Source organism: Mucilaginibacter sp. cycad4, from assembly GCF_034263275.1.
Lineage (GTDB): Bacteria > Bacteroidota > Bacteroidia > Sphingobacteriales > Sphingobacteriaceae > Mucilaginibacter.
The window spans coordinates 2,478,705-2,940,077 of sequence record NZ_CP139559.1 but is presented as its reverse complement, the minus strand read 5'-3'; the positions used below and the strand labels follow the sequence as shown (position 1 = coordinate 2,940,077).

Sequence of the window (461,373 nt, the reverse complement as noted above, 5' to 3'; positions counted from 1 at the left end):
GATAACGTTTCGCCTATCGACGGCAAAGTGTTCACCAAAGCTGCACGATCAGGAAAGGAGGATGTTGAACTGGCTTTGGACGCCGCTCACGCCGCGTTCCCGGCATGGGGTAAAACCTCTGCTGCGCACCGCGCATCGCTACTAAATAAAATAGCCGATGTTATTGAAGCCAACCTGGAGTTTTTGGCTGTTGTAGAATGCATTGATAACGGTAAAGCCATTCGTGAATGCCGCGCTGCCGATTTGCCGCTGGTGATTGATCACTTCCGTTACTTCGCCGGTGTGATCCGTGCCGAAGAGGGCGGGATTTCCGAGCATGACGAATATACTGTAAGTATTTGTTTAAATGAACCATTGGGCGTTGTAGGACAGATCATCCCCTGGAATTTTCCGCTGCTGATGGCCACCTGGAAAATTGCCCCTGCACTGGCTGCCGGTAATTGCTGTGTTGTAAAACCGGCCGAACAAACCCCGACATCAATTATAATATTGATGGAACTGATCCAGGATATTTTGCCGCCGGGCGTTTTAAATATTATTACAGGTTTTGGTCCGGAGGCAGGTAAGCCGCTGGCGTCATCGCCAAGGGTTGCCAAGGTTTCTTTTACCGGCGAAACCACTACCGGCCGTTTGATTATGCAGTACGCATCTGAAAACCTCATCCCGGTTACTATGGAGCTGGGCGGAAAATCGCCAAATATCTTTTTTGAATCGGTGGCCGATGCCGACGACGAGTTTTTTGACAAAGCTGTTGAAGGCGCCGTATTATTTGCCCTTAACCAGGGCGAGGTTTGTACCTGCCCGTCGAGGATATTGGTGCATGAAAACATCTACGATAAATTTATGTCGAAGGTGATAGAGCGCACCAATGCTATTATTATGGGCAACCCGCTCGATGGCACCACGATGATGGGCGCGCAGGCATCTAACGATCAGTACGAAAAAATTCAATCGTACCTGAAAATCGGGAAGGAAGAAGGAGCCGAAGTGCTTTGCGGCGGCGGGATTAAAAAGCTTGATGGTGAGCTGGAAGGCGGTTATTATATTCAGCCCACGTTGTTTAAAGGTAATAACAAGATGCGCATTTTCCAGGAAGAGATCTTTGGTCCGGTGGCCTGTGTAACCACATTCAAAACCACCGATGAAGCCATCGCGATAGCCAATGATACATTATATGGTTTAGGTGCCGGTGTGTGGACCCGTGATGCACATGAACTTTACCAGGTGCCGCGTGCCATACTTGCAGGCAGGGTTTGGGTAAATAATTACCATGCTTACCCGGCACATGCGCCGTTTGGTGGGTACAAAAAATCAGGTTTTGGCCGCGAAAATCATAAAATGATGCTTGGCCACTACCGTCAAACTAAAAACATGCTGATCTCATATAATAAGAACAAGCTGGGATTTTTTTAATCCCGGCTTTAATCCCCCCGTTCCACAGACTTGCGAAGTTTCAGAAACTTCGTAAGTCTTTATGTGTTTAAATATTTCTTTACTTATCTGCGGCTTCGCGCGAAATTTAAAAACATGATCAAAAGAGTAACTATCACCCCCGAAGCTTCAAAGCTGATAGCCGAACTCAAATCCCGCTTTGGCGACCTGATGTTCCATCAAAGCGGTGGCTGCTGCGATGGCTCATCGCCCATGTGTTTTGAAAAAGGTGAGTTTAAACTCGGCGGCAGCGATGTGAAAATAGGAGAGGTGGATGATTGTGAATTTTGGATGAGTAAGGACCAGTTTGAATACTGGCAGCATACCCAGCTCCAGCTTGATATTACCAAAGGCCGTGGTTCAAGTTTTTCAATAGAAATACCTACGGGTTTTAGGTTTATGATCCATTCAAGGTTGTTTACTGAAGAAGAGTTGAAAGATTTAGAACCGCTGAGTTTTATAAATTAGCCCCCTCCAAATCTCCCCAGGAAAGTGGTCGTTTCTCTTTCAGGATGTTGGAATAAATGGTATCCACCCTTCCCAAAACTATGGGTTGCTGCGGTGGCTGTGCCCTTAACAGGTATGCAATTGTGAGATGAATGAGTATCAGGATAAGCGTTTTCATATAGTTGCTGATTTATGATTCAATGATACAGTAACAATGCGCTCTGCAAAATTAAATGTGATGGATACCCTTGCCGGTGTGATGGAAAAGCAATTTTCAGTATTTAATGATATATAGGTAATCAGTTTGCAGATCCGGAAATAATTCCGGGTTTCTTTGCGTTTTACAGTAACTGAAAAACATGTTTTGATAAGTTTTTGTTAGTCATACATCACCTGTAAATAATTGCCGTGTTAAATACTTACAATACTGCCCGTAAAAAAAACAGTTTAACAAAGTTTGAGATCCTGGTATTCGGGTTGGCGGCCGCGTTGACCCTTGTTTCTATTGTAATGTTTTTTGTCGACAAAACATATTTCGGGATGATCTATAATCAGGACGGAGGTTTTACCGGGTATATTACAGCCTTGCTGTTAACAGGTATTTCCGGGGTGGTAATAGTGTATTTAATAATACTTTCACGCTATCGCAGTATCTCGTTCACTGTTGTTTTAGCCCTGGCAGGTGTGTTAAGTTTGTTTTTTGTTGCCCAGGTAATGAGCGGTTTGCCGGATATCATCCATACATCAACACATGAGCTTTTCAAGGTAAATAATACGATTTTGCGTACAAACGCAAGCAGCATTATCAAAATTAATGAGGCTGGCAAAATTGCTTTTCATTGGTTGCTGATTGCTGCAGGCGCTTTTTACTTTTTAATACTCCCGTTTATATACAGGAGTAATTTTAGCGCTAAACGTTTTGTTGATAAAACCGGTATTCCCATTCCGCACCGAAATCATATCATAGCGATGGCAGCATTAACAGTGCTGGCTATCCTGTTTTCCGGAGTAAATGAATCGGAGGTTTTATGGCTCAATCTTTCTGCTATATTTCTGCTGATCCTGCTTTGCCCGGAAAATATCGGTGTTTTCAGGCGATAGCCATATTTTTTCACAACGCTTTAATTTGTTTTTTTTAAGCCCTGTTAATCCGATCATTTACTGCAACTTTGTAATAAAGCTTTCAGTTACAACCTTATAAAATATGGCTACAGTTTCATTGGGCAGCCCGGCCGGCAAATGGATCATGGTTTCGGCGATATTGGCTTCGGCCATGGCGTTTATTGATGGTACTGCACTTAACGTAGTACTGCCGGCATTACAGCAAAGCCTTGATGCCAAAGGAGCCGATCTCTTCTGGATCCTGAACGCCTACCTGTTGATGCTTGCCTCTCTTATTTTAATAGGCGGCTCACTTGGCGATAAGCTGGGGCGGAAGAAGGTCTTCATGATCGGGATCTTTATTTTTATAACCGGATCGGCCCTTTGCGGGCTTTCACCGGGCGTTTTTTATCTCATTGTTTTCAGGATCATACAGGGTATTGGCGGCGCACTGATGATCCCGGGGAGCCTTTCGCTTATTTCATCTTCCATCGATGTAAAAGAAAGGGGCAAGGCTATTGGAACATGGTCGGCCATTACCACAGTAGTTACCATGGGCGGACCGGTACTGGGTGGCGCCTTAGCCGATGCCGGTTTATGGCGGTACATATTCTTTATTAATATCCCCATAGGTATAGTAGCTTTGCTCATCCTGTGGCGTAAGGTTGCCGAAAGTAAGGATGATAGTGCCGACCAAACCATTGATTTTCCCGGAGCTGTTTCCATTGCGTTAGGGCTTGCTTTGTTAACGTTTGGTTTTTTGCGGATGCCGGCGGTTGGATTTAATAGTTGGCAGGTTTATGGATCATTAGCCCTGGGCCTGTTATTGCTCATCGTTTTTATTTACATAGAAGGTACAAGCAAACACCCTATGATGCCGCTGAACCTGTTTAATAATAAAACCTTTAGCGGGATAAATCTGCTTACATTTTTTCTGTATGCAGGTTTGGGTGGCGGTATGCTGTTTATATCGCTAAACATGGTACAGGTGCAGGGGTATAGTCAGCTGCAATCCGGGTTAACGTTTTTACCTTTTACAGTGCTTATGATCTCCATTGCGCGTTACGCAGGAGCTATTGCCGATAAAAAAGGCCCGCGTTTATTGCTCATCATCGGGCCGGCTTTGGCGGGGGCAGGATTACTAATGTTGTCGTTCATTAAGCAAACTACAGGCCCTTCCGATTATTGGACAAGCTTTTTCCCTGGCGTGCTTGTTTTTGGCTTCGGCATGTCATTAACGGTAGCGCCGCTTACGGCAACGGTAATGGGATCGGTAAGTGATCATTTTTCGGGCACAGCGTCGGGCATTAACAATGCCATGACCCGGATCGCCAATGTTTTTGCCAATGCCATTTTTGGTGCCCTGGCGGTTTTGTTTTTTTCGGGAGCGATGCAGGGGGAGTTGAAAAAGTTATCTCTTAATGAAAAAGATAAAAAGACGGTTATGGAACAATCGGCCAACTTAGGTAATGCTAAAGTGCCCGCCGGTATTAACGGAGCTAACAAAAAGGCGGTCGGGATTGCCTATCACAACGGATTTATTTCGGCCTATGGCAATATTATGCGGATCTGCGCCGGCCTTGGTTTCCTGGGTGCGCTGATGTCGGTTATTTTTATCAGGAATAGTGCTGTTAAGAAGGAGTGATTGTTTTTGAAGAGACGCATATAGAGTGCCTCTACGTAGATCCTGAAAAAATCAGATTAAGGTTGCAACCATTTGTTTATCATCATCGTCTACCTTACTAAATCCATCTAAAACTTATTGTTATGTTCAAATCGATATTCTCCCGAAATTTTGTAAAACTCTTTGCCTTATGTTTTTTATGCTTTGTTGCCGTTAGCGTATCCGCCCAGGATAAAACCAAAACGATAGGCAACAAACCCCGAAGCGGCTCATCCAACAATACCTTTGATGCTGTTAAAGGTGCGCAGGTTGGTATTGAAATGAATGCTGGTAAAAAGCAGGTACAATTACTTACGCTGAACTTTCATACGCAAAACCGATCAAGCGATAGCATCCCTTTTAAAGTAAATGTTTACCAAATGGCCGGGAAGTTTCCAAATGAAGCTAATTTGGTTAAAGACGAAATAAAAGGCTACATTAAAAAATACGACAATGTGGAAAACCATCAATTAACCACTGTCGACTTATCGCCATACAATGTTAAAGTGGCCGGTGATATTGTGGTTTCCATTGAATTTTTGACAACTAAAACCAACTCCAACGTTGGATTTGCCTGCGGCTTATTTAACGGTGGTACCTTCCATAAGGACGGTGAAACCCAACCTTGGAAGAAGATTCCGATTGTTGGTGTTGATTTTAATGTCCTGGTGAAAAAGTTGAAGTAGATGCCCCTCTAAATCTCCCCTAAAGAGGAGACTTTTAAAAACTGCGCTCATTGCAACGGGCGCAGGAAAATACGCGAAATAGTCTTCTTTAAACCCAGCGAGATTTACTCAAACAATTCCTGCTCATCAGTATAATATGTTTTTCTTGAAGCTTCATTAATTATGATGGCAGCGCCCGTTGGGCTGTGTTTTTTCTTGGAATTGTGGATATCCATGAAATCGCGAACTTCTCCGTTAATAATGTCTGGGTTTGATTTCAGGATGCTTTTTTCGGCATTTTCCAGTACTGTTTTTATTGACAGAACCAGGTTTTTCAGTTTATCCTCCGGTATTTTACTGCTTACGGAGAAGGGTGAAATGCGGGCATGCCACAAAATTTCATCGGCATAAGCGTTGCCGACGCCTCTCATGATCTTTTGATCAAGCAGAACAGTTTTAATATTGGTTTTTGTTTTTGCCAGGCGCTTTTTCAAATACTCAACATCGGCATCAAGCGCGTCGGGTACGTCCTTTTTTTCGGGGTTGAGGGTAGGCGTTGCTATCCCCTGGAAATCGGTCAGCACCAATCCGCTGTTGTCATCAAAGTGCAGTTCAAGGATGCTGTATTTGTTTTCGTTTTTGGTATCGAATAAAAATAGTTTACCGTGCAGCATCAGGTGCAGACCCAGTACATCGCCCTTGTTAAATTTAATATGCAGTTCCTTACCTTCGCGATATACTTTTTCCAGCTTTTGTCCGCTTAAAACCTCGTCCAGTTCATGTACGCTAACATTTAGTTTTTTAGCGTTAGGCACTTCTATTTTTTTGACGGTTTTACCTGCAAGCATTTTTTGCAGGTTATGGCTAAACGCCTGCAGATCGGGTAGTTCGGGCATGATATCTTGTTTTTATAAGTAACTTGTTGTTGTAATTAATGTTTGTTATCCGAGACCATTAAACTTTTTAAAACGTTGCATAGCGGTTTCAATAGCCTGATTTTGCATTTTATTGAGTTTGTCAAATGGTTTGAGCTCAATATCAATATTCTTTTTACCTATGCTCCGGCCCCAGTTGCCAATCACCTGGTTATTGACCATTATGGTTGGGAAAAAGGTAATAGCCCCCATCTTATCCCGAAACCTGGCGGGTACCATTGCATCGCGGTTTTTATAGGCGATAATTAACTCGTCATAAACAGGCAGAAGGTAAGCCCCGGCTTTTTTTGCTGTATTAAAATCCACATCAGCATGCATCCAATAGTTTACCCCTTCAATGATGATATTATTTAACCGGCCTTTATTTATTTCGATCCCGGTTTTGGCATCGGCCACGGTAAGGCCGCTCCAATGTACAAAATCATTTATCGTAGCGGGGCCATGGCCTGTAAAATATCGCAAAACCAGGCGGGCTATCGCCTCGTCACGATCTATGGCCGGTACTATTGGCGCACGTTCATCAAGCAGTGCATAAGTAAATTGTTTACCCTGTCTTGCGCCACTGCAAATTAATTGCTCCAGTTCGGCTTTCATTAATAGTATCGTAAGCCTGAGGTCGTCGGTGGCTATATCTGCCTCATGCAAGGCCGAAACAATTTCGGCACGGGTTAATTGTTTGCCGCCCCGCATGGCTTTTATAAATACATCAAAACTTTTGTTAAAAATTGCATCGGTGACTTCTTGTTTTTTATACATGGCGGCATTGCCCGCGTTGATTCTTGGAGCGGTAAGGCTAAGCATCCAGCGGATGTCCTGCGGTAAAACAAAATGCCAGGTTGGCCTTAATACATGGGTTCGTAAAATAGCACCGGTGGTCATGGCTTTTTCCACGGCCTTGTCCGATGGGGATGACATACGTAATCCAATTGCCCATTTGGCATGGGCATATTCTTGTGCCTGCATGGCGCACATATAGCCAACCACCTCTTCGGGCTTTTTGAATTTATCGTGTTTAAGGTGCTGGTTATAAACCCGGATGTTAGCTATATCACGTATGGTCATGCTTATCTGCTTTGAATACTATTCAAAATAAATATATATTAATGACAACTGTTTGTCAGCAGGGAAAATGATTTAATTTGAAACATTTATTTTGATGAACGGATGAACAGGATAGATCCTAATTACTTTGCAGGCGGACTGGTTGTTGGTATCGCCATTGGTTTAGCTTTACACAGCATTGGTGCAGGCATAGCAATTGGTGTAGCCGTAGGCCTGTCTGTGGGCTTAAGAAAAAAGAAAGGGTAGGAAGGCTTTTCAGGTTACAGGCTTACGAAGCTTTTAATTACTTCGTAAGCCTTAATAGGAATTAAAAATCGTGATATAAATTCCTGAACGAGCTTCTTAACCCGAAGGTGATCATGGTGCTTTTTGAATCCTTCTGATCATTCTTTTCCTGGCGATATAATGCGCCGAGTTCCAGGCGTAAATTATACTTTGGGTTCAAAATATAGGCTACTGTGCCTTCGCCATAATATAATTGTGTGCTCAGGCCCTGCCCAATAGTGGTCGTGGTATTTGCCGAGGGCACAAATGGTTTGGTAATGATTTTACCGTTATTGTCGGTTTTTAAAGCATCGAGGCCATATTTGGCATAATTGAGCTGTCCCTGGATATCAAACCTGCCAACCGAATAATTCAAAATACCCAAAAGCTCCCTGAAGTTTGCTCCGTAAGGGTGTGCCAGCGGATCGCCATAAAAAGAATAACTGCTTATTGACTGCTGGTTACTGTAAGTGTATGGTTTAACAGTGTTATATTCAAATAAATAGTTTAGCCTTTTAACTTTGAAAATATCCGCACCACGGATACCCAGCTGCCAACCGTTGGTGTTATCGGTACTGTTGCCCGAAAAGAAATCGCTGCCTTTGAACCTGTCGAACATGATTTGTCCATACAGCGCAGCTTTATCAAAAATCTTGTATTTGGCATTGAAACCTAAAAATACGTTATCCTTTTGGTACCCGCCCGGACCTAATGAGCTTGCAAATAAAATGGGGTTTACAAAATTGACGTCAAAGCCCGACCGGCTGCCCTGGTTGTCGGCTTCGGGAGTTATCAACGCATTAAACATACCGAATGATGCGCGTTTGGTTATATTCCAGTCGATATAATGGAACAAAGCCCATTTGCGGCGGTTGCTTCCAAAACTGTCAAATTTTGGTTGTTTAAGATCTTCAATATAAGCCCAGGCTATCATATAGCGTACGGGCCCCAAATCGGCAGTAAGCCTGAGAAGAGGCATGTTGGCTGCAAAGTCAGACAGGAGCACCGACCGGTAACCATCGCCAATAAACATTTTATCCTCGCCTAAAGTAATATTTAGCTTTTTTGTTACTGAATAAGAGAGTATTGCAGTTACATACGACCAATCCTGTGAGTTCCGTGCCTGCCCTGTATATTTCCTGGCGTAGGCTTGCCCTGGTATAAAGCCGCCGGCATTAATATAATCGTTGTAATAGGAAACAAATTTCGCCGAATTTTCAAAACCGCTGGTGTAAAACGAAAACTTATCGCCAACAGTACCTCCTATCTGGTACCCGCGGGTATTTAGGTTTGTTGAACGGCTATCGTTAAAATCCCTGCCTATTTGCAGATCCGTAATATAATCGGCATAAAAAGTATATTCTTTAGTTTTTACATCAAAGAGGTGTTCGTTAAATAATTTACGTCCGGCCCAGGTTTTACGATCTTTAACGCCAACATTCATTACCGAATCATAGCTGTGCAAAATAGTACTGTCAATTAAAAAGGGACGCAATGAAGTATGGGCCGAGTTTTTTACAGAATAAATATCCGAATTGAACTTCTGATACAGCTGGTATGAATTAGGTAAATAAACTGATTGTGCCTTGCTTAACTGCGATGTGAATAAGACAATTATGGCTACTATAAATGTTTTTCGAAAACTTAAGGAGTAGAGTTTTTGCATTACAACAAAATAAGTATTAATTATTCTAAGATAAAAATTTCATTGGTAAATAAGGATATATACATAAATGCCCGGCAGGTTGTTTCTGATATATTAAAATTATGCAAATTGATTTGGACAGTCATTCAATCAGATATGCAATAAATAAGGTTTATTGTTATTAGATAATTATACTGAAATTCTGCGAAAACGCCTGTTCCTGGAGATTGGTAAATAAAATTTCTTTAATCTCAGTACCTTAAAAAGTTAATTAATGTTAAATTTTGTCACGCGGAGGTGTTTTTTTTAAATAAGTTATAAAAATCATGATATTTGCCGCGCTATTAAATCAATTGATATTATTAAATGCAGTACAAAAAAATCAATAACCTGTTAGGCTGGCTTTGTTTCGTTATAGCCTCAATAACCTATATTTTAACGTTAGAGCCATCAGTAAGCTTTTGGGATTGCGGCGAATTTATTTCATGTGCCTACCGTTTACAGGTAGCCCACCAGCCCGGTTACCCCGTTTTTGCCATGATAGGTAAGGTGTTGTCATTGCTGTCATTTGGCGATAATACCAAAGTGCCTTTCTTTACCAATATGGGTTCGGCATTGGCCAGCGGTGCAACTATTATGTTTTTATTTTGGACAATTACCGCTTTTGCCAAAAAACTGATGGTTGAAAAACGTGATGAGGCCATTGACGCTTATAAATTATATGTAATTATGGGGGCTGGCCTGGTTGGAGCGCTGGCCTTCACTTATACCGACACATTTTGGTTTTCAGCTGTCGAAACCATTGTATTTGCCCTGTCATCATTATGTACTGCCATCGTATTTTGGGCAATCCTTAAATGGGATGAACATGCCGATGAGCCCGGCGCCGATAAATGGATTGTTTTTATAGCCTATGTTATAGGTTTATCAATCGGGATCCACCTGTTAAACCTGTTGACTATCCCGGCCATCGCGATGGTTTACTACTTCCGCCGTAGCAAAAAGATTACTGTTGGCAATGCTATACTGACTTTTTTGGCCGGTGTGGTGATACTTGGCTTGGTACAATATGGTATCAGAGGATATACCATTAAGTTCGCAGCATATTTCGACCTTTTCTTTGTTAACTCATTAGGAATGGGCTTTGGTACCGGAGCTTTCTTTTTCATTCTGCTGATAGTTGTTGCACTGGTATTGGGGATCATATACAGTATCAGGAAAAAGAAGCCTGTATTAAACCTGGCTTTGTTATGCGTTGCATTTATTTACTTTGGTTATGGCTCATTCGCTTATATTCCTATTCGTGCAACAGCTAATACTAATTTAAATAACTCACATCCAGATAACGCTTTTACGCTTTACGGTTATCTTAACCGTATCCAGTACGGTGAGGTACCTTTGCTAACTGGTCCTATGTATGATTCGCAGGTTACCGATCAAAAACAGGGAAGCATCATCTATCGTAAAGGCAAAACCCAATATGAAAATGCAGGTCGTAAAACCGATTACGTTTATGACCATACTACAGCATTGCCGCGTATGTATAGCACTGATGCTAATGATGTACAGTTTTACAAACAATGGCTGCGCATCCCGGAGGGACAGGCACCAACCATGGGCGATAACCTGAAATGGATGTTTAGCTGGCAAATGTACCAGATGTACTGGCGTTACTTTTTCTGGAACTTTGTTGGCCGTTATAACGATGCCGACGGACAAACCAGCACCGAAGGTATTGACGGCAATTGGACAACCGGCTTATTTGATGGTGGCAAACATTTACCAAAATCAGTAACTGCTGCTACTACCTATACCCCGTTATATGCTTTGCCATTAATAATTGGTTTAATAGGTTTGTTTTTCCATGTTAACCGCCGCAGTAAAGATGCGTTGATTGTTGGCTTGCTGTTTTTCTTCACCGGTTTGGCCATTGTGTTATATGTAAACCAGGCATCAGTGCAGCCGCGTGAGCGTGATTACTCATACGTGGGCTCGTTTTATGCCTTTGGCATATGGATAGGCCTCGGCGTAATTGCCATTGCCGAATTTGGCCGCAAATATATCGATGGCAAAATGGCCGCCATCGGCTCAACAGTTATCGGCTTACTGGTTTGCCCGGTATTACTGGCAGCTAAAGAGTGGGGTAACCATGACCGCTCAACCAAAATGACACCGCATGATATGGCCTACAATTACCTCATATCGTGCCCGCCAAACGCCATTTTGTTTACCTATGGCGATAATGATACCTACTCGTTATGGTACGACCAGGAGGTTGAAGGCATTCGCCCGGATGTGCGGATCGTAAACCTGAGCCTGTTCACCGGCGACTGGTATATCCGCCAGATGCAGAAGAAAATGAACAGCTCCGAGCCGCTGCCAATCACCATGCCTTTTGATAAATATAAGGAGGGGGTGAGGGACGTTATTTATTTAAACGACCAAAAACTGCCCGGCTACCAGGATATTAAAGAGGTGTTTGATTTCATTACTTCTGATGATAAGGCTACACAGGTGCAATATCAAAGTGGCGAATACGGCAATTATCTGCCAACCAAAAACCTGAAAGTTACTGTTAATCCTGATGAGGTAATAGCTAACGGCGTTGTAAAAGCCGATCAGAAAGACAAGCTGGCAACTGCCATGGAATGGAAGTATACATCAAACTATGTAACCAAAGAGAACCTGGCGATGTTTGATATTTTGGCGCACAACCACTGGAAACGCCCTATCTGCTTCACTACTACCATCGGTAATGAAAACCTGATAGGCTTACAGCCTTACTTATACAAAGAAGGGTTTACCTACCACCTGATACCGTTTAAACCGGATACAGCTTTACATGATCAGTTGAGCAAAACCAATACCGATGTGATGTACGATAACGTGATGAACAAGTTTAAATTCGGCAAGTTCAAAACAGCCAAATATCTTGATCATGAGTCAACCTCTATGTTTTATCCGGTAATGGTAACTACATTCCTTGACCTGGCTCAAAACCTTGTTCAGGAAGGCAAAAACGATAAAGCGTTGAAAGTTGTTCAAAAATATGATGCCGAACTGCCTGATATTTATCCGTATGTTGACGTTGCCGGTCGTAAATTGTATTTAACCCAATTGGCATATCAGCTTCATGATGTGGTGCTGGGTAATAAACTGGCAGGCAATATAGATAATTACCTTACCGATCAGTTGGATTATAATGCTTACCTGCTTAGCCAGGATGTAAACAGCATTAACGGCCGGGATGTACAGATAGGCATGCAGGTGTTGAACGGCCTGGTGCAGTTTACCAAAGACAACCATCAAACGGCCCTTGCTACCAGGTTTGAAAACCAGCTAAAAGGTTATGAAACAAAATTCCGCGCTGTATTAGGCGGGGGACAGTAATATTTCTTGATAATATTTATTGGCAAAGCCATCCCGGTTCGGGGTGGCTTTGCTGGTTTAAGAGTTTACTCCTTGCCGTGATTTTCTCCATCAAGTGCTTTATTATCCCATATCTAACGCCCGGTTAAATATTAAAATAGTTACATTAAATTGATTCAAATTTCTTTATTTTCAAAGCCGGTATACAAAAGCTTTTAAAATGCGTTTTACGTTTTCCCTTTGTTTAGTGTTGTTGTTTTGGTGCAGCGGGGCTGCTTTGGGCGATACCCCTTCGGTACACGTTTCGGCCAGGCCAAACTGGCTCAGTGTCATAAAACCTTATAACCAAAAACCATCGTCACGCACTATCGAACGGGGATTTTATTACGCGCTTATTGAAGAGCAGGTGCAGGTTGAAAAGCAAGCCGATTATAATCATATTATCCGCGAGATAGTATCCGAAACCGGGATCCAGAATGCTTCGCAAATCTCTGTTAGTTTTGATCCGGCTTACGAGCGGCTCGATTTTCATGATATTACCGTTTGGCGCGATGGTAAGCCATTAAACCGTTTAAAAGCTTCGGCATTTAAGGTACTGGCCGACGAACAGGATCTTTCCAACTTTATTTACCAGGGAAGCTTTTCTGCTTTATATATTCTTGATGATATCCGCAAAGGCGACCGCATAGAATATTCATACACAATTACAGGGCGCAACCCTATACTGAACGGTAAGTTTTGTTCCAACATGTATGTTCAGTGGTATACACCAATTGCTCATCATTACACGGCCATTATTGCATCATCTCAACGGAAACTGAATTTTAAAACTTTTAATAGTGTGCCCAAACAAGCCATTAGTGAAGGCAATGGTTTAAAGCGCTATGAGTATGAAGGGTTCCAGGTACCGCCGGCCCATGACGATAATAACCAGCCATCATGGTACAACGAACGCGGCTTTATCCAGGTAAGTGAGTTTGCCAGCTGGGCCGAAGTCGTGAACTGGGCTCTGAGTATCAATCCTCCCTCACTTAACATTAAAGGCGAACTTGGCGAAAGGATTGCGAAACTTAAAAAGGATGCGGGTAACGATAAGGGAAAATATTTCAGGGCAGCGGTACGTACCGTGCAGCAGGAAATACGCTACATGGGTATTGAAATAGGCGAATATTCTCATCGGGCCAATAATCCCGAAAAAGTATTCAGGCAACGCTATGGCGATTGTAAGGATAAATCATTGTTGTTAGTTTCGATGCTGAAAGCAGGGGGGATTGATGCCTCTATGGTTTTGGTAAATGCTGATATGAACGAGCATGTTGAGCAGTACATACCTACGGCTTATGCCTTTAACCACGCAGTTGTAACTGCCAATGTAAACGGAAAGCAGGTTTGGATTGATGCTACTATGGATAACCAGGGCGGCGAGGGTACAGACATTTACTTTCCGCGTTATGGCAAAGGATTGGTATTAAAACCGGGCAGCGATGCGCTCTCTACTATTCCGCCATCAAAAAGCGGCAGTGTTACCGGGGAAGATATTTATACGGTAAAGGATGCGAAATCACCGGTATTGTTCACGGTAAAAACTACCTATACCGGCGATGAGGCCGATTATATGCGGGGTAAACTGGAATCATCGGGTATGGCCGAAACAGAAAAAAACTATCTCGATTATTACGCAAAGATCTACAACAAAATTGAAACCAAGGATTCAATTACAGTAACAGATGATCTGAAAGCGAACAAGCTTATTACGATAGAAACTTATAAGGTAGGCGATTTCTTTAAAAAAGATTCAACCAGTGATAAATTAACCGCTGATCTTTTTGCTAATTTTATTTATAATCAGTTCCCCTCAATTACCAGTCGCACAAAAACGCCGGTTGCACTTACATACCCGTATGATGCCAGTTATTCTATTAAAGTGGTGTTACCGGGTGGGTGGAATATTAATGAAGATCATGATGCCATCAACCGGGGTTACTATAGTTACAGGTCGGATTTTACGGCAGCAGGCGATACCTTATCGCTCAATTATAAATTATCATTTTTAAAAGATAATGTGCCGGTAAATAAACTTGCCGGGTTTAAGGCTGATATCAAAAAGCTAAACGATACCAGTTTAGCTTACAGTTTTTCGTATACGCCGCAGGGCACCACCATGCCATCAACAATAAACAATGCATTGGTTTTGGTGATGTTGCTTATAACGGTTGGGCTTATTGTACTGGGGGTATGGCTTTATCAAAGGGAAACACCGGGTATTGTATTTGCTTACGGTTCAACTTTTGTACCAATAGGGGGATGGCTCATATTAATTGCTATAGGCTTGGCTGCTACTGCTTTGGTCACCGGTTCAAATATGGTTACAGGAGATTATTTTAGCCTCCACACCTGGAATGTATATCATGGCAACCACCATGAGCTTAATTTCAGATTTTTGGTGGTTGTGGAAGCAATTGGTAATACCATACTAATGATGTACGCTATTTTTTGCCTGGTACTGCTATTGAATAAGCGTGATATACTCCCCGCTTGTATTACAGGGTATTTTGCTTTTGCCTTCGTTTTCTTCCTGACAGATTATATTTTGGCTGCGAACATCAGCAGTAAGCTTGCGGAAACTGCGCTTAACCCGCTTTTACGATCGGTAGTTACAGCGGCCATCTGGATCCCATATTTTAAAAAGTCATCACGCGTACAGGAAACCTTCATCGTGCCGCATCCACCTTATAACTATAGTTATGAAGGCCCCGGGGTTACAGAGGAAGCGGCATCTTGAATTATTTGATAATTAAAGAGCTTTTAATAATCAGGCTTTAGCTTTTGATATAGTTTTTCGGCATTTCACGATATATCGCCACTTAGCTTTGTGTTTGGAAATTCAAAGCGTTGAAATTCAGCTGTATGTTTGTGTGGCATAACGTTTGTAAAAACAAGAACAACCATTTTCTTGCCTTTTGCACAAACAATGCCCGATAAATTGATGTTTCTCCCCGGCATAGCTGCAAATAGGTATTTTTAAAAATTTGATTTACTTTTAACAACAAAAACTACGATGAAATTTCAACCGCTGTTAGAACAGGTAAAACAGTACGTTATATCCTATTTTGATGTACATCATGATCCCGACTTAATTTATCATAACCTGAGACATACCAAAGACGTTGTTGCAGCGGCCACCCAGATAGCCAACCATTACCAGCTAAGCGATGAGGATTTCTTTGTGGTGATCTCGGCAGCCTGGTTCCATGATACCGGGTATTTTACCGATAAAAAAGACCACGAATCAAAAAGCGTCGGTATTGCTACACACTTTTTGAAACAGCATAAAATTGAACAACCAGTTATTGATAAGGTTAGCGGTTGTATTTTAGCAACCAAAATGCCTCAAAACCCTGCCGACCTGCTTCAGCAAATTATTTGCGATGCCGATCTGTTTCACTTAGGCACCGATGATTTCCGGGATAAGAACAAGCTTTTGCGCAAAGAGATGGAAGCCATCAAAAAGCATGACATTGGCAAGGACGAGTGGCGCGGCTATAATATCGAGTTTTTGCAGGGGCATGAGTATTATACAGATTACTGCCGCCTGTTGCTCAATGATCAGAAACAAAAAAAACTGCAAAAGCTGGTTGAGAAGCAGGCCGAAGTTGAAGTAAATGAAACACCGGCCCTCCTTACCTCCGATATTGATAGTAATGCCATTATTACCCTGGAAAAAGAAAAAGACCATGAGGATGACCATGGTTCAAAAAAACATAAAAATGACAGGCCCGACCGTGGTATCGAAACCATGTTCAGGATCAGTTCGAGCAATCACCAGCGTTTGAGCGATATGGCCGATAACAAAGCCCATATCATGATTACCGTTAATTCTATCATACTTTCAGCTATTATCAGTTTGGTGCTGCGTAAGCTTGATGAACATTCTAATTTGCTCATTCCAACTTTCATGCTCCTGTCGGTTAGTTTGGCTACCATGATCTTCTCCATACTTTCAACCCGCCCTTCAATTCCGCCGGGATTATTTACACCTGAGGATATCAATAAGAAAACGGTTAACCTGCTGTTTTTTGGTAACTTCTACCGCATGTCGTACCAGGATTACAGCGATGGTATGGAAAAAATGATGGAAGACAGGGAGTTTCTGTACGGCAGCCTCATTCGGGACAATTACTCACAGGGCGTTGTGCTGGGCAAAAAATACAGGCTGCTCAGGGCATCTTACAACATATTCATGTTCGGGCTTATCGTATCGGTAGTAGCATTCATCATATCATCATTACTGTAGGCGGTCGGGGTACTGCCAAAAACAAAATCTACACCTATGGAATACTCATTTTTCGACAGGGACCTGAGCTGGTTACTTTTCAATGAGCGCATATTGATGGAGGCCGAAAGCGAAGAGCTCCCTGTAATGGAAAGGGTAAATTTTCTTGCTATATTTTCATCCAACCTTGATGAATTTTATCGCGTACGTATGCCTGTGGTAATGGCTTTGCACAAGCTTAACCAGTTCAACAAAACAGGGCAAAGCGAGGATGTTTTGCATAAAGCCCAGCAACTTGTAGAAGGTCAGCAAAACCGTTTCGGTAAGGTTTTTACAGGCAGGCTTATCCCATTGTTAAAAGAAAACAATGTAAACCTGCTGTTCAATGAACCCATCCCGGCTTCGATAGCAGGCAGGGTGAGCGATTACTTTTACAGCCAGGTACTTGCATTTTTAAAGCCCGTTGACCTGGTAGGCGGCAAAAAAAAATTCTTTCCCGAAAATAACCGGCTTTACTTTTTGGTAAATCTTGGTTTGGAGAAGGAGAAAGAAAGATCGGTAATCCTTAACATCCCATCCAACCAGTTACCGCGATTTTTTAGCGTTAATGAAGATGGTAAACAGTACATTGTTTTTCTGGATGACATTGTACGGTATAACCTCAACAGGATCTTTAAAACCGAAGAAATAAAAGGCTGCTACAGCTTCAAAATAACCCGCGATGCCGAACTTGAGCTAAGTGATGATTATGATGGCGATGTTCAGGAGCAGATTGAAAAACAGCTGCAAAAACGTGACCAGGGTTTGGCTACACGCTTTTTGCACCAGCCAGGTATTCCGCTGCGTATCCTGCATTTAATTGAAGATAAGCTGGGTGTACAGGGTTCAAGTATTGTTGAGGGCGGTTTTTATCATAATTTGAAAGATTTAATGGGTTTGCCGGTTGGCATCCCCGCTTTAAAATACACTAAATGGCCACCGCTGGTAAACAGGCACATCAGCGCCGATGAATCTATATTTGATTATATAGATAAAGGCGACTGTATTTTTCACGCTCCTTATCAGTCATATAATTCCATTCTCCGTTTTTTTAACGAGGCTGCTATCGACGAAAATGTCGAGGAAATCTCCGTTACCCTTTACCGGGTAGCCAGCGATTCGCGTATTGTAAATGCCCTCATCAGCGCCGCGGAAAGCGGTAAAAAAGTAAGGGTGCTCGTTGAACTGAAAGCCCGCTTTGATGAGGCCAATAATATCAAATGGGCAAAAAGGCTCAAAGCTGCCGGAGCCAATATCATTTATAGTGACAAGGCTATAAAAGTGCATGCAAAAGTGGGCCTGGTAAAGCGCCTTGTTGATGGGAGGATAAAATATGCGGGGCTTTTAGCTACAGGTAATTTTAATGAAAGTACGGCGGCTTTTTATACCGATCATATCATGATGACGGCCAATCCGCAATTGCTGCGTGAAATGGATTTGCTGTTCATCTATCTTGCTAAAAAAGCAAAATCGGCTGAGGGGTATGAGATCGATTTTAAACACTTACTGGTGGCCCAGTTTAATCTGCATTCGCGGTTTATTGAGCTTATTGACAGGGAAATTGAGCAGGCACGTAAAGGGAACCCGGCAGCTATCACTATAAAGCTGAACAACCTGGAAGAGCGGGTACTGATAGGCAAGCTTTATGAAGCATCGCAGGCCGGGGTGAAGATCAGGATGATAGTACGCAGTATTTGTTGTTTGATTCCCGGAGTGCCGGGCATGAGCGAAAATATCACCATAAGGCGAATTGTTGACCGTTACCTGGAGCATGGGCGTATTTTTATATTTCATAACAGCGGTAACCAGGAAGTTTTCATGGGCTCGGCCGATTGGATGAACCGCAATATTTACCGCCGCATTGAAGTGTGTTTCCCGGTTTATGATGAACGTATCAGGAATGAGGTAATAACCATGCTCGATATCCAGCTGGCAGATAACGCGCAGGCTGTAAATTTAAATGAACAATTGCAAAACATAAGGGTTGATAGAACTGAACCGATTGTACAATCGCAGCGGGCCGTTTATGAACTTTTACAGCAAAAAAAATATGACAGGGCTTAAAAAACAAAATGTTAGGCGAAAGCTGGTTGTTTACTTAACGGGTATGCTTGCCGCAGCCGCTGTGTTTTTGGCAATCTCCTGCAAAAATAAAGAGAAAGCTATTCCTTTAAGCCCCCCTGGGTATGACCTTAACAAACCCGTTAAATACAAAATGCCCGATGATTTGACCGAGATCTCCGGCTTTGCCTTTCACAACGGTAAAAATGATTCGGTTTATGCACAGCAGGACGAAGAAGGTTTTTTATTTAACCTGAAGCCGGGCGATAAAAAAGCAAACTATACCAAATTTGCCAAAAGCGGCGACTATGAGGACGTAGCCATTTACCGCGAACAAGTGATCATGCTTAAAAGCGACGGTACATTATTCACCTTTCCTTTTAGCCAGGTTAGGACCAAAGAAGTAACCAGCGTACAAAAAACAAAAGGCGAGCTTCCTGAAGGTGAATATGAAGCCATATATGCCGATGAAAAGTCAGGCCTTGTTTATGTATTGTGTAAACACTGTGCCGAAGAAAAGACATCAAAAAGCAGCAGCGGCTATATCATGAAATTGCAGCCTGATGGTATACTGAAGCAATCGGGCAGTTTTATGATAGATGTAAAAGAAATTGAGCGTCTTACTAATAAAAAACGTGTGCCGTTCCGCCCTTCGGCTTTAGCCAAAAATACATTCACCAATGAGTGGTATGTTCTTTCGTCGGTAAATAAAATGCTGGTAGTTACTGATGCTAACTGGAGGGTGAAAAACGTTTATCCATTAAGTGTAACCATATTCGGCCAACCCGAAGGTATGGCATTCGATAATCAGCGCAACCTGTATATCTCTAACGAAGGTGATCAGTTAAGCGCTGGTAACATACTGAAATTCAGTTTTAAGAAATAGTGCTTTGAAGCACTGATAATATAAAGAAACATACATCTCAACCAAACCTCATGATTAAAAAATTACCCCTGTTGTTTGTTTTACTATTGGGCATGCTGAATACGCAAGCCCAGGATTCGATAAAGTACAGGATGATCCTGATTGGTGATGCCGGCGAAATGGACATGCAACAAAGTGCCGTTTTAAAACATGCCGCAGCCAGTGTCCTTAAAAATAAAACTTCGGTATTTTATTTGGGCGATAATATTTACCCGCGCGGTATGGGTTTGCCGGGCAGTCCTGAAGAAGCCGAAACTAAAAAGATCCTGCAATCGCAATACCAGCCTATGCGTGCCGCCGGTGCACCTGTTTATTTTATCCCCGGTAATCATGACTGGGATAAGATGGGGCCGCTTGGTTTGGCTAAAATAAAACGCCAGTGGGAGTTTTTGGAACAACAGGGTGATAAGCTGCTGAAAATGGTGCCTGAAAATGGTTGCCCCGACCCGGTTGAGATCAACCTTACAGATAATCTAACCGTAATAGCTTTCGACAGTGAATGGTGGTTATATCCTTTCAGTAAAAACAACCCGGGCGCCGAATGCGATTGCAAAAACAAGGATGATATTGCCGATAAGATCAAGCTGATATTTGAGCGAAACAAAGATAAGGTGATCATCCTGGCCTCACATCACCCATTCCAGAGTTATGGTACACATGGCGGCTACTTTTCGCTTAAAGATCACATATTCCCTCTTACCGTGGTTAATAAAGATCTTTGGGTGCCGCTGCCGGTAGTTGGCTCGCTTTACCCGTTTTTACGTTCTACTTTTTCAAATCCCGAAGACCTCGGGCACCCGCTGTACAAAGATATGATCAGAAAGGTGGATGCAGTTTTTGGCAATTTTCCGAACCTTATTCACGTGGCAGGGCATGAGCATGGTTTGCAGTTCATCAAAAGCAAACAGGTACAGGTGGTGAGCGGGGCAGGGGCCAAACAAACCTATGCCATCAAAGGTAAATACTCGCTTTTTGCTGATGCTACCCAGGGTTATGTAACTGCCGATCTACTAATAGACAAACGGATGCGGTTTACTTATTATATCGACAGCGATCAGGGTGTTAAACAGGTGTTTGCCTATACACAACCTTATACATCGGTAGAAAACATCCCTGATACCCTGCATACGCCTATCAAGACAGATAGCCTCATGGTTAGGGTGCACCCCAAATATGATAGCGTAAGCAATTTTCATCGCCGCTGGTTTGGTGAAAACTATCGCAAGGAATGGGCTGCCGAAACAAAACTACCTGTGATCAGGCTATCGGAAATTCATGGTGGTTTAAGGACCGAAAGCATTGGCGGTGGTTTCCAAACGCATTCGCTCCGTTTGATAGACAAGGATGGTAAGGAATGGGTGCTGCGCAGTGTGGAGAAGCAGCCTGAAAAAATCCTGCCCGATGAATTCCAGGAAACGTTTGCCAAAGATTGGGTTAACGATGCAATGAGTGCCCAGCACCCGTTTTCGGCGCTGATAGTGCCGCCCCTCGCTGATGCCGCGCGTGTGCCGCATGCCAACCCGATAATCGGTGTGGTGTCACCTGATCCGGTTTTGGGGCAATATGCCAATATTTTTGCCAATAAAGTTTGTTTGCTTGAGGAACGCGAACCTGGCGGTAAATCGGACAATACCGTGAAAATGATCGGCAAAATGCTGGAGGATAATGATAACACCGTAGACGGCGAGGAATTTTTACGCGCACGCCTGCTCGATTTGCTCATTGGCGACTGGGACAGGCATGGTGATCAGTGGCGCTGGCGCGATGAGGATAAAGGGAAAGGCAAATTTTATACCGCTGTTCCGCGCGACCGCGACCAGGTATTTTATACCAACCAGGGCGTACTGCCAACTATTGCGGCACAGCCATGGATAGCACCTAATTTGCAGGGCTTTAGCGGCGAGATTTACAGCGTAAAATATTCTTTATGGAAAACCATGTTTATGCAAAGATGGCCATCTGTACAATACAGCCACGAACAATGGACAAAAATTGTGAATGATTTTGTTGCCGCCGAAACTGATGAGGTACTGGAAGCCGGTTTAAGACGCCTGCCCGAATCTTCATACAAACTAAGGCATGATGTATTGCTGAAACAATTGAAGGAGCGCCGTGCCAATATCCCGGCCGAAATGGAGTATTACTACAAGTTCATCAACAAGATAGTTGATATCCATGCTTCAAATAAAAATGAATTGGTAACCGTGAAGGATGAGCCGAATGGCAGCCTCAATGTGATCATCAACAAGATCAATAAGGATGGTGAGGTTAAAGACACGCTCATGAATCAGAATTATCATCCCGATATTACCAAAGAGCTTCGCATTTATGTAAGCGGCGGTGATGATAAGGTAGTGCTTGATAATACCACATCGCCAATAAAACTGAGGTTTATTGATAGTACCGGTACCAAAACATACAATATTGTAAAATCGCTTAATACGGTACAACTGTACGATCGGGGCAAAAAGCTGAGCATAACCGGCGATGAATCAAAAGTTAACAAACACATAAGCAAGGACAGCGCTAATACATCATACTTAAGGGTTAACCTCATGAACGTAATAGCGCCGCTGGCCAATATCTCTTACAACCCAGATGAAGGTGTACTGCTTGGCGCCGGTTTTAAATACACCCACCAGGAAGGTTTTCAAAAACTGCCATACAATGATGTACAAACGGTATTCGCCAGTCATTCTTTTAGTACAAAAGCTTTCAAAATTAAGTATAGCGGCGAGTGGATCCACGCTTTTGGCAAAGCCGACTTTTTGATGGATGCCCAGCTTGACTTCCCGGATAATATCAACTTTTTTGGCAGGGGGAACGAAACTCCATTTATTAAAGCAGGCGATTATCGCAAATATTACCGTACCCGTTTTGATAATTTTACATTTAGTCCCGCCTTTAGGTGGCGTAACGAATCGGGTACTTCTGTAACGGTAGGCCCTGCGTTTCAGTACTATAAATTAGATGTTGATGACAATATCGGTCGATTTATTACATATCCGTTACTCACAAACGCGCCCGACAGTTATACCTTTGACAAAACAAAAATGCACGCCGGTATAGTTGTTAACTTTACCAGCGATAAACGCAATGATAAGGTGCTTCCGGCCTGGGGAAGTTTTATTAATATCAAGCTTCAGGAGTTTAAAGGTTTAAATAATAACTCCACAAGTTTTGCCCAGCTTATACCCCAGGTTGCTTTGTACAAAAGCCTGAATGCCAAAAGCACTATTGTTTTGGCCGATAGGGTAGGCGGCGGTATTACCATTGGGAAAACTGCCTTTTATCAGTCGTTGTTTTTAGGCGGGCAGGACAATTTGTTAGGTTACAGGCTATACCGGTTTGCAGGCCAGCATAGTTTTTATAATAACCTGGAGCTGCGTATAAAACTGAGCGATTTTGCCAGTTATATCGTTCCCGGCCAAATAGGCGTTATGGGATTTTATGATATAGGCCGCGTTTGGGAAAATGGGCAAAGCTCAGATAAATGGCATAACGGCACAGGTGCCGGCTTTTATGTGGCACCTGCAAGACTGGCAGTTATTAAGATCATTGCCGGTTACTCTGAAGAAGGATGGTACCCTTATCTTTCAACCAGTTTCAGATTTTAATGAAGGGTAAAATTGTAATTAAAAAATGCACACCGAAGTACTCAATATAAGCAAAAACGAATGCACTATTTGCCAGGTTGAAACATGCCTGACATTTAATCCGTTCGTGGCGCATTTAAAAGAACGGATTGCCACCGAAAAAACCCTCAAGAGCGAGTTTTACCGCTATGTTTTGGAGCGTTTTGAGCATGATATATGTATTGACCTGGATATGCGGCCAACGGATGCCGAAAAGTACCGGGAAATGCTGGAGCTTATTTACTCCATACTTACACCGCCAATAGCTAACGAAAAGGAATTTCACTGGGCGCTGAGCACGCCGGTACCGGACAAGATCTTTTTCAGTACCGAGGCCTTTTATGATTTTCACTCAAGCCACCATTCAAACTTATACGCGCTGAATGTATCCAAGAACGAAATGTTCAGCGACAGGCAAAAACGCTTCATTTACAACCTGATCCTTGAACGGATGTATGGCTTTTCATCTGCAATGAAGAACGAGTTGCTGTTTTCATACCAGGATCCGGAAACCGGTCTTTCCCGGTATTTTAATATCCAGACTGATGCCCGTTTCGTGGAAATTGAATTGAATGGCGAACTGCCTGAACTTAGTTTTGATACTATTGAACCATATTTACATTCGCATACAAGCCTTGAGTTAATTGAAAAGGTAATACCGCTCAATATTTTTAAATTTAAAGGGTTTTCTATAATTACATTAACCGATGTAACGTTAACCCATGCGCTCGACAATATTCGTACCGAGCTGGTTAATCATTCGGCAAATGAGGAAGAGCAGTATGCGCACATCATCAGCTCCCTTAAAACCCTTGCCGAAAGCCCGGGTATTGAGTTTGGATTGATGCCTTTTTTAACTATCAATAATGAGCCTATTTTTGATAATGACGAATGCTCCAGAAGTATCCTGATCAAGGCCGCTAAAGATTTTAACCTTGCCGAGGAAACATTTGACGCCATTATTGATGATTATAATCAAAATCCGAGACCTATCTTTTTCAATTCCATTACCGATGAAAAGATAGGTAAATTCCCCTTTTTGCAGGTTTTAAAACAGGCCGGCATTAAATCGTACGGGATTTTCCCGGTGTACTACAATAAGAAAAATGTAGGCATCATGGAAGTGTTTTCATATAAGGAGATAGTTTTTTATGAAAAGTTGCTTTCAAAATTACAGGCCAGTATACCGCTGATTGCCCAGCTGCTGCAAAACAGCATCGATCAGTTTGAAGCCCGCATTTCGGGGGTTATCAAAAATAAATTTACCTCGTTGCAGCCATCCGTTCAGTGGAAGTTTAATGAGGTGGCCTGGAATTATCTTAAGGAAAAAAGAAAAAAGAAAAAGAACCAGGAGATAGAGACTGTAGCTTTTCAAAATGTATATCCCTTATTTGGTGCGGTTGATATCCGCAACTCCACGGTTGAGCGCAACAGCGCCCTGCAGGAGGATTTAAAAAGCCTGCTTACTATACTTATTGAAACACTTCAGGTTTTAAATGAGCATATTCATTTAAGCCTTACCGGTAAGCTGGTATCTAAATGCGAGGAGTGGCTTGAACGTATCAGTGGTTATATTACCACTAATGATGAATTGATGCTAGATACTTTCCTCCATAACGAGATTAACCCATTTTTGGAGCATTTCAGAAATAATTACCCTGCCGAAAGGGAAACCATTGACAGGTATTTTAATGCCATGAATGAGGAAACCGGTGCTTCGTTTGAACACAGGCGCAACCTGGAAACCTCCATGCAGCTTATCAATACGTCTATCAACCAATACCTGGAGCAGGCACAAACAGAAGTACAGGAGTCGTTTCCCTGTTATTTTGAAAAATTCCGCACCGATGGGGTGGAGTATGACATTTACATAGGGCAATCAATAGCGCCGCAGCGCGTTTTCGATATGCTGTACCTTAAGAATATCCGTTTGTGGCAGTTACGGTCGATGGCTGAGATAGCCCGGATGACTCATGATCTTGGCGATCAGCTTTCGCGCCCTTTACAAACCACGCATTTGATATTCATTCACTCAAACGCTATAGATATCAGTTTCAGAAATGATGAAAGGCGTTTTGATGTTGAAGGGGCTTACAATATCCGGTACGAGGTGATTAAAAAACGGATTGATAAAGTTTTAATAGCAGGAACTTTTGAGCGCCTTACCCAGCCCGGCAAAATAGCCATGGTATATTTTAACCCAACAGAAGCTGCTGAATATGACGAATACATCAGGTACCTGCAAGTGCAAGGATATTTGCTTGACGACCTTGAATATCTTGAACTGGAAGAATTACAGGGAGTTACCGGCTTAAAAGCGTTAAGGGTTGGGGTTAATTATCAGTTGCCGTTGTTGAATAGCTGAAAGCAGAAGGCTTAAAGCTCAACGCGAAAAATGTGCAAAGGCTTTAAGCCTTATGCTTTGGGCTTTGAGATGAGATTTCGCTTTACAATACTTTCTTCATTAATAAATCGGTTTGCTTGTCGCTTCCCAGGACAAATTCATGGCTGCTGAATATTTCAAAGCCATGTTTTTCATAAAAGGCAATTGCTTTTTGGTTGTGTTCCCAAACGCCAAGCCAAACGTATTGCAGGTTTTTATCTACGGCTTCTTTTAAGGTGAAATCAATAAACTGATGGCCTATCTTTTTGCCATGATGTTCGGCCAAAACATAGATCCGTTCAATTTCGACCGAGTTAGGGTCCTGGAATTCTGTTTGGGTCGGGCCGTAATTTAGCTTGAGATAGCCGGTTATTTCACCATTGAATATTGCAAAGTAAAAATGTGAGTTTGGGTTGCTGAGCTCTGTTTGTATTTTTTGCGGTGTAAAAGCAACAGATGCATAAGTTTCGATATCTTCCGGTTTATTTAAATGGCCAAAAAAATCGAAAAATGTTTTTTTGCTTAAAGCCAGCAATACATCAGCATCGGCCAATGCCAGTTTTTGAATCCTTATAGTTCCGGTAGTCATGAAGCAAATCTAAACAAACTGCCTTTTCAATCAAATTGCTCTTTCAACCTTACTAATCTGTCAATCATGAGGTTTAATTTTTCTTCCTCATTTTTGAACATGCGGGGTTTAAGATAAAACGTGGTGAACAGGAACCAGATGCCGATTGATGTGTAGGTAACTATTTTAAAAGCGAGCGATGAGTGTTCGAGTACTTCGATAAAATACATAGCCAAACCCGCACTTAGCAGCAGTATATAGGTATAATAAAACCAGCCGATAACTTTGCTGCGGTTTTTTTGATAGGCCTTAAGACTGTCAAGGTATTCGGCAGGGTTGAGGGTTGCATCGCGCTTACTCAAAATGTGGTAATGACGTACCATTAACGAAAGGTACATCAACATGGTTACCAGTACGATGAGGATCCCGATAGTAGTAACTGCAGATTTAAATGCCAGGAAAAAAGTGACGACAAAAGCGAATGCAACAGTTACAAACATGGCCACAATACTCCAGTATAACTTTTGGGTTATACTCCTTATTCCCTTCTTTACCTGCTTCAGCACCTCATCCACCGAAAGCTGATCTGGTTTTGGCTGTCCCTGCCAAACCGACATCAAATGATCAAAGTCTTTCATACTGGTTATATAACTCCGTTAATTTTTGTTTTATACGATAAATTTTCACCCTCAAGTTCCCTTCTGATATACCCGAAATTTCAGCAATTTCGGGATATGGCACCTCATCAAGTACCATGGTTATAATAATCCTTTCTGATTCTTCCAGTTTTGAAATACATTTATAGAGCAAAGCTACCTGCTCGTTTTTATCCGATAGTTCTTCTCGTTTTGTTTCAGCTAATTGTGGGGTTAGTTCGTCTTTGGCCTGGCGTTTTTCCGAGCGCAAATAGGTTAAACAGGTATTTACAGCAATGCGGTAAATCCAGGTTGATATCATGGCCTGGTTACGGAATTTCTCTAAATTTTGCCAAACCTTTAAAAAGGTTTCCTGCAGCAGGTCGTTGGCGGCATCGTCATCGCCGGTATAACCATAGCACAGATGGAATATCTTTTTAGAATTAGCTTCATATATCTGCTTGAATGCTGCTTCTTTGTTGGCCACTTCAGTTAATTTTATATTTAGACGATGTTAAGCTTTATATGTTACAACAAGTGATCATTCTTTTTAAACCAGCCCAGCTTACTTTCGGCATCGCTTATTAATTTATTGTAACTGTCCTGGTAATCAAACTGTAAGTCTTCATGGAGCTTATTAATTAACCCGCGGATCTTTTCAACCTGCCTTGTTAATATTAGCCTTAAAGGTTTGTACGAGGTTCGCCTGTCGGCATATTCAAGGTAGTTTTCGCAAAAATTGATCAGTAATTCAATTTCTGCACCTTTTGAGGCCATAAATTTAGTGTACTTGCTTAATAGCCGCAGTATCTTACGCATGCCCTTTGCGGCGTTGTAACTCAATGACGATAGCTGGCTGAACATGAAGCCAGCTTCAGCCTTTACCTTTTCAACAAAGGCAGCTTCATCATGGGCTTCAAAAAGCAGGTAGGCAAGGAGCTCTTTATTTTCCTTTTTGTAACGCGCCAAACGGAGCATCAACTCGGCCAGCTGCTCATTGGGCAGGTGCTGAATTTCTTTTTTTATATGCTGTAATCCGTAGGCAGTTGTAGTCATGTTGTAAATAAGTGGGCAAAATACTAATTGTTTAAATATTTTTTCACGAATGACCTTTGCAGTTCAATAAAATTAAAACTAATTACACGAATACAGACGAGGTTACCATTCGTGTAATTAGTTTTAATTCGAAATAATTAGTGAAGAAATTAAAACACGGCTTCTTTGAGGTGATATTTTGTTTCTTCATTAAAGAAAATCATAAAATAGAATATTCCCATGCCTGTTTAAACAGCGCGTAAATTTTGTAGTTTTGCAGGCTTATTAAATTAAATGAAAAAAAGCAGACTGACGCTCTTCATTTTTATCGCACTGGTATTGGGTGTGGTAGCCGGTTATATTTATAACACCTACGTTTTTGCCGATCTTAATAAACAACTCAGTACCGCCGGTTCTGCTATTAAAAGTATCGACAAGAATATAGAGGCGTTAGCCGATACTACGGTATCAGCCTACAAAGACCTTAAATTACAAAGAATTGCCCAGGTAAAACTGCAAACTCAGGCTACCGATGCACGGGAAGACAAGCTGGAGATGTACAATATCCTAAGCAAGATATTCCTTAATCTTATTAAAATGATTGTAGCCCCGTTAGTATTTACCACCTTGGTGGTAGGGGTAGCCAAGGTAGGGGATATCAAGGCAGTTGGCCGGATTGGCGGTAAAACCATGCTTTGGTTTATCAGCGCCACGCTGGTATCCTTATTATTGGGGATGTTATTGGTTAACCTGTTTGAACCGGGAAAAACCATGCACCTGCCGCTTCCTGATAGTCATTTAAGTACCGGCATCAAAAAATCGGCGCTGTCATTAACCGAGTTTATTGGTCACGTTTTTCCTAAAAGTTTTATTGAGGCGATGGCCAATAACGAGATCCTGCAGATTGTGGTGTTCTCCTTGTTTTTTGGCGTAGCTACAGCCGCAATAGGCGAGCAGGGCAAAATAGTGATCAAAGCCATGGATGCCTTTGCACACGTGATCATGAAAATCACCGGCTATGTGATGAAAATGGCTCCTTTAGCTGTATTTGGTGCTATAACCGCTGTAGTGGCCAAGCAAGGCCTGGGTGTACTTTCAACCTATGGTATTTTTATCAGTGAGTTTTATTTTTCGTTGATTGTGCTTTGGTCGGTAATTATATTAGCCGGTTACATCGTATTGAGGAAGCCCGTATTCAGGCTTATTAATAGTATTAAGGATGCCATGCTCATTGCATTCAGTACCTCAACAAGCGAAGCGGCCTATCCAAAGGTGCTTGAAGAACTGGAGAAGTTTGGCTGCAGTAATAAAATTGTGAGCTTTGTATTGCCATTAGGTTATTCATTTAATTTGGATGGCTCCATGATGTACATGACCTTTGCATCATTGTTTCTGGCGCAATCATATGATATTCATCTTTCATTCGGGCACCAGTTATCCATGTTATTGGTGCTGATGCTTACCAGTAAAGGCGTGGCCGGCGTGCCAAGGGCTTCGCTGGTGGTTATCGCAGGGACATTGTCTATGTTCAATATTCCCGAAGCTGGTTTGTTTTTACTGATAGGGATTGATCCGTTGCTGGATATGGGCCGCTCTGCTACCAATGTACTGGGTAATGCCATGGCAACGGCGGTAGTGAGCAAGTGGGAAGGAGAAATATAATTATTGAATTATTGAGTTATTGAATTATTGATTTAATAAGTACTTAATTTGCTGCTTAATTATAAAGAAATGGGAGAAAACGATAGAATTGAATTTGCCGAAATGTTCAAAAAACGAACAAAGAAGTTCGTTGTAGATAATATCAAATTTTTTAGAACGCTGCCTAAAACAGAAGAGGCCAAAATTGTTGGCAGACAGCTTTTAAGATCCTCATCGTCTGTAGGGGCCAACTATCGCGCTGCCTGCAGGGCCAGATCTCAAGCCGAGTTTCACTCTAAGCTATCTACTGTAGTCGAAGAAGCTGATGAATCGGCTTTTTGGATGGAAGTGTTAATTGAAGCTGAAATAACGAAGCAAGCCGATATCTCTATATTATTAGATGAAGCAAATCAGATTCTTAAAATTGCATCAGCCTCACGAAAAACCGTTTCTAAATAAGAGATAAATAAAAATCAATAATTCAGTAATTCAATAACTCAATAATTAAATATGTCTCCCCGTTTAAAAAAAATATTTTTGATCATGACTGTTGTGGTGCCGTTTATACTGTACTGCGTTTATTATTATGGAATGATGATCAAGAATGCGCCCTACCGTTTCGTTGATTTTGAATCGATCAGTTTCCAGTATGGTCATAAGGACAGCCTTGTGAATAAATATGATTCACGTACAGGCATGTTCCAATACCTTGACAGGCGCGACTCGCTGGTTAAAGAGCATTTGCGTTTAACCAAGGACGATTTGTTATACCTGCACCGTAAGGCTGCCGACCTGGGTTTCTGGGATTTTCCGTCGAAAGAGATTGGTGATACATCGGCTGCTGCTGCAAATAAGGCGGTTCGGTATATCATTGAGTTTAAGTACAAGGAAAAAACCAAGCGTGTAATCTTCGACAGCGATTATTTCGGTAATGCCAAGCTGATTGATGCCAACCAGCGGCTGATAGGCGAAATCCAGAAAAAACTTACCGACGTTGAGAATCGCAGCAAAAAATAAAATAAAGGTGTGTTGTTTATTAAATAATCAATCCCTATATTTGCACCTCGAAATTTAAAACAATATTTAACAAACATGTACGCAATAGTAAGTATAGCAGGACAGCAATTTAAAGTTGCAAAAGACCAGCAGATCTTTGTACACAGGTTACAAGGCGATGAAGGCGCTAGTATTGAATTTGACAGTGTATTGTTAGCAGAAAACGAAGGTAAATTCAAATTAGGTTCTGATTTGAAAGGCGCTAAAGTATCGGCTAAGATCGTGTCACATTTAAAAGGTGATAAAGTAATTATCTTCAAAAAGAAAAGAAGAAAAGGTTACAAAAAGAAAAACGGTCACCGTCAGCAATTTACCAAAATCGAGATCACCGGTATTACATTATAATTAAAGGTTGAACCGGAGTTGTTCTGCAATTCCATAAAAGATATAAAAAATGGCACATAAGAAAGGGGCCGGTAGTTCAAGAAACGGTCGTGAGTCACATAGCAAGCGTTTAGGTATCAAAATTTTCGGTGGTCAGCCAGCAATCGCAGGTAACATCATCGTACGTCAGCGTGGTACTAAGCACAACCCAGGCTTAAATGTTGGTCTTGGTAAAGATCATACTTTATTTGCACTGGCTGAAGGTATCGTAGTTTTCAAAAAGAAAGCTGATAACCGTTCATACGTATCAGTAGTTCCGTTTGAAGCTGCTGAAGTTGAAGAAGTAACCGCACCTGCACCAAAAGCTAAAAAAGAAGCTGTAGCTGTTGAAGCTCCTGCTGCTGAAGAAGCTCCAAAAGCAAAGAAAGCTGCTGCACCAAAAGCTAAAAAAGAAGAAGCTGCTGATGCTGCTGAAGAAACTGTAGCTGAGTAATCAGTTAACAAATATTAGGATATAAAAAATCCCGGTCAGTTTTGATCGGGATTTTTTGTTTGCCTATAATTGTTGTAAGCTAATTCAACAATTATAGGCAAACTAAATAATACTCTTACAGGTTTGCCGTGCAAAAGTCCGGGTTTCCATTTAGGCGAATTACGAAGATGCCCCAGGTAAGCCTGATCTATTGTTTGGTTTCTTGACCGGACTATTTTAAGGTGGGTTAAATTCCCGTCTTTCTCGACAATCATTTGTATAATCACACGGCCAGGTATGTATTCAGTAGTATCTAATGCTGGCATTTTCATCTTTGAGAGATAAATACCCAACTTTTCTATTCCTCCCGGAAATTCAGGCACCGCATCAACAGTATTGTAAATAGTTGTATCTGGTTTAACATGCTTCTTTGTCATTTTACTTTGGGCAAGCAGTGCAATAGGAAACATGATTAAACCAAATACAACCAGTCCTTTCATAAACTTATTCGATGATCAGTTTCTTGAGATAGTAGGTATCAGGGTCAATAACCGGCATTGCTTTGCTGATTATAGTGATCCCTTTTTTATCAACTGTATAGCGTTTGCTTACACCATCGGCAACAATATCAACAGGTAGCGGCATATCGATATTAAGCAATTGAACCTGGTACTTATCGCCGCGTAGAGCTTTTACATGCACCTCCAGTTTATTAATCGAATAGATATAAAGATCAAACAAAGGCTTAAGATCTTTGCCGGCGGCTTTGCTGAAATATTGGATAACATCATCAGTGCTTGCTAAATTGTTGTAGGTGTAGTGCGGATCAGTAACGAAACCTTTAAGGGTAGGGAAGAAGGTACTGTCACCCATAATATACCGCAACGTATGCATAAAGAACGCGCCTTTCCCATAGATATCACCATTATAAGCAGATTCTTCATCAATATCTTTCCCGATAACAATAGGGATTTTATTGCCGAATGAGAGTGCCGAGTTTTGGAAGAATTTGATATAAGCTTTTTCACCCTCAAACTCCCTAACATAAAGTGCATCGCCATAGGTACAGATGCCTTCATGGATCCAGTAATCGGCCCAGTCTTTGGCGGTAACTTTATTGCCCCACCATTCGTGTCCAAATTCATGGTGCATCAGGCCATCATAGTCTTCACCGCCAACTGTGGTGTATTTAAATTTGGCGCCATAAGCGTTCATGGTTTGATGCTCCATGCCCAAATGTGGGGTTTCAACAATGCCTATCTTTTCCTTTACCCAGGGATATTCGCCAAAGTATTTCTCCTGCTCTTTGATAGTTTTTACAAAAATATCCAGGTGATGCCCGGCTTTGGCGGCATGTTCTTTTAGTACGTAAAACTGGATGGGAACCTGGTGTCCATCTACGGTGGTGTACGGACGGGTTACCACCGTATAATCACCTACATTGAACAATATACTGTAATTGTTAATGGTGTATTTGGTTTGCCAATGGAATGTTGACGTTTCCTTTTGTTTAGTAACGCCTTTTAATAATCCAGGCCCGGCAACTACAAGGTCTTTAGGAACAGTGATAAACATATCAACACCCTCGTTTGGCTCATCGGAGGGATGATCCTTACAAGGAAAATATAATTTACCGCCTGTACCTTCGGCAGTGATAGCCATCCACTGGTGTCCGGTGGAATCTTGTGTCCAGATAAAACCGTCATCCCATGGTGGGCGACGGGCAACATGCGGTTTGCCGCCATAAATAACTTTTACGCTTGCTTTACCTGCAGGCAATTCTTTAGTGGTATTAATGGTAATCAGATTGTTTTTATAATCAAAAGGTTCTGTTTGCCGTTTACTAAAATCTTGCTTATGGTTAAAGAATCTAACAGATCAAACAATAAAATTTTGGTCGGCTTTGCCATGATCACATCGATGGTGGCAAAACCATCAATGGTTTTCTGCACCGGATCAACAGCCAATGATATGGTGTAATGCCTTACGTCCATAATGGCTTGCTCTGGTTTTAGTTTTCCGCCTGAGGTTAGGGTTTGGGCATACAGGGACGTTGACGTTAACAAGATTGCTAAAACGTAATAGATCTTTTTCATTTAACTATTTGAGCTAACTGTTTGATTCTTTATTGAATATGGTAATATAAATCAATTCTCCCGCACCAGCAAGCCGTCTGCAAAATCTCGCAGGTACTGTTTATGATCTTCGGGCAGATTAATAGCGTCGAGGGCTACGAAAGCCTTATCGGCATAGGTCTGCATCGCTTTTTCAGCATGCTGCCTGATATCAAGTTCGTTGTAGATGTCGGTTACGGCTTTCACCTTTTCAGCACTGTTAAATTCGGTTATGTTTAGCCAGTGGTTTAGCGTTTGTGCCTGGTTGTCTTTGGCAAGTTCAAGAGCGCGGATAAGCAAAAAGGTTTTTTTGTTGGAGATGATATCCCCGCCAACCTGCTTGCCAAACTTTTCCGGATCGCCGTATACGTCCAGAATATCATCCTGCAACTGGAAAGCTATACCAAGGTTTACCCCAAAAGCATCGATCAGCTGAGCATCAGTTAAAGCTGCACCGCCAATGATCGAACCGATCTTTAAAGTACCGCCGAGTAATACCGCTGTTTTAAGGCGGATCATGTTAATGTATTCTTCGATACTTACGTCGTTACGCCGTTCAAAGCTCATATCAATCTGCTGACCTTCGCACACGCCTGTGGCAGTATCGTTGAAAACATCAAGCACTTTGCGTAAAATGCTGTCGTCAACCTTCATCATCATGCGGTTAGCTTCTACCATCATGGCATCACCCGAAAGGATGGCCACGTTAGCGTTCCATTTTTCATGTACAGTAGCTTTACCGCGGCGTAGGGGCGCTTTATCCATGATATCATCATGCATCAGCGTGAAATTATGGAATATTTCAATCGCCAAAGCGGGTTCAATAGCTTTGTCAACGTCGCCGCCAAAAAGGTCGCAGGCCAGCAGGAGCAGGGCAGGGCGCATGCGCTTGCCGCCAATTGATAAAATATAGCTTATCGGTTCATACAGATCGGCCGGGTAAGCGGGGTAGCTTAGTTTGCCTACTGCATCGTTTATCAGTAACTGTAACTCTGTAAGTTGTTTCATTTATTTAGTGAGTAGTTCATTAAGTTGATTGAGTGAGTGGTTGCAGCGTGTTAACTAACCACCACTCACCCAATCAACCATTCACCAATATTAGTCCTGTACCAATATAAAATCTATTTGCTTTTTGGTTAGGTCAACCTGTTTTACTTTGATCTTTACTTCATCGCCCAGTTGATAGATCTTCTTTTTACGCTGACCTATGATGGCATAGTTTTTCTCGTCCAAAGTATAAAAATCGTCCGAGATATCGCGCAGGCGGATCATTCCTTCGCATTTATTTTCGATGATCTCTACATACATGCCCCATTCGGTAACTCCCGATATGATGCCCATGAAAGTATTGCCAACCTGGTCGCGAAGATACTCCGCCTGTTTATATTTTACGGAAGAACGCTCCGCATCGGCGGCTTTTTTCTCCATTAAAGAACTGTGCGAACATAGTTTTTCATAAAACTCGGCATTGGCTGATTGACCGCCATTTAAATAATGGAATAGTAACCGATGTACCATAACATCCGGATAGCGGCGAATTGGTGAGGTAAAGTGCGTGTAATGATCAAAGGCCAAACCGTAATGGCTGCTGCTTTTGGTAGTATAAATAGCTTTAGCCATGGAGCGGATAGCCAGCTGTGTTAAAACATTCTGCTCTTTTTTGCCTTCTACATCCTCCATCAGGTAATTAAGCGACCGGGCTGTTTCCTTGTCAGATTTGGTATTGACCTTATAGCCAAACCTTGCCGCAAACTGGGCAAAGTTAGCCAGCGCATCTGGCTTGGGCGAATCATGTACGCGGTAAACAAAAGTGTATTTGTGTTTGCCTTTGCCCATTTTACTTACGCGTTCGGCTACTTTACGGTTAGCCAGCAGCATAAAATCTTCAATTAGTTTATGGGCGTCTTTACGTTCCTTTACATAAACGCCTGTTGGTTTGCCGGTTTCATCCAGTTTGAACTTAACCTCGGTGGTTTCAAAGCTGATGGCACCGTTTCTAAACTTACGGTCGCGAAGCTTATAGGCCAGTGCGTTGAGTTTAAAAATCTCATCTTTAAAATCGCCCTCGCCGCTTTCTATTACTTCCTGTACTTCCTCATAAGTAAAACGCCTGTCGGAGTAGATGATGGTTTTGCCATACCATTCGGTAATGATATTTGCATTCTCATCCATCTCAAACACTGCCGAAAAGCAGAGTTTTTCTTCTTTAGGGCGAAGAGAGCAAAGACCGTTTGATAATCTTTCCGGTAGCATCGGGATTACCCTGTCCACAAGGTAAACTGATGTGGCCCTATCCAAAGCTTCTTTGTCCAAAGCCGAATCGGGAATGATGTAATGTGATACATCAGCAATATGAACACCCACTTCGTAGTTGCCATTTTCCAGTACACGATAGGATAGGGCATCGTCAAAGTCCTTGGCATCAAATGGGTCGATGGTAAAGGTGGTGATGTTGCGGAAATCACGTCGCCTGGCAATTTCTTCGGGCGTGATCACATCCGAAATTTCTTCTGCATCATGCTCAACCTCGGCAGGAAATGATAACGGAAAACCATATTCGGCCAGGATGGCGTTCATTTCCGTATCGTTTTCGCCCTGGGCACCTAAAATATGTTTGATCCTGCCGATAGGGTTTTTAGCTTCGGTTGGCCAGTCGGTGATTTCGGCTACAGCTTTGATGCCATTTTTTGCTCCGTTAAGCTCGCTAATCGGGATAAAAATATCATGCATCATCTTACGGTCATCGGGAATGAAAAAGGCGTAGCGCTCGGAGAGTTTAACAATACCCGTAAACTCCATCTTGGCGCGCTGCAGAATTTCGATAACCTCGCCTTCTTTGTGCTTGCCTTTACTTTTGGCGTATACATAAACTTTCACACGGTCACCGTTAAGGGCGGTGCGGAGCTTACGGGGAGCGATGAAAATATCGCTTTCAAACTCATCATCGGTAACTATAAAGGCCGAACCATCGTTGGTGAGGTCAACCACGCCTTCAATAAACGTTTTAAGTTCAAGCAGCTGGAATTTACCGGGAGAGATCTCTTTTAATACCGATTTTTTAACCTCGTCTTTTAAGATCTCGTAAATGATTTCGCGCGATTCGGGATCGCGGACGTTTAGTTTAGCAGAAACCTGCTTATAGTTAAGTGGCGTATTGCCGTTTTGTTCAAATATATCAAGTACCATTTGGGCAAGTACCTGGTGTATAGAAGAGTTGTTTTTCTTGTGTTTAGACATAGAATAGTATTTGCATCAAAGATACAGAATTTTGGGGTGTGGTGATCGCGATTGGGAATTGATGAAAACGGGAGCTATAATGAATATGGATCCAATAAATGTAGATTTGCTATCGCTTTAAAATCGTTGATATTCCTGGTAACTAATATAAGATTATTGGCTAAAGCAGTTGCTGCTATAATGGCGTCAGGCAGCTTTAGTTTGTAAATTTTCCTGATATCTATAGATTTAAGAATAACTGTTTCACTCATGTCAAATACCGAAGAAATATTGATAAAATCATTTAATATTTTCAATTGTTGCTCGGTAGCTTTCCGCCAGGCTAAAAGTTCAATTCGTGAAATTACTGAGATCTGAAATTTAATCTCGTCCAGAAGCTGGTTCGACTTCTCAGGTAGTTTGCCATCAAGGTAATCAATAATAGCGTTGGTATCTATTAAATATCCCTGTTCCACTCGTTTCTGATGTCTTTTAGATGATTTTGGAAATCTGTATATTGTCCGTCTGAAAGCTTTAATTTTCCCCGGAAATCAGATGGCTTTTTTAGAGGAGTTTTTTCCTCTTGTAGCAGTTCGTCCACAGCGTATAATAGCACTTCTATCTGTTTCCCTACGTAATCCTCGGGAATATGAATGGATAGATCCTGGTTTTGGGGCGTGATTGTCGTGCGTATCATTTGCTTACCTTTCTAACAAATTTAAACAATTAAATTAAATAAAGTTGTTTTAATCAACCAGGTATCGAAGCTATCAGCCTCTTGGTATATTCTTCTTTAGGGCGATAATAGATATCATCGGGATAACCTGTTTCCACTATCTCACCTTTGTTCATCACCATCATCCGGTCGGAGATATGCTTGATCACAGCCAAATCGTGCGAAATAAAGATGTAGGTAAGCTTAAGCTCCTCCTGCAGCTCACGGATCAGGTTCAGCACCTGGGCCTGTACTGATACATCAAGCGCCGAAACGGATTCATCACAAATGATAAATTTAGGCTGAAGTGCTAATGCCCGTGCAATTACTATCCGTTGCCTTTGTCCGCCCGAAAACTCATGGGGGTAGCGGTCAAAGTGCGCCGGCTGCAGGTTAACCCGTTCAAGCAGTTCAAGCACTTTACGTTTACGGGTGGCGTCGTTGTTGTAAAACTGATGCACCTGCAATGGTTCCATCAGCGATTGGCCAACAGTAAGCTTCGGGTTTAACGACGAATAAGGGTCCTGAAAAATGATCTGGATATCCTTCCTGATCTGTCTCAACTCATTTTTCTTAAGCTCCCGCAGATCGGTGCCTCCAAAGGTGACCCTGCCCGATGTTGGTTCTATTAATCTTAAAATGCTTCGTCCTAAAGTGGTTTTACCGCATCCCGATTCACCAACAAGGCCTAAGGTTTCGCCCGGATATACGTCAAAGCTTACGTTATTCACAGCTTTTACAACATGGTCTTTTCGTTTAAATAACCCTGAATCGGTAGGAAACCATGTATTTAGCTTCTCTGCTTTTAGTAAGGGTTGTTGCTGATATAGCCTGCGTTTTCTTTCGGTTATTTCATCGTCCGGATAATGGTATAATTCCCTGATACCTTCAATAGTTACGGCAGGCCTGGCCTCATTCAGAAAATCGGCTACAACAGGCAGTTTTTTCAGATGCTGCTGCGGGGACGGACGACAGGCCAGCAACCCTTTAGTATAAGGATGCCGGGGATTTGCGAAGAGGTCTTTTACAGCGGCTTCTTCAACAATTTCGCCTTTGTACATCACCAAAACCCGGTCGGCAATTTCTTTGATCACACCCAAATCATGGGATATAAAGATCAGGCTCATATGCCTTTCGGCTTTCAGCTTGTGCAATAGCTCAATAATAGTTTTTTGCACAGTAACATCGAGCGCGGTGGTTGGTTCGTCGGCAATCAAAATCTCCGGGTTGCAGGCCAAAGCCATAGCTATCATTACCCGTTGTTTTTGTCCCCCCGAAATCTGGTGAGGATAGCTGTTAAATATGGCTTCGGGCCGGGGTAATTGCACCTCTTTAAACAGCTCAATGGTTTTTTGTTTGGCTTCGGCTTTACTTGATCCTAAATGCAACCTAATAGCTTCTGTAAGTTGAAAACCGCAGGTAAGTACCGGGTTAAGCGATGTCATGGGTTCCTGGAAAATCATGGCTACCTGGTTGCCGCGCACATGCCGCATTTCATTTTCTGATAATTTACACAGGCATACACCATTTAAAAGCACCGAGCCATCTATTACGGCCTGATCTTCATTAAGCAACCGCATCAGGGCAAGTGAGGTAACAGATTTGCCCGAGCCGGATTCGCCAACAATGCCAATTGTTTCGCCTTTGTTAAGGGTAAAAGAAATTCCCTTTACGGCTGTGAACTGGTTTTTACCGTTCTTAAAACTAACCGACAGATCACTGACTTTAAGCATTATTGACCTACTATGGTTATAAATTCGTCTGCTATCAGTTCTTCACCACGGTAACGCCTTAATAATTGCGCTGTAGCTATCACATCTTTTTGGCAATAAGCGCAAATGCGCTCCAGCTGGTTTTCATGCCAGTATACGTGGCCAACATCGCTGCCGTCAATATCATCTTTAGGGGTTGGGATATTAAAAATTGTGGTCAGCAGATTTAAGGAAGTGTAGTGTTTGTGATCGCCGAACTTCCATAATTCCATGGTATCTAAATGGATAATCTCCCATGGTTTCTTACCTGCTATTTGCAGCTGCGACGGAAAAGGCATACCATTTACCAGTAAACGGCGGCAGAGGTACGGGAAATCAAATTCCTTGCCATTATGGGCACATAAAATAAGGTTGGGCGGCTGACCGAACAGCAGGTTGCAGAACTTGGTAAGCAGCTCCTTTTCATCATGTGATGCAAATGATTTTACCCTCAACCCAATATTTTTCCCGGCGGTAAAAATCCCGGCCGAAATGCAAACTATTTTACCAAACTCGGCCCAAATGCCTGCACGCTCATAATGACTTTCAGCGGGTTCATCTTTGCGTTGATGCCGGGTTTTTAGCTCCCATAAAACCTGCAGATTTTCGGGCAATTGGTCATGGCTGCTGTATTGCGGTACCGTTTCAATATCAATTATCAGTATATTATGCAGATCGTACTGTTCAAGCATCCGGTTAAAAAATTATCGGGCCAATATAATGATAAAGTTAGCAGATGATTGCTGCGGGTATTTAGTTTACAGAAAAATTAAAAATCGATAAGCTGTGTTTTTATTTCTTTAATACTTCAAACTCTATGCTGATAGTATTGCCATTGCCATCAACCAGGGTAAGAATATGCTTGCCCGGAGGTGGGTTTAAAGCCATCTGGTGAAGATCCCTGGTTTCGCCAACGTACTGATCATCCAGGTGCCAAAAGATCTTCATGCCGGGCTGGCGGTGTGCTGCATTGCAGATCATCCGGCCGCGGGTACCGTCCGCCTCAAGAGGTACATATATTTTGGCTCCGTTTTTTGGGTAGATAACCTCCATTGTATTTCCATTTTCGGCCTGGGCACAATCCGGGCGAAACGGTGGGAGCACATGATATTGATAGTTCCTGGCTTTGTAATAATATTCCATAGATGGCGGCAACACAAACCAGCTTTTATTGAGGATGTTATCCGGTGGCTCACAATTACCGTTTACCTGCCATTTGGCATCGGCAGATAAATGCACCAATTGATGGTAAGGACAAACAGGGGCTTTCAGGCCGCTTTTGGGTACATACTGTTCGTCAATGTCCTGGCAGTATTGTCCGGCCCGGTAACCGCTTTGCCTGCACACATTTATTTTCACCATTTCGCCGACAGGCATCTCAAACCAATCGCGCGATACGGGCAACAACCTGAAGATTTCGAACAGGGCAGGTGCCGCGGTGTTGATCCCCGTTAATCCCGGCCGGCCCTCGCCATCGGTATTGCCAACCCAAACGCCAACAACATACTTAGGCGTAACCCCAATTGCCCATCCATCGCGAAAGCCAAAACTTGTACCGGTTTTCCAGGCTATACGCTGGCTCGAGCTGAATTGCTGCCATAGCATTTCCTCACCCGGCCGCATCACTTCCTCCATGGCCTGGAAGGTGTAATAAATAGAAGCCGCATCCAATAACCCGGACTTTTCAAGTTCAGGCCTGCCTGCATCCTTCTTTTCATAAACAGGATCATGAAAATCAGCAGGGTCATACCTGCCACCGTTTTTATTGTAATGATTTAGTACACGAGCCATATCGGCATAAGCGCCGCTTAATTCCCAAAGCGTGTTTTCACCCCCGCCCAATATTAACGACAGACCATAATGATCAGCAGGTTTGGTTAAAGTAGTGATGCCTGCTTTATGCAAAAAATCATAAAAGCGCTCGTACTTGTATTGTTGCAGCATTTTAACCGCAGGTACATTCAGCGAACGGGATAAGGCCCGCGATGCAGGTACGGCACCGTCATACCCCAAATCGAAGTTTTCGGGATGGTAACCCGCGATCATGGTAGGTACATCGGGCATCAAACTGTTGGGTAATATCAGCCCGTCGTGCAGCATTGCTGCGTATAGCAGCGGTTTCAGTGTGCTTCCGGGACTTCGCGGAGCGTCTATCACATCAACATCGCTTTCCATTTGAGGGTCTTCGCGGTGGGATATATTACCGGCATAGGCAAGGGTTGCTCCTGTTTCAACATCAAGTATAATGGCGGCAATGTTGTTGATATCGTTAGCCTTTAATAAACTGTGATGCTGCTCCAGGATATCATTTACCTGTTGCTGAAGCGACGATTTGATGCTGCTTGTAATGCGGGTATCTCTGTCGGGCTTAGCCTGATGATCGGCTTTAAAACGTTGCAGCAGGTGCGGAGTAAGTTGAGGGAGGGGCATCGGTCTGTCGGGCACTGGCTCAAGCCGGGCAAGGGCAGCGGTTGTACTGTCAATGATACCTGCCTTATGTAGTTTATCCAATAAGGAGTTTCGTTTGCGGAGCAATATAGCCCTGTTCCTGCCAGGGTGTACCAGTGATGGCGAGTTAGGCAAAACAGCCATAGCCGCCATTTCGCCCCAGGAAAGTTTATCCGGGCTACGGCCAAAATACCGCCAGGAGGCAGCATCCAACCCAATAACATTGGTGCCGAAAGGGGCATTGCTGGTATATAAAGCCAAGATTTCACTTTTACTGTAAGTTACTTCAAGGCGCATGGCCATAAAAATCTCTTTCAGTTTATTCCAGATGTTGCGTTTATGCTTGGTAGCCAGCCTGATCACCTGCATGGTAAGGGTACTGCCGCCGCTGCTTACCTTTTTGGAGCCCAGGTTTTGTTTGATGGCCCGGCTAAAAGCAACAATGTCAAAGCCTGGGTGATGCTCAAAGCGTTTATCCTCAAAAGTGATGATGCATTGCTTGAATTTTTCGGGCACCGCCGGATTATAAGGAAAGCGCCATTGGCCATCATTTGCTATCGACGCACCGAGCAACTGGCCCTGATCGTCGTCAATTACGTAAGAGGTTGGGCTATTAAATAAGGGCTTGGGCAAACAAAACCAGAACATCAGGGTTAAAACAAACAAAAAGAAAAGTGAGGCGATTACTTTTGGCTTTTTTAAGTAACTTTTTGTTCGTTTTAGCACAAATTGCATTATTAAATATAAAACTATTAAGCCAGTTTAGGTTTATACAACTATAATTGTGGCAAAAATCTATCAGGCAATAATACAATAAATGACAATACAAAAATTATCAATTATTATCCCGGCTTATAACGAAGGTAATACCATACATTTAATTTTAGATAAAATTAAAGCGGTAAACCTTATCAACGATATTGAAAAAGAAGTGATCATTGTAAATGATTGCTCAAAGGATGATACTGAAGCAGCCATTTATAAATATAAACTTGCCAACCCCGAAGTTAACATTCAATACTATAAGCACGAAGTAAACAAAGGTAAAGGAGCAGCTTTGCATACAGGTATCGCAAAAGCTACCGGCGATTACCTGATTATCCAGGATGCCGACCTTGAATATGATCCTGCGGAGTACAACGACTTGTTAAAGCCGGTAATAGCGGGTTTTGCCGATGTGGTTTATGGTTCCCGGTTTATGGGGAGCAACCCGCACCGTATCCTGTTTTTTTGGCATACCATTGGCAACAGGTGGCTTACCTTTGCTTCAAACATGTTTTCTAATCTTAACCTTACCGATATGGAAACATGCTATAAATTGTTCAATACCAAAGTTATCCAATCCATAAAGCTCACTGAAAAGCGTTTTGGCTTTGAGCCCGAGGTGACGCAGAAGATCTCCAGGGTGCACCGGATCCGGATTTATGAGGTAGGTATTTCCTATTACGGCCGTACTTATGAAGAAGGTAAAAAGATAGGATGGAAGGACGGCGTAAGGGCTATTTACTGTATCCTTAAATATGGTTTGTTTAAATCAAAGTAAGAGTTTTCCTATAGCTGTAGCTTTCATAAACGGTATCTCTTCTTCACTGAAATTATCAGCAGGAACAGCTTCTAAGTTGTTCAAAATAGTTGGCATTAAAGCTTATAATCAATATTTTACTGCTTTCGTTGCACCTTTTCCCAAACAGCGCTTTGCTTCGTGCTAAAATAACGGATGATACCGGCAAGTACTGCATAGTTCATAACACAAAAATAGTAGGGGATGAAAAGAATTTTTATACGGAGCTGCCGCTTTTCCATTACCAGGCCAAGCAATGCCAGCAGATAAAACAATACCTGTGCCAATAATAGCCCCTGCATGGCTGTTTCTCCCGGTTTAAGAGCCAATACAATGTTTAAAATAAATGATAATATAAGCAGGAAGGGGGTAATAGTCCATCTCAAAACCCGGTGACTGATATATTGAAACGATAAAATTGGGTAGGGGAACGGGTTAAATAATTTTTTTAGCCTTAAAATAGATTGGATTCCGCCGGCGGCAATCCTCACTTTCCGTTTTAATTCTTCCGAAACATTTTCGGAGGCAGTTTCGGTAGCGTATGCTTCAGGTTCATAAATAATGCGGTAACCTTTAGCAGCTATCAGCATCGAGATCATAAAGTCGTCAAGTACGGTATCCGCTTCAATAGGCTGATATAACGAGCGGCGCACACTAAACAGCTCACCTGCTGCGCCAACAACCGAATATAGTTCCGAATCCCATTTCTTCAGGGCAGATTCATACTTCCAGTAGAATCCTTCACCGGCCGCACTGGCATCTGCGTTCTCATCAATATGTACCCGTTTTTCGCCCGCAACGGCGCCAACGGTTGCATCACTGTAATGCCTGCAGATCTTGATCAATGCATCTTTATTTAAAAATGTGTTGGCATCGGTAAATACAACCGCATCGGTATCAACATAGTCCATAGCACGATGTACGGCAGCTATTTTACCTGCCCGCTGTGGTTGGTGCAGCAATTGTATCTGTGGGTACCGGGCAATAATATCAGGTGTTTTGTCTGATGATCCGTCGGTAACAAAAAGCAGTCTTAGTTTTCCTTCGGGATAATTAAGCAGAAGGCTGTTACCGATCTTTTGTTCAATAAAATATTCTTCGTTGTAAGCAGCTACCACCAAAGTACAGGAAGGGAGTTCGTCCAGGTTTTCTGAAGGAAGAGTTTTCCGGCCTTTAAAAGCCCTTTTAATCCTGATGATCAGGTACAGGAAAATCCCGTATCCGGCAAAAGTGTAAAAAACAATAAAGAGGCTTATCGCTAAAATTATTTTCATGCTATGGTGTTAATAGGGTATCCTAAATTGCGGCTGTTTTTTGAGTGGGTAAAATTCCACCATACTGCTTTAAAAAGCATCGGAATAAAGCCGTATTGTTTTTCTTTGAGGTAGTTCACCAGGTTACGGGGCACCACAAGCAGCAGAAAATAAAAATAAAAGAATACTTTTTTAAGCGGCGGGGCATTCCGGCGGATAAAAAGGATCCTGTTCCGGTTCATAAAATATTCTTTAAGCTTACTTTTTTTGCCTACCGAAACAGATTCTTTATGGTAAATGAGCGCATCGGTACAAACCCAGGCCTTAAAACCCGCTCTTATAATGTGTTCGCACCAGTCAACCTCTTCATAATACAAGAAAAAGTTTTCGCTCATCATGCCCGCCTTTTCGATAGCTTCTTTCCTGATCATCATGGCGGCCCCATGGCAGTAGGCTGTAGGAGCAGTGATATGATCAAACTGGCCTTCGTCCTTTTGCTTTAAGCCTATTACACTATTACGACAGGTGTAATAATTCATGGGTGTGTAGCCTGCATATTGCACTAACTGTTTATTGCTAAAGTAGTTGATTTTTGGTGATAGCATTCCCACAGCATCGTTTTTGTCCATTACCTCAACCAGTTTTTCCACCAAACCGGGGGTAAACTCGGTATCATTGTTCACCATAAAAATATAATCGCCGGTTGCAGCCGTAAGCCCGAGGTTATTTCCGCCGGCAAAACCAAGGTTAACATCCGATCGGATAAATATTATTTCAGGGTATTTTACTCTCCAGCCGGGAACCGGATCTACTTTACTTGCATTATCAACAACAATTATTTCTATATTACTATAAGTACTTGTATTTTTAATTGATAATAACATTTCCTCGGTAACGGATGGCTGATTAAAACTTACAGTAACAACAGAAACTTTTTTCATCTAAAAGGGGTTATTATCAATATTGCTTTTTACGGCTAATATTAGTAAAAGTTAACCAATTATATCACTATATTCCTTTGAATAATAACCAACCTAATAATGATGAGTCACTGCTTACCATAAAAGCAGATGAGCTTATACAATTGCTGAAAAAGGGGAATATTGATAAAGAACTGGTTAAAGCTATACAGCAAAGAATAAATAATGCTGTTGAAAGTAATTCAAACCCACAAAAATTTGATGCTTTTAGCGGGTTAGATCAGGAGCAAAGCCGGCTCGACATGGTAACAAACCTGGAACTTTTACTTACCCAGCACAAGGTTGATAGCCGGGAATCAAAGAAGTACCTGTTGCACGAAAGATTAAAACACATGGTTTTAGTGGCCATTGCAGTTACCATGATTATACTTGGTTTAGCCATGATCATCATGCCGGCGCCGCCATATTTTGAAATGTTTACCATTTTTTATTTTTCAAAAAATGACGGTATAACTTTAATGGATGTTATATCGGTATTAATAGTATTAACGGGTGTATATTTGTTTATAAATGCCATACTCCGGAAAATTAACTCCTGAATATACAAATATGCCGAAACGTCCAAAAATACTCCTGGTTGATGATAGCCCGCTGATTTTGTTGGTTATAGGCCAGGCTTTGGAAAAAGAAGGTTTTGTTAGCCGCAAGGCAGGTAATGTAGAGGAAGCTATGATGTTGCTTAAAAATGAGATCCCCGATCTGATTTTGTCTGATTATCAAATGCCTGGTACAGATGGCTTTGCATTCAGGCAGAGTTTAATGGCTGTACCTGAGTATAAAAATATCCCTTTTATGTTTTTAACATCGATTACCGATCATGCCCACATGATAGCGGGGATCAGTCTTGATGCTATTGACTACATTGATAAGGATACGCCCATTGTTTTCATTATTTCAAAGATCAATAATTTTCTGAACAGCATCCGCGAACGCCATGAGCACACGATCAGGGAGCTGAGCAGCGCCGCAATGGCCTTAAATTTATATTCTGTTCCGCAGGAAATACCCGGTATTAATGGTTTTGAAATAGATTTCTGGCATAAATCGTTTGAGAATTACCCGGGCGGAGATTTTATTGACGTAATAACTATTAATAACAGGTTTGCTTTTATTATTCTGGGCGATGTGATGGGTAAAAAATGGGGTGCCTGGTTTTTTTCATTCGGCTATCTGAGCTATATAAGGGCCGCTGTAAGGTTATGTGTTTCGGAAGGGGATGTCTCAACCAAAAGTATCATGCAAAAAATTAACTCGGTTATTTATCATGACCCGGTTGTGAGCGAGGTGCTGTCGACCCTTTCACTCATCAGGATTGATCCGGAGAATGAAACGCTATGTTATACAGGTGCGGGCGACTTGCCACTGTTGTATTTTAGCTCTGTAGAAAATAAGCTTAACAGGATCAGCTCATCAGGATTATTGCTGGGGATTAGTAAAGAGGGCGGCTTTGACGAACATTTATTTACCATGCAGCCTGGTGATCAATTGATCATGATAACCGACGGATTAATTGATAAAGAAACACCGGCAGGAAAGAAAACCGATCTGAACAGTTTTATTGATGAGCTTGAAAAATATCTTGGTAAAGCTAATTCATTTGCAACCTTAAAATACGACGGCTTTTTAGATGAAAAGGCGAGAGAACAAATTGACGATTGCAGTTTAATATTTATTCAAAAAAAAGTTAAATGATATTACAAACACATCTGCTTAATAATGCATTAATTGCGGATATACAGCTTAAAGAGGCAAATTTGGCAAATGCCGAACAATTTAAGGCTGAACTGATTAGCCTGATCAATAGCGGAAATAAGTATGTTATTGTAAACTTTGAGCAGGTAAAATATGTTGACAGTTCCTTTTTAGGCGCATTGGTATCGGCACTTAAACTGACTATGAATAGCGGGGGAGACATTGCTGTAGTTGGTTTAAATAACGATATCCGGTCCTTGTTTCAATTGGTGCGGCTTGATAAGGTGTTCAGGATCTATACAAATACACAGGAGGCTTTAACCGGGGCATAAACGAATTTACTACCGTGAGAAAGTTTGTTTTTAACAATGAAACTGAAGGTATTTATCCTTTAACTATCCAGATCATCAACTATATCCAAAACATTGCGAAAGATATAGTTGATGATGACGCGGGTTTCAGGATAAAAACTATCCTGATTGAGCTGCTTACCAATTCGCTCAAGCACATGGGGAATGACGTTACCAGGATCGGGATCGATCTGAAAAATAACAAACTATATATAAGTAAACAGGATAAGGGGAGGCCGCTGCAAATTAATACCAGGCAGGCATCGTTAACCTGGCCGTTAGCACACAGCAAGTTTACCCAAAATGAAATTGCCATTTATGGCGACGACTTCGGTACATTAAAAGGACGGGTGAAAAACAGTAATCAGCTGGAGTTTTTTACCGAAGATTTTGATGTGAGGTATGTTAACAAGGAAACCATTATGGGGTTAAATGAACATTATGGCCTGATGATCATTGCGCGTGCCAGCGATGCGTTTAATTATAAACATAAGCCCGGTACAGGGGTAAATACATTTACCTCGGTAATTGAACTTAAGCAGCGATAGGCATCAATGCATAATTTCTGAAGGCATTTAATAGGTTAAGGGGGGGATTTATATAAGTAGCCAAACTGCAATCACCAGGGAAGCAACTTTCGGCGATGCAATTATATTATTCGGCAATTAATTATCACGCTCGTTTTCGCTATTTCGCAGTTGCCCCGTCGTTTACGGGTTCTGCAGGAGCATTGTCGTGCGGCGTATGAATAAACTTTTTGTTTGCTCCTTTTAACTTAAACAGCAGTAAAAACATGGTGAAAAATATAAGCGGCAGTTTAAGCATGGCCTCTAAAAGTTTTCCATTATAGAACGATGTGGGTATGGCAACTAAGATACCAAGATAGCATGCCACAGTTGCGCCGAGCCATAAATGCCAGTGCGGGCCTATACCCGGAGTAAAAAAGGAGATCAATAGCATACAGGGCATCAGACCAAGCATTAATACACGCGGCAGGATAGCCATCTGGTATATCTCATTCACATAATCAAAATTGCCGCGGAAAAACTGGGCCGGCGCGGTAGCCGCGTACTTTTTAAGCAGGTTAAACTGGGCCGAAAGCCAGCGCTTACGCTGCTTTTCGAACACTGCAGGGTTACTTACCTTTTCGTCATAGATATATGCTTTTTCTGCATAAGCAACATGGATCTTATCACGGGTGAGCAACAGGCCCATTTCCTTATCAAACCCGCCTACGGCATCAATACGCGACATCACATTTACAAACAGGTTGTATTCCAATGCCATGCCCGAACCGATAATGGCTGCCGAAAACTTAAATAACTGCTGCGATTTTCTGAAAATATGGTTGTTAACTTCTTCACTTACAGCATCAAGTATTGCCACCTGCGTATTTGAGTTTTTCGCTACCCTGTGGCCTTGCACCACGCGGTGACCTGCTTGTAAATAATTATTGATCTGGTGCAGGTAATCAGGCGCGGCAATGTTATCAATATCAAAAACAACAGCGGCATCAAAACCGGCTGCTGTATTTTCAATAGCTTTGTTTAGCGCTTTTGATTTGGTGCTGGTTTCAAAAACTACCTCTACTACCTGCAAGGGCATCTGCTTTAATTTAACAATGGTTTCAGGTTTCATGGAGTCGGCTATCACACAAACCGTAAACATATCTTTAGGGTAATCGATAGTTAGTGCCGCCGCCGCCGAGTTTAAAATAATTTCATCTTCTTTATAAGCGCAGATATAAACTATGAATTTACTGAATGCAGTTGCCGCAGCAGGCTGTTTGATAGGGATTAATTTTCCGAGTACTGAAAAAACAAAAAGGTACAGGCTATATAAACCAAGGTATATAAACAGCAAAATGGCGATTATGGATGCTATGAATTTGATTATTTCCATGTGTCTTATTGCTAAACCCTGTTTATATTAATAAGCATCAGGTTTGTGTTATTAAAAATTAACTCTTCCGTTTATTGTTCAAATTTGTTGCCAGCAAACTTTTGATCTCTGTTATACGGTGCTCCCATGTATTTTGTGCGGCTATTTTTAATCTTTTTTGCTGTAAAAAAGGAGTGTCATTTAGTGATAAGTTAAGAGCAGCAGAAAATTCATCGACATTTTTGCAGATATATACGCTATCGCCGGTAAATTCTTCTAAATCTTCGTTAAAATCGGTGATCACTACCGGCCGGCCCGAGCCCAGGTATTCAAATAACTTAAGCGGGAAAATTGAGCTGCTTACATCATCTTTTTTGAAGGGAATGATTGCAACATCAAACCCTTTGAGCACGGCAGGCAACTGCTCATAAGGCACCGCTCCTTTTTTGAAAATATTAGGCGCGTTAAAAGCAGGATTATTTTCATAATCTTTACCAACCGGCCCTACAAATACAAAATTTTTATTCGGGTTTTGTTCCAATAACTGTGTTAATAAATTATAATCAATACGTCGTTCAATATTGCCGAAATAGCCGATTACCGGTTTAGGGATATCAGAAAGGATATCTGCTACAGGCAAGGCCGGGTCCAGCGCTTTTTGACTATGACTGATGTCGGCTGCATTCGGCACGAAGTATGAGTTGGGGTTAAGCTTTGCTTTTACGTTGCTTAACTCTTTACTGGTGCTGATCACCAGGTCCATATCTTTTACCAATATATCTTCGGAGATAAGGCCGTGACGGATTTGGTATTCCTCAATCAGCGGGTCAACGCAATGATAAACCTTAAGTAATGGTTTCAATTTCAACAACCGGTGCATGGTGGGGTAATAAAAGGCATAGGAGTTGATAAAGATGTAGTCCTTTATTCCAAGGTTCTTAATTATCTTATTGAGCCTGCCCGCTACAATCTGTTCGTTCATCTTCATAGCCAGCCGATAAACAGCACCTTCGGGCAGCGAATTGATCGACGGAACCGGAGGTGTGATGATGATCTTTAAATTGGGGATCTCAGTTTGGATAAAACTATCCTTGGGAGAAAAGAAGTGCGGTTTTCGGGCCTTATACCCAGGCGTATTTTTAAACTGGATATAATCTTTCCAGGTATATGGCCTGTCAACATAATATACATAGTTATCTTTGGCCAAATGTTTGGCCATAGTATAGTTTGTTGATTCGAGGTGGCTATCAAACTGCATTTGCGAAAATATTACGATATGCCGGTTTTTAAGCTCCATTAATTTACTATTCAGTTAGTCGTTTTTCGTTTTATTTTGCCCGTCACAACACCTATAAGTTCTTTTAGTTCGATGTAGCCTAAAACAAAGATGTCGGATATTTTAAATTGAAGATGTTTTTTTAATGCCCAATAACCAAATATAGCACCGGTAGCAAAGGTAAAAATAGAAGCAACAGCTACGGCATACAAGTTGTGGAATATGAGTATCCCCGTAAAATCACCTACAACGTTAACTGTTAGCATCAGGAACACTTTGATCATGTTAAGATGTGGTTTGTTGATGATATCAAGCGTTATCCCGAAAAACCTGTCGATAGGTAACAGCATTACGTAACACATAAAAATCCTGAAGATATTGCCTGCGTCAGAATGCTGGTATTTAGCGCCGAACAGGAGCCCAATGATAAGGTCAGCAGCAATGAAACAGATTACAGCGATAGGGGTAAGCGCTATAGTAAGCATGCCTGCATATTTTTTCATGATATAGGTGACGTATTTTTGGTCGCCCCGCTGTGCAGCTGCCGACATTACCGGCAATGCAGTAGAGATGAAAGCCCTTAGCGGGATCTCAAAAATTTCCATAAGTCGTTGCGGAATGTAATAAACAGCCAGCAGGTCGGGGCTAAACATAGGCTTTACTATAAATGTATCAGAGCTCCTGAGCAGGTATGAACTTATAGATGTGCCTACACTGTATTTACCAAAATGGGCCATTTGCTTTATTGTATCCCAGCTTTTGTGTACTATGGTTTTTGCCTTAGCCCAGCCTGTAATAATGCAAATAAGGCCGCTTAATAGGTTAGCTGTAAAGTAGCAATATATAGTTGTTTCAAAATTTGATTTGCCCGCAACCGCAACGCCAACCACCAGCGCCAGGAAACCTCCCTGGTTCATTAACTGCAGCGTGAACAGTTTATCAAAGCGTTCTTCGGCCTGGAGGGTCCAAAGGCTCACTGCCGAGGGTAGCGTGCAGAAATAAATGAGGCTAAACCATTTAAGCGTAATATCTATATCGGCATCAGGATTTTTATAAATAAGATAGATCAGGAGATTTACGATGGCAAATACGCAAGTGATCATAAAGCCCAGGTACCAGGCAGATCCTGATATATTTTTCATCCTTTCGGGTGTGGAACCCGAATAAAATTTAATGACCGATGTTTGCAGGAACCCCGTGCGAAATGTATCTGCCAGTGTAAATACAATCTGGAAGAACACATAGTTGCCAAAGGCAGGTTTACTTAAGCGGCGGGCCAGCAGTGATAGTATGACCATACCCAAAACGGGTAACACGGCGTTTGTTGCCAGTGAAAGCGTGTGTTTGTTTATTAATTTTTTAAATAAACCCATGTATTATGTTTTACGCTTTCTCCCACAATTGTGTTGTAAAATTATACTGTTTTATTACTTTGGCGGGGTTGCCAACCGCTACCGAATAAGGCGGGATATCCCTTGTAACCACGCTGCCGGCCCCAATAACCGAATGTTTACCTATAGTTACACCGGCGGTTACCACACAGTTAGCGCCTATCCACACGTTATCATCAATAGTAATTTGTTGTGTGGTGACTTTTTGATGGCGGGGCGGTATACTCACGTCCTGGTAGCCATGATTAAGGCCTGATATTACAACATGCTGCGCTGTCATGCTGAAATTGCCTATTTTAACCGGGCCAATTATTACCGTGCTGATACCAACGCCTGATCCTTCGCCGATAAATACATCGCCAACGCCGTTATTGATCACGGCAAAATCTTCCACAATACTCTTTGCACCAAGTGAAAATTTATTGAATGGAAAAAGATCCATCCGTGCATTCAGTCGTACTACACTGTTTTTACCGCGGTGATGGAAAAAGCGGTTAAGTATCAGCCTAACCCAAAGCCTTGGCCTCGACTGGCCGGATGGAATAAGCATCCAGTGGACTAATTTTTTTAATTTGGGATTTGATTTTATGGATGATACAAATGACATCTGCTTAATTAATTAGTATTGCCCCTGTACTATTATTTTTTTTAATTGTTCCTGTTTCTGGTCGTCAAGGCGCTTGCACACTACAAGAATGGATATGGCCAGGTAAAACAGGATATTTGATGGGTATTGAATGATGGCCTGCTGCGGAAAGTTACCTATGTTGAACGCAAACAGGATCAGCAACATAGCCAGGCAGTAGTTTTTAAGCTCAGGGTTTTTAATACTGAAGTAAAAATTTATCCCCGTTTTAAGCACCACAAAAAAAAGTGTACAAAAAAGGATGAGACCAATCCAGCCCATTTCAACCGCTACACGTACATAACCACTATCAGGAGGAAATTTAGCTAACATGGAATTTGGCGAAAACTTACGGCCCCAAACGCCTACAGACCCTAAACCGCCGCCAATAGGATGGGAAAGAATAAAGGGTTTGATCTTTCTTTGATTTTCGGCACGAACGTTATAAGATGCATCATCGGTGGGGTTGAACGCTGTTTGAAACCGCTTGATCAATGGGTTAGAGGTTGGCATTACTATCAATATGCCAAGCAGGCCTCCTGCCACAAGCGTGAAAATTAAAACCCGCTTGTTAAAGTTCAAAACGGCCAGCATAGAAAGCGCCCCAGGTACCAATACATAGGCAGCCCGTGTACCGGAATAGAGCATAACATATAAAAAGAAAGCAGCAATAAAGCCGAGTAATACTTTGCGTTTGACAGGTAAATTGCCCATGATAAGCACAATACAGAGCAATGCGCCTATAACCATGTTGTATGAAAATGTAACAGGATCAGAAAAGATCGCAAATTTACGCATATGCCCGTTGATGAATAACAAACTTACACGGATCGGATCGGAATACAGGGATCGGCGCTCGAATGGAAAAAAGCCGATGTTTTCTTGTTGAAAAGCAGAAATCCCCGCCAGTATATCCAGAAACAACCAAAGCTTTAAAAGCGTTTTAATAAACTTTACCGTGCGGATCTGGTAAACAAAAACAAAATACATAAGCATAATGAAGCCTATGGTACGCACAGTATAAATCCAGGCCAGTCGTGATGCGGCCGAAGGGTTTACAAACTCAAGCATATTGTAACTAAGCCACACAAGTATCATGTAGCTGATTGGATTTTTAAAATAGGTCCAGTTTTGTTCGGTACGCTGTTTGATGAAAAAACCAAGGATAAGCAGGTAGGTGGTTACGTCCATTAGCGTACCGATAGGTACTCCGCTGGGTAAAAATTCGGCAATGTAATTGATAAAAAATGCACCTGTGATCAGTGCGCAAATCCCAAATTCGGGATAAACGGTAATGGAAAACACAATAGGTAAACCTATAGTTATTGCTAAAACAGCACCCACACCTATAAATCCAAGTTTATAGGTTAAAAAACTTATAACAAGCGAGATAATCAGCAGAAAAAACAAGGCAAACGGATGCGAAAACTTTTGAATCAGAAGATTTTTCCAAAAGCTTTGCTTAATTTCAGTATTACCTGTTGGTTCAACGCGCATGAAGTAGTAACTCTTTTATAAATTTACAGGAACAAGATCTTTACAGCCCACACAAACACCCCGATAAATGCAAATACTATAGCCGCTTTGCGTGTTTTTTTTTGAAGCGGACTTAAATCTTCAAACGGATCCTTTTGTGGTTTGGGAGGGTCAATTCTCATTTTAAGTAGTATTAATATATGAACGGGTGTTATGCGCCCCGTTTAACTAAAGCCTTTTTCTTTTTTCTGATTGTATTCGGTTTTATTGAGCACCCAGCCGGCAAACCTGTTTTCGAGCCCTTTTAAATAGGTTAGGTGCTGTTTCTGAATATTGTTTATTTTCCTGTTGGCTTCAAATACCGCTATTGTTTTATTTGCAAATAATAACCATTCTTTGGATTTATTAAGTGCGGTAAGCGGGGCGGTATCAATGATCACTATATCGTATTTAGTCCGCAGCTCGTCAAATTTACTCTTAACAAAGGCTTCGCTGCCAATTTCAAGCAGGGTTACGTCACCTCCGCGGTTGCCTAAAACGGTAGTGTTTGAGCTGCTGAGCTCAGGCTGGCCAAACTGGCTGTTTTTAAAATAATCTTCAAGGTATACTTGTGGCTTAGCAGTATTACTGATCGTAGCGTTATTGAAGTTACCGTCAATTAGCAGCACCCTTTTGTTGATCATGGAGTAAGAGTATGCCAGGCTTATAGCCAGCAGGGTTTTACCTTCGGTGGGTTCAATGCTTGTTATAGCTAAAATTTTTTCCCCTTTTAATTCCTGGTCAATTTCAAACCGTATAGAACGCAGCAGTTCTTTAAAGGTTTTCATTTTTTCACGGTGCTCAACATCCCAGAGTTTGCGCAGATCGAGATTTTCACCGCTGATCTTGTTTAGATAGCCTAATAACGGTAGCTGGGTCTTATTAACCAGTTCGGTAGGGCTTTTAATGGTATCATCGATGTAAAACAGTATAAACAACCAGAAAATACAGGCAAACAAACTGCCAATACCGCTTAATATAATAAGCAGCATTTTTTTTGAAGGTTGGGCCACATCCGGCTGGGCCATCTCAACCTGGACCAGTTTTATTGAAATGCTCGAACGCAGGTTAGTTTCATTGTATTTGTTCAATACGTCAAGGTATTCTTTACCTGCAATATCAATATCAAAATAAAGGGTTTTTACTTTCGCATCAAACGGGACCAGGCGGGAGAATTTAGCATTGAGATTTGTGAGCTCGTCATTTATTGATTTAACACTGTACTTAGCCAGGTCGCGGGAAATCTCCAAACCAAGCTTTTGTTTAACCTGGTCATCTTTACCTACAAGCGGATTGGTAATATATTTATCAGATGTTAAGTTGATCTGATTTGAGAGCTGTTGCTGTAACGAATCAAGAGATTCTTTATACTTGTTATTAAATCCGCTGCGTACATACTGATCTTCAAGTATATGCAGCTGATCCTGGGTGGACGTGATAGCCTGGTTATATTTGTTGGTTATCGATTCAACATATTTTCTTTCATCGGGCGAAAACTTTTGGACGATAACATCAATGGCGCCCTGATTGGATATTACATCCTTTTCGGCCTGCAATTTTCTGTCATTGTAAACCATGATCTGATTGAAAATTGCTTTAGACTGTTCATCGAGGTTCAGTACGCCATTTTCAATCTTATACTGCTGTAATTCGCTTGTTTTTTCACTCAGTGCCTTACGTTTGGTATCTAACAGATTTGATAAAAAATTTACAGCATTTGATTCATTTTGCTTTACGCTTTGGGTGTAATAGTCGATAAATTGTTTGCATAATGTATTTACTACAAACGCCGAAAGCTGGGGGTTTTCCGAATTAAAACTTACAGAAATAAAATCACTGCTTTCTTCACGGTAAATTACCAGGTCTTTTGTGATGTTACGCTCATCGTATTTCATTGACCTGAGCAACCCAATGAGTGAGTTCTCGGTTTTATCGTAAACAGATAACGGTTGGAGGGTGGCAAATTTCTTTTTAAAAATCGCCAATACGTTGTCCTTTTCGTAAGGCCGCAATTCAAGTAATTCCTTACTTTGTTTACGAAAAGGATAGGGGTCGCTCAGGTCATGGATCATGAGCGAATAAGAAACCTGGTCAATAAGTTTCTTTAGCTTCATGATCGCCATCAGGTTACTGAATTCGCGGTAAACCTGCTGCTCTTGTACGTTCGTTTTCGCATCTTCATCAAGAAGGTGGCTGGAGGCGTCAACTATACCGGTGGCTATTTCCGCGTGCGACTGGTAATTATCAGGTAAGTTCTTTACCAGGAAATAAGAAGTGATTACCGCTACAAACGGTATTATTATCAACACACTTCTGTATTTCTTTAGCAGATTAAAAAAGTTGCCTATCTCCATCTTTTACTTAACGTCTTCTAATTTAGTACCCAATAATTCTTCAAGATTGGTCTTGGCTGTAAATGTCGATAATTCAGCTTGTACTTTAAAGGCGTTTTGACTGTATAAGGTGGTAAGCTGTTCATTATAGATCTGAAAAGTTGTTTCGCCTTTTTGAAACGCGTATTTTAATTGCTTGACAGCACTTTCGGCATCAATTACGGCATTTGCCCGCAGCCTTAGTTCGGCCTGTGCTGCCAGATATGAAAAGTAAAGACGTTTAACCTGGGCTTCAAGGCTTAACATATACTCGGCCTGTTGAAACTCTGCTGCTTTATAAATTTCTTTCGTTTGCCTGATAACTCCCGGCCTCGAAAACAGGTGCCCTATGTTTAGCGAAAGGTTTATTTGATAACCTTTAAATATGGTTGGCTGCGAAATGTTGATAGATGTTTTCGGGCTGTAAATGTAAGATGCATTTAAACCATCGAGCCATGAAAACACGGCTGAGTTATAAACGGCTTTGGCTGCATTAACCTGGCTTTGACGGGATTTTACTTCAGGGTAATTCTTTTTAGCAGTTGCAATCAGTTTTTCAAGAAAAGGATAGTTAATGTCACTTATAAATGAAGTTTGCTGCGCGTGTACGCGGCTGGTAAATAAAAGAGCAATTATGAAAAGATAAGTGGGCTTTAGTTTCAGGGGCATATAGTTATACTTTTTCTTTTTGGAATAAGGCGGGTACTGTACCGGCAATAATTTTTAAATCTAACCAAATAGAATATTTCTGAGCGTAAAAATTATCTAATTTTTTCCTTTCACGTTCAGACATGTCTTCCTTTCCGCGTTTACTGATCTGCCATAAGCCCGTTAAACCGGCAGGGCCAAGGAAACGCATTGACCACTCGTTAGAGGTAAGCATCTCGGCTTCGTATAAAGGCAACGGCCTGTTACCAACCACCGACATATCGCCCCGTAATATATTGAATAACTGTGGCAATTCGTCAAGGCTTGAATTGCGTAAGAAATTACCCAGCTTAGTAATGCGCGGGTCGTTCTTGATTTTCACAAAGGCTACTTTGTTGTCGCCCCCTTCGGCAGCATATTGATTGTTTTCGGCCGATAGCTTGGCAAGCAGTTGGTCGGCATCGGTACGCATCGACCGGAACTTATAAAAATCAAATACTTTATAACCTGTACCTACACGTTTGCTTTTGTAAAATACCGGACCTTTTGAATCCAGCTTAATTAAAATAGCAACTATCAGCATAACAGGCGACAGTACAAACATCATACCGCCCGAAATTACCAGGTCGATAAGGCGTTTACCTGCCGGCATTTTGTAAGCTGTATCAACTACTTTTGAAAGCTCAAGCAATTTGGGCTTTATCAGTTTAAAGCGTACCAAAAAGTTAAGTCTTTCGCGCAGGTCACTTATAGCAAACGGTTCGCCATAAAAGTCATGCACCTTTAATTTAATGGCTTTTTGCCTTAAAGTTTTATCATTTTGCGATGAAAGCAGTACGATAATTAAGCCATTGAGAAGAAAGCTTTGCTTAACTTCGTCAACCATTTTAATCCATTTGCCTTCAGCATCAACTTCAACCAAAATAATATCAGGAACGGATAAAATAGATTGCTCGCCTAAATAATCATTAAGCTGATCGATAGAGTTGTTGTACGCAATTTTAAAGCCTTCATTTAGTCCTGCCGAAATCATTTCCTTAAACTGAGTGCCGGCATAGGCTACCCTGATATTAGAACCTGAACTTTCGTTCCAATCAGACGTTTGGTGATTCATAAACTTGTAAAACTTGATTAATGGCTGTTTTTAATGCAGTTGGGTTAAACGGCTTGTGAATGTATGCATCAACCTTAAAGGGCATGTTGCTTACCTGCGCGTCAAGATCATGGGCGGCCGATAGCAATATAACAGGTATTTCACGATAAAAGCCACTAATCTTTACGTTTTTAATAAAGGATTGGCCGTCAAAATAAGGCATCTGGAGGTCGGATATGATCAATTCGGGCATGTGACCATCTTCAAGCCAGCTAAAAGCTTCGATGCCGTTATTTTTAACTACAATATCATATTCTTTTGAAAGAATGAAGTTGAGCAGTTTTAAGATACTCAAGTCATCGTCAACTATAAGTAGCGTTCTTTTCATATTTAATTAATTGGGGTTATTTATAAAAGAGAAGCAATTGTTTATTAATCAGTTTGTTGTATTTTTATTATTTATTGTAAATGCTGATATATCGAAAAATATAAATTTAATAAATGTTATTAATGAAAAGGAAATGATTTATCAGCTGTTTTTAATTAACAGCTAAGTATAAAATAAATAGCCTGACAATTAATGCGTTTTGTTTTTCATTGTAATTACATGCAAAAAACATTCCTTAAATAAAAAACAGCCGCAATCAAAGGCTTGGTAGGCTTTTATACGCTTAATAGATAAAATGGTTGTGAAAAATTAAGAAATTAACGGAAAGTTAATAGTCCGTCGAGGAATTTATTCCCACGGCAGGTAGTTGTTATTCCCCAAAACGGGGCTTGATTTATACCCGGTACGGGTATTTATAGCGCTATTTCTCTATCACGGATAAAAAATTCCCGGCAGGGTCTTTAAACCAGGCTATTTTGGGGCCGCCGTTAAGAAATACGCCTTTTTCGTTTGTCTTAAAATTTTCCTGGTTGTAGATCTCAAACTTAACGCCGCGCGCGCTGAGTTCATCAACAGTTTTTTCTACATCGTCAACCGGGAAATTCAAAATGGTAAAGGTAGCCGGGCTATGATTGGGTTTAGTGTATATCAATATGGGGGTACTGCCTGTAATATTAAGGTTAAGTAAGCCCTGCATTTCGGGTACATCGCTTACATCTAAACCAAGTACATCAGCATAAAACGCCCTGGCTTTAGCTGTATCATCTACCGAAAATCCGCTGAATGCTTTGCTGTCTTTTAACATGATAATTGGCTTTATATTAATGATACTACCTTGTTTTTAAATAATTTGTTTTGTAAAAGTGGGTTTAGTCTTCCAAAACCTCGGCCCGGCAGCCTAATTCATTTAAAAAATTGATGAGCGAGTGGGCGCATAATGTACCGCTGTCACACTGAACCCGCAAAATCCGGTCACAATCATCAAGATCGAAATTGGCTTTATGGTTGCCGAACGTGTTGTGAATGGCATTCAAAAGCATATTAGCCTGGCGGCGTTTATTTACATTGGTTTTAAAAACTTCTACTATCATAAGCCTGTTTTGGTTTGTATATAAAACCTTTTGGTTGAACAATAGCAATGTTTGATTTCTTAGGGAACGGCGATTGATTCATCCGTCCCCTAAAAAATCAATAAGTTATTATTTGGTGGCGTTTGGATTGTGTGTAATCATCCAGTTTATGCCAAACCTATCGGTAAGCCAGCCAAAATAATCGCCCCAAAACTCGTCACGCATAGGCGAAACAGCATTGCCGCCTTCTGCTAAACCGCTATACAGCTTATCTGCCTCTTCTCTTGATTCGGCACTGATGGTAAGCGAGAAGTTAGTACCCATAGTTACGAATGGCATACCTCCTGCGCCTATTGCATCCGTACCCATCAGCATGCTGCCGTTGGCAAGGGGGAGAGCAATATGCATAAGCTTGTTCTGGTCTTTTTCGGGCGTGTTGGCAGCCGCAGGTGAGTCTTTAAAACGCATAACCATTGCAAACTCGCCGCCGAATACTGACTTGTAGTGGTTAAAAGCTTCTTCGGTGTTGCCGTTAAAGTTTAAATAAGGATTGATAGCTAACATGATGTGATTGTTTTTATAGATTTATAATTGAGTGATTTTATGAAAGTAAAATTAAGTCTTATACCTTAACACAGGAGGGGGCTATCAAGACATGTTAAGGGGTTAATTGCGACATTGTTTCATTGCAAAAAAATACACAAACAGATCGCTAAGGAGAGTATTGCAGGCATTTAGGTATTATCCGCCGGCACTCTGTTTGAAATAAACTTATACAGGTATGGCGCCTTATGTGCGCCGCCTGTCCATTTTTTTGCTACCCGTTCCAAAATACCAAGTCCCAGCATTTTGCGCTGAAAAGCTGCGCGGATGAGCTTTTTGTTAAGGATAGTTTCGTAGAGCGATTGCAGGTCGCCCATGGTAAATTCTTCGGTCATGAGGTTAAAGCCTATGAGCTTTTGGTCAAGCTCATTCTGTAGGGTTTTCAGCGCTTTGTTAATAATTTGCTGATGGTCCTGCATCAGCACAGGCAGTTCATTGAGGCTGTACCAGTCGCAGTTATCAGATATTTCATCGGGTGTGGGGATGGCCCTGGTAAAATCGACCAGCGCATAGTATCCCACCGAAATAAAACGCTTTAATAACCAGTGATCAGCAGGCGGGTTGTAGCCACGGGCTTGCATGATGTCCCTGAGCGGCCCGGGATCATAACGGCTGTAATTGCCAAAAACATAAAACTGTTCCAGGTAGATGTTGGTTAAGGCAGTACGGCTTTGAAGTACCCGCCGCGCCGCTTCGTTCACATCTTCATTATCATGAATAAAGCCTCCGGGAAGCGCATATAGCCCGGTGTTTTTATAAGCCAGCAGCAATACCTTTAACTGGTTGTCATGAAAACCAAAAATAACCGTATCTATAGCAAGGCCCGGTAAAAAACCTTCGCCCGCAATGTTATTTTCCAGTTGGTGAAACTCTTTATTCATGTATCGTAATAAAACAAAGGCACAAGTAAATAAAAAAAATTGACAGCTATCGAAAAATAATTTATTATTGTAACAAATTGATACAATAAGGATCTGATCTCAAAAAATCTCTGTCAATTAAACCAGACTAACCAAATACCAGTAATGAAGAAACCAATTTTAGTAATGCTGCTGCTTGCACAAGTTGCCTCGGTAAAGGTAATGGCGCAGCTATCGGCAAACAAAACCACCGTTGAGAACGGTACGCTCGAGGGCACTCGCGAAGCATCAAATGTATTAAGTTTTAAAGGCATTCCTTTTGCACAGCCACCTGTGGGCGATTTGCGCTGGAAGGAGCCTCAGCCTGCCAAAAACTGGGAGGGCACTTTAAGGGCCGATCATTTTGGCCATAACCCCATGCAAAAGCCCATTTTTGGTGATATGGGTTTTCGTTCATCAGGCATGAACGAAGATTGTTTGTACCTTAATGTGTGGACGCCTGCAAAATCGGCCAAAGAGAAACTTCCTGTACTGGTTTATTTTTACGGCGGAGGCTTGATGGCAGGCGATGGTTCTGAGTCGCGCTATGACGGCGAAAGCATGGCTAAAAAAGGCATCGTAGCTTTAACCGTAAATTACAGGCTTGGTGTATTTGGCTTTTTTTCGCATCCTGAATTAACTAAAGAATCACCAAACCATTCGTCGGGCAACTATGGATATCTTGACCAGCACCTGGCCTTGCTTTGGGTACAAAAAAATATAGCTGCCTTTGGCGGAGATCCTAAACGGGTTACCATTGCGGGTGAATCGGCAGGGTCTATTTCTGTATCGGTACAAATGGCCTCACCTTTATCAAAGGACCTGATAGCAGGAGCCATCGGCGAAAGCGGTGCGGGGATCAAACCCACGCTTTTCCCCATCCCATTGGCTGATGCTGAACAAAACGGCGTCAAGTTTGCCGCTAACGAGAAAGCCAATACCCTGGCCGACCTCAGGGCCATACCTGCCGAACAATTGCTAAATGATGCTTTTAAACCCGGTACGCCGCCAATGTCGGCCACTATTGATAATTACCTGCTACCAAAATCGTTGCCTGAGATCTTTATGGCAGGCGAACAGGCTAAAGTTCCATTGTTAGTGGGTTGGAACTCGGCCGAAGTCCCTTTCCAGTTCATGATGCGCGGCGATGCGCCAACGCTTGAAAATTATACTAAAACGCTGAAACAATTATATGGTGACAGGGCCGGGGAAGCATTGAAACTATACCCCGCTGCCAATGACGGGGAAGTGATCAAAGTTGCAACCGACCTGTCAAGCGACAGGTTCATTGTATACAGCACCTGGAAATGGGCCGATCTGCAGGTACAAACAGGAGGGAAGCCAGTTTACCGGTACCTGTTTTCGCGGGTACGCCCAGCCATGGTAGCTTCTATGGGTAATGCCACCCCTGGGCTTGCCGGCGGTGTGGTTAAGGGCGATGCCGCAAAACCGGCCCCAAAAATGCCGCCGCCTGTGGGGGCTGCACATGCTTCAGAAATTGAATATGCTATGGGCAACCTTGCCGGGAACAAAACCTACGCCTGGACACCCGATGATTTCAAAGTATCCGAGACTATGGAAAACTACTTTGCCAACTTTATAAAAACTGCCAATCCAAACGGCGCAGGTTTGCCAAAATGGTCGGCAATTAAGGATAACAATAATGTTAAATTCATGAATATTGATGTTAAAAGCGAGGAGATGCCGGAGGTTAACCGTGCGCGCTACTTGTTTTTGGATAAAGATTACATGAAATAAGATTTTTTTTCAGACAGATGGGCTGGCTCCTGTGATTTTTCACAGGGGCCTTTTTTGTGGATCAATATCGCTACATTTATATAATGAAATTTCGCCCGGTAAAAAGTGTGTTATCCAAATGGTTGTTAACAGCCATTGTAATACTCGGCTTTTTTACTTTTTCGGGGATTATAATACAAACTACAAACAAGGTAGTTCCGCCTGATACAACCCTGGTTGCCGGTTTTGCAAACAGGGCCTCGAAATCTTTATCGTATAAAGCTGCTCTTGGAACAGCTAACCGCAGTAATCTTTCAACCTTAATTTCGAGAGTCATCAGCCTGCCCGCATTAAGCTTTTTGCATAGCCTGGAGGCCGATATCAGCATTAAACAAACCTCTAAATTGTTTATACCCGGCGGGCCTATTAAACGCTTTCTTTTCAATAAAAACTTCAATCCGGTTTCAGGCGATGATAGCAATCCTTTTATAGGATAATCCTTCCTTACTGATTATCGGATGTGATAATCATTTCCATTTTAATTATTTAGGTACTAATCCTGGAGAGGGTAACACCTGTCATTTATTTTCTGAGATCAAAATGAAAAAACTTAAAAAGCTCATGAGGCTTTGCGGGCTTATATTGTTTATGGTATTAGCTATTGCCGGGATAGGTATATTGGGCGTGGCGCCTACCTTAACTAAAAACAGAAAGCTTTTTGCTGATGTGCATCCCAAAACAGAATTGGCAGAAAAAGCCGAAACCGACCAACGCCTAACAGATAACTTACTTTAACATGAAGTTGATATCGGCATGGATAACCCGCTAATAGTTATCTTTGCTGTATGAACTATTTTGAATTTTACGGCATACCTGAATCTTTTAAGGTTGACCAGGCGTTGCTTAAGAAAAAGTTTTATGAGCTAAGTAAGCTTTATCATCCCGATTTTTATGCCAATGAGGATGAAACCAAGCAGCAGGAGATCCTGGAGCTTTCTACCCTCAATAATAAAGCCTACCATGCTCTTGGCGACCCAGCAAAGCGTTTGGAATACATTTTAAAACTGCACGACCTGGTATCTGAAGGGGCAAAACCACAATTGCCAGCAGATTTTTTAATGGAAATGATGGACATCAACGAGCGCCTTATGGAGGTTGACGATGCAACGCACTTAGCTGCCATAACCGCAGAAACGCTTGCTATTGAAGGAGATATCAATGAAGAGCTGGCGAAGCTGACCAAAGACTATGAACAGTTGGACGATACAGCTAAAGAAAGCCGCCGGATAGAAATTGCAAATATTTACTATAAACAAAAATATCTTTTGCGAATTAAGGAGAGTTTATCTACATTTGCAGCCCGCTTGTAAGGCAAGACCCCTTACAACATGCCCAGCTGGCGGAATTGGTAGACGCGCTGGTCTCAAACACCTGTGGGAAACCGTGCCGGTTCGACTCCGGCGCTGGGTACTAACCGGAATCAAACATATTGATTCCGGTTTTTTATTACCTTTTCCAGGCTTAAAGATCCCTCAAACTGTGTTCAAAAAGCATTTCTGGTCAACTCTTTCGTTTAGCATTGTAAACGGGGAGGGGGGCCATTTTAAAAGATTAAATATAACACCGGCATATCGCCAAATTCTTAAGGAATCTATCAGGTGTGGTTTAGAGGATTGTCTTCCTAAGAGCTAATGCCAAGCTTATTGCCTTTGCTGCGTATAACAACAATGTCGATATTCAGATCAGGCTGCAATTTTTTTCTAAGTTAAAGTAACCAAGTATTTTGACCGCTAAAAATCCGATTATTATTATTTGATAATGTCAAGTTCTTAGTTCAAAGCCATACTGGTCAAGGTAAATTAAAGAAAAAACACTTGATATACCCTTAGATTTGTTTGTCATTTTATAAACCCTTTTATTTTTAAATCATCAATAATTGGTACTATAAGTCTCAAAAAGCCTTCTAAGTGTTTAAAGTATTCCTGTTCATGGATACAAAGAGGCTGTATCATAAATCAAATTGACTATCCTTGGTGTGGTGTTACCTATGAATTGAAATTTAGCCGGTAATATTTATACAAAAAGGGGGTTAACATATTTTTCAAGGAAAACACACATAATTGTCTGATTATTAACTATATAATTAAATATTAATCCTGAATTGTGTTAACCCTGTTAACCCCCTTTTTGTAAAGTCAATCCAACGCAAAACTATATATCGCTTAAGTATCCTGAATAAGTTAAAAAAAGGCTGATTGATACAGCCTCTTGATGTTTTGAAAACATATCCTTCTTTTACAAAGAATTTTATTACACCTTTTTGTGATCAGGTCTAAAAACAACTTGAAACATAACTCTGTGTCTCGTCACGCCTGTTTTAGCCAAATCGACGCAACTTGTTACTTGATTTTTAACCGTTTGTCATTGCACGGAATGCATTCATTTTAGTATCTTTATTTTATAACCCTATTGGATGCCTGCCTGAACAGCAGTGATCGGCCAACCTATTGATTTAAATCCTTGTCTCATGAACAAAGTCACCTTTGCTATCGCACGGCAGGCAATTCTGCCCCTGTTGTTATTCAGTTTAGCTTTCCAAACCAATGCACAAAATAAATCAAATGTAAAACCCCTGCCGCCACCGGTGGATGTTTATATCTGTGGTTTTAAGCTGGATGGGCATAGTGCGGCTTATCTGAAGAATGGGATGTTGGTTAACATTGGTGATAAAGAATCAATCGTCAATGCCATGACTGTAGTTGATGATCATGTGTACGCAACGGGCATGGCGCATGGGGCTGCGGTTTACTGGAAAGACGGTCAGGAAGTGGTGCTGACGGGCTTTCCGAATCATGGTGAAGGTTTTGCGATCACTGTATTTAAAAATGATGTTTATGTGGCCGGTTACGAGCGTGTGAGCAAAGATCCCAACATGTTTGCTGGTTGGACGGACGAGGCGCGGCTCTGGAAAAATGGTACTAAAATCCCTATGGTCGTGTCGAAAGGTTTCCATTCCGGCGCCAGTTGCCTGGCAGTGGATCCGTCCAGCGGAGATGTCTACGTGGGCGGTGTTGACAACAATAAGACCCGATACTGGAAAAACGGAGATCTCAAGCAGCTGAATGATCAGAATAAACCGGTCCATCCCGCTGATCTGCTGATTTCAAAAAATCAAATGTATGTAGTAGGTACTACGCTCAGCAACACGGTTCCTGATTATTGGCAGGCTGCTTACTGGAACAATACGCAGGGTACGATGGTACTAAGTAGTCAGACGCCAATGGAGGCTAAAGCTACCGCGATTGTCATAACGGGCAACGATGTGTATGTGGCTGGTTATGCGGGAGAGAAGGTGGTTTACTGGAAGAATGGCATCATGACAGAGCTGGCTGACTTGCCGGGCTTTCCCGAGAAATACGCATTGGCCGTAGCAGGTGCCGATGTTTATGTGATGGGACGGGATAAGAATGGGGCCAAATTGTGGGTGAACGGCAAGGCGACAGTCATCGCTAATTTATGGCCAATGGATATGGTGGCTGTGCTCAGGGGCAAAAACGCGCAAAAACCAGCGGCAACATCAGCAGTGGTCAAAACTGAACCGGGGGCCGTGGTGCCGGCGCTTAGCCCGAAACAAGAAGCCGACCGGATACTGGAACGTAATAGGTATATGCCGGAGATCACCACCACTGCAAGCGGCCTTCAATACCAGGTACTGCGCAAAGGCACCGGTCCCACGCCCACGGCAAGCGATAAGGTGAATTTCAGTTATCACCGAACGATCCTGGTAGGTAAGAAAAATCAGGGTACTTCAGAGCTGATCGTGGCGGAGAACCGTAAGGTAGGTGAGTTATTCCCGGGGCTGGCGGAAGGATTGCAGTTAATGCCGGCCGGCAGCCGTTACCAATTTATCATACCTTATCACCTCAATAAGTTTTCGGTAACACCGGAATATCCTGCAGGGGCGGTAATCACCATTTTGGAGATAGAATTGCTGGCGGTGCTGAAGTAAGCTTCGTTTCACATTTCAGTACCAGGCAAACGCTGTAAAATCTTTCTGCCGGTTTTTTGTTGCTTTATCTCAATTAGCGTCGTCGGGTTATTTCTTAGAAAATATCTTTCTGCCGGGGTTGTTAATACCGGAGTTGAGCAGAAAGCTTATTTCGGGCGGGCATATGAAAAATCGGCTGAATGCTTACATTTGGCTATCTGACTATGAAAATAACCTTACTGGCGTATCCTTGCGTCTTTATTTTGATGTGCTGTGCTTTCGTACAGCAGGAACCGCTCCGCCGTTTCGAGCTGAAGGGGTATGCACAAGGTACTACTTACAGTATCGTATATTATGCGCCCGACAGCCTGGTGGGTACAGCACAAACCGACAGCCTGTTAAGGCGTTTTGACCGGTCGGTCTCTCTATATCAACCTAATTCGCTCATTTGTAAGTTCAACCGTTCTGCAACAGGTGTCCGTATAGATGAGATTTTTCGTGTGCTAATCACCCGTGCGCTACAGATTAGCCGGGCGACCGGGGGGCTGGTAGATCCCACAGTGAAACCTTTGGTTGATGCCTGGGGATTTGGTGTAATTAAACCGGGACATGACCCCAATCGGAAAGAAGTGCAAAACCTCCTTCATTATGTAGGAGCGGATAAAATCAGTTTAAAAGGAACTTTTTTACACAAAAAACGGCCGGGTGTACAACTGGATCTCAACGGCATTGCGCAGGGCTATTCTGTCGATCTAATGGCGTCTTTATTGGAACAACATTCCATTCATAACTATCTCATCGAATTGGGCGGCGAATTACGTATTAAAGGCCATAAACCCGGTAATGAACCATTTAAGGTGGGCATTGAAGGCATCAGTGGTAATGACCTGGATCCGGCCCCGATGCGTAAGGTGATCGAGCCGGGGGATGGCGCCATTACCACATCCGGCAATTACCGCAAACATCATGAAGCAGGCGGTAAACAGGTTTCGCACCTGATGGATCCGTTGACAGGCTACCCAATTCAAAACGAAATGATCAGCGTTACCGTTTATGCAAAAGACGCAATAACAGCGGATGGTTATGATAACGGGTTTATGACAATGGGATTAAAACGCACATTGAACTTCCTGAAAAACCGGAAGGATCTGGGTGCTTACATTGTGTACCGGAAGCCGGATGGCCTTGTAGCAGATACGGTTACAGCTTATTTTAAAGGATATCAACAATAAAACTGGATAAATGGAGAGAAGAACTTTTTTGAAAAATACAAGCCTGCTCACAGGCGGATTATTGTTAAGCCATAACCTGAGCGCACTGCAGCCGGCAGCTGATCCTGTTAAAATTGCGGTGATCGGCTGCGGCGACCGCGGCACCGGGATTATGAATATCCTTAACGGAATGCCCGATCAGTTCCGTATTACTGCCTTATGCGATGTGCTCGATTTCCGGCTGGCAGCGGCACAAAAGCTGGTGAAGGCCGGTTCGGTAAAAATATATACGGATTATCGTAAATTAATTGATGATAAGCAAGTGGAGGCGATCATCGTTGCTGTTCCGCTTTACCTGCACTACGCTGTGGCTGCTGATGTTATCCGCTCGGGCAAACATTTATACCTGGAAAAAACGATGACCTATACCATTGATCAAGCGCTTGAGCTTGTGGGCCTGATGCACGGCCGCAACAACCAGGTGCTGCAGGTTGGTCACCAGTACCGTTATTCGCCTTTATATTACCGGGTTAAAGAGATGATCAATAAAGGCTATCTGGGTAAAGTAACGCAAGTGGATTGCCGCTGGGACCGCAATGGCAATTGGCGCCGCCCGGTGCCCGATCCTTCATTGGAACGGGCTATCAACTGGCGCATGTACAAAGAATATTCGGGCGGACTGGCGGCCGAACTGCTTTCGCACCAGATTGATTTTATTAACTGGGTATTTGATACCCACCCGCAGGAATTTTTTGCCACCGGCGGAATAGATGTTTTTAAAGATGGCAGGGAGACCTATGATAACGTGCAACTGATGTTACGTTACCCGGATCTGGGCCTGATCGGTAATTTCGGTGCAATGTGCGGAAACGCGCATGACGGATATCTTTTCAAGATTAAAGGTACCCTGGGTACCGTATCCCTGCTAACCGACCAGGGCATGTTTTACCCGGAGAAAAAACTCTTGAAGGAAAAAGGAACGGTAGACGGCGTGACCGGTGCAACACGCATAGTATGGAATAAAGAAGGAGGTACGCCCATTCTGCCCGAAGCCACGAAAGATGGCACCTGGTATGCATTCAACGATTTTTATCAGAAAATACAGCGCAATGAACTGCCGGACAGTAATGTATTCACCGGTGCCCGGACTGCCATCAGTGTGCACCTTGGCAACCAGGCGCTATATAGCAAAAAGGTCTGCAACTGGGATAACAGTTATAAGATTGGATAATTAGAAGCCCCGATATCGCATATGTCGGGGCTTTGTATTTCTATAACTATTTAATTCATCAATTTTAAAATTTAGTCGTTAAAAAAAAACAAAATAAATTTGCGAAACCAATTAGTTGCGCATATATTTGCAACCAATCAGTTTCTTATTTAAAATAAACCAAACCAAACCATGAAAAGTAAAATCCTATTTGTTTTATGCCTGTTAACCGGGTTAATGTTTATCAACGCCGGTCTCGACAAATTTTTTCATTACATGCCGATGCCTAAAGAAATGCCTGAAAAAATGGTGAAAGTAGGGAAGGCCTTTATGGAAATAGGCTGGCTCATGCCGCTGGTGGGCGCCATGGAAATCCTTGGCGGTTTATTATTGGTCATCCCAAGAACCAGGGCGCTTGGTGCAGTAGTACTCGTACCTATTTTAACAGGTATCTTATTGGCTAATATCAGTATGGCCCCGTCGGGTTTACCTATCGTATTGGTATTGATCGCAATTGTTCTTTGGGTAATTATTGACAATTGGGAGAAATACCTGCCTATGATCAGGAAATAGTTTTATAGGGCTTGATTGTTCATTCAAGCCGGTACATGATTAACACTTCAATGAGAAGAGATATTTTTCAGGCTGTTGCCGACCCTACACGGCGGGCTATCATCGCCTTAATTGCATTACAGGCAATGACACCTAACGCTATCGCCGAGCATTTTGATACTACGCGGCAGGCAATTTCAAAACACCTGAAGGTTTTAACCGAATGTGAACTGGTGAAACAGGAATACCAGGGGCGTGAGATCTACTATCAACTGGAGATTGACAAAATGAAAGAAATAGACAAATGGCTGGAGCAATTTCGCAAAATTTGGGAAACCCGGTTTCAACAACTCGACAACCTTTTATCAACTCTAAAAAAACAGAAAAAATGAAAAACAACTTGCACTTTGATTTTATTGCAGATAAAGAAAAAAATACGCTGACCGTCAGGCGTGAATTTTTAGCCGACAGGCAATTGGTTTGGGACTGTTACACCCGGCAGGAATTGCTTGACCAATGGTTTGCCCCCGCGCCATTAACTACCAAAACCAAATCAATGAATTTTAGCGAAGGTGGCCACTGGCACTATGCCATGGTGGAGCCCAATGGTACAGAATACTGGGGCTGGACAGATTATCTGAAAATCAAACCCATTGATTACTATACATCATTAGATGCTTTCTGTAATGCAGAAGGTGAAATAAATAAGGATCTTCCCCGTGCGGAGTGGCTCGTAAATTTTACCGACAAAGGAGAAAACGCTTTGGTAGAAACCATTGTAACTTACAAATCGCTTTCAGATTTGGAAACTGTTATCCAGATGGGCATGGAACAGGGAATGATGGCAACCCTCGAAAAACTCGACCAATTATTATTAACCTTAAAAAAATAAAAAATGAGCAACAAGATCACCGTTACCGCCACAGTCAATGCAGATACTAAAAAAGTTTGGGATTATTACACCAATCCCGAACACATTACAAAATGGAACTTTGCCGATCCTTCATGGCAATGTCCTTCTGCATCAAATGATATGCGGGTAGGCGGAAAATACTCGGCAAGAATGGAAGCAAAAGACGGAAGCTTTGGTTTTGACTTTGAAGCTACTTATGACGAAATTGTTGATGGTGAAAAGTTTACCTATACTATGCCAAACGGAAGGCAGGCTTCTGTAGCTTTCAAAGCAAACGGCAACCAAACTGAAGTTGAAGTTACATTTGATCCGGAAGAGCAAAATTCCCTTGAAATGCAAAAAAATGGCTGGCAGGCCATACTTAACAACTTTAAGAAATACGCCGAAGAAAATTAACGTGTTCAGGAAAGTTACCGTTAATGGTAGCTTTGCAAAAGCTGGATGGAAACGTTCAGCTTTTGTGCTTTTTATTACATGTTAGTATTGTTACACTCATTAAGCCGCATATTTTATACATTGTACTGGTAAATCAATCAAATTATGTTGTTTAAGATCAAGGTACTTTGCGCCGGCATGACATTATTGTTATGCTCCTTGCTTTCATTCGCGCAGCAAATAAATTACCCCCCTGTTGATAAGGTTGCTGCTGATTTTAAAAAGCTGCTGGAAAGGCCCCGCGTTCCGTTAAATCCATCCCTTACAATAACACAAACAGATTCGGTTATTACAGAACACGGTTTTATTTATAGCGAAAAGAATGAGCGGGTACCTATCCTGATTTACAAACCTGTTACTGGCGCAAAATCATACCCTGCTGTAATTTTTCTCCACGGTACAGGTGGTAAAAAGGAGGACAGCAAAGGGATGTTGTACCAATTGGTTAAAAGAGGGATTATGGGCGTAGCCATTGATGCCCGATTTCATGGTGAACGCATTGCCGGAGGCGCGCATGGCGCAAAGGAATACGTAGCAGCTGCTACCGCTGCCTGGGAAAATAAAGATAAAGGCCATCAAACCCATCCATTTTTGTTTGATACCGCTTTTGATCTTTGGCGGGTAACCGATTACCTGGCAAGCAGGCCTGATGTAGATGCTAATCGTATCGGTATGGGCGGCATATCCATGGGAGGGATGGAAACATGGCTTGCAGCATCAGTAGATAAGCGGATAAAAGTAATTGTGCTGGATATTGCAGTGCAAAGTTTCAAATGGTCGTTGGATAATGATAAATGGCAGGGACGTGCAGGTACTATCCGGGCAGCGCACTTACAGGCGGCCAAAGACCTTGGCGATTCGGTCTTAAACAAGCGTAACGTACAAGCTGTATGGGATAAACTGCTCCCTGATATCACCGGCGAGTTTGATTGCCCTTCACTGCTGCGATTAATGGCGCCCCGTCCAATGCTGGTTGTAGGTACGGAAAATGATTCTAATTGCCCGTTGCCGGGTGCAGATATAGCCTATGCTTCGGCCATGCAGGCGTATACCTCAAAAAACGCGGCCGATAAAATTATGCGTGACGTGGCACCGAAGCTGCCCCATACCTCCACGCCGGCGCATTTTAAAATGACATTGGATTGGTTTAGTAAATGGCTGTAGTTATGGTACTGCAATGTTGATGGAATCCTCAGACAGTTTATTTATCTGAAAAAATAAAATTAACAAAAATTTGCTAAATCGATTTTATTATATAATTTGGTCGTGCAATAACCAATTAACAAATACCGGTCAATTTTTAATTCTGAAGGTTTATCTGTCATAAAAAACTTACGGTAAACGAAGCTTTCTGTCGATAATAAATCACGATTTCGGTCTGCCGGGTCTTAAATAATAAACCGGTACTACTATTATGAACATAACCACACTACCAGCCTTAAAAAAATATTTAATAGCCGTATTTGCTGCGGGTATGTTGTTTAGTCAGGCAGCAGTGCTGAAGGCACAAAATGCGGCTTCCTATGTTAATCCTTTTATAGGTGCCAGCACCAGTGCGGATGGGGCAGGGGTTTACCATGGCTTAGGTAAAACATTTCCGGGCGCTGCCACACCTTACGGACTGGTACAGTTAAGCCCTAACACCATAACCGGAGGTGACAATGGCTCGGGCTATAGCTATGAACATAAAAGTATTGAAGGGTTTGCCTTTACCCAAATGAGTGGCATTGGCTGGTATGGTGATCTGGGAAATTTTTTAGTAATGCCTACAGCCGGGCCAATCAAAACCAGTGCCGGTAAAATGGGAACTGCAGGAATAGGCTATCGATCTGCTTATGATAAAAGTACTGAAAAAGCATCGGCCGGATATTACAGTGTGCTGCTAACCGATAATAATATCAAAGCTGAAGCCACTGCCGCCCCTCATAGCGGGATGTTGCGCTTTACCTTTTCTCAAAATAAACAATCACGTATCCAGATTGATCTGGCCAGAAGGGTAGGGGGAACTTCAACGCTGCAATATGTAAAAGTAGTTGATGACCATACTATTGAGGGCTTTATGAAATGCACCCCCGACGGTGGTGGCTGGGGCAATGGTGACGGACATGCAGATTATACTGTGTATTTTTACGCACAATTCAGCAAGCCGCTTAAAAACTATGGCGTCTGGAGTGTCGATATTCCCAATGACTGGAGCCGTAAGCTGGACGATGTTACCGGCGATAAATACCAGGAACGCGTAGCTAATGCTGAGATCTTTAAAGGCTTGAAGGAAAAGCAGGGAAAGCATCTTGGTTTTTACAGCGAATTTGCTACCAAAGCCGGTGAACAGGTATTGCTTAAATCAGGTATCTCATTTGTAAGTATAGCCGGTGCTAAGGCCAATTTACAAGCTGAAATAAAGGACTGGAATTTCGACGCTGTTCATCAGCGAACTATTAACCTATGGAATAATGCCCTGTCAAAAGTTAGTATCCAGGGCGGCACTGCCGAACAAAAGACGGTGTTTTATACAGCATTATATCATACCATGATAGACCCGCGCATTGTAAGCGATGTTACCGGTCAATATATGGGTGGTGATGGCAAGGTGCATCATACTGTAACATTTAAAAAACGCACTATATTTAGTGGGTGGGATGTTTTCAGGAGCCAGATGCCTTTACAAACTATTATTAATCCGTCGCTGGTTAATGACCTCGTTAATTCGCTGGTTACGCTTGCCAACGAAAAGAGGAAAGATTACCTGGAACGCTGGGAACTGCTGAATGCCTATAGCGGCTGTATGCTTGGTAACCCGGCGGTAGCCGTTATGGCCGATGCTTATGCCAAAGGCATCCGTAATTATAATATACCCGATGCTTATAAATTAGCCGTGGGCGCTGTTGAAAAATTTGGCAACGGGGATAAAGGTTTTACTCCCGGCAACACCGGCATCAGTTACACACTCGAGTATGCCTATAACGACTGGTGTGTAGCTCAATTAGCAAAAGCGCTTAATAAACAGCAGGATGCTAATAAATATACGTTGCGCGGTGAGGCCTTCAAAAATATTTTTGATATGGATAAAGGCTGGTTCCGCCCAAAAGATAGCACCGGTAGCTGGCTCCCATGGCCTGCAGAAGGACGGATTAAACAATGGTATGGCTGTATTGAGAGCAACCCTTATCAGCAGGGATGGTTTGTACCGCAGGATGTTGACGGTATGGCAAAGCTGATGGGCGGTCGCGAAAAAGTGATAGCCGATCTGAATAACCTTTTTGGCAAAACACCCGATAACATGATGTGGAACGATTACTATAATCATTCCAATGAGCCGGTACACCATGTTCCGTTCCTGTACAACCGGCTTGGCGCCCCATGGCTTACCCAGAAATGGACACGCGAGATCTGCCGCCGGGCTTATAAAAACTCTGTAGAGGGATTGGTGGGCAACGAAGATGTAGGACAGATGTCGGCCTGGTATGTATTGGCAGCGAGTGGTTTGCATCCGGTTTGTCCCGGCGATACGAGGCAGGAGGTCACCAGCCCGGTATTCAATAAAGTAACGTTAAAGCTTGATCCTAAATACGCAAAAGGTAAAACCTTTACCATCATCGCCAATAATAATTCGGCAAAAAATATTTATATACAGGGAGCAAAACTTAACGGCAAAGCCTACAATAAATGTTATATAGATTATAAGGATATTGCAGCAGGCGGCACCCTTGAATTAAGTATGGGCGCAACACCAAATAAAAGCTGGGGGATCTGATAATTTAGGATATGAATGAAGGAAAGATGAGAGGGGATTTTTTATATAAAATTGCTAAATCGATTTTATAAATTGAATAATTTTAAACACCGACCAAACATCAAACCAAATTATAAACCAAACCAAATTATGAAAACAAACCTGTTCACCGGTACCATGATGGCCATGGCCTTGCTGGCATCATGCAGCAAACAAGCTGCCGTTAAGTACCCCAAACCATTTGTACGCACAGATTCCGTACAACTAACCAGCGGATCGCCGGTAAGCTCCTACGGAACCTTTTTTATCAGCAATGTTTTAAGCGGTAAAGCCATTGAAATTAATGGCAGCGGTATGCTTAATGATGGCACCGGTGCGCAGCAAAACCAATATACAGGCAGCGGCACGGCTACAGCTCCCAATCAAAAGTGGATAATTGTGCAGCAGGGCAACGGAGCCATAACCAATACCACCAAATTCAAGATCATGAACATTGCCAGCGGTAAATACCTGGAAGTGCCATTGGCAACCACAAATCCCGGTACAGGTTTGTGGCAGGATAAGGCCAATACCAATAACGCTCAGCAATGGTATATTCAATCTGTAAGCACAGGTGTTTACAAAATTATTAACGTTGGCAATGGCCTGGCGGTAACTAATCACGGTTCATCCACTACTAATGGTACACCTATCACCCAGGAAGCCTTCGTGGCAGGTAATACAGCACAAACCTGGCTCCTTAACGGCCTCGCTGCCGAGGCTTACCGCGATGATGATGTTGTAAACTTTTTTCATCGAACTAACGGTACCGTAGCTTTTGACGAAGGGAAAAGCATCCCGCTTACCTATGGCGCCAACAACGGAAAAGTGCTTTGGATAACCGAAGATGCCTATGAATCATCGCAACTTCAAAGCAATGGCCAGTTATACTGTCAGTTTTTTAAATATCACAATTCGGCATTGTTGCAACCGGCAAGTCATAGCTGGGATCAATCGCTAACCCCCAATATTACCACCAATAATTCGCCGATAAACAGTATGGAGATCATTGAAAGCCCCGGCGATCATAACTCAACTTATCGCTGGCCTGGTGCTGGTATCGAGGCCGGTAACCATGTTTACCTTTACACTTTTGAATCGGCCAATGGGGCTACACCCGAAAACCAAGTGATCTATGATCTTACCCAAAACACTGGCGGACTTAACTGGGGTACGGCTGCGCGGATCACACCAGCTGGGATGTCGGGCCAAACAGAAACCGGATTTTCGAACGGGATGGTTAAAAACGTAAGCAACGATTCAGTTTATGTTTACGGAAGCAAGAGTGTGTTCTTTAATACGTCTAATGTATTCCTGGCGCGTTTTCCGGCAAATAATCCGGCTAACTGGTCGTTCTGGACAGGAACTTCGTGGTCATCAACCCGTACAACTGCTACCGCAGCGGCTATAACCATTGGCGCGGGTAACACTACCCAACAAAATGTGATCATATCAAAAGTGAATAACAAGTACGTGATGATGCAGATGGACCTGGGCTATTTTTGCGATCCGGCAAGCCATAACATTTATATATCAACGGCCGATAGTCCTAAAGGGCCATTCACTGCACCTAAAATGGTTTTCACTATTAACGATGTTTACCAGGGGCATTTGGCTAAGTATTATACCCCGGCCATTCACCCCGAATTTGTTAACGGTCATAACGAATTGCTTGTTACCTATTGTTTAAACTACAACGGAGAGGGTGGCAGCTGCAGTACCACCACTTGCGTAAACAATAACCAGGACCCTAATTTTTACCAGGTAAAGGCCGTGAGGATCCCTTACAGCTTGGTTGGCCTATAGTTTGAATTTATTTTTTGCTGAACACATTATAATTAACAGTTAATGAAAAAGTTGATTTTATTATTAGTATTGATAGCGGCAGGGGGAGCCGTAAGTGGCCAAAGCATCGCGCCATTTCGCGCCGGCGACAGGGTGGCCTTTGTTGGTAACAGCATTACCGACGGAGGGCATTACCACTCGTACATATGGCTGTATTACATGACCCGTTTCCCGAACATGCGGATAACCTGTTATAACGCGGGCATTGGCGGTGATGTGGTAGGGCAGATCAACGACCGTTTTGAGGATGATGTGTTCAGCAAAAAGCCAAACGTTTTAACCCTTACCTGGGGCATGAATGATACCGGCTATTTTGAATGGTATCGTGCCGATGCACAGGATGTTATGGATAAAAGGATCCAGGGATCGTACGATAACTACGCATTGCTGGAGAATAAGCTTAAACAACATACCGAGATCCGGAAGATCTTCATTCTTGGTTCGCCTTACGATGAAACCAGTAAGTTCACCGCCAAAAATATCTATCCTAAAAAAAGTGCTGCTTTTTCGAAAGTGATAGATTTTCAGCGCGACGCTGCTAAGAGAAATAGCTGGGGCTACGTTGATTTTTATCATCCTATGACGGAGATTAACCTGCGCAAACAAGCTAAAGATTCAACTTTTAGCTTAACACCCAATGACAGGGTACATCCTGATAATGACGGGCACCTGGTAATGGCTTATCTTTTTTTAAAAGCGCAGGGTTTTAGCAATAAAGTAGTGGCTGACGTGACTATTGATGCTAACAGTAAAAAAGCAACCAAAGCTGTTAACTGCAAGATAACCAATTTGATCTCTTCGACTGATTCTGTGGCATTCAATTATCTTGCAAATTCCCTCCCTTATCCTATAGATACTGTTACGCGTGGCTGGGGGAACCGCAAAAAGCAATCGGACGCTCTGAAAATTGTTCCCTTTACCAAAGAGATGAACCAGGAGCTGCTTGCCGTTAAAGGTTTAAAATCGGCCAGTTATGATGTGCTTATTGACGGCGAAAAAATGGGGAATTGGTCGGCCGGACAACTGAGTGCCGGTATCAATCTTGCCGAAATCACTACAACGCCGCAATATCAGCAGGCCATCCAGATCAGGGAGCTGAACGAAGAACGCTGGGATATTGAAAGACGCATCCGGATGTACGTTTGGATGCAATTTGACTTTTTAAAAGGCAAAGGTCTGTTGTTCCATGATACTAATGCTGCGATGGATACCATAAGCAAGTACGCCAAGAGGGACATTTTTGTTAACGGCAATAAAGATAATTACACCCGCGCCCGCTACAAAAGTTTACGTGATGCCTGGCAAAAGGAAATGGATGTATTAACCGACGAGATCTATGTCATTAATAAGCCGAAAAACCATCGCATTACCGTAATCGCCTCAAAATAAAATCACTATATACAGATGAATATTAAAAAGTTACTATTTATTCCGTTATTTATTGGCCTTGCAGCCTGTAGTTTCAAAGCTGCGGCTGCAACGGTTGATACGGTACTCACGCACAGTGCTGCAATGAACAAGGATATCAAGGCGGTGGTAATAAAGCCCGCCGACTATTCCAATGCCAAAAAATTCCCGGTATTATACCTGCTGCACGGCTTTAGCGGCAATTACAGCGATTGGATTAAAAAAGTGCCTGTGGTTGCCGGTTTAGCCGATACCTATCAGTTTATTATAGTTTGTGCCGATGGTGATTTTGCCGGATGGTATTTTGATAGCCCGGCTGTCAAAGATTCGCAATATGAAACTTACGTAGGTACCGAGCTGGTAAATTGGGTTGATAAACACTATTCAACCATAACTGACAGAAAGGGGAGGGCCATAACCGGTTTAAGTATGGGCGGGCATGGCGCTTTGTTTTTGGCCTTTAAGCATTTGGATAAATTCGGAGCAGCAGGCAGTATGAGTGGAGCGGTTGATATCAGGCCTTTTCCGGATAGTTTTGGTATAGAGCGTGTACTTGGTAAATACAGCGAACACCCCGACAGGTGGGAGCAAAACAGCGTTGTGAACCTCATTTACCTGTTAAAGCCAAACTCACTTGCCATTACTTTTGACGTTGGCTATGATGATTTTCTTTACCAGGCCAACCAGGAATTGCATGAAAAGCTGCTTGAGCGTAAAGTGCCGCATGATTACACAGTGAGGCCCGGAGCCCATACCTGGGAATATTGGGGCAATTCTATCAATTACCAGGCATTGTTTTTTAGCCGTTTTTTTAATGGTATTAAATAGGAGAGAAGCATGCCTTACAATAACAACATTTTCAACCGATTGCAAATGTTGTTATTGTTAAAATTAAAGCATGGAAATTGCGATTTTGAAAAATATAAAAAATTAGCACAAAAAATTTGCTAAATCGTTTTTATAAACTATATTAGTATCAGATTTCGATATCTAAATTATAAACCAATTAACAAACAGTTTTTTAAACTTTAGCTCCCGTAATTAAAATATATCGTTGCTAAAACGATTTTATATTTTCTCTGCGGAAGCGTGATGTTAACTAACCCTATAGTATGAAAAAACTTTACTTCAAGGTTCTTGCTTATTCGGTTTTGGGGGGCTTCCTGTTTTTTACTTCGTGTAAAAAGGATAGCTTCCTGGGGCAAACACAAACATCAAACCTAACCGAGGGGACAGTGTTTACCGATAGTGCCAATACGGTATCGTTTTTAGCCGGCATTTATAGTAATGTAGGTTTTAGCGCAGCAGCGGGCAGGTTTACCTACGGGCCAATACTTTCGCCCACGCCTAACGGAGGCATTGATGCTGCTTCAGACGAAGCCGAGGTGTCTGCTTCTGCCGGTTCAACTGCGTTGGCTTTCGAAACCGGCACAATCAATGCAGCCGTGGTTACTGATGATGCATATAAAACATGTTATACCAATATCCGCTCGGTAAACCAGTTGCTCAAAAATTTGCCCAAGGCACCTATCAATAACTTTGCTAAAACACAAATGAAGGCCGAAGCCCGGTTTTTACGTGCCTGGTATTATGCTATATTGCTGAAACATTACGGCGGAGTGCATTTACTTGGCGATAGTATTTATACTTACACGGATAAGATCCCGGCTGCCCGCAACACCTATGCCGATTGCGTGAATTATATCCTTGCCGAGTGTGACGCGGCCGGACAGGACCTGCCGACTGCGCAATCGGGGGTAAATTATGGCCGTGCATCAAAAGGGGCCTGCCTTGCTTTAAAATCAAGGGTATTGCTTTACGCCGCAAGCCCTTTGTTCAATGGTCAATCTATTGGAGAGGGTAAAACGCTCGAATTGGTGGGATATCCGGCTTACGATAAAGAGCGCTGGAGACTTGCCGAGCAAGCTGCGGCCGCCGTTATTTCAACCGGCGTATATAGCCTCAACGTTGACAATGCCACTGCTCCGGGTTTTGGCTTTCAAAAGCTGTTTACCAAGCGTGTAAATACCGAATATATTTTCCAGTTGATGCGCCCAACCGGCAATGTGGATTTAGAAAACTTATGGCAGCCGCCAACCCGTACAGGCAAAAACGGTGCTTTTCCCCTACAGGGATTGGTTGATGCTTTCCCGATGAGTAATGGTAAGCCGATCACTGATCCATCATCAAACTACAATCCCAATAATCCATATGCTAACCGCGATCCGCGTTTGGATTATAGCATCATCCATGACCAAACACCTCTGCAAATCAGGCTTTCGTCAGGTACTTCACCCATAAATATTTTTGTTGGTAAATACAACGGAAATACAACAGGGCCCGATGCCGTGCATGTTGGCACTACTACCGGTTACTACACCAATAAAATGCTTGATCCGGCTGCCGTAGCAAACGATTTTATGCATCGTACGGATCGTTGCCTGCCATTGATCCGCTATGCCGAGATCCTGCTGAACTATGCCGAAGCTGCTAACGAATATGAAGGGCCAACAGCGCTGGTTTATTCTGCTGTTGAGTCCATACGGCAGCGGGCTGGTCTAAATCCGTACCAGTTACCAACAGGATTGAGCCAGGCCGATATGCGTACAGTTATTCAAAACGAACGCCGCATTGAGCTGGCTTTTGAAGAGCACCGCTTCTGGGATGTACGCCGCTGGAAAATTGCCGATCAAACAGATAACATCATCACTAAAGGTATGGAGGTTAACCGTGACGGCGCTGCCGTGGCGTACAAACAATTTGATGTGCGCAAGCGCAATTTCCGCACGGCAATGTACCTGTGGCCTTTCCCGCAAAGCGAAGTTGCCAAATCGCCAGAGCTGATCCAGAACCCAGGCTATTAAACTGACAGTATAAATAGTATTGATATGAAATATAATTACAAAGCAAAACGGATTTACCTGCTGCTGGTAGTTGCCTTAATGGTTGCGGCATCATCATGTAAAACCGAAAAAATAGTGCCCGGATCAGAGGCCCCAAAAAATATCGCCGGTAACTGGCGGGTAATCAAAGCTACCCGTAATGGCACCGATTTAACCTCCATTATTGATTTTAGCCAGTTCAGGATCAACTTTACCGACAAAGGATATACGCTGGTGAACAAGCTGCCTTTTTTGGTAAGTAAGGATGGGGCATTTGCGCTTGATGATCCGCAATATCCTTTTAAGATCACTTTTACTGCTGCGGGGGATAAGCCGGTTTCCACTGCTTTTACCTATCCTATAGTAAATGGCAAAAGGCAGCTTAGCATAACATTCAGTCCGGGTTGTGCCAATAACTCCTATGTATATGTGCTTGAAAAAGCCAATTAATAAACCAAAAGCAACAGATAAATTATGAGATCATACTTACTACATATAAAAGGTGAAAATTTATGGAAGCTGTGTGCTTTGGTAGTGCTGGGGATTGCCCTGGCCTGCTGCGGCGAGCAGATCACCAGCGTTGATCAGCCTTCTACAGCTACGGTAGGTTCAGTAGTGCCCATAACGGTACATTGCGATATCCCCACGGTAGGCGATGGCGGCCCCGATTACCTCATTTTCGGATTTTTAGTTCCCAAAGGCTGGAAGGCCGCTCAAAATACCACGATAACTTACACCAGTAAACAGGGTAACGGCACCATGACCTTGGTACCTGATGGCACTTTGCCTAAAAAGGGCGATGGACTTACCTGGTCGGCCTATATGAAAAAGACATTTGGCAACGGCGGTAACCTAATCGACGATATGGAATGGGTAGCTTACCAAACAGATAAAGCATACAGCCATACAGGTGGAGTGGAATTCATCGTAGATCTTAATATCAAAACAAAGGTTGGTGCTGATAATAACAATATGCTGGTGAAACTCGGTTACACCATTACAGATAGCGGTAACGGTTTTGTAAGTGATGGCAATGGTACTTATTTCAGCGTATTGCTTGGCAACACCTGCTTTGAAGTGACAGGCGGCAGCGGCGACCTGGTTGATTTTTGTAACCCGCAGCTTACCGTTATCGATCCGCCGAAATCATTGGACAACGATTTCGTGACCCTGACTTTTGATGGCACTGTTGCCGACACGCATTTAAGCGGTGAAGACGAAGTTTACTTATGCGCTACTGCTTACACCAGCGACGGTAAAACCATAAACGTTTGTGAACAAACCACCAAAACCCTGCTGAAGCAAACATCGGCTACCAGTAAAAAGTATCAGCTTACATTTTGGCCGCGATCATTTTTTAATGTGGGAGATGCACAAACAATTGTAAGAATGGAGTACTTCCTGACCGATAAAATGGGTAAAACGAAAGTTGGCTATGGTAATACAGATGCCCCGTTCACCTATACATTTAAATGCGGTTAATCAGTAGATAAACCAAACGGCAGATGCATTTAACCAATGCACATTTGCTAAAACGATATTTAAACCTATTGCCAACAATTTTAAACCTGAAAAATATGGCTTATTGCTACATAAAGAAATGCTTAACAGGTATTACGCTGTTATTGCTGCTGCTGGCTAAAACCGGTTATGCAGCTGTACAGCAGGATACCACCGCCGTGGCGCCTACACGCCCCGGCCAGGCCAGCGGTATCGTGCTCGATGAGTATGGTAACCCGCTGCAAGGTGTTAAGGTAACCAATAATGGAAAAAACAGTGCCCTGACCACGGGCAAAGATGGTGCGTTCGCCATTAGCGCCGCCAAAGGCGATGTACTGGTATTTACCGTTGCAAATTATAATGCCCGCCAGGTTACCATAAAAAACACTACCGGGCTAAAAGTCAGGCTTATTGATACTTATATAAAGGCTCCCAAAACTATCAATGTACTTTATGATACCATCAGCACATCAAGAAACGTGGGTGCTGTATCAACCATCTACACCAATCAGCTCACTACTACGCCTGCTACTTTATATACCTACGCTTTACCCGGACAACTCCCTGGTCTATATACCCAGCAGTATAGCGGTTTCGCCGCACCTCAAACTGGTGTACAAACTGTAAATGATTTTATTGGCGCTGTAGTGCAGCACAATAATTATTCGGCTAATGATAATACCGAATTCGGGCTGTTTTTAAGAGGACAAGCGCCGATAACTATTATTGATGGTGTTCAGCGTGAGATAGCTTCGCTTGATCCGGAAAGTATCGAATCGGTTTCGGTGTTGAAAGATGCGCTTTCAAATATGATGCTGGGCATCAACAGTTCGCGCGGTACGTTACTTATTACTACCAAACGCGGTCAGGTGGGTACGCCGCATATTTCATTCACTGCACAAACAGGCACCCAGCAGCCTTTAGGCTTGCCAAACCCGCTGCCTGCTTATCAGTATGCATATTTATATAATGAAGCCTTACAAAACGATGGTAAGCCCGCTCTTTACAGCAGTGCCGATTTTAACGCTTACCGCAACCACACCGACCCCTTAAGACATCCGGACGTTAACTGGTTTAAAACCATATTGCGCGATAATTCGCCGATGACCAGCTACAAGCTTAATGTTAACGGCGGTACCCAGGTAGCACGTTACAGTGTTTCGTTAAACTACCTTGACCAGGCCGGAATGTTCCGTACGGCATCAGCTGTACCCTATAACACCAATAATGATCTTAACCGCTATATCATCAACTCCGATCTGGCGGTTAACGTAACTAAAAAATTTACTGTCGATCTGCAGTTATTTGGTCGTATTCAGCAAAGCACGCAGCCCGGAGCAGGGTATGGAAATATATTGGGCGCACTTTACAGCACACCAAACAATGCATATCCGCTTTATAATCCAAATAACACATTTGGCGGTACAACAACGTATACCAACAACCTGCTTTCGCAAACCGAGTTTTCGGGCTATCAACGCACGAGCAGCAATGATGTACTGGCCAACCTCGATCTGAATTATAATCTCAGCAGTATAACACCAGGCTTGTCGGCAAAGGCAAAAGGCAACCTTGCTTTTTCATCGCAAAGTTTTTTAAATCGTTCATTGCAAAATAATGCGTATTCTTTTAATGCCGACAGCTCTTATTCGGCAGTAGGCTCATCAGTTGCGCAAAGCAATTCGTTCAGTACAGTTTCAAGTGCCCGCTACTCATTTGCCCAGGCATCGGTTAATTACGACAGGACTTTTGGCAAAAGCAATATCACGGGTATGGCACTGTATGATGTACGTTCGGTTGTATTAAACTACGACCTTTCGCAGGTAACAACAAACCGCGCTTTAAAAGCGGGTTATAACTACGATGGTAAGTACTTTATTGAAGCGGCCGCCAACAGCAGTGGCTATAACCGTTACCCGCCGGGCAACCAATACGGTTTGTTTTATGCAGGCGGGATAGGCTGGCAAATGGGTAAAGAGGATTTTATCAAAGATAATTTCAGCTGGATAAACTCATGGAAATGGCGCGCTACCTATGGTAAAACAGGTAATAATAACGTTGATAATTACGGTTACTATAACTTTTTGCAAACTTATGGCGCTACAAATGGCTACTCATACAGCACAGGTACCAGCAAAAGCCCGGTACAGGGAGTTTATGAAAATACACTTGCTAATCCCTACATCCGCTGGGAAAAAGCCCGCAAGCTGGACATAGGCGCCGATATCTCCCTGTTTAATACTCATTTCAATATCACCGCCGATTATTATCATGACAGGTATTATGATCTGTTACAGGTACGCGGCAATAGCATAGCATTGTTAGGCACGGCTTACCCTTATGAAAATTTAGGCATCAACCTTTATAAAGGTGCTGAACTTACTTTAACTTATCAAAACCACATCCAAAATTTCAATTACTTTATTTCGGGTAATGCCTCTATCCAGTCGTCTAAAATTATTTTTAGCGACGAGGAACCATATCCTTATCCATGGATGAGGCATACCGGCCGTTCAACCACTGCTATTTATGGTTACACGGCTATCGGTTATTTCAAGGATGCCCAGGATGCGGCCACCAGCGCAACAACTACTGGTTACACCGCCCAGGCAGGAGATGTAAAATACAAAGACCTTAACGGCGACCATATCATCAACCAGTTCGATATTTCGGCCATAGGTGGTAATCGGCCGCTGGCTTATTATGGCTTTTCGGCGGGCTTCAATTACAAAGGTTTTAGTCTGAGTTTCCTGTTGCAGGGCGTAACCAATCGTGAGTTGATGTTCAATAACTCGCAGGTGAACGGCTTTGCAGGTGTGGGTTTCCTCGGGCTTACCTACAGCGGGCAGGCGTACGAAACCATTTTAGGCCGGTGGACACCAGAAACAGCTGCTACGGCTACTGCACCAAGGTTATCAATAGGTAACGCCAATAATACCGCTAACTCAACCTTGTACCTGCGCAAAGGCAATTATGTAAGGCTAAAAAATGCCGAGGTAGGCTACAACCTGCCTTATGAGTGGGCGCATAAGCTCAGGCTATCGGGCTTGAGAATTTTTGTGAACGGCGAAAACCTGTATACACTATACGGCTACAAAGATTTCGATCCTGAGGTATATGGCACTGCTTACCCAATTCAAAGGGTAATAAATGCCGGTGTTAACATTAAGCTTTGATTTTGGCCATCATAAAAATATTACGATCATGAAGAGTTTTAACAAAATAATTTTAGCGGCCGCCGGCATCTTAACCGTAATGGCCGGCTGTAAAAAATATGAGCAGTTCCCGGTTGATAAGGTAACCATCAATTACGTGTTTGACAAAAAGGATTCGTTAGGCACCAATGCCCAAATGTTCCTTTATGGGATTTATGCAGCGCTCCAAAACGGGCATAACAGGGTAGGGAACGACTACCTTGACGCAGCCAGTGATGATGCCATGTCATCGGCTTCGGTATCATCAAATATAGTAACCATACTTTCTACAGCATCTTATAATTCATATACTATCCCCGCCGGTGAAAACCTTTGGGCTTATTATTACGCCGGCATCCGCAAGGCAAATGAGTTTGTGAACAATATTGATGTAGTGCCGGTGCTGGCACAATATCATGGTTATTCCATGAAATATGTATGGAAAAGCGAGGCCCGTTTTTTAAGGGCGCTATATTATTTTGAACTGGTTAAACGTTACGGCGGCGTGCCATTATTGGGCAACAAGGTGTTTACTATAACAGATAATGTAGCCTTGCCACGTAATTCCTTTGCCGATTGTATCAAGTATATTGTAAGCGAATGCGATGCCATTAAGGATACCCTGATGACCGCGCCGCTAAGCAACCCCAATGCCGATTACCACCGCCCTACCAAAGGCGCGGCCATGGCTTTAAAGGCCAAAGTACTGCTGTATGCGGCAAGCCCATTATTTAACGGGCAGAATATTGATGCCTCAAATTCATTAACCGGTTATACCGATTTTAGCGCCGATAGGTGGGCGCAGGCTGCTGCTGCCGAAAAAGCAGTAATGGACCTGAATGTTTATTCATTGCTGCCCAGTTTTAAAGATGTATTCCTGACTCAAAACAGCACTGAAAATATATTTATCCGCCAAACGGATAATTCATCATCGATAGAAACTACTAACGGTCCGGTTGGGTTTACCGGTGCAGTAGGCAAGGGACAAACCAGTCCGACACAGCAATTGGTTGATGCTTTTCCTATGCAAAATGGTTTGGCTATTACTGATCCGGCATCAGGTTATAGCCCGGATAACCCTTACCAAAACCGTGATCCGCGCTTAACCTATACCGTGCTTTATAACGGGGCAAGATGGCTTAACTCGGATTTACAATTGTACGAAGGCGGGGCCAGCAAACCTAATGGCTCATTACAGCAAACCAAAACAGGTTATTATATGCGCAAGTTCATGGGCAATTTTGAAAACACCAATGCCTACGCTGCTCATGTCATAGACTGGCAGATCTTGCGCTATGCTGATGTGGTTTTAGGCTATGCCGAAGCACTCAATGAATCGGCAGGTGCAACTCACGAGGTTTATAATGCTGTTATCAGCATCAGGAAAAGGGCAGGGATAGATGCGGGCACAGGCAACTACGGACTTAAAGCCGGTATGAGCAAAGTGGAGATGCGTGCCATCATCCAAAACGAGCGGCGCCTGGAAATGGCTTTTGAAGAGAACCGCTACTGGGATATCCGCCGCTGGAAAATTGCCGAAACAGTAATGAACCAGCCACAAAAAGGGATCAGCATCGTGAAGATAGGGTCAAGTCTTACCTATAACGTGGTGAATGCGCTCACTACCAAATTCGAAGCGCCTAAAATGTACCTGTACCCGATACCTTATGACGAGGTTTTGAAGAACCCGAATATGAAACAAAATCCAGGATGGTAATCTCAAAACCTCAGCCAGTTAAACCAAAAAAATTAAGCTTTATGAGAAAAATAATACTTCTCTTCCAGATATTAATGATCCTGCTCCCGGCAGTGTCATTTGCGCAAAGCCGGACCGTAACAGGTACCGTGCGCGATATTACCGGGGTGTTGCCAGGGGTATCGGTTATTGAAAAAGGCGTTCCTAATAATGGTGCAATTACAGATCAGGGCGGTAAGTTCAGGCTTGTTCTTAAAGGGCAGTCAAATGCCATCGTTGTGCGTTTTATCGGTTATATCCCGCGTGAGCTCCGCGTGTCGGAATCAGGCAGAATGGATATTATACTGCAAACCAATACCAACGGCTTGGATGAAGTAGCCGTAGTAGCTTACGGAACCAAAAAAAGGATCACCAATACGGGTGCTGTCAGTTCCATTTCGGCCAGCGAGATCCGTACCGTGCCAACAGCCAACGTGCAAAATGCTTTAACAGGTAAACTGCCGGGTTTCTTTTCGCAACAGTCGTCTGGCCAGCCGGGTAAGGATGCCTCAGATTTTTATATTCGTGGCGTGAGCTCATTGAATCCATCGGGTAACCAGCCGCTCATTATTGTGGATGATATCGAATACAGCTACGATCAGTTGCAGCAGATCAACGTGAATGAGATAGAGAGCATCTCCATTTTGAAAGATGCATCAACTACAGCCATTTATGGTATCAAGGGGGCTAACGGCGTATTGGTGGTAACCACCCGCCGCGGCAAGGCCGGTACACCAAAAGTGAACCTGCGTGTGGAAAGCGGCATCCAGCAGCCAACCAAAACACCGCAGTTTTTAGATTCATACAATACGGCGGTACTCATTAATGAGGCCCAGCATAATGATGGCATCCCGCTTAGCTTTACCCAGCAAGACCTTGACCTGTTTAAAAACGGATCCGACCCATATGGTCACCCCGATGTTGATTGGTATAACAAGATCTTCAAGAAATACACCTATCAAACTAATGCCAACCTGGATATTTCGGGCGGTACAACCGGGGTGAAATATTTCATTTCGGGTGGCGCGCTAAACCAAAATGGTTTGGTACGTGATTTTGCCGATCCGCAAAGTTTGGTGAATACCAATTACTATTTTAAACGCTATAACTTTCGCTCAAACCTCGATCTGAAAGCCAATAAAACGCTTGATCTGCGGTTAGATGTCACCACCCGCTTCTCCGACCTAAACCAGCCTTACAACGAGAACGCAGTGAGTGAAGTGTATAATTTCACCAAGGAAACGCCTTTTACGGCACCGTATCTTAATCCTAACGGAAGTTATTCATACGCTTATTCATCATTTAATCCCGATCACCTGCCAACACTTAACGCCAGGCTGGCAACAGGGGGATATCAACACTCGCGCCGTACCGATTTTAACGTACTTTTTGGCGCTACCCAACGATTGGATGCTTTAACCAACGGCCTTTCGGTAACGGGCAGGGTGGCTTATTCAAGCATTGAGCAGTTCACAAAGCAGATCTTTAACGGAGGCATTCCTGCCTATCATTATGATCCGGCTACTAATCAATATTCCTTAAGGCCGGGGGCTACTTATGTATATCAAACTTATGCATTAACAGGCAGCACTGATATCAGCACCAATAATTATAACCTGCAGCTTTACGCTAATTACGACCGGACATTCCGCGGCTCCCACCATTTTTCGGGCTTGCTGTTGTTTAACCAAACTTCGCAAACTTATTTCACCTACCCATTACTTGATGGTGCGCAGGTTGGTGTACCGCAAAAATTCCGTGGCGTATCGGGCAAGGTGGGGTATGATTTTAAGCAAAAATTCCTGTTCGACTTTAACGTGGCCTATAACGGTACCGACCGCTTTGCAGCCAATCATCGCTTTGGTATTTTTCCGGCCGTGAGCTTTGGTTATAACATAGCCAAGGAGTCGTTTTTTGAAAAAGCCTTGCCAGTTTTCAGTCTGTTAAAGTTAAGAGGCAGCTACGGTTTGGTTGGTTCGGACGCCGCGCCGGGTAACCGTTATGTATACAACCAGGTTTACAACCAGGGTGGCGGTTATAACTTTGGTGAAACTGCCCAAAACTACACTACCATATACGAAGGTTCATTAGGCAACCCAACAGTTGTATGGGAACGTGCCAAAAAGATAGATATTGGTTTGGATGCCAACTTATTTAACGATAAGATCTCCATCACTGCCGATTACTTCCATGATATCCGCTACAACCAACTGATTACTCCAGGTAGTGTGCCGGAAGTATTAGGAGTTGGCTTGCCTGCGGTAAATATTGGTAAAACCCGTAATCAGGGCCTCGACGGGCAGATCAGCTATCATAGCACCCTTGGCAAAGTACAGTACAACGTTGGTTTCGTGTTCTCGTACGCTAAAAACAAGATTCTCTATCAGGATGAGGCCACACCTGCTTATCCATGGTTGGCGCAAACCGGTCATTCAATCGGGCAGCAATATGGTTATCACTTTTTGGGATACTATACCGCAGCCGATATTGCCGCTATCAATTCGGGAAGCAAATCGGTACCGGTACCTGATAATGGTATCCCGCTGCAGCCCGGCGACCTAAAATATCAGGACCTGAACGGTGACGGAGTTATCAACGTTTTCGACAAAAGGCCTATAGGAAACCCTAACCTGCCAAATACCATACTTGGCCTTTCATTGCAGGCCGTTTACAAAGGTTTTAGCGTAAGTGTGCTTGTGCAGGGATCGTTTAACTACAGTTTCGCGGTGATTGGTACAGGTATCGAACCATTTCAAAGTCAGTTTCAACCCATTCACCAGGAACGCTGGACACCCGAAAATCCGGTTAATGCCGCCTTCCCAAGGTTAACTACCAATCCTACTTCGGTAAATAGTCCAACGGCTTATTTTTCTGATTATTGGTTATTAAATGCCCATTACGTTCGTTTAAAAACAGTTGATATCGGTTATCAATTGCCAACTAAATTGTTACCCTTCAAGATTAATAATGCCCGCATTTACATGAGCGCATATAACCTGCTCACCTTTGATAATTACAAAAAATACCAGCAGGACCCCGAAATTGCTACCAATACCGCGGGCGATGCGTACATTAACCAGCGGGTGATCAACCTGGGCATCCAGGCAGGCTTTTAAAAACCAATAGATAAACCACAAGGAGCCGGCGCTGTGGCATCGGCGCCCTTTTTTTGATTTGGCAGATAAACTTTAAATTAGGATATGTTTCCAACCATCGGCGATCTGATCTACTATCTCTTCCATATCCGGATTGGGTTTCCTATCCAAACGCTTGGTTTTTTTATCGCAATGGCCTTTTTATTTGCCTACATGGTGTTTACTTCAGAATTTAAACGGTATGAAGCCATTGGAAAGATCAGCGCATTTAAGCGGAAGGTGATAATCGGAAAACCCGCTTCGGCCGCTGAAATGATCATTAATTTTTTGCCCGGTTTTTTATTCGGTTTTAAACTTTTCGGGGTTGTTTTTAACTACGAGGTTTTTGCTGCAAACCCGCGGGCATATATCCTTTCATTGCAGGGAAATTTAACAGCGGGGGTACTTATCGGCGGTGCATTTGCCTTTTGGATTTACCGCGACCGGAAGAAGTTTGCATTGCCTAAACCGCAAGCAACTGAATACACAGTACATCCTTATCAATTAATGGGGCTGATCGTTTTCAGTGTTGGATTTTTCGGTTTCATCGGTGCCAAACTTTTTGATATCGTTGAGCATTTTGGCAGGCTAAGGTATGATCCTTTAGGTACATTGTTTTCGGCCAATGGGTTTGCATATTACGGCGGCCTGATCTTTGGCGCATTGACTTACCTCTATATCGGCCATCGGCATAACATGAAGCTGGTCCACCTTGCCGATATCGGTTCGCCGGGCATGATGCTGGCCTATGGCATTGGCCGTATTGGTTGCCAGCTGGCAGGTGACGGTGATTGGGGCAAGGTTAACCCACATCTAAAACCCGGTTTTTTAAGCTGGCTGCCCGATTGGATGTGGGCGTTCAATTATCCGCATAATGCTATAAATGCCGGTACACTGATACCCGGTTGCCTGGGTAACTATTGTAATCAACTGGCTAACCCGGTATACCCCACGCCGCTTTATGAGGCTTCACTTTGCGTTAGTATGTTTATGCTGATGTGGGTTTTTCGTAAACGGATAGTTACACCCGGTTTTATGTTTTTCCTGTACCTTGTGCTCAACGGTACCGAACGTTTTTTGATAGAGCAGATCCGTATAAACCCGGTTTATCATTTTTTAGGTTTGCCATTTACCCAGGCCGGTTTCATTGGCTTTTTAATGCTGATGGGAGGATTAACCGGTTTTGTTGCGCTGTTTGTTAAACACAAAAATCATCGTCATAAACATTTACCAGTATTATAAATATTATTTAATGAAGAAAATTAGTCTTGCTTGTTTAGCTTGTTTGGGTTTGGTTTTAGCCAATGAAGCCTTTGCTCAAAAAGCTGATACTGTTAATCTTACCGATATTAAATTTAAGGTAGAGGCCGCGCCGGAATGGTCGGCCTTGTTAAAGCGTGATTCGGGCTGGTTTGGGGGCGATGGTATTTATACTATCCCTTTGAATGGTAAAGAGATCGGACAGGCAAAAGCGAATGATAAAGTGCTTTTTATTTTCAGCGATAGCATGATTGGTGCTGTACGCGATAATACCACAGCGCCGGGAGCCATCATGATCCACAATGCAGTAGCTGAACTAAAGGGTAATGAACCCCTGGATAAACAGATGAAATTTTATTGGGATAAGAATGCTAAAGGAAAACCCGAATCTGTTTTTATCCCACGTACCCCTAAAACCGGCCCTACAGATTACTACTGGCTCGGTGATGGTTTTGTGAACCAGGCATTGAACAATAATATCTACATTTTTGGGTACAGGGTACATAATGTAAGCAACGAGGCATTTGGCTTCAGAGAGGTTGGCAATACCCTCATCAAGATCCCCGCAAACAGCAAACCGCCTTATAAAGACCTGAAGCAAATGGATACGCCGTTTTACCTAATGGATGAAAAAGGAGAAAGTGGTTCGTTTGGTGCAGGCATTTATGTAAATACCAAAGAAGCTGGTGCGCCCAAGCCCGATGGTTATATTTATGTATACGGAGTCCGTGGCATGGCCAAGCACCTGATGGTTGCCCGTGTTTTACCCGAAGATTTTGAAGATTACAGTAAGTGGACTTTCTATAGTGGCAAAGCCTGGGTAAGCGATATGGAACAGGTTGCTAATGTAACAAGCAGTGTATCAAATGAGTTAAGTTTTAGTCCGCTGCCTGATGGGCGTTATGCCTTGATATTCCAGGTAGGGGGAATGACCCCGACAGTGGGAATGAGGGTAGGCGCGAGCCCGGCAGGTCCGTTTGGCCCGATCATTAAATTATGGGATTGCAAGCCTGATCTTGTCGCCAAAACATTTGTGGTATATAATGCCAAGGCGCATCCAAGCTTATCAAAACCCGGCGAACTGCTGATCAGCTACAATATTAACTCGGTTGACTTTTTAAACGATCTGAAGAAATACCCTAATCTGTACAGGCCAAGATTTATCAGGGTAAAGTTTGAATGAGCACGAATAGGCTCGAATTAAGACGAATTACACGAATTTTAATGAACACGAATGGTTTCGAATTTTAGCGAATTGCACGAATGTTTTAATCTGAGATCAGCATTCGCGCCATTCGTTGTGATTAGAGAAATTAGTGTTTATTACCATAATAAACCAATGAAAATACGCTCCCTTGTTTGCGCCGCTGCATTTATGTATGCCGGAAGACTGTTTGCCCAGGAAAGCAATCTGGTTAAATATGTAAATACCCGGCAGGGTACTAATACCAAATATGAGTTCTCGTACGGTAATACCTACCCGGCTACTTCACTGCCTTTTGGTATGAACACCTGGACACCGCAAACCGGTAAAAATGGCGATGGGTGGAAGTACCAGTATTTTGAGCACACCATTCGTGGTTTTCAGCAATCGCACCAGTGCAGTTCATGGGTAAATGATTATGCGGTGTTTTCGCTGATGCCGGTTGCCGGTAAACTGCTTGTTAATGAGGATGAACGGGCGGCATCATTTAGCCACGATAACGAGATCGCTCAACCAGGCTACTATAAGGTAAAACTTGATAATAATATTACAACAGAAATGTCGCCGACCGAACGGGGAGCGCACCTGCGGTTTTCATTTCCGAAAGGCAAGGCCTCGTATCTTGTTTTAGATGGCTATACCAAAATGAGCGGGGTGAAGATCATTCCGGCTGAACGGAAGATAACAGGCTACGTAAACAACTGCCGCTGGGCCCCAAAAGATTTCCGGAACTACTTTGTCATTATTTTTGACAAGCCTTTTGCTGACTATGGCACCTGGGAAAATAAAAAGAATACGCTTGCCGCAAAAAACGAGGCCGCCGAAGGTGAAGGGATCGGAGCCTATATCAGGTTTAATGATGGCGAAACGGTAGAAGCCAAAGTGACTTCGTCCTATATCAGCCCGGAGCAGGCTGGACTTACCTTGCAAACTGAACTGGGCAAGTATAAGTCATTTGATGATACCCATAAAGCTGCCGATAAAGTATGGAACCAATTGCTTGGCCGCATGGCTGTTGAGGGGGCTACAGAAGAGCAAAAGGCAACTTTTTACTCCTGCATGTACCATGCCAACCTGTTCTCGCACCAGTTTTTTGAATATGGAAAAGGTGGCAAACCATACTATTACAGTCCATACGACGGTAAAGTACATGATGGTTATATGTATACCGATAATGGTTTTTGGGATACTTTCCGTGCCCAATTCCCGCTGAATACGGTATTGCACCCTAAAATGGAAGGCCAGCTTGTGCAGGCTTTGCTTGATGCACAGCAGCAATGCGGCTGGCTGCCGGCCTGGTCGTTCCCGGGTGAAACGGGAGGGATGCTGGGTAACCATGCCATATCCTTATTAACCGATGCCTGGGTAAAAGGGATCCGCACCTTCGATCCTAAAAAAGCTTTGGAGGCCTACTATCACGAAGCCACCAATAAAGGCCCATGGGGAAGTGCCAATGGGCGCCCGGGTTGGAAGGAATATTATGCCAATGGTTATGTGCCTTTTACGTCGCAAACCCTTGGCTCAACGGCATGGACGCTGGAATTTGCATACGATGATTTTTGCGGATATCAACTGGCTAAACTCACCGGCAATAAATTTTATGAAGATGTTTTTGCCCGGCAGATGTACAATTATAAAAACCTTTTTGATGCCAAAACGCGTTTCATGCGCGCGAAAGACGCGCAAGGTAATTGGATTGAACCTTTTGACCCGATGGATTGGGGCGGCCCCTATACCGAAGGTAATGCCTGGCACTGGACCTGGTCTGTTTTTCATGATACGCAGGGCTTGATCAACCTGATGGGTGGAGAGAAAAATTTCACCGCCAAGATTGATTCAGTATTTACTGAACCGGGAACAATTAAAGTAGGAGGGTATGGCCAGGTTATCCACGAAATGACGGAGATGGCTGCCTTTAAAATGGGGCAGTACGCACAGGGTAACGAACCCATCCATCATTTGCTTTATATGTACAACTATGCCGGCCAGCCATGGAAGGCGCAGCAGCATTTGCGCAATGTGATGGATAAAATGTACAACGCCGGCGAAAACGGTTACCCCGGCGATGAGGATGAAGGCCAGATGTCGTCATGGTTTGTGCTGAGTGCCGCTGGTTTTTACAGCGTTTGCCCTGGTACCGATCAGTATGTGATTGGTAGTCCGCTGTTTAAAAAGATGAGTATTGCTTTGGAAAATGGCAAAAAGTTCGTGATTGAAGCTAACAATAACAGTAAAGAGAATGTGTATATCCAATCGGCCACGCTTAATGGCAGGCCTTATACCCATAACTGGATCAGCCATGCTGATATTATGAACGGCGGCGTATTACACTTTGAAATGGGTGATAAACCGGCCATGAACCGGGGCTTAGCAGCGGATGACAAACCGTTTTCGCTATCAAAACCGCAATAAAAAGAGTAGATAATATGAAACTACTGAATACTTACTAAAACGATTTATGGTCAATATTTACAAATTAAAAAAGCCGATTCTGTTACTTGTTTCGCTGGTACTGGCGCTTAATATAGCATCAGCACAGGAAATCTTTTACCTCAACAACACCAATAAACAAATCACCTGGAAAGTAAAAGCCCAAGCCGATCTGGGAGCCGACAATCTTGATATCTACAAAAGCGGTTACGCTGCTACTGATTGGGTAAAAGCTATTGTACCCGGTACTGTATTTTCATCATACGTCGCAGCCGGTTTGGAAAAGGATCCCAATTTTGGCGATAATATTTATAAGGTTGATAAAAAGAAGTACGACCGCAATTTTTGGTACCGCACAGAGTTCAGCGTACCTTCGGGTTTTACCAAACAAAAGATCTGGCTTAATTTCAAGGGCATCAACCGCAAAGCTGAGATCTACCTAAACGGGAAGAAGATAGGCAGCTTAGACGGTTTTATGCAGCGGGGCATGTATGATGTAACAAAACTCGCAAATAAAACAGGGGCAAACACATTGGCTGTTTTGGTTTATTGCCCGCTTAACCCATTGGTAAATTATGCCAGTCCAACGTATATTCCCAGCGCCAGTTGGGATTGGATGCCTTATGTTCCCGGCCTCAACAGCGGCATTACCGATGATGTTTACCTAAGCAACACAGGTAGCCTTACTATTAATGATCCCTGGATTCGCACGGATGTGCCTACCACCGCCCGGGCTGAAGTATCCGTTGCGGTTGGGGTGAAAAACAGTACTGATACTTTTCAAACAGGAACCTTAACCGGGGTTATTAATCCGGGAAATATCCGGTTTACCCAAAAGGTATTTGTGGGTGCTAACAGCAATGCAGAGGTAAAAATCGACCCAAAACATTTTTCGCAGCTGGTGATCAACGGCCCAAAACTGTGGTGGCCCAATGGCTATGGTGATGCTAACCTGTACACCTGTAACTTAAGCCTGAAGCTCGGCGATGAAGTATCCGACAGTAAACAAATCCGGTTCGGCATCAAAAAATACAGCTACGATACCGTGGGCCATGTATTGCATTTGTATGTAAATGGCACCAAAGTGTTTTTAAAGGGCGGCAATTGGGGGATGGCTGAGTATATGCTGCGCTGCCGGGGAGATGAGTACGATACCAAAGTGCGCCTGCACAAGGAAATGAATTTTAACATCATCCGCAACTGGATAGGCTCGACCACCGATGAGGAATTTTATGATGCCTGTGATAAATATGGTATCATGATCTGGGATGATTTCTGGCTTAACTCTATTCCCAACTTGCCTAATGATGTAAATACTTTCAATGCCAATGCCATCGAAAAAATAAAACGGTTCAGGAACCACCCTTCCATCGCCATCTGGTGCGGTGATAATGAGGGTGAGCCTTTACCTCCGCTCAATAACTGGCTTCGTGAGGATATCAGCGCCTATGATGGTAACGACAGGTATTATCAACCCAACTCGCATGCAGGCAATTTAACAGGCAGCGGCCCGTGGACTAACTTCGACCCGCGCTGGTATTTCAGCCGTTTTCCTAATGGCTTTGGCGGTAACCAGGGCTGGGGGCTTCGCAGCGAGATAGGTACGGCGGTATTTACCAATTTTGACAGCTTTAAAAAATTTATGCCTAAAGATAAATGGTGGCCGCGCAATGAGATGTGGAACCTGCATTTCTTTGGCCCGTCTGCAGGCAATGCCGGGCCCGACAGGTACGACGATGGTATTAAAAACCGTTACGGTGCGCCTTCGGGTATCGAGGATTATTGTCGCAAAGCACAACTGCTGAACATCGAAACCAATAAAGCCATGTACGAAGGCTGGGAAGATAATATCTGGGAAGATGCATCGGGTATTATGACCTGGATGAGCCAGTCGGCCTATCCTTCATTGGTGTGGCAAACGTATGATTATTATTATGACCTCACCGGCGCCTATTGGGGGGCTAAAAAAGCCTGCGAACCGGTGCATATTCAGTGGAACCCGGTAAACAATGCTGTGAAAGTGATCAACACCACCCGTACTGACGAAAACAGCCTCATTGCTTACGCCGATGTTTATAATAGTGATGGACAGATTGTGAAACAATATAGCCAGTCAAAAACTATCGATGTGCCATCAAATACTGCGCTGAATTGCTTTACAATGGCTTTTGCTGATAACCGCGAAAATTTGGCACTAAACAAACCTGCATTTGCATCATCAACCACCATGGGTGAGGCCGGTTCTGTAACGGATGGTAACCCGGGAAGCAGGTGGGCCAGTAATTCAAATGATGCCGAATGGATTTATGTGGATTTGGGAAAAGAGGAGGAAGTAAACGGCGTGAAGCTAAATTGGGAAGAGGCTTATGGCAAAGCTTTCAGGATCCAGGTATCTGACGATGCCAAAAGCTGGAATGATGTTTATGAAAGCGGGGACGGCCATGTTGGTGTACAGCAAATCACTTTTGATGAAGTAAAAGGCCGCTACGTGCGTATGTATGGACTACAGCGAGGATCGGGATGGGGCTACTCGCTTTGGGGCTTTGAAGTATACGGCGGCGCGCCGAAAAGCAGCGGTCTTACGGATGTTCATTTCATCAAACTAAAATTGATTGATAAAAACGGAAAACAGGTATCTGATAATTTTTACTGGCGAGGCAATAAACGCACAGATTTTACCGCCCTTAACCAACTGCCAAAGGTTAACCTTAAAGTATCATCGATCATAAAACAAGTTGATGGTAAGTACTACGTGAATGCAGAGATCAGCAACCCATCGTCATCAAAGGCGGCTGCATTTGCCATTCGCGTACAGGCAACTAAAGCCGCCACGGGTGAACAGATACTGCCGGCAATAATGAATGATAACTATTTTTCGCTGATGAAGGGCGAATCAAAAGATATCAGGATTGAATTTGACGCAGCGTTGCTGGGCAAGGATAAGCTGAAACTATTGGTACAGCCGTATAATGATCCGGTAATAACAGAAAAGTAATAATAAGCCTTTGGTACGTTGAAGTTTTAAACTAATTTACCGGTCCAATTAACAAACAAACCTGCACAATGGATACCAAACCCAAATTCACCGAACGCAAGTTCCTTGTAGTACTCATTTTTGTAACCTCGTTATTTATGCTCTGGGGCATAGCTATGACCCTTGGTGATACCTTGAACAAGCATTTTCAAAATGTTTTACATGTTTCAAAATCACGTTCGGCTTATGTACAGCTATCATTATTTGGTGCTTACGCGGTGATGGGCATCCCGGCAGGTATGTTCATGAAAAAATTTGGTTATAAAAACGGCGTGCTTTTAGGCCTCGGGCTTTATGCTGCAGGGGCATTCCTGTTTGTTCCGGCGGCTGATGCTAAATCGTTTGACTTCTTCAGAATAGCCTTGTTTATCCTGGCTTGCGGCCTGGCTACACTCGAAACCGTTGCCCATCCCTTTGTTGCCTCACTCGGCGATCAGCGCACCAGCGACCAGCGCATTAACTTTTCGCAGGCTTTTAACGGCGTCGGCGGCGTTATTGGTCCGCTGTTGGGTGGTTATTTCGTTTTAAAAGGAGGACAGGAGCATTCTAACGATCTGATATCTGTAAAGCACCTGTATATTGTGATAGGAGCGGTGATTGCATTGGTTGGGGTAGCCTTTTCATTTTTAAAAGTACCTTCATTGCAGGATCCGCATGTGATAGCAACAGACTCATATGCGGTTGCGGGTGAAGGACATATTGCGGAAAGCCTGTTCAAAAAAAAGCATTTTGTATTTGCGGCCATAGCGCAACTGTTTAACGTGGCAGCACAAGGCGGCACCTGGGCGTTTTTTATCAATTACGGCCACGAGATCATGCATTTAACCGACGAACGCGCGAGCTACTATTTTTCATTAAGCATGGTGATGATGATGGCCGGTCGCTTTATCGGTACTTTCCTGATGCGTTACATAGCGCCAAACAAACTGCTGGCGGTATTTGCCCTGGGTAATATCCTGATGTGTGTTATTGTAGCGCAAGGCTTTGGCGTGGTGTCATTTGTGGCATTGCTGTTCATCAACTTCTTTTTCAGTATTATGTTCCCAACCATATTTAGCCTGGGGTTGAAAAATTTAGGTTCCCAAACACAAAACGCGTCATCATTTATAGTAATGGGGGTTGTAGGCGGAGGATTGTTTCCGCCAATTATGGGCCTGATTGCCAACCATAATGTTGCTACGGCTTATTACCTGCCTATCATTTGTTATATGGTGATATTTTTATTCGGGATCAGTTATCCAAAACTGAATAAAAAAGGAATATAATCAAATCAGCTTAATCGATTTATTTTTATATTTTGGCCAATAATCGCTTAATAAATCATGATTATTAAGCGATTATATTTTATATTTGATTTTAGCCAATTGTAAGCCATTGAAAAAACTATCGATTGTTGATATCGCCAATGAATTAAAAGTTTCTAAAACCACAGTATCGTTTATACTGAACGGGCGTGCAAAGGAAAAACGGATAGGTGAAGACCTGGTAGAGCGTGTTACCAAATACGTGGAAGAAGTGGGCTATAAGCCCAACTCACTGGCCAAAAGCCTGCGTACAGGTAAGTCAAATACCATTGGTTTAATGGTTGAAGATATTTCAAACCCATTTTTTGCCAGCATAGCCCGGCTTATTGAAGATAGGGCTTATAAAAACGGCTACAAAATAATTTATTGCAGTACCGATAATGATACCCAAAAAACCAAGGAACTGATCAATATGTTCCGCGACAGGCACGTGGATGGTTACATTATTGCTCCGCCCGAAGGTATTGAGGACGATGTAGAACAACTGCTGAAGGATGGCTTACCGGTGGTAATGTTCGACAGGCATTTACCAAAGGTAAATACTGATTATGTTGAGGTTGATAATCTTTTCAGTACATACAATGCCACCCGGCATTTGATACAGCAAGGTTATAAAAACATTGCCTTTGTCACATTTGCTTCCACACAAACACAAATGCTGGCCCGGGTGCAGGGTTATAAGGATGCGTTGAAGGAAAGCCGTTTTGCTCCGGTGGTTAAAGAGATTGTTTTTAACCAGGATGAAGAAATGATCATTAAGCCGATGACTGCATTTTTTAAAAAGCACCAGGATCTCGACGCGGTAGTTTTTGGTACCAACCACGTAGGTACCTGCGGGTTAAAAGTATTTAATACATTGGGTATCAAAGTGCCCGGGGACATGGCTGTGATATCGTTTGACGATTATGACGTTTTTAAGCTGTATTCGCCTCCGGTAACCGCCATAGCTCAGCCGGTTGAAGAAATTGCTGATAACGTGATCACCGTGTTACTTAAAAAATTGAACTCTAAAGGGGTTAGTACAGCCTCACATGCTATAATTCTTAAAACCAACCTCCAAATCAGGGGATCTTCATCGGGTTTAAAGATTAATTAAGAACGTAGTATATTTACAGGGACAACGGAGAGCCGCATGTAAAGGATGGGATTTCGTAAACACCTGTCCTTATCTTATCTTTAAAGAAACAATTTACTGCTATGACACGGGCTTATATTATAAAAAATAGGGCGAAAACGGCATTGGCATTAGCCGTGCTTACCGCTATGCTTTTGCTGGCTAACTGGAGTGGCCGCGATAATGTAAAAGAACTGGATAAAACGCTGGTATCCATGATGAACAACCGCTTGCTGCCCGCCACTTTTGTGCATGAAATAAGCAACCGGCTTTATGAAAATAAGCTGTTGGCGGCTTCAGGTTCAGAGAGCCAGGCTCAGATCAAAGGCAATAATGCCGCTATAGAAGTATTAGCTAAAAAGTACGAAGCAACTGAATTAACCCGGGAAGAATCTGCGAAATGGAAAACCTTCCGCACCCAATTACTAAGCCTGCAAACCCAGGAAACGGATGGGAATAATATGGAACATGTTTTTACAGAGGCCCTTAAATCGCTTGATCAACTGATGGCGATACAGGTGGGAGAGAGCAGCCGCCTGCTGCAAAGCGGGCAAAAAAGTGTTAGCTCAAGTATCCTGACCGCTAACTTTGGTGCTGTTGTTTGCATTGCACTGGTACTATTTATCCTGGTGCTATTAAGTGCAAGGGAACAACTGATTTTAAGGCCTGGGGAACGCCATCTGCTTAATTGAAAGTTGCTGATTATAGAACTTGTTTTAAAAATAGTATACACTAAAAATCGTCATTGAAGTTTTGGAATCCAACGGGGTTTTGAAGGCAGAATGACATCCTCACAACGTCGTGCTGAACTTGTTTCAGCATCCCACAGGACAGGTTCGCAACTGATTAGCAAGCGGCTTAGCGAGTGGGTATTGAAACAAGTTCAGTATGACCGTAACTTTTGTTAAATAACCATCACATTTTTACCAGCTTTAAGCGGGTATGATTTCGCTTTCCAAACCAATATACCGGATGTGTGCTGTGGTAAGCTGACCTTTATTTTCCACCTGTTATTTTCTAAAATATAAGCTACTGCAACCTTGCCATTAGGATGTGGGATCTCGCCGCTCACATTGGTCATCGTTCCCAAATGAGGTTCGATCTTGATCTTGCTGAATCCGGGCGAATAGCTGTCAATACCCAAAACAGTCCTGAAGAATTCAATGTTGGGGCTGCTTCCCCATGCATGACAATCTGAACGGCTGTATTTAAGATCGGAGTATTCGGCCCAGGTGGTTAAGCCCATTTTAATATTGTCGCGCCAGATACCCAGCCAGTTCATATAATCGTTGCCTAAACCACCTTTTACCAATGCCTGGTGCAGGTAATATTTAAAGTAAATGGTGCATTGAGTTAAAGACGTATCAGTCAATAATCTTTTAGATAACACAGGCAGATCTGCGTTTTTCACCATGCCTGTAAGTATGGCTAATGAATTGGCATGCTGCGAAAATTGTTTTTTGTCCCGGGTATCGGCATACAGCAATTTCGCGGGGTCCCAATATTTACGTTGAATGGTTTGCTTAAGCTTAGCGGCTTCTTTGTTATATAAAGTAGCATAACCCGGCATGCCCATTTTGGTTTCCATAGCAGCAGCCCATTGGTAAGCCCAAAGTAATTGCAAATCAATAATGGCTGAGCTGTCGTCGGTGCCTTTTGGCGGCGAGCCTACTTCCCAGTTTTTGCCGCTGGCCCAATCTACAAACGTCCAGTACGGAGTGTTTTTTAATGAGCCATCAGCTTGTTGGTATTGGCTGAAAAACTTTAATACTGCCCGTTCGCCATCCAGCTTACCCTTAATAAAATTACTGTCATCACGGTACATCCAGTAATCGTACAGCGTGCCTATGTACCATAATGAAAAAGTTGAAATGATCTGGGTATCATGGGTTGGGTAACGGCTTTGGGTAACGCCTTCTGTCAAACGGGAGTGATCCATTAGGTTAATGGCATTGCGGGCCAGCCGGTCGTCGCCGCTATAGTAGTAGGATATCATGGCCTGGATACGGGTATCGCCGATGTATTGCAACTGCTCATAATAAGGGCAATCTGTATAGGTTTCAAACGCATTAAGACGGGCGGTGCGCCAGCCAATATCGAGCATCTGTTTTATCTCCTTATTATCGGTATTGAAAATGGCACGTTGCTTAAATGGATAGCCGGTAAAGGTGCCGTACAGGTCATCAATAACCAAAGGCTCGCTTTGCGTATGCACAATTAAGCGGATGTACCTAAAAGTACGGAAGTTGAGCGTAGTATATGATTGTCCTTTGCTGCCATTGGAGATCAAACTATCATTTCTGCCCGAAAAATCCTTACCCTCCACATCATTACGGTTGCCTTTACGCATGCCATATTTGCTTAAATTATCAAAAAGCGACTCGGCATAGCTTAAGGAGATCCCGGCATCTTTCCCGCCGCTGAAATTAATGGTAGGATAGGCATTGGTAAGATGCGTTTGATCAAGCAGCATGGTAACGGTAGTATTTGCAGGAATAGTAAGCGTTGCTTTAGTGCCCGGAAAAGCCGGGGGAACACTCATCCCGGAAGCTTTACGTACAACAGGGATCCGCTCATAAATTAATTCCTGGTGCGGAATTGAGGATGGTACCAATTGCCAGCCGAACCCGTCCCACCGGCCTTTTAATTGCCCGCCGAAGAGGTTAGCCGCCTTTGGCCAGCTGCTATCATCCAAGTTAGGCGAATACCAGTTCATAATACTTTTATTCAGGTCCACCATTTCACCCGTGCTGGCAGCAAAATAGCCCCAGATGGGCTGATAGCCTTTATCCTGGATGCTTTTCCAGGTGTTATTGGTATTAAGGATCTCTTCGGCTGCTGAATTGCCTTGTATAATAAAGGCGGTACGGACACTGATCTGTGCTTCAGGGCGGTATTGAGCTTCGTTCCACACTAAAGCAGCTACAGTATTTTTACCGGCTACGAGATACGGGGCAAGGTCGACGGTTTCATAGTTCCAGTAAAAAGTGTCACCTCTTGCCGGGCCTAATGATACCAACGTGCCATTTACATAGAGTTTGTACCGGTTATCGGCCGATACATGAATAACAAAACTGGCCGGCTTGTTGGTAAGCTCAACGCTTTTACGGAAATAATAAATACCGTATTCATTTCCGGTGATGTTAGGCACGGAGATCCATTGTGCATTCCATGTCCGTTCCTCTGCAGTTTTATGAACAGGCCGGGCATTACTGTTTTGTGATGAGAAAAGGGTAGTTACAAATAAAATTAAAATCAGAAAATGTTTCATGCAGATTTCATTGGTTAATTGGTGATGGCCAGGTTGTTTTTCCTGCTTGCATTAAGTAGTTAATTGGTTTGACTAATATATTAAATCGATTTAGCATTTTATGATAATTTTTTCGTTTTTTATAATTAGCAAGGCTGATTTGGTTGCGCTCTCACTTGTGAACTAACCGTACGATCGGCCTGTTCCCCGGGTTGGGATAACATGCAAACAAAATCCTGAAGTTGTATTGAAATCGGCTGCTGAACTTTATATTTGTTTAAACCTACCAGTTACATCTATGAAAAAAATAATCCTGTTCCTGCTCTCATTTTATTTTATCGGCAGGGGAGTAGCTCAAACCCCGGTTCAACCGCTTGTTATACAGGGGAAACTCAGTAATTCGGCCGAAAAAATGTTGAAGATCTTTTTTGAAGATGCCAACGGTAAATTTCTGATAGATACAATCAGGCTTAATGATTTCGGTGAGTTTTATTTAAAAACAAACAAAATAGTAAGGCCTCAACGCACCAGCATCCAGCAAAACAATACGCAAATCAACCGGATCTATGTAGCGCCGGGTTATAACCTCCATATAACCGGTGATGCTGTTGATTACATCAACCTGTCGAAAACTAAAAAGATAACTGGTATAGGTGCCGAAACCAATCAATACCGTGTAAAATTAGATTCGATCCTGGTAGCCCGGAACGACAAGACAGCGTGGTATGAACTAAAGACCGATGAGTTAATCCAATTCCTCAGAAAAAGCAAGGCGTTGGAAGACTCGTTACTAAATGTGGTGTTTAACAAGCCGGCAAAGCAGGATCAATATTTCAATACGTTTAAGAAAATGATTGATTTGGATAACCAAAGCATGAGCTTTTATATGATCCTTCAGCATCTCGACTTGAGCAAATACAATGCAGCGCAGATGCAGGAACTGGTGTCAAAAAATACCCCTTCGGCATTTTCAAAAGGTATATCGCGCGACGAGTATTTAGTATCAGAAGATTATAAAACATGGGTACTGCCGCTTTACTATGTCTATGAACAGCGCCTGGATCAGCTGCGCGATTCTGCATTGGTAAAGCAGCCCGGTTATCCCCTTGAAAAAATCAAACAGCTTTTTACCGGCAAGGTTAGGGACTATTATCTGAACCGGTACGTTGAAAAAAGAATTGGTGGTGCTAACTCTCTTGAAAAGTTGAATATTGCCCAAAAGGAGATGCGCGTATTCATTGACGCAATTAGTAACCCGGCTTTAAAAAATAACATCGCCGGTAATTTTACCGAAAAAAAGCTACAGCTGATGCAGGTGCAAATTGGGAAACCGGCTCCGGCTTTTACTTTGCCCAGCGATTATGGCAAGGTTTTTAGCCTGGCCGATTTTAAAGGAAAAGTTGTTTATATTGACCTTTGGGCCAGCTGGTGCGGGCCATGCCGCCAGGAGATGCCTGCATATAAAAAACTAAGCGACAAATTTAAAGCTAATCAGCAGGTTGCTTTTGTTAGTATCGCCGTACATGACGGGGAAAAGGAATGGAGGAATGCACTCAAAGAAGAAAAGCCGGATTGGCTGCAGCTTTATGACAAAGACGGCATAGTTGCACAATCATACATAGCCTATGCAATTCCAAAATATATACTGATTGACAAAGAAGGAAGAATGCTCAGCTTTGATGCTCCCGGTCCGGGGAGCCCGCAGGCCGAACAATTAATCAATGAGGCTATCGCGAAGCCATAGCGTGTTTATGCTTTTTCCAGGGCGTATGACGCCAGTTCGGTTTTCAGGCTTTTGATCATGATCTGCATTGGCTTTGTGCTGTTTAATACCCTGCATATCGCGTTGCCGCCTTCTATCGAAAGCATCATCCGCGTTGCAAACTCAACAGGATTTATAGCGTTTGAGAGTTCTCCGTTATCAATTCCGTCCTGAATAATATTGGCATAGGTTGCTATAGCGGTGTCAACCATGTCCTTTAACTTTTTTTTGATGGCCGGGTTAGTATCATCCGTCTCTGTCGAAAAGTTAACTATTGGGCAGCCGCCTTCAATATAACTTTTCAATGGGTTTTTGCTGTTGTCTAAAGCGGCATTGATCTTGGCAATGGCGGTTTTATGCTTGCTTACTGTGTTGTTCCTTCTGTCGTTTAGTTTGCCTAAAAGGTAATCGACGGCGGCTTGTGCCAGTTCATCTTTACTTTCAAAATGACCGTAAAAACATCCCTTACTGGTATTGGCAACTTCAAGCACCTCATCAACCGAGGTGCCGGCAATCCCCCTTTCATTAAATAGAATGGCTGCCTGCTCAATAATGAATTGCCTTTTTTGCTCGCCTTTGTTCATCTTCAGTTATTTAATATGCAAATATAGACTAAATGGTTTAAAAAAGTAAAGGCGGTTGATTGGTTGTGAAAATTAACTGTGTGTTTTATTGTTTATAAATGTCTGTTAATTAATGTTTTATTTGTAGGTTCTTTTTGTAAATGTATAACTTTAGGTTGGTTTTTTTACACTGATCTTATGAATGTATAGTTTATAAGCCGATTAAACAGCGATTGACACAGTAATGTAAATATGGCTAAAAGTAGACTGAATGGTTTCATTTAATAAACCAATTAGTCTATTTTTGTTTTCAATAAAAAGCGCATAACAATACCGTTTTTACGATCTGTTAAATTTTAATATTAAGCTATGAAACTTATAAAAGAACACCACAGGGGCATCAGCACAATTTTAGCGTTCGCGCTGATCCCGCTTTCGGGTTTTGCTACTGATATTTATATACCCTCCCTGCCCTCCATGGCCAGGGAATTAGCTGTCAATAATTCGGCCGTTCAGCTTTCGCTCATCGCGTTTATGATCAGTTCGGGCGTAAGTCAATTGTTTGTTGGCAGTTTGCTCGATAGCTTTGGCCGGTACCGTATTGGTACTGTCTCTTTACTGGTGTTTGCATTTGCAAGTTTCATCATAGCTATCTGCCACAATATTGAGCTTATTTATGCTATGCGTATTTTGCAGGGCATCACCGTAGCACTTATAGTGGTAGGGAAGAGGGCATATTTTGTAGATATGTATTCGGGCGAGCAGCTTAAACATTATACCAGCCTCTTTTCTATCATCTGGGCAACTGCGCCTATTGTTGCACCCTTTATCGGGGGCTACCTTGAAGCTGCTTTTGGCTGGGAATCCAACTTCCTTTTCCTGGGGATAGCCACTCTTTCGTTACTTGTTTTAGAGTTGGTATACGGTGGTGAATCATTGAAAAATTATCACCCGTTCGAAGCCAAAAGTATTCTGCAGGTTTACCTGGCCACCATTAAAACCCGTGATTTTTCTCTGGGCCTCATCCTCATCTCCCTGAGTTATGCCATGTTGGTGGTGTATGGTATGAGCAGTCCTTTTATAATTGAACATGTATTTCATTTGTCGCCCGTGGTAACCGGTTATTGTTCGTTGCTTTCGGGGGTATCATTGATGGCGGGCGGCATTATTTCAAAAACCCTCATCAGGAAACCGCTCATCAAAAAAGTATCGGTAGCGCTTGCCCTGCAATTAGGCTTTGCTGCTTTAATGGTGTTTACATCAGGAATTAAAACAAATTTATTTACGCTAATGGCCTTTACAGCATTGGTTCACCTGTTATCGGGCTTTATATTCAATAATATATTTGCTTACTGTTTAGGCCGGTTTTCAAAAAATGCGGGTATTGCAAGCGGCGTAACCGGCGGCTCGCTTTATATCATCACTTCATTTTTTAGCTACGGAATTGTAAATATTATGGCTATCAAAAATCAGCAGTTATTAGGAACCGCTTATTTAGCGTTCGCGGTATTGGCTGTTGTTACATTGGTGCTTTTCATCAAAGCGAGGGCTTCGCACCAAAAACAAGAAGAAGCGGCTGTTATTTTAACTGCTGAGGTAGCAGTTGTATAAGGAATAAGATTCCCCGGGTTTTATATAACCTTATGGAATAATGAAAGCCGGTAAGGAATTATCGGCTTTCATTTTGTTGTGATGATATCAGCGATTTTGTTTTCTTAGTCCTTTTACAATTAATAACATAGCGAAAGCGGTTAAGCCAATGGATATGGCTGCGCTTTTTGACACGGCGCCTAAAATGGCCAGTGTGCCTCCTGCAGCCATTGCGCCAAAAACGGCTACACCTATGGCCCCCGCTGTTTGCCTTGCCGTATTTAATATAGCCGAGGCAGTTCCTGATAATGTTTTATCCACGCTTGATAAAATACCATTGGTCATGGCTGGTACAGCAAGGCCCATGCCCATCGGGATGAGCAGGAAAGGCAGGAACAGTTCAAGATACGGAGTGTGCTCGTGAGCTATGAATAAACCTGCAAAGCCGGCGGCAAACATAATAAGGCCAACAATGATAGGTGTGCGGATGCCATAGCGGTTAATGATGCGGCCGCTGATCACATTGGAGATCACAAAACCTACAGTAAGCGGAAGAAATGCCAGCCCGGCCATAATAGAAGGATAGTTAAGTACTTTTTGCAAATAAAGACTTAAAATAAAAACACTGCCGTAGTAAGATCCGTTTAAAACCGCACCCAGTATTAAAAGCGCGTTAAACCTCCCTGACCTGAACAGGTGGAATGGAAGCATAGGGTGTGCTGTTTTCCTTTCAATCCATAAAAAAAGACCGAAAATCAATGAACTCAGAATAAGCCCTCCCCAGATGAGTACATGGCCTAATCCAAGCCGGGGTATTTCAATAATTACACTAATGAGCGTGGTGACCGAAAGCATCCAGGTGAGTTGTCCGGGCAGATCAAAACTCCTCTTGCTTGTTTTTGCCGTTTGCTCCATTTTAAAACTCAGGATATAACCAATTATGCAAATTGGGATGTTAACAATAAAAATGAAACGCCAGCTGCTGAATGCGATCAGTAAACCACCAATGGTAGGGCCGGCCGCCATGGCGGCGCTTCCGGCAGCTGTCCACAAGCCTACGGCCCGCGTACGTGTTTGTGGTGTATGTGCAAACTGGTGATTGAGCAATGCAAGCGAACTTGGGATCATCATAGCAGCCCCGATTCCCTGGGCCACACGGCAAATGATAAGCGTAATGGCGTCAGGGGCCAAACCGCAGCCTGCTGATGCAATGCCGAAAATGATCATGCCAATCTGGAAGATCTTTTTTGATCCTAATAGGTCGCCGAGGCTGCCTGCCGATAGCATGAGTACTGCAAATGCAAGCGTGTATGCGTCAATAACCCATTGCAGGGTGCTGATACCGGCATGATATGCTTTTGCAATTTCAGGTAATGCAATATTAACGATCGAAACATCAAGTTGTGCTACTACAAAGGCGAGGCTGGTGGTTAACACCGCCCAGCCAAAGCCTGGAGGGTTTGAATGTGTTTTCTGGTTCATAGAAGCTGCCAAAGGTAAGGATCAGTTTGCATCGGGAGTGGTACAATTTGAGGGTTTAACAGGCTTACGTGTTTATTGACCATGGTGTGACTTATGATTTCACCAATAAAATAACCTGGATATTCAGCCGGCATATCCTTATATTTGCCCTGATAAGTTCTTTACTTTACTTCATCAACCGGTATAGGTTTTACTTAATTGTAGATTAATAGGGAATCGTGTGCAAATCACGAACTGTCGCGCAACTGTAAGTAACACAAAGGTTTTTGCCAGTGATGTCCACTGTCCCGATGAAATAGGGGTGGGAAGGACGGCAAAAATGTTACAAGTCAGGAGACCTGCCTAATACTGAATTGACAATGCTTTCGCGGTATGAAGCTTTGGTCAGGGTTATGATTACTTGCCTGTTTGGGTCCATAGCCCGTTATGACAGGCTTGTGCCCATATATTCTCTCCATATTTTATATATCACAAAACATTACGAAGCTTAGCTTAAAGGGCTTTTAACCGATTTATTCATTTAATCAATTAAAAGAAATGCTAACGCAAAATTTAGGCTACCCGCGTATTGGTAGCCGGCGCGAATTAAAAAAAGTCTGCGAAAACTATTGGGCAGGTAAAACGGGTTTAAAAAATGTGCTTACCGTTGGTAAATACATCAGGGAAGAAAACTGGCTGCTGCAAAAAGAAGCCGGGATTGACCTGATCCCCTCAAATGATTTTTCATTTTATGATCAGGTACTTGATCATTCATTGATGTTTGGCGCTATTCCTAAACGCTATCATGAAGTGATTGGGCAAAAGGGCAATACCGAGCTCGATCTGTATTTTGCCATGGCGCGTGGCTATCAAAAAGAGGGGTTGGATGTGGTAGCCATGGAAATGACCAAATGGTTTGATACCAATTATCATTACATAGTCCCCGAGTTTTATAAAGATCAGCAGTTTAAACTTTTCTCCACCAAAGTTATCGATGAGTTTTATGAGGCCAAACAGTTGGGCATAGTCAGTAAACCGGTATTGCTCGGCCCTGTATCGTACCTGTTGCTGGGCAAAGAGAAAGAGGCTGGTTTGGATAGGGTAGACCTTATTAAAAATCTGCTGCCTGTTTATTTTGATATCCTGAATAAGCTTAAGGCTTTAGGTGCCGAGTGGGTTCAGTTTGATGAACCGTTTTTAGCGCTTGATTTAAGCGAAAAACAACAGGAGGTATTTAAAGATACCTATAAGCAATTGAAGAAAGAATTTCCTTTCCTGAAGATAGTACTGGCAACCTACTTTGAACGCCTGGGCGATAATACTCAATTGGCAACAGTATTACCGGTTGATGTTTTACATATCGACCTGGTTCGTGCCCCTCAGCAATTAGATGATGTGATAGCCCATTTGCCGCAAAAAACTATCCTCTCTTTAGGGGTTGTTGACGGGCGCAACATCTGGAAAAATGACTTTGTTAACTCACTGGGCATTATAAAGAATGCGAAAGATAAGTTAGGTGCCGACCGCGTTTGGATAGCCCCTTCATGCTCATTGATCCATTCGCCATGCGATCTGCAAAATGAAACCAACGATGAAGTGCTTACTCCCGAAATTAAGCAGTGGCTGGCTTTTGCGCGCCAAAAAATAAACGAAGTGGTGTTGCTCAGCAAATTATCGGAAGATGCGGTGAGCGATAGCAGCCTGCATCAACTGGCAAAAAACCGGCAGGCAAATGAAGCCCGCCGAACATCTGCATTGATCCATAACCCGGCGGTTAAACAACGTGTAAGCGCCATCACCGAAAATGATGCAAAGCGTATAAGTGCTTTTCCTGCCCGGAAAGAGCAACAGCAGCAACTGCTTGACCTGCCGCTTTTTGCTACCACTACCATTGGCTCGTTCCCGCAAACAGCCGAAGTACGAAGCTGGCGGGCCCAATTAAAAAAAGGTGCAATAACCCCGGGGGAGTATAATAAACTGATAGCTGCCGAAACAGAAAAGGCTATAAAATGGCAGGAGGAAATAGGTTTGGATGTGCTGGTACATGGCGAGTTTGAACGTAATGATATGGTAGAGTACTTTGGCGAACAACTGGCAGGCTTTACCTTTACACAAAATGGATGGGTGCAAAGCTATGGCAGCCGCTGTGTTAAACCACCCGTTATTTATGGCGATGTATCAAGGCCACAGTCCATGACGGTAAAATGGTCGGCTTATGCGCAGTCATTAACCTCAAAATGGATGAAAGGTATGTTGACCGGCCCGGTGACTATTTTGCAATGGTCGTTTGTGCGCAATGACCAGCCCCGTTCCGAAACCTGTACGCAGATAGCTTTGGCCATTCGTGACGAAGTTTGTGACCTGGAAAGCGCCGGCATCAGGATTATCCAGATAGATGAACCGGCCATTCGCGAAGGATTACCGCTTCGCAGGGATGACATGGCAAATTACCTTGACTGGGCAGTTAAAGCTTTCAGGATTTCGGCAAGCGGCGTTCAGGACAGTACACAGATCCACACGCATATGTGCTATTCGGAGTTTAATGATATCATTAAAAGCATAGCCGACATGGATGCCGATGTGATCACGATAGAAACGTCGCGCTCGCAAATGGAGCTGCTGGATGTTTTTGCCGATTTTAAGTATCCTAATGAAATTGGCCCCGGTGTATATGATATTCACTCGCCCCGCGTGCCTAACCGGGAAGAGATGATCTGTTTACTTAAACGCGCCCAGGCGGTAATACCCGATGCCCAGCTTTGGGTAAATCCCGATTGTGGTTTAAAAACGCGGGGCTGGGATGAAACCCGAAAGGCCTTAATAGAGATGGTTGAAGCTGCAAAGGCTATCCGTGAAAATGTTATCAGCAATGTAACTGCTTAAATAAATTAACTGCTGTGTATCCGTAAGGATACACAGTAGTTTTATATACTTAGTATGACAAAGCATGAAAATAAATACTGCCCGCGGTGTAATGAGCCGTTTGAATGCAAAGTAGGCAGCATCCTGTTGTGCCAGTGCCAGGGCATCAGCTTTACCGACCAGGAGCGCGATTATATCCGCTTAACCTATCCCGATTGCCTGTGCCGCAAATGCCTGATGGTTATGAAGCATGAAATCAGTTCAACCGCAGCTAAGGAAAAAATGAAAACGATACTTGAAGCAATCAGGAAGGGTAAGCAATAGTACACGATTGTTGTTTCCAGTCAGAAGCTTAGCTTTGTGCGTTCTGCTTTAGCTTTTATTTTATTTCTCCTGCTTCAAAAAGCTCATCCAAACGCCAGTGCGAATCATTTACCCCGCGTTCCATACCTGATTGCAGCATGCCGTCACGATCAGCCGCCGACTGGAAAACTGATTGTGTAGTTACCTTTGTGCGGTTACCTGGCAGCGCTTCAAATTTTGCAGTTTCTAAAGTAACATGACCGCTTTCGGGCAATCCTTCAAACTCAAATGTTTGGATGATACGTTCAGGCGCGGTTACGTCATGGATCACACCATGAAAACCGTAATCATTACCGGCCGGGTCGGTATGAATATAACGGTAAGCGCCTCCGCTGCGGCAGTCAAACTTATCTATGCGCATTTTAAGTTCGCGTGGGCCCAGCCATCTAACAATAAGCTCAGGATCGGTAAAAGCTCTGAAAACAAGTTCGCGCGGTGCTTCAAATTCGCGGGTTATAAAAAGCTCCTGTTTACCGGGTTCGGCCTTAATTTCTGTTTGATTTTTTGTGGTGATCATGGTGTTTTTTATTTAGGTGATTGATTAATCGTTATCGTTAGCTTCCTGCAAAAGCTTGATATCCATTTTGGTCATCTGCATCATGGCGCTCATAACTCTTTTAGCTTTTTCAGGGTTCTCGTTGTTATAAAGTAATTCGCTCATAACTTCAGGAACAATTTGCCAGGTAACGCCAAATTTATCGTCGAGCCAGCCGCATTGACTGGTTTTGCCGCCGCCTGCAGGTAGTGCTTCCCACAGGTAATCAATTTCCTCCTGGGTTTTGCAGTTTATATAAAACGAAGTAGCCGGCGAAAAATTGAACATCGGTCCTCCGTCCAGCGCTAAAAACTGCTGGTCTTCTATACGAAATGTTCCGACTAACATTTTGCGGCCGTTGCCGGGATCGGTAAGTGAGCTTACTTCGCTTTCTGAGTTTTTAAATACCGAAGTATAAAATTTCATTGCTTCTTCAAGGTTGCCGTTAAACCATAAAAAAGGAGTTACTTTCTGGGTTGCTTTAAATGTTGCCATTGGTTTTTGTTTTTATTGGTTAAAATTTGTTGCTTTTGATATTTCAAAGTTAGCGGCAATAGCAAGGGGTAATAGTGTCCAAAAACGACGAGATAAGGGGGTATTAGCGACAAATTACTTTTTTATCTCCCTGGCATTTTGCTCATATCCATGTAGAGTACATTCCAGCTGTGGCCATCGGGATCCGTAAACAGGCATCCGTACATCCAGCCATCCATTTCCCGGGGTTTATGATTGCTTTTACCGCCTGCGGTAACTGCTTTTTGGGCCAGTTCATCAACTTCTTCCTTGCTTTCCGCATCGATAGACAGCAGAACTTCAACTCCTTTGGTTGTATCCGCCAGGCCGCAGTTTTCGACAAAGCCTTTAAAGGTGCTTTCGTCAAAAAGCATTACGGTAACATCCTTTTCTCCAACCTGCATGGCTGCAGAATTTGGTCCGTTCCCAAATTGTGAATTAAACCGGAAACCGAGTTTACTGAAAAACTCCTTTGATACATTTACATTTTTTACAGGCAGATTGATCCAGAATTGCTTTGTCATAATTGATTATTTTAAAGGTTTATCATTGTTTTTTAATTCTTCAAGCAGGTTATCAAGAGCGTCGAATTTTTCCTCCCAAACCTTGCGGTAACGCTCAACCCATTGGGCCACTTCGTCAAGCTGTTTCAACCGGGGTTCGCAATACCGTTCACGGCCTTGTTTCTTAATAGCGATAAGGCCGCATTCGGTTAAAATTTTTATATGCTGGGATATAGCGGGGCGGCTCACATCAAAGTTATCCGCTATGGCATTCAGGTTCATGGGTTTAAAGGCTATCAGGTTAATGATATCCCTGCGGGTTGGATCGGCAATGGCCTGGAAAACATCTCGTCTCATCTAAATCAAATATGATATGTAAGTGATTGCTTACAAATTTATATGTAAGCAATCACTTACGCAAATTTTTTCAAAATTTTTTTTGAATGAAAAAAGGGGGGAAGGACAGGGCAAACACATTTAAATATCCGAACGCGTTAACCCTGTAAAAAATTAAATAGTTGATTGTGAATTCCTTATAAGTGTTTTTTTGAAAAGTGTTAACCCTGTTAACCCCACGTATGCGCGTTTGCCCCGGGGAGAATAGCCCTTCTGTATGATTCTCAAAAAAATCATCATCTTTGTGGCTGATAAATAGATCCTAACAATATGCTGTTTGAACAAATAAGCCAAAAGCCGTTCTTTATTCTTGGTCCCTGTGTAATGGAAAGCCAGGAGTTATTATATACCGTTGCCGAAAAAGTAGCCGAAGCCGGACAGAAATATAATGTACCGGTGATATTTAAGTCGTCATTTGATAAAGCCAACCGTACATCTATTCATTCATACCGTGGCCCGGGATTAGAGAAAGGCATGGAAATGCTGCTGAATGTTAAGCAACGCTTTGGTTTACCGGTTACTACAGATATCCATGAACCGTTCCAGGCAGCTATTGTAGCCGAGGTTGCTGATATTTTGCAGATCCCTGCGTTTTTATGCCGCCAAACAGATCTGCTGGTTGCAGCTGCCCAAACAGGTAAAATTGTCAACGTAAAAAAAGCCCAGTTCCTTTCGGGGCATGATATGTTTTATCCCGCTCAAAAAGTTATTGAAGCTGGCAACAAGCAGGTGATATTAACCGAGCGGGGCAATATGTATGGCTATAATAATTTAGCTGTCGATTTCAGGAATATTTACGATATGAAAGCTTTTGGCCACCCGGTTTGTATGGATTGTACCCATTCGGTTCAACGCCCGGGCGGAGCAGGAGGAAAAACCGGCGGGGACCGCACCTTTGTGCCCATGATGGCGCTGGCAGCAAAGGCTTTTGGAGCCGACGGCTATTTTTTAGAAACGCATCCCGATCCTGATAATGCCCTGAGCGATGGCCCCAACATGGTTAAGCTGCACGAACTTGATAAGGTTTTAGCACCATTGGTTGGGTAAGTTTTTTCTTCTGAATGTCCGGATCCATGAAAGATATTGCAAAAAGGGTTTTTGATATTGAAATAGAATCGCTGCAGCATGTAGCCGGTTTAATTGATGATGAGTTTGCAAGAGTTGTTGACGCCATACTAAAATCAACGGGTAAACTTGTTGTTATTGGCATTGGCAAATCGGGACTGATTGGCAAAAAGATAGCTGCCACATTGGCCAGCACAGGCACACCAAGCTTTTTTTTACATCCGGGAGAGGCTTTTCATGGTGATTTGGGCATGGTAGGCCCCAATGACATTGTTTTATTAATATCCTATTCGGGCGAAACCGACGAAGTGCTGAAGCTTATCCCGTATTTAAAGTGGAATAAGAATGTGATGATCGGTATAACAGGCAACCCTGTATCAACCGTTGCCAAAAACTGCAGTTATCACCTTAATATAAAAGTTGAACGGGAAGCTTGCCCGCTTGAACTGGCGCCAACATCGTCAACTACCGCGGCGCTGGTTATGGGCGATGCCCTGGCTATAGCGTTAATGGAGTCGCGAAACTTTCAGCAGCATGATTTTGCGCGTTTTCATCCGGGAGGTAGCCTTGGACGTAAACTGCTGGTAAAGGTTAAAGACCTGATGCGTACCGATAAGCTTCCTTTTATCAATGAAGAGGCCTCATTTATGGACCTGTTACTGCGCATGTCCGAAGGCAGGTTAGGTATGGTTATAGTAGGCGATGCGTCCCGGATAAAGGGGGTAGTAACAGATGGCGATCTTCGCAGGGCCTTGCTTAAACACCCTGATACCTCAACTTTAACCATAGCCGAAATTATGACCGTTAACCCGGTTATTATTGATGAGGAAGAATTTGTAGGCTATGCCGAGCAGTTAATGCTTGAAAAGAAGATCACCACGTTACTCGTAGGTTCTGCACAAAACCGGTCAATAACAGGTGTTTATCAGATATATACGGCCTGAAACAATTTTGATTAGCCTAAGCCGCCTATTCTTTAGCTCGGGAAGCATCTGATTTTGGTAATATTTGATTAACTTTACCGGTATCTATCATATTCTACCGTACTAAATTAAATGTCTGATCAATCAAATCCGATCACCAATAAATTTCGCGCTCCTGCAAATATTCATATTGCAATAATAGGTCTTGGCTATGTGGGATTGCCCCTTGCTGTTGAATTTGCCAAAAAATATCCGGTAAAAGGCTTTGATATTAAACAAAGCCGGGTTGATGAGTTAAATAACGCGTTTGACCGTACCCTTGAAACCAGTACCGATGAACTATCGGCGGTTTTAGGTTCAAAGGATGAGGGCAGGGGACTCACTTTTACATCGCAGATAACAGACATTGCTTCCTGTAACGTTTATATTGTTTCGGTACCTACCCCAACCGATCAGCATAACCGACCTGATCTAAGCCTGCTTATCATGGCAAGTAAATCAATTGCAAGTGTATTGAAGAGGGGGGATGTGGTTATTTATGAGTCGACGGTTTATCCAGGTGTAACCGAGGAGGTTTGTGTACCTGTTTTACAAATGGAATCGGGTTTGCAGTATAATAATGATTTTTTTGCAGGATACTCGCCCGAGCGTATCAATCCGGGCGATAAAATTCACACGTTAACCAATATTTTAAAAGTGACATCGGGTTCAACGCCCGAGGCCGCTGATTTTATCGACAGCTTATACCAGTCAATAGTAAAAGCAGGAACGCATAAAGCCCCTGCCATTAAAGTTGCAGAAGCCTGTAAGGTGATCGAAAATTCGCAGCGCGATATCAATATTGCTTTTGTAAACGAGCTGGCCAAAATATTCAATATCATGGATATTGACACTCATGCGGTTTTGGCAGCGGCAGGCACCAAATGGAATTTCCTGAATTTTAAACCAGGCCTTGTAGGCGGGCACTGCACAGGAGTTGATCCGTACTACCTTGCAGCAAAAGCCCAACAAATGGGTTATCATCCCGAAATTATCCTGGCCGGGCGGAGGCTTAATGACGGCATGGGCACCTACGTTGCCCTTGAAGTCATTAAACTTATGGTGAAGAATGATATTTCAGTTAAAAACTCAAAGATCCTTGTACTCGGTTTTACTTTTAAGGAAAATTGCCCGGATGTTCGTAATACCAGGGTAATTGATATTATTAAGGGCTTCGATGGCTTTGATGCAGCATGTGAAATATATGATCCGTGGGCCGATCCGGATGAAGTAAAAAGAGAATATGGCATCGTTACACTAAAAAATTACCGGCAGTTAAGCGGTGCTTATGATGCTATTGTTATGGCTGTGGCACATCGCGAGTTTTATGATTTAGATTATGCAAGTTTAAAGCATACACCATCGTCGGTAATTTATGATATAAAAGGCATTTTAAACAAGGATGTTGTAAACGGACGGTTGTAAATGTTGTTTTTACAGTTATTTTTTTCACATAGAAATCATTTTTTTCTCACTGTTAACAGAGAATTCATTTTGAATAAATTTCTTAATTTCTAATTTTGTGGCTGTGGAAATAATACATTTGTAACCGTGTCTCCATTTAATTATGACATTGTTATTTGTAAATAATTATAGTAATTTTAGCAGGGTTGCATACTACATAAGCACATATACATGATTCACAGATACGCTACTTTTATTAAAGCAGTGAACCTTACCATTGATTATATTATACTTAATATGAGCATGGTAATTTCTTACTTCATCGAAGACCGGTCATATATTTTTTGGATTAACAACAGGCAGTACCTGCCTATTGTATTAGTTTTTAATCTCATTTGGCTGCTATCAGCTAACATCACCGGGCTTTATGAACATGTTCTCAATAAAGATTCCATTAAAACTTATCGCGGCGTAATTAAAACCTATTTGCTGTTTGTAAGCTTTATTTGCTTCACTATCATCATATTGATAGGTACCAAAGCGTATTTTATAACACGCGAGTATCTTTTTTACTCGCTGGCATTATTCGGTTTCCTGCTTGGTTTATGGAAGTTAATATTCCTGAGTATCCGTAAAAGTGACCGTGCAACGCTTATTGATACACGTACTGTTATCATTATAGGCGGGGGCCGCATCGGGTCAGACCTATATAGCTTTTTTAAACAAAACCCCGAACGCGGTTATAAGCTTGTTGGCTTTTTTGATGATGGATTGAATAGTGTACTTGACCAAAGCCTTTACTTAGGCGGCACTAATGATTGTATAAGCTATGTGCTTAACAATAAGGTTGATGAGATATTTTGTACGCTTCCAAACTCTGAAGCAGAGAAAATAGAGCAGTTGATGCTTGATGCGGATAAAAACCTGATCAGGTTTAAATTTGTGCCCGAATATTACGACTACGCCAAAAAACCAACGTTTATACAAAGTTTCGGCCATATCCCGGTAATATCAGTACGGCCAGAACCTTTAGAGAACATGCTGAACCGCTCCATCAAACGCCTGTTTGATGTTTGCTTTTCAATATTTGTTATCCTGTTTATTTTTAGCTGGCTATTCCCCATTTTGGCTATCATTATAAAACTTGAGTCAAAAGGGCCTATATTCTTTGTACAGGAGCGCTCGGGCAGGGATAATAAACCATTTAAATGCTACAAATTTCGCAGCATGAGGGTTAATCATGATTCGGATAAAAAACAAGCCACACGCGGCGATTCGCGTATAACCAAGTCCGGTGCTTTTATCCGTAAAACAAGTATTGACGAATTGCCGCAGTTTTTTAACGTGATATTAGGCAATATGTCTATAGTTGGTCCAAGGCCGCACATGATAAGCCATACACAGCAATATTCGCAGCTTATTGATACTTTCATGGTAAGGCACTTTCTTAAACCTGGTATTACAGGTTGGGCACAGGTGTCAGGCTTAAGGGGCGAAACCCAAACCACACAGGCTATGCTTGAGCGTGTTGAGGCTGATGTTTGGTATCTTGAAAACTGGTCGTTCCTGCTGGATATGAAGATCATCTTTCTAACCGTATGGAACGTGTTTAGAGGCGAAAAGAACGCGTTTTAACATGCCGGTATTCCGGGATCAGCTAAGCCGAAAGGTTGAACTTTCCGGAATCCCTAAGCGGATCGTATCCATTGTCCCTTCACAAACAGAATTGCTTTTTCACCTTGGCTTAAATGCTGAAGTAATTGGCATTACTAAATTCTGTATCCGTCCGGCAGATGCGTTTAGATCAATCACCAAAGTAGGGGGGACTAAGCAGCTTGATATCCAAAAAATTCGATCGCTGGCCCCCGATTTAATTATTGCCAATAAAGAAGAGAACGACCGCCTCCAGGTAGAAGAATTAATGAATATATGCCCGGTTTGGATCAGTGATATATTTGATCTGGATTCGGCTTTGCAAATGATTGGTTGCATTGGTGATATTATAGGTAAGCCCGGGCAGGCAAACATGCTTTGCGTGGAAATCAATGATCGCTTTAACGGTATAAAACTTCCCTTAAACAGACTGAACGTAGCTTATCTCATTTGGCGCAAACCCTATATGCTTGCCGGCAAGGGAACTTTCATTGATAGTATGCTGCAAAAATGTGGGCTAAACAACGTAACCGAAGCCGAACGTTATCCGCAGATTGATGTGGCTGCTTTAGTCGCAGCTGATCCCGATCTTGTTTTTCTATCATCAGAGCCGTATCCATTTACTCAAAAACATATGGACGATTTTAAAGTGCTTTTACCAAATGCTAAAGTGGCTTTGGTAGACGGTGAAATGTTTTCATGGTATGGCAGCCGGCTTTTGAATGCACCGGCATACTTTAAACCACTGATGAATGAGCTTGTGAAAAATTAATTCCTACTAAATGAGCACGATAGAAAAAAAATGGAAATTATGTTTTTAAGTATAATTTTAAACGCTATCTTTGCAGCCTGTTAAATCAGAAACGCGGAAGTGGCGTAATTGGTAGCCGCACCAGACTTAGGATCTGGCGCTTCACGGCGTGGGGGTTCGAGTCCCTTCTTCCGCACATAGAAACCGGTCACATTTGGCCGGTTTTTTTGTTTTATATTAGTTCATAAATAGTTTTTATAATGAATGAAATAACTACCCAAATAGACAAAAGCGATTATGAGGGGTATTTTGATTTTCTAAATATAAAAATTGATGATGAATTTTTAGATGAGCTGCTGGATTTAAAATACCCCGGTGAAATGTACAAGGGTACTATACCTACTTTACTTTTTGCTATGGAAATTGATGCAGAAAGTAAAATTGTTTGGAATAGAATTTTCCCGGCTTTGAATTCCAAAACTATTTGCCCGATTTTAATGTGCCCTGATGATTTAGATTTTTCTTGTACTATCGTCGTTGCCGAAATTGAATGTCTTGAGAATATCGTAAAATGGAATAGAATAGGTTTGGATATAACAAAGGATTGGCAAGCAGAAAGTATCGGGTCAGAGGTACAGTGGTTTGACAAAATACCTCCATACGAATTTTTAAAATCCAATTATTTAGAGATGATAAAAGCTTTCGAGGTTCAATTTGGGATAGACAAAGCTGCTTGGGTTATCAAAAATGAAGAGTACCGAAATAACAACTGTTAGTTATATATGTCATTGATTATTAGTAAAATATATTCTAAGTATTCTATTGTAGTCCCCTGTGATGCACAATATAGGGACTGTGTCTAAGTCCTAAGAGGGGCACTTTAAACAATGACCCTTTCTAATTCTAAAAACCCGCTATTTTTTTTCCAAACTGAACGACAGCTTCAATTTGTATCATGAAAATTCAAAATGTTCGATAGCTGGAATATCGTTAATTGAATTGATGAACAGATCCATTTTAACTGAAGGGCCGTGAAGCTGCCATGTTAAAAGCATATAGTCACCATCTTTCACTCTTTTAACCATCTTGAATTTCAGTTTATGAGCTGTCATCATATTTTCGCACAAGATGATACCATTTACCGAGACCGGATATTTAATATAAAATGTTTTGGATTGATTATAATAGTCTATTTTCTTTTGAAAAGAAGGAAGTACGGAAAGTATGAACAGGATCATTATACTGGCGCATCCGGCAGCTAAATAGTAACCGGCTCCAATACCCATGCCTACTGCCGCAACAGCCCAGATAGTAGCTGCGGTTGTGATGCCATTAACGCGGTTTTCTCCTCTGAAAATAACACCGGCACCAAGGAAGCCAATCCCGGTAACAACGTTTGAAGCGATCCGGTCTGCATTGTTGGGCGCACCAATGGCTGTTGACATCAATGTAAAAAAACAGGCACCAAAGGATATCATAATGGTGGTACGGAAGCCGGCCGCTTTACCATGATATTCTCTTTCGGCGCCTACAAGTCCACCCCACAAAAGGGCCAGCAAAAACCTGATCAGGATTTCTATATCGAAAGCCATAAATTCAATTTTATTTGATTATAATCGAATATATGATTTTTATAGATACTTGAACCTGCAGAGTTTCATCGTCTATGTACCGGGAGTACCCAAGTGAGCCATGAAAGTAAAAGACATCCGTTAGGAAATGGTGTTCTCATAATTTAATGTGTAGGTTACCCGGTAAATTGGCTTATAAAAATAAAGCAGGATGGTTTCATTACCATTCTGCTCGTCTTTTAAATACTTAATATTTTCGGGAAATTGTTATCCCGAATTATAAAATAGCTTTTACTTGCCCTTAAGTTGAACCATCACCTTTATGGTTTGGAAGATTATGCTTAAGTCGTTATTAAAGTTAATGTTTTTTAAATAAATAAGGTCGTAACGAACCCGGTGACGCATCTCCTGAACATTTTCGGCATAGCCATAATTTACCTGTCCTATAGAGGTGAGGCCAGGTTTAAGTTTAAATAACTTTTTGTAGTTAGGCGATTCTTCTATGAGTTGTTCAATAAAATACTGCCGCTCTGGCCTTGGGCCAACGACAGACATGTCGCCCTTTAAAACATTCCAAAACTGCGGTAGTTCGTCTAGCCGGGACTTGCGCAAAAATACGCCCCATTTAGTAATTCGCGGATCTTTATCTTTTGACAGCATAGGCACAGCTTGTTCTGAATTTACGTACATGCTTCTGAACTTATACATTCTGAACGGTTTATGATTTCTGCCAATTCTTTCCTGGCGATAAAAAACCGGGCCTTTTGAAGTTAATTTAGTTATTATGGCTAAAGCAATAAACACAGGAAGCCCCGGGACCATTACCAGAAGGGAAAACAGAATGTCGAAACAGCGCTTAAAAAAAATAATCTTCAGACTTAGTTCAATAGAAGAGGAGAGCTGTATCACAGGGAGATTTTCATAATTGACGATACTGGCATAACTGTTATCAAGTACAAGATCCGAAACCAGTTTAATTTTAATGGAATGCTGATCGCCCAGGTTAACCAGTTTATTCAATAAAAGCTGATCCATGAATTTGTAGCATATAAATGCTTCGTCCGGCCTGGCATCAAGGATTTTATCAAATAATATTTCATGTGGCATGCTTTCAATCATCTCGTCGGGTATGGTGGTAACAAAATTATACCCGTACTCAGGATGCCTTGAAAATGATTTTTTTACCCGGTTAACGATATCCGCATTACCAATTATTATAACATGTTTAATGTTGTAACCTTTTTTACGAATATAATCGAGTGTGAAAAAGATCAGGGATCGCTGGGCAATTATGAAAATAAAAAACAAAAGATATGTGCAAAACATTACCATTCTGCTTACTTCATAAAGCTTAAAGAAATAAACTATCCCCAAAACCATTACCAGGTGGTAAACGATAGAGGACATGAATTTGCTTAAATTATCACTTAATATTAGTGGCCTCTTTATAACATAGTTTTTAGTTACCGAGGCAATGGTAATCCAGGTTAAGTTAACTAATAATAAAAAATCAGTTGATTGTATCTGGGACGAATAAAATGTCACTATAAGTAAGTGAGCACACTGGAGTGCAATATTTAATAAGATTAAATCACAAAAAAACGTGAATGGCTGAAGTAGTTTAGAGTAGCGCATTTGCGATCAAGGTTAAGTTGTGCAAATATAAAAATTTTTACTAAAACGAATTGTTTTTAAATAAAATCAATATTTATTAAACTTAATTACGGGGGCTTCGCTGACAACGCTACAATTAAAAACTAATTATTCTTCATTTTATTTTGTATTTTATTATTAATGTAGATAAGTAGCTCATTTTTAAATATATCTGTTGAGAAACAAGAAGCGTGTCTGGCGATTTCTTTATAATTAAATAACGATTCGTTAACCTCGAAACGCTCCACTGCGTCTTTAATGGCCCAGGCAGACTGTTCATAGAAGAATATTCCCGTTTTATTCTCTACAACACTTTCCAACGCCCCCCCTTTACCAAAAGCAATTACAGGAGTACCACAGGCCTGGGCTTCAACAGGTAAAATGCCAAAGTCCTCTTCGGCCGCAAACACAAAGGCTTTGGCATCGGCCAGGTATTTTTTGAGTATGTCAAAAGGCTGATAGCCAAGTAATATTGTATTAGGAGTAGTTAATTTGCTCACCTTTTTAAAATCTGGTCCTTCGCCAATAACATATAATTTTTTATCAGGCATTTGAGCAAAGGCCTGTACAATCAGGTCAATTTTTTTATAGGGGACAAATCGTGAACAGGTCACGTAGTAATCCTTTTTTTCATAAGCGGGTAAAAAATCTTCCGTGGCTACATTGGGGTATATAACTGTACTTTCACGGCCGTAGATTTTTTTAATTCGCCTGGCTATGTAATTTGAATTGGCGATAAAATGATCAACCCTGTTGGTGCTTATAATATCCCAGTTCCTTATGCGGTGCAGCAGGTATTTCGCTATAAATCCTTTTAAACCTTTATTCAATCCTGATTCTTTTAAATATTGATGATGAAGGTCCCATGCATAGCGTATCGGCGAATGGCAATAACAGATATGCATTTGGTTTGAATTGGTTAAAGCTCCTTTAGCCACAGCGTGTGAGGATGATATAATCAGATCATAGCTTGATAAATCAAACTGCTCAATAGCCAAAGGAAATAAAGGCAGGTAGGCCCGGTATTTAGTTTTTGCAAATGGCAGTTTCTGAATAAAAGAAGTGTTTATCTTATGCCCGGAAAGGCCAAGCTTAACAATGGTTTCCTCGCGGGCTACAAGCGTATAAATATCCGCATCGGAATATAATGCGGCAATTTCTTTAAAAACGTTTTCAGAGCCACCAATTACGGTAAGCCATTCGTGTACTAATGCAACTTTCAAGGTGGTGTAATTAAATGAGTAATGGAATTGACAATTTGCCTGGCCGAAGTTTCCCAGCTAAACCGCTTTATATTTTGTTTGCCGTTTATAACAAGAGTGTCGCGTAATACTGCATCATCAAAAAGTAAATCGATACCTTTTGCAATGTCAGTTACATTAAGCGGGTTTACATAAATACTGGCATCGCCGCAAACTTCGTGCAAACTGTCTATGTCAGATACTATTGTTGGGCAGCTATGAGCCATTGCCTCAAGCGGCGGAATTCCGAAACCTTCATATAAACTTGGATAAACAAACAACCGCGCTTCTTCATATAAACCGGCCAGTTCATGATCATTAACCCGGCCGGTAAATATAATGTCCTGGTGCGCTTTCAAATTTTCATTTCCCGCGTTGTTGAAAATGGCGTTACTATCGCCAACTATTATAAGCTTAGTACCTTTATGCTTAATTAACCCGAAAGCTTGTGCAAGGTTCATGATATTTTTACGTTTATCAATTGAGCCTACAGTTAATACATATTCTCCATAATCTGTTTTAACTGGGATTGGAGAGAGGAGCCCGGATACCCCATTATATATCACCTTTATTTTTGTGGCATCAACATGGAGGTACTTTATAATTTCGGCTTTTGAAAATTCGCTGACAGTGAATATGAGCTTAGCTTTTTTGCTGATTTGCGGAATCAGAAATTTATAAAATCTTACAAAATTTTTGCTGAACCATTGGGGATTAACTAAAAAGGCAACGTCATGTATGGTTATCACCTGGTTATTATAAAATAACGGCGCAACATTACATAAATTAATAAGCAGCGGTTTGTTAATTTTTTTAAGATACAGCGGCAAATCAATCTGTTCCCATGCTACTCCTTTATGTTTCCCAATAATGATTACATTAAGCTGTGTCGCAAGTTCATGATGAATGACATTCAATGGGGCTACAAAGACAACGCCGGGCATCATTGTTTTTAATCGCTTTGCTATTTCAATGGCGAAACGCTGTGCCCCTGTGAGTTTTTGGGTAAGGAAGCGGGCATTAACGATGATCATAATTTGTAATAAATGGTTATGATAAAACTATACCCAGAAATACCCATATAAATAACATAGTGAAAGTCGGAAATGCAAAAAAGTATATAAAAGAGGCAAGTAACCCGGCTCCGAGTATATACGATTTTTTTCTTCCATAATTAAAAATTATCCATAGTAGAAAAACAAACACAAGAAAAGTTACTCCCCCGCATTCCGACAATATCTCCATATAAATATTATTGGGGATTTTCTTTACGTCCTGTTCAAAGTCGACGCCAAGGTTATAATGTGAAAAATGTAGTCCAAAATTAGCGGGGCCAACTCCTAATATCGGATTATCCGCGACTATTTCCATAGACACTAAAACTGTATTTAAACGGTCTGCCTTTGAGAAGATATCATTTGAGTTTTCAACGGTATCTTCACTTCCAAAGACTTTATTATATAACAACGTTTTAATGCCTGGGCTAACCTGCACTAACAAAATAATCGTGGCAAAAATAAAAACCAGGGATGCAACTAGCTTGAATTTGTGTTTTTTATACTTATGAAATAAACAGATTACAAAAAACAATACAGAACAAAAAATGGCCGTTGTTGAAAATGTTGTGATGATGCTGGCAAAGAAGAAGATAGATAGTTTACTATACTTATAATAAACAGCAAGTATGCCCGCTACTAAAAGGTAAAAGCCCATATAATTTCCTTCACGAAAGGTTCCACTTCTGATTATATCTCCAAATCCAACATCATATACCTGACTATTAGCATCCATCCCGGGTAATAATAATACAGGTATTTTTAATATGCCTGATACAAACAAATACCATGCATAAGAAGCTGACGCGATAGCTCCGATAAAGAAAAAAGATATATTTCTTTGATCGGCGTTAAAGAGATGGCGGGTTATGAATAATGAACAAATTGCTAACAGGATGTAAAAAAACTTAAAAACAGTATCGAAAACAGGGCCCAACCGAGTTACATTTTGTGCCAATTCATACGGGTAACTGTAAAAAATATTAACTATCATAGAAATGATAATCAACATAACAAATGAAAATAATACCCATGTCACAGTTTTATCTAAATGCCATTTTAATATTCCCCTCGTAGTAACTTCAAAAGATATCAGGAATACCAAAAGAACTTCGGCGATCTTTAATGGAAAGGAGATATTTATTGTCAGGGCTTGTGAAAAAGGAATAGATATTAAAAACCACTTGAAGATGAGGTTTTTAATCGGCTGATCCTTCGGTTCGCTTATAACTGCATTTATTGTCATAACAAAATTTGAATTTTTTTATAGCTATTATTGCTCTCATTTATGAATCAAAGCCAGGTGCTCGCTATATATCTTCTTTATTGTTTCATCCCAATCATATTGTTGTACCCGCAAAAAGCCCTTCATTCTATATTCGTCCTTGTGTGATTCAAGGTGTTTAATAGCTTCTTCCCACTTATTTAAATCCCAGTTATCAACCGTTATACCGGCATCCTTTACTACCTCTATCATGGCAGAATTATGAGGTGTTATCACGGGGCAACCGCAGGCCATCGCCTCGAGCTGAGGTAAGCCCAGACCTTCATTTAATGATGTTGAAATGAACATAGTTGCATGTTTATATAACGCAACCAACTCATTGGCTTTTACATACCCTGTAAATACTAATCGATCTTTAGGATATCCGTTTGTAGTTATAATGTCGCTAATAATTTTGTCTTCTTTTCCCCAGCCTTTTCCGCCAACAATAATCAAACGCTTCTTTTCATCTTTTAGAACAGCAAATAATTTCAATAAGAACGAAATGTTTTTTCGCGGCTCTATGGTGCCAACGAATAAAAAATAATCAAAATCGATAGTTAGATTGCCCACCTGGAAGTTTGTTTCTGTTAAGTTGCTAACTTCATTACGTTTTTTTAGAAATGCGGAGTTAATACCGCTTCCAGCAAATACACTTTTCCCGGCAATAATTTGCTTAAAATGCTTTTCTAATCGTTGTTTTGTATACTCACTATTAGTCCATATCAAATCAGCCCTTTTTAATGATCGTTTAAAGAAAAGGCCCAAATGAGTTTTGGTTATGCATTTTACTGTTTGCGGATACTCTAAAAAAGCGACATCATGTACATAAACGACTAATTGGGGTTTTGACGGAAAGAAAAATGGTGTTATTGTAAAATTTGATTCAATAAATACATCCGGATCTAATTCCCTGATTATTTGATTTAATTTAAAAACCGACCATAGTAAATTTATAGATCTAAGAAAAGGAAGTTGCTTTTGAATTATCTTCACTTTATTTGTGATGTTAATCCGCGAAAGAACGTCCTCACTTAAAGGATTGTTTACCAAAATAAATATTTCGTCGTTTTCAAAATTTTTCACAAACGAATTTATGATCGATATTGTGATATCTGCTACACCAGTGGCTTGTTTTGATAGCACAATTCCATCAAATGCGATCTTCATATTTATCTATTTCTCTCGTTTACCAAAAAGGTTTGTTTTTCAAACCGGTTATAAATAGCAAAAAAGCGTATCATCAAATAATACTTTTTCATCCCGAATAGGTTCTTAAATATTATTAAGGCTTTAAAAACTTTATTAAAGATGGCAGGATCTTTTCCATATGTTTTTTTCAATGCTTTGTATTTGCCATCATTGTCAATAAGCATCACCTTATTCTTTAACAAAAAGTTATAGTAAGAATTACCGGTAGTTGAAAATAAATTTTCGAAACGATGCCCTTCTGTAGTTAAGCCCCTGAACAACCGCCTGTGATATTTGAGTATAGGTACTTCATTATCAAACTGGCTGTATTTATACAATAGTTTACTTAGACTGTCAACGCCATTTGCTTCAAGTGATTTAATATATGATTCAAACAGTTCGCGGTATTCGGGTATTGTTGATAAGGTATATTTTGTTTGTTTGCGACAAACAGCCTCCGGATTATCGGCGTCAAGCCCAGAAAAGTGCAGAATGACAAGGGGGGTATCCTTATCATCAACAAAGTATGTTTCGTTTTCTTTGTAAAGAGTTCTTTCATGAAAATTCCAAAACGCAAGATTAACGCCGGGGTGCCTTAATATTAGCACCTCCCGGGTGTATAACGAAGGCAGAAAATCCATCCACTTTTGATCAACATGTAAGGCGTCTTCTTTATCGGCATAGCACTGGTTGCTAAGCTTTTCGATCCACCAATTGGTAATGTGGTTACCCGTAGAAGAATTCTTTACAGCAAAAAAGCCGAGATTGTATATACCAACAAACAGTAATTCTTCTTCTGAGGTAGCCCCGGTATAATTTACGTATGGTTTCAATAAATGTGGGGTCAAGACAGCAGCATAGCTATCCAGTTGATCAAGGATAAAGTTGAGTGAGCTATAAACTACCATATCGGGGTCTATATAAAGCACTTTTTCGTAACCCTGATTAAATAGTTTCTTAATAAAATATGGTTTAACAGATGTACTAAACTCAATAACATCATATTGAAAAGCCATTTTTTCAAACCCTTTTATTCCTATATCTTTCGATTCTATGATTTGATAATCACAGTTTAAATCATTACCGTCCAGTTCGTCAGATAGTAAAATAAAAAAGTCACATTCTGGGTGAAATTTCTTTATAGAATCGGCCAATGTTTTTGCATGGGCCATATAATTTTTAGCACAAATTGTAAATATTGCGTTTCTCATTTTATTACTTTAATTAAATAAAAGCTGGTTTTGGTGTTAAAGATATCAAGTCTTTATTCGGATCCAGGAAGAAGGATAAACATCCGTATCTATATCATTTTTTAAAAAATGATTTGGGCATACAACTATTTTTTTCTCATTTTTATTGAGCCATGCGCCCCACCAACTAAATGTGCTATTTGAAATTATATTGTGTTTACATATCGACATCAAGTACATGTCCTTCCACGAATTGGCTTTCTTATTAGCTGTTACATAAGTAACTCTTTCTATATTCAAATTGATTTTGACCCAATCAATATCATTAGAAAAAATAAAAAAATGCGCATTCGGAATCCTTGCTTTTATATAGTCTATCGCTTTATTAAAGTAATCCAAAGTGCAAACTCCTCCAAACATATTAATATTTGTGGCATCCAGATAATCTCCCCGCCTGACATGGATACACACACTGTTACTGTTGAGTATATCTTTAGCAAGCAATATATTTTCCTGATCTGAAGGCTCTGTAAACCGAAAACTATCAATAACAGAATCTTTTACATCGATGAAATATTTTTCCGAATGCCAGCCACCCTCATAAAAAGTGATAGCTTCTGAAGGTTTTAGAAAATTTTCATTAAAGTTGTAATTAAAGTTTTCAGAAACAACATTAAACCCTATTGATTTTAATAAAAATTTTAAGGGTGTTGATATTACTTTTAATTTTTCAATTTTCAAAATTCGGAATAGTAAATAAAGGGGTTTAATAAACAACTTTTCTTGATAAGCAATATTGAAAATATTCTCCAATTCAAACCCGTTATGTACTTGGCATAACGATAACAGATAAGTTGATTTGTTTTGATGTCTTTTTTGTAAATAAAAAGCATATTGCGACATTTGATTACCCAAACCGTTGTATAAAATCACTATATCCATCTTTAAGCCTACGCGTTATTTTTAATGAATTTGGCTGGATTACCTCCCCAGATCTGATTGTCCGGAATACTTTTCGCTACAACTGAGCCTGCTGCAATTACTGTATTTGATCCTATAACTACTCCTTTAAGGATAATAGTATTCATCCCGATGAACACGTTGTCATTAATGATAACCGGGGCTTTCTTCATATTTATCAAATCGGCAGCGGTATGCCAATGATTGGGGTTAAGCGAATGGAAATCAGTGTCTACTATTGTAACGCCACCGCCAATCATTACATTGTTTCCTAATTTGACGGATAAGGATGCTACGATTGTAGTATTACTCATGGCTACTTTCTCGCCAATTACAAGCTTTGCTTTATTGGCAACCACTATTTTACAACGGTTATTTCTACCAAGTGTTGCAAATTTGTCTTTATTGACCATCGTGAAACTTTCGCCAAATTCACATATACAATCTTTATCAATATCAAGCAATGGAATTCCAATGGTCGAAAAACGTCTGAATTTAACACCGTTTATCAAAAAATAAATTGATGTAAAAAACCTGCAGGCCCTTTCATAGATACTTAAATATATTTTTTGATATGACTTATACATTACTTTGATCACTTGTAAATCCCGATTACTCTTCTAAAACTACATATCCCAAATGCCGTACGCATTATTATTCAGGATTTTTTTACACTGAATAGATAGGACAATACTCATCATTATTAACACTAATATGTTGGAAATAGTTACACCTATTAACCCAAACCACTTGCCCCAAAGTATTGCCAATGGAATATTTATAGCCGAACTGATGATATATAAGTATATCTGTAACCTTATCTTTCCTATTCCATTAACCAAAAAACACGGAATTGTCATCCAACAAATACAAATAACGTAAACAGTCATAGTTAATGATAACGGGAATGGCACTGCTATATTTTTACCCAGCCAGATCTTAAATACAAAAGGAGACACAAGCAAGAGTATAAAAGCGATAATAGATAGTCCAAAGAAGTACTTATACATTTTTTTAAATACCGATTTTATCCAATCGGTATCATTTTTTGCATAGGCATCAGTGAAAGCCGGCCAAAATGGATTCATAATTATTGTAAAAATAAGATTTATGATAGAAAACAACTTATAGCTTATATTGAATATCGTCACCTCATGTGGGCCGAAAAGTTGAGTTACAACAATATTGTCTGTTTGAAATAATAACAATCCTCCTATTTGTACAAAAAAGAATGCACCACCTAAGCTGAGCAGTGATTTGGCAAATTTAAAATCTACCAGTTTTAGGCTTGGCTTCAATTCCACATACCTAACATTGAAATAATATATCGTGGCTATAACCTGAACTACTATTGGTATTAATGTTAAAGCCATAACGAGGTTTAATAATGATCCCTCGGTTCGTTTAGTTAAAATATAGATGCTAATTAGGCAGCCTAATTGACCAATCGCATTTATTACAGAAATTTTTGCTATAGCATGTAGCGCAGTAAGAACGCTTGATAATATTTGCAAAATAAGTTGAACACAAAAACTCGCAAATATAATTATTACAATGGTATTTAGTTCGGTTGGCGGCACAATGGCAGAATTTAGAACTTTTCCCCAGTCTATAAAAAAATTAGCTATAAAGAACAAAACGAATACCACGCTAACAATTATAGTTATTATAACGTAAGTTGTGCTGATGTATGTTCTTGAATTAACTATGTTGCCTAATGCGTTAGCTTCGGCAAGTTTGTTTTTTAGACCATGACCTAAACCGATGTCGAAAAAATTAAACCAGCCAACTATTGAGCTCAATGTTAGCCATATGCCATATTGCGTTGCATTAACATAGCTAATAGTTAGCGGAATCATTACTAAACTTATAGCTATCGTTATTCCTTTCAGAATCAATGAAAGGAATACATTCTTTTTTGCTTTTAAAGTACGTTCATGGCCATTAATAAAAAAGCCGTTTAATTTTTGGGCAATTGCTTTTATCATTCGGAAAAATTAGTTTCATGTCTTTGGAATGATTTTTTAACAACAATCCAAAAAGAAATGAAAAACGCGCCTAAAAACAGGCCAATAATTGAGGCTATAAGTTTACTTGTTTTGGTAACAAGAAGAGGCAACACAGGTGTATCAATGGTCTGAATTAAAGGTGTTTCCTGCCTTAATGACATTTTAGAAAGTTCGAGATTTTTTACTATTTCGCCATAAATAGCAGAGCTTGCCTGAACATCAACTTGTTTGCGTTGAGACGGAGCTCTCAGTATTTGTAATGACGGATTTGCATTAGGCGCTGCGTCTATGGCCGAGGCTACCCCGTAGATAGAACTATTAAGTACTTTTCTTACACTATCTGCCTGATGTTGTAAAATTTGAATGTTTTGATTGCTTTTCTTAGTTTTTGTTTGAAGATAAAACTCATTAACAGTTTCAACAAGTTTTAAATTAAAACTTTGGGCAAATAACTCGTCTGTACTCGTAACATCAACTCGAATAATACTGGCTTTTTTGTCCGGCTTACTAACAGTAAGTATTTGTTTATTAAATAAAATAGCCAACGTAGAAATTATACTATCCTGTGTGCGGTTAAAATTATCAGGATTACCAGCAAACGAAATGTTGTTGATCTTATCCTTCTCCTTCCAGTAATTCCTTAGCTTATTAAATTCGATATATCTGTCAATTAATAATTGCTTTTTACCGTTAAAAACCCCTTCACTTAAGAATGTTTTTTTAATCATCGACCTCGATGTATATAGTTCAAGGATATTGTCGCCCTGAAAGATGCCGCTGCTACCAGATGCGCCACCTATGTCAATGCCGGCCATGGCTGCAAGGCCTGCATACTGGCTTAGTCCGCCGCTTTTATTACCATCGTCTAATACAAATGTTGTTGATGCGGTGTAAAGAGATTTTTTAAATATAGAATAACTTAATCCTATCGCTGCGCCTAAAATGCTTAGTGTTAAAATGGTTACCCATTTGCTTTTGAGATAACTGCATGTAGCGCGCACTTTATGGATAAAATCTTTTATCGATATTTCGTCGGGGCTATGTGTGGGTTTAGTCATGAATAAATGCTAATAATTTTTTACGGTTATTTATTCAAACTCAATATTCCCAAAATGATAGCACCTAATGAGGCTAAACCCGTAGTGAACCCTAAAATGGTTTGAGCTGTATTACCCTTGCTTTCTGATTTTTTAGGAACATATATTTCGCTGCCCGGTTTCACCGAAGGATGGTTGTTAAAAAACAGGAACTTGCGTGTACCTTTTACCGTTCCGTTAGGGTAAACCACGTAAGCACCGCGTCTCAGGGCATCGGGCCCGTAGCCGCCTGCATTGGAAACAAAATCGTTAAATGATTTTGACTTATCAAATACCACCGCACTTGGATAAAGTACCTGGCCGTTAACCCGTACAACCTGCTGCTGTTTCGGCACTCTGATAACATCACCATTTTCCAGAAGCAAGTCGGTTTTTGAACCAGGCGATTTCAGGATTTTATCCAGTTCGATGCCGACATAATTATTCCTTAACTGTGTGGTATCGGTCGATATGTTTGTCGAATCTTTGTATGATCGTTTTAACCTATTGATCCGGGCCGAGCGTTCGGCGTTTACTGCTGTCGTATCTGCTTTATTTTTATCTATACCCAGTATGGCGAAATTATCGCGTTTTAATGAGCCGCCGGCTGCATCCGCTGATGCTGTGAGGCCACCGGCCCGGGCAATCAGGTCGGATATTTTTTCGTTTTTACTTTTAATAGTATAGGAGCCGGGGTATAAAACTTCACCTTCAACCTTTACTGTTTTTTGCTTTTCATATCCCGGCAGGCTATATACCGAAACAATATCAAAGGGGGTAAGCACAAAGTTAGCGTCTGCTGGTTTCAGCTTACCGTCTATATTAACGCTAAAAACCTGCGATACCGAACTGTTTTTAGATGAAGGATCGGCATCGGTTACTCTCCGGGCTACTTCAATACGGTTTGTACTGGCGCCTTCAGCAAAACCGCCTGCTTTTAAAATTAAATCCTCTACCTTCATGTTTTCTGAAAAGGCAAACTTACCGGGCTTTCTAACATTACCGTTAATGGTAACAGTATACTTATCTCGTAAATCAAATATCGATGAGATATTAACAATATCTTCACGCTGCAAGGGAATATTTACAGATTTGTTGATAACGTCCTTAACATTAAATCCTATTATTTCGGTACTGTTATCCGGTTTTAAGCGGGTAATTGTACCCCGTTCGGTAAAAGCGTCTTCTTTTAATCCCGCAGCTTTGTCAATTAACTGCAGTAGTGTTAACCCGCTTTGCAATTCATAATCGCCAGGCCGGAAAACTGCACCTTTTATTACTACCCGGTTTTCAAACCTGTATATAATAGATTCTATAGTATATTTGTCGCCCCTTAATGGAATGTAGTTTTTATAATCAGCTTCCAATACATCTGTTATTTTGCGCTGCTGATCACTTACCTGCGAAACCTTGATCCTTGCGGTATATGCGCTATCGGTAAAGCCGCCGGCATAAGTTATAATGTTATCCAGGCTTTCTCCCGGTAAAACTTCAAATAGCGCCGGTATCTTGATTTCCCCAACAAGCTGTACCCTGGTCCGGTAGGTTGGTACACGTACAATATCCTGATCTTGCAGGGTAATGTTGTTTTTCTGGTCACCTTTTAACAGAAAATCATAAACATCCAGGTGCCTGATAATGCGGTTGTTCCTGATAACCTCTATCTGCCTTAAACTACCATTATCGTTAGGGCCGCCTGCCATATATAATGCATTAAAAACGGTAGCGAGCGAGGGTAGGGTATACGTGCCCGGTTTAGCTACCTGCCCTATGATAATTACCTGGATACTGCGGATGTTACCGAGGGTAACCTGTACGCTTGTACCGCGGCCAACCGCATAGTTGTTTGCGGCAAGCCTGCTTTTTATTAAGGCTGTGGCTTGTTCAATAGTTTTGCTGCCTACATTTAAAATACCAACCCCCGGAATGTTTATATTTCCTTCGGGCGATACTTCCAGTTTCCAGTTTACCAATGAGCTGCCATAAACACTTATATTAAGCTGATCATTAGGTCCAACAATATAATTTAATGGCGTAGCCAGTTTTAGGTTGGGTTCAAATGAGCTGTTTTTATTTTTAAAAATATCGGCACCGAAAATTTTAGGTTTTAAACTTTCAAATAAATCTTTATTGGTGTAAAGGGTATCAGTTGTATCTGGTTTATAATTAAGCTGCCTGCCCTGCTGTGTGAGCGTTGAATCGGACTGGGTGTTGGACGATCCGCTGTTTTTGGTTCTTAATTTTTTTACCCGAAGTTCTAACTTTTGAATCTGCGCGGCTGACATTCCCCGGCTTTGGGCTTGTTGTAATAACTCATTATCGGTTAATCCGGCTTTTTGAGCCTGTTGTAGCAGCTGAATCACCTGCTGGTCCGAAAGATCGTCGACATTAATTGAGGAAATGTTTTGTAAGTTGGTTTGGGCGGTAATATTAGTAACTGCTCCAAAACTAAGCACGGCAATTAAAAATATAAGAAAGCGAAGTCTGTTCATATGTGAAAGTTATCAGAGTATAAAATAGCACTCTAATAAATGATATTATTTTCTGCAAAAGTAAACCAATTTCCCATTTTAGGGGATAAAGTAAATTTTTTAATTGGTAATATAATTGGTGCGCTGATCGATAAACTGAAAAAGTTGTCTAAAATTGTTTGTTAATGAAAAAAATAAGTAAAGTTAACCCTGGCATGTAAATTAAAACTCGAGCCATTTCTGTATTCATAATTCAATGTATAAACCGGGGTAGCCTCGGCCGAGATCAGGTAGCTTTTAAATTTATGATTAGCGTAAAATGTACCTGCAAGATCTACCCAGTGAAGATTGCTTATTCTGGCTTCAGTAAAAGCCTGGTAATACAGATCATTGTTATGTAACTGCCTTTCCAGCATAAGGCCATATGAGTTGTAATTTTTGAGGTAACTTATATCAAAAATAAAACTGTTGCCGCCGGGTCCGATTCCCGCACCTATGTATCTGCCATAATTGGTATAACCGTCTCTCGGGCTTTGCGAATGGATATACCATGAAGGCTCGTCGCGCAGCAAATAGGTTGGCGCCCTTTGCAGCTGTGTTATTTCCGATTTAATTTGGATAAAGCCCCCCCGGCTAAGTTCAAACAATTTGCGTCCGCCAAAGGTATATCCTGATGAATGTTCAGGTTCCTGTAAAAAGTCAGAAATGCTTCCGGTGCGGTCATTACGCGCCCATTCAAAGTAAATTTCAGCTTTGTATAAAGGGAGCAGCTGCCTGATATTGAGTGCATAAGCAAAATCCTGCTGGTCGCCGTTTTGTCTGTTATTAATTTCATTAGCTTTGAGCGAAGAGCCGGTGATAACCGGGATTATTTTGCGGATAATATTTTTGTTATGATAAATTGAGTCCTTGTCAAGATAATCATAGGCAGAAAGGCCAAGATATAGCCCCTTTAACCATTTGGGTTGCCAATTAACGCTGTAAGCCGAAATATATCTCGAAACTTTAGGTTTAGGGCTATATAAATTACTTCCGTAAACGAGCTTGCTTACGTCGTCCGGGGCGAAACCGGATTGTTTCAGGTTACCGCCTATAATTTGCCATTCAAATGAGCCAATTATTGTTTTAACCGGTTTGGTTGAATTGAAGGTCCAGTGAAAAAAACCGGGTGCTGAATTGCTCATCATGATGGAATTTCTTATTCCCGGCCCCCACCATAAGTTTTCGGTAGATATACCAGCTTCTATGCTTTTATATGCTAAAGTGATTTTTGATTGCCCCGGATAAACATGTTTCAATGATGATGTACCAAATCGTTCAGGTGCATCAATTCCATTGATTTGGGTAAAGTAAGCACCCATGAGCGCCGGCGAATTATTGTGCGATTGCACATCGGCAAAAGTTGAAAAGTTTTTGTTTTGTGCATAAACCAGCTCAGGTTTTATCTGTATGTTGAGGATTCCGGCTTTTAACGAGAGGCCACCGCTAAGCATACTTTGATAACCTGCATTTGGATACAATGAAGAATTATTGTAGCCATAGGGACGCTTCACGTTGTATTCGTTTAACCAGCTAACCGGAAGGATGCGCAACCCCGAAGGGATACCCATGAAATTGAATTTTATATATTCGTGGCTCGCAATTAATGGCTGAAGGGCAGGATCAGCAACCGTTGAGGTTAAAGGCCTGATAACAAACGATGATTTATTGTCCGTATTTCCTGCCACCTGCTCTCTGCGCAATAATTCTTCAGCGTAGCTCCCAACAGGTACAGTTTGGCTATAGCCTTTTAATGAAGCAATGAGGGACAGTAAAGTAATAATATATAAGGATCGGATAGTTATATTGATGCTCATCAAAAAAGAAAGGTTTAGGAAATTAATAAATTAACCAAATGGTAATATTAAAATATCTTTCTGTTAATATTGATTAAGGCGTCGGTATTCAGATGCCAATCTTTAATCAATAGTTCGAGTTTTCTGATATTTCGATGGCAATTATCGGCTTTTTTTTGAAATTCCAAAATCTTTTTTAAAGTTTAATAAAAAAAATACAATTTGATTACCAATACGTTTAATTCTGTTAAAACATTACAATGATTTTTTAATTAAAATTATTTGGCCATTACAAAATGCAGCACCAAGAATTCGAACCTCCTGAAGAGCTAATAGATACCATAAAATGCTTTTGGTACAACAGAAGAGATTCCGGAGAAATGGAATCGGGTTTCGAGGTGCAGCCTGATGGCTATGCTGAAATTATTTTTCATTTTGGGAATGGCTGCAGTATTGCTTTCAATGGAGACCTGCAGCCATTGCCATCACCGTTTATGATGGGGCTGCTCAATCAGCCTGTTCTCTTTTACTCGAAAAATCGTTTAGAAATCATTGGTATCAGGTGCTTTCCCTGGACTGTGTTCGATTTGCTTGGATTGCCGTCTGGTAAAGGTGGAGTGCACACATTTGAGCACCCTATTGCCCGGCTTCAATCCACGTTGAATGAATGGATTAATGCCGGCAGGATAGATGAAGCGCTGGCGCATGTAATACAGTATTTCCTGAATGCCCGGTCGGGGATTGCTGCCAACAGTATGCTGTTCAAAGCCGGGTTGGCCATGAGAGAAGCAAAAGGTACCATGCCGGTAAGCCAGGTAGCAGCGGCGGCTCATGCAACAGTTCGTACATTGGAAAGGAACTTTAAGCAATCTTCTGGTTATACCGTTAAAGACGTGTCAGCTCTGATGCGCTTTGAGCAGGTAAGAAACCGGTTATGGCTCGATCCGGATGTTAACCTTGCCGGTTTAGCTTATGAGCGGGGCTATACAGATCAATCCCACCTGAGCAGAGAATTCAGACGCTACAGTGGCACTACGCCGGCGGCATTCGCGCGAAAAGCCAAAAAAGGAAAACAAGCGGTAAATGACAATTTTGTCGCATTTGTACAAGTCTGACACAGTTGCATTCCGGAATTTTGTGTTTCAATATAATGTATATGAAACCAACACTTGAAAGCAATAAAACTATACAAAATCATGCTGTTTATGATGTGATCATTTTGGGGGCAGGGCCTGTGGGCCTGTTCCTTGCCTGCGAACTGGCGCTGGCCAAATGTTCGGTCCTGGTACTGGAAAAGGCAAAAGATCCGCACTCGCCGTTGAGGCGAATGCCATTCGGGATCCGGGGGCTCTCAGCACCCACTATTGAAGCGCTTTACCGCCGTGGTTTGCTAAACGAACTTGAGATCCACAAACGTGTTAAGAATCCCCATCTAAATGCCAAACAAGGTGCCCAGCGCCAGGTGGGGCACTTCGCCGGCATTCCGTTTCTTGAAGGTAATGTTGATACCTCACAGTGGAAGTACCGCCTGCCAAGTTCTACTGATACCAGTTTGATTTCTGAAATGGAAGAGCTGGAAACGGTGCTGATCCGTCGTGCGGAATCACTGGGTGTCGAGATCAGGCGCGGGCTTGCCATTACCGGTTTTTATCAAACGGTGAATAAAGTAACGGTTCAGTCTGGTGATCAATCTTTTCAAAGTAAATGGCTTGTTGGGTGCGACGGGAGCCGTAGTGTAGTGCGCAAGGCAGGTGGTTTTGAATTTGCCGGTACCGAGCCGGAATTTACCGGCTACTCTATCCGGGCCGATATAGCAGATCCGGAGAAGCTTAAACCCGGCCGGAATGTTACATCAAGAGGTATGTATATGCAATCGCAACCGGGTTACCTGGCCATACAGGATTTTGACGGCGGGGAATTTCATGGTTCGGGCGAACCTATTACCATTGAACACGTACAGGAAGTGCTGCGCCGCATCTCGGATACCGACGTTACTATCAGCGCCCTGCATGTAGTTACCACCTGGACAGACCGTGCCAGACAGGCAACAACTTACCGTAATGGACGGGTACTTTTAGCCGGCGATGCCGCACATATTCATGCGCCGCTGGGAGGCCAGGGGCTTAACCTTGGACTGGGCGATGCCATGAACCTGGGCTGGAAACTGGCCGCAACTATTCAGAACAAAGCTCCCGAAGGTTTGCTGGATAGTTATTATACCGAACGGTACCCAATTGGAGCACAGGTTTTAGATTGGTCGCGCGCGCAGGTTGCTATCATGAAGCCCGACCCGCATGCCCGTGCGCTGTATGAAATTGTACGCGACCTTATGAATACCCGTGACGGCGCCACTTATATTGCAGGAAGGGTGTGGGGTGTTAGTACACATTATGATCTCGGCGGAAATCACCCTTTAACAGGTTACAGCGTCCCCAACATTGAGTTGGAAGACGGTACAACGGTTGGGGATTTAATGCGCGATGGCCGGGGAGTACTGCTTGACTTCGATATGAATGCTTCACTTAAAGCTTTGGCTGGGGGATTGGGCAACCAGGTAAAGTATGTTTCGGGTGAGGCGGAGGAGCAATTAGGCCTAAGCGCCGTGCTGATACGTCCGGATGGGATCATCGCCTGGGCTTCTGATAATAACCCGGATAATAGCGAACTTCTAAAGGCTGTCGCTCGCTGGTTTGTTGATAACTGATGGTAACAATAAAAGCCGTTTCCTTGTTAAGAGACGGCTTTTGGGTTTCTAAATGAAGGTTTGACTAATTTTAAAATCAAGTTTATAGTATTCAAATAAGCTATAAAATTTAGGTGTTCAACCCTGGCGAATGAGAGGCCCGCTTTTTTAACGGAATACTTATCAATGCCAAAACTGCCAGTATAACTATTGCCCAGTGAGCTTGTTCGGCCATTTTATTTACAAATGCCGAAACAAAATTAGGTGTTTGGGTGGCGCGTTCCAGGATCCATGCAATAGCTACTATACCAGATATGATAGCGCCTCCAATCCTGACATATTTATAGACCGGTGTTTGGCTTAATAAAATTAACCAGGGAATAGTAATCAGCACAACAAAAAGCTGCATAACCTCAATGCCCAGGTTAAAGCCTAAAATACTTAAAGCCATAGTGCCCGCACCCAATTTTAGGTTAGCTAATATGGATGCAAACGCCAGGCCGTGTATCAACCCAAAACCCGCCGCTACATACATTTCTTTTCCCGGAAAAATTGGTTTTACGGCATGAATTGCAGAAACTAAAATGGAAATAGCAATCAATATTTCTACAGGCTGTGCTGGTAACCTTAACCAGCCTAAAGCACCGATGAGCAGGGTAATGGAGTGGCCGATAGTAAACGAAGTGACAATTTTTAATAATCTCAGGATACTGTATTTTGTGCCGCCAAATTTTCCCCACCGCCTGCCATTTATTAAAAGAGTAGCTGGCAGTAACAGCACTATTAAAAATAGTAAATGATCAGTACCTTCTTTAATGTGCTGCATGCCTAAAGCAAGCATACTTTTGAAACCTTTAAACCAGCTTCCCGGTTGCAGATTTATTTGCAGGGGATGTATTATATTATCTTTCATACTCCGGTTGATGACCATTGCATCGGCCGAAGGGCCATCTAAATTTCCTGCCCCCCAATCGCTGCGGATGGAGACGAGGGCTGCATGGTTAATAACCTGGTGCATGATCACGTCATAATCAAGCATAAACCTCCGGGTATTTTCGCCCGGTTGAGGGATGATAACAACATAGGCAATTAACTCCCAGTAATCCATGCTATTTTCAATATATTTCCCTTTATCCATCCTCAGCGTTTCTACTTCAACCTCCCATGGGGTAGTTTTTTTCAGGTAGGCATGTATATGGCCTCTGAGGTATTCTTTTAACTGCGGTCCAAACTTTTCAATAAGTGTTTCCGGGTTCTTAGATATATTGTTACCAAAGGCAAGTTCCAGTTCTGATAGCGGCATTTGAAGCTCGAGTGCCACTCTGTTCGGGCTTGCATCTAAGAAAACAAGCGTATTGGGCGTTTGGTGTGCGCTGGAAATGGCTGGTCTTAATGCTGTAACAGCAAAAAAAGTTACAAAAATAAACAGCCGCCAACTGTTTTTATGGCGACTGTTTATTGAAAATATGTTGTGCATAATTCCCATAGTTTTATAATCCGATATAATCACGGGTATGATCCCTCATCACGGTGTGATAATGTATTTGATTACTGATAACTACACCGGTTTGGCATATAAACTCTATCCAAACACTTGGCCCGTCTATCCTTACATAGTCTGTATTGGTTGTTAAAAATGAACTTGCAGAACCTGCAACACCTGAAGTATTGCTGGCATAACACACATAAGTATTGGCTAATTCGTTTTGATAAATGGTGGTAAAGGCCGCTGCCGAAGTAGCATCAAGGTCATTGATCCATGGCATCATTGCCGCTAAAACTTTTGCCTGGGCCGCTGTGCTCAAGGTGCTTACCTGAACCCCTTGTTTCGTAGTCGGCATGGTATTGGTAGTAGACCCCGGAACCATCAGACAATCTGAAAACGAACCGGAAATTTTAGCAGATGCTAATTCAGAACTTGTAAACGAGCCCAGCATATTTTGCATAGCAGTATGCTCAGATTCTATTGGCCCTGTGTAGGTTGTACCACCGGTGGTAAATGATCCCTTTGGTTCAACGCCCTGGTGTAACGGTGTGATACTTGTAACAACACCCGCGTCATAAGTGATGTTTTGCGCGTAATGATGACCACCAAATTGCAGCATCCATTTACCGGTAGTGGTAGGGGTTCCTAAAAATGCGATGATATAGTTGCCTGAAGAGTAGCCCGAAGCCATTGTTCCCAGGTAATCGTCGGCCGCCATAATTTGAGTAAATTCGTCATAGCCTTCTCCTGTGGTTGTACCCATGGCTGCTGCTGCCACGGCTTTTGCAGCGGCTAATTGTGTGCTGGTCAAACTACTGAAAGCCAAACCATTTCTGCATGAAAGACCGCAGGGCAGATTTGACCATCTCAAAGCGTTGGTTTTATTTAAGGTTAACACCACGGAGGCTTGTTGAGAGGTAGTCAGCGTTGCTAAAAATGCGTTGGCTAAGCAAACTACTTTTGATGCAATGCTTGTTGAGGTAGAGCAGCCGGTTGATGTACTTGCGGCATCTACAGTAACTGAAAAGCTGCAGGTTTGACCGCCGAAGGTAATGGAAAACGAGGCGGTACCTGTTGACGTTGGTGTACCGGCAATGGCGTAAGTGAGGTTCCCGGCCCCACTCGCCAATGTACCCGCTGCTAAAGTTGCCGTTAACCCGGTAACCCCTGTTGAAGAGATAGCCGTACCCGCGGTATAAGTAGCACCGTTGCCGCCTGTATACGGTATTGTAGCGCTGCCACTGAATACCATATTAACGGTTGCAGTTGATGACACAACCGCCGAACCACAAGTTAAAGCCGAAACCGAAGCAGTTGTTGTGGTAGTGGTGGTTGTTGTAGTAGTTGTTGTTGTGTCGCTGCTCTTTTTACAGGCCACCAGGATACAGACCGCTATCAGCAGGCCTGTTACGGATAAGAGTATTAACTTTTTCATGATTTAAGGGTGTTTGATATTTGTTTTTTTTCCTTGATCGAAAGTATCTCCAATTTTTCCGGGCGATAAATATTATCGATAAACGGGCCTTATATGATGGTGAACGGGCTCTGATGGACACCCTTTCAGGTGAGATGTAGTATGGGGCGGCTTGTTTAGCTGAAACATAAGATGATGAATTCATCTTATGGAAATGAACCAAGCCCTCTTAAATTCCTCTAAAAAGAGCTTGATTATAGGTGCTTCTATCTTCCTGATCCGATAATGTGGCTGTTCGATATATCATCAATTATCATAAAATCACGACATATCAAAAGCTTAAAATAATCCCGTTATCGCAAATATTTGACTGTTAATTCCTTAACAAATGGCATGTGTTTGGTGTTATCTGTATACGAAACTCAAAACATCGCTAACGCTAAACAAATAAACATGTCAAAAAAAGTAGCCGAGCAGCTTGTAGAAATGCTGGTACAAGCCGGCATAAAACGCATTTACGCCATTACCGGCGACAGCTTAAATGAACTTAATGACGCGGTTCGCAAAACCCCCGAATTAAAATGGATCCATGTGCGTAATGAAGAAGCAGGTGCATTCGCGGCCTCGGCCGACGCGCAATTAAGCGGACTTGCCTGCTGCGCAGGCAGCAGTGGCCCGGGGCACGTACATCTGGTAAACGGGCTTTATGATGCCCACCGTTCTGGAGCGCCCGTTTTGGCTATAGCATCCACCTGTGCCACAAAAGAGTTCGGGAGCAATTATTTCCAGGAAACCAATGTTATTAAACTTTTTGACGATTGCAGTTATTATAACCAGGTGGCCGCCAATAACATGCAGGTACCCCGCATGACGCAAGCCGCTATTCAAACCGCTATTCAACGCAAGGGAGTTGGTGTATTAGGTTTTCCGGGCGATGTAGCAGGGGAGGACGCCGTAGAAATTGACTCGTCGGTAAATAACTTTTTTTGCAAAGCCAATATTACCCCTGTTTGGGAAGAATTAGTGAAACTGGCCGACCTGATCAATCGTAACCCTAAGGTTTGCATTTTTGGCGGCATCGGTTGTGCCGATGCTCATGACGAGGTGGTTGAGCTTGCTGCATTGATCAAAGCCCCGGTTGGCTATTCGTTCAGGGGTAAAATGTTTTTGGAGCATGATAACCCTTATGAGGTTGGCATGACCGGTTTGCTGGGCTTGCCGGCCGCTTATCATAGCATGCATGAAAGTGACCTGGTTATTCTCCTGGGTACCGATTTTCCTTACACCCCTTTTTATCCGCAGGATAAAAAAATAGTGCAGATAGATATCAAGCCTGAAAATCTTGGCCGGCGGGCAAAACTAACGATGGGGCTTTATGGCGATATCAAATCTACCATTAAAGCGCTCATTCCATTGATCAGGGAAAAAACCGACCGAAGCTTTTTAGACGCACAACTTCATGTACATGCCAAAGTGAAAGAACAGCAGCAAGCCTACATTCAGGATTACGGTAAACATGATGCCATCCACCCCGAAGCTTTGGCCGCTATTGTAAATGAAAATGCATCGGAAGATGCCATTTTTACCTGCGATACCGGGATGTGTAACGTATGGAGTGCCCGGCATATCAGCGCAAACGGTCGGCGGTCGATGATCGGTTCATTTGTTCATGGCTCCATGGCTAATGCCATGCCTCATGCTATAGGCGCTGCTTTGGCTTGCCCCGAAAGGCAGGTGGTGGCCATGTGCGGAGACGGGGGCATCTCTATGCTGCTGGGCGATCTGGCTACTATCAAACAATATAACCTGCCTATCAAGATCATTGTGTTTAATAACCGGGCCCTTGGTATGGTAAAATTGGAGATGGAGGTAATGGGCCTGCCCGATTTTGAAGTTGATATGCACAACCCCGATTTTACTTTGGTGGCCGAGTCAATGGGTATAAAGGGGATTACTATAAATGACCCGGAGTACCTTGAACAAGGAATCGCAGAGGCTTTTGCGCACGCAGGCCCGGTTTTGGTAAACGTTTATACTGATGGAACAGCCCTTGCTATGCCGCCACATATCGAATTGAAAATGGTTAAAGGCATGGCCATATCTATGACCAAAATGATGCTTGGCGGTAAGTTTGATGAGGTTTTGGCGACTGTTAAAGGTAATTATAAACATCTGCCCGAGATCTTTGATTAAATTCTTGCACGAATGCTCTGCAAAGTCAATACAATTGAATCGAATTACACGAATTAATTCCGTAATCTAATTCGTGTAATTAGGTTCAATTAGAAAAATTAGTGTGGAAATTATTTGCCTTGAATGCATGATTACTAAAATAGCCCGAAAGTGATACTACCTGTGACGAATTGTTTTTTGATTGATTTTTTTTATTATACCCATCACAAGGTTGATGATAAATAACAGTTGCCCCAGTAAAAAGGCAGCTGTTATTATTATGGAAGCCAGGAAAGTACCCTGCTGCTTTTTTTGAAATTCTGAAACCGCGTAATACCTCCGTGCTGCGCCATCCAATCCTATAAAATGTATTTGCTTACATAGCAAAAGGGTAACAACGATTGTGGTGATCAATATATGCGCCCAGCTTAGCCAAAGCGATGGCAAAACATCCATTGCCAATGCATAAATTGTCCATATCAAAATAAGTATAAGCGCTATTAACCGGTAAACTACAGCATATGAGATCACAAAATATGTATCATGCAGGTTAATATCCAGGGAGTCGTTTGCAAACAGGAATGAAATTACTGCCGATAGCAATGCGGTAATGGCCAGTAAGTTATATGGCTTAGTTTTAATATTAAAAAAGGTATAAGGTTTCAAGGCGTTGGTAATATTTGTTGCTGCTATAAAATTATAGATAAGTTGAAGCATCTCAACACCTATTCTGAAGTTAATTTAATTGCAGGTCTTTGTTCTATCCAAATGCTTGATACTTATAATTTTAGATGTGCTATAATATTATTATCCCGGAACTGAATAAAGTTGATATGTTCATCCTGCGGATCATAATCGATACTTAATACAAGGTTGCCTATCCTGTAATGATCTACCAGGAACGGTTTATCCAATATGAGAGAATTTCCTTGTTTGGTTTGCGTAGGTGCTCCTGCTTTTTTGAAAACTACTGCGCGGGCGTTGCTAAATGAAATCTCAAATGGCAGCAAATATTGCATATCCGGGTCAGGGTAAATATTCAGATGAGAAAATATCGGCCGTCCCGGTTCTAAAACTATCAGCTCATCTTCATCAATAACAGCATCCTCGTTGGTAAAACCTAAATCAATATGCAATAATTCAGATCGCATATAATCGCTTTTCAGTATATTGTATGAGCTAAGGTCAGTAAATGTATCGGCTAAAAAAGCCTGGAAATTATCATCATAAAGATAGGAGCCGAATTGATTTGTAAAATGGAGGTAGTTGAACATATTATAGTCGTCTATTCATAAAGCTACAATAAATTTTATAATGATGTTTCCCTGATATGCAGCTCAACCAAATTTCCATACTTTTAAGCCCGCAATGGAAGCAAAAAACAACAAGAAAACTATTTGGGCCTGGTGTATGTTTGACTGGGCCAATCAGTCATATAACATCGTTATCACCTCTACCATATTTCCCGCGTATTTTGTAGAGGTAACCAAATTCAATTCAAAAAATACCCAAATGGTAACCTTTTTGGGGCACCGGTATGTTAATACGGTTTTATCAAACTATATATTGGGTCTGTCATATCTTGTGGTGGCCGCCATCTTGCCTATCCTCACTTCCATAGCCGATTACCGAGGCAATAAAAAATCATACCTGCAATTATTTACCTGGTTGGGTAGCCTGGCCTGTGCGGGTTTATTTTTCTTTAAGCCCGGCACAGGATTGGAAATCCCGATGCTTTGCTTTGGCCTCGCTTCTATAGGTTATTGCGGTGGCTTTGTATTTTATAATTCTTATCTTCCCCAAATTGCCACACCCGATAAGCAGGATGCTGTGAGCGCCAAAGGCTTTATTTATGGTTATGTAGGCAGTATTGTGGTGCAGGTTTTATGCTTTATAGTAGTGCTTCAACCTAATTGGTTCGGTATCACTGATGACTGGCTGCCGGCACGGATCTCGTTCCTGATGGTTTTTGTATGGTGGATAGGTTTTTCTATTATCCCTTTCCGGATGTTACCAAAGGGGCAGCCCAATGCGGGCAAGCATAGTTATAACGTGCTTACCGGCGGCTTTAAAGAGTTGGCGAAGGTTTTTGGGAAAGTAAGGAGTATGCCTTTGTTGAAACGCTTCCTGGCGTCGTTTTTCCTTTACTCGGTGGGGGTGCAAACCATTATGCTGGTTGCGGCTAATTTTGCAGCCAAAGAATTGCATATGCCCGATGCTGCTCTCATCTCCATAGTGCTTATCATCCAGGTGGTTGCTGTGCCCGGTGCGTTGATCGCCTCTAAATCGTCGGAGAAATTCGGTAATGTGCGTACGCTGGTAGGTTTGGTGGCAATCTGGTCGGCCATTTGTCTGTATGCTTATTTTATTACCAGTTCTACCCAGTTTTATGTTGCAGCAGTGATTATCGGTATAGTAATGGGAGGGGTACAATCGTTATCACGTTCAACCTATTCCAAATATTTGCCTGAAAATATCCCGGATACGGCTTCGTATTTTAGCTTCTATGATGTTACCGAAAAGCTATCGATAGTGGTGGGCTTGTTTTGTTTTGGTTTTGTAGAGGCGGTAACCAATGAAATGCGCGATTCGACACTTGCCCTTGATGGCTTTTTTGTATTAGGGCTTATTATGCTCATCGTGCTGATGTTTACAGAAAATAAACTTCGCAAACAGCGTGTCGAAGTGGAGGCTTAAACAATTTGGCTGCATGCTTGTACTATCAATAAATAAAAGTATAAGCCATGATCCACACAGTAAACCACAACGTCACCGGCGACAACGGCACACAAAGGAATATCATTATTGAGCCGGTGCTGCATCAATCGGCAAATCATGAACTAAATTCCACCGGCTTGTATAAGCTTTATAAAGGCGGCGCCGATGGTGAAGCTATCCTTTTTGAAGTACAGGAAATAGCTCCTGAAATTGGCGAAAGCAAACCCCTGCTTGATGATAAAAAGAACCCGGATTATTTAGGACAGATCCGCTTTGAGGGCGATGCTGCTTCTAAGTGGCACTATTCGGAAGGCACTTTATCGAATTATGAGCAGCAACAGGTAGTGGAGTTTATCCAAAATACAAATTAGTTAGTTTTTCTTTTTTCCTGTTGACATAGGGCTGTCACCATGGTGTGGTTACTTTGTATTGTAATCAATAACAAAACATCAAAGCAATGGAAACTAACACAAATCAACAGTCAACCGAAACGGCAGCAGCTGTTTATACACCCGATCAACTTTTACAAAGCTGGCTTGGCCAACGCCGGGTAACCCGCAGGGTTATCGACGCTTTTCCGGAGGATGCATTATTTAATTATTCGATAGGCGGTATGCGCCCCTTTGCCGATATGGTAAAAGAGTTTGTTAGTATGGGCGGGCCTTGTGTAAGAGGTGTTGTAACCGATAACTGGACACCCATTGCCGGTCTTGATCACCACACGGGCAAAATAACAGCGGCGACAAAGGCCGAACTGCTGCAACTTTGGGATGAAGCCACCGAAGAAATCAAAACCTACTGGCCCCAAATTACGCCCGAACGTTTCCAGGAAACAGTATTGGCATTTGGCCAGTACGAAGGTTTGGTTAACTATATTTTACAATACGTTATTGATAACGAGATCCATCACCGTGGCCAGGGCTATGTTTATCTTCGCACTTTGGGTATTGAGCCACCCGCGTTTTATGACAGAAGCTAATGTGCCCATATAAAACAACCAAAGGCTTTCCGAAGAGGGAAGCCTTTTTTATCAGGGAATTGCGTTTAAAATAATTCGATCCGTTTTATTAAATCCCATCTGAAAAATTTCTACACGAATACTTTTCAAACCATTCACAATTAATCGAATTGCACGAATTTTTTATTAATTTAAGATTCGTGCAATTAGATTAATACGTAAAAATTGGTATAAAGATTTTTCATCTATCGTTTTTTCATCTTTTGGTTCGCAGACATTTTTTGCAGTTTCTGAAATTTGCATACATTTAGTGAGCAAATGGAAAATAAAAACAACAAAAAAACCATACGGGCCTGGGCTTTCTTTGATTGGGCCAACTCTGCGTACAACCTGGTCATCACTTCAACCATTTTTCCGGCCTATTATGTAGCTATCACTACCAATCATGCCAATGGCGACAGGGTTAACTTTTTCGGGAAAAGTTTTGTAAACACCGCGCTTTCAGATTATGCGTTATCGGCCGCTTACCTTGTGATGGTATTGCTGTTGCCCATATTGTCATCCATAGCCGACTATAAAGGCAATAAAAAGATCTTCATGATGTTTTTTACCCTGCTCGGTTCGGCAGCTTGCTGTGCGCTGTTCAATTTTGATAAAGACCACCTGGAGATGGGCATTATTTGCTTCGCCCTTGCAGCTATTGGTTACAGCGGTGGTTTTGTGTTTTACAATTCATACCTGCCCGAAATTGCCACTGTTGATATGCAGGATAATGTGAGTGCCAAAGGTTTTACCTATGGCTACATCGGCAGCGTGCTGCTTCAGCTCATCTGTTTTTTATTTGTGCTGAAAGGGGAGTGGTTTGGTATTACGGATAAAACCTTTGCGCCGCGATTGTCATTTTTGCTGGTAGGCTTATGGTGGATAGGGTTTGCCATAATCCCGTTCAGTGTATTGCCCAAGGGGAGTCCGAATGCGCAAAGTCATAGTCATAATATTATAAAAGGCGGGTTTATTGAGTTAGGTCACGTTTGGAAAAAGGTTAAGGAAATGCCGCTGTTAAAAAGGTTTTTGCCATCGTTCTTTTTCTATTCCATGGGTGTGCAAACCATTATGCTGGTAGCAACCGGTTTTGCTGCAAAAGAGTTGAAAATGGAAACTCCTCAGCTGATCACCATTATTTTAATTATACAGTTGGTGGCAATTTTGGGTGCTACGCTAATGTCGCGCTTGTCGGGTAAATATGGTAATGTGCGGGTTTTAATTGGTGTCGTGATCCTGTGGATTGCGGTTTGTGTAGCTGCTTACTTCACTTATACACAAACGCAGTTTTATATTATAGCAGTGGTGGTAGGTTTGGTGATGGGCGGCATTCAATCCATGTCGCGCTCTACCTATTCCAAATATCTGCCCGAAAATATTCCCGATACGGCTTCCTTTTTTAGTTTTTATGATGTTACCGAAAAGTTGGCTATAGTAGGCGGGGTTTTTAGTTTTGGTTTTTTTGAAGAAATAACCGGAAGCCCGCGAAATTCGGTCTTGGTATTGGGCGTATTTTTCATAGTCGGTCTTGTTTTATTGATTTCTTTGTTAAAGACCGAACAAAACATTAATAAAAATTCGGATTTTAGCGCCCGTTAACTAATTTGTGCCGATGAAGGTTGAGTTGTTCATACCGTGTTTTATAGATCAGTTGTTCCCCGCGACAGCTTTTAATACTGTAAAAGTGTTGGAAAAGGCCGGCTGCAAGGTTAGTTACAACCCGGCGCAAACCTGCTGCGGTCAGCCGGCTTTTAATGCCGGTTTTTGGGATGATGCCAAAGAGGTAGGCAATAAATTTTTAAGCGATTTTTCGGAGGATAGTGTCATTGTTTCGCCCTCGGCTTCATGTACGGGTATGGTGAAGAATTATTATAACGATCTGTTTACCAATACAGCCGTACACAATAAATGCAGGGCTATACAAGGCAATATCTACGAGCTGTCCGATTTCTTAGTGAATATCCTGGAGTTTGATTATTTCGGTGCCGAGCTTGACGGCAAGGCTGTTTATCATGATAGCTGCGCAGGCCTGCGCGAATGCAAGATAAAAGACGAGCCACGCCAGTTGCTCTCCAAAGTACTTGGCCTGGAATTGCTTGATCTGAAAGACGGAGAAACCTGTTGCGGTTTTGGGGGCACCTTCGCTGTTAAGTTTGATGGGATCTCAACCGCCATGGCACAGCAAAAAGTAAACAACGCACTTGATGCGGGAGCTGAATACATCATATCCACTGATACATCATGCCTGATGCACATGCAGGGGTATATCGACAAAAACAATCTGCCTGTTCAAACTATGCACATTGCTGATGTGCTGGCGCTGGGTTGGGGGAATGTGTAACAGGCAAGCTATTCTTTAATCAGTTTCAACTTTAAAGTATCATCATACACTTTGGCATCCCACCGCATTTGCCTGCCGTCATAACTGCTGATTTTTACCCTTGTGGTATCATTATTTGTGCCGCCATCAAACACGATGTTAAGTGTTTTTTGATTGGCCTTGTAAACAGAATGACCAAACCAGGCACGATTAGCCTCAAAAACATAAGGGTTGGCACAAAACGAAATCTTGCCGTCTTCTTCTATGTAAATGTAACACCAATTTTGCGCGCCGTTTATCCATTCATTTTTACCTACAGCTTTACCGTTCCTGATAAATTCATCTATTTTCCATTTTCCTGCAAGAGGTGATGATATGTTTCCTCTTACAAAACCATAAATGCTGATAAAAGCCGATAGGATCACTAATAATTTAATGGCAGGTTTGGTAAAGCGCCACCGGATTACCGGAATATTATCCGGTTGTTTGAAAAATAAGCCAATAAGATCATGCCATCGCAATAGTAAAAGGTACAATAAGCCTGAGCTGATGATGATGGAATTACCAAAAGCTCCAGGATCAATATTATAAAAAATATTAATGAGCACGATATTTAACATTACCGGTAATAAAATACAAGTGCCTAATAATGCGGTGCGCCTGAATAAAAGCAAGATGCCGCCGCCTATCTGTATTAATCCCAGAATAACTGCGAAAGTGTATGAATGGCCAAAATAATTCCAGGTAAGCTCAAAGCCGTTTAAACTGCCAACAGGGATGTTGTCCCTCATGTAAAGGTGTGCGAATTGTGTTTTTAAGATCTTGGCGAAGCCGTAAACCGTTACCTCGTATGCCAAAAAATATCGCAGTACGCCACGCAGAAACGCATGTTTTATCCCCGAATTAAATCCTTCGTTTTTACTTTTATGGTGCCAATAAGTTGCGTATCCTACGGATAGAAGACACATGACGATGCCCACATATAAGAACGAACGGATGAACGAGTTTGGATCGCTATAATTAAAAAGCTTATAAATCAGCGGTCCTGATAGCATGAACAAACCATCTGCAACTGCTATGTACAGATAAAGGCATTCAAAAAATTTAGCGAACCAAGATGAGTGGGTTGGAGTTGAATACATATCGTAACGTCATTTATTTCCGTTCGATATCCAAAATAACCCCCTCTTTGGCCATTTCCACAAGGAACGGTTTGGCAATCCCTTCCTGTGCGCTGTCATAAGCGGTATCGCCTTTTGCGGCAATATCGTCAAGCCCGTCTTCGCGGTCAACTTCGTATTTGTTCAGGGCAAGGTAAACAGAATCACCAGACACCTTGTTTACTTTGTAAAGGGTATAGTGATCATTTTTAAGTTTGATGTGAAAAATATCGTTCTTTTGAGGAGACAACACCCACTGGTTTACTTTTTTAGCTTTCTGTTTTTCGCTGATATAAAAAAGTATCGAACCGATAACGATCAAAAAGCAGCCGGCAAATGTCCAGACAGGTATCGTTGTTTGGGCTTTTACGTTATCATAGCTTAATTTGAGCGACGCGGGCATTTCCTTAAGCTTTAACACTTGCCTGCAATTGAGGCATTGTGAAACACCGGTTTTACCAATCGGGAAAAACGGGATCCAGAAAATATGCGCCCAGCGTTGAAATACATTCATCTGTATACTGTTGGCCGTACTGCAGTTTGGGCAGGTGTCGCTTGTTATTTCAGCTTTTAGGAGTTTAGCTTTGGTGCCGTATATGATCATAATATTTCCGGTTTAGATTTACGTTTTATCCGCACTGAAAGTAGGTAAATTGCCACGATTATAAAAATGAAGGTTTATGAAAACAGCGAAGTCGCTTTTAAAACAAACAGGCGACACGGGGCGCCTATGGAGCCGGTTTGCGAAATGTAATATTGCTATAAACACGATACTCCTAACGGAGTTATAGGATTTGCAGTAATCACCCCGGAGGGGTAACGTGTTTATAGGGAAAATTGAATAGTGTCTTGTCCTGAAATGAGTTTACACAAAAATAAACTACATGGAAAAGATCATTATTGATGGAAAAGGACATTATTCACTTGAATTTAAGCATTCAGTTATCAAAGAGTATTTGGCTGGCAGTGTTAGTCAAAAGGCGTTGTTGAGGAAATATGATATCAAGATACATAGTGGCATAACGCGTTGGATGCAGAAGTTAGGTTATGCAGAAGTTTCGGAAAAAGACAGATATTTGTCATCAGTAAAACCACTATCCTTGCCCGCAAAGAAGCCCCATAAAGATCCGCCTACAGGTGCCTTGTCGCAAGAACAACAACGCATCAAAGAACTCGAACGTCAGCTTGAAGATGAGCAGCTTCGCAGTGAAATGTACAAGCGTATGATCGAGATTGCTGAACGTGATCTTAATATTCCTATCCGAAAAAAGTCGGATACCAAGTGATCCATGAGATGAAAGACATGTATACAAGGATCAGCCTTGTACGATTATGTCGGTTACTTGGTATTACCCGTCAGGCCTATTATCAGCACTTTTGGCAACAAGAAGCATCTGGAATAGAGGATACACTTATATTGCAGGAGGTTGTCAGCATTCGCCAAGACCACCGGGCAATGGGTGGCAGGAAGCTTTATGAAAAGCTGCACCCTTTTTTGCTTGATCATGGCATTAAAATGGGACGGGATGCACTGTTCGACCTGTTGTCAGCTAATGGACTGTTAGTAAAGAAACGCCGCAGGCGGCATGTGACGACCTGGTCGGGTCACCGGTTCAACAGATGGCCGAATATCATACGCAGCCTGGAGGTCGTCAGGCCTAACCAACTGTGGGTAAGCGATATCACCTACTGGAAAGTAAAAGAAGAACATTTGTACATCAGTTTGATAACGGACGCTTATTCGCACAAAGTAGTTGGCTATCATTTGGCTGATACCTTAGAAACGATCGAAACGATACAGGCCTTGAAAATGGCTTTAAAAGACCTGCCTGAACAATTGCCGGAGGCACTTATACATCACTCGGACCGGGGAGTGCAATATTGCACAGAAAGCTATGTAAAGCTATTACAGGACAGATACATCAAGATCAGTATGACCGAGAACGGTGACCCATTAGAGAATGCCGTTGCTGAACGAATGAACGGCATTCTTAAAGAAGAATATCTTAAGCATCACCGGCCTGAGAATAAGCAACAAGCAAAACAATTACTGGATAGAGCTATCGAGTTGTATAACAAACACCGGCCACACTTCAGTATCGGTCTGCTAACGCCCCAACATGTGCATGATAAAAGCTTGCTACCTCAAAAATTGTGGAAGAACTATTATCGCAAAAACACTAACATTGTAAACGTATCACAGGACATCACTACACTTGTAAATACATAACAGGACTATCTCATAAAATGTAAACTTTTTTTAGGACGAGACATAGTTTCAAGGCTCCGTAGGAGCCTCGTGTTCTGAAAGCGATTTTTCGGTTTATGGAAAAAATGAAGCAATAATGGTGACATTGTTTTGTCAGCAGGCATTGGTATGACTGTTCGCATTTCAAAAAAAACTCAAAAAACATTAAAAAACGGTGGAAAGAAGTATGTTTCGTGAAACGCTGGTTTTATACTTCTTTAAGTTTTATTGATTGATAATCAGGAATTTAGATATGTTTTAATTAAGATATTAAACTGTTGATTACCAGTATGTTTCATAAAACGATCGTTCCTCGTTTCACTCTCAAAAAATGGAACATTTTAAAAATGCGGCGAAAGCAAATCCAGTTTTATTTTGAGAACGGCGATTTTGAGACACCCATAATTTTACAATTACTTTTACCATACCATGAAATTACGGAAATAGGCATTTCTTTAAAAAACATTATCTTTGCCGATTGAAATGAACAAGAAAGTCGCTTTTTACACTTTAGGCTGCAAGCTGAATTATTCAGAGACCTCATCCATTGGTCGGCTGTTTAACCAGGCCGGTTATGATACGGTGAATTTTACCGAAACACCGGACGTTTTTGTGATCAATACCTGCTCGGTTACGGATAATGCTGATAAAAAGTGTAAGAAGATTGTTAAAGAAGCGCTTAAGATTTCGCCCAATGCCTACGTAACCATTGTAGGTTGTTATGCACAGCTTAAACCACAGGAAATTGCCGAAATCCCCGGCGTTGACATGGTGCTTGGCGCTGCCGAAAAATTTCAGATCGTTGATCATATTACCGACCTGACCAAGAGGCCAAAGGCGCTGGTACTTAATCAGCCTGTGTCTGAAGCCAATGAGTTTGTTCCCGCATATTCTTTTGGCGACCGTACCCGTACTTTTCTGAAAGTGCAGGATGGCTGCGATTACTCTTGTACGTTTTGTACCATCCCGCTGGCCCGTGGCGCCAGCAGGAGCGATACCATTGAAAATGTTGTAGCACAGGCAAAGCAAATTGCCGAATCAGGCGTGAAAGAAATTGTATTGACAGGTGTAAACCTGGGCGACTTCGGCATTCGTAACGGCAACCGCGAGGACAAATTTTTTGACCTGGTTAAAGCGTTGGATGAAGTAGAAGGTATCGACCGTTTCAGGATCTCATCTATCGAGCCTAACCTGCTTACCGACGAGATCATCGCTTTTGTAGCCGAATCAAAACGCTTTGTGCCGCATTTTCATATCCCGCTGCAATCAGGTTCGGATAAGATCCTGGGCTTGATGCGCCGCCGTTATAAACGCGACCTTTACGTTAACCGTGTTGCCAAAATTAAAGAGCTGATGCCCGATTGCTGCATTGGTGTAGACGTTATCGTTGGTTTCCCCGGCGAAACAAGGGAAGATTTTATTGATACCTATAATTTCCTGAACGAACTTAATATATCATACCTGCACGTATTTACTTATTCGGAAAGGGAAAATACCCTGGCTGCCCAGATGCCGGGCGCTGTTCCCGGATCTGCACGTGGCGAGCGAAGCAAAATGCTGCATATCCTGTCGGACAAAAAACGCCGTGCTTTTTATGAAAGCCAGCTCCATAAAAATGAGGAGGTTTTATTTGAGGGCGATATTAAAGACGGCTTTATGCATGGTTTTACGCGCAACTATGTGAAGGTGCGCACCAAGTATGATCCTGTACTGGTGAACGAATTAAAAACAGTGTACCTAACAAATATTTCACCTGATGGTGATGTTGAAATAACAGAAGGCGAAGAAATATTTGTGCATTAAATTCTATATTCGCCTAAAATATAACCTATGTTTCCAACGCTCACATCGTTACTGAAATACCTTTTTGGTTTTAATCTTCCCCTGCCTATCCAAACTTTTGGCTTTTTTGTAGCGATAGCTTTTGTTGGCGCTTACTGGGCTTTCACGCAGGAGTTTAAACGCAAAGAGGCATCAGGCGTTATCCATAGTTTAAAAAAAAGGGTTACTATCGGTTTGCCGGCTTCAAATGCCGAGCTTGCGGGCAATGGTGTTTTTGGTTTTCTGTTAGGCTACAAAATTGTTGATTGTATTCTCAATTATCAGGCTCTCATTGATAGTCCGCAGGAATTTTTATTATCCCTGCGTGGCAACTGGATAGGCGGGATCCTTGGAGCAGCTGTTTTTGCTTATTGGGCATGGAACGAGGCTCAAAAGCAACGCCGTGACAAGCCCGAAACTAAAGATGTTGATGTACATCCCCACGAACTGATGGGGAGCATATTGTTATGGGCGGCTGTGTTTGGCTTTGCCGGCGCTAAGTTGTTCAACGCGTTAGAAAACTGGGGCGATTTTATGAAAGACCCCGTTGGCATGCTGATAGGCTTTAGCGGTTTAACTTTTTATGGAGGCCTCATTTGCGGTGGTGCAGCTGTACTTTATGTTGCCAATAAAAACGGCGTTAAGCCATTGGTTATGCTTGATATTGGCGGCCCGGGCGTGATGCTGGCTTATGCATTAGGCCGTATAGGCTGCCAGATGAGCGGCGACGGTGACTGGGGCATAGTTAACCTTGCACCAAAACCACACTGGTTAAGCTGGGCACCCGATTGGATGTGGAGCTTTAAATTTCCGCATAACGTGAACGACGAAGGCGTACAGATGGTTAATTGTGTAGGCAAATTTTGCCATGAGCTGCAATACCCCGTTTATCCAACCTCATTTTATGAATCTGTAATTTGTTTATTACTGTTCTTTGTATTGTGGAAAATAAGGCACATTTTTAAAGCTCCGGGCGTTTTGTTTGGTGTGTACATGATATTAGCTGGCGTTGAGCGTTTCTTTATTGAGCTCATCAGGGTTAATACAAAGTATGTTGTTGCAGGTGTTTCATTTACCCAGGCCGAAATGATCTCTGTGATCATGATTTTAGGAGGTATTACACTTATTGTAACCGGATTAAACAAAGAAAAGAAAGCGCTGCGCACAACAAATGGCTGATAATAAATCAAAAGGCAAATTAATCGATAATCAGGTATTCAGATTTGTACTTTCGGCCGGTGCCGGTTTTTTGGTTGATGTTTCGGCATTTTATCTTTTTTACCACAACCTGCTTATACAGCATACTTACCGGATATTCGGACTTACCGTTCGTAACTATACCGTTTCGCTGGCATTGTCGTTTTTTATGGGCGTTGTAGTTAATTTTTTAATTACCCGCTACATGGTGTTCAACGAATCTAAATCGGCACCGCGCAAGCAGTTCCTTCGTTTTGTAACAGTGGCTATTATCGGTTTTTTTGCCAACTTATCGGTTGTGAAAATATTGATCCAGGCTTGCAGTTTTAACCCGACGGTAGCGCGGATCTCGGCTGCGCTCAGTCTGTTCTTCGCAAGCTTTTTTATCCATAAAGTTTTTTCATTCAGTCTATCATTAAAACGTAACCATGCAAACAGCGAGCATCATAAACCAGGTAATTGAAGTTTCAAAACAAGCAGGTGATTTCATCAGGCAGGAGCGTAAAGCATTTGATCCTGATAGGATAGAATATAAAGGCCTCAACGATATGGTATCATACGTTGATAAAACAGCCGAAGAAACCATCGTAAAAGGCCTGAGCAAAATACTACCTGAAGCCGGTTTCATCACCGAAGAAAAAACAACAACTAAAATTGGCGAGCGCTATAACTGGATCATCGACCCGCTTGATGGCACCACCAATTTCATCCACGGTGTACCGGCTTTTTCGGTAAGCATAGCTTTGAAAGAATATGATGAACTGATAGCCGGCGTGGTATACGAAATAAACCTCGACGAATGCTTTTACGCCTGGAAAGATGCGCCGGCATACCTGAATGGTAAAGAGATCAGCGTAAGTAAAAACAGCACGGTTGGTACCAGCTTACTGGCAACCGGTTTCCCATATTACGATTTTACAAAGCAGGCCGCCTATATCGAATTGTTTACAGAACTAATGCGTAGCAGCCATGGCCTGCGCCGTTTAGGTTCTGCAGCTGTTGACATGGCTTATACTGCCTGTGGTCGTTTTGATGCTTTTTATGAGTATAACCTTAACGCCTGGGATGTTGCTGCCGGTATTGTCATTGTTAAACAAGCCGGAGGTGAAGTGGTGAACTTTAAAGGCGGCTCTGAAGTACTGGATACCCGCGAATTATTGGCGACTAATGGGAAGATAACAGGGGAGATGCTGGAGGTGATAGGGAAGTATTTTAAATAAGAGTATTTTTATATACGATTGATGGAATACTTGATATGGATATTAGAGACCTAGTGCCAAAACATAAGGATGATCAGAGAGTAATCGCCGGGCTTAAAAAACTTTCCTTTGAGCAGCTGGAGCCTATTATTCCTGATTTATTAGAATGGCTTCAGGATATGAACTGGCCCATCGCGAGGCCTGTTGCAGATATTCTCAAGCCATTTGCCGACAGATTGGTTCCCTATATAATCAGGATCTTAAAGACGGACGACGGGGAATGGAAAGCCTGGATATTGGGGACTTTCGCAAGAAATACCGAAAATTCGCTTTTATTGAGTGAGCTTAAACGGATAGCAAAGTTTCCATCGAGAGATGAGATCGATTGTGAAGTTAATCTTGATGCAATTTCCATTTTAAATGAAGATTATAAGTGAGTAGAGCAATTAGTTACAAAAAATCTCATTCTGACACGAGTACGAAAGGTTGCGTTGAGATGTGGGCTACTAGTGAGTTTTCGATATATGAAAATAGAATATTAAAGTTCACGAGCATACACACTTAATCGACGCAGCATACGCGCCAGTTGAGGGATGTTGCAGATGATACAGAAGTATTTTAAATAATACAACTACTTGGCGTATCCTAAAAGCAATCCTTTATAAATTTGCAATTGCCTCTTAAGCGCATCTTGCTGATCTTTTGGTAATATTATCTGATCCTGGCCATTTTTGCCCATAAAATGGATAGCGACCTTGTCAGCTGTTGCGAGTTTTAGCAACATTAAAACATCGATGCCATAAATCATCTCATGGCTGTAGTCGTTAGTTAAATGTTGCAACGTATCAGCGGAAAAGTTGGGCTGATATTGGAGATGCTCATCGTTTATGATAAAGGTTAAACCCTGTAACTCTAATGGATTTTTACTTAGATGTTGGCTGCCAAAATAAATCGAATACCCGGCATCGCTATAATATATATCGATATACAAACCACTAATCGGCTTGCCGAAAATTGATTTATTATCAATTACGTTAGTTTCCTGAATGCCAGATGATAATCCACTAACGTCTGCATTTTTATACAATTTATTGAAAAGTGTTTGATCTATATCGAGTGTAGATAATTTTTCAAGACTACTTTGTTCCATATCTGTCAACTTGGTGGGCTGAGTCCGACCAAAGCGCATCACGGTATCAATGGTAAGAGTATTGCTACGGGGGGCCTGGTCTTGGCCCATCTTTTTGACTATCGCTATTGTTATTATAATGATGACTGAAGCTATTATAATGATATTAGCTCCAAGACTCCTATTCTGCCTATCCGGAACATAATTATCTGACTGGAATGCTTCACTGGCTTTGCCATTTTCCGCACTTTCTGGTTCACGTTGTGTATCTTCTGTTGCGGTTTCTGTAGAAGATAAAGTATTATTAGTCTGCAGTTTTTGGTGATAAACTGTTCCACAGTATGCGCAGTTAATTATTTGATCTGTACTTGCCGTTAATACTGCGCCACAGTTAGTACAGTTTAGTAATCTTTCGATTTCCATAGTTTAGATAAATCAGTTGCTCTTTAATTGAAAGGAGTGCTTAGGTGCCCGTGGTGTTGAGCGCATTCCACTGTTATCATTCTTATAACCAGGGAAGGTGTGTTTTTAGTCAATTGTGACATTATTTAAGGATTTGGGTAGCTAAAGTATAAAACTTATTGAGGAAAAATAATCATAATCTGAAGTAAAAGGTATAGGTAAAAAACAAAAGCCTCTTATTGCGCAATAAGAGGCTTTTGGGTAAGCAATGGGGCTCGAACCCCAAATCTTCAATATTATAACGCTTCAGATACCACTTCGGTAACTTCGGGTACCATACGCTTAAGCAGGTTTTCGATGCCGGCTTTAAGGGTTACAGTTGATGAAGGACAACCGCTGCATGAACCACGAAGTTCAACGGTTACCACGCCTTCGTTAAATGAGCGATAAGAGATAGCGCCGCCATCCTGCTCAACAGCCGGGCGAACGTAATCATGCAGGATCTGCTGAATTTTAACCTCAGTTTCTGTACCTTCAAAGTTTCCGGCTTCTGCTTCTTCCTCTAACTGGATCTTCAATTCTGATTCGATTGCACCTTTAACAAACTCTTTCATTATCGGCTCAACATCTGCCCAGTCACTGCCTTCAGTTTTGGTAATGGTAACAAAATTACTGGCAAAGAAAACGCCGTTTACAAATGAAAACTTATAAAGCTCCTTTGCAAAGGGTGATTTTTCGGCACTTTCCTTAGTAGGGAAGTCAACACTGCCATTAATCAGCAGTTTGTTAACTATGAATTTCATAGTTGCCGGGTTAGGCGTTAATTCGGTATATACGTTGATGTTCATCGTTTCGTGTTTTAAAATCTTAATTAACAAATTTAGTGACCTTTTTTATTAAAAACTACCACTTACTTTGTTATGACATGCGGATGATTTTGTTATATCTGCAGATCAGCAAATCAAATCCCGGTATAATTCAGCGGCGTGATCTTTTTGATCTCGTCTTTAATAACGTCACTTACATTTAACGTATCAACAAACTCCGCTATTGTGTTGGCATTGATCTGTTGATTGGTACGGGTAAGATCTTTAAGCGCCTCGTATGGATTAGGGTAACCTTCGCGCCTTAATATGGTTTGAATAGCTTCGGCAACAACAGGCCAGTTAGCTTCCAGGTCGGCATTGATGGCGTCAGTATTCAATAAAAGCTTGTTCAAGCCCCTAACGGTTGATTTAATAGCGATAAGCGTATGCGCAAAAGGTACGCCGATGTTCCTTAATACTGTAGAATCGGTTAAATCGCGCTGTAACCTTGATATTGGCAGTTTAGCGGCAAGGTGCTCAAATAAAGCATTGGCAATACCTAAGTTACCTTCTGAATTTTCAAAATCGATAGGGTTAACTTTATGCGGCATAGCTGATGAGCCAATTTCACCTGCTTTGATCTTTTGCTTGAAGTAATTCATCGAGATGTAGGTCCACATATCGCGGTCAAGATCAATAAGGATATTGTTGATGCGTTTTAAGGCATCACATTGCGCGGCAAAGTTGTCGTAATGCTCAATTTGGGTGGTAAACTGTGAGCGTTTTAACCCCAATATCTCATTCACAAAATGATTGCCAAATGCTTTCCAGTCTTTATCAGGGTAGGCGATAAAGTGAGCGTTAAAATTACCGGTAGCACCGCCAAATTTGGCAGAATGCGGGATCGGTTTTAATAATTCAAGCTGGCTTTCCAAACGCTCAACAAAAACAAGGATCTCTTTGCCTAAACGCGTTGGTGAAGCCGGCTGACCATGGGTGTGTGCCAACAACGGAACGTTCTCCCAATCGGCAGCAAAAGCTTTTAAAATATTAACCAGCTCAATGATAGCTGGGTAGTAGCTGTTGTTTAAAGCAAGTTTAAAGGTGTATGGGATAGCGGTATTATTGATATCCTGCGAGGTAAGTCCAAAATGGATAAACTCTTTATATGGCTCAAGCCCTAATTTATCAAACTCTTTTTTAATGAAATATTCAACTGCTTTAACATCGTGATTTGTCGTTTTTTCAATCACTTTGATACTTTCAGCGTCATCTTCCGAAAAATTCCTGTAAATGTCGCGTAACTTTTCTGATATATTTTTATCAAACTGTTGTAACTGAGGTAGTGGGTATTCAACCAGTGCAATAAAATATTCGATCTCAACAAATACGCGGTACTTAATAAGTGCATATTCTGAAAAGTATCCGGCAAGTTCGGCAGAGGTGTTTCTATAACGGCCGTCAATAGGCGAGATCGCAGAAAGTGAAGTAAGCGTCATATTAAAAAGAGTGGGTAATAATTTTTGCAAAGGTAATGATTTTTGATGTGCCGCAGGCAGATTAAAAGCTTTGCAAATAAACCGCCAGATAACAAGCAAAAATTAAATGGATTTTAAAAATGAACAAGTATTTGTAATGGAAAAGTAAAAATGAATGGAAACTTTTTATTCAAAAAATGTTTCCTTAGTTTTGACCCGGAAAGTCAATGAGTCAAACAGAAAGAATTATAAAGGGAGCCGAAGACCTGTTTTTAACAGCAGGGATCAAAAGTATCACCATGGATGATATAGCCAGGCACCTTGGCATGTCAAAAAAAACGATCTATCAGTTTTTCAGGGACAAAAACGAATTAGTTGTTGCTCTTACAAAAAAGAAACTGAAGGAAGATGAGGATCAAATGAATGATATCATCAGTAAATCGGCAAATGTAATTGAAGAGATGATCAACATGACCAAATGCTCGGAGGAGATCTTTTCAAGGATCAACCCGATTGTCATTCACGACCTGCAAAAATATCATGCTGAAGCCTGGGACGACTTTCAAAAATTCAAGGCTGAAGTGTTGATCCAAAAAATGGAAGAACTTTTAATTAAAGGAATGGGGCAGGGTTACATCCGTAAGGATATTGACGTAAAGATAATGGCACGGATGCGGGTTAACCAGGTGGAGTTGGGTTTTAACACTTCGATATTCCCGGTAATTGAGTTTAGTCCATGGAAGGTACAAGTTCAGTTTTTAGATCATTTTAATTATGGCATTTGTACACTTGAGGGTTACAAGCTGCTTAACGAGTATAAGAATATTAATAATGAATAACATGCTGACACACAGTTGTCATTAACTGCATGAAATTTGTATCAGTTTAAATGAAGTCAAATCACTCAACCACAACATATATAATGAAATATCTATTTTACACGGCAACTGTGTTTTGCGCCATCGCCTTTAAAGGCTATGCGCAGGAAGCAGCGCCAAGCACACAAACGTACAATTTTACGGTTCAGGATTGTGTTAATTATGCGTATGAGCATCAGGATTCTGTAGTTAACGCCAAGCTTGATATCAAAAGCGCCGAATATAAAGTTAGAGAGACCACCGGTATCGGTTTGCCCCAGGTAAGCGGAACCGCGTCGTTCCAGGATTACCTGAAGATCCCTACAACTTTATTGCCAGGAGAAATTTTTGGACAACCCGCCGGTACTTTTATCCCTGTTCAGTTTGGTGTCAAATACCAATCGAGCGTTGGCGTTAATGCCGATCAGATCTTGTTTGACGGTAGCTATCTTGTTGGCTTAAAAGCATCAAAGACGTATAAAGAACTTTCAATAAGAAATCATATTCGTTCAAAAATTGAGGCCAACGTTAATGTTACCAAAGCTTATTACCAGGTTTTGGTAAGTAATGAGCAGTTAAGGTTATTAAATGCAAATATTGCCCAGCTAAAACAGCAGATGGACGAAACTATACAGCAAAACAAACAAGGCGTTGTAGAAAAAATTGATGTAGACCGGATCTCTGTTCAATATAATAATTTAGTTACCAGCCGTGAAAATACCATCCGTTTGTTAGCCTTAAATTATCAGGTACTTAAGTTTCAGATGGGTATGCCTATTGAATATGCGCTTAGCCTGAAAGATAAGCTTGAAGATATCAGGCTGGATGATAATACCGCCGAGCTCGCGACCGATACCTCCTTTTATCATAACCGTATCGAGTATAATTTAGCTGAAACAGCTGTAGACCTTAAGCAACTGGATTTGAAGCGTCAAAGATCGCTTTCACTTCCATCGCTTAAAGCTAACGCGGCTTATACCTCATCATACCAGAACAATAATTTTAGTAATCTTTATAAAATGAGTTTCCCGTCAAGTTATGTTGGGTTAACTTTAAACGTACCAATATTTAGCGGTCTTCAGCGTACCAATCAAATAAAACAATACAAAATTGCTGTAGTGAAATCGCAGAATGATCTGGAAAATGCAAAAAACGGGTTAAAGCTCCAGGCTAACCAGGCTCATATCACTTATGTAAACGGTTTGCAATCGCTTAATAATCAAAAGCGCAACCAGACCCTTGCACAGGAAGTGCTACGCGTATCGAAGGTGAAATATCAGCAGGGGGTGGGTTCAAGTATTGAGGTTACCCAGGCACAAACAGGCCTTGAAGATGCAGACAACAAATATATACAAGGCCTTTATGATGCGCTGGTTAGTAAAGTTGACCTTGATAAAGCTTACGGACGAATTAAATAATAACAACAACGCTAAACTCACTATATAACAATGAAAATGAAAAAATTTATATACATACCATTCCTGGTTTTACTGGCTGCATGCTCAAGTAAACCCAAAGATAAAAAGGCCGAACTGGCCGATCTAAAAAAACAGCAATCGGATATTAACTCAAAAATTGAGAAGCTGCAGGCGGAGATAGGTACTACCGACTCGGCCAAAAGTACTGATGTAAGTGTTACTGAAGTTAAAACCGGTAGCTTTACCAATTATGTACAAATACAAGGTAAGATAGATGCGCAGGATAACGTTACGGCCTACCCGCAGGCACAGGCAATTATTACAGCTATTTATGTAAAACCCGGCCAGCACGTGAGTAAAGGCCAGGTTTTAGCGCAACTGGACAACAGCGTTATGCAGCAAAACATTGCGCAAAGCGAAGCCCAGGTAAGTTTAAATCAACAATTGTTTGATCGTCAGAAAAATCTGTGGGATCAGAAAATAGGAACCGAAGTGCAATACCTTCAGGCGCAAACCACTTTACAAAGCAGTCAGAAAGCCCTGGCTTCCTTAAAAAAGCAATCAGCTTTATATCGTATCATATCGCCTATAAATGGCGTTGTAGATCAAATGGACCTGAAGCTGGGACAAGGCGCCATGCCCGGTCAAACAGGGATCCGTATTGTGAATGCCGACGTTTTAAAAGTTAAGGCTGATGTTCCTGAATCATATGCAAGCAGTGTAAATACAGGTAACAATGTTAAAATATTAATTCCGGATGCTAAGGACTCATTGGTTACTAAGGTCACTTTTGCCGCCAAAGCTATCGACGCAACATCGCGCAGTTTTGGTGTAGAGATAAAATTACCTCAGCGTAGCACGCTTCGTCCTAATATGACCGCTATTTTAAAAATAGCCGATTATTCTAAAACAAATACCATAGCAGTGCCGGTTAAAGCTATACAGAAATCAGAGAACGGCGACCATGTTTTTGTTAATCAAAATGGTATAGCAAAACAGGTAAATGTTAAATCGGGCGTTACCTACGGCGGGCAAACAGAAATATTATCGGGCTTGAAAGCCGGCGACCAACTGGTTGTTGAAGGTGCAACTGAAATAGAAGACGGCGATAAGATCAAAGTTGTTCAGTCAGCCAATTAGTTATTAATCAATTGATCTGTTCATTATGAAAGATGTAAAAAAAGAATTTGGCCCTTCAAGTTGGGCCATTGATAACAAAACGGCTATTTATGTGCTCATGTTCCTGATTACGGCACTTGGCCTTATCAGTTATAACCGCCTGCCTAAGGAAAATTTCCCGGATATAGCGCAATCAAAGGTGTTTATAACCACAACCTACGCGGGGCAGTCACCTCAAAACATTGAGAACCTTGTAACGCGCCAGATAGAAAAACAGCTTAAATCATTAAAGGGGCTTAAAAAAGTTACTTCAAATTCGGTGCAAAACGTATCTATCATCACTGCCGAATTTCAGGCTGATGTTAAGATCAAGGATGCTAAAATTGATGTAAAGGACGCTGTCGATAAAGCTAAGCAGGATTTACCGCAAAATGACGACAACCTTAAGGAACCGGTGATCTCTGATATTAATGTTGCCGACTTGCCTATTTTATATATCAATATTTCAGGTAATTATGATCTTAAAAGACTTAAAGAGTATGCTGATATTTTAAAGGACGAAATAGAAAGTTACAAGGAAATATCAAAAGTTGACGAGGTAGGTGCTTTAACTCCCGAGATACAGGTGAACGTTGATCTTAATAAGATGGCGGCTACCCAAATAAGTTTTGGTGATATTATTAAAGCCATAGGGGATGAGAATATTCTTTCATCGGCAGGCACGGTTAAAACTGATGGAATACGCCGTAGTATCGATATTAAGCAGGATTTTAAAAATGCAGATGAGGTAGCAGCTATGGCAATCCGTAACCCCAAAGGGCAAACGATTTATTTGAGGGACATAGCCGAGATTAAAGACTCATTTTTAGAACAGGAAAGTTACGCAAGGTTAAAAACCAATGATAACCCTAATTTCAAAAACGTAATCACACTGAACGTAAGTAAGAGAGCGGGCGAAAATCTGATCGAAGCTTCTGATAAAATCAATGAGTTAATCAAATTAAAACAGAAAACGGTTTTTCCAAAGGGTTTGGATGTTGTTGTAACCGGAGATCAGTCGGACAAAACACGCACCACACTAAATGACCTAATCAATACCATCGTTATTGGTTTTTTATTGGTTACTGTTATCCTAATGTTTTTCATGGGGACTACGAATGCTATTTTTGTGGCACTGTCAGTGCCATTGTCGTGTTTTATCGCATTCCTTGTAATGCCGGCAATTGGCTTCACATTAAATATGATCGTGTTATTCTCGTTCCTGCTGGCATTGGGTATTGTGGTGGATGATGCCATTGTGGTTATAGAAAATACGCACCGTATTTTTGCTAACGGAAAGGTACCTATTAAAGAAGCTGCAAAAATGGCCGCAGGCGAGGTGTTCTTACCTGTATTTTCAGGTACCATGACCACTTTGGCCCCGTTTATACCATTGGCGTTCTGGAATAGTTTGATTGGGCATTTTATGTTCTTCCTGCCCATAACGCTAATCATTACTTTGCTGGCCTCGTTGGTGGTAGCCTATATCTTTAACCCTGTATTTGCGGTTGATTTTATGAAACCTCATCATGATGGCGAGCACGATAACCCTAAGTTTGACAGGCCGACAAAAAGGGCCATGATATTTTTAGCAATCGCTGCAGTTATCGGTTACCTCATGAACGTTGGAGTTGGTAACCTGATTGTGCTCATTATGGTGTTATACCTAATCAACCACTTCTTCCTATTGCGGGTTATTGACAGGTTTCAGAAAAATGCCTGGCCTAAATTTCAAAACTGGTATGCCAAATGGCTTGAGCGTGCTGTACGCAGGCCGGTTACGGTTTTGGTGGGAACCATTGGCTTGTTCGTGTTTGCTATTTTCCTGATGGCGGTGCGTGGTAAAACGCCTGAATTTTTCCCATCAGGTGACCCTAACTTTGCTTACGTTTATATAACGCTGCCAATTGGTACCGACCAGGCTTATACTAACGAAGTTACACGGCAGATAGAAAAACGTGTTGCGCAGGTTGTTGAACCGGATAAGGATATTGTGTCTTCGGTAATCTCAAACGTAACTAAAGGTGTAACCGACCCTACCGACGAAGATCAGGGTGATTATCAAAATAAGGGTAAGGTTACTGTTGCCTTTGTCGAGTTTGGCAAACGTAACGGGAAAGATACCAAAAAGGTATTGGCCAATATCCGTGCCGCAGTCCAGGGGGTTCCGGGCGCGAAAATTGCTGTGGCGCAAGAAAATAGCGGCCCTCCGGTACAAAAGGATATTAGTATAGAAATAGCTGGTGATAACCTTGACACGCTTGTTGCTACAGGAAACCGGTTGAAAAATTATCTGGCTAAGCAAAATATTGCCGGTATCGAAAACCTAATTGCCGACGTGCAAAGTGATAAACCTGAAATTGTTTTTGATGTTGATCGTGAAAGAGCGAATCGTGAGGGCATAAGCTCATCTCAGGTAAATCAAACATTAGGTGCAGCCATATTTGGCGCAAAAGCTGCTGATTTCAGAAATACCAGGGAAGACGATTATCAAATCAAAGTGCGTGCGTTAGAAAATCAGCGCAGCGATGTTGACGCGCTGCGAAACATAAAGATCACCTACCGCGATATGGCGATGAATGGAACAATACGCCAGGTGCCGATATCAGCTTTCACCGACGTACACTATACCACTACTTACAGCAATATCAAACGTAAGCAGCAGCGCAGGGTATTAACCCTTGGTTCAAACGTTATTAAGCCTAATAACCCCAATGAAGTTAATGCCAACATTTTAAAAGCGATAAATAACTTCAAAAAACCGGATAATGTGATCATACGCCAGGGTGGTGGCCAGGAAGATCAAATGGAAGCGATGACTTTCCTGCTTTCTGCGCTTGGTGTGTCATTCGGGCTTATTCTCGTTATCTTGATGATCCAGTTTAACTCTATTGGTAAAACGCTTATTATTATCAGCGAGATCCTCTTTAGTATTATTGGTGTGTTGTTGGGTGTTAGCGTATTTGGCATGACCATGTCTATCGTAATGACCGGTATTGGTATCATCGCACTCGCCGGTGTGGTTGTTCGTAATGGGATTTTACTGGTTGAATTTACCGATATGCTGCTTGAGCAGGGTGTTAGTATCCATGATGCCGTGGTTGAAGCCGGTCATACCCGTATGACACCGGTACTGTTAACAGCAACCGCCGCTATTTTAGGTTTGATACCGCTGGCCGTTGGTTTCAATATTGATTTTGTGGGCTTGTTTACCCATTTCCAGCCGCATATCCACTTTGGTGGTGATAACGTTGCATTCTGGGGCCCGCTGGCCTGGACAATGATCTTCGGTTTAGGTTTCGCTACAATTATTACTTTGATCCTTGTACCATGTTTATACCTGATCCGTTATAACCTGAAAGCAAGGTTGTTTGGCAAAAAATCAGTTGAAGCTAAGCATGCTGAGGTGTTTGAAACAGAAGCAGTTTAAAACAAAGAACCATTAGTAACAAAACAGCCGCTGTCGAAAGATTGCGGCTGTTTGTTTTTGTGATAGTTTTTTAAATAAAACATAATAATGTATTTATGGTTCTTTATGCAAACATTTATCACAGTCATGAAACTTAAAATATCAAAACCGCTTTGGCCGGTATTAGGCCTTGGTACGTTAGCCGGTATGCGTACCTTATCTGCCCCTGTTGTAACTACGCATGCATTAAGTCATCATCCATCAAAGCAACTGGGAAAATCATCGTTAAGGTTTATGCAATCAACAACCGTGGCTGCTGTTTTAAAGGTCTTATCAGTTACTGAAGTTATTGCGGATAAATTACCCTCCACTCCAAATCGTATAGAGCCCGCCGGGGTAGCGGCAAGGTGTTTATCAGGCGCTTTGGCCGGTGCGAGTATCTATAAAGCAGTTGGCGGCAAAGCATTAACCGGAGCATTGATAGGAGGGGCAGCGGCAATAGCAGCAACCTACGGAAGTTATTTTTTACGAAAAAATACAGTTAAGGCAAATCATATTGCCGACCCGATAATTGGCGCAATTGAAGATGCTTTGGTAATAGGATCGGGCTTTGGCTTAAGCAAACTGACTTATGCCCCGGTTGCAGGCTGAACATATTTTTCAAGCTCACCCAGGTTGTTGATCTCATTACGTGAGCGGGGCAGGCTGCCGGGGTAATTCTTTTGAATAAAGGTTACCAGGTTTTCGCGAATATAGCAACGGAGGTCAAAGGCATCTGAGGAGGTACGTGAGCTCATTAACACCCTGATCTCGATAGTATGTTCTTTAACGTCGGTTACCTGCACTACTTTAACCCGCTTATCCCACAAGTTTGATTTAGCTATCAGGCGTTCAAATTCTTCGCGTATGGCATCAATAGGGGCGGTATGGTCCAGATATAAAAATACAGTGCCCAGGATATCAGCCGATGTCCGTGTCCAGTTCTGAAAGGGCTTTTGAATAAAATAATTGATGGGGAGTATCAGCCTCCGTTCGTCCCAGATCTTTAAAACCACATAAGTAAGAGTGATCTCTTCCACGCGGCCCCATTCGCCTTCAATAACCAAAACATCATCAATACGGATCGGTTGCGTAAAAGCTATCTGGAAGCCGGCCAGCAAATTACCTAATGAGCTTTGCGCTGCAAAACCAACTATGATGCCGCCTATACCCACGCCGGTAAGTAAACCTGTGCCTATCTTGCGCATACTTTCGAAACTGAGCAATATAATGGCGATAGTTAAAAAGATGATGGTAACCACAATGATCTTACGAATAAACTGGATCTGGGTACGTACCTTACGCTCCTTCAGGTTATCCACTTTATTAAGGTCGTAAGTGTGATAGATATAATCTTCCAGGATCCTCACCGAACGTACGAGCAGGCCTGCGAAAGATATGGTAAGCAAAATCTCAAAAGTTTTATCAAGAGGCTTGTAATAAACCGGGTTCATCCGCATTAATGGCGATAAGATATTGAACAGGAATAGCGGAATGAAATAAGCTATAGCCGGCCCAAGGTTAACCAGTATCGATCTTAAGATTGAGTAGGATGCATCTGCTTTTTTTGCATAAAATTTAAATAACCGGGTTATTATGAATTTTATAATCAGGCCAACAAGTACGGCTACCGTCGCGATGATCAGGTTCCAGGCAAATGATGGTATGCGCTGTGAAAATGTAAGCAGGTCGGGGGATAAGCTGTTTTCAATATTCATAGCAAGGCAAATGTTTTCTACAGTAAAATAGTTGGAATGTAAAATTGTTTTAGCAAATGCTGCCGTACTGGGTGTTGTGATACATGTTTAATGAATTTTTGATAGTTTTGTTAAAAAAGTCAGGAAATCGATTGTGTTGACTTTTTGTTTACCTGTTTAAATAAAACTTAACGAGCACATGGCAGCAGTGAATGACCAGCAGGATATTAAAAGAGAGAAAATTTTAGAGGCCTCGCACCAGCGCTTTTTACATTACGGTTATTCAAAAACTACCATGAACGAAATAGCCGGCGACCTCTCCATGTCAAAGGCCTTGCTTTATTATTATTTCCCGGATAAAAGTCAGTTATACATTGCTGTAATGCGCAAGCTTGCCACTGATTATCTTAAAACACTTGAAAACAGGTTAAATACATTTACCAATTTAAAAGAAGCTTTTACCTTCCAGGTAAACACCCATCACGAATTTATAGTAAACAATTATAACTTTTTTGATTTTTTCAGGCTTAACGAGCAAAACCTCCCCGAAACCATCTGGCAAATAGTTGGTGAAGTACACAGTGCCGAACTAAACCTGTTGAGCAATGCTATTAAATCGGAAGTTGAAAAAGGGGCTATTAAGCCCGTAGAAAATCCTGAAGAAGTTGTTGATGTATTGATGGATGCCTTGCATGGCATAAGGGTTGGAGCGATATCTCAAAAGAAAACCAACTTTCCCCGCAAAGAGCATCTGGAAGAGATTCACCATAAAAAACTACTCCTGCTTGATATTTTTATCAAAGGATTGATGTACTAAAGTCATCTTAAGGTATAAATACCCCATACTGTCAGTTAGCCGTCAAATGAATTGGCTATTGAATACTGTGGCTGTTATTTATGGGTACATTTGTACTTACAAATAATTTAATAGCCAGGTAATTACCTCCCTGTTCAAGTTATTTATAAAATACTTCTTTTTTAAGAGGTGATTGTTTTAGAGTGATTTAGCCTGCATAGCTTTTTGCCGTGCGGGCTTTTTTATGAGTTGATATTTGTATTGATAGCAATATTGCCGGTCAATATTTTATGTACCGGGCATGCATTTGCTATTTTCAATAACCGATCTCTTTGTTCATTATTTACTTCGCCTTTAAAGCTCAGTTTGGTTTCAATACGTGTAGCACTTAAAGTCTTAAACATTTCAACATCGGCTTTAATTTCTTCTATAGGCCACATTTTGCGGTTGATGTACATGCGCAGGGTGATAACAGTGCAGCTTGCAAGACTGGCCAGTAACAAGCTAAATGGGTTCATACCCGTATCGCTGCCTTCGGCTTCGAGGGGCTCATCCGTTATAAGGCCGTGCCCGCCGCTGTTAACTACTGTTTGATATTGGGTGCGCCCTATAAATGCAGTAGCAGATTCTATCAACTCAATTTCGGTTTCTTCCATAAAGCACATAAAGATGAAGTAGTGGTATTGGTAAATTTACGCATGGTCTTTAGCCTAAAGTCATAAGTTCTAAGTTACGAAAAGTGAGAACCCGATTTTTGACTTCCGACTTAATACTTCTGACTTTGTTTATTCGGATGTTTCATTAATATCAACTAGGGCCCAGTTCTTTTTCAGAAATTTGGGGCCTCCGTTATATTTCAGGATCACTTCAAAATTGGTACGGTTTGTTTCGCCCTGGCTACCTGTTGAAAGAACATACGATTTAATGATAAAAACAGAGTCGGCCTTTTTGCCAAACTGGTATCTGTCATCGGGGAAGGAGACATTTCCCGAACGTATGGTTGGCGTTACAAATTCCATCGCAATTTTATAGGCGTCATCGGCATTAGGCATTTTACTGAATGAAAGCACCTCAGCAACACCGCCGGATGTAGCAAACTTTACCATAATAAAAATAAACACTATACCAACGATGATAATGGCGTATACGCCTTTCATAGCACGCTTTTTTTTAAGCTGCTTTTCTTTAAGATAAGTTTGAGTCATTAGTTTAAAAAGGGTGCAATAAAAGTAGCAATTTAATTGATGAATAAAAGTTACCCTCTTTTTATATAGAAATTATGCCTGATGGCCAAAGAATAAATAAGCAATAAAGATAGCAGCAATAACGCCGGCCAAATCGGCTATAAGCCCGGCAGGGATAGCATAACGGGACTTTTTAATGCCCACCGAACCAAAATATAAGGCCACGATATAAAAAGTAGTATCTGCCGAGCCGTTAAAGATCCCTGCCAGCCTACCTGCAAACTTATCGACACCAAAATTTTGCATTACCGTTATCATCATGCCTTTTGAGCCCGAACCGCTTAGTGGTTTTAAGTAAGCCACAGGCATAGCGTCTACAAAGCGTGTATCTAAATTAAACTGAACGCAAACCCAGCGTAAACCTTCGTTCATATAATCCAAAGCGCCGCAATTCCTGAACACGCTGATCCCAACCAGCATGGCCACCAGGTAGGGGATTATCTTAACAGATGTTTCAAAACCTCCTTTGGCACCCTCTACAAAAACTTCAAATACATTTACCTTTTTTACAAGTCCGCCAACTATAAATATTACCGGAATAGTAAACAGCATCACATTGCTGATAACGGATGATACCGTGCTGATCTGTTCTTTGGTTAATTGGGTAGTGAAGTACCACACCACTAATGTAATGAAAGCTGTAACACCGCCAAGCCAGCCAATAACGACTCTGTCAAAAAGGTTGATCTTTTGCTTGATGGCAACTGCTATAAGCCCCACTACAGTAGCTACATATGTGGCGATAATGCAGGGTAAAAATACTTCGGCAGGATCCTTGGAGTTGAGGATAGCCCTTTGCGCTATAATGGTAACCGGCAATAACTGCAGGCCGGATGTATGCAGCACCAGGAACATGATCTGGGCGTTTGATGCTGTTTCCTTATTGGGGTTAAGCTCCTGCAGGCTACCCATCGCTTTTAAGCCGAGTGGTGTAGCTGCATTATCAAGGCCCATTAAATTGGCCGAAAAGTTCATCATCATTTGGCCTGTGGCGGGGTGGTCTTTCGGTACATCCGGGAACAAGCGGCTAAAGAATGGCCTCACTATCCTTGATAAAAAGTTAATTGCCCCTGCTTTTTCGCCTATGTTCAGAATGCCGAGCCAGAATGCCATGGAGCCAATCAGCGGCAAAGCGATATCCATCACTGATGATTTTGACGAATTAAACAATCCCTCAACTAATAATTTGAAAGCTTCTGTATCGCCAAAAAAAACTAATTTTATGAGTGAAACTACAAATGCAATTACAAAAAAAGCTATCCAGATATAGTTAAGCGCCATAGTAATGTTTAAGGCTTTGAAGTTAGTGCTTTTGCGGTTTAATATGAAATGCTGATATTTATATACTGCCCATATAACCGATAAATGAACAACGCTATCAGTAAATTAACCGAAACTATCCATGCTGTTCAGCAGCTAAAAGGCCGTGATATTGATTGGGCCTATAAAGCATCGGCAGCTAAATGGTCAAGAAAAGAGGTGATCGGCCATTTGATTGATAGCGCGCAAATTAACCTGCAACGCTTTGTACGCTGTACTTATCAAGAAAACTTCAGGCTTACCTATGAGCAGGTTGAGTGGGTTACAGCCGCCAGGTACCAGGATGCGGATGTTGAACAATTAATAGATCTTTGGGCGTTATTAAACCTGCAAATTGTACGGGTATTAACAAATTATCCGCCCAATAGGTTAGCTGCGCGTTGTGACAACAGTAAACAGGAGCCCAACCTGCAAACGGTTGAGTGGCTTGCCGCCGACTATGTTGATCACATGCTGCATCACCTAAAAGATATATTGTAATGGCGGGCTATTCAGCTACACCCCTGGCAAAAAAGCTCGGCATAAAAGCAGGGGGGAAGCTGTTGCTTGTTAATGCGCCTGATCATTACCTTGATCTGTTTACCGACATGCCTCCTGATGTTTATTTTACAGATAATATTTCATTTGAAATTGATGTGATCCATTTCTTTAGCAAAAGTGCAGATGAATACCGGGCTAAGCTGCCTGAACTGATGAAACAAATAAAACAGGATGGCATGATCTGGGTATCCTGGCCAAAAAAGGCTTCAAAAGTAGTTGCTGATATTACAGAAGATTTGATCAGGAACTTTGCTTTGCAAATTGGTTTGGTTGATATCAAGGTTTGCGCGGTTGATGAAGTGTGGTCGGGTTTAAAGCTGGTGATACCTGTTAAAAACAGGAAATATGTGGTATAGGTCATTTTTAGTTAAAACCCAGTTAAACAAACGGCACTGCGTTTCAGCATAAGCGCTTAATTGTATAACTTAGCACAATAATACCTGATAATATGGCTCAGATTGAATTAAAACGTGTACATGGCGATTTTGGCTTTGAAGCTGTTGACGCCAATGGGCACACCGTAAAAATGGACAGCAGTCCGGAAAGTGGCGGCCAGGATTTTGGGATCCGCCCAATGCAAATGCTTTTAATGGGCCTCGCCGGTTGCTCCGCAATTGACGTAATCAGTATCCTGAAAAAACAGCGCCAGGAAATAACCGACTATAAAATGGTTGTTAATGGCGAACGGGAAGCCGGTAAAGAACCCTCATTATGGGAGGATGTGGATATCGAATTTCATATTTACGGCAATGTTGATGAGGATAAAGCCGTACGTGCTGCCGAACTTTCTATCAACAAATACTGCTCAGTTGCTGCAACACTTGCAAAAGCCGGTGCCGAAATTAAGTGGAAAGTAATTGTTCACCCTGCTGAATAATATATTTATTACGCATTAAAAATATCAAATGGCGGAACAGGAAGTACCTATTAAAACAGTTCACCTGTTCCCCCTTTTGGATCGAAAGCTGATAGAACTGCTCAAGTCCTTATCGGCCGATGACTGGAACAAGCCTACATTAGCAAAACTTTGGACGGTAAAAGATATTGCCGCTCATTTGCTTGATGGTAACATACGTGTCATTTCTTCCTCTCATCAATTTGCCGGCGATCCTCCGTCCGGGCCTGTTAATAGCTATAGTGATTTAGTTGATTTTTTGAATGGATTGAACGCCGCCTGGGTAAAAGCTATGAGGCGTGTTAGCCCGCAGTTGCTTACCGACTTTTTAGAAACAACAGGCAAACAATACAGCGAAATAATGGCAAGGGCTAACCTGTTTGCCCCCGCACCGTTTTCTGTGGCCTGGGCAGGGGAGGAGCATTCTATTAACTGGTTTCACATAGCCCGCGAATACACCGAAAAGTTTCATCACCAACAACAAATCCGCGAAGCGGTTGGCAAACAAGGTATTCTAACCGCCGAATTGTTTTACCCCTGCATAGATACTTTTATGCGCGGACTGCCGCATGCGTATCGCACAGTTATGGCAGATGCGGGTGCCCTTATTGAGATTACGGTAACTGGCGAAGCCGGAGGTAACTGGTATTTGCTTAAAACAGCTGAGAGCTGGATACTCACAAAAAATGCCGGTTCTGCGCCGGATACAATAGTAGCTTTATCGCCCGATATTGCCTGGAAAGTTTTCACCAAAGGTATTAATCCGCAAACCGCATTGGAGGCTTCCAATATTAGCGGTAATATTAACCTGGGAGAAAACTTGTTTAATATGGTTGCTGTGATGGCTTAACAGCTTTTTGTTTAAATACGCTTTAACTGTACAAAACTGTATTCTTTTTAACTCATTAACTAATTTGTACAAAAAGTTAAGAATTTGATTGTGATTGCCTGTTTAAAGCAGCTTTAATCGTGACATAAAATATAAGCATTTGTCTTAGTTAGTCAGCATTTTATATCAAATTTCATATATGTTTTTTGTTTGATTGGCCCGCCTTTTGGTAAGGGGCTTTCTGGTTTGATACACATTGATGGCACCAATGTTGGATTACCCGGTGTACGTTACCTGAATGTTAAACGTATAATTAAACTTATGAATATGAAAACAAATTTAAAAAAAGCCTCATTGCTTCTTACCGGAGTCATGATTGGCAGTAAATTATTCGCTCAGTCAACAGATACCTCAGCTACAGCAAAAGATTACGTTAGGCCATTTTCGGGTGGCGGCGAATTACGTACATGGTCAATAGGTGTACATGGCGGTTTATTAACGCCCTTTACCATATTTGGACGCAATAGCAGACAGGATTTTACCAACCCCACCGAACAGTTTGGTTATGGCGGGTACATTAAAAAACAAATATTACCGTCCTTAGGCTTACAAGCCGACTTCCTTCGCGGTAAATTAACTTCATCAAACAGCCAGCCTGACGTAACAGGTACTTCTCCTTATGGTTCATACTCTACTAAACTTAACTGGTCGGCAGCTTTAAGCGCTAACATTACGCTGGCTAATATCAACTGGCGCCATGAAAAGCCGTTTGTTCAGCCTTATTTAACCGCGGGTGTTGGTAATTTGAACTATACGCCAAGGATTACACCGGTCGGCGGACAACAGGAAAACTTCAAGAAAACCGATAATGGCCATATCAATGAATTGTTTATCCCCGTTGGCTTAGGTTTGAAATTTGACCTTGCCCCAGGCATAAACCTTGATTTAGGTTACCAGGTTAACTTTGTACAGGCCGATAATCTTGACGGATACAACCATGGTGCAGGCGATGACAGGTTTTCATACGCACATATTGGTTTAGAGTTTGCCCTTGGCAGCAAGAAAAAGCACCAGATGGCAACCCATAATCCCGTATCGTCAATGCGTACAGAGTACCAATGGGAAAACCAGCGTACCCGCACCGAATTACAGCAACAGATTGACGCTGAAAAAGCTAAAAACGCGCAGCTGGCCAGCGACCTTGCGACAACCAATGCCAACCTGGCCAAATTAACCACAGATAGCGACGGTGACGGTGTTGTTGATGTGAACGATAAATGTCCTAATACTCCTGCGGGACAAAAAGTAGATGGTTCAGGCTGTCCTTTGGCAAAACCGGTAGTTTATGTTACCGAAGAAGATAAGAAAGTAGTTAAAGACGCTATCAAAAACCTTGAGTTTGATTTGGGTAAAGCCACTATCCGTGCACATTCATTGCCAAGCCTGGATAGGGTAGCCCGGTTGCTGGTTGATAAAAACTTCAGCCTTAAATTGGCCGGACATACCGATAATACAGGTTCGGATGAACTGAACATGCGTTTATCAAAAGACCGTGCCGAATCAATTAAAGCATACCTCGTAAGCAAAGGCGCAAATGCTTCGCGTATTGAAGCAACCGGCTATGGCGAAACCCAGCCAATTGCTACAAATAAAACTGCCGCCGGCCGCCAGGCTAACCGCAGGGTTGAATTTACTTTGTATTAACAAGTTGTTAAAACTTAAATAAGTATAAAGGGGGTTGATCAAATCAGCCTCCTTTTTTTGACTTATTCAGATACTCAAGCTATATATAGTCTTGGGTTGACTCTACTGACAAAAATCTTGTATAGTTAAAATAGGATTTACTCACAAATCTGTATAGCTATTTCCGGACGAGGCAAGGGGGTTAACAGGGTTAACAAAATTCAGGGTTAATATTTACATATGTGTTTAATAATCAAATAATTAAGTCATTTTTATGCAAAAAATGTGTTAACCCCCTTTGTGTATAAATATTATCGGCTAAATTTCAATTCATAGGTAACATAACACCAAGAGTTTCAATTTGATTTAGCATACAGCCTCTTTTTGCTTTCATATTTGGCAATTAAACCAGGGTAGTTTTGGGTAATCAGGGTTTTGATCACTTTCGCCAATATCATCATTCTGCTTAATTTCCTGCAGCGGGAAAGAGCAGCGGTTGTGACACTAAGGAATCGTCGGCAGTAATCAGGTGTTCAGTATCAGTATTCATTTTTGTTGCAAATAGGCATGTCTTTATTTACCCGCGACATCAAAAAGCACCCTTATTTAATATCAGTGTCAATTAAAACAAAGTTATTTAAAAGATTAATTAACATAACCGTTTATTGCAGTAGGTAGTAAATAATATTGGCTTTTAGTTAAAGGTTAAAGTTTATATCCTTCCGGTAATTCATGGACATATTAAACTGACTTTTTCATGACCTTTTTAATTACAAATTAAGAAACAGCTCCTGTTATTACTTGTTCAAATCATACATCTCATCATTATATCAATTAGCTATGAAAGCAATCTTAGTAGTTCACAATCTGAAAAAGGAAAGCAATTATGCACTTACTTACGCCGGTAATTTAGGCGGTAAATTAAAAACCAAAGTAATTGTTATGAACACGGTACCCGAGCCAATGAGTGTTCAGCTATTTGATGCTACCACGCAGGATATATTTGATAATGAGGATTTCAGTTTTAAAGATCAAAATAAAAGCACCGAAAATATAGTTTTCCTTAATTATCTGGATACTTTGGGAATGTCGCTCCACGCAATTACGGCTAAATATGATATAGGTTTAATAATTAAAGGTGTTAGCGGAACCGCAAAAGAAATCAATGAACAACTTGTGCCCGTTTTAAATCATTCGTGCTGCCCCTTACTGGCCGTTCCGGAAGGTGCGTCATTCAATATCACCAATATGGGGTACCTTGCCGATCTTCGGTATGCCCGAAAGGATATTGTAAGTTTTTTAAGTAAAATGAGCGAAGCCTTGGATGTAAAAGCATCGCTTTTTAATATAACTGAATCGGGATTACCCCATATGCATAATGATTATGCTGATGCTGTGTTCAGGCAATTGTTCTCGGGTTCAAGGCTGAACCTGGTGAATATTAAGGAGCGGGATATTATGAAAACCGTTGACGTACTGGCCAATGTTATGCGGGTTGATTTTTTTGTATTGAGCAACCGCAGCTCACAATTAAACGGCCTGTGGGATTGGGAAAATATGGAGAATGAAGAACATGCCCACCTCCCGGCGCTTATCTTTCCATGCTAAAAATAGTACAATATAAAGGAAAGATGCTGTGATCGATCTTCCCTTTATATATTCAATTTGGTCTTTTATAAAACATAAACACCATTTGTTTTCAGTACTTTACTGAAAAACAACAAATGGCCCGGCAAGACGTTTTGCCAAAACTCCCAGGTATGGCCTCCCGGCTGTTCGGTATAGTCATGTGGGGTGTGGTTATAAACCAATCTGCGGTGTAATTCGCGGTTGGGCTCAAGCAAAAAGTCGTCAACGCCTATATTAATAACCAACGGCAGCCCGTTTTTCCTGATCTGATCGGCCATGTTTACAACTGAATATTGCAGGTAAGTATCCGGCGTCATAGGCCCCCAAATTTTATCAAGCATTTTGGTAAGCATCTCAAACCTGTCGGGAGGAAGTTTCCAGGTGGTCATGTTTGGGTCGAGGGCCCCGCTCATGCTCCCTGCTGCAGCAAAAAGTTCCGGATGCCTGGTTGAAAGATACAATGATCCAAATCCTCCCATGGATAAACCAGTGATAAGCCTGCCTTTTTTATCATTGACAGTGCGGTATTTGCTATCGATAAAAGGAATCACTTCCTTAATAATATAAGTTTCAAACTTGCTGTTAGGATCAATCGGACTATCAACATAGTAACTAAAGATTTCACCTTCTGGCATCACAATAATGATGTTGTATTGGTCAGCAAGGTCTTTTACCAGTGATTTATCCGGCGTTTTTTGCAGCCAGTCATCAAAATGACCATAGCCTCCATGCAGCAGGTATAACACCGGAAAATTGGCTTTGCTTTTTGCATATGCTTTAGGGAATGCAATGGCTGCTTTATAAGTTTTGTTCATTGCCACGCTTGGGATCTGCACCGTATCAACTTTAGCTGCAAAAACGCAGGCACTGCAAAACAGCAGGGTAAATACTAAAACTACTCTTCTCATTTACTTATGGTTTTGGTGCTGCGGCTACTATTTTTAATAATTCATCATCCGGGTGGTTTTTAACTGCGCATTGGTTATCCAGTATCATGGTTGCACCATTTTCGGCAGTGTAAGCTGGCCATTTAGGTAGTGACGGTGTATTGGGGTTGCCGGTTTTGGCAAAATTTATCCATGCGCTGCTTATTTTATCGGCAAGGGCATAGGCTTCCTTACCACCGCCGGTCATTTCCTGGCAACGGGCTATATTATTGAACTGGAAGGCAATGTCCATACAATGCATAGCCTTATACATACCACCATTTACGGGCGATTGCCAGGTAAACAGGTACATATACACCGGGGCAGCTCCGCTTACAGCTTTTTCATCAGCTTGCTTAATTGCCAGTGAACGAAAGTTGAATTCAATATCGGTATATTCTGATGGCTTTGAAATTGTTGGGTAGGCTTTTTGAGCTGCAGTAATGTAGGCATCGGTTTTATCACCGTATTTCTTTTGTAAGGCAGTCTTTAATTCATCCATGGTCTGGCTTTTAGGGCCGGGTACAAATGGCGCAAATTCATTTTTGGTGGTACCTACCAGCAGCGGAACATTTTTTGATAATTCTTTAGCTGTAGCATCTGATGGCTGGTATGGCAAAAAATCGCCATCCAAAGCTGGGCCCCATCCATTTACACCCTTACCTTCTTTCCTTAATTCGGCCGAAACTTTGCGCATAGCCTTTTTGCCTGCTTCGTTCAGTATGTCATAAGGCAGTTTCTGAAGCGAATCAACCTGCGACGGTTGAAGATGAAGCTCTTCCAGTAATGCCGCAGCTACTTTTTGAGTAACCGGTTTTTCGTTGAAGCTGGTAATATAGCTTCCGCTTTCAACAATGGCGTTTTTAAATAAACCTTTTACTGATGGTGCATTCATCAAACAGGTAACCTTACCGCCGCCGCCCGACTGGCCAAAGATGGTTACATTATCAGGATCGCCGCCAAACTGGGCTATGTTTTGTTTTACCCACTCCAGGGCCAATTTCAAATCAAGTAGGCCGGCGTTTGCAGAGCCCTTATATTTATCGCCATAGGCCGAAAGATCAAGAAAGCCCAAAATGTTTAACCGGTGATTTACCGATACCAACACCACGTCGCCTTTTTTAGCGAGGTTTTCACCATCGTACGAGGGGAGTTCAATTGATGAGCCGGCAGTAAAGCCGCCGCCATGCAGCCACACCATTACCGGACGTTTTTTGCCATCGTTCAGTTTCTGTGTCCATACATTGAGCGACTGGCAATGTTCATTTGAATAACCCAAATCGTGCTGAAAGGCAAATTCAAATTCGTCGTTAACGGTTGTGGTTGGATCGGTCGGGCATACAGGACCGTAGGTCTTTGAACTGCGCACATCTGTCCATGGCGCAGGTTTTTCAGGCGCCATAAAGCGGTCGGCTTTGGCGTAGGGGATACCTTTAAATGTAAAAATGCCATTGTGAAGATAGCCTTTTACTTTTCCGCTTTCGGTTGATGTTACAGCCACATCGTTCCCGGCAACAACTGGTTCGTTGCTGCTTTGGCAAAACGCCGTTACGGGTAAAAAGCAAATGAGTAAAAGCAGCATGAGGGTACTGTTTTTTTTCATAATTGTATTTGGTTAAATTGGTTTACACTTCGCGATCCGAAACTGGCTTCCGGAATTGAAAGATAGTTAATTACCAATTAATTGGCGAGGATATTTATCCAATGGTAATTGCTATTGTGTAAATATAACACAATGGATTAGCCAAATACAACTATATCATACTTTTTACTTTAAAAAAATTCCAGCTAAAAACGTAGTTAGTTTTATATAATCATAACCCATAGCTATCCTTATACCGTTGCATCGAAGTTTCAAATATCTCCATTGCATTACCCTCAATGTCCTGGTTTTCAAATGCGCCATAAATGGTATCAAAATCAATATTGGACGCTTTTTTGTAAGCCTTTGCAAATTCATCGCGCGGCAGCAATATGATATTTGGATAGCTGTACATGATAGCGATATGCTGTCTGCTCCGGCCTATATTAAAAGTATCGCCGCAAAGCATGGTGCCTTTGGTGGTCAGTTCCGGAACATGGAGTACACAACTGCCTGCAAAATGGCCGCCGATGTGTACTATGCTGGTCCCGTCCCAAAGCTGCATGCTGCTGCCATCCCATAGGCGGGTATGCCGGGTTTTGAATGGTACCCATTCTGCATCATTTTGGTGGATATAAATGGGGCAGTCAAACTCGGCTGCCCATTCATTCATGTTACTGTAGTAATGAGGATGTGAAAATGCTATGGCCTTTAAGCCGCCAAGGTTGTTTATAAAATCAATTGTAGGTTTATCCAAATACGGGATGCAATCCCACAAAACATTGCCGCCCGGTGAAATAAGTAGCAGCGCCCTTTGAGCTATAGCAAAATCAGGTGCTATTTTCAGGGCATATAGATGCTCATTTAGCTGAGTTATTCTAATAGTATGGCTTTTAAGTTTACTTGTATCCGTCCATTGTTGGCCGCTTTCAGGAACATACTGGCGGTCATCGGTACAAATCGGGCAAAACTCCGGCACGCCGGGATCGGCTAAAAACTGGGTGCCGCATGTGCTGCATATGATGGCTTTATTCATTGGTTGTTTTTAATTATTATAAAGCGAGCGTTCTTCAGAATGGTTTTATATCCGGTAAGCAATTTTTGCCAATGCTTTGATCTGTTCTAAATCGGAGGCGGGATTGAGGTGGTTGCAGCCATCTGCTTTTTCAACTGTGCCAATCACAGGCTTTTTAAACTGCAGTTTCCCGTATTTTGAAAGATTAACAAGCAATACGCTAAATAAGATCACAATTAACCCCAAAAACTGCATTAGCGAAATACTTTCATGTGCAAAGCAAACACCAAGTAATACGGCGATAACCGGATTTACATACGAATGCGTGCTCACCTGTGTTGCAGGCCTTACCTGCAGCAGCCATACATAAGCGCTGAATGCCCCGATTGATCCGAATATGATAAGGTAAATGATAGCCATCCATGACTGAGCCGGAACAGTAGCAAGGTCAAATCCGTTAAACTCCTGGTGAATAATAGCAGCCGGCACAAAGGCCAAACCGGCAATGATCATTTGCCAGGATGTATTTACCCTTGCCGGAGCTGTACCGCCCCGCTTTTTTGAATACAATGATCCTGCCGACCATGCAACCGGGCCTGCCAGTAATAATAGTAATCCGGTTAATTTAGCATGGTCCATAGTACCGGTAACCGATTTCAGGAAGGCTTCACCAAAAAGGAGCAGGATCCCGGCAAAGCCGATAATGAGGCCAGATATAGTTGATCTGTTTTTCAGGTTTACCCGCCAGTTAGCTTTATCTAATAGGATGAACCATATTGGGTTTACAGAAACCATAATGGCAACCATGGCGCTGGGGATATTGCGCTCAACCCAGATCACTATACCTGTAGCTACAAATAAGGTAAGCAGCCCGCAGATACCGGAGGTGATGATATCGCGCTTAACAAATATGTTATCGCCTTTAATATAGCACCAGCCAAGTAATAAAATACCCGCGGTGAAAAAACGCAATGCGCCCATCAGCATAGGGGGGAAGCCCTGAACAGCCATTTGTATAAAGAAATATGTTGAACCCCATACTATATAAACGGTAGCAAAGGCTATGATCACTAAAAGGGGCGATGCTTTTGTATTTGCTGTAGTTGCCATGATTATTTTATTGGTTAAAGATGTTTGCTGATTTTAATTGGTTTGCAATGATTGGTAAGCCATTAGCTTTTTGTTCACAATACGTGCGGCGAACCATTTATCTAAGCTCCACGAATATTGAGTCATCCCGGCCAGCAGAAAACTTGCGGCACTCAAAGTAAAAACTGAATAACCCAAAGGCGATTCGATGCCGAAGGAAACTGCCATCGCGATAGCAAAACATAAACTAAGGATACCGCTGCCGATAGCCGCCATCCGGGTGAATAAACCAAGGATGAGTAATAAGCCAAAAACGCCTTCGCCAATGGTTGCAATAGTTGCCAGCGGATTTATGATGTCATCGGGCAGGAAGCTCATCACCTGTTTGGCATAGGCTATAAAATGTTTCCAGTCGCCCCAGCCAACGTGTGGATGACCGTTTGGGCCAAACAAGCCGAGGCGGTCGGCTACTTCCCACAGGTAGCTTACTCCAATGGCTACCCTCAGGTATATAGATGATATTTTTTGATTGATATGCATAGGTTTTATTTTTTTTTGATGATCAAAAATACCATGCTTTTGGACTATACTTGTAGTCCAGAAAATAGATTAAAGATAGTCCAGTATGACGCTCATCGAAAGCTTATTAAGTGTAGATAAAAGCAGCCAGGTGCCTGTGTATTTGCAAATTAGCAATGGCATTATTAGTTATATAAGGCAGGGGACTTTAAAACCTGGTTCTGCGCTTCCTGCAAGTCGGGCATTGTCGGCATCGTTAAACGTACATCGTAAAACGGTGGTAGCCGCTTATGACGAACTTTATGCACAAAGCTGGGTTGATGTGATAGCGCGTAAGGGCATTTATGTAGCTAAAAACTTACCCGATGTTACACCCCGGCCTATTGAAAAAGCTGTTCTGAAACATAGCCTGGCAAGCAAAACCTCGTTCAAAGTTGATGATAACAGGATCAACCCTCAGCGCATGTTTGTGGACATGCCCGATGGCAATATCACATTTACCGAAGGTTTTCCCGATACCCGCATTGCGCCTGTCGACCTGATGGTGCGCGAATACAGGCGGATGGCAGGTTACCATTTTACGCATAAATACCTGATGTACGGGCTGGAACAGGGTTCCGAAAATTTAAGGAACGAACTTGCCCGTTTTTTGGGTGAAACCCGTGGCCTGCATGTAACACCTAATGATATTTTAATTACCAAAGGCGTTCAAATGGCACTTTACCTGTGCGCACAGGTGCTGATCAATAAAAATGATATTGTAATTGTGGGCGACCCAGGCTACAGTGGTGCCAATGAGGTATTTGAGCAGGCCGGCGCCCAGTTGGCATTTGTCCCTGTAGACGAATATGGTATTGATATTAATGCCGTTGAGGCTATTTGTAAAGCACAAAAGGTACGGATGCTATACGTAGTGCCGCACCATCATCAGCCTACTACGGTAACGTTGAGTTCAGAAAGGCGGATGCATTTACTCGAACTGGCTGCAAAACACCAGTTTGCCATTATTGAAGATGATTACGACTTTGACTTCCATTACACAAGCGGCCCTATTTTACCGCTGGCCAGTGCCGATTATTATGGCAATGTAATATATGTAGGTTCATTTTGTAAAACCATAGCGCCGGGTATCCGCATTGGTTTTATGGTTGCGCCGCCTAACTTTTTATTACAAGCCACCCGCTTACGCCGGCTGATTGACCGCCAGGGTGAGCACCTGCTTGAAGAAGCTATGGCGAGCCTGTTAAAGAACGGTGACATTGGCAGGCACCTGAAAAAAGCCAATAAGCTGTATCACGAACGGCGGGATATCCTTTGCAATTTGCTGCAGGAGCAATTAGGCGATTATATTTCCTTTAAAATACCGTGCGGCGGTTTTGCTATATGGGTTAAATACCTCCATGATCTGGATACGGCCGCTGTTTCAGAAAAAGCCAATGAGCTGGGACTGTCTATAGGTGCGGGACATGATTATTTTTACGATAAAACATTTAAGCACAGCTTTGTACGGATTGGCTTTGCTTCATTAAATGAAAAAGAAATGAATGAAGCAGTAAGTATCTGGAAAAAGGCTATTCTTAAATGCCTTCCAAAAGTTTAAAAGTTTGGCATAGTGGCTAAACGTCATAATAGGATGAGTTTATGAATGCCATGTCATGCTTTGGCAGTGGCTGTCAGGTTTTTAAGCGGGGGAATTTCTGCCAAAATTTGTGTTTGTCATGCTAATGACAAATTGTCGCTTAATTTTTTTCAAAATGCTAAGACCAGTAATATGTAAAAATCGGGAATGGTTTTTTTACAAAAAAATGTTTGATGAGGGATTTTCAGAACCACAAAGCAAGCTGTGAAATTAACGTGCGAAATAAATTTCTCTAAAAATAAATTTATACCCGTTTATCCATTTTTGTAAAAATAATTCGACAAAAAACGGTTTAAATATTTTTTATACCCCGATTTAAGCCTGTTTTTTTGATTCCAAAGGTAAAATCCGGATTTAAATTTGGAAAACCCCGTTTTTTGAAGGCGATTTCAAAGAAAAAACAATTTTAAAAAATGACGTTTTAGGCCCTAAAATGTTGATTATAGCGTCGAACTTTTAATGGCATGTTTTTAGCCGAAATCCTGCCAGGAATGATACAATTGTTTTTGCATCCCTGCCGCAGCATGCCTGTAGGAACGGTTGTATTTCCTGAAAACATTGTTAGTTCAGTAATTAAACATTAAAAAAATTAAAGTTATGTTAACCGTATTAGAAGTTGCCCTTTTCTTAGCTGTTATTATCGTTCCATTAATCCCTGCAAGAAAAACTGCAAAATAATTGGATATTAAAACCAGTTAATGAATGGGCGGCCCTGGGTTGCCCATTTTCGTTTTTATATAATTTGTAATCGGTCGTATGAATTGCTAAACAATTTGCTCCCGGTTTTTTCTGCCGCTTCCGAAACCTCCTTCTTTCCCGCTTTCGCTAAGTTTTTATTTATATGCAATGTTACAGGTAGTGGTGTTGTAGTGCCGTAATAATAGCATCAGATTGCATTATCGGATAGATTTGTGCTGTGATGATCCGTTGAATCTGCATCGATGCCTTATGAACCGGTTTGGCATTTGGCGGCGCAGCGAATAATATTTTATATATCACAAGCCATAATTCGTTATTTTCCGTGAAAGTTAAATGAAACCCCCTAAATAAAAAACATGCAACAGTTACCTAAGCGCCTTTTGTCAATCGATGTGTTGCGCGCGATTACTATGCTCCTGATGATATTTGTTAACGATGCCGGAGGTGTAAAGCATATTCCCGAATGGATAGACCACGCCAAAGGTTTTGAGGACAGGATGGGTTTTGCTGATACCATTTTTCCGGCATTTTTGTTCATTGTGGGCTTGTCGTTACCATTTGCAATTAATAACCGGATCAAAAAGGGAGATAGTACCAGGCAGGTGTTAGTTTATATCCTGGTACGAAGTGCGGCGCTGCTCATCATGGGTTTTTATCACGTAAACCTTGAGGAGTATAATTCATCGGCGGCATTAATTCCGAAGGCTGCATGGGCATTGGTTATTACAACTGCATTCTTCCTGGTCTGGCTCGATTATCCGGAAACCATGGCAAAGGCTAAAAGGTATACTTTGCAGATATTAGGAATTGCCATGCTGGTAGGCATGGCGGTGATTTATAAAGGCGGAGAAGATGGCGACGTACGGGGTATGGAGCCTTCCTGGTGGGGGATTTTGGGTTTGATAGGATGGGCGTACTTGGTTTGCGCTTTGATATTTTTCGCAGTTAAAGGCAAGCTGAACAGCCTTATCGTAGCATGGATAGTGCTTGCCGCTGTTAATATTTTGGCGCACTCCATATTAAAGATAAAGGTGATGCACGAAGAAACAATGGTAACCATTGCAGGAAAGGATGTTACGGGCAGTTCCTTCGGCAATGCAATTATCTTTTTAAAGCCGCTTTGGATAATCAACGATGCATCAACCATGACCTTAACTATGGGAGGTGTGGTAGTATCAGGGATCTACGCCAAATTGGTTGCGCAGGGTAAAACCCCACGTATTTGGGCTACACTGGCTGTCATCGGCATTTTGTTCCTGGTAGCAGGTTTTGTTTTGAGGCCCTATACCGAAGGGACATCCAAGATCCGTTCAACACCTGCATGGATCTTCATTTGCTCGGGCATTGCCACGTTAGCCTTTCTGATACTGATATATGTGGTAGATGTTAAAGGAAAAATAAATGCCTTTAACTGGATCAAACCGGCCGGTACCAGCACGCTAACCTGTTACCTGATCCCATATTTCCAGGTATTTATACTGGAGCTGTTCCATATTAACTATCCCGGTGTTATCAATAACGGATTGCCGGGGCTATTGCGGTCATTCCTGACGGCGGTGATCATTGTTTTATTTGTCGGATTACTTGAGAAGAAAAGATTACGCCTCAAAATTTGATTATACATGCCTATATTCTGCAATTATCAGTCAAGCTTTATTCAGTAACCATTTGGAAGCCATAACAGCGCAGCTACTGTAGCGTCATCGATGGATAGCAGCAAAGGTGACTATTGATAACAAATTGAAGTATTTAACCATGGTAGTGCTAATGTAGTGGCATAAAAATATCCGAAGGAAACTTAATCTTTTAGCTTTGACGCAGGACGCATAACCATCGTTCTTAAACCGTACGGTAATTCCTTAACTTTATATATGAGTCTGAAAAAACATATCAATATCCTGTTGAAGGCGACTGCCTTGTTCTGGTTCGGTCTGCCGCTTTTTGCACAGGCGCAAAATATTAAAGTGGTAACCAACCATGTTGGTTATGAGGACAGCAAGGCAAAACGCGCCGTTATTGTTGCTGATAGCCACCTTACATTTACTTCTTTTAACCTCGTTGATGCTGATAAAGGCAATACGGTATTTACCGGACACATCAATTACAGCGGTCCGGTGAACAAATGGAAGAATTTTGAGTTTTGGACGCTTGATTTCAGCAGTTTTACCGTGCCGGGGACTTATAAAATCCAATTCACTTCATCTAAAGGCGTAATTTCATCATACCCTTTTATCATTGGGAAAAACGTGCTCGAAAAAGCCACTATATCCGATGTAGTATATTATTTTAAAGGACAACGAAGCTCGGGCCTGTTAGATAAGGCCGATCACCATTTAGTATTATCAGGTACAACGGATACTGTTGATGCGCACGGTGGCTGGTATGATGCCACCGGCGATTATGGTAAACATTTGTCGCATTTGTCATTTTCCAATTATTTTAATCCCCAGCAAATCTCTTTAACGGCTTTTAGCCTTTTTAAAACCTACGAATTGTTAAGCGCCCGCCCAGGGACTGATTTCCGCCAGTTTAACCGGAGAATTTTAGACGAAGCCATGTATGGAGCTGATTACCTTGTGAGGATACAAGCTAAAAACGGCTCGTTCTATCGCTCTGTGTCCTCACCCGGCCCTGGTAAATTACCTAAAGACAGGGTGATCCAAGCCGATGAAGGCAATTACCGGATTAAACAAACCAAAGACCAGTCGTTTACCAAAACCACCACAGGTAAAAACTGGCGTGGTTATCAGGCCAGTTACCGTTCGGGCGCTGGGATCTCCATCGCGGCACTGGCTATGGCTTCGGCTTATCAAACATCGGGTGAGTTTAGCAATGCAGATTACCTGAAAGCTGCCGAAAATGCTTTTGCCTTTCTGGAGAAGGAAAACCCGCAAATGGACTATGATAAAAAGGAAAATATCCTTGATGACTATTGTGCCCTGAGTGCCGCTACCGAATTATACAAAGTAACTCACAAGGAAATATATAAAACCGCTGCCGAAAATCGGGCTAACAACCTGCTTAACCGCCTAAGCTCCTGGAATAAATACCAGAACTTTTGGCGCGCCGATGATATGGGCAGGCCTTTTTTTCATCCATCAGATGGTGGCTTGCCCGTAGTAAGCCTGATGTATTACTATCCTTATGCTTCTGCAGATCTGCAGGCAAAGATCAAAACGGCAGTAAGAAAATCAATGGAGTTTGAATTGACTATTACCCATGAAGTGAACAATCCCTTTGGTTACAGCCGCGAACTGGTGCAGGATACACTGGGCAACCGGCACAGCGCTTTCTTTTTCCCGCATGGCAGCGATGCCTCGCCCTGGTGGCAGGGCGAAAATGCACGACTCGGTTCAGTAGCCACCGCTGCAAGAATGGCTGCCAGCCTGTTTAAAGATGATAAGACTTTCCATGACCAGCTTTCCGGCTTTGCGATAGATCAGTTAAACTGGATCCTGGGCCTGAATCCCTTTGATGCAAGTATGCTGCAGGGCACAGGACATAACAATCCGGCTTATGGCTTTTTCGGCACGTTTGAATATACCAACGCACCAGGCGGTATTGTAAATGGCATTACTTCAGGGTTTGATAATGAGGACGATATTGATTTCAATATCCCTTATGCAGTATCAGGTAAAGATTCCGACTGGCGCTGGGCCGAGCAGTGGCTGCCGCATACCGCCTGGTACCTGCTGGCGGTGTCAACAAGTGATTAATCATAAACCATATATCTAATTATGAAGAAGTTTAAGATCAGTATATGTTTCATCCTTGGGCTGCTGTCGGCTTTGCCGATGCTTTCTTTTGCCTTTGATGAACATAAAATATTGGCGATAGGGGCACCGGCGCCTGATTTTAGTCTGCCTGGTATTGATGGCAAAACATACACATTGCAATCGTTCAAAAATGCTAAAGTGTTGGTTGTGGTTTTTATGTGCAACCATTGCCCTACATCGCAGGCCTATGAAGACAGGGTAATCAAACTAACCAGCGACTATACGCCAAAGGGAGTTAGTGTGGTAGCAATCAATCCCAATAATCCTTCCTCATTACGCTATGACGAGTTGGGCTACAGTGATTTAAGCGATTCATTTGAAGAGATGAAAACACGGGCGAAAGATAAAGGTTTTAACTTCCCATACCTGTACGATGGCGAAACCGAAGTAGCATCAAATAAATATGGCCCGGTTGCCACACCTCATATTTTTGTTTTTGATAAGGACAGGAAGCTGCGTTACAACGGCCGGATAGATGATATGGAAAACCCTGCCAAAACCCCCAAGTCACTGGATGCGCGTAATGCTATTGATGCGGTACTTGGAGGCAAAGAAATAGCAGTACCGGTTACCAAAACCTTTGGCTGCTCGGTTAAATGGGCCGAGAAAAAGGATTGGATAGATAAGGCGCAAACACAATGGGCAAAAGAGCCGGTAAAACTTGATACCATCAGCGCCGGTGGAATTGCAATAGTGGTAAAAAATCACTCAGACAGGTTAAGGCTGATTAACCTGTGGGCTACCTGGTGTGGCCCCTGTGTTGCCGAGTTTGACGATCTGGTTACCCTGAACAGGCTTTACCGGGACAGGGGCCTGGATTTTGTAAGCATCAGTGCTGATGACCCGGCTAATAAGGATAAAGCCCTGAAATTTTTACAGCGGAAGCAGTCATCAGGTAGTAACTACATTTACACAGGCGATGATAAATATAAAATGATAGAGGCTGTTGATCCTAAATGGGATGGAGCTTTACCCTATACCATGCTGGTTGACCCGGAAGGGAAGGTTGTATACAGTCACCAGGGCGCAATTGACCTGGAGGAAGTTAAAAAAGTGATCTGGAATAACCCTATGATGGGCAGGATCTATAAATAAACCATCGGCCCAAAAATATCGATATGAAAAAAATAGCCCTGATCTTCAATTTTTGCCTGTTAACCGTTATCAGTGTGTGGGCACAAAAGGCCCCGCGTTTTAAAGTAGTAGCTCTGTATGAAAACGGAGGCCATCATATTGAGTATTCAAAAGTGGCAAAAGTATGGCTGGATAAGCTGGCTGCTGATAGTAATTTTTCTGTCGATTATATTCAAAGTACTGATAGAATTGATGATGCCTTTTTAGCTAATTATCAATTATTTATCCAGTTGGACTACCCGCCGTATGCCTGGAAGGAAAAGGCCGTAAAGGCCTTTGAAAAATATATTGATGAGGGTAAGGGAGGCTGGATAGGTTTTCACCACGCAACCCTGTTGGGCGAGTTTGATGGCTACCCGATGTGGAACTGGTTCTGGAATTTTATGGGGGGAATCCGCTATAAAAACTACATAGCCACATTTGCCAAAGGTACTGTCAATATTGAAGATAACAGCCATCCGGTAATGCAAGGCGTATCACCATCTTTCCTGGTTCAGAAGGAAGAGTGGTACACTTATGACAAAGATCCACGACCTAATGTACATGTGCTGGCATCAGTAGATGAATCAACCTATGAACCTAAAGATGGTATTACCATGGGCGACCACCCCGTAGTATGGACTAACCCCGCAAAAAAAGCCCGTAATATTTACATTTTTATGGGGCACTCACCTGTGCTTTTTGATAGTAAGGATTATACCAGGCTTTTCAGCAATGCTATTTTCTGGGCTGCCGGAAATAGATGATTATATACGAAGTTAACCTGGGTTGAGTAAAAGCATTTTTTTAACGGCGGCAATATGGAGGATAGCGCTTTGTTTGATGTTTAAAGATGCTTTGTTGTGATTAGTAGTTAAAAAAATAGTAAATCTGGAAGCAGCCTTTACCCTGATTATTTAGTAACCTCTATCAAAAAATCGTATAGATTGGTTTCGGTAGCTAATCGCAGTTTTTTGCGTACCCGGTAACGGCTGATCTCCACGCCCTTCAGCGAGATGTTAAGCAGCTGCGCTATCTCCTTTGATGACAGGTTTAACCGCAGGTAAGCGCACAGCTTCAAATCAGTGGAACTTAAACCGGGGAATTTGGCTTTCATGGTGGTTAAAAAGTTATTATGCACCTGGTCAAAATACATGGAAAAGTTGTCCCAGTCATTATCACTTTTCCCGGTATCACTCAAGAGTTTAAATACGCTTCTGAAATGGTATGATGCATCTGGGATGTTAATCTTTTTGATCAATACCATCAATTCGTCTTTGATGTTGAGCAATAGTTTTCCCCTGTCAACCATTTGCATGGTTAAGGTAGCCAGCTCCTTGTTCTTGTAAGTTAGTTCGGCTTCAAGCTTTTCATTTTTAAGTGCAATTATTTCTTTATCATTCCTGTCAAGTTCAAGGCTATGGAGGTAGCTTAGCCGTTTCTGCTCCTCCTCGTGGCGTTGCTGATGTAGCTCAAAACGTTTTTGCTGTGCTTTTATGGCGATATAAACAGCGTAGGCAATGATCAGGAAATAAGCCAGGTAGGCCCAAACAGTTTGATACCATGCCGGCTCAACAATAAAAGTATAATTAACCGGTGCAGATGCTGTGCCCAAATTATTACGGGCCTTTACCGAAAACGTGTATTTGCCATAAGGAAGGTTGGTGTAATCCTTCTCCGTTTTAACCGACCATTGCGACCAATCTTTATCAAAGCCTGTCAATTTATAGCTAAACTCTTCATTGCTTTTTTGTGCGAACAGGGTAGAGGTATATTCAAAATGAAAAGAGTTCCAGTGGTTGGACAGCGAGGTAACCTGTTGCCTGTTTTGTGCTGATGCGATCCTGTTGTTTTTAACAAAATATCCTCCAAAAATCAGGCTGTCTTTTTCAGCTATAGCTTTTACTGTAGTAAGCAATACCTTGAGTTTGTTATTGGAAGATACATATTGTCGGTAATTTAAATGAAATACGCCATTGTTTGAGCCGATAAAGATGTTTTCCATATCATGGGGATAAATATACTCTGCGCCTTTTACCGTTTGCCCGGCCAGTTCAGGGAAATAAATTACCTTATAAGATGCGTTAGGCGATTTTTTACCAAAATCAATTACGCCAACCCGCTGGTTGCTGATGAACCAGATATTACCTTTACCATCTTCAGTAAGGAACTCGATTTTTGCTTTACCAAATATGGGTTTGTAAAAAACAGAACGGGTGAAGTCACCCTCGGTGATATTATACTCATAAACACCTTTTTCGGTAGCAGCTATTATTTTATTTTTAATAAAATATACATGATTATTCAGCGCCGATGGTAAGCCGCTTTTTTCGGTATATTGTGTATATCCAACTATCTTTCTCCGATCCGCAGATAGCTGCACTTTAAAAATGCCCCTGTAGGGGTGCGTTGCCCACACAAAGTTGCTCTTATCCACCGCGAGGTTCCCTAAGGATTCATAAATGCCATCTATTCTTCCTTCAAAGCTAAATCCGGTACCATTGTATTTTAAGAGCTGAAAGCCGGTATAAGTCCCCACTATCACATCCTGCGAGGCTGGGACTCCTTTCATCATCCATGCCCCCGGGCCAGGAGTAATCAGTTTAGCCTGGTTATTATCTATCTGTAAAACACCATCCTGGTGACCGGCCAATAAATGCCCGTTAATTTGTGTAAGGCTTAAAATCTGTCCTTTAGTATTTGGCACCTCTGTAAAAGTACCTGTGGCCACGCTGATATCCTTTTGCTGCGCGCCTATCGGTACGGTATATAAACCGTTTGATGTTCCGATATACAGTTTGTTGTTAAAAATGCTTACCGAATTACTTTTTACCAGGTTTTCGCGATTAGGATAAATATTTTTAACGGAAGTGTTATAATTGATAAAATCGAGCCCGTTTTCCAGTCCGAGCCATAAATTACGATCTCTGTCTAACAATACACCATGAACATTATTGTTTTGTAACCCTTGATTGTTGGAGAACTGGTCTACCAGCTCGCCTTTGCCATCAATAATAAGCAATCCTTTTGCTGATGTACCGATAGCATACCTGTCGGTGCCAATTTTTTGGATGAAGTTTATCAGGTCCGTGAACAGGATGCCATCGGTAGCAGTTGCCTTTTTTATCAGTGACGATCCTGTCATGATGAAGAGGCCATTTTTGCGGGTGGTTACCAATAAGGTGTCTTTATTAAACTCAGTAATGCCAGTGATCCTCAGCGCTGTTGTTGGCTGCTGTAGGCAGGCCTGCCAGCGGGAATCTTTAAAAACAACCAGTCCAACAGCTTTATCGTAGGCATATAACTTGCTGCCGGCCTGGTTTAACAGCATCCAGCCACCGGGTGCATCAAAGGTGTGAATGGTGTTGTTTTTCAGTTCAAAGATGCACTCGATGGTGCGGAAGAATACCTCATTATTATGGATAACAATATCCCAGATATCGGCAAACTGCCTTGCTTTTTGAGGCAGGAGCTTTTTAAGCGAATGAAATTTAAGGATGCCTGCATCGTTAGGAAAAAAGTAGCCGACTTCATCCTGTCCGCCAACGTAAATGCGGCCCAAAGCATCAATAGCCACAGACTTTATGGCGCTTTTGTTAGGCAGGGGATAAGTTTTCCAATAACTCCCGTCGAATGTAAGCAAACCCTCATCGTTGGCAAAATAAAGGATTCCGTTCTTGTCCTGTTTAATATCCGAGATCTCGCTGCCTGCGTTATAATCATTATGCGTGTAGTTTTTGATAGCAGGAGTACCAAGGGTAGTTTGAGCAAAAGATGTGCATATGAATACACGCAGAACAATAATAAATAGGATGCTTTTTTTCATTAACGGTTTCCTGGCAGGGTTTAAACCCCATTGATAATTAGTATTGCCCGGGCAAATGCAGGCCTAATTAAGGTCCGTAATTTAAGCAACATTTAACACATACCACATAGCTATATATTTCAAAATAGAGAGAGGATGCCCTGCCGGGCATCTTTTAAACCTGCAATGGATTGCTGTAGTTGTGTTGTAGTGGACCGCCTATAAAACCAAAACAGCATTGCCCCATTGTATAGCTATCAAATATCCCTAAAGGATAGGGTATGAGACAACCAAAGAATGCCCGGGAGTTTTCAGTATAATCTGTAAGGCTTCCCATACTTATTTTTCCAGGGATTAAGAAGGCGATCTAATTATTCAGGAGATGTAAAAATCTTTACTTAACCGAAAATTGGTATATCCCTGAATCAGTATAATTTCCGGCGTTATCAATAGTAACTATGCGCCAGTAATAAGTTGTGCCCGGTTTTACTGCAACCTGGTATTGACTATCAGATATATTTGATTTGAAAAGGGTGGGCGAGTTAGTATTGGAAAAGTAAATATCGTATCCCTTTATGGCGGCTCCCAGTGTGCTGCCCGTCCATTTCAGTGTGATATTTCCCGACGAAGCCGTTACGTTATCACCAAAAAGGGGTGCTGTTATTTCAGCCGGATAGGGCGGATAGCTTACTGTGCCTGCCCCGGCATTGTAAAACTTCCAGGTTTCACTTTGTGCTGTAGCTTTGGTTTTTGTTGAGGTAGATATCACATACCATGAGTACGGGGTATTGCGAAGCAGATCGGCTGTGGCCTGGGTTGATGTTACAGTTTGTTTTGTTTCAACTTTGGTAAGCAGGTTTTTTACGGCAAGGACATAGCCTTCAGCTTTATCGGCGGTTTGCCAGGTAAACGTTACGGTACTTTTATCGGTTGATATAATTGTACCCGTAGTACAGGGCTGATCTTTTAATGGCGATACCAGGCTTGTTGCAACAGGGGTAACATCGGGCGGAGGGGTTTTCTTGCTGCAACCTGCAATTGTTAATATTATAAATAAACTATATATCCAGGTTCTCATTTTTTCAAAATTTTAAAAGACTTGCCTTTTCCGTCCATTATTAGATTAAGCGAGTAAACACCGCCTGGCAAAGCCGAAAGATCCATTTGTAGCTTACCTGTCTGGTTAATATACTGATTGGTATAAACAGTTCTACCGTCAACTACATTATAGATAGTTACTGATAATTTGTTGATAAGCCCGGTACCTGTATTCACATTGAGGGCGCTTTGGAATGGGTTAGGATAGGGGATTATACGCTCATCCAGGTTTATTATTTTTTCAAAGATCCCCTGGCACAGCTTGTCGGTAGTAACTGATAATTTATTTGCGCCCGCTGTCAATGGCAGTGTAATTTGGGTGTCGGTAGTGGTATAAACCACATCGTTAAGATTTACGTTGTAACTGGCACCACCATTTAATTGCAGGTTCACTGTATTGAGTGTATTGTTAACTGTTGAATAAACTGATAGGTCGGCAGGTTCGGTAATTACCACGTTAAAGCATTGCTGATAAATTTTACCCTCAACAGTTATACATAAGCTATAGTTACCCGCTGTAAGCTTATCAATGGTTAGCTGTTTAGTAAACGGATATGTTGTGGTAAGGCCGTTAACTGTAAAGGAAGCTGTATAATTTAATTTTTGAACTGCTTCGATATTGACAGATCCATTAGCACTGCCTTTACATGCAGCACTGTTTAGTGTTAGTTTGAAGTTGTTAACGGGTAAGTTAAATTGTGTGTAAACTGTAGTGGCGGCAGAGGTTGCCCTGAACGATTTCACCGTAACCGCCACAGTATATTTACCGCCATCGGTAACTTTTAACGTTGATGTGGTGGCATTTTTTATGATCACGCCGTCTTTATACCATTGATAAGTATAACCGGCGACTGTACTTGTTGAAAGCGTGACAGAACTGCCATCAAAAAAAGTAGTGGAACCATTGGCTGTGATGGTTGGTAAATTGATGATGCTTAAAGTGCCGGGGACATAGTTAATAGTATAATTATCGGCTTTTGCACCGCTTAGCGTGATGGGATAATCACCCGGAGGTGAAGCTTTTGAAGCTGTATTAGCTATTATCGGAGCTGCACTTAAAACCGTTGCATTTTCTTTATTTACAAATCCTTTGTAGGTGATCCTGAAAGTTGGGTTATCAGTATTGTAAAACCTCGCTGTATCAACGGCAGCTATTGTTAATGGAGCTTTTTGAACGGTGATGGTCTGCGAAACTGGCGCCGCATTAAGGTATAAATCGTTGCCGGGCTGGGTAACAGTAATGGTAACGCTGCCCGGTTTGATAAAATAAATGCTATCCTTGTCGATTTTGGCTATTGTGGGATCACTGTTGGTGTATATTAAAGGAATTGTTTTATTTGTGCTGCTTACATTTAATGCCAATGCCTTGTCTCCATACGTTATGCGGGGTATAGGAGGAAAGGTTATCACCTGGCTGCCTTTAACTATTTGGATGGTTGCCACGTTTTCGCCCTTTCCGCCTGCATTGTAGCCTGCTATTCTGTAGAGTTTTACGCCTTGCAGAACCTTTGGGGTACCTGTTATTGTTCCGGTGCTGTCTAAAGAAAGTCCCTCAGGTAGTTTATCCTCAACCTGATAGCCATAAAGGTTCACTTTTCGTAGTACAAAATTTGATCCGTCGGATACAAGTAAGCCTCCCACACCATCATAAGATACGCCTAAGTTACCTGAGTACCTGGCTACAGTATCTATTCCTTCAATATAGCCTTTCTCTAAAAAGCCTGAAAGCGGAATATTGCTGCTTTGTGCGCCGGAGGGAAGAAACTTAGTTACGAATGATATTTGTCCGCATGCATATACATTGTTCAAATTATCTACCGCAACGCTGTTAGGCAAAAATAGTCCGCCGGTTGCAAATGTTGATACCGTATTATCCGTGGCAATTTTTCTTATGCTATTATTAAATTTATCCGCGATAAATAAATTTCCTTCCGAGTCGATGGTGATGCCGTAAGGAACCCGGAAAGCAGCAGTCGCACCCGGACCGTTGATGTTACCTCCGTTAAGGATTCCGGCCACCGTCGAAACGACCCCGGCAGGCGTAATTTTTCTGATCAAATTGTTGTATGAATCTGCCACATAAACATTTTCGGCCTTGTCAACGGTTAAGCCATAGGGCAGGTTAAATGAAGCCAATTGTCCTGTACCGTTGTCATGTCCGGGTTTTCCTGTTCCAGCCAGCGTCGTAACCGTACCATTGGGAGTTATCTTTCTGATTAGGTGGTTTCCGTAATCTGCAACATATATATTCCCTGAAGCTGCAATTACAAGGCCGGTAGGGTAGTTAAAAGTTGCATTTCTGCCATTGCCATCTTTTGCGCCCTGAACTTCACTGCCGGCAAATGTGGTTATCGCTCCATCGGGTGTCAATTTCCTGATAGCATTGTTGTTAGCATCGGCTATATAAATATTGCCGGCAGCATCTCTTGCCGAACTAAGTGGATTTCCTAAACGTGCATCTTTTTTATTCCCATCCACATAACCATATAGATTATTACCGCCTATTGTACTTGTTTGGGAAAATAAGCTGGTTAAAGGAATGGCGCCGCCGGTATTGGTTACTTTTAATGGTTCTATCGGTTTCCCAATTTCATAAATGTGAAGGCCGTTGCCGTAACTTATTATCGGTGCTGCGGGTTTTGCAGGCTCAGGCAGGTTTTGAATAATATTACGTGTTTTTGGTAAGGTTTCCGTTATTCTTGTTTGAGCAAATACATTACTGAAAGAGGTAATTACAAACAATAAGATTAATACGGCGTACAGTTTCTTCATATAGAAACAACTGGGAAATGATAAGGTTAAAGTTTAATATTAAAGGTATTTAATGCTAAATACGGCGTAAAAATAGATAATTTTTGCTAAACTACCTTAACACAAAAGGATTTATAATAAACAGGTTGCGAATACCTGAACTTTTGCAAAAAACAAAGATGAAGTTAAACTATCTTTTTTTTACATGTTGATATTCAATGGTGATGGAGTAATATTTAGTGCCTTATAATTAAGCTAAATGCATAACCGCATACAATGCTGCGCCAGATATCGCAATCCAAAGCGCTACTCCCTGCAAAAGCGGCTTTAACCCAACCGATACCAAAACCCTGCGCGAAAGGCCCGCCCCTATCAAGAATAGGGTAAGCGTTAAACCAGCTTTTGCTATGTTGATTATAAACGGGCTTACCACCTTTATAAGGGGTATATAGGTATTAGCAATCATAGCCAATATGAATAAGCCAATAAAATAAGGTACGCTTACTTTTTTTGACCGGTTCCTGAACAGAAAGGTGGATAGAAATGCTACCGGGATGATCCATAAAGCCCTTGCCAGTTTCACAGTAGTTGCTACTTCCAGTGCATGGGCACCATATTTACTTGCTGCACCCACCACCGAACTGGTATCATGTATGGCAATGGCGCACCATAATCCAAACTGAGTTTGTGATAAATTAAGATAATTGCCTATCAGCGGGAAAATAAACAAGGCTATTGAGTTGAGGATGAATACGCAACCTAACGCTACAGAGATTTGTTTTTCTTCGGCTTTAATAACCGGCGAAATGGCTGCGATGGCGCTCCCTCCGCAAATGGCTGTACCTGAAGCGATCAAAAAAGATGTCTTTTTCTCGATGTTTAGCCATTTGCCCATGAGTGTACCGAAGAGCAAAGTTCCGGTTATGGAAGCGATGGTAAACAGGATACCTTCCTTGCCGGCTTGCAATGCGCTGTGTACATTCATGCCGAAACCTAAGCCTACTACTGAAACCTGCAATAAAATATGGGTTGCTCTATGATTAACGTGCAGATAGGGGTGGCCGGAACATTGCGCTATTACCAAGCCCAAAAGCAATGCTACTGCCGGGCTCATAAAAGGCATCAGGCACAATACAATACAAACTGCGAATATAATTTTGCGGGCATTTTCATTGATATTCAATAGCAGGCCGCCGGTATTGTTTAATTGATGTGGGGTATTCATTTCCTTTGTTTTGATGATACAAAGGTGTATGAAATTATCGCCGGGTTCTTATCATAAAGTGCAATCTCTGATAACCAAAAGTTATTATGGATCTAATAGTTCAATGTACCGAACACGCCGTTTTGGTAATCGGCAAGCGCTTGCTCAATTTCTGCGGGCGTATTCATTACAAAATTATCTTTAGCTGATACCGGTTCATTAATCGGCTCTGCAGAGAGGAATAATACCTGCGAATCTTCGGTCGCCTTTACAGAGATCTTGTCATTGTCTTTTTCAAACACAATGAGGTTAAATTGAGTAACGGTTGTACCGTTTACATCAACGCTTCCTTTTATAATATAAAGTAATGTCCAGTAGCCAGGTGTCGCTTTGAAATTTACCTCTTTACCTGCCGCCATCTTTCCTACGATGGAAATAACCGGGGTGAAGTTTTGGATAGGTCCGGTTTTGCCCCCATATTCGCCGCTGGCAAGGTTAAAATCGAGGCCTTCACCTGCAAATACTTTGGGTAATTGGTCTGCATTGGCCGATTGGTAAAACGGCTCATCCCATTTTTTACTTTTGGGGGCATTGATCCAAAGCTGAATGAGTTCCTGAACGCCGCCTTTTTGCAGCAGTTCCGGAGTGGGGCCTTCACTATGCATAATGCCTTTGCCTGCAAACATCCATTGCACACCACCAGCTTTGATGATCTCGTCGTTACCCGCATTGTCCTTATGGTAACCTTCGCCCTGCAGCATAATGGTATAAGGGCTAAAACCACGATGCGGATGCGGATGGATCCGTAAGGTTTGGCCGGGTTCTATTACTTCGGGGCCCATGTGGTGCAATACAATAAAAGGATTTGCAAAGCGAAAATCCTTGTGTGGCAAAGGCTGGCGAACAGTTTCTTCGGCAGTGATCTTCTTTTCCCTGCCGGCGAGGATATGGGTAATGGCTTTCTTCATTGGTTGATTCGCTTTAGGCAAAAATAGCTTATTGATCTGATTTGGCCTCCTCTAAATCTCCCACGGTTGAGAGACTTTTTTAAGGCCCTCTCTTCCGGGGAGGGTTGGGTGGGGCTTATTTACTTTTGCGTCAACCTTACCAGGTATTGTTTAAACTCATCCTCCAGCAAAACTTCCATGCCAAAACCGGCTTCGTTAACAATAGGTTCTAATGTTTTTTCATCAACATATAACCATGGGAACCAGTCGGTTTTTTGGCGATTGTATTGGTATTGGTAAAGCAGCTCTCCGTAATAGCCGTTCTCAGGCAAGCCATCTTCGTACAAATAAGCGATATCCGATGAGTCGAACAGGACCTGCCCGCCGGGATTAAGCAACAGTTTAATGTGTTGTAAAAATACTTTCAGGTTTTCAAGCGTCCCGGTAAGGCCAATCCCGTTCATGAGCAAAAGCAGGGTATCGTACTTGTGTTCGTCATAAACAAAAATATCACCTTTAATTACTTTGTTTACATTGCGCAGTTTCATTACCTCACAGGCTAACGGGGAAATATCAAGTGCGGTGCAATCAAAGCCACGTTGCTGCAATACTAAAGCATGACTGCCCGCACCTGCGCCAATATCCAGTACGGTTCCGCGGCATTCGTTCATGGCCAGCCATTCAATATCGGGCATGTCATCCTCATCCCTAAAGTAAATATCAATGGGCATTTCCTCTTTAGGGCCATATTGATTATTGATCCAAAGTTTATGATTAGCTGATTGATGATAATGATCATGTATGGCCTGTCCCAGTATATCTTTCATGTGCCCAAAAGTATGAATTGAAAGTTTAATTTAGCGCCACATTAATCTCTTTGGTTGGCTATGTGGTTAAGTTATGGTTTGTTGACCCTTATTTTGATAGCTGGTGTAGCATACAGTATATTGGCCAATAAGCTAACTGTTATAGCAGCATTAACCGGTGCCGCTGTTGCCATCCTGGTATTCGCAGGTGCCGGCTTTACAGGTTTAGCCATGATGACCACCTTCTTTATTTTAGGCTCGGCAGCTACCTCGGTTCAAAGCAAAGTTAAGCAGGACCTAAATGCCGCTGAAAAAGGCGGAAGGACAGCCGGGCAGGTTTTGGCCAATGCAGGTACCGCTGCCTTATGCGGAATTTTGATCATGCTTTTTCCGGTGCATACTTATACATTACAATTAATGATGGCTGCCAGTTTTGCTTCAGCTACGGCTGATACACTTTCGTCAGAACTGGGCATGGTTTATGGCAAGCGTTTCTTCAATATCATAACCCTGAAGCCGGACGTACGCGGGCTCGACGGCGTGATCAGTATGGAAGGCACTTTAATTGGTATAATGGGTTCTGTTATAATAACCGCCGTTTATGTCATAGGCATTGGGTGGACGGCAAACCTGATCTGGATAGTTGTTGCCGGCACGCTGGGAAATTTGGCTGATTCTGTGTTAGGTGCTGTATTAGAAAGAAAGGGCTTGATAAATAATAACACAGTGAATTTTTTAAATACCCTGATAGCGGCTTTGTTCATGCTGTTGTTTTACTTTATTTTATAATTAGCTTTACACCTTTACCTGTCTGCAAATAAAATGGTTCCTATCCTGGTTTTGATCGTAATTGCACTTGCGGTATTCTTTTTCCTCAATAAAAAGAAAGTGGTAAATGAAACGCCTGCTGCCGTATTGAATTATAAATCGCTTTTAGAGCAGCATATTCCTTATTACCGGCATCTCAACATTACTCAAAAACTTCTTTTTGAACAAAAGGTTGTCGCATTTTTAGCTAACATAACTATCGAGGGCGTTGGCACAACTGTGAACGATGAGGATAGGATCATGATTGCCGCAAGCGCTGTAATCCCGATATTTGGCTTCAGCGACTGGAAATACCGAAACCTTACCAACGTGATCCTTTACCCCGATACCTTTGATAATGAGTTTCAGTTTGAGGGCGAAAACCGGAGCATTTTAGGAATGGTAGGTTCAGGTTACATGAACGGACAGATGATCCTTTCGAGAGCTGCTTTAACAAAAGGTTTCAGTAAATCGGCAGGAAAAGAGAATACGGCCATTCATGAGTTTGTACACCTGCTTGATAAATCAGATGGTGCTACCGATGGTGTGCCCGAAAATCTGCTTGTTCACGAATATGTATTGCCATGGCTTAAAATGATCCACCAGGAAATTCATAAAATTGAAGCCGGGCGTTCAGATATTAACCCCTATGCTATCACTAACGAAGCTGAGTTTTTAGCTGTTGTTTCCGAATACTTTTTCCAAAAGCCTGCCGAACTAAAGCACAAACATCCGGAGCTTTATAAAATGTTAAGCACCATGTTTTCGCAGAACCTGGCCGATAATGATATCGCCTGATTAAAATCCAAGCCCCAGCTGTCCTAAAGGCTCAGTCTGAATAACTGTGCTGCTGATATAATAAACCGGTGTTTCCTGGTGCCTTGAAGCAACGATAATATTGATGCCATCTGCGCAGTTGGTAAAGAGGTCTTCTACCAGTTTCGGATCGTTGTTGTTTTTAGAAAGATGTGAGAGCAATAGATGTGTCATGTGCGGCGGTCGGTGCGTCATGAATAAACCCAGCGCCTGTTTATTTGATAAATGCCCTTTACCGCCGCGAATGCGTTGTTTTAAGTAATAAGGATAACCGCCTTTATCCAGCATGTCATCATCATAATTGGCTTCCAAAAAAGCAGCGTGGCACTGGCTAAAGTAGCGGATCAGTTGGTCGCACACTATTCCCAGGTCGGTAAACACGCCTACCTTAACATCGCGGCAGCTTACCATAAAACTATGCGGTTCGGATGCATCATGTATTTTGGGAAAGGATGTTACTTCGAGGCCGCCTATAATAACTGTTTGAAATGCGCTAAGGTGATGAACTTTAAAATGATCAACACCACTAAGGTGCATCAATGTACCGGGGGTAATATACACCGGCAACTGGTATTTTTTGGCTAATACCGGTATACCACGAATATGATCAGAATGTTCATGCGATACAAAAATGGCTTTTACCTTTTGCATGGATAAGCCCAGCCTGGCCATGCGTTTTTCAGTTTCGCGGCATGAAATGCCTACATCAACCAATATAGCCTCCTGATCGTTCCCCACGTAATAGCAATTGCCATTACTTCCCGAATTTAATGATGTAATGAATAAAGACATTGAAATGCAAAGTAAACTATTTTGGTGTTATTATTTAAATCCTAATGATTTTAGCATTCAGAAAATTAGCAATTTTTTTTGACGCTATAAAAACCTGCTTATATTTAGCCCCATGGATTCACCGCAAACTTTACCCGTACTTGACGCCGAAGAACTACGTGTACTTGGTACTTTAATGGAAAAAGCCAAAACAACGCCCGATTATTATCCTATGACCCTTAACGGACTGGTGGCGGCATGTAACCAAAAAACATCGCGCAAGCCGGTTGTTAATTATGATGATGATACCGTTATCAACGCCCTTAACTCGTTGAAAAGACGCGGGTTGACATCCACCGCTACCGGTGGTTCTATCCGTAATGTTAAATACAAACACAATTTTGCTATAGTATTCCCGGTGATACCGTCGGAGGTAGCGCTGATTTGCCTGCTGATCCTTCGTGGCCCTCAAACACCCGGTGAGCTGAATACCAACAGCGGCCGCATGTACGAGTTTGATTCCATAGAAGAGGTGCAGGAGATCCTGGATAAATTAGCCGGGGGAGAAACGCCATATATAGTACAGTTGCCAAAACGCCCGGGCCAAAAGGAAGTTCGGTACGCGCATTTATTAGGCGGAACACCTGAAATTAATGACGATGATTTTGCTGATGAACCTACCAGCCGTTCGTCGACATCGGCACTGGAGATTCGTTTGGTTAAAGCAGAACAGGAAATTGCTGAATTGAAAGAGACGGTGGGCAGGTTGATGAGGGAATTGGGGGTAGAGTGATAAAAATTATTAGTCATGTTGAATTTATTTCAGCACCTCATTTGCTAAGCCGCCTACTAATCGGGCCGTCTACCTGTGCTATGGGGTGCTGAAATAAATTCAGCATGACGTTCTGTGTTTTTTATGACGATAACGCTTCCAAAAACACCTTCATTACATCCCGCAAAGCCCTGTCAGTTTCGAGGTCTGTAATATTCCCTTCAGCATCAATTTTACTCCTGATGAAAGGAATAAGCAAAGTTGCATTATCGATCATTTTTGCCGAAAGTGCCCCAAGGGTTAACTGCAAAGCCGCATGCGCGTGACTCCCAACCGATGAAGCAGTGATCAAGGCCATCGGTTTATCAACCAGCGAACTGCTCGAAACCATCCAATCCAACATGTTCTTAAGCTGACCAGGAACCCCGAATGCATACTCTGGGGTGCAAATGACAATGCCTGATGCATTTTTCATAAAACTTCGCAGCTCTGAAACAGCTTCCGGCGGGCGCTCATGGTCAAGTCCCGGATCAAACGGTGGGATGTCAGCCAGCCTGTCGTACATAAAATAGCTTATATCAGTCGGAACCAGGCCGCCTAAAAACCTCAAAATATGGTGATTAGATGAGCCTGATCTTAAACTACCGGAAATGGCGAGAATCTTGCCTTTGTAATCCATGAAATAGATGCTGCTGAACCAAACTTACGAAGTTTTGGAAACTTCGTAAGTTTTCCGAATGTCATATAAAGGATGCTAATCAAAACTCCCCCTTCAGGGCGCCGGGGGGCGGTCTATACAAAAGATAATATAAACGCTGATCCCTTGCCTTCAGTTGATTGTACCTGGATATTGCCTTTGTGCAGCAGCATGATCTGTTTACAAAGGCTCAGCCCGATGCCACTGCCGGTTTTGCGGGTACTGAAGAATGGGATAAAAATCTTGTCGAGCAGTTCGGGAGGCATGCCTAAGCCATTATCAATTACTTTTACAAAAGTTTTGCCGCCCTGAACTTCAGCTGTAAGGGTTATGCGTGGGGCTTCACGTTCTTTTACGGCTTCAATAGCGTTAACCAGCAAATTGATCATCACCTGTTCGATGAGGTTAATATCAGCTTCAATGGCAAGTGCCGGATCTCGCAGGATGATCTCCAGCTCAATCTTCTTTTTCTCCAGGGTAGGCGTCATTAAGCTGTTGAGGTTTTCAAAGATATTGCGTACCATGATCTTGTTCAGATCAAGTTTGGTGATCTTATTGAGGCTGCGATAGCTTTCGGTAAACTTAAGCAGTCCCTCGCTGCGGCGCTTGATGGTATCGATGCCGAGCTCAATATCCTCCAGATCGCTATGGGGCAGACTTTCGGCAATATCAGGGCTTTGCAGGCGGTTTTTGAGCGTATCGGCCAGCGAGGAGATAGGGGCTACAGAATTCATGATCTCATGTGTCATTACATTAAGCAGTTTCGACCATGCTTTCGATTCCGTTTCATCCAAAGCCTCATTCACGTTTTGAAAGGCTATTAACTTGTATAATTTATCATCGCTGCGCATCAGGCTGGCGTTCACCAGGATCTTAACTTGCTGCTGGTTGCGGGTAACCGTGATGATCTTGCTGTCGCCGGGTTTGAGCTTGATAAGTTCAGCATATAATGATGGCTCACGCTTTTCGAGCGAGTGTACAGTTTTAAGATAAGGGATGCCTATAATGGTTTTAAAAGCCTCATTGATCCATCCGGTTTCGCCGGTTTCTTCCTCGTAGGATAAAATACCTGTATCAACCAGTTCAAGGATTTTTTGCAGGTAATGGTATTGGGTTTCACGTTCGCGGCTTATCAGTTTAAATGTAGTATTGATATCGTTAAAACCTTTACGCAGGGGCTTAAGCTCATTAGGGGCCTTGCGTACATCAAAATGGCGGGAAAAATCACGGTAATGGATTGATTCTACAAACTGGTTTACTTCATCCTGTGCTTTTTTCTGAAAACGGATCATATCCACCACCGAATAAGCAACAAGCGGCAGCAGGATCACGAGATACAAAAGCTGGCCAAGGTTTACGATAACAAAGGCCGTAACAGTAAGTACAATTAGTAACAAGAATACACGCAGCAGGAGCCGCCATTCGTAACGGTTAAATATCATATTTGCTTAATCTTCGGTATAAGGCGGTGCGGGTAAGGCCAAGCTCTTTGGCTGCGCGCGTAATGTTGCCGTTGTGTTTTTCAATAACCCTCAGTATGGCATTTTTCTCCAGGGCGCTTAACGGTATATTATCTGCGTCAACCACGCTTTCTGTAGATGTTTCCAATATTGAAAAGATCAGGTCGTCAGGCCTCAACGTACTATCGTCGGCCATGATCACGGCACGCTCAATAGTATATTGCAATTCGCGCACATTGCCGGGGAAGTTGTAGGATTTAAGCTTGTTGATTGCCGCCGCATCAAAATCCATTGATGGCTTAAGATATTTACTTGCGTACAATTTTGCAAAGTGGCGGGCCAATATCACGATATCTTCATTACGGCGGCGCAGCGGCGGCATATTGATCTCGACAGTATTAATACGGTAGATCAAATCCTTACGAAACTTGTTTTCGTTCGCCAGTTCACTCAATGGCACATTTGTAGCGCAGATGAGCCTGATATCCACATCAACAGGTTTATTGGTGCCCAATCGGGTTACCTGGCGGTTTTGTAAAATGGTAAGCAGCTTAGCCTGTTGCTGCAGACTGATATTGCCTATCTCATCCAAAAATAAAGTACCGCCCTGTGCTTCTTCAAAGCGGCCCATACGGTCTTCACGGGCATCGGTAAAGGCCCCTTTCTTATGGCCGAAGAGCTCGCTTTCAAACAGGGTATCTGTTAAGGCGCCTACATCTACTTTAATAAAAGGTTTATCAGCACGGAGCGAACGTTCGTGGATAGCCTTTGCCATAAGGTCTTTACCGGTACCGTTTTCTCCAAGGATCAGGATATTGGCATCGGTGGGGGCTATCTTGTTCACCTTGTAAAAAATATCCTGCATCACGTCCGATTCGCCAAGGATAGAGGTATCACCAGCTGTGCTCTTAACCGGGGTTTTGGTTGTTTTTGTTCCACCTTCTTTTTTATCCAAAAGGTCTTTTATCGTGTTTATCAGCTTTTCGTTGTGCCATGGTTTTACCACGAAGTCCTGAGCGCCCTCTTTAAGCGAACGCACAGCAAGGTCGATATCGCCGTAAGCGGTTATCATAATCACACAAACATCAGGTTTCCATTCTTTTACCTTGCGCAGCCAGTAAAGCCCCTCGTTGCCCGTGTTAATAGCGCTGTTGAAGTTCATATCAAGCAAGATCAGATCAACCTCGTTGCGTTGCAGCAGCCAGTTCAGATTTTCGGGGTTCTTTTCGGTGATGATTTCCCGGGCTTCTGTTTTTAGCAAAAGTTTAACCGCGGTAAGTACATCCGGATCGTCATCAACAATTAAAACAGTAGCTTTTTTAAGTATCATTTATTTTTGGTTAATAGTTCATAGATGAATGTTCATGGCCCTCAAAATGATGGCACATGATTATTTAAGTTCAAAATATTAATAGCATCTTTTATTAAGGATGTCAATTTAACAAAAGTTATAAATTTAAAGTAAATTGTAATCCTTTTATCGAAACTACTTTTAGCATCCTTGCCATGAACTATGAACTATATGCTATGAACAATCAGCTATGAAACAATAAATCAAAGACTCGTTAATGATACCATCTGTTACAATTTTTATGCTAAATGCCTGCTTTTTATACCTGAAATTATATAAAAGGTTCACAATGAAGTGCTAACCTGCATTTGCCTGCAACATGCTGTTAAAGCGTAAAAATACAGTGTATCAATACCGTACACCTGATGTAACAGAAGCGTACGCTTTAATACTATATTTTGTGTTTAAATGATTGAAAAACAGTATTTTAATTTGTGGCATATCTTTTTGTTATAACATTTCAAAATATTATAAAAATACAGTGGACAGAAAAATTGAGAAAAAGACCTGGAACAGCAAGAAGATACTTACCATTGCAGGTATTACAGGCATTATTTTACTAATAGGCGGCAGTATTTATCTTACATCGGGTAAAAGCAAGCTTGATGTTGATACTGAACGCTTAACTATAAGTACTATTACTAAAGGCCCTTTCCAGGAGTTTATACCGGTTAACGGCGTGGTTATGCCCCTGACTACCATATATCTTGATGCCTCAGAAGGTGGTGTTGTTGAGGAAAAATTTGTTGAGGACGGAGCCACTCTTAAAAAAGGCGACCCGATCCTGAGAATGTCCAACACCGATCTGGAACTTACCCTGGCTAACCAGGAAACAGCTGTGTATGCCGAGCAAACCCAAATGCAGATCTCTCGTAATAACGCTCAGCAAAACACCATCAGCAAACTAAATACTATGGCCGATGTGGAGAATGCTTATAAAGAAGCCGAAAGGATTTACAAGCTGGATAAACATCTTTATGACCAAAAAGCTATCGGCTTACAGGAATATCAATCTGCAAAAAATACTTATGATTACCAGGTAAACCGTTACAAATTAGCCAAACAGATCTTATCTCAGGATACCTCGCTTGTTAAACAGCAGGCTTCACAATCACAGGAGCAGTATGCACACATGAAAACCACGCTTGAGCTGATGCGCAAAAAAGTAGCGGGCTTAGTATTAAGGGCCCCTACTGATGGTCAGTTAACTTCAATGGATGCCGAAGTGGGGCAGAACAAAAATAAAGGCGAACACTTAGGGCAGATAGACGTACAATCGGGCTTCAAGGTTAGGGTTGATATCGATGAGCATTACTTATCACGCATTTACACCGGCCTGAAGGGCGATTTTCAGTTTGCCGATCAAACATATAACCTGGTTATCAAAAAGGTATATACCCAGGTTAAAACAACAGGTAGTTTCCAGGTTGATATGCAATTTGTTGGTAAGGTACCTACAGGCATCCGTAAAGGACAAACGCTGCAGGTGAGGCTGGCGTTGAGCGATCAGATGCAGGCTGTGTTAGTACCTAAAGGTGGTTTCTTCCAGCAAACAGGCGGTAACTGGATCTTTAAGGTAAGTGAAGACGGTTCAAAAGCTTATAAGGTAAACATCCAGCTTGGACGCCAGAGCCCTGATTATTTCGTGGTAACAGAAGGATTAAACCCGGGCGATAAGGTTATTACCTCAAGTTATGAAACCTATGGTGATATCCAGGAGCTTGTATTAAAAAAATAACGTAACCCGGTTGCAACGCCGGGCACTGTTTAAGCGTCATTATAATATAAACCGAACTAATTAATAAATTAAAATAAACAAAAAATCAAATCATATCGCCATAAAAGGCGGGATGAATAACGGAGGCACCAATGATAAAAATTTCTAATCTCGAGAAATTCTACCGTACTGAAGAGGTAGAGACCATCGCGTTAAACAAGCTGTCGATGGAAGTGGCTACAGGCGAGTTTGTGGCCATTATGGGTCCGTCGGGCTGTGGTAAATCAACCTTGCTTAATATTTTAGGTATGCTTGATGACCCGGATGCCGGCAGCTATGTTTTTAATGAAGTTGAAGTAGCTCATTTTAATGAGCGTAAACGCGCCGATCTGCGTAAACACAACATCGGTTTCGTGTTTCAAAGCTTTAACCTTATTGATGAGCTTACCGTATTTGAAAACGTTGAGCTGCCACTGATTTACACCGGTGTAGCTGCTTCAGAGCGTGTTAAAAGGGTAGAAGAGGTATTAGACAAAATGCAGATCATGCACCGTCGCAACCACTACCCGCAGCAGTTATCAGGTGGTCAGCAACAGCGTGTGGCTATTGCCCGTGCAGTTGTTAACAAACCAAAACTGATCCTTGCGGATGAGCCTACCGGTAACCTGGACAGCAGTAACGGTAACGATGTGATGGAACTGCTTACCGATTTGAACGAACAGGGAACTACCATTATCATGGTTACGCACTCTGAACATGATGCACGTTACAGTCACCGCATTATACGCCTGCTTGACGGACAAACCGTTATGGAAAATATCATGGTGTAGTTTGTTGAGTTAATAGTCGATGGTTCATAGTTCATGGTAAAAAGGACTTTTGACTTAAAACTCAAGACTCTGGACTTAGACCAACGCCCCCGAAATCAGTTTATAGATAAGTTAATAATTGCCTCTGCTGCCCTTCTCTGCATTTGTAGAGAAGGGTGTGTTAGAGAGTTTTTGTTATTTAACAGCTATTCCTATGTTTAAAAACTACCTGAAAACCGCATGGCGAAACTTAGTTAACAGAAAGTTTTACAGTGCTTTAAACATTGTTGGCCTTGCCATTGGCGCAGCTGTTATTATAGCTTTTGTTACCATCAGTTTCCAGGCAGTGAAAGCCGCGCTGGCTAACCCGGTGAAGAGTTTGCGTTCTGAATAACAAGGTCATTGAGTCATTTGCTTTACGCCATTAAATTATTTTTAATAATGGCCTAACACAGCGTAACAAACAGGCAATGATATAATGACCCAATGACATAGTGATTAATAAAAGGAGGGGTTCATGTTAAAGAGTTATGTAGTTATCGCTTTCAGGAATATCCGTCGTAACCTGGGTTACGCCTTCCTGAACATTTTCGGACTTACACTGGGTGTGGCAGCCTGCCTGGTAATTTTCCTGGTTGTCAGAAATGAGCTTGGTTATGACAGTTATAACAGTAAGGCTGATCGCACTTATCGCGTGACCCTGCACGCACTTGATTTTAACTCCAATGTATCCATGGCTGTTATTCCTGCCATGCGCATCGATTTCCCTGAACTGGAGCAAACTACGCAGGTTTTTTACCAGGGGGATGCTATGATCAAGATAGGAGAGAACCGCTATAGTGAACACAACGTTGCCTTTGGCGATAACCAGATTGACAAAGTTTTTGATTATCAATGGCTCGCCGGCGATCCTAATACAGCTCTTAAAGAGCCTAATAGTGTGGTGCTCACCGAAAGTATTGCCAAAAAATATTTTGGAAAGGCAGATGCTATGGGGAAGCTGATTAATTTTGAAAATCAACTCGATGTAAAAGTAACGGGTATTATTAAAGATCTGCCTGCAAATACAAGTTTGCCCTTTTCATTCCTGATCTCATTAACCAGTATCGAAAAAAATTTAAAAGGGGCAATGGGCAACTTTTGGGCTATTATGGGTGGCAGTTATGCTTACATCGTTTTGCCCAAAGGCTATTCTGTCCATCAATTGAATAGCAAGATGCCGGCTTTTATTAAAAAGAACTGGGGCGCTGATATTGCAAAGGCCGCCGTTTTACCATTTCAACCTTTAAAGGACATCCACTTTGATCAGCGTTACATCAATAACATTATTACACCAACTTCAAAGGATACCTATTATGCGTTAATTGGCGTGGCTTTGCTTATTATCATTACCGCCTGCATCAATTTTATTAACCTTGCAACTGCCCAGGCCATCAAGCGTGCAAAAGAGGTTGGTATGCGTAAGGTGCTTGGTGCAAGCCGCCAGCAATTGATAAAACAGTTTTTGGGCGAAACCACAGTGCTGGTTTTATTTTCGGTAGTATTGGGCGTTGGCTTGTGCGCGTTGTTCCTGTCTGAAGCAGGTGCATGGATGTCCATTAATATTGATGCTTCACAATTGCTGCAACCAACGGTAATGGGTTGGATAGGTGCAATCACTTTAGTAGTGATCCTGCTTGCCGGTTTATACCCATCATTTGTACAATCGGCATTTCAACCGGTTGACAGCTTTAAAAATAAAAGCTCGGGCGGCAGCGGAAAACTGACATTGCGTAAAGGGTTGGTAATAGGACAGTTTGCCATTTCGCAGATTATGATTATAGGCACGCTGATCGTTGCCCGGCAAATGGATTTTTTTAAAAACCAAGACCTGGGTTTTGATAAGGATGCCGTGGTATCGGTAGGCTTGCCGGATATGAAAAAGCGGGAGGTATTGAGCCAGCGGCTGGCCGCCTATCCGGGTGTTAAAGAAATCAGCTTTTCATCAGGTGCCCCGGGTTTTAACAGCAACTTTACCAGCTTTTCATCGGCCGAACTGGGGCTTACGAAAGATGATGTTACCGAATTCAAAGCGATAGACGAAAAATTTACCGATATGTTCAGGCTGCAAATGCTGGCCGGACAAAAGATCTGGAAAAAGAATGAAAAGGACACTGTTCATAAAGTAGTCATTAATGAAACGATGATGCAGAAATTGGGTATTCAAAATCCCCAGTTAGCTTTAAACAAGCATGTAACATTAAATGGCGATCAAAAATCAACCATTGTTGGTGTTGTAAAAGATTTTCAGAGCGAATCAAAACATAAAAAGCGCCGCTCATGCGTACTGGAATATAATCCGGACAGGTTTTTTATGGCGAGCATAAAAATACAGCCTGCCAACATGAGCCAGACTATTAGTTATATCAACAAGCAGTGGTCTGCTCTTTATCCCGATAATGTTTTTCAGTTTCAGTTTGTTGATGAGCATATAGCCAATTTTTACAGGCAGGAGCAAAAGGTATATGTGGCGTTTCAGCTTTTCTCCTATATCGCCATATTTATAGGTTGTTTAGGCTTGTACGGTTTAATTGCCTTCGCTGCATCCCAACGTACAAAAGAGGTTGGCATTCGTAAAGTATTAGGCGCACCGGTGTCAAGCATTGTGGCGCTCTTCACTAAGGAATTTATTTACCTGATAGCTATAGCTTTTGTAGTAGCGGCTCCCCTTGGTTATTACCTAATGCACAATTGGCTGCAAAATTTTGCATACCATATTAACATCGGCCCGGGAATATTTATAGTTGCCATTGCATCCTCATTTATTATAGCAGCTGTAACGATATCGTACCAGGCTATTAAAGCGGCCACTATAAACCCGGTTAAGAGTTTGAGGGACGAATGACGAATTTCATTGAGCCATTTTGCTTTGCATCAAAGCCATTAATTGCAAAGCGTATTCATGACTTAATGATGTAAAAGTATACAGGCCACCAATGACCTAATGACACGAAGTAAAATGATTTAATGAAATAAACCATGATAAAAAACTATATTAAAATTGCATTCAGGAACCTTTGGCGGCATAAGGGTTTCTCGCTCATTAACATTATTGGGCTGGCTGTTGGGATGACGGCTGCCTTCCTGATCTTTATGTACGTAAAGTTTGAGCTGAGCTATGACAATTTTAATGAAAAGTCCGGCCAGATCTATCGTGTAGTATCTGATATTAAAACACCTACCGAAACCTTAAACTGGAGTTCATCAATAGCGCCCATCGGTCCGGCTTTGCAGCAGGATTATCCGGAGATTAAAGCCAATACCCGAATTTTTGGTGCCGGGTTCCTGGTTCAGCGTGGTGATTTAAAAATCCAGGAGAATAACGCGCTATTTGCCGAACCGTCGTTATTTAAAATGTTTACTTTCCCGGTGCTTAAGGGTGACGTAGATAAAGCTTTTTCTCTTCCGAACACAATTGTACTCACAGAAAAAGCGGCAAAAAAATATTTTGGTGCCGAAAACCCCATAGGGCAGTCATTGATCCTTGACGGAAAGAACCCGGCTTCGGTGGTGGCTGTGGTAAAAGATGTACCATCAAATTCGCATTTTAAATTTGAGATGCTGGTATCTATTGCCACTATAGCTAAACAAAGTAAAGACAGGTTAACCCAATGGGGCAACTTTGGCAATTTTACCTATATCTTATTGCCAAAGGGGTATGATGCCAATAAATTGCAGTCGCGTATGAAGGCATTTGTAAACAGGCATTATACCGAAGCTGATAAAAAGCAGGGAATGGATTATGCCTTCTTTTTGGAGCCACTGAAGGATGTTTACATGGTATCAAAACGTGGCGCACCCGAATCGGGCAACCTGTACAATGTGCGCATCTTTTCTATTATAGCTGTATTTATATTATTGATAGCCTGTATTAATTTCATAAACCTTACTACCGCCCGGGCTACCGAAAGAGCTAAAGAAGTAGGTATCCGCAAGGTGATCGGGGCCATGAAGCAGCAGCTTACCATCCAGTTTCTGAGTGAATCGGTTATTATATGTTTAATCTCCTTCCTATTTTCGGCCCTGTTCAGCTTTTTGCTGTTGTCGTTGTTTAATCAATTGGCGGGTAAAGTGATCAGCGATAGCATATTCCATAATGGTTATTTGTTCCAGCTGTTTTTGATAGCCTGCTTTATTGGTTTATGTGCCGGTTTGTATCCAGCCCTGGTGTTGTCAAACTTTAAACCTGTTACCATATTAAAAGGGAGATTTAGTAAATCAACCAAAGGGATTTTATTGCGCAAGGGTTTGGTGGTTACACAATTTACCATATCCATAGTGCTTATCATCGGCACTATAGTAGTTTATAACCAGTTGAGCTTTATGCGTAACCAATCGCTGGGGTTCCGGAAAAACCAGATGCTCACCATTGATTTCAGTGGGGATTCGGCTATCCAAAGCAGGCAGGATATTATTAAAAACGAGTTGAAGAAAATCCCGAACGTTTTAGGCGCTACGGCCTCTGGCGCTATCCCAGGTTTCGGCAACAGTGTGGCCTATTCCGAAATTCAGAACCAGGCTGGCGCCATGCAGCAAATGAATATGAATATGTACGATATTGATTACGATTTCATTCCGCAATTTGAGATGAAACTGGCTGCTGGTCGCGTGTTTTCAAAAGCCTTTGGTACTGATACCACCAAGGCTATAGTTATAAACGAAGCCACTGCCAAAAGCCTCGGTTATCGCAACCCTGCCGATGCCGTAGGCAGGAACTACTCGCAATGGGGGCGTACAGGTAAGATCATCGGGGTATTAAAAGATTTTCACTTTCAATCACTGCAGGAAACAGTTAAGCCGTTGAACATGCGTATCAATACCCGTGGTACAGGTGCTTTTACCTTGAAAATAGGAGCTAAGAATATACCTGCAACTATTTCGGCTATTCAAAGCAGATGGAAAGCTTTGGCACCCGAAAGGCCTTTTAATTACGTATTTGTTGACGAAACATTTAATAAACAATATGCATCCGAAGTAACTTTTGGCAACCTGTTCCTCAACTTTGCGGTGCTGGCTATATTTATCTCGTGTCTTGGGTTGCTTGGTTTGGCATCATACAGCACCATCCAACGCACCCGCGAAATCGGCATCCGCAAAGTGCTGGGCGCATCGGTATCGGGTATTGTCAATATGTTATCCCAGGAGTTTTTGATATTAGTGCTTATCTCATCATTAATAGCATTTCCGGTAGCCTGGTTAACTATGCACAGCTGGCTTCAGGATTTTGCTTATCGTATAAGCATCAGCTGGTGGATCTTCGTATTTGCCGGTGTATTGGCGCTGGTTATAGCCTTTACAACAGTAAGTTTCCAGGCCATTAAAGCGGCTTTAACTAACCCGGTGAAGAGTTTACGATCTGAATAATTATCATTAGTCATTGGTTGCGCTCCATTAAGTCATTTTGAATGGCTAATTGCGCAAGCAACAGGCAATGACTTAATGACCAAATGACTTAATGAAATAAAACATATGTTTAAGAACTATTTAAAAATAGCTTGGCGGAGTTTGATTAATAACAAACTTTATTCGGCCATCAACATTGGAGGTTTGGGTGTAGGCATGGCGGTGAGCTTTATGTTGCTGTTATATGTTTATAATGAATTTACTTATGATGGGTTTCATGAAAATAAAGACAGGCTATATAAGGTAATGCGCAACCAGCCTTCAAATGGTGAGATAAACACGGGGGACGCCACACCCGTGCAGGTTGCTGCCGCGCTGCAAAAAGATTACCCGGAGGTTGAGTATGCTGCCCGTGCAAACTGGTCATACGATCAACTGTTTAATTACAACAATAAACCGTTAAAAGTTAATACCATTGCGGCCGATGAGTCATTTCTGAACATGTTTACGCTTGATTTTGTAAAGGGCAGCAAAAAAGACGCTTTCAGGGATATGTCGTCAGTTATCATGTCCGAATCGGCAGTAAAGGCTGTTTTCGGCGATGTCGATCCTATAGGTAAAACCGTTAAGTTAAATGGTTCGCGGCTGGTAAAAGTGAGTGCTGTTTACAAAGATCTGCCCCGAAATTCTACGTTCAGGTTTAACGCGCTCATTTCATGGAAACTTTATGAAGCTGATAATGGCTGGGTGAAAACATCGGGCTGGGGTAATTATTCGTTCAAAACTTATGTTATGCTTAAGCCGGGTGCCAATGTTGATAAGCTTAATCTGGAAATCAAAAAATTAATTGGCCGCTATGACGATCATAATAAAGAAAATCAGTTGTTCTTGTTTCCATTTGTTAAATGGCACCTGCACAGCGAGTTTAAAAATGGAGTGAATACAGGTGGCGCAATCGAATACGTGCGTTTATTCCTGTTCCTTGCAATAGGTATTTTGCTTATTGCCTGTATCAACTTTATGAACCTTTCTACCGCACGGTCTGAGCGCCGCTCCCGGGAGGTTGGGATCCGCAAAGTTGTAGGGGCGCGGAGAATAGCCATTGTCCAGCAGTTTTTAGGCGAGTCAATCCTCACCGCTATAATTTCGCTTATTGTTGCACTGGTAATAATGGCATCAACGCTTGGCTATTTCAACGAAATCATACATAAGCAACTACTAATTCCTTATAGCAATGCATGGGCATGGGGGGCTGCAATATTAGTTACCCTTGTAACAGGTTTATTGGCAGGTAGTTACCCGGCTTTGTTCTTGTCGTCGTTTAAACCGGTAAAAGTTTTAAAGGGCGCCAACAAAACGGGTAGAAAAACGCTGCACTCAAGACAGATATTGGTTATTGTACAATTTGTATTTGCTACATGTCTTATACTTTCAAGTATCCTGATTTATAAACAGATTAACTACATTAAAGACCGCCCGGTAGGTTATTCACAAAATGGACTTATCGAGATCTCATTAGATGGCAATTTATATAAAGAGTATGAAAACTTCAGAACGGATATAATTAACGCGGGGGCCGCTGTTGATGCTGCAGAAACATCAGGCAGTATAGCCAGTAATGGCAGCAGCAGTTGGGGCATCAACTGGCCCGGACAACTACCTGGCGAGGATAAAATACCTATCGACCAAATTGTTACTTCATTTCATTTTATTTCAACCTATAAGCTTGAATTAATAAAAGGGCGTGATTATATACCAGGCCGCATGGCCGACACATTGTCGCTCATTATGAACGAATCGGCTGTTAAACTAATGCGCTTAAAAGATCCGCTTGGGCAGATAGTGAAATGGCAGGGGCGCAATTGTACCGTGGTTGGTATTGTTAAAGATTTTGTTTGGGGATCGCCATATGAACCTGTGAAGCCCGCCATTATTGGTTTTGATAAAGGTTGGGCAGGTCAGCTTGGTATTCGTTTAAACCCGAAAGCTCCGATATCAAAGAGCCTTGCTACAATTGGCAACATTTATAAAAAATATAACCCTGAATATCCATTTGAATACAAGTTTGTTGACGAAAACTTTAGCGGCAAATTTGAGAATGAAAAGCTGCTGGGTACATTGTCGAGTTCGTTTACGGTGTTGGCCATTATCATATCCTGCCTCGGCTTGTTTGGTTTAGCTTCGTTCTCGGCCGAGCAGCGTAAAAAGGAGATCAGTATCCGTAAAGTATTAGGCGCAAGCATCAGTAGTTTATGGTTCAACCTGTCGAAAGAGTTTTTAGTACTTGTGGTTATTTCCTTTGTTATCGGTTCGGCCCTGAGCTGGTACAACATGAGCAAATGGCTGCAGCATTATACCTACCGTACAGATATAAGCGCCTGGGTATTTATTGCCACTATTGGGATCAGTATGGTAGTTTGCCTGCTTACGGTAAGCTGGCAGGCTATTAAGGCAGCTTTGAGTAATCCTGTTAAGAGCTTAAAAAATGAATAAATCCGTCATTAGGTCACTAAGTCATTGAACGCTGACTAATGACGTAGTGACCGGTGACTTAATAATATAAGCCATGATAAGAAACTATCTGAAAACCGCCTGGCGTAATATTGTAAGCAATAAGTTTTACACCGCCATTAATGTAATAGGCTTAACCTTTGGCCTGGTGATTGGTTTGTTTATGCTGCTTTGGGTGCAGGATGAGTTAAGCTTTGATGCCTTTAACAAAAAGGGGAAAGATATTTACCGCATCGGAATTGTTGGCGGAACGGAAGCCAGCAAGCAGATCTTTACTTATATTATTGCACCGGTATCAACTTTTGCAAAAAATGAAGTGCCGGAGGTAAAGGATGGGGTGCGGATCATGAACATTGGTAACCCGTCATTCAGGTATAAAGATAAAATCTTTAACGAGGAGCGTATTGCTTTTACCGATGCCTCATACTTTTCGGTTTTTGATTTTCCAATTATACAGGGAGATCGTAAAAATCCATTTCCGGATAATAACTCTATGGTGATAACTGAAAAAATTGCTAAAAAATATTTTGGCAATGAAAACCCGATAGGGAAAACCATCCTCGTAGGCAAAACAGATAATTTTAAAGTTACCGGTGTTGTTGCCGATTATCCGGCAAATTCAAGCATTACCTGTAATGTATTATTGCCAATGAGCAGGTTTAACCACGATGCTTACATAAAAGACAGCCGGAGTTATAATGGTACCGCCCGGATTTCATCTATGGATGCAGACTGGATCAACTTCGGTTTTGAAACTTACCTGCTGCTAAAACCCGGTACTGATATTCACAGGCTTGAAAAGAAACTGCAGGCCATCCATGAGCGCAACAAGCCCGACGATGCTCCTGTACCTTACCTGGCGCAGCCGTTATTGAACATGCATTTGTATAAAGCGGATGGGGGCGATGGCGGCATTTCTACCGTACGCACATTTGCCATCGTAGCTGTTTTGATATTGGTAATAGCCTGCATCAACTATGTAAACCTTTCAACAGCCCGTTCAATGCTGAGAGCTAAGGAGGTAAGCATGAGGAAGATCATTGGGGCGGGTAAATTACAGCTGTTTTTACAATTTATGATTGAAACAACGGTAATGTTCCTGATAGCAACCATATTGGCCGTTGGGTTAATGTATGTACTGATGCCCGTTTATAATGATTTCTCGGGCAAGCAACTACAGCTGTCTATTGGTAATTACCAGGTTTGGGTTTATATCGCCTTAACATTAGTAGCTACGCTGGCGGCTTCAAGTATTTATCCGGCCTTGCTGCTTTCGTCGTTTGAGCCTTTAAAAGCCCTTAAAGGCAGGGTAACAGCGGGTATTGGCAATGCCTCTTTCAGAAGGGTACTTGTGGTATTACAGTTCACCGTATCTATGGTGCTTATTATAGGCACGCTGATTATTGGTAAGCAATTAAGTTTTATCCGCAACCGTGATCTTGGTTATAACAAGGAAAACGTGCTTTCATTTATGATGCAGGGCATGCAGGCGCACTATGATGCTGCTAAGGCCGAGTTATTAAAACAGCCGGGTGTAACAGCTGTAACCCGCGGCAGCAGCAATATTGTGGATTACAACGGCTGGACAGGCGATAACGACTGGGATGGCAAACCCGCCAAATCAAACCTGTTTTTCCACCCGATTGCTGTTGATAAGGATTTCACCAGTTTCTTTAAGATCAAACTTAAAGAGGGGGCACTATTTACCGGGGCGGTTGCCGATTCAACTCATTTTATTGTTAATGAGGCGGCTGTTGCTGCTATGGGAATGAAAGATCCCATCGGCAAAAGTCTTAGGATCCAGAAAACCAAGGGCATCATCATTGGTGTGGTGAAGGATTTTAATTATACCACGGTTCGTAAAAAGATTGAGCCCGCAGTATTGACATACCAACCGCAAAACTGCTACCGCATTTTCATTAAAACAACCGGCGGTGAGGCTCAGAAAGCTATTATTGCCACTCAAAACACCTGGAAGCAATATAATAGTGATACGCCGCTGTCATATTCTTTTTTAGATGAAAACTTCAGCCAGCTTTATAAAACGGAGGAGCGCACAGGTTCATTATTCAATGTATTTTCGGCATTGGCTATTGTGATCTCTTGCCTTGGCCTGTTCGGATTGGCCACTTATTCGGCACAGGTTAAAACACGTGAGATCGGTATTCGAAAAGTGCTTGGTTCAAGCATTGGCGGCATCATCCGCTTATTGGCCAGTGAGTTTGTACTGCTGATCATCATCTCCATATTGATTGCAGTACCTGTTGCCTGGTACTCGATGAGCAAGTGGCTGCAGGATTTTGCTTATAAAATAGACATGACCGTTTGGGTATTCCTATTGGCCGGCGGCGGTGCAACGCTGATCGCTTTGGCTACCATCAGCATCCAGTCGATAAAGGCAGCTTTGGCAAACCCGGTGAAGAGTTTGCGTTCAGAATAAGTGATTGGAGGTTGGGGATTGGAGATTAGTTTTGATATTCCAATCTCCAATCACGAAAATAATGTTCATATCCGCACTACTGGTGTTTCATTATCGTACGGTTTTAAATTGATGTTTTATATATAAGTATCTGATTTTTAATTTGTTGAATGTTTGGTACGCGTTTTAATATTTTAGTGGTATAAACCATTTACCGATGTTGCGTAACTACATTAAAATAGGCTGGAGAAACCTCCTTAAACATAAAGTATTTTCATTTATAAATATTTTAGGGCTGGCTGTTGGCGTTGCCGCCTTTTGGCTCATCGCCTTATATGTTATCGATGAATGGAGCTATGACCGATACAATGAAAAGGCCGACAGGATTTTCCGGGTTGTACAACACGGGGCATGGAACGGCGGCAAGTTTAACCTTGCAGTTACATCGGCCCCATACGCCCCCGCTTTAAAAAATGACTATCCCGAAGTGGAAGATGCTATCCGCATAGATGCCGAAGGGGGTGGTAAAATAAGCTATGGTGAAAAACAGATCAACGAAGGCGCCATGCTTTTTACCGATAAGGGCTTCTTTAATATCTTTACTCATCACTTTTTATCCGGCGATGCTGCATCTGCCTTAAGCAAACCTAACAGCATTGTACTTACCAAAACACTGGCCGAAAAACTATTTGGCAACGCTGCCGATGCTTTGGATAAAACGGTGCTTGTCGAAAATAATCCCAATAATGTTACTGCAGTAATGGATGATGTGCCGGTAAGTTCGCAGTTCAGTTTTCAGGCCCTGCGCTCTTTTCCTGATAGCTATACTGATAAATGGGGCAATGCTGGTATTTATACCTACTTACTGCTCAAAAATCCGGACGATTATAAAAAGATAGAGGCAGGTTCGGACGCTTTCTTCAATAAATATATAAAAGGCGCGCTTGGCCCCATGCAATTTACTATGGAACTGCAGCCGCTTACTTCAATTCACCTGCATTCAAACCTTGATTATGAGCTTGGGAGCGTTGGTAACATTACCTATATCTATGTGTTTGGTGTAGTGGCCCTGCTAATCCTGGCAATCGCGGTTATCAATTACGTAAACCTGACCACCGCGCGTTCATCAGTAAGGATCAGAGAGATTGGCGTACGCAAGGTGATCGGTTCAAGCAAAAAACAATTAATAACTATGTTCTTTGCTGAATCGGTATTGCTTACCGGCGTTGCTACCCTGGTGGCTGCGGTGATGGTACAGTTTTTACTGCCTTATTTTAACCAGCTATCAGGCAAAAGTTTGATCCTATTTCAATTCGGCATTAGTAAAACGGTTATTGTATTTACACTGTTTGCTTTTATTACGGGTATTTTGAGTGGTTTATACCCGGCCTTGTTCCTTTCGGGTTTTCAAACAATCACTGCTATGAAAGGGCAAATGGGCAGCCAGGCTGCTACTTTAATTTTCAGGAAATCATTGGTGGTGTTTCAGTTTGTGATTACCATTGTGATGATAGCCGGGTCCTGCATTATTTACCGGCAGCTGCATTATGTAATGAACAAGGATCTCGGCTTTAACAAGGCGCAAACGCTTACTTTTCATATTCATGATAAATCGGCCCGTACTAAAATAGCAGCTATTAAAAATCAGCTGTTACAAAATCCTGCTGTTGAGGCTGTGGGTATAGCCGGTAACCCGATAGGCAATAACGATATTGGTACAGTGAAATTTAACATCGGCGCTGATGGTAAAAATAACGCTGATTCAAAGGTGGTGGAAAGCCTGGTTGTTGATGAAGATTTTATACCGGCTTTACAGATCAGGTTGGCTAAAGGACGGAATTTTTCAGCCGCAATGGCGACTGATCAGAAAGAATCCATCATCGTAAATCAAACGCTTGTGAATGAAATGGGATGGAAAGATGCCGTCGGAAAATCGGTGCGTACCGGAATTGATGAAAACGGTAATGTAATTACACAAAAGATCATCGGGGTGGTTAAGGATTTCAATACCTATTCGCTGCAGCATAAAGTATCGCCAATGGTACTGCACCTGCCGGCTACTGCTAATGATGAGGATAATATGTATGTACGCATAGGCAAAAATAACATCCCGGCCACGCTTAATTATATCAGTAATGTGTACGGCAGGTTTGATATTGAAAACAAGGCAGAGTTTCATTTTCTTGATCAGAATTTTGCCAAACAATATCAGTCAGAGCAAAAGCAGGGCAGTATCCTGTTCATATTCACTGTGTTGGCCGTTAGTATTGCCTGTCTTGGGCTTTTCGGCCTTGTAACCTTTACTGCCGAACAAAGGGTAAAAGAAATTGGCATCAGGAAAGTTTTGGGCGCAAGTGTAACCTCCATAGTTACCCTGTTGTCAAAAGATTTGATGAAGCTGGTGGTGATAGCCACATTAATTGCTTCGCCGCTGGCATGGTATGGCATGAGCAAATGGTTACAAAGTTTCGCTTACCGGGTAGATATTAACTGGTGGATCTTCGCAGTAGCGGGCATCCTGGCAGTGATCGTTGCTTTTGTAACAGTGAGTGTACAATCGGTAAGGGCGGCGAATGCTAACCCGGCAAAAAGCCTTAAAAACGAATAGTCATTATGTCATTTGCTTCGCGTCATCAGGCCATTAAATGATTTGATAAGCTGAGAAAATAAATGACTTAATGACTTAATGATTTGAACGATGTTTAGAAATTACTTAAAAACCGCTTTCCGTACCCTTCGTAAAAACGTGGGGTTTACGGTTATAAATATATTGGGACTGGCCCTCGGGCTGGCCACCTGCCTTATGATTGTGCTATACGTAGCCGATGAACTGAGCTACGATCGTTTTAATGAAAAAGCAAACCGTACCTACCGTGTTAATGAGGACCTTAAGTTTGGCAACAATAACATACTATATGCCGTTGCAATGCCGCCGTTGGCACAAGCCTTAAAAACAGATTTACCAGAAGTGGAGGAGGCAACCCGACTTAAGGCAGCGGGAGCTTTCCATGTTAAAAAAGGTAATGAAAGCATTCTTGAGTATGGTACCGTTTATGCCGATCCGTCGGTGTTTAACGTGTTTACACTGCCCATGATTAATGGTAACCCGGCTACGGCTTTGAAAGAACCTAATACGGTGGTGATCACCGAAACTACAGCCAGGAAATACTTTAACAGTACCAATATTGTAGGGAAAACGCTCACTATTGATAATAACCAGTTATTAAAAGTTACAGGAGTGATAAAGGACCTGCCAAAGCAATCGCACTTTCAATTTGATTTTTTTATGTCGATGGTGAGCTGGCCTGATAGCCGTTCGGGGGAATGGCTAAGGAGCGATTATAATACTTATGTTGTATTGAAACCGGGTACAGATTACAAGTTATTTGAGAAGAAATTAGCTGCTCTCCTGAAAAAATACAGCGAAGGGCAAATGCAGACGGCCCTACACGTGAATATTGCTGATTTTGAAAAAAGCGGCAGTTATTTCAGGCTTAACCTCACTCCGTTAACTGACATTCATTTGCACTCAAACCGTACCGGTGAGTTAGGCAGCAATAGTTCGGCGCAGTATGTTTATATATTTTCGGCCATAGCCATATTTATATTGCTTATAGCGGGCATCAACTTTATGAACCTGTCAACAGCGCGTTCGGCCAATAGGGCAAGGGAGGTTGGTGTACGCAAGGTTTTAGGTTCCCCGCGTAAATATTTAATAGCCCAGTTTTTAACTGAATCTGTATTGGTGACTTCGGCAGCGGCAGTTATAGCTTTTTTTGCCGTATTACTTCTATTGCCGTTATTTAATCAGGTATCGGGAAAGGAACTGGTTGTTGGTGCACAAACCTTAACCTGGTTGTTGCCGGCTTTACTATTAATTGTATTGGTAGTGGGTTTCGCTGCCGGCTCATATCCTGCTTTTTTCCTTTCAGCATTTCAGCCGATTAATGTGCTTAGCGGTAAATTAGCCGGCGGTTTCAAAGGCAGCTGGCTCAGGAGTGTACTGGTTGTATTCCAGTTTTCTATTTCCATATTCCTCATTATTGGTACCATTGTTATTTATAACCAGCTCAATTATATTCAAACCAAAAACCTGGGTTATAACCGGAACCAGGTGCTTGTTATCAACAACGCATTTGAGTTGGGCAGCCATGCCAAAACCTTTAAAAATGAGGTGAAGCAGTTACAAGGCGTGGTTAACGCTACGTTGACGGGTTATTTACCAACTGGTAAAAACAGGGGAACGTCCATTTTTTACAAAGAAGCGGCAGGCGATCAAAAAACTGCTTTGTTTCCACAAAGCTGGCGGGTAGACGCAGATTACATCAGTACGTTGGGTATGAAGATCTCTGCCGGGCGCGATTTTTCCGCAGGCATGCCAACTGATTCTACCGGATTAGTAATCAACGAAACGGCAGCCAAATTTTTAGGCTTTACTAATCCCGTTAATAAAATCCTGTACCGCAATATGGACGGCAACCGTGATCATATAAAAGCTTATCATATCATAGGCGTGGTAAGAGATTTTAATTTCAACTCACTCAGGGTAAATATCAGTCCGATGATTTTTTTAATGGATGAAGACAGTGGAAACCTGAGTATCAGGGTAAATACAACTAATTTACCGGCTCTCGTCGATCAGATAAAAAGCAAATGGCAGGGTATGACCCAAAGCCAGTTTAGCTACTCTTTTATGGATCAGGACTTTGATGCCAACTATCGCGCCGAGCAGCGTACCGGCACTATATCCATCATATTTACAGTGCTGGCTATTTCTATTGCCTGTCTTGGTTTGTTTGGTTTAGCTGCTTACGCTGCCGAACAACGCACCAAAGAGATAGGTATCCGTAAAGTACTGGGGGCAAGCGTATCAGCTATAGTAAGTACATTATCTAAAGATTTTATAAAACTGGTACTCATTTCCATTGCCATAACAACGCCGTTAGCGTGGTACTTAATGAACAAATGGCTGCAGGATTTTGCTTATCGTATCAGCATACAGTGGTGGGTGCTTGCATTGGCAGGTGTAGTTGCTATAATAATAGCCGTAGCAACAGTAAGTTTCCAATCGATAAAAGCTGCGTTGGCAAACCCGGTTAACAGTTTAAAAAATGAATGATTTTTTAGTCATTAGGTCATTTGCTTTGCGTCATCAGGTTATTGGATGGTGCAAAAATGACTTAATGACCAATGACTTAATGATATAAACCTCATGATCAGAAATTATCTTAAAACTGCTTTTCGCACATTAAAAAAAAATGTGGGTTTCACCGCAATTAATGTATTTGGTTTGGCTCTTGGGCTGGCTACCTGTTTGCTCATTGTATTTTATGTAGTTGATGAGCTGAGCTATGATAAGTTCAATGTTAAGGCCGACAGGATCTATCGTGCCAATATGCAGATTAAATTTGGCGGTATCGATCAAAGCTATGCTTCGTCGCCGGCACCGTTGGACGCTGTGTTTCAAAACGATTATCCCGAGGTTGAACGTGCCTGCCGTTTGTTGCAACGCGGCGGTTATAACGTAAAAAAAGGTAACCAAACCATCCATGAAAACAGAATGGTGCTTGCAGACTCGACCTTGTTTGATGTATTCACCCTTCCTATGATAGCCGGCGATCCCAAAAAGGCACTTGTTGAACCTAATACCGTGGTTATCACCGAAAGTACGGCTAAACGTTATTTTAACAACACGCAGGTATTGGGTAAAATCTTTACGTTTGATGAAAAGCTGCTTTATAAGGTTACCGCGGTAATTAAAGACCTGCCCAAGCAATCGCATTTTCATTATGATTTTTTCCTGTCGATGGCGTCAAGCACGGAAAGTAAAGATGGGGCGTGGTTCAGCAATAATTTCAATACCTATGTATTGTTAAAACCTGGTGTGGATGCCAAAAAATTTGAAGCTAAGTTTCCTGCGTTGATGCGCAAATATGCTGGCCCGCAATTGCAGAGTATCTTACATCTTACTTTTGATTCGTTTGAAGGTTCCGGCAACAAATACCGGCTGAGCCTTATGCCATTGAAGGATATTCACCTTAAATCAAATCTCGTGTCGGAGCTTGATCATAATGGCAATATCCAGTATGTATACATTTTTGGAGCGGTGGCAATTTTTATCTTACTGATAGCCTGTGTAAACTTCATGAACCTGTCAACCGCCCGTTCTGCAAACCGGGCCCGTGAGGTAGGGGTACGCAAGGTGCTTGGTTCAAGGCGTCAGTCGCTTATTGCCCAGTTCCTGTCCGAGTCTATCATGGTAACGTTTATCGCTACGGTTATAGCCATGCTGATGGCCTATTTCCTGCTGCCGGTATTCAATAATATAGCAGGTAAAACCATGGAACTTAATATGGGCTCATTGGTTTGGCTGATTCCTGCTTTGCTGATAATTGTTTTGGTGATCGGCTTCCTGGCCGGTTCATATCCCGCATTTTTTCTTTCGGCATTTCAACCAATTGATGTTTTAAAAGGAAAGCTTTCCTCTGGCTTTAAGGGAGGGATGTTAAGGAGCTCATTGGTGGTATTCCAGTTTTTTATATCGATAGTGCTCATTATTGGTACGCTGGTGATCTATAATCAGCTTAAATATATACAGAATAAAGACCTTGGTTATAACCGCAGCCAGGTATTGGTGATTCATGGGGTGTATGACCTTGGCGACAAGAGCAAGGTGTTAAGGGATGAAGTAAGGCAATTGCCCGGTGTAATGGGGGTAACCATGACAGGCTTTTTGCCAACTTCTGATTACCGGAACAGCAGCAGCGTTTTCCAGGAACGCGGGCTCGACCCCAAAAAAGCAGTGCTTGCACAAACCTGGGTAGTTGACGACAGTTATCTGCCAACCCTCGGCATAAAACTAACTAAAGGCCGTAATTTCTCAAACCAGATTCCTACCGATTCGGCGGCTATGATCATTAATGAAACGGCAGCGAAACTGATGGGCGTACGTGACCCGCTTAACAGATCCATGTTTTTGCCTATGGACAATATGGCCAAAACGTTTAAAGAGTATCATATAGTGGGCGTTATTAAGGATTTTAATTTCGCTTCGCTGCGTAATAATGTAAGCCCGGTGATATTAATGTACGGACAGGATACCGGCGCCTTAAGTGTAAAAGTAAATGCCGCTAATATCACCGCACTTATGGCCATGATCAGGGACAAATGGAAATCCATAAAACCGGGTAAGGAGTTTGAATATTCATTTATGGATGATGATTTTGATTCATCGTACCGTGCGGAACAGCGGATGGGTACCATATTCATCATATTTACAAGTTTAACAATTGTAATAGCCTGTTTGGGTTTGTTTGGCCTTGCAGCATATGCCGCCGAGCAGCGCACTAAGGAGATAGGCATCCGCAAAGTACTGGGTGCCAATGTAGGCGCCATAGTAGGTATGCTATCAAAAGATTTTATCAAACTGGTAATGATAGCAATAGTGATAGCTATCCCGGTTGCCTGGGTCGCCATGCAGCAATGGTTGCAGGGCTTTGCCTACCAGCAAAACATACAGTGGTGGGTGATAGTATTGGCGGCGGTTTTGGCCGTATTGATCGCTTTTGTAACTATCAGCTTTCAATCTATCAAGGCAGCACTGGCCAACCCGGTTAGGAGTTTGAAAAATGAATAATTGTCATTAGGTCATTTAGCTTCGCGTCATTAGGTCATTAGAAAGAAAATGACAAAAGTGGCCAAATGACTTAATGACTACGCAGTAATGTACACAATGATATAAATATGATACGTAACTACATAAAAACAGCATGGCGGAACCTTTATAGGAATAAGGCATTTTCGCTGATCCACATTTTGGGGTTAACCATGGGGATAACCGTTTGCCTCATGATATTTCTGTATATTATGAATGAGTTTAGCGTGGATAATTTTCATAAGCAGGGCAAAAATATTTACAGGGTAATGCGCGGTTTTGACAAGTCAAAAGCGCCTACCTCTTACCTCTCGGGGCCTTACGCCCCTGCCATGCTGAATGATTATCCGCAGGATATAAAGATGGCAGTACGCGTTTCACCGCGAAATAACCTTGTTTCTTTTGGCGAAAAATCGTTCAATGAAAAAAAGGTTTATGCGGTTGATTCCAACTTTTTTAGCCTGTTTACATTCCCGTTGCTAAGAGGGGATGCTGCTTCGGCATTAAATCATCCGGGCAGCGTGGTACTAACTGAAACCACAGCCAAAAAGTATTTCGGCAATATTGATAATGCCATGGGCAAGGTGGTACAGATGGATAAACGCCTGCAGTTAAAGGTAACCGGTATTGCCAAAGATGTACCTTCCAACTCGCACCTTGATTTTGATTTGGTGATGCCAATTTCCAATTACACCCGCGATCAGGGTTTTAATGTATGGATTAACAATAGCCTGTTTGTTTACCTGTTATTGAATGAGCATAGCAGCCCCGCCGCATTGGAAAGCCGCTTTCCGCAGTTTATGGATAAGTACATGGGCAAGGATATGCAGCGCTTCGGTACTAAATTTAACCTGAGCTTAAGGCCGTTTAAGGATATTTATTTTGAAAATGCCTCGTCGTTTGACAATGTAAAGCATGGGGATAAAACAGTGGTATTCATCTTTGTTTCGATAGCGGTGCTCATTATGATCATTGCCTGTATCAATTTTATGAACCTGGCCACTATCCGCGCTGTTGAACGCTCAAAAGAAGTAGGGATGCGCAAGGTTTTAGGCGCGCTAAGAAACCATCTGGTATGGCAGTTCATAGGCGAATCTATTCTACTGGCGCTTATTTCATGTGCCCTTTCTATTAGTTTGTTATTCCTGCTGATGCCATCATACAATAGCCTGCTGGGGTATGAGCTTACTGTATCATGGAACAGCGCGCCGATTTACCTGTTTCTTTTAGGTGTTATTTTATTTGTGGGTTTCCTTGCCGGTAGCTATCCGGCTATATTCATGTCGGCATTTTCGCCCATTGAGGCTTTAAAGGGTAAGCTTAAATTAGGTAAAGGCGGATCGTTTTTCAGGCAATCGCTGGTGGTGTTCCAGTTCAGTATTTCGGTATTGCTAATTATTGGCACTATCGTGATCGTTAACCAGATGCGGTATGTGAAAAACAAATCATTAGGTTATGACAAGGAGCAAACGGTTATTGTGAAGATTGACAATGATGACATCTATGATCACAGGCAAACATTTAAACACCAGCTTCAAAATTCGGATTATGTGAAATCGGTATCCCTGATGTCGGGTGAACCCGGCGGCTTTTTCGATATGCAGGGTTTTGAGGTTGAAGGTCAGCATGAAACCTTTAAATCCAGGTCGGAATTTGCTGACTTTGAATATGTTAAAACCTTTGGCCTGAAAATTATTGCCGGCAGGGATTTTTCACCTCAGTTTGCCACCGACACCACTAATTCGGTATTGATCAACCGTAGAGCGGCCAAAGAACTTGGCTTTACGCCGCAGCAGGCTATCGGTAAATGGATTAAAAATACAGTGCGCGATAGTAGCCGCCGCACCATCATTGGGGTAGTTGAAGATTTTAACTTCCTTTCACTCAAAGAAAATATGGATGCCCTGGTCATTTCGCCAAGCGAAGACAGGCGTGTAGCGGTAATCAAACTAAAATCCGGGAATATCCAGGCCGGTTTGACAGCTATCAAAAATATTTATGCCGAGGTTGCACCTGTTTATCCGTTTGAATACAGCTTTCTTGATCAGCAGTTTGATACTACCTATCGTAACGATATCAGGCAGCAAACCATGTTAAGCATATTTTCAGGGTTGGCCATTTTTATAGCCTGTTTGGGTTTATTTGGTTTAGCCTCGTTTACTGCGGCGAAACGTACCAAAGAGATCGGGGTTCGTAAAGTATTAGGCTCATCGGTACAAAATATCCTCATCCTGATATCAAAAGACTTGCTGAAACCAGTGTTATTAGCTACAGTGATTGCTATCCCCTTAGGTTATTACAGCATGGATAAGTGGCTGCAAAGTTTCGCTTACAAAACACCTCTGCATTGGTGGATTTTTGCTTTGGCGGCTTTGCTTACATTTGTTATAGCTGTGGTTACCATCAGCTTTCAATCGTTAAAGGCAGCGCTTGCAAATCCTATCAGGAGTTTGAGAAGCGAATAATTTTAATCATTGAGTCATTTACTTCATGTTATTAAGTCATTAAATGATATTGGCTTAATAACCAATGACTTAATGAAATACAGTAATGACCTAATGATAATTTTTTTTACCGCCATGCAACGTATTTGCTAAACGCTTGGTCTTGTATATATAAACCAAAGATCATTATTATGAAAAAGTATTTACTTGTGTTATTTGTTGCCTGTGCAGGCAGCAGCGTTTTTGCACAAAATAATCAGAAAACACCATACCTCACCAAATCCTTATCAGGACAGGCTGTGAAAAATGTATTTGTTAATACATCAGGTGGCAGTATTACTGTTAGCGGAGCATCGGGCGAAGATCCAAGGGTTGAGGTTTTTATACAAGGTAATAACGGGAATAATGACCTTTCTAAAGAAGAGATCAAAAAGCGCCTTGATGAAAATTACGACCTGAGCGTTGATGTTAACGGAGGTGAGCTGCATGCAAAAGCTAAAAGCAAGCACGATGGCAACTGGGACTGGAAACGGTCATTAAGTATCTCGTTCCGCGTATATGTACCCGGCAATGTGGCAACCAATCTGAATACCAGCGGGGGCAGTATCCACCTTGATAATCTAACAGGCGCACAACAGTTTGAAACCAGTGGTGGCAGCTTACACCTGGATAAAATTACCGGCACTATCAAAGGCCGTACATCAGGCGGCAGTATTCATGTAAGCGATTCAAAAGAAAACATTGACCTGCAAACATCAGGCGGCAGTATTGACGCCCGCAATTGCATGGGCCATATCAGGTTGGAAACATCTGGTGGTTCTTTACATCTTGATGGTTTAAAGGGTGATATCAAAGCTACCACCAGCGGCGGCAGTATCAGCGGTAATAAAATAGACGGTGATTTTATAACCGGTACATCAGGCGGCAGCATTAACCTTACCGATTTGTCATGCAGTCTTGATGCTTCAACAAGTGCAGGCAGTTTTCATGCGCAGTTTGTCCGCGTAGGTAAATTTATTAAAATTGATGTAAGCTCGGGGCGAGTTGATCTGCAGCTGCCATCAAAACAAGGTCTTAATCTTGATTTGCGGGCTGAAAAAATAGAAACCAACCTTGCCGACAATTTTTCTGGCAGCAAGGATAAAGAAAGGGTAGAAGGTAAACTTAACGGAGGGGGCTCTCTTGTTGAAGTTAGGGGCAGTAACAGGGTAAACCTTACTGTAAACTAATAACGATAATAAAGGATATTACAGAGGCCTGTTACTCAAATAGTGACAGGCCTTTTGTGTTAAATGGAGTGTATCATAACCGAACACATGGTGTTACGTCTTCGTACAGTTTTGATTGAAAATAAATTATAACTAATTGATATTTAGGCATTTGTTTTATTGGTATGGCTTTTAAACCTGTATTATAGTTAATCGTACACTCATGATCAAAAACTACATCAAAACCGCCTGGCGAAGTTTAAAACGTAACAAAATATTTTCTTTTATTAATGTATTTGGCCTGTCTGTAGGGCTGGCTTGTTGTATGCTGATCTGTGCTTATGTGTATAGCGAGTTAAACTATGATCAATATCCGGCACAGGCAAAACAGATGTACCGTGTTGGTTTACGCTCCGTTGAAAATAATGGCGTTAGCGAATATCCAATGGTGGATATAGCGGTAGGGCAGGGTATTAAAAATATGTTTCCCGAGGTCCTGGAAACCACGAGGCTTACCGGCCGCGGACCGGTTTTTATAAAATATAACGACAGGCAATTTAAAGAAGAGCATGTACAGATGATAGATGCCAATTTCCTGCACCTGTTTTCGATACCGCTAATTGACGGTGATGATAAAGCCTGTTTTACAGAGCCTAACAGTATGGTGGTTACTAAAGCCATGGCTACCAAGTATTTTGGCAATCAGGAAGCCGTTGGCAAATCAGTTACCATCGATGGCAAACCATACAAGGTAACCGGTGTAATTGACAAGGTACCAGATGATTCGCATTTTCATGGCGATGCGTTTTTGAACCTGGCACCCTTTGTAAAAAATGCAAAGCAAACCTGGAGCAACATCGGCTTTTTTACCTATGTGGTATTGGATAAAAATGCCAACCCTAAAAAATTGGAAGCTTCTTTTCCCGAAATGGTAAGGAAATTTGTAGTGCCCGAAATTGCACATGATATGGGTACAAGCATGGCCGAAGCAAGCAAATCTGTTAACTCCTTCCTGTTTTTCTTGCAGCCGGTAAGTGATATCCACCTGCACTCGGCAACCAAATATGAACTTGAACCCAATGGCGACATCCACTATGTGTATATATTTGGCGCATTAGCTGCTTTTATATTGATATTGGCCTGCATCAATTTTACCAATCTTTCAACAGCAAGTTCGGCGAGGCGGTCAAAAGAAGTGGGGATCCGAAAAGTGCTTGGCTCTGAAAAAAGCGGGCTGGTTTCGCAGTTCCTTACCGAATCGGTTATGCTTACATTTTGGGCTTTGTTACTGGCTTTAGGTATAGTGTACTTATTGTTGCCTTTGTTCAACAATTTAGCCGGCAAACATATCGATCTTGGATTTTTCCTGAGCCCTAAGGCTTTACTTATTGAATTATTCACCGCTTTTGTGGTTGGTGTTTTAGCGGGTATTTATCCGGCTTTCTTCCTGTCATCGTTCCAGATCATAGCTGTATTGAAAGGTAATGGTGCTACTAAAGCCGAAGGAAAGGGCGCTTTACGCAGCGGGCTCATCATTTTCCAGTTCGCGGTGTCAACAGCACTTATTATATCAACCTTTGTGGTATACCAGCAATTGCATTATATGCAAAACAAAAAATTGGGTTATGATAAAGACCAGGTGCTTGTAATAAATGACGCCTATACCCTTGGCCGTAATGTAGATGCCTTTAAAAATCAGCTTTTACGTAATCCGCAGGTATTAAATGCCACTATATCGAGCAGTGTACCTGGCAAGTTAACCGGTGTTGATGGTACGCAGATTGATGCTAAAGAGTTTGACGATAAAGGAGGGCATGCCGAAATCCACACCAATATTTACCATGTTGATGAGAGTTATGTGCCCACTTTAGGGCTACAGGTCATCAACGGACGTAATTTCTATCAGTCTTTCCCCGGCGATTCAATGTCTGTTGTGGTAAATGAGGCCCTGATAAAAGGCTTAGGATGGGGTAACGCTAATCCGATCGGTAAAACCATCGTGCGTTCGGCACGTACGCAATATACCGTTGTTGGAGTAGTAAAAGATTTTCATTACGCTTCGGCCAGGCAAAAGATTGCTCCATTGATGCTGTTATCTGGTCACAATACCGGTTCCGTTATTTTAAAGATTAAAACCGGTGATGTAAAATCGCTGATAGCCAACATTAAAACCGAATGGGATAACTTCAGACCGGAAGCACCATTCAGCTATTCGTTCCTCGATGAACAATATGCGTCGCTTTATGCTTCCGAACAGCAAACGGGTAAAATATTCACCGTGTTTTCATGCATCGCCCTCATTATAGCAAGTTTGGGTTTGTTCGGTTTAGCCGCGTTTATGATCAGGCTAAGGGTTAAAGAAATTGGCATCCGCAAGGTATTGGGCGCGTCAACCGGCAGTATTACGGTGATGTTATCAAAGGAATTTTTGAGGTTGATTGTGATCGCGTCCATCATATCGTTTCCGGTAACATGGTTTGCCATGAACAAATGGCTGCAGGATTTTGCATACCGCATCAGTATCCAGTGGTGGGTATTCCTGTTAGCCGGCGGCATAGCCTTGCTGGTGGCGGGTATCACGATAAGCTTTCAATCGGTTAAAGCGGCTTTGGCTAACCCGGTGAAAAGCCTTAGAAGTGAGTAAACCTCACCCAACCCTCTCCAAAGGAGAGGGTTTTTAGAATGAACAATAAGGATTACAATTAAAAATTCCTCCCCTTTGGGGAGGTTAGGAGGGGTCATGATAAGAAACTATTTACGAAGTGCCTTTCGCAATATTGCCCGGCATAAATTTATTTCGTTCATCAATATATTTGGCTTAACCATAGGGTTAACCTGTTGCCTGCTCATTTTAACTTATATAGTTAAAGAGCTCAGTTATGATAAATTTAACCATAATGCGCCCAATATTTACAGGGTTAGCCGGAGTTTTAACACGGCCGATGGTATCGTTAACCTGCATTTGGGGGCTGTAGCGCCGCCTTTTGGTCCGCTGTTGAAAAACGAGTTTCCTGATATTAAAAAGGTGACCCGGTTGTTTCCTAACGGTGATGTGGTTTTGCGTTATAAGGATAAATTATTGACCGAAAAAGGATCCTATTTTGCAGATGAAAACTTCCTTAGTTTCTTCGATCTGAAAACGGTAGCAGGCGACCCTAAAACTGCCCTTAGTGAGCCGTATACAGTAATGATGACCGAGGACATGGCGCGCAAATACTTCGGTAACGAAGACCCCATAAACAAAGAGATCAGGCTTGATAATACGGCCAATTTTAAAGTTACAGGAATTTTTAAGCCTTTTCCGCCCAACTCACAAATGCACCCCCAAATGCTGATGTCATTTAATACCCTGAACGATGACAAGGTTTATGGACGTAATCAATTAGCAACCAATTGGGGCAATAACTCATTTTTTACCTATCTGTTGCTGCCCGATAATTATAATATTGATCGCATCAGCTCCCAGTTTCCGGCCTTTATAGATAAGTATATGAATTTTCCCGGTCAGCCACGCCAGTCAAAATTCACACAGCTGCATATCCAAAGGTTCCTGGATATTCACCTGCATTCGCATCTTGATGATGAAGTAGAACAAAACGGAGATATCAAAAGGGTTTATATATTTTCGGCTATAGCCTTGTTTATTTTGCTTATTGCCTGTATTAATTACATGAACTTATCAACAGCCCGCTCAACTTTACGGGCTAAGGAAATAGGCATTCGCAAGGTGATCGGTGCACAGCAAAAAGAGATCGTTACCCAGTTTTTAAGCGAATCGGTACTGGTAACTTATTTTTCGCTTGTACTGGCCCTGATTTTAACCTGGGCATTGCTGCCGCTTATCAACGGCTTTTCTGAACTTGGGTTATCAATCGTGAGCTTATTTAAACCATCAATTTTAGTGTCGGTATTATTGCTGCCCCTGATTATAGGGCTTATCAGCGGTATTTATCCGGCTATATTCATGTCGTCATTTAAGCCGATAAAGGTTTTAAAAGGAATCCTTAAAGTTGGATCAGGAAATATTTCATTCCGCAAGGTATTGGTGGTTGTACAGTTTTCTATCTCCATAATTTTGATTGTGGCTACAACCATAGTTTTTCAGCAATTAAGATACATCCAGACAAAATCACTTGGCTTTAATAAAGATCATTTAGTAACATTAGGTGGTATCCCGGCTAACCAGTTTGAAGCTTTCAGGGCAGATGTATTACGGGATCCCGCTATTAAAGATCTCGGTCGCTCATCGCGGATACCGTCCGGGCGATTGCTGGATGACCAGGGCGCTTCTGTTTTTGACGGTGATAAACCATTACCAGTTAAGGCGGACATCAAATGTATCAACGCCGATTACGGTTTTATCCCAACCTATGGTATCAAAATGGCTGCAGGCAGGAACTTCAGCCGTGATTTTGCTACCGACAGCAACAATTTTGTAATCAATGCATCTGCAGTAAGTGTATTAGGGTGGAAAACTCCTGAGAACGCCATCGGCAAGGATATGAGCTATGGTGGTATTAAAGGAAAAGTGATAGGGGTGGTTAATGACTTTCATTTTGAGTCATTACATCAAAATATCATCCCGTTATTAATGGAGATGCCTTCATTTGCAAACAACAGCTACAGAAGGGTTACAATTAAAATAGATGGCAGTCATATCAATTCAGCATTGGCAACCCTTGAGCAAACCTGGAAAAAATATCAACCCGAAACACCTTTTGAATACAGCTTTTTAGATGAGCGGTTTCAAAAATTATATAATAGCGAGCAGGAGCAGGGCAATCTGTTTACCATATTTTCGTGCCTGGCCATATTCATAGCCTGCCTTGGTTTGTTTGGACTTTCAGCCTTCACTATATCACAAAGAGTAAAAGAAATTGGCGTACGCAAGGTACTGGGTGCAAGTATCCCGCAAATTGTTACCGAACTATCAAAAGACTTTTTGAAACTGGTAATCGTAGCCGCGGTAATTGCCCTGCCAATCGCCTGGTATGCCATGAGTAAATGGCTGCTTGATTTTGCCTTCAGAATTAACATACAATGGTGGGTTTTTGTAATGGCCGGCGTAATAGCGCTGATTATCGCTTTTGCAACTATAAGCTATCAATCAATAAAGGCTGCTATGGCTAACCCGGTGAAGAGTTTGCGTTCTGAATAAATTGTCATTAGGTCATTTGCTCTGCGTCATTAGGTCATTGAACAACACATATGAGCAGAGCAGATGATCAATGACTTAATGGCCCAATGATAAAATGACTAAGGAATCATGATAAAAAACTATGTAAAAATTGCATGGCGTAGTCTCAACAGGAACCGCGCCTTCTCCATCGTTAATTTGCTGGGGCTTACCATAGGTATAACATGTACTATTTTTATTTTTTTATGGGTGCGTAATGAGCTTACTTACGATAAAAACCATGCTAATTATAAAACAATATACCAGGTTTTAGCTAACCGCGATTTTAAAAATAATGTTTTTGCAGATCCTAACATGGTGTTTCCCCTGGCCAAAGCGCTTGAAAGCGGTTATCCGCAAATCAAGAATGCGGTGATGACATCGCATTTGGAGCAACATCAGTTTAACGTGGGTGATACCAGGCTTAAAAAGCACGGCTACTATGTTGGAGGAAAATATTTTGATATGTTTTCGTGGAAGTTTATTAAAGGAAACGCTACAACGGCCATAACCGACCCTACATCGATAGTAATTACAGAATCAACCGCTAAAACCTTATTCGGAAATTCTGATCCTATTAACAAAGTAATTAAGATAGATAACAGCGGTGTGCATAAAGTTACCGCCGTATTGGCCAATCAGCCCAATAATGCTACTCAGCAGTTTGATTTTATCATTCCTTATAACTTTTCGGATAACGATGTAAAGAATGCTATGACCCGCTGGCAGGGTTCATCATGGGAGGTATATATCCAAACTATTTACAATCCCAATATTCAGCAGTTAGAAAAATACATTACTGGTGTAATGTATCAGCACAACAAGGATAAAATAAGTACTTACTTCACTTTCCCGATGACTAAATGGCATTTGTACAGCGACTTTAAAGACGGCAAAAATACCGGCGGGATGATTGAGTATGTACGTTTCTTTATCATCATTGCCATTATAATATTGCTGATAGCCTGCGTCAATTTCATGAATTTGTCTACTGCACAGTCAGAAAAAAGGGCCAGGGAGGTGGGGATCCGTAAAACCCTCGGGTCTGATAAAAAACAGCTGATATTACAGTTCTTTTTTGAATCGATGATATTGGTTGCCATAGCCTTTATGTGTGCGGTGTTATGTGTTTACCTGCTGCAGCCGCAGTTTAATTTATTGGTAGGCAAACAGTTGAGGCTAAATCTTGGCGAACCAATATTTTGGCTGGGAGCTATTGCCATTATCCTTTTTACGGGTTTAATATCGGGTAGCTACCCGGCTTTGTACCTGTCATCATTTAACCCGGTTAAAGTTTTGAAAGGGACGTTTGTTGCGGGTAAAGGGGCCATAGCGCCGCGTAGGATACTGGTGGTGTTCCAGTTTATAGGTTCAATTTTGCTAATCTCTGCCACGATTATTGTTTACCTTCAGATTCAGCATGTAAAAGACCGGAGTATCGGCTATAGCCCCGATAACCTGATTATGGTGCCTTCAACCCAAGGTACCGACAAGAGCTTTGCTGCTATTAAAAACGACCTGTTAAAGTCAGGCATCATTAGCAACTTAACCCGTACCTCGTGGATGGTAACAGAAGTTTCCTGGCGGTCGGGCCCGCCGGACTGGGAGGGGAAACCTGCCAATGCCGATATTATATTTTCAAACATGACGGCAGATGTGGATTACACAAAAACTTTGGGTATTAGACTGCTGCAGGGAAATGATTTTACAGGGATGCCTTCAGATACATCAGGCGTACTGTTAAATAAAGCAGCCATTGAAGCCATGCAGCTTAAAAGACCAGTTGGTATGGAGTTGCGGTATGGAGGTAAAAAATTTACGGTAATAGGTGTTACCGATAATGTAGTGATGGCATCGCCTTATACTGCTGTTGATCCTATGATGGTTTTCTCTGATCATAGCAACTCTGGTTATATCGATCTAAGACTTAATAAAGGTGTTAAACCTCAGGAGGCCATCCAGCTGCTGCAGGGTATTTACACAAAGTATAGCCCCGCTGATATTTTTGAGTACCAGTTTGTTGATCAGGAATTTGGTAAAAAGTTTTTAACCGAAGTACTCATCAGCTGTATCACCAACATTTTTGCCGGCTTGGCAATTTTTATCTGTTGCATAGGGCTGGCTGGGCTGGCTTCTTTCACCATCGAAAAACGGTTTAAAGAAATTGGTATTCGCAAGGTTTTGGGCGCCAGCGTGCAGCAATTACTGGTGCTTATATCTACCGAGTTTTTAAAACTGGTAGCAATAGCTTTTGTTATTGCCGTGCCTTTAACTTGGTGGATCATGCATAATTGGCTTCAAAAGTATACGTACCACATCAATATCAGTATTTGGTTATTTGCCTCCGTTGGCATGCTTATATTATTGCTTACGCTTATTGTTGTAAGCTTTAATACCATGAAAGCTGCATTGGCCAACCCGGTTAAGAGTTTGAGGAGCGAGTAAGGCAGCTTGCAATAGTAATGGCAGTTTGCACATCAGGATAAAACACAAATGAACTAATGAACCAATATCATGTTTAAAAACTATTTCAAAATTGCGCTGCGTAATTTTTGGCGGCATAAATTTTTTACATTCATCAATGTAATCGGTTTATCTATAGGGATCAGTTCGGCGCTGGTTATTTACCTGATAGTCCATTTTGATTTTACTTTTAATCAAAACTTTGATAACGGCGACCGCATTTACCGGGTAGTATCAAATTATACTTTTTCCGGTGAAGAAGCGCACAACCGCGGCGTATCAGGCCCGGTGCCCGAGGCTGTACGGAATAATATAAGCGGTGTTGAGCTTGCCGCTCCATTCTTCACCTTAAACCAGCCCAATGTACTTGTTCCGGGAAAAGGCGGTATTCCCGTTAAGTTTAAATTACAGGATAATGTGATCCTCGCCGATGGACGCTATTTCAGTATGTTTAAATACAATTGGCTTGCCGGTTCGGCGAAGACAGCTTTGAATGCTCCTAATCAAACGGTGCTCACTGCCGATCAGGCAAAAAAATATTTTCCTAAGCTTTCCTACAGCCAGATGATAGGCAGGGTGATTACTTATGATACACTCAGCGTAGCAGTTACAGGCATTGTTGAACCACTGAAGGGCAACAACGATTTTACTTTTCATGATTTTCTTTCTTATTCAACGGCAAAAAATAACAAAGCGCTCGCTAATGAACTGAACCTTACCAACTGGGGCGGTACTACTTCGTCATCTATACTTTTTGTTAAGTTGGCGCCGAATACCACTGTAGCTAATTTTGAAAAGCAACTAAACGCTATCCTCAAAAAGAGCGATCCTCCAAAACCTGAAAACAAGGGCAATACACGTAATTTTACGTTACAGCCTTTGAGCGATCTGCATTTCAATAGCGTATATGGTACGTTCGATTCTGGTAATCCAGCTAATAAAACAACACTTTACGGTTTATTGGTTATCGCTGCTTTCCTATTATTATTAGGTTGTATTAATTTTGTTAACTTAACTACTGCGCAGGCCACACAAAGGGCCAAAGAAATTGGTGTGCGTAAAACAATGGGGAGCAGTCGCGCCCAGCTTATTACCCAGTTTTTAAGCGAAACGTTCATTATCACACTGTTTGCAGTCATCATTTCGGTGGCACTGGCACCGGCTATCTTAAAATTGTTTAAGGATTTTATTGCCGGGGGCATCAAGCTTGACCTGTTTCATCAACCCAATCTTTTTGTATTCCTGTTTTTGTTGACAATGGTGGTGGCCCTGTTATCAGGTTTTTATCCGGCCGCTTTATTATCCGGCTATAAACCGGTATTGGTGCTTAAAAATCAGGCATCGTCAAATAGCAGCAAAACACGTAATGCCTGGCTGCGTAAGTCGTTAACGGTAACCCAATTTGTTATTGCCCAGTTTTTTATAATGGCAACGGTATTGGTAAGCAAACAAATTCACTATGCCTTAACCAAGGATCTGGGTTTTAAGAAAGATGCCATCCTGATCATTAACTCACCATGGAAAAACCGTACGCTTAGCAAGAACCAGGTATTTATGAACAAACTGAAGGCGATACCCCAGGTTGAGCTGGTGAGTGCAGGTAAAGCCGCTCCGTCTTCAAACAGCACCAATTCAACAGAGGCAACTTACATAGACGGCAAAAAGGAAATAAAAATTGAATTGTATGAAAAGTATGGCGACCCCAATTATATCAATGTATACAAGCTTAAACTTTTGGCCGGGCGTAATATACAATACGGCGACAGTACCAGTGCGTTTTTGATCAATAATACCTATGCAAAACTTATAGGGTTTAAAAACCCGGCCGATGCAGTGGGTAAATATATTGATAAGTTTAATGGTGATAAAAGAATGCAGATCATAGGTGTAGTGGGCGATTTTTATTCCGAGTCTTTGCATTCGCCTATTAAACCTACCTGCATTCATATCAGCAATAGTTTTTATAATAACGGTACTTTTCATATAGCACTTAAGCCGCAAACTACCGGTGGCAATGAATGGAAAAAAGCCATCGCTTCGATGGGAAAAATATGGAAAGAGATCTATCCTGAAGATGATTTTGAATATAATTTTTTTGACGAGAGCATAGCTAAATTTTACGACGCCGAACAGCATACTTCAACATTGTTAACCTGGGCAACAGGCTTATCGATATTTATCAGTTGTCTTGGTTTGTTAGGTTTGGCTATTTATAATACCAACCAGCGCACCAAGGAGATAGGTGTACGCAAAGTTCTTGGCGCTACGGTAGCACAAATTGTTACCCTGCTTTCAACCGAGCTGGTGCTGCTTATTGCTTTGGCTTTTGTACTGGTAACCCCGCTGGCCTGGTACGCCATGAACAAATGGATGGAGACCTTTGCCGATAGAACCTCCATCAGCTGGTGGATCTTTGCAGCAAGCGGCGCGGGAATGCTGTTAACGGCCCTGGTCACTTCAAGTTTTCAAACTATCCGTGCAGCGCTGGCAAATCCAACTAAAAGTTTGCGTTCAGAATAATTTGTCATGAAGTTATTTTATTGATAGGCGAAGCTGAAGTTCAATGACTTAATGACCAAATGACTAATGATATGTTAAAAAACTATTTTAAAGTAGCATTCCGTAATTTAGGTAAGCACCGCACTATCAGTATCATTAATATTGCCGGGCTTACTATTGGTATTACTACAGCGGTATTTATAATGCTGTGGGTACAAAATGAGTTCAGCTTTGACAATTACCACCCGGACGTTGATAATATCTACCGGATAAAAACCAAATTAAGTTTAACCAAAGACGAAAGCTGGGACTGGGAATCTTCACCTTATTTGTTAGGGCCCGTTGCCAAACAGGAAATACCGGGCATAAAGAATTATACATTTTTGTGGCCGGGATACATGATGACGGTACATCATAATAACCAGTTGATATCTGAAAAAAAGTATGCTTTTATAGATGCCAATTGGTTTAAAGTATTCCACTATGATTTTATTGATGGCAGCGCCGAAAGCTTTTCAAAAAATCCATTTAGTTTAATCCTGACACAATCAACAGCAAAAAAATATTTTGGCAACGGCTCAGCGGTAGGTAAGATGCTGAAGATTGATTCCATAAACTACCAGGTACAGGCGGTAGTTAAGGATAACCCGGCAAACTCAAGCTTTCAGTACGATATTCTGATCCCGGTTGAAGCTAAATTAAGCGATGCGCATGAAAAACAGCAGGCAGGCAATTGGGGCAACTTCAGCGGGCTTACATTTTTGAAACTACAGCAGGGCGTAAATATTAAGGATGTAGGGAAAAAGCTAACCCAAATTCTCAGGAAAAATAATAAGGGTAGTGAAAATACAACCATGAGTGTAATCGGGCTTAAGGACATACATTTTGAAAGCGGATTGCTAAGCACATCATTTGAAAATGGCAATCTAAGATTGGTTAATATCTTCCTGATCCTGGCTTTTTTACTTTTGGCTACGGCGTGTATTAACTATGTAAACCTGACTACCGCCAGGGCAAACGTACGTTCAAAAGAGGTAAGCGTACGTAAAATTGTAGGTGCCGGCAGAAGGCAGCTTTTCGCCCAGTTTATGTCCGAATCATTGGTTGTAAGTTTCTTATCATTATTATTTGCCATTTTATTTATCCAGATATGCCTGCCATGGTTTAACCAGGTTACCGAAAAGCATTTTATACAACCGCTAACATCCGGTATTACATGGCTGATATTATCAGGCACGTTGATTATTTGCTTCATTTTTAACGGTTTATACCCGGCCGTACTATTGTCATCATTTAAACCATTAAGTGTTTTTAAGGGTAGGGCGCTGTTGAATTTTAAAGATGGAGGGATCCGCAAAACATTGGTTGTTTTACAGTTTGGCATATCGGTGATGCTTATCATTAGCACAATGATCATTTATCGCCAGCTTAATTTTATGCAAAACGCCGATTTGGGATATAAGCGAGAGCATGTTTTTGTAATGACCGTACCCTGGCAGGTGCTCGGTTTGGACGATAAGATAAGGGAATCAAAATTGAAGAGTATTGCCAGCGAGTTGCAGCAGCAAAGCACTATAAGTGAAGTTTCCCGCTCGGCTAATGATGCTTTTTTTAACAACAGTAACAAAGTTTCCGGGGCGATGGACTGGGATGGCCGGCCGGAAGACTACAAACCCGCGGTGTCTACTGTATCAGCGGACGAAAACTTCCAGCACATATTAAGCCTTAAAATGCGCGACGGACATTGGTTTGATAAAAGCGGAGCCGATCAGCATAATGTAATTTTAAATGAAACTGCGGTAAAGCAACTCGGCATTCATAAACCTGTTATTGGGCAGCGGTTTAAGTTTAACGGCGATTCGGGCGTAGTTGCCGGTGTGGTTAAGGATTTCAATTTCAGAAGCCTTCATGAAAAAATAGGCCCGATGGTTATCAATAACCACACTGATTGGGCACGTAGTTTTTATATCAAAACAACTCCTGGTAATACCGCGGCAGCTATCCGAATAGCTCAAAACGTTTGGGGTGAATTTGTTCCGGATCAGCCGTTTGAATATAGTTTTATTGATGACGGCTATAATAAGCTTTACCATGCCGAACAGCGTTCGTCAACACTGATTGCCGCCTTCGCCATTATAGCGATATTTATATCAGCCATGGGCTTACTTGGCCTGGCCGCCTTTGCCGCCGAGCAGCGTGTAAAAGAGATAGGCATCCGTAAAGTGCTTGGTGCCAATGTTCAAAGCATAATCAGGCTACTCTCTGCAGAGTTTTTGAAAACAGTTTTGATAGCCAATATTGTAGCTTTCCCGGTGGCCTGGTACGTGATGAACAAATGGCTGCAGGATTTTGCATACCGAACAAACGTTTCCTGGTGGATCTTTGCTGCGGCCGCATGCATTGCCCTGTTAATTGCGCTGATAACCGTAAGTATCCAATCTATTAAAGCAGCACTAGCCAACCCGGTGAATAGTTTGAGGAGTGAGTAGTGAGCTGAAAGCGAAAAGCTTAGCAGGAAATATTAGAGGCCAAGAGAATTAGATATCTTTTTAACCCTTTTGTAACAGCCTTAAGCGCTTAACCTTCGGCATTCAGCTTAACTTTAATTTTCCTTTTTGATCGGTTCCTGACTGGCGTAGAAGGCACAAGTAAGCCCCGTCCGAGCCATTGCCCGATGCTTGCGCCAGGAAAATAAACTTCTAAATCCGAAATCGAACATCCCAAATCCGAAATCAACTAATCTCTAACCACTAATCTCCAAATCCCACTGTATCAATACCGTACACAAGGTGTTACACTTACGAACAGTTGATGATTTTTATCTGGTTTAAGTAGTTGATATTCAGTTGTCTGTGATTTTGGTATATGTTTTACACTGATATTAGAAAAACAGTACAGTATGCTGAAAAATTACTTCAAAATAGCCTGGCGAAATATCGTTCGTCATAAAGGCTATTCTGCTATAAATATTGCAGGTTTAACTGTTGGCTTAGCTGCCTGCTTACTCATTTTCGTGATCATCCAGTTCGAACTCAGTTTTGATACCTTCAATCCTAACTATAAAAATATCTATCGCGTAGTTACACAGGAGAAACACGAGTCGGAAACTACTACCAACCCTGGTGTAGCAGTTCCAGCCACAGATGCTTTGCGCCTTGATATCCCGCAGGCTAAAGTGGCTGCTTTAAACAGCAGTTATGGCAGCCAGATCACTGTGCCGGAAGTAGCCGGAAGCAACACAGGCGATAAAAAGTTTACCGAAAATATAGGCGTATTATTTATCCAGCCCCAGTTCTTTGATATTTTTAGCCATAAATGGCTGGCTGGCAACCCTTCGGTATTAGCCAACCCGGACATGGTTGTTTTAGATAAAAGCTCGGCTGTTAAATATTTTGGCGACTGGAAAGATGCTGTAGGCAAAACCCTTAAAATGGATAATGTGCTAACGCTAAAAGTATCGGGTATTGTTGAAGATGCCCCCGTGAACAGTGATTTTCCGTTTAAAATAATGGTTTCTTTTGATACCTGGAAACAGCATCCTAAAGATTACAATTACAGTGCCGAATGGGGCTCAACCAGCAGCAGTCACGAGGTGTTTGTGCTGTTTCCGGCCAGCATGTCAAAAAGCGCTATTGATGCCCAGTTAAAAGCATTTTCGGCTAAACACTTTAAAAAAGGATCGGCACAAACCACGCTGCTGCCTCAGCCGCTTGCTGATATGCATTTTGATACGCAGATAGGTAACCCGCTTGGTGATCACAGCACCAGCAGGGCTACGTTGCGCACCTTGTCGTTCATTGCGCTGCTCATCATTATCATGGCCTCTATCAACTTTATCAACCTGTCGACAGCGCAATCTGTCGGCCGGTCAAAAGAAGTAGGGATCCGTAAAGTATTGGGCAGTACACGTCCGCAATTGATCGTCCAGGTAATTGGCGAAACTACTATCATTGTCATTGCTTCGGCCTTAATAGCATTAGCTGTTGCCAGGCTGGCCATGCCCCAATTGAAAAATATAGCCAATGTGCCTGATAGCATCAGCTTGTTTACTACCGGCAGTTTATTGTTTTTGGCTGCAAGCACAGTAACTATAGTGTTATTGTCGGGCATTTATCCGGCGTTGGTGGTGTCTGGTTTTAAACCGGTACTTGCGCTTAAAAATAAAATAACGGCTGCTTCCATCGGTGGCATCCCGCTCCGTCGCGGATTGGTGATTGCCCAGTTTGCCATATCTCAATTACTTATTATCGGTACTATAGTAGCCGTAAATCAAATGGACTTTGTAAACAAAGCCGACCTCGGTTTTAACAAAAATGCTTTGCTCATCATTCCTGGTTATACTGATAGTTTAAGCCTCCGGAAAATGGAATCGTTTAAGCAACAGGCGTTACAAAATCCCAGGGTAAAATCGGTTAGCTTTTCTTCAGATGTACCATCGTCAGAAAATAACTGGGGTACTAATTTTGATTTTAATAATTCAACCAAAGATGTTGGCTTTAATACCTATCTCAAATTTGGAGATGCTGATTACTTCAAAACATATGGGCTAACGTTTGCTGCGGGCAAAGCTTATGACGTAGGCGATACCGCAAAACAGTATGTAGTTAACGAAACCTTTATACATAAATTGGGGATCCAAAAAGCCGATGATGCAATAGGAAAAACTATGCGTTTAGGCGGCGGCAAATGGCTGCAAATAGTTGGTGTTGTTAAGGATTTTAAAACCAATTCGCTTCGCGAAGCTATAAAGCCAATAGTAATATCACCGGCAAAGAAATTTGAAGGCCAGATAGGTATCAAAATTCAAACTTCAGATCTGAACAAAACCGTATCGCAACTGCAAAAGATGTGGGAAAATACCTATCCCGAGTATGCCTACAATGGCTATTTCCTTGACGAAAATATAGCTAAATTTTATGAGCAGGAAAACAAAATGGCATTGGTTTATAAGGTGTTTGCCGGGATAGCCATTTTTATATCATGCCTCGGCTTATATGGCCTGGTATCGTTCATGGCAGTTCAGCGCACTAAAGAAGTGGGAATCCGCAAAGTATTAGGCGCATCGGTAAGTAGCATTGTACTGCTGTTTTCAAAAGAGTTTATAGTGCTTATCGGCCTCTCTTTCCTGATAGCTATGCCGGCCGCATGGTATATTATGAACGGATGGCTGCAAAACTTTGTATACCGTATTTCAATGAGTGCCTGGATCTTTTTATTGGCGATAGTATCATCATTGGTAATAGCGTGGGTAACAGTAGGGTACAAGGCTGTTAAAGCAGCACTTGCCAATCCGGTTAAAAGCCTGAGATCTGAGTAATCATTAAGTCATTTGCTTCGCGTCATTAAGTCATTTTAAACGCTGGCAACAATAACTTAATGATCCAATGACACTACGTAAATGACTTAATGAAACAACCATGATAGGAAATTACATTAAAACCACTGTACGAGGCCTGATGAAAAACCGGGCTTACAGCGTTTTGAACATCGCCGGTCTGGCTATTGGTGTGGCCTGTGCATCTATGATATTTTTGTGGGTGCAGGACGAGCTTACGTTCAATAACAATTTTGTAAAGCGGGACAACCTGTACACGGTTCGTGAAAACCAAACCTATGATGGTAAAACCTCCACGTTTCGCGCTACCCCGGGCCCTATGGCAGCAGCGCTAAAGGTTGATATTCCAGGTGTTAAAAATGCCGCACGTATGGCCGGCTCAGATAATATCGTATTTGCGCTGGGCGATAAAGTAATTAACGAAGAAGGTTCCTATACCGATGCAGAGATCTTTCCGATGCTGAAACTGCCTTTTGTACAGGGTGATGAAGCTAATGTTTTTCGTGAACTGCGTTCGGTAGTGATTAGCACCACCATGGCTAAAAAGTTTTTTGGTGATGCCAACCCGATGGGCAAAACTTTAAAAATGAATAATGAGCAGAACTTTACGGTAACCGGCGTATTTACCGACCTGCCCAAAAACTCAACTTTTCAGATGCAATGGTTTGCCCCCTTAAAAAATATCGATCATATGCAACCCTGGATGCAGGATTGGGGTGCCAACTGGGCCCGTACCTATGTAGAGCTTGAACCAACTGCAGATGTTAAAGCGGTCAATAAAAAATTGGCTAACTATATCGGCACCAAGAAAAATGGCAACAAAACGGTTTCATTCCTTTTCGGTATGAATGATTGGAACCTGCGTGATAAATTTACCGATGGTAAAATGGATGGCGGGAGGATTGAATACGTTCGTTTGTTTGCCGCCATTGCTGTTATTATCCTCATCATAGCCTGTATCAATTTCATGAATCTGTCAACCGCCCGGTCCGAAAAACGTGCTAAGGAAGTTGGGGTGCGTAAGGTAATGGGGGCAGGTAAAGGCAAGCTTATCGCCCAGTTTATAGGCGAGGCTGTGATCATGGCATTTATAGCGGTAATTATAGCCGTGCTATTAGTGTATGGGGCTTTACCAACGTTTAATAACCTGGTGCAAAAAGAATTGGCTATTGACATATTGCAGCCATCGCATTTAATTTATTTACTGTTGATAGGATTGATTACCGGTTTGCTGGCAGGAAGCTATCCGGCGTTCTATCTGTCGTCATTTAACCCGATAGCGGTATTAAAGAATATTAAACTGCCGACAGCAGCCGGTGCGGGTTTCATCAGGCAAAGTTTGGTAGTGATCCAGTTTTCGGTATCTATTATATTGATTATTGGTACGGTAATTATATACCAGCAAATTCAGCATGTGAAAAACAGGGAGCTGGGTTATGAAAAAGACAATCTTGTTTACATCGATACCAAAGGCAAGCTGACCGATCATTTCGCAACGGTAAATAACGAGTTGAAACAAACCGGCGTAGTGGCCGATGCTTCATTGAGCGAGTATCCTGTTTTACAGATTTGGAGCAATACCGATAATTTTTCATGGGATGGTAAGGATGCTTCAAAAAATCCACTCATTACAATTGAAAATGTGAGCCCGCAGTTTGTATCAACCATGAACATGAAACTGGTTGCCGGTCGTGATTTTTATGCCAATGCTAAGCTCGACAGTAACAACGTGATCATTAACGAAGCCTTTGCCAAACAAATGGGTAAAGCAGGTCACGTGGGCGGTATTATCAGGGATGGCGGCACTAAACCTTACCAAATTGCCGGAATTATTAAAGATTTCCTTTATAATGATATGTATGTTGCCGGTGCGCCGCTTATGTTATTCAGCCGTCCGCAAAACAACAACATTTTAACTATCCGCTTTAAACGAGGCGTTAATTTAACGGAAGCATTAGCTAAAACAGCCGAGGTTTATAAACGTGCAAGCCCCGGCTATCCTTTCGAATACAAATTTATTGATGCCGATTTTAATGAGTTGTTTAAAACGGAGACACTTACAGGCAAGCTGGCGGGAGTGTTTGCATCGCTAGCCATTGTAATATCATGCCTTGGCTTATTTGGCTTAGCTGCCTATACTGCCGAGAGAAGGATCAAGGAAATAGGTATCCGCAAAGTGCTGGGCGCATCTGTTGCAGGTTTAACCGGTTTGTTATCCCGCGATTTTTTAAAGCTGGTTGCTGTTTCATGCCTGATAGCCTTCCCGGTTGCCTGGTATGCCACTAATAACTGGCTGCAAAATTATCAATACCGGGTAACCGTACAATGGTGGGTATTTGCAGCTGCCGGCATTGCTGCAATAGTTATAGCACTGGCAACTGTAAGTTTCCAGGCTGTTAAAGCGGCCTTGAGTAACCCGGTTAAAAGTTTGCGTTCGGAATAATTTCATTGAGTCATTTGCTTTGCGTCATTAAATCATTTGACGCGGTAGCCAATGACCCGATGACTTAATGATTTAGATTATGATAAAAAACTACATAAAAATTGCCTGGCGAAATTTGGTACGTAACAAGGCTTACGCAACCATCAGTGTTATTGGTTTGGCTTTGGGTATAGCCTGCGGTGTATTAATATTTACATTGATAAATTATCATCTGAGCTTTGATACATTTCATAAGGATAAGGACAGGATCTACCGATTCTATACTGAATTCCACGATCAGGGTGTAGACCGTGTAGGCGCCATACCACAACCCATGGCTAAAGGTTATCGTAATGACTTCGCTTTTAGCGAAAAAACAGCAAGATATATTAGTTTCAACAAAACGCTGATCACTATAACCAGGGGAAGCGAAGTTAAAAAGTTTGGTGAGGATGATGGGGTAGCTTTTGTTGAGCCGGATTATTTCAATATCCTGAATTTTCCTTTACTCAAGGGGGACAAGAAAACTATGCTTGTTAACCCCAATGAAGCTTTGGTTACCGAAAAAATTGCCAATAAATATTTTGGTAACGATAATCCGATAGGCAAAACTTTTAAGCTGGACAATAATATAACCGTTACTATAACGGGGGTACTGCAGGATTTGCCAAACAATACCGATCAAAAACAGCAGATCTTTATTTCGTATGCCAGCATGGAGGCCTACGGAGGCAAGGGCCGTGAAAATAACTGGGGAGGTGTTTACAGCGGTTGTCAGGGCTTTACCAGGTTAAAGCCAGGCGTAACCAAAGCGCAAGTTGAGACAGCTATGCTGCAACTGGTTAAAAAAAATTATACCGGCCGCGATTTGCAGGTTTGGCGCTTTAAATTACAGCCCATCGCCGAAATGCACTTTGACCGTGAACTTGGCGGATATGCCGATAAAAGTTATTTGTGGGCACTGTTTTTTATAGGAGTGTTCCTGATTATTACAGCATCTGTAAACTTTGTAAACCTGGCAACGGCGCAGGCTCTTAACCGCTCAAAAGAGGTGGGTATTCGTAAAGTGCTCGGTAGTCAGCCTTTTCAATTATTCTGGCAGTTTATTGCCGAAACAGCCATTATCAGCGTTATAGCGGTTGGTGTAGCAATTGGCTTGTCAGAAATTGCCTTGCCCGCATTGAATAATCTGTTCCGCGCGCGGATGACCTTTAGCTGGTCGCAATTGAGTGTTTTCATTGTTTTGATTACTATTATTGTAGTATTCCTTTCAGGCTCGTACCCAGGCCTGGTGCTGGCAAGGTTTCAGCCAATCAAAGCACTTAAAAGTAAGCTGTCGCAAAAAGATGTTGGCGGGTTTTCGTTACGCAGGGTATTGGTAGTTACCCAATTTACTATATCGCAGGTACTGATCATTGGTACCATTATCGTGGTATCGCAATTACACTACTCACAAACTGCGGATCTTGGTTTTAATAAAAATGCTATTGTGTTGGTGCCGCTTCCTCAAAATGATAAGATTAAAATGAGCACCATGCGCAACCGCATAACCGAAATTAAAGGTGTTGAAAATTTATCTTACTGCGCTAATGCACCTGCATCCCGTTCAAATAGCAATACCGGTATTCAATATGATAACCGTGCCGAAGATGAACATTGGAGCATCAATACCAAACAGGCCGACGAAAATTATCTTTCGACTTTTGGTATAAAGTTGGTTGCCGGCAGAAATTTCTTCAAGGGAGATTCAGTTAAAGAGCTTTTGGTGAATGAAACCTTTGTTAAAAAGCTGCGCCTTAAACCGCAGGATGTAATTGGAAAACAGATGGCAATTAATGGCCGTAATTATAAAGGTACCATTGTTGGCGTAATGAAAGATTTTTATAATTATTCTTTCCATTCAGAAATTTCGCCATTATGTGTAATGCCCAATTACCAGGACCTGGGTACCGTTGCCGTTAAAATAGATATGCGGAATGCTAAAGCTACATTAGCGCAGATTGATAAGATCTGGAACCAAACCTTCCCCGAAGAATTATATTCATATCAGTTCCTGGATGATACTATTAAGCGTTTTTACGAAATGGATAATATCCTGCTAACGTTGGTTGAAGCATTTGCAGGTATCGCGATCATCATCGGTTGCCTTGGTTTATATGGCCTGGTATCATTTATGGCAGTGCGTAAAACAAAAGAGATTGGGGTACGCAAGGTATTGGGAGCCAATATAAGCAGTATACTATGGCTATTTGGTAAGGAGTTTAGCATATTGCTGCTCATCGCTTTTGTAATAGCTGCTCCGCTGGCCTGGTGGGCAATGCACAATTATTTAAAAGATTTTCAATACCGGATCAGTATCGGCCCTCAGATATTTGTAATATCGATACTATCAAGCCTTATAATAGCGTGGATCACGGTAGGTTATCGGGCTACTATGGCTGCGTTGGCCAATCCGGTTAAGAGTTTGCGGTCTGAATAAATTGTCATTGAGTCAGCATGCTTCGCGTCATTAAGTCATTTTAACACGAAGCTAATGACTCAATGATTTAATGACTTAATGATATGGCATATGCTTAGAAATTATATCAAAATAGCCTGGCGAAACATCGTCAATAACAAGGCTTATACGGCAATCAATGTTTTAGGATTGGCAGCCGGGATGGCTGTCGCGTTGATGATAGCACTTTGGGTTGCTAATGAGTACTCGTACGACAAGTTTTTGCCAAATGCAGATAGGGTATACCAGGTGCGCCGTAATTTTAACAGTAATGGCGAAACGCTGACGTTCAGTTCAACATCATTAAAGCTGGCCGATGTGTTGCGCACCCTGCCCGAGTTTGAATATGTTGCATCTACCGACTGGGGTGGTACTCATGGATTGGTGGTTGGCGATAAAAAGCTATCGATAGACGGCGTGCAGGCGGGAAGTGATTTTTTGAAAATGTTTGAATACGACTTGTTACAGGGGAGCCGGACATCCGCTTTGAGCGATCCCTATTCAATTGTATTAACAAAAGCTACTGCTATCGCTTTGTTCGGCACCGAAAATGTGATTAATAAAGTAGTAAAGGTTGATAACTCCTATAACTTAAAAGTTACCGGCGTAATACAAGATGTACCATTAAACTCATCGCTGCAGTTTAAATATATTATACCGTTCAGCCTTTCAGAACAACAACCCTACATGAGAGGAGCCCATGACAGTTTTGGTAATAATGGCTTTGAACTTTTTGCCAAATTAAAACCCGGTGTAACCTATGCGCGGCTTGCTCCAAAGATCATACATATTGAAAAAGGCGAGAAGAACGTAAACGCCGAAAATTCAGACGTGATCATGCAGCCTATGGCCGACTGGCATTTGTATTCTGACTATAAGAATGGTATAGCCAGTGCCGGTTTTATTGACTATGTACGAATTTTTAGTATTGTTGGTATACTTGTATTACTGATAGCCTGCATTAATTTTATTAACCTTACAACAGCCCGCTCCGAAAAGCGCGCACGTGAAGTAGGTATCCGCAAGGCCATTGGCTCTCAGCGTAAGCATCTCATTTTTCAGTTCCTCATAGAGTCGGCGTTGATTACCTTTATATCTTTTATTTGCTCGGTACTTTTTGTGCAGATAGCCCTTGGGCCGTTCAATGCACTTACCGGTACTACCATCGCTATACCATTTAACAGCATAACTTTTTGGCTGATAACGATGGGGTGCGTATTGTTTACGGCTTTAGTCGCCGGGAGCAGGCCCGCGTTTTATCTTTCTTCATTTAACCCTGTTAAGGTTTTAAAGGGCACTATCCAGGTTGGCCGCTCGGCATCATATTCACGAAAAATATTGGTTGTGATGCAGTTTAGCTGCTCCATTGCGTTGATTATTAGTACAGTTGTTATTTACAAACAGATCCAATACGCTAAAAATCGTCCAAGCGGGTATGATATCAACAGACTGTTAGCTACCAACGCTAATGACGATCTTGGCAAGCACTTTTCCGCATTCAAAAACGAGTTATTGCAAAGCGGGATAATAGAAAGTATCTCCACGGCATCGAGCGCTATTACCGATATAAACATGCATAACAACCTTGATCAATGGACTGGGAAAATGGCAGGTGAAACGGTTGAAATGGGTGTGATAGCCATAGCTGACGATTATTTTAAAACTGCCGGCATGAAAATGCTTGCCGGCCGCGATTTTAAAAATGTAGCTTCCGATACCTCAAATGTTGTTTTTAATCAGGCTGCTGTTAAACGCCTCCGCCTTAAGGGAGACCCGATTAGCCAGGTGCTCATTTACGATGGCAAGCCGGTTAAGGTAAATGGCGTAGTTAAAGATGCATTGATGCTATCGCCATTTGCACAGGCCGACCCAACTATGTTTGTGTATAACAATGCTCCGCATCAAAACATGATCTACCGCCTGTCACCTAAAATAAATCCCCATGATGCCATTGATAAGATAGGGCAGGTGTTTTCAAAATATAGCCCCGCTTACCCCTATACCTATCGTTTTGTGGATGATGATTATAACCGAAAGTTTGGTCAGGAAGTATTGGTAGGTAAACTGGCGGGCATATTTGCAGCGTTGGCAATTTTTATTTCATGCCTCGGGTTGTTTGGCCTGGCTGCGTACATCGCGGAGCAGCGTACCAAAGAGATCGGCGTACGTAAAGTATTAGGTGCAACCGTTAGCCAATTGTGGTTTTTATTGTCGAAGGATTTTGTGCTGCTGGTGCTTGTAAGTTGTGTAATAGCCTCGCCGTTAGCATTCTACTTTTTGCAAGGCTGGTTGCAAAAATATGATTACCGGGTAACGGTTGGCCCTGGTGTATTTATTATATCGGCCTTAGCGGCTATTGTGATTACGTTGGTAACCATTAGCTTCCAGGCAATTAAAGCGGCAATTGCCAACCCGGTTAAAAGTTTACGTTCAGAATAAATGATCATTGAGTCATTTGCTTCGCGCCATTTGGTCATTGGTATCTGAGAAGGATCAAAAAATGGCTCAGCGATAAATGATATAAGTAAGTGACTTAATGACCGAATGACATAAAGAAATAATGTGATCAGAAACTACATTAAAATCGCCCTTCGGAACCTTTGGAGGAACCGGGGTTTTTCGTTTATCAATATTACAGGATTATCCATTGGTATAACAGCCTGTTTTTTCATTTTTATGTATGTAGCCTTTGAGTTGAGCTATGATAAATTCCATACAAAGGCCGATAGGATCTATCGCTTGGTGACCGATATTAAAACTCCAAGCGAAACCATTAATACCAATATCACCTCATGGGCTTTTGCTCCTAACATTAAGGCCGACCTGCCCGAGGTAGAAGCTTTTGTACGTACCAGCGGCGGCAGTTTTTTGGTGCGCAAGGGCGATGTAAAGTTCCAGGAAGAGAACTCCATGTTTGCTGACTCAACATTTTTTAAAGTTTTTGATTTTAAGCTTTTGAAAGGTGATCCTAAGACCGCGCTTACTGCTCCTGCTACCATAGTATTTACGGAGTCGACTGCAAAAAAGTATTTTGGCAATGCCGATCCGATTGGTAAAACCGTTTTGATTTCCGGAGATGCTATTCCGGCCACGGTTACCGGTGTTATGAAAGATTTCCCCGGGAACTCCCAGATCAAGGCGGATATGCTGATTTCTATGACATCGTTAACCCAGAAGTTTAATAAAGGAATAGATGGTCAATGGGGCAATTTCGGCGCAACCACCTATCTGTTGTTAAAGCCGGGCACAAGCCAGAAAGCTTTTGAAGCAAAAATGCCTGCCTTTTTGCAAAACCGCGATGGCGATGGCATGAAGAAAAGCCAGATGTTTTATACCCTTACACTCGAGCCATTAAAATCTACCTACCTCTATTCAAAAAGAGGCGGCCAGGAAGTTGGCAGCATCAGCAATGTGTATATATTCGGCATTGTGGCTGTTTTTATTTTGCTGATAGCCTGCATCAACTTTGTTAACCTTACCACTGCCCGATCGGTTGAACGCGCCAAAGAAGTAGGGATCCGTAAAGTTGTGGGCGCCGAAAGAGGTCAGCTAGCAGGTCAGTTCATCGGCGAATCGGTAGTGCTATGTATCATTGCATTTCTGCTTACACTGGCGCTGGTTGCTTTATTGCTGCCTACGTTTAACCAACTGGCCGGTAAAACTATTAGTACAGGGGTTTTTTCTAACTGGTATTATGTCCTTATCCTTTTTGCAGCTTCAGTATGTATCGGGTTCCTTGCAGGGTTATACCCCGCAGTGGTACTGTCATCCTTTAAACCTGTTGTTGTTTTAAAGGGCCGGTTTTCGGGCAGTAAAAAGGGCGGAGCTTTACGTAAAACTCTTGTTATTGCACAATTCAGTATTTCTATTGCGCTTATCATTGGCACCATTGTGGTTTACAATCAAATGAGCTTTATGCAAAACCGGGACCTTGGTTTTAATAAAGACCAAATGGTAGTACTTGATACTAATGATGATCCTGCTAAGGATGCTTTGAAAAATGCCATCGGTTCAATTCCTGGTGTTGTTTCAACAGCCTCAGCTTCAAGTATCCCCGGCGGTGGCAACAATGGAGCTTATTCCGAGATAGAGAACAAAAAAGGTGATTTGCAAATCGCCAATCTCGATCTCTATTTTGTTGATTACGACTATGTAAACCAGTTTAAGATCAAAATGGTTGCCGGTCGCTCTTTCTCCCGCGAGTTTAGTACAGATACCGCCCAGGCCATGCTGATCAACGAGGCTGCTGTTAAACTGTTTGGTTACAGTTCGCCAAAAGAAGCCATCGGCCGCCGTTTTAAACAATGGGGCCGCGAAGGCAAAATAGTAGGGGTAATGAAGGATTTTCACTTCCGGTCGTTACAGGAAGTGATTAAACCTCTTACCATGCGTATCGAATTACGCAATCTCTCCCTGATCACTGTAAAAGTATCACCTAAAAATCTGAATAGCACATTGGCGCAGATAGAGGGTAAATGGAAACAATTTATCCCTAACAGACCATACAACTATTATTTTTTAGACCAATTTTTTGACAGGCAGTACCGTGCCGAGCAGCGCTTTGGTAAGTTGTTTTTCAATTTTGCCATCCTGGCCATATTTATTTCATGCTTAGGCTTGCTTGGCCTGGCCTCGTACAGCACACTGCAGCGCACCCGCGAAATAGGGATCCGCAAAGTACTTGGTGCATCGGTACCAGGTATAGTGAACCTGCTATCGTTAGATTTTTTAAAGCTGATATTGATATCCTGCATAATTGCTATGCCGGTAGGCTGGTATTTTATGCATCAGTGGCTAAAGGATTTTGCATACCGTATTGATATCCAATGGTGGGTATTTGTACTGGCCGGCATCCTGGCCATTTTAGTGGCTATAGCTACCATTAGTTTCCAGGCAATAAAAGCAGCGATAAGTAACCCGGTTAAAAGTTTAAGAAGCGAATAATTGGCCATTGAGTCGTTTGTTTCGCACCATTAAGTCATTGATAAAATAGCAAAGTAAAAATGACTTAATGCACCACTGACATAATGAAATAAAGATATGATAAGGAACTACTTCAAAACCGCCTGGCGGAATATCTGGAAAAGCAAGGTTTTTTCGGCTATTAACATTTTTGGGTTGGCTGTAGGTATGGCGGCCTGTATCGTGATAGTGCTGTTTGTTTATTATGAAAAAAGCTTTGATGCGTTGCATACTAAAAATATTTATCGTTTAAACGAGGTGCAAAAATTTGAGGGCATGGGCGCGTCGCAAAAAGTGGCCTTATCCATGTTCCCGATGGGGCCGAGCCTTAAGGCCGACTTTCCGGAGGTGAAAAACTTTACACGGGTGCGCTGGCAGCAAAAGTTTCCGCTTAATTACGGGCTTAAGCGGGTGTACATGCCCCAGGTGTTTTTTGTCGATTCGGTTTTTCTGAAAATGTTTGATTTTAAGCTGCTAAGGGGCGATAGGGAAACCGCGCTGTTAAAACCACGCAGTATTTTATTAACCGAAGATGCCGCTAAACGAATGTTTGGCGGTGAGGACCCGATGGGTAAAACCGTTACAAACTACGGGCAAGACACGATAACTTATTCGGTTACCGGCATCTTAGCCAATGTGCCTAAAAATTCACAATTGCAGTTTGATTGCCTGTTTTCGTTTAGCAGTATTTATAAACCATGGATGTTTACCAATTGGGGCGGCAACTGGTTAAATACTTATTTGGAATTGGCACCGGGTACTAATATCTCGGCACTTGAAAAGAAATTTCCAGCTTATCTTCAAAAATATAAAGGGAAAGACGGTCCTAAAAATTACGAATTATTCCTGCTATCCCTAAAAGATGTTCACGCTAATTCAGCCGATATAGGGTTGGACTATATAAATTATCAAAAATTTGATAAGCACATTACCAACTTGTTTACAGTTATCGGCATCATTGTTTTGGTGATAGCCTGTATCAATTTTATCAATCTTTCAACCGCACGGTCATCAGAACGGGCCAAGGAAGTTGGCGTACGCAAGTCTATCGGTGCAGGTCGTTTTCAACTGGCCATGCAGTTTTTGGGCGAAACCATTTTATTGTCTTTAATAGCCCTGGTATTTGCCTGTATTTTGGTAAGCCTTGCTATTCCTTTTGTCAATAGTTTAAGTCAGCGTGATATCAGTTTGCCGCTACATGATAACAAGATGCTTATAGGAGTGGTATTTATTAGCACCGTGCTTGTAGGCATTATATCGGGCATATATCCTGCGCTTTTCCTGTCGTCATTTCAGCCGGTTAAGGTGTTGAAGGGGGCTTTGGCTTCAGCAGGAGGTAATAAGGTGCCCTTGAGGAATATTTTAGTTGTAGGCCAGTTTACCAGTGCGGTAATTTTGATGATAGCCACAGTGCTGGTTATCAAACAGCTTAAGTTTATGCAGCAAAAAGACCCCGGCTTTAACCGCGATCAGATTGTGAATGTTCCTTTAGGCCTCATCCCGCAAAATAAATATGATCTGTTTAAGCAGGAATTGCTTTCCAATACATTGGTGCAAGGGGTAACAGCATCGCAGGACATTTTAGGGAGCCACCTTGATCAAACCGGGATTTCCTTTAAACTGGGCGATTCGCCATTGCGCCAGCTTACTTCAACCTTGCTGGTTGTTGATAATAATTATCTCGATCTGTATAAGATCAAGCTGCTTATGGGTAAAAACTTTTCTACCGATACCTCGGCTGTCTGGAAGCAGTACATCATCAATGAAGCGCTGGCGAAGGAATTGCTGAAAGATCATAAAGGGAAAAATATGGAATCCTTATTAGGCCAAAGGTTTGGTTTTGATTCTTTAGGGAGGATCACCGGGATAGCCAAAGATTTCAATTTCAACTCCCTTCATTACAAAATAGAGACACTATTCCTGGTAAATGGAAAAGGATTCGGCCAGATGTCGGTTAAGATCAATGGAGGCAGGGCTAAGCAGGCTGTGGCGTTTATCCAGTCAACCTGGATGAAGCAGTTTCCCGGTGTCCCTTTTGAATACCAGTTTCTTGATGATCACTTTAACGAGGTTTACGGTGTTGATAACCAGGTAAGCACGGTAGTAAGTATTTTAGCCGGACTAATCATCATTATATCCTGTTTGGGGCTATTTGGCCTCGCATCGTACTCGGCCGAGAAACGGATCAAGGAGATTGGTGTGCGCAAGGTGCTTGGCGCATCGGTACAAAATATTGTAATGCTGCTTTCGGGGCATTTTGTAAAACTGGTGCTGATTGCCAATGTCATCGCATGGCCTATCGCGTTTTATGCCATGAGCAAGTGGCTGCAGGATTTTGCGTATCGTATTGATATCAGCTGGTGGGTATTCGGTTTGGCAGGTTTTACCTCGCTGGTTATCGCTTTTGCGACAGTTAGCTTTCAGGCTATTAAAGCTGCTGTAGCTAACCCGGTTAAAAGTTTGAGGAGCGAGTAACCTCACCCAAACCCTCTCCAAAGGAGAGGGCTTTAAAAAGATCAACGTAAAAAAATATAGCAATTCCTCCCCTTTGGGGAGGTTAGGAGGGGTTTATGATAAAAAACTATATAAAAACAGCGTGGCGTAATGTTGTAATTAATAAGGTTACGTCGTTAATAAGTATTTCGGGTTTGGCAGTAGGGATAGGCTGCTTTATATTGTTAGGTACTTATTTATTGAATGAATTACGGTATGACAGGTTTAATGTTAACGCTAACCGCATTGTTCGTGTGGTTTATAATTATAAATCGTCGGATGATGCTGCGGCAAAATCAACATCATTAACTCCAACTGCTCCGGTGCCTGTATTTAAACAGCAATTGCAGGAAATTGAGGACGGCGTGCGGGTTTACTGGTATAATAACCCGGTGCAATACCAGGATAAGCTGTTTAATGAGAAACGGTTCTTATTAGCTGATGAACCTTTTTTCAAGATCTTTAGTTTTAAGTTTTTGCAGGGTAACGCTGCTACCGCACTTAAAGATCCATCTGCCCTGGTCATTACCGCTTCTACAGCAAAAAAATACTTTGGCAGTGAAGATGCTTTAGGTAAAGTTTTGAAGGTTAATAACAAGCAAAACATGATGGTTACCGGCGTGGTAGAAGATGTGCCTGAGTACTCGCAAATTAAGTTTGACATGATAGGTTCATATGCTATCAGCGAACACTCCAAAACACGTAAATGGGATTCGGCCAATGATTATTCCTATTTGTTGTTAAAACCGGGTGTTAATGCAGCATCGGTTCAGCAAAAGATGAATACTTATGTAGCCGGGATGTTTAAAGATGATTTCAGGCAGGGCCATAAAATGTGGTTCACGCTTGAACCATTGATCGATGTTCACCTGAAATCGGTGGCTACGTATCCGCTTACACCGTCGGGCAATATCAAATACATCTATATTTTGGGTGCGGTAGCGATTATATTATTATTGCTTGCCTGCGTCAATTTTCTTAACCTGGTTACAGCCAAAGCTATTGAACGCGGACATGAAATAGGGGTAAGAAAAGTAATGGGCGCCGCACGCACCCAGCTTTTTACCCAGTTTATCATTGAATCGGCTATGATTACGTTGGTGTCGTTACTTGGCGGTTTATTTTTGGCCAATGTAAGTTTTAAATGGTTCAGCGATTTTTCGGGGCAACAATTAAGTTTCCAAACCTGGAATGTTTCATGGCTGGCCATGGCTATGGTAACCTTATTTATAGCGGTTACTTTTTTAGCTGGCACCTATCCATCTTTATACTTGTCATCATTTAATCCCATTGTTACCTTAAAAGGAAAGCTGACAAATACTTCGGGTGGTAAAACCTTACGCAGGTCGCTGGTGATATTTCAGTTTGTGGTATCCGTGTTCTTCATGATCTGTACGGTTATAGCTGGCAGTCAGTTGCAATACATCCAACATTTGAATATTGGTATTAACAGATCGCAGGTTATGGTACTTGATATTGGTGGTAAATCACTAAAGGATATCCATTCATTTAATAATGAGGTAATACAACTGCCAGGCGTAATTAATGCAACTGCCTCGTATGATTCACCTGTAGATGTTCACGGCGGTTATAGTATTAATCGGGCCGATGGCAAGAATAGCGATTACAATCTTTCAGTAACTGCCCTGCCGGTTGAGCGGAACTTTTTAAAGACCCTTGGTATTAAACTGGTACAAGGTATTGATTTTACGGATGCTGATGAGCAACGATCAACCTTTGCCGATGCAAACCAGCGCACATATGGCTTTATTATTAACGAAAAAGCTGCCAACGCATTGGGTTGGAAAGCTAATGAAGCTGTTGGCAAGCATATCGGCCTTAACGGTCGAATGGGTGAAATAAGGGGTGTTGTGCAAAATTTTAACTTTGCTTCCCTGCACCAGGAAATTACGCCTATTGTAATGTTTACCGAAGATTATTTTGGTAAGATCCTCATCAAAACTTCGGGAAATAATATCGCCCAAACCATATCGGCAGTAAAAGAAAAATGGAGCGCCTTTAACCCGGCCACGCCGTTTGAATATCATTTCCTCGACCAGGAATTTGATGATATGTATAAATCCGAGCAACGTACCGGTTCGATACTGACTGCGTTCACACTGGTTACTATATTCATATCCTGCCTTGGTTTGTTTGGGCTGGCAGTATTCGCTACCAAACAAAGGATAAAAGAAGTTGGGGTACGCAAAGTTTTAGGTGCAAGCGTTTTCAGTATAGTGAAACTTGTTTCGGGCGATTTCCTGAAATTGGTGATCGTATCGGTTATCATCGCTTCGCCGATAGCATGGTACGCTATGCACCGTTGGCTGCAGGATTTTGCTTATAAGATCAGTATTCAGTTATGGGTATTCATTGCTGCAGGTGCCGTAGCTATATTTATCGCTTTTGTTACCGTGAGTGTACAGTCGCTTAAAGCAGCACTCGCTAACCCGGTGAAGAGTTTGAGGTCCGGTGATTAGTGGTTGGAGATTAGAGATTTGTCGGAAATATAAAAGGTTAGTGGTTTGGGGTATTCCTTAAAGCTAACCTTTTTGTTTTATTTTCTGGCGCGCAAAACACAAGTAGCCATTGCTCAACCCTTCGCTACATACTTGCGCCGGAAAAAAAGAAATTTCCAAATCCGAAATCAAAACCATGTCCTGTCCTGAAATAGGTTGACAAAAAAAGGTTAACAAAAAGGCAGGAAACATGACAAGAAGTAGCGTAAGAGTAGTTCGGTACAGTATTAGCTTTAAACAAAAAGTAGTCAGGGAGATAGAAGAAGAAGGTCTGAGCCTGACAGAAGCAAGCCGTCGCTACGGGATCGGTGGAGCAGAGACAGTAAGCAGATGGCTTGGTGCATTAGGTAAACAATATTTACAAAACAAGGTAATCAGAGTGGAAACGAAAGCAGAGAAGGGTCGGTTATTAGAATTAGAACAGGAAGTTAAAAAGTTAAAGCTGGCTTTGGCAGATGCTTACCTGGCGCGGGATTGCGCAGAAGAGGTAGTCAAGCAGGCAGGCAAACTATACGGGGAGGATTTAAAAAAAAAGTTTGGCGGTCAAGTATCGGAGCGCTCCGGTCAAAATACAGATTAAATGAGTTATGCCGCTATTTTGAAGTAAGCCGGAGTGGTTACTATAAAGCGGTATCTGCTGCAGACAGAAAAGCATTAAATGAGACAGTTATCTTATCATTGGTACATGAGGTTCGCAGGAACCATCCGCGTCTGGGAGGCAAGAAGTTATACTTTCTGCTAAAGAAAGATATAACTAAAGCAGGAATACGGATGGGTAGGGATATGTTCTTTGAGTTGTTGGGCCGGCATAAGCTATTGGTAAAAAGACGCCGTAAATATGTTTCTACGACAGATTCTTATCATCGCTTCAGGGTCTACAGGAACCTAATGAAGGATAGACAGCTTACCAGTGCTCATCAGTGTTGGGTATCTGATATTACCTATATTCGTACATCAAAAGACTTTGTATACCTGTTTTTGATCACAGACGCGTTTTCGCGAAAAGTGGTAGGCTGGCATTTGTCAGATAGTCTTAGAATTGCGGGGGCTATCCGTAGCCTTCAAATGGCTATCCGGCAACGACAGTTTACGGATAGCCTGATCCATCATTCAGACCGGGGAATCCAGTATTGCAGCAATGATTATACAAAACTGTTAAAAAAGGCTAAAATCGGTATCAGCATGACAGAAGAGAACCATTGCTACGAAAATGCCATGGCGGAACGGGTGAATGGAATCTTAAAACAAGAATATGGTCTTGATAGTACATTCACTTCCGAAAAGGATGCACTTAGGGCAGTAAAAGAGGCTATAAACTCATATAATATGAACAGGCCGCATTGGTCCTTAAACCTGGCAACACCGCAGCAGATACACATGGCTGCATAAGTTATTAACAAAAGAAACGCATCTTTTAAAAGAAAAAAAGAAGCAAAAAAAGAAAAGCTGTTAATAAGTCGGAAACTCGAAGAGTTTTCGACTTATTAACAGCTCAAATAAACAACAATAATGTCTACTTTTTTCAGGACATGACACCAATCTCTAACCACCAACCTCTAATCACTGAAAACCACTGTATCATAACCGAACGCATTCTGTTACATAAGCGTACAGTGAAGTTTTGGTAGAATGATTTAATGTATTGATAATTAGTTAGATATAACTTTGGTATGTTATTGATATGTTAATCGCAAAATGATGAGTATTATTGTTTAACTCATTTATTTACTAACAAACTAATTCAATAACTAAAAATGTTATCACTGCAGCATATTTCAAAGTATTTCCAGGTAGGGGGCAACAGAAACATCATCCTGAATGATCTTAGCCTCGAGATTGACGAGGGTGAATTTATTTCTATCATGGGCCCTTCAGGTTCGGGCAAATCAACATTGCTTAATATCATAGGCATGCTCGACGAACCATCAGACGGGTACCATTACTTTGAAGGCCATGCGGTGCATCAGCTCAAAGAAAAACAACGGTCGGCTTTGTACAAGCAGTATATCGGTTTCGTTTTCCAGGCTTACCATTTAATTGATGAGCTTACCGTTTACGAAAACATTGAAACCCCGCTTATTTACCAGGATTTTAAGAGCGCTGAACGTAAAGCCATGGTTGCCGATATGCTTGACCGTTTTAGCATTGTTGGTAAAAAAGATCTTTTCCCTGCACAATTATCAGGCGGGCAGCAGCAGCTTGTAGGCATAGCCCGCGCACTTATTGCAAAACCAAAATTGTTATTGGCTGATGAACCAACCGGTAACCTCAACTCAAAACAGGGGGAGGAAATCATGGAACTGTTCCGTAAGCTGAATAAGGAAGATGGGGTGACCATTATACAAGTTACCCACTCCGAAAAAAATGCCGAATACGGTTCGCGCATTATCGATCTGCTGGATGGCCGGATCGATTCATCAAGAAAACTCTGAACTCAATAATAAAATGCGATACTATAAATTACTATTTCTCGGTCTTGTTACGTTGTCGTCGGCAAAAGCGTTTGGCCAGGCTGATACATCCCTTTCGTTGCAGAAATGCATTGATATTGCCATAAAAAATAACCTTGATGTAAAGCAAAGCGAATTAAAGGCCCAAAGTGCCCGTATTGATTTTATGCAGGCCAAAGAAAACATGCTGCCGACTTTAAATGCTAATATAAACCACGGTATAAACCAGGGGCGTAATATTAACCCCTTTACAAATACCTATGTAAATCAGTCATTAACTTACGGCAACTACAGTCTCGAATCAAACCTTACGCTTTTTGGCGGCTTGCAAAATGTAAATGCTATCAAGCAAACTTCGCTCGCTTACCAGGCCGGTAAAATGGATTTACAGCAAGCTAAAGATTTGGTTACTATAAATGTGATTACTGCCTATTTGCTCGTACTGGATAATACGGAGTTGTTGGCGCAGGTTAAAAACCAGGTTGATGTTTCAGCAAAACAGGTTGAAAGGCTAACTGTTTTAGAAAAGGACGGCGCTAATAAATTGCCCTCTGATCTTTATGATTTGCAAGGTACGCTGGGCGATAACAAGTTGAATGTTGTTGCAGCCAACAGCGCGCTGGAAAGTGCCAAATTGAGCTTACTGCAAATACTTAATATCCCGTATAATAAAAATATTGTGCTGCAGCCTATTAATGCACAGGACGTGGCAAATCAAACTGCGCTTTCGTCCGACCAGGTTTACGATACAGCTTTGCAGCAACTGGCTTTGGTTAAAGCCGCTACACTTCGCCGTCAAAGCGCCGAAAAGGCTGTTAGCGTAGCTAAAGGAGCTTTGCTGCCAAATGTTTCGTTATATGGCGGTTTGTACACCAATTATTCAAGCGCAGCGCAAACCTCAGTGTTCACCGATTCATCAACTGTAAAAACAGGTGACTTTATAAATACACCAAGCGGTAAGCAATCCGTATTAACTACGCAGGCCAATTATGTAAATAAAGATATTGGCTACTATGACCAGTTTAAAAATAACTATAGTACACAGTTTGGTGTAAGCTTAAAGATCCCGATCTTAAATTATTTCCAAAATCACAATAAAGTGGCCAAAGCAAAGATCGATTTGCTCAACTATAAATACATAGAGGAAAATACTAAGATTAAACTGAAGCAAGACGTTGAGCAGGCTTATCTTAACATGACGTCAGCCTATAACAGGTATAGTGTGCTGCTTGATCAGGTTAAAGCCTATGCCGAATCATTCCGTACTGCCGAAATACGGTTCAATGCGGGTGTTTTAACCTCGGTGGATTATGTAGTAGCGAAAAATAACCTTGATAAATCAAAGATAAACATGATCAATGCCCGTTATGACTGTTATATCTACAACAAGATACTTGATTATTACCAGGGTAAATTAACGTTGTAAATACTGTAAGAGTTGTAAACACTGTAAGATTAACAAAGGTTATACTTTTATTAAAGATTATAAGTTAAATATCCGGTTGAACTTTTGCTGAACTTATCAGTTGGGTTTAGCCGGATATTTCTAATTTAGCAGTGGTTTTGCAAACAATATGGCTTGCAAAAGCTTTTTACATCATCCAAACACCTAATAAGTATGAAAAAATTAATTTTACTCTCCTTATCTATTTTTTTACTGTCAGTCGGCGTTTCAAAGGCCCAGGTAATCCCGAGCTTTTCTTTCGGCCTTAAAGGCGGTTTAAACTATTCAACATTTCCCTCAAACGGCGTTTTTAACAACGATAATAAAGCGGGTTACCAGGCCGGTGCATGGGCACGGATAGGCGGCCTGGGCTTAATTTTTCAACCCGAACTTTATTATACAAATAAAAGCGTAACTGTTAATAATGGAGGTGTTTCAAATAAACAAAGCTTTAAAAGTTTTGATGTTCCATTGCTTGTAGGAGCTAAAGTTGGCGCCTTAGGTTTAGGTGGAAGGTTTTATGGTGGGCCGGTTCTTTCATTTACCACCGGAAGAGATAGGGATGCATTTAACGACGCAACAGCTTTAAGGTATAAAGATGCGAACTACGCTATACAGGTAGGGGCAGGTGTTGATATCAGCAGCCTGTCTATCGATCTTCGTTACGAAGGTGGTTTAAATAAAATAGCTTATGGCAATGATAACTCACACACACGCGTTAGCTTGTTCAGCCTTGCTGTAGCTTATAAATTGTTCTCATTATAATTTCCCGCTCCCTCAAAAAATACTGAAAGGCCTGCCGGTAACGGCGGGTCTTTTTTGCGTTAGATCAGCGTATAAACTTTACCGTTATTCAAGTTACGCAATCGATTGTATATTTAGTATTATATTTTAGCTTTTAATTGATAGAATAGTATTATACTTATTGTACAACGTACACCTATATTTATCTGCCATTTATGCATCAGTTATCTGTTTAAACGCGGGTTTCGGATGTTTCCTCAAATTTCAGGGCAGATGAAAAAGTACCTTCTTAAGTCATTTTACAAATTTCTATTCGGGCTGCTGCTGATAGGAGGCAATGCTTCTGCTCAAACCGATACAACTTCAAGGCTTATCCGCCTCAATCAAATAGGCTTTTACCCCGGCGCTGTTAAAAAGGCCATTGTTTTAAGTGACAGAGGGGGTAACTTTTTTATCCAAACCATTCAAAAGCAAACAGTATTTACCGGTAAGCTAAAACCATCGCTTAAACCAAACTTTGCCGGGCACACTGTTCAACTGGCCGACTTTAGTATGTTTGGAAAACCCGGAAGATATGTGCTTTATGTCCCATCTGCAGGCTATTCTTATTCCTTTGAAATTAAAGCCTCGGTTCATAAAGCGGTAGCTGCCGCTGCCATCAAGGCCTATTATTTTATGCGCTCGGGTACACCGCTACCCGAAAAGTATGCCGGCAAATGGCACAGGGCCGAAGGGCATCCTGATACTGTTGTGCTGATCCATCCATCTGCCGAAAATGAGGGACGAAAGACAGGCTCAGTGATATCATCGCCGCGTGGCTGGTATGATGCCGGCGATTATAACAAGTATATTGTGAACAGTGGTATTACTACAAGCACGTTGCTTTCTTTATACGAGGATTTTCCCGCCTACATGAAAACAATTAAGCTTAATATCCCCGAAAGCGGCAACAAGGTGCCGGATGTTTTGGATGAGGTGCTTTGGAACCTGCACTGGATGCTTACCATGCAGGATCCCGCCGATGGCGGTGTATATCATAAGCTTACCAATGCTGCTTTTGATAAGTTTGAAATGCCCGATAAAGATCCGTCACCACGTTATGTGGTACAAAAAGGCACTGCGGCCACGCTTGATTTTGCCGCTGTTATGGCACAGGCTTCACGGATCTTCAAACAATATCCTAAAGAGTTACCAGGCTTAGCCGATTCATGTTTGAATGCTGCGCAGAAAGCCTGGAACTGGGCTGTTAAAAATCCGGAAGTAGCCTATCGTCAGGATGAGATGAATAAAAAGTTTGAGCCGAAGGTCACTACTGGCGGCTATGGCGATAATAACTTTAACGATGAGTTTATCTGGGCGGCCTCTGAACTGGTAGTCACTACCGGCGATGTGGACTATCTTAAAAATATTAATCTTTTGCCTGATGGTTCGATGCCGATACCTACGTGGTCGCAGGTTAGGTTGCTGGGGTATTATACACTGATTAAAAATAATATAACAGAGAAAACAGTATCTGCGATGCCGGAAATTAGGAGAAGGCTGATTAGTACAGCTGATGATATGATCAGCGGGGTTGATTCAAATGCCTATCAAACGGTGATGACTAAATCCGCCAGGCATTTTGGCTGGGGCAGCACATCCGAGGCTGCAAACGAAGGCATCCTGCTTATCCAGGCTTACAAATTATCGCACAATAAAAAATACCTGGATTGTGCTTTAGCAAATCTTGACTACCTGCTTGGCCGTAACGGTACAGGTTATTCTTTTGTGACAGGGTATGGTACTAAAACACCAATGCACCCGCACCACAGGCCTTCTGCAGCTGATGGCGTGGTTGATCCGGTACCGGGCCTGCTCGTAGGCGGCTCCAATCCCGGTATGCAGGATGGTGTCAGGGTGCCATCAAAAGTGCCCGATGAGGCTTATATTGATGATGAACGTGCCTATGCAGCCAATGAAATAGCTATAAACTGGAATGCTCCGCTGGCTTATCTCGCTAACGCGATAGAGGCTTTACAACACGAGTTAGCTATTGATGAAAAACATAGATCAACTAAATAAATATCAAATTCTCACAACATGAAAAAACTTTACCTTACTGTAATGGGACTTGCTTTACTCAATGGGTTAAGCTACACAGTGCTGGCTCAAAAGAAGCCGGTTGCCATGGGGACTATCGATAAAAAAGTTGACGCCCTTATAGCTCAAATGACCCTTGAGGAAAAGGTTGGGCAGATGACTGAAGTAACATCCGATGTGGTTTCAAAAACAGGTGCGGGTGCTCATGAGCTTGACCCTGATAAACTGAAAGAGGCTATCATGAAATATCACGTAGGCTCAATATTGAATGTTACCGGCACTGCATATGAGCGCAGCCATTGGTATGATGTGATCTCTCAGATTCAGAAAGCGGCCGACCATGACCGTTTAAAAATCCCGGTTATTTATGGTATCGATGCTATTCATGGCGTTACCTATACAGTTGGCAGCACTTTATTTCCACAGGAAATAGCTCTTGCAGCGACGTTTAATAAAAGCCTGGCGCATAAAATGGGGGAGATCACCGCTTATGAAACCCGTGCAAGCTATATCCCCTGGAATTATTCGCCGGTGCTGGATCTGGGCCGGTCGGCTTTATGGCCGCGGATTTATGAAACCCTTGGCGAAGACCCTTACGTGGTAAAAACCATGGGTGCCGAAATTATAAAGGGCTACCAGGGTAATGACGTGGGCGATAAATACCATGTTGCCGCCTGTATGAAACATTATCTTGGCTACAGTTTCCCGCTAAGCGGAAAAGACCGTACCCCTTCGTGGATCCCTGACCGTTATATGCGCGAATATTTTTTGCCTTCGTTTGCCGAAGCTGTTAAAGCAGGAGCGAAGACGCTGATGATCAACTCGGGCGAAATTAACGGTGTTCCTGTTCATGCAAGTAAATATTTGTTAACCGATGTGCTAAGGGGAGAACTGCATTTCGAAGGTATTGCTGTAACCGATTGGCGCGATATCCAATACCTGCATGATCGCCACCACGTAGCGGCCACTCAAAAGGATGCCGTAATGATAGCTGTAAATGCAGGTGTAGATATGAGTATGGTACCTTATGATTACACCTTTTATACCTACCTCATTGAGCTGGTGAAGGAAGGAAAAGTATCAATGGCCCGCGTTAATGAGGCAGTTCACCGTATTTTAAAGGTTAAATACGAGCTTGGTTTATTTGAACACCCGGTTGGTAACCCTGATGATTATCCTAAATTCGGATCGGATGAGTTTAGGCAGGCCAGTGTGCAGGCGGCTAATGAGGCCATTACGCTATTAAAGAATAATAACCATGTGCTTCCTCTTAAAAAGGATCTGAAAGTACTGGTAACCGGTCCTACTGCAAATACCATGCGCTCGTTGGATGGTGGCTGGAGCTACACCTGGCAGGGTGACTTATCGGATAAGTTTGCGGCCGGCAAAAACACCATACTGGAAGCTATCCAACAAAAAATAGGGAAGGATAACGTAACTTATGAAACCGGTGCATCTTTCGACAGCCTGCAAAACGTAGATGAAACTGTTAAGGCCGCTAAGAACGCTGATGCTATTGTGCTTTGCCTCGGCGAACTTTCTTACACTGAAAACGTAGGCAATATTGATGATTTGAACCTTCCTGCAGCACAAACCCAGCTGGCGTTGGAATTGGCTAAAACCGGCAAACCGGTGATCCTGGTATTAGCCGAAGGCCGCCCGCGTATTGTTACCGATGCTGAAAGTAAATCCGCTGCTACTATTATGGCTTATCTTTCGGGAAACGAGGGTGGGGATGCTATTGCCGGTGTTTTGTTTGGCGATGTGAACCCATCGGGTAAGTTATCCGTTACTTATCCCCGTTACCCCAATGCGCTTGTAAATTATTACCGCAAAAACTTGGAGAACGGCAATCCTGATGATAAGCATGGATATAATCCTTTATATGAATTTGGTTATGGTCTCAGCTACACTACATTCAGCTACAGCAGCCTGCATATCAGCAAGCCTGAGCTTAAGGATAATGAAACGCTGACAATATCTGTAGATGTCAAAAATACCGGTCAGTTGGAAGGTAAGGAATCTGTGTTGCTTTACATTAGCCAGCTTTACGCCAGTATTGCACCGGATACCAAACGCCTGCGTGCTTTTGATAAGATCAGCCTGAAACCCGGCGAGACCAAAACAGTTACTTTTAAAATAACTCCTAAAGATCTGGCCTTTGTGAACGATGTAAGCAAAACGGTTACCGAAGCAGGTGAGTTCAAGATCCAACTGGGCGATCAGGTGCAGAGTTTTAACTATGTGTCAAGTAAAGATCAACCTTCAAGAACAGGTAGGTTGTAAGCTTTTATTATCGCAATAAATAGAAAGCGCTTCCAAAATTAAATGGAAGCGCTTTCTATTTTTAAAGACTTGCGAAGTAGTAAAACTTCGTAAGTCTGAATTTATCGTTACTTCACCACCTCAACCCATTGTCCTTTCAATAAGCTGCTGATCTGGTTATTATACATCGCCTCGCAATAAACAGCCGGTAAGTAGTATTTACCGGTGTATGCTGCATTAAGCATTACATAATAGGTTGATTCCTGCCCTTCATACAAACTGAAATATGTGTTCACTCTGTCATCACGGATATCACGGTAATCAGAGGGAGAGGATTTAAATGCTTCATCACCCAGCAGGCGCGTGTTTAATATTTCCCAACCCGAAGGGAAGATCTGGGTAAGGGCGAGGTTATCGTATCTGCCGCGTTTTCCCGGATTTTTGATATTTACCTGGGCTACAAAATCAGTCCCCTGTTTTAACGAGGATGGATCTATCGGTTTACCTTTAAGAGAGAAATAGCCGACACGCATCTGCAATACATCCGGATTGATGATTGATTGGGTATCCTGCCCTGAAGATGGCTGTCCTTTTTGTATCAGCCTAATGTACAGTTTATTGTTACTGTTGTTCCTGAGATAAACTTTACCGCCGTTGCCCGCCAGCGCTCCCTGCCATAAATACGAAGCAGTGCTGATGGTAGCTTTGGCAGTGCCTGCTGCATAGTTAAATTCAAGTTTACCGGCAGGTTTGTTTTGACCATAGAATTGCGCCAATGCTATCAGCGAGTATGCCGTAGTTTGAGTGCTGTACCAATCGTCCTGTGATAAACGTGCGGCAACTGTATGTACCAGCCCTGCTGCTTTTTGTTTTTGGCCCAGCAGGGTAAGGGTTTCCAGTATCATAGCTTCATCCCTTAAACCGGACCCATAAGTGCCGTATAGGCTGTTATATGGTTTAACAGTGGTTGATAATTTAGCTATCATCTTTAGGCCAACTTCAGGCTGCCCGGCAAGCTTATAGGCGGCAGCAAGGCGCCAGGCTGCGGCGTCACTCAATAGTGCAAATTCACGCAGGCGGTTCATAGCGCCCATTTCGGGTGAGCGGGCGAGGGCCAGCAGGTATAAACGATAGGCCTGGGTAAGGTCGTCTTCGTAATAGTATGGCTGCTTGCGTGGAGCCCAGCTTAGGGCCTTTTCTTTCTGATATTTCTTCCAGCGGTCAATAAAGCCTATCGGCATGCTGAAGCCTTTTGCCTGGGCTGTTAACATGAAATGCCCGGCGTAATTGGTTCCCCATTCGTCGGCTTCGCCGCCGTAAGGCCAGTAGCTTAAGCCGCCGCCCTGTACCTGGAAGCCATTGAGCCTGTTAATGGTGGCTTTAATATTCCGGTCAGTTTCAGCCCTTTGTTTTGGTGAAAGGTCAAGTAACTGGTTCAGGTATAACTGTGGGAACGCCGATGATGTAGTTTGTTCCACACAGCCATGCGGATATTCGATCAGGTAATCCAAACGTTTTGAAAGGTTCAGCGGCGGGATGTAAGCTACTTCAAGCGTGGCTTTATTAGTGCCGTTGATGCCAACCGGCTGATAATCCGTATTCCATACTTCGCCAGGCGCAAGCTCTTTCTGAATAATGCGGGTAACAGGCGGGTTAGGGTTGCGGACGTTAAGATCAACATCATAAGCAGCTGTTTCCGAACCACTTTTGGCAATTATTTTTACTTTACCTACGCCGACAAAATCCTTGACGTTCAAATCAAAGGTTACCATCTGGTCGCCGGGTTTGTCAAAAGTCAGCGTTTTTTGGTTGTTGCCACCGAGGTTGCTGAAAGCATTGCTTTGTACCTGTACGCTTACGGTTTTGATATTGTTTTCCATCGCAAATACGGTGACCGGCAGCTGGATGCTTTCGGACGGGCCGAGCACGCGTGGCAGGGTAGCCAGGATCATCAATGGCTTTTTAACCGCCACGGCCTTTTCAGCAATGCCATAAGCGCCGTTGTGGCCCGCTACTACCATGGCTTTAACAGAACCTACGTATTGCGGCAATATAAAGCGCTGTGTTTGCTTTTCGCCAGCGTTAAGATGGAAAGGCCCAAGGAATTTTACAACGGGTTTAAAACGATTTACAGATACGTTTTTGTTATTACCGAGGTTCCCGTCACCGCCGATGCTTAAAATCCGCTCCAGCCCGCCGCCAAACGCGCCTATCACATAGTCGAACAGGTCCCAGGTTTTTACGCCTAAAGCCTCATGGGCATAAAAGGTATCATGCGGATCAGGTATCTTGTAATTGGTGATATCCAGCAGGCCTTCATCAACAATGGCAATGGTATAGGTCATTTCCTTGCCCGATGCCTCGGATACGGTAATGGCCGATTGTGTCTCAGGTCTGATCTTATCAGGCATGCTGATGATCGGCTTCAATATCGTTTCAGGATTTTCAACCTGTAGCGGAATAGCACCATACATGCGGATGGGCAGGTCGTTAACCGTTTGCGAATGTTTTTGAAGCAGGGTAACGTTCACGAAAACGTTGGGTGCCATTGTTCCGTCAACAGTAAATGTATATCGGGTTTGTCCTTTTTTTGTATCTATCCAGGTTGTTTTTAAAACCTTGCTGCCGTTTTCAAAACTAATCAACGCCCGACCTGCCTCGCCTGTTGGAATGGTCAAAGTAGCCTCATCGCCAACTTTATAAGCAGGTTTATCTGAAGTGAAAGATAACATCGCAGCCTCGGTAGGGTTGGTTGATTGCAGCCGTTCCGACCAGTTTGGCCAATCGACATAAATGATCTTACCGGTTGAGTGACCGGTTTGCTCATCTTTAATTTTAATGAGGTACCGGCCCCAGTCGGCTTTGTTGATATGCAGTTTCCATTTGCCCGCGCCATTAGTCAACTTTACAGTTTCGGTTTTAATGAGCTTGTTGTATTTATCCTGCGTAAAGTTGCTCATTTCGTTGCCGGTTTGATCCCACCACCAGCGCCATTGTACTTTGTACAGTTCAACCTGCACATCGCGGCTGCCCGGAAGGGCGTTTCCATTCACATCCACATCGGCAATATCAACCAAATGATCTTTGTCAGTAACCAACATACCCGACAGGTCACTGCCTTCAGGTGTTTTAATCCCCACATAGCCTGGGTAAACGTTATAAGGCATGCTCACCTGGTTGATGCTGAAATTACCGCCCGGCTCAAATACTTTAACTAAAAAGTTTGCGCGAAGTTGCCCGGGGGCCTGTTTTTCTACATTTACATTGGCATCAACATCAGCTGTGCCTGTTTCGCTCAGCTTGCCATCAAAAACGGTTTGAACCTGCGTATTAAAGGCCAGTGTAGGATCATCAAATACATAATCCTTATATTTCTTGAAGCTGGTATTTTGTGCCGATAAATAAGCATCAACCTTGGCTTTTAAGTTTTGAGCCGCACCGCCAAAAAGCCATTGGGCACTTAATTTACCATTGGCATTGTTCCCTTTGGTCAATTCAGCGGCTCCGCCGAAGGACAGGCTAAGCTTAAGCCTGTTAGGCATTATAGTTTCAACCTTTATCTTTTTCTCAAAAGTAGCACCTCCAACTTTAACCTTAGCTGTCCAGTTACCGGTAGGGGACGAGGTTTCTGTTGCCGTATGGAAACTGTAAAATCCATCCAAACTTTTTGTTCGGGTAATGCGCCTGTAAAGCTTATCGCTTGGGTCGTACAATTCAAATTCAACCGGGTGATCAGCCGGAAGGGTTTTCAGTTTATCCTCCAGAATAAATGAGGTATAAATGGAATCACCGGGACGCCAGACGCCGCGTTCGCCATAAATAAATCCTTTGAGTCCGTTCTGTACCTCTTCGCCGCCAACGTTAAATCTTGACAGAGGTAAAGAGCTACCGTCATCCAGCTTTAAGTAACCACGCTGTACGCCTTTTTTGGCTACCAGCAGGTACGGTTTGCGTTTCAGGTCGAATTTGGCAAGCCCATCGCCGTCGCTGGTTGTTTTGTAAATTACCTGTTTTTGGTAGTCAAGCAGTTCCAAATCCACGTTATTCATCGGCTGGGCGTTCAGGATATCTGTAACAGCTATTAACATGCTGTTATCATTGCCGCGTTTGGCAATAAGGCCAATGTTTGAGGATATGATGTTTCGGGTAGCCCAGCGTTGTTTACTATAGTACGAATCTGTGCACGCATCGTCGCGTTCCTGCCAGTTGTAGCCTTCGGGATAGTAATTATCATAGCGTTTCCAGAAGTCGTCGTCCTCGTCGCTTACTTTTGATGAATTGTCGCTGTATTCGCCGCCGTAGTATTCGCCTTCGTCACTATCGCCGTTATCCTTTTGAACTTTACCGCTATATATTTTACAGTTAAACAGTGAGTACGACCGCCTGAAACCGATCACCACGCGATAGATAGCGCCGGGTTCAGTTCGGATCATCTGGTCAAGATCAAGCATAAAGCGGTTTTTTTTGTGCAGGTTAAGACCTTTATCAGTATCCAGGCGGATTGTTTTTTGAACTATAGGCTTACCAACCTGCCTTAATTCAGTACTGCCGTCAAAACCATTGCTTTGAAAGTATTGAGGTACATTGTTTTCGTAGATCTTAATGATGGTAACATCTACTGCGTTCAGGTTAATCGCTTCGAAAGGCATCATAATACGGCCCGAGTCGGGGAGGATCACACCCTTGCCGGGGATAGTAACGGCAGGTAAGCGGTTTTCAAAGAATAAATTGGCGGTATAGCCCTTCGTGATCCTTTTCAGGAGCGTGTTTTTAATGCCTTCGTTCACAGATACGGTGTAATCTCCCTGTAAACGGTCCGGAGCATATACTTTGACCAGGCTACCGTCGATACTGTAAGCAGGATCAGCTATATTGTTGATTGTGATAAGCCCGTTAAGCTCCTGGCCAACCAAAATATTGTCCGAAAATTGTACCTCAACGTATTGGTCGTTATCCTGCACGGCGCGGATGTTCAGTACTTTAAAATCACCAATGGCGGGCACTTCAAAATTCTGGCTGCCTTTTTTATCCACGCCTATGCTGCTGCCATCCCAGTTAATGGCAAGCGGATTGGCCTTGCCGGCAATACGGGTTAAGCCGGTTATGGTAAAATGGTGGTTTTTGTGGGCGGCATCATGCTCCCAGTTTATTTTTACCGGAGATGTATAGTTGGGCATAAGGAGCTTATCAACAGCCGATGGATCTTCGGCATCGGCTGTTTGTACATCGCCGGTGAGTTTCATTTCGGTGTTTGAAGTATTGTTGGCGGTTTGCATACCGATGAATGAAACCGTAAAGTCGGGCTGAATAACCTGGAAATTAAATTTAAAATGCTCAAAATGATCCGACACTTCAATAAGCTTGCCCAGTTTAAAATCGGCAGTATAGTTTTTACCTGGGTCGAGCTTCTCATCGGGCCTGAACTCGATGGTACGCGCATCCGTCCAGATAGCCTTTCCCTTTATGGCTGGCGAAAAGTTGAAAAGATCCTCGGTTATTTCCTCATTTTGCTGGTGTGTTACCTGCACATCACTGGCCAGCCTGATACGAATGGGGCTCTGTTTGGAAATAACACCAGTGGTATACGACTCGATATACTTGCTGAAAGCAGGATCAACTATTGCTTTTTTATGGCCATGAGCTACCAGGTATACGATGAGTAATGCAAGAGCAATGGTAGTGACAATAGTGATTAAGGTTCGGCGTTTGCGGAATTGACTGTATCCGTTTTCCATGAATAGGTTTATTTATTATCAGGTAAATTATGAAATTTATGACAATAAATAATTTAAAGCGAAAATTATTTTATCATAACTCCGGGTTTATTTAAAACCGGGATTTTGATAAAATTCATCTCCACAATACTTTCAGGAAGGAATATAAATTTCTTGTCGAAAATATCTTTCCCTATATAGTAGCTGAGCCAATACTCGTTATTAAGGCCGAAGGTTTGCTCATCAATAGGCTCGATAAGCTTATATGCTTTGCTGTCAACAACAGGGATCATATGCCTCAGGGTAGAGGTTTTTACCTGTTCACCGTCCTTTTCCCCATAGCCTTTTGAGGTAATGAGCACGTTTTCGATCGGCTCGTTTTTAAGGTTAATGAGATATACATACCATACCTTACTTTCCACACTCTCGCTCTCCAATGCTACCGCGATAGCAATATCTTTTACATTATTTTCTGGCAGGTCTTTTTTCATTCTTTTGGTTGATTGGGTTGATTAGGTGTGTGGTTCTAATCGCACTTGCTAAACCATTCACCCCAATCAACCATTCACTATTTTTTCTTAGTTGCCGCCTTTTTCTTAGCCGGTGCTTTTGTTGCAGCAGGCTTGGCCGATGCAGCAGCTTTACCAAAGCGCCCTTTTTTAGCATCTTTTGGTGTTGCATCGGCAAGTGCCTTGCATTCTTCGTAAGTCAGGGTCAAAGGATCTTTATCTTTAGGGATCTTAACGTTCAGTTTGCCAAATTCAATATATGGTCCCCAGCGACCGTTTAATACTTTTACGTCCGGATCTTCGTCAAAAGCTTTGATTAGCTTTTCAGCATCTTTTTTGCGCTTCAGGTTAATGAGCTCAATGGCTTGTTCTTCAGTAACATCATGCGGGTCGATCTCTTTAGGTAAAGAAACGAAAGCGCTGTTGTGGCTGATGTAAGGCCCGAAACGGCCGATAGCCACTTTCATTACCTTGCCTTCATATTCGCCCACAACTTTGGGCAGCTTGAATAGCTCAAGCGCTTCTTCAAGGCTGATGGTCTCAATACTCTGTCCGCTCCGAAGACTTGCATAGAGGGGTTTCTCTTCGTTTTCGTCGGTAGCGCTTTCACCAACCTGTACAAAAGGCCCGAAACGGCCTATCCGTACAGAAACCTTTTTTCCGCTTTCCGGGTGGGTGCCTAATTCGCGTTCGCCGGTTGCTTTGTCGGCTTTTTCAATAGTGCTCTCAACTTCTTTATGAAAAGGGTTGTAAAAATCGTGGAGCATGGCTGTCCACTCTTTCATGCCCTGGGCAATTTCGTCAAATTGTTTTTCAACGCTGGCGGTGAAGTTAAAGTCAACGATATCCTTGAAATATTGAACCAGGAAATCGTTCACCACAGCACCGATATCGGTAGGGAACAGCTTGCCGCGTTCGGCACCTGTATTCTCCGTTTTTTCTTCTTTGGTGATACTGCCTGCTTTCAGTGTTAACACCCTGAAATTACGTTGCTTGCCTTCGCGCTCTTCCTTAACCACATAACCACGGTTTTGAATGGTGGAGATAGTAGGGGCGTAGGTTGACGGGCGACCGATACCCAACTCTTCCAATTTCTTCACTAAGCTTGCCTCGGTATAACGGGCGGCCGGGCGTGAAAAACGTTCTGTCGCCGACATTTCCTGCAAAGCCAAACGCTGACCCTTGGTTAATGGCGGCAGCATGGCATTTTCGCCATCCTGTTGCGGTTCATCCTCATCATCCTGCGATTCAAGATAAACTTTTAGGAAGCCATCAAATTTCATTACCTCTCCGTTGGCCACTAAATCTTCACTACGGGTTGAGATGCTCATCTTTGCGGTGGTTTTTTCAAACTGGGCTTCGCTCATTTGCGAAGCAATGGCGCGTTTCCAGATCAGCTCATATAAACGCTTCTCTGCCGATTCGCCATCGATAGAGTGGTTATTGAAATAGGTTGGCCTGATTGCCTCGTGTGCTTCCTGTGCACTGGCATTTTTGGTTTTATATTTTCTTTGCTGATGGTATTTTTCGCCATAGGCTGATACGATCTCGCTTGCTGCCGAATTTAAGGCCAGTTCAGACAGGTTTACCGAATCGGTACGCATATAAGTGATGTAACCTGATTCGTAAAGCCGTTGTGCAACTTGCATAGTCCTTGCTACGGAATAGCCCAATTTGCGGCTTGCTTCCTGTTGCAGGGTTGATGTTGTGAACGGTGCGGCTGGCGAACGTTTTGTTGGCCGGGTATCTAATGATTTAACATCAAAATCTGCCGCAATACAGTCCTGTAAAAACTTCTCAGCATCTTCCTGTTTTGTAAAGCGCTCGGGCAGTTCGGCCTTGAAAGCCTCTTTGCCTTTGCCAAATATGGCTACTATTTTAAATGCTGCTTCTGATTTAAATTTATTGATCTCACGTTCACGATCAACAATGAGCCTTACCGCAACTGATTGTACGCGGCCCGCTGAAAGTGATGGCTTTACCTTTTTCCATAAAACAGGAGAGAGCTCAAAACCTACTAACCTGTCTAAAACACGGCGTGCCTGCTGGGCGTTAACCAGGTTATAGTCAATTTTACGTGGTGTATCTATCGCTTTTAAAATGGCGGGCTTTGTGATCTCATGGAAAACAATACGCTTGGTGCTTACATCCTTCAGATCCAATGTTTCAAACAAGTGCCAGGAAATGGCCTCACCTTCGCGGTCCTCGTCCGATGCAAGCCAAACCATTTCGGCTTCCTTAGCTAACTTCTTTAATTCGCTAACTACCTGCTTTTTATCTGCGGGTACCTCGTATTTTTGTTTAAAGTTATTAGCTATATCAATTGCATCTTCCGACTTAACAAGATCACGGATATGCCCATAGCTGGACTTTACAGTAAAGTCCTTTCCAAGGTAACCCTCAATGGTCTTAGCTTTTGCAGGTGATTCAACTATCAGTAAGTTTTTGGCCATTTAATCAGTTTTAGTTTTTGCAAATAAAACATAAAGTAAGCGAAACACCAATTAGTTTTTGGTAAAAGGTGTAAAAGTTGAAAGTCAATTATGTTTTAAGTTGAAAAATTGGCGTAAAAATGCCCGTAAAAATTATATTCTTGCAAAATACCTAAACTGATTTTAACAAAATGATAACAGGCATGCATGTCAGTCCAGCTTGTCAAGTTCAAAAGATAGCAGGAAAAGAATACTTACATCAGGAAACCGCCGCCAAGCAGGTCATCTCCTTCATAAAATACAGCTGATTGGCCCGGCGCTATGCCTGATACATTATGATGGAAATCAACTTTCATATGTTCGCCCATTTGAAGAATAGTACTTTGGGCACCGGTATCTTTATAACGAATTTTGGTAATTGCCTCAAGCGGCTCATTCACAGTTTCGTATTTAATGAGGTTGAGGTTTTTTACCCAGGCCTGTTTGCGTTCAAGCTCTTCGGCTGTGCCTAAAACAACGGTATTGGTGTCAGGATCGATTCGGGTAACAAACATAGGATGCCCTAATGCTATGCCCAGGCCTTTACGCTGACCAATGGTATAAAAAGGATATCCCTGGTGCTTACCTACTACGGTACCATTGGTAAGCACAAAGTTGCCCGGGCCGATACGTTCATCAAGATCTTCAACTTTATGTCGCAGAAATGAGCGGTAATCGTTATCAGGTACAAAGCAGATCTCGTAGCTTTCGCTTTTACCGGCAAGTTCTATCTGGCCCATATCAAGCGCCATTTGCCTGATCTCGGGCTTTGAAAAGCTACCTAAAGGGAATTTAGTACGGGCAAGGTTTTTTTGAGATACACCCCATAATACGTAGGACTGATCTTTATTGGTATCCTTGCCTTTTGATATCACGTAGCGGCCGTTATCCTGTAAACGGATATTGGCATAGTGTCCTGTAGCAATAAATTCACAATCGAGTTTATCGGCACGTTTTAATAATGCTTCCCATTTAATATGGGTATTACATAAAACGCATGGGTTAGGAGTACGGCCAGCCAAATATTCGTCAACAAAGTTATCGATCACGAAATCGCCAAACTCATTACGGATGTCCAATATATAATGCGGGAAGCCATAGCCGACAGCCAAAGCACGTGCATCATTGATACTATCCAGGCTGCAGCAGCCGGTTTCTTTTGAACTTCCGCCCGATGAGGCGTAGTCCCAGGTTTTCATGGTTAAACCAATAACTTCATAGCCCTGTTCATGCAGCATTACTGCCGCCACCGAACTATCAACCCCGCCGCTCATTGCCACTAATATCCTGCCATGCTTACTCATAATGCCGCAAAGATACCTATTTGATTTTTATGTTAACATATGCTTGGTCAGTATAGGGTAAAATGTATTGAGCTAATCATCATTTTTGTATTAATCATTAGTTAATTATCATTGTTATTCAAATTATTGTGTGTGTTATATTAAGTTAAACTTCGGTTACAAGTACCGGTTTAAGCTATTGGAAAGTTCATTGTTTCCTTAATGTGATTTAAATATCACGGTGGTCATGCGCTTAACATTATATTAATACTGAATAATAAGTGCTGATATCGCAGCCTGTCAGGAGGTTACTTAGTGTAAAAGCGAAATTCGGATATTCATAAAAGCGCTGTTTGAAAAAAAGAATAAAATGGGCGTTTTAACTACTGTTTTTTCAATGAAATTTGCCTTTGTAACAGGTGTATGACATACACTGATTTCAATGTTAAAAGGTATTTGTTGCTAAAATTTTAAATAATAAATGTAGAGCTGACTATTATAAAAACAAGCAACATTATTTATTAAAAATAACGTAAAAGTGATGCTGCCTATTGTAACAGACCTATTACATTATAAATTTGCTATATCCTAATTAATAAAACAATGTTAACTCAATTGACTTTAGAACAAAAATTACAGGGCGTGATTTTAGTGATTATTTGCTTTATTGCTGCAGCCAACTACTTAATAAAGTAACGCTTAACAATTTGGAATAACACGTTTAAGGTGCTTACTACACAGAGTAAGCACCTTTTTTATGCAATATGGCTTTGCAGGATACTTTACGGAATGCGGGTTTGTCCGTTGCCTTTAACTATCCATTTGTAACTGGTAAGCTCTTCCAGCCCCATAGGGCCACGGGCATGGAGTTTTTGAGTGCTGATGCCAATCTCGGCCCCAAGACCAAACTGGGCACCATCAGTGAACGCCGTTGATACGTTGGCATAAACAGCGGCAGCATCTACATCATTTAAAAATTTAGCAATGTTTTCAGCATTTTCAGAGATAATGGCCTCGCTGTGTTTTGAACTGTTTACAGCAATATATGCTAATGCTTCGGTAAATGAATCTACAGTTTTAATAGCCATCTTCATCGAAAGAAATTCAGTACCAAAGTGTTCCGGACTGGCTTCATGCAAAAGGTTGGCGGGATAATCGCTTTTTAGTGCTTCAAAGGCCCGCTCATCGGCAAAAATCTCTACTTCTTTTGCCTTTAGGATGTGCGCCAGTTGTGGCAGGTCGCTTAAGCGGGCGGAGTTAATGATCAAACAATCTAAAGCGTTGCAAACACTTACGCGGCGGGTTTTGGCATTGGCGATAATTTCGGCCCCTTTTTCCAGGTTGCCCGATTCATCGAAATAAGTATGCACAATACCGGCACCTGTTTCAATAACGGGAACTTTACTATTGTCCCGCACAAAATCAATCAGCGATTGGCTTCCCCTTGGGATAAGCACATCAATATAACCAATGGCGTTTAATAAAGCTGTAGTAGCCTCACGTTCGGCCGGAAGCAGGGTAACCACATTAACATCAACACCGTGCTTCGTCAATACTTTATGGATAACCGAAATAATGGCCCGGTTAGAGAAATCAGCATCACTGCCGCCTTTCAGTATGCTTATGTTACCTGTTTTGAAGCAAAGCGCAAAAACATCAAAGGTAACATTGGGTCTGGCTTCATATATAACGCCTACAACGCCAAGTGGCACGCGTATTTTTGATATCGATAAACCGTTGGGCATTTCTGTAGCAGAAAGCAGTTTACCAAGCGGGCTATCCAGTTTGGCAACGCTTTGCATATCGCCGGCAATGCCTTTAATCCGATCGGCAGTAAGTTTAAGGCGGTCGTATTTTGGATCGGCCGGATCCATTCGGTCAAGGTCTCTTTGGTTTTCGGTCAGGATATATTCGGTTTGAGCGATGGCTTCGGCCACTACATCCTTCAAAATCTCATTGATGACGGCAGGAGCAAGGGGAGCTTTACGGCTTGCTTCACGTGCTTTATCAAAATAGCTGTTATAGTTCATGGTATTTAGCCTTGTAAGTAAAGATAATCATAGTGCACCAGTGCTTTCTGGTTTTTTTGGCCGATGCGTTCACGGGCCTTATCAGCACCATATTCGGCAATGCCTAAGCCAATCAGCTTATCGGTATCATCTATCAGTTTAATGATATCGCCTTTTTTAAAGTCGGTTATTACGCCCACTATGCCAACCGGTAATAAACTGGTTGCCTTGTTTGAAATGAGCGCGGCTTTTGCACCGGCATTGATCAGTACGCTTCCGGTCGCTGATTTTTCGGAGTGGGCAATCCATTTCTTTTTGCCCGATGCCGTTTTGTTGGGGATGAAACGCGTATGCGTAACCTGATTTTCCAGAACATCGGTTAACACCTGATCCCGTTTACCGTTGGCTATGTGCACCGAAATGCCCAGCTGGGCCGTTTTTTGTGCCATAGTTGATTTGGTGATCATACCTCCGCGCCCAAACTGCGAACGGCCCGATGATACAAAGGTTGAAAAATCAAGTTCATTACCGCTAACTTCATCTATCACCGCCGAACCTGCTGCTTTTGGGTCGCCGTTGTAAATGCCATCAACGTTGGTGAGGATGATGAGGGCGTTAGCGTTAAGCATAGAGGCTATGAGGCCTGCCAATTCATCATTATCGGTAAACATAAGCTCGGTTACCGATACTACGTCGTTTTCGTTTACAACAGGGATTACCTCATATTGCAGCAAAGCCTCAAGGCAGTTTTTCATGTTGAGGTAATGCATCCTGTCCCTGAAATCTTCGCGGGTGACCAAAACCTGCGAACATAGTATTTGAAACTGCTCAAACAGGTGCGAATAGGTATTGATCAGTTTTACCTGCCCAATAGAGGCCAGCACCTGGCGGGCAGCCACCGCATCTGATTTTTCTGCAACCGTGATCAGGCTGCGGCCGGATGCCACAGCGCCTGATGAAACCAGTATCACTTCGGTGCCCTGTTTTTTTATCGCAGCTATCTGTTCAACCAAATGGGTAATTCGCGGAAGGTCGGGGAGCCCGTTTTCCTGGGTAATAACATTTGAGCCGATTTTGATAACGATGCGTTGATAATTGAAAGCCATTAGTACAGTACAGGTTGAGGCTTCAATATTACAAATTTGGGAGAAATTAGGCTTTGTTTATTTTGAAATATCCAGTAAGGTGATGGATTTTATAGTGAAATGATGCGAAAATCATCAAAAATTTAAAAAAACGGAGTGGAAGGCTTGACAGTCAGTATTAAATTTATATTTTTGTCGACTAATTCTATAGACAATGTATCATAACAATGCAATTGCCATTCAGCCCATGTTAAAAATGCAGCACCTAACTGCAATGTGTTGTTGTTGAGCGTAACCTTCATCAACGACAACACAACTACTAATCACAATTTTAATTACCACCACCACAAATTACTTCATGAAAATTTTTACAAACTTAGTTAGAATAATTGTGCTCTTCCTGGTACTATTACCGGGTATAAGTTATGCACAGCTTAACGGCTCATATATATTGAGCGGAAAAGTAAACGACGATCAGGGTAAGTCGCTGATAGGGGCAACAGTATCTATTAAAGGTACAACCAACAAAACATCAACAGATACTACAGGTAAATTTTCGTTAACCACCAGTGCCAAGTTACCCTATACGCTTGTTTTTACTGCCATAGGTTATCAGCCGCAGGAGTTTTACATTAAAAATGCCAACAGCGCAGTAAATATTACGTTAACTACTCAATCATTATTGGTTAACGAAGTAGTGGTAACGGCATCACGCAAGGAAGAAAAATTGCTCCGATCACCGGTAGCTATCGAAAAATTGAGCATCACAGCGTTAAAACAGTCGCCCGGCCCAAGTTTTTACGATGCTTTGGAGAATGTGAAAGGCGTACAGATGACTACCACCAGCATCACCCTTAAAGTGCCAAATACGCGTGGTTTCAACAGCCCTAACAATTTCAGGTTTATGCAACTGGTTGATGGTGTTGATATGCAATCAGCTACTTTGGGTGTGCCGCTTGGTAACGCCATTGGTCCGACCGAACTGGATATTGCCAGTGTGGAGATCACCCCGGGTGCTGCTGCAGCCCTTTATGGCACCAATGCTATTAATGGCCTATCAAACCTGTTCACTAAAGATCCATTTAAATACCAGGGCCTAAGCTTTTACCATCGCCAGGGTTTAAACCATGTTGGTAAAGACCGCTTAGGGGCGAGTTCCCTTACCGAAGATGCTTTAAGATATGCTAAAGCTTTTAACGATAAGTTTGCCGTTAAAGTGAACTTTAGCTACATGCAGGGGCAAGACTGGCAATCAGATACCCGCCTTGATCAAAACCCAACCAATCTTAAATCTGCCAACCCTGCTTACCCTGAATTAACAGGTACCAGCAACGCGGCTTACGATGGCTGGAACAAGTACGGTGACGACGCACTTGCAGGCAGTAACGCCGTATCAATAAAAGGTATTACGGTTGATGGCAAAGCCCGGCCAAACCTTACGGTAGCCCGTACCGGTTATAATGAAGTTGACCTGGTTGATCCGCATGTTAAAAACCTAAAACTGGATGGTACGCTGGCTTATAAATTATCGCCTACTACTACCTTATCGTATACTTATCGCTATGGCAGGCTCGATGGCGTGTTTCAGCGCGGTAACAAGATCTCGTTACAAGGCGCAACAGTTCAGAATCATAAAATCGAGTTAAAAGGAAAAGACTTCCTGGTACGCGGTTATGAATCAATAGAAAATACCGGCAACTCATTCAATGTAAAACCATTGGCCGACAACCTTGATCTTAACCACGCCAGCAACTCGACCTGGGCAACTTTATATGGTAATGCTTTAAAAGCCTACAATGGAGGCGTGCTTACTTCTGCAAACCTTGCCGCGGCGGAACAAGCAGCCCGTGCTGCCGCCGATAAAGGTCGTGTTGAGCCAGGCACTCCTGAGTTTGACGCTTTAAGAAAAACTATCATCGGTATCAATAACTGGGACATTAAATCGAGCCTGATCCCTAACGCCCCGGCTACAGGCGGTGCTGCTTTAGTGCAAAAAAGCCACATGTACAACGGTGAGGCACAATGGGACCTGAGCAGCAAAGTTAAATTTGTTGATCTGTTGGTTGGTGCTGATGTACGTGTGTACAGCATAACGCCTGATGGTAATAACTTCGTAGATTTTAGCCGCCCAATAGCTGACAGAAATAGCCCATTGGCTGATGGCACTTTCGGTAAAGATGTGATCTACAAAAAATATGGCGCATTCACCCAGGTTACCAAGACCTTTTTTGACGAGAAGCTGAAATTATTCGGCTCTATCCGCTGGGACCGTAACCCATACTTCGATCCTAAATTTACACCGCGTTTAGCTGCCGTTTATACCGTTAACCAAAACCATAACTTCAGGTTCACTTTCCAAAATGGCTATCGTTTCCCCTCGCTGTTTGAGGCGTTGTCATACGTAAATAACGGTCGCGTAAAACGGGTAGGCAGCTTGCCGTTTATTAACGAAGGTTTGGGTTACCTTGGTAACAGCTATACCCAAACATCGGTAGTAGCGTTTAATGCAGCTGTAAATGCAGCAGGCGGCTCAGATCAGGCTGCTTTAGCCAATCGTAACCTGTTAAAAGTCGCGGATCTTCCGCCGGCACGTCCTGAACAAATTACCTCTTTCGAGGTAGGTTATAAAGGCATTGTTGCCGACAATAAAGTGTTCATTGATATTGACGCTTACACCAACCGTTATGACGGCTTCCTTGGCCAGGTACAGGTGTTTGTACCAAATGGCGCTACTGTTGGCTCTGATGCAGCGGTACTGTCAATGCTTGACATCAACCGCGACCCTACAACAGGTACATCAACTAATGCAGCCAGCCAGGGCCAAAGCAGGTACCGTGTTTATACCAATGCTAAAAACATCTACCATAACTATGGCTCATCTGCAGGTATTACTTACAATTTCTACCAGCATTATACGGTATCAGGAAACGTAAGCTTTAACAAGTTAAAAGCCCAAACAGCTTCAGATATCTTTGTAACCGGCTTTAATACGCCAGAATGGTCAGGCAACGTATCGTTCGGTAACCGCGAGGTGGTTAAAAATTTCGGCTTTAACGTAGTTTACAAATGGCAGCAGTCATACTTGTGGGAAAGCCCGCTGGTTACAGGTACTGTGCCATCAATCAAAACAGTTGATGCCCAGGTTACCTACCGCGTGCCGGAGTACTATGCAACATTTAAGTTAGGGGCAACGGATATCTTTAACAAAAGATATTACCAGTACGCAGGCGGCCCAACTATCGGCGGCTTGTACTACGTATCGGTAACGCTTGATGGTTTGTTAGCAGGTAACAACAACAAATAAGCGCTTTAATTACGTTTTATATTAGTTTGTAAGGGGATGGTCGCGATAAGTGATCATCCCTTTTTCGTTCAATATCACATCGTCATTGCGAGGTACGAAGCAATCCCTAACTGTACAGAGAGACCTGTTGAGCCGCTCTGCTAATTGGGGATTGCTTCGTACCTCGCAATGACGGGTTTAAGATAAAATAAAAAGGCCAACCAATCTTTCGACCGGTTGACCCACGTATAAAAAAAAGCGTCTTTAACTTATTTAGCGGTTACCTCATGCAGCCCACATTCTTTCTTCGATTGATCTTCCCACCACCAGCGGCCGGCGCGGAAATCTTCACCTTCGGCAACAGCACGGGTACATGGCATACAGCCAATGCTTGGGAAGCCTTTATCATGCAGTGAGTTATATGGAATGTTGTATTGTTTGATATAGGCTTTTACTTCGTCCAATGTCCAGTTGAAGATAGGGTGGAACTTTACCAGTTGGTTTTGCTCATCCCATTCCAGGTCATGCATATCATGGCGGTTAACCGATTGTTCGGCACGGATACCGGTGATCCAGATCTTGTTGCCTTTTAAAGCACGTTTAAGAGGCTCTATTTTGCGGATCCCACAGCATTCCTTACGGTTTTCAACCGATTCATAAAAGCTGTTAGGGCCTTTTTTGCTAACCATCTCTTCAAGTAGTGCCTGATTAGGGTAGTAAGCATGAATGGGTTTTTGATACCTGTTCATGGTGGCCGCCCAAACCGAGTAGGTTTCGCGGAAGAGCCTGCCGGTTTCAAGCGTGAAAACCTTGATGGGCAGGTTATTGGAAAATATCATATGGCTGATCACCTGGTCTTCCCAGCCAAAGCTGGTAGAAAACACGATTTGGCCAGGAAATAGTTCCACCAATTTGGTCAGGGCTTCAACAGGGCCAAGACCGGTAATATCTTGTTGTATATCTGCTAATGTCATGGTACCGGAACAAAAAATTTGAGGATAGAACGGATGCTGATCAGAATAACGATAACAGAAACAGCAACCATGATAGTTTTTGCTGAAATTTTGTTGGAGATTTTAGCCGCTATTGGCGAAGCTAATGCGCTGCCTAATACCAGCCCGACTACAGCATGCCAGTGATTGCTATTAACCATGGCAATGAAGGTTATAGAACCTATCATGGCCACAAAAAAACGTGAAAGTTTCACTGTCCCCAACGAAAAACGAGGGCTCCGGCCACCGGCTATCAGAGTTGATAGTACGATTGATCCCCAGCCGCCGCCGCCAACAGCATCGATAAAGCCGCCGCCTAAACCCAGCAACGAAATGCGTTTTACCTTATCGGCCGATTTTTTCTTTTGTGTGTTGAACGCTTTCCTGAATATCACTATACCCAATATCAGGGTGTAAACCGATACAACAGGTTTGGTGTACATGGCGTAATGTTCAAGCGATGAAAGTATGAATGCTCCTAAAAATGCGCCAAGGATCCCCGGCACAACCAAAAGCTTAAAAAGTTTCCAATTGATATTACCCATGCGATAATGCATCCAGCCGGCTATCCCGCAGCTTAGGATCTCGGATAAGTGAACACCCATACTCGCCGAAGCAGGAGGGATGCCCATAGCTAAGGAAAACGAAGTTGATGTTACACCGTACGACATACCGATTGCCCCATCTATCATCGCAAATACGAAGCCTGCTCCTAAAAAGTAATAAAAGAGAGGGTCGACACCGGTTACAAAGTTTTTGAAATTAGGCTCTTTAAAATAAAGTGCTGTTATAACTATGGCTAAGGACACTATAATGGTAGACCAGAGCAACCAGATAAAGTTTTTCCGGTTGGCCGCTTTTGGCTCGACCAAAACGGATGTTACACTGTTTAGTTTTTTTACCTTGTCGGCAAAGTCGCCTTCAAGGGTATTTCTTAGTTCACTCATTTGCTGCAAAGTAATGTCAAGCTCGGCAGGAAGGCTTTCGTTTAATACTTCTTTTAATCGTTTAGCCACAGTAGGTGATTTTCCGTTGGTAGATATGGCCAGTTTCAGGTCGCCCTTTTGCACTATCGATCCTAAGTAAAAATCACATAGCGCAGGCTTGTCAGCTACGTTGATCAGCAGCTTACGGTCATGGGCGGCATTGCGGATATAGTTATTAAGTTCGCTGTCATTGGTGGCAGCAATAACAATATCGGCATCGTTCAGGTCATCGTCAGTAAATGATTTTTGTATAATTCGGATGCCCGGATATTGCGATGCAAGCGTATGTACCTCGGGCAAAAACTCGCGCGAAATAACGGTTACCCTTGCACTGTTGCTGTTATTAAGTACAGCGGTAAGTTTTTCCAAACCAACATTACCGCCGCCAATAAGCACCGTATGCAGATCATTCAGTTTTAAAAATACAGGAAAAAGCTGATTGCCTTCCTGTTTTTTATCCTGGATGTTGGTTAAGCTCTTATCCCCGGGCAACAACGTCATAAACTTCTTTTATCAGTTGGAATTTTGGATGAAGTGATACTACCTCGCCCAAAACAATAATGGCTGGCGATGAGATCTTATTTTCTTCAACAGCAGTAACAATAGTATCAACTGTAGCAACAGCGATCTTCTCATCTACAGTCGATCCGCTTTGGATAACGGCTACGGGCAGTTTGTTCTTACCTTGTAACTTAAATATTTCAGTAATTTCAGCCAGCTTATGAACGCCCATCAATACAACTACGGTAGCATTTGATCGTGAAGCGTCAATAAGGTCGTTCGAGATCCTGCCATTTGCAGTAGTGCCGGTAACCACCCAAAAACTTTCGCTTAAACCGCGGTGAGTAACCGGGATCTGCTGCAATTCGGGTACCGCTACCGAGCTGGAAATACCCGGAATAACGGACGCTGGTATGTTATGCGCTGCCGCAATGATAAGTTCCTCATATCCGCGACCGAATACAAACGGATCCCCGCCTTTTAACCTGACTACGTGGCCGTAGTTCAGCGCATAATCAACCATCAGGTTGTTAATTGCTTCCTGCGAAAAACTATGGTCGCCAGAACGTTTGCCTACATAAACTTTAGTTGAGTTTTGCGGGGCGTATTCAAGCAGTTCTTCATTAACCAAAGCGTCGTACAAAACAACATCGGCTGTTTTCAAAGCTTTGATCGCTTTTACTGTTATTAGGTCGGCATCGCCGGGGCCTGCGCCAACTAAGGTAATACGCGGTTCTTTTATATTTTTATTACTATCAGTCATTATTGTACAAGCGCCTCTCTCTTATCCTTGCTTCTGCTTAAAAATTCTGTAGCCTGTGCTAAATATGCTGTGGCAAATTCTTGTGACGGCTCATTTTGGTTGAGTTGTAATACCAGGTCGTTAAAGCTTCCGTTCAATTCGAATTCGCCTTTTTCAACGTATTGTGCATCAAATTCGCGGATCACGCCTATTTGTGTACTGCTGTTAACAGCTTTGTCAAGCAATAGCGCTTTTGCCGAGCTTACAAACACATTGTAAGCATGGTAAATAGCATCAGCCCAGCGACCATCAGCATAAGCTTCGTTAGCCCAGCCCAATTTTTCTTCTGATTCAAATAGCAGGGTAGCTACCAGGTCGATGATCACACCGGCACATTCACCTACGCCAATAGCGGTAACAAATGTTTCCTGGTGGCCCCAGTCAATGTATTCGTCATCGGTAAGAGTAGTTAAATCGGCAAGTGGTTTCAGCAAACGGTAAAAATAATCTTTACCCTGCCTGTCGTAATATTCATGGTAAGTTTCACCCTCGGGCGAAAACTCTTTATAGTCGTTCAATAACCACCTTAACACATCGGTAGCGCGTTTGGTAGGTACTTTGATCACCCTTTCGGCAGCGCGGCCAACGCCGTCTCCAACGGTACCGCCACCTAACATCACCTGTACAGATGGTAATACTTTAGCACCCGCTTTAAGCGAACTGCCATGGAAACCAATGTGGGCCAAGCCGTGCTGACCACAAGAGTTCATACAACCGCTTATTTTGATCTTGATTTCGCGATTATAAATAAAATCCTCGTATTCATTATAGATCAGATCTTCCAGCACGCGGGCCATGGTCATACTGTTAGATATGCCAAGGTTGCAGGTGTCTGTACCCGGGCAGGTAGTAACATCGGCAATGCTATCAAAACCCGGCGCTGCCAGTTCAAGCTTAGTCAGGCCTTCATATAAAGCGGGCAGCGCTTCTTTTTGAACATATTTTAAAAGCAGGCCCTGGTTTTGAGTTATGCGGATCTCGTGACCAACCAATGGCTCCAGCGTTTTAACCAGTGCACGGGCTGTATCAGATGAGATATCACCTACAGGCACTTTAATATACACGCCATAAAAACCTTTTTGCTTTTGCTCAAAAACGTTGGTAGCCAGCCATTGCTCATAGCGCAGCGGATTGCTGATGGTTACTTCAGGATAGCTATCAGTTGGTGGTAAAGCCGGGGCATCAACAACATCCCGGTTGATAGGGTATGATTTTACTTTGTTGGCAGTACGCTCGATTTTGGTTAAACGCAATACTTCATCCAAACCTAATTTTTGGATAAGATATTTCATACGGGCTTTGTTGCGGTTATTGCGTTCGCCGTAACGGTCAAAAACACGGATCACTGATTCGATATAAGGGATCAGCTGATCTTCTGGTAAAAACTCTTCAACAATACTGGCTAAAATTGGCTGTGCACCTAAACCGCCACCAAGCATGATCTTAAACCCGCGTTCGCCATTGGCATTTATTTTAGGGATAGCACCGATATCATGAATGTATGAAAATGCCGTGTCCTCATCGCTTGACGAGAAAGAGATTTTGAATTTGCGGCCCATTTCCTGGCATATTGGATTACGCAGAAAATAATCAAACGTAGCATATGCGTAAGGAGAAACGTCAAATGGTTCTTTTGGGTCGATGCCTGCAGTGGGAGAAGCTGTAACATTACGTACGGTATTACCGCATGCTTCGCGCAGGGTGATATCATCCTGTGCAAGCTTGGCCCAAAGCTGGGGTGTACGGTCAAGGCTTACGTAGTGGATCTGGATATCCTGTCGGGTAGTAAGGTGCAGGTTACTGCTGCCAAATTCGTCAGAAATCTCGGCAATCTTCAATAGTTGCTTAAAGCTAACTTTACCAAAAGGTAGTTTAATGCGTACCATTTGCACGCCTGGCTGACGCTGGCCATAAACACCGCGTGCCAAACGTAAGCTTCTGAATTTTTCATCATGAATTTTACCTTCACGAAAAGCATGGATCTTTTTTTCAAGATCTATTATATCCTTCTCAACAATAGGGTTCTCCAGTTCCGTTCTGAAGCTCTGCATATTCTATGTATTAATCTTTTATAAAAAAGCCCCTTTGGCTGTGGCTAAAGAGGCATATATAGTTAAATATTACGTTTATAGCCTCGTTTTACCATTGCGCATATAGCAATAGGTCAGTTGGTTAAGACAGGTAATATTAATGCTCTCACGATTCATTTCCCAAATATATATATAGTATACGGAAAAAGTAGCATTTAATTAAAAAAAACTGCGTTATGACAGTTTTATGAAGTTTGAAAATTAAACGCTGATGAGGGTAGTTTCGCGTTTGATGATATCGGCGATACTGGTTTCGCTTAATATTTTAAGTGTGGCATCCCTTACATCAACAAATACATCCCTTATGCCGCAAGTGCTTTCCTGGTGGCACTCATCACATTTGTGATAAAAATTTAAGCTGGCACAAGGCACCATGGCAATAGGGCCATCGGTTATGCGCATGATACTCACCAGGAATATTTCTTTGGGATCGCGGTTAAGGCTGTAGCCACCGCCCGCTCCTTTTTTGCTGTAAAGGAACCCCGCATTGCGCAGATCAAGCAGTATCTGCTCAAGAAACTTTTTAGGGATTCGTTCGATTTCGGCAATCTTCGAAATTTGCATAGGCGGCTGGTCCATGTTCTTGCCAAGAACCACAAGCGCCTTTATAGCGTACTTAGTTTTTTTTGAAAGCATTTTCTAAAATGAAACTCACAAAGGTAAATAAAGATATTTTCTAAATTAACTATTTTTTCGAGTAATATTATAGATTATATAGAAAGGATATTTTATACAGACATTGTTATATAAAAGTTACAGTTGATGCCTGTCTGAATGGCCAAGGCTTTTACCCGGGTTAACTTTATCACGAACGGCCTGTTTTAACTCTTTAATCTCAGGAAAATGTCCATCGCGTTTGCGGTCAAACAGTGTTTCTTCATCAACACTGATAGTATACCTTCCACTAACTTCGCTTGGTTTTAAGGTAACGCCATTTACGTCATCGGTAAAAGTAGTAAGCAGTTCCTGCGCCATATAAGCTGCACGCATCATCCAGTTACATTTAGGGCAATATTCTATAGTTATAGTCGGTTTCATGTTGTTGTAATAGGTTTCTTTGCTACAATAAATCTTTCGTCTGTATGGGTGCTTAAAATCTTAAGCTCGTCACCCGCCGAGATTATGCCTGTATTTTCATGCACCAGGTTTTGTCCAAACATGATCTTGTTATTTTTCATGCGGTAGGAGGCAAGGGTTTTTAGAGGATCCTTGGCTTTTACAGCCGTTTGCTGATCAATGGTAGTAAGCACACAACGTGCGCAAAGTTTTGCGCCGTAAAAGGTAATGCCTGCTATATCAATCTCATCCATCAGGTCTTCGCTGTAAGCATCACCACCGGAGAAGACGATGTTTGGCCGAAAACGGTTCATTGGCAATGGCAATATCATTCGTTTGTTAAGATCATCAAGCGAAGCCTGCCCAATAAGCAGAAAAGGATAGGCATCGGCAAATGAAGTGATCATTCCGGGTTTAGCATAACGCTGATCAACTTCTCGTTCACTGTCATCCGGCATATAAACAAGGCGGCATTTCATATGGAGCGCCTTGCTGAACCATTGGTCAAACTCTTCGCTTACATATTGTCCAAAGCAGATGTCGTCCCAAACGGCAAACTGTTGCAAGGGCTTTCTTTCACCATTAAATGGAATTAATAATGATGCAGTTGAATGATGATGTACAGCTATACCATCAGTTTCTATTGTTGCCTTTAATAAGGCCATCTGCGGAAACTCGCGCTGTGTTACAAAATGCCCATGTTCGTTAACCAGCATCCAGCGCCTGTCGTATTGTAGACCACGTGTTGTAACTACTGCGCTTTGTACAGAAATACCACCAAGGGATTTGATGGGATAGATAAATAGTTCACTTACCTGGAGCATGCTGTAAAAATAAATAAAAGAACCATGATTTTCAGGATTAGAAGATTTCATGATGTTTGGGCTAATAAACATCATCGGGGTAATCCATTAATCCCGAAAATCATGGTTTTTTTTTCTTCACAATCGATTGCTATATCAATTTTTAATTGATATACTTGTTTTATCCAATCTCAAAACCAATTTATAAAACTATGCCATTAAGTAATGTAAACGGCAAGGCTAAGGCTAATAATACCTATGATGCCATTGTAATAGGCTCGGGTATCAGCGGCGGCTGGGCGGCAAAAGAGTTATCCGAACTTGGCTTAAAAACCATTATGCTTGAACGGGGCCGAAATTTTGAACACATTAAAGATTACAAAACCGCCAATCAGGATCCATGGGACCGCCATCATGCCGGTTCGCCAACCCAGGCCCAGCGTAAGCAGCGCCCGGTGATCTCACGTAACTGGGGAGCTACCGAACCTATTATGGATTACTGGACTGATGAACAGGCCGCACCTTACACCGAGATTAAACCGTTTAACTGGTGGCGCTCATACCAGCTTGGCGGCCGCTCCATTTTATGGGGAAGGCAAAGCTATCGCTGGAGCGATTTTGATTTTGAAGCAAATGCTGAGGACGGCTGGGCTATTGACTGGCCTATCCGATATAAAGACCTTGCACCCTGGTATGATCATGTGGAGAAATTTGCTGGTATCAGTGGTTCGCTTGAAGGTTTGCCGCAATTGCCCGATGGACATTATTTACCGCCAATGGATATGAACTGGGTGGAGAAAGATGTGGCTGCCCGGATCAAAAAGAACTACAATGGTACAAGGCACATGATCATTGGCCGCACAGCTAATTTAACTGCGCCTGTTCCGGGGCGTACTCAATGCCAGTTCAGGAACAGGTGCTGGGAAGGATGTCCTTTTGGCGGATACTTTAGCACGCAGTCTTCTACTTTGCCTGCTGCTTTGGCAACTGGTAATTTAACGGTGAGGCCGTATTCTATCGTTACTAAAATATTGTATGATAAGGATACTAAAAAAGCCAAAGGGGTAGAGGTTCTTGATGCCGAAACTAACCAAACTTATGAGTATTATTCAAAGATAGTTTTCGTGAATGCTTCGGCACTGAACAGTGCCTGGGTGTTGATGAATTCGGCTACCGAAATTTGGCCTGATGGACTGGGCAGCAGCAGTGGTGAGCTTGGTCATAATATTATGGATCATCATTATAATCTGGGTGCAAGCGGATTGGTTGAAGGTTTTGAAGATAAATACTATTACGGCCGTCGGGCTAACGGTATTTATATTGTACGCTTTGCCAACCTGTTTGATGATAAACGCGATTATCTGCGTGGTTTTGGCTACCAGGGAGCGGCAAGCCGTATGGGATGGAGCCGTGAAATTGCCGAATACAATATCGGAGCTCAATATAAAGATGCGCTTACTGAACCTGGCCCATGGACAATTGGTATAGGCGGGTTCGGCGAACTGCTGCCTTATCACGAAAATAAAATCACCCTTGATAAAACCCGCAAGGACAAATGGGGGTTGCCTATTTTAGCGATGGATGCCGAGATCAAGGAGAACGAAAAGAAAATGCGTTTCGATATTGTGAGGGAAGCTAAAGCCATGCTTGAAAGTGCCGGAGTTAAAAATATTGAGACCCATGACCGTGGCCACAATGTTGGCGATGGTATTCATGAAATGGGGACCGCACGAATGGGACGTGATCCTAAAACTTCGGTATTGAATGGCAACAACCAGGTATGGGATGCCAAAAACGTTTTTGTTACCGACGGTGCCGCTATGACCTCATCAGCATGTCAAAATCCATCATTAACATATATGGCCATGACGGCCCGCGCCGCTCATTTTGCTGTAGATGAATTGAAGAAGGGAAATTTATAATCACCACCAACGTCACCCCGAATTTATTTCGGGAACCCACGTGCTAAGCAGTCGACATGTATGATGTGTGCTTAGCGCCTGGGATGCTGAAACAAGTTCAGCACGACGGCCGTATTTTAATGCGTTTACTAAAAAAATAATCAACCATGAAAAAACTAATCACCATTTGCCTTTTAATAGGAACTTCAATAACCCAGGTACTTGCTAAAGATAAAGTACTGGTATTTTGTAAAACCGCGGGGTTTCACCATAACTCCATAGCGGTAGGTGTGCCTGCAATAATTAAACTCGGGCAGGAGAATAATTTTGATGTAGACAGCACCACTGATGCCGCGAGGTTTACCATGGATAATTTAAAACAATATAAGGCGGTAATATTTTTAAACACCACCGGCGATGTTTTAAACGACACCCAGCAAGCCGCTTTTGAAAAATACATCCGGTCGGGCGGTGGTTTTGTTGGTGTGCATTCGGCAACTGACACGGAATACAACTGGTCATGGTACGGCAAGCTGGTTGGCGCTTATTTTAAAAATCACCCGAGCAAGCAACAGGAAGCTGTATTAAATGTGGTTGACCGCAATTTTATCGCAACCAAACACTTGCCAGAAACCTGGAAACGCCTTGACGAGTGGTATAACTACAAATGGATTGGTAATGACCTGCACGTGCTGATCAAGATTGACGAAAAAAGCTACACAGGCGGCGAAAACGGTGAGAATCACCCAATGGCCTGGTATCACAATTTTGATGGTGGCAGGGCCTTTTATACCGAGCTTGGGCATACTGATGCGTCATATTCGGAGCCTTTGTATTTGAAACATCTTTTAGGTGGAATTAAGTACGCGATGGGTTGGAAGAAATAGTCTGAACCGTGATTTGGGGGGATTCCCCGGATAACATGCAATAGCGAGGGCTCACGAATTATCGTGAGCCCTCGCTATTTTAAGTAAGAAAATCCTGTAATCCAAAATATTCCCCAAATCCCGGTTCAGAAATTACGCATGTTGTATCGCTTCAACAAGCGCCTTATTATGTTTATACCTAAACACGAACGGGAAGATAATAGCGATTACCAGGGCATAGCCCGCAAATGTGAGCCAGATGCCATGCCAATCTTTAGCGCCGCCCGGCAGTAGAAAAAATTTATCGATGATCAAACCGCTTGCTATGCTTCCGAAAAAAGCGCCGAAACCATTTACCATCATCATAAACAAGCCTTGCGCGCTTGCTCTGATATCCGGGGTGGCCTGTGTTTCAACAAACAGTGAACCAGATATATTGAAGAAATCGAAAGCCATGCCATAAACAATACATGACAATACGATCATCCATAAACCACCGGCCGGATCGCCGAAGGCAAAAAGGCCAAACCTTAATACCCAGGCCAGCATGCTGAACAGCATCACATATTTGATACCAAATTTGCGCAGAAAGAATGGGATCAGTAAAATGAAAAAGGTTTCAGAAAACTGGGAGATAGACATGATAATAGCCGGGTATTTTACGCCGACCGAATCTTTGTAGATGGCTATATTTTTAAAGTCCTGTATAAAGGTATCACCATAAGCATTGGTAAGTTGTAAGGCTGCTCCCAAAAGCATGGAGAAAGCGAAGAAAATAGCAAACTTCGGGTCTTTAAATAATTTGAAAGCATTCAATCCTAACGAGTCAACAAATGATTTGTTGGTTGTTTTTGCGGAAAGCGGGGGGCATTTTGGAAGACTAAAAGAATAAATACCAAGGGCAAGGGCTACGGCCGATGCTATATAAAACTGGTTAGGAGAGGTTTCGTTATGTGTGAGACTCACTGTCCATAACGCGGCTATAAATCCGATAGTTCCCCAAATCCTGATAGGGGGGTAATCTTTAACTACATCTTTGTTATTACTTTTCAATGCCGAATATGCCACTGTTATTGATAGTGAAAGGGTTGGCATATAAAAGATCATGTTGATCAGCATTACCCAGAAAAAGGCGGAAGGACTGGTAATTAAAGGCAGGGTAAATAAGGATGCCGCACCTAAAATGTGCATGATACCGTATAACTTTTCGGCATTGATAAATCTATCCGCTATGATACCGGTAAGGGCAGGCATGAATATAGCCGAAATGCCCATAGTACTGAAGATAGCTCCAAATTGTGCGCCCGACCAATGTTTATCCTGAAACCAGTATGCACCAATGGTAAGCAACCAGGCTCCCCATATAAAAAATTGCATAAAATTCATCAGTATTAAGCGGAACTTAATATTCATACGGTACCTGGTTTAAATAATTTTAGTCAGTGTTAAATTAAAAGCGGAAAGTAGTGAAATAAATGTAAATCAGAAAGCTACAAGTGTAGAAATTACGATTGTTAAACAGAAACCCGGGATTGGGTTTCTGCTATATAATATTGATACAACAAATTATTATTTTAATAATAGAGCGTCCGGATAAATCCGAAATCGAAAATCCCAATTCCGAAATCAGGATGCTTTACGTTTGTTCAGCTCATCGCGAATCTTTGCCGCTTTTTCGTATGACTCTTCAGCCAGGGCTTCCTGGAGCTTGGTTTTTAACTCCTCGGTACTGATAGAAGCGTAACCGCTTACTGATGCGCTTACCGATTTTTCTTCAGGTGTTTCGTTGATATTTTCCAGATAAACAAAATCGTTACCTTCTATAACAATGCCTGCAGTTGAAAGGATGAATTCATAAGTAAAGATAGGGCAGTCAAAGCGTACAGCCACGGCAATAGCGTCAGAAGTGCGGGCATCTATCTCCACAGAGCGTTTTCCATCGCTGCAAACCAGCTTGGCATAAAATATCCCATCAACTAAATTATAAATGATCACTTCCTGAACTTCAATCTGGTAAGCCTGGGCAAAGCTCTTGAACAGGTCGTGTGTAAGCGGGCGGCTCGGGGTCATCTTTTCTATTTCGATAGCTATAGCCTGGGCTTCAAAGCTCCCGATGATGATAGGCAAACGGCGGCGGCCACTTACTTCGCCCAAAACAAGTGCATAGGCGCCCGATTGGGTTTGACTGTATGATAAGCCGACAATATCAAGCTTTATTTTTTTCATGTTATTCCCCATCACACCTGTATTTATGCTGAAGCTTTATATTCTTTAACGGCTGCTATTAATTTAGGAAGCACCTCAAAGGCATCGCCAACAATCCCATAATCGGCTACCTTGAAAAACGGCGCCTCAGGATCTTTGTTTATTACTACGATAACTTTTGATGAACTTACCCCGGCCAGGTGTTGAATAGCACCTGAAATTCCGACTGCAATATACAAATTTGGACTGACAGCAATACCGGTTTGTCCAACGTGTTCGCTATGCGGCCTCCAGCCTGCATCTGATACAGGTTTTGAGCATGCGGTGGCAGCACCTAAAAGCTCAGCCAGTTCTTCTATCATACCCCAGTTTTCAGGCCCTTTCAAACCACGGCCCCCTGATACCACAATTTCTGCGTCGGGCAGGGAAACCTTATCTGTTGAACGAACGATCTCTTTGATCATAGCCTTAAAGTCAGATGCCTTGGTTTCAACGCTGAAATCCTCAACCTGGGCAGTGCCGCCTGTTTCCACAACTTTGTACGAGTTGGGTACAAGCGCGATAACTTTGATGGCAGAAGTAAGGTCAACAATGGCAAAAGCTTTACCAGAAAATGCTGTTTTTTTAATCTTGAACGAGCCGCCGTCCTGAACAGGGAGCGCTACTGCTCCATCGGCAACACCAGCATCCAGTTTTACACCAACTCTTGGCGCCAAGCCACGACCCGAGAAGGTATTTGATAAAACCACAACAGCCGAACCCTCCTTTTTTGCGGCTTCGGCTATAACGGAGGCATAGGCCTGGTTTACAAAGTCTTTCAGCTTATCACCAGAAACATTAAGCACTTTATTGGCGCCGTATTTACCCAATGAAGCTAATTCGGCCGCATCAACATTGCCTATTGAAACCGCGGTAAGGGAAGTGTTATTTTGATCGGCAATGGCGCGGGCATAAGAAACGGCTTCAAAAACCGATTTTTTGAATTTGCCCCCGGTATTTTCCGCATATATTAAAACTGACATATTTATCTGTTAATGATTTAGATCATAATTTATATAACACGCGCTTCGGTATGCAGCAGCTCAACCAGTTTAGCAGTATCATCGGCAGGTATAAGCTTCACCTGGCCGCGCGGGGCAGGTGTTTCATAACTAATGATCTCCGAAAATGTTTTTACCTCAACCGGCTCCACAACTGTAAGTGGCTTGGTCCGGGCCGACATAATGCCGCGCATATTAGGTATTTTTGGTTCGGCCACGCCCTCGGCAGTACCGGCTACAAAAGGATAGGGGATAGTTAAAACTTCTTTACCGCCCTCAATCTCGCGTTCAACAGTTGCCTCCGTGTCTGCGGCATCTAATTTTTTGATAATAGATACCGATGGCAAATCAAGCAATTCGCCCAGCATACCCGCAACTTTCGACCCGTTATAATCAATAGATTCACGACCGGTCAGGATTAGATCAAAAGGATTTGATTTTACATATTGCGCAATCTGATACGCTACATACCAGGCATCGTGCGGTTTAGCGTTTATTCGTACCGCATCGGTAGCGCCAATGGCCAGGGCTTTACGTATAGTGGCTTCTGTATTTGCCTCCCCAACATTTATTACAGTTACTGTACCTTTACCGCCATCGGTTAGTTCAATGGCGCGCGCGAGTGCAATTTCATCATAAGGGTTAAGTATAAACTGAACCCCGTTTGTATTAAATTGCGTGTTATTATCAGTAAAAGTTATTTTTGTGGTGGTATCAGGAACATTACTTACACATACCAGAATCTTCATATCAATAGGTTTTTGCAAATTTAGTTAAAAAAGATAGAGTTTAAAATGGAGTTAAGCAGATTGAATAAGCTGTTGGAATTTATAAAAAATGAACCGGATGATGAATTTCTGAAATATGCCCTGGCAACTGAATATCTGCGTCTGAATGAGACAGATAAAGCCCTTGCCTATTATGAAGATTTAGTGAATAATCACCCGGGCTACGTTGGTACCTATTATCATTTAGGTAAGCTTTATGAAGCATTGAACCGTAAAGATGATGCCATTAAAACCTACGAAAATGGTATGAAAGTGACCAAAGAAAAGCGCGATAACCATGCTTTTTCTGAATTGCAGGCAGTATACAGGCAGGCAACGGGCTTTGAAGAAGACGATGATGACTATTAGTTTTTTTAGTTCATAGTTAATGGTTCATAGTTCATGGTATTTTTATCGGATACTTGTATTGTCGATTAAATTATTCCGGCTATGGGCCATGAACCATCATCTATGAACATTCTTATAAGATCTAAATGAGAAAACGGCAGCTTTTATTCCTTCGGGATGTGCTGATTTATACTTTTACAGCTTTTGGAGGCCCACAGGCGCACATCGCGGTTTTACTGCGCGAGTTTGTTGAGAAGCGGAGATATATTACTGAAGATGAGCTGATGGAGCTCAACGCCTTATCGCAGGTGTTGCCCGGTCCTTCGTCAACCCAAACACTGGTTGGGATAGCCTGGAAAGTGGGCGGGCTCAGACTGGCTATTATTACATTTTTAATTTGGATCCTGCCTTCGGCCACTATTATGTGTATGGCGGCTATCAGCTACAATATGGTTGCCAATAAGGCAAAATTTGCACATGTAATCACTTATGTACAACCTATAGCGGTTGGTATAGTTGCTTACGCCACTTACACGTTTGCCAATAAATTTTTGAAAACCAGGATCAGCACCATGTTGGCTATTGGGTCGCTGATTGTGACACTCATCCTTCAAAATGCATATGCCTTCCCTATACTGATATTGCTTGGCGGCATTATATCATCGGCCATGGAAACCCAGCAGCAGGAAAACGAGTTGAGGGTAAAACTGTATTCAAATGTAAACCCTAATAAGGTAGCTTATTTTATTGGTATCCTGCTATTCTTTGCGGCTTTGGGTTCGGTAGTAAATCAAACGTCGCCATTCAGCTTGCCAATCCGTTTGTTTGAAAACTTTTACCGTAATGGCATCCTCATTTTTGGAGGAGGACAGGTACTTGTGCCGCTCATGTATACCGAATTTGTTGAGGTTAAGCACTATTTAGGCCGATCGGAGTTTTTATCAGGTTATGCCTTACAGCAGGCTTTGCCCGGACCTACATTTTCATTTACATCGTTTTTGGGTGGGATTACACTTGGTAACAAAGGTTACAGCATTTGGGGGCAGGTAATTGGTAGCCTGGTTGCTGTTATCGGCATCAATACGCCGGGCCTTATCCTGATCCTTTTTATAGTGCCGTTTTGGGAAGATCTGAAGAAGATAACGCGTATAAAAAACTCCCTCAGTGGTATCAATGCCGTAGCCGTAGGCTTTATGGCAACAGCGTTAATTTTACTGGTAAGGCCTTTTGGTTTAAACTGGACAGCCTATGCATTGATGATTGGTACGTTCCTGGTGTTGCATTTTACCAAAATAAAAACACCGATAGTGATTATTATCGGTGTGGTTTTGGGAATAGTATTTTAAGCCCCCCGGCCCCCTAAAGGGGGAGCGTACTTATCGCGACTCGTTTGCTGTGATATTAAATAAGAAAGCTTTACCATGGTAAAGCTTTCTTATTTAATATCAAGATTGGGAACTCCCCCTTTAGGGGGTCGGGGGGCTAAAACGGTGGTTCATCATCAATGTCGTCCATTCTTGAAGGGCGGATAATGAAGTTGCTTTGCTTTTCAAAATCCTGTGAAGGGGCAAGGCCGGCAAAAGCATTACCTGCAGGAGGAGGGAAGCCATCCATACCTTCTTCAAGATTAGTGAACTTAACGTATTTGCCCACAAATTTTAGTCGTACTGTTCCTGTTTCGCCGTTACGGTGTTTGGCAATAATTACCTCGCCTACACCCTGTGTGGGGTTTCCATCCTCATCTTCAGTTAAACCGTAATATTCAGGGCGGTAAAGGAAAAGCACCATGTCGGCATCCTGCTCAATAGCGCCCGATTCACGTAAATCTGAAAGCATTGGCCGTTTTGAGTTGCCCGGCCGGCTCTCAACCGCACGGCTTAACTGCGAAAGTGCAATAACCGGAACACTTAGCTCCTTAGCAACTGACTTTAAAGCACGCGAAATACTGCTAATCTCCTGCTCGCGGTTACCGCCGCCGCCTTTACCTTCGGCCTTGCCGTGCATCAACTGTAAGTAGTCAATGATGATCAATTGAATATCGTATTGCGATTTTAAGCGACGGCATTTTGCCCTGAATTCAAATATATTTAGTGCGGGCGTATCGTCAATGATGAACGTTGCTTTTTCAAGTCTGCCAATTTTGGAGTGCACCTGTTGCCATTCCCATTCTTCAAGCGTGCCTTTACGGATTTTTTCCTGCTCAATTTCTGCTTCACCTGCTATCAAACGGTTAACTAACTGTACCGACGACATCTCCAGTGAAAACACTACAACCGGTTTGTCAAAATCAACCGCGGCGTTACGGGCACAACTCAATACGAAGGCTGTTTTACCCATCGCCGGGCGTGCCGCAATGATCACCAGGTCTGATTTTTGCCAGCCCGAGGTCATCCGGTCAAGGTTGGTGAAGCCGGAAGCAACACCTGTTAAGCCGTCTTTTTTATCCTTTAGGGCTTCAATATCCCTAAGGGCTTCATGAACAAGATCGTCCATATTACGGGCATCGCGGCGCAGGTTGCTTTGAGCTATCTCAAACAGGTTTTTTTCGGCCATGTCCAGCAAATCGAATACATCGCTGGTATCTTCATATGCGCTGTTGATCACTTCTGTAGAAATGCGGATCAGCTCACGCTGGATAAATTTCTGAATGATAATACGTGAGTGGAATTCGATATTGGCAGCCGAAGCAACACGGCTGGTAAGTTCAGTGATATAATAGGCGCCGCCAACCATTTCAAGCTCGCCCAGCCTGCGCAATTCGGCAGTCACGGTAAGGATATCTACGGGCTGTGTTTTTTCGAACAGGAGCTTTATTGCGGAAAAGATCTTTTGGTGATTAGTTTGATAAAAAACTTCGGGTTTTAAAACATCAATAACTGACGAAAGTGCATCTTTCTCCAGCATAAGCGCGCCTAAAACGGCCTCCTCCAAATCCGTGGCCTGCGGCTGCAATTTGCCACCTGCAATGAAAGGAGTTGGATTGGTGATCCGGCTACGGCGTTCAAAAGTGTTCGGCTTGTTATACTGGTTGTTATTCTCGAAACTCATAAGGGTACAAAAATATACAAAAAATGGTTCGGCGGGCAAAGGAAACACCTAACATAGTGTATCGGCATTTTAAAATAATCATACACAGGGCGATAATTTAAAGCTTTTTAATAAACACCGCAGTGTGGATAACTTTTTAACGAAATATGAGCCTATTGATTTACAGCTAATTGAATCAATGTTAATAAAGTTTTGCAATGTTGATAGCATTTGCACTTAAAGGATAGTAAACCCAAAAGGGTTATCAGTTCAATAACGGCTTAATCAATTAATATAGCTACTTTTGTCAAAATTCAAATCATAAAATGGCATTTAATTCAAGGCCTCAGCGCGAAAGCAATCAAATGGTTTTCGGGATCAGGGCGGTAGTGGAAGCTATTCGTTCAGGTAAGGAAATCGAGGCATTATTTATACAAAGGGGCATAAGCGGCGGCTTGATACAGGAGCTTAAAGAGCTGATGAACGAGTACCAGATAACTGCACAGCAGGTCCCCGTTGAAAAACTAAACCGCATTACCCAGAAAAATCACCAGGGTGTTATAGCCGTAATTTCGCCTATTGTTTATCAGAAGATAGAGAACATCATTCCCGAAGTATTTGAGAAGGGGGAAACGCCATTAATATTGGTTTTAGATAGTATCACCGATGTGCGGAACATGGGCGCCATTGCCCGTACTGCCGAATGTGCCGGTGTGCACGCCATTGTGATCCCGGCCAAAGGTTCAGCGCAGATAAATCCTGATGCCATTAAAACCTCGGCAGGGGCATTATACAAAATCCCTGTTTGCCGGCATGATAATTTTATGCAAACTGTACGCTTCCTCCAGGAATCGGGCTTGCAACTGGTTTGCTGCACCGAAAAAACACAGGAAAATATTTATGCGCCAGATTATACCGTACCTACGGCCATCGTCATGGGATCGGAAGAGGATGGGATCCGCAACGAGATCATAAGGATCTCCGACCACCTGGCCAAAATTCCTATGTTTGGCGAAATTGAATCGTTGAATGTATCTGTATCAACCGGGGTGATTTTGTATGAGGCGGTGAGGCAGAGAGGAGTTAATTAGAGATTGGAGGTTAGAGATTAGAAGATTTTTTTTAACTAATCTCCAATCTCTAATCTCTAATATTTAAATATACTTCGTCCCGAACTTATTCTTTACATCAGCTACAACCTGCTTGATGTTCTGTTCCTGGTCGCGCGGACAGATGAGCAGGGAGTTGTTTGATTCTACCACAATATAATCATGCAGGCCCTGCAGGATCACCAGCTTTTCGCCGGGCACATTTACCATACAGTTTGATGAATCATACATGATCACTTTTTCGGCAGGGATCACGGCATTGCCTACATAATCCTTTTCGGCCAGGTCATATATCGATGCCCAGGTGCCCAGGTCGCTCCATCCAAAATCCGACGGCAATACATACACATTATCGGCTTTTTCCATAATGCCGTAATCTATCGAGATGTTAACGCATTGCTGATATGCCTTATGTACATAAGGCTTTTCATCATTTGAATTATAAACCGGCCTTGCCTCGGCAAAAATTTCGTGCATTTCGGGCAGGTGCTGGCCAAATGCCTTAACAATAGCCCTGGCCGACCAAACAAAGATACCGGCGTTCCATAAAAAGTCGCCGCTTTGAATAAAGGTTTTGGCTATCTCCAATGTTGGTTTTTCGGTAAAGGTTTTTACCTTATGAAACTCATCATTGATAACGTTATCAGTATATTGGATATATCCGTAACCTGTATCGGGCCTTGATGGTTTAATGCCCAGGGTTATCAGGTAATCATTTGAAGCTGCGGTTTGCAGCGATTTTTCAATAGCGGCAACAAAAGCATCTTCATCCAGGATCTGCTGATCGGAAGGGGCTACAACAATGGCGGCATCGGGGTTAAGGCTTTCAATTTTAAAACAGCCATAGGCAACACAGGGTGCCGTGTTTCGCATTACAGGCTCAGTAAGGATCTGCTGATCCTCCATATCGGGCAATTGTTGTTTTACAAGTTTGGTGTAGTTTTCGTTAGTAACAACGTATATATTCTCTTTGGGGCATACTTTCAGGAAACGATCGTAGGTGTTTTGTATTAAAGTTTTACCGGTACCAAGTATATCGATAAACTGTTTGGGGTGCGACGTACGGCTTATCGGCCAAAAGCGGCTTCCAATCCCTCCAGCCATAATTATCGCATAATAGTTTTTATTCATGAGAAAGTAAAGAATTTTAATTTGTTATATCGACCGTAAAAATGTGTAATAATTTGTTAATTATCCATTAAGTGTAGCTAAATAATTTAACGGCATATGTAGTAACAAATTTGTCTGGTTATTTAAATGGTCAATTAAAGAAATTGTTTTTCATCTAATCATCATTTTTGCATAAAATTTAAAAGTAAATCCATCGTTTATTTAGAAAATTTTGTTACTTTAAACTTTTAAATACAATTTAAGAATTTGTTAAAATAATGATAGAAACAAAGAAATCGCTATTTGACAATCTCCAGAATTTTTTCGGGTTTGATAATTTTAAGGGAGAACAGGAAGCGATAATAACCAACATCCTGGCCGGTAATGATACATTCGTTATTATGCCTACCGGTGGTGGCAAATCGATGTGTTATCAGTTACCAGCTTTGATGAGCGATGGCACGGCAATCGTAATTTCACCATTGATAGCCCTGATGAAAAATCAGGTAGATCAGCTCAGGGCGTTTGGAGGATCAGATAGTATAGCCCACTTTTTAAATTCATCACTTACAAAATCAGAGATAGGCAAGGTTAAAGAAGATGTACTGGCAGGGAAAACCAAGTTATTGTACGTGGCCCCCGAATCGTTAACCAAGCAGGAAAATATTGATTTCTTACGTCTTAACCACGTATCGTTCGTGGCGGTAGATGAAGCTCACTGTATTTCGGAGTGGGGGCATGATTTCAGGCCCGAATACCGTAAAATACGCCAGGTGATCAGTAATATAGGCGAAAATATCCCCATAATTGCTTTAACGGCTACAGCTACTCCAAAAGTTCAGCAGGATATTCAAAAAAACCTGCAAATGAATAACGCAACCGTATTTAAATCGTCATTTAACCGCGGTAACCTGTTTTATGAAGTAAGGGCGAAGCGTAACGTCATCAAAGAGATTGTAAAATTTGTAAAGCAAAACCAGGGCAAGTCGGGAATTGTGTATTGTCTTAGCCGCAAAAAGGTTGAGGAAGTAGCCGAGGCGCTTAACCTTAACGGGGTAAGGGCGCTGCCGTATCATGCAGGGCTTGATCCTAAAGTGCGTGCGGAAACGCAGGACAAATTCCTGATGGAAGATGTTGACGTTATTGTTGCTACTATTGCATTTGGAATGGGTATCGATAAACCCGATGTTCGGTATGTAATACACCATGATGTGCCTAAAAGCATGGAAGGCTATTACCAGGAAACCGGAAGGGCCGGGCGTGACGGGGGAGAAGGTGTTTGCGTGGCTTTTTATTCGGAAAAGGATATTGATAAGCTTCAGAAATTCATGAAAGACAAGCCTGTTTCGGAACGGGAAATAGGCACCCAGATACTCAAGGAGGTTATTGATTATTGCGAGTCGTCGGTTTGCCGCCGTAAACAGTTGTTGCATTATTTTGGCGAAAACTTTAATGAAGCGGGCTGTAATAACATGTGCGATAATTGCTGCACCCATAAAGAACATTTTGATGGCGAGGAGCACCTGCACAGGACATTAAGTTTAATTAAGCATATTGGCGAGAAGTTTGACGACCATCACATCATCAGCATATTAATGGGTGAGGAAAATGCTCAGATCAAAAATTATGAGCATGACCAGCTTGACTATTACGGTTCGGGCAAAGAACAAGGTAAAAATCTTTGGAACTCGCTTTTAAGGCAGGCATTACTCAATAATTATATTTCAAAGGATATTGATCAATATGGGCTTTTGAGGCTCACTAAAAGCGGCATTGGCTTTATCGAGAATCCGCACAGTATCCGTTTTGTTTTGAATAAGGTTATGGAGGCTGCTGACGATGACAGCGATGATGACGGGCCAAAACAAAGCGGCGGTGCACTTGATACCCAGTTGCTGCAAATGCTTAAAGAACTGCGTAAAAAGCTGGCCAAGCAAAAAGGACTGCCGCCGTTTGTAATATTCCAGGACCCTTCGTTAGAAGAGATGTGCACCCATTACCCCATCAACACCGAAGAGCTTAAACAAATTTCGGGGGTTGGCGCAGGCAAGGCGCTGAAGTTTGGTAAACCTTTTACCGATTTGATCCAGAAATACGTGGAGGATAATGATATCGATCGGCCAATTGATATGGTGATCAAAAGTGCTGCCAATAAATCGGCGCTTAAAGTGTTCATTATTCAAAATATCGACAGGCATTTAAACCTTGATGATATTGCCGCTTCAAAAGGCCTTACTTATGAGGAGATCCTGAAAGAGGTTGAAACTATTGTTAACTCAGGAACCAAGCTTAACCTGAATTACTATATTGATGAGGTTATTGACGAGGATAAACAGGAAGAAGTATTTGATTATTTCCGCACTGCAGAAGCTGATTCTATCGATGAAGCCTTAGCCGAACTGGGCAGCGATGATTACACCCGTGAAGAGGTGCAGTTAATGCGTATTAAATTCATGTCGGAGTTGGGGAACTAAATACAGTTTACGACTTTTTAATATAGAAAGCCTTCAGCGTTTAATCTGAAGGCTTTTTTGCTTTCCGGTTTTGCAAATTATGATGGTAGTATTTCAATATTTCTATTGAAATACTACAAGGCGTAAATAAAAAGTTTATTTATTATTTAGTTATGATCATAAATTCCGTACGCCTGTTTTTTGCCCTGTCTTCCTCTGTTGTATTGGATGCTATTGGTTGCGTTTCACCGTATCCCTTGTAAATAAGGCGGGCAGGGGCAACCCCTTTCGATACAAGATATTGATAAACAGACTTTGCCCTGTTTTCAGATAAGGTTTGGTTACCCTGGTGATTACCTGTGTTATCTGTATGGCCTGATATCTCAATACGGGTAGTTGAGTTTACCCCCAAAAACTCAATGAGCTTGGCAAGTTCGGCTTTTGATTCCTTTTCAAGGTCAAACTTATTAGTATCAAAAAAAATATTTTTAAGGATTACCTTATTGCCAATTTCAATAGGTGATAACAGGGCCACAATGTTAAACGGGCTTTTAATTTTATAATTTTTAAGGGAAAAGTTTTCGGAATAAAACAGATATCCGCTTTTTGAGATATTAAGCGCATAGTTTTTGCCCGACGTTAGTGTCGCTAAAAAATCCCCCTGCTCATCGTCACTGTAATCCTGGTAAACCGGCAAATTACTTTCCAGGTCGATAATCTCAATTGCAGCTTCAAGAGGTTGTTTCGTCTTTACGTCTTTAACAAAGCCTTTAACATAAGTTACTAAACGGGGCCGCAACTTCACAGGCAGCTCGAACTTATATATATCATAGCCACCAAAACCGTTTAAGTTATCCGATGAAAAGAAAGCATAGTCTCCGGCGGCAGTTAACGATAAACCGCCCTCGTCGCCACTGGTATTGATAGGATATCCAAGGTTTTCGGGCTTTTGCCATTTACCCTCTTTATCCAGGCGGCTAACAAACAGGTCCTTGCTGCCCAAACCCGGCCAGCCATCGCTGCTAAAGTAAAGTGTACTGTCATCAGGGTGAATAAACGGCGATAGTTCATTGTAGGATGTATTAATATTGGGGCCAAGGTTTTCAGGTTCGCCCCAGCCTTTTTCGCCCAGCGTGCTTTTCCAAATGTCATAGCCGCCATAACCGCCTTTACGGTTACTTACAAAGTAAAGCGTGCGGCCATCGGCATTTATAGAGGGTTGGGATTCCCAGCCCGACGTATTCACCGGTGGGTTCAGGTCAACAGGTTTTCCCCAGTCATTCCCCTTTTTTTGAGCGATATAAATATCGCAACGACCTAAGCCATCGGGGCGATTGCATCCTGTGAAAAACAGGTATTTACCATCCTGCGATATGGATTGTGCGCCCTCGTTATATTTTTCAGTATTAATTTGGTTGCTTAAATAAGTGGCGGTATTCCACTTGCCATTTATCATTTCGCTTTTATAAAAATCTTCGTTGTTATTGATCTTCCGGGTAAATATCAATGTGCTTTCGTCGGCTGTAGCAACCGGGAGATACTCGTCATTGGCAGTGTTTATTTCAGCCCCGATATTTATCGGTTTAAATGGCACCGGATGTGTCATCGCCTGGATACTGAATTTAGCATCGGCAAGCATTTTTTTTGCATAGGTATTGTTTTGAGGACTGATGTCGGGATAGCTAAGGTATTTTTCGAGATGCTGCTGGGCCTGTGCATAACCCGCATCATGGATTTCCATTTCAGCGGCTTTGAGATATACACCCCTGTTAAATTCAGGACTAAGTGAAATGACTTTAGCGTATTGTTCAACAGCCGGCTTGTACATGCGCCTCATTCGGTACAAATCGGCGAGTAATAAGTGTGCTTCTACAAACTTTGAATCTTCACTAATAGCTTTAAGTGAGTTTTGGATCGCTTCGTCATAAAGGTGTTCATCGAGGTTTTGATAAGCGGTAGCAAAAAATTTTACAGCTTCTTTATTGGATGACGAATACCGGGTTGGCTGCTGGGCACAAAGCAAAGCAGGTAAACACAATGCAAGCACCAATAATACTGCAATTTTCATTTGTAACTTAGGATAATTAATACCGTAAGTTACAAAGATTATGGAATATTCAGATACTTATGTGTTTGTAATGAAATTTCCCATTGCGGGTTTTCCTTTACATAATCAACAATCAGCGGGGTCATTTCTTTGGATTTTGACCATTCGGGCTGCAGGTAAAGCTTACAATCGGGCGATACCATTTTGGCATGATATTCTGCCCACTCAAAATCAGATTTATTGAAAACAATCACTTTTAACTCATGGGCGCTTTCAGCAACGTTAGGTGTAGGCGCTTTGAATTTTTTTGGTGAAAGACAGATCCAGTCCCAATCGCCCGAAAGCGGATATGCACCAGAAGTTTCGATAAATGTCTTTATTCCCTTTTCGTGCAGGTTATGGGTCAGGTAATCAAGGTTGTAAATCAAGGGCTCGCCACCGGTTACTACAACAGCTTTTGCCGGATGAAGGGCAGCGTTGCTTACAATGGTATCAGCTGCGGTAAGCGGGTGCAACTCGGCATCCCAGCTTTCTTTAACATCGCACCAATGGCAACCTACATCACAGCCGCCAAGGCGAATGAAATATGCGGCTTTGCCGGTATTGTACCCTTCCCCCTGTATCGTATAAAACTCTTCCATTAAAGGAAGCAGCGTGCCGTCGTCTGGTATTTGGTGTGCCATAGTTATTTAAGGGTGCAAAGGTACTGAAAGATAGGCAAAAGCTAAAAGATGAAAGGGAAAAGGTTACACTAATATGGAAGAGGCTTTTTAGGCGAAAGGCAAAGGGTCAAAGGCGAAAGGTTTGGTCGATGCCATCAGCTTGGTAAAAGTATACATTAAATTACCTTTCTCCTTTCACCTTTTTATTTTCATTAATAATTGTTATTATTACTTTAATTTTGAGATAACCAATTAACCTGAAATTCGTAAAATGTTATAACTGTATCAATAACGCTTAATCTGTATCCGGGTATGAAAAAACTTTACCTTCCTTTAATGTTACTGGTAGCGCTTTGTTTTAGTTCATGCGTGGATATTGAAGAGCATTATGACTTTAAAACCGATGGGACCTGTAAGGTTGCTTACGCGTTTGATATGAGCAGGGCTGTATCGGTGCTTGTTAATCTCATGTCTGATTCGGTCAAGGAAACACCTCAATTTAGTTTAGTTAAAGATACAACGCTTAATTTTTATAGCGCAATACCGGATAGTGCCCAGCAAAAACTGAAAGCTGCAGAAATTGAACTGGCCAAAAGCAGTGAGCTAACTGTTAACATGAACCTTAAAAAAAGTGTTATGAAAGTAACGCTTAACCATACCGCTAAAAACGCTGCAGATCTGCAATACTATCTGCAAAATGTATCAAAAATAGCGCTCAATACCCAAATAAGCGCTATAACCACCACTGATAAAACAAACAAGCCATTTGATGCACGGCAAATGGTAGCAGGGCCGGATTATTACTCGTATGATATAACTCCTCACAAATTTTACCGCATAATTGACAAAACCAAATTCAACGCGTTTTTAAAGAAAACCCAGGCTACTTTCATGATGGCCAAGGCTATGCTTATTGATATGCCTTATAAAGTGATCCTGAGGTTTGCCCACCCGGTAAAAAAAATCAATAATTCAAAGGCCATGCTCTCGGCCGACAGGAGGGAAGTCACCCTTGTTACCAGTATGGACGAGGTGATCAAGAACCCCAATGTGATGAATTTGAAGATTGATTTTTAAGGATCAGAACCATTTGTTTTTGATGAAGTGGCATAAAATTAAAGTTACCCAGGACATAACCAAACCTTTCATTACAAAGGAAAAGATTGGAGGTAAGAGCCTTTGCATTGTTGGTTTTGAGAATAAATTATACGCAGTATCGGCAAAATGCCCGCATGCCGGTGCTGATTTGAGCGAAGGGTTATGCGTAAGAAAGCTGATTGTTTGTCCATATCACCGGTATACCTATGACCTTGAAACAGGCAAGGGGGGCGAAGGGCAGCATGATTTTATTGAAACTTATCCCGTTGAAATAAGGGATGATGGTGTCTACATAGGTGTAAACTCTGTTTGGGATAAATTAAAGTTAGGTTTCAAGTGAGTGTTTGATCAAGTGAATGGTTAGATCTACAACTAAACCCACTCACCTAATCAACTCAATAAACCATTTACTTATTTATAAACCTCTTTATTAGCCGATGCCAAAGTGTTTTTAAGCAAACCAACAATGGTCATGAGGCCTACACCACCGGGTACCGGGGTAATCCATGATGATTTTGGTGCAACATTTTCAAAATCAACATCACCATATAACTTAAAGCCTGATTTTGTTGTGGTTGAGGTTTCACGGTTCATACCCACATCAACAACTACTACACCATCTTTAACCATATCGGCAGTAATGAAATTCTTTTTACCGATGGCTACGACCAGGATGTCTGCATCGAGAGTGAATTTTTTGATATCAGGTGTACGGCTGTGGCAAATGGTTACCGTACAGTTGCCCGGGGTTGTGTTGCGTGCCATGAGGATACTCATTGGCGAACCAACGATATTACTGCGGCCAACCACCACGCAATGCTTACCTGCTGTTTCAATGCCGTATTCTTTAAGCATTAAAGTGATGCCATAAGGCGTTGCCGGAATAAATGATGGCAGGTTGCGCTGCATCCGGCCCAGGTTAACCGGGTGAAAACCATCAACATCTTTACGGTAATCAATACGCTCGGTTACTTTTTCGGGGTCGATGTGTTTTGGTAGCGGAAGTTGTACGATAATTCCGTCGATATCGGCGTCTGCGTTTAGCTCTTCTACCTTTTTCAGTAGCTCTTCTTCAGTAACGTCATCTTCATAACGCACCAGTGATGATTTGAAGCCCACCTTTTCACAGTTCTTCATTTTGCTGGCTACATAGGTTTCGCTACCGCCATCATGACCAACCAAGACTGCAACCAAATGTGGTTTACGGCCGGTTTGCTCCAATATTTTAGCTGCTTCTTCAGCTATTTCAACTTTAAGTTTTTCTGAAACGTATTTTCCGTCTAAAAGCTGCATGTTAGATGTTTTTAACGAAGTGATCAGGTAAAGGCGGTAAATTTAAATTTACCGGTACTGATTTTAATCGTATTCTTATAAAAGGCCTGTTATCCAGGGATAATTTTAGTCCGTGATTTTGATTTATCTTGTCAATGATACTTTCAATAGTTTCTGTTTTGTTATTCAAGAGCATTTCAAATATAATCTTATCTGATCCAGCACCTTTATTGAAAGCATCAATGTAATATTTCGGTTCGTTGTGGTCATATACAACCCATTTTCCATAAACAAAGTCTCCTAAATGTATGTACTTAACAAGGCCTGTTATTGTAGAATATGTAATTAACCTATACAGAATATCTAATTTAATTGCCTGCGCTACTTTAACGAGCCAGGGCTTAGTCCAACTTCAAAACCGCCATGAACGCCGATTGCGGTATCTCAACATTACCTACCTGGCGCATGCGTTTTTTACCTTGTTTCTGTTTCTCCAATAATTTACGTTTACGGGAAATATCACCGCCATAACATTTAGCGGTTACGTCTTTGCGTAAAGCTTTCACCGTTTCACGGGCTATGATCTTGGCGCCGATAGAGGCTTGTATGATGATCTCAAATTGCTGGCGCGGTAAAAGCTCTTTTAGTTTTTCGCAGATCTTTTTACCAAAATCGTATGAATTGCCGCGGAAGATTAATGATGACAAAGCATCAACAGGTTCACTGTTAAGGCGGATATCCAGTTTTACGAGGTCAGATTGGCGGTAACCTATCTGGTGATAATCGAAAGAGGCGTAACCTTTTGAAATGGTTTTAAGCTTATCGTAAAAATCAAATACGATCTCACCCATAGGCATCTCAAAGATCAGCTCAACACGCTCAGATGTAAGGTATGATTGATTTACTATTGTACCGCGTTTTTGAATACAAAGTGACATCACCGGGCCAACAAATTCAGATTTGGTGATGATGGTAGCTTTGATATATGGCTCTTCTACAAAGTCAATTTTACTTGGATCGGGAAGATCGGAAGGGTTGTTTACCGTAAATGAATCACCTTTGGTAGTGTGGGCCAAATATGATACGTTGGGAACGGTAGTGATCACAGTCATGTTAAACTCACGCTCCAAACGCTCCTGGATAATTTCCATATGCAGCATGCCTAAGAAACCGCAACGGAAACCAAAACCTAATGCCGCAGATGATTCCGGCTCAAATACCAATGAAGCATCGTTCAGTTGCAGCTTCGCCATCGACTCGCGCAGCTCTTCGTAATCCTCAGTATCAACCGGGTAAATGCCGGCGAATACCATCGGTTTTACCTCTTCAAAACCCTGGATCCCCACTTCGCAAGGGCGCTCAACATGGGTAATGGTATCACCAACTTTAACCTCTTTTGCTTCCTTTATGCCTGATATGATGTAACCTACGTCGCCTGTTTTGATCACGTCCTTAGCCAGGGGGCGCAATTTAAGTGTGCCAACTTCATCAGCAAGGTATTGTTTTTCGGTGGCTACGAATTTTACTTTGTCGCCTTTGCGGATCTCGCCGTTTACAACCTTAAAATAAGCTATAATACCGCGGAACGAGTTAAAAACCGAATCAAAGATCAGGGCCTGCAATGGAGCTTTAGGATCACCTACCGGAGCAGGTACACGCTCAACTATGGCGCGTAAAATATCATGTACGCCCATGCCTGTTTTGCCCGATGCTGCAAGGATCTCCTCACGTTTGCAGCCGATAAGGTCAACAATCTGGTCTTTTACTTCCTCGGGCATAGCGCCGGGAAGGTCCATTTTATTCAGGATTGGGATAATCTCCAGGTCATTCTCCAGGGCCAGGTACAGGTTTGAAATGGTTTGTGCCTGGATACCCTGCGCCGCATCAACAATCAGTAAAGCGCCTTCGCAAGCTGCTATAGAGCGTGATACTTCATATGAAAAATCCACGTGACCGGGGGTATCGATCAGATTGAGCACGTATTTTTGTCCGTCAAGCACATAGTCCATTTGTATGGCATGGCTTTTTATGGTGATGCCGCGTTCGCGTTCCAGATCCATATCGTCAAGCAATTGTGCCTGCGATTCGCGCTGGGTTATGGTGTTAGTATACTCTAATAACCTATCGGCAAGTGTGCTTTTGCCGTGGTCGATATGTGCTATGATACAAAAATTACGAATGTGCTCCATTGAACCGCAAAAATAACTTTTTAAACCGATAATTTGTATCGGCTAATAAATTAACTATTTTGAAATGTTTAATTTAAATAATATCCGGACAAAATGGCTGTATCGGCAGGTGTAATAAGTGATATTGAGTGTAAGCTAAAAGCTCAGATTAAGAATGTGAACCCGGTAAGCGGAGGTGATATTAATCAAGCCTACCGGTTACAAACCACGTTAGGTAATTTCTTTATTAAGATAAATAGCCTGCATAAATTTCCGGGCATGTTTAAAAGTGAGGAGAGCGGTTTAGCTGCTATCCGCAAAACAAATACAATAGCTGTACCTGAGGTTGTTTTACAGAGCGATACCGGTGACGAAAGCTATCTTATACTGCAATGGATTGAAGCAGGGTACGGTGAGGTTATATCGTCGCAAAAATTGGGCCGGCAACTTGCCCTCATGCATCGTAACACTGCTGCACAATTTGGGTTTGAGGCAAATAACTATATGGGTTCCCTCCTTCAAAGCAACAAGCAACACGGTAGCTTAGCCCAGTTTTTTATTGAAGAAAGATTGCAACCAATGGTTAAAATGGCTGTAGATAAAAGGGAGCTTACTCAAACCGACATATACCGGTTTGACGAACTTTATAAAAAACTCCCGTATCTGTTTACCGAGGAGCCGCCCGCATTGCTGCACGGCGACCTTTGGGGAGGCAATTATCTTATTGATACCGATGGCAAACCCTACCTGATCGATCCGGCGGTTAGTTATGGCAACCGCGAGTTTGATATTGCGATGACCACACTTTTCGGTGGTTTTGACCATGCTTTTTATGAAGCTTATAATCAGGAATTTCCGTTGTTGCCTGGTTGGCAACAACGGCTTAAACTTTGGAACCTTTATCCGTTGCTGGTTCACGTAAACCTGTTTGGTAGTATGTATGCCAAACAAGTGAGGGAGAATCTTTCGGCATTTATTTAGTTTGTGCCTTGTACAAAGATTGGTGTTTCGGTTACTTTAATAATAAGTTTCCCGTTAACTGTTTTTACGGTTGTTTTAACAGCATCTTCGGCGCCTGTTTTTAGTGTGTAAACATTTGCTTTAGCTGTGCCGAGATTAAGTGTATAAGTGCCTGTACGCGCCTTGAAATCCGGAATGGTTAATACATATATGCTTTGCGGGCCCGATGAATATTTATCAACCAACGGATCGGCATTGATGGTACCTGCGTAGGTGTAGTTACCCATTAATTTTGATGTTTGAAATATAAAATCGGCAGCAGGCCTGCGTTTGCCATTTTCGGCTAAACCAGATGTTGCATATTGAACAGCAACATTAGGAGTGTCGTCAAAAAGCTGGTAATAGAATACACGTTGTATACCATGCCTGATATACAGGAGCGAAGTTCTTAAAATCCAATCGGCCTGGGTGTCTTTCGGTACCTTTTGCCCTACATTTAAAGCCTTCTGGTAACTTCTTTTGTTTATATCGTAGCCGGATTCGGTTACCCATACAGGGATTGGTTTATTAAAAGAGTTTGCATATTGAACAAACGAATCAGCAATTTGCGCCGCCATCGACAATTCGGGCGGCAGGCCAAAAGTCGCAGACTGATGGGTTAAAATATTGCCGTTATTGTTGTAATAGTGATAGTTGATAATGTCAAAACACAGGTCGATACTGCCATCGGCTTTGTAACCACGATTGGTACGGCACCACTCTACCATTTTCTTTACAAAATTTACGTCGGCTGTAGCTAATCCGCCCATTACTACTTTCATATTTGGATCGGCATTTTTTACACCTGCATTTTTACCCAACTTCCCTTTGTTGCCATCATAAAAGGCCGACATGTTAGCTGCATATTCTTCGGCGGTTTGTTGAGTTGCCGACCCTTTCCACCATTTATCGCGCTCATTATCACATTCTATGTAAGTAATAAGGCCCATGCCCGCTTTTACCTGGTTAGGCTGATCATTTGTCCATCGTATACTGGTATCAACTTTTATTAATGACCTGTTAATATTAGTATTATAGCCATACCTGGCTGCAAACTGAAAGGCCATATGAGCCTGGTCAATATAGCTTGCCGGATCAGCCTTGCTTAAACCATAAATAAGGGGCGCATTTTCAAGGTCCCGCATATTGTTGGGATAAGTATTAACCAACCATGACGGACAATTTTTTATATCCGCCAACACCAATATACCATCCTGTTTGCAACGGCTATAAATGAGATCATAGTTCCAACTGTCTTCACGAGTTGGGTTAAAGGTATAGTTGCCTTTAGTGCTTTCCATCCGGGCCCAGCCTAAATAATGCCTTACCGCGCTGAATGACTTGATAAGGTTCATGTTGGTTTCGTAAATGGCGGTTTTGACCTTTGGATTGGCAGGATCCTGCAAAAAATTCCATTCATACGCGTTTATGCCAAACATGTTTTTAAGCGGAATATTTGAAGCGGCAGGTGAAATTGCAGAAATAGCTTTATTTGTTGTAATGCCTTCTGAGCTTTTTTGCGGCCGGCAACGATTGAATGAAAAAGTAAATAACGATAACATTAACAGTATCTTATAGTTTAATAACAGCTTCATTCTTCGAGTGGTTTAGCAGTAAACTACAAATAAAATCAGGACTGATAAAAAGACTTTTTCTATAAATTTCATCGATTACATATAGCAACCCAATTAACTTTTTGCGAAGCCTTTCCAATAAAATTTGACGTATTATAAATAGGGATAATTCAGGTTTTAACGAATAGTTTAACGTAGGGGTTACGATTTATTGCTATTGCAAAGATGAAATGCTGTTAGGCCGGTTCAGCGAAACAGTGCAAATAAAAAGCCCGGACCATGCCAGGCTTTAAAAATATAAGTTTTAAGGTTTATTTCACCCTTACGTAAGTTTCAATGATCTCGTGGTCAACCTTAAGGCTGTCTATCTTTTCGATTCCTTTTTGAATTAGGGTGTCATTTTTCATAGTGAGTTTAAATTTGAAATCCCTGTTTTCCCAATCGCGGGCATCGCAATAAGCCAGGTGCTCGGTATAATCATCGCCGGATAGAATATAAGTGCCCGCGCCCGATGAATAAACCGGTTTGGCTGTTTTGCCGTGTACCAGGTCATGTGTGAAGAAGGCGAAGTTAGTGGCGTTAAACATTTTAAACATTTCCTGGTCTTTAGGAGGGGTGGTTACTGTGGTATCGCCCTTCATAATGCTTTTGCTTGATATCAGGTGCCAGGTTCCGTCAAGCTTACCGGTTGGTTCGGTTGTTTCTGTAGCTGACTTCGGCGGGTTGCCGCATGAGCATAAGGCAAGCAATAAAAAAGATGCTAAGTAATAGGTTTTCATGGTGTTAATAAAGGTTATTGATATACAATAATAACATAAAAAAAGCATCGGCTATCATATTTGCCGATGCTTTTTTAAATAATTTAAAAAGTTTATGTTATTCGCCGCGTTTAAGGCCAAATTTTTCAATTTTACTGTATAGGTGACTCCGCTGAATGTCGATATCATCTGCAGTTTTTGAAACGTTCCAGTTATTTTTCTCCAGTTTAAATTTGATATACTCCCGTTCGGCAAAGTCTTTATATTCCTGGAAGTTATTGAACTGATCAAAATCTGTTTGAGGGGCGGGGGCAGCACCACCGGCAGTAATGGCAGCCGGAGCCGAAGGATTTGCAAATGCCCTCACATCGTTATCAGTAATAACTTTATCGCTCAGGATGATCAGACGCTCAACCATGTTGCGGAGCTCACGGATGTTACCGGTCCATGGCAGGGCTTTAAGCGCCTCAAGGGCGGCATCAGAAATCTTTTTAACCGGCATGCCGTATTCGTTGCAGATTTCATCCAAAAAGCTTTGAGTTAACAAGGGGATATCGTCTTTACGCTCAATAAGCGGTGGTACGTGGATCAATATTACGCTTAGGCGGTGGTACAAGTCCATACGGAAATTACCGGCTTCAATTTCTTTAAGCAGGTCCTTGTTGGTTGCCGCTACTACACGTACATCAACATCAATTTCCTTTTCGCCGCCCACGCGGGTTATCTTATTTTCCTGTAAAGCGCGCAAAACCTTGGCCTGGGCCGATTGGCTCATGTCACCTATCTCATCCAGGAACAGCGTTCCTCCATTGGCTGATTCGAACTTTCCAATACGTTGTTTGATGGCCGATGTAAATGAGCCTTTTTCGTGGCCAAATAGTTCGCTCTCAATTAATTCTGATGGAATAGCAGCGCAGTTCACCTCAATAATAGGCGCGGCCGAGCGGTTTGATTTTTCGTGCAGCCAGCGTGCAACCAACTCCTTGCCGCTACCATTAGCTCCTGTAACCAGCACCCGGGCGTCGGTTGGGGCCACCCGGTCAATAGTTTCTTTTATTTTGAGGATAGCCTGCGATTCGCCTAAAATGGAGCGTACTTTTGATACTTTACGTTTAAGTACCTTTGCCTCAACAACAAGGCTTCCCCTGTCAAGCGCATTACGAACGGTAATGAGCAGGCGGTTTAGGTCAGGTGGTTTTGAAATAAAGTCAAACGCACCTTTTTTGCTGGCCTCAACAGCAGTTTCAACTGTGCCGTGGCCAGATATCATGATAAACGGAAGATCAGGTTTAATAGCGAGGCCTTCTGTAAGTACCTCCATACCGTCCATGCGGTTCATTTTAATGTCGCACAGTACCAGGTCATAGTCTTTTTTTTCAATTAACTGAAGGCCGTCAACCCCGTTATCTACATCTTCAACCTCGTAATCTTCATACTCTAAAATCTCGCGAAGCGTATTACGAATAGACCGTTCATCATCAATTATTAAAATTTTAGCCATGTTTTGTAATTATGTACCGATATGTAATTGTTGTTTGCTAATATATGGGTTTGTATAGAAAAACAAACACTTTTTAATGTGCTATAAGGTTTAAGGCGGATAAATGTTTGCAAGGTTGTAAAATTTATTAAAAATAAAGTGATGTAAATAAAGAAACCCCCCGCTTTGCAGCAAGGGGTTATACAGCAGCAAACCTATAAGCCGGGTTCTGTTTTGCCTTGTTAAAGGGCAACTTCTATCATTTATCTGGCCCTGTTATCACTAACAGGTTTAAACAACCTACCCATCCTAACGATTAACCCTGAGGCTAATACGGGAGCGAGCAACTCCGCTTTCAGGACCTATTTGGTTTTTCAACTCCTGAGGTTTACCGTCATATCCGGTCGCCCGGTTATGCCGTGAGCTCTTACCTCACGTTTTCACCCTTACCCACCGAAGCGGGCGGTATTTTCTCTGTGGCACTTTGCTGTCGCCGGCTGCCGGCGCCTTCCCGTTAGGAAGCAGGATGCTCTGTGTTGCCCGGACTTTCCTCCGCCAAACAAGCTGGCAGCGATAGAACGTTTTGCGGCGATAAAGATAGGGAATATTTTTGTGGTTCATGGTTGATAGTTCATGGATCATAGTAGGATAGTATTCATAGATCATATTAAATCAACATTAACTAAATAGTTGTTTGCCATGAACCATCAACTATGATTATGAACCAAAATCTATTTACAATTCTTCAAATCATTCTGAACCTCTTGCAATGTAACAGTTCCCATTTTATTACCGAAGGAATTGGCAACGTAGGTGAGCACTTTGGCGATTTCTATAGGAGAGATATCATCAGCCTGCATTTCGTCGTCGAAAGTGCGGCCTGCTACTGTAATTTTGCCTTTAAGGCCATTCTTGATAAAGCAGGCAAGTTTTCTCCTATTACTTTTCAAATAAATTGAATCTGTTAATGGAGGAATAAGCGCCGACAAACCTTGTCCTTTATCGCCATGGCAATTTTGACAATGCTGCTGGTAAACAAGGCTCCCGCCCGAGTAATAGCGCTTAAACTCAATTTGATCATCGCTTTGGCATGATGCGCCAATTATAATCAACAAAATAGCTAAAGCACCTATTACCCTTATCTTCATTTAGCAGCAATTTGGTCAGGTTCGGCTTTCAGGGTTTTGATATCGGCAATAAGTTTAGTTACCTCTGCCGGGTCTGTGCCCTCATAAGTACCGCGAATACGTTTTTGCTTATCTATCAAAATAAAAAAGCCATCATGGATGTATTCGCCCTTGGGATTTTTTTCGGATACGCTTTGCAGATAGCTTTTGGCAATTTTATATGTATCGCCTTTTTCACCATGCAGTAACCACCATGTATTGCCTGCAATCCCCAATTTATCAGCGTAACGTTTTAATACAGGTACGGTATCATATTTTGGATCGATGGTGTGTGAAATGATCCTGAAGTTATCATCAGCTTTAAACTCTTTATATACATTAAGCATATTTCGGTGCATCACCGGGCAAATGGAAGGGCAGGTGGTGAAAAAAAAGTCGGCCACGTAAATTTTACCATCCAGGTTTTTCTGGGTAATTGTATCGGCGTATTGGTTTACAAACTTAAAAGGCGGAATGGTTGCATATTCCGTATCGGCTATAGTTTTGCCATCAATCGTTTTAGTTACCGGTGTTTTATATCCCAATATTGGCAAGGCAGTCTTCGTATTTGATTTGCAGGCATTAAAAAGCGTTAATATGATAATGCCTATCCACAGGTTCTTCATTATTTTGCCGGTATTTGGGTTATATATTTAGTTGAACCGGCTACAGCTACGGTTATCTGTGTATCTATTTTACTGATGAGTTTTTTCTGGGCTTCGAGGTAATCCATAATTTCCTGGTGGGATTTGCCCTTGTTTTCCGCATCAAATTTATGCATCCAGTCGCTCATCGCATTATCAGCATCATCAACCAGTTTTAAATAAACCTGCGCGCTATCTTTATTGATATTGGGAGCGTTCTGTTTTATCAGACTATCCAGCAGCATCTTATTTTTCATCAATTGCTCGTCATTGGCCATTACTTTATCATGTACGGCAATTACCTGGTTTAGAAGATCTTTTTCCTGTTTTTTAGTGTCGGTGCAACCTAATAATAAGGCAATGCCCGCGGCTGCGAATAGATGTTTTTTCATGGTTTTTGATGCGTGATAAAACTTGGCAAATATGCTAAATGTTTAGCTGTTTAACACTCTTAAGTAATAACTATAGTCTGTAACAGGTAAAGTTTTTGTACCTGCAAACTTTAGCTGCTGCCCAATTTGGGCCCTGGTATGTGTACCATGGTTAAGTACCTGCGTAATAATATCGCCAAGTTGGTTTTCAAAATAGTCGCCGGTAAAGCTATGATAAGGAATTATCTTATCCAGATCTTTCTCATCGATTCCGTTTAAAAATGTAACCCATGTTTGATAATGCTCAAGTACCTGTTTTTTACATTGCTCAATTGTAACATTGTCGGGCCATGAGTTTGGCATGGAAGAGGGGATCAGCTTACACCTTTCAAGCCAGGCCTGTTCGGCAGCGAGTAAGTGGCCCATCAGTTTGAGGGCCATTGCCGGCGAACCGCCTGTTTCTATAGCCTGAACCAGCTGCTGATTGGCATAAAGGTTATAATTAAACATTTTCAAAAAGTATGTTTTCATAGTGTTCGTAAATTATGGCTAATGTATTAAAGCAATTTTGTATATTAGTAAAAATGCTGGTTAACAATTAAATAACATAGTTGTCACATTCAGCAAACATCTGCTTGTTACCTTTATTTTATAGCTAAAACACATAAGGTTATGAAATTTATTATCAATATCTCAAGACTGCTCATCAACTTCCGTCAGTGGATGATGCTTAAAAGTATGCGTTCATCGTTCATACATTAAGTTATCACTTATAATTTTTCATTTATAAATATAATTGCACTTTTGGGCTTTTGTAGCTCAAATTAATGGAACTTACTGACCGGGAAATAAATTTAAGCAAAGATCTTTTTGGTAACGACTTTGAATGGGGCGTTTCAACTGCTGCTTTTCAGGTAGAAGGATCTCATGATGCCGATGGAAAAGGACTATCTGTGTGGGACACTTTTACCACAAAAAAAGGAAAGATCCTGAATGGCGACCACGCACAAACCGCTTGCGATTTTTACAATTTATATGAGCACGATATCGACCTCATCAAAGAACTTAATATCCCCAATTTTCGTTTTTCTATATCCTGGACCCGTATCTTGCCCGAAGGCACCGGCAAAATTAACCAGGCCGGCATTGATTATTATAACCGGGTAATTAACTACTGTATTAAACAAGGCATTGAACCCTGGTTAACCGTTTATCACTGGGACCTTCCGCATGTGCTTGAAGTTAAAGGCGGCTGGACAAATCGCGAAGCAATAAACTGGTTTAGCGAGTTTATCACTATTTGTGCTCAAAGCTTTGGCGATAGGGTAAAGCATTGGATGGTGATGAATGAGCCCGTAGTTTTTACAGGCGCGGGTTATTTTTTTGGCATCCATGCGCCGGGCCGTAGTGGTATGAAAAACTTTGTACCCGCCATACATCACGTTACCATGAGTATTGCTGAAGGTGGCAGGATCCTGCGAAAATTACTGCCTTCAACGGCGCAAATTGGTACCACATTTTCGTGTTCGCAAATAGAGCCTTATACAGATAAGCCAAGGGATATAGCCGCCGCCGTTCGCGCCGATGCGCTGATCAATCGTTTATATATTGAACCTTTGCTGGGGATGGGTTACCCGATAAAAGATCTTCCCGCACTTAAAGACCTCAAAAAGTATTTTTACCCTGGCGATGAGGATAAGCTAAGTTTTGATTTTGATTTTATCGGCATACAGAATTACACCCGCGAAATTGTAAAATATTCATTTTTTACGCCCTATATCAATGCAAGTATGGTCAAAGCCGAAAACAGGGGCGTTGACCTTACAGCTATGCGCTGGGAGGTTTACCCGCCTTCTATTTATCATATGATCAAAAAATATGATGCCTATCCTAATGTTAAAAAGATCATCGTTACCGAAAATGGATCAGCTTTTCCTGACGAGCTTACCGATGGCGAAGTAAATGATCCTAAAAGGTTAAAATACTTAAAGGATTACATTGCACAGGTGTTAAAAGCAAAAAATGAAGGCTGTAAAGTTAAGGGCTATTTTGTATGGACACTTACCGATAATTTTGAATGGGCCGAAGGTTATCATCCGCGTTTTGGACTGATCCATGTTGATCATGCAACCCAGCAGCGCACGGTTAAAGCATCCGGCAGGTGGTATGCTGAATTTCTGAAATAAGCTGTTAGTTTTTAGGCAGCGTGAAATTAAAGGACGTGCCATTTTCAGTATCGCTCTCAAACCAGATCCTGCCGTTATGATCTTCAATGATCTGCTTACAGATAGAAAGGCCAAGACCAAATGATTTTTCGCCAGCAGTTCCGGGGCGTTTGGCATCTGTAAACATGTTAAATACCTGGTTTTTTAACTTTTCGGGGATCCCGATGCCATGATCTTTTACAGAAACCTGGATTTCGTTTTCCAGCTCAATGGCCATAACTAAAATAGCCGATCCTTCCGGACTGAATTTAATGGCATTACTGATGAGATTGCTGATCACCCGCCATATTTTTTCACGGCTAATGCAAATTTCGAGCGATGAATTTAACAGGAAGATATTGATAATTTGCTGTTTTTCAGCGGCCTTAAAACGCATCAGTTCAACACTATTGCTCAATAAAGAATTAACTTCAACTGCTTCCTTGTGTAATATAGCCGAAGCAGATTCAGTAGCTTCCAGTATTTCATTGATCAGTTCAATAGAGTTAAATGAAGTTTCCCGGATAATATTTAGCAGCTCTTTTTGTTCGTCGCTGTAATTTTCCTCTGTCATTACGCTGGTAAGCGAAGCTATTCCGCCTATCGGGTTACGCAGATCATGTGCCACAGTGCGTAAAATGCGGTCTTTTTCCTGGTTATTGAGTTTTAAATCACGGAGGGCGTTTTCAAGATGGTGGTTTTGATGGTTTATCTGGCTGTTAAGGCTTCCAAGCGTTTTAATGTTCTTTTTTGATTTTTGCCAGTTTAAAAATACCAGGGAAATAATAATGATGAGCATCAGGGCAAAAACAATGGTAACCCTCAGGTAAACGTGCTGTAATTCATTGTTTTTCTTAAGGTTGTTAAACTCATTATCTTTTTCAAGGCTTTTTACCTGTTCAGCAACGTCGGCCTCTTTCAGTTTTTTGTTTTCATTTGTAATAGTATCCTTAAGCTCATCATATTGCTTATAATGCATCATGGCCTGCTGATGATCATTTTGCTTCTCAAAATAATTTGACATCAATAATTGCCAGTCCTGCTTCGCTTCGGGGCTTTTAATACTGTCAAACTGGAGCCTGATAATATTGAGGAGGTTTAATAACGAATCATTTACGTTTTGCCGGTTATATATAGATGCAAGTTTTAATTCGGAGTATTGCGCGTCGTTATTATCGTTTCCTTTACGCAGATTGATAGCTATGCTTTTTCTAAGCAGGTCTTTAGCCTTGTTGTAATCCTTTTGCCTGATACTTATATCAGCCATATTGCCGTATACAACGCCTTTAGATACTTCGGCCATCTGGGGGCGGTCTTTAAACCTTACGGCATTATGGTTAATGTAGTCAAGAGCCTGGTTGTAAAAATACATAGCACTATCATTCATTAGCATTTTGCTGTAGCTTAAGCCTATGTTGTTTAATAATTCCTGCCGGCGATAAAAATAATTGAAGTTCCCTTCGCATGAGCTGGTTTCATCAAAGCTTTTTTTAAAATACGCTGTGGCCCGGCTGTAATGTTCCTGTTTGTACAGGATCATGCCCATGCGGTAGCTATAATCACCCATGGTGCAATCGTCAAGATTATTATTGGCAATTACTTTCCCTTCATAAAAATAACCGTAGGCTTCGTTGTAACGATGCTCATCAAACAACACATCTCCTTTAGCAAGATGGGCCTGTCCGTACTCACTGGTGAATTTTAGCTTTTTCTCAGGTGTGTCGAAAATATTGAGCATACTATCGGCATAAAGCAAAGCCATTTTACGATCGTTTTTTATATGCGAAGCATAGTTATAGATAAAATAATAGTAATTATAAACCTGTTTAAAGCTAAGGTTGTTTGAATGACGGAAGGCTGAATCAAGGTAACTTACTGCCGCTTTATGATGCCCGTTATCATACATTATGGTTGCGGTGTCAACAGCTTTATTATAGGCTGAAGATGAAAGAAAACCCTTTGAATGTTGCCGGCATGAAGTGGTTATCAGCAAAAAGCAAGCAAAAAACAAACAACCGCGTATTTTATCGGATAGCCATATTTGCCCAAAGCTTTTGTATATAAACATCAATATTAAATTATGCGGGGTTTAGAGTTGGCTGTAAAACAATGGTAATCTATAAAAAATAAAAATGGCCATGTTATTTTACTAATATTTTTAATTGTTTATTTATAATGAAATCTTTTTTATCTGTTTAAAAATAAATGGATTTAGAATAACTGATATACTTATGATGCCTGGGCCGGAAGATATACGTAAAAACTTGAACCATTGTTTGATTCACTTTTTAGCCAGATCCTGCCGCTATGTTTTTCAACTATTTGCCGGCAAATGGAAAGCCCGAGGCCAAATGATTTTTCGCCGTCGGTGCCGGGCCGTTTAGCTTCGGTGAACATATTAAACACCTGTTGCTGCAATTTATCAGGAATACCTATGCCATAGTCTTTAACACATATTTCAACGCCTTGATGTTTTTGGTTTACAATTACATAAATAACAGCGCCTTTGGGGCTAAACTTTATGGCGTTACTGATAAGATTACTGATAACCCGCCATATTTTTTCCCTGTTTATCAATATTTCAGTAGGGGCATCCAACAAGCTCAACATGATATCCTGGTCTTTTTCGGCTGCTTTAAACCGCAGCAGGTCAACACTTTTATTAATAAGGCTGTTAATTTCAACCCATTCTTTATTAAAAGTCATGTTGGCAGTATTTGCCGCCTCTAAAATTTCATTGATAAGTTCGAGGGAATTATAGGAAGTTTCTTTAATAAGGTTGATCAGGTCTGTTTGTTCTTCATCGCGTGCATCGTCAGCCATTGCTGTAGATAATGATGCTATTCCTCCGAGCGGGTTGCGGAGGTCATGGGCTACAGCCCGCAAAATCCGGTCCTTTTCCCGGCTCCCGCGGTTTACTTCGTCAAGCGTGTTTTCTAACTCGGTTTTTTGCAGCTTAATTTGGTCATTTAGCTTTTTTATTGATATGATGTCTTGTTTTGACCTTTTAAGGTTACGAAAAACAAGGAAGATAATAATGACTGCCATCACTGAAAAAAGCACAGCAAGGTAAATGTATATCAATTGCAGCTTATTATGGCCTTTAAGATCTTCTATCTGATTCTCTTTATCAAAATTGGCCTGTTGCTGATTAATATCCGTCCGTTTTAACGATGAAGTTCTTTTTGTTGCCGAATCTTTTAATGCCGAATAGTTTTTCAAATACAACAAGCTATTCTGGTAATCTTTTTTTTGCAGATAATAAACGCTCATTAAATCATTCCAGTTGGTTTCAGCATCATCATTTTTGATGGTATCGAGCTGGCCGCGCAGGCTTTTCAGTAGTTTAAAAAGGTCGTTTGGTTTATTGGTAATCAAATATAAGCGGGCAAGTTTTATTTCGGTAAGTTCTGCATCGCGGTTGTCATAACCTTGTTTTAAATTAATGGCGATACTTTTTTTCAGTAATTCGTATGCCTGGTTATAATTATGGGTTAGTAAAGCCAGATCGCCCTGGTTACCATATACTACGCCTCTTGCAACTTCAAGCAGATTTGCCCTTTCGGCAAATCTTGTACTGTTTTCATTGATATAAACAAGCGCTTTATTTAAATAAAAGCTTGAGCTGTCAATGTCACCACTGTTTTTATAGCTCTCGCCAATATTATCCAAAAGCTCCTGCCGCTGGTAAAAAGCACGAAAATCATCAGTATAAGCATAGCTTTGCCTGTGACTGATCTTAAAATAACTGGCGGCTTCCCTGAAATGCCCCTGTTTAAACATGATCATACCCATCCGGTACGTATATTCGGCCAGGATAGCATCGTCAATGGCATTTTTGCCGATAGAGTAGCCCTTGTAAAAATACCTGTAAGCCTGATCGTGCCGTACGAGGGCCGAATAAGCATCCCCGGTAGCAAAATCGGCTTCGGCAGTTAATTTAATGTGCTGATCAGGAGTAACACTTTCGGTAGCCACAACCCGCATCGTATCGGCATACAAAATGGCTTTTTTAGCGTCATGCAGTCCTTTTAAATTGTAGAGAAAATGGAAAGCATAAAAACGGAACCTGTCGCTTACAAACGGATTTTTTATAGTTCTGTAAGCTGAATCAAGATACTGAATTCCTTTGTGCGGTTGAGACCGTTCGCCATTATAAAGGTTTACCGTATCAAATACTGTTTTAAATTGACCGGAATAACCACCTGTATCATTGATGTTGTTTGTGCAGGAATTAAATATCAATAGAAAAGCCAGAGCCAACCAAATTAAATGGCTGACCAGCAGTTTGTTTAAACTAACTGGGCTATCAGGGGTTGACAACATTAAGTGGTTACGCAACAAATATAACGCTCATAATTATAATGAACAATATTTATGCGCATGAATAACATCTGCGCTGCTAAAAGTTAAAGTATATTGATTATCTATTACTTAAAAGCATCGAGTCCGGTAACATCCATGCCGGTAATAAGCAGGTGGATATCATGCGTACCCTCATAAGTTATTACCGATTCAAGGTTCATCATGTGCCGCATAATGGGGTACTCGCCGGTAATGCCCATGCCGCCGAGCATTTGCCGGGCTTCGCGGGCTATAGTAATAGCCGTTTCAACGCTGTTTCGCTTAGCCATCGATATTTGAGCAGGGGTGGCCCTATTCTCATTTTTAAGTACCCCCAAACGCCAAACCAATAGCTGTCCTTTGGTAATTTCGGTTATCATTTCGGCCAGTTTTTTTTGCTGAAGCTGAAACCCGGCTATTGGACGGCCAAACTGCTCACGTTCTTTGGTGTAACGGAGGGCTGTGTCGTAACAATCCATCGCAGCGCCCAACGCGCCCCACGCAATACCGTAACGGGCCTGGTTTAAACAACCCAGCGGGCCTTTTATACCGGCTACGTTGGGCAGCAGGTTCTCTTTTGGAATTTTAACATGATCAAAAACAAGCTCACCGGTTGCCGATGCCCTTAACGACCATTTATTATGGGTGGTAGGTGTAGTGAAACCTTCCATGCCGCGCTCAACTATCAGCCCGCGAATTTTACCTGCTTCATCCTTAGCCCAAACAACTGCAATATCAGCAAAAGGCGAATTGGAGATCCACATTTTGGCGCCGTTAAGGATATAATGATCGCCGGCATCTTTAATGTTGGTGGTCATGCCACCAGGGTTTGAGCCATGATCGGGCTCGGTAAGGCCAAAACACCCCATTAATTCACCGCTTGCCAGCTTAGGCAGATATTTCTTACGCTGTGCTTCACTGCCGTAAGCATAAATAGGGTACATCACCAGCGAGCCCTGAACAGATGCTGTTGAACGGATGCCCGAATCGCCGCGCTCCAATTCCTGCATGATGATGCCGTATGCGGTATAATCTAAGCCGGCCCCGCCATATTCCACCGGTATAGTAGGCCCAAATGCACCTATTTCGGCAAGTCCTTTTAACAGCTGCGAAGGGAACTCGGCTTTTTGAGCGTAATCCTCAATAATGGGGCTTAATTCCTTCTTTACCCAGTCGCGAACTGATGAACGGATCAGCTTATGCTCATCGGTTAGTAACTCATCTAATAAATAATAATCGGGGGCTTCGTACAGATCTGTTTTGGCCATAATATTATAGTTGGTGGGCAAATATAAAGCATTTATCGCCGGTAAAAGCAAGCCAAAAACGCCGTTTTTTGATGTGTGAGGCCACTTTATGGTAAAAAGTAGGTTTAAACGGTTTAAAGCATGTTTTTGATTGGAAAATATTTTTAGATGTGCTGGAAATCAGCTGAAATAAAAATATTTTGAAAAGTCTTTCTATAGAGAATGAGATTTAGAGAGGGCTTTTTTTTACTTTTGACCATGATCAATATAGCCTTACAGGGCGCGGAGTTTTTCGCGTACCACGGATTTTATCCCGAAGAGCAAAAAATAGGTTGCCGTTTTTTAGTTGATGTAAATGTTGGTTTTGTGCCTCCCGGCGATTTGCTGGAAGATAACCTAAGTAAAACTGTTGACTATGAACGTGTGTATATTATTACATGCGAAGAGATGAAACATCCGCGTAAATTGATTGAAACCGTTGGCCAGGCAATTATCGATCGTATAAAAAAGAAATACCCTTTTGTTGAAAGCATTGAGGTTACTATTAAAAAGCTTACTCCGCCATTAAGCGGTAAAGTAGCGCATTCGGCTGTTATTATAAATTACAAGAAATCCTGATCATGGAATTCAATAAAATATCGGCTCAAATATTAGAGGCTATAACCGCAATTGTTGGCACCGGTAATGTTTTAACCAGCCGCGAAAGTCTCGAAAAGTACAGCCATGACGAAACCGAAGACCTGGTTTACTATCCGGAAGTTGTAGCCCGCCCGCAAACACCCGAAGAGGTTGCTGCATTGTTGAAAATATGTAACGAAAACCTGATCCCGGTAACACCGCGCGGAGCTGGTACTGGTTTAAGCGGTGGCGCCCTGCCGGTTAATGGCGGTTTGCTGATAGCCATGGAGCGTTTTAATAAAATCCTTGAAATTGATGAGCAAAACCTGCAGGCCACTGTTGAACCCGGCGTTATAACCGAAGAGTTTATGAACGCGGTGGCTGTAAAGGGTTTGTTATACCCCGTTGACCCAGCCAGTAAAGGCAGCTGTTTTATTGGAGGTAATGTATCTCATGGTTCAGGCGGGCCGCGGGTTGTTAAATACGGTACCATACGGGAGTATGTACTCAACTTACAGGTTGTTTTAACATCGGGCGAAATCATCTGGACGGGTGCAAATACGCTTAAATATGCATCAGGTTATAATTTAACCCAATTGATGATCGGTTCGGAAGGCACCCTGGGCATTGTTACCAAAATTGTGGTGAAGCTTATTCCGGCTCCAACTTTAGATGCTTTAATGCTTGCCTCGTTCCCAACCAATGAAATGGCTTGCGCAGCTGTTTCGGCTATATTCAGGGCAGGGATCATTCCATCTGCGCTGGAGTTTATGGAGCGAAGAGGAGTGGAGTGGGTTAAGGAGCATGATGACATTGCTTTTGATTTGCAGGATGGTATTGAAGCGTTTTTATTGATTGAAGTAGATGGTACTAACCAGGATGTGATTTTTACCGATTGCGAAAAAATAAATGCAGTACTTGAAGCGTTTAACTGCCGTGATGTGTTGTTTGCCGACTCGACTGCTCAAAAGGAAGAGCTTTGGCGTTTAAGGCGTACCATGGCAGTATCGGTAAAATCAAACTCGGTTTATAAAGAGGAGGATACCGTTGTGCCCCGCGCAGCACTGCCGCAGCTGATTAAAGGAATAAAAGAAACGGGTACCAAATATGGCTTTGAATCAGTTTGTTACGGCCATGCCGGCGATGGAAACCTGCATGTAAATATCATTAAGGCTAACATGAGCGATGAAGACTGGAATAACAAGCTCAAATCCGGTATCCAGGAAATATTTGAATTAACTGTATCGCTTGGCGGCACCTTGTCGGGTGAGCACGGCATTGGCCTGGTACAAAAAGAGTTTATGCCGATAAAATATTCGGAAATGCATTTTGCATTGTGGAAAGGAATCAAGCAAGTGTTTGATCCTAAAGGAATTTTGAACCCCGGGAAGATATTTTAGATTCCATATGCGCAAATTATAGATGTGCAAATGTGCACATCTATAATTTGCGCGTCAAAAATTCAATTCGTATTCAGAATTAACCTTGGTTCGTCGTAATTGATCATCCTGTGCCTTTCGGGAGATGGAATAGAAACGGATTTATTGGCCGAATAATCGTAGCTGATACAAACCGTTTTGCCGGTTGTTACAATTTCTTCGCCATTGGGGGTTATTTTTACCAATACATGCATCATATCAAAACTGCTGTTACCTATACGGATGGTACGTACATAGCAGGCAATATTATCCTGAACTGTAATGGGTTTAAGATAGTTGATCTCCGACCGGCCCAGGATAATGCCGGTATTGCTCCAGTCCCAGTTGATAATTTCCTTCCAATAACCAATCCGGGCTATTTCAAAATAAGTAAGATATACAGCGTTGTTTACGTGTCCAAATGAATCGATATCCGAAAAGCGGATGGGGATAAGGGTCTTATATTTATAATCTGTAAGTTTTTCAGTCATTTTCGGTCATTTTGTCTGCCTAAAATATTTCATAGTGACTTTTTGTCGTTTGATTTAGGCGATTTTGCTGTTGGTACAGCAGTTGATCAATAGGTTACGAAGTTAACAAAAAACAAAACTTTAGGAGGATATAAAAATGACATTAGTAAAATTTAACAACGGCCTTAAAAACACTTCAGCTAACCCATTTTTTAGCGATGTATTTGATTCACTGATCAATGATTCATTTTTAAGTGATAAACTAATTGCCCGTGTACCTGCAGTTAACATAGCGGAGACCGAAAATGAGTTTCATGTTGAACTGGCTGTGCCTGGTTTAAAGAAAGAAGATTTTAAAATCAATCTCGGCAAAAATGTATTAAGCGTAGCTGCAGAAAAGAAAGCCGAAAATGTTGAAGAAGGTAAGAAATTCAGCAAACGTGAATATAGCTACAATTCATTTGTAAGGTCATTCACACTACCTGAAAGTGCTGATCAATCAAAAATTGAAGCAGATTACGCCGATGGTATCCTGAAGCTTACTGTAGCAAAAAGAGAAGAAGCTAAATTTCAAACGAGAGAAATAGCTGTAAAATAATTAAAGACTGTTTTCATAAAGTAGTTAGTTTGGTTTGAAGGCCGCCCTGTTATGGGGCGGTCTTTTTTTTTGCAAAATAACCAGGCGGTGGTTGTAAGATAATTTAATTGCATTTTTATTGATTGCTAAAAATATTAGTATTTTTGATTTGGTATGAATGTAGACAGGATAACGGAAAAGCTTAATATTTTGGCCGATGCGGCTAAATATGATGTGTCATGTGCATCGAGCGGAAGTGACAGGAAAAATAAGGACAAGGGTTTGGGAAATGCCAGTAACGGAATTTGCCATAGCTATACGGAAGATGGGCGATGTGTTTCGTTGCTGAAGATCCTGCTTACCAATCATTGTATTTTTGATTGCGCTTATTGTGTGTCGCGGAAAAATAATGATATCAAACGGGCTGCCTTCACGGTGCAGGAAGTGGTTGACCTTACCATTAACTTTTATCGCCGCAATTACATTGAAGGCTTGTTTTTAAGCTCCGGTATTTTTAAAAATGCCGATTATACCATGGAGCGGTTAGTGCACGTAGCTAAAAAACTGCGGATTGAGCATAATTTTAACGGATACATCCACCTAAAATCAATCCCCGGTGCAAGTGAAGAGTTGATGCGCGAAGCCGGGTTGTATGCAGATAGGCTCAGCGTGAATTTAGAAATGCCAACCGAGGCCGGATTAAAGCTGCTGGCACCCGATAAAAACCGGCAGGACATGATCGACCCGATGCGTTTTTTGAACCAGGAGATCATCCGGAATACAGAAGAGAAAAAGCTTTTTAAAAATGCCCCTATGTTTGCACCTGCAGGGCAAAGTACTCAGGTAATTGTTGGCGCCACGCCCGAGAGCGATCAGCAGGTGCTGCAATCTGCTAATTATTTCTATAAGAATTTTAATTTAAAGCGGGTGTACTATTCGGGCTATGTACCTGTGCTGGCCGATAAGCGGTTACCCGCCCTTAATACCGCGGTGCCTATGGTGCGCGAAAACCGTCTTTACCAGGCCGACTGGCTCATGCGTTTTTATGGTTTTCATGTAAACGAGATCGTCAATAACCAAAATCCATTGCTTGATCTGGATATTGACCCCAAACTCAGCTGGGCTATCCGCAATATGCAGGCCTTTCCTATTGATATCAATAAGGCCGATCTGCAACTGATCCTCCGGGTACCGGGTATCGGTTTGTTATCGGCACAAAAAATTGTGGCTGCACGAAAGTTTGCCAGGCTGGGCTGGGAGCAGCTTAAAAAAATAGGAGTGGCCACTAACCGTGCGCGATACTTCATTACCTGCAAAAGCAATGAATTTGAACGGCGCGATTTGACGGGCCAAAACATTAAGCAGTTTATTATGGCCCAATCGCAAAGTAAGTACATTAAAAATACGCAAACCCAACTTAACCTGTTTTGACAATGAATACACTAATTTACGACGGAACGTTTGAGGGCTTGCTTACTGCTGTGTTTGAGATTTACGAGCGTAAACTGTATCCTGTAAAATTATTGAAGGGGGAGTGGCACACCAGTGCGTTGTTTGAGGAAGTAATTCCCATTGTTACTGACGAAGCGCGGGCCAGCCGGGTATTAAGGGGATTGCGTAAAAAGCTTTCCGCAGCCGGGGTGCAGCGCCTTTACATTAGCCACATGGCCGAAATTGCCGGCGAAGATTGCAATGTGCTTGGCTTTATCCGCCATGTTTTTGACAGTGACCAAAACATCGAAGAAGACTATGGCAATAAATATGTGATGCGCCTGTCGGAAATTTTGAAAATGGTGCGGCGCGAAAAACACAGGATGGAAGCCTTTGTCAGGTTTCAAAAACTGAATGATGGTACTTTTTATGCTGCTATCGAACCTGATTTTAATGTACTGCCCTTGTTAATTAAACACTTCAAAAGCCGGTACGCTGATCAAAAATGGATGATCTATGATATTACGAGAGCCTATGGCTTATATTATGACTTGCATGATACGCAATTCATTGAAATGGATTTTGCCGAATTAAATAAACCAGTTAATGTAATTGCCGCTTACAGTGAGGATGAAGGTATTTATCAAAACCTTTGGAAAAATTATTTTGCCAGCGTAAACATCGCTTCACGCAAAAATACCAGGCTTCATGTGCGCCATATTCCCAAGCGATATTGGCGGCATTTAACAGAGAAAATTTAACGTTTATGTGATTTTACGCATTTTTTCTTTTTCGATAGAAATGGTTTTTCATATCTTTTGTTAATAACGGACAATGTTAATAATGTAAACTGTATTTCAATAAATTACCTTAATTTATACTTAAGATAGAATGGAAGTTGATGTTGATAAGTGTTGATTTATTGTTGATAACCTGTTAATAAAAACAATCAAAAATATTTGCCAAATCACGGTAATGTCCCGATATTGAAATCATCAAGAACGACGTACTTTGACAGCCTTTCAGGAAAACAGAAATTGAATCGGGTGAACCTTCGGGGGGAACTAAAGATCAAGGGAAGTCCCTGAGTCACAAGAAAAAATGAAGAAGGCGAGAGTCTTTAGAAAAAAGAAAGTGATTAAAAGAGGTACCGGAATTAAGAAGAAGAACTCTACGGAGGGAAACAACAGAAACCGGTGACATTGAAAATAGTCGACCGCTCGTGAGAGCAACTGACGAAAATCATGTCGGTTATAGATACACAAAACTTGATGCTGTTGGGCAACTACGGTTAAGCAACAGTTTGGAAACGGGAGTTCAAATCGCAAGAGATGACTCCCGTTTTCGCTTTTACAGGTTTTTTTGTTTGAGGAGAAATTTTTCTTCAAACCTTAAAATCGTTATTTTAGGCGGATATGAAGGACGGCCAGCGTAACCAGAAGAAAATATTTGTTTTAGATACTTCTGTGATCCTGTATGATCACAACGCATTTCAAAACTTTCAGGAGCACGATGTTGCCATACCCATCCAGGTATTGGAGGAACTCGATAATAAAAAGAACGGCAACGATACCCGCAACTTTGAGGCCCGAAGCTTTATCCGGCTTATGGACGAGCTATCACACAACGGACTGATCAATGAATGGATCCCGCTTAACGGCAAAACTAAAGGCAGCTTTAAAGTTGCCATGGATACTAAAATTACCGGACAGGATGCCGAGCAGATTTTTGGTTCGGATAAAACAGATCACCGCATCCTGAATGCAGCCCTCGGTTTACAGGAAGAAAACCCCGGCAAAAAGGTAGTGCTGGTATCAAAAGATATATGCCTCCGCCTCAAAGCCAAAGCCCTTAACCTGCATGCCGAAGATTATGAAACAGGCAAGATCAAAAACCTGGAGGAGCTTTATACCGGTAAAACGGATGTGGATAAGGTAACAGAAAAGCTCATTATAACCCTGAATAAAAACGAAAATGTACCGGCCGAAAATTTAAAGATCACCTCGTACACCAACAACCACTTTTATGTATTAAAGGGTAAAAAGAGTGATACGGTAGGTTTTTATAATTCGCATAGTAAGCAGCTTGAAAAAGTTATAGAACAGCCAGTGCTTAACATTTTTCCGCGCAATATGGAGCAGTCATTTGCTATTCATGCTTTATTGCATCCTGATATTAAGCTGGTAACCATACAGGGTAATGCAGGCACCGGTAAAACGCTGCTGGCATTGGCAAGTGCGCTTGAACAGCGTAAATATTATCGCCAGATTTTTGTCACCCGTCCTATAGTTCCTTTAAGTAATAAGGATATCGGCTTTTTACCCGGCGATATCAAATCAAAGATTGACCCATATATGGCCCCGATATGGGATAACCTGAAATTTATAAAAGATCAGTTTGGTGATGACGAAAAAATGCAGGCCAAAATTGATGAACTGGTTAATAACGATAAAATCTCGATAGCGCCACTGGCTTTTATTCGCGGGCGTACGCTTAGCAAGATCTTCTTTATTGTTGATGAAGCACAAAACCTAACCCCGCACGAAGTGAAAACTATCATATCCAGGGCAGGTGAAAACAGTAAATTTGTATTTACAGGCGATATTTACCAGATAGATACCCCGTATCTCGACGCAGAAAGTAACGGACTGTCGTATTTAATAGATAAAGCCAAAGGGCATCCGCTTTACGCACATATCACCCTGCAAAAAGGGGAGAGGAGCGAGCTGGCCAATTTGGCTACCGAGCTGTTGTAGGGACCAGATTTACTAAATTTTACGCTTTTATAATTTCACCTTTTAATTCCCGGCATGCAAACACCGAGCGTAATACCCGCTTTTCAATCGGGATTAATTTTTTCAAACTTCATAAGCCTTTCCTGTGTATCTTTAGGAAATAAACTCCTATCTGCTTATGAAAATATCAAAATACCTGCATTCGTGCCTGCTTTTTGAACTGGATGGCTATCAATTACTGTTTGATCCGGGAAAGTTTTCTTTTGCCGAGGGCTTAGTTACACCGCAAATGTTCGGCGATGTAAAAAGTATTGTGATTACACATATCCACCCCGATCATTTCGATATCGACATTTTAAAAAGTATAGTTGAGTTAAGCGGAGCGGTGCTTATAACTAACTCGCAGGTAGGTAAGGAATTGGATAAGATCAATTTAAAATATACACTTCTTGAAGAAGGTACCCATCGCGCAGGGCCATTTAAACTCCAGGCATTCCCGGTAAGGCACGAGCTTATCATGGATAACCCACTGCCGCAAATGACGGGTTTCCTGATCAATAATAAAGTACTGCATCCGGTTGATTCGATGGAGGATAAGCTATTGAATTTTAAGGGAATTGAATTGCTAATTATGGTCACAATGGCGCCATTTGCCAATGAACCAACAATTTCGGCCTTTGCCGATGAATTGCACCCTAAACAGATCTTTCCGGTACATGACGGCTACGCAAAAGATTTCTTTATACTCCAGCGTTATGCCGCTTACAAAAAACATTTTGACAAGCAAGGAATCAAGTTTCATGAAATTTATAAAGTAGGAGATGGGGTTAGTATTTAGTCAGAAGCCTTGAGCCCCAAGTCTAAACCTGGACGATTAGAAACCACTATTGTAACGGCTCTAAACTTTAAACTTAAGGCTTACAACTTTTAAAACCGCCTGTATAAAAAGAAACCCCCGCCGAGAGGCGGGGGTTCTTTGCGGGCTCAGCCTCCTGCTAAGCCGACCCGCGTTAACCTTATCACAATGCTAAGGTGAGGATTAATAATGAAGAAAACATGAACATTAATTGCCGTTAATTTTTCATCTTAGCGAAAAACATACTTTTAGCTAATGCAGAAACCCGACAGCCTCATTTTTGATATGGACGGAACCCTTTGGGATGCCGTTGACACCTATGCCGAATCATGGAACCTGATATTCCAAAAACTTGATATTCAAAGAACTATTAAACGCGATGAGCTGCTGCACGTGATAGGTATGGACGGTAAAAAGCTTACCCGGGTAATGCTGCCCGAATTTGATGAGGAAAAGGGGATGGAGATCTATAATGCGGTAAATCAGGTAAGGCGCGAAATATTACCCACCAGCGGTGGTATTATGTACAAAGGAGTTACTGAAGGCCTGGAACAATTGGCAGGTAAATACAAGTTATTTGTATTAAGCAATTGTGCAGTGGGTATTATTCCACTGTTTTTAACATGGGCGGGCATTAATGAGGTTATTACGGATAGCATAGCTTATGGCACCAACCAGATGCCTAAAAATCACAATATGCATGTGCTCATGAATAAACACAATTTGCAGAGCCCCGTTTACATAGGTGATACTAATGGTGATGCTGAACAAACACGCCTTGCCGGTATACCGTTTGTATTTGTTAGCTATGGCTTTGGTAATACCGATGATTATGATAATAAGTTTGACGATTTTGAATCACTTACCCAATATTATTTGAGTTTGTAAGTTTAGTTTACATGAAAAGCGTATCACTGCTTATTTTATTTCTAACTACCCTGTGTGGCCCGGCATTAGGCCAGCATGCTACGGTTGAATCAGAACAGTGGATGACCGAAGATCTTGGTTACCTTTATTTTAATAGCGGCAAGGTTTATTTTAATTTGGATGGGTATAAGAAACACGAAAACAAATACAAAATAGAGCATGACACACTTAAAATAATTGATACCTATACTACCAGTGCAGATAATTTTAAACAACAGCATATTGATGTTTCTAACTTTATCATCAATTATTTCGATGGCAAAAAACTAACTATCAAAGCTGTTAATGATAATGCCATAAAATTAGCCGGTCGCCCTCCCTTACAGTTTAAAAATTATAAAGCCAGTTTCGATAGTGGGATTAAATTTTCAAAACTCCGTTTCCTGTCCTCAACCTGTTATGGCAATTGCCCTCAATTACTGATCAATATTTGGGCAGATGGCACTTATCGATTAAAAGGCGGCGAATTTGCAGATCCCTATAAAGGGGATTATGCCGGAAAGCTCACCAACCACCAACTTGACAGCCTGAACTATTGGCTGAAACATAGCGAATTAAAAAAGATGTACGATTGGAAGCAGGGCAGCCAGGTTACTGATGCCCCCAATTATTACCTGGATATTGATTTTGAAAATAATAAAGACAAACTTACGCTAACCACTAATGACCCGCCTTTCAATCTAACCGGTTTGGTGAACTTTTTAGTGGAGTCATTCAGAAAAGTAAATCTCACAAAAATTAAAGAGGGGGAGAAACAGGCAAACTAAAATAAAATGTTGAGCCTTCGCCTTCGGTACTCTCAACACCTATTTTGCCGTTGTGGCGCTGGATGATCTCGCTGGAGAGGTAAAGACCGATGCCAAATCCCGACACAGTCATTGTTTTATCACTATCTACCCGGTAAAAACGCTGAAACAGCTTCTTCTGGTCTTTAAGTTTAATACCCACTCCTAAATCAGTTACCGAAACGCTAATGTCGCAATCAGTTGTTTTGCTCATTATCGTAATCGTACTTCCTCGCGGAGAATACTTTGTAGCATTACTTAAAAAATTGCTTATAACCTGTCCAATCTTATCTCTATCGGCATACACATTTAATACGCCATGCGAGTCAAAATTTATGATGTGGCTGTTTAACGCCTGGGTAAATTCCGTTACCGTATCGCTAATTAACTCATTGATATCAAATTGCTCCGGTTTAACTGGCAGCTTGCCCGATTCCAGCCTCGAAAGATCAAGAAAGCCATGGATCAGGTCGGTCATTTTATTAATTTGCAAATTGGCTTTACTCAGCGCATTTATTACAAAACTATCATCGGTGTTAACAAGTTTTTTCGCCAGTATTTGAATATAAGATTTGATTGATGTAAGCGGTGTTTTAAGTTCATGGCTGGCCATCGCTATAAAGTCGTTTTTCCTGATCTCATCACTTTTACTTTCTGTAATATCAAGTACTGTTCCTAAAATACGCGCGCAGTTTTTCCCTTCGCCTGGTATTTGCTTTCCCCTGATGCTTATCCAGTGTAAAGAGCTGTCGGGCCAGATGATCCGCACATCATAACAGTAAATCCCGGTTTTAAAAGCTTCGTTAAAGGCGTTTACCACAGTTGCTTTATCGTCAGGATGTATCATGTTAAATACGTCGGTAGAGGTTAAAGCAGTATCGGCCGGGTATCCGAGCAGCTCAGCAAGTTGGGGGGAACAGTAGCGTTTCTCATCGTTCAGGTCCCAGTCAAAAGTGGCAAAACCAGTAGCTTCAGCAGCAAGGCGCAGGCGGTTCTCACTTTCCATAGCAGCCTGCCTGGCGTTCACTTCGGCTGTTATATCAACCACAACGTTCAAAATATAGGCTACCTTATTTCCGCAGGAAAATGGAATATTACTGCATGACCAAAAACGAACGTCGTAAGTTTGGGTATTGGCGTTGTAAACATTATACTTATAGTAGGGAATATCAACCTTAAGGCCCGTCTCGGCAACTTTAGTAAATACATGACGGGCGCTGGCAACGTCATCCGGATTGCTGTTACCATCCGGAAAAACCTCGAAGAAGCTTCTGCCTAAAATATTTTCACGAACGGATGAGGTGATTTTGAGATAGCCGTCACTCGCCGCCATGATGGTGAACCAGGGAGCATCAGCTTTAACCAATAAAGAGCCAGGCGAATTTTCAAAAATGACCTTGAAAATTTCATCGGGTAGTGTATGCTGTTGTTCCCGTATCATGACCTGTATTGTGATGTTAGCTGGTAAGTAAATTTAGTTAAAATACCATTTCATTTATTGAAGGTTTTGATATTCCTAATGGAGGCGAAAAAAGGGCTCTTATTATGATTCTCTTTGTGAGCCACAAAATATTTGCTTAGCTCTTAAGTTTTTGTAGATTAGTTAACAAATAACTATCTCTGATGAAAGCAAAAACAAAATTTATAATCGCCTTTATATTGCTGTTAATTGTGGCAGGCTTTTTTTATTATCGCTACTATTTTGTTTTTGGCGAGGGAACCAAGGCCGGCACCATGAACTATTTTGTAAAAAAAGGGTATGTTTTTAAAACCTATGAAGGCCGGTTAATTCAAAGCGGCATCCGCACGCAGGTAACAGGGGGCACAATTGGCTCAAATGAATTTATGTTTTCGGTAACCGATGAAAAGGTAGCTAAGCAACTAAGCAGTAATGCCGGTTCATTTTTAGAACTTCACTATAAAGAATACCTGCATACGCTGCCATGGCGGGGAGTAAGCGTTTTTATGGTTGATAGCATAGTTTCGGCAAAACCGCTTGCACCTGGTATGTAAATAAAAAATATTAAACTACAACCCGGTTAAGCATTAACCAGGTTGTAGTTTAACTCGCCATTTTGTTTGGTTATCTTTACCATGCCGCGGGCAAACAAATAATCAAGCACTTCAATTGTGTTTTTTTCGTGTGTAAAGCTATTTACTGCAGGCTCATACTCTCTTAACTTCCATGCTATATCAGCTGCTGTTGCCTGCTTTAACTGCGAAAGCGTATAAATTACCTTATCCTGTGTGCAGGTAGCCTTAGCGTATTGATCAGGCATGCGGCATGCCGAAAAAAATGATTGATTTGAATTGCTCATTTGCTCAATATAACAAAATTATGTTCATGCACTAACCGTATCTCTTAACGATTTAATAGTATCATGTGCTTTTTTTAAACCTTCCAAATGGTTATTAAGCAGGGTTACAACCTGCTCATCTTCCCATATCAGCTCCTTATCATCAAGTGCGGCCCGATAAGCTTTCTTAGCTATGTCTTCGCCGTACTCACAATCGGCCAGTATCCCGTGCCTGTCTTTATTAACAAAAACCGATTTTACATCCATCCAGGCATGGTAAAATTTGCCTGAAAGTGTAGTGCCATCTGCAGGGTCGCCGCCTAATACGTGAATGTATTCGCGTATTTCATTAACGTAGCTTTTGCTTTGATCAATATATTCATTAAAAAGTAAATTCAGACCCGTTTCTTCGGTTGCTTCATTAACTTTCTGATAACCGGCTATCCTGTCGTTATTTATTTTGATCAGATCATTCAATGCTGAAATCTGATGCTGTACATGCTGTAAAACTCCCATGGCTGTTATTGTTTTGTTTTAATAAATAACATTTCATATGGGTTAATGTTTTTGTATTTTAGTTAGATGAACTTCGGGGTATTAAGAAATATTTAGGTGACAATAATTCATCAATTTTAATAAAACATGTTAAACCAACGGGAAGAACCCGCGGCCGGATAAAACGGCTGCCATCAGGGTTCAACCCGAAGAGGGATAGGTACTTATTTAGCTGGTCAGTAGATCTTGTAGTTATCCAATACCCTGTTTTTGGGTAAAATGTGCCACCTTTTTCAGCAGCTCATCCATTTCAAATGGCTTGGCCAGGAAATCGTCGGCTCCGGCTATGATGGCCGATTCGCGTACATCACGACTGGCCGATATTATGATAACAGGTATGTTTTTGGTTAATTCGCCTTCTTTAAATCTTTTGCAGATATCGCGGCCGTCTTCGCCGCTCATCCATATATCCAGCAGCAACAGGTCGGGTAGTTCTTCCGCCATTCCCAGAACGGCAGCGCCATCCCTGGTTGCTGTTACCTTATACCCCTCAAATTCAAGCAGCATTTCTACCGCGTCAACAATGCCGGGGTCATCGTCCGCAATCATGATTTTTTTATTATTTGTATCCATTGTCGGCGTAAGGGCTTGGTTAAACCCTCTGAAATTAGTATGATAAACTTACCTGGCGATCCAACAAAAAATTAATTGTTAGTATCATCTACAGGTAATGCAAAGCAAAAAGTAGACCCTTTGCCTTCAACGCTGTTTACCCACATTCTGCCGCCTTCGCGCTTAATAATTTCTGAAGAGATGTATAATCCTAACCCCAAACCGGGGAAAGTATGCTGCTTATTCCCGCTTACCCGGTAAAATTGCTCAAATACCCGGTCCTTCTTGTCTTCGGGTATGCCGATACCAAAATCCTGTACACAAACAATGGCTTCGTTGTTTTCGCGGCGGGTATTGATGATGATGGTATCGGTATGCGGCGAATATTTGATGGCATTTGTAATAAGGTTAGTAATAACCTGGCCTACACGGTCTTTGTCTGAATAGATCCGGCCTGTTGGGGTAAAGTTTTGGATGAGTTTATGTTTTTGAGTGGTGTGCTGCAGATCTTCCACAGTTTCCTGCAGCACTTCATTAAAATCAAACCATGTTTTATTGAACTGGAGCCTGCCGGAGTTAATCTTGGTAACGTCAAGCAAATCACCTATGAGATTAGTAAGGCGATTAATCTGGGCATCCATCCTGAGCACCATTTCGGCCTTTTTTTGTTCGCCTTCTTTGGTAAGCATAGCGCCTAATACCTGGGCATATGCCTTTATACTGGTAACCGGGGTCTTCAATTCATGACTTGCGATACCTAAAAAATCGTCTTTTTGACGCTGAAGTTGTTTCTGCTCATCAATATCTGTATTAGTGCCAAACCATTTAATTATTTTACCATCAATGATAAAGGGTAAAGCCCGTGACAGGTGCCATTTGTAATTTTGGCCTTTATCTTTTAATCTAAATTCGCATTGATAAACATTGCCGGTGTTCACTGCATTGTTCCATGCCTCAACACAAGCATCCCTATCATCGGGATGAATACCATTGAGCCAGGATGCGGCTATTTCATTGGCCTGGGTACCAAAATAATCTACAGCACGTTGGTTAACGTAATCGAGCTGGCCATCGGTGCGGGCTGTCCAAAGTTGTACCGGCATAAAATCCGTAACAAACTCAAATTGCCTGATCTGGTCATTCAGTTCCCTGTTGCGTAATTTTACTTCACTTTCGGCAAGTGTTTTATCGGTCACATCGGTACAGGCACCTATGTACCCGGTAAATTCCCCGTGTTCATTATATTGCGGATTGCCGGTTGCTATGCACCATCTTATTTCACCATCCCGGCGTGTAATCCTAAAATCAACTTCATAAAACCGGCGGGCATTTAAATCGGTTAAAAACTTTTCCGCGGCCCGGGCCCTGTCTTCTTCTAAAAGAGCATTAGTCCACCCGCTGCCCATATTATCCTCATATTTAATGCCTGTCCAATCAACCCAGGTTTGATTTACGTAGGTAATATTGCCATCAGCATCTGACATCCAAAGCACGGTTGGCGATGCATTCGTGATGCTTTTAAGCAATTGTTCACTATCCGTAAGGGCTTTTTTATCGGCAATTTCCCTTCTCATATCCCTGGCAATTGAAGCCCGGCCCTGCGGCAAGCCGGTTACGGCATCATAAACCAGCATAGTGGTGCCAAACACAGGTATCGCCTCGCCGGTTTGGAAATGGCGGTAAAGTATTTCACCGCTCCATTTACCATGCTTCATTAAAATTGGATTTACTTTGTCTTTTAGCTTACTAAGCTCATTGGGCATTAAATATTCGCTGTTGTGCCTCCTGTGCTCATTGGCACCTTTGATACCCAACATTTTTCGGCCGGCGGTATTTACATAGGTTACATTGCCATCCAGGTTGGAAAGACTTACAAAATCTGAACTATGGTTAATGAGCGATAATAATTTATACTGTTCATTTCTTGCCGCTTTTTCGGGGCGCAGGTCGCGGGCCACGGATGCCATACCAATAGGCAAGCCATTTAACGGGTCATCAATTCTGAAACAGTTAACATATACCGGGATATTCTCTCCTGTTTTAAAATGCCGGTAGTGCATTTCACCTTCCCACTTTCCGTACTGCTGTACAGCGGGGTTTATCTCATTATTTACTTTGTCTGCTTCATGATCCGCAAAATATTCGACGCCGGGTTTTAAAGCCTCCTTAGTGCTCCCGATGCCCAATATGGTATATGCTGTTTTATTGATGTAGGTTACAGAGCCATCCATGCTGCCTACTGCAACCACATCGGCTGTTTTATCAATCAGCGCAATCAGTTTTTGTTGTTCCTGTTTATCTAATATTTCGCGGGTTATATCCTGTACGGTACCGGCAAAGCGGATAGGCTCATGATTATCATTAAAGTAAGCCTTACCTTTCAGATGGATCCAATACTTCAAGTGTCCGGTGTCATCAACAGTGCGAACAATCATATCATAATTACCATCGCCCACAGGATCATAAGCCTGAACTACCGCTGTTCGCGATCGTTGCTCATCTTCCGAGTGCACAAACTTCAACAGATCACCATATTTTATTTCATCGTCTTTTCGAAAGCCGCAAAGCTCTTTGCAGCGGTCGTCCCATGTGGCGGTTTGTAATTTGGGGTTTAAATCCCAGGTACCCAGTTCGGCTGCCTGCAGGGCAAATTGAGCACGCTGCTCACTTTCGACAAGCTTTTTACGGGTTGTTACCAGCTCGGTAACATCTGTCGCTGTATTCAACACGCCCCAAACTTCACCATGGTCGTTCTGTAATGGTTTAAAAATAAAGTTGAAGTAAAACTCTTCAAGCTTATTGTCAACCATAAGGTCAACCCTTTGCTCTTTTCCCTCATAAGCTGCGCCGCTACGGTATACATTTGATAATATTGCATGAAAGCCCTGTTCCCCGAGCTCAGGGAGCAGGTTAAAGTAGGTTCGGCCAATAACATCATCTCCCTTACCCCATATATCAATGATGGCTTTATTGGCTATCCTGATCTCCATTGTTTCGCCCATGTACAATGCTACCGCGGTTGGAGATTCCCTGATCAAAACGCGGAAAATATCTTCGTTTAATTGTTGATGAAGGTTGGCGTTGTTATTCATTATATAAATAATATGTATAAATATAGTTCATAATAATTAAGATCAAAGCCCCGGTTCATACGTCATAATATTTCCATTAATGATCATGTCCGCTATATGAATGTAAAGCTGCAATTATTGGTAAAAACAGGTTACAGAAGCATATATCTTATTTTTTCAAACAGTACACTTGTATAAATGTTTAAATCTGATTTTAGAGAATCTGCTTGTGCGGGCTTTTAATGATTTGTATAATCGGTAGGTATTTATTTTTTATTATTAACAGGGTAAGTCCGCAATGTTTTTTCGATTTTTTTACGTCACAAAATCAATTATCCCAAAACAATTTTATAAGTATTACTATTACCATACCAATAAAACAAAATCCTGTATACTTGATGGTTGTGATATGCGGGTAGTTTAAAACAGATTGAATTTATTATGACCAAATTGCATAAAAAACAGCAACTGATAACGTTTGAGCAATTGCACAAAACTCCTACCGGTATTGCCGGTTTAGATGAAATAACAGGTGGCGGTTTACCTGATGGAAGGCCTACGCTAATATGTGGTGAAGCCGGTTGTGGTAAAACACTTATGTCGCTTGAGTTTATAGTGAGGGGAGCTACCGAGTTTAATGAACCCGGTGTATTTATGGCTTTTGAAGAAAAGGCAGATGAGCTGGCTGCGAACGTAGCATCGCTTGGCTTTGATTTATATAAACTCCAGGATGATAAAAAATTAAGGCTCGATCATGTGCATATAGACCGAAGCGAGATTGAGGAAACAGGCGAATATGACCTGGAAGGTTTATTTATCCGCTTAGGCTTTGCTATTGACAGCATTGGCGCAAAAAGAGTGGTGCTGGATACCCTGGAAAATCTTTTTTCGGGTTTATCAAATCAAACTATATTAAGGGCCGAGCTTAGAAGGCTTTTTAATTTTTTAAAGGAAAAAGGTGTAACTGCCATTATAACCGGCGAAAAAGGTGACGGCTCGTCATTAACCCGGCAGGGGCTTGAAGAATATGTTTCAGATTGTGTGATCCTGCTTGACCACAGGGTTATAAATCAGATCTCAACCCGTCGTTTGCGCGTGGTAAAATATCGCGGCTCACAGCATGGCACCAATGAATATCCGTTTTTAATTGATGAAGATGGTATTTCGGTACTTCCGGTAACATCTTTAAGGCTCGAAAAAGAAGTATCATCAAAACGGATTTCATCGGGCATACCTTCTCTTGATAGCATGTTTGGTGGCAAAGGCTTTTTTCAGGGCAGCAGTATCCTGGTTTCGGGCACAGCAGGTACCGGTAAAACAAGTATTGCGGCCAGCTTTGCCAATGAGGTTTGCGGCAACAAAAAGAAGTGCCTTTATTTTGCGTTCGAGGAATCGCCTAAGCAGATCCTTCGCAATATGAAATCAATCAATCTCGACCTGCAAAAACATATTGACAATGGCCTGCTTGAATTTCATGCCTCGCGCCCTACGCTGTATGGTCTTGAAATGCACCTCGTTGCAATTTATAAGATCATTAAAAGATTTAAGCCCGCAGCGGTGATCCTCGACCCAATCACAAACCTCATTACCGTAGGTTCGGTAAGTGAAGTAAAATCAATGCTGATAAGGCTGATAGATTTTTTGCAGGATGAGCAAATCACGGTTATGTTTACCGCTCTCAGTTTAAATACAGTAGTAAGCGAACAAACCGATGAAGGTGTGTCATCGTTAGTTGATGCCTGGCTGCTTGTAAGGGATATCGAATCGAACGGAGAACGCAACAGGGGTTTATATATTATGAAATCGCGCGGAATGAGTCACTCAAACCAGGTACGTGAGTTTACTATAACCGATAAGGGGTTGAGCCTGGTTGATGTTTATCTTGGGCCCGAGGGAGTGCTTACAGGTTCGGCCCGCGAAGCACAAAAATTACGAGAAAAAACAGGCGTGGCACTGAGGGACTTCGCTATATCCCGTAAAGATAAAGAGATATTACGCCGGCGTATGATGCTTGAATCAAAAATTGCAAGCCTGCAGGCCGAGTTTGAATCGACGGAGGAGGAATTGAACAAAATGTACATGGAGGAAGAGTTAAAACAGGATATTATTGAAAGAAACCGCCAGGAGATAACCGACATCCGCCGCGGAAATGTAGATACGCCTAAAAGTAAATCAAAAATTAAAAAATGATGGAACTGGATGAAGTTATAAAATATGAGTTAAGATTATATGTAGCCGGTAAAACGGCTAAATCAGTTACCGCGCTCACAAATCTTAAAAAATATTGCGAAGAACATTTGAAAGGTCAGTATGTTATTGAAGTAGTTGACTTGCTGCAGCAGCCTCAACTGGCCGAAGGGGATCAAATATTTGCAATCCCCACGCTGGTAAGAAAAGTACCTGAACCGATTCGCAAAATAATAGGCGACTTGAGCAACGAGGAAAAAGTTTTGGTTGGATTGAATATAATACCAGTAAGTAAATAGTTAGATGACCGAGCAAAACCAATTGCCTTTAGATGACGGGGAAAGTCAGTTTTTTCGATTGCGTTTATTTGTAATTGGAGCATCGCCCAATTCTGTCAGGGCCGTAGCCAACTTAAAAATTATTTGTGAGCAATATCTTAAGGATAATTACGAACTGGAGATAGTTGATGTTTATCAGCAACCGTTTATTGCCCGGGATGAACAGATCATAGCTTTGCCATTGCTCATTAAAAAATCTCCTGGTGCCGAACGTAGGCTTATAGGGGACATGTCAAATACAGGCAAAGTTTTAAAAGGACTTGGCATATATACAGGAAGCTAATTATGGAGCCGGATAAACTTACATACGAGCAACTGCTTGCCGAAAACAATGAGCTTCGATATCAGTTAGAAGAAGCTACTGACACCATTTCTGCTATTCGTAACGGCCAGGTTGACGCCTTTATAGTTAAAGATAATGAAGGCCACCAACTTTATACCTTGAAAACGGCCGATCAAACCTACCGCGTTTTTATCGAAAAAATGAACGAAGGAGCGATTACGTTGAATAGCGAAGGCATTATATTATATAGTAATTCGAGTTTTGCGGCTATGGTTAATGAGCCGTTGGAAAAAGTAATCGGCATACATTTTAAAAATTTTGTTGCTGAGGTTTCGGCAGAAAAGTATAAGCAGATAATCAGGGATGGCTGGAATGCCGATTGTAAAGGCGAGGTTTTGTTATCAAGCCCGGACGGTAAGCTAACTCCCTGTTTATTATCATGTACCACGCTTGACCTTGATGAAGGAATAGCATTAAGTTTGATCTTAACTGATTTGACAGCTCAAAAGGAAACTGAATGGGAGCTCAAAATTAAAAATGATCAGTTGGAAGAGGCTCAGAATATTGCCGAAAGGTTGAATAATGATCTGGAAGATACTGTAAGGGCACGTACCAATGATTTGCTTATCAGCCGGGAACATTTTAAACTGCTGGCTAATAACATTCCTCAAATGACCTGGACAAATCTGCCCGGCGGCGAAGTTGATTTTTATAACCAGCGCTGGTTTGATTATACAGGCCGGCGGTATAGTGAAACAGCAGGCTGGGGCTGGCAACAGATAGTACACCCCGAGGACCTGCAAAAAACAATGGATGTTTACCTGGCATCTTTGAAAAGCGGGAGTGTTTTTGAACTGGAAAACAGGTACCTCCGCTGGGATAATACCTACCGCTGGCACCTTAACCGTGCCGTGCCTTTAAGAGATGATAACGGAGAAATTCTTTTTTGGGTAGGTACCGCTACCGACATTGAAGAACAGAAAAAGCAGCTGGATTTAAAAGATGAGTTTATTGGTGTTGCCAGCCATGAACTTAAAACACCTTTAACCAGCTTAAAAGGGTATTTGCAGCTTATTTCCGCTTATAAAAAAGAGGAAGTGCCTTCAATGGTAAAACAATATATCGAAAAAGCTGGGACCGCTTTAAATAAGCTTCAGCGTTTGGTTAACGATTTGCTTGATGTAAGCAAAATTCATGCGGGGGGGCTTGAATATGCCATGGCGGAAGTAAACCTTCGTGACCTGGTAGCGTCAACTTTGGAAAGCGCCATTCATCTTTACCCTGAATTTAATTTTATTAATAAATCAGAGAATGATTTTTTTATAGATGGAAATGCCGGGCGCCTGGAACAGGTACTCGTAAACTTCATTAATAACTCTGTAAAATATTCAACTGAAAATAAAAATATCATTATTGAAACTGGAAATATAAACGGAAAGGTACGTGTATCAGTAACTGATTTTGGCATCGGGCTGTCGGCCGCGCAGATCGAGCATATTTTTGAACGGTTTTATCGTGTTGAGGATAAAAAATTTATGACGAGCGGCCTTGGTATGGGGCTTTATATCTCGGCCGAAATTATTAATAATCATAATGGTGATATAGGGGTTGAAAGCGAGCTTGGCGAAGGCGCTACTTTTTATTTTGAGCTGCCTTTGCTTGGAAAATAGGCGTTTGTTTATTTACGCTCAAAATTGCACTTGACATAAATACTTCTGATATTGGCTGGAAAACCTCTTGATATAAAACATAAAATATGTCTGCCGAAAACGGAAATGTATCCATCGCAAATGAGCCAGATGGTGTAACTACGATTAGTTTTTATCATCCGGCGCAAAATTCCCTGCCTTCGGCGCTGCTAAAACAACTTGCAGATGCTGTGTTCAATGCCGGTAATGATCCGGAAACAAAAGTCATTGTTTTACAGAGTGCGGGCAATCGTACTTTTTGCGCGGGCGCAAGCTTTGACGAACTGTTGCAGATTAAGGATAAGGAAGCCGGTGCGTTATTCTTTGAAGGGTTTTCCAACGTGATCAGTGCCTGCCGAAAGTGCCCTAAAATAATAATTGCGAGGGTACAGGGTAAAGCAGTTGGTGGAGGGGTTGGCCTTGCTGCCGCCGCCGATTATTGCCTGGCCAGCGAGGCAGCATCAATAAAGTTAAGCGAGCTCACTATAGGTATTGGCCCCTTTGTAATAGCACCGGCTGTGATCCGTAAAACAGGGATATCTGCATTTTCCCAGCTAACAATCAGGGCTGCTGATTTTCAAACTGCCCAATGGGCAAAACAAAATGGCTTGTACAACGAAGTTTATGAAGATACCCCAACACTTGATGCAGCTGTATATGAGCTTACTCAAAAATTAGCTTCATATAACCCGGCAGCACTTGCCGGTTTAAAACAGGCACTTTGGGAAGGCACTCCCAATTGGGATGATTTGCTTAAACAACGTGCGGCTATAAGCGGAGAACTGGTTTTATCGGAATTTACACAACAGGCATTGCATTCTTTTTTTAAGGATAGGTTAAAGTAAGAGGCATAGACTGCGATTTGAGCAATGATTTCCTTTTAACAGGGTTTAACATTGCAGATTTAAATAGTATCTGTTAATCCATTAGAGAGCCATTTTATGCTGGCGTAGTTGCTATTATAAGAAGCCTCCGGATTGCCGGAGGCTTTATGGTTTTACCAGTGCCTGTAGTAACGATGAACACGGTAGTGCCTGTGATAGTATACCGGTGCGTCATAATATCTTGTTGCGTAATAGCGCGGACGGCCATAATAAACAGGACGGTCATAATAAACATCACGGCCATAGTAAACAGGTGTTCCGTAATATCCGCTTGTGTAAACTACCCTATGATAAGGACGGCCAAAATGTGCGCTTATACTTATGCTTTGCGCTTTTGCAAATTGAAATGAAAACATCATCACAAAAGCTATTATTGAAAATCGGATAAATTTCATGGTCGTAAATTTTAGTTAATACCTGAATTGTAATACACAATTATGACTGGCGATGGATAAGTTGGTTTAATTAAAATTTTATATTTTTAGACATGTATTACTTTGTCTTTTCTGCGATAGTTGTCATTATCATAATTGGAATGCTTTATATCAAGTCGTATTATGATAAATTACGCTGGGCAAAAAAGAGGCTGATAAAAATTCAGGGGAAGTGGGGCAAACCGGTTAACGCCCGCCGGAACTTTGATTTAATAAAGATTTACCTGGATTCGGCAAATAGTGAAAATAAGCTTTCGGCACAAACAGCTGACGATCTTGACCTGGTAAGCGTTTTCAATTATATCGACAGAACAAACAGCAAACCAGGTAAACAATACCTGTTTAATTTATTGCACCATCCCACAACTGACATTGATGTTTTGCATGACCTTGATAATGATGTTGAGGATCTTAATATGGATATACCCGGCCGCGAAATGCTGGAAGTGGAATTATCAAAGCTTAACCACACCCATGCTTATTTTATAGCCGATCTTTTTCTCAAGGTACATGAGCCGGTATTTGCATCAGTAATGAATTTTTATATAAAGGTTTCACCGTTTCTGATCCTGGCTACCTTATTATCGCTTATTGTTATTCCTAACATTTTCAGCTTCATTTTTTTACTGTTGTTGTTTGCGTACAACATGGTTATTTACTTCAGCAACCGCGAGGCTATTTCAGGATATACCAAATCGTTACCGCAATTATTGATCATGTATAAGGTTGCAGTAGCCTTAGTAAAAAGCGGAAAATTTGGCCAGGTACCGGTGGTAAAGCAGTCTCTTACTAACCTAATGGGTTTAAAACAAGCGCTTAAGTTTGTAACTATAGAGTGCAGCTTTGTGAATAGCACAAGTGACATTGCTTACGCAGCCTTTCACTTGTTTAAGCTGCTTTTTGTGATTGAGCCCAATACCTATGTATCATCATTAAAACAGGTTAGTAAATACCGCGATGATATTAAAGAAGTGTATAAGTTTATTGGCCGGGCTGATACGCTGATAGCTATACAATCGGTACGTGACGGTATGCCTCTTTATTCGAAGCCCGAATTTACTGGTGTTGATGGCAAAATAGAAATTACCGAACTTTTCCATCCATTAGTGGCTAACTGTGTAACCAATTCCCTTTATACTACTGATGCAGACAGGGGAGCATTGATCACAGGATCAAACATGTCGGGCAAAACTACATTTATTAAAGCACTTGCCTTAAATACGCTACTCTCTCAAACCATATTTACAAGCTGTGCAAAAGCTTACAGCGCTCCCTTTCTCAAAATACAAACCAGCATCAAAACCAGCGACAATATTGATGAGCACAAGAGTTATTTCCAGGCACAGGCTTCGGCTATTTTAAATATCATTGACAACAGTTCTCGAAAAGAAGATATAAAAAGCATGGTAATCATCGATGAAATTTTCAGAGGTACAAATACCATCGAACGTATAGCTGCGGCAAAATCAGTGCTTTCGTATATTACCGCTAACCAAAATTTTGTGTTTGTATCAACCCATGATCTTGAGCTGGCCGAACTGCTCGACGAAGATTTTGTTGTGTATTCCTTTTCCGAATCAAAAGACGGAAGGGTACTTGTATTTGACTATATTCTGAAGCAGGGCCTGCTTAAAAATACCAATGGCATCGCCATCCTCAAATCAATGGGATATCCCGAACGGGTTATTGATGAAGCTAATATCATAAGCGAGCGGATGATGAATAAGTATTTGGTGTAGCCCGCTCTATCTTCCTATAAAAGGAGAATTAATCCTCATACAAACTCAACCTGTTTTTTAAATACCGCATATCTTCCTGTAATTTTTCAACCCGCTCAAGCAGGTGGAAGATAGCCTCAATACCTGCTATGTTGATATCCAATTCGTGCAGGCTTACCAGTTTTTCCAGCTTTTGAAGTTCAGTTTGAGGGATGAAGATGGTTTCATTAATGATATTAACCTCAACCAGGCCTGCCTCATGTAAGGATGTGATGAACGTGTATTCAACATTATGATATACACAAAAATCGTTTGCTGCTATTAATTCTGCTGTTTTCATAATGCGTTTAATTTAGGTTGATGATTTTGCCAGTTCTTCAAACAATTGCTTTTGTTTTTCGGTAAGGTTGGTTGGGGTTTGGATATCGTAGGTCAGGTACAGATCGCCAAATTCATTCTCTTTTTTATAAACAGGTATGCCTTTGCCCTTGAGCTTTACTTTGGTGCCGTTTTGGGTTTCAGGTTTTACTTTCACTTTAACCTTACCGTTTAATGTATCGGCAGTTACTTCACCTCCTAAAACTGCGGTATATAGGTCAAGTTTCAGGGTGGTGTACAAATTATTTCCGTCGCGTTTAAAATTTGCATCAGGGGCAATAGTAAATTGAATATATAAGTCGCCGGCGGGGCCACCGTTTACACCCGGAGCGCCGTGTCCGGCTATTTTGATAGTTTGCCCGTTTTCGATACCTGCAGGTATGGTTATCCGGATGTTTTTGCCGTTAACGGTCAACGTTTGCTTATGTGTTTCAAGGATATCGCGAAGATTTAAGCTTAGTGAGGCGTTATAATCCTGCCCCCGGTATTTTGCCTGCCTGCCGCCGCGTGCGCCTCCTGCACCGCCAAACATTGATTGAAAGAAATCTGAAAAATCGTCACTTCCAAATCCTTCGGCTCCGCTAAAATCGCCATAACTACCAAAACCGCCATGCGTACCAGCCTGTTGGCGCGCCTGTTGTTCGTATGCTTCGCCATGCTGCCAGTTCTCGCCATATTTGTCGTATTTCTTCCGCTTCCCGGGGTCACTTAATACTTCATTTGCTTCGTTTAACTGCTGGAACTTTTTATGGGCTTCTTCGTCATTCGGATTAAGATCGGGGTGATATTTGCGGGCCAGTTTACGGTAAGCATTTTTAATGTCCTTTTCGGATGCATTTTTGTCAAGCTCTAATACTTTGTAATAATCTATAAAAGCCATGGCGGGATTTAATATAAACAGATGTGTTATTAACTACTAAATATACAGCTTGGTTTTAAAACGAATAGCTTTTTTAATGTCATTTGATATAAGTACACATACTTTAAAATTATGGCTTGTAGCCTTTTATTAGAAATCCGTAAATACTACCTTTGGCGTCCTTAATTAAATTATATGTCTGCAATAATACAAGCCACCCTTGCCGATGTTACCGAACTTAACGTTTTAGTAAATAGTGCTTATCGTGGCGAAAGCTCCAAACAGGGATGGACAACTGAGGCCGACTTAATTGGCGGTGCCCGTATAGATGAAGAAACTCTTGCCGGTTATATGAATGATGAAAATATTATCATTTTAAAACATATCGATGAGGAGCGCAATATTACCGGTACCGTTTATCTTGAAGTCAGGTCTCCAAGGCTGTATGTCGGCATGTTTAGTGTATCGCCATTGTTGCAGAATAAGGGTGTGGGCCGCGCGCTGATAGAAGAAGCGGAAGTTTATGCACGTAAATACAACTGCGATACCTTAACCATGACAGTAATCAGCACCCGTTTTGAACTGATAAGCTGGTATGAACGCCGTGGCTACCAACCAACAGGCGAAATACAGCCCTTTCACGCTCACGGCCGTTTTGGTGATGCCAAACAGCATATCGAACTGATAGTAATGGAGAAAAGTATTTAGAGTCGGAAAGTCCGGAAGTCGGATGTCCGAAAGATAGAAAAGAATAAGTCCGGAAGTCCGCAAGTTGGCAAGTCCGAAAGACAGAAAGTTTCTGGAAATAAGTCAGGAAGTCTGGTTATGATTAGTGCTTACGTAAAGCTATCTTTCCGACTCACGGACTTTCCGACTTTCGGACTCTGGCCTTCAAAACAAACTCCAAGACCTCACTGATCTTATCCACCTGTTTAAAGTTTTCGTGAGTTAAAACGGTCTCCACATGTTCGTGTGCCCATGTTGTATGATATGGGACGTGAACAGCGTGACCGCCGATATTGATCACCGGCATCACATCCGATTTTAAGGAATTACCGATCATCATAAATTCATCGGGATTGATGTCAAGGTGTTTGATCAGCTTGATATAATCATCCTCTTTTTTATCGCTCATGATCTCGATATGGTGAAAGTAATGTGCCAGCCCCGATTTTTTTAGCTTGCGTTCCTGGTCAAGCAGATCGCCTTTGGTAGCAACCACCAGCCTGTAATGGTCTTTTAGTGAGGATAGAACATGTTCTACCTCGTTTAGTAGCTCTATCGGTTGATTAAGCATATCCTTGCCATATTGCAATATGGTTTCCACTACATCAACGCTGATATTTTTTTCAGAAATACTTAGCGCCGCTTCTATCATGCTAAGGATATAGCCTTTAATCCCGTAGCCATAAAGCGGCAGGTTATCAACCTCAACCTTAAAAAGCTCTTTGGAAATGGTATGCTGAGGTGAAAAATTTTCGAGCAGGCTGCAAAATCTTTCTTCTGTACTTTGAAAATACGGCTCATTTACCCAAAGGGTATCATCGGCATCAAAGGCAATTACTTTTAGGTTCATTTGAAGTATCTATTTACTTAATGCAATAATAATACATCGGGTTCATTATATGGTATATAACGCTTTTATCCAATAATGAAAATTTAACATTTATTAACTATTTGGTTGATTTTAAGTGATTTAAAAATAAAGTAAATTTGTATGCAACCTTATTTCAAAAGCTACGTCTCATAACTTAAATGGTCAAATTAACATTCGTTTAAATGGAAGAGATACTGCCACCCTTAAAAGAATTTATAGTTGATTATTGCAACAGGTATAAGATCCATAAGGTTGATCCGCGCAGCCTGAACCTCGATACCAGTATCGATCTTGATCTGGATATTTTTGATATTGAGATAGACCTTTTTCTTGCCGATTTTGCCGAACAGTTCAATATAGATCCATCTAAATTCAGTTGGTATAAATATGGCTATCCCAAAGGTTCAACCCGGGTGAAAGTTATTAAACTGATGTTTGGCTACAATACTACGTGGGTTAAACAATTGGCCCAATATTGCTATACGCCTAAATTTAAGGTACGCAATTTGCAGGATGCTGTTAAAACGGGTAAACTGGTTTAATGATATATCATGTTTTCACTAATCTTAAGCGGTGAAATCAAGAAGCAATCAGTGAAATCTTCAAAATAAAAATCATCAAAATCAGCGAAATAAAAAATGATCAGCGGTTAAAGATCAGTAACCCCGGTATGCTTGCGTTTAATAAAATTCCTGATATCCAATACGATACCTGCGAAAAAGTAAAATATAAGCGGAAAGCCCACAGCCAGGAATGAGGAGTAAATAAAGAAAAGCCGGATCTTGGAGATCGAAATATTAAAGCGTTCGCCAAGGTAGGTGCATACACCAAAAGAGTACCGTTCAAAAAAAGTAAGTATTCGCTGTAGCATGGTGTCAGGCCAGTTTTAGTATCTTATTACCAACGCCGCATTGCAGGCATTTCTTATAATTGCAGTAATTATTTTTTAATTCAAGCAATGCCTGTGATTCAAACGCAGTATCAATTTTCACTCCTAAGTTAACAAAATCGGTGATAATATTGTTTTTTTCGGCCGGCAAATTTTCTAATAATTTAAGACTGCGGCTAATATAATATTGCTGCTGATGCTGCTTGCCGTAACTAAACAGGAACAAAACCACTGTATTAAGCAGCAAAATATCAACAGAACCATCGCCCATGTTTTTTGATGATGGTTTGGATTGTACATCAAAACGGTAATGATCTTCCCAGTATTCGTTTACTTTAATTTCTGTAAATAAACCACGCAGTGCTTTTACCTCTTTAATTTCTAATATTTTAGATAACAGGTGGTTTGCTTGAACAATAAGCGCCGCAAATTGAGCCAGCCTGATGGTTGGAAAGTTTTGGGGCCGTAGCCGCATAAACTTCCACAGATGGTTTTCTATCGGTTTAAGGTTGTATTTTTTACGCAGATATTCATACTCCTTTTGAAGTTTCAGGGGATAATCATCTTTAAATTCGCCCTCTAAAAAGCCTGCCTGCCCAAATATCAAAGCTTCAATTTGCATAGGGCTGTTTTTGTTTTTGGCGAGGATAAGCTGCGGCAGCGATTTAGCCATTAGCTCAAACGGCAGGGCGTTTACTTTAAAGCCAAAGTTTGCGGCTAAAAACTGGTAAAAAGTTTCCTCCCAGTCACCTTTATTAAGCGCCAGAGCAGCCGCTACATTGGCAGATCGTTTTTCCATCCTTTCCACCAATACACGGGTAAGCCAGTTTTGCATGGTGATGCCATCAACAGTTGCAATACCAGCTTCGCAGGGTATAAAAGTCTGGTTGCCGAAAACCAGTTTATGGTATTTGTTGTAAAGCTCTTCACTGATGCGGCTTTGCAGTTCAAGCGTCGGAACTTTGCGCCCGTTTGGTAAAAACAGCTGCGTATCGTTACGATAAACTACGTGTAATATCACATTATCATAAGCGCCATCATTGGTATGACCATGCTTTTGCCAGTCGGACGCAGAAAGGTGTACTTCTACATTGCCCGCCCAAACCGTTTCTCCAATGCGGATCCTCGCATTATGAAAATCGGGCCCCGAATCTGAATTATGCAGTCCTGCCGAAAAGACCTCCAGTTCCTCACCATCCACAGTTTGCAGGTTTTCGCGCTCAAAAAGCCTGAATTTCCAGATGTAATGCAAAAAATCTTCTGTGAAAAGCATGGTTGTAGTGTGGTGAAATGGTTGGTAGGGTTATATTAAGTTGATTAAGTTTTTATTAATGCAAATATGCCGGTTATTATATTGGTATTGCAGCTCTATTTTAAAATCCCTAATATTACGGAAACCAACAATATCCGCCAAACCTATGAATGAAATAAAATCACCAGTACCCCAAACCACGGGCGGGCGCATCAGGTCCATCATAGGCGGGTCATTGGGTAACCTGGTTGAATGGTACGACTGGTATGCTTACACAGCTTTTTCCCTTTATTTTTCGGATGCTTTTTTTCCTTCAGATAATCAAACGGTACAGCTTTTAAACACAGCAGGTATTTTTGCCATCGGGTTTTTAATGCGCCCTATAGGCGGCTGGGTAATGGGGACTTTTGCTGATAAACGAGGCCGTAAAACAGCGCTTACATTTTCGGTATTGCTCATGAGCGTAGGTTCCCTCATTATTGCCATAACACCGGGTTACAAATCCATCGGTGTTGCTGCACCTATACTGCTGGTTTTGGCCCGCATTATCCAGGGCCTGAGCGTAGGAGGGGAGTATGGAACCAGCGCCACCTATTTGAGCGAAATGGCTACAAAAAAGCACCGGGGTTTTTATTCGAGCTTTCAATATGTAACGCTCATTATGGGGCAATTGCTGGCGCTGGGTGTGCTGGTTTTGTTGCAAAGGGCTTTTTTATCCGAAAAGCAATTGCATGACTGGGGCTGGCGCATCCCGTTTGGAATAGGGGCAATACTGGCTGTCACCACGATGTATTTAAGGCGGAGCTTACAGGAATCGGCATCGTTTGATAAAGAAAGTAAAAAAGCCGATGCCTTGAATGGTACTATAAAAGCTTTAACACAGCACCCTAAAGCTGTTTTTACGGTAATAGGATTAACCATTGGCGGTACGCTGGCATTTTACACCTTTACCACCTATATGCAAAAGTTTCTGGTTAATACCTCCGGCTTTAGTAAAAGTGCCGCTACGCTGGTTTCCACCTTAACATTGGCTGTATTTATGGTGATACAACCTTTATTTGGCTTGCTGTCGGATAAAATTGGCCGTAAACCATTGCTGATTGGTTTCGGTATATTAGGAACGCTTTGCACTATTCCTATCATGACCTTGTTAAGCCATACTAAAGATGTTTGGGTTGCATTTGCGCTTATTCTTTGCGCGCTGATCATTGTAAGCGGCTATACCTCCATTAATGCTGTTGTAAAGGCCGAACTCTTTCCGGCCAACGTACGCGCCCTGGGTGTAGGTTTCCCTTATGCAATAGCCGTGTCCCTGTTTGGCGGCACTGCCGAATATATTGCCCTGTGGTTCAAAAATGAACATCATGCGCAATGGTTTTACTGGTATGTAACTGTTTGTATTGCACTATCGTTGATTTTATATATCACCATGAATGATACCCGCAAACATTCAAAAATGGAAGATGAGTAAATTTGGTAAGAATTTACAGAATTTTAGGATTTACTGAATGGAGGTGTAAATTAATTGTTATTTAATGGTTAATTATGAATTAATAAGGCTAATATTTCTGATGCTAATTCTGCTAATTCTTGAATTCTGAAAATTCTGATCAATAAAAAGTATTAATTTTGCCCGTTCATCACAAGGGATAACCCTTAAATTTATGACTGAAACAAGCAATTTATTTCAACTGGCAGTAACATTACTGCAACAACTGATATCCATTCCATCGTTTAGTAAAGAGGAAGACCGCACGGCCGATCTGATCAACGAATTTTTGCAGTCGCACGGGGTAACTACTCATCGTAAGCTTAACAACATCTGGGCCTGGAACAAACATTTTGATCCGGCTAAAGAAACTATTCTCCTTAACTCACACCATGATACCGTTAAACCCAATTCGGGCTATACACGCGATCCTTACGATGCCAAAATTGAAGACGGTAAATTATATGGCCTTGGCAGTAATGATGCCGGGGGGTGCCTTGTTTCGCTTATAGCGGTATTTCTTTATTTTCACGATAAGGAAAACCTGAAATATAATTTCTGCCTGGCGACTACCGCCGAAGAAGAAATTTCAGGCGTAAACGGCCTGGAACTGATCATTCCCGATTTGGGCCAATTATCTTTTGGTATAGTAGGTGAACCAACCCTGATGCAGTTGGCAATTGCCGAACGTGGTTTAATGGTGTTGGATTGCACCGCTCACGGCCGTGCCGGCCATGCCGCCCGTGAAGAAGGGGAGAATGCTATTTACAAAGCTTTAACTGATATTGAGTGGTTCCGTACTTTTAAATTCCCGAAAGAATCGGAAGTTTTTGGGCCGATAAAAATGTCGGTTACCATTATCAATGCCGGTTCACAACACAACGTTGTGCCTGCCAGCTGTGTGTATACCGTTGATGTGCGGGTTACCGATGCGTACCGCAATGAAGAAGTATTGGAGATTATCCGCGAACATGTTGCCAGCGATGTTAAGCCACGTTCTATCAGGTTAAAACCATCATCTATCCCTAAAGAACATCCCATAGTTCAGGCTGGGATAGCACTTGGCCGTATCACTTATGGCTCACCAACCACATCAGATCAATCATTGCTGGATATCCCATCCATAAAAGTTGGCCCTGGTGATTCTGCACGCTCACATACAGCCGATGAGTTTGTTTATGTAGATGAGATCAGGTATGGTATTGAATTGTATATTAAGATGCTGGAGAGTATTAATTAGCAGATAAAAAAGAGTCATGCCGATTTGTTTCGGCGCGTGAGCTGCAAGCATATCTGCAATCTATCCTGTGAGGTCCTGAAACGAGTTCTGGATGACGCGTAAACAAACAGCCCGCTTAACCGGATCGGTTAAGCGGGCTGTTTGTTTATAAGATTAAACCTGCTTTACTGGTGTTAAGCGTAATGTATTTTACCAAAACCGGATACGGATTAGCTGGCATTTAATTGTTGCCCGGGGAAACGCGGCCGTAAATTATATGATACAAGGCATTGGTTTTTGTTAAAAAAATGTAGTTTTAAAATTCGTGAACCAATAAGCTTATATATCCTTATCTTAATGCCCCTAAAACGCTCCTGCCGGCTTTCGGCGAAAACATTCTTGCTTATCATCATATGCTGTATAACCTGCTTTTATGCATCGGCTCAGAAAAAGAACGCGGGGTACAAATACCATATCCGCAGGGCCGCTTCGGCTATTAATGTTGACGGGATAATGAATGAGCAAGCCTGGATGCAGGCCGATTCGGCGGGTGATTTTTTTATGGTGCTGCCGATGGATACCAGCAAGGCTACTGTTAAAACCGAGGTACGGATGACCTACGATGATAAAAACCTGTACATCATAGCTATCAATTATAATTCGGTATCAGGGCCTTACATGGTTGAATCGTTAAAACGTGATTTCAATTTTGTAAAAAATGATAACTTCCTGATCTTCATGGACCCTTTTGATGCCCGTACGGATGGCTTTAGTTTTGGCGCCAACGCGGCAGGAGGGCAGTGGGATGGTAGCATGTATGAAGGCGGCAAGGTTGACTTGAGCTGGGATAACCGCTGGTATTCGGCAGTAAAAAATTATCCTGATAAATGGATCTGGGAAGCATCCATCCCATTTAAAAGTATCCGTTATAAAAAAGGTATAAAGGAATGGGGGATCAACTTTAGCCGTAATGATCTCAAGACTGCCGAAAAATCAAGCTGGACGCCCATCCCACGTCAATTCCCTACGGCCTCACTGGCTTATACAGGCACGCTTGTTTGGGACGAAGCACCCCCAACTGCCAGCAGCAACGTATCTATAATCCCATATGCACTCACCGGTTTATCCAAAGATTACCAGCACAATACGAAAACCGAATATAAACACGAAATAGGGGGAGATGCCAAGATCTCTGTAACGCCATCCCTTAATCTCGATTTAACAGTCAATCCCGATTTTTCACAGGTGGATGTTGATCAACAAGTAATTAACCTGAACAGGTACGAACTTTTCTTCCCCGAAAAACGGCAGTTCTTTTTAGAGAACGGCGATCTTTTTGCCAATTTCGGTTATTCTGACATCCGCCCGTTCTTTTCAAGGCGGATAGGGTTAAATGTTCCTATTGATTTTGGAGCAAGGCTTACAGGCAAACTGGATAAGGACTGGCGTATAGGCGCTATGGATATTCAAACAGGCGGCTCAGGCGGCGCATTGCAGGCACCGGAAAATTATGGGATAATTACCCTCCAAAGGCGAATCCTTGATCGGTCGAACATCGCTTTCCTCTTTGTTAATAAAGACGCTACTGCCAACATCCCGGGCACCAATACAGGCTCAACTGCTTATAACCGTAATATTGGCGCCGAGTTTAACCTTGCATCGCGCAGCAATATCTGGACGGGCAAAGTACTTGCTCTTAAATCATTTACACCAGGTGTGAGCGGGCATGACTACGTGGTATCCGATCATTTTCAATACCTGAGCAAATATTGGACGTTGTATATGCAGGAGGAGTACGTAGGTAAAAACTACAATGCCGAAGTGGGCTATGTGCCCCGTGTTGGTTATGTGAAGTTAAGCCCGCTGTTACTCCGTAACTTTTTTCCTAAGCAGGGTAATATTCTGAGCCATGGCATCCAGCTTACCTCCAATTACTTTTTTGATGAGTCCTTTCACCGTACTGATAATGAAAGTATCCTGTCATATTTGATCACATTCCGTAACCGGGCAACGCTGTCAGTATCCGGCATAAATGATTATGTGCGCCTCCTGAGGCCTTATGATCCAACCAATATCGGTAAAGGTTTATTACCTACCGGCTCTGAGCATAACTGGAATACTATTGATGTGCAGTTTGTATCCAAGCCGCAAAATGTGTTTACCTATTTGCTGGAAGCATCGCACGGGGGGTATTATGATAAGGGCGTACGCAATAGCATTACAAGTTTAATAGGTTATCGTTTTCAGCCTTATGTAAATATCGCTATCAATACCTCCTTCAATGATTTAAGGTTACCGCAGCCATTTGGCCATAATACGTTCTGGCTGGTGGGGCCAAAGATTGATGTTACCTTCACAAATAGCTTGTACTTTACCACCTATGTACAATACAATGAGCAGATTGATAACATCAACATTAATACCCGCCTGCAATGGCGCTATAAACCTGCGTCAGACCTGTTTATTGTTTATGGCGATAATACTACGCCATCACCGTATACAGTAAAAAACAGACAGTTAACATTAAAATGGACGTACTGGTGTAACTTATAACATTATTGTTATAAACAAGGACGATTAATTACTGTTGCGGGTATAGTCTATCTCTATATATCTGCCCGTAATGAAAAAACTGATCATATTTGATTTGGATGGTACCCTTGCCGAAAGTAAGGCTGCCCTTGATAAAGAGATGGCTGTGCTTTTAACGGACTTGCTTAAAGTTGCAAAAGTGGCCATCATATCCGGCGGTGATTGGCCACAGTTTAAAAAACAAGTGTTATCAAACCTACCGGATAAGAAATCGCTTAAAAACTTATCCATATTGCCAACCTGTGGTACTAAATACTATCAGTACAAAAAATCGGGCTGGAAAAAATTATATTCCGAAGATTTTACAGATAAAGAAAAACAGGAGGTCATTACTAAACTACATGGGGCGGTGGAAGCATCAGGCGTCAAGGTAAAAAGAACCTGGGGCGAACAAATAGAAGACCGCGGCAGCCAGATCACCTTTTCGGCATTAGGCCAACATGCCCCGCTTGATGAAAAGAAAAAGTGGGACCCTAAATTTAATAAACGTAAAAAGATCAAAGTACTGCTTGATAAATCGCTTACCGGTTTTTCGGTACAAATAGGAGGGGCTACTTCTATTGATATTACAAAACCCGGTATTGACAAGGCCTATGGCATTCATAAGCTGCAACACACTTTGGAGATCAGGATCAAGCAAATGATATTTATTGGTGATGCTCTGTTTGAAGGAGGCAACGATCACCCGGCGCGCACAACCGGAGCTGATTGTATCCAGGTTAACCTTTGGTTTGTAATTGACAAATGGGTCTTTATCAAACCAACCGTTTGCTAAAAAGATCAGAGTGATCTTTTTAAAGTTTTTGAGGTATTTCACTGTTGAGTTATTGTTGCACCCCCTTTCCGAACGCGGTTAAAAATCATAAGCCATAATAAACTCGTGGTCGATTGCCCGGATATCAATATCCGATGAATTAAATTTCTATTGCAAGAATGCTTGTGTATGTTTCAGGCTTGTTTCGTACCGATCAAGCGTCGCTTTCGCATATTCTTTTGCCAATAAGCGCGGCAACCTGACGGTTATGTTCCTGGAATATCGGCACCAGCATTTTTCCCGGCGAAGTTTTGCCACCAAGGAGCCTGTCTTTAAGTTAGGAGCAGTGATCAATAACCTACGTTCTATCATATCCCGGTGAACATCGTACACCTGGTGTTCTAATGTTTTCAAGTAGGCATTGATGCTTTTGTATCCTTATTGTTTCCGGTTAACTTTTGACCGTTTGTACTCCATTTGTCGGGATTAACATAGCGTTTAGAGGAGATTTCAATGCGTACGCCGTCAATAGTGATGCGCAGGTAAACGGGGGCGAGGCCTTCGATAAAAACAAAAAGCGCCGTAAATCATTTATTTACAGCGCTTTTGATCCTGATTGAATAATACCTGGCGGAGAGAGAGGAACTTGTAACTTCCTCTATTTTCCGCGTTTTTTATATTGTTAAAGCAGTTTTCAAAATTCGACTCACCGAACTACTCACCACTTTAGATTTGACTGAATTTAGTGCAAATGCTATGTTTCAAAGTTAGGAAATTAGGGTTCAGGTTCCAAATTTTTTTTAATGATTTAGGAAGCGATAATTTATCCCTGTTAACCCTTTATTTGATGATAAAAAAAGTTTAAGTTTTCATAAACCCAATGAATTGCTTCATTTACATGGTGTGTTAATACTAAGTTTTCCAATACGCCCTTAGTATTTGAAAGCCATTTAAATATTTTAGACTTGTCGGGTTTAGCTTCTAATACTTCTTCCTTGACCTTATCAAAATTAGTAATTAGGGTTTGCTTTTGAGATTCTTCTAAATTGGGATCGTTCCTTAAAAGATTTAGCAGTTCCCCGATTTTATCTGCTGTCACTTTTTTTCCATTTAAAGAGTCGGAAATTTGTATGTCATTACCAATGACGATACTTCCTGAGTTATTTTTTATATCTCCTACTTCGATTTTATGTCCCATAATTATTTCATTATTGATATGTGTATTAACCGGCTTATCGTATTGTTTTGTTTGCGATTTAAAGAAATTGTCCGTTGGTATTGAGAATTTCACATTCTGATCTTGATTGCTCATAAAACCAAGTAATGCATCTTCTATATTATCTACTTTTATCGTTTTCGCTTCAAATTCGCGAAATTCATTCTCATTAGTGTCTTTAAAAAAATCAAACAGTTCTTTAAGAATTTGATCTAAATCCTGAAAGATCATTTGCAAGGAAAGAAAGTTAGAATTAGTTTCTGCCCGAAATTCTAAGTACTTACGCTTATAGATCATAACCTGGGCGATGTCTTTTTCACCAAAATCTTGTTTTAAATCACTAATTGCACCGATACTATTATTCCAAATACTGCTTTGAGCGCTGTCTCCAGACCAGATTTCTAATTCAATTAACTTGTCCACTATCGGTTTATAGACATTATTTAAAACTGGCGCAATCTTCTCATTAATTTCTTTTTGCACCACATCGTATTTTTGCTTGTCGATATAGTTAAGCGCAGGCTTCAATTCGCGTCGCTGCTTGTCTAAAATTTTTATTTCATCGCATAAGGGAAGATATTTTCCAATATACAATGCTTTGTTTTGATCTAAAAAATCAATAAAATTAAATAATGCCAATACTCGATTAGAAATCATAACTAATATTTAGGAACTTATTGTAAAGGTAATAAAATGCGTTATTAGATTTTACGGGCCTTTAGATTACAAGAACATAGCCTCATTGTAAGTTAGCGATGTAGAGGCCAACTTTATTCATGGCAGATTCACTTTACATCCATATTTAGCAAGTTGATGCCCAGTCTTTAAAATCTCCGGATCGCTCCTGTGAACTTCATCCTTTAAAAGTTCATTCAATTTGTCAACCACAATTTGGTGATACGGCCCATTTTTTTCCATAAGGCTAACCAATTCCATTTGATCGTTAGCTCTCTTTTTGATCATTTCAACCGCCTTAATATTCTCCGGTGTCAATTCGTTGTGTTTGATTTGGTCTGCAAGGTGGGCGGTTACAGTACCTGGCTTTCCTAAAATCCAATCTTCAGCACTTTTTTCGATTTGCAAATTAGTTGTCAACGCAAACCACTTATCCCTGTCGCCGCGATGAATTGTATCAATCATCGATTCTTCTGTATTGGGAAATATCGTAAGGTAATGTTTATTGTCCAACGGCAATGAGATTATATTAGTAGGGTCAAAAAGTTGAAATGGGTTCCCTTTTACGCTATGCATAAACACGGGATTATCAGAGGTAATCAAATCGATATTGTCGTAAATTTTGTAAACGCAAATAGCGGCAAATAGCTTAAATTTTCTGAACTCATGCCAATCAGCTAAATGACCTTGAAGAAATTTTATTTTATTATCGATCTTTAACTGATCTCTTACTTCCTCAAGCTGCGTAATATGGAAATTCAGATCATATTCTTTAAACTTTAACTTTACATTGCCGTTCTTGTCTTGACAGTTTCTAACTGCGTAATCTAAGACAATATTGTTAGTCCGTTGACCGGCATTAAGGAACTTAGGCGTTCTAAAAAAAAGGCTCATGGTTGTCATAATGATTTTACCACGCTGCTCCGGGTCTATTTTGACCATTTCGGGATTAGTCAGCCAGCCATAAACTTCAGGGTATACCTCATCAATTTCCTTAGCATAGTATTCTTCCAGGGCATATTTGTTATCCCCCTCTTTAAGAGGTAGCGTATATATATTTTTATTGACGCAAATATCTTTTATGCTGATTAGGTCTTTTTTAGGAGTGAGTTCTGCCTTTAATTTCGCTTCCACAAAAAGCTTATCATTATCGTTTTGTGCGAAATTCTTCAAATATGAACGTGGAATAAAATGTTGATGCTTGGTTTTACTCATGAATTAAATATAGAAAAATAAGCTATTATTTCTCTATAAGGTCAGTAACCTAACCATAATAAGCCTATTACCAAGCTTAGGCAATCCTGTGCGATAACCTACTGCGTTTGGGGCTGATTTTCAAAGGTAAAATGGCTTGTAAAAGGCACTTTTCCGGGCTTAAAGCGCCGCATATAAATGGCCTTATGCCGCTAATTTTGGCTTTAAATTAAGCAATATAAGGCCATGTTCTTGATTGGGAATAATAATACATACCTGCATAAATAAGCCCGTTAAACGGGCTTATTTTAGGTCGTTCATTTACGGGTAATAAAGCAATTCAACTGCTATTTTAAACTTGACCTGCGCTGATTTTTCAGCATGTTTACAGATACGGTCGTTAACAAACAGAAAAGTATAATCCCATGTACTGCAAAGCTGTTCAGCGAATACCTTGCTGCTTTTCTCCATGCTTTTACGGTATTTTAAAATTAGCTTTTCGGCTTGCTCTCCTAATTGCAGCCAATTATCAAAGGTCATCAGTCGTCCCGATTGCCATTGTTCACTATAGGCCGTTTTATTAGCCCTGAAATCTTCGCAAACGGCTAAAATTTCAGCTAACAATTGTGGAATTTCATCGGGAAAAAGTTCGTGTAGCAACTTTGCTTTTTCTATATTATTCAGATTATTTAATGGTTTCATGACTGTTGTTTTTTGGTAAACGATTTAGTTCTTTCTCGAAATCATCGGGTATCACCGGTGGGTGGTCTGTTAAATTGACCTTAATTGCTGCGCCATTTTTATCAAAAGCGAATGCAATGCTCTTGGCTCTCACGTGGTTGATCGCCAATAGTTCACATTTTCGCTTTTTCAGAATGGTGTAGGCGTCAAATAAGGCGGTGCCAAAACTGATACCTATCCCGGCGATATGATGATTTTTATACAACTTGCCGTTCTTCTTTCGGACGGTAAGCGCAAAATCATATTCATAGCAGATCGTTATATCTTCCATAGCTATAAATTTTTAAATATGGCGGGACTTTGCCCGCCATAATCGGTTAGTTAAGTATCAGGGCTTCGTTGCCGCTTTTGGCAAAATCTGTACAAAGGTCAAAAGCGGTTTGTCCCCTTTGCAGACCTGTGCCGTACATGATGCTTTTAAACTTGTTTTCTTCGTCCCTGAAATTTCGGACGTTCTGAAAATATCCCGTGATACTGTTGTAAGCCCCAAACAAAGTACCTTTGGTGGTGTGTTCCTGTTGGCTGTTTGCGGTCATGGCATAGTCAAAAACACTGCTCACCATGTTGTTATAATGGCTTGACAGTTCATCTTCCCGTCCTGCTTTTAGCTTTTGGTAGGTTTCCTTGTTTGGTATCATGGCTAACTGTATCAACTTTTTCACCTGTGGGTCGGTTATCCTTACCCTTGCCCATCGGTTAAAAATGGCCTCCAGTTCAACGGTCAGTTGGTCGGTAAGCCCTAACATTTTGTGTGCGCTCTTTAGCTTTTCCTCGGCACTGGCTGTATGTCTGATATAAACGGCATTCGTGCAATTGCGTAAAGCAGCATTTAATGTATTGGAGCACCAAATACGCACGGGTGTAAATGCGATAATTATACAGCCTGTACCGTTGTGGGTAGATGTCAGGAATAAATAATTGTCGATTAGATCGTCCCTGCCGACACGTATATGTCCGGGTAATTTGGCAGTTACAAATATCGTTTCGCCGTAACCTAATGCCCCGGCTGTTTCGTACTTGATCTGATTTTTGCCCCCTGCAATATTGTCGAAAAAATCAAACGCCTGCGTATTCTGTACGACCGTATAATCACTGCCTATTTTATCTCCCAAAATGGCCTCGGTATCAGTACGGAAGGTAAAATAACTGTTATCCGAAATCATATTGATGCCACTTGGCAAAGGGTGGATATTAGAACTTTTTACGACCTCGAAGTCTAAGCCTGCTTCCTGTATCGCTTCGGCGCTGGTCGCATTGGGGGAAATGGATTTCCCTATCATCTGCCAAACTTTTGGCTTAACGATATTATTATTTAAAGCTGTCATTTTCTTAAAATTTGTGGGTTAAACATTATTTGCGGTTGGTCCGCAAATCCATAATTTTACTATTCAGTACTTTTACATTCTTACTATCCATCACGGTGTAAACCGTATTGCGCTGAACTTCGCCTATAGCATCCTGTATGTTCCTGTAGTTGGTATCAATTACCACTTTGATCAATAAATAAACTGTGTCTTTCATGGCAAACATTAATTGAACCCGTTTACAAACTCGGTGTATTCCAACTGGAACGCTGCCGGATTTTCAAGGGCTAAGTTTTCCGCGTAACCATCCCAAAAAATTTGGTTGGTCAGTTCTATAAATAATTCGTACATGGTATAGCTGAATAAGTGATTTAATAATTGCCCCCTGCATTTACAAGGGGCAATTGTGAATTATTGAGGCAATACGATTGATGCCTCGATCTCGGCCAGTTTGTCAATGCACATGCTGTTTACCATCTGTGCTACCGCCCAAATAATAGTCGGGTTCTTGGTTTCAAACTTGTTACGTTTGTCATCCTCGATAACCAGTACACACCCGGTATAATAATTGGTGTCGGTGGTGTCGGCCTCGTCCCGTAATTCAACCTCAAAGCCCTCTAAATTTTTGATAGTTTCCTGCAACTTGGTGCGCTGTTTGCTCTTGCGGTGCATTTCTTCTACCAACTTTAAAGTGCTTTCCAGATTAAGCATGGGTTTAATTGCCGCCTTAATTTCCGCTTTGGTTGGCTCGGCCTGTGGCTGTGGTTGTTGTTCTTCCGCTTTTGGTGCTTCCAACACTACCGGTTCAACTTTGGCGGATGATGGTTCGGGCGCGGTAGCTTTGGCCGGTTGTGCCACCTCTTTTGCAGGCTCGGACTTTGTAGTTTCATCCTTTTTAGGCTCGTCCTTTTTGGCAGGTGCGTTAAAGGAAGTGCCTACGGGCAGGTTGTTAATTTTTCCGGCTGTACCGTTTTGCGCTTTGTTATCAACTTTGTTGTTTTTTCCGCTTTCTATTACTGTAGTTTTCATAATTTCTAATTTTTAAATGTTTGTTACTTAATTCGTTTTAAAATCCCTGTGACGGTTGGCGGTCTGTGCTGTCCGTCATGTGTGGGGGCGCTCTGCTTTTCTGTGTATCCATGTTCGTTATGCTTTTTAGTAAAGCCGCTCGGCATACGCCTCGCTGGCTTTTTGTAAGCACCCGCACCTGAACACGCCGGGCTGAGGGGCAAGACTTTTTGGAAAAAAATACTACCCCGAAGCGCAGCGTAGGGCGTGGAGATTTTTTTCCAAAAACCGAAGGCTCGGTCTTGACCAACAGACCGGCGTTCAGAAATTTGCTTCAGAAAAAGTCAGTGGGAGAAAATACAGGGAGATAACTCAAAACTTTATTCACTTAACAAAACGGAAGTATCATATATGGCGGCAGGGCCGCCAAGTATGAAAGCGCGGGAAAGCGGCTGAATGCAGGAACGGAATGAAGCGGCTGCACCCGCTCGCGTTGGCAGATAGAAACGAAATCATTAAATTTGATCTTCAGGCTGGCATTCTATACTATGGAAGACGTTAAAACCATGTTAATTTTAGAGAAGCTTTTAACTAAAGGCTACGATAGCGATCAGGCTAAAGATGAAAAACATTTGCATGAGGTATTGCGTACCACAGATAACCCGCATTTATTTATGTTGATCTGTGTAGCCCTGGGAAAAGCCGGTGATATTTTTAGTGTGCCAGTACTTATGGCGTTAGCAGAGGAAACAAGCTTCAAATCGGATGTGGCGAAAGAAGCGATTAAAGCCTTACAAAGCCGTGTGGAAAAGGATTCGATAGCCATAATGAAAGACTTCTTTGTACCAGCCTATTGGAAAACCCTTTGGATTGGCCCGATAGAAAAGTTCATCAGCTATGTTGCTTGTATTGCCGCGTTTATTTACCCTGAAACGATGTTGGAGGGTGAGGCAATGAATAGGCTGGGCGAACTGCTGACTAAAGAAATTACGATTGATTTCTCGCCTTACCAATCGTTTCATGAACTCCGGTTATGCTCACCGAATTGGGATGTGCAAGAAGATCTGATGATGATATTAAATGACTTTGAAAGCGATTTGACGTTGGAAGGTGCCATTAAAACCACGTCGGTGCGAATGAATGAGGACAGCCAGGTTGCCGATAACATCATCAATATGTAGTGCGACTATTTGGCGACCAGATTGAGTTTGCCCGTCAACCACGAGCAGTTTCGCGCGCTGCTCAAAGCCGCCAGTGTTTTAAATCAAGTGTCGTAATACCGCAAAATGCTATGTATCCCAACCCTTACATCCTACCCAATGCAGGAATTTATTTAAAGGAACTACCTAACGATCCGTCACATTCCGAATATTTTATATTGCGGCCTGATCTCTTGGTTGAATGGTCAATAATTGCAACAGAGGGGGATGGTTTTGCAACAAAAGAAATGCGCGGAAATTGGGCGGTAAATGAAGGAAAGCTAATGATCGTTTTATTAGATGACGATAACGGGGAGTCTTATACGGAGCGTTATATCCCGGACGGCCAAAATTGGCGTTCAACAGATGATAAAAATATTTTGCTTGTAAAACGTAATCCAGCTGATGATATTAAAGACAATATGTATTACGATCTTCGATAAGTATAAAAAAAGAAAAAGCCCGGTTTTAAACCGGGCTTCAAATTCAATTTCTAACACTAAAAATTACGATTTTTTCTTGTTTGTTACATCCTGACGAATGTCTTGTGCGGCAACCTTGATCTCCTGTAAAGTTTTGCGTAACCTCGTTCCGGCAGCACTGTTACCTCTTTCATAGAACTTGGTGGCATCGGTTTCGGCTGAAGCTACCAATTCTTTCAATTTTGCGATCTTTTCCATGATTTTTTTAATTTATAAGTTAATATTTAATTAATTCTGTTTGTGCTGTTAAGCATTTTTAAACGGCCATGCCTTGTTCCTGCTCTTTGCCCTGGCCTTTGCTAAAGGACAGTTTTTGGTCTTGCTGCGGTTCTTTCAAGAACTGCTCACGTTTCTCGATCCTGCCATTCTCCTGAAAGAAATTCAGTTGACGGTAGCGTGGAGAGGTTTCCATATATAGTTTGACGTTTTGGCCGTCTTTAACGGTGGTGACCAGCGGGCGATTGCCATTCTCAACCGATTTGATCAATTTTTCAGCTTTTTCTGGGTCAGACAGTTCTTTAATGTTATACTTTTCCAGCGCCTCCTTGATGGTAAAACCATAGCTCGGGACATGGTATTGTTTGGTCGTATAGTTCTGATACTTGTCTTTTGGCGTATCAAAATCCAACTTCACCCATGCGGCATAAGGGTTGCCGCCGAAATTCAAAAGATCGTCGCGGAATACAGAGCGCCCCTGTATCAAATTTGCCGCCTGTTCGACGGTAAAGCCCCTGCCTCGGTCAACAAAGAAAGTTTGCGTCAAGGCTGGTGTGCGGAAGGTGTTGGCAAAACCTTTTTCAACATAATCGATCTTTCCTGCATTCATGGTGGCCAGATCACGGGCATGTGCGGCATCTTTACCTGCTGCGAGCTTGCTATCACCCGTTTGCGATTTAAAATAATTGATACCCTCGCTCACGTTCTCGAACGACCTGCTGATGTTCTTGCCTGGCTGCTGCTCGTTTGGAGAAATCACAAAATACTTTTGGCCTTCTTCCAATGCCTTCCCGGTATTAAGCGCCACCTCAAATTTACCGAGATAGTAATTCTCCGACTGGCCCGATTTTTTGAAATGCGCAGAAACATCGACCAGTCCTTTGTTACCTTTGATCTGGTCATGCGCGATAAAGTCCGAAACACCTTTTTCCATCTTTTGGCGCGTTTCCTCAATAGTCTGCGGACTAAAACGAAGCTGCTTCATTTCGTCCTGAATGTTTTCCCAATTGTTCCTGTTCATAACTTGTTCTTTTAAATTATTCGCTTCTTCAAATACTGAAATCATTCTATCAATAGACATACAATAAACCGGATGGTCAGTATCGAACGGCAAGCCTAAGCCTGCTCTCATTTCAAAATTGTCCAATGCCTCCTCATGGTCGTCATAGAGTTCGATATCATTCGGCCTGATCTCCATTTCAGACGGATGCCATTCGATCACAGCATGTGTCATTCCCACATCCTGGGCTTCTTGCAGCATATTAATAATGCTTTCAGCGTGTTTCGTTGTAAATTCCATTAGCTTGAATTTTAGGTTCTATAAAATTCAGATTACCCTATTCCAAGCGACCGGTCTTGTTGTGTTTCTATTCGTTCGGTTCGTACCAGGCTCAAGGAGCGTTCGATTTGATGTGCTGCATCAGGTTCTTTTTTTGCCAAAGATTCCATAGAGAGCGGTTGGCCCGATTTATCCGATATTGAAATAGATAAATCAGCCGGATTCGCCTGAAGAAGTACATTATCATATTGCCCATTGCGTAAACCAATACTGATTTGATGGCCTTGCTCCAAACCTTTCAGCGCTTCTTTTACTTTCAACCCCTCAAAAACAACCTTGTCCATTAGTTCAGTAAGATTTTTCTCTAAAGGGAAATCATCATGATATTCAAGCATTTTGAAACTGCCGGGACTTTGTTGTTGCTGAAAGTCGAGTTGCAGCCATTTCTGCGACCTTGTGCCGTCTACCAATTCAAATTCTTTTTTCACCGCCCTGCCAGCTAAAAGATTGGCGGCTTCCATTGCATTGATCGAAGCGCCCACCTCAAAAAACTGTTTTACAGGCATCTCACCCGGCTTCGTCATCGCTGCACCGAACCCATTAAATAGGTAAATGCCGCTCTTGTCCCTTGCCAGCTTAACATCTATGTCAAGTGTGCTTTTGTCGGGTAGTTGGGTAGTCATCGGAATGGTAACCAGGCTACTCTCGTAGTCGAGAAATTTGTCCAGTTTTCCGCTATACGATGCCAGTCCTAACTTTTTGAATTGCTGATTAAGTAATATCAGCCCCTCAACCTTTTGCGTTTCAAACTCACGTAAGTGTTTGGGCTTATCAAATAAGCGTGCCTTAGCCCTGTGCAGCAACCTGATCACCGGATTGGGATAAAGCTTTTTTTGCAGCTTTCTGCTAATTAAGGCTATGGCCTGCAAATGCAACTTTTCATGTTCTTGCGGCTGGGCTGATATGCGGTACAAGCCGGTACGAAAAAAATCATATTGTGTCTTTTCTAATTCCCGGATGCTGTCCGTGCCTGTTCCGATTAGTTTTTCTAATTGCCCCTGCTTCTCCATCCAAGCCTGCCAAAGTTGTTCAGCCCTGTTTATCCGATTTTCCATTTGCGCTAATGTTTATCCTGATTATTTCGAAGCAGGACGGTTTCACCGCCTTTCAACTTCACCTTAATTTTTTTCACCTTTTTGCCGAGCAAACTTTTGGCGGCAGAAATTCCCGCTGTTGCCGCCTGTGTCGTCAGGCTGTAGTCGGCGGAAAGGAATTGCATATTTTCGAGTGCGCCATTTGCGCCATCTCCGGCAGCACCAGCCAGTTCCGCTTCAGGCGCGTTGATGCCCTGTAGGCCATCGAGTGAAAAGACGGACAGATTTACCGGGACGATGGTAGTACCAAGACGGATATTTTTGATATCGAGCAACAGCCGCTGGTTGGTCACTGCGCACTGGCCTGACAGTTCCTGTCCTTTCAGATAATGTATACCATTGATGGTAATACTGTCTTTCAATCGCAATTTGACAACGCCTCCGGGCGGTACTTTTTGGTTACCATCGATGATGGCAGGGATCGCTTTAAAGGCACTGTCCGGTTTGACGTTCTCCGGCTTCTTGTCCTTTGATTTGGCCAACGATGGGTTTTGTATCTGCATGATTTTATCCAGCATGCCGCTAAGTTGCTGCATCTGCGCGTCGGGCTCATTAGCCTGCTGCTTTTGTTTTAAAAGCCTTTCCAATCTTTCGAGGTCAGCGGATTTGGTATTTGCGTTATAATCGTTGGCTGGTATTTTGTTGATGGGCACCGGCTGATTGATCTGCTTGTTGATCTGCACTAAACGGTCTTTAATCTGTGCCTCATTGTTTGATGCCGTTTTTGCAGTTGTAGCAGTTGAACTGAACCGGCTCGTGTCCCAACCCAATGCCGCGAACGCCCCGGCTGCGGAATGTGACCGTTCCGAGGCACTGTCCCGTTTGGCCCTGTCCATCAGGCTCAATTTATCCGTTGACTTATCTGCTTGCAGTTTCGCACCCGGTAAATCCGTATTGATACCTTTAGCAGTTGCTGCCGAGTGGTCGGCAGTTGTACCTTTGCCGCCGCCCAATGCATAGAAACCTAAAGCGAGGAACGGCAGCACCAAAAGCGGCAGGAACAACCATAATTTCCTTTTTCTTTCTTCTTGTGGTGTCATGATTAAAATGTTTTTTTGTTTATAATCTGTTTGTTAACTATAGACTGGCTTTGATTTAATGAAGAACTGCGTGAAGTATCAGCAGTAAGAATGCGCCGCCGAACAAAAGGCTAAAGATGGCCAGCGCAGTTATTTTTGCATTGCGGTTCCAATACTGCGTACGGCGACCGAGATAATCGGCCAATTTTTTTTGCCTTTGATCAAGGGTAATACCCAATTTGCTTAACGCCCCCTGATCGATCAGGCTGCGTTTATTTTTCCTAAATAGTTTCATGGCTGCGTGTTCTTAACTTGTTCGTCCTTATTTTCCAGTGTCTCCCAACGCTCGATCAGAAAGCCATGGGGATTATTATCGCTACGGCTGACGTTGCGTAAGAAACCTTGGGTTACCAAACTTCTGGTGGTTGTTGACGTGCTTCTTACTAACTTTTCGGTCGCATAGCAGGTAAAACCATACGGGTATTGGTTCATATCCAATCTTATACTATCTACCGTGATCTGCTGACTGATATTCCCCGAGATCAGGTTGTTATAATAACCCGATTCTTTCAAGTTATCATAAGCAGTTTTCGCACTGCCATCAGCCAGGTATAATGCCTTATTGATGCTGATCTGTATCTGCTTATCGTCAGGGTCAAGGTTAAAGAAGTCCTCATGAAACACCTTGACGTGATCATGGCATTCAACCGGGATGTTGTCTTTCCTGTCCGATGCGATAGCCTCTAATGCTTTACCGTTGGCCAAAACATAAATATGATTTTTGAAGTTGTCTGAACTTTGATAGCTCTTGAATATGGCAAAACAGGTCATGGCGACACAGGCTGCAATGAGCAGGTAGCTGAACAACTTGATATGCCTAAAAGCGGTATCAATATTTTTAAATTGCTGGAACATAGTTTAATCTCCTTTCTGATGAATGTTAAGTTTGCTTGCCGGAGAGCCTGTCTTTTTGATGTTCATTACCTGCACTGCGATAACCCTCCATAATGTTCCCCGGCGCATTGATGATATTGGCCGCGCCTCGCTCCATGCGGTCACCCAAAGCCGTACCGGCTGACGAAGCGGTCGCCATCGTATTGGTCGCTACAGTTGTGCTGACTTGGGTCACTTTACTAAGGAAGCCATTCTGACCGTGGGCATGGATAACATAGTTCGCCACGCTTGGCACCGAGAAATAGCCGACGATGCCGATACAGAGAAATATCAAATAAGCGGTATCCGTAGACGAGAAAAAGGTATCGCCGGAGCTTTGTATCTGCGAAATATCCAGCTTGATCATTTGCAGTTGAACCTGCCCGATGATGCTGCCAAAAATATTGGCGATAGGCAGCCACAAAAACACATTGATATACCGCGCTATCCATTGTTGCAAACTGTGATGCAGACCGTCGAACACGGCAAACCCGAATACGAGCGGCCCCAAAATCGCCAGCACAATGAGATAAAATGTGCGTATGGTATTGATACAAAGAATGGCAGCCGCATACAATACCTGCAAAATCTCACTCATCCATTGCTTGATATTGTTCTTGAAATTGTAGGCTTGCTTGTCCATCCAGAACTTAATATCATTGCCGATAGATTCAAAAGTGCCCTCATCCTTGTCCGTCTCGCCCGGATGCGTGTATTTATACCACTCGGCCCTGTTGCCCTCGCCATCGTCGCCAACATACATCTGATAAGAACTGCTGTGCTTAATCGCATCTTCCTTTTGCTTTAGCAATAAAGCGATGCTATTATCTGAATTATTGACCATTGAGCCGGTGGCTGAAACAATGGGTTGCATGATGCCGTTCATCAGCGATATGACCATCGGAAACAGCATGATAGCCATACCTAAAGTAAACGGGCGCAACAATGGATAAAAGTCTAACGGTTCCGCCTGTGCGATCTGCCGCCAAACGCGGGACGCGATATACCACAATGCGGCAAATCCTGCAATACCCCGTGCCGCGTCGATCAGGTTGCTGCACATGGGTATCATCTGATCGTAAACGTTGTTCAATACCGGCTGCATACCTTTCAGACTGCTGGTAATATCCTGCGCCTGAACCCTCGTCGTTATCCCGCTGACTATCAGCAGGACGGAGCCTGTAAAAAGATACTTTTTCATGGGTACAGGGACTTTAAGTTGTTTACCTCGTTTTGTTCCTGCTGTCGTTGCAGCACCAATACGCTCGTTTTCCGGTTGAACGTTCGCAGAAAGGTGAGTTTATCACTGCTTGAAGCATAAATGCGGTCAATGGCCGACAATCTTTCGTCATCACTCATGCGTAATTTGGATGCGGTAATGACCGTAGCTAAGTCGTTCACATCATTCAGTGCCGCGCTCGTCAATTTCGCATATACGTTAGCCAGATAACCTAATTCGTCGGCGTTGAACACGCCGCTGTTTTGGAACCGGCTGTAGGCTTTTTTGTATTCCGAAAGAATGTTAACCTCATCAGCTATGATATCTGCGACCCGTGCATATTTGGCCACTTCGGGATTGACTTGTAATAGTGCATCGAGGAAAACCGAATGCAGGTTGAAGTTGCCTTGGGATAGATCCTTTACCTGCTGATAACCCTGCGTCAGAATGGTATAGCCTTGTTCCATGTCTGAAAGGATGGTTTTGAACTGCGTTAACTTTTCGATATCCAATAATAATTGCTGCATATCCTGCCCGGTAGATATCTGGGCTTGCGAACGCTCGAAGCTTAAGGTTAAGATCACCAAAAAGCATGCGCCAATCCAAATTTTTTTAATTGATTCCATACTGCTGTCTTAATGTGTTAATGTCTTTAAGTTCCTGATCTCTTTGTAAAAGCAGCAACCTGACCTGGCTACAGAAATAAATGGTAAATGCGTACTTATCTTTCATCCGGCTGTAGATACCGTCAAGGCGCTTGATTCGTTCATCATCAGTCATTTGCGCCTGACCGTCGTTGATGACCGTCTGTAATTCACTGATGTCCTTGTTGCATCCATCAAGCACGGCAGCTTTAACCTGACCGACATACGCCCTGCTGTCCGCATCCAAATTGCTTAAGCCGTTCAGGTGGTCAAAACGCAGCGGAATTTTACCAGCATAGCTGATGATGCTATCTGCTTTCGCACTGCCTTTGAACTGCGGATTAACTTTTTTCAAGGATGTGTAATACGCTGAATGCAAATCAAACTCGCCTTTTACCCAACCTCCTATGCTACCTAATCCGTTTTGGGAAATTTGATAACCCTGACGGACGTAGCTGCCATACTGAAGTAAGGCTGTGATCTGTTCGTTGAGGTATTTGATCTGCGTTTTCTTTTGAGAAAACCACTCCGCAAATGTCTGAGCGAAACCTTGCTGGAAACACATCAGCGAAAGAAATACTCCAATAGCCAGAGCTTTTAATTTAGTCGATCCCATAGTAGCGTTTTAAAGTGGTCACTTCGTTTTCATCCTTAGCCCTTTGCAGACTAAGAATGTAATTTTGGTTGCTGAACCGTTTCAGATCGCTGCAATTGCTATCGATACGGTCGCCTGCTTTGTTTACCAATTCCAGCCTTTTCGCATCGGTCATCTGCGTTTTAAAGGAATTGATAACCACTAAGATCTCGTCCAGATTTTTGACGCTTTCCTGTAAGATGCCGGAGTAGACAGATTGCATGTAATTGAGTTCATCAGCAGAAAAGTGTTTGTCCGTTTTAAGCAGGCCCCAAGCGTGCTCATACTGGCTGACCAGGCTGGCTTGCTTTTCGGTCATGTCCTTGATACGCTCGTAATAAGCGATCACGGATTTGACTTCCCAAAGTTCATTGTAATAGTTGCTGTATAAGTCTTTTTGCTTTTGTGACCAGTCGCTGATCTCATTTAGCTTTAGTTTAGATAATTGATTTTCGAGCGCCTTTTGCGCGTTCTGAAGCCAGATCGTTTGGTTCTGCATGCGCTGTACTTGCAGGTCGATGGCCCGGATCACCCGACCTACCGTCTCGCTGATTACCTGCCCGACCACGATCTGTGCATCAGCTCCTTTCGGCAAGGCCACAAAAACCGTGACCGCCGACAAAGGGAGTATGACCATGTACTTTTTCATAGCTTTAATTTTTTTAATGGCATATAGGATTCCTTTAGGAATTAGCATAAGCCCCCCTTACCCATAGAAATGGGTGAATTTGTATTAGTTAATAAATCGGGTTAATTAATGGTTGGAATGCTGCTGGCCGTTATACAGTTAAGATTTTAATGGCATAAGTTTCAATATTGAAGCTTATGCCATGTTTTCATCAATTGATCTTTTGAAGAACGCGGTTATTGTTAAGCATCATCGTGTGTTTATACGGCTGGAACGTATAAACCCTGCCGGAAACAATTTCAATTAACTGTTCTTTTTGGGTGTCCCAAGTGGCTCCACGTTTGTTGCTTTCATGATGCGCGGGTAAAACTTTGCCGTCACGAATGGCCTGTTTAGTGGCTCTGCTGTCAATTTGGTAATTTGGCCCATCGAGATGCTTGATAACCAAAGTATCCATCGCTTTACCATACTCTGTCTGCGTACTGTCTACATAGGTGCCAGGAATAAAATTCTGTTTCCCTTTGGTCGCATTGTGGCAGGCGCTTACGGTCAGTAAACAAACTGCCATGATCTTAACTGTTGTTTTCATTAGCTTTAGTTTTTAGTTCTCATATCCATTGCCAGCATAGCAATTCCTTTTTGAATGCTGCCGTATTTGGCCGCATATTGATGTACTTTGACCTTTTCGCTTTCCTCGGTCGTGTAGGCCAGATATTCTTCCAAACTTACCTCGGTACGATAGACCTTAGCATATTGGCCCAACGATATAAATACCTCTTTATATTTACGACGCGGATCATTCGACTTGTTCATAGATAGGATCATCGCCTTTTCTTTTTCAGTCAATCCTAACAGTTCCTGTATGGCATCGAACTTGTTCTGATATTTACTTTGATCAAGCAATATTTTGCAATCACTATTGTTAATGATCGCTTGTTTGACAACGGGACTGCTGATAATATCTTCGACCTCCTGAGTTACAACGATCGGTTCACCGTAAAACTTACGCATCGTCTTGTACAAATACCTAATGTATTCTGCCATTCCCTCTTTAGCAATAGCTTTCCAGCATTCCTCTATCAACACCACTTTACGTATGCCGGGTAACTTCCTCATCTTATTGATAATCATTGACATGATCACCAAAACGCATACTGGAAACAAAATAGGATGGTCTTTCAGCGCATCAATTTCGAACACTATGAAGCGCTCGTGGAGCAGGTCAAGATTCTCGGTCGCATTCAGTAAGTAATCAAACTCACCGCCCCGGTAATACGGATTTAGCACATACAAAAAGTTGGCAATATCGAAATCACGTTCTTTAACCTTGCCGTCCTCTAACACCTGCATGTATTCTTCCATAAGGTATTCATAGAACGTATTAAAGCATGGAAAAATATCAGGGAATTGCTCCAGGTGCTTGTAATAGCCGGTCAAGGCGTTGGAGATCGCTACGTACTCCGACCTGCGGTAAGGCTCATCGTCTTTTTTCCAGAGTGCCAGCAATAACGTTTTAATGCTTTCTTTTTTCTCGGTGTCCAGCGTATCACCATCGGCAAGATGGAACGGGTTAAACTTGATTGGGTTTTGTTCCGAATAAGTGAAATAGTAGCCGCCAGCCAATTCGCAAAGGCCCCGGTAGCTGTGACCGATATCCATGACGACGATGTGGGCACCCTGTTCAAAATAGGAACGTAACAGATGATTTGTCCAAAAACTCTTACCCGAACCTGACGGACCTATAGTAAACTTCGAGCGATTGGTTGTCCAGCCTAACCGCATTGGCTCGTCGCTGATATCCACATGCACCGGCTTTCCGGTTAAGCGATCGCCTAAACGAATACCGAACGGGCTAACGCTGTCACGGTAGTTGGTTTCGAGGTTAAAAAAGCAGGTGGCTTGTTCGACGAATGTATCGAACGTTTCATTCATAGGAAAGTCCGCTTCATTACCGGGCAAGCCCGCGAACCATATTTGCGGCGCGCCGTCCGTCTCTTTTTTTGCGGTTGCATCCATCTGCGCCATTGCCGAGCTTACTAAATTTTTGATATCTTTAAGTTTACCCGCATCGTCCGACCATGCCAATACGTTGAAATGAGCTTTAACAGGTAAGCGCTGCTGGCCGATGGCCTCGTTCAAAAAGTCGTTGACCGCACCCCGGCTAATGGCGTTCTCGCGGGAATAACCGGATAACGATTGTAACCGAAGCTTTTTTGCTTCCAAACGCTTGATGGTTTTTTGACTATCCTCGATGAATATGTATTGGTTGAGAATGTGGTTGCAATTCAGTAGTTGGCCCAATGGTGAAGCGAAGCCGATACTGAATTTGGTACGGTCGGTGCTGTACTTGTCATAATTGATACGGCTTCCGCATAAGGCCGGTAGGTCTTCCACATCCGATAAGGTATAAAGCTCACAATGGTTCGCGCCTATCCTGATCTCATCCTTGATATGTATGTCCTGAATAAGCGGCTGCTTATCAGGCGTTGACAGAAAGCAATAGCGTTCGATCATGCCTGCTTTTTCCATTGTGCCTGCCAGATCATCATCGGTTAAGCGGGTTAACGTCGCGAAACCACTGTCTTTAAGTATCCGCTCGAATTGGCCCGCGCAATCCAGAAAATCTTTGAACAGTACCGGACTGATGGTTTGCTGTGGTACGATGCTCTTACGGAGCAGGTTACTGTAAGCTGATGAGCCTAACTTTCGGTCCTTTGGCTTTTGTGTCAGGAACACGTAGCAATGGTGCTCCAGGCATTCGCGTTCATTAAAGAAACGTTCGCTTGAACGTGAAAGGAAACTTTTACCTGCCTTTTCAAAGTTGGCCTTGAAGTTGCTTTCCATAAACCAATCCTGTTTGTGAAAGATGCTGCCTTGCGGAAGCAGGCGGATTGCTTTAACCCAAGCCTGATGATAAGCTTCGTAATCGCGGTCTGATAGCGTAAATATCTCCGGCAAGATGACCTGATAACCTACCGTGATGTCGCCGTGCGCGGATAAGATGGTGCCGTTCTCCACTTTGGTCAGCGGCAAAATTTTTTCTATATCAATTCCCATGATGTTCTGTTTTTAATTGGATGAATACCTGCCGTGAGCGAAAAATTAGGCACTCGGGTAACTGGCGCTTGGCAAAGTGCTTGGACAGGCCATGCTCACCGAACTTATGGCTTAGGCGGAAAACGCTGAAGAACAATGCAGAACCCAAACCGACGATCAGGGGAAGAATGATCCAAAGGCTTAATCCGCAAATATATAGGATAGCGAACCCGATGAGCAATACCACAAGGCCGATAGCCAGGTAGGCGATATATTGAGCTTTCAAGCCCTTGAAAACTATTGGTTTTGACACCCCTTTATTGATTTGATAAACTGACATTGTTTTTTTATTTATAAGCCAAAGAATGATTTGAGTACCGTAGCGACCACAACCAGGAACACACACGACCCGAACCACGCCGCTGCAACCTTGTTGGTATCCGGTTCGCCTGCGTTCCATTTGTTGAATACTTTGATAGCGCCTATGATACCGACAACAGCACCGATAGCATACATCAGGTTACAGCCGCTGTCAAAGTAGCTTTTTACCTGTGTGGTCGCTGAATTGATGCCCGAATTACCATCCTGCGCAAAACAGTAATTGATGGTTAACATGGCGCACGCAAACATGAGGGTCTTGGTTAGCGCAATGCGTCTTTTTTCGGCTGGTAAGCTGCGGTAAGCCTCTATCCAGTTTTTGAAGTAGCTTCCGGCGGCATTGATCAATGATTTCATGAGTTTAAATTTTAGGGGTTAATTCCAGAGGTTAATTAATTCTTCGTCTGATATAGGGAAAAGGACGTTTTCGCGGATGAACTCGTTCAAAGCACGCGCATTTGGTGTGTCACGAAGTGCAGCATATTTGTTCTTAACCAGACCAAAGAGCGAAATAAAGTCTTCTTTGCCGCCTTTGTCTCTATCGAGAATATGGAAGATCGTCTTCAATTCTTCGATAGCATCAGGCACCAACTTTTGTTGCCGCTCACGGCTTTCGTCATCTTTGGGTGCAGCTTCCGAAACTTCCGTAAAATGCTGGCTTGTTTCTCCGTCCACACTTTCTGCTTCACTTTCCGGCTCGTCCACACGTGGCGCAAAACTGAACATGCTCATACTGACCTTTGACATGCCTTCCGGCAGCACGGATTCACCAATAAGATCGTCCGCCTCCGGTTCCGGCTCGTCCTCATAATCATCTTCCCATGCATGCCTTAATCGTTCGACCGGTGCACTTTGCTGACCTTTTCCGTTCAGAATATCCTGTAATTTCTTCCTGTAAAAGATCAGGATAACGGCGACATACCAGACGGCGGTCAGAATGGTTGCGGCAACCAAAAATTGCTGCCAGGTGAAATGTTGTAATAACATAATGATTTGCTTTTTTCCTGCCGCTTCATTGCGGCAGGATTTTCAAAAGCAAATTTTCAAAGACTGCAAACCGGGATTTGTGGCTATGAGGGATATCCCTGAAATAAATTATAACTCCTTATTAATCAATGTTTTTAAAAGTACCAATTTTAAGCAGGCATAGTTATAATTTACCTTGTTGGATTAAATTCGTCCTCCTTATCTAATTTTTGAATGATGTTTTCCTTCATCTCATCGAGGTACTGCGTCCGGCTGAGCCTTTTCCTGCGGCGCAATTCCGACAGCCTTTTGGATGGGATACCGATCTTTACCTGTAGCTTTTCTTCCAACCAGCGGAAGATCTGGCTAAGTGTGGCGGTGCCGTTATTCATCTGCTTGGTTTGATAAATACCGATGCCTATTTCGGCCAGATTGATCGTATCACCTGTCCATTTGAGATCATCGGGTTCACTACCGATTTGCAACGGATTACCGGGATTGCCTTTGAGATACAAAATTCTTTCAATTAGCCAGCTTTTCAGTTTTTCAAAAGCCATGAATTTTGAAAAGAGGTAATCGCCGCTGGTCGCAAAGTCGGGGTTTACATCAGGTACATTGGGGAGAAGTACGCTTTGAATATCTTCACCGCGTATAAAGTAGAGGTTATCCAATTCATTGGCATCCAGTTTAAAGTATTGATATAAGAAAGCATACTGCTGAAAGAAGCGTTCAATATAATTCAGTTCCTGGGCAAAATAGGTGTTTTGCTTTTCGGTATCTCCTAACGGAAACCCGGTTTCAATGGTATAGAGTTCGGTGTAATAGATCTGCCATTGATAGAATGAGGGCTTAACATACTTAAAGAAATCAATTTGCTCCCGCGCATCTTTAAAAGGGTGTTTTTCGATATCTTCTTTCAGTTTATTAAGTGACAGGCGGATAAGCTTTAACGCACGGGTCAACCTTTCCAGTGGTTCATTGGTCTGGAATGACAATTGTCCCAAATCCTGCGCCAACTGCATTTGCAACCGGGCAATTTGTTCTTTTAACATAATTAGAAAAATTTAAATAAATCCTGCTGAGCCTGTTCACTGGCAATAACTTTCACTGTGGCAGGAGATGCGTAGTATTTTTCCATAGTTTAGATATTAAAGGTTCAATAATACTATGGCCAAAATTATTTTAGAACTCCTGGCAAATCAATAATCAGATTTACTAATCAGCTACTTAAATAGGGGTAGGTTTAATGACAAATGGTTATTTGTTTGGTCAATTTCATCTATTGAGCAATTTATGAATCAAACCAACGCGATTCTTGACTTCGACTTTCCGAAATGAATTTTGAATATGCTTCTTCACTGTATCTTCTGAAATGTATAAGAAATCGGCTATTTCTTTACTACTTTTTCCTTTATAAATCCATTGAACTACTAATGTTTCCATACGGGTTAAACCAAAATGCAAGCAATTGGCAACAAATTCTTTCTGTGCCATGCTATCAATTGGAGATTCATTCTGTATTTTATTGAATTCTTGTCTTGCCTTCCTGACAGATTTGGTCAAAAAAAGCAGTGTAATTATTACAATGCCAGTATTTGTACAAAGCACTTCTATGAATTGGCTTTCTTCTACTAAGCCAAAGAAAGCCAAAGCGGCCCATGGGCTGATTGCACAATACATCGCGATTTCTTCTATATATTCCTGTCGGTTCCTATTTTCACCATATTTTTGACGTATAGCTCGTAGCATAACATATAATAACACAAGGGCATAAATGAACGGCACGATCATTCCATATCGGATATCGACATCAAGTTTGCCATTAATAGTATATATAATTACAAAAAAGATGAGATAAGGAAGTGCTAAAAATAAAGGCACTCCAAATAAAGCATGCCAGCGTAGCGATTTTAAATCAAATGCTTTGTAAAAATAAAATGGGAAATAAGATGCCATTAAAAAACCGGCACCGTAGGCAATCATCTCCTGGATACTGACAGGGATATTAATTTTAGGATCTGGGAAAAGCCCTCCAGTGATATTGTATAAAAGCATTAAAAATAGCAATAACAAAAACCAACCACGATTTTTGTCCTGCGGGCGCAGAGCATAAACACTTAATTGCAGTAAGAACATACAAAATTCCAGTATGATAAAAATGGCAGTAATCTCTTCAATCTGTGTCCCGAATATCAACTTATTCATGTTTTTCAGGAGTATAGATTATTCAAAAAATATAATGGATAGCCCAATTCCAGAATATCATATATTTGCAAACCGGCGCGTTGATACCAAAGTAAATTGCCGACTGTAGATGTTTCAAGAAATACTTTTCGATTTTGCAATTTAGCATCGGCCAATACTTCCAATAATAATTTTGTGCCAATTCCCTCATGTTGGTGTACAGGGTCTACGCCGATAAACCATAAATAATACTTCGGAGAATTTGACTGCGACTGTTTCTCTTTAATTAGAGCCTCACGTTTCATGACTTTCCCTATTGATGAAATCCCAATTACTTGAAAAATCAATTTCATACTAAGCCAAACAGTTTTAAAGGTTGTTTTCTTTCGGTCTGGATAAAGAACCAATGCACAAGCCTTCCAATCATCAGATATATATACTTCTCCAAATTGTCGGCATATTTCAAAGGAATATTCCATTAAGGCATGAATACGCTGTTTGCGTCTATTGTCCTGTTTGGCGATATAGTTTACGCTCTGATTTTTCTCAAATGACAAGGCCAGCATTTCTACAACGAGCGATTTATCTTCTAAGGCTGCTTTTTTCATAAGTTTTGGCTTTCACGAAATTGTTACTCCATTGTTTAACGATTCCAGTTTATCCGGTAAAGGGTCTGATTCTTAATTGCCATTGAGATATATCCTCCTTTTGAGGTCGCAAGAAAATTGCAAATTGTATCATAGGATTGGTTGCTCATGTGTTGATTGATGATAAAATACCACTTACCACTTATACATGCTGCATAACCGGTGTTGATATTATCTGAGCTGAATAAATCGCTTAACAATCTTTCATTTAATATCCTATCACATTCCGGCCCTTCTTTTCCATCTATAACTACAATAAATTTACTTTGGTCGATTGTTTTCTTACGCTTAGCTACGAAGGCAAAATGTTTATTATCTGCGCTAAAAACGATATTGGAAACGATATCATCATATTTTTCAGATGGTTCCCCATCTGATATAACCATTTTTTGATTTCCAATTTTGGTTACAAAAGCCAGGCGTTTACTATCGGGACTAAATTCCGGAGACAGTATTTCCCCCTCTCGCGAAGATTCATCTTCTGACAAAAACGAAACCTCTTTTCTCATTCCTACATCTTCCACCTTAATTATCCATCTACCATTCTGTTTAACGGAATAAGCAAGGTATTTACTATTTGGGCTAAATTTCGGAAAGCCGGTCATGATGCTATCATAACCCATACCTTCCTGTCCGTTAAGGACAATTATCCATTTTTCTCCTTTTTTTGCTTTGTACGCTATATTTCCATTTTGACTAAAGGCGATATTGTCAACTCGTCTGTATTTTTTTTGCGCTACACCATCAATGATTACCTGCCAATCATTTAACGAGTGCGCTCCATACGCAAAATGGTTTGACTCAGGGCTAAAAACTAATGACTGTTCCGGAATCTCGTCAAACATTTGACCAATTTTGCCATCGAAAACAACGGTACTTCCCTTTGCGGTATAATTTAATCCGGTATAAGCAAAGTGTTTCCCATCAGGGCTTAATAAAGGTATGCCATGGCCGATGTGATCAAATTCATATCCTGGAGTGCCATTAATGGCCACCATAGATTTATTATTACTATTTTTTACAACATACATTAAAGATTTCCCGCCGGGCATGAATTCAGGAGAAAGATTTGATATGGCATCATACGTCCCAGGAAGTTCTTTGTTGTTCAATACAATGACCCAGTATTTTGTACCATTGTTTCTTTTTTTCATGGCCGCGAAGGCCACACTGTTGTCATCGTCGGAAAAAGTTATACCGGCAATTTTATCATATTCGGCACTGAATTTACGATCAATGACCGCCCGCCATTTGCCTGGGGGACCACATGTTGGGCAATCTCCTGGTTGTGTCTTATTGGTAGCAATCAGGTATCCATGTCTTTTGAAGTCATGACCCATTACAAAAGACTTTTCTATATAAATACCTTCAAATTCAGGCTCGGCTTCATTATCAAATATTATATGTTGTTTTGATCCGACAGAAATTGGATAAATAATGTGCTGGTTATTAGGAGTGGTTGTTATATTAACAGGGTTTGGTAACTTAGCTATTTTAGTTACCGAATAATTACCCTGATTTTTGTGCCGCTGACAAGATATTATAGTGAACGAAATCACAATCAGACGAGCAATTATGGAGCGGTTTGTCATATTTCACTATCTCTATCTTAATATTATAGAATATCCCGGAGCGGTTAAAAAACAATTCCGGGATATTTTAACCATGTTTAAATTTACAAGGACCTAAGCGCAAGGTTATATGAGCAACCTACTTCATTGTCAGTCCATTTAACCGTTCCATTAAGACTATATGTGGCCTCTTGTGGAAATGCTGTTCCTGTGCAAGTGCCAGCATTAGATGTACCCGATGTGGCGGTAAGTGTGTTAGTTCCTGAAATCACTTGTATTGTTGGTGGAACAATAGCCCCGGATCCAACCCAATATTCGGTTTCATATCTGCAAACATAGCTGGAAGTACCTCCATCTGAACTCAGTGTTGCATTGTCATTTCTGTGCATCATGGTCCATGAACCGGCAATAAAGCCAGATTGCCATGGAGAACATCCATTACAGGAAACATTGACGGTAGTTGGTCCTCTGTCAACAAAACTCCATTGCTGGTTATAGGCTGAAGTATTCGGGGTATTTTGTGTAAGCCCTGTGCCATTGCTTGTAGAAGAACCAGGAACTTCAATCGCTTTACCGCTTTTTACATTAATAATTTGAAAATAGCCATTGCCTAAATCTACAAGATTCCATTGCTGGTGGGTGCCGCCATTGTAAGTGTATTGATCAATTGTGGCACCATTTGCGGTAGATTCGCTCAAAACTTCTACACATTTAGCTAACCCATAAGGCATACTGGGTGTAATTCGGTATATATTAGTGCCAATCGAGGTAAATTTAAACCGGCCATTGGCACCACCGCCATCGGGCCATTGTATGATTTGAGTACCATCGCTGATGTTATAGCCGGGTAATTGGAACCCCTGGCCACTGTTACGATTTCGGATAGATACCCAACTGTTCGTTGGTGGTAAGGAGGCAAGTTTGAGATTAGTATTTATACCCGCAATTTCAACTGTTTTTGTTGCTGTTGGGGTAGATTTTTCTTTTGAGCAACTTTGTAAAATTGCCACAAGGCAAAAAGCTGCCATCATTAACTTAAGTTTCATAATTTAGTAATTGGTTTATGTGCATGATTGGTATTTGTATTTTAAAATAAACACGCTCTTGCTCCTTGAGAAAATCGTGATAAGTAATGTGACTCTCGGTATTTGACCTCCTTTTAAAGATTAAACTTTAGTTTATCATTTCCTTAATTTTCAAGAGGTTAAAACAGATGAACCTTTGATTATACAAAGTGCCTTATATGAAAATCTGGTAAATATTTTTTCGTTATTCAAAAAATACATGTCAGCTATATTTCAAATAGGGAATTGAAATATTGGTTTCAATAGGGTTTATCTCTTGGTTAAATAATTGATGACAGATTCAAAATTCTTTAAAAAAACCACATGGCGTGAGCGGTAATTAACCCAAATGGAGGGGGGCAGATCAATAAATTCGATGGTAAATAATAAAAAATGGAGATTTAATAAAATGACACGTGGTAATATTTTATTAAAATATCTATTCGTTAGCAATACTATAAATATTTGCTTCGATTACCTGGGCATGTGTCAGGCGGTGTCGCGCAATGGTTACTAACCGGGATTGTCCGAATGCAACCGGGTATCTGTTTAAGATTAATAATATCGGTGACATAATGCCATTACTGATAGGATATAGTAATAGAAATATCTTATCAAGGCTATATTTTCACGAATGCTTGATAAATATTTTTGTTAATGGCATCGCCGGTAATTTGAACCGTACAATTTTTTTGTTCCTGACAATTGCCCGTTCCCCATTAATGGTTATTGATTTATTGCGAAGTTCATAACTAAGGATTACGCTTTTCACTCGTATATAATTATCCGGAACCGATAAGGTGACCTCTTGGTCGGCAGTATAATAAAGTTGCTGATCGTTGAAGCTTAAAGTGGCAGAAGACTGTTTATCCGACCATAAACCATAACCGCCTTTTTGCAAATTGTAACCATTACCCAGGAACAGGAAATTGGGGGTTCCTGCTTTTAGCCTTACTACACCGTATGTGCCTTTTAGCGTAATATCCTGATAATTTGCCGTTACAGTGTCTGCACTGGCTATAATATAATCATTTAGTCCATTTTTATTTTCAACCAACAGACCCACAGAAGAACTATCAGTTCCGTTATTGGTGAGGGTAGATATTTTACTAATAGTGCTACCCGTTATTCCTGATGACGGTTCAAAGACCGCTGCAAATGGCTTGTTCCAAGCCTCACCGTTTTGCCGGACTACCACAGTTGGTAAAGGGAGGTTGGCGACACTATCAGGTATCATTTCATTATTGCGCCATGATCGTGATGGGGGAGCCTTAACACTAAATATTTCCCTGTCAGGATAACCCTTCATCCACATATTCATAGCCACGGGTTGTCTGCCCGGAACCTGCAAATCAAATCTCGCTTTAAAGTCATCGGACGAGGTGATAGATTTTTTATCCCACCAATAATCATAGCCTATTAATTCACTATTGGCAAAAGTGAGTTTATCTGTGGTTTTTAGCTCCAAAGTGCGGTTCAAATTATCCGACAGGATTACCTGCTGGCCTAAGTTATGATAGATGTAATCATGGTATTTATCTCTACCGAATTTCTTCCTCGAACGAAAAATATCGATATAATAGCCTGAGCTATCCCCGGTACGGATTATGCTCATCAATCTGTTTTGACAGGCATTTGTTTCTGGCTCCAGGAAGTTTAAGTCAGAAAACGTAACATTCCGAAAATAACCATCAACGCTGCCCGATTGCGGATAGCATGCAATTAATTGCAACGGATGGTTACTTTTCATGACTGGATATGATGAGATGCCGTCAACTACCACCGTGTTATGAGCCGGAAACTGAGAATAATATTCAGCATAGTCGGCTTGAAAATAACTTCCTCCTATGCCACCTTCCGGGGCCAGTATAAATCCCTTACCATAAAGCTCCATGGCAATGCCATTGGCATGTGCATGATTGCCTGAAGAACCTGCCTGCGATATCATTAACCCGTTGTTTACATCCAAGCCATTCCGTAATACCATCCAACTCACATTAGGGGACCAAAATGACGCGGTTAAATAATCGCGTGGTTTGCCGGCAGGTATTTTTTCCGAGATAGTTACTGCTTGGTTGGCGAATAATTCACTAAAACTACTCCGTTTTGGTGTTTCCTCTCGTGTGTTTTCTACACCGATCTGCTGAATGGTTTTTAGCATACGTGTGTAAATCATCTCTTGTTCTGTCTTATGATATAGCCGCGCGTTCCTGATCATATCTTCAATACCTCTGGTTGGTAGTGGGCCATAATGGGTATCGCCAAAGCCAACGATAAAGCCATTGGGATAAAGGTATTGCGCCTGTGCTAATACCGCTTTAGCCAAAACAGGTATTTTGGGGAGGAGGTCAATATTTAGAGTGCGGTCAAAAAAATCAACAAAGCCGGTAAAGTCACTCAAAACATTAACAGAATATCCAGGACATTCAGACCATATCCCCGTGTCAGGATCGTATCCTTTTTTTAAAAGATCGACAATTGCCCACTGGCGGATGCTGTTTTTATTGAGTACCTGATCGAGATAGTATTGGCAGCCTTTGCCATCCGTATATTGATTATCATCATCAAGTACAAGAGCTATATTGGCAATAAACCGGGCCTCAATTAAGTCCCAGTTGTTAAAAGGAACACCGTTTTTAATAATAATATCAGCCCATTTTTTTAACGCTTCTGCGTATAGCGGCTTTTTTTCCTTATGATTTTTATCGATGTAATTATATAACAGATCATAACATGCAGTAACCGGTTCAATTATGTCTTCATGGATCACTTCAAACGATGATAGACCAACCAACGTTTGGTCATGCCCGTGATTTAGGTCTATTGGTTCGTCGCGGTAATAGATTCCGGTTACATACGTATTGAAAATATCGTAGGCGAACTTTGCGTATTTTTCATTGCCGGTATACCAATATATCATGGCGGCATCGCGGGCCTTATTCATGATATTGATATTAATTGCTTCAATAATACGACCGGTTTTGGATTGATCCACCCATTCCCATGGTTTTCCTGGAATTGCTTTGTTTTGTAGATGAATTTTCCCATCCAGATCCATATAAGGTTTAATATCCTCTAATGCCGGGAGTGAATAGGCAGTTGATGCATCTCTCGCACCTGTAAAACGAACAGTGGGTACCGGTGCTTTTCCCGATGCATATGCATAAATACCATTCTTAATATAAATATTGGTATAATGCTCCTTCCAATACATTTGTAAGCGCGAAACTATCCAGGTACTATCAGTTTGGTGGCGTTCAACATAGGGCTTAATTTCGTTATCAATATTTTGGTATGTTGTTTTGGCCCATGCCTCGCTTTCAATCAATTTTGTCAGCAAATCTTTTCCGTTCTGCGCGTTAGTGACCAGCCTTGGGTGGGATGGGTTTATCTGGGCAGGTATGGCTATGCGATTTTGAGCCAACAGACGAGGAGCGTTAGACAAAAAAACTAATAGCCCGAAAAATATTAATAAGAAGGATTTAATCTTCCTATTTGATTCTATTGCCGTAATTGCCCCATAAGTCATCCTTTAAACTTCTTTTATCAAAATGCAAGTCCACGGCTGTAGGTTATAGTTTTGTTTCAAGTTACCTTTATGATCCGCTTTTAGAGGCCGCTTTTCGGTTGCCATTGCCAGCCTTTTCAATTCATTGGTTTGTTCACGTGTTGGAGGTTCCGGACTTCCCATTGCCTTCCATTTCGGATAGGAAAAGCCATTATCCCGATCCAGTTTATCTGTTTCAAAGACTGTTAGAGGTTTTAGGCCGGATAAATCTAAGTTAAACTGTTTCTCCTTTCCGGTATTGAGCAATTGTTCCACATTACCGCCCACTACATTCGTTACTTCGGCTGGATAATGATAAAGCAGAGCCCTGATCCTGTTTGTTTTAGTATCGCGCGTCACTATCAATCCTTCCTTTTGAGATAATATCTCATTTCCTAATTGATTAAGCATACGATAGGCGTGAAATGCCGGTTTAACGATGCCTTGATAGTTAATTAATCCAAATCCTCCGTGAAATATACTGTCACCGGCTCCTCCTTCTTCAAATATATCTGTAAATGTCCAGTATGATAATGAATTGACTATTCCGATTCCGTCAATGTTTGCTTTTATTAAATAGGTTGCTGCTTGTAATGAATCATGAGTAGCATCGCGCGGTGAAGGACTGCTACTCCATTCCGTACAATGAATCTCTGCATTTGGATATGAACTGGAGGCAACCGTTTTCTTCAGCCATTCCAAGTCTTCTTTAGTAGCATTCACTTTTCTTACTCGCCCGCCTCCTTTTTTTGTTTCGGGGTCTATTGCCCAGTCAGTAGGATAAGGGTGTGTGGAAATAAAATCAACAGGCAATTTTTCCCGTGTGCAATAATCTAAAAAGTCCTTGATCCAAACACCCCGCCATTCAAGCATATTGATATCATTAACCGTGAACGTTTTATGTTTCGACTTATCTTCAACTTCTCCATCAAACCTTTCATCGGGTACAAAGTTACTGGTAGCTGGACCACCGACTCTCAACTCAGGATCGACTGTTTTGATTGCATTGACAGACACTTTATAGAGGTCAAAATACTGCGTTTTTGTACCATCCCAAAAGCCATGAAGATCAGGCTCATTCCAGATTTCAAAATACCATGACCTTACCTCATTCAGGCCATAACGCTCAATGCAATGTTTAATAAAATTACTAATCAGCAATCCCCATTTTGTATAATCAGACGGCGGCGAAGTATTTCCCTTCCACCAAAAGGTTGTATTTGTTGTGGATGCCAGCGCTTTTGGTACAAAGCCGAACTCAACAAATGGTTTAACACCTATCTGCAATATCCGGTCAAATAAATCATCGATATATTGCCAATTATATTTAGGTGCCCCATTAACCTCCCTATATACAAACATATCATCATGAAAGAGGCCATGAAAGCGACAATATTCAAAACCACATAGTTCTTTACCTAATTTCAACTGTTCCAACCACGAGGCCCGCAAGCCCTCATTTGCACGTCCAGCACCCACGCATTTGCTCCAATAATGCACAAGCTTTTTTCCTGGCCCCGCTACATTTATAGCTGCATCTACATCGGTCGTTTGGCCAAATCCCTTAGCCTCAGCAGCTAAAATAATATTCGGTGCTAAAACTAATCCAGAGGTCGATAAAAGCGTATTTTTTATAAATTTTCTTCTTTCCATAATTTAATCTGATTAATTAATAAAACAATCAGCCTTGATTATTTTTATTTGATAGTTTTAGTGGGCAAGAAAATTATCGTAACTATCCTACGCTAATTCGATAACACGATATTAATCAAGATCGTGCTAAAATTCCCTTCTGTCTACTATTTTTCGACCTGACTGTTTTTTGTGTCGCCTGGGCCGGTATTCTGAATAAATCGAATTCCTTCAACATATTCACCAACAAGTATATTTGCCATATCACTTGTTTTGTAAAAAACGGGTTTGTCGGCCATGTCATCTGTAATAAGCTTCCCATTGATCCGTAGATTTTCGAAAAGCACATTTTTAATAGTTCGTGTTTCATCGTAGCCCGAGATAACGGAAAGATTCGCTTTATTTCCATTATAGGATATGTCTTTAAAATAGATGTTTTCAATTCCTTTTCCGGGAGAAGTGTTATACTTATGATTATACATGACACGAACATTTATCAGTTGCCCTTTCCTAATATCGTCAATGCGAATATTATCAAAAGTGATGTTCCTTAACAGGTTGCTGTCCCCTGCGTTCAGGGCCATACAGCCTTGATAATCAATTTGATTCTCATGCTGGTCGAGTATATCCACATTTATAAATTTGATTTTTTCAAGAGTATCGGGATGAGATGTATCACCATGGGTTCCTATAAGTAAAGGGTGGGCGATGTCTGCCCAAAGAACCGAATTTTGTACGGTAATATTCGTTGTGTTTCCATAATATTTCCAGCGATGACCGTATATAGCTACGCAATCATCAGAATTACGCATATATACCCGGTCAATAAGGATATCCGAACTGCAAAAAATATCGATTCCATCGGCGTTTCCTTCGGAACTAAATGATTTGATACTGCTTATGTTTACATTTTTTGATTGTCCTATGAGAACGCTGTATTTATGGGGCAACACAATAAGGCCGCTCACATCGATATTTGTTGAATATTCAATAGTGATCTGGTCGTTCCGTTCATCCGATCCTTTTTTTTGTGAGTTCACATGCGAACCATTTTTCGAATTCATTGATGCCCATTGTGTTAATATGCCATGCCCTTTGATGTGAACATTATTGACCCCGCTTACCAGCAATTGGCCCTGGACAATTGCTCCGCCATCGATATAAATTGTTTTGTTGGACGGTATTTTCAATGTCCCAATCTGATGAATCCCAGGACCATAATAAATGACATTGGGATCAGAGTCTGATGGCTTTTCGGTTTCAATGGGATTCGCAAATAATTGAAGATTATGGAAAATGTCATTATTGACTTCGATAGAAATATTACGGGGCTGTGTTAAACTAAAAACAATAGTATTTCCCACAACCTTAAATGTAATCCCATCCTTTGACGGCCTTATTTTGACCCGATGGATCGGGCCTCTTTGATAAGTAACAGCTATTTCAACCTTACCGGAAAAGTCGAAATAGCCAAAGGAAGAATTCCGAATTATATTTTTAGTGTGGGCCACTTCCGTTACGGATACATTATAAGTTGGGACGAACAGCTCCCGTTGTCCTGGTTCCCTCACTGAAATGCTGAAATCTTTATTTAGAACAGCTCCTTCAGGAGCCTTATAGGTAATGAGATGCGCATCCGCATAAAAGCATGTACTGCAAAGCATCAAAATAAGGAGATATATCTTCTTCATTTAATAATAGGTTTAAAAAGGATAAACTTTGTGTTGCCGAAAAAAGGTTATAATGTCTAATCGCGGACGGTATCCGCAATAATCAATAAGCCATTGCAGCTACTGCGTTCCGAACATCAATGCGGCTAAATTGCTGTGAAAAAATTAGAATCAAAGGCGGGCGCGGGGTCAGATAAGGGGGATATATCCTATGAAATCATTGAAACTTCAATACTTGTTTAATTAAACTCATTGTAATTGAAAATTAATCACGGTTATTCATTATCGGCTCCGTTACACATAAAGGCTAATCCTTATTTTTTAGATTGGAAATATTTGCGTTTAAATTATCCCTATCCGTAAACGTCTTCCGGTATTTACGAATAAAATCTGAAGGGTTCATTTCGAATAGTTTATTAAACTGTTCCCGAAAATGTCTTATATCCTGAAACCCAATTTTGAATACAATCTCTTTGATATGTAAATCAGTTTGGATCATTAATTCCGCCGCCTTTTTTAATCTGATATATCTGACAAATTCTGTGCTGGATAATCCTGAAATCGATTTTATTCGTCTAAACAGTTTAGACCGGCTCATACCCATTTCATTTGTAAAGGTTTTTAAAGAAAATTCAGGGTCTTGGAGATGGCTTTCAATAATTCGGATACATTTAGCCAAAAATTCACTGTATTCCACAGGGACCTTTAGATTGTTATTTTTTAGGGTTACCTCGTTGAAGAAATAATTTTTAAGAATATTTCGTCCTTTAAGCATACTCTTTATTCTCGCAACTAATAATTCATTTTCAAAAGGCTTTGTAATATAGTCGTCTGCTCCGCATTCGATTCCTTTCAGTTTAATTTCAGGAGAGGAACTGCCTGTTAAAAGAATAATCGGAATATGGCTAAATGATGGTGACTCTTTCATCTTTGAGCAAAATTCCACGCCACTTGTACCCTTTAAAACGACATCACACACAATAATATCCGGCTCATATTCAAGCACGTGCTCAAAGCCGATCTCTGTATTACCAGCTTCATAAACAGTAAATTCCCCTTGTAATAAATGCTTGATATACCTTCTCACCTCAGCGTCATCATCTATTAATAGGATAGCAGGCTTTTTATTTACAACATCTGTCATAATAACATCGACGTATTGCTCTTTTTTTACATCACTCTCCTCGAATTCAGGAGAATCCACAATAAGTTCCTGCAATAGATTTAGGCGATCTTTATCCAGTTCAGTATTTTGCTGCGGAAAATCCCCAAATGTCGTCGTATGTACCGATAGAAGCTGTATAGCAAATGTGGTACCTTCGTCTAAAACGCTTGTATACGATAATTTACCCTGATGTAGATCTACATATTTTTTGGCCAGAAAAAGACCTATCCCAAAACCGCTTTGGGTTTTTGAATCTCGTTGTAGCCGATAAAATTTTTCAAATATTTTTTCACCGGTTTCTTCGGGAATACCATATCCTGTGTCCTTTATTAGAATTTCTAAGAATTGCCCGTTTTTCTTCAATTCAACGTGTACAATACCCCTGTCTGGCGTATACTTTACCGCATTGGAAATGAGATTAAATAAAATGATTTCAAGCTTCTCCCTGTCGGCAAAAATTCGTGTGTCCTGATCAGTGCAAATAAATTGGTAGTCAATTTTTTTGGCTTTTACCTGATTATTAAAACACAGGAAGACTTCATAACAAACTTCTTTAAGATTTAATAGTGTTTGATGTAGGCTTGCGATCTCATTTTCAGAACGTTTGAATAATAAAAGTTGGTCCACCAGGCTTAGCAAACGGCGGGAGTTACGATAAACAGCACTAATATCAATCAGATCAATGTTAGCCCCGTTATTAACCAACAAGTCTTTTATCGGATTTACAATAAGGACTAATGGTGCCCTGAGCTCATGAGAAATATTGGTGAAAAAATCTATCTTCTTCTCATTTAGCTCTTTCACAAATTTCATCTCATATTGCAGGGCCGTCTGTTTATGTTGATAAAGAATGTATGTGTAAATAGCGGTAATAATACAACCGAGATATAAGAAATATGCCCACCATGTACGGTACCACGGCGGAATCACAGTAATGTAGATCAACCGTTCCTTTGTGTTCCATATACCTGAAGCATTAGTTGATCTCAGTTTTAAAATATATGTTCCCTCATTTAAATGAGAATAATTAATGCTGCGCTGATTACCAACATAATTCCATGCCTGATCCCGGCCTTTCAAAAAATAGGCATATTGGACTTTTTCTGGCAAAGAGTATTCAAGAGCTGCATAATCGAGAGAAATTATGGCTTTATCGTAAGGTAGCCTGATATGGTCAATATCATAAAAACTTGAAGCACCAGGAAAAAAATCACTGTCTATATTCACTGATGCATTGGCAATCCTAAGCCCTGTTATAATTAACGGTGGAAAATCGTGAAACTGTCGGATGCTATCGGGATGGAAAATATTGAAACCCTTAATTCCGCCAAACAAAAATTCGCCTGAACTGAGTTTGGCTGAGGCATTATAATAAAACTGATTGGACTGAAGTCCATCCACAGCATAAAAATTTTCGAATTTACCGCTTGACGGGTTTAATTTCGAAATCCCATTATAAGTGCTTACCCATATGTTACCCTTTCCGTCTTCTTCAATGTTTAGTACTTTATTATTACATAGTCCGTTTTTTTCGGTATAATATATAAATGCATTACGACTGTCATCGTAACATATCAAGCCCCTGCCATATGTACCAATCCAAAGTTTTCCTGAACTGCTTTTATGCAGAGATCTTACACTCGTTTTCAAATCGATAGTCAGATTGATCCCTTCGTTTTTGTTAACACGCATTAAACCGTTAAAGCTTCCCAACCATAAATTCTCGGAATCATTGTTTTCTATGGACAAAATATCTGTGTTCACAATAAAAGCGGCTGGAGAAAAATCATTTTTAACAGGATTATAGCAATAAAGACGATTATGTTCATTTAGGTGCTTGGTGCCACGTAAACAGGATGCCCATATTTTACCGTTTTGATCTTTAAAAATTTTCCAAACCGAATTAAACCCTGTTCGCCCCTGAATTGGAATCTTTTCAAAACGTCTGGTCTTGACATTAAATCGAATAATGCCCTCGCCAAAAGTCGCAATCCATATATTTTGAGCATCATCCTTAATAATGCTGGGAATATGATTATTACTTATCTCCCCGGCCTTCCCATTTTGAAAAACATAATTTTGAAATATATTCTTTTTCCTTTGCCAAACACTAAGTCCACCACCATCAGTGCCTATCCAAATATTTTTGTCTGAATCTTCACAAAAAGAAAAAATAAAATTACTGCACACACTTTCGTGATTATAAGGTTCATGAGAAATCGTTTTGAACTGATCTTTCTTTTCGTCGATAATGTCAATACCCCCACGCAATGTTCCGATCCACTTTCTGGATAATTCATCTTCGTAAATAGTATAAATAGCGTCACTCGACAGCATTGCTATACCATCTTGTTTGACGGTTTGATATTGTCTGGTATGAGTATTTAATTTAATAATCCCTTCTCCGTCTGTAGCTATCCATAAAAGGTTTTTTTTATCCAATAAAATATTGGTTATTCTACATTTGTTTAACGCAGAATCCTTTAGCTCAAATTTTTGAAGCCTGGCAGAAGATAAATGGTAATTATAAACGCCAACCTTGGTTCCGATCCATAAATCTCCGGTGCTATCGGGTTTAATACAGGTTGCTGTTGGCATACTGGTTGTAAGTCTGACGAACGCATTGGCTTTGACGTTATACCTGCACAAGCCACCACCATCAGTTATTATCCATATTTCATTTTTCTTACCAAAGGCGATAGCCAGCGCTGAATACTGGAATATACGATTATTATGATCGAGTAATGGGATTCGTACAGCTTCCCGAGTCCCTGCCTTGCAAATAAGAAATCCAATATCGGCAGAGGCTATATACATATTGCCTTTGCTGTCGGTTTTAATATCATTTACCCATTTGTCAAAAAAGGTTTTTTGGTTGAGATTATTCTGGTAATAGATACCCGAAAATCCCAAGCTTTTATTATCAAATATACCCAAGCCCTTTTGCGTTCCGACCCAAACATCTCCGGCTAAATCAGAGCTAATTGCCGTGATAATATCATTGGGTAAAGAAGAGGGGTTATCATAACTATTTCTGAAAGTTTTAAAATTATACCCGTCATAGCGATTTAAACCGTCGATTGTTCCAAACCACATTAAACCAAATTTATCTTTGTGAATAGCGGTAACTGTATTGTTTGATAAACCCTGCTCTATTCCAATATATGACAATGGCTGGCCAAAGGCATATATGTTCCGACACAAAATAAAAACGACTACAATTAGGAATTTATAACACTTCATTACTATCGGAATTTTGAATGGTTCTTATTAATTCAGCCTATTTAATGGTTTCGGCAAGATCGAATTAATTACCTATGTACCGATAGCTGGTATTTAGAATAGTCGAATTGCCTGTTTCAACGATTATAGAGTTAATCGTATTTATGATTAAAGTAAAGTTAAAAAACTATTATAACTAAGCAATGAGGTATAAATAGGCAGATACTTTATTATGTATAATGATTGAATAACACATACGTCATTTGTCCTGAAATCCAAATTTAGCCATGCTATGAAAAGGCTATTCAATAAATAATTGAAATAAACCTGGTCAAACTGTGTAGAATGACCAGGTTTACTTTTTTACCATCCAGGATTTTGAACCAGTTTGGAATTTAACTGTAATTCGCTGGTTGGCAATGGCAACAAATAATTTTTCTCAGAAAATTTACGTTCGGTCACCGGATCGACCAAGACGAACCCATTTAATAATGTAGGGTGCGCTGATGTATATTTAGTCTCATACTCGGTACCTGTCCATTGGACTCCCAGTACTGGCTGATTTAATTCTATATGCGCAATATACCATCGTTTAAGATCATCCATTCTGAAAGGTTCTCCCTGAAATTCCACGGCCCTTTCCCTTCTGATCTCTTCGCGCATGTCCAGTCCGTGCGCTGCGGCAAAGGCATTGCTTAATTTCGGCATAGCCGAGTTGACCCTGTTTCTCACTTGATTCAGGGATTTATCAAGGTCGGCATCGCTGATAGAGCCGTTGCGCTCGTAAACTGCTTCCGCATAATTTAAATAGACTTCTGCCAGACGAATGGTTGGATAATCATATCCTTCCTGACCGTTGGGCACCTGACGCTCCGCAGACCATTGCTGGTTCTCATAACCCGAAACACTGTTGGCCCATGTATCGGCAGCTGGCCGGGCATTGGCAATATCCGCAGGGCTCCAGTCCCAATTGATGTGCCAATTAGCAGCATTTTGCCAATAACGATAACCTGGCACCACCATAAAATAACGCATCCGGTTATCTCTGTTTTTAAATTCATCATTGAGTTTTGCCCTGGTGAAAGGAACAGTCGTTTTGGTGATTGGCAACCCATCAGTACACAAGTACATGTCCGCTATTTTTTTGCTTACATCGGCCCCAAGAGCACCAAATGAAATTTGACCTGGGATAGTTTTAAGTAAATTGGCAGATTCAAACCTCACTGAAAGAATATACTCTTGATTCCCTGCCTTTGTAATATTGGCCGGGTTTGATTTTTGATTCTCCAGTATGAAAAGATATTTTAAAGCGGAATCACCCAAAGCAGCGGGCTTGAAGAGCGAGTACTGGCCGCTCGTAATTACTGCATCGCTGTTTGCAATTGATTTGTCGAGCAACCCATTGTACTTCGTAGCATCTCCTCCTCTGAATTTTTGCCAAGTGCCCTCATACAAGCAAACCCTCGCCAGAAAGGCTTGTGCGGCTTGTTTACTGACGCGACCTTTATCGCCCGCAGCAATCGCACTTTCCAAAGGCAGATCGGTAATAGCGGCCTCTAATTCCTGTATGATAAAATCAAGCGTTTCCTGGCGCGTATTTCTGGGTAAATACAATTCCGCCGATTGTGGTGTAAGGGTTTGTTTTACAAGAATAACACCGCCATAGTTTTGAAATAATTTATCGAAATAAACATATCCTCTGAAAAAATGGGCTTCGGCTACGTACGTTTTAATTTCTGCGGGTTTGGAATAAGCAGCGGCTTTATCCAGGAAATAATTAATTGTCCTGATCCAGCTATAGGCTTCCGAATAATTTCCATCTGTAGAGGCCGCTGTGTTGGTGCCTCTGGCAAATGCACCACGATCCGCTGTTAAGTCCGAACCGCTATGACCATCTCCATTGGAAACGTTAAAAGAACGCAAATACCCGTAAAAATTGTTAGCCGCCAATTTAAATTGAGATGCATCCTTATAAAAACTGGCATCTGAAATAGCGTCCAAAGGATTGAGGTCAAGTGCCTTTTTACATCCGACAAGGCCCAATCCTAAAGTGATAAAGCTTGCAATGATCCCTATATAGATAATATTCTTTTTCATAAATTAAATTCTTTTAAAGTGTAACGTTTAAGCCAATTGAGTAAAGTCGGAAAAAGGGGTATCTACCCGCTCCGTTACCGACAATTGCTTCGGGATCGTAAGCATCCTGGATTTTGGTTGATTCCCAAAGATCACTGCCTGAAACATATAATCGTAAACGGCTGATTCCAACCTTTTTCATCAGTTCTGGCTTGAACGTGTAGCCAATCACGACATTTTTTAAGCGTATATAAGCACCATCCTGCAATGCCCAGTCCGACATCTGATAGTTATATGCGTCCGGATTAAAACCCTTATTGGTTTGGGCAGCCAGTATCGGTAATGGTGCATTAGGATTGTCCGGGGTCCAGGTTTTACCAACCCACCAATTAGTAATACCTTGCGATATATTTAGAAAGGGTACACTCCAGTCGCTTCTTCGGTAGATCAATTTTTTGCCTACACCCTGAAATATCGCTGAAAAATCAAATCCTTTATAACTGGCTCCAAGATTCAATCCAAATACATATTTGGGATCAGGGCTTCCCAGATATTCGATGTCACCATCAGCGATCGGATTACCGTTTGCATCTTTTTTTCCTAATAAATATTGGTGAGCACCTGCGTTAGTCAATGTGCCGTCCCCGTTAAGATCCTTGTAACGGTTGTCTCCCGGGATAATTTGTGTTGTGCCAGGCATACCGATACTATTACCAGATACATACTTCGCATAGTCCGTTGCTTCTGCTACGTTTTGTATCCGGCCATCATATTTTAGACCAAAAAAGGAATTGATCGGATAGCCTTCAATTGTTCTTTGTCCGCTTGCGACGATATTCGCGCCGCCATAGCTAATTACCTCATTATTGTTATTAGTGAGTGTTCCGCTTACATAATAAGCAACGCTTCCAATCTTATCCTTCCAACCTAAACTTGCCTCCCATCCCCAAACTTTTAGGCGTCCATTGTTCTCTGATGGTGCAGACGCTCCAATAATTACGGGATAAACAGGATTGACCAGAAAGTTGTTGTTTCGTTTCCAGTAATATTCAAAGCTGCCTGTGAGCTTGCTGTTGAAGAGGCCCAGGTCTATCCCGAGATTGGTCGAGTTTACCCTTTCCCAAGTTCTTGTAAGGCTTACCAATGTCCCAGAAGGACCAGCAGTTACAGAACGTGAAGTATAACCGCCTAAAATAGCCCCGGTATTATTAATTCCAACCAATTGCAAGTAATCATATAAACCGATACCGACCGGAATGCCGTTAGCCCCATTGGTATATCCGGGATTTCCTGTGGAGCCATAAGAGAATCTTGGCTTAAGTTCACTCACGAAAGTTATATTCTTCATGAACTTTTCCTGGGTCATACGCCAGCCCAATGACACGCCACCGTAGCCGATCCACCTGTTGTTTTCGCTAAATCTGGAAGTCCCGTCATAACGACCAACCAACTCCAGCAAATATTTGTTATCATAGGCATAATTGAAACGCCCAAAACCCGAAGCGAGGGCATAGTGATTGCGAATCTCTCCATTGGTGTGAGTAGTATTATCCCCTAAAGAAAGTCCAAGTGCGGGCACGTCATTACTTGCCAGGTAGGACGTGGTTGTTGAAAAATTATCAAACTCATCTCGCTCATAACTACCTCCTCCAACAAGGGCAAAGTCATGCAATTTAGCCACTGTCTTATGGTACTCTAAATAGGCGTTGGTATTATAATAAACATCGTTGACTGTTCCTTTTGTGTAATAAGATTGCGCCGGCGTTGGATTGGCCTGATATTGGTAAGTTTCTGTGTAGTTGAATATTTCAGGAATCGACTTGTACTGCACCTGGTTATCGGTGTTAGCCCAATTGTAACCAGCCAGGGCTACAAAATTCAGATCGCGCGTTAGTTTTAATGTAGCCTTTATATTCGCAAGAACCCTGTTAACGTAAGTGTTGTTATCACCCCCTAATTCAAGTAACCAATTACGAGCTGGCTGTGTTCCCCACGCGTAGGGTTTACCATTGATGGTAGCAACCGGAAAACCCGGTTGTGAGGAAACGTTAATCTGATCTGAACGTGTTGGAACTACTACATTGTTTTTTTCTAATGAAATATTGGTTTGGATATTTATACGGTCTGATGGTTTAAAATCAAGGTTTAATCTGGCATTATACCGCTTATTGGAATTGTCGCCCCATTTTAGCAAACTGCCATCATTGAGATACCCAAAAGATGCACGATATCCGAGTGTTTCCGTACGCCCTGAAAAACTGACATCCTGTTGAGTGGATGTTGCTTTCCCATCGCCCCATAATATATCGTAGGGATTTGTATTAAAATATGTGTAGTCATACACATCCGTAAAACCTATGGTTTCTCCGCCTGCCTTATAAGCTGCCGTAGTTTTATCTATATATCCACTGGCCGGCGGATTGATCCATGAGTTCGCGTATTTTGTCCAAATCCAGGTCGGGTCCGCGACACCACCGGTTGAGGAGTTGGAGATGGCTTGTAACATCAGGGTACCATATTCGGTTCCCATAAGGAAATGCGGCCTTAATCCCATTTTCTTTAACGAGAAAGAGCTATTGTATTCTATTACCGGTTTCCCGTTTTTTGCTCTTTTGGTTGTAATCAAAATTACTCCGCCAGCCGCACGCGAACCATAAATTGCGGCGGCTGCATCCTTTAAAAAAGATATATTATCGATATCGGAAGGGTTTATGGAGTTTAAGCCACTGCCATTAACCTGAGTGATACCATCTACTATGATTAATGGATCAGCAGGATTTAAAGAAGAGGCTCCCCTGATCTGGAGATTCCAACCTTCCTGTCCGGGCGCAGCGGTAGATCTCGTTACAATAACGCCAGGTACTTGTCCCTGCAAGGCAGCAAGCGGGTTGGACACTACGCCGCGGTCTTCAAAAACTTTAGCATTTACGGTTGATACAGCTCCTGTAACCGTTACTTTTTTCTGAGTGCCATAAGCGACTACAACAACCTCATCAAGGTCGGTTTTAGCTGGCGATAAAGAAATAATCATCGGTTTTTCTGCATCGGCAACAACCTCAACCATGGAGTAGCCTACATAACTAATTTGCAAAACCGAGCCGTTAGGTACGCTAATTGCGAAATTGCCATTTACATCGGTTACTGTTGTCGTTTTGATGCCCTTAGCTTTAATGTTTGCTCCGATAATGGTTTCTTTGGATAAGGCATCGATAACCTTACCTGTTACCTGCCGGCTTTGTCCCATGGAATTCAGACAAAAAAGAAGCGAGAGAAAAAATGTTAAAGCAGCAAGTGTGTACTTTGAATACAAAGTAAATTTTCTAATCATAACTGATTCAAATTAAAAGGTGATTAATAAATGATTAAGGCGATTGATACAAGGCGTATCAATACCAATTGTTGTTTATAATTATTGACCAATAATATCACTAATGCGTAGTGCTAAAAAAAAATAAAAAGGGGTGTTCGGGGCCAGATTACGGGGGGAATTCGATGAAATATTGATAGTTTGATGCTGTTATAAGATTAACGGGACTGGAAACGTTTTAAAGAGTACATATTTTTGAAAAGGTTTGAGCGTAGTTAAAGGGTCTGTCACTTTTCATTAGCTACATGAATTATCTCCTGTAGCTTTATCCATGCAAATGATTATTCTCTTTAATTTATGGTAAATCAAAGGGAATAATCATTTTGAAGTTTTAATTAAAAAAGAAATCTTCGTGAAGGACTGATTACAAAAGTTTAAAATCTGATGCGTGTTTGCCGAAACGAAAAGTGATAGAAATTTCGTGAGTAGCGTTGTTAAAACCGCCCAAATTGGCTGAAGATGTTCCAAACTGGTAGCTATAGCCCACATGAAATGAATTTACATTGATGCTAATAATCCCTGCCATTACATTGTCTGTACGATAATTTATGCCCAGTCCAAGTGTTTCTTTCGTGTAAAAGGTACCTGATATATTCGCAGTTAGCGGCACCCCTTTTGCATATGATATTAATGTTGCCGGTTTGAATTTAATATCCTCATTGATATTAGTAAGTAAAGCCCCGGAAAGGTAATAATGGCTTTTAAAATTAGTGCCATTCTGTATCGAAGCTGTGCCCAAACTGGTTATGGTTAGTTCTGGCGCTGCGATACCAAGGTAGTACCAATCAGTATAATACATCACACCAAATCCTATGTTGGGTTTCGTTCCCCTTACATCACTTTTAAAAGTTGGGTCGCTTGCATCCAATGCTGAATAGTTGGCCACATAATTTCTTATTCCTGCATTAATCGACACGCCTAAATAGCTTTCTGGAGTTAATTGTATCCCCTTCGCGAAATAGGCGTTTATTTCGGTTTGATGTTCGATAGCTAACTGGTTGTTAAAAACAATCAGACCTGCTGCGCCATCAATCGATTCGATGGGTACGTTCCCGTTGATCACGTACGTTACAGGCGCACCGTCTATACCTACCCACTGCTTTCGAGCCAACGTATGAATTGATCCCGTTTTATCCAAAAGGGAATAGGCCGGGTTAAACGGTGTCAGGTTATTCATGTACTGTGTATAACTGAATGCCTGTTCCTGCGCAAAAGCACTGTGACCTGTTACTAAAAGTAACAGGCACAGGCTTAATACAGCAAGCAGGGGTTCCTTGCAATTATAATTTTTTTTCATATCCCCGGTTATGCTCAGTTATCAATATTTAATAATGATGAAACCTGTCTTATGTTTATTTCCTTCACTTGTTTTATAGTCCAGCGAATAAAAATAAGTGCCCGGCTGTTGCATATTCCCATTTAAACTGGAATGGCCGTCAAATACTTTTGAACTGTTATCATATCCTTGGGTTTCATATACTTTAGCCCCGTTACGGTCCATGATAACTAACTTGTTTTCCGGGTAGGCCGTTAAACCTTCTATGATTAACACGTCATTAATGCCATCTCCGTTTGGTGAAAGGCCCTGATGTACGACAATTCCCTCGCTGCTTATTTCGGACTTCTGTGGGACTGTTGCAAGCGAGGCGCTTTTTAACGACATGAGTCCAGATGCCGATGGTTCTGTACCGTATATGAGTTGTCCCTGGTAATAAATTGTAATATGATTATTCTCTTTCATGATATCTTTTGCCATATAAGAGTAATCATCGGATTCGTTAAAATTAGACCAGTCGGATTTCGCAATACGATATTGAATATTGCCCGATGTACTTAAAGGATAAAGCATGCCCGCTGCCGGGTTCACAGCGATTTCAAAATAAGTATCGGCACCGGTACGTACGGGATCCACCTTTACAAAGCTACCGCTGATATTGCCGGTACCTTTTTTAGCATAATCTATCCAGTAGTTTAAGCTTTGCGTACCCTCTTCGGTAAACCAATAGCGTGCGGTGATGTCGCCAAAGGCTACCGGTGTGTTCCCGGTATTGTTGATGGCCAGGTAAGTGCTGATGGTATTGCCCGTGCCCGCCTGGTTTTGATTCTGATAAGCAACATTCAGGCTTGTAACGGCCGATGTTACGGCCGGCTCAGTTCCCCATATCAGCATGCCGTTCCGGTAAAGGGTAATGTGGTTATTGGCGGCATAGCTGGTGTTATTCTCATATGAATAATCGTCTGCCTCGTTCAGGTTAGACCAATCCTGGTTGGCAAACCTGGATTGTATTTCGCCGGTACTTGCATTGGCTGCAAGGCTGCCTGTAACGGCAAAGCTATATTCGATATAACCTAATGCGCCGCTGCGTGGCTGGGCAAGCTGAACATACTTTAGTTTCACGTTGCTGTTACCCAATTGGGCATAATCTATCCAGGTATTGATACCTGCATAATTTTCTGCCGTAAACCAGTAACGCATCGTTAATTCGCTGTAAGCCACTCCAACCGAATCGGCATTTGCTATTTTCACAAACGGGCGGGCAATGGTATTGACAAGCTGTCCGTTATCGCCATCCTTATACTGCACCTGCAGGTTATACGGAACAACAGTGAGCGTTTGGCTAATCGTGGTATCTTTATAAATGGCATTGCCCGGCTGGCTTGCTGTAATAATGGTTGTTCCGGTCCCGTTAATATGAACAAGCCCGTTTGATACCGTAGCCACATTTCCGTTGCTGCTGCCAAAACTTACAGGCAGGCCCGACGAAGCCGTGGCTGTTACCGCAAAATCAGCATCGCCAGGCCGTTTGCTTCCTATAGCGCTAAATGCAATAGTTTGTGTCTTTTTAATCACGGTTAATACTTTTGTCAGCGATGTGCTATTATAAGTTCCGTTGCCGGCCTGGGATGCGGCAACCTGGGTTATCCCAGCCGCTTTAATATTAACCATCCCGTTTACGATAATGGCAACAGTGGTATCCGAACTGGTATAAGTTACCGGCAAACCAGAGGATGCTGTGGCTCCCGGATCAAATGCCTGGTCGCCGATTACCTTTGTTCCTATTTCAGCAAAAGAGACCGTTTGATCAAGCTTTTGAATAATGAGGTTTTGATTTACGGGTATTGCCGGATTGTAGTTGTTATTACCTGGTTGCAACGCTGTAATATTGACACTGCCTGCACCATTAATGTGAATTTTTCCATTGATAATACTCGCCACGGTAGAATCCGAACTGTTATAAGAAACGGGCAGGCCGGAGCTTGAAGTCGCTCCGGGGTCAATATCGGGATCACCAATTTTTTTCTCCATTAGAGAGGCGAATATAATATCTTGGTTCTTTTTGCTAATTGTTATCAACAAAGTGTCAGTAGTCGTTCCCAATGCGTTATATGCACGTAGTACTACTGAAAATGAACCAGATACAGATGGAGATCCGGCAATGATCCCATTCCCCGCATTCATATTTAAGCCTGTGGGTAAACCGCTTGCACTATAATGATAGGTGGCGTTCGTTGATTTTATCGTATCAGCAAAAACCGTATTATATACTCCGCTCGCCGTTCTTTTACTTGTTATTTGAGGCAAGGAAGATGCGATACTCACGGTATCAAACTTTGACAAACTTACCACTGCCGAATTATGGCTGCAAGTTATAAGACCTATGTAAATATTAGAGGCCATACTTATACTCTGTGAACCAATAGGTTGCCAGGTAATGCCATCTATTGCACTGTATGCCGATAAAGTGCTACCGCTCCGTACCAATTTAACCCAATTGGGAAAAGTACCGGTTACCCCTGTACTTGCAGATGTTCCATTTGTTGATGCACGACGCAAGAACTCAATTCCAACTGTAGGGGTGACATCGACCATTGCATGCTTTGAATTGGCTGCGAGAGATTCGCGTATCATTACTCCCGCTTTTGCGTTGCCTGAAATTGCCGTTGAAGAAAGGTAATTTTGTATTGTTGCCACCCGGGCTACAATTGCACCATCTCCCGATAAAGATTGATAGGTATAATGAAACGCATCCGCGTTTCCCCAAATGTCAGCTCCTGAACCGTATATTGAAATGCCTCCGCTATAACCTGCATTTCCAGATTGCACAACTGTTCCAACGTCTGTATGCAGCCAGTTATTAACAACTGGCGTGCTTACCGGCGTGGCCGTGCCCGGAGCGCTATAACCGCTGGTTCCCGCATTATTTGTAGCTGTTATTACATAAGAAAATGGTTCCCCGTTGTCCAGTCCAGTCACACTATAGTTTAAACTACTTACAGTAGCTATAGGCGTGTAGGTGTCGTCGTCTACTCTACTAATATTATAATTAGTAGCTCCATTTGCCGGATTCCAACTTAAATCTATCCGTCCGTTCCAACTTGTAGCAATTACGTTATTTGGAATGGCAGGTGTAAGTACAATTGAAGCCTGCGGAGATGGCGCGCTTTCAAATAACCCTTTAGTTGCCGTTACCACGTAATAATAGGGTCCGCCGGATGTTGTCAGGGAATCTACATAATTCGTTTGTGTAATTCCGGTAGCTATTGTTGTATAGGCGCTTCCGTTAACCGTTGATTTTTTAATACTATAGCTTGTAGCACTATTCGAAGCGGCCCAATTTAAAGACACCTTGTTACTTCCGGACGCTGTGAGGCTTGCAGGTGCAGGGGGAGCAAGTGCATTTACTAATGCGGTTATTTCTGTTGCAGTTAGTGCACGCGCGTATATTCTAAAATCATCGACGGTACCGGCTAATTTCGGATCTGATGTGAATTGAGAACGCCCGATCCAGTTTTGAGTACTGTTGCCCAAACTTGCCGGTTTCAAAGTCATTCCTGTATTTCGACCGACCTCAGTTCCGTTAACATATAAAATACTGGTATTACCTGATTGGGTGACAGCAAGATGCACCCACGTTCCGGTAGGGATAACCGCAGAACTATTTAATTGTTGTTCACCGGAACCAGTATTTATTGCATATCGCAGAAAACCATTATTCCCGTTTTTAGGGCTAAGGTACATATACGAGGTTGTACCCGAACCAAAATCAAACAAACGCGCCCAATTAGCCGTTGCATCAAGCTTAAGCCATGTAGATATTGTGAAATCATTCAAGGTACTAACTATACCGGTCGGCAAGGTTACATAGCCATTAGCTGATCCATCAAGGCGTACACCATTATTAATTGCACCCGTTACCCAGGTAGCTCCCGAACTAAGTGTTCCATTTCGGTTGTTCCAGGAATCGATAGCCGTTGTGCCGCTGGTAGAGTCAAAGGCATAGTAACTAAAAGGACCTACAGCCGGTTTTGCGCTGACTTCAGCGGAGTTTACACTTTCCCCCGTAACATTTGTAGCTGATACAACATAAAAATAAACAGTTCCATTCACAGTGGTGGAATCTTTATAATTCGTGGTTGTTGTACTTCCGATAATTGTATAAGGCCCGCTTGTTTGAACAGAACGCTTAACGGAATAAGTGGTTGCATCTGTCGAGGAATTCCATGTTAGTACAACATTGCCATCTCCCGGTACTACGCTTATTCCGGCTGGTGCAGGAGGGATACCTGGGGCCTGGGTCATAGCATTGGCCTCTGCCGTATTCGCACTCTCCCCAGCAACGTTAGCGGCCGTTACAACATAGTAATAATTTGTGGACCAGGATAACTTGGTGTCCAAATACGTGGTATCCGTCACTCCGGTGGCAATGCTCAAATAAGGACCTCCGCTTGTAGTAGAGCGTTTTATGTTATAGGCCGCCGCTCCGGGTGTTGCATTCCAGGTTACCTTAATCTGTGTGCTACCTACACCGTTGGCGATCAGAGAGGCCGGAGCTATAGGTGCATTGCCACCTCCTATAATAGAAACATTATCGAAAACCGAATTGTTCACGGCCCCGGTACTGCTTCCTGAACAGGTTTCCATGCCAATATAAAAGGTATCGGACATGGCAATAGTACTGGTCGCGACTGTAAACCATGTAGTACCATCTAAAGATTGTGAAGCCGTAAAAACATTCCCGGCTCGTTGGATTTTCAACCAAAACGGTGTCCATGTAAATTGATCTCCATCAGTGTACGACATATTTCCTCCCGTGGTTGATCTGGAACCACATCCCGCAATCCGCCATCCCGTATCACCTAACTTCATTAAAAATGCCTTTGCCTGCGGATCGAGGGATTCACGGATCATAATCCCCGTTTTACCCAATGTTCCTGCAATGCTGATCAGCCTTGAGATTATGGTAACATCTCCACTCGCCTTGCTATAAGTGAAGCTAAAGCTGTCTGCTGTACCGCCTATTCCTGTACCGGAACCACTCAACACGTAAGTATTGTTACTTACATTCGCATAGCCAGCTGTCCCGGCTGTACTGACTGTTCCTATGTCTTTCATCGCCCATCCGGATGGTAAGGAGCCGGCTGCGGCCGGTTTTGCGTTAACTTCAGTGGAGTTAGCGCTTGTTCCTGCCTGGTTAACTGCTTGCACAACGTAGTAATAGGTCTGTCCATTCACCACGTTTACATCAATATATTGGGGAGTAGTATTACCCGTCCAGGATGCTACAGATGTGTAAGGTCCTCCGCTGGATGTTGATCGGAGCACATTATAGCCCTGCGCCGTGTTACCGCTGGATGTGTTCCAATCCAAAGTAATCCTTGAAACTCCTGCCGTTGCTTTGACATTGGCAGGAACTGGCGGAACCGGAGAAGCAGGATAAGGTGATGTGGTGGCATCAAGTGTAAATGTCAGCGTCCCATAACCTAAGTGGTCCTGGTCGCCCCCTTCCGGCCGCAGAAGTTGGGCCATCGCTTTGACACTCGGGGCATCCAAGCCATTGGAAACGTTATAATGATTATATAGTAACTCAAAAAATGGCCTGTTGCCAATCGCGCCGCGACCATTTTCAGCTATATAGAAATGGTTATTGTTATCACAATTATTATACGGTTTGAACGGGACATCTTCCCATAAATTGGTCTTAGCCACATATTCAGCCCCGGCCAAAAGTCTATTGTTGTCATAACCGAATAAATCTACACCTTGATTCCAGGCTACCTGTGCTACGTAGGCCAAAAAACCTACTCCTAACAAAGCATGTCCTTGATCTCTTCCACTTTCCTGCCATTGCCCCAAGTTACCAGGATGTACATAATAAACCGCATTCTTAATGCTGCCGTTGCCATTACCATATTTAAAATAATTTACCCCTTGATTAAATTTTGCCGTATCATCACATAATACCCCCATGGTCATAACTGCTCCAATAGAACAGGCATCCCAATTAGCAGCATAATGACTGTCGCAAGTACCACGATGATTGGTAAGAAAATCATTAACAACCGGATAAAGGTAGGTGGTCATCATACTTTTAAACTGGTCGAAATCCGGTTTAGACCACCCCGGATACATACGCAATATTTCAGCAGCCAAACCAAAGTTAAAAATTGGAATACCAATCAACCCGGGAATATCAGCACCGGTGGGCACTTGATTAACCCTTGATGACCATGCATTCAGGTTTCGGACAGCGCAAGCTGCATATGTTGTATCTCCGGAAATATACCATCGTAGGGCACAAAGATAGGCTGCACTCGCATCCTGCTGCGCACGTACCCGGTTTACCCCCATGTTGGATTGTGGTGAAGCCGCATAATTATTTTGAGCCCGACTATCTGCAATGAGCAAATTCCAACTGTCTATCCACGGATGTGCTCCCGCTGCCACTTTAGTTTTCATCCTGTCAAGATCACTTTGGCTATGCAGCCCTCCAGGATGTACAAATGTCTGCCCATGTGCTCTATATTGCGTTAAAAACAATAGGGCCAAAAGCAGCATGGTGCCATATTTAAAAATGGCACTGTTCCGGTAATCATAGCGGTGTGTTGCCGACTGTGTAATTACAAAACTACAGGGTAGAGGTTCTGATCTCATAATTCGATAAGTATTAAATTAACTGGTTTATAAATAATTAAAGCTGAAGCTTACGTGTTTATCGGGAATGAAAATACCTCCATTTGGAAAAAAGGCAAAGGGGGGATTGGGGGCTAATAAGGGGGATTTATAACCAAAAAACTGTTAAAAGTGGATAAAGAAATAAGCTAATGCTCAAAAGCTGGAAAAAGCCATCATTACTGGTTGGATAAGTACGAATTGTACATTAGCAATAAACTCAATTGTTATGACAAATTATCTTATGCAATTTGAGCGATAGCATTTTTTAAATGCTTACCGACATCAGAGCGAAGAGCGAACATTTGCATGGATTATTATCAACTGACGATCTGCGCAAATCATAAATGCTTAACTTAAAACAGCATTTTGAAAACAATTCTTCTAAAAAAATCAAGCAATCTTGTTAAATCCGTCTATTCAATAACTATATAATTTTACGTGTCGAATGCTGTACTCATCAACCGGAATGCGCACATGCCTGCCCTGATGATCCTGATCACCGTTCATGCGTCGTCGAGGCACCCATTGGTCGTTTATAAACGAGCCTTCGTCAATACTGAGAAAACCTGCCCTGCCTTTTAAAACAGGTTCGAAGGTTATCACCACCCCGGTACCGGCTACATAATATTCGTTGGGCGCTGTATTAATAATAAGGACGCCCGTTTGTGGCCATACGGGGTTTTTGGCTCCGACTTCCCATCCAAGTTTATATTCGTGCGTTATGGTTAAAACATAATTGCCCAATGTGGTTTTTTGTGCCGATGAATCTTTATTGCATAAAAAACCTCTTATTGCATCAGCGTGGTTGTACCTGGTTAAAAGCGGCGTTACCTGTTTTAAAATATGATAGGTTTTGCCAATTGGCTCGGCTTCGGGTTTTTGTGTTGATTCTATCGAGAAAGGCGAAAACGAAATGCAGTTATAATTGCCAAATGCAAAAAAGGCCTTGGCATCTACGCCTGGTTCAAAACGTATTTCGGGTATAAATAACGAGCTTGCCGAACGAGTGTACAAATCGCTCCAATGTTTAAAATCGGGGTTATAAAAATCAGGAGCAAAAATATCTATCGCAGGCGCACCGGCTTTCCATGCATCCATTACCTGTGGCAGCGGCCCGGCGCTTGGGTATTCGCCCGGTTTTTTGCCCGGCGCATTTAATGCCGCATTAAGGTACATTGGCAGGTTATACGCTTTTTTACCCGCCTGCGCAATTTCGTTTACGTATCGCGCGTAATACCAAGCCATAAATAATTCTTCGGTGGCCAGGCTTTTGCCAAATATTTCTTCCCAGTTACCGGATGTTTGATAACCATTGCCGGCCCATATCGCCTTGGTTTCGGGTAATAAATTATCTTTATTGTTTTTTAAATAGTTTAATAATAGCTGCGGAACAGTTTGCCTAAAAGCACGGTTCGCACCAGCATCATAAGTGCGTGCATTGGGTAACATGCCTATTTCGTTTTCAACCTGTATGGCAATAACGGTGTGCATCTTGCCATCAAAGGTTTTAAGATGTTCCGATAACTTAACAAAGGCCTGTTTATCGGCCAGTAAATTGTTTTTGCTAAAGGGCGTTAATATTTCCTGTTTAACGTTGTTCTTGTCTTCGGCCCGCGGAAACCTGAGTATGTTGGTTTTTACCCATGCAGGTGCATAGCACGACATGCTGTTCTTCCAGCTGCCAAACCATAGCAATGCCAGTTTGATATTGTTTTTGCGGGCGCTTAAAATAGCATCGTCAAGCAACCTAAAGTTAAATTTTCCCTCGGCAGGTTCCATTAACTCCCAATACACCGGCGTAAAAACCGTATTGACATCCATTTTTTTGAGTTTGGGCCAAATAGGTTTCATGTAATCTGCACTTGATGCGCTGGAATTGCCCAATTCGCCACCTAAAATTAGAAAAGGCTTGTTATCAACCCAAAGCTGCACCGATTGCCCCTTTTTTACCAACCGAGGCATGTTTTGATCGGTGTTTTGAGCCTTTAGGGTTGAAATGCCTAAAATGATGATAGCAGTGACGATGAAGTATTTTTTCATTATAGAAGAATTATATTATAATATATAATGTATACAAACATTAAAATGGCTGCCGTATAACAGGCAGCCATTTTAACAGAGCAGTAATAAATAATGCATGCGTTGTTATTGCCCTTTTAATGCCTGAACGACAGCACCGTAGGCTGGTTTTTTCTTGGCATTTTTATCAAAAAGTAAGGGCGCGTCGTTCTTTTTCTGGTTAGTTACAATCCAGCTATACGGATCAAGCTCGCCCCAGATGGTAATGTTATAACGCTGCGCGGCAGGTACGTTTTTGATGTACGATTGTATAATGTATTTATACATATTGGCCTGTAAATTATAAAGCGTTGGCGATGATGTAACATCCATCGATTTATTGTTAGGGTTTAGTGCCACATCCAGTTCAGATATACGCACTTTTAACCCTGTTGCGGCCAATTTTATAAACATGTTATCAATATCATTATACGAACTGTTTATATTACTGTGCATTTGCGTACCCACTCCATGGATCGGTACATTGGCAGCTTTTAAGTCGCTTATGATCTTTACCAGGCTGTCTACTTTGGTTGATCCCGCTTCGAGGTTATAATCGTTGATGAATAATAACGCGGTAGGGTCGGCCTGGCTGGCATAAGTAAACGCTTTTGCAATAAAGCTTTTGCCAAGGTACTGCCCCCAGTAAAAAGTATCAGTAGCATCAGTGCCGGCTACATATGGGCCAACACGCACTGTCCCGTTATCGTTGATAGGCTCGTTAACAACATCCCACGAGTGTACTTTGCTTTTAAAATGATTAACCATACCGGTGATAAAGGTTTTTAAAGCAGTATCAATTTTGGCTGCGGCTGCTGCCGGTGGCAATGGTGTTGATAAGCTGGCATCGGTTACCTGTATATCATCAATAAAATAAGTATTTGCTTTTAACCCGATATCAATCATTAATCTTGTAGAAGCATCTTTAGCCACAAAAGACCAGTTGATCTGTGTCCATGATGTGCTCGTTGTTTGATCACCCTGATAAGACGCGGTTGGCTGAGTTGAAAAACGCACCGAACCACCTGTGGTGGCCGATTTGATCCAGTACGATACATTGTAAGTTTTACCCACTGTGGTAACAAACAGATCGCTGGCCAGCTGAACTTTATATTGAGCGCCGGGATTATCTGATGGGTTTACCACTTTTAACGCTCTCGTGCCAGCATGTATTTCGGCAGCTGTGGTAGTTATACCGAACGCAGAACCTCCGTTATATACTGACCAGTTGGTTAAAGATGCACTTGACTCAAAATCACCATTTACCAATAAATTAGGCACGGTGTTACCTGCACTACCAGGTATCAACGAACGCAGGTAGGTACCGTTTTGATTTTGATGCCAGCACAACGTGTGGCCATGTACCTGTAAGCCAGCTGCATTTGCGTTAGCCAACAAAGCATCGGCCCGGGTAAAGTTTAACGAGCCATCGGCTTGCACAATGGCTCCGTGTTTCATAGTATAACCAAAGGTTACAGTATTGGCTTCGCGTATTACTATATTCCTGTCGCCATAAGTATTGGCGATAAAGTCGTAATCAATGGCCATGCCGATAGGTATGATTCCGATCGACTTCAGCGGGCCCGTAGTATCAGCAAAAGTATTTGTAATTGTGCTGTTCGCACCGTTATAAAACTCTTTTTTACATGATGATATTGCTGCGATGGCTATTAATAAGCCAGGTATCATTAGTTTTCTTTTCATGATTTTGTTTCCTTTAAATAATCAATTAATAGCCAGGGTTTTGATATTGGGCACTACCTGCTGGATCAACTGTTGCGTTTATCTGGCTTTGCGGAATAGGACGAACATTGTTGAACATAGCAACATGTGCTGCACCATCTGGATTATAACGTTGAACCCTGTCTACGAGCTTATTTCTAACTGCAAGATCTGGCCATCGGATGCATTCGCCGCAAAGCTCTCTTGTTCGTTCATCCAATATAAAATCAAGATTTATTTGCGATAATGTAATCTGATTTGCTGCTATACGTGCTGCCAGATCGGTTGCGGTTAAACCTGGACGGTAGGCTGCGCGTGTACGCAAAACGTTTATCAGCGTAACGGCATCGGCAGGGTGTCCATCCTGCATAGCCGCTTCGGCTGCAGTTAAATAAGTTTCTGAAAGTTTAGCAACAACGAATGGTCTGCCCGAGACATCCTGGAAATTGGCACGAACGCTATCGTCATATTTTTTAACACTTGGATATTGAAAACTTGCTTTGGTTTGGTTGTTCCACCATTTACTCGGGCCTTCACAAAGATATTTTTTGCCCGCCGCAACCAGTTGGGTTGCACGTGCATCAGTAGGAGGCAAATAAATAGCAGTATCGCCAATTTTAAAGCCAACGTTAGCAAGTTTAGTGATGAAAGTCGAAAGATCAGTACCGGTACGTAAAGTAGCCACGCGCCACATCACCCGAAAAGTGTTATCGTAACGACTGTCATTAAACTTATCGGCAAAGGCGACATTGTTAACATATAATGTAGGCGCAAGTTCGCGCAAAGGGCGCATATAGGGTAATGGCCTGTCATCTATTAATGTTACCCCGCCAACTGATGCCACGTTTTGGTACAAGCATTGAAATAGATTACCTGCAATATTTACTTTATTGGCGAAATCAGTACTTGGGTTAAGGTCTTCGTTCGCTGAGTTATTTTCGGCAAGGCGCTCAACCGAGTACAATATTTCTTTATTATAATCATTACCTTGCTGGTGTACTTGTCCGTAATCCTGTAAAAGACCTACACCATAGGTAGCCTGATTGTTAATTAACTTCATTGCCGTATTATAGGCATTGGAAAAGTCGGCTGGGTCTTTAGCGGTAGAGTATGCCCTGAACAAATAAACTTTAGCTAATAAATGCAATGCCGCGGCCTGCGATAATTTAAAGGCATTTGTTGGGCGTTGCACAGGCAGATTCTGGGTTGCAAAGGTGAGATCATCGATCATAGCTTGGTAATCTTTCTTCAGGATATCTGCAAAAGGTAAACGGTTAAAACCGTAATAAGGCACGTCGGTAAATTGCAAGTCGCCCGAACCAAGGTCAAGCGGTACGGCACCGAAGTTTTCTACCAGTAATAAATAAAGATGGGCTCTTAAATAATGCGCCTCGGCCATAATCACATTCTTTTTGGTAGCATCCATTGATACACCGGGGGCAAATTTTAAAATAGCATTACAAAGGTTAATGCCATTGTAGTTTCTGTTCCATGGCGTTAATATGGCGCCATTTGTTGCAGGTATCTGATAACTGCCTAATTCAAGAAACTGGCCCGAACTGGCCACCTGGTCACCGTAGGTAAATTCGTCGGTACCTACATTGCCCAAAGCCTCGGCACCTACAGGGCCAAAATCATAACGCATATTGGCATAAACCGAGTTTATTGCCGATTGCAATCCGTCGGCAGTTTTATAGTAATCAGTTGTAAATGAAGTATATGGATGCTCAATCAGTTGCTTTTTACAACTGGTTCCAATTATCAATGTGATAAGCAGAAATGCAATGTGTATTAAATATTTTGATTTCATGATTTGAATGGTTAAATGATTATAAGGTAATATTTAAACCTGCAATAAATGACTTGGTTGATGGGGTTGTTACGCCGATGGTTAGGGCCCGGGTTGATATATTACCTGGGTCTTGCACGCCCTGATTACCTGTGCCGGTAGCTTCCGGATCTATACCACCCGCACGTACGTATGGTGAAAACAGGATAAACGGATTTTCTGAGGATAAATACACCCTGATGTTTTGAGTGCCTATTTTTTTAGCCCATTTGCTAAGCACGTTATATCCCAATGTAATGGTTCGTACCTTTATAAAGCTTGCATCAAAATAACCAAGGGTACTGCCCGCATCGCTGGTTAACGGCGACGATATAGCGCCGCCGGCTACATTAGGCGATGGATAAAAATTGGTAGGGTTTGTTGGTGTCCAGTAATCCACAGCCACCTGGTTACGTCGGCCGTCGTTAATTGTAGTGTATCCAGCCAGAGGCTGATATACCTGGCTTATTAAGGTGCCACCGTAACGGCCATATAATACAAAGGTAAAATCAAATCCCTTGTAATTAAACCGGTTTGTTATGCCACCTTGTATTTTGGCCTGAGCATTGCCGATTACATATTTATCGTTTACGTCAAGTTTACCATCGCCATTATGATCTTCCAGTTTAATTTGTCCGGGAACGAAACCATATTTGGCAGCCTGGGCTGCTTCATTTAACTGCCATATTCCCAGCTTTTTATAGTCATAAATAGCGCTCAGTGGTTGGCCAACAAATAATTGGTTGTTTATAACCTGCGTTACACTGCCATTTAAGGCGATCAGCTTGTTTCTGTTAAAAAAGAAATTCAGATCGGTGCTCCAGGTAAAACCTCCTTTTTTCGCGGTAATATTTTGGCTTGATATGGAAAACTCCATACCTGTGTTTCTTACGTTACCAACATTGGTTAAATAAGGATCGGTAATACCCGATGTTGGAGGTAATGATACTCCATATAGCAGTTTTGTAGTATTGGCATTATAATATTCCACACTACCCGTAACGCGGTCGCCCAATACCCCAAAATCAAGACCTATGTTTGCAGTCTTTGTATATTCCCAATCCAGGTTAGGGTCAACTATACGGCTTATATAATAACCGTTAACAACCGTTGTGCCGTAATTATAACGTACCTGTGGAGTACCCGGTATGCTTGAGTTAACCGATGAAAGGCCGCCTAATGTTTGATAGGCACTTATACCCTGGTTGGCGGTAACACCAAAACCGGCCCTGAGTTTTAAATTAGAAATCACAGAAAACTGTTGCATGAATTTTTCGCGGCTTATAACCCAGCCAGCCGAAACTGCGGGGTATGATTTATATTTATTGCCCTCGCCTAAACGCGACGATCCGTCAGTGCGGCCTGTAAGCGTGATCATATATTTATCATCATAAATATAATTAGCCCTGAGCATCATGGCCACAAGTGTAGATGTTGATTCGCTGCCACTTAAAATGGGTGCCGGTGTTACCGATGATTGCCCAAGGTTGTAAAACTGGACAAAATCGGCAGTGATTGAATCTTTTCTTACATAGGTGCTATGCGATTGTTCCTGCTCATATCCAAATAAAGCAGTTACACTTACCCTGTGTTTTTTGGCAAAAGTTTTTTCATAGGTAAGTAAATTATCCAAACTATATTTGGTCGTACTGGTATTGTTTACGCTTGCCGTATTATAGGTTCCCGGTCTGAAATAACTGTCGGTTCCTTGAAATTGATCACCTTCTTCCTGTTGAAAATCTAAACCGACATTAAGGCGATATTTTAAACCATCGGTGATCTTCACTTCGCCATATAAACTGTTAAATGCATGAAAGCGACGAACAAGGTCAACAGACGCATTTGGATTACTCCGCAAAAGCAATGGATTATAGGTGTTGTTTAAATCATCGGTATTACCTGCTGGTTTAATATTGATAGAACCATCAGCATTGTAGGGCGATGATAGTGGGCTTAATGTAAGCAGCGGGAAAACGTTAGCCGGGAACTGTGAACCGTGTGTGATATTATAATTTAGTAAACTGTTAAAACCGACTTTCAAACGATTAGTAGCATTGCAGTCCAAGGTGATTTTCATAGTGCCCCGGGTAAAATCCTGTCCGGGTAAAACGGTAGTTTGTTTAAAAAACCCACCGCCAACTGAATACTGGCTTTTTTCACTGCCACCGGATATAGTGAGATTATGATCAGTGGTAAAGCCGTTTTTATATAAAAGATCTTGCCAATCGGTGTTTCTGCCGGTGGAAATACCCTGTAACTCATCGGATGTGTAACCCTGAGTATATATTGAAAGATCGCGCAGTGCCCGGTATTGATCGGCATTATACACCTTGTATTTAGAGGTAACACCGGTAATACCATAATAACTGCTTAAATTAACTCTTGTATCGCCTACAGCGCCGCGTTTGGTTGTTACCAGGATAACACCGTTGGCACCCCTTGAACCATAAATGGCCGTTGCCGAGGCGTCTTTCAAAATATCTATCGAAGCGATATCATCGGGATTAATATCATTCAATGTACCGCTATAAGGTATACCGTCTAAAACAAAAAGCGGGTCGTTACCGGCTGTTATCGACCTATCGCCACGTATCCTGATCTGGGCTCCGGCACCCGGCCTTGTACCTACAGCCTGTACCTCAACACCAGATGCACGGCCCTGGAGTGCCTGTGATATATTGGCTACAGGTACTTCGCGCAGCGTGTTCCCACTTACTGATACTACAGAGCCCGTTACATCGCGCTTTTTTTGTGTACCATAGCCAATTACCACAATCTCGTTAAGGCTTTTTGCCGAAGGTATTAACGAGATGTTGATAACAGTTTGATTGCCAACAGTAACCTCTTTTGTTTCGTAGCCGATGTATTTAAACTGAAGTACCGCCGCTGCGTTGGCTACATTGATGTTGAATTTACCGTTAATATCGGTAGTCGTGCCATTTATAGTCCCTTTCACAAGAATGCTGACACCTACGATGGGTTCACCACGTTCATCGGTTATCCTACCTGTTACGGCAATGGACTGCGCAATTTCTGTTATTATAGTTTTATCGGTGCTGCCGTTAATTATACGGTTTAATACGATTGTATTGCCCGATATCTCATACTTGATGTTTTGAGATGCAAAAAGCTCGTTGAGTATATTTACCAACGGTGCATTGTTGTAATTTAAGGTTACCTTACGCTCACTTGATATTAGCGCGGGACTATAAACAAATGTAATATCAGCTACTTTTTCAAGCGATATCAATGCTTTACTTAATTCCTGGTCTTGAATAGCAACGGATATTTTCCGCTCCAAAACCTGGCCCTTTGTATTACTTGCTACAGCCTCACCTACAAGGGTGAGGCATAGCGCGATTTGAATAAATGATATCTGCATAATTGCAAAGAGTAAATGTTTTTTTTTCATAACTTTGGTAAGTAGGATTTAAAAAATTCGACAAAAAAATTCCCAGACAACCATTTGGTCGTTATGCATAACACTGGGAGAAACTATCTTATCGGCAGTGTTAGAGCACTGCCGATTGATTTAAAGGGGCTTTTTCTTTTTACATAGTTTTCGTTTAGGTTTATATTAATTGGTTAATTATTACATCCTTTGCCTTCTATCGTAATAGTCCCATCGGCAATTTTATATTCGGCTTCAACCGCTTTGCATATTAGGTGCAACCTTTCATCAAGCGGCTGATCAACTAATGACGCGGTGAGTGGGCAGTTACCCATCACCTTTTCGTTATAATTTATTTTAACTCCATATGCCTCTTCAATTGTTGATATGACTTTTGAAAAAGGCGTGCCTACAAAATTGAAGTGTATTTGAGTTGATTGTTTAGATAACAATAAAGGTTTTTTTATATCGGCTTCTTCTAAAAGCATGTTTTTACGATACAAAACCGCCTGTTGGTTGGGGGTAAGTAAAATGCTATGGCTGTTGATTCTTGAGCCGGGAATATTAACTGTAACCAGCACCTTGCCGGTGCTCACTATTACATTGAATTTTTTATCGCCTCGATAAGCCTTAACAGTAAAACTGGTGCCTACAACGCGCACCGTCAGCTCATTGCTATGCACGTAAAATGGTCTGCGAGGATTTTTAGTAACCTCAAAAAATGCCTCTCCGGTTAAATGTACCTCCCTGCTTTTATCGGAAAATACTACAGGATAGGTTAGTTGCGCGTATGGTTTCAATATAACCGAACTATGATCGGGCAATTTCACGAGCATATTGAGCGATGTTTCGTTTATTACACGTTGCAGCGGCGTATTTGAGTTGCCTACCTGGCTAAGTTTTTCGGGTGTATTTTTAAAATGCGAATATCCCAACCAACTTACTACCATAATGGTTGCTATAATCGCGGCATAGCGCATCAGGTTACGGGCGATGCTCCAAAGGTTTTTAATTTCAGGCTTTTCTGGTTCTGGAATAGTAAACTTACGTTTATGCTGAACATTGCTGATGATTTGATCAATATCCGGGTCTGATAGATCAGGCACCGGTCTTATTTTTACCGAGAGCACAATATCACGTGCATGGTTCAAATTACCGGCTTTATCCGGATTATCGGTAATGAAATTTCTCCAATAGCTATCCAATGTCTTCGATTCGCCCAAAACCCATTCCACAAAGGAATCGTCTAATAAGAAATCTTCTACCTTATCGTAATTATTGTTAAGCATAAAATTGGGTTTATACTATAATTGGCTCTACAATAGTATATATTCCGAAAAGGGAAAAGTCTACTGTAAAAAATCGAAGTTTTTTTATTTTTTTCTTGAGGGAGAAAAAAAGAACCCAAACGGGCCTTTTAAAGTTACTTTAGAAGCAGCAATAATAAGATGGACGCCTCTTTAAACCAGTGCTTTCTTAGGCCGTTAATGGCTTCATGCAGCAGGTTATATACCGATTGGCGGTTAAGGCCCATCACCTGGGCTATACGGTCCTGATCCATACCTTCGTAAAAACGCAGGTATAAAATTTCTTTTTGTCTGCGCGGAAGATTATTTAATATATTTTCAAGCTTTGATTTTATCTCTTGTGATGATTCAACTTCTATTAAAGATGTTTCTATGTCAAATTCAATTAGAAACTCGTAATTGTCGTTCAAAGGTTCGGCGTACTTCCAGTTTGATTGTTCGCGGAATATACGCAGTCGCAATGCTTTAAATAGATATGATTTTACAGATTCGGTATGGTTTATTCGTTCGCGGCGGTTCCATAGTTCAAAAAAAACATCCTGTATGCAGTCTTTGATAAAATCACTGTTGGATACAAAGCGCATACCATATTTAAATAGCGGACCGGCAAAGTTTCGCATCAGACATGTATAAGCATTTTCATCACCCGCCCTAAAGTTATTCCATAGCTTGGCGACACTTAATTGTGGTGAAGTTGTTTGTTTATACATTTCTGATCGTTCTCAAAATAATCGCAAAGCCCTGTCAGTTTGATTTGTATTGTTATAACAGTAAACGAACAAACATCGTGAGCCTTCTGGTTTATAATTAAAATAAAAGTAAAAATTTCTTTTATAGAAACAATCGATTGCGAAACAGCGGATATTCAAAATATTTATATTACTGTACCGAAATAATATCGCTCAATTGAAATGGTTTAAAGATAGTTTACTTGTGTTCTTTTAGTCCCTGCAACTGATCTTGCATTTTTCTACGTTCAGCAGCAGGCAATCTATCAATATAAAGTATAGCTTCAATATGGTCATATTCATGCTGTATGATCCGGGCTGTAAACCCGGCAAAAATTTGAGTGCACTTTTGAAGATTTCCATCGAGATATTGTATTTTAATTGAATCCGGACGCTGTACCACACCTGACAATCCCGGGATACTTAAGCATCCTTCTTTGTCGTCATTTGTGTCAGCGGATCGCCAGGTAATCACCGGATTGATAAATACTTCTTCAATCCCTGTATCGCCTTTAAAATATATAATTCGTTCTTTGGACCGTAAAGACCGATAGCTCGATACTGTCTCTACCACAAAAACCCGCATACATACACCTATTTGCGGTGCTGCCAAACCCGCACCTCCCGCGTGCTTCATTGTATCTTTTAAATCCTTCAGAAGGCGCGATAAATTGTTGTCCGTTATATCGGCATTAACACAACGTTCCCGCAAAAACGGAGATCCATATAAGACGATAGGTCGTATCATTATTTATTTGGAGCCCAAAATTTTCGGAGTTCAAGTGTCAGTTCATCTGGCCGTTCCTCCGGGAAGAGCATTTTCGCGCTTTCCAGTTCAACCCTTTTTTCATGACCAGGTATCGTTTTCTCCAGCCATTTAGACCATTCCACACCAAAGAATGGATCACCTGTACCCCATATGATTAGTGTCGGTACATTCAATTTTTTCAGATCATCTTCGATTCTCACCGTTTGATTATTGTCAAATGCCATGATAAACCGTTCCATATTCTTTATCCGTTGCGGCGTTGTTTGGAGAGGTGTTATATAAGCGGCCACAGTATTATCTGAAACGGCTTGCGGATCTTCATAAGCTCCGGCAAAACCGTTCTCCGACCGGTAGTAATCAGGATCGGTAATCATCTTATGAAAAGTATTTGCTAATCCTCCAGCTTTTACCATATCCAGAAAACCGGAGAAATTCACTGGTGGCCAGTTATCGTGCACATCGCCATTCGTAAGGGTCAGGCTGCGTAGTTTTTCAGGGTACCTTGCCGCGAAGATGAGCGATATGCCAACCCCGCTATCGTTAGCAACTAAGTCTATCTGATCGATATGTAATGCATCCAGGAATTGTTTTAGCATTTCGGCTTGGGCTTCAAAGGATACGTCCTGTTCAGGGGTTATTTCAGTCGAACCATGTGCCAGCAGATCTATTGCGATACAGCGGCGTATGGTTGACAGATCCTCCAACTGGTGACGCCACAGGTAGCCATTGACAATAAGGCCATGCACAAATAAGCTCACTGGGCCTGTTCCCCGTTCTATGTAGGCAATTTTACCCGAGGGAGTTAAAGCGAATTTTCGTTGTTGTTCAAATTGATGCTTGTCCATATGCTAAGAATTTAAACCACGAATCTAAGTCGGTGAGATTTTCGGTAAAACCCGTTTCTTGCGGAATTAATCTGATCACTGTTATTTATTGCCTTAGCAAGAATCGGGTTTTACTAATATCCGTGCGAAGCTATGTTTGTGCTGCAAAAAAAATGGATCATGGACACAGATAAAAGCGGCATCAATTTCAAGATGATAGAACGAATTATTTCCTATTACCGGGCGCAAAAAAGTGAGTTGTTTCCCATAAAAGGTGTACAATTACAGCAGGATATCGAATTATCCGAAAATCATACATTTTTAACGGAATGGTTAAATGGAATAGCCCCGGAAATGCTCGTACCCTATCTGGAGCCAATATTTATCAAGCAAAGAATAGAGAAAACGATAGAACGACTAAAAAGGGAGAAAATAAGTAATGGACAATTGATTATTGAGAAAATGTCACCGGATGAGTACAAATCTGGTAAATTGAGTATCTCATATCACTTCTATAATACGGATTTTGGAGAAGTAATCATTGCCTCTACAGGGAAAGGAGTTTGTTACGTCGGGTTTACAAATGAAGATCAGTCTGTTGGTCTTAAAGAATTGCAGCGACGTTTCCCAGGAGCTACCTATACAAATTGCCAGGATCATGATCACCGTTTTGCTATAGCTGCATTTACAGAGCCATCTAAGCAATCGGAAAAAGTTAGACTTCACTTAAAAGGAACATCATTCCAGTTAAACCTTTGGATGAAATTACTGCAAATACCTGTCGGTGGTCTGGTATCCTACACATTCCTTGCGGGCAACAAAGAAAACGCGAGAGCTATAGGAAAAGCGGTTGGTGATAACCCTATTGCTTATCTGATCCCATGTCACCGGGTTGTACGGGCTGATGGTACATTTAATCAATATTACTGGGGGCCTGAACTAAAGGCGGCCCTGATTGCCCGCGAGTTGGCGACTGTCTTAGCAGGCGATATAATATAGACACCCCTAAAACTCCGCAAGAATCGGGTTTTCAAGTGGACTTCATCACCGTAGATTTGTATAAAAATTATTAAATAATCATGGAAACGCAACAAGAAATAGATTATAAAAGAATAGCAGATGCGATTGAATTTCTTCGGTTCAATTATAAAAAACATCCTAAATTGGAAGAAGCGGCTGAGCAAGTGAATTTGAGCCCTTTTCATTTTCAACGAATGTTTCAAAGCTGGGCGGGTGTTACGCCAAAACAATTCTTACAGTATCTTAGCGTAGAGCATGCGAAGGAAATGTTAAAAGAAACCGGCGCTACACTTTTCGATACTGCATTTGAAACAGGTTTATCAGGAACTGGCAGGTTACATGATCTTTTTATCAAAGTAGAAGGCATGACTCCTGGAGAATACAAAAACGGCGGAGAATCTCTGAATATTAACTATTCTTTTGCTGACAGCCCTTTTGGTAAAGTAATCGTGGCTTCGACAGATAAAGGTGTTTGCCACCTGGCATTTGCAGATGAAGGCACCGAACCGGCATTAACGCAGTTAAAAACGATTTTCCCCAATGCGCGTTACAGCCAGTTAGTTGACATGTCTCAGCAAAACGCCCTGTTTGTTTTTAGTCAGGACTGGAGCAAACTGGATGAAATAAAACTTCACTTAAAAGGCACCGATTTCCAGATTAAGGTATGGGAGGCACTGCTTTCCGTTCCCGCAGGAGGATTGACTACATATGCCGACCTCGCAAAAAAAGCCGGCCACGTTGGAGCTTCGCGAGCGGTAGGTACAGCCATTGGCAACAATCCGGTAGCATTTCTGATACCCTGCCATCGGGTAATTAAGTCAACCGGAGAACTCGGGCAATATCATTGGGGAGCCATCCGCAAAAATGCCATCATTGGATGGGAGGCTTCCAGGGTACATACTTCGTAAAGTTTAGTGTGAAAGAATAACATTGATAAGCTAAGGGCTTTTAATCATTAACCAAACACTATCTATGGATTTGTTTTCAGCGTATGGTGATAATTTGCTACCCTATGACGGAGAAGTCAATTATTATGGCCGATTGTTGACTAACCCGGATGACCATCTTACTTCCCTTTTGGTAAAAATTCCCTGGAAAAATGATCAGGTCTTTGTCAACGGAGAACTGCGAAGTACCAAAAGGAAAGTAGCATGGTATGGAGACCATACCTATAGTTATACCTATTCCGGGGTTACTCGCCAGGCTTTGTCCTGGACTACAGAATTACTGGAATTAAAGCAACTTGTTGAAAATAAGCTGGCATACCGCTTCAACTCCTGTTTGTTAAATCTATATAATGATGGGTCAGAAGCTATGGCCTGGCATAGCGATGACGAGGCCAGTCTCGGAAAAAACACAACTATTGCGTCTCTCACTTTGGGTGCTGAAAGAAAGTTTATGTTCAAACATAAAACATCCAGGGTTACGACTTCTGTTTTACTTGAACAAGGCAGCCTATTGGTGATGAAAGGAGCAACTCAGTCCCACTGGCTGCACAGTTTGCCGCCTTCGACAAAAACCCTGCGTCCAAGAATCAATTTGACATTCAGAACAATTATCGAATAATGATAGGTCAAAGCGCTATTTTTAAAAAGCAATTGATAGCTCCATTTTTGATAGAGGCAAGATGAGAAGATACTGCGCTTTAGGATGTTATTATGCTTTCAATACCCAATCTATAGGAGTTCAGGCCAAATCCAGTAATTATGCCTTTACAAGCGCTGGATATCAAGGATGTGTGTCTGAATGCTTCCCGTTTATGCACGTTGGATATATGGATCTCAACTACAGGTGTGTTTATACTTGAAATCGCATCGGCAATTGCTATGGACGTATGTGTGTAGGCACCCGCATTTAGCAGGACACCTGTATAAGTAAATCCTACCTCTTGCAATTTATCAATTAACTCTCCTTCCACATTGCTTTGGAAGTAATCAATATGAATGGCAGGATAGAGTTTGCGCAAATCCGTTAGGAACACTTCAAAGTCTACACCACCATATATCGATCTTTCGCGAACGCTAAGCAGGTTTAAGTTTGGGCCGTTGATAATTTGAATATTCATTCGTTTAGTAGTATTAAATGGTTTAATAAATAGGGTGACCAGACAAATGAGTTCGTGGGAATATTTATGACTGTATTGCCTAACGCATTAGGAACACACGGCAAGCAATCATCAAAATTCCCGTCCAGGTACTATAAACATTTTTTAAAATAGAACAATCCATTTACGGTTATTTCAAATGTGGTTTTATCCATAGTTTAAAAATAGAAGAACCGATTTGCATAAATATATTCACATGTTATGGCAAATCAACGGCGAAATTGCGTTTGACAAGCCGAAAATGCAACCCGTTTATTGCGATGTTTTTATGCCTTATCGTATATAGTTAGCAAGAATCGGGTTTTAAGGCGGGGAAAGCATACATAATTTTGCCTTTATCAACTACATTATACGATACTAAAGGAATATTACGATGCAAACAATAGCAGATCGCCTAAAAGAAAAGGATTGGGTTAAAATTAGAGAACAACTCAATGGGCATGGTTTCGCCGCCATCCCCGCCGTAGTTACGGACGAAGAGTGCAACACACTAATGGAAGCCTTCAAAGCCGAAAACCACTACCGCAAAACAGTGGTTATGGAACGTTATCGTTTCGGGAAAGGGGTTTATAAATATTTCACCTATCCTTTACCTGATATAATTACCGAATTGCGGGAACAAATGTATGAATATCTTGCCCCAGTCGCCAACAAATGGATGGAGGTGCTAAAAATTAACCAACATTATCCGCAAAAACATGATGAGTTCATAAAAAAATGCCGTGAAAATGGCCAGGAAAAAGCCACTGCCCTGATACTTGGTTATGGTGAGGGTGGTTGGTGCGCCATGCACCAGGATTTATATGGTGAGGTTTATTTTCCAATGCAGATCCTGATTTTTCTGGACGATATTGACACAGATTACACTGGTGGGGAGTTCGTGCTCACAGAAAATATTCCCATGGCGCAGTCGAGAACCCACGTTCTCAAACCGAAGAAAGGTGATATAATGGCATTTACTACCAATTTCAGGCCAGCCAAAGGCGCTAAAGGATATTACCGGGTTACCGTGAAACACGGAGTAGCCACAATTGCAAGTGGCAATCGCCATACTTTGGGAATTATTTTTCATGATGCAAAATCTTGATCAACTACTTAGGTCTATATAAATAATGGAGGTATAAACAACGATTTATATTCCTTTTTAACATTTATTATCATACAGGCTGACCAGTTGCATTTTAATTTTTCATTTTCTCCGTTTCCAACTGTTAACAGCTCCTGTTTTCTTATGAGAATATCGCCTGAACCCGCTTTGCTGCTTTAAAACTCGGTATTTCTCCGCATGAAACAACGCAAGAAACGGGTTTTAACCCTTCCTGGCTCACCATACCTTTGTATAAAAAATGAAGGCGATGGAAAAGATAAAAGAAATTGACTTTGATAAAGTATTAACAGCAATTGACTTACTAAGTAAGGACAGCAACAACAGCGACTTATTTAATCAGGATACACTTTCAAAGGACGAGCAACAAAAAAGAACCGGGCTCCAAATGGCATTTGAACAATGGGCCGGGATACCTTTTCGGCAATTTGAACAATACCTTACTATAGACTATGGCAAGGGTAAAATCGCCGCTTCTAAAAACTCATTGGACAATGACGATCAAAATTATAAGCAGCCTGTCTTTTTAAAGATGACCACGGAAGAATACGGAGAGGCCGGAGAAAATCTGCAAATTAATTACGGTTTCTCACAATCGCCATTTGGGAGTATAATCATAGCTGCCACAGATCGGGGAATATGTCATTTATCATTTTTTAAAAATGCCGAAGAAAGGGCATTTGCGGGTTTAAAAAACAGGTTTCCAAACGCTGTTTTTGTAAAACAATACGATGCATTTCAGCAAGCCGCACTTGACTTCCTTTCAGGTGTCAATGATAATCCTTCTTCTCTTTCACTCCATGTGAGAGGAACAGAATACGAATACAAGATATGGGAGTCCTTAATGAAGGTACCTGCGGGTACGCTCGTAAGCTATGGGGAAATTGCAAGGGCCATCGGTGAGCCACGTAAGGCGCAAGATGTTGGTTTAGCACTGGGTGATAACCGCATTGCATATCTGATTCCTTGTCATCGGGTGATCAAATCAACCGGCGAATTGGGGCAGTACCATTGGGGTGCACGTCGTAAAGCGGCTATAATTGGATGGGAAGCAACAAGAGGATAAATTGTACACACGATACATTAATAACTTAACTATGTGTTTTAATAATTTCAAACAATTGCACCAGCAGGATAGTCCTTTATTCATCGGCAATATATGGGATGCACACAGCGCAAGACTGGCAGAACAGGCTGGTTTTCAAGCAGTCGGCACTTCGAGTGCCGCTATTTCCCGTATTCTTGGCTATCAGGATGGTGAAGAAATGACCTTTGAAGAATTATTCTTCATGGCGAAACATATCATCAAAGCCGTCACGATTCCGGTTTCAATAGATATGGAAGCAGGTTATTGTAGCGATATGGAGGAACTCAACGCTAACCTGGAGCGGCTGGTGAAAATTGGCATATCAGGAATCAATATTGAGGATTCGGTAGTTTTAGGAGGTATAAGGTATCAGGTTCCTATTGAACCATTCGCATCTACATTGAAAAGCATTCGCACCTTTCTCGATAAAAAGGGGTATAATCTATTTGTCAACGCCAGAACTGATGCTTTCCTTTTAGGGAACCCCGAAGCATTAAATGTAACACTGGAAAGGATCAGCGCCTTTGAAACAGCCGGGGCGGATGGCATTTTTATCCCGGGAATAGCTAAGGAAGAAGATATTACAATTGCCGTTAACCATACCAGCTTACCCATTAACACCTATATTCTTCCTGGAGTACCTTCTTACGATAGGCAACAAGAGTTGGGCGTCAAAAGGATCAGCAGCGGTGGTGCTGCACAAGCGGCAGTGTACAATTCGCTCGAAACGATCTTAAACGATCTGGCACAACTATGGGATTTCGCGGTTTTATTTAAATAATTCAGACTCACCATTAAAAAAAACATGGAACAACCAGCTAATTTGCTATCACGTGATGGAGAAGTATATTTATATTCCGGCATATTCAATGAACAGGAAAGTGCAGCCTTATACGAGGATTTAATAAAAAACATCGCCTGGAAACAGGAGCCAATAATAATCGCTGGCAGGGAGATTATGCAGCCCCGATTGACGGCATGGTATGGTGATCCCCAAAAGCGTTATAGTTACTCAGGTATTACCATGCATCCTCATCTATGGACAAGTGAATTATTGGCCATCAAGTACCGTATTGAACAGATAGCCGGATATACATTTACCAGTGCCTTGCTCAATTATTACAGGGATGGCAATGACAGTGTAGGTTGGCATCGTGATAATGAAAAAGAATTAGGCATTAATCCCGTAATCGGCTCAGTAAGTTTCGGAACAACGCGCACTTTTCAGCTAAGACACGCAAAAGACAAATCTTTAAAAGAGAGTGTGCTCCTTAATAGTGGCAGTTTTCTGTTAATGCGCGGTTCGACACAACATCACTGGTTTCATAGCATCCCTAAAGAGGTTAAGATTACCCAGGCGAGAATTAATATTACGTTCAGGAACATTATTACCTAAAATCCCATGATTAATCATAAAGACTTAGGTAACGACCAGAACAGCCGGAAATCAGCGCTTGGAAAATTGATCAGAAATGGAACTATTAAATTAGGGGGCTACAGACCAGGCAAAATCTATGGAAAATTGAGTTGCTCTTCTGGTAAAAGGATGAAAATAGAGAACCGGGTTTTCTTCGGAAGTGAACAGGAGGCGATAAATGCCGGATATCGGCCATGCGGACATTGTATGCCGGAGAAATACAAAGTGTGGAAAGCCCAGATTAAATAAAATGCTCCTGTGATCGCTTTATTGGATAGAGAGACTTCGCCAAAAATAAAAAGCCATATAACTTTCCCACCCAGGAACTTGTTGAAAAAAATGAACTATCCCCTGTACGTCTTTTTTGTCTTTGATAAGATGATGGGCGACAAGTGCATTTAAAAGCCCGGCATCACCAAAAGGAATACAAGAGGGTTCTTTTAGACTTTTCATCAGGGAATAATTAGCTGTCCATACTCCTATACCTTTCAGGCTGGTTAATGCGTTCTGTCTGGACACAAAATCAGGCATCGCAATCAATAAATCTTTACTAATCAGCCCTTCTGCAAAAGCTTTTGCAGTTGTCACAAGATACTCCACTTTTTTCGCCGACAATTGCATAGCTCTCAAATCCTTCTCATCAGCATCAGCAAGTATTTGGGCAGTAGGAAAAGTGTAATGAACCGTGCCGTTATGTATCATATTGTCGCCATATTTTTCTACTAACCTTCTTTTGATTTTATAGGCGAACGTGAGATTGATCTGTTGTCCGATGATACACCAGCACACGGCTTCGAACAAGTCCGGGATGCCTACCAGGCGAAGTCCCTGAAAATCTTTGATCATATAAGCCAATGCATTATTTCTTTTTAGTAGTTTGTAAAACGGATCAAGGTCTTTCTCCAGGTCAAGCCATTCAATAACATAGTCCTTAATCGTATCCTGAGTTGCTGTGTCTTCAGAGCCTTGCTGGATGGCAATTTTCAGAGCGTTTTCTTCCGCTGATATTTTAAACAAGACCTGATTTTTGTCAATTTTCAGAGATTTGATGATATAATCTTTACCGATTTGATGTAAGCAGTCATCAAAATTTCGATTCAGATACCATAAGCATTCTGAAAAACTAAAAGATGCGTCTATGGGAATAGTGATTATACTTTTACTCATTATGCAAAGGTATGGTGATCTTGGAACCCAACAACCCGTTTTTTGCGGTAAAAAAATACCGAATAGCTATTTTATGAGGTTTTGCCAATACTACCAAAAGAAATCCATAATAATGAAGAAGGCCCTTATTAGGGCCTTTCTTGTTTTATTGTTTTGAAAGTATTTCGAAGTCTTCCTCGCTTAAGTTCACCTTTGTCGCCTGCATGTTTTCCTCCAGGTGCGCTACAGACTTGGTGCCCGGAATCAGTAAAATATTGGGAGAGCGTTTTAGGAGCCAGGAAAGTGCGACCTGTGCAACAGTAGCGTTGTGCTTCCTTGCAATGTCAGCTAATTTGTCTGCCATGGCAGCGGGGCCAGATGCCAGCGGGAACCAGGGAATAAATGCCAGATCATTGGCAGCGGTATAATCCAATACATCTTCCCATTTACGATCACTGAGATTGTACAGGTTCTGTACTGATACAATTGGCAGAATTTCTCTGGCCTGTTCTATCTGTGCCACCGTAACCTCCGAAAGCCCAACGTAACGGATTTTGCCCGCTTTCACTGCGGCTGCAACTGGCTCCAAGGTTTTTTCCAGTGGCACTTCCGGGTCTACCCTGTGCAATTGCCATAGGTCGATGGTTTCCACTTTCAAGCGCTTAAGACTGTCCTCAATATTCTCCCGAATAAAGCCAGGATCTCCATTGGGTATCCACTCAGCGGGCCCCGGTCTTCTAAATCCACCTTTGGTTGCTATGATAACACCGGCCTCGTAAGGGTGAAGCGCTTCTGCGATCAATATCTCGTTGGTTGCGGGACCATAGGCTTCCGCCGTGTCTATGAAGTTAACACCCAGTGCAATAGCCTGTCTTAATACTTCCTTCGCACTTTCGCGGTCCTCAATATCTCCGAAAACGCCTTTACCCGTAAGTTGCATCGCTCCATAGCCAAGACGGTTAATTTCCAATGTTCCGCCGATCTTAAATGTTAATGTCGCTTTGTCTTTTTCCATAGTTATATTGTATTAATTTAATGCATCGTGAAAAATAATACCCAATGTATGGCGGTTTCCACTGTGTAGTGGACTTACACCATGTTTCATACTGACCCTGTAATAACCCTTCTTTCCCTTAATCGGACGGAATTTGGTGGTGAACAATAGCATATCGCCTCTCTTAGGTTTAATGACGTTAGCTTTTGACTGGGCACGTGGAATTGATTCGGTGAGTACAAATTCGCCGCCTGTATAATCCTCATCTACTTCGTTTAAAAACAAAACAAGTTGCATCGGGAAATAAATATCACCATACAAATCCTGATGAAGGGTATTAAACCCCCCAGTTCCATATTTAAGTATAAGTATAGTTGGCTTGGTCTGCTCATGTTTATTACATAAAATTTTCAATTCCTCATGTGTAGGCGGGAAGCGAGTGTCCATATTTAAATCTTCCATCCATTGATTGGCAACGGGAGCGATATATGCGTATACCGTTTCGCGAATGTCTGTAATAAGATCAGGGAGGGGATATTCAAAATATTTATATTCGCCGATCCCGAAACGATACCTCTCCATTGAAATAGTTTTACGATAGTTTTCATCTTCCTTATAAGCTTCAATAAAGCTTCCGCATTCATCGGGTGTTAACACCCCACTTACCACAGCATAGCCACAACTTGTCAAATTTTCCGTAACCGTTGTCCAATCTTTCGCTTTTAAACGCTCTATTATTGTGCTCATAATTTCATATTTGAATAAATAGGGATATATGCCCTGTATCGATAGATCAAAAATAGCGTCATCCCAAACGATAGAAAACCCGATTCTTGCGGTGATAGTAAATTATTCAAATGGTGTTATGAAATACATTGAATTACATGGATATATTTAATTCATCGTTAGTGCCGACATCATCTTTCATTTTTTCTTTCTTCTCCACCTCTTGAATTTGGTTTTCTTCTTTCGGCTTCCGGACGTCAATCTTTTCCATTTCCTCCGAAATAAGCATATTTACATCAGCCTTTATTTTTTGGTAATTTTCTTCTACATCTCTCGGTGAAACATATTCAACCAACGGAATGGATTTGTACTTAGCTTCTTCCTTAGCAATCGTTGCATGATCGTTTTGGATTTCACTATGAAACATTTTATGCTGTATTTTTTGATCAGGGTTATCAGCTACAATGCCAACAAATTCACCCGAAGAAAGCATCGCTATCTTTGAAGCTGGTATCGCATAATCAAGCTGTGTCGCTTTAGAAAAGGAAGTATCGCCGCTGTTGATCGTCATGCTGTTCTTATCCTGCACGATCTTGCCGAAATTTTCTGAAAGCTTTTTAGCTGTATCACCCGTTACCTGTCCACTGATAACGTTGCCTACGATTCCGGTAATGACATCGGATTGTTCAACGCCGTAGTCCTTTTTTAGCTGGCTAAAATCCTGTACAGCTAAAGTGGTAGATACCTTGTTACTTCTGGCCGTTGCGATCAGCCCATCAATGTTATTGAAAAAGATCGTTGGAAACTCGTCGAAGATCAGACTGCTCTTTAACTGCCCGCGCCGGTTTACCAATTTGATCATCCTTGATATATAAAGTGATAATACCGCACCATAAACCTGCTGCTTCTGCGGGTTATTACCGACACACACGATCTTAGGTTCTTCCGGGTTATTTATATCCAATGTAAAGTCATTGCCGGAAAGTACATAATATAGTTGTGGTGAGGAAAGGCGAGCAAGGCTTACCTTAGCACTGGCAATCTGGCCCTCTAACTGCGCCATCGCCTTGTTTTGGTAAGCAGAAATAAAAGGATTGATCAGCACCCTGATTTCTTCTTCTTGATAAAGTACAGCAAATAATTTATCGTATTCTACCTGTGCCAACTCAATTGAATGAGGTACGGTGCAATATTTGCCATCCTTATATTTCCTTAGGAACCAGATTAATGCAGTAACAAAGTTGATGGCTGATTCTACGAAGAATTCGCCTTGTTTTTTAATCCATTCCCGGTTTAGTCCCAACATAAAGGTTCTTGAAGATTCAGCCGCGTCGGTAATGTCTTCCATACTTTGCGGATAGTAGGCATTGCAACGGTGGCTGTGGTTAAGGTCATCGAAATTAATCACAAAAAATTTAGGCTTTACCTTATAATTGTGGCGGTATTGTAATAGCTTGTTATAAGCGATCTTTGTAAGGTCGTCGAACTTAAAATCATATAGAAACATAGAAAACCCCTTTTTCAAATGTTGGTCGATGACATGTCTTATTACGAAATAAGATTTACCAGCTCCTGGTGTACCAGCCACTAACAGCCCTCTGAAAGGATTAATAAAATTTATCCAACTGCTTCTGACCTTGCCACGTAAGTTATACTTAGCAGGCAGGTTTACAGAATACTCATTTTCGAGCAGGCGTTCCTCTTGCGGGAAGGTTTCGTTTTCAGAATTGAATACATCCTTGCTAAGTTTATCTTTTAGTAAACGGGATAAATAAGTCCCGCCTGTAAGGGTAAGCAGATAACCTGTAATGGTCAGCACTATATAGGCCGCCGCTATAAAGAGTAGGGATGTGTGCAGGTAAAAGCATAATACACTGATAAAATAGATTAACAGGCCGGTTAACAGGTAAGCCAGTATCATGCGGTAATTGATCTTTTCGTCTTTTCTTCCCTTTACCCCAACTAATGATATAGCCAGGCATAACAGCGCCGCCAGTTTAGGCCTCAGCATATTGCTGAAAAGGCCGGTTTTGGCGATGTTAGCCACTATTCTGTCGGTGATGGTCGCTGTCCAGTGCCATTCAGCAAATGCCTTATAACAGCATATATAAAAGTGAATAGCTAAAATAAAAATGCTGATCAATCTGGTGAGGTCTATTATTTTCCTCAATCCATTGGTATCTTCTCCGGTTTGCATAACATTCCTTTCTGTCCGTTACGGGACTGTTTACAATTTTTAAGCCTCAATTACAGGTTTAAGCCCTGATCATTTTGCTGGCCCTTATTTCTTCGTTTTCGTTTCTTTCTATCTATGCTCGGTGCGCTTTCATTGCCCCGCCCGGCAAGGGCTGCCTGAAGGAATGATTTTGAAGTAACATAGTGTAGCGGCTGTTCCTGAATGGTTTTTATTTGCTTATCGATAGCAACAGGCGCTAATTTTTCCGACCGATCATGATTGGCCTTTTTCGCATCGAGCGCCAGCCGTTGTTCCAAGCTGCCATTTTTCTGCACATTGTGATAGCGAAAAGTTTCCATCAAGCCCCGGTCAAACTCAAAGCGGGAATCAAAAACTTTTTCGGCAGACGTTTTGAATGCCGAACGGTCAAACTGTCCCACTTTTTTTGAATGTTCAACGTTTTTGCCGCGGGACTTATTCATAGGGCTGAGTTTTATAGAGTTGGTTATGTCTTTGCGGCTCACTATCACCTGTATATGCATTTGATCGCCCTCTTTACGTTCTCCTCGTTTGCGAATGCCTTGTTTTACTTCGGGGTCTTTATGGGAGAAATAACGGTAATTCTCCAATTTGGCAAACCAAAGCAGGTTTGAATTATCCTCTATCCCCGGCCTTTTGAAATTTTGCGCATATTCATCCATCATGAGCGTTGTGTAAGCCTTCAATTGATCTTTCGCGCCATCCTCTCCATATTTTCCGATCAGGTGAGCAAGCTCTTTTTTACTTGGGCTGATATTGACCAAAAAGAATTTCGCGTCATTCTTTCCTAACTTGGCAACATTACGGTCAATAGCAGTTCGGGCTTCATCGGATGGTATGCTGTCCCGTAGGCCATTAAACCAAAGCTCCGGCTGCATGGCTGTATTGAGCCGGTTCTCTTTATCGAGATAGTGAACCAGGTCACGGCTGGAACCTTTGTTGTCCGCTGTTTCGCTGTCTGTAATATTGATAAACATTGCGCTCCTTTATAGTTTGGCAATCTGTTGCCGTGTAAGCTGTATCAAGTCGTCCTTATCCTTTGCAGATGAGGTGAAACCGAATGCTTCTCTTGTTTTGATATAGGTGTTGAGGATATAAAGAAATTTCACTTTCAGATTTTCCTTCGTATCTGTCTTTTCCACAATAAGTTTTAATAACTGTACTGTCTCCCTAAGTTTTTGACTAAACTGTTCCTGACGGTCGGCCTGATCGGTATTAGCCTTCAGAACACGCGTATTAAAAAAATCTATGATCTTTAGCTGCGATTGTATCATGCGGTCTATCTCCGTCTTAACTGGTATCAATATTTTTTCTTCCTGGGCCCGAATGAAGCGGATGTAGGTATCGTGATTTTTCAGCAATGTACTTTTCAGCATTTCATCGTTCACGTCTCGCGGATCTTTTTTAGTCCGGTGAAAATATTCAACCATCAGGTTGAAAAACTGGAACTTGCTGAGGCCGCACTTATCAGCCAGCTTACCCAATTTTTCATCTGTTTCATCGGAAAAGCGCAGTGTCTTTTTATAGTTATCTCTTGTACTCATTTCATTCCACTTATAAGTTGACTTATGGTGTTTTCCTTGCTGACGGTACTTTCAGGTGAACAACTTATACCCGGAGTATAAGTAAAACCCCGTTTGCAGGGCAAACGGCGAGCAAAGTTGGGCTCTGCCCAACTTCCGCTCGCTCCAATTTTTTTTCAAAATTGGACGCTCCTAATCCGTATATCGGGCCTTGCCCGTATGCGTTAGCAACGCCACGCTGCTTGCCTGATAGGGGTCATAGCTTGGCTGATAATCAACGTAGCCGTAGGCTACCAGTTCCTTGATACATTTATGATAAGTTGCTATCGACTTGATGCGCGAAAAACACATCAATTTTTTACGGCTGACCTGGAAGTGGTCGCCGGGTTTATCAGGGCTGTAATAAAACATGGCCATGTATAAGCTGATATGGGATGGCAGCAAACGGTCATCGTTTGCCGCCCTGCGGAGAAACCGGTCTGCCTGGGTCGCTAACTTCATCGGCTTAGTTTTTAATGGTGTTGCGTTCCAGTATTTTTAAGATGTCCTCGTATTTGTAATACAGGATGCTGCCAACTGTTGTATAGGATAAGGTGCCGTTGATACGCAGGTTCTGTAAGGTGCCGGGAGAGATTTTCAGCAGTTTGCGCACTTCGGCGCTTTTGAGCCATTGTTTGCCGGACTGTTCGGTAGTGGGGTTGATACCGAGTTTCTTTAACTCTGCAAACAGTTCGTTCTTGAACTGTTCGAGGTCTTGTTTGGTGATTAAATCTAATGTGGTCATATCTTATTTGCATTTGGCAGGCTGGTGGCCTGCGGTTTATAGTGCAAATGTGGTGAGACTTTAAAGGGGGAGTTAGGTCATTTAGGGATATCCCTAAAATAATTATCGTTTGTTAAGAATACTGGAGTAATAAGTTCAAACTCGCTTCATATAAATGATTAGATTTGCTTATTGTCTTATAAAACAGTCAATTATAAATCATACAAACATTAGTCGATGACAGAAAATTACATTCATAATTTAGATAAGAATATTTTTTTTTACGATTCCATAGTAACATTAGCTTATACTCAATTCGGGATAAACGAATTATTTTCAAGAGGTTTTTTCATTTTAAAGATGAAAGAATATCCAGATAGAAGCGAGTTTGTAAATCATATAAACGAATTTGATTTTCCAGCAGAGGTAAAAGATCAGATTTTCAGAACAAGGACATTTACGCCCCAAATCTTTGTCCCTGGCTTTCGAACAAAAGATACGGCGCGCGATTACAGAATGGACACTAACACATCAGCGGTTCAATTTGTGATTGATACAGCGGGTATAACAGATAAAAATATTGAACTTACCCACTTGACTATAATTGTAGCCTGGGAGAAAATTCTATCCTTTAACCTGGCTGATACTCCAGTATGGCAATTTTTCAGGCATATAAGAAATGCCGCGGCACACAATGGCAAATTTCACTTCACAAATAAAGTCCTTGATAGCCAAACAGGAGAATTACTAAAAGAAGCAAAATGGGGTAACTTCGAGATAAAAGCATCTTTCCATGATTTGCCCCTGATTTTAAAAAATAAGAATGATACAAATAGTTTTTGGGATCAGGGGGATTTGGTTGAATTTCTTTTGGATTTTGAAAATCACTATCCTGAGTTAAAAGCGCCACTTCCTATTATTTAGAGCAGATGTCAGCCCGTTATATTTTTTTCCCGATGCCACTCGTAAACCGCATCAATTAAAATATTCAGTTTGCCTTTAAACACTTCAAAATTCATACTGTCCAAATCCTTAATACCGCTTCCTTTGCCCATATAGACAAACATAAACCACTTGAAAAGTTCTTCTTCAATAGGGTCAAACGGTTCATCATGGAATAATTCTTCCAGTTTTTGTAAAAGTGGATGGCTATTATTCATATCCTAATGTAATTAAGTGGTTTAAACTGATTGTTAAGTCTGATTTATTGCCTATTGAGTAAAGATAGTTTTTGTTGTGTTTTGACACAACAATTTTAATGTTATATTATTTCAACTTTCCTAATCATTTACAAGGAGAAATGGTTAGCGAAACAGATAAAGGAATATTAATACAATTCGGAATACGGCTTAAATCTTTAAGACAGGCTAAAAAACTGACCTTACGGAAAATGGCTTTGTTATGTAATGTTGAGTATGCTGATATTCAACGCTATGAAAATGGAAAATTAAATGTAACGCTACTCTCTATCGCGGAACTGGCTAAGGCGTTGGAAGTGGAGCCTAAAGATTTATTAAACTTTGATAAAGAAATATAGCGGGGCTAAAATATTAAAGCTTGCCCTTACCCGGTAAGGGCAAGCTTTTTGTTTATAGATCATCTGACTTATAGCCGATGCGTTTCCGGGGCGGATTGGGCGGGTTTAACAGAAAATTTAAAGCCTCGTAAATTTCCTTGAATTTTTTGCTGTTTCCCAATTCCATTGCTTCCAGCTTCTGCATGATCTCCTTATGATTTAAGGCCATTTTCCTTAACGTCACAAATGTGCGGATAATCAGGATATTCATTTCTACCGCCTTTTCGCTTTTTAATACCGAACTTAACATGGCTACCCCTGTTTCCGTAAAGGCGTAGGGGACGGCACCCCCAAAGAACTTTTTGTGTGGTATCACATTTTGTGATACCACTTCCTCAACCTCCAGTTCCGTAAGTTCATACATAAAATCGGGCGGGAACCTGCCTAAATTTCTTTTGACGGCCTGTTTCAAGGCCCTGGTTTCCACGCCGTATAACTCGGCAAGATGTACGTCTAAAATTACTTTCTCGTTCCCGATCAAAATGATTTTTGTTAATACCCTTTCTTCGGGAATGCTGATCTCTTTACTCATATTCCTGGTTTCCTTTCTGAATTAGCAGTTGATTTGGCCTTTGCCTCGGCTTAATGGTTCTTGGTGGTGGTGCAAGCCTCTTTTTCAGCAAAGCCATATCCGCACCGACTTTAATATCCAAAATCTTCGCATAGTGCTGTGTGGTTTGGATATTGGTATGGCCTAACATTTTCGACACGCTTTCAATCGGGACACCGTTCAAAAGCGTTACCGTAGTGGCGAATGTATGGCGGGCAATATGAAAGGTGATCGGCTTTGCTATGGCACATACATCCGCGATCTCTTTAAGATAAGCATTCATTTTCTGATTGCTCAATACCGGTAACACCCTGCCACTGCTTTCACATTGCGGGTGTTCGGCATAACGTTGTATCAGGGTAGTGGCGGCAGGCAATAAAGGAATACGTGATGGGGTATCGGTCTTTTGCCTTTTAATGGTAATCCATTTCTCACCGTCAATACCGATTACTATATCCCATTTACGAAGCTTCTTTACATCAGCGTAGGCCAGCCCGGTAAAACAGCAGAACAGGAAAATATCCCGTACCTGTGTTAACCGTTCGGTAGCCATGTCCTTATCTGCCATTTCCTGTATTTCTTCTGTGGTTAAGAAAACCCGGTCAACGGTTTTGATCTTGTTCTTATAATTTAAAAACGGGTCATACGTCAGCCAGCGGTTGGCGATACAAATACGTATGATCTTGCCAAAGTTGCGGATATACTTAATCGCAGAATTATTGGCACACTTACGTTCAGAACGCAGGTAAAATTCAAAATCCATCAGAAAGGCATGATCTACCTTTCTAATATCTATATCGGTTAAGTTATGTTTCCATTTCAGGAAGTCTACGGTATGCTTTAGGGCGGTCTGGTAGCGGGTCAAAGTGCCTTTGGTATATTCCTTGCCAATAAGCGCAGCTACTTTTTGATTGTGGTCTTTAAATATTTCAATTAAAGATCGTGGCTGTTCGCCTTTGCCCATAAACTTGTTGCGGATGCTTTCCGCTGTGATCATTTCGTCCGCTTCGGTTAACTGGCTGTGGGCTTCATAGACTTTCTTTTGCAGATCGTCTAAATAAGCATTTAGCGACTTTGTTACTTCCTTAGTACCATTGGCGCGCCCGGCATGGGCATTCCAGCGGGATGGCTCGCATTCACGCCCTGTGGAGTTTTCAGATCGCTTACCATTAACGGTAATTCGCATGTAGATAGCGGCAGGGCCGAATTTGTAGTTCTTTTGCTTTTTCAAATAGAAAAGCAGGCTAAAATTAGTTTTCATGTTTTTAACATTAAAAAGTGAAACAAATTTAGCTTTGCAACTATCATTAAATCAAGATGTTCAATTTCTGAATATGCTGAATATTAGAAACTTATGCGCAATTCGGTGAGTAGAAAAGCTTCCAGAAATTACTCACCGAATTAAGCCCTTTTTTATAGGGAATTGGTGAATAAAATAGAGTTTTTACCAAAAAAACAAAAGCCTGCAATCATTTGATTTGCAGGCTTTTAATTCGTTTCTCTATAAAAATTTGCGGAGAGTTAGGGATTCGAACCCCAGGAACCTTTCACAGTTCAACAGTTTTCAAGACTGCCGCAATCGACCACTCTGCCAACTCTCCGGGCGCAAAAGTACAAATCTGAACCGAATTGCCAAATCTGAATTGCAACTTTAAGCGCAGGTTAAGTAAATGTTATAATTCAGGGCCTGTTTATCAGATTATTATAATTCTAATTTTTTTTTTAATCAATCACGTTAGGCTGCGGAATTCATTAAATGCGTTTATAAACGGCTCAGTAATTCTGCAGCTCATGCTCAAATGCCCTCATATTTTCAAATAGCATTGCAAATCCATCGGCCATTTGCCGAAACAACCGTTCATCGAGGCTGTATTTAATTGAGCTACGCAAGCCATGAGTCTTCACAATACCCATCCGTTTTAATTCAGCAAGATGCTTGGTTATTGTTTCCTGGTTAAACGGGATGCTATATAAATTTTCTTTTGATACTAAATTGCCGTTAGTCATAATGATACGGACAATAGCAATCCTGACAGGTAGGGCGAGTGCTTTTGCAAAATTAGCAAGTTCCTTATCGGTGTCTGAAAACTTTAAGTTGAAATAAGGCATAACTTATTCATGCGGTTTTTAAATGAATTAATATAACAGCGTTAATTGCTGTCAATGCAGGTAATAAAAATTTAAGAAAGTAATGTAAAGGTATCGGCAGGAGGGAAGCAGATAGCTCAGATTCTCCAGGTACGGATAATGGAAAGGATATTTGCGGTATAAAAAATCTTGTGAGCCCTAAATCTGTTTTGAGCATCATATTGTGATATGGGCCGAAATGGACATAAGTCACAAGTATGGATTAACCTGGACTGATTACTTAATACAAGTAAGTTTTTGCCGAAAATGACCCGAGGGCGGGATAAAAAAAGAACGGGTACCGATTTGCTGTTAGTTGTGCTTGAAATAACGAGACCGTTTTGTTTTACCGTTCTATTATTAAGTGTTAAAAACTTTCCTGTTTTGGCATGGCCGGCAATTTTGGGACATCGTGTAACATACAAACACGAAAAAAAGAAATATCCTATGGCTATAAATAAGCATAGTATTCTTTTACCTAACGTTACTGTCCTCATGAACCGTGATTTTCCAATTTCAAATCTACATGTGCAGTATTAATATCGTGTTGTTAAATGATTAAAATAATATTAAGTCAATTGGTGTTTAATTTGCAATTTTGTATATTAGATATAAACCAAAAAGCTTTTACCCTTCTATAAGTAAAATGATGTGTTTGCAATGAGCAGATATGTTAAAATATTATTCTATTGTTTGTTGCTTTTAAGTACAGCTAATTTGTGTGCCCAAAGCAACAGGAGGATTTGTTTTGCTTTTTATGATGGTACATTTAATGCAGATGCAGATACTTTAGCTATTGTTGACCCAACGCCTGAGCTATCCGTAAAAAATATAAAGAACTTTTATGATAATGTTAACGCTGATTATTATAAACCTTTAATCAAAGCATTGTTGAGTTATAAAGAAGATCACCAGCTTGATGATTGGCTGTATTACCAGCTTGTGCGTAAAACTGTTCAGCAGATAAGCCCTAAGGAAAAAAATTACAGTAAGTATACCTTATATAAATGGTTCCTGATGGTTAAATCGGGTTATGATGCACGATTGGCGCTGGCTGGGAAAAAGATTATCTTTTATGTTTACAATAACGAAGACATATCAGATATTCCTTCATATACAGTTCATGATAAAAAGTACATGTGCCTGAATATTCATGATTATCCGGGTACTGATCTTACAACACAGGCTGCTGTTCCTGTGGATATCAATGTACCCGGTGCAATAAACTCATTTTCATATAAGGTTACCCGAATGCCTGATTTTACGCCTACAGATTATGTTGAAAAGGACCTGCAGTTTACTTACCGGCACAAGGCATACTATTTCAGGATTAAGCTTAATCCCCTGGTCGATTCCATTTTCAGGAATTATCCGGTAGTGGATTTTGAATCCTACTTCAATATCCCTTTGAGCAAGGAAACTTATGGATCGCTGATCCCTTTGTTAAAAAAAAATGTGGGCAGCATGAATATTACGAAAGGAGTTGATTACCTGATGCATTTTACCCGATATGCATTTTTGTATGAAAACGATGATATGAACTTTGGCCGGGAAAAACGGTTAAGCCCGGAAGAGACCCTGTTTGCCCAATACAGTGATTGTGATGACCGTGCTGCTTTGTTTTTTTACCTGGTTAAAGAGATCTACAATTTGCCGATGATAGCCGTGTTATATCCAACCCATATTACTATGGCCGTGCAGTTTGATAAACCAGTGGGAAAACCTTTGTTCTATAAAGGAAAAGCTTATTCATTTTGTGAGCCTACCCCGCAATTACATGATCTTAAGATAGGGCAGGTGTCTGCTTCGCTTAAACAGGTACCCTATAAAGTTGTGTATGAATATAACCCATAAACAGGAGGGAGCATATCAGGCCTGCTGTTCCGCATTGTTAATAGCACTGAGCATATTTTCAAATTCGGCAGTATACCTGTTCCATGTTGGCCAGTTTACATCATACAATGATTTTTTACCGTCAATTGCAACCATGATCAGCCTGGCATCCATCAATTCTTTTAAATGATGGGACACCGTTGGTTGGGCTAACGGAAGTATTTCAACTATTTCGCCGCAGGTAAAATGCCGGTGCTGCGCCAAAATACGCATAATAGCGATTCTTGCCGGGTGCGACAGCGCCTTTGCTATCATTGATATATCCTGGTCTGTTGCGGCAAACTCAGTCTTTTTGTGATTAGCCATGTTTAAATATGAGTTACAAATATATAATTCATATCTAAACATAAACAACTGAGGGCTGGTGCCTTCATCTAATCTTCATGAGTTGAATAAAATCGAATCTTGTCAATTTAATTTAATATTCAAGATATTCGATTTGATAATTTTGGCTTAACATAAATTTAATTTAACGAGGATACTTTTGCCCCGTCATTAAAAATTTATGAACAGAATCAAAACTCTCCTCCTGTTAGCCTTATCTGTATTTCTCATTAACACTGGTGCTTTCGCCCAGGGTAACGGGAAAATTGTTGGTAAAATTATTGATCAAAAAACAAGCGAAACCCTTATTGGCGCTACAGTTGGTATTGAAGGTTCTCAAAGAGGGGCTGCTACTAACGTAGATGGAAGTTATGTATTAGCCGATGTGAAACCCGGAAAATATACGCTGATTATTAAATATATCGGCTATCAAAGCAAGTCGATATCAGATGTTGAGGTAAAGGCAGGAGCGGCTACTACGCTTGATATCGCCTTAAATACTGCAACTTCAACAGCGCTTAAAGAAGTAGTTGTAAAAGCTACTTACCGCCAGGCTTCGGTTGCTGCCTTATATGCAGTTCAAAAAAATAGCGCGTCTATCTCTGACGGTATCTCATCAGAGCTGATCAAAAGATCGCCTGATCGCAGTACAAGCGATGTTTTGAAAAGGGTAAGCGGTACTACTATACAGGACAATAAATTTGTTGTGGTAAGAGGTCTGAGCGATCGGTATAATACAGCTTCCTTAGATGGATCACCGCTGCCAAGTACCGAACCTAACCGTAAAGCCTTCTCTTTTGATATTGTACCCGCAAACCTTATTGAAAATATCATCATCAGCAAAACAGCTACTCCTGATATTCAGGGCGATTTTGCCGGCGGTAACGTGCAAATTATTACTAAAGATATCCCCGACCAAAACTTTGTAAGCTTTGGTATAGGTTATGGTTACAACACTCAAAGCACATTTAAAGATTTTCAAAGCGGTTTTCGCGCTACCAGCGATTACTTTGGTTTTGACGACGGAACCCGTAAGCTGGTGAGCAATTTTCCCACAACTAATCAAATTGTTAACAAAAAGTTAAGCACAACACAAACAATCCAATCAATAAGGAGCCTTAATAACGATTTTAATATTTATAAAAGCACTGCTTTGCCAAGTCAAAATTACCAGCTTACTATAGGTAACGTAAAAGAGCTTAGCGCTAATAAAAACAGGCTGGGTACTACTGTGGCTTTAACTTACCGCAACTCACAAACTATAGTGCCCGATTTGATACAACAGTTTGATAATTATAATTATCATAATGCGCAGTATAAATTTTCGACCAATGTTGGTGCGCTCGCAAATTTTGCCTATAGCTTTGGCAAAAATAAAATCACGCTAAAAAATCTTTACAATCGTGTTTTCGATGATCAGTTTACTTACCGTACAGGGTCAAATTCCAGTAACGGAAGTTACGATAGCCGTTTTTATGCTAATGACCTGCTCGAAAAATCGTTGTTTAAAACTACGCTCGAAGGCGAACATGCGCTTGGCCCCAAAAGTTCAAAGTTAAAATGGAACCTGGGTTACAGCAATATTATTAATGACCAGCCTGACCAGCGTAAAACCAATTATAGGCAAAGCGCTGCAGGGGAGTCATTTTATGCCCAGGTTACCAACCTGAGCAAAGAAAACGCCCGCGTTTTCTCGCATTTAACGGAAAATATCTACTCTGGTAAAATTGATTTTAACCTGCCGGTTAACTTGTTTAAACAAAGCACACTTAAGCTTGGTGTTAATTCACAATATCGCGACAGGAAATTTGATGCAAGATTTATTGGTCTTGTTATCAATACCAACAACTCCGATTACGATATCAATACCATATTGCAAAGGCCTATCCAAACTATTTTTGGCCCAAATCTTGTTAATACCGGTCTTTATTCGCTTGATGAAATTTCAAACCCAACAGACAGGTATAATGCCCACAGCTTAACCAACGCCGGCTATGCTATGCTGGATAGTAAGTTCAGCGAAAAAATCAGGATAGTATATGGTTTAAGGGTTGAAAAATTTAATCTAAAACTACGTACAGAAGAGGTTGCCGTACAACAGCCCCGCGCCGAGCTTGATAATACAGACTTTTTACCGTCAGTAAACTTCACTTATAGCTTAACGCAAAAAGCAAATTTCAGGGCGTCATATTACCGTACTGTCGCCCGTCCCGAATTTAGGGAACTTGCACCTTTTGCTTATTACGATTACGAGTTACTGGCAACCTTACAGGGTGAGCCTGATTTGAAACGTACACTGATTGATAATGCCGATTTGAGGTATGAATTTTATCCTTCTGCGGGGCAGATCTTATCTTTCTCAGTTTTTTATAAAAAATTCCAGAATGCTATCGAACCTAAAATAGACGATCAGAATTCTTCAACCACCATTAGCTATTTTAATTCAAAATCGGCGTATGTGTATGGTTTTGAGATGGAAGCCCGCAAAACGCTTGATTTTATAAATGGTGGTTCTTTCTTTAAAACCACTACAGCATATGCTAACCTTTCCATCAATAAATCAAAAGTGACCAACCCTGATGATGGCGTAGTAAGGCTTGAGAAAAACCGTCCGTTGGTGGGGCAATCACCATATGTGATAAACGCCGGCTTGCAGCATACTGAGCTCGACAATAAGTTATCAGTGAACGTATTGTTTAACAGGCTTGGTAAAAGGATCTTTTATGCCGGCGGCGAAAGGTTTTCGAGCGTATATGAGCAACCGAGAAATGTGCTTGACTTTCAGGTTGGTTACAAAGTGCTGAAAAGTAAAGGCGAGATCAAGTTAAGCGCTACGGATGTACTTAACCAGAAATACAATTTCATATATGAGCTTGATGGCAAGCCTTATATCCCATCCGGATCGGGTTATATATTCAGGAGTTACTTCCCTGGTTCAAGCTATGCCCTTTCATTCAACTATACCTTTTAACAACTAATACAACAAACTTAAAACAACTGATTCAAATCGAAAAAAAGCAAAATTATGAAAAAACAAGGATTATTATTAGCGTTTATCGTGGCCCTTTTTACCGCTGCATGCAGCAAAAAGGAAGCTGTTATTGACACTAATCCGCCAAAAGATACTACCGCGGTAAGCAACGTTGTTACGGTAACCGGTGATATTGCTGCTAACACAACCTGGAAAGCAGATAAAATTTATTTGTTAAAGGGCTTTGTTTACGTTACCAATGGCGCTACACTTACTATAGAGCCAGGAACATTGATTAAAGGTGAAAAATCAAGCAAAGCTACTTTAACAGTAACCCGCGGTGCAAAAATCATGGCGGTAGGTACTGCTGATAAACCAATTGTATTTACATCACAGTTTGATGCCGGCGCACGTGGAAACGGCGATTGGGGGGGGATTATTCTTTTAGGTAAAGCACCTGTAAACCAAGGCTTAAATGTTCAGATTGAAGGTGGCCTTGATGCAAAAGGCGATGCCGCAAAATATATTCAATATGGTGGTACCGATGTTAATGATAACTCTGGTACACTTAAATATGTACGTGTTGAATACGCCGGTATCCCTTTTTCTCCAGATAACGAAATTAACGGCGTAACCTTTGGCGGTGTTGGTAAAGGCACTACAATTGATTATGTTGAGGTTTACCGTTCAGGTGATGACGCTTTTGAGTGGTTTGGCGGTACAGTACAATGTAAACACCTTATTGCTATGGGCAGCCTTGATGATGACTTTGATACTGACTTTGGCTTTGCCGGTAAAGTGCAGTTTGGCTTAAGCCAACGTTTCAAAACCATCGCTGATATTTCTGGTTCAAATAGCTTTGAATCAGATAATGACGGTTCTGGTTCAGATTTAACTCCTCAAACTTCGGTTGTTTTCTCAAACATGACATTGTTAGGCCCGATCACTAAAGACGGCGAAACTAACGTTAATGCTAACTACCAGCATGCAGCTCAAATCCGTCGTAATTCAGCTATAAGCTGCTTTAACTCAATCTTCTCAGGGTATGTTGAAGGTATCTATATCGATGATACAAAAGAAACTACGCCTAACTCTACTTTAGCTAACTATACTAATGGTCGTTTAGTGTTCAAAAACAATATCATTTTAGGCAGCAACAAAAAAGGAAACGAGGTTAAAGGTGAAAACAAAGCATCATTTGAAGCCAAACTTAGAGCTGATAATGTTTTTGATGCAACAAAATATGCCGATTTAGTTATTAACTCTCCATTCAAATTCTCATCCGATTTTGCTAATGCAGGTACTCCTGACTTTACTGTAAAAACCGGTTCAATTGCTGCCGCAGGTGCTTTATTTACCGATGCTAAATTAACCGATGCTTTCTTTGAGAAAGTTGACTACAAAGGTGCTTTCGGTTCAACCGACTGGACTACAGGCTGGGCTAACTTTGACCCTCAAACAATGCCGTATACAACTCCGGGCGCCGTTAAAAAATAATTTAACAACGCTTATAAAAAGGTCTCCCGGTAAGCCTGGGAGACCTTTTTATATTCATTAATATTATGCCTTTTTTAAAGCCTCTATATCATATCTATGCTGTCATTAAAATCAAAATTTACTGAAACTGATAGTGAGCTTGCCCGCTTCGCCCGCATACTTGCACTCCCGGTAAGGGTTTACATAGTAAGAATGATTATTGAAAATGGCAATTCCATTAGTAAAAAAGATATTTGCAATGTGCCACTGGAAATGGAAAATATCCTGAAGCACGTGGCCGAGCTTAAGATAACGGGTATTATAAAGGTAAGCGGAACAAAAGCCAACACAATTTACAGCATAGATATTCCTTTGTTTAACCGGATGGTATCACGTTTTTTTTCGCTGTTTGATAATTTAAACAGTACTGAACTATTGCCTGCTCCGCCTTTTTCAGATCCCAAAATCAGGAGTAATACTAATAAAATACTTAAGGAAACTTCGGATAACCTCAACTTCGGAGCGTTTATAAAAAAACATCGTTTAGCATTAAAAATCTCGCAGGAAAAGTTAAGCCGGGAAACGAATATCGACCGGGCTGAACTAAGCCGGATTGAATGCGGAAAGAAAAACCCAGGCCCGGAAAAGCTAATATTATTGTCGAAAGCGCTTTATATTGACCTTGATAGCCTTACCAAAGAGTACTATAGCTCCAGGATAGTAAATATGGTTGAAGAAAGCGGTTTTAGTGACGTAATATTAAAAAATGTATTAGCCAGGCTAAATTATTTTTGGCCCGCTGTTTAAAACTCCCCCTGATATGTGCACTGTTAACGTAAAGTTAATATAGCTTATTGTAGCACAGTTGGTTATCTATACGTAATGGCTTAGTATAAATAACCTTTAATATGAAATCAAAACTTATCCTGCCCGTATTATTATTTAGCAGCACCGTTTTTTTTAGCTCATGCAGTAAACAAAAGAGCGAAAAAGATGAAGTGAAATTGGACGACAAGAATTTAACCACATGCGCCACAGGTTCCAACTGCAGTTTCCTGTTTACTGAACAGGCCGATTTTGAGGGATACACTACCCTTAAACCAGGTACATACCGCGTATTCTGGAGCACCCAGCAAGGAAACGGAATTACTAATACCTTATACATTAAAGCCCCCATGCCTGGTAAAAGCTTTGCACTTACCAAAACTGATATCCTTGCAGGTAAAATACAGGTTAACAGTTCATGCCCGTCTTGTTACATGATTCCATTTAAGCCGGTAGACGGTTATGTTAAAGGTATTAATGCAACTCCCGGTAAACAGGCCGATCAAACAAAATGACTCATAGAGGCAAAGATATTCATGCAGGCAAATGATTATCCTCAATTAAAAGATACTATTTTTATTAAACAATATTTCCAACCGAATTTTGTAATTAATTAGTCTTTAACAGATTTAAAATCGCTGTTTTTATAGAAATATAAAATAATGATAAGGGCATTATTCACCATCTTTTAAACGAAGACAAAAGGTAAGAAGTAATGCCCTTACTTATACAGTATAATTTAAAATCCGGCTGTGAAATTGAAAAGCAGGCATCTGCCCAATAATGTGGTAACAGGAGGTTATTTATTAGCCTGCCTTATAATAAGTCAAAGAGACTATTATCCCCCTGGGGGGACAGCAAGATATGCTTTATAGCATTCAATATTCTGATTATGCGTCCCCTGTTAAAGGTGCTTTAGAACAACCAAAACAGAACGTACCGATTTTGAGTTTTGGTTAATTTATATTTACTTGAAAACCTTTACGATAAGTTTTTCGTAAAAAAAGTAACTATTGATAAATGTAGATAACTATGCGCTTGCGGGCTGTCTTGAAAACACGAAGGAAATTTTTTTTACTGCTTTTAATAAATCTTTTCTTTTGTGCAAGTAATGCCTTCGCCTCCTATACCTTTAACTGGGATGGCAGTACCTCAACGGATTGGAATACTACTTCCAATTGGACAGTAACCGGTTCCGGTACAGGAACCGCTACCTATCCGGGAAGTGGCGGAAGAACAGACGATATCGTTCAGTTTGGAGTAACCGGATCAACGTATAACAATCAACCGGTCCTTGCTACGAATGTAACGGTCGGGTCTATTACATTTGGGAGTATTCAATACATTTCAACTTATGTACTTAGCGGTACTACATTAACAGGAACCGTTTTAACAGTTAACGGAGCTACGTTGACTGTAACAGGAAATATTACACAAAACTATAATACAAGCGCCTCGGCTATAAGTATTTTTAATGATATCAGGGGGACGGGAACTGTAACCTGCACCAATTTACAGTTTGGCAGTACTGCTTCTGTAACAACCACTGCCTTTTCGTTTTTAATCCTGGAAGTATCTGCTTTTACAGTTAGCAGTAACGTTAATATTAATTTGAATGTTAAACAAATAAATGGCAGCGGTATCAGGCTTGAAGGAGGTACGATGACTATAAATGGTCAGCTCAATTTTACCAACCGGGGCGTGACGTCCAGAAATTCGGGTTACTTCACAGTCAATGCCCGTACATCGTATAAGGTAACAAACACTAATACGAATCCCACATTGGTATTAACCAATACGAATGCTATTGGTACATTGGTTACGCCGTATTCTTCAGCAAACTTTTACGGCGACCATAGCCCGGGTGGCAAAGCAACGGTCAGGTACACCGGTTCAAGTCCTTTAATTTATACTACAGCTACACTTGGGTTCGGTCCTGGTGGTGGCGTAGTTAATACTAATGCTTCGACTGATCCTACTTACGATAACCTGGTGATCCAGGGGACAGGGACAGCGGTGATTGGTGGATCTGCCAGTACAGGACAGACAAGTTATCTTAACGTCGATTCTACGCTGACTACAAATTCAAACGTATCTTTTTCAAACGCCACAAATACTATTACTACCATAGGTGTAGCCGGATCAACCGCGGCCACCTGGACAAATAATTCGGCTGCAACCGTTACCGGTGGCACAGGATCAATTGATATTAACGGAACGCTCAGCAATGCGGGTACTATGGACATGGGTACGGGCGCTTTAAATATCGCGCGTAATTACACTAATACAGGCACTTTCACGCCTAATGCCTCCGCGCTGATATCGTTTGACGGTACAACCCAAACGCTTACAGACGCAACTGTTACGGGAACAAATTTTTACAATGTTACCTTTACCACAGGCGGAACAAAGACAATGGCCTCAGGAAGTACATTTACCGTGGCACCAACTTATACATTAAATGTTAATTCATCATCAACTCTTGCAGTAAGCAACGCTACGTCGACTACAACGGCACTTACTATATTATCCACCGCTGCGGGCGATGCAAGTATCGGCAGTCTTTCGGCAGGTTCTATTACGGGCAGTATCAATGTTCAGCGTTATGTGAAAGGTACATTGCGCCGCTATATGCTGATGTCATCGCCGGTACTGAACACAACATCAACATTTTTAACAACAGGTTCGCTTAGCACCTATAATCTTTTACCGCTTATAGCTACAACATACATTACCGGTCCAGGTGGTACAGCAAATGGATTTGATGATGGTACTGCTACCGGAAACAGCCCTTCGGTATTTGTGTATGATGAAAACGCTCCGGTTACTTCAGATGTAAACCAGGTAGTGAATAATGAATACAAACCTTTTAGCTCAACAAGCCAGGGTTTGCCGCCTGCAAACGGGTTTTTATACTATTTCAGAGGGAGCAGAAGTGTAGCAAACCCCTTTGTAAGGCCTTTTCCGGCAACGGATAATGCTACGCTAAACTTTTTTGGAACTGTTATTAAAGGTACGGGAGCCAGTAATGCAACATTAACGGCCAATATTGTAAATTTTCCATCTACACCGCCAACTTATTATACCGCCACCGCAGTAAGTGCCCCGGCTACCTTGTCTTATCACACGTCAACACCGGCTGTAAAACAAGGTTTAAATCTTATTGGAAATCCGTATGCGTCGGTAATAGATCTGCATACCCTTTATACGGTAAACACAAC

At 41.8% G+C, this 461,373-nt stretch carries 365 protein-coding genes, 3 tRNA genes, 1 other RNA gene and 1 riboswitch (2 of these 370 running past the window's edge); of the genes, 181 read left to right on the top strand and 188 right to left on the bottom strand.

All coding sequences use genetic code 11. From position 1 onward, the window contains the following. On the top strand, nucleotides 1–1,413 hold the 3' portion of the coding sequence (locus SNE26_RS11765) for an aldehyde dehydrogenase family protein (RefSeq protein ID WP_321559553.1). The gene continues 90 nt to the left of window position 1, outside the view; 1,413 of the gene's 1,503 nt are visible here — the last part of the coding sequence; its start codon lies beyond the left edge, outside the window; its stop codon occupies nucleotides 1,411–1,413. Nucleotides 1,414–1,527: 114 nt separating this feature from the next. Next, nucleotides 1,528–1,899, top strand: a complete 372-nt coding sequence (locus SNE26_RS11760; protein ID WP_321559552.1) for a DUF779 domain-containing protein — start codon at nucleotides 1,528–1,530, stop codon at nucleotides 1,897–1,899. Here the strand turns inward: SNE26_RS11760 and SNE26_RS11755 are convergent. Beyond that, the gene (locus tag SNE26_RS11755) at nucleotides 1,889–2,056 is read right to left on the bottom strand and encodes a hypothetical protein (RefSeq protein ID WP_321559551.1); all 168 of its coding nucleotides are present in this window, start codon (nucleotides 2,054–2,056) and stop codon (nucleotides 1,889–1,891) included. The two genes, SNE26_RS11760 and SNE26_RS11755, sit on opposite strands and share 11 nt — an antisense overlap. A 230-nt stretch (nucleotides 2,057–2,286) precedes the next feature. Here SNE26_RS11755 and SNE26_RS11750 point away from each other — a divergent pair, with 230 nt between their 5' ends. The 3 genes from SNE26_RS11750 to SNE26_RS11740 all read left to right on the top strand — a co-directional run bounded on the left by SNE26_RS11750 (nucleotide 2,287) and on the right by SNE26_RS11740 (nucleotide 5,328). Then, nucleotides 2,287–2,979, top strand: a complete 693-nt coding sequence (locus tag SNE26_RS11750; protein WP_321559550.1) for a hypothetical protein — start codon at nucleotides 2,287–2,289, stop codon at nucleotides 2,977–2,979. A 103-nt stretch (nucleotides 2,980–3,082) separates the two neighbouring features. Beyond that, nucleotides 3,083–4,624, top strand: coding sequence for an MFS transporter (locus SNE26_RS11745; protein ID WP_321559549.1), 1,542 nt, complete (start codon nucleotides 3,083–3,085; stop codon nucleotides 4,622–4,624). A 122-nt stretch (nucleotides 4,625–4,746) separates the two neighbouring features. After that, nucleotides 4,747–5,328: a hypothetical protein gene (locus tag SNE26_RS11740; protein ID WP_321559548.1), complete on the top strand. Its 582-nt coding sequence runs from the start codon at nucleotides 4,747–4,749 to the stop codon at nucleotides 5,326–5,328. Between the two features lie 104 nt (nucleotides 5,329–5,432). Here the strand turns inward: SNE26_RS11740 and SNE26_RS11735 are convergent, their stop codons facing one another. Next, on the bottom strand, nucleotides 5,433–6,203 hold the full coding sequence (locus SNE26_RS11735) for a DNA-formamidopyrimidine glycosylase family protein (RefSeq protein WP_321559547.1): 771 nt from the start codon (nucleotides 6,201–6,203) through the stop codon (nucleotides 5,433–5,435). Between the two features lie 45 nt (nucleotides 6,204–6,248). Beyond that, entirely contained in the window at nucleotides 6,249–7,304 is a 1,056-nt protein-coding gene (locus SNE26_RS11730; RefSeq protein WP_321559546.1) for a winged helix DNA-binding domain-containing protein, read from the bottom strand. Nucleotides 7,305–7,406: 102 nt separating this feature from the next. On the opposite strand from SNE26_RS11730, the gene SNE26_RS11725 reads away from it, so the two are divergent. Next, on the top strand, nucleotides 7,407–7,550 hold the full coding sequence (locus tag SNE26_RS11725) for a hypothetical protein (protein WP_321559545.1): 144 nt from the start codon (nucleotides 7,407–7,409) through the stop codon (nucleotides 7,548–7,550). 61 nt (nucleotides 7,551–7,611) lie between these two features. Here the strand turns inward: SNE26_RS11725 and SNE26_RS11720 are convergent, their stop codons facing one another. Next, complete coding sequence (locus SNE26_RS11720; protein ID WP_321559544.1) at nucleotides 7,612–9,234, bottom strand: gliding motility protein RemB; 1,623 nt, start codon at nucleotides 9,232–9,234, stop codon at nucleotides 7,612–7,614. Nucleotides 9,235–9,579: 345 nt separating this feature from the next. On the opposite strand from SNE26_RS11720, the gene SNE26_RS11715 reads away from it, so the two are divergent. From SNE26_RS11715 to SNE26_RS11685, 7 genes are all read left to right on the top strand, one after another. Continuing rightward, on the top strand, nucleotides 9,580–12,603 hold the full coding sequence (locus SNE26_RS11715) for a DUF2723 domain-containing protein (protein ID WP_321559543.1): 3,024 nt from the start codon (nucleotides 9,580–9,582) through the stop codon (nucleotides 12,601–12,603). 199 nt (nucleotides 12,604–12,802) lie between these two features. After that, nucleotides 12,803–15,364 carry a DUF3857 domain-containing protein gene (locus SNE26_RS11710; protein WP_321559542.1) on the top strand — a complete coding sequence of 854 codons (2,562 nt, stop codon included), beginning with the start codon at nucleotides 12,803–12,805 and terminating at the stop codon, nucleotides 15,362–15,364. 276 nt (nucleotides 15,365–15,640) lie between these two features. Continuing rightward, complete coding sequence (locus tag SNE26_RS11705; protein ID WP_321559541.1) at nucleotides 15,641–16,876, top strand: Pycsar system effector family protein; 1,236 nt, start codon at nucleotides 15,641–15,643, stop codon at nucleotides 16,874–16,876. 36 nt (nucleotides 16,877–16,912) lie between these two features. After that, nucleotides 16,913–18,958: a polyphosphate kinase 1 gene (ppk1, locus tag SNE26_RS11700; protein WP_321559540.1), complete on the top strand. Its 2,046-nt coding sequence runs from the start codon at nucleotides 16,913–16,915 to the stop codon at nucleotides 18,956–18,958. Beyond that, nucleotides 18,945–19,841, top strand: coding sequence for an SdiA-regulated domain-containing protein (locus tag SNE26_RS11695; RefSeq protein ID WP_321559539.1), 897 nt, complete (start codon nucleotides 18,945–18,947; stop codon nucleotides 19,839–19,841). Before ppk1 ends, SNE26_RS11695 begins: the two co-directional genes overlap by 14 nt. Nucleotides 19,842–19,891: 50 nt before the next feature. Beyond that, nucleotides 19,892–23,497: a BamA/TamA family outer membrane protein gene (locus tag SNE26_RS11690; protein WP_321559538.1), complete on the top strand. Its 3,606-nt coding sequence runs from the start codon at nucleotides 19,892–19,894 to the stop codon at nucleotides 23,495–23,497. Between the two features lie 25 nt (nucleotides 23,498–23,522). After that, on the top strand, nucleotides 23,523–25,880 hold the full coding sequence (locus tag SNE26_RS11685; protein ID WP_321559537.1) for a GAF domain-containing protein: 2,358 nt from the start codon (nucleotides 23,523–23,525) through the stop codon (nucleotides 25,878–25,880). Nucleotides 25,881–25,962: 82 nt separating this feature from the next. Here SNE26_RS11685 and SNE26_RS11680 read toward each other — a convergent pair whose 3' ends face one another. The 4 genes from SNE26_RS11680 to SNE26_RS11665 are packed head-to-tail and all read right to left on the bottom strand — an operon-like array spanning nucleotide 25,963 to nucleotide 28,157. Beyond that, the gene (locus SNE26_RS11680; protein ID WP_321559536.1) at nucleotides 25,963–26,487 is read right to left on the bottom strand and encodes a GNAT family N-acetyltransferase; all 525 of its coding nucleotides are present in this window, start codon (nucleotides 26,485–26,487) and stop codon (nucleotides 25,963–25,965) included. 26 nt (nucleotides 26,488–26,513) lie between these two features. Next, the gene (locus SNE26_RS11675; RefSeq protein ID WP_321559535.1) at nucleotides 26,514–27,104 is read right to left on the bottom strand and encodes a hypothetical protein; all 591 of its coding nucleotides are present in this window, start codon (nucleotides 27,102–27,104) and stop codon (nucleotides 26,514–26,516) included. Next, nucleotides 27,091–27,588 (bottom strand): RNA polymerase sigma factor, encoded by a 498-nt coding sequence (locus SNE26_RS11670; RefSeq protein ID WP_090525007.1) that lies wholly within the window; start codon nucleotides 27,586–27,588, stop codon nucleotides 27,091–27,093. Before SNE26_RS11670 ends, SNE26_RS11675 begins: the two co-directional genes overlap by 14 nt. Before the next feature lie 41 nt (nucleotides 27,589–27,629). Next, complete coding sequence (locus SNE26_RS11665) at nucleotides 27,630–28,157, bottom strand: hypothetical protein (RefSeq protein ID WP_321559534.1); 528 nt, start codon at nucleotides 28,155–28,157, stop codon at nucleotides 27,630–27,632. Nucleotides 28,158–28,430: 273 nt separating this feature from the next. Between SNE26_RS11665 and SNE26_RS11660 the strand changes: the two genes are divergently transcribed. The 5 genes from SNE26_RS11660 to rpmA all read left to right on the top strand — a co-directional run bounded on the left by SNE26_RS11660 (nucleotide 28,431) and on the right by rpmA (nucleotide 31,650). Further along, a complete protein-coding gene (locus SNE26_RS11660) occupies nucleotides 28,431–29,798 on the top strand; it encodes a dicarboxylate/amino acid:cation symporter (protein ID WP_321559533.1) in 1,368 nt (455 codons plus the stop codon). Nucleotides 29,799–29,867: 69 nt separating this feature from the next. Next, on the top strand, nucleotides 29,868–30,236 hold the full coding sequence (locus SNE26_RS11655; RefSeq protein ID WP_321559532.1) for a four helix bundle protein: 369 nt from the start codon (nucleotides 29,868–29,870) through the stop codon (nucleotides 30,234–30,236). 84 nt (nucleotides 30,237–30,320) lie between these two features. Beyond that, nucleotides 30,321–30,794, top strand: a complete 474-nt coding sequence (locus SNE26_RS11650) for a hypothetical protein (protein WP_321559531.1) — start codon at nucleotides 30,321–30,323, stop codon at nucleotides 30,792–30,794. Between the two features lie 75 nt (nucleotides 30,795–30,869). Then, complete coding sequence (gene rplU / locus SNE26_RS11645) at nucleotides 30,870–31,178, top strand: 50S ribosomal protein L21 (protein ID WP_090467954.1); 309 nt, start codon at nucleotides 30,870–30,872, stop codon at nucleotides 31,176–31,178. A 49-nt stretch (nucleotides 31,179–31,227) separates the two neighbouring features. Then, nucleotides 31,228–31,650: a 50S ribosomal protein L27 gene (gene rpmA / locus SNE26_RS11640; RefSeq protein WP_321559530.1), complete on the top strand. Its 423-nt coding sequence runs from the start codon at nucleotides 31,228–31,230 to the stop codon at nucleotides 31,648–31,650. A 35-nt stretch (nucleotides 31,651–31,685) separates the two neighbouring features. Here the strand turns inward: rpmA and SNE26_RS11635 are convergent, their stop codons facing one another. The 10 genes from SNE26_RS11635 to pbpC form a co-directional block, all read right to left on the bottom strand. After that, nucleotides 31,686–32,129 carry an energy transducer TonB gene (locus tag SNE26_RS11635; RefSeq protein ID WP_321559529.1) on the bottom strand — a complete coding sequence of 148 codons (444 nt, stop codon included), beginning with the start codon at nucleotides 32,127–32,129 and terminating at the stop codon, nucleotides 31,686–31,688. A gap of 4 nt (nucleotides 32,130–32,133) precedes the next feature. Further along, nucleotides 32,134–33,408 carry a M1 family metallopeptidase gene (locus SNE26_RS11630; protein ID WP_321559528.1) on the bottom strand — a complete coding sequence of 425 codons (1,275 nt, stop codon included), beginning with the start codon at nucleotides 33,406–33,408 and terminating at the stop codon, nucleotides 32,134–32,136. A 23-nt stretch (nucleotides 33,409–33,431) separates the two neighbouring features. Further along, nucleotides 33,432–33,725 (bottom strand): hypothetical protein, encoded by a 294-nt coding sequence (locus tag SNE26_RS11625; protein ID WP_321559527.1) that lies wholly within the window; start codon nucleotides 33,723–33,725, stop codon nucleotides 33,432–33,434. A 51-nt stretch (nucleotides 33,726–33,776) separates the two neighbouring features. Continuing rightward, the gene (locus tag SNE26_RS11620; RefSeq protein ID WP_321559526.1) at nucleotides 33,777–34,751 is read right to left on the bottom strand and encodes a polyprenyl synthetase family protein; all 975 of its coding nucleotides are present in this window, start codon (nucleotides 34,749–34,751) and stop codon (nucleotides 33,777–33,779) included. A gap of 90 nt (nucleotides 34,752–34,841) precedes the next feature. After that, complete coding sequence (gene rnr, locus SNE26_RS11615; RefSeq protein WP_321559525.1) at nucleotides 34,842–36,980, bottom strand: ribonuclease R; 2,139 nt, start codon at nucleotides 36,978–36,980, stop codon at nucleotides 34,842–34,844. 74 nt (nucleotides 36,981–37,054) lie between these two features. Then, the gene (locus tag SNE26_RS11610; RefSeq protein WP_321559524.1) at nucleotides 37,055–37,435 is read right to left on the bottom strand and encodes a type II toxin-antitoxin system VapC family toxin; all 381 of its coding nucleotides are present in this window, start codon (nucleotides 37,433–37,435) and stop codon (nucleotides 37,055–37,057) included. Further along, nucleotides 37,417–37,656 (bottom strand): hypothetical protein, encoded by a 240-nt coding sequence (locus tag SNE26_RS11605; RefSeq protein ID WP_321559523.1) that lies wholly within the window; start codon nucleotides 37,654–37,656, stop codon nucleotides 37,417–37,419. The genes SNE26_RS11610 and SNE26_RS11605 overlap by 19 nt, the downstream gene beginning before the upstream one ends. Nucleotides 37,657–37,709: 53 nt before the next feature. After that, on the bottom strand, nucleotides 37,710–39,407 hold the full coding sequence (locus SNE26_RS11600; RefSeq protein ID WP_321559522.1) for an ABC transporter ATP-binding protein: 1,698 nt from the start codon (nucleotides 39,405–39,407) through the stop codon (nucleotides 37,710–37,712). Next, nucleotides 39,407–40,117 carry a 3'-5' exonuclease gene (locus tag SNE26_RS11595; RefSeq protein ID WP_321559521.1) on the bottom strand — a complete coding sequence of 237 codons (711 nt, stop codon included), beginning with the start codon at nucleotides 40,115–40,117 and terminating at the stop codon, nucleotides 39,407–39,409. The genes SNE26_RS11600 and SNE26_RS11595 overlap by 1 nt, the downstream gene beginning before the upstream one ends. Before the next feature lie 100 nt (nucleotides 40,118–40,217). Then, the gene (gene pbpC, locus SNE26_RS11590; RefSeq protein ID WP_321559520.1) at nucleotides 40,218–42,521 is read right to left on the bottom strand and encodes a penicillin-binding protein 1C; all 2,304 of its coding nucleotides are present in this window, start codon (nucleotides 42,519–42,521) and stop codon (nucleotides 40,218–40,220) included. Nucleotides 42,522–42,690: 169 nt separating this feature from the next. On the opposite strand from pbpC, the gene SNE26_RS11585 reads away from it, so the two are divergent. Then, the gene (locus SNE26_RS11585; protein ID WP_321559519.1) at nucleotides 42,691–43,416 is read left to right on the top strand and encodes a glycosyltransferase family 2 protein; all 726 of its coding nucleotides are present in this window, start codon (nucleotides 42,691–42,693) and stop codon (nucleotides 43,414–43,416) included. A 116-nt stretch (nucleotides 43,417–43,532) separates the two neighbouring features. Here the strand turns inward: SNE26_RS11585 and SNE26_RS11580 are convergent, their stop codons facing one another. Together SNE26_RS11580 and SNE26_RS11575 are read right to left on the bottom strand one after the other, a co-directional pair. Next, nucleotides 43,533–44,708, bottom strand: coding sequence for a glycosyltransferase family 2 protein (locus SNE26_RS11580; RefSeq protein WP_321559518.1), 1,176 nt, complete (start codon nucleotides 44,706–44,708; stop codon nucleotides 43,533–43,535). Further along, entirely contained in the window at nucleotides 44,705–45,628 is a 924-nt protein-coding gene (locus SNE26_RS11575) for a glycosyltransferase family 2 protein (protein ID WP_321559517.1), read from the bottom strand. Before SNE26_RS11575 ends, SNE26_RS11580 begins: the two co-directional genes overlap by 4 nt. A gap of 77 nt (nucleotides 45,629–45,705) precedes the next feature. Here SNE26_RS11575 and SNE26_RS11570 point away from each other — a divergent pair, with 77 nt between their 5' ends. The 4 genes from SNE26_RS11570 to SNE26_RS11555 are packed head-to-tail and all read left to right on the top strand — an operon-like array spanning nucleotide 45,706 to nucleotide 48,257. After that, the gene (locus SNE26_RS11570; protein WP_321559516.1) at nucleotides 45,706–46,206 is read left to right on the top strand and encodes a hypothetical protein; all 501 of its coding nucleotides are present in this window, start codon (nucleotides 45,706–45,708) and stop codon (nucleotides 46,204–46,206) included. A gap of 10 nt (nucleotides 46,207–46,216) precedes the next feature. Beyond that, the gene (locus SNE26_RS11565) at nucleotides 46,217–47,359 is read left to right on the top strand and encodes a fused response regulator/phosphatase (protein WP_321559515.1); all 1,143 of its coding nucleotides are present in this window, start codon (nucleotides 46,217–46,219) and stop codon (nucleotides 47,357–47,359) included. Next, nucleotides 47,356–47,691: an STAS domain-containing protein gene (locus tag SNE26_RS11560; RefSeq protein ID WP_321559514.1), complete on the top strand. Its 336-nt coding sequence runs from the start codon at nucleotides 47,356–47,358 to the stop codon at nucleotides 47,689–47,691. Before SNE26_RS11565 ends, SNE26_RS11560 begins: the two co-directional genes overlap by 4 nt. Before the next feature lie 14 nt (nucleotides 47,692–47,705). Beyond that, nucleotides 47,706–48,257, top strand: coding sequence for a hypothetical protein (locus SNE26_RS11555; RefSeq protein ID WP_321559513.1), 552 nt, complete (start codon nucleotides 47,706–47,708; stop codon nucleotides 48,255–48,257). A 139-nt stretch (nucleotides 48,258–48,396) separates the two neighbouring features. Here SNE26_RS11555 and SNE26_RS11550 read toward each other — a convergent pair whose 3' ends face one another. From SNE26_RS11550 to SNE26_RS11485, 14 genes are all read right to left on the bottom strand, one after another. Beyond that, nucleotides 48,397–49,611 carry a glycosyltransferase family 2 protein gene (locus SNE26_RS11550; RefSeq protein ID WP_321559512.1) on the bottom strand — a complete coding sequence of 405 codons (1,215 nt, stop codon included), beginning with the start codon at nucleotides 49,609–49,611 and terminating at the stop codon, nucleotides 48,397–48,399. Nucleotides 49,612–49,669: 58 nt separating this feature from the next. Beyond that, nucleotides 49,670–50,887 carry a glycosyltransferase gene (locus tag SNE26_RS11545; RefSeq protein ID WP_321559511.1) on the bottom strand — a complete coding sequence of 406 codons (1,218 nt, stop codon included), beginning with the start codon at nucleotides 50,885–50,887 and terminating at the stop codon, nucleotides 49,670–49,672. An 11-nt stretch (nucleotides 50,888–50,898) separates the two neighbouring features. Continuing rightward, nucleotides 50,899–52,239: an oligosaccharide flippase family protein gene (locus tag SNE26_RS11540; protein WP_321559510.1), complete on the bottom strand. Its 1,341-nt coding sequence runs from the start codon at nucleotides 52,237–52,239 to the stop codon at nucleotides 50,899–50,901. Nucleotides 52,240–52,249: 10 nt separating this feature from the next. Continuing rightward, entirely contained in the window at nucleotides 52,250–52,864 is a 615-nt protein-coding gene (locus SNE26_RS11535; protein WP_321559509.1) for an acyltransferase, read from the bottom strand. 12 nt (nucleotides 52,865–52,876) lie between these two features. Continuing rightward, nucleotides 52,877–54,379: an O-antigen ligase family protein gene (locus SNE26_RS11530; RefSeq protein WP_321559508.1), complete on the bottom strand. Its 1,503-nt coding sequence runs from the start codon at nucleotides 54,377–54,379 to the stop codon at nucleotides 52,877–52,879. Nucleotides 54,380–54,402: 23 nt separating this feature from the next. After that, entirely contained in the window at nucleotides 54,403–54,540 is a 138-nt protein-coding gene (locus tag SNE26_RS11525; RefSeq protein ID WP_321559507.1) for a hypothetical protein, read from the bottom strand. A gap of 42 nt (nucleotides 54,541–54,582) precedes the next feature. Further along, a complete protein-coding gene (locus SNE26_RS11520; RefSeq protein ID WP_321559506.1) occupies nucleotides 54,583–56,706 on the bottom strand; it encodes an AAA family ATPase in 2,124 nt (707 codons plus the stop codon). A gap of 48 nt (nucleotides 56,707–56,754) precedes the next feature. Then, the gene (locus tag SNE26_RS11515) at nucleotides 56,755–57,438 is read right to left on the bottom strand and encodes a TolC family protein (protein ID WP_321559505.1); all 684 of its coding nucleotides are present in this window, start codon (nucleotides 57,436–57,438) and stop codon (nucleotides 56,755–56,757) included. Between the two features lie 4 nt (nucleotides 57,439–57,442). Beyond that, complete coding sequence (locus SNE26_RS11510) at nucleotides 57,443–58,531, bottom strand: sugar transferase (RefSeq protein ID WP_321559504.1); 1,089 nt, start codon at nucleotides 58,529–58,531, stop codon at nucleotides 57,443–57,445. Beyond that, nucleotides 58,512–58,898, bottom strand: a complete 387-nt coding sequence (locus tag SNE26_RS11505; protein ID WP_321559503.1) for a response regulator — start codon at nucleotides 58,896–58,898, stop codon at nucleotides 58,512–58,514. The genes SNE26_RS11510 and SNE26_RS11505 overlap by 20 nt, the downstream gene beginning before the upstream one ends. Before the next feature lie 421 nt (nucleotides 58,899–59,319). After that, nucleotides 59,320–59,703 (bottom strand): VOC family protein, encoded by a 384-nt coding sequence (locus SNE26_RS11500; protein WP_321559502.1) that lies wholly within the window; start codon nucleotides 59,701–59,703, stop codon nucleotides 59,320–59,322. Between the two features lie 64 nt (nucleotides 59,704–59,767). Beyond that, nucleotides 59,768–59,989 (bottom strand): hypothetical protein, encoded by a 222-nt coding sequence (locus tag SNE26_RS11495; RefSeq protein ID WP_321559501.1) that lies wholly within the window; start codon nucleotides 59,987–59,989, stop codon nucleotides 59,768–59,770. Nucleotides 59,990–60,097: 108 nt separating this feature from the next. Next, nucleotides 60,098–60,532: a VOC family protein gene (locus SNE26_RS11490; protein WP_321559500.1), complete on the bottom strand. Its 435-nt coding sequence runs from the start codon at nucleotides 60,530–60,532 to the stop codon at nucleotides 60,098–60,100. 170 nt (nucleotides 60,533–60,702) lie between these two features. Beyond that, nucleotides 60,703–61,452, bottom strand: coding sequence for an NUDIX domain-containing protein (locus SNE26_RS11485; protein ID WP_321559499.1), 750 nt, complete (start codon nucleotides 61,450–61,452; stop codon nucleotides 60,703–60,705). A 144-nt stretch (nucleotides 61,453–61,596) separates the two neighbouring features. Here SNE26_RS11485 and SNE26_RS11480 point away from each other — a divergent pair, with 144 nt between their 5' ends. The 30 genes from SNE26_RS11480 to SNE26_RS11335 all read left to right on the top strand — a co-directional run bounded on the left by SNE26_RS11480 (nucleotide 61,597) and on the right by SNE26_RS11335 (nucleotide 102,023). After that, on the top strand, nucleotides 61,597–63,228 hold the full coding sequence (locus SNE26_RS11480) for a carboxylesterase family protein (protein WP_321559498.1): 1,632 nt from the start codon (nucleotides 61,597–61,599) through the stop codon (nucleotides 63,226–63,228). An 83-nt stretch (nucleotides 63,229–63,311) separates the two neighbouring features. Further along, nucleotides 63,312–63,704 (top strand): hypothetical protein, encoded by a 393-nt coding sequence (locus tag SNE26_RS11475; protein ID WP_321559497.1) that lies wholly within the window; start codon nucleotides 63,312–63,314, stop codon nucleotides 63,702–63,704. Nucleotides 63,705–63,807: 103 nt separating this feature from the next. Continuing rightward, nucleotides 63,808–64,002 carry a hypothetical protein gene (locus SNE26_RS11470; RefSeq protein ID WP_321559496.1) on the top strand — a complete coding sequence of 65 codons (195 nt, stop codon included), beginning with the start codon at nucleotides 63,808–63,810 and terminating at the stop codon, nucleotides 64,000–64,002. Between the two features lie 50 nt (nucleotides 64,003–64,052). Continuing rightward, complete coding sequence (gene hscB, locus SNE26_RS11465) at nucleotides 64,053–64,577, top strand: Fe-S protein assembly co-chaperone HscB (protein ID WP_321559495.1); 525 nt, start codon at nucleotides 64,053–64,055, stop codon at nucleotides 64,575–64,577. A 20-nt stretch (nucleotides 64,578–64,597) separates the two neighbouring features. Beyond that, nucleotides 64,598–64,677: transfer RNA gene (locus SNE26_RS11460), tRNA-Leu, on the top strand. Between the two features lie 1,105 nt (nucleotides 64,678–65,782). Then, a complete protein-coding gene (locus SNE26_RS11455; RefSeq protein ID WP_321559494.1) occupies nucleotides 65,783–67,216 on the top strand; it encodes a hypothetical protein in 1,434 nt (477 codons plus the stop codon). 203 nt (nucleotides 67,217–67,419) lie between these two features. Next, the gene (locus SNE26_RS11450; protein ID WP_321559493.1) at nucleotides 67,420–68,427 is read left to right on the top strand and encodes an FAD:protein FMN transferase; all 1,008 of its coding nucleotides are present in this window, start codon (nucleotides 67,420–67,422) and stop codon (nucleotides 68,425–68,427) included. A 10-nt stretch (nucleotides 68,428–68,437) separates the two neighbouring features. Then, nucleotides 68,438–69,637, top strand: a complete 1,200-nt coding sequence (locus tag SNE26_RS11445) for a Gfo/Idh/MocA family oxidoreductase (protein WP_321559492.1) — start codon at nucleotides 68,438–68,440, stop codon at nucleotides 69,635–69,637. Nucleotides 69,638–69,808: 171 nt separating this feature from the next. Then, complete coding sequence (locus tag SNE26_RS11440; RefSeq protein ID WP_321559491.1) at nucleotides 69,809–70,189, top strand: DoxX family protein; 381 nt, start codon at nucleotides 69,809–69,811, stop codon at nucleotides 70,187–70,189. A gap of 50 nt (nucleotides 70,190–70,239) precedes the next feature. Next, a complete protein-coding gene (locus SNE26_RS11435) occupies nucleotides 70,240–70,560 on the top strand; it encodes a metalloregulator ArsR/SmtB family transcription factor (RefSeq protein ID WP_321559490.1) in 321 nt (106 codons plus the stop codon). Beyond that, a complete protein-coding gene (locus tag SNE26_RS11430; RefSeq protein WP_321559489.1) occupies nucleotides 70,557–71,060 on the top strand; it encodes an SRPBCC domain-containing protein in 504 nt (167 codons plus the stop codon). Before SNE26_RS11435 ends, SNE26_RS11430 begins: the two co-directional genes overlap by 4 nt. Before the next feature lie 3 nt (nucleotides 71,061–71,063). After that, on the top strand, nucleotides 71,064–71,477 hold the full coding sequence (locus SNE26_RS11425; protein WP_321559488.1) for an SRPBCC family protein: 414 nt from the start codon (nucleotides 71,064–71,066) through the stop codon (nucleotides 71,475–71,477). Between the two features lie 144 nt (nucleotides 71,478–71,621). Continuing rightward, entirely contained in the window at nucleotides 71,622–72,680 is a 1,059-nt protein-coding gene (locus tag SNE26_RS11420; RefSeq protein WP_321559487.1) for an acetylxylan esterase, read from the top strand. A gap of 250 nt (nucleotides 72,681–72,930) precedes the next feature. Continuing rightward, nucleotides 72,931–75,270: a GH92 family glycosyl hydrolase gene (locus SNE26_RS11415; protein WP_321559486.1), complete on the top strand. Its 2,340-nt coding sequence runs from the start codon at nucleotides 72,931–72,933 to the stop codon at nucleotides 75,268–75,270. A 129-nt stretch (nucleotides 75,271–75,399) separates the two neighbouring features. Then, on the top strand, nucleotides 75,400–77,094 hold the full coding sequence (locus SNE26_RS11410) for an RICIN domain-containing protein (RefSeq protein ID WP_321559485.1): 1,695 nt from the start codon (nucleotides 75,400–75,402) through the stop codon (nucleotides 77,092–77,094). Between the two features lie 42 nt (nucleotides 77,095–77,136). After that, a complete protein-coding gene (locus SNE26_RS11405; RefSeq protein WP_321559484.1) occupies nucleotides 77,137–78,522 on the top strand; it encodes an SGNH/GDSL hydrolase family protein in 1,386 nt (461 codons plus the stop codon). Between the two features lie 15 nt (nucleotides 78,523–78,537). Continuing rightward, nucleotides 78,538–79,368: an alpha/beta hydrolase family protein gene (locus tag SNE26_RS11400; RefSeq protein ID WP_321559483.1), complete on the top strand. Its 831-nt coding sequence runs from the start codon at nucleotides 78,538–78,540 to the stop codon at nucleotides 79,366–79,368. Nucleotides 79,369–79,652: 284 nt separating this feature from the next. Beyond that, nucleotides 79,653–81,404 (top strand): RagB/SusD family nutrient uptake outer membrane protein, encoded by a 1,752-nt coding sequence (locus SNE26_RS11395; protein ID WP_321559482.1) that lies wholly within the window; start codon nucleotides 79,653–79,655, stop codon nucleotides 81,402–81,404. 24 nt (nucleotides 81,405–81,428) lie between these two features. Then, nucleotides 81,429–81,872, top strand: coding sequence for a DUF5004 domain-containing protein (locus tag SNE26_RS11390; protein ID WP_321559481.1), 444 nt, complete (start codon nucleotides 81,429–81,431; stop codon nucleotides 81,870–81,872). 24 nt (nucleotides 81,873–81,896) lie between these two features. Further along, complete coding sequence (locus tag SNE26_RS11385; RefSeq protein WP_321559480.1) at nucleotides 81,897–82,904, top strand: DUF4961 domain-containing protein; 1,008 nt, start codon at nucleotides 81,897–81,899, stop codon at nucleotides 82,902–82,904. A 95-nt stretch (nucleotides 82,905–82,999) separates the two neighbouring features. Next, a complete protein-coding gene (locus tag SNE26_RS11380) occupies nucleotides 83,000–86,098 on the top strand; it encodes a SusC/RagA family TonB-linked outer membrane protein (RefSeq protein ID WP_321559479.1) in 3,099 nt (1,032 codons plus the stop codon). A 28-nt stretch (nucleotides 86,099–86,126) separates the two neighbouring features. Then, nucleotides 86,127–87,833 carry a RagB/SusD family nutrient uptake outer membrane protein gene (locus SNE26_RS11375; protein WP_321559478.1) on the top strand — a complete coding sequence of 569 codons (1,707 nt, stop codon included), beginning with the start codon at nucleotides 86,127–86,129 and terminating at the stop codon, nucleotides 87,831–87,833. A 41-nt stretch (nucleotides 87,834–87,874) separates the two neighbouring features. Beyond that, nucleotides 87,875–90,967, top strand: coding sequence for a TonB-dependent receptor (locus SNE26_RS11370; protein ID WP_321559477.1), 3,093 nt, complete (start codon nucleotides 87,875–87,877; stop codon nucleotides 90,965–90,967). A gap of 84 nt (nucleotides 90,968–91,051) precedes the next feature. Further along, nucleotides 91,052–92,227, top strand: a complete 1,176-nt coding sequence (locus SNE26_RS11365) for a prolipoprotein diacylglyceryl transferase family protein (protein ID WP_321559476.1) — start codon at nucleotides 91,052–91,054, stop codon at nucleotides 92,225–92,227. 10 nt (nucleotides 92,228–92,237) lie between these two features. Next, nucleotides 92,238–93,428 carry a hypothetical protein gene (locus SNE26_RS11360; RefSeq protein WP_321559475.1) on the top strand — a complete coding sequence of 397 codons (1,191 nt, stop codon included), beginning with the start codon at nucleotides 92,238–92,240 and terminating at the stop codon, nucleotides 93,426–93,428. Nucleotides 93,429–93,584: 156 nt separating this feature from the next. After that, nucleotides 93,585–95,861 (top strand): GH92 family glycosyl hydrolase, encoded by a 2,277-nt coding sequence (locus SNE26_RS11355; RefSeq protein ID WP_321559474.1) that lies wholly within the window; start codon nucleotides 93,585–93,587, stop codon nucleotides 95,859–95,861. A gap of 46 nt (nucleotides 95,862–95,907) precedes the next feature. Continuing rightward, a complete protein-coding gene (locus SNE26_RS11350) occupies nucleotides 95,908–98,874 on the top strand; it encodes a discoidin domain-containing protein (RefSeq protein WP_321559473.1) in 2,967 nt (988 codons plus the stop codon). A 68-nt stretch (nucleotides 98,875–98,942) separates the two neighbouring features. Continuing rightward, on the top strand, nucleotides 98,943–100,178 hold the full coding sequence (gene fucP, locus SNE26_RS11345) for an L-fucose:H+ symporter permease (protein ID WP_321559472.1): 1,236 nt from the start codon (nucleotides 98,943–98,945) through the stop codon (nucleotides 100,176–100,178). A gap of 109 nt (nucleotides 100,179–100,287) precedes the next feature. Further along, the gene (locus SNE26_RS11340; protein ID WP_321559471.1) at nucleotides 100,288–101,313 is read left to right on the top strand and encodes a substrate-binding domain-containing protein; all 1,026 of its coding nucleotides are present in this window, start codon (nucleotides 100,288–100,290) and stop codon (nucleotides 101,311–101,313) included. Nucleotides 101,314–101,414: 101 nt separating this feature from the next. Further along, the gene (locus SNE26_RS11335) at nucleotides 101,415–102,023 is read left to right on the top strand and encodes an MCP four helix bundle domain-containing protein (RefSeq protein WP_321559470.1); all 609 of its coding nucleotides are present in this window, start codon (nucleotides 101,415–101,417) and stop codon (nucleotides 102,021–102,023) included. A 212-nt stretch (nucleotides 102,024–102,235) separates the two neighbouring features. On the opposite strand, the gene SNE26_RS11330 is transcribed toward SNE26_RS11335, so the two are convergent. Next, nucleotides 102,236–104,602, bottom strand: a complete 2,367-nt coding sequence (locus SNE26_RS11330) for an alpha-L-rhamnosidase C-terminal domain-containing protein (protein ID WP_321559469.1) — start codon at nucleotides 104,600–104,602, stop codon at nucleotides 102,236–102,238. A 277-nt stretch (nucleotides 104,603–104,879) separates the two neighbouring features. Between SNE26_RS11330 and SNE26_RS11325 the strand changes: the two genes are divergently transcribed. Further along, entirely contained in the window at nucleotides 104,880–106,325 is a 1,446-nt protein-coding gene (locus tag SNE26_RS11325) for a TlpA disulfide reductase family protein (RefSeq protein ID WP_321559468.1), read from the top strand. Nucleotides 106,326–106,330: 5 nt separating this feature from the next. Here the strand turns inward: SNE26_RS11325 and SNE26_RS11320 are convergent, their stop codons facing one another. After that, complete coding sequence (locus tag SNE26_RS11320) at nucleotides 106,331–106,927, bottom strand: TetR/AcrR family transcriptional regulator (protein ID WP_321559467.1); 597 nt, start codon at nucleotides 106,925–106,927, stop codon at nucleotides 106,331–106,333. Nucleotides 106,928–107,275: 348 nt separating this feature from the next. Here SNE26_RS11320 and SNE26_RS11315 point away from each other — a divergent pair, with 348 nt between their 5' ends. Then, nucleotides 107,276–108,517: an MFS transporter gene (locus tag SNE26_RS11315; RefSeq protein WP_321559466.1), complete on the top strand. Its 1,242-nt coding sequence runs from the start codon at nucleotides 107,276–107,278 to the stop codon at nucleotides 108,515–108,517. An 87-nt stretch (nucleotides 108,518–108,604) separates the two neighbouring features. Here the strand turns inward: SNE26_RS11315 and SNE26_RS11310 are convergent, their stop codons facing one another. Next, on the bottom strand, nucleotides 108,605–109,978 hold the full coding sequence (locus SNE26_RS11310) for an MFS transporter (protein WP_321559465.1): 1,374 nt from the start codon (nucleotides 109,976–109,978) through the stop codon (nucleotides 108,605–108,607). 168 nt (nucleotides 109,979–110,146) lie between these two features. Continuing rightward, nucleotides 110,147–110,339: riboswitch (cobalamin riboswitch) on the top strand. Nucleotides 110,340–110,515: 176 nt separating this feature from the next. Between SNE26_RS11310 and metE the strand changes: the two genes are divergently transcribed. Then, the gene (metE, locus tag SNE26_RS11305; protein WP_321559464.1) at nucleotides 110,516–112,840 is read left to right on the top strand and encodes a 5-methyltetrahydropteroyltriglutamate--homocysteine S-methyltransferase; all 2,325 of its coding nucleotides are present in this window, start codon (nucleotides 110,516–110,518) and stop codon (nucleotides 112,838–112,840) included. Between the two features lie 54 nt (nucleotides 112,841–112,894). Continuing rightward, a complete protein-coding gene (locus SNE26_RS11300) occupies nucleotides 112,895–113,143 on the top strand; it encodes a cysteine-rich CWC family protein (RefSeq protein ID WP_321559463.1) in 249 nt (82 codons plus the stop codon). A 55-nt stretch (nucleotides 113,144–113,198) separates the two neighbouring features. On the opposite strand, the gene SNE26_RS11295 is transcribed toward SNE26_RS11300, so the two are convergent. The 4 genes from SNE26_RS11295 to SNE26_RS11280 form a co-directional block, all read right to left on the bottom strand. After that, nucleotides 113,199–113,699, bottom strand: a complete 501-nt coding sequence (locus SNE26_RS11295) for an SRPBCC family protein (protein ID WP_321559462.1) — start codon at nucleotides 113,697–113,699, stop codon at nucleotides 113,199–113,201. A 24-nt stretch (nucleotides 113,700–113,723) separates the two neighbouring features. Continuing rightward, on the bottom strand, nucleotides 113,724–114,212 hold the full coding sequence (locus SNE26_RS11290) for a VOC family protein (protein ID WP_321559461.1): 489 nt from the start codon (nucleotides 114,210–114,212) through the stop codon (nucleotides 113,724–113,726). Nucleotides 114,213–114,334: 122 nt separating this feature from the next. Further along, nucleotides 114,335–114,754 carry a VOC family protein gene (locus tag SNE26_RS11285; RefSeq protein WP_321559460.1) on the bottom strand — a complete coding sequence of 140 codons (420 nt, stop codon included), beginning with the start codon at nucleotides 114,752–114,754 and terminating at the stop codon, nucleotides 114,335–114,337. A gap of 6 nt (nucleotides 114,755–114,760) precedes the next feature. Continuing rightward, nucleotides 114,761–115,090, bottom strand: coding sequence for a metalloregulator ArsR/SmtB family transcription factor (locus SNE26_RS11280; protein WP_321559459.1), 330 nt, complete (start codon nucleotides 115,088–115,090; stop codon nucleotides 114,761–114,763). A 309-nt stretch (nucleotides 115,091–115,399) separates the two neighbouring features. Between SNE26_RS11280 and kdsA the strand changes: the two genes are divergently transcribed. The 7 genes from kdsA (at nucleotide 115,400) to SNE26_RS11245 (ending at nucleotide 121,740) form a co-directional block, all read left to right on the top strand. Continuing rightward, the gene (kdsA, locus tag SNE26_RS11275) at nucleotides 115,400–116,176 is read left to right on the top strand and encodes a 3-deoxy-8-phosphooctulonate synthase (RefSeq protein ID WP_321559458.1); all 777 of its coding nucleotides are present in this window, start codon (nucleotides 115,400–115,402) and stop codon (nucleotides 116,174–116,176) included. 26 nt (nucleotides 116,177–116,202) lie between these two features. Continuing rightward, nucleotides 116,203–117,138, top strand: a complete 936-nt coding sequence (locus SNE26_RS11270; RefSeq protein ID WP_321559457.1) for a KpsF/GutQ family sugar-phosphate isomerase — start codon at nucleotides 116,203–116,205, stop codon at nucleotides 117,136–117,138. A 111-nt stretch (nucleotides 117,139–117,249) separates the two neighbouring features. After that, a complete protein-coding gene (locus SNE26_RS11265) occupies nucleotides 117,250–118,581 on the top strand; it encodes a nucleotide sugar dehydrogenase (RefSeq protein ID WP_321559456.1) in 1,332 nt (443 codons plus the stop codon). A 210-nt stretch (nucleotides 118,582–118,791) separates the two neighbouring features. Next, the gene (locus SNE26_RS11260) at nucleotides 118,792–120,195 is read left to right on the top strand and encodes an undecaprenyl-phosphate glucose phosphotransferase (RefSeq protein WP_321559455.1); all 1,404 of its coding nucleotides are present in this window, start codon (nucleotides 118,792–118,794) and stop codon (nucleotides 120,193–120,195) included. Nucleotide 120,196: 1 nt separating this feature from the next. After that, nucleotides 120,197–120,985 (top strand): helical backbone metal receptor, encoded by a 789-nt coding sequence (locus SNE26_RS11255; RefSeq protein WP_321559454.1) that lies wholly within the window; start codon nucleotides 120,197–120,199, stop codon nucleotides 120,983–120,985. Nucleotides 120,986–121,078: 93 nt separating this feature from the next. Further along, nucleotides 121,079–121,160 (top strand) — tRNA-Leu (locus SNE26_RS11250). Between the two features lie 64 nt (nucleotides 121,161–121,224). Beyond that, nucleotides 121,225–121,740: a hypothetical protein gene (locus SNE26_RS11245; RefSeq protein ID WP_321559453.1), complete on the top strand. Its 516-nt coding sequence runs from the start codon at nucleotides 121,225–121,227 to the stop codon at nucleotides 121,738–121,740. 177 nt (nucleotides 121,741–121,917) lie between these two features. On the opposite strand, the gene SNE26_RS11240 is transcribed toward SNE26_RS11245, so the two are convergent. The 13 genes from SNE26_RS11240 to SNE26_RS11180 form a co-directional block, all read right to left on the bottom strand. After that, a complete protein-coding gene (locus tag SNE26_RS11240; protein WP_321559452.1) occupies nucleotides 121,918–122,556 on the bottom strand; it encodes an MgtC/SapB family protein in 639 nt (212 codons plus the stop codon). 270 nt (nucleotides 122,557–122,826) lie between these two features. Beyond that, complete coding sequence (locus SNE26_RS11235) at nucleotides 122,827–124,170, bottom strand: sugar transferase (RefSeq protein ID WP_321559451.1); 1,344 nt, start codon at nucleotides 124,168–124,170, stop codon at nucleotides 122,827–122,829. A 122-nt stretch (nucleotides 124,171–124,292) separates the two neighbouring features. Then, on the bottom strand, nucleotides 124,293–125,411 hold the full coding sequence (locus SNE26_RS11230; protein ID WP_321559450.1) for a glycosyltransferase family 4 protein: 1,119 nt from the start codon (nucleotides 125,409–125,411) through the stop codon (nucleotides 124,293–124,295). Beyond that, on the bottom strand, nucleotides 125,408–126,463 hold the full coding sequence (locus SNE26_RS11225; protein WP_321559449.1) for a glycosyltransferase family 1 protein: 1,056 nt from the start codon (nucleotides 126,461–126,463) through the stop codon (nucleotides 125,408–125,410). The genes SNE26_RS11230 and SNE26_RS11225 overlap by 4 nt, the downstream gene beginning before the upstream one ends. Before the next feature lie 16 nt (nucleotides 126,464–126,479). Further along, a complete protein-coding gene (locus SNE26_RS11220; RefSeq protein ID WP_321559448.1) occupies nucleotides 126,480–127,730 on the bottom strand; it encodes an O-antigen ligase family protein in 1,251 nt (416 codons plus the stop codon). Between the two features lie 36 nt (nucleotides 127,731–127,766). Then, nucleotides 127,767–128,918: a glycosyltransferase family 1 protein gene (locus tag SNE26_RS11215; protein ID WP_321559447.1), complete on the bottom strand. Its 1,152-nt coding sequence runs from the start codon at nucleotides 128,916–128,918 to the stop codon at nucleotides 127,767–127,769. A gap of 2 nt (nucleotides 128,919–128,920) precedes the next feature. Further along, nucleotides 128,921–130,150, bottom strand: coding sequence for a hypothetical protein (locus SNE26_RS11210; RefSeq protein WP_321559446.1), 1,230 nt, complete (start codon nucleotides 130,148–130,150; stop codon nucleotides 128,921–128,923). 45 nt (nucleotides 130,151–130,195) lie between these two features. Beyond that, the gene (locus SNE26_RS11205; RefSeq protein ID WP_321559445.1) at nucleotides 130,196–131,071 is read right to left on the bottom strand and encodes an alpha-1,2-fucosyltransferase; all 876 of its coding nucleotides are present in this window, start codon (nucleotides 131,069–131,071) and stop codon (nucleotides 130,196–130,198) included. Nucleotides 131,072–131,079: 8 nt separating this feature from the next. Continuing rightward, nucleotides 131,080–131,676 carry an acyltransferase gene (locus tag SNE26_RS11200; protein ID WP_321559444.1) on the bottom strand — a complete coding sequence of 199 codons (597 nt, stop codon included), beginning with the start codon at nucleotides 131,674–131,676 and terminating at the stop codon, nucleotides 131,080–131,082. 39 nt (nucleotides 131,677–131,715) lie between these two features. Next, nucleotides 131,716–133,077, bottom strand: coding sequence for an oligosaccharide flippase family protein (locus SNE26_RS11195; RefSeq protein ID WP_321559443.1), 1,362 nt, complete (start codon nucleotides 133,075–133,077; stop codon nucleotides 131,716–131,718). After that, nucleotides 133,074–134,156 (bottom strand): lipopolysaccharide biosynthesis protein, encoded by a 1,083-nt coding sequence (locus SNE26_RS11190; protein ID WP_321559442.1) that lies wholly within the window; start codon nucleotides 134,154–134,156, stop codon nucleotides 133,074–133,076. Before SNE26_RS11190 ends, SNE26_RS11195 begins: the two co-directional genes overlap by 4 nt. 26 nt (nucleotides 134,157–134,182) lie before the next feature. Next, entirely contained in the window at nucleotides 134,183–136,666 is a 2,484-nt protein-coding gene (locus SNE26_RS11185; RefSeq protein ID WP_321559441.1) for an SLBB domain-containing protein, read from the bottom strand. 161 nt (nucleotides 136,667–136,827) lie between these two features. After that, nucleotides 136,828–138,501, bottom strand: coding sequence for a capsule assembly Wzi family protein (locus SNE26_RS11180; protein ID WP_321559440.1), 1,674 nt, complete (start codon nucleotides 138,499–138,501; stop codon nucleotides 136,828–136,830). Between the two features lie 275 nt (nucleotides 138,502–138,776). On the opposite strand from SNE26_RS11180, the gene SNE26_RS11175 reads away from it, so the two are divergent. Beyond that, nucleotides 138,777–139,595, top strand: a complete 819-nt coding sequence (locus tag SNE26_RS11175; protein ID WP_321559439.1) for a helix-turn-helix domain-containing protein — start codon at nucleotides 138,777–138,779, stop codon at nucleotides 139,593–139,595. Between the two features lie 41 nt (nucleotides 139,596–139,636). Then, nucleotides 139,637–141,184 (top strand): FAD-dependent monooxygenase, encoded by a 1,548-nt coding sequence (locus tag SNE26_RS11170; RefSeq protein ID WP_321559438.1) that lies wholly within the window; start codon nucleotides 139,637–139,639, stop codon nucleotides 141,182–141,184. A 109-nt stretch (nucleotides 141,185–141,293) separates the two neighbouring features. Here the strand turns inward: SNE26_RS11170 and SNE26_RS11165 are convergent, their stop codons facing one another. Together SNE26_RS11165 and SNE26_RS11160 are read right to left on the bottom strand one after the other, a co-directional pair. Continuing rightward, nucleotides 141,294–142,640, bottom strand: coding sequence for a HupE/UreJ family protein (locus SNE26_RS11165; protein WP_321559437.1), 1,347 nt, complete (start codon nucleotides 142,638–142,640; stop codon nucleotides 141,294–141,296). A 13-nt stretch (nucleotides 142,641–142,653) separates the two neighbouring features. Next, a complete protein-coding gene (locus SNE26_RS11160) occupies nucleotides 142,654–144,084 on the bottom strand; it encodes a DUF3500 domain-containing protein (protein WP_321559436.1) in 1,431 nt (476 codons plus the stop codon). Between the two features lie 432 nt (nucleotides 144,085–144,516). Here SNE26_RS11160 and SNE26_RS11155 point away from each other — a divergent pair, with 432 nt between their 5' ends. Further along, nucleotides 144,517–146,256, top strand: a complete 1,740-nt coding sequence (locus tag SNE26_RS11155) for a thiamine pyrophosphate-dependent enzyme (protein WP_321559435.1) — start codon at nucleotides 144,517–144,519, stop codon at nucleotides 146,254–146,256. A gap of 156 nt (nucleotides 146,257–146,412) precedes the next feature. Here SNE26_RS11155 and SNE26_RS11150 read toward each other — a convergent pair whose 3' ends face one another. Beyond that, on the bottom strand, nucleotides 146,413–146,952 hold the full coding sequence (locus tag SNE26_RS11150; protein WP_321559434.1) for a hypothetical protein: 540 nt from the start codon (nucleotides 146,950–146,952) through the stop codon (nucleotides 146,413–146,415). 62 nt (nucleotides 146,953–147,014) lie between these two features. Next, entirely contained in the window at nucleotides 147,015–147,509 is a 495-nt protein-coding gene (locus tag SNE26_RS11145; protein ID WP_321559433.1) for a hypothetical protein, read from the bottom strand. 94 nt (nucleotides 147,510–147,603) lie between these two features. Here SNE26_RS11145 and SNE26_RS11140 point away from each other — a divergent pair, with 94 nt between their 5' ends. The 5 genes from SNE26_RS11140 to SNE26_RS11120 all read left to right on the top strand — a co-directional run bounded on the left by SNE26_RS11140 (nucleotide 147,604) and on the right by SNE26_RS11120 (nucleotide 152,294). Continuing rightward, entirely contained in the window at nucleotides 147,604–148,932 is a 1,329-nt protein-coding gene (locus SNE26_RS11140; RefSeq protein ID WP_321559432.1) for an MFS transporter, read from the top strand. A 47-nt stretch (nucleotides 148,933–148,979) separates the two neighbouring features. Next, entirely contained in the window at nucleotides 148,980–149,324 is a 345-nt protein-coding gene (locus SNE26_RS11135; RefSeq protein ID WP_321559431.1) for a hypothetical protein, read from the top strand. Nucleotides 149,325–149,410: 86 nt separating this feature from the next. Then, nucleotides 149,411–149,932 (top strand): DinB family protein, encoded by a 522-nt coding sequence (locus SNE26_RS11130; RefSeq protein ID WP_321559430.1) that lies wholly within the window; start codon nucleotides 149,411–149,413, stop codon nucleotides 149,930–149,932. Nucleotides 149,933–150,229: 297 nt separating this feature from the next. After that, on the top strand, nucleotides 150,230–151,552 hold the full coding sequence (locus SNE26_RS11125) for an MFS transporter (RefSeq protein ID WP_321559429.1): 1,323 nt from the start codon (nucleotides 150,230–150,232) through the stop codon (nucleotides 151,550–151,552). 13 nt (nucleotides 151,553–151,565) lie between these two features. Next, nucleotides 151,566–152,294, top strand: a complete 729-nt coding sequence (locus SNE26_RS11120; RefSeq protein ID WP_321559428.1) for a (Fe-S)-binding protein — start codon at nucleotides 151,566–151,568, stop codon at nucleotides 152,292–152,294. Nucleotides 152,295–152,302: 8 nt separating this feature from the next. On the opposite strand, the gene SNE26_RS11115 is transcribed toward SNE26_RS11120, so the two are convergent. Together SNE26_RS11115 and SNE26_RS11110 are read right to left on the bottom strand one after the other, a co-directional pair. Next, nucleotides 152,303–153,415, bottom strand: coding sequence for a hypothetical protein (locus SNE26_RS11115; protein ID WP_321559427.1), 1,113 nt, complete (start codon nucleotides 153,413–153,415; stop codon nucleotides 152,303–152,305). Nucleotides 153,416–153,428: 13 nt separating this feature from the next. Further along, on the bottom strand, nucleotides 153,429–154,037 hold the full coding sequence (locus SNE26_RS11110) for a hypothetical protein (protein ID WP_321559426.1): 609 nt from the start codon (nucleotides 154,035–154,037) through the stop codon (nucleotides 153,429–153,431). A 280-nt stretch (nucleotides 154,038–154,317) separates the two neighbouring features. On the opposite strand from SNE26_RS11110, the gene SNE26_RS11105 reads away from it, so the two are divergent. From SNE26_RS11105 to SNE26_RS11075, 7 genes are all read left to right on the top strand, one after another. Continuing rightward, on the top strand, nucleotides 154,318–154,719 hold the full coding sequence (locus tag SNE26_RS11105) for a hypothetical protein (RefSeq protein ID WP_321555051.1): 402 nt from the start codon (nucleotides 154,318–154,320) through the stop codon (nucleotides 154,717–154,719). An 8-nt stretch (nucleotides 154,720–154,727) separates the two neighbouring features. After that, nucleotides 154,728–155,663: an IS3 family transposase gene (locus SNE26_RS11100; protein ID WP_321554647.1), complete on the top strand. Its 936-nt coding sequence runs from the start codon at nucleotides 154,728–154,730 to the stop codon at nucleotides 155,661–155,663. Between the two features lie 501 nt (nucleotides 155,664–156,164). Next, a complete protein-coding gene (mtaB, locus tag SNE26_RS11095) occupies nucleotides 156,165–157,484 on the top strand; it encodes a tRNA (N(6)-L-threonylcarbamoyladenosine(37)-C(2))-methylthiotransferase MtaB (protein ID WP_321559425.1) in 1,320 nt (439 codons plus the stop codon). A gap of 27 nt (nucleotides 157,485–157,511) precedes the next feature. Then, the gene (locus SNE26_RS11090) at nucleotides 157,512–158,681 is read left to right on the top strand and encodes a prolipoprotein diacylglyceryl transferase (RefSeq protein WP_321559424.1); all 1,170 of its coding nucleotides are present in this window, start codon (nucleotides 157,512–157,514) and stop codon (nucleotides 158,679–158,681) included. Beyond that, nucleotides 158,674–159,162 (top strand): GtrA family protein, encoded by a 489-nt coding sequence (locus SNE26_RS11085; RefSeq protein ID WP_321559423.1) that lies wholly within the window; start codon nucleotides 158,674–158,676, stop codon nucleotides 159,160–159,162. The genes SNE26_RS11090 and SNE26_RS11085 overlap by 8 nt, the downstream gene beginning before the upstream one ends. Then, nucleotides 159,128–159,919, top strand: a complete 792-nt coding sequence (locus tag SNE26_RS11080) for an inositol monophosphatase family protein (RefSeq protein WP_321559422.1) — start codon at nucleotides 159,128–159,130, stop codon at nucleotides 159,917–159,919. The genes SNE26_RS11085 and SNE26_RS11080 overlap by 35 nt, the downstream gene beginning before the upstream one ends. A gap of 53 nt (nucleotides 159,920–159,972) precedes the next feature. After that, nucleotides 159,973–160,335 (top strand): DUF5071 domain-containing protein, encoded by a 363-nt coding sequence (locus SNE26_RS11075; protein WP_321559421.1) that lies wholly within the window; start codon nucleotides 159,973–159,975, stop codon nucleotides 160,333–160,335. Nucleotides 160,336–160,529: 194 nt separating this feature from the next. Here SNE26_RS11075 and SNE26_RS11070 read toward each other — a convergent pair whose 3' ends face one another. The 3 genes from SNE26_RS11070 to purB form a co-directional block, all read right to left on the bottom strand. Next, nucleotides 160,530–161,450 (bottom strand): hypothetical protein, encoded by a 921-nt coding sequence (locus tag SNE26_RS11070; RefSeq protein WP_321559420.1) that lies wholly within the window; start codon nucleotides 161,448–161,450, stop codon nucleotides 160,530–160,532. Nucleotides 161,451–161,725: 275 nt separating this feature from the next. Further along, entirely contained in the window at nucleotides 161,726–162,277 is a 552-nt protein-coding gene (locus tag SNE26_RS11065; protein ID WP_321559419.1) for a NifU family protein, read from the bottom strand. A 113-nt stretch (nucleotides 162,278–162,390) separates the two neighbouring features. Beyond that, nucleotides 162,391–163,734, bottom strand: coding sequence for an adenylosuccinate lyase (purB, locus tag SNE26_RS11060; protein ID WP_321560030.1), 1,344 nt, complete (start codon nucleotides 163,732–163,734; stop codon nucleotides 162,391–162,393). 206 nt (nucleotides 163,735–163,940) lie between these two features. Here purB and SNE26_RS11055 point away from each other — a divergent pair, with 206 nt between their 5' ends. The 5 genes from SNE26_RS11055 to SNE26_RS11035 all read left to right on the top strand — a co-directional run bounded on the left by SNE26_RS11055 (nucleotide 163,941) and on the right by SNE26_RS11035 (nucleotide 171,206). Then, nucleotides 163,941–164,552 (top strand): TetR/AcrR family transcriptional regulator, encoded by a 612-nt coding sequence (locus tag SNE26_RS11055; RefSeq protein ID WP_321559418.1) that lies wholly within the window; start codon nucleotides 163,941–163,943, stop codon nucleotides 164,550–164,552. A gap of 83 nt (nucleotides 164,553–164,635) precedes the next feature. Next, complete coding sequence (locus SNE26_RS11050) at nucleotides 164,636–165,988, top strand: TolC family protein (RefSeq protein ID WP_321559417.1); 1,353 nt, start codon at nucleotides 164,636–164,638, stop codon at nucleotides 165,986–165,988. Between the two features lie 36 nt (nucleotides 165,989–166,024). Then, nucleotides 166,025–167,128, top strand: a complete 1,104-nt coding sequence (locus SNE26_RS11045; RefSeq protein WP_321559416.1) for an efflux RND transporter periplasmic adaptor subunit — start codon at nucleotides 166,025–166,027, stop codon at nucleotides 167,126–167,128. Nucleotides 167,129–167,153: 25 nt separating this feature from the next. Next, nucleotides 167,154–170,576 carry an efflux RND transporter permease subunit gene (locus SNE26_RS11040; protein ID WP_321559415.1) on the top strand — a complete coding sequence of 1,141 codons (3,423 nt, stop codon included), beginning with the start codon at nucleotides 167,154–167,156 and terminating at the stop codon, nucleotides 170,574–170,576. Between the two features lie 126 nt (nucleotides 170,577–170,702). Further along, nucleotides 170,703–171,206 carry a DUF4126 family protein gene (locus SNE26_RS11035; RefSeq protein ID WP_321559414.1) on the top strand — a complete coding sequence of 168 codons (504 nt, stop codon included), beginning with the start codon at nucleotides 170,703–170,705 and terminating at the stop codon, nucleotides 171,204–171,206. Here the strand turns inward: SNE26_RS11035 and SNE26_RS11030 are convergent. After that, nucleotides 171,185–172,312, bottom strand: coding sequence for a mechanosensitive ion channel domain-containing protein (locus SNE26_RS11030; protein ID WP_321559413.1), 1,128 nt, complete (start codon nucleotides 172,310–172,312; stop codon nucleotides 171,185–171,187). The genes SNE26_RS11035 and SNE26_RS11030 overlap by 22 nt on opposite strands. A gap of 178 nt (nucleotides 172,313–172,490) precedes the next feature. Between SNE26_RS11030 and SNE26_RS11025 the strand changes: the two genes are divergently transcribed. Then, a complete protein-coding gene (locus tag SNE26_RS11025) occupies nucleotides 172,491–173,108 on the top strand; it encodes a TetR/AcrR family transcriptional regulator (protein ID WP_321559412.1) in 618 nt (205 codons plus the stop codon). A gap of 221 nt (nucleotides 173,109–173,329) precedes the next feature. Here SNE26_RS11025 and SNE26_RS11020 read toward each other — a convergent pair whose 3' ends face one another. From SNE26_RS11020 to SNE26_RS11010, 3 genes are all read right to left on the bottom strand, one after another. Then, on the bottom strand, nucleotides 173,330–173,743 hold the full coding sequence (locus SNE26_RS11020; protein ID WP_321559411.1) for an OsmC family protein: 414 nt from the start codon (nucleotides 173,741–173,743) through the stop codon (nucleotides 173,330–173,332). A 129-nt stretch (nucleotides 173,744–173,872) separates the two neighbouring features. Next, on the bottom strand, nucleotides 173,873–174,292 hold the full coding sequence (locus SNE26_RS11015; RefSeq protein ID WP_321559410.1) for a hypothetical protein: 420 nt from the start codon (nucleotides 174,290–174,292) through the stop codon (nucleotides 173,873–173,875). A gap of 72 nt (nucleotides 174,293–174,364) precedes the next feature. Beyond that, a complete protein-coding gene (locus SNE26_RS11010; protein ID WP_321559409.1) occupies nucleotides 174,365–175,612 on the bottom strand; it encodes a nucleoside recognition domain-containing protein in 1,248 nt (415 codons plus the stop codon). A gap of 84 nt (nucleotides 175,613–175,696) precedes the next feature. Here SNE26_RS11010 and SNE26_RS11005 point away from each other — a divergent pair, with 84 nt between their 5' ends. The 6 genes from SNE26_RS11005 to SNE26_RS10980 all read left to right on the top strand — a co-directional run bounded on the left by SNE26_RS11005 (nucleotide 175,697) and on the right by SNE26_RS10980 (nucleotide 181,206). Continuing rightward, nucleotides 175,697–176,131 (top strand): DinB family protein, encoded by a 435-nt coding sequence (locus tag SNE26_RS11005; RefSeq protein WP_321559408.1) that lies wholly within the window; start codon nucleotides 175,697–175,699, stop codon nucleotides 176,129–176,131. Further along, the gene (locus SNE26_RS11000; protein ID WP_321559407.1) at nucleotides 176,131–176,547 is read left to right on the top strand and encodes a DUF3052 family protein; all 417 of its coding nucleotides are present in this window, start codon (nucleotides 176,131–176,133) and stop codon (nucleotides 176,545–176,547) included. Before SNE26_RS11005 ends, SNE26_RS11000 begins: the two co-directional genes overlap by 1 nt. 92 nt (nucleotides 176,548–176,639) lie before the next feature. After that, entirely contained in the window at nucleotides 176,640–177,068 is a 429-nt protein-coding gene (locus tag SNE26_RS10995; RefSeq protein WP_321559406.1) for an OsmC family protein, read from the top strand. Between the two features lie 28 nt (nucleotides 177,069–177,096). Next, complete coding sequence (locus tag SNE26_RS10990) at nucleotides 177,097–177,936, top strand: maleylpyruvate isomerase N-terminal domain-containing protein (RefSeq protein WP_321559405.1); 840 nt, start codon at nucleotides 177,097–177,099, stop codon at nucleotides 177,934–177,936. A 306-nt stretch (nucleotides 177,937–178,242) separates the two neighbouring features. Further along, a complete protein-coding gene (locus SNE26_RS10985) occupies nucleotides 178,243–179,619 on the top strand; it encodes an OmpA family protein (protein ID WP_321559404.1) in 1,377 nt (458 codons plus the stop codon). An 819-nt stretch (nucleotides 179,620–180,438) separates the two neighbouring features. Then, nucleotides 180,439–181,206, top strand: coding sequence for a hypothetical protein (locus SNE26_RS10980; RefSeq protein ID WP_321559403.1), 768 nt, complete (start codon nucleotides 180,439–180,441; stop codon nucleotides 181,204–181,206). Between the two features lie 65 nt (nucleotides 181,207–181,271). Here the strand turns inward: SNE26_RS10980 and SNE26_RS10975 are convergent, their stop codons facing one another. From SNE26_RS10975 to SNE26_RS10955, 5 genes are all read right to left on the bottom strand, one after another. Further along, a complete protein-coding gene (locus SNE26_RS10975; RefSeq protein WP_321559402.1) occupies nucleotides 181,272–182,135 on the bottom strand; it encodes an alpha/beta hydrolase-fold protein in 864 nt (287 codons plus the stop codon). A gap of 4 nt (nucleotides 182,136–182,139) precedes the next feature. Beyond that, the gene (locus tag SNE26_RS10970) at nucleotides 182,140–183,756 is read right to left on the bottom strand and encodes a carboxylesterase/lipase family protein (RefSeq protein ID WP_321559401.1); all 1,617 of its coding nucleotides are present in this window, start codon (nucleotides 183,754–183,756) and stop codon (nucleotides 182,140–182,142) included. A 211-nt stretch (nucleotides 183,757–183,967) separates the two neighbouring features. After that, complete coding sequence (locus SNE26_RS10965; RefSeq protein WP_321559400.1) at nucleotides 183,968–184,771, bottom strand: hypothetical protein; 804 nt, start codon at nucleotides 184,769–184,771, stop codon at nucleotides 183,968–183,970. A 45-nt stretch (nucleotides 184,772–184,816) separates the two neighbouring features. After that, complete coding sequence (locus SNE26_RS10960) at nucleotides 184,817–185,860, bottom strand: EamA family transporter (protein ID WP_321559399.1); 1,044 nt, start codon at nucleotides 185,858–185,860, stop codon at nucleotides 184,817–184,819. A 33-nt stretch (nucleotides 185,861–185,893) separates the two neighbouring features. Further along, a complete protein-coding gene (locus SNE26_RS10955) occupies nucleotides 185,894–186,379 on the bottom strand; it encodes a TQO small subunit DoxD (RefSeq protein ID WP_321559398.1) in 486 nt (161 codons plus the stop codon). Nucleotides 186,380–186,464: 85 nt separating this feature from the next. Between SNE26_RS10955 and SNE26_RS10950 the strand changes: the two genes are divergently transcribed. The 5 genes from SNE26_RS10950 to SNE26_RS10930 all read left to right on the top strand — a co-directional run bounded on the left by SNE26_RS10950 (nucleotide 186,465) and on the right by SNE26_RS10930 (nucleotide 194,352). After that, a complete protein-coding gene (locus SNE26_RS10950; RefSeq protein WP_321559397.1) occupies nucleotides 186,465–187,958 on the top strand; it encodes a PLP-dependent aminotransferase family protein in 1,494 nt (497 codons plus the stop codon). 1,094 nt (nucleotides 187,959–189,052) lie between these two features. After that, nucleotides 189,053–190,312 (top strand): heparan-alpha-glucosaminide N-acetyltransferase domain-containing protein, encoded by a 1,260-nt coding sequence (locus SNE26_RS10945; RefSeq protein WP_321559396.1) that lies wholly within the window; start codon nucleotides 189,053–189,055, stop codon nucleotides 190,310–190,312. A 255-nt stretch (nucleotides 190,313–190,567) separates the two neighbouring features. Next, on the top strand, nucleotides 190,568–192,412 hold the full coding sequence (locus tag SNE26_RS10940) for a glycoside hydrolase family 9 protein (protein ID WP_321559395.1): 1,845 nt from the start codon (nucleotides 190,568–190,570) through the stop codon (nucleotides 192,410–192,412). 21 nt (nucleotides 192,413–192,433) lie between these two features. Further along, nucleotides 192,434–193,567, top strand: coding sequence for a redoxin family protein (locus tag SNE26_RS10935; protein ID WP_321559394.1), 1,134 nt, complete (start codon nucleotides 192,434–192,436; stop codon nucleotides 193,565–193,567). A gap of 23 nt (nucleotides 193,568–193,590) precedes the next feature. Further along, nucleotides 193,591–194,352: a ThuA domain-containing protein gene (locus SNE26_RS10930; RefSeq protein ID WP_321559393.1), complete on the top strand. Its 762-nt coding sequence runs from the start codon at nucleotides 193,591–193,593 to the stop codon at nucleotides 194,350–194,352. 146 nt (nucleotides 194,353–194,498) lie between these two features. On the opposite strand, the gene SNE26_RS10925 is transcribed toward SNE26_RS10930, so the two are convergent. The 6 genes from SNE26_RS10925 to SNE26_RS10900 all read right to left on the bottom strand — a co-directional run bounded on the left by SNE26_RS10925 (nucleotide 194,499) and on the right by SNE26_RS10900 (nucleotide 204,217). After that, a complete protein-coding gene (locus SNE26_RS10925) occupies nucleotides 194,499–197,411 on the bottom strand; it encodes a triple tyrosine motif-containing protein (protein WP_321559392.1) in 2,913 nt (970 codons plus the stop codon). 373 nt (nucleotides 197,412–197,784) lie between these two features. Further along, a complete protein-coding gene (locus SNE26_RS10920) occupies nucleotides 197,785–198,468 on the bottom strand; it encodes a fibronectin type III domain-containing protein (RefSeq protein ID WP_321559391.1) in 684 nt (227 codons plus the stop codon). Next, a complete protein-coding gene (locus tag SNE26_RS10915) occupies nucleotides 198,465–201,260 on the bottom strand; it encodes an MBG domain-containing protein (protein WP_321559390.1) in 2,796 nt (931 codons plus the stop codon). Before SNE26_RS10915 ends, SNE26_RS10920 begins: the two co-directional genes overlap by 4 nt. Before the next feature lie 229 nt (nucleotides 201,261–201,489). Then, the gene (locus SNE26_RS10910) at nucleotides 201,490–202,464 is read right to left on the bottom strand and encodes a putative sulfate exporter family transporter (RefSeq protein ID WP_321559389.1); all 975 of its coding nucleotides are present in this window, start codon (nucleotides 202,462–202,464) and stop codon (nucleotides 201,490–201,492) included. Nucleotides 202,465–202,556: 92 nt separating this feature from the next. Continuing rightward, nucleotides 202,557–203,411, bottom strand: a complete 855-nt coding sequence (locus SNE26_RS10905; protein ID WP_321559388.1) for a pirin family protein — start codon at nucleotides 203,409–203,411, stop codon at nucleotides 202,557–202,559. 119 nt (nucleotides 203,412–203,530) lie between these two features. Next, entirely contained in the window at nucleotides 203,531–204,217 is a 687-nt protein-coding gene (locus SNE26_RS10900; RefSeq protein ID WP_321559387.1) for a methyltransferase domain-containing protein, read from the bottom strand. Between the two features lie 60 nt (nucleotides 204,218–204,277). Between SNE26_RS10900 and SNE26_RS10895 the strand changes: the two genes are divergently transcribed. Together SNE26_RS10895 and SNE26_RS10890 are read left to right on the top strand one after the other, a co-directional pair. Then, nucleotides 204,278–204,985 (top strand): DUF92 domain-containing protein, encoded by a 708-nt coding sequence (locus SNE26_RS10895; protein WP_321559386.1) that lies wholly within the window; start codon nucleotides 204,278–204,280, stop codon nucleotides 204,983–204,985. A 33-nt stretch (nucleotides 204,986–205,018) separates the two neighbouring features. Further along, on the top strand, nucleotides 205,019–205,801 hold the full coding sequence (locus tag SNE26_RS10890) for a M90 family metallopeptidase (protein ID WP_321559385.1): 783 nt from the start codon (nucleotides 205,019–205,021) through the stop codon (nucleotides 205,799–205,801). Here SNE26_RS10890 and SNE26_RS10885 read toward each other — a convergent pair whose 3' ends face one another. Continuing rightward, entirely contained in the window at nucleotides 205,802–206,611 is an 810-nt protein-coding gene (locus SNE26_RS10885; RefSeq protein ID WP_321559384.1) for an MBL fold metallo-hydrolase, read from the bottom strand. Nucleotides 206,612–206,723: 112 nt separating this feature from the next. Between SNE26_RS10885 and SNE26_RS10880 the strand changes: the two genes are divergently transcribed. Then, nucleotides 206,724–207,383 (top strand): YceH family protein, encoded by a 660-nt coding sequence (locus SNE26_RS10880; protein ID WP_321559383.1) that lies wholly within the window; start codon nucleotides 206,724–206,726, stop codon nucleotides 207,381–207,383. A 121-nt stretch (nucleotides 207,384–207,504) separates the two neighbouring features. On the opposite strand, the gene SNE26_RS10875 is transcribed toward SNE26_RS10880, so the two are convergent. The 3 genes from SNE26_RS10875 to SNE26_RS10865 all read right to left on the bottom strand — a co-directional run bounded on the left by SNE26_RS10875 (nucleotide 207,505) and on the right by SNE26_RS10865 (nucleotide 210,849). Further along, nucleotides 207,505–208,041, bottom strand: a complete 537-nt coding sequence (locus SNE26_RS10875) for an NADPH-dependent FMN reductase (protein WP_321559382.1) — start codon at nucleotides 208,039–208,041, stop codon at nucleotides 207,505–207,507. 113 nt (nucleotides 208,042–208,154) lie between these two features. Continuing rightward, nucleotides 208,155–209,501, bottom strand: coding sequence for a HAMP domain-containing sensor histidine kinase (locus SNE26_RS10870; RefSeq protein WP_321559381.1), 1,347 nt, complete (start codon nucleotides 209,499–209,501; stop codon nucleotides 208,155–208,157). Continuing rightward, on the bottom strand, nucleotides 209,491–210,849 hold the full coding sequence (locus SNE26_RS10865; RefSeq protein ID WP_321559380.1) for a sigma-54 dependent transcriptional regulator: 1,359 nt from the start codon (nucleotides 210,847–210,849) through the stop codon (nucleotides 209,491–209,493). Before SNE26_RS10865 ends, SNE26_RS10870 begins: the two co-directional genes overlap by 11 nt. Nucleotides 210,850–211,351: 502 nt before the next feature. Between SNE26_RS10865 and SNE26_RS10860 the strand changes: the two genes are divergently transcribed. The 31 genes from SNE26_RS10860 to SNE26_RS10710 all read left to right on the top strand — a co-directional run bounded on the left by SNE26_RS10860 (nucleotide 211,352) and on the right by SNE26_RS10710 (nucleotide 274,383). After that, nucleotides 211,352–212,608, top strand: a complete 1,257-nt coding sequence (locus SNE26_RS10860; protein WP_321559379.1) for an efflux RND transporter periplasmic adaptor subunit — start codon at nucleotides 211,352–211,354, stop codon at nucleotides 212,606–212,608. Nucleotides 212,609–212,739: 131 nt separating this feature from the next. Next, nucleotides 212,740–213,417 (top strand): ABC transporter ATP-binding protein, encoded by a 678-nt coding sequence (locus SNE26_RS10855; RefSeq protein ID WP_321559378.1) that lies wholly within the window; start codon nucleotides 212,740–212,742, stop codon nucleotides 213,415–213,417. Between the two features lie 193 nt (nucleotides 213,418–213,610). Beyond that, complete coding sequence (locus SNE26_RS10850) at nucleotides 213,611–213,790, top strand: hypothetical protein (protein ID WP_321559377.1); 180 nt, start codon at nucleotides 213,611–213,613, stop codon at nucleotides 213,788–213,790. A gap of 123 nt (nucleotides 213,791–213,913) precedes the next feature. Beyond that, nucleotides 213,914–216,280 carry an ABC transporter permease gene (locus SNE26_RS10845; protein ID WP_321559376.1) on the top strand — a complete coding sequence of 789 codons (2,367 nt, stop codon included), beginning with the start codon at nucleotides 213,914–213,916 and terminating at the stop codon, nucleotides 216,278–216,280. 134 nt (nucleotides 216,281–216,414) lie between these two features. Next, nucleotides 216,415–218,799, top strand: coding sequence for an ABC transporter permease (locus SNE26_RS10840; protein ID WP_321559375.1), 2,385 nt, complete (start codon nucleotides 216,415–216,417; stop codon nucleotides 218,797–218,799). 105 nt (nucleotides 218,800–218,904) lie between these two features. Further along, nucleotides 218,905–221,271, top strand: a complete 2,367-nt coding sequence (locus SNE26_RS10835) for an FtsX-like permease family protein (protein ID WP_321559374.1) — start codon at nucleotides 218,905–218,907, stop codon at nucleotides 221,269–221,271. Nucleotides 221,272–221,344: 73 nt separating this feature from the next. Continuing rightward, nucleotides 221,345–223,729, top strand: coding sequence for an ABC transporter permease (locus SNE26_RS10830; protein WP_321559373.1), 2,385 nt, complete (start codon nucleotides 221,345–221,347; stop codon nucleotides 223,727–223,729). Nucleotides 223,730–223,925: 196 nt separating this feature from the next. Continuing rightward, nucleotides 223,926–226,316, top strand: coding sequence for an ABC transporter permease (locus SNE26_RS10825; RefSeq protein WP_321559372.1), 2,391 nt, complete (start codon nucleotides 223,926–223,928; stop codon nucleotides 226,314–226,316). Nucleotides 226,317–226,406: 90 nt separating this feature from the next. Continuing rightward, nucleotides 226,407–228,827 carry an ABC transporter permease gene (locus tag SNE26_RS10820; protein WP_321559371.1) on the top strand — a complete coding sequence of 807 codons (2,421 nt, stop codon included), beginning with the start codon at nucleotides 226,407–226,409 and terminating at the stop codon, nucleotides 228,825–228,827. Between the two features lie 93 nt (nucleotides 228,828–228,920). Continuing rightward, complete coding sequence (locus SNE26_RS10815; protein WP_321559370.1) at nucleotides 228,921–231,344, top strand: ABC transporter permease; 2,424 nt, start codon at nucleotides 228,921–228,923, stop codon at nucleotides 231,342–231,344. Nucleotides 231,345–231,451: 107 nt separating this feature from the next. Next, the gene (locus tag SNE26_RS10810) at nucleotides 231,452–233,827 is read left to right on the top strand and encodes an ABC transporter permease (protein ID WP_321559369.1); all 2,376 of its coding nucleotides are present in this window, start codon (nucleotides 231,452–231,454) and stop codon (nucleotides 233,825–233,827) included. Nucleotides 233,828–233,997: 170 nt separating this feature from the next. Then, on the top strand, nucleotides 233,998–235,035 hold the full coding sequence (locus SNE26_RS10805) for a DUF4097 family beta strand repeat-containing protein (RefSeq protein WP_321559368.1): 1,038 nt from the start codon (nucleotides 233,998–234,000) through the stop codon (nucleotides 235,033–235,035). Between the two features lie 202 nt (nucleotides 235,036–235,237). Continuing rightward, a complete protein-coding gene (locus tag SNE26_RS10800; protein ID WP_321559367.1) occupies nucleotides 235,238–237,658 on the top strand; it encodes an ABC transporter permease in 2,421 nt (806 codons plus the stop codon). Nucleotides 237,659–237,754: 96 nt separating this feature from the next. Then, complete coding sequence (locus tag SNE26_RS10795; RefSeq protein WP_321559366.1) at nucleotides 237,755–240,172, top strand: ABC transporter permease; 2,418 nt, start codon at nucleotides 237,755–237,757, stop codon at nucleotides 240,170–240,172. Nucleotides 240,173–240,280: 108 nt separating this feature from the next. After that, nucleotides 240,281–242,635, top strand: a complete 2,355-nt coding sequence (locus SNE26_RS10790) for an ABC transporter permease (RefSeq protein WP_321559365.1) — start codon at nucleotides 240,281–240,283, stop codon at nucleotides 242,633–242,635. A 69-nt stretch (nucleotides 242,636–242,704) separates the two neighbouring features. After that, nucleotides 242,705–245,173: an FtsX-like permease family protein gene (locus tag SNE26_RS10785; protein WP_321559364.1), complete on the top strand. Its 2,469-nt coding sequence runs from the start codon at nucleotides 242,705–242,707 to the stop codon at nucleotides 245,171–245,173. A 71-nt stretch (nucleotides 245,174–245,244) separates the two neighbouring features. Continuing rightward, entirely contained in the window at nucleotides 245,245–247,641 is a 2,397-nt protein-coding gene (locus SNE26_RS10780; RefSeq protein WP_321559363.1) for an ABC transporter permease, read from the top strand. A 410-nt stretch (nucleotides 247,642–248,051) separates the two neighbouring features. Then, entirely contained in the window at nucleotides 248,052–250,469 is a 2,418-nt protein-coding gene (locus tag SNE26_RS10775) for an ABC transporter permease (RefSeq protein ID WP_321559362.1), read from the top strand. Nucleotides 250,470–250,569: 100 nt separating this feature from the next. Continuing rightward, nucleotides 250,570–252,930 carry an ABC transporter permease gene (locus SNE26_RS10770; protein WP_321559361.1) on the top strand — a complete coding sequence of 787 codons (2,361 nt, stop codon included), beginning with the start codon at nucleotides 250,570–250,572 and terminating at the stop codon, nucleotides 252,928–252,930. A gap of 79 nt (nucleotides 252,931–253,009) precedes the next feature. Next, on the top strand, nucleotides 253,010–255,388 hold the full coding sequence (locus tag SNE26_RS10765; protein ID WP_321559360.1) for an ABC transporter permease: 2,379 nt from the start codon (nucleotides 253,010–253,012) through the stop codon (nucleotides 255,386–255,388). Nucleotides 255,389–255,478: 90 nt separating this feature from the next. Continuing rightward, entirely contained in the window at nucleotides 255,479–257,845 is a 2,367-nt protein-coding gene (locus SNE26_RS10760) for an ABC transporter permease (RefSeq protein ID WP_321559359.1), read from the top strand. 123 nt (nucleotides 257,846–257,968) lie between these two features. Next, a complete protein-coding gene (locus SNE26_RS10755) occupies nucleotides 257,969–260,350 on the top strand; it encodes an ABC transporter permease (RefSeq protein WP_321559358.1) in 2,382 nt (793 codons plus the stop codon). A 96-nt stretch (nucleotides 260,351–260,446) separates the two neighbouring features. Further along, nucleotides 260,447–262,843 carry an ABC transporter permease gene (locus SNE26_RS10750; RefSeq protein ID WP_321559357.1) on the top strand — a complete coding sequence of 799 codons (2,397 nt, stop codon included), beginning with the start codon at nucleotides 260,447–260,449 and terminating at the stop codon, nucleotides 262,841–262,843. Between the two features lie 95 nt (nucleotides 262,844–262,938). Continuing rightward, on the top strand, nucleotides 262,939–265,341 hold the full coding sequence (locus tag SNE26_RS10745) for an ABC transporter permease (RefSeq protein ID WP_321559356.1): 2,403 nt from the start codon (nucleotides 262,939–262,941) through the stop codon (nucleotides 265,339–265,341). Nucleotides 265,342–265,570: 229 nt separating this feature from the next. Then, nucleotides 265,571–265,960: a transposase gene (locus SNE26_RS10740; protein ID WP_321555493.1), complete on the top strand. Its 390-nt coding sequence runs from the start codon at nucleotides 265,571–265,573 to the stop codon at nucleotides 265,958–265,960. After that, entirely contained in the window at nucleotides 265,855–266,769 is a 915-nt protein-coding gene (locus tag SNE26_RS10735; protein ID WP_321555494.1) for an IS3 family transposase, read from the top strand. Before SNE26_RS10740 ends, SNE26_RS10735 begins: the two co-directional genes overlap by 106 nt. A gap of 365 nt (nucleotides 266,770–267,134) precedes the next feature. Next, nucleotides 267,135–267,812 carry an ABC transporter ATP-binding protein gene (locus SNE26_RS10730; protein WP_321559355.1) on the top strand — a complete coding sequence of 226 codons (678 nt, stop codon included), beginning with the start codon at nucleotides 267,135–267,137 and terminating at the stop codon, nucleotides 267,810–267,812. Between the two features lie 13 nt (nucleotides 267,813–267,825). Then, a complete protein-coding gene (locus tag SNE26_RS10725; RefSeq protein ID WP_321559354.1) occupies nucleotides 267,826–269,256 on the top strand; it encodes a TolC family protein in 1,431 nt (476 codons plus the stop codon). Between the two features lie 192 nt (nucleotides 269,257–269,448). Next, the gene (locus SNE26_RS10720) at nucleotides 269,449–270,039 is read left to right on the top strand and encodes a porin family protein (RefSeq protein WP_321559353.1); all 591 of its coding nucleotides are present in this window, start codon (nucleotides 269,449–269,451) and stop codon (nucleotides 270,037–270,039) included. A 252-nt stretch (nucleotides 270,040–270,291) separates the two neighbouring features. Then, nucleotides 270,292–272,079: a glycoside hydrolase family 9 protein gene (locus tag SNE26_RS10715; protein ID WP_321559352.1), complete on the top strand. Its 1,788-nt coding sequence runs from the start codon at nucleotides 270,292–270,294 to the stop codon at nucleotides 272,077–272,079. An 18-nt stretch (nucleotides 272,080–272,097) separates the two neighbouring features. Next, a complete protein-coding gene (locus SNE26_RS10710; RefSeq protein ID WP_321559351.1) occupies nucleotides 272,098–274,383 on the top strand; it encodes a glycoside hydrolase family 3 N-terminal domain-containing protein in 2,286 nt (761 codons plus the stop codon). A 107-nt stretch (nucleotides 274,384–274,490) separates the two neighbouring features. Here the strand turns inward: SNE26_RS10710 and SNE26_RS10705 are convergent, their stop codons facing one another. The 6 genes from SNE26_RS10705 to proB form a co-directional block, all read right to left on the bottom strand. Further along, nucleotides 274,491–280,097 (bottom strand): MG2 domain-containing protein, encoded by a 5,607-nt coding sequence (locus tag SNE26_RS10705; protein ID WP_321559350.1) that lies wholly within the window; start codon nucleotides 280,095–280,097, stop codon nucleotides 274,491–274,493. Nucleotides 280,098–280,162: 65 nt separating this feature from the next. Beyond that, complete coding sequence (locus SNE26_RS10700) at nucleotides 280,163–280,567, bottom strand: hypothetical protein (RefSeq protein WP_090525388.1); 405 nt, start codon at nucleotides 280,565–280,567, stop codon at nucleotides 280,163–280,165. A gap of 77 nt (nucleotides 280,568–280,644) precedes the next feature. Then, complete coding sequence (gene topA, locus SNE26_RS10695; RefSeq protein WP_321559349.1) at nucleotides 280,645–283,038, bottom strand: type I DNA topoisomerase; 2,394 nt, start codon at nucleotides 283,036–283,038, stop codon at nucleotides 280,645–280,647. 233 nt (nucleotides 283,039–283,271) lie between these two features. Beyond that, the gene (mnmA, locus tag SNE26_RS10690) at nucleotides 283,272–284,360 is read right to left on the bottom strand and encodes a tRNA 2-thiouridine(34) synthase MnmA (protein WP_321559348.1); all 1,089 of its coding nucleotides are present in this window, start codon (nucleotides 284,358–284,360) and stop codon (nucleotides 283,272–283,274) included. 761 nt (nucleotides 284,361–285,121) lie between these two features. Continuing rightward, complete coding sequence (locus SNE26_RS10685; RefSeq protein WP_321559347.1) at nucleotides 285,122–286,369, bottom strand: glutamate-5-semialdehyde dehydrogenase; 1,248 nt, start codon at nucleotides 286,367–286,369, stop codon at nucleotides 285,122–285,124. Nucleotides 286,370–286,374: 5 nt separating this feature from the next. Next, nucleotides 286,375–287,454, bottom strand: coding sequence for a glutamate 5-kinase (gene proB / locus SNE26_RS10680; protein WP_321559346.1), 1,080 nt, complete (start codon nucleotides 287,452–287,454; stop codon nucleotides 286,375–286,377). A 337-nt stretch (nucleotides 287,455–287,791) separates the two neighbouring features. Between proB and SNE26_RS10675 the strand changes: the two genes are divergently transcribed. Beyond that, nucleotides 287,792–290,737 carry a TonB-dependent receptor domain-containing protein gene (locus SNE26_RS10675; protein WP_321559345.1) on the top strand — a complete coding sequence of 982 codons (2,946 nt, stop codon included), beginning with the start codon at nucleotides 287,792–287,794 and terminating at the stop codon, nucleotides 290,735–290,737. A 248-nt stretch (nucleotides 290,738–290,985) separates the two neighbouring features. Here SNE26_RS10675 and SNE26_RS10670 read toward each other — a convergent pair whose 3' ends face one another. The 7 genes from SNE26_RS10670 to SNE26_RS10640 all read right to left on the bottom strand — a co-directional run bounded on the left by SNE26_RS10670 (nucleotide 290,986) and on the right by SNE26_RS10640 (nucleotide 298,018). Continuing rightward, a complete protein-coding gene (locus tag SNE26_RS10670; RefSeq protein WP_321559344.1) occupies nucleotides 290,986–291,690 on the bottom strand; it encodes a phosphoadenylyl-sulfate reductase in 705 nt (234 codons plus the stop codon). After that, on the bottom strand, nucleotides 291,687–293,195 hold the full coding sequence (locus SNE26_RS10665; RefSeq protein ID WP_321559343.1) for a TSUP family transporter: 1,509 nt from the start codon (nucleotides 293,193–293,195) through the stop codon (nucleotides 291,687–291,689). The genes SNE26_RS10670 and SNE26_RS10665 overlap by 4 nt, the downstream gene beginning before the upstream one ends. Continuing rightward, nucleotides 293,173–293,958, bottom strand: coding sequence for a uroporphyrinogen-III C-methyltransferase (gene cobA, locus SNE26_RS10660; protein ID WP_321559342.1), 786 nt, complete (start codon nucleotides 293,956–293,958; stop codon nucleotides 293,173–293,175). Before cobA ends, SNE26_RS10665 begins: the two co-directional genes overlap by 23 nt. Beyond that, nucleotides 293,958–296,048 carry a nitrite reductase gene (locus SNE26_RS10655; protein ID WP_321559341.1) on the bottom strand — a complete coding sequence of 697 codons (2,091 nt, stop codon included), beginning with the start codon at nucleotides 296,046–296,048 and terminating at the stop codon, nucleotides 293,958–293,960. Before SNE26_RS10655 ends, cobA begins: the two co-directional genes overlap by 1 nt. A gap of 240 nt (nucleotides 296,049–296,288) precedes the next feature. Continuing rightward, nucleotides 296,289–296,723, bottom strand: coding sequence for an Rrf2 family transcriptional regulator (locus tag SNE26_RS10650; protein WP_090525408.1), 435 nt, complete (start codon nucleotides 296,721–296,723; stop codon nucleotides 296,289–296,291). Nucleotides 296,724–296,840: 117 nt separating this feature from the next. After that, nucleotides 296,841–297,125 carry a SelT/SelW/SelH family protein gene (locus SNE26_RS10645; RefSeq protein ID WP_321559340.1) on the bottom strand — a complete coding sequence of 95 codons (285 nt, stop codon included), beginning with the start codon at nucleotides 297,123–297,125 and terminating at the stop codon, nucleotides 296,841–296,843. Next, nucleotides 297,122–298,018, bottom strand: a complete 897-nt coding sequence (locus SNE26_RS10640) for an MOSC N-terminal beta barrel domain-containing protein (RefSeq protein WP_321559339.1) — start codon at nucleotides 298,016–298,018, stop codon at nucleotides 297,122–297,124. Before SNE26_RS10640 ends, SNE26_RS10645 begins: the two co-directional genes overlap by 4 nt. Nucleotides 298,019–298,158: 140 nt before the next feature. Between SNE26_RS10640 and SNE26_RS10635 the strand changes: the two genes are divergently transcribed. Further along, complete coding sequence (locus SNE26_RS10635) at nucleotides 298,159–299,868, top strand: GMC family oxidoreductase (RefSeq protein ID WP_321559338.1); 1,710 nt, start codon at nucleotides 298,159–298,161, stop codon at nucleotides 299,866–299,868. A gap of 146 nt (nucleotides 299,869–300,014) precedes the next feature. Then, nucleotides 300,015–300,734, top strand: a complete 720-nt coding sequence (locus tag SNE26_RS10630; protein ID WP_321559337.1) for a ThuA domain-containing protein — start codon at nucleotides 300,015–300,017, stop codon at nucleotides 300,732–300,734. Nucleotides 300,735–300,866: 132 nt separating this feature from the next. On the opposite strand, the gene SNE26_RS10625 is transcribed toward SNE26_RS10630, so the two are convergent. From SNE26_RS10625 to SNE26_RS10610, 4 genes are all read right to left on the bottom strand, one after another. Then, a complete protein-coding gene (locus SNE26_RS10625; protein WP_321559336.1) occupies nucleotides 300,867–302,126 on the bottom strand; it encodes a nucleoside permease in 1,260 nt (419 codons plus the stop codon). 213 nt (nucleotides 302,127–302,339) lie between these two features. After that, nucleotides 302,340–302,939, bottom strand: a complete 600-nt coding sequence (locus SNE26_RS10620) for a bifunctional nuclease family protein (protein ID WP_091164922.1) — start codon at nucleotides 302,937–302,939, stop codon at nucleotides 302,340–302,342. A gap of 23 nt (nucleotides 302,940–302,962) precedes the next feature. Then, on the bottom strand, nucleotides 302,963–303,940 hold the full coding sequence (locus tag SNE26_RS10615; protein ID WP_321559335.1) for an electron transfer flavoprotein subunit alpha/FixB family protein: 978 nt from the start codon (nucleotides 303,938–303,940) through the stop codon (nucleotides 302,963–302,965). 29 nt (nucleotides 303,941–303,969) lie between these two features. Further along, nucleotides 303,970–304,707 (bottom strand): electron transfer flavoprotein subunit beta/FixA family protein, encoded by a 738-nt coding sequence (locus tag SNE26_RS10610; protein WP_321559334.1) that lies wholly within the window; start codon nucleotides 304,705–304,707, stop codon nucleotides 303,970–303,972. Between the two features lie 45 nt (nucleotides 304,708–304,752). On the opposite strand from SNE26_RS10610, the gene SNE26_RS10605 reads away from it, so the two are divergent. Both SNE26_RS10605 and chrA read left to right on the top strand, forming a co-directional pair. Beyond that, entirely contained in the window at nucleotides 304,753–305,094 is a 342-nt protein-coding gene (locus SNE26_RS10605; protein ID WP_321559333.1) for a tetratricopeptide repeat protein, read from the top strand. Nucleotides 305,095–305,219: 125 nt separating this feature from the next. Continuing rightward, complete coding sequence (gene chrA, locus SNE26_RS10600; RefSeq protein ID WP_321559332.1) at nucleotides 305,220–306,419, top strand: chromate efflux transporter; 1,200 nt, start codon at nucleotides 305,220–305,222, stop codon at nucleotides 306,417–306,419. A 136-nt stretch (nucleotides 306,420–306,555) separates the two neighbouring features. Here chrA and dnaB read toward each other — a convergent pair whose 3' ends face one another. Continuing rightward, nucleotides 306,556–308,121 (bottom strand): replicative DNA helicase, encoded by a 1,566-nt coding sequence (dnaB, locus tag SNE26_RS10595; RefSeq protein ID WP_321559331.1) that lies wholly within the window; start codon nucleotides 308,119–308,121, stop codon nucleotides 306,556–306,558. Nucleotides 308,122–308,426: 305 nt separating this feature from the next. Between dnaB and rlmB the strand changes: the two genes are divergently transcribed. Next, on the top strand, nucleotides 308,427–309,191 hold the full coding sequence (rlmB, locus tag SNE26_RS10590; RefSeq protein WP_321559330.1) for a 23S rRNA (guanosine(2251)-2'-O)-methyltransferase RlmB: 765 nt from the start codon (nucleotides 308,427–308,429) through the stop codon (nucleotides 309,189–309,191). Between the two features lie 63 nt (nucleotides 309,192–309,254). On the opposite strand, the gene SNE26_RS10585 is transcribed toward rlmB, so the two are convergent. Beyond that, entirely contained in the window at nucleotides 309,255–310,340 is a 1,086-nt protein-coding gene (locus SNE26_RS10585) for a mannose-1-phosphate guanylyltransferase (protein WP_321559329.1), read from the bottom strand. A gap of 260 nt (nucleotides 310,341–310,600) precedes the next feature. Here SNE26_RS10585 and recQ point away from each other — a divergent pair, with 260 nt between their 5' ends. After that, nucleotides 310,601–312,793 (top strand): DNA helicase RecQ, encoded by a 2,193-nt coding sequence (gene recQ / locus SNE26_RS10580; RefSeq protein ID WP_321560029.1) that lies wholly within the window; start codon nucleotides 310,601–310,603, stop codon nucleotides 312,791–312,793. A gap of 142 nt (nucleotides 312,794–312,935) precedes the next feature. Here recQ and SNE26_RS10575 read toward each other — a convergent pair whose 3' ends face one another. Continuing rightward, entirely contained in the window at nucleotides 312,936–314,840 is a 1,905-nt protein-coding gene (locus SNE26_RS10575) for an OmpA family protein (RefSeq protein WP_321559328.1), read from the bottom strand. A 38-nt stretch (nucleotides 314,841–314,878) separates the two neighbouring features. Beyond that, on the bottom strand, nucleotides 314,879–315,502 hold the full coding sequence (locus SNE26_RS10570; RefSeq protein ID WP_321559327.1) for a 7-carboxy-7-deazaguanine synthase QueE: 624 nt from the start codon (nucleotides 315,500–315,502) through the stop codon (nucleotides 314,879–314,881). Nucleotides 315,503–315,793: 291 nt separating this feature from the next. Here SNE26_RS10570 and SNE26_RS10565 point away from each other — a divergent pair, with 291 nt between their 5' ends. Both SNE26_RS10565 and SNE26_RS10560 read left to right on the top strand, forming a co-directional pair. Next, the gene (locus SNE26_RS10565; RefSeq protein ID WP_321559326.1) at nucleotides 315,794–316,558 is read left to right on the top strand and encodes a hypothetical protein; all 765 of its coding nucleotides are present in this window, start codon (nucleotides 315,794–315,796) and stop codon (nucleotides 316,556–316,558) included. 22 nt (nucleotides 316,559–316,580) lie between these two features. Further along, a complete protein-coding gene (locus SNE26_RS10560) occupies nucleotides 316,581–316,919 on the top strand; it encodes a Rieske (2Fe-2S) protein (protein WP_321559325.1) in 339 nt (112 codons plus the stop codon). Nucleotides 316,920–316,990: 71 nt separating this feature from the next. Here the strand turns inward: SNE26_RS10560 and SNE26_RS10555 are convergent, their stop codons facing one another. Next, nucleotides 316,991–317,872, bottom strand: a complete 882-nt coding sequence (locus SNE26_RS10555) for a tetrahydrofolate dehydrogenase/cyclohydrolase catalytic domain-containing protein (protein ID WP_321559324.1) — start codon at nucleotides 317,870–317,872, stop codon at nucleotides 316,991–316,993. Between the two features lie 380 nt (nucleotides 317,873–318,252). After that, nucleotides 318,253–320,040, bottom strand: coding sequence for a translation elongation factor 4 (lepA, locus tag SNE26_RS10550; protein ID WP_321559323.1), 1,788 nt, complete (start codon nucleotides 320,038–320,040; stop codon nucleotides 318,253–318,255). A 93-nt stretch (nucleotides 320,041–320,133) separates the two neighbouring features. On the opposite strand from lepA, the gene SNE26_RS10545 reads away from it, so the two are divergent. Next, nucleotides 320,134–321,000: a fructosamine kinase family protein gene (locus SNE26_RS10545; protein WP_321559322.1), complete on the top strand. Its 867-nt coding sequence runs from the start codon at nucleotides 320,134–320,136 to the stop codon at nucleotides 320,998–321,000. On the opposite strand, the gene SNE26_RS10540 is transcribed toward SNE26_RS10545, so the two are convergent. From SNE26_RS10540 to SNE26_RS10505, 8 genes are all read right to left on the bottom strand, one after another. Further along, the gene (locus SNE26_RS10540; protein WP_321559321.1) at nucleotides 320,997–322,613 is read right to left on the bottom strand and encodes a hypothetical protein; all 1,617 of its coding nucleotides are present in this window, start codon (nucleotides 322,611–322,613) and stop codon (nucleotides 320,997–320,999) included. The two genes, SNE26_RS10545 and SNE26_RS10540, sit on opposite strands and share 4 nt — an antisense overlap. A gap of 290 nt (nucleotides 322,614–322,903) precedes the next feature. Then, on the bottom strand, nucleotides 322,904–323,371 hold the full coding sequence (locus tag SNE26_RS10535) for a hypothetical protein (RefSeq protein WP_321559320.1): 468 nt from the start codon (nucleotides 323,369–323,371) through the stop codon (nucleotides 322,904–322,906). 97 nt (nucleotides 323,372–323,468) lie between these two features. Next, a complete protein-coding gene (locus SNE26_RS10530) occupies nucleotides 323,469–324,851 on the bottom strand; it encodes a sigma-54 dependent transcriptional regulator (RefSeq protein ID WP_321559319.1) in 1,383 nt (460 codons plus the stop codon). Between the two features lie 181 nt (nucleotides 324,852–325,032). Further along, an RNA gene (gene rnpB, locus SNE26_RS10525) (RNase P RNA component class A) lies at nucleotides 325,033–325,420 on the bottom strand. 141 nt (nucleotides 325,421–325,561) lie between these two features. Further along, entirely contained in the window at nucleotides 325,562–325,978 is a 417-nt protein-coding gene (locus tag SNE26_RS10520) for a cytochrome c (protein ID WP_321559318.1), read from the bottom strand. Beyond that, nucleotides 325,975–326,622: an SCO family protein gene (locus SNE26_RS10515; protein WP_321559317.1), complete on the bottom strand. Its 648-nt coding sequence runs from the start codon at nucleotides 326,620–326,622 to the stop codon at nucleotides 325,975–325,977. The genes SNE26_RS10520 and SNE26_RS10515 overlap by 4 nt, the downstream gene beginning before the upstream one ends. After that, nucleotides 326,622–327,032 (bottom strand): hypothetical protein, encoded by a 411-nt coding sequence (locus SNE26_RS10510; RefSeq protein ID WP_321559316.1) that lies wholly within the window; start codon nucleotides 327,030–327,032, stop codon nucleotides 326,622–326,624. The genes SNE26_RS10515 and SNE26_RS10510 overlap by 1 nt, the downstream gene beginning before the upstream one ends. Before the next feature lie 42 nt (nucleotides 327,033–327,074). Then, on the bottom strand, nucleotides 327,075–327,542 hold the full coding sequence (locus SNE26_RS10505) for a DinB family protein (RefSeq protein ID WP_321559315.1): 468 nt from the start codon (nucleotides 327,540–327,542) through the stop codon (nucleotides 327,075–327,077). A gap of 296 nt (nucleotides 327,543–327,838) precedes the next feature. On the opposite strand from SNE26_RS10505, the gene SNE26_RS10500 reads away from it, so the two are divergent. Beyond that, entirely contained in the window at nucleotides 327,839–329,197 is a 1,359-nt protein-coding gene (locus SNE26_RS10500; protein WP_321559314.1) for a GH1 family beta-glucosidase, read from the top strand. 4 nt (nucleotides 329,198–329,201) lie between these two features. Here SNE26_RS10500 and SNE26_RS10495 read toward each other — a convergent pair whose 3' ends face one another. The 3 genes from SNE26_RS10495 to SNE26_RS10485 all read right to left on the bottom strand — a co-directional run bounded on the left by SNE26_RS10495 (nucleotide 329,202) and on the right by SNE26_RS10485 (nucleotide 334,827). Continuing rightward, nucleotides 329,202–331,283 carry a HAMP domain-containing sensor histidine kinase gene (locus SNE26_RS10495; protein ID WP_321559313.1) on the bottom strand — a complete coding sequence of 694 codons (2,082 nt, stop codon included), beginning with the start codon at nucleotides 331,281–331,283 and terminating at the stop codon, nucleotides 329,202–329,204. Between the two features lie 161 nt (nucleotides 331,284–331,444). Next, complete coding sequence (locus tag SNE26_RS10490) at nucleotides 331,445–333,460, bottom strand: HAMP domain-containing sensor histidine kinase (RefSeq protein ID WP_321559312.1); 2,016 nt, start codon at nucleotides 333,458–333,460, stop codon at nucleotides 331,445–331,447. A gap of 185 nt (nucleotides 333,461–333,645) precedes the next feature. Further along, a complete protein-coding gene (locus SNE26_RS10485) occupies nucleotides 333,646–334,827 on the bottom strand; it encodes an acyl-CoA dehydrogenase family protein (protein ID WP_321559311.1) in 1,182 nt (393 codons plus the stop codon). 237 nt (nucleotides 334,828–335,064) lie between these two features. On the opposite strand from SNE26_RS10485, the gene folB reads away from it, so the two are divergent. Together folB and SNE26_RS10475 are read left to right on the top strand one after the other, a co-directional pair. Beyond that, nucleotides 335,065–335,424 (top strand): dihydroneopterin aldolase, encoded by a 360-nt coding sequence (gene folB, locus SNE26_RS10480; protein ID WP_176627766.1) that lies wholly within the window; start codon nucleotides 335,065–335,067, stop codon nucleotides 335,422–335,424. Nucleotides 335,425–335,426: 2 nt separating this feature from the next. Then, entirely contained in the window at nucleotides 335,427–336,824 is a 1,398-nt protein-coding gene (locus SNE26_RS10475; protein WP_321559310.1) for an FAD-linked oxidase C-terminal domain-containing protein, read from the top strand. A gap of 62 nt (nucleotides 336,825–336,886) precedes the next feature. Here the strand turns inward: SNE26_RS10475 and SNE26_RS10470 are convergent, their stop codons facing one another. Further along, nucleotides 336,887–337,333: a thioesterase family protein gene (locus tag SNE26_RS10470; RefSeq protein ID WP_321559309.1), complete on the bottom strand. Its 447-nt coding sequence runs from the start codon at nucleotides 337,331–337,333 to the stop codon at nucleotides 336,887–336,889. Between the two features lie 136 nt (nucleotides 337,334–337,469). Between SNE26_RS10470 and SNE26_RS10465 the strand changes: the two genes are divergently transcribed. From SNE26_RS10465 to SNE26_RS10435, 7 genes are all read left to right on the top strand, one after another. Then, nucleotides 337,470–337,910, top strand: a complete 441-nt coding sequence (locus SNE26_RS10465; RefSeq protein WP_321559308.1) for an Hsp20/alpha crystallin family protein — start codon at nucleotides 337,470–337,472, stop codon at nucleotides 337,908–337,910. 153 nt (nucleotides 337,911–338,063) lie between these two features. After that, nucleotides 338,064–339,320: a putative DNA modification/repair radical SAM protein gene (locus SNE26_RS10460; protein ID WP_321559307.1), complete on the top strand. Its 1,257-nt coding sequence runs from the start codon at nucleotides 338,064–338,066 to the stop codon at nucleotides 339,318–339,320. A 2-nt stretch (nucleotides 339,321–339,322) separates the two neighbouring features. After that, entirely contained in the window at nucleotides 339,323–340,081 is a 759-nt protein-coding gene (locus tag SNE26_RS10455; RefSeq protein WP_321559306.1) for a TIGR03915 family putative DNA repair protein, read from the top strand. 654 nt (nucleotides 340,082–340,735) lie between these two features. Next, complete coding sequence (locus SNE26_RS10450) at nucleotides 340,736–342,076, top strand: PhoH family protein (protein ID WP_321559305.1); 1,341 nt, start codon at nucleotides 340,736–340,738, stop codon at nucleotides 342,074–342,076. A gap of 157 nt (nucleotides 342,077–342,233) precedes the next feature. Beyond that, a complete protein-coding gene (locus SNE26_RS10445; RefSeq protein ID WP_321559304.1) occupies nucleotides 342,234–342,893 on the top strand; it encodes an MBL fold metallo-hydrolase in 660 nt (219 codons plus the stop codon). A gap of 273 nt (nucleotides 342,894–343,166) precedes the next feature. Continuing rightward, nucleotides 343,167–343,799, top strand: coding sequence for an HAD family hydrolase (locus SNE26_RS10440; RefSeq protein WP_321559303.1), 633 nt, complete (start codon nucleotides 343,167–343,169; stop codon nucleotides 343,797–343,799). Nucleotides 343,800–343,810: 11 nt separating this feature from the next. After that, nucleotides 343,811–344,605 (top strand): DUF6438 domain-containing protein, encoded by a 795-nt coding sequence (locus tag SNE26_RS10435; RefSeq protein WP_321559302.1) that lies wholly within the window; start codon nucleotides 343,811–343,813, stop codon nucleotides 344,603–344,605. Here SNE26_RS10435 and SNE26_RS10430 read toward each other — a convergent pair. Further along, entirely contained in the window at nucleotides 344,577–346,064 is a 1,488-nt protein-coding gene (locus tag SNE26_RS10430; protein WP_321559301.1) for an ATP-binding protein, read from the bottom strand. The two genes, SNE26_RS10435 and SNE26_RS10430, sit on opposite strands and share 29 nt — an antisense overlap. 182 nt (nucleotides 346,065–346,246) lie before the next feature. Between SNE26_RS10430 and SNE26_RS10425 the strand changes: the two genes are divergently transcribed. After that, nucleotides 346,247–346,636 carry a hypothetical protein gene (locus SNE26_RS10425; RefSeq protein ID WP_321559300.1) on the top strand — a complete coding sequence of 130 codons (390 nt, stop codon included), beginning with the start codon at nucleotides 346,247–346,249 and terminating at the stop codon, nucleotides 346,634–346,636. A gap of 26 nt (nucleotides 346,637–346,662) precedes the next feature. On the opposite strand, the gene SNE26_RS10420 is transcribed toward SNE26_RS10425, so the two are convergent. The 4 genes from SNE26_RS10420 to SNE26_RS10405 form a co-directional block, all read right to left on the bottom strand. Further along, nucleotides 346,663–346,941, bottom strand: a complete 279-nt coding sequence (locus SNE26_RS10420; protein WP_321559299.1) for a hypothetical protein — start codon at nucleotides 346,939–346,941, stop codon at nucleotides 346,663–346,665. Between the two features lie 24 nt (nucleotides 346,942–346,965). Continuing rightward, nucleotides 346,966–347,436 carry a PA2169 family four-helix-bundle protein gene (locus SNE26_RS10415; protein WP_321559298.1) on the bottom strand — a complete coding sequence of 157 codons (471 nt, stop codon included), beginning with the start codon at nucleotides 347,434–347,436 and terminating at the stop codon, nucleotides 346,966–346,968. A gap of 231 nt (nucleotides 347,437–347,667) precedes the next feature. After that, nucleotides 347,668–348,024, bottom strand: coding sequence for a response regulator (locus SNE26_RS10410; protein WP_321559297.1), 357 nt, complete (start codon nucleotides 348,022–348,024; stop codon nucleotides 347,668–347,670). A 95-nt stretch (nucleotides 348,025–348,119) separates the two neighbouring features. Continuing rightward, nucleotides 348,120–351,119 carry a PAS domain-containing sensor histidine kinase gene (locus SNE26_RS10405; protein ID WP_321559296.1) on the bottom strand — a complete coding sequence of 1,000 codons (3,000 nt, stop codon included), beginning with the start codon at nucleotides 351,117–351,119 and terminating at the stop codon, nucleotides 348,120–348,122. Between the two features lie 420 nt (nucleotides 351,120–351,539). Here SNE26_RS10405 and kaiC point away from each other — a divergent pair, with 420 nt between their 5' ends. The 5 genes from kaiC to SNE26_RS10380 all read left to right on the top strand — a co-directional run bounded on the left by kaiC (nucleotide 351,540) and on the right by SNE26_RS10380 (nucleotide 356,439). Further along, a complete protein-coding gene (kaiC, locus tag SNE26_RS10400; protein WP_321559295.1) occupies nucleotides 351,540–353,288 on the top strand; it encodes a circadian clock protein KaiC in 1,749 nt (582 codons plus the stop codon). Beyond that, nucleotides 353,285–353,584, top strand: a complete 300-nt coding sequence (locus SNE26_RS10395; protein ID WP_321559294.1) for a circadian clock KaiB family protein — start codon at nucleotides 353,285–353,287, stop codon at nucleotides 353,582–353,584. The genes kaiC and SNE26_RS10395 overlap by 4 nt, the downstream gene beginning before the upstream one ends. A 4-nt stretch (nucleotides 353,585–353,588) precedes the next feature. After that, nucleotides 353,589–353,906, top strand: a complete 318-nt coding sequence (locus SNE26_RS10390) for a circadian clock KaiB family protein (protein WP_321559293.1) — start codon at nucleotides 353,589–353,591, stop codon at nucleotides 353,904–353,906. A gap of 2 nt (nucleotides 353,907–353,908) precedes the next feature. Next, nucleotides 353,909–355,576, top strand: a complete 1,668-nt coding sequence (locus SNE26_RS10385; protein ID WP_321559292.1) for an ATP-binding protein — start codon at nucleotides 353,909–353,911, stop codon at nucleotides 355,574–355,576. Between the two features lie 86 nt (nucleotides 355,577–355,662). Next, nucleotides 355,663–356,439: an enoyl-CoA hydratase/isomerase family protein gene (locus SNE26_RS10380; protein ID WP_321559291.1), complete on the top strand. Its 777-nt coding sequence runs from the start codon at nucleotides 355,663–355,665 to the stop codon at nucleotides 356,437–356,439. Nucleotides 356,440–356,591: 152 nt separating this feature from the next. Here the strand turns inward: SNE26_RS10380 and SNE26_RS10375 are convergent, their stop codons facing one another. Further along, entirely contained in the window at nucleotides 356,592–356,873 is a 282-nt protein-coding gene (locus SNE26_RS10375; protein WP_321559290.1) for a hypothetical protein, read from the bottom strand. Between the two features lie 140 nt (nucleotides 356,874–357,013). On the opposite strand from SNE26_RS10375, the gene SNE26_RS10370 reads away from it, so the two are divergent. Further along, the gene (locus tag SNE26_RS10370) at nucleotides 357,014–358,651 is read left to right on the top strand and encodes a hypothetical protein (protein WP_321559289.1); all 1,638 of its coding nucleotides are present in this window, start codon (nucleotides 357,014–357,016) and stop codon (nucleotides 358,649–358,651) included. A gap of 28 nt (nucleotides 358,652–358,679) precedes the next feature. Here the strand turns inward: SNE26_RS10370 and SNE26_RS10365 are convergent, their stop codons facing one another. Both SNE26_RS10365 and SNE26_RS10360 read right to left on the bottom strand, forming a co-directional pair. Next, nucleotides 358,680–358,970, bottom strand: coding sequence for a chaperone modulator CbpM (locus tag SNE26_RS10365; protein WP_321559288.1), 291 nt, complete (start codon nucleotides 358,968–358,970; stop codon nucleotides 358,680–358,682). A gap of 12 nt (nucleotides 358,971–358,982) precedes the next feature. Continuing rightward, entirely contained in the window at nucleotides 358,983–359,888 is a 906-nt protein-coding gene (locus tag SNE26_RS10360) for a J domain-containing protein (protein ID WP_321559287.1), read from the bottom strand. Nucleotides 359,889–360,062: 174 nt separating this feature from the next. Here SNE26_RS10360 and SNE26_RS10355 point away from each other — a divergent pair, with 174 nt between their 5' ends. Continuing rightward, on the top strand, nucleotides 360,063–360,575 hold the full coding sequence (locus SNE26_RS10355) for a GNAT family N-acetyltransferase (protein ID WP_321559286.1): 513 nt from the start codon (nucleotides 360,063–360,065) through the stop codon (nucleotides 360,573–360,575). Between the two features lie 151 nt (nucleotides 360,576–360,726). Here SNE26_RS10355 and SNE26_RS10350 read toward each other — a convergent pair whose 3' ends face one another. Then, entirely contained in the window at nucleotides 360,727–361,443 is a 717-nt protein-coding gene (locus tag SNE26_RS10350; RefSeq protein ID WP_321559285.1) for an HAD family hydrolase, read from the bottom strand. A 203-nt stretch (nucleotides 361,444–361,646) separates the two neighbouring features. On the opposite strand from SNE26_RS10350, the gene SNE26_RS10345 reads away from it, so the two are divergent. Beyond that, the gene (locus SNE26_RS10345; RefSeq protein ID WP_112656909.1) at nucleotides 361,647–362,006 is read left to right on the top strand and encodes a DUF1493 family protein; all 360 of its coding nucleotides are present in this window, start codon (nucleotides 361,647–361,649) and stop codon (nucleotides 362,004–362,006) included. Nucleotides 362,007–362,113: 107 nt separating this feature from the next. Here the strand turns inward: SNE26_RS10345 and SNE26_RS10340 are convergent, their stop codons facing one another. Further along, nucleotides 362,114–362,335 (bottom strand): PspC domain-containing protein, encoded by a 222-nt coding sequence (locus SNE26_RS10340; protein ID WP_022830549.1) that lies wholly within the window; start codon nucleotides 362,333–362,335, stop codon nucleotides 362,114–362,116. Between the two features lie 4 nt (nucleotides 362,336–362,339). Then, nucleotides 362,340–363,626, bottom strand: a complete 1,287-nt coding sequence (locus SNE26_RS10335; protein ID WP_321559284.1) for a DUF2851 family protein — start codon at nucleotides 363,624–363,626, stop codon at nucleotides 362,340–362,342. A gap of 145 nt (nucleotides 363,627–363,771) precedes the next feature. On the opposite strand from SNE26_RS10335, the gene SNE26_RS10330 reads away from it, so the two are divergent. From SNE26_RS10330 to SNE26_RS10315, 4 genes are all read left to right on the top strand, one after another. Beyond that, a complete protein-coding gene (locus SNE26_RS10330; RefSeq protein WP_321559283.1) occupies nucleotides 363,772–365,076 on the top strand; it encodes an MFS transporter in 1,305 nt (434 codons plus the stop codon). Between the two features lie 193 nt (nucleotides 365,077–365,269). Next, nucleotides 365,270–366,334: a M20 family metallo-hydrolase gene (locus SNE26_RS10325; RefSeq protein WP_321559282.1), complete on the top strand. Its 1,065-nt coding sequence runs from the start codon at nucleotides 365,270–365,272 to the stop codon at nucleotides 366,332–366,334. Between the two features lie 336 nt (nucleotides 366,335–366,670). Further along, the gene (locus SNE26_RS10320) at nucleotides 366,671–368,866 is read left to right on the top strand and encodes a DUF5916 domain-containing protein (protein ID WP_321559281.1); all 2,196 of its coding nucleotides are present in this window, start codon (nucleotides 366,671–366,673) and stop codon (nucleotides 368,864–368,866) included. A gap of 70 nt (nucleotides 368,867–368,936) precedes the next feature. After that, nucleotides 368,937–369,680, top strand: a complete 744-nt coding sequence (locus SNE26_RS10315) for an HAD-IIB family hydrolase (RefSeq protein ID WP_321559280.1) — start codon at nucleotides 368,937–368,939, stop codon at nucleotides 369,678–369,680. A gap of 389 nt (nucleotides 369,681–370,069) precedes the next feature. Here the strand turns inward: SNE26_RS10315 and SNE26_RS29530 are convergent, their stop codons facing one another. The 9 genes from SNE26_RS29530 to SNE26_RS10275 form a co-directional block, all read right to left on the bottom strand. Then, the gene (locus SNE26_RS29530) at nucleotides 370,070–370,168 is read right to left on the bottom strand and encodes a hypothetical protein (protein WP_373695601.1); all 99 of its coding nucleotides are present in this window, start codon (nucleotides 370,166–370,168) and stop codon (nucleotides 370,070–370,072) included. Between the two features lie 323 nt (nucleotides 370,169–370,491). After that, nucleotides 370,492–371,532 carry a hypothetical protein gene (locus SNE26_RS10310; protein WP_321559279.1) on the bottom strand — a complete coding sequence of 347 codons (1,041 nt, stop codon included), beginning with the start codon at nucleotides 371,530–371,532 and terminating at the stop codon, nucleotides 370,492–370,494. A gap of 117 nt (nucleotides 371,533–371,649) precedes the next feature. Further along, nucleotides 371,650–372,765: a DUF4238 domain-containing protein gene (locus SNE26_RS10305; RefSeq protein ID WP_321559278.1), complete on the bottom strand. Its 1,116-nt coding sequence runs from the start codon at nucleotides 372,763–372,765 to the stop codon at nucleotides 371,650–371,652. 300 nt (nucleotides 372,766–373,065) lie between these two features. Then, on the bottom strand, nucleotides 373,066–373,446 hold the full coding sequence (locus SNE26_RS10300; protein WP_321559277.1) for a hypothetical protein: 381 nt from the start codon (nucleotides 373,444–373,446) through the stop codon (nucleotides 373,066–373,068). Beyond that, nucleotides 373,430–373,756, bottom strand: coding sequence for a hypothetical protein (locus tag SNE26_RS10295; protein WP_321559276.1), 327 nt, complete (start codon nucleotides 373,754–373,756; stop codon nucleotides 373,430–373,432). Before SNE26_RS10295 ends, SNE26_RS10300 begins: the two co-directional genes overlap by 17 nt. Nucleotides 373,757–373,802: 46 nt before the next feature. Continuing rightward, nucleotides 373,803–374,810, bottom strand: coding sequence for a DUF932 domain-containing protein (locus SNE26_RS10290; protein ID WP_321559275.1), 1,008 nt, complete (start codon nucleotides 374,808–374,810; stop codon nucleotides 373,803–373,805). A 25-nt stretch (nucleotides 374,811–374,835) separates the two neighbouring features. Then, on the bottom strand, nucleotides 374,836–375,006 hold the full coding sequence (locus SNE26_RS10285; protein WP_321559274.1) for a hypothetical protein: 171 nt from the start codon (nucleotides 375,004–375,006) through the stop codon (nucleotides 374,836–374,838). Between the two features lie 8 nt (nucleotides 375,007–375,014). Then, the gene (locus SNE26_RS10280; protein ID WP_321559273.1) at nucleotides 375,015–375,140 is read right to left on the bottom strand and encodes a hypothetical protein; all 126 of its coding nucleotides are present in this window, start codon (nucleotides 375,138–375,140) and stop codon (nucleotides 375,015–375,017) included. Between the two features lie 60 nt (nucleotides 375,141–375,200). After that, complete coding sequence (locus SNE26_RS10275; RefSeq protein WP_321559272.1) at nucleotides 375,201–375,818, bottom strand: hypothetical protein; 618 nt, start codon at nucleotides 375,816–375,818, stop codon at nucleotides 375,201–375,203. A gap of 527 nt (nucleotides 375,819–376,345) precedes the next feature. On the opposite strand from SNE26_RS10275, the gene SNE26_RS10270 reads away from it, so the two are divergent. Both SNE26_RS10270 and SNE26_RS10265 read left to right on the top strand, forming a co-directional pair. Then, a complete protein-coding gene (locus SNE26_RS10270; RefSeq protein ID WP_321559271.1) occupies nucleotides 376,346–376,978 on the top strand; it encodes a hypothetical protein in 633 nt (210 codons plus the stop codon). Further along, complete coding sequence (locus tag SNE26_RS10265; protein WP_321559270.1) at nucleotides 376,978–377,439, top strand: hypothetical protein; 462 nt, start codon at nucleotides 376,978–376,980, stop codon at nucleotides 377,437–377,439. Before SNE26_RS10270 ends, SNE26_RS10265 begins: the two co-directional genes overlap by 1 nt. 63 nt (nucleotides 377,440–377,502) lie before the next feature. Here SNE26_RS10265 and SNE26_RS10260 read toward each other — a convergent pair whose 3' ends face one another. From SNE26_RS10260 to SNE26_RS10085, 36 genes are all read right to left on the bottom strand, one after another. Next, nucleotides 377,503–377,676, bottom strand: a complete 174-nt coding sequence (locus SNE26_RS10260) for a histone H1 (RefSeq protein WP_321559269.1) — start codon at nucleotides 377,674–377,676, stop codon at nucleotides 377,503–377,505. A gap of 58 nt (nucleotides 377,677–377,734) precedes the next feature. Beyond that, nucleotides 377,735–378,994 (bottom strand): hypothetical protein, encoded by a 1,260-nt coding sequence (locus SNE26_RS10255; protein WP_321559268.1) that lies wholly within the window; start codon nucleotides 378,992–378,994, stop codon nucleotides 377,735–377,737. 32 nt (nucleotides 378,995–379,026) lie between these two features. Further along, the gene (locus SNE26_RS10250; protein ID WP_321559267.1) at nucleotides 379,027–380,088 is read right to left on the bottom strand and encodes a hypothetical protein; all 1,062 of its coding nucleotides are present in this window, start codon (nucleotides 380,086–380,088) and stop codon (nucleotides 379,027–379,029) included. Between the two features lie 5 nt (nucleotides 380,089–380,093). Beyond that, nucleotides 380,094–381,167, bottom strand: coding sequence for a conjugative transposon protein TraM (traM, locus tag SNE26_RS10245; protein WP_321559266.1), 1,074 nt, complete (start codon nucleotides 381,165–381,167; stop codon nucleotides 380,094–380,096). A gap of 55 nt (nucleotides 381,168–381,222) precedes the next feature. Then, entirely contained in the window at nucleotides 381,223–381,441 is a 219-nt protein-coding gene (locus tag SNE26_RS10240) for a hypothetical protein (RefSeq protein ID WP_321559265.1), read from the bottom strand. Beyond that, nucleotides 381,438–382,061, bottom strand: a complete 624-nt coding sequence (gene traK / locus SNE26_RS10235; RefSeq protein ID WP_321559264.1) for a conjugative transposon protein TraK — start codon at nucleotides 382,059–382,061, stop codon at nucleotides 381,438–381,440. The genes SNE26_RS10240 and traK overlap by 4 nt, the downstream gene beginning before the upstream one ends. Nucleotides 382,062–382,086: 25 nt before the next feature. Beyond that, on the bottom strand, nucleotides 382,087–383,280 hold the full coding sequence (traJ, locus tag SNE26_RS10230) for a conjugative transposon protein TraJ (RefSeq protein WP_321559263.1): 1,194 nt from the start codon (nucleotides 383,278–383,280) through the stop codon (nucleotides 382,087–382,089). After that, nucleotides 383,277–383,924: a TerB family tellurite resistance protein gene (locus SNE26_RS10225; RefSeq protein ID WP_321559262.1), complete on the bottom strand. Its 648-nt coding sequence runs from the start codon at nucleotides 383,922–383,924 to the stop codon at nucleotides 383,277–383,279. The genes traJ and SNE26_RS10225 overlap by 4 nt, the downstream gene beginning before the upstream one ends. Then, nucleotides 383,911–384,558, bottom strand: a complete 648-nt coding sequence (locus SNE26_RS10220) for a hypothetical protein (protein WP_321559261.1) — start codon at nucleotides 384,556–384,558, stop codon at nucleotides 383,911–383,913. The genes SNE26_RS10225 and SNE26_RS10220 overlap by 14 nt, the downstream gene beginning before the upstream one ends. Next, on the bottom strand, nucleotides 384,545–385,213 hold the full coding sequence (locus SNE26_RS10215) for a conjugal transfer protein TraI (RefSeq protein ID WP_321559260.1): 669 nt from the start codon (nucleotides 385,211–385,213) through the stop codon (nucleotides 384,545–384,547). The genes SNE26_RS10220 and SNE26_RS10215 overlap by 14 nt, the downstream gene beginning before the upstream one ends. A gap of 202 nt (nucleotides 385,214–385,415) precedes the next feature. Then, nucleotides 385,416–385,793, bottom strand: coding sequence for a hypothetical protein (locus SNE26_RS10210; protein ID WP_321559259.1), 378 nt, complete (start codon nucleotides 385,791–385,793; stop codon nucleotides 385,416–385,418). Between the two features lie 5 nt (nucleotides 385,794–385,798). Continuing rightward, nucleotides 385,799–388,261, bottom strand: coding sequence for a TraG family conjugative transposon ATPase (locus tag SNE26_RS10205; RefSeq protein WP_321559258.1), 2,463 nt, complete (start codon nucleotides 388,259–388,261; stop codon nucleotides 385,799–385,801). Continuing rightward, entirely contained in the window at nucleotides 388,251–388,580 is a 330-nt protein-coding gene (locus SNE26_RS10200) for a DUF4133 domain-containing protein (protein WP_321559257.1), read from the bottom strand. The genes SNE26_RS10205 and SNE26_RS10200 overlap by 11 nt, the downstream gene beginning before the upstream one ends. 11 nt (nucleotides 388,581–388,591) lie before the next feature. Next, the gene (locus SNE26_RS10195) at nucleotides 388,592–388,870 is read right to left on the bottom strand and encodes a DUF4134 domain-containing protein (protein ID WP_321560028.1); all 279 of its coding nucleotides are present in this window, start codon (nucleotides 388,868–388,870) and stop codon (nucleotides 388,592–388,594) included. Nucleotides 388,871–388,993: 123 nt separating this feature from the next. After that, on the bottom strand, nucleotides 388,994–389,605 hold the full coding sequence (locus SNE26_RS10190) for a hypothetical protein (protein ID WP_321559256.1): 612 nt from the start codon (nucleotides 389,603–389,605) through the stop codon (nucleotides 388,994–388,996). A 170-nt stretch (nucleotides 389,606–389,775) separates the two neighbouring features. Then, a complete protein-coding gene (locus SNE26_RS10185) occupies nucleotides 389,776–390,636 on the bottom strand; it encodes an RteC domain-containing protein (protein WP_321559255.1) in 861 nt (286 codons plus the stop codon). Nucleotides 390,637–390,859: 223 nt separating this feature from the next. After that, on the bottom strand, nucleotides 390,860–391,789 hold the full coding sequence (locus SNE26_RS10180; RefSeq protein WP_321559254.1) for a helix-turn-helix transcriptional regulator: 930 nt from the start codon (nucleotides 391,787–391,789) through the stop codon (nucleotides 390,860–390,862). A 5-nt stretch (nucleotides 391,790–391,794) separates the two neighbouring features. Then, nucleotides 391,795–392,376 (bottom strand): GNAT family N-acetyltransferase, encoded by a 582-nt coding sequence (locus SNE26_RS10175; RefSeq protein ID WP_321559253.1) that lies wholly within the window; start codon nucleotides 392,374–392,376, stop codon nucleotides 391,795–391,797. A gap of 35 nt (nucleotides 392,377–392,411) precedes the next feature. Continuing rightward, nucleotides 392,412–394,007, bottom strand: coding sequence for a hypothetical protein (locus tag SNE26_RS10170; protein ID WP_321559252.1), 1,596 nt, complete (start codon nucleotides 394,005–394,007; stop codon nucleotides 392,412–392,414). A gap of 83 nt (nucleotides 394,008–394,090) precedes the next feature. After that, nucleotides 394,091–395,032 carry an RICIN domain-containing protein gene (locus SNE26_RS10165; protein ID WP_321559251.1) on the bottom strand — a complete coding sequence of 314 codons (942 nt, stop codon included), beginning with the start codon at nucleotides 395,030–395,032 and terminating at the stop codon, nucleotides 394,091–394,093. A 646-nt stretch (nucleotides 395,033–395,678) separates the two neighbouring features. Further along, nucleotides 395,679–398,474, bottom strand: coding sequence for a heparinase II/III family protein (locus SNE26_RS10160; protein ID WP_321559250.1), 2,796 nt, complete (start codon nucleotides 398,472–398,474; stop codon nucleotides 395,679–395,681). Between the two features lie 108 nt (nucleotides 398,475–398,582). Beyond that, entirely contained in the window at nucleotides 398,583–400,250 is a 1,668-nt protein-coding gene (locus SNE26_RS10155; RefSeq protein ID WP_321559249.1) for a glycoside hydrolase, read from the bottom strand. A gap of 146 nt (nucleotides 400,251–400,396) precedes the next feature. Beyond that, on the bottom strand, nucleotides 400,397–401,920 hold the full coding sequence (locus SNE26_RS10150) for a glycosyl hydrolase family 28 protein (RefSeq protein ID WP_321559248.1): 1,524 nt from the start codon (nucleotides 401,918–401,920) through the stop codon (nucleotides 400,397–400,399). A gap of 286 nt (nucleotides 401,921–402,206) precedes the next feature. After that, nucleotides 402,207–406,307, bottom strand: coding sequence for a two-component regulator propeller domain-containing protein (locus tag SNE26_RS10145; RefSeq protein ID WP_321559247.1), 4,101 nt, complete (start codon nucleotides 406,305–406,307; stop codon nucleotides 402,207–402,209). Nucleotides 406,308–406,649: 342 nt separating this feature from the next. Beyond that, nucleotides 406,650–408,383 (bottom strand): RagB/SusD family nutrient uptake outer membrane protein, encoded by a 1,734-nt coding sequence (locus tag SNE26_RS10140; RefSeq protein WP_321559246.1) that lies wholly within the window; start codon nucleotides 408,381–408,383, stop codon nucleotides 406,650–406,652. A gap of 13 nt (nucleotides 408,384–408,396) precedes the next feature. Continuing rightward, complete coding sequence (locus SNE26_RS10135) at nucleotides 408,397–411,606, bottom strand: TonB-dependent receptor (RefSeq protein ID WP_321559245.1); 3,210 nt, start codon at nucleotides 411,604–411,606, stop codon at nucleotides 408,397–408,399. Nucleotides 411,607–412,093: 487 nt separating this feature from the next. Then, the gene (locus SNE26_RS10130) at nucleotides 412,094–413,026 is read right to left on the bottom strand and encodes a type IX secretion system membrane protein PorP/SprF (RefSeq protein ID WP_321559244.1); all 933 of its coding nucleotides are present in this window, start codon (nucleotides 413,024–413,026) and stop codon (nucleotides 412,094–412,096) included. A gap of 21 nt (nucleotides 413,027–413,047) precedes the next feature. After that, nucleotides 413,048–419,662 carry a cellulose binding domain-containing protein gene (locus tag SNE26_RS10125; protein ID WP_321559243.1) on the bottom strand — a complete coding sequence of 2,205 codons (6,615 nt, stop codon included), beginning with the start codon at nucleotides 419,660–419,662 and terminating at the stop codon, nucleotides 413,048–413,050. Nucleotides 419,663–420,100: 438 nt separating this feature from the next. Further along, nucleotides 420,101–421,723 (bottom strand): DUF5597 domain-containing protein, encoded by a 1,623-nt coding sequence (locus SNE26_RS10120; RefSeq protein ID WP_321559242.1) that lies wholly within the window; start codon nucleotides 421,721–421,723, stop codon nucleotides 420,101–420,103. A 105-nt stretch (nucleotides 421,724–421,828) separates the two neighbouring features. Further along, a complete protein-coding gene (locus tag SNE26_RS10115) occupies nucleotides 421,829–423,445 on the bottom strand; it encodes an endo-1,4-beta-xylanase (RefSeq protein ID WP_321559241.1) in 1,617 nt (538 codons plus the stop codon). 25 nt (nucleotides 423,446–423,470) lie between these two features. Next, a complete protein-coding gene (locus tag SNE26_RS10110) occupies nucleotides 423,471–425,273 on the bottom strand; it encodes a RagB/SusD family nutrient uptake outer membrane protein (RefSeq protein ID WP_321559240.1) in 1,803 nt (600 codons plus the stop codon). Between the two features lie 19 nt (nucleotides 425,274–425,292). Then, the gene (locus tag SNE26_RS10105) at nucleotides 425,293–428,703 is read right to left on the bottom strand and encodes a TonB-dependent receptor (protein ID WP_321559239.1); all 3,411 of its coding nucleotides are present in this window, start codon (nucleotides 428,701–428,703) and stop codon (nucleotides 425,293–425,295) included. Nucleotides 428,704–428,876: 173 nt separating this feature from the next. Next, nucleotides 428,877–429,971, bottom strand: coding sequence for a FecR family protein (locus SNE26_RS10100; protein ID WP_321559238.1), 1,095 nt, complete (start codon nucleotides 429,969–429,971; stop codon nucleotides 428,877–428,879). A gap of 134 nt (nucleotides 429,972–430,105) precedes the next feature. Further along, nucleotides 430,106–430,699 (bottom strand): sigma-70 family RNA polymerase sigma factor, encoded by a 594-nt coding sequence (locus SNE26_RS10095; protein WP_321559237.1) that lies wholly within the window; start codon nucleotides 430,697–430,699, stop codon nucleotides 430,106–430,108. 217 nt (nucleotides 430,700–430,916) lie between these two features. Beyond that, nucleotides 430,917–431,465, bottom strand: coding sequence for a peptide deformylase (gene def / locus SNE26_RS10090; RefSeq protein WP_321559236.1), 549 nt, complete (start codon nucleotides 431,463–431,465; stop codon nucleotides 430,917–430,919). Beyond that, nucleotides 431,465–432,331, bottom strand: a complete 867-nt coding sequence (locus SNE26_RS10085) for an alpha/beta hydrolase (protein ID WP_321559235.1) — start codon at nucleotides 432,329–432,331, stop codon at nucleotides 431,465–431,467. The genes def and SNE26_RS10085 overlap by 1 nt, the downstream gene beginning before the upstream one ends. Before the next feature lie 159 nt (nucleotides 432,332–432,490). Between SNE26_RS10085 and SNE26_RS10080 the strand changes: the two genes are divergently transcribed. The 3 genes from SNE26_RS10080 (at nucleotide 432,491) to SNE26_RS10070 (ending at nucleotide 434,896) form a co-directional block, all read left to right on the top strand. Then, nucleotides 432,491–433,309 carry a methylated-DNA--[protein]-cysteine S-methyltransferase gene (locus SNE26_RS10080; protein WP_321559234.1) on the top strand — a complete coding sequence of 273 codons (819 nt, stop codon included), beginning with the start codon at nucleotides 432,491–432,493 and terminating at the stop codon, nucleotides 433,307–433,309. 80 nt (nucleotides 433,310–433,389) lie between these two features. Beyond that, nucleotides 433,390–434,238, top strand: a complete 849-nt coding sequence (locus SNE26_RS10075) for a methylated-DNA--[protein]-cysteine S-methyltransferase (protein WP_321559233.1) — start codon at nucleotides 433,390–433,392, stop codon at nucleotides 434,236–434,238. Nucleotides 434,239–434,302: 64 nt separating this feature from the next. Continuing rightward, nucleotides 434,303–434,896: an alpha-ketoglutarate-dependent dioxygenase AlkB gene (locus tag SNE26_RS10070; RefSeq protein ID WP_321559232.1), complete on the top strand. Its 594-nt coding sequence runs from the start codon at nucleotides 434,303–434,305 to the stop codon at nucleotides 434,894–434,896. A gap of 79 nt (nucleotides 434,897–434,975) precedes the next feature. On the opposite strand, the gene SNE26_RS10065 is transcribed toward SNE26_RS10070, so the two are convergent. Continuing rightward, nucleotides 434,976–435,395, bottom strand: a complete 420-nt coding sequence (locus SNE26_RS10065) for a type II 3-dehydroquinate dehydratase (protein WP_321559231.1) — start codon at nucleotides 435,393–435,395, stop codon at nucleotides 434,976–434,978. A gap of 412 nt (nucleotides 435,396–435,807) precedes the next feature. On the opposite strand from SNE26_RS10065, the gene SNE26_RS10060 reads away from it, so the two are divergent. The 5 genes from SNE26_RS10060 to SNE26_RS10040 all read left to right on the top strand — a co-directional run bounded on the left by SNE26_RS10060 (nucleotide 435,808) and on the right by SNE26_RS10040 (nucleotide 439,292). Continuing rightward, the gene (locus SNE26_RS10060) at nucleotides 435,808–436,521 is read left to right on the top strand and encodes a 2OG-Fe(II) oxygenase (RefSeq protein WP_321559230.1); all 714 of its coding nucleotides are present in this window, start codon (nucleotides 435,808–435,810) and stop codon (nucleotides 436,519–436,521) included. A gap of 268 nt (nucleotides 436,522–436,789) precedes the next feature. Continuing rightward, a complete protein-coding gene (locus SNE26_RS10055) occupies nucleotides 436,790–437,605 on the top strand; it encodes a methylated-DNA--[protein]-cysteine S-methyltransferase (protein WP_321559229.1) in 816 nt (271 codons plus the stop codon). Between the two features lie 31 nt (nucleotides 437,606–437,636). After that, nucleotides 437,637–438,407: an isocitrate lyase/phosphoenolpyruvate mutase family protein gene (locus tag SNE26_RS10050; protein WP_321559228.1), complete on the top strand. Its 771-nt coding sequence runs from the start codon at nucleotides 437,637–437,639 to the stop codon at nucleotides 438,405–438,407. A gap of 24 nt (nucleotides 438,408–438,431) precedes the next feature. After that, nucleotides 438,432–439,022 carry an alpha-ketoglutarate-dependent dioxygenase AlkB gene (locus SNE26_RS10045; protein WP_321559227.1) on the top strand — a complete coding sequence of 197 codons (591 nt, stop codon included), beginning with the start codon at nucleotides 438,432–438,434 and terminating at the stop codon, nucleotides 439,020–439,022. 6 nt (nucleotides 439,023–439,028) lie between these two features. After that, complete coding sequence (locus SNE26_RS10040; protein ID WP_321559226.1) at nucleotides 439,029–439,292, top strand: Ada metal-binding domain-containing protein; 264 nt, start codon at nucleotides 439,029–439,031, stop codon at nucleotides 439,290–439,292. 18 nt (nucleotides 439,293–439,310) lie between these two features. Here SNE26_RS10040 and SNE26_RS10035 read toward each other — a convergent pair whose 3' ends face one another. The 8 genes from SNE26_RS10035 to SNE26_RS10000 form a co-directional block, all read right to left on the bottom strand. Next, nucleotides 439,311–440,210 (bottom strand): DNA glycosylase, encoded by a 900-nt coding sequence (locus SNE26_RS10035; protein WP_321559225.1) that lies wholly within the window; start codon nucleotides 440,208–440,210, stop codon nucleotides 439,311–439,313. A gap of 145 nt (nucleotides 440,211–440,355) precedes the next feature. Continuing rightward, nucleotides 440,356–441,204, bottom strand: a complete 849-nt coding sequence (locus SNE26_RS10030) for an aldo/keto reductase (protein WP_321559224.1) — start codon at nucleotides 441,202–441,204, stop codon at nucleotides 440,356–440,358. Between the two features lie 12 nt (nucleotides 441,205–441,216). Beyond that, entirely contained in the window at nucleotides 441,217–441,930 is a 714-nt protein-coding gene (locus tag SNE26_RS10025) for a 2OG-Fe(II) oxygenase (protein ID WP_321559223.1), read from the bottom strand. Nucleotides 441,931–442,063: 133 nt separating this feature from the next. Continuing rightward, entirely contained in the window at nucleotides 442,064–444,106 is a 2,043-nt protein-coding gene (gene mobC / locus SNE26_RS10020; protein WP_321559222.1) for a conjugal transfer protein MobC, read from the bottom strand. Between the two features lie 50 nt (nucleotides 444,107–444,156). Then, nucleotides 444,157–445,101, bottom strand: a complete 945-nt coding sequence (locus tag SNE26_RS10015; protein WP_321559221.1) for a DUF5712 family protein — start codon at nucleotides 445,099–445,101, stop codon at nucleotides 444,157–444,159. Between the two features lie 9 nt (nucleotides 445,102–445,110). Then, nucleotides 445,111–445,668 carry a BfmA/BtgA family mobilization protein gene (locus SNE26_RS10010; RefSeq protein WP_321559220.1) on the bottom strand — a complete coding sequence of 186 codons (558 nt, stop codon included), beginning with the start codon at nucleotides 445,666–445,668 and terminating at the stop codon, nucleotides 445,111–445,113. A gap of 171 nt (nucleotides 445,669–445,839) precedes the next feature. Further along, nucleotides 445,840–446,148, bottom strand: a complete 309-nt coding sequence (locus tag SNE26_RS10005) for a hypothetical protein (RefSeq protein WP_321559219.1) — start codon at nucleotides 446,146–446,148, stop codon at nucleotides 445,840–445,842. A gap of 4 nt (nucleotides 446,149–446,152) precedes the next feature. After that, nucleotides 446,153–446,431: a helix-turn-helix domain-containing protein gene (locus tag SNE26_RS10000; protein ID WP_321559218.1), complete on the bottom strand. Its 279-nt coding sequence runs from the start codon at nucleotides 446,429–446,431 to the stop codon at nucleotides 446,153–446,155. A gap of 216 nt (nucleotides 446,432–446,647) precedes the next feature. On the opposite strand from SNE26_RS10000, the gene SNE26_RS09995 reads away from it, so the two are divergent. Continuing rightward, a complete protein-coding gene (locus SNE26_RS09995) occupies nucleotides 446,648–447,334 on the top strand; it encodes a hypothetical protein (protein WP_321559217.1) in 687 nt (228 codons plus the stop codon). Between the two features lie 8 nt (nucleotides 447,335–447,342). Here the strand turns inward: SNE26_RS09995 and SNE26_RS09990 are convergent, their stop codons facing one another. Then, nucleotides 447,343–447,570, bottom strand: coding sequence for a hypothetical protein (locus SNE26_RS09990; RefSeq protein WP_321559216.1), 228 nt, complete (start codon nucleotides 447,568–447,570; stop codon nucleotides 447,343–447,345). A gap of 98 nt (nucleotides 447,571–447,668) precedes the next feature. Between SNE26_RS09990 and SNE26_RS09985 the strand changes: the two genes are divergently transcribed. Beyond that, entirely contained in the window at nucleotides 447,669–447,947 is a 279-nt protein-coding gene (locus tag SNE26_RS09985) for a helix-turn-helix transcriptional regulator (protein WP_321559215.1), read from the top strand. Nucleotides 447,948–447,999: 52 nt separating this feature from the next. Here the strand turns inward: SNE26_RS09985 and SNE26_RS09980 are convergent, their stop codons facing one another. The 4 genes from SNE26_RS09980 to SNE26_RS09965 all read right to left on the bottom strand — a co-directional run bounded on the left by SNE26_RS09980 (nucleotide 448,000) and on the right by SNE26_RS09965 (nucleotide 450,645). After that, nucleotides 448,000–448,518 (bottom strand): ORF6N domain-containing protein, encoded by a 519-nt coding sequence (locus SNE26_RS09980; RefSeq protein WP_321559214.1) that lies wholly within the window; start codon nucleotides 448,516–448,518, stop codon nucleotides 448,000–448,002. Next, nucleotides 448,511–449,797: a site-specific integrase gene (locus SNE26_RS09975; RefSeq protein WP_321559213.1), complete on the bottom strand. Its 1,287-nt coding sequence runs from the start codon at nucleotides 449,795–449,797 to the stop codon at nucleotides 448,511–448,513. The genes SNE26_RS09980 and SNE26_RS09975 overlap by 8 nt, the downstream gene beginning before the upstream one ends. 253 nt (nucleotides 449,798–450,050) lie before the next feature. After that, nucleotides 450,051–450,137: transfer RNA gene (locus tag SNE26_RS09970), tRNA-Ser, on the bottom strand. Between the two features lie 172 nt (nucleotides 450,138–450,309). Continuing rightward, complete coding sequence (locus SNE26_RS09965) at nucleotides 450,310–450,645, bottom strand: helix-turn-helix transcriptional regulator (RefSeq protein WP_321559212.1); 336 nt, start codon at nucleotides 450,643–450,645, stop codon at nucleotides 450,310–450,312. Between the two features lie 678 nt (nucleotides 450,646–451,323). Here SNE26_RS09965 and SNE26_RS09960 point away from each other — a divergent pair. After that, complete coding sequence (locus tag SNE26_RS09960) at nucleotides 451,324–452,517, top strand: hypothetical protein (RefSeq protein ID WP_321559211.1); 1,194 nt, start codon at nucleotides 451,324–451,326, stop codon at nucleotides 452,515–452,517. 15 nt (nucleotides 452,518–452,532) lie between these two features. Here the strand turns inward: SNE26_RS09960 and SNE26_RS09955 are convergent, their stop codons facing one another. Beyond that, nucleotides 452,533–452,862, bottom strand: a complete 330-nt coding sequence (locus SNE26_RS09955; protein WP_321559210.1) for a metalloregulator ArsR/SmtB family transcription factor — start codon at nucleotides 452,860–452,862, stop codon at nucleotides 452,533–452,535. Between the two features lie 199 nt (nucleotides 452,863–453,061). Between SNE26_RS09955 and SNE26_RS09950 the strand changes: the two genes are divergently transcribed. The 5 genes from SNE26_RS09950 to SNE26_RS09930 form a co-directional block, all read left to right on the top strand. Next, nucleotides 453,062–455,851 (top strand): TonB-dependent receptor domain-containing protein, encoded by a 2,790-nt coding sequence (locus SNE26_RS09950; protein WP_321559209.1) that lies wholly within the window; start codon nucleotides 453,062–453,064, stop codon nucleotides 455,849–455,851. Between the two features lie 54 nt (nucleotides 455,852–455,905). Further along, nucleotides 455,906–457,348, top strand: a complete 1,443-nt coding sequence (locus SNE26_RS09945) for a hypothetical protein (protein WP_321559208.1) — start codon at nucleotides 455,906–455,908, stop codon at nucleotides 457,346–457,348. A gap of 96 nt (nucleotides 457,349–457,444) precedes the next feature. Then, complete coding sequence (locus tag SNE26_RS09940) at nucleotides 457,445–458,134, top strand: helix-turn-helix transcriptional regulator (RefSeq protein ID WP_321559207.1); 690 nt, start codon at nucleotides 457,445–457,447, stop codon at nucleotides 458,132–458,134. A 101-nt stretch (nucleotides 458,135–458,235) separates the two neighbouring features. Next, on the top strand, nucleotides 458,236–458,667 hold the full coding sequence (locus tag SNE26_RS09935; protein WP_321559206.1) for a hypothetical protein: 432 nt from the start codon (nucleotides 458,236–458,238) through the stop codon (nucleotides 458,665–458,667). A gap of 535 nt (nucleotides 458,668–459,202) precedes the next feature. Next, nucleotides 459,203–461,373, top strand: the 5' portion of a protein-coding gene (locus tag SNE26_RS09930; RefSeq protein ID WP_321559205.1) for a hypothetical protein. 1,291 nt of this gene lie beyond the right edge of the window; only the first 2,171 of its 3,462 coding nucleotides appear in the window; the start codon lies at nucleotides 459,203–459,205; its stop codon lies off the right edge, out of view.

Coding starts and splice junctions, on each gene's coding strand:
- SNE26_RS11760 (WP_321559552.1), top strand. CDS start 1,528: ATGATCAAAAGAGTAACTATCACCCCCGAAGCTTCAAAGCTGATAGCC.
- SNE26_RS11755 (WP_321559551.1), bottom strand. CDS start 2,056: ATGAAAACGCTTATCCTGATACTCATTCATCTCACAATTGCATACCTG.
- SNE26_RS11745 (WP_321559549.1), top strand. CDS start 3,083: ATGGCTACAGTTTCATTGGGCAGCCCGGCCGGCAAATGGATCATGGTT.
- SNE26_RS11740 (WP_321559548.1), top strand. CDS start 4,747: ATGTTCAAATCGATATTCTCCCGAAATTTTGTAAAACTCTTTGCCTTA.
- SNE26_RS11735 (WP_321559547.1), bottom strand. CDS start 6,203: ATGCCCGAACTACCCGATCTGCAGGCGTTTAGCCATAACCTGCAAAAA.
- SNE26_RS11730 (WP_321559546.1), bottom strand. CDS start 7,304: ATGACCATACGTGATATAGCTAACATCCGGGTTTATAACCAGCACCTT.
- SNE26_RS11725 (WP_321559545.1), top strand. CDS start 7,407: ATGAACAGGATAGATCCTAATTACTTTGCAGGCGGACTGGTTGTTGGT.
- SNE26_RS11720 (WP_321559544.1), bottom strand. CDS start 9,234: ATGCAAAAACTCTACTCCTTAAGTTTTCGAAAAACATTTATAGTAGCC.
- SNE26_RS11715 (WP_321559543.1), top strand. CDS start 9,580: ATGCAGTACAAAAAAATCAATAACCTGTTAGGCTGGCTTTGTTTCGTT.
- SNE26_RS11710 (WP_321559542.1), top strand. CDS start 12,803: ATGCGTTTTACGTTTTCCCTTTGTTTAGTGTTGTTGTTTTGGTGCAGC.
- SNE26_RS11705 (WP_321559541.1), top strand. CDS start 15,641: ATGAAATTTCAACCGCTGTTAGAACAGGTAAAACAGTACGTTATATCC.
- ppk1 (WP_321559540.1), top strand. CDS start 16,913: ATGGAATACTCATTTTTCGACAGGGACCTGAGCTGGTTACTTTTCAAT.
- SNE26_RS11695 (WP_321559539.1), top strand. CDS start 18,945: ATGACAGGGCTTAAAAAACAAAATGTTAGGCGAAAGCTGGTTGTTTAC.
- SNE26_RS11690 (WP_321559538.1), top strand. CDS start 19,892: ATGATTAAAAAATTACCCCTGTTGTTTGTTTTACTATTGGGCATGCTG.
- SNE26_RS11685 (WP_321559537.1), top strand. CDS start 23,523: ATGCACACCGAAGTACTCAATATAAGCAAAAACGAATGCACTATTTGC.
- SNE26_RS11680 (WP_321559536.1), bottom strand. CDS start 26,487: ATGACTACCGGAACTATAAGGATTCAAAAACTGGCATTGGCCGATGCT.
- SNE26_RS11675 (WP_321559535.1), bottom strand. CDS start 27,104: ATGAAAGACTTTGATCATTTGATGTCGGTTTGGCAGGGACAGCCAAAA.
- SNE26_RS11665 (WP_321559534.1), bottom strand. CDS start 28,157: ATGACTACAACTGCCTACGGATTACAGCATATAAAAAAAGAAATTCAG.
- SNE26_RS11660 (WP_321559533.1), top strand. CDS start 28,431: ATGAAAAAAAGCAGACTGACGCTCTTCATTTTTATCGCACTGGTATTG.
- SNE26_RS11655 (WP_321559532.1), top strand. CDS start 29,868: ATGGGAGAAAACGATAGAATTGAATTTGCCGAAATGTTCAAAAAACGA.
- SNE26_RS11650 (WP_321559531.1), top strand. CDS start 30,321: ATGACTGTTGTGGTGCCGTTTATACTGTACTGCGTTTATTATTATGGA.
- rplU (WP_090467954.1), top strand. CDS start 30,870: ATGTACGCAATAGTAAGTATAGCAGGACAGCAATTTAAAGTTGCAAAA.
- rpmA (WP_321559530.1), top strand. CDS start 31,228: ATGGCACATAAGAAAGGGGCCGGTAGTTCAAGAAACGGTCGTGAGTCA.
- SNE26_RS11635 (WP_321559529.1), bottom strand. CDS start 32,129: ATGAAAGGACTGGTTGTATTTGGTTTAATCATGTTTCCTATTGCACTG.
- SNE26_RS11625 (WP_321559527.1), bottom strand. CDS start 33,725: ATGAAAAAGATCTATTACGTTTTAGCAATCTTGTTAACGTCAACGTCC.
- SNE26_RS11620 (WP_321559526.1), bottom strand. CDS start 34,751: ATGAAACAACTTACAGAGTTACAGTTACTGATAAACGATGCAGTAGGC.
- rnr (WP_321559525.1), bottom strand. CDS start 36,980: ATGTCTAAACACAAGAAAAACAACTCTTCTATACACCAGGTACTTGCC.
- SNE26_RS11605 (WP_321559523.1), bottom strand. CDS start 37,656: ATGATACGCACGACAATCACGCCCCAAAACCAGGATCTATCCATTCAT.
- SNE26_RS11600 (WP_321559522.1), bottom strand. CDS start 39,407: ATGCTTAAAGTCAGTGATCTGTCGGTTAGTTTTAAGAACGGTAAAAAC.
- SNE26_RS11595 (WP_321559521.1), bottom strand. CDS start 40,117: ATGCTTGAACAGTACGATCTGCATAATATACTGATAATTGATATTGAA.
- pbpC (WP_321559520.1), bottom strand. CDS start 42,521: ATGTTCTGGTTTTGTTTGCCCAAGCCCTTATTTAATAGCCCAACCTCT.
- SNE26_RS11585 (WP_321559519.1), top strand. CDS start 42,691: ATGACAATACAAAAATTATCAATTATTATCCCGGCTTATAACGAAGGT.
- SNE26_RS11580 (WP_321559518.1), bottom strand. CDS start 44,708: ATGAAAATAATTTTAGCGATAAGCCTCTTTATTGTTTTTTACACTTTT.
- SNE26_RS11575 (WP_321559517.1), bottom strand. CDS start 45,628: ATGAAAAAAGTTTCTGTTGTTACTGTAAGTTTTAATCAGCCATCCGTT.
- SNE26_RS11565 (WP_321559515.1), top strand. CDS start 46,217: ATGCCGAAACGTCCAAAAATACTCCTGGTTGATGATAGCCCGCTGATT.
- SNE26_RS11560 (WP_321559514.1), top strand. CDS start 47,356: ATGATATTACAAACACATCTGCTTAATAATGCATTAATTGCGGATATA.
- SNE26_RS11550 (WP_321559512.1), bottom strand. CDS start 49,611: ATGGAAATAATCAAATTCATAGCATCCATAATCGCCATTTTGCTGTTT.
- SNE26_RS11545 (WP_321559511.1), bottom strand. CDS start 50,887: ATGGAGCTTAAAAACCGGCATATCGTAATATTTTCGCAAATGCAGTTT.
- SNE26_RS11540 (WP_321559510.1), bottom strand. CDS start 52,239: ATGGGTTTATTTAAAAAATTAATAAACAAACACACGCTTTCACTGGCA.
- SNE26_RS11535 (WP_321559509.1), bottom strand. CDS start 52,864: ATGTCATTTGTATCATCCATAAAATCAAATCCCAAATTAAAAAAATTA.
- SNE26_RS11530 (WP_321559508.1), bottom strand. CDS start 54,379: ATGCGCGTTGAACCAACAGGTAATACTGAAATTAAGCAAAGCTTTTGG.
- SNE26_RS11525 (WP_321559507.1), bottom strand. CDS start 54,540: ATGAGAATTGACCCTCCCAAACCACAAAAGGATCCGTTTGAAGATTTA.
- SNE26_RS11515 (WP_321559505.1), bottom strand. CDS start 57,438: ATGCCCCTGAAACTAAAGCCCACTTATCTTTTCATAATTGCTCTTTTA.
- SNE26_RS11510 (WP_321559504.1), bottom strand. CDS start 58,531: ATGAATCACCAAACGTCTGATTGGAACGAAAGTTCAGGTTCTAATATC.
- SNE26_RS11505 (WP_321559503.1), bottom strand. CDS start 58,898: ATGAAAAGAACGCTACTTATAGTTGACGATGACTTGAGTATCTTAAAA.
- SNE26_RS11500 (WP_321559502.1), bottom strand. CDS start 59,703: ATGTTAAAAGACAGCAAAGCATTCAGCGGATTTTCGGTAGATGATACA.
- SNE26_RS11495 (WP_321559501.1), bottom strand. CDS start 59,989: ATGATAGTAGAAGTTTTTAAAACCAATGTAAATAAACGCCGCCAGGCT.
- SNE26_RS11490 (WP_321559500.1), bottom strand. CDS start 60,532: ATGTTAGCTATCAATCCTTATTTAAACTTTAACGGCAACACCGAAGAA.
- SNE26_RS11485 (WP_321559499.1), bottom strand. CDS start 61,452: ATGAATAAAGAGTTTCACCAACTGGAAAATAACATTGCGGGCGAAGGT.
- SNE26_RS11480 (WP_321559498.1), top strand. CDS start 61,597: ATGAAGAAACCAATTTTAGTAATGCTGCTGCTTGCACAAGTTGCCTCG.
- SNE26_RS11475 (WP_321559497.1), top strand. CDS start 63,312: ATGAAATTTCGCCCGGTAAAAAGTGTGTTATCCAAATGGTTGTTAACA.
- SNE26_RS11470 (WP_321559496.1), top strand. CDS start 63,808: ATGAAAAAACTTAAAAAGCTCATGAGGCTTTGCGGGCTTATATTGTTT.
- hscB (WP_321559495.1), top strand. CDS start 64,053: ATGAACTATTTTGAATTTTACGGCATACCTGAATCTTTTAAGGTTGAC.
- SNE26_RS11450 (WP_321559493.1), top strand. CDS start 67,420: ATGAAAATAACCTTACTGGCGTATCCTTGCGTCTTTATTTTGATGTGC.
- SNE26_RS11445 (WP_321559492.1), top strand. CDS start 68,438: ATGGAGAGAAGAACTTTTTTGAAAAATACAAGCCTGCTCACAGGCGGA.
- SNE26_RS11440 (WP_321559491.1), top strand. CDS start 69,809: ATGAAAAGTAAAATCCTATTTGTTTTATGCCTGTTAACCGGGTTAATG.
- SNE26_RS11435 (WP_321559490.1), top strand. CDS start 70,240: ATGAGAAGAGATATTTTTCAGGCTGTTGCCGACCCTACACGGCGGGCT.
- SNE26_RS11430 (WP_321559489.1), top strand. CDS start 70,557: ATGAAAAACAACTTGCACTTTGATTTTATTGCAGATAAAGAAAAAAAT.
- SNE26_RS11425 (WP_321559488.1), top strand. CDS start 71,064: ATGAGCAACAAGATCACCGTTACCGCCACAGTCAATGCAGATACTAAA.
- SNE26_RS11420 (WP_321559487.1), top strand. CDS start 71,622: ATGTTGTTTAAGATCAAGGTACTTTGCGCCGGCATGACATTATTGTTA.
- SNE26_RS11415 (WP_321559486.1), top strand. CDS start 72,931: ATGAACATAACCACACTACCAGCCTTAAAAAAATATTTAATAGCCGTA.
- SNE26_RS11410 (WP_321559485.1), top strand. CDS start 75,400: ATGAAAACAAACCTGTTCACCGGTACCATGATGGCCATGGCCTTGCTG.
- SNE26_RS11405 (WP_321559484.1), top strand. CDS start 77,137: ATGAAAAAGTTGATTTTATTATTAGTATTGATAGCGGCAGGGGGAGCC.
- SNE26_RS11400 (WP_321559483.1), top strand. CDS start 78,538: ATGAATATTAAAAAGTTACTATTTATTCCGTTATTTATTGGCCTTGCA.
- SNE26_RS11395 (WP_321559482.1), top strand. CDS start 79,653: ATGAAAAAACTTTACTTCAAGGTTCTTGCTTATTCGGTTTTGGGGGGC.
- SNE26_RS11390 (WP_321559481.1), top strand. CDS start 81,429: ATGAAATATAATTACAAAGCAAAACGGATTTACCTGCTGCTGGTAGTT.
- SNE26_RS11385 (WP_321559480.1), top strand. CDS start 81,897: ATGAGATCATACTTACTACATATAAAAGGTGAAAATTTATGGAAGCTG.
- SNE26_RS11380 (WP_321559479.1), top strand. CDS start 83,000: ATGGCTTATTGCTACATAAAGAAATGCTTAACAGGTATTACGCTGTTA.
- SNE26_RS11375 (WP_321559478.1), top strand. CDS start 86,127: ATGAAGAGTTTTAACAAAATAATTTTAGCGGCCGCCGGCATCTTAACC.
- SNE26_RS11370 (WP_321559477.1), top strand. CDS start 87,875: ATGAGAAAAATAATACTTCTCTTCCAGATATTAATGATCCTGCTCCCG.
- SNE26_RS11365 (WP_321559476.1), top strand. CDS start 91,052: ATGTTTCCAACCATCGGCGATCTGATCTACTATCTCTTCCATATCCGG.
- SNE26_RS11360 (WP_321559475.1), top strand. CDS start 92,238: ATGAAGAAAATTAGTCTTGCTTGTTTAGCTTGTTTGGGTTTGGTTTTA.
- SNE26_RS11355 (WP_321559474.1), top strand. CDS start 93,585: ATGAAAATACGCTCCCTTGTTTGCGCCGCTGCATTTATGTATGCCGGA.
- SNE26_RS11350 (WP_321559473.1), top strand. CDS start 95,908: ATGGTCAATATTTACAAATTAAAAAAGCCGATTCTGTTACTTGTTTCG.
- fucP (WP_321559472.1), top strand. CDS start 98,943: ATGGATACCAAACCCAAATTCACCGAACGCAAGTTCCTTGTAGTACTC.
- SNE26_RS11335 (WP_321559470.1), top strand. CDS start 101,415: ATGACACGGGCTTATATTATAAAAAATAGGGCGAAAACGGCATTGGCA.
- SNE26_RS11330 (WP_321559469.1), bottom strand. CDS start 104,602: ATGAAACATTTTCTGATTTTAATTTTATTTGTAACTACCCTTTTCTCA.
- SNE26_RS11325 (WP_321559468.1), top strand. CDS start 104,880: ATGAAAAAAATAATCCTGTTCCTGCTCTCATTTTATTTTATCGGCAGG.
- SNE26_RS11320 (WP_321559467.1), bottom strand. CDS start 106,927: ATGAACAAAGGCGAGCAAAAAAGGCAATTCATTATTGAGCAGGCAGCC.
- SNE26_RS11315 (WP_321559466.1), top strand. CDS start 107,276: ATGAAACTTATAAAAGAACACCACAGGGGCATCAGCACAATTTTAGCG.
- SNE26_RS11310 (WP_321559465.1), bottom strand. CDS start 109,978: ATGAACCAGAAAACACATTCAAACCCTCCAGGCTTTGGCTGGGCGGTG.
- metE (WP_321559464.1), top strand. CDS start 110,516: ATGCTAACGCAAAATTTAGGCTACCCGCGTATTGGTAGCCGGCGCGAA.
- SNE26_RS11300 (WP_321559463.1), top strand. CDS start 112,895: ATGACAAAGCATGAAAATAAATACTGCCCGCGGTGTAATGAGCCGTTT.
- SNE26_RS11295 (WP_321559462.1), bottom strand. CDS start 113,699: ATGATCACCACAAAAAATCAAACAGAAATTAAGGCCGAACCCGGTAAA.
- SNE26_RS11290 (WP_321559461.1), bottom strand. CDS start 114,212: ATGGCAACATTTAAAGCAACCCAGAAAGTAACTCCTTTTTTATGGTTT.
- SNE26_RS11285 (WP_321559460.1), bottom strand. CDS start 114,754: ATGACAAAGCAATTCTGGATCAATCTGCCTGTAAAAAATGTAAATGTA.
- SNE26_RS11280 (WP_321559459.1), bottom strand. CDS start 115,090: ATGAGACGAGATGTTTTCCAGGCCATTGCCGATCCAACCCGCAGGGAT.
- kdsA (WP_321559458.1), top strand. CDS start 115,400: ATGCTGTTTGAACAAATAAGCCAAAAGCCGTTCTTTATTCTTGGTCCC.
- SNE26_RS11270 (WP_321559457.1), top strand. CDS start 116,203: ATGAAAGATATTGCAAAAAGGGTTTTTGATATTGAAATAGAATCGCTG.
- SNE26_RS11265 (WP_321559456.1), top strand. CDS start 117,250: ATGTCTGATCAATCAAATCCGATCACCAATAAATTTCGCGCTCCTGCA.
- SNE26_RS11260 (WP_321559455.1), top strand. CDS start 118,792: ATGATTCACAGATACGCTACTTTTATTAAAGCAGTGAACCTTACCATT.
- SNE26_RS11255 (WP_321559454.1), top strand. CDS start 120,197: ATGCCGGTATTCCGGGATCAGCTAAGCCGAAAGGTTGAACTTTCCGGA.
- SNE26_RS11245 (WP_321559453.1), top strand. CDS start 121,225: ATGAATGAAATAACTACCCAAATAGACAAAAGCGATTATGAGGGGTAT.
- SNE26_RS11240 (WP_321559452.1), bottom strand. CDS start 122,556: ATGGCTTTCGATATAGAAATCCTGATCAGGTTTTTGCTGGCCCTTTTG.
- SNE26_RS11235 (WP_321559451.1), bottom strand. CDS start 124,170: ATGCGCTACTCTAAACTACTTCAGCCATTCACGTTTTTTTGTGATTTA.
- SNE26_RS11225 (WP_321559449.1), bottom strand. CDS start 126,463: ATGATCATCGTTAATGCCCGCTTCCTTACCCAAAAACTCACAGGGGCA.
- SNE26_RS11220 (WP_321559448.1), bottom strand. CDS start 127,730: ATGACAATAAATGCAGTTATAAGCGAACCGAAGGATCAGCCGATTAAA.
- SNE26_RS11215 (WP_321559447.1), bottom strand. CDS start 128,918: ATGAAGATCGCATTTGATGGAATTGTGCTATCAAAACAAGCCACTGGT.
- SNE26_RS11210 (WP_321559446.1), bottom strand. CDS start 130,150: ATGAGAAACGCAATATTTACAATTTGTGCTAAAAATTATATGGCCCAT.
- SNE26_RS11205 (WP_321559445.1), bottom strand. CDS start 131,071: ATGGATATAGTGATTTTATACAACGGTTTGGGTAATCAAATGTCGCAA.
- SNE26_RS11200 (WP_321559444.1), bottom strand. CDS start 131,676: ATGTATAAGTCATATCAAAAAATATATTTAAGTATCTATGAAAGGGCC.
- SNE26_RS11195 (WP_321559443.1), bottom strand. CDS start 133,077: ATGATAAAAGCAATTGCCCAAAAATTAAACGGCTTTTTTATTAATGGC.
- SNE26_RS11190 (WP_321559442.1), bottom strand. CDS start 134,156: ATGACTAAACCCACACATAGCCCCGACGAAATATCGATAAAAGATTTT.
- SNE26_RS11185 (WP_321559441.1), bottom strand. CDS start 136,666: ATGAACAGACTTCGCTTTCTTATATTTTTAATTGCCGTGCTTAGTTTT.
- SNE26_RS11180 (WP_321559440.1), bottom strand. CDS start 138,501: ATGAGCATCAATATAACTATCCGATCCTTATATATTATTACTTTACTG.
- SNE26_RS11175 (WP_321559439.1), top strand. CDS start 138,777: ATGCAGCACCAAGAATTCGAACCTCCTGAAGAGCTAATAGATACCATA.
- SNE26_RS11170 (WP_321559438.1), top strand. CDS start 139,637: ATGAAACCAACACTTGAAAGCAATAAAACTATACAAAATCATGCTGTT.
- SNE26_RS11165 (WP_321559437.1), bottom strand. CDS start 142,640: ATGCACAACATATTTTCAATAAACAGTCGCCATAAAAACAGTTGGCGG.
- SNE26_RS11160 (WP_321559436.1), bottom strand. CDS start 144,084: ATGAAAAAGTTAATACTCTTATCCGTAACAGGCCTGCTGATAGCGGTC.
- SNE26_RS11155 (WP_321559435.1), top strand. CDS start 144,517: ATGTCAAAAAAAGTAGCCGAGCAGCTTGTAGAAATGCTGGTACAAGCC.
- SNE26_RS11150 (WP_321559434.1), bottom strand. CDS start 146,952: ATGCTTCAACTTATCTATAATTTTATAGCAGCAACAAATATTACCAAC.
- SNE26_RS11145 (WP_321559433.1), bottom strand. CDS start 147,509: ATGTTCAACTACCTCCATTTTACAAATCAATTCGGCTCCTATCTTTAT.
- SNE26_RS11140 (WP_321559432.1), top strand. CDS start 147,604: ATGGAAGCAAAAAACAACAAGAAAACTATTTGGGCCTGGTGTATGTTT.
- SNE26_RS11135 (WP_321559431.1), top strand. CDS start 148,980: ATGATCCACACAGTAAACCACAACGTCACCGGCGACAACGGCACACAA.
- SNE26_RS11130 (WP_321559430.1), top strand. CDS start 149,411: ATGGAAACTAACACAAATCAACAGTCAACCGAAACGGCAGCAGCTGTT.
- SNE26_RS11125 (WP_321559429.1), top strand. CDS start 150,230: ATGGAAAATAAAAACAACAAAAAAACCATACGGGCCTGGGCTTTCTTT.
- SNE26_RS11120 (WP_321559428.1), top strand. CDS start 151,566: ATGAAGGTTGAGTTGTTCATACCGTGTTTTATAGATCAGTTGTTCCCC.
- SNE26_RS11115 (WP_321559427.1), bottom strand. CDS start 153,415: ATGTATTCAACTCCAACCCACTCATCTTGGTTCGCTAAATTTTTTGAA.
- SNE26_RS11110 (WP_321559426.1), bottom strand. CDS start 154,037: ATGATCATATACGGCACCAAAGCTAAACTCCTAAAAGCTGAAATAACA.
- SNE26_RS11105 (WP_321555051.1), top strand. CDS start 154,318: ATGGAAAAGATCATTATTGATGGAAAAGGACATTATTCACTTGAATTT.
- SNE26_RS11100 (WP_321554647.1), top strand. CDS start 154,728: ATGAAAGACATGTATACAAGGATCAGCCTTGTACGATTATGTCGGTTA.
- mtaB (WP_321559425.1), top strand. CDS start 156,165: ATGAACAAGAAAGTCGCTTTTTACACTTTAGGCTGCAAGCTGAATTAT.
- SNE26_RS11090 (WP_321559424.1), top strand. CDS start 157,512: ATGTTTCCAACGCTCACATCGTTACTGAAATACCTTTTTGGTTTTAAT.
- SNE26_RS11085 (WP_321559423.1), top strand. CDS start 158,674: ATGGCTGATAATAAATCAAAAGGCAAATTAATCGATAATCAGGTATTC.
- SNE26_RS11080 (WP_321559422.1), top strand. CDS start 159,128: ATGCAAACAGCGAGCATCATAAACCAGGTAATTGAAGTTTCAAAACAA.
- SNE26_RS11070 (WP_321559420.1), bottom strand. CDS start 161,450: ATGGAAATCGAAAGATTACTAAACTGTACTAACTGTGGCGCAGTATTA.
- SNE26_RS11065 (WP_321559419.1), bottom strand. CDS start 162,277: ATGAACATCAACGTATATACCGAATTAACGCCTAACCCGGCAACTATG.
- purB (WP_321560030.1), bottom strand. CDS start 163,734: ATGACGCTTACTTCACTTTCTGCGATCTCGCCTATTGACGGCCGTTAT.
- SNE26_RS11055 (WP_321559418.1), top strand. CDS start 163,941: ATGAGTCAAACAGAAAGAATTATAAAGGGAGCCGAAGACCTGTTTTTA.
- SNE26_RS11050 (WP_321559417.1), top strand. CDS start 164,636: ATGAAATATCTATTTTACACGGCAACTGTGTTTTGCGCCATCGCCTTT.
- SNE26_RS11045 (WP_321559416.1), top strand. CDS start 166,025: ATGAAAAAATTTATATACATACCATTCCTGGTTTTACTGGCTGCATGC.
- SNE26_RS11040 (WP_321559415.1), top strand. CDS start 167,154: ATGAAAGATGTAAAAAAAGAATTTGGCCCTTCAAGTTGGGCCATTGAT.
- SNE26_RS11035 (WP_321559414.1), top strand. CDS start 170,703: ATGAAACTTAAAATATCAAAACCGCTTTGGCCGGTATTAGGCCTTGGT.
- SNE26_RS11030 (WP_321559413.1), bottom strand. CDS start 172,312: ATGAATATTGAAAACAGCTTATCCCCCGACCTGCTTACATTTTCACAG.
- SNE26_RS11025 (WP_321559412.1), top strand. CDS start 172,491: ATGGCAGCAGTGAATGACCAGCAGGATATTAAAAGAGAGAAAATTTTA.
- SNE26_RS11020 (WP_321559411.1), bottom strand. CDS start 173,743: ATGGAAGAAACCGAAATTGAGTTGATAGAATCTGCTACTGCATTTATA.
- SNE26_RS11015 (WP_321559410.1), bottom strand. CDS start 174,292: ATGACTCAAACTTATCTTAAAGAAAAGCAGCTTAAAAAAAAGCGTGCT.
- SNE26_RS11010 (WP_321559409.1), bottom strand. CDS start 175,612: ATGGCGCTTAACTATATCTGGATAGCTTTTTTTGTAATTGCATTTGTA.
- SNE26_RS11005 (WP_321559408.1), top strand. CDS start 175,697: ATGAACAACGCTATCAGTAAATTAACCGAAACTATCCATGCTGTTCAG.
- SNE26_RS11000 (WP_321559407.1), top strand. CDS start 176,131: ATGGCGGGCTATTCAGCTACACCCCTGGCAAAAAAGCTCGGCATAAAA.
- SNE26_RS10995 (WP_321559406.1), top strand. CDS start 176,640: ATGGCTCAGATTGAATTAAAACGTGTACATGGCGATTTTGGCTTTGAA.
- SNE26_RS10990 (WP_321559405.1), top strand. CDS start 177,097: ATGGCGGAACAGGAAGTACCTATTAAAACAGTTCACCTGTTCCCCCTT.
- SNE26_RS10985 (WP_321559404.1), top strand. CDS start 178,243: ATGAAAACAAATTTAAAAAAAGCCTCATTGCTTCTTACCGGAGTCATG.
- SNE26_RS10980 (WP_321559403.1), top strand. CDS start 180,439: ATGAAAGCAATCTTAGTAGTTCACAATCTGAAAAAGGAAAGCAATTAT.
- SNE26_RS10975 (WP_321559402.1), bottom strand. CDS start 182,135: ATGAGAAGAGTAGTTTTAGTATTTACCCTGCTGTTTTGCAGTGCCTGC.
- SNE26_RS10970 (WP_321559401.1), bottom strand. CDS start 183,756: ATGAAAAAAAACAGTACCCTCATGCTGCTTTTACTCATTTGCTTTTTA.
- SNE26_RS10965 (WP_321559400.1), bottom strand. CDS start 184,771: ATGAATAAAGCCATCATATGCAGCACATGCGGCACCCAGTTTTTAGCC.
- SNE26_RS10960 (WP_321559399.1), bottom strand. CDS start 185,860: ATGGCAACTACAGCAAATACAAAAGCATCGCCCCTTTTAGTGATCATA.
- SNE26_RS10955 (WP_321559398.1), bottom strand. CDS start 186,379: ATGCATATCAATCAAAAAATATCATCTATATACCTGAGGGTAGCCATT.
- SNE26_RS10950 (WP_321559397.1), top strand. CDS start 186,465: ATGACGCTCATCGAAAGCTTATTAAGTGTAGATAAAAGCAGCCAGGTG.
- SNE26_RS10945 (WP_321559396.1), top strand. CDS start 189,053: ATGCAACAGTTACCTAAGCGCCTTTTGTCAATCGATGTGTTGCGCGCG.
- SNE26_RS10940 (WP_321559395.1), top strand. CDS start 190,568: ATGAGTCTGAAAAAACATATCAATATCCTGTTGAAGGCGACTGCCTTG.
- SNE26_RS10935 (WP_321559394.1), top strand. CDS start 192,434: ATGAAGAAGTTTAAGATCAGTATATGTTTCATCCTTGGGCTGCTGTCG.
- SNE26_RS10930 (WP_321559393.1), top strand. CDS start 193,591: ATGAAAAAAATAGCCCTGATCTTCAATTTTTGCCTGTTAACCGTTATC.
- SNE26_RS10925 (WP_321559392.1), bottom strand. CDS start 197,411: ATGAAAAAAAGCATCCTATTTATTATTGTTCTGCGTGTATTCATATGC.
- SNE26_RS10920 (WP_321559391.1), bottom strand. CDS start 198,468: ATGAGAACCTGGATATATAGTTTATTTATAATATTAACAATTGCAGGT.
- SNE26_RS10915 (WP_321559390.1), bottom strand. CDS start 201,260: ATGAAGAAACTGTACGCCGTATTAATCTTATTGTTTGTAATTACCTCT.
- SNE26_RS10910 (WP_321559389.1), bottom strand. CDS start 202,464: ATGAATACCCCACATCAATTAAACAATACCGGCGGCCTGCTATTGAAT.
- SNE26_RS10905 (WP_321559388.1), bottom strand. CDS start 203,411: ATGAAGAAAGCCATTACCCATATCCTCGCCGGCAGGGAAAAGAAGATC.
- SNE26_RS10900 (WP_321559387.1), bottom strand. CDS start 204,217: ATGAAAGATATACTGGGACAGGCCATACATGATCATTATCATCAATCA.
- SNE26_RS10895 (WP_321559386.1), top strand. CDS start 204,278: ATGTGGTTAAGTTATGGTTTGTTGACCCTTATTTTGATAGCTGGTGTA.
- SNE26_RS10890 (WP_321559385.1), top strand. CDS start 205,019: ATGGTTCCTATCCTGGTTTTGATCGTAATTGCACTTGCGGTATTCTTT.
- SNE26_RS10885 (WP_321559384.1), bottom strand. CDS start 206,611: ATGTCTTTATTCATTACATCATTAAATTCGGGAAGTAATGGCAATTGC.
- SNE26_RS10880 (WP_321559383.1), top strand. CDS start 206,724: ATGGATTCACCGCAAACTTTACCCGTACTTGACGCCGAAGAACTACGT.
- SNE26_RS10875 (WP_321559382.1), bottom strand. CDS start 208,041: ATGGATTACAAAGGCAAGATTCTCGCCATTTCCGGTAGTTTAAGATCA.
- SNE26_RS10870 (WP_321559381.1), bottom strand. CDS start 209,501: ATGATATTTAACCGTTACGAATGGCGGCTCCTGCTGCGTGTATTCTTG.
- SNE26_RS10865 (WP_321559380.1), bottom strand. CDS start 210,849: ATGATACTTAAAAAAGCTACTGTTTTAATTGTTGATGACGATCCGGAT.
- SNE26_RS10855 (WP_321559378.1), top strand. CDS start 212,740: ATGATAAAAATTTCTAATCTCGAGAAATTCTACCGTACTGAAGAGGTA.
- SNE26_RS10850 (WP_321559377.1), top strand. CDS start 213,611: ATGTTTAAAAACTACCTGAAAACCGCATGGCGAAACTTAGTTAACAGA.
- SNE26_RS10845 (WP_321559376.1), top strand. CDS start 213,914: ATGTTAAAGAGTTATGTAGTTATCGCTTTCAGGAATATCCGTCGTAAC.
- SNE26_RS10840 (WP_321559375.1), top strand. CDS start 216,415: ATGATAAAAAACTATATTAAAATTGCATTCAGGAACCTTTGGCGGCAT.
- SNE26_RS10835 (WP_321559374.1), top strand. CDS start 218,905: ATGTTTAAGAACTATTTAAAAATAGCTTGGCGGAGTTTGATTAATAAC.
- SNE26_RS10830 (WP_321559373.1), top strand. CDS start 221,345: ATGATAAGAAACTATCTGAAAACCGCCTGGCGTAATATTGTAAGCAAT.
- SNE26_RS10825 (WP_321559372.1), top strand. CDS start 223,926: ATGTTGCGTAACTACATTAAAATAGGCTGGAGAAACCTCCTTAAACAT.
- SNE26_RS10820 (WP_321559371.1), top strand. CDS start 226,407: ATGTTTAGAAATTACTTAAAAACCGCTTTCCGTACCCTTCGTAAAAAC.
- SNE26_RS10815 (WP_321559370.1), top strand. CDS start 228,921: ATGATCAGAAATTATCTTAAAACTGCTTTTCGCACATTAAAAAAAAAT.
- SNE26_RS10810 (WP_321559369.1), top strand. CDS start 231,452: ATGATACGTAACTACATAAAAACAGCATGGCGGAACCTTTATAGGAAT.
- SNE26_RS10805 (WP_321559368.1), top strand. CDS start 233,998: ATGAAAAAGTATTTACTTGTGTTATTTGTTGCCTGTGCAGGCAGCAGC.
- SNE26_RS10800 (WP_321559367.1), top strand. CDS start 235,238: ATGATCAAAAACTACATCAAAACCGCCTGGCGAAGTTTAAAACGTAAC.
- SNE26_RS10795 (WP_321559366.1), top strand. CDS start 237,755: ATGATAAGAAACTATTTACGAAGTGCCTTTCGCAATATTGCCCGGCAT.
- SNE26_RS10790 (WP_321559365.1), top strand. CDS start 240,281: ATGATAAAAAACTATGTAAAAATTGCATGGCGTAGTCTCAACAGGAAC.
- SNE26_RS10785 (WP_321559364.1), top strand. CDS start 242,705: ATGTTTAAAAACTATTTCAAAATTGCGCTGCGTAATTTTTGGCGGCAT.
- SNE26_RS10780 (WP_321559363.1), top strand. CDS start 245,245: ATGTTAAAAAACTATTTTAAAGTAGCATTCCGTAATTTAGGTAAGCAC.
- SNE26_RS10775 (WP_321559362.1), top strand. CDS start 248,052: ATGCTGAAAAATTACTTCAAAATAGCCTGGCGAAATATCGTTCGTCAT.
- SNE26_RS10770 (WP_321559361.1), top strand. CDS start 250,570: ATGATAGGAAATTACATTAAAACCACTGTACGAGGCCTGATGAAAAAC.
- SNE26_RS10765 (WP_321559360.1), top strand. CDS start 253,010: ATGATAAAAAACTACATAAAAATTGCCTGGCGAAATTTGGTACGTAAC.
- SNE26_RS10760 (WP_321559359.1), top strand. CDS start 255,479: ATGCTTAGAAATTATATCAAAATAGCCTGGCGAAACATCGTCAATAAC.
- SNE26_RS10750 (WP_321559357.1), top strand. CDS start 260,447: ATGATAAGGAACTACTTCAAAACCGCCTGGCGGAATATCTGGAAAAGC.
- SNE26_RS10745 (WP_321559356.1), top strand. CDS start 262,939: ATGATAAAAAACTATATAAAAACAGCGTGGCGTAATGTTGTAATTAAT.
- SNE26_RS10740 (WP_321555493.1), top strand. CDS start 265,571: ATGACAAGAAGTAGCGTAAGAGTAGTTCGGTACAGTATTAGCTTTAAA.
- SNE26_RS10730 (WP_321559355.1), top strand. CDS start 267,135: ATGTTATCACTGCAGCATATTTCAAAGTATTTCCAGGTAGGGGGCAAC.
- SNE26_RS10725 (WP_321559354.1), top strand. CDS start 267,826: ATGCGATACTATAAATTACTATTTCTCGGTCTTGTTACGTTGTCGTCG.
- SNE26_RS10720 (WP_321559353.1), top strand. CDS start 269,449: ATGAAAAAATTAATTTTACTCTCCTTATCTATTTTTTTACTGTCAGTC.
- SNE26_RS10715 (WP_321559352.1), top strand. CDS start 270,292: ATGAAAAAGTACCTTCTTAAGTCATTTTACAAATTTCTATTCGGGCTG.
- SNE26_RS10710 (WP_321559351.1), top strand. CDS start 272,098: ATGAAAAAACTTTACCTTACTGTAATGGGACTTGCTTTACTCAATGGG.
- SNE26_RS10705 (WP_321559350.1), bottom strand. CDS start 280,097: ATGGAAAACGGATACAGTCAATTCCGCAAACGCCGAACCTTAATCACT.
- SNE26_RS10700 (WP_090525388.1), bottom strand. CDS start 280,567: ATGAAAAAAGACCTGCCAGAAAATAATGTAAAAGATATTGCTATCGCG.
- topA (WP_321559349.1), bottom strand. CDS start 283,038: ATGGCCAAAAACTTACTGATAGTTGAATCACCTGCAAAAGCTAAGACC.
- mnmA (WP_321559348.1), bottom strand. CDS start 284,360: ATGAGTAAGCATGGCAGGATATTAGTGGCAATGAGCGGCGGGGTTGAT.
- SNE26_RS10685 (WP_321559347.1), bottom strand. CDS start 286,369: ATGAACTATAACAGCTATTTTGATAAAGCACGTGAAGCAAGCCGTAAA.
- proB (WP_321559346.1), bottom strand. CDS start 287,454: ATGGCTTTCAATTATCAACGCATCGTTATCAAAATCGGCTCAAATGTT.
- SNE26_RS10675 (WP_321559345.1), top strand. CDS start 287,792: ATGAAAATTTTTACAAACTTAGTTAGAATAATTGTGCTCTTCCTGGTA.
- SNE26_RS10670 (WP_321559344.1), bottom strand. CDS start 291,690: ATGACATTAGCAGATATACAACAAGATATTACCGGTCTTGGCCCTGTT.
- SNE26_RS10665 (WP_321559343.1), bottom strand. CDS start 293,195: ATGACGTTGTTGCCCGGGGATAAGAGCTTAACCAACATCCAGGATAAA.
- cobA (WP_321559342.1), bottom strand. CDS start 293,958: ATGACTGATAGTAATAAAAATATAAAAGAACCGCGTATTACCTTAGTT.
- SNE26_RS10655 (WP_321559341.1), bottom strand. CDS start 296,048: ATGCAGAGCTTCAGAACGGAACTGGAGAACCCTATTGTTGAGAAGGAT.
- SNE26_RS10650 (WP_090525408.1), bottom strand. CDS start 296,723: ATGCTTTCAAAAAAAACTAAGTACGCTATAAAGGCGCTTGTGGTTCTT.
- SNE26_RS10645 (WP_321559340.1), bottom strand. CDS start 297,125: ATGAAACCGACTATAACTATAGAATATTGCCCTAAATGTAACTGGATG.
- SNE26_RS10640 (WP_321559339.1), bottom strand. CDS start 298,018: ATGAAATCTTCTAATCCTGAAAATCATGGTTCTTTTATTTATTTTTAC.
- SNE26_RS10635 (WP_321559338.1), top strand. CDS start 298,159: ATGCCATTAAGTAATGTAAACGGCAAGGCTAAGGCTAATAATACCTAT.
- SNE26_RS10630 (WP_321559337.1), top strand. CDS start 300,015: ATGAAAAAACTAATCACCATTTGCCTTTTAATAGGAACTTCAATAACC.
- SNE26_RS10625 (WP_321559336.1), bottom strand. CDS start 302,126: ATGAATATTAAGTTCCGCTTAATACTGATGAATTTTATGCAATTTTTT.
- SNE26_RS10620 (WP_091164922.1), bottom strand. CDS start 302,939: ATGAAAAAAATAAAGCTTGATATTGTCGGCTTATCATACAGTCAAACC.
- SNE26_RS10615 (WP_321559335.1), bottom strand. CDS start 303,940: ATGTCAGTTTTAATATATGCGGAAAATACCGGGGGCAAATTCAAAAAA.
- SNE26_RS10610 (WP_321559334.1), bottom strand. CDS start 304,707: ATGAAGATTCTGGTATGTGTAAGTAATGTTCCTGATACCACCACAAAA.
- SNE26_RS10605 (WP_321559333.1), top strand. CDS start 304,753: ATGGAGTTAAGCAGATTGAATAAGCTGTTGGAATTTATAAAAAATGAA.
- chrA (WP_321559332.1), top strand. CDS start 305,220: ATGAGAAAACGGCAGCTTTTATTCCTTCGGGATGTGCTGATTTATACT.
- dnaB (WP_321559331.1), bottom strand. CDS start 308,121: ATGAGTTTCGAGAATAACAACCAGTATAACAAGCCGAACACTTTTGAA.
- rlmB (WP_321559330.1), top strand. CDS start 308,427: ATGGCATTTAATTCAAGGCCTCAGCGCGAAAGCAATCAAATGGTTTTC.
- SNE26_RS10585 (WP_321559329.1), bottom strand. CDS start 310,340: ATGAATAAAAACTATTATGCGATAATTATGGCTGGAGGGATTGGAAGC.
- SNE26_RS10575 (WP_321559328.1), bottom strand. CDS start 314,840: ATGAAAATTGCAGTATTATTGGTGCTTGCATTGTGTTTACCTGCTTTG.
- SNE26_RS10570 (WP_321559327.1), bottom strand. CDS start 315,502: ATGGCACACCAAATACCAGACGACGGCACGCTGCTTCCTTTAATGGAA.
- SNE26_RS10565 (WP_321559326.1), top strand. CDS start 315,794: ATGAAAAAACTTTACCTTCCTTTAATGTTACTGGTAGCGCTTTGTTTT.
- SNE26_RS10560 (WP_321559325.1), top strand. CDS start 316,581: ATGAAGTGGCATAAAATTAAAGTTACCCAGGACATAACCAAACCTTTC.
- SNE26_RS10555 (WP_321559324.1), bottom strand. CDS start 317,872: ATGCAGCTTTTAGACGGAAAATACGTTTCAGAAAAACTTAAAGTTGAA.
- lepA (WP_321559323.1), bottom strand. CDS start 320,040: ATGGAGCACATTCGTAATTTTTGTATCATAGCACATATCGACCACGGC.
- SNE26_RS10545 (WP_321559322.1), top strand. CDS start 320,134: ATGGCTGTATCGGCAGGTGTAATAAGTGATATTGAGTGTAAGCTAAAA.
- SNE26_RS10540 (WP_321559321.1), bottom strand. CDS start 322,613: ATGAAGCTGTTATTAAACTATAAGATACTGTTAATGTTATCGTTATTT.
- SNE26_RS10535 (WP_321559320.1), bottom strand. CDS start 323,371: ATGAAAACCTATTACTTAGCATCTTTTTTATTGCTTGCCTTATGCTCA.
- SNE26_RS10530 (WP_321559319.1), bottom strand. CDS start 324,851: ATGGCTAAAATTTTAATAATTGATGATGAACGGTCTATTCGTAATACG.
- SNE26_RS10520 (WP_321559318.1), bottom strand. CDS start 325,978: ATGAAGATAAGGGTAATAGGTGCTTTAGCTATTTTGTTGATTATAATT.
- SNE26_RS10515 (WP_321559317.1), bottom strand. CDS start 326,622: ATGAAGAACCTGTGGATAGGCATTATCATATTAACGCTTTTTAATGCC.
- SNE26_RS10510 (WP_321559316.1), bottom strand. CDS start 327,032: ATGAAAAAACATCTATTCGCAGCCGCGGGCATTGCCTTATTATTAGGT.
- SNE26_RS10505 (WP_321559315.1), bottom strand. CDS start 327,542: ATGAAAACATACTTTTTGAAAATGTTTAATTATAACCTTTATGCCAAT.
- SNE26_RS10500 (WP_321559314.1), top strand. CDS start 327,839: ATGGAACTTACTGACCGGGAAATAAATTTAAGCAAAGATCTTTTTGGT.
- SNE26_RS10495 (WP_321559313.1), bottom strand. CDS start 331,283: ATGTTTATATACAAAAGCTTTGGGCAAATATGGCTATCCGATAAAATA.
- SNE26_RS10485 (WP_321559311.1), bottom strand. CDS start 334,827: ATGGCCAAAACAGATCTGTACGAAGCCCCCGATTATTATTTATTAGAT.
- folB (WP_176627766.1), top strand. CDS start 335,065: ATGATCAATATAGCCTTACAGGGCGCGGAGTTTTTCGCGTACCACGGA.
- SNE26_RS10475 (WP_321559310.1), top strand. CDS start 335,427: ATGGAATTCAATAAAATATCGGCTCAAATATTAGAGGCTATAACCGCA.
- SNE26_RS10470 (WP_321559309.1), bottom strand. CDS start 337,333: ATGACTGAAAAACTTACAGATTATAAATATAAGACCCTTATCCCCATC.
- SNE26_RS10465 (WP_321559308.1), top strand. CDS start 337,470: ATGACATTAGTAAAATTTAACAACGGCCTTAAAAACACTTCAGCTAAC.
- SNE26_RS10460 (WP_321559307.1), top strand. CDS start 338,064: ATGAATGTAGACAGGATAACGGAAAAGCTTAATATTTTGGCCGATGCG.
- SNE26_RS10455 (WP_321559306.1), top strand. CDS start 339,323: ATGAATACACTAATTTACGACGGAACGTTTGAGGGCTTGCTTACTGCT.
- SNE26_RS10450 (WP_321559305.1), top strand. CDS start 340,736: ATGAAGGACGGCCAGCGTAACCAGAAGAAAATATTTGTTTTAGATACT.
- SNE26_RS10445 (WP_321559304.1), top strand. CDS start 342,234: ATGAAAATATCAAAATACCTGCATTCGTGCCTGCTTTTTGAACTGGAT.
- SNE26_RS10440 (WP_321559303.1), top strand. CDS start 343,167: ATGCAGAAACCCGACAGCCTCATTTTTGATATGGACGGAACCCTTTGG.
- SNE26_RS10435 (WP_321559302.1), top strand. CDS start 343,811: ATGAAAAGCGTATCACTGCTTATTTTATTTCTAACTACCCTGTGTGGC.
- SNE26_RS10430 (WP_321559301.1), bottom strand. CDS start 346,064: ATGATACGGGAACAACAGCATACACTACCCGATGAAATTTTCAAGGTC.
- SNE26_RS10425 (WP_321559300.1), top strand. CDS start 346,247: ATGAAAGCAAAAACAAAATTTATAATCGCCTTTATATTGCTGTTAATT.
- SNE26_RS10420 (WP_321559299.1), bottom strand. CDS start 346,941: ATGAGCAATTCAAATCAATCATTTTTTTCGGCATGCCGCATGCCTGAT.
- SNE26_RS10415 (WP_321559298.1), bottom strand. CDS start 347,436: ATGGGAGTTTTACAGCATGTACAGCATCAGATTTCAGCATTGAATGAT.
- SNE26_RS10410 (WP_321559297.1), bottom strand. CDS start 348,024: ATGATTGCGGACGATGACCCCGGCATTGTTGACGCGGTAGAAATGCTG.
- SNE26_RS10405 (WP_321559296.1), bottom strand. CDS start 351,119: ATGAATAACAACGCCAACCTTCATCAACAATTAAACGAAGATATTTTC.
- kaiC (WP_321559295.1), top strand. CDS start 351,540: ATGACCAAATTGCATAAAAAACAGCAACTGATAACGTTTGAGCAATTG.
- SNE26_RS10395 (WP_321559294.1), top strand. CDS start 353,285: ATGATGGAACTGGATGAAGTTATAAAATATGAGTTAAGATTATATGTA.
- SNE26_RS10390 (WP_321559293.1), top strand. CDS start 353,589: ATGACCGAGCAAAACCAATTGCCTTTAGATGACGGGGAAAGTCAGTTT.
- SNE26_RS10385 (WP_321559292.1), top strand. CDS start 353,909: ATGGAGCCGGATAAACTTACATACGAGCAACTGCTTGCCGAAAACAAT.
- SNE26_RS10380 (WP_321559291.1), top strand. CDS start 355,663: ATGTCTGCCGAAAACGGAAATGTATCCATCGCAAATGAGCCAGATGGT.
- SNE26_RS10375 (WP_321559290.1), bottom strand. CDS start 356,873: ATGAAATTTATCCGATTTTCAATAATAGCTTTTGTGATGATGTTTTCA.
- SNE26_RS10370 (WP_321559289.1), top strand. CDS start 357,014: ATGCTTTATATCAAGTCGTATTATGATAAATTACGCTGGGCAAAAAAG.
- SNE26_RS10365 (WP_321559288.1), bottom strand. CDS start 358,970: ATGAAAACAGCAGAATTAATAGCAGCAAACGATTTTTGTGTATATCAT.
- SNE26_RS10360 (WP_321559287.1), bottom strand. CDS start 359,888: ATGGCTTTTATAGATTATTACAAAGTATTAGAGCTTGACAAAAATGCA.
- SNE26_RS10355 (WP_321559286.1), top strand. CDS start 360,063: ATGTCTGCAATAATACAAGCCACCCTTGCCGATGTTACCGAACTTAAC.
- SNE26_RS10350 (WP_321559285.1), bottom strand. CDS start 361,443: ATGAACCTAAAAGTAATTGCCTTTGATGCCGATGATACCCTTTGGGTA.
- SNE26_RS10345 (WP_112656909.1), top strand. CDS start 361,647: ATGGAAGAGATACTGCCACCCTTAAAAGAATTTATAGTTGATTATTGC.
- SNE26_RS10340 (WP_022830549.1), bottom strand. CDS start 362,335: ATGCTACAGCGAATACTTACTTTTTTTGAACGGTACTCTTTTGGTGTA.
- SNE26_RS10335 (WP_321559284.1), bottom strand. CDS start 363,626: ATGCTTTTCACAGAAGATTTTTTGCATTACATCTGGAAATTCAGGCTT.
- SNE26_RS10330 (WP_321559283.1), top strand. CDS start 363,772: ATGAATGAAATAAAATCACCAGTACCCCAAACCACGGGCGGGCGCATC.
- SNE26_RS10325 (WP_321559282.1), top strand. CDS start 365,270: ATGACTGAAACAAGCAATTTATTTCAACTGGCAGTAACATTACTGCAA.
- SNE26_RS10320 (WP_321559281.1), top strand. CDS start 366,671: ATGCCCCTAAAACGCTCCTGCCGGCTTTCGGCGAAAACATTCTTGCTT.
- SNE26_RS10315 (WP_321559280.1), top strand. CDS start 368,937: ATGAAAAAACTGATCATATTTGATTTGGATGGTACCCTTGCCGAAAGT.
- SNE26_RS10310 (WP_321559279.1), bottom strand. CDS start 371,532: ATGATTTCTAATCGAGTATTGGCATTATTTAATTTTATTGATTTTTTA.
- SNE26_RS10305 (WP_321559278.1), bottom strand. CDS start 372,765: ATGAGTAAAACCAAGCATCAACATTTTATTCCACGTTCATATTTGAAG.
- SNE26_RS10300 (WP_321559277.1), bottom strand. CDS start 373,446: ATGAAACCATTAAATAATCTGAATAATATAGAAAAAGCAAAGTTGCTA.
- SNE26_RS10295 (WP_321559276.1), bottom strand. CDS start 373,756: ATGGAAGATATAACGATCTGCTATGAATATGATTTTGCGCTTACCGTC.
- SNE26_RS10290 (WP_321559275.1), bottom strand. CDS start 374,810: ATGACAGCTTTAAATAATAATATCGTTAAGCCAAAAGTTTGGCAGATG.
- SNE26_RS10285 (WP_321559274.1), bottom strand. CDS start 375,006: ATGAAAGACACAGTTTATTTATTGATCAAAGTGGTAATTGATACCAAC.
- SNE26_RS10280 (WP_321559273.1), bottom strand. CDS start 375,140: ATGTACGAATTATTTATAGAACTGACCAACCAAATTTTTTGGGATGGT.
- SNE26_RS10275 (WP_321559272.1), bottom strand. CDS start 375,818: ATGAAAACTACAGTAATAGAAAGCGGAAAAAACAACAAAGTTGATAAC.
- SNE26_RS10270 (WP_321559271.1), top strand. CDS start 376,346: ATGGAAGACGTTAAAACCATGTTAATTTTAGAGAAGCTTTTAACTAAA.
- SNE26_RS10260 (WP_321559269.1), bottom strand. CDS start 377,676: ATGGAAAAGATCGCAAAATTGAAAGAATTGGTAGCTTCAGCCGAAACC.
- SNE26_RS10255 (WP_321559268.1), bottom strand. CDS start 378,994: ATGGAATTTACAACGAAACACGCTGAAAGCATTATTAATATGCTGCAA.
- SNE26_RS10250 (WP_321559267.1), bottom strand. CDS start 380,088: ATGGAAAATCGGATAAACAGGGCTGAACAACTTTGGCAGGCTTGGATG.
- traM (WP_321559266.1), bottom strand. CDS start 381,167: ATGACACCACAAGAAGAAAGAAAAAGGAAATTATGGTTGTTCCTGCCG.
- SNE26_RS10240 (WP_321559265.1), bottom strand. CDS start 381,441: ATGAAACTATTTAGGAAAAATAAACGCAGCCTGATCGATCAGGGGGCG.
- traK (WP_321559264.1), bottom strand. CDS start 382,061: ATGTTCCAGCAATTTAAAAATATTGATACCGCTTTTAGGCATATCAAG.
- traJ (WP_321559263.1), bottom strand. CDS start 383,280: ATGAAAAAGTATCTTTTTACAGGCTCCGTCCTGCTGATAGTCAGCGGG.
- SNE26_RS10225 (WP_321559262.1), bottom strand. CDS start 383,924: ATGGAATCAATTAAAAAAATTTGGATTGGCGCATGCTTTTTGGTGATC.
- SNE26_RS10220 (WP_321559261.1), bottom strand. CDS start 384,558: ATGGGATCGACTAAATTAAAAGCTCTGGCTATTGGAGTATTTCTTTCG.
- SNE26_RS10215 (WP_321559260.1), bottom strand. CDS start 385,213: ATGGTCATACTCCCTTTGTCGGCGGTCACGGTTTTTGTGGCCTTGCCG.
- SNE26_RS10210 (WP_321559259.1), bottom strand. CDS start 385,793: ATGAAAACAACAGTTAAGATCATGGCAGTTTGTTTACTGACCGTAAGC.
- SNE26_RS10205 (WP_321559258.1), bottom strand. CDS start 388,261: ATGGGAATTGATATAGAAAAAATTTTGCCGCTGACCAAAGTGGAGAAC.
- SNE26_RS10200 (WP_321559257.1), bottom strand. CDS start 388,580: ATGTCAGTTTATCAAATCAATAAAGGGGTGTCAAAACCAATAGTTTTC.
- SNE26_RS10195 (WP_321560028.1), bottom strand. CDS start 388,870: ATGTTTGCGTGCGCCATGTTAACCATCAATTACTGTTTTGCGCAGGAT.
- SNE26_RS10190 (WP_321559256.1), bottom strand. CDS start 389,605: ATGTTATTACAACATTTCACCTGGCAGCAATTTTTGGTTGCCGCAACC.
- SNE26_RS10185 (WP_321559255.1), bottom strand. CDS start 390,636: ATGTTAAAAGAACAAATTGCCCGGTTGCAAATGCAGTTGGCGCAGGAT.
- SNE26_RS10180 (WP_321559254.1), bottom strand. CDS start 391,789: ATGAATAAGTTGATATTCGGGACACAGATTGAAGAGATTACTGCCATT.
- SNE26_RS10175 (WP_321559253.1), bottom strand. CDS start 392,376: ATGAAAAAAGCAGCCTTAGAAGATAAATCGCTCGTTGTAGAAATGCTG.
- SNE26_RS10170 (WP_321559252.1), bottom strand. CDS start 394,007: ATGACAAACCGCTCCATAATTGCTCGTCTGATTGTGATTTCGTTCACT.
- SNE26_RS10165 (WP_321559251.1), bottom strand. CDS start 395,032: ATGAAACTTAAGTTAATGATGGCAGCTTTTTGCCTTGTGGCAATTTTA.
- SNE26_RS10155 (WP_321559249.1), bottom strand. CDS start 400,250: ATGGAAAGAAGAAAATTTATAAAAAATACGCTTTTATCGACCTCTGGA.
- SNE26_RS10150 (WP_321559248.1), bottom strand. CDS start 401,920: ATGAAGAAGATATATCTCCTTATTTTGATGCTTTGCAGTACATGCTTT.
- SNE26_RS10145 (WP_321559247.1), bottom strand. CDS start 406,307: ATGAAGTGTTATAAATTCCTAATTGTAGTCGTTTTTATTTTGTGTCGG.
- SNE26_RS10140 (WP_321559246.1), bottom strand. CDS start 408,383: ATGAAAAAGAATATTATCTATATAGGGATCATTGCAAGCTTTATCACT.
- SNE26_RS10135 (WP_321559245.1), bottom strand. CDS start 411,606: ATGGGACAAAGCCGGCAGGTAACAGGTAAGGTTATCGATGCCTTATCC.
- SNE26_RS10130 (WP_321559244.1), bottom strand. CDS start 413,026: ATGAAAAAAAATTATAATTGCAAGGAACCCCTGCTTGCTGTATTAAGC.
- SNE26_RS10125 (WP_321559243.1), bottom strand. CDS start 419,662: ATGAGATCAGAACCTCTACCCTGTAGTTTTGTAATTACACAGTCGGCA.
- SNE26_RS10120 (WP_321559242.1), bottom strand. CDS start 421,723: ATGAAAAAATACTTCATCGTCACTGCTATCATCATTTTAGGCATTTCA.
- SNE26_RS10115 (WP_321559241.1), bottom strand. CDS start 423,445: ATGAAAAGAAAACTAATGATACCTGGCTTATTAATAGCCATCGCAGCA.
- SNE26_RS10110 (WP_321559240.1), bottom strand. CDS start 425,273: ATGAAATCAAAATATTTAATACACATTGCATTTCTGCTTATCACATTG.
- SNE26_RS10105 (WP_321559239.1), bottom strand. CDS start 428,703: ATGAAAAAAAAACATTTACTCTTTGCAATTATGCAGATATCATTTATT.
- SNE26_RS10100 (WP_321559238.1), bottom strand. CDS start 429,971: ATGCTTAACAATAATTACGATAAGGTAGAAGATTTCTTATTAGACGAT.
- SNE26_RS10095 (WP_321559237.1), bottom strand. CDS start 430,699: ATGTATAAACAAACAACTTCACCACAATTAAGTGTCGCCAAGCTATGG.
- def (WP_321559236.1), bottom strand. CDS start 431,465: ATGATACGACCTATCGTCTTATATGGATCTCCGTTTTTGCGGGAACGT.
- SNE26_RS10085 (WP_321559235.1), bottom strand. CDS start 432,331: ATGGACAAGCATCAATTTGAACAACAACGAAAATTCGCTTTAACTCCC.
- SNE26_RS10080 (WP_321559234.1), top strand. CDS start 432,491: ATGGACACAGATAAAAGCGGCATCAATTTCAAGATGATAGAACGAATT.
- SNE26_RS10075 (WP_321559233.1), top strand. CDS start 433,390: ATGGAAACGCAACAAGAAATAGATTATAAAAGAATAGCAGATGCGATT.
- SNE26_RS10070 (WP_321559232.1), top strand. CDS start 434,303: ATGGATTTGTTTTCAGCGTATGGTGATAATTTGCTACCCTATGACGGA.
- SNE26_RS10065 (WP_321559231.1), bottom strand. CDS start 435,395: ATGAATATTCAAATTATCAACGGCCCAAACTTAAACCTGCTTAGCGTT.
- SNE26_RS10060 (WP_321559230.1), top strand. CDS start 435,808: ATGCAAACAATAGCAGATCGCCTAAAAGAAAAGGATTGGGTTAAAATT.
- SNE26_RS10055 (WP_321559229.1), top strand. CDS start 436,790: ATGGAAAAGATAAAAGAAATTGACTTTGATAAAGTATTAACAGCAATT.
- SNE26_RS10050 (WP_321559228.1), top strand. CDS start 437,637: ATGTGTTTTAATAATTTCAAACAATTGCACCAGCAGGATAGTCCTTTA.
- SNE26_RS10045 (WP_321559227.1), top strand. CDS start 438,432: ATGGAACAACCAGCTAATTTGCTATCACGTGATGGAGAAGTATATTTA.
- SNE26_RS10040 (WP_321559226.1), top strand. CDS start 439,029: ATGATTAATCATAAAGACTTAGGTAACGACCAGAACAGCCGGAAATCA.
- SNE26_RS10035 (WP_321559225.1), bottom strand. CDS start 440,210: ATGAGTAAAAGTATAATCACTATTCCCATAGACGCATCTTTTAGTTTT.
- SNE26_RS10030 (WP_321559224.1), bottom strand. CDS start 441,204: ATGGAAAAAGACAAAGCGACATTAACATTTAAGATCGGCGGAACATTG.
- SNE26_RS10025 (WP_321559223.1), bottom strand. CDS start 441,930: ATGAGCACAATAATAGAGCGTTTAAAAGCGAAAGATTGGACAACGGTT.
- mobC (WP_321559222.1), bottom strand. CDS start 444,106: ATGCAAACCGGAGAAGATACCAATGGATTGAGGAAAATAATAGACCTC.
- SNE26_RS10015 (WP_321559221.1), bottom strand. CDS start 445,101: ATGTTTATCAATATTACAGACAGCGAAACAGCGGACAACAAAGGTTCC.
- SNE26_RS10010 (WP_321559220.1), bottom strand. CDS start 445,668: ATGAGTACAAGAGATAACTATAAAAAGACACTGCGCTTTTCCGATGAA.
- SNE26_RS10005 (WP_321559219.1), bottom strand. CDS start 446,148: ATGAAGTTAGCGACCCAGGCAGACCGGTTTCTCCGCAGGGCGGCAAAC.
- SNE26_RS10000 (WP_321559218.1), bottom strand. CDS start 446,431: ATGACCACATTAGATTTAATCACCAAACAAGACCTCGAACAGTTCAAG.
- SNE26_RS09995 (WP_321559217.1), top strand. CDS start 446,648: ATGACAGAAAATTACATTCATAATTTAGATAAGAATATTTTTTTTTAC.
- SNE26_RS09990 (WP_321559216.1), bottom strand. CDS start 447,570: ATGAATAATAGCCATCCACTTTTACAAAAACTGGAAGAATTATTCCAT.
- SNE26_RS09985 (WP_321559215.1), top strand. CDS start 447,669: ATGTTATATTATTTCAACTTTCCTAATCATTTACAAGGAGAAATGGTT.
- SNE26_RS09980 (WP_321559214.1), bottom strand. CDS start 448,518: ATGAGTAAAGAGATCAGCATTCCCGAAGAAAGGGTATTAACAAAAATC.
- SNE26_RS09975 (WP_321559213.1), bottom strand. CDS start 449,797: ATGAAAACTAATTTTAGCCTGCTTTTCTATTTGAAAAAGCAAAAGAAC.
- SNE26_RS09965 (WP_321559212.1), bottom strand. CDS start 450,645: ATGCCTTATTTCAACTTAAAGTTTTCAGACACCGATAAGGAACTTGCT.
- SNE26_RS09960 (WP_321559211.1), top strand. CDS start 451,324: ATGAGCAGATATGTTAAAATATTATTCTATTGTTTGTTGCTTTTAAGT.
- SNE26_RS09955 (WP_321559210.1), bottom strand. CDS start 452,862: ATGGCTAATCACAAAAAGACTGAGTTTGCCGCAACAGACCAGGATATA.
- SNE26_RS09950 (WP_321559209.1), top strand. CDS start 453,062: ATGAACAGAATCAAAACTCTCCTCCTGTTAGCCTTATCTGTATTTCTC.
- SNE26_RS09945 (WP_321559208.1), top strand. CDS start 455,906: ATGAAAAAACAAGGATTATTATTAGCGTTTATCGTGGCCCTTTTTACC.
- SNE26_RS09940 (WP_321559207.1), top strand. CDS start 457,445: ATGCTGTCATTAAAATCAAAATTTACTGAAACTGATAGTGAGCTTGCC.
- SNE26_RS09935 (WP_321559206.1), top strand. CDS start 458,236: ATGAAATCAAAACTTATCCTGCCCGTATTATTATTTAGCAGCACCGTT.